This is a genomic window from Streptomyces sp. NBC_00249 (assembly GCF_026342355.1).
Classification (GTDB): domain Bacteria; phylum Actinomycetota; class Actinomycetes; order Streptomycetales; family Streptomycetaceae; genus Streptomyces.
On sequence record NZ_JAPEMV010000006.1, the window covers coordinates 221,519 to 544,481 of the forward strand.

Annotated in this window: 282 protein-coding genes, 2 rRNA genes, 13 pseudogenes and 1 riboswitch (1 of these 298 only partly in view); of the genes and pseudogenes, 140 read left to right on the top strand and 157 right to left on the bottom strand. The window is 73.1% G+C overall.

The window, feature by feature from the left end; all coding sequences use genetic code 11:
- Together OOK31_RS25865 and OOK31_RS25870 are read right to left on the bottom strand one after the other, a co-directional pair.
- On the bottom strand, window positions 1-104 hold the beginning of the coding sequence (locus tag OOK31_RS25865) for an MFS transporter (RefSeq protein ID WP_267089745.1). It extends 1,132 nt beyond the left edge of the window; only the first 104 of its 1,236 coding nucleotides appear in the window; its start codon is at window positions 102-104; its stop codon lies beyond the left edge, outside the window.
- Between the two features lie 154 nt (window positions 105-258).
- Window positions 259-711, bottom strand: coding sequence for a carboxymuconolactone decarboxylase family protein (locus OOK31_RS25870; protein WP_267089746.1), 453 nt, complete (start codon window positions 709-711; stop codon window positions 259-261).
- A 46-nt stretch (window positions 712-757) separates the two neighbouring features.
- On the opposite strand from OOK31_RS25870, the gene OOK31_RS25875 reads away from it, so the two are divergent.
- Entirely contained in the window at window positions 758-2,245 is a 1,488-nt protein-coding gene (locus tag OOK31_RS25875) for a PLP-dependent aminotransferase family protein (RefSeq protein ID WP_267089747.1), read from the top strand.
- A 96-nt stretch (window positions 2,246-2,341) separates the two neighbouring features.
- Here the strand turns inward: OOK31_RS25875 and OOK31_RS25880 are convergent, their stop codons facing one another.
- The 10 genes from OOK31_RS25880 to OOK31_RS25925 all read right to left on the bottom strand — a co-directional run bounded on the left by OOK31_RS25880 (window position 2,342) and on the right by OOK31_RS25925 (window position 15,558).
- Window positions 2,342-3,928, bottom strand: coding sequence for an FAD-dependent monooxygenase (locus OOK31_RS25880; protein WP_267089748.1), 1,587 nt, complete (start codon window positions 3,926-3,928; stop codon window positions 2,342-2,344).
- Window positions 3,925-5,493: a class I adenylate-forming enzyme family protein gene (locus OOK31_RS25885; RefSeq protein ID WP_267089749.1), complete on the bottom strand. Its 1,569-nt coding sequence runs from the start codon at window positions 5,491-5,493 to the stop codon at window positions 3,925-3,927. Before OOK31_RS25885 ends, OOK31_RS25880 begins: the two co-directional genes overlap by 4 nt.
- Window positions 5,494-5,527: 34 nt before the next feature.
- Complete coding sequence (locus OOK31_RS25890) at window positions 5,528-7,408, bottom strand: anthranilate synthase family protein (RefSeq protein ID WP_267089750.1); 1,881 nt, start codon at window positions 7,406-7,408, stop codon at window positions 5,528-5,530.
- On the bottom strand, window positions 7,405-8,028 hold the full coding sequence (locus OOK31_RS25895; protein WP_267089751.1) for an isochorismatase family protein: 624 nt from the start codon (window positions 8,026-8,028) through the stop codon (window positions 7,405-7,407). Before OOK31_RS25895 ends, OOK31_RS25890 begins: the two co-directional genes overlap by 4 nt.
- Window positions 8,029-8,089: 61 nt before the next feature.
- Window positions 8,090-8,860 carry a 2,3-dihydro-2,3-dihydroxybenzoate dehydrogenase gene (locus OOK31_RS25900; protein WP_267090015.1) on the bottom strand — a complete coding sequence of 257 codons (771 nt, stop codon included), beginning with the start codon at window positions 8,858-8,860 and terminating at the stop codon, window positions 8,090-8,092.
- Window positions 8,861-8,877: 17 nt separating this feature from the next.
- Window positions 8,878-10,050 (bottom strand): 3-deoxy-7-phosphoheptulonate synthase, encoded by a 1,173-nt coding sequence (locus OOK31_RS25905; protein ID WP_267089752.1) that lies wholly within the window; start codon window positions 10,048-10,050, stop codon window positions 8,878-8,880.
- 286 nt (window positions 10,051-10,336) lie between these two features.
- Window positions 10,337-10,966, bottom strand: coding sequence for an NAD(P)H-dependent oxidoreductase (locus OOK31_RS25910; RefSeq protein WP_267089753.1), 630 nt, complete (start codon window positions 10,964-10,966; stop codon window positions 10,337-10,339).
- A 95-nt stretch (window positions 10,967-11,061) separates the two neighbouring features.
- On the bottom strand, window positions 11,062-12,582 hold the full coding sequence (locus tag OOK31_RS25915) for a transposase (RefSeq protein WP_267089754.1): 1,521 nt from the start codon (window positions 12,580-12,582) through the stop codon (window positions 11,062-11,064).
- Window positions 12,583-12,684: 102 nt separating this feature from the next.
- Entirely contained in the window at window positions 12,685-14,811 is a 2,127-nt protein-coding gene (locus OOK31_RS25920; RefSeq protein ID WP_267089755.1) for an AfsR/SARP family transcriptional regulator, read from the bottom strand.
- A gap of 153 nt (window positions 14,812-14,964) precedes the next feature.
- Window positions 14,965-15,558 (bottom strand): histidine phosphatase family protein, encoded by a 594-nt coding sequence (locus tag OOK31_RS25925; RefSeq protein ID WP_267089756.1) that lies wholly within the window; start codon window positions 15,556-15,558, stop codon window positions 14,965-14,967.
- A 116-nt stretch (window positions 15,559-15,674) separates the two neighbouring features.
- On the opposite strand from OOK31_RS25925, the gene OOK31_RS25930 reads away from it, so the two are divergent.
- Together OOK31_RS25930 and OOK31_RS25935 are read left to right on the top strand one after the other, a co-directional pair.
- A complete protein-coding gene (locus OOK31_RS25930; protein ID WP_267089757.1) occupies window positions 15,675-16,457 on the top strand; it encodes a YoaK family protein in 783 nt (260 codons plus the stop codon).
- A gap of 76 nt (window positions 16,458-16,533) precedes the next feature.
- Window positions 16,534-17,226, top strand: a complete 693-nt coding sequence (locus tag OOK31_RS25935) for an RNA polymerase sigma factor (protein WP_267089758.1) — start codon at window positions 16,534-16,536, stop codon at window positions 17,224-17,226.
- Here OOK31_RS25935 and OOK31_RS25940 read toward each other — a convergent pair.
- The 3 genes from OOK31_RS25940 to OOK31_RS25950 are packed head-to-tail and all read right to left on the bottom strand — an operon-like array spanning window position 17,111 to window position 21,121.
- On the bottom strand, window positions 17,111-18,163 hold the full coding sequence (locus tag OOK31_RS25940) for a MerR family transcriptional regulator (RefSeq protein WP_267090016.1): 1,053 nt from the start codon (window positions 18,161-18,163) through the stop codon (window positions 17,111-17,113). The genes OOK31_RS25935 and OOK31_RS25940 overlap by 116 nt on opposite strands.
- Window positions 18,157-19,542 carry a deoxyribodipyrimidine photo-lyase gene (locus OOK31_RS25945; protein ID WP_267089759.1) on the bottom strand — a complete coding sequence of 462 codons (1,386 nt, stop codon included), beginning with the start codon at window positions 19,540-19,542 and terminating at the stop codon, window positions 18,157-18,159. The genes OOK31_RS25940 and OOK31_RS25945 overlap by 7 nt, the downstream gene beginning before the upstream one ends.
- A 25-nt stretch (window positions 19,543-19,567) precedes the next feature.
- Window positions 19,568-21,121, bottom strand: coding sequence for an SDR family oxidoreductase (locus OOK31_RS25950; RefSeq protein WP_267089760.1), 1,554 nt, complete (start codon window positions 21,119-21,121; stop codon window positions 19,568-19,570).
- A gap of 344 nt (window positions 21,122-21,465) precedes the next feature.
- Here OOK31_RS25950 and OOK31_RS25955 point away from each other — a divergent pair.
- The 12 genes and pseudogenes from OOK31_RS25955 to OOK31_RS25995 form a co-directional block, all read left to right on the top strand.
- Window positions 21,466-21,945, top strand: a pseudogene (locus OOK31_RS25955) (hypothetical protein); the annotation flags it as partial.
- Window positions 21,939-22,685, top strand: coding sequence for a DUF1365 domain-containing protein (locus tag OOK31_RS25960; protein WP_267089761.1), 747 nt, complete (start codon window positions 21,939-21,941; stop codon window positions 22,683-22,685). The pseudogene OOK31_RS25955 and the gene OOK31_RS25960, both read left to right, overlap by 7 nt.
- Before the next feature lie 54 nt (window positions 22,686-22,739).
- Window positions 22,740-22,793, top strand: a pseudogene (locus OOK31_RS39565) (DUF1295 domain-containing protein); the annotation flags it as partial.
- Between the two features lie 54 nt (window positions 22,794-22,847).
- A complete protein-coding gene (locus OOK31_RS25965) occupies window positions 22,848-23,327 on the top strand; it encodes an Lrp/AsnC family transcriptional regulator (protein WP_249764881.1) in 480 nt (159 codons plus the stop codon).
- Window positions 23,328-23,373: 46 nt separating this feature from the next.
- On the top strand, window positions 23,374-24,054 hold the full coding sequence (locus OOK31_RS25970) for an HAD family phosphatase (RefSeq protein ID WP_267089762.1): 681 nt from the start codon (window positions 23,374-23,376) through the stop codon (window positions 24,052-24,054).
- A 26-nt stretch (window positions 24,055-24,080) separates the two neighbouring features.
- On the top strand, window positions 24,081-24,155 hold the full coding sequence (locus tag OOK31_RS39570) for a hypothetical protein (RefSeq protein WP_353962696.1): 75 nt from the start codon (window positions 24,081-24,083) through the stop codon (window positions 24,153-24,155).
- A gap of 129 nt (window positions 24,156-24,284) precedes the next feature.
- A complete protein-coding gene (locus tag OOK31_RS39575; RefSeq protein ID WP_349817350.1) occupies window positions 24,285-24,368 on the top strand; it encodes a putative leader peptide in 84 nt (27 codons plus the stop codon).
- A gap of 189 nt (window positions 24,369-24,557) precedes the next feature.
- Entirely contained in the window at window positions 24,558-25,454 is an 897-nt protein-coding gene (locus OOK31_RS25975; RefSeq protein WP_267089763.1) for an ABC transporter permease, read from the top strand.
- Window positions 25,427-26,149, top strand: coding sequence for an ABC transporter ATP-binding protein (locus OOK31_RS25980; protein WP_267089764.1), 723 nt, complete (start codon window positions 25,427-25,429; stop codon window positions 26,147-26,149). The genes OOK31_RS25975 and OOK31_RS25980 overlap by 28 nt, the downstream gene beginning before the upstream one ends.
- Before the next feature lie 83 nt (window positions 26,150-26,232).
- Window positions 26,233-27,294 (top strand): ABC transporter substrate-binding protein, encoded by a 1,062-nt coding sequence (locus OOK31_RS25985; RefSeq protein WP_267089765.1) that lies wholly within the window; start codon window positions 26,233-26,235, stop codon window positions 27,292-27,294.
- Window positions 27,294-28,394, top strand: coding sequence for an LLM class flavin-dependent oxidoreductase (locus tag OOK31_RS25990; RefSeq protein ID WP_267089766.1), 1,101 nt, complete (start codon window positions 27,294-27,296; stop codon window positions 28,392-28,394). Before OOK31_RS25985 ends, OOK31_RS25990 begins: the two co-directional genes overlap by 1 nt.
- A gap of 51 nt (window positions 28,395-28,445) precedes the next feature.
- Window positions 28,446-29,552 carry an FAD-dependent oxidoreductase gene (locus OOK31_RS25995; protein WP_267089767.1) on the top strand — a complete coding sequence of 369 codons (1,107 nt, stop codon included), beginning with the start codon at window positions 28,446-28,448 and terminating at the stop codon, window positions 29,550-29,552.
- Window positions 29,553-29,710: 158 nt separating this feature from the next.
- Here OOK31_RS25995 and OOK31_RS26000 read toward each other — a convergent pair whose 3' ends face one another.
- The 3 genes from OOK31_RS26000 to OOK31_RS26010 all read right to left on the bottom strand — a co-directional run bounded on the left by OOK31_RS26000 (window position 29,711) and on the right by OOK31_RS26010 (window position 33,567).
- The gene (locus OOK31_RS26000) at window positions 29,711-30,637 is read right to left on the bottom strand and encodes a hypothetical protein (protein ID WP_267089768.1); all 927 of its coding nucleotides are present in this window, start codon (window positions 30,635-30,637) and stop codon (window positions 29,711-29,713) included.
- Between the two features lie 86 nt (window positions 30,638-30,723).
- Window positions 30,724-31,617: an endolytic transglycosylase MltG gene (mltG, locus tag OOK31_RS26005; protein WP_267089769.1), complete on the bottom strand. Its 894-nt coding sequence runs from the start codon at window positions 31,615-31,617 to the stop codon at window positions 30,724-30,726.
- A 63-nt stretch (window positions 31,618-31,680) separates the two neighbouring features.
- The gene (locus OOK31_RS26010) at window positions 31,681-33,567 is read right to left on the bottom strand and encodes an ABC transporter ATP-binding protein (protein ID WP_267089770.1); all 1,887 of its coding nucleotides are present in this window, start codon (window positions 33,565-33,567) and stop codon (window positions 31,681-31,683) included.
- Window positions 33,568-33,653: 86 nt separating this feature from the next.
- On the opposite strand from OOK31_RS26010, the gene OOK31_RS26015 reads away from it, so the two are divergent.
- From OOK31_RS26015 to OOK31_RS26030, 4 genes are all read left to right on the top strand, one after another.
- A complete protein-coding gene (locus OOK31_RS26015; RefSeq protein WP_267089771.1) occupies window positions 33,654-34,115 on the top strand; it encodes a MarR family winged helix-turn-helix transcriptional regulator in 462 nt (153 codons plus the stop codon).
- Between the two features lie 152 nt (window positions 34,116-34,267).
- Entirely contained in the window at window positions 34,268-37,210 is a 2,943-nt protein-coding gene (locus OOK31_RS26020) for an FAD-binding and (Fe-S)-binding domain-containing protein (protein WP_267089772.1), read from the top strand.
- 169 nt (window positions 37,211-37,379) lie between these two features.
- A complete protein-coding gene (locus OOK31_RS26025; protein ID WP_267089773.1) occupies window positions 37,380-39,251 on the top strand; it encodes an ABC transporter ATP-binding protein in 1,872 nt (623 codons plus the stop codon).
- A complete protein-coding gene (locus tag OOK31_RS26030) occupies window positions 39,248-41,029 on the top strand; it encodes an ABC transporter ATP-binding protein (protein ID WP_267089774.1) in 1,782 nt (593 codons plus the stop codon). Before OOK31_RS26025 ends, OOK31_RS26030 begins: the two co-directional genes overlap by 4 nt.
- A 67-nt stretch (window positions 41,030-41,096) precedes the next feature.
- On the opposite strand, the gene OOK31_RS26035 is transcribed toward OOK31_RS26030, so the two are convergent.
- Window positions 41,097-41,888: a metal-dependent hydrolase gene (locus tag OOK31_RS26035; protein ID WP_267089775.1), complete on the bottom strand. Its 792-nt coding sequence runs from the start codon at window positions 41,886-41,888 to the stop codon at window positions 41,097-41,099.
- Between the two features lie 145 nt (window positions 41,889-42,033).
- Between OOK31_RS26035 and OOK31_RS26040 the strand changes: the two genes are divergently transcribed.
- From OOK31_RS26040 to OOK31_RS26050, 3 genes are all read left to right on the top strand, one after another.
- Window positions 42,034-44,556 carry an RNA helicase gene (locus OOK31_RS26040; protein WP_267089776.1) on the top strand — a complete coding sequence of 841 codons (2,523 nt, stop codon included), beginning with the start codon at window positions 42,034-42,036 and terminating at the stop codon, window positions 44,554-44,556.
- A gap of 106 nt (window positions 44,557-44,662) precedes the next feature.
- Window positions 44,663-45,565, top strand: coding sequence for an acyl-CoA thioesterase II (locus OOK31_RS26045; protein WP_267089777.1), 903 nt, complete (start codon window positions 44,663-44,665; stop codon window positions 45,563-45,565).
- 84 nt (window positions 45,566-45,649) lie between these two features.
- A complete protein-coding gene (locus OOK31_RS26050; RefSeq protein WP_267089778.1) occupies window positions 45,650-46,051 on the top strand; it encodes a YchJ family protein in 402 nt (133 codons plus the stop codon).
- Here OOK31_RS26050 and OOK31_RS26055 read toward each other — a convergent pair.
- A complete protein-coding gene (locus OOK31_RS26055) occupies window positions 46,015-46,875 on the bottom strand; it encodes a DUF6397 family protein (RefSeq protein ID WP_267089779.1) in 861 nt (286 codons plus the stop codon). The two genes, OOK31_RS26050 and OOK31_RS26055, sit on opposite strands and share 37 nt — an antisense overlap.
- 91 nt (window positions 46,876-46,966) lie before the next feature.
- Window positions 46,967-47,365 carry a roadblock/LC7 domain-containing protein gene (locus OOK31_RS26060; protein WP_042800536.1) on the bottom strand — a complete coding sequence of 133 codons (399 nt, stop codon included), beginning with the start codon at window positions 47,363-47,365 and terminating at the stop codon, window positions 46,967-46,969.
- Window positions 47,366-47,471: 106 nt separating this feature from the next.
- On the opposite strand from OOK31_RS26060, the gene OOK31_RS26065 reads away from it, so the two are divergent.
- Window positions 47,472-47,909, top strand: a complete 438-nt coding sequence (locus OOK31_RS26065) for a PPOX class F420-dependent oxidoreductase (protein ID WP_267089780.1) — start codon at window positions 47,472-47,474, stop codon at window positions 47,907-47,909.
- A gap of 29 nt (window positions 47,910-47,938) precedes the next feature.
- Here the strand turns inward: OOK31_RS26065 and OOK31_RS26070 are convergent, their stop codons facing one another.
- The 5 genes from OOK31_RS26070 to OOK31_RS26090 all read right to left on the bottom strand — a co-directional run bounded on the left by OOK31_RS26070 (window position 47,939) and on the right by OOK31_RS26090 (window position 53,058).
- Window positions 47,939-48,592, bottom strand: coding sequence for an ATP/GTP-binding protein (locus OOK31_RS26070; protein WP_267089781.1), 654 nt, complete (start codon window positions 48,590-48,592; stop codon window positions 47,939-47,941).
- Window positions 48,592-48,993: a DUF742 domain-containing protein gene (locus tag OOK31_RS26075; protein WP_267089782.1), complete on the bottom strand. Its 402-nt coding sequence runs from the start codon at window positions 48,991-48,993 to the stop codon at window positions 48,592-48,594. Before OOK31_RS26075 ends, OOK31_RS26070 begins: the two co-directional genes overlap by 1 nt.
- Window positions 48,990-49,433, bottom strand: coding sequence for a roadblock/LC7 domain-containing protein (locus OOK31_RS26080; RefSeq protein ID WP_267089783.1), 444 nt, complete (start codon window positions 49,431-49,433; stop codon window positions 48,990-48,992). The genes OOK31_RS26075 and OOK31_RS26080 overlap by 4 nt, the downstream gene beginning before the upstream one ends.
- Window positions 49,433-52,195 carry an ATP-binding protein gene (locus OOK31_RS26085; RefSeq protein WP_267089784.1) on the bottom strand — a complete coding sequence of 921 codons (2,763 nt, stop codon included), beginning with the start codon at window positions 52,193-52,195 and terminating at the stop codon, window positions 49,433-49,435. The genes OOK31_RS26080 and OOK31_RS26085 overlap by 1 nt, the downstream gene beginning before the upstream one ends.
- Window positions 52,196-52,278: 83 nt before the next feature.
- Window positions 52,279-53,058 (bottom strand): MHYT domain-containing protein, encoded by a 780-nt coding sequence (locus OOK31_RS26090; protein ID WP_267089785.1) that lies wholly within the window; start codon window positions 53,056-53,058, stop codon window positions 52,279-52,281.
- Between the two features lie 223 nt (window positions 53,059-53,281).
- Here OOK31_RS26090 and OOK31_RS26095 point away from each other — a divergent pair, with 223 nt between their 5' ends.
- Entirely contained in the window at window positions 53,282-53,881 is a 600-nt protein-coding gene (locus tag OOK31_RS26095) for a class I SAM-dependent methyltransferase (RefSeq protein ID WP_267090017.1), read from the top strand.
- A 56-nt stretch (window positions 53,882-53,937) separates the two neighbouring features.
- On the opposite strand, the gene OOK31_RS26100 is transcribed toward OOK31_RS26095, so the two are convergent.
- A complete protein-coding gene (locus tag OOK31_RS26100; protein WP_267089786.1) occupies window positions 53,938-54,852 on the bottom strand; it encodes an oxygenase MpaB family protein in 915 nt (304 codons plus the stop codon).
- A gap of 134 nt (window positions 54,853-54,986) precedes the next feature.
- Here OOK31_RS26100 and OOK31_RS26105 point away from each other — a divergent pair, with 134 nt between their 5' ends.
- The 3 genes from OOK31_RS26105 (at window position 54,987) to OOK31_RS26115 (ending at window position 56,973) form a co-directional block, all read left to right on the top strand.
- Window positions 54,987-55,775 carry a hypothetical protein gene (locus tag OOK31_RS26105; RefSeq protein ID WP_267089787.1) on the top strand — a complete coding sequence of 263 codons (789 nt, stop codon included), beginning with the start codon at window positions 54,987-54,989 and terminating at the stop codon, window positions 55,773-55,775.
- Between the two features lie 96 nt (window positions 55,776-55,871).
- Complete coding sequence (locus tag OOK31_RS26110) at window positions 55,872-56,330, top strand: SAM-dependent methyltransferase (RefSeq protein ID WP_267089788.1); 459 nt, start codon at window positions 55,872-55,874, stop codon at window positions 56,328-56,330.
- 256 nt (window positions 56,331-56,586) lie between these two features.
- Window positions 56,587-56,973 carry a hypothetical protein gene (locus tag OOK31_RS26115; protein ID WP_267089789.1) on the top strand — a complete coding sequence of 129 codons (387 nt, stop codon included), beginning with the start codon at window positions 56,587-56,589 and terminating at the stop codon, window positions 56,971-56,973.
- Window positions 56,974-57,021: 48 nt separating this feature from the next.
- On the opposite strand, the gene OOK31_RS26120 is transcribed toward OOK31_RS26115, so the two are convergent.
- Both OOK31_RS26120 and OOK31_RS26125 read right to left on the bottom strand, forming a co-directional pair.
- Window positions 57,022-57,567 carry an MOSC domain-containing protein gene (locus OOK31_RS26120; RefSeq protein WP_267089790.1) on the bottom strand — a complete coding sequence of 182 codons (546 nt, stop codon included), beginning with the start codon at window positions 57,565-57,567 and terminating at the stop codon, window positions 57,022-57,024.
- A 23-nt stretch (window positions 57,568-57,590) separates the two neighbouring features.
- Entirely contained in the window at window positions 57,591-57,773 is a 183-nt protein-coding gene (locus tag OOK31_RS26125; protein WP_267089791.1) for a hypothetical protein, read from the bottom strand.
- A 181-nt stretch (window positions 57,774-57,954) separates the two neighbouring features.
- Between OOK31_RS26125 and OOK31_RS26130 the strand changes: the two genes are divergently transcribed.
- The 6 genes and pseudogenes from OOK31_RS26130 (at window position 57,955) to OOK31_RS26160 (ending at window position 68,568) form a co-directional block, all read left to right on the top strand.
- A complete protein-coding gene (locus tag OOK31_RS26130) occupies window positions 57,955-61,002 on the top strand; it encodes a DEAD/DEAH box helicase (protein ID WP_267089792.1) in 3,048 nt (1,015 codons plus the stop codon).
- On the top strand, window positions 60,999-62,282 hold the full coding sequence (locus OOK31_RS26135) for an SWF or SNF family helicase (protein ID WP_267089793.1): 1,284 nt from the start codon (window positions 60,999-61,001) through the stop codon (window positions 62,280-62,282). The genes OOK31_RS26130 and OOK31_RS26135 overlap by 4 nt, the downstream gene beginning before the upstream one ends.
- A 181-nt stretch (window positions 62,283-62,463) precedes the next feature.
- Window positions 62,464-63,774, top strand: coding sequence for a helix-turn-helix domain-containing protein (locus OOK31_RS26140; RefSeq protein WP_267089794.1), 1,311 nt, complete (start codon window positions 62,464-62,466; stop codon window positions 63,772-63,774).
- A 56-nt stretch (window positions 63,775-63,830) separates the two neighbouring features.
- Window positions 63,831-65,354, top strand: a complete 1,524-nt coding sequence (locus OOK31_RS26145; protein ID WP_267089795.1) for an aldehyde dehydrogenase family protein — start codon at window positions 63,831-63,833, stop codon at window positions 65,352-65,354.
- A gap of 612 nt (window positions 65,355-65,966) precedes the next feature.
- Window positions 65,967-66,253 (top strand): annotated as a pseudogene (locus tag OOK31_RS26155) (hypothetical protein); the annotation flags it as partial.
- Between the two features lie 695 nt (window positions 66,254-66,948).
- Entirely contained in the window at window positions 66,949-68,568 is a 1,620-nt protein-coding gene (locus OOK31_RS26160) for an alpha/beta-hydrolase family protein (RefSeq protein WP_267089796.1), read from the top strand.
- Between the two features lie 37 nt (window positions 68,569-68,605).
- Here OOK31_RS26160 and OOK31_RS26165 read toward each other — a convergent pair whose 3' ends face one another.
- A complete protein-coding gene (locus tag OOK31_RS26165) occupies window positions 68,606-69,265 on the bottom strand; it encodes a CPBP family intramembrane glutamic endopeptidase (protein WP_267089797.1) in 660 nt (219 codons plus the stop codon).
- 358 nt (window positions 69,266-69,623) lie between these two features.
- Here OOK31_RS26165 and OOK31_RS26170 point away from each other — a divergent pair.
- Both OOK31_RS26170 and OOK31_RS26175 read left to right on the top strand, forming a co-directional pair.
- A pseudogene (locus OOK31_RS26170) lies at window positions 69,624-70,636 on the top strand (glycoside hydrolase family 15 protein).
- 94 nt (window positions 70,637-70,730) lie between these two features.
- Window positions 70,731-71,320 (top strand): annotated as a pseudogene (locus OOK31_RS26175) (MFS transporter); the annotation flags it as partial.
- Between the two features lie 51 nt (window positions 71,321-71,371).
- Here OOK31_RS26175 and OOK31_RS26180 read toward each other — a convergent pair.
- The 4 genes and pseudogenes from OOK31_RS26180 to OOK31_RS26195 form a co-directional block, all read right to left on the bottom strand.
- Window positions 71,372-71,626, bottom strand: a pseudogene (locus OOK31_RS26180) (amino acid transporter); the annotation flags it as partial.
- 103 nt (window positions 71,627-71,729) lie between these two features.
- On the bottom strand, window positions 71,730-72,935 hold the full coding sequence (locus OOK31_RS26185) for an alpha/beta hydrolase (protein WP_267089798.1): 1,206 nt from the start codon (window positions 72,933-72,935) through the stop codon (window positions 71,730-71,732).
- A 236-nt stretch (window positions 72,936-73,171) separates the two neighbouring features.
- Window positions 73,172-73,873, bottom strand: a complete 702-nt coding sequence (locus tag OOK31_RS26190) for a response regulator transcription factor (protein ID WP_267089799.1) — start codon at window positions 73,871-73,873, stop codon at window positions 73,172-73,174.
- Window positions 73,870-75,123: a sensor histidine kinase gene (locus OOK31_RS26195; RefSeq protein WP_267089800.1), complete on the bottom strand. Its 1,254-nt coding sequence runs from the start codon at window positions 75,121-75,123 to the stop codon at window positions 73,870-73,872. Before OOK31_RS26195 ends, OOK31_RS26190 begins: the two co-directional genes overlap by 4 nt.
- 520 nt (window positions 75,124-75,643) lie before the next feature.
- Between OOK31_RS26195 and OOK31_RS26200 the strand changes: the two genes are divergently transcribed.
- Both OOK31_RS26200 and OOK31_RS26205 read left to right on the top strand, forming a co-directional pair.
- Window positions 75,644-77,155 (top strand): hypothetical protein, encoded by a 1,512-nt coding sequence (locus OOK31_RS26200; RefSeq protein WP_267089801.1) that lies wholly within the window; start codon window positions 75,644-75,646, stop codon window positions 77,153-77,155.
- Complete coding sequence (locus tag OOK31_RS26205) at window positions 77,149-77,775, top strand: hypothetical protein (RefSeq protein ID WP_267089802.1); 627 nt, start codon at window positions 77,149-77,151, stop codon at window positions 77,773-77,775. Before OOK31_RS26200 ends, OOK31_RS26205 begins: the two co-directional genes overlap by 7 nt.
- A 390-nt stretch (window positions 77,776-78,165) precedes the next feature.
- Here the strand turns inward: OOK31_RS26205 and OOK31_RS26210 are convergent.
- A pseudogene (locus OOK31_RS26210) lies at window positions 78,166-78,381 on the bottom strand (cation transporter); the annotation flags it as partial.
- Window positions 78,373-78,624 (bottom strand): annotated as a pseudogene (locus OOK31_RS26215) (IS1380 family transposase); the annotation flags it as partial. The pseudogenes OOK31_RS26210 and OOK31_RS26215, both read right to left, overlap by 9 nt.
- Before the next feature lie 20 nt (window positions 78,625-78,644).
- Here OOK31_RS26215 and OOK31_RS26220 point away from each other — a divergent pair.
- Window positions 78,645-79,874, top strand: a complete 1,230-nt coding sequence (locus OOK31_RS26220) for a GNAT family N-acetyltransferase (protein WP_267090018.1) — start codon at window positions 78,645-78,647, stop codon at window positions 79,872-79,874.
- An 18-nt stretch (window positions 79,875-79,892) separates the two neighbouring features.
- On the opposite strand, the gene OOK31_RS26225 is transcribed toward OOK31_RS26220, so the two are convergent.
- The gene (locus OOK31_RS26225) at window positions 79,893-80,978 is read right to left on the bottom strand and encodes an IS630 family transposase (RefSeq protein ID WP_267088385.1); all 1,086 of its coding nucleotides are present in this window, start codon (window positions 80,976-80,978) and stop codon (window positions 79,893-79,895) included.
- A 496-nt stretch (window positions 80,979-81,474) separates the two neighbouring features.
- Between OOK31_RS26225 and OOK31_RS26230 the strand changes: the two genes are divergently transcribed.
- Entirely contained in the window at window positions 81,475-81,903 is a 429-nt protein-coding gene (locus tag OOK31_RS26230; protein WP_267089803.1) for a hypothetical protein, read from the top strand.
- 287 nt (window positions 81,904-82,190) lie between these two features.
- On the opposite strand, the pseudogene OOK31_RS26235 reads toward OOK31_RS26230, so the two are convergent.
- From OOK31_RS26235 to OOK31_RS26255, 5 genes and pseudogenes are all read right to left on the bottom strand, one after another.
- Window positions 82,191-82,862: pseudogene (locus OOK31_RS26235) on the bottom strand (GNAT family N-acetyltransferase); the annotation flags it as partial.
- 66 nt (window positions 82,863-82,928) lie between these two features.
- Window positions 82,929-83,231 (bottom strand): YciI family protein, encoded by a 303-nt coding sequence (locus tag OOK31_RS26240; RefSeq protein ID WP_267090019.1) that lies wholly within the window; start codon window positions 83,229-83,231, stop codon window positions 82,929-82,931.
- Between the two features lie 89 nt (window positions 83,232-83,320).
- Complete coding sequence (locus OOK31_RS26245) at window positions 83,321-84,256, bottom strand: virginiamycin B lyase (protein ID WP_267089804.1); 936 nt, start codon at window positions 84,254-84,256, stop codon at window positions 83,321-83,323.
- Entirely contained in the window at window positions 84,253-84,933 is a 681-nt protein-coding gene (locus OOK31_RS26250; RefSeq protein WP_267089805.1) for a CatB-related O-acetyltransferase, read from the bottom strand. The genes OOK31_RS26245 and OOK31_RS26250 overlap by 4 nt, the downstream gene beginning before the upstream one ends.
- Window positions 84,934-85,351: 418 nt before the next feature.
- On the bottom strand, window positions 85,352-86,023 hold the full coding sequence (locus tag OOK31_RS26255; RefSeq protein WP_267089806.1) for a LysR family transcriptional regulator: 672 nt from the start codon (window positions 86,021-86,023) through the stop codon (window positions 85,352-85,354).
- 463 nt (window positions 86,024-86,486) lie between these two features.
- Here OOK31_RS26255 and OOK31_RS26260 point away from each other — a divergent pair, with 463 nt between their 5' ends.
- Window positions 86,487-87,098, top strand: a complete 612-nt coding sequence (locus OOK31_RS26260; RefSeq protein WP_267089807.1) for a class I SAM-dependent methyltransferase — start codon at window positions 86,487-86,489, stop codon at window positions 87,096-87,098.
- Here the strand turns inward: OOK31_RS26260 and OOK31_RS26265 are convergent.
- Window positions 87,070-87,954 carry a DUF6454 family protein gene (locus OOK31_RS26265; RefSeq protein WP_267089808.1) on the bottom strand — a complete coding sequence of 295 codons (885 nt, stop codon included), beginning with the start codon at window positions 87,952-87,954 and terminating at the stop codon, window positions 87,070-87,072. The two genes, OOK31_RS26260 and OOK31_RS26265, sit on opposite strands and share 29 nt — an antisense overlap.
- 576 nt (window positions 87,955-88,530) lie before the next feature.
- On the opposite strand from OOK31_RS26265, the gene OOK31_RS26270 reads away from it, so the two are divergent.
- From OOK31_RS26270 to OOK31_RS26290, 5 genes are read left to right on the top strand one after another with little or no spacing between them, the layout of a single operon-like run.
- Window positions 88,531-88,857 carry a hypothetical protein gene (locus tag OOK31_RS26270; RefSeq protein ID WP_267089809.1) on the top strand — a complete coding sequence of 109 codons (327 nt, stop codon included), beginning with the start codon at window positions 88,531-88,533 and terminating at the stop codon, window positions 88,855-88,857.
- Window positions 88,845-89,441, top strand: coding sequence for a hypothetical protein (locus tag OOK31_RS26275; RefSeq protein WP_267089810.1), 597 nt, complete (start codon window positions 88,845-88,847; stop codon window positions 89,439-89,441). Before OOK31_RS26270 ends, OOK31_RS26275 begins: the two co-directional genes overlap by 13 nt.
- Before the next feature lie 23 nt (window positions 89,442-89,464).
- Complete coding sequence (locus OOK31_RS26280) at window positions 89,465-89,932, top strand: peptidase inhibitor family I36 protein (RefSeq protein WP_267089811.1); 468 nt, start codon at window positions 89,465-89,467, stop codon at window positions 89,930-89,932.
- Window positions 89,933-89,970: 38 nt separating this feature from the next.
- Window positions 89,971-90,432, top strand: coding sequence for an Ig-like domain-containing protein (locus OOK31_RS26285; protein WP_267089812.1), 462 nt, complete (start codon window positions 89,971-89,973; stop codon window positions 90,430-90,432).
- A 23-nt stretch (window positions 90,433-90,455) separates the two neighbouring features.
- A complete protein-coding gene (locus OOK31_RS26290; protein WP_267089813.1) occupies window positions 90,456-90,776 on the top strand; it encodes a hypothetical protein in 321 nt (106 codons plus the stop codon).
- Window positions 90,777-90,948: 172 nt separating this feature from the next.
- On the opposite strand, the gene OOK31_RS26295 is transcribed toward OOK31_RS26290, so the two are convergent.
- The 6 genes from OOK31_RS26295 to OOK31_RS26320 form a co-directional block, all read right to left on the bottom strand.
- Window positions 90,949-91,650 carry a pyridoxamine 5'-phosphate oxidase family protein gene (locus OOK31_RS26295; protein ID WP_267089814.1) on the bottom strand — a complete coding sequence of 234 codons (702 nt, stop codon included), beginning with the start codon at window positions 91,648-91,650 and terminating at the stop codon, window positions 90,949-90,951.
- Between the two features lie 36 nt (window positions 91,651-91,686).
- Window positions 91,687-92,775 carry a globin domain-containing protein gene (locus tag OOK31_RS26300; RefSeq protein WP_323188253.1) on the bottom strand — a complete coding sequence of 363 codons (1,089 nt, stop codon included), beginning with the start codon at window positions 92,773-92,775 and terminating at the stop codon, window positions 91,687-91,689.
- Window positions 92,776-93,172: 397 nt separating this feature from the next.
- A complete protein-coding gene (locus OOK31_RS26305) occupies window positions 93,173-95,974 on the bottom strand; it encodes an NHLP bacteriocin export ABC transporter permease/ATPase subunit (protein ID WP_267090020.1) in 2,802 nt (933 codons plus the stop codon).
- A gap of 85 nt (window positions 95,975-96,059) precedes the next feature.
- Window positions 96,060-98,339: an NHLP family bacteriocin export ABC transporter peptidase/permease/ATPase subunit gene (locus OOK31_RS26310; protein ID WP_267089816.1), complete on the bottom strand. Its 2,280-nt coding sequence runs from the start codon at window positions 98,337-98,339 to the stop codon at window positions 96,060-96,062.
- Window positions 98,336-99,142: an HlyD family efflux transporter periplasmic adaptor subunit gene (locus tag OOK31_RS26315; protein ID WP_267089817.1), complete on the bottom strand. Its 807-nt coding sequence runs from the start codon at window positions 99,140-99,142 to the stop codon at window positions 98,336-98,338. The genes OOK31_RS26310 and OOK31_RS26315 overlap by 4 nt, the downstream gene beginning before the upstream one ends.
- A 99-nt stretch (window positions 99,143-99,241) precedes the next feature.
- Window positions 99,242-99,481: a hypothetical protein gene (locus OOK31_RS26320; RefSeq protein ID WP_267089818.1), complete on the bottom strand. Its 240-nt coding sequence runs from the start codon at window positions 99,479-99,481 to the stop codon at window positions 99,242-99,244.
- Window positions 99,482-99,937: 456 nt separating this feature from the next.
- Between OOK31_RS26320 and pyrF the strand changes: the two genes are divergently transcribed.
- Window positions 99,938-100,657, top strand: a complete 720-nt coding sequence (gene pyrF, locus OOK31_RS26325) for an orotidine-5'-phosphate decarboxylase (RefSeq protein WP_267089819.1) — start codon at window positions 99,938-99,940, stop codon at window positions 100,655-100,657.
- Window positions 100,658-100,737: 80 nt separating this feature from the next.
- Here the strand turns inward: pyrF and OOK31_RS26330 are convergent, their stop codons facing one another.
- Complete coding sequence (locus tag OOK31_RS26330; protein ID WP_267089820.1) at window positions 100,738-103,896, bottom strand: BTAD domain-containing putative transcriptional regulator; 3,159 nt, start codon at window positions 103,894-103,896, stop codon at window positions 100,738-100,740.
- Between the two features lie 75 nt (window positions 103,897-103,971).
- Between OOK31_RS26330 and OOK31_RS26335 the strand changes: the two genes are divergently transcribed.
- Window positions 103,972-104,829: an NAD(P)-dependent oxidoreductase gene (locus OOK31_RS26335; protein ID WP_267089821.1), complete on the top strand. Its 858-nt coding sequence runs from the start codon at window positions 103,972-103,974 to the stop codon at window positions 104,827-104,829.
- 49 nt (window positions 104,830-104,878) lie between these two features.
- On the opposite strand, the gene OOK31_RS26340 is transcribed toward OOK31_RS26335, so the two are convergent.
- The 3 genes from OOK31_RS26340 to OOK31_RS26350 all read right to left on the bottom strand — a co-directional run bounded on the left by OOK31_RS26340 (window position 104,879) and on the right by OOK31_RS26350 (window position 107,928).
- Window positions 104,879-105,568, bottom strand: a complete 690-nt coding sequence (locus OOK31_RS26340) for a 4'-phosphopantetheinyl transferase (RefSeq protein WP_267089822.1) — start codon at window positions 105,566-105,568, stop codon at window positions 104,879-104,881.
- 24 nt (window positions 105,569-105,592) lie between these two features.
- Window positions 105,593-106,993, bottom strand: coding sequence for a cytochrome P450 (locus OOK31_RS26345; protein ID WP_267089823.1), 1,401 nt, complete (start codon window positions 106,991-106,993; stop codon window positions 105,593-105,595).
- 77 nt (window positions 106,994-107,070) lie between these two features.
- Complete coding sequence (locus tag OOK31_RS26350) at window positions 107,071-107,928, bottom strand: SDR family NAD(P)-dependent oxidoreductase (protein ID WP_267089824.1); 858 nt, start codon at window positions 107,926-107,928, stop codon at window positions 107,071-107,073.
- Between the two features lie 111 nt (window positions 107,929-108,039).
- Between OOK31_RS26350 and OOK31_RS26355 the strand changes: the two genes are divergently transcribed.
- Window positions 108,040-108,528, top strand: coding sequence for a nuclear transport factor 2 family protein (locus OOK31_RS26355; RefSeq protein ID WP_267089825.1), 489 nt, complete (start codon window positions 108,040-108,042; stop codon window positions 108,526-108,528).
- 73 nt (window positions 108,529-108,601) lie between these two features.
- On the opposite strand, the gene OOK31_RS26360 is transcribed toward OOK31_RS26355, so the two are convergent.
- The 6 genes from OOK31_RS26360 to OOK31_RS26385 form a co-directional block, all read right to left on the bottom strand.
- Window positions 108,602-109,033: an ester cyclase gene (locus OOK31_RS26360; RefSeq protein WP_267089826.1), complete on the bottom strand. Its 432-nt coding sequence runs from the start codon at window positions 109,031-109,033 to the stop codon at window positions 108,602-108,604.
- Window positions 109,034-109,093: 60 nt separating this feature from the next.
- Window positions 109,094-111,493 (bottom strand): KR domain-containing protein, encoded by a 2,400-nt coding sequence (locus OOK31_RS26365; protein ID WP_267089827.1) that lies wholly within the window; start codon window positions 111,491-111,493, stop codon window positions 109,094-109,096.
- A complete protein-coding gene (locus OOK31_RS26370; protein ID WP_267089828.1) occupies window positions 111,490-117,654 on the bottom strand; it encodes an SDR family oxidoreductase in 6,165 nt (2,054 codons plus the stop codon). The genes OOK31_RS26365 and OOK31_RS26370 overlap by 4 nt, the downstream gene beginning before the upstream one ends.
- Entirely contained in the window at window positions 117,651-119,555 is a 1,905-nt protein-coding gene (locus OOK31_RS26375; protein WP_267089829.1) for an acyltransferase domain-containing protein, read from the bottom strand. Before OOK31_RS26375 ends, OOK31_RS26370 begins: the two co-directional genes overlap by 4 nt.
- Before the next feature lie 221 nt (window positions 119,556-119,776).
- Window positions 119,777-121,198 carry an NAD(P)/FAD-dependent oxidoreductase gene (locus OOK31_RS26380; RefSeq protein ID WP_267089830.1) on the bottom strand — a complete coding sequence of 474 codons (1,422 nt, stop codon included), beginning with the start codon at window positions 121,196-121,198 and terminating at the stop codon, window positions 119,777-119,779.
- Between the two features lie 240 nt (window positions 121,199-121,438).
- Entirely contained in the window at window positions 121,439-122,212 is a 774-nt protein-coding gene (locus tag OOK31_RS26385) for a helix-turn-helix transcriptional regulator (RefSeq protein ID WP_267089831.1), read from the bottom strand.
- A 1,117-nt stretch (window positions 122,213-123,329) separates the two neighbouring features.
- On the opposite strand from OOK31_RS26385, the gene OOK31_RS26390 reads away from it, so the two are divergent.
- The 8 genes from OOK31_RS26390 (at window position 123,330) to OOK31_RS26425 (ending at window position 131,104) form a co-directional block, all read left to right on the top strand.
- Window positions 123,330-124,055, top strand: coding sequence for a DUF4232 domain-containing protein (locus tag OOK31_RS26390; protein WP_267089832.1), 726 nt, complete (start codon window positions 123,330-123,332; stop codon window positions 124,053-124,055).
- A gap of 179 nt (window positions 124,056-124,234) precedes the next feature.
- Window positions 124,235-125,215, top strand: coding sequence for a D-alanyl-D-alanine carboxypeptidase family protein (locus OOK31_RS26395; RefSeq protein ID WP_267089833.1), 981 nt, complete (start codon window positions 124,235-124,237; stop codon window positions 125,213-125,215).
- 621 nt (window positions 125,216-125,836) lie between these two features.
- Window positions 125,837-127,024 carry an ATP-binding protein gene (locus OOK31_RS26400; protein ID WP_267089834.1) on the top strand — a complete coding sequence of 396 codons (1,188 nt, stop codon included), beginning with the start codon at window positions 125,837-125,839 and terminating at the stop codon, window positions 127,022-127,024.
- A complete protein-coding gene (locus tag OOK31_RS26405; RefSeq protein WP_267089835.1) occupies window positions 127,021-127,422 on the top strand; it encodes a roadblock/LC7 domain-containing protein in 402 nt (133 codons plus the stop codon). The genes OOK31_RS26400 and OOK31_RS26405 overlap by 4 nt, the downstream gene beginning before the upstream one ends.
- A complete protein-coding gene (locus OOK31_RS26410; RefSeq protein WP_267089836.1) occupies window positions 127,419-127,796 on the top strand; it encodes a DUF742 domain-containing protein in 378 nt (125 codons plus the stop codon). Before OOK31_RS26405 ends, OOK31_RS26410 begins: the two co-directional genes overlap by 4 nt.
- Complete coding sequence (locus tag OOK31_RS26415) at window positions 127,771-128,364, top strand: ATP/GTP-binding protein (RefSeq protein ID WP_267089837.1); 594 nt, start codon at window positions 127,771-127,773, stop codon at window positions 128,362-128,364. Before OOK31_RS26410 ends, OOK31_RS26415 begins: the two co-directional genes overlap by 26 nt.
- An 8-nt stretch (window positions 128,365-128,372) precedes the next feature.
- Window positions 128,373-129,725, top strand: a complete 1,353-nt coding sequence (locus OOK31_RS26420) for a cytochrome P450 (RefSeq protein ID WP_267089838.1) — start codon at window positions 128,373-128,375, stop codon at window positions 129,723-129,725.
- 104 nt (window positions 129,726-129,829) lie between these two features.
- Window positions 129,830-131,104, top strand: a complete 1,275-nt coding sequence (locus OOK31_RS26425) for a DMATS family aromatic prenyltransferase (RefSeq protein WP_267089839.1) — start codon at window positions 129,830-129,832, stop codon at window positions 131,102-131,104.
- 79 nt (window positions 131,105-131,183) lie between these two features.
- On the opposite strand, the gene OOK31_RS26430 is transcribed toward OOK31_RS26425, so the two are convergent.
- The 10 genes from OOK31_RS26430 to OOK31_RS26475 all read right to left on the bottom strand — a co-directional run bounded on the left by OOK31_RS26430 (window position 131,184) and on the right by OOK31_RS26475 (window position 145,599).
- Window positions 131,184-132,533: an NAD(P)/FAD-dependent oxidoreductase gene (locus OOK31_RS26430; RefSeq protein ID WP_267089840.1), complete on the bottom strand. Its 1,350-nt coding sequence runs from the start codon at window positions 132,531-132,533 to the stop codon at window positions 131,184-131,186.
- A 71-nt stretch (window positions 132,534-132,604) separates the two neighbouring features.
- Window positions 132,605-134,623, bottom strand: a complete 2,019-nt coding sequence (gene recQ / locus OOK31_RS26435) for a DNA helicase RecQ (RefSeq protein WP_267089841.1) — start codon at window positions 134,621-134,623, stop codon at window positions 132,605-132,607.
- A gap of 188 nt (window positions 134,624-134,811) precedes the next feature.
- Complete coding sequence (locus OOK31_RS26440; protein ID WP_267089842.1) at window positions 134,812-136,533, bottom strand: thiopeptide-type bacteriocin biosynthesis protein; 1,722 nt, start codon at window positions 136,531-136,533, stop codon at window positions 134,812-134,814.
- A 59-nt stretch (window positions 136,534-136,592) separates the two neighbouring features.
- Entirely contained in the window at window positions 136,593-138,506 is a 1,914-nt protein-coding gene (locus OOK31_RS26445) for a TOMM precursor leader peptide-binding protein (RefSeq protein WP_267089843.1), read from the bottom strand.
- Entirely contained in the window at window positions 138,503-140,251 is a 1,749-nt protein-coding gene (locus tag OOK31_RS26450) for a hypothetical protein (RefSeq protein ID WP_267089844.1), read from the bottom strand. Before OOK31_RS26450 ends, OOK31_RS26445 begins: the two co-directional genes overlap by 4 nt.
- Entirely contained in the window at window positions 140,248-141,411 is a 1,164-nt protein-coding gene (locus OOK31_RS26455; protein ID WP_267089845.1) for a lantibiotic dehydratase C-terminal domain-containing protein, read from the bottom strand. Before OOK31_RS26455 ends, OOK31_RS26450 begins: the two co-directional genes overlap by 4 nt.
- Before the next feature lie 47 nt (window positions 141,412-141,458).
- A complete protein-coding gene (locus tag OOK31_RS26460) occupies window positions 141,459-144,104 on the bottom strand; it encodes a lantibiotic dehydratase (RefSeq protein ID WP_267089846.1) in 2,646 nt (881 codons plus the stop codon).
- 267 nt (window positions 144,105-144,371) lie between these two features.
- Complete coding sequence (locus tag OOK31_RS26465; protein WP_267089847.1) at window positions 144,372-144,557, bottom strand: thiazolylpeptide-type bacteriocin; 186 nt, start codon at window positions 144,555-144,557, stop codon at window positions 144,372-144,374.
- Between the two features lie 58 nt (window positions 144,558-144,615).
- Window positions 144,616-144,801 (bottom strand): thiazolylpeptide-type bacteriocin, encoded by a 186-nt coding sequence (locus OOK31_RS26470; protein WP_267089848.1) that lies wholly within the window; start codon window positions 144,799-144,801, stop codon window positions 144,616-144,618.
- A gap of 354 nt (window positions 144,802-145,155) precedes the next feature.
- Complete coding sequence (locus OOK31_RS26475; RefSeq protein WP_267089849.1) at window positions 145,156-145,599, bottom strand: WD40 repeat domain-containing protein; 444 nt, start codon at window positions 145,597-145,599, stop codon at window positions 145,156-145,158.
- 805 nt (window positions 145,600-146,404) lie between these two features.
- On the opposite strand from OOK31_RS26475, the gene OOK31_RS26480 reads away from it, so the two are divergent.
- From OOK31_RS26480 to OOK31_RS26550, 15 genes are all read left to right on the top strand, one after another.
- A complete protein-coding gene (locus OOK31_RS26480) occupies window positions 146,405-148,159 on the top strand; it encodes a hydrogenase maturation protein (RefSeq protein WP_267089850.1) in 1,755 nt (584 codons plus the stop codon).
- Between the two features lie 86 nt (window positions 148,160-148,245).
- A complete protein-coding gene (locus OOK31_RS26485) occupies window positions 148,246-149,301 on the top strand; it encodes a hydrogenase expression protein HypE (protein ID WP_267089851.1) in 1,056 nt (351 codons plus the stop codon).
- 76 nt (window positions 149,302-149,377) lie between these two features.
- Window positions 149,378-151,162 (top strand): nickel-dependent hydrogenase large subunit, encoded by a 1,785-nt coding sequence (locus OOK31_RS26490; protein WP_267089852.1) that lies wholly within the window; start codon window positions 149,378-149,380, stop codon window positions 151,160-151,162.
- Entirely contained in the window at window positions 151,159-151,692 is a 534-nt protein-coding gene (locus tag OOK31_RS26495; RefSeq protein ID WP_267089853.1) for a hypothetical protein, read from the top strand. Before OOK31_RS26490 ends, OOK31_RS26495 begins: the two co-directional genes overlap by 4 nt.
- Window positions 151,689-152,354 carry a DUF5947 family protein gene (locus tag OOK31_RS26500; protein WP_267089854.1) on the top strand — a complete coding sequence of 222 codons (666 nt, stop codon included), beginning with the start codon at window positions 151,689-151,691 and terminating at the stop codon, window positions 152,352-152,354. Before OOK31_RS26495 ends, OOK31_RS26500 begins: the two co-directional genes overlap by 4 nt.
- Window positions 152,351-153,061, top strand: a complete 711-nt coding sequence (locus tag OOK31_RS26505; RefSeq protein WP_267089855.1) for a DUF6084 family protein — start codon at window positions 152,351-152,353, stop codon at window positions 153,059-153,061. The genes OOK31_RS26500 and OOK31_RS26505 overlap by 4 nt, the downstream gene beginning before the upstream one ends.
- The gene (locus OOK31_RS26510) at window positions 153,058-154,482 is read left to right on the top strand and encodes a hypothetical protein (protein WP_267089856.1); all 1,425 of its coding nucleotides are present in this window, start codon (window positions 153,058-153,060) and stop codon (window positions 154,480-154,482) included. The genes OOK31_RS26505 and OOK31_RS26510 overlap by 4 nt, the downstream gene beginning before the upstream one ends.
- On the top strand, window positions 154,479-155,018 hold the full coding sequence (locus tag OOK31_RS26515; RefSeq protein WP_267089857.1) for a hydrogenase maturation protease: 540 nt from the start codon (window positions 154,479-154,481) through the stop codon (window positions 155,016-155,018). The genes OOK31_RS26510 and OOK31_RS26515 overlap by 4 nt, the downstream gene beginning before the upstream one ends.
- A gap of 214 nt (window positions 155,019-155,232) precedes the next feature.
- Entirely contained in the window at window positions 155,233-155,637 is a 405-nt protein-coding gene (locus OOK31_RS26520; protein ID WP_267089858.1) for a hydrogenase maturation nickel metallochaperone HypA, read from the top strand.
- Between the two features lie 3 nt (window positions 155,638-155,640).
- On the top strand, window positions 155,641-156,462 hold the full coding sequence (hypB, locus tag OOK31_RS26525; protein WP_267089859.1) for a hydrogenase nickel incorporation protein HypB: 822 nt from the start codon (window positions 155,641-155,643) through the stop codon (window positions 156,460-156,462).
- On the top strand, window positions 156,462-158,849 hold the full coding sequence (hypF, locus tag OOK31_RS26530) for a carbamoyltransferase HypF (RefSeq protein ID WP_267089860.1): 2,388 nt from the start codon (window positions 156,462-156,464) through the stop codon (window positions 158,847-158,849). The genes hypB and hypF overlap by 1 nt, the downstream gene beginning before the upstream one ends.
- A complete protein-coding gene (locus OOK31_RS26535; protein WP_267089861.1) occupies window positions 158,818-159,171 on the top strand; it encodes a HypC/HybG/HupF family hydrogenase formation chaperone in 354 nt (117 codons plus the stop codon). Before hypF ends, OOK31_RS26535 begins: the two co-directional genes overlap by 32 nt.
- A complete protein-coding gene (gene hypD, locus OOK31_RS26540) occupies window positions 159,168-160,301 on the top strand; it encodes a hydrogenase formation protein HypD (protein ID WP_267089862.1) in 1,134 nt (377 codons plus the stop codon). The genes OOK31_RS26535 and hypD overlap by 4 nt, the downstream gene beginning before the upstream one ends.
- 46 nt (window positions 160,302-160,347) lie before the next feature.
- A complete protein-coding gene (gene hypE, locus OOK31_RS26545) occupies window positions 160,348-161,421 on the top strand; it encodes a hydrogenase expression/formation protein HypE (RefSeq protein ID WP_323188255.1) in 1,074 nt (357 codons plus the stop codon).
- A 153-nt stretch (window positions 161,422-161,574) separates the two neighbouring features.
- Complete coding sequence (locus OOK31_RS26550; RefSeq protein WP_267089863.1) at window positions 161,575-162,030, top strand: GNAT family N-acetyltransferase; 456 nt, start codon at window positions 161,575-161,577, stop codon at window positions 162,028-162,030.
- 21 nt (window positions 162,031-162,051) lie between these two features.
- Here the strand turns inward: OOK31_RS26550 and OOK31_RS26555 are convergent, their stop codons facing one another.
- A complete protein-coding gene (locus OOK31_RS26555) occupies window positions 162,052-162,315 on the bottom strand; it encodes a hypothetical protein (protein ID WP_267089864.1) in 264 nt (87 codons plus the stop codon).
- Between the two features lie 236 nt (window positions 162,316-162,551).
- On the bottom strand, window positions 162,552-163,658 hold the full coding sequence (locus tag OOK31_RS26560; RefSeq protein WP_267089865.1) for a hypothetical protein: 1,107 nt from the start codon (window positions 163,656-163,658) through the stop codon (window positions 162,552-162,554).
- 287 nt (window positions 163,659-163,945) lie between these two features.
- Between OOK31_RS26560 and OOK31_RS26565 the strand changes: the two genes are divergently transcribed.
- Together OOK31_RS26565 and OOK31_RS26570 are read left to right on the top strand one after the other, a co-directional pair.
- Window positions 163,946-166,006 (top strand): discoidin domain-containing protein, encoded by a 2,061-nt coding sequence (locus tag OOK31_RS26565; RefSeq protein ID WP_267089866.1) that lies wholly within the window; start codon window positions 163,946-163,948, stop codon window positions 166,004-166,006.
- 89 nt (window positions 166,007-166,095) lie between these two features.
- Entirely contained in the window at window positions 166,096-166,689 is a 594-nt protein-coding gene (locus tag OOK31_RS26570) for a TetR/AcrR family transcriptional regulator (protein ID WP_267089867.1), read from the top strand.
- Window positions 166,690-166,698: 9 nt separating this feature from the next.
- Here OOK31_RS26570 and OOK31_RS26575 read toward each other — a convergent pair whose 3' ends face one another.
- The 5 genes from OOK31_RS26575 to OOK31_RS26595 form a co-directional block, all read right to left on the bottom strand.
- The gene (locus OOK31_RS26575) at window positions 166,699-168,099 is read right to left on the bottom strand and encodes an NADP-dependent succinic semialdehyde dehydrogenase (RefSeq protein WP_267089868.1); all 1,401 of its coding nucleotides are present in this window, start codon (window positions 168,097-168,099) and stop codon (window positions 166,699-166,701) included.
- An 86-nt stretch (window positions 168,100-168,185) separates the two neighbouring features.
- On the bottom strand, window positions 168,186-169,679 hold the full coding sequence (locus OOK31_RS26580) for an ABC transporter ATP-binding protein (RefSeq protein WP_267089869.1): 1,494 nt from the start codon (window positions 169,677-169,679) through the stop codon (window positions 168,186-168,188).
- Window positions 169,676-170,467, bottom strand: a complete 792-nt coding sequence (locus OOK31_RS26585; protein WP_267090022.1) for an ABC transporter permease — start codon at window positions 170,465-170,467, stop codon at window positions 169,676-169,678. Before OOK31_RS26585 ends, OOK31_RS26580 begins: the two co-directional genes overlap by 4 nt.
- A 74-nt stretch (window positions 170,468-170,541) precedes the next feature.
- Window positions 170,542-171,432: an ABC transporter permease gene (locus tag OOK31_RS26590; RefSeq protein WP_267090023.1), complete on the bottom strand. Its 891-nt coding sequence runs from the start codon at window positions 171,430-171,432 to the stop codon at window positions 170,542-170,544.
- 110 nt (window positions 171,433-171,542) lie between these two features.
- The gene (locus OOK31_RS26595; RefSeq protein ID WP_267089870.1) at window positions 171,543-173,099 is read right to left on the bottom strand and encodes an ABC transporter substrate-binding protein; all 1,557 of its coding nucleotides are present in this window, start codon (window positions 173,097-173,099) and stop codon (window positions 171,543-171,545) included.
- 314 nt (window positions 173,100-173,413) lie between these two features.
- Here OOK31_RS26595 and OOK31_RS26600 point away from each other — a divergent pair, with 314 nt between their 5' ends.
- The 6 genes from OOK31_RS26600 to OOK31_RS26625 all read left to right on the top strand — a co-directional run bounded on the left by OOK31_RS26600 (window position 173,414) and on the right by OOK31_RS26625 (window position 179,947).
- A complete protein-coding gene (locus tag OOK31_RS26600; protein ID WP_267089871.1) occupies window positions 173,414-174,409 on the top strand; it encodes a TauD/TfdA family dioxygenase in 996 nt (331 codons plus the stop codon).
- Between the two features lie 32 nt (window positions 174,410-174,441).
- Entirely contained in the window at window positions 174,442-175,455 is a 1,014-nt protein-coding gene (locus OOK31_RS26605; RefSeq protein ID WP_267089872.1) for an ornithine cyclodeaminase family protein, read from the top strand.
- The gene (locus OOK31_RS26610) at window positions 175,446-176,816 is read left to right on the top strand and encodes an alanine racemase (RefSeq protein WP_267089873.1); all 1,371 of its coding nucleotides are present in this window, start codon (window positions 175,446-175,448) and stop codon (window positions 176,814-176,816) included. The genes OOK31_RS26605 and OOK31_RS26610 overlap by 10 nt, the downstream gene beginning before the upstream one ends.
- A 33-nt stretch (window positions 176,817-176,849) precedes the next feature.
- Window positions 176,850-177,878 (top strand): cysteine synthase family protein, encoded by a 1,029-nt coding sequence (locus tag OOK31_RS26615; protein ID WP_267089874.1) that lies wholly within the window; start codon window positions 176,850-176,852, stop codon window positions 177,876-177,878.
- Window positions 177,879-177,882: 4 nt separating this feature from the next.
- The gene (locus tag OOK31_RS26620; RefSeq protein ID WP_267089875.1) at window positions 177,883-179,274 is read left to right on the top strand and encodes an MATE family efflux transporter; all 1,392 of its coding nucleotides are present in this window, start codon (window positions 177,883-177,885) and stop codon (window positions 179,272-179,274) included.
- A 79-nt stretch (window positions 179,275-179,353) separates the two neighbouring features.
- Window positions 179,354-179,947, top strand: a complete 594-nt coding sequence (locus OOK31_RS26625; RefSeq protein ID WP_267089876.1) for a hypothetical protein — start codon at window positions 179,354-179,356, stop codon at window positions 179,945-179,947.
- On the opposite strand, the gene OOK31_RS26630 is transcribed toward OOK31_RS26625, so the two are convergent.
- Window positions 179,944-180,738, bottom strand: a complete 795-nt coding sequence (locus OOK31_RS26630) for a LysR family substrate-binding domain-containing protein (RefSeq protein ID WP_267089877.1) — start codon at window positions 180,736-180,738, stop codon at window positions 179,944-179,946. The two genes, OOK31_RS26625 and OOK31_RS26630, sit on opposite strands and share 4 nt — an antisense overlap.
- 58 nt (window positions 180,739-180,796) lie before the next feature.
- On the opposite strand from OOK31_RS26630, the gene OOK31_RS26635 reads away from it, so the two are divergent.
- The gene (locus tag OOK31_RS26635; RefSeq protein ID WP_267089878.1) at window positions 180,797-181,207 is read left to right on the top strand and encodes a DUF5997 family protein; all 411 of its coding nucleotides are present in this window, start codon (window positions 180,797-180,799) and stop codon (window positions 181,205-181,207) included.
- 246 nt (window positions 181,208-181,453) lie between these two features.
- Here the strand turns inward: OOK31_RS26635 and OOK31_RS26640 are convergent, their stop codons facing one another.
- From OOK31_RS26640 to OOK31_RS26685, 10 genes and pseudogenes are all read right to left on the bottom strand, one after another.
- Window positions 181,454-182,917, bottom strand: coding sequence for an ABC transporter ATP-binding protein (locus tag OOK31_RS26640; protein ID WP_267089879.1), 1,464 nt, complete (start codon window positions 182,915-182,917; stop codon window positions 181,454-181,456).
- The gene (locus tag OOK31_RS26645) at window positions 182,914-183,735 is read right to left on the bottom strand and encodes an ABC transporter permease (protein ID WP_267089880.1); all 822 of its coding nucleotides are present in this window, start codon (window positions 183,733-183,735) and stop codon (window positions 182,914-182,916) included. The genes OOK31_RS26640 and OOK31_RS26645 overlap by 4 nt, the downstream gene beginning before the upstream one ends.
- A complete protein-coding gene (locus tag OOK31_RS26650; protein ID WP_267089881.1) occupies window positions 183,732-184,703 on the bottom strand; it encodes an ABC transporter permease in 972 nt (323 codons plus the stop codon). Before OOK31_RS26650 ends, OOK31_RS26645 begins: the two co-directional genes overlap by 4 nt.
- Window positions 184,700-186,265 carry an ABC transporter substrate-binding protein gene (locus tag OOK31_RS26655; RefSeq protein ID WP_267089882.1) on the bottom strand — a complete coding sequence of 522 codons (1,566 nt, stop codon included), beginning with the start codon at window positions 186,263-186,265 and terminating at the stop codon, window positions 184,700-184,702. The genes OOK31_RS26650 and OOK31_RS26655 overlap by 4 nt, the downstream gene beginning before the upstream one ends.
- Window positions 186,262-187,065 (bottom strand): annotated as a pseudogene (locus OOK31_RS26660) (trans-aconitate 2-methyltransferase); the annotation flags it as partial. The pseudogene OOK31_RS26660 and the gene OOK31_RS26655, both read right to left, overlap by 4 nt.
- A gap of 148 nt (window positions 187,066-187,213) precedes the next feature.
- Window positions 187,214-188,476 (bottom strand): MFS transporter, encoded by a 1,263-nt coding sequence (locus tag OOK31_RS26665; RefSeq protein WP_267089883.1) that lies wholly within the window; start codon window positions 188,474-188,476, stop codon window positions 187,214-187,216.
- A complete protein-coding gene (locus OOK31_RS26670) occupies window positions 188,473-189,522 on the bottom strand; it encodes an enolase C-terminal domain-like protein (protein ID WP_267089884.1) in 1,050 nt (349 codons plus the stop codon). The genes OOK31_RS26665 and OOK31_RS26670 overlap by 4 nt, the downstream gene beginning before the upstream one ends.
- The gene (locus tag OOK31_RS26675) at window positions 189,519-190,634 is read right to left on the bottom strand and encodes a PLP-dependent cysteine synthase family protein (RefSeq protein WP_267089885.1); all 1,116 of its coding nucleotides are present in this window, start codon (window positions 190,632-190,634) and stop codon (window positions 189,519-189,521) included. The genes OOK31_RS26670 and OOK31_RS26675 overlap by 4 nt, the downstream gene beginning before the upstream one ends.
- Complete coding sequence (locus OOK31_RS26680; protein ID WP_267090024.1) at window positions 190,631-191,434, bottom strand: DUF364 domain-containing protein; 804 nt, start codon at window positions 191,432-191,434, stop codon at window positions 190,631-190,633. The genes OOK31_RS26675 and OOK31_RS26680 overlap by 4 nt, the downstream gene beginning before the upstream one ends.
- Window positions 191,435-191,520: 86 nt before the next feature.
- Window positions 191,521-192,837 (bottom strand): ATP-grasp domain-containing protein, encoded by a 1,317-nt coding sequence (locus OOK31_RS26685; RefSeq protein WP_267089886.1) that lies wholly within the window; start codon window positions 192,835-192,837, stop codon window positions 191,521-191,523.
- Window positions 192,838-193,027: 190 nt separating this feature from the next.
- Between OOK31_RS26685 and OOK31_RS26690 the strand changes: the two genes are divergently transcribed.
- Both OOK31_RS26690 and OOK31_RS26695 read left to right on the top strand, forming a co-directional pair.
- Entirely contained in the window at window positions 193,028-193,510 is a 483-nt protein-coding gene (locus OOK31_RS26690; RefSeq protein ID WP_267090025.1) for a GNAT family N-acetyltransferase, read from the top strand.
- A 213-nt stretch (window positions 193,511-193,723) separates the two neighbouring features.
- Window positions 193,724-194,170, top strand: a complete 447-nt coding sequence (locus tag OOK31_RS26695) for a DoxX family protein (RefSeq protein WP_267089887.1) — start codon at window positions 193,724-193,726, stop codon at window positions 194,168-194,170.
- Between the two features lie 139 nt (window positions 194,171-194,309).
- Here OOK31_RS26695 and OOK31_RS26700 read toward each other — a convergent pair whose 3' ends face one another.
- Both OOK31_RS26700 and OOK31_RS26705 read right to left on the bottom strand, forming a co-directional pair.
- Window positions 194,310-195,029, bottom strand: coding sequence for a response regulator transcription factor (locus OOK31_RS26700; protein ID WP_267089888.1), 720 nt, complete (start codon window positions 195,027-195,029; stop codon window positions 194,310-194,312).
- Window positions 195,026-196,240 carry a sensor histidine kinase gene (locus OOK31_RS26705; RefSeq protein WP_267089889.1) on the bottom strand — a complete coding sequence of 405 codons (1,215 nt, stop codon included), beginning with the start codon at window positions 196,238-196,240 and terminating at the stop codon, window positions 195,026-195,028. The genes OOK31_RS26700 and OOK31_RS26705 overlap by 4 nt, the downstream gene beginning before the upstream one ends.
- Before the next feature lie 321 nt (window positions 196,241-196,561).
- On the opposite strand from OOK31_RS26705, the gene OOK31_RS26710 reads away from it, so the two are divergent.
- The 5 genes from OOK31_RS26710 (at window position 196,562) to OOK31_RS26730 (ending at window position 203,831) form a co-directional block, all read left to right on the top strand.
- Entirely contained in the window at window positions 196,562-197,551 is a 990-nt protein-coding gene (locus OOK31_RS26710; RefSeq protein WP_267089890.1) for an ion transporter, read from the top strand.
- 172 nt (window positions 197,552-197,723) lie between these two features.
- Complete coding sequence (locus OOK31_RS26715) at window positions 197,724-198,098, top strand: CU044_2847 family protein (RefSeq protein WP_267089891.1); 375 nt, start codon at window positions 197,724-197,726, stop codon at window positions 198,096-198,098.
- Window positions 198,099-198,110: 12 nt separating this feature from the next.
- On the top strand, window positions 198,111-202,412 hold the full coding sequence (locus OOK31_RS26720) for a trypsin-like peptidase domain-containing protein (RefSeq protein WP_267089892.1): 4,302 nt from the start codon (window positions 198,111-198,113) through the stop codon (window positions 202,410-202,412).
- 77 nt (window positions 202,413-202,489) lie between these two features.
- On the top strand, window positions 202,490-203,236 hold the full coding sequence (locus OOK31_RS26725) for a molybdopterin-dependent oxidoreductase (RefSeq protein WP_267089893.1): 747 nt from the start codon (window positions 202,490-202,492) through the stop codon (window positions 203,234-203,236).
- Window positions 203,220-203,831 (top strand): cytochrome b/b6 domain-containing protein, encoded by a 612-nt coding sequence (locus OOK31_RS26730; protein WP_267089894.1) that lies wholly within the window; start codon window positions 203,220-203,222, stop codon window positions 203,829-203,831. Before OOK31_RS26725 ends, OOK31_RS26730 begins: the two co-directional genes overlap by 17 nt.
- Before the next feature lie 40 nt (window positions 203,832-203,871).
- Here OOK31_RS26730 and OOK31_RS26735 read toward each other — a convergent pair whose 3' ends face one another.
- From OOK31_RS26735 to OOK31_RS26760, 6 genes are all read right to left on the bottom strand, one after another.
- A complete protein-coding gene (locus OOK31_RS26735; RefSeq protein WP_267089895.1) occupies window positions 203,872-205,443 on the bottom strand; it encodes a hypothetical protein in 1,572 nt (523 codons plus the stop codon).
- Window positions 205,444-205,602: 159 nt separating this feature from the next.
- A complete protein-coding gene (locus OOK31_RS26740) occupies window positions 205,603-206,262 on the bottom strand; it encodes an ABC transporter ATP-binding protein (RefSeq protein ID WP_267089896.1) in 660 nt (219 codons plus the stop codon).
- Entirely contained in the window at window positions 206,255-207,175 is a 921-nt protein-coding gene (locus OOK31_RS26745; protein WP_267090026.1) for an ABC transporter ATP-binding protein, read from the bottom strand. The genes OOK31_RS26740 and OOK31_RS26745 overlap by 8 nt, the downstream gene beginning before the upstream one ends.
- A 131-nt stretch (window positions 207,176-207,306) precedes the next feature.
- Entirely contained in the window at window positions 207,307-208,173 is an 867-nt protein-coding gene (locus OOK31_RS26750; protein ID WP_267089897.1) for an ABC transporter permease, read from the bottom strand.
- A complete protein-coding gene (locus OOK31_RS26755; RefSeq protein WP_267090027.1) occupies window positions 208,166-209,131 on the bottom strand; it encodes an ABC transporter permease in 966 nt (321 codons plus the stop codon). Before OOK31_RS26755 ends, OOK31_RS26750 begins: the two co-directional genes overlap by 8 nt.
- Window positions 209,132-209,181: 50 nt before the next feature.
- Window positions 209,182-210,774 (bottom strand): ABC transporter substrate-binding protein, encoded by a 1,593-nt coding sequence (locus OOK31_RS26760; protein WP_267089898.1) that lies wholly within the window; start codon window positions 210,772-210,774, stop codon window positions 209,182-209,184.
- A gap of 219 nt (window positions 210,775-210,993) precedes the next feature.
- Here OOK31_RS26760 and OOK31_RS26765 point away from each other — a divergent pair, with 219 nt between their 5' ends.
- Both OOK31_RS26765 and OOK31_RS26770 read left to right on the top strand, forming a co-directional pair.
- A complete protein-coding gene (locus OOK31_RS26765; protein ID WP_267089899.1) occupies window positions 210,994-211,959 on the top strand; it encodes a fibronectin type III domain-containing protein in 966 nt (321 codons plus the stop codon).
- A 164-nt stretch (window positions 211,960-212,123) separates the two neighbouring features.
- Complete coding sequence (locus tag OOK31_RS26770) at window positions 212,124-214,145, top strand: NB-ARC domain-containing protein (RefSeq protein WP_267089900.1); 2,022 nt, start codon at window positions 212,124-212,126, stop codon at window positions 214,143-214,145.
- 146 nt (window positions 214,146-214,291) lie between these two features.
- On the opposite strand, the gene OOK31_RS26775 is transcribed toward OOK31_RS26770, so the two are convergent.
- Both OOK31_RS26775 and OOK31_RS26780 read right to left on the bottom strand, forming a co-directional pair.
- The gene (locus OOK31_RS26775) at window positions 214,292-214,477 is read right to left on the bottom strand and encodes a DUF5999 family protein (RefSeq protein WP_267089901.1); all 186 of its coding nucleotides are present in this window, start codon (window positions 214,475-214,477) and stop codon (window positions 214,292-214,294) included.
- Between the two features lie 616 nt (window positions 214,478-215,093).
- Window positions 215,094-216,323 carry an acyl-CoA dehydrogenase family protein gene (locus OOK31_RS26780; protein WP_267089902.1) on the bottom strand — a complete coding sequence of 410 codons (1,230 nt, stop codon included), beginning with the start codon at window positions 216,321-216,323 and terminating at the stop codon, window positions 215,094-215,096.
- 181 nt (window positions 216,324-216,504) lie between these two features.
- On the opposite strand from OOK31_RS26780, the gene OOK31_RS26785 reads away from it, so the two are divergent.
- Entirely contained in the window at window positions 216,505-217,149 is a 645-nt protein-coding gene (locus tag OOK31_RS26785; protein ID WP_267089903.1) for a TetR family transcriptional regulator, read from the top strand.
- Window positions 217,150-217,212: 63 nt separating this feature from the next.
- Here OOK31_RS26785 and def read toward each other — a convergent pair whose 3' ends face one another.
- The gene (gene def, locus OOK31_RS26790; protein WP_267089904.1) at window positions 217,213-217,758 is read right to left on the bottom strand and encodes a peptide deformylase; all 546 of its coding nucleotides are present in this window, start codon (window positions 217,756-217,758) and stop codon (window positions 217,213-217,215) included.
- Between the two features lie 123 nt (window positions 217,759-217,881).
- Here def and OOK31_RS26795 point away from each other — a divergent pair, with 123 nt between their 5' ends.
- From OOK31_RS26795 to OOK31_RS26820, 6 genes are all read left to right on the top strand, one after another.
- Window positions 217,882-219,120, top strand: a complete 1,239-nt coding sequence (locus OOK31_RS26795; RefSeq protein WP_267089905.1) for a MurT ligase domain-containing protein — start codon at window positions 217,882-217,884, stop codon at window positions 219,118-219,120.
- 30 nt (window positions 219,121-219,150) lie between these two features.
- A complete protein-coding gene (locus tag OOK31_RS26800) occupies window positions 219,151-219,879 on the top strand; it encodes a type 1 glutamine amidotransferase (RefSeq protein ID WP_267089906.1) in 729 nt (242 codons plus the stop codon).
- A gap of 225 nt (window positions 219,880-220,104) precedes the next feature.
- Window positions 220,105-221,133 carry a 6-phosphofructokinase gene (locus OOK31_RS26805; protein WP_267089907.1) on the top strand — a complete coding sequence of 343 codons (1,029 nt, stop codon included), beginning with the start codon at window positions 220,105-220,107 and terminating at the stop codon, window positions 221,131-221,133.
- 97 nt (window positions 221,134-221,230) lie between these two features.
- Window positions 221,231-222,187 carry a cytochrome c oxidase assembly protein gene (locus OOK31_RS26810; protein ID WP_267089908.1) on the top strand — a complete coding sequence of 319 codons (957 nt, stop codon included), beginning with the start codon at window positions 221,231-221,233 and terminating at the stop codon, window positions 222,185-222,187.
- 32 nt (window positions 222,188-222,219) lie between these two features.
- Window positions 222,220-222,378 (top strand): hypothetical protein, encoded by a 159-nt coding sequence (locus tag OOK31_RS26815; protein ID WP_267089909.1) that lies wholly within the window; start codon window positions 222,220-222,222, stop codon window positions 222,376-222,378.
- Window positions 222,379-222,530: 152 nt separating this feature from the next.
- Entirely contained in the window at window positions 222,531-223,241 is a 711-nt protein-coding gene (locus OOK31_RS26820; RefSeq protein WP_267089910.1) for a 1-acyl-sn-glycerol-3-phosphate acyltransferase, read from the top strand.
- 58 nt (window positions 223,242-223,299) lie between these two features.
- Here OOK31_RS26820 and OOK31_RS26825 read toward each other — a convergent pair whose 3' ends face one another.
- The 8 genes from OOK31_RS26825 to OOK31_RS26860 all read right to left on the bottom strand — a co-directional run bounded on the left by OOK31_RS26825 (window position 223,300) and on the right by OOK31_RS26860 (window position 230,477).
- Complete coding sequence (locus OOK31_RS26825; RefSeq protein ID WP_267089911.1) at window positions 223,300-224,979, bottom strand: alpha/beta hydrolase; 1,680 nt, start codon at window positions 224,977-224,979, stop codon at window positions 223,300-223,302.
- A 195-nt stretch (window positions 224,980-225,174) separates the two neighbouring features.
- Window positions 225,175-225,960 (bottom strand): urease accessory protein UreD, encoded by a 786-nt coding sequence (locus tag OOK31_RS26830; protein ID WP_267089912.1) that lies wholly within the window; start codon window positions 225,958-225,960, stop codon window positions 225,175-225,177.
- Window positions 225,957-226,643, bottom strand: coding sequence for an urease accessory protein UreG (gene ureG, locus OOK31_RS26835; protein WP_267089913.1), 687 nt, complete (start codon window positions 226,641-226,643; stop codon window positions 225,957-225,959). Before ureG ends, OOK31_RS26830 begins: the two co-directional genes overlap by 4 nt.
- Before the next feature lie 45 nt (window positions 226,644-226,688).
- Window positions 226,689-227,363 carry an urease accessory protein UreF gene (locus OOK31_RS26840; RefSeq protein ID WP_267089914.1) on the bottom strand — a complete coding sequence of 225 codons (675 nt, stop codon included), beginning with the start codon at window positions 227,361-227,363 and terminating at the stop codon, window positions 226,689-226,691.
- A complete protein-coding gene (locus OOK31_RS26845; protein WP_267089915.1) occupies window positions 227,363-229,084 on the bottom strand; it encodes an urease subunit alpha in 1,722 nt (573 codons plus the stop codon). Before OOK31_RS26845 ends, OOK31_RS26840 begins: the two co-directional genes overlap by 1 nt.
- Window positions 229,077-229,388 (bottom strand): urease subunit beta, encoded by a 312-nt coding sequence (locus tag OOK31_RS26850; protein ID WP_267089916.1) that lies wholly within the window; start codon window positions 229,386-229,388, stop codon window positions 229,077-229,079. Before OOK31_RS26850 ends, OOK31_RS26845 begins: the two co-directional genes overlap by 8 nt.
- A 14-nt stretch (window positions 229,389-229,402) precedes the next feature.
- On the bottom strand, window positions 229,403-229,705 hold the full coding sequence (locus tag OOK31_RS26855) for an urease subunit gamma (protein ID WP_267089917.1): 303 nt from the start codon (window positions 229,703-229,705) through the stop codon (window positions 229,403-229,405).
- Between the two features lie 322 nt (window positions 229,706-230,027).
- The gene (locus OOK31_RS26860) at window positions 230,028-230,477 is read right to left on the bottom strand and encodes an ATP-binding protein (protein WP_267089918.1); all 450 of its coding nucleotides are present in this window, start codon (window positions 230,475-230,477) and stop codon (window positions 230,028-230,030) included.
- 197 nt (window positions 230,478-230,674) lie between these two features.
- Between OOK31_RS26860 and OOK31_RS26865 the strand changes: the two genes are divergently transcribed.
- On the top strand, window positions 230,675-231,565 hold the full coding sequence (locus OOK31_RS26865) for a helix-turn-helix transcriptional regulator (protein ID WP_267089919.1): 891 nt from the start codon (window positions 230,675-230,677) through the stop codon (window positions 231,563-231,565).
- 12 nt (window positions 231,566-231,577) lie between these two features.
- A complete protein-coding gene (locus OOK31_RS26870) occupies window positions 231,578-231,814 on the top strand; it encodes a DUF397 domain-containing protein (RefSeq protein ID WP_267089920.1) in 237 nt (78 codons plus the stop codon).
- A 6-nt stretch (window positions 231,815-231,820) separates the two neighbouring features.
- On the opposite strand, the gene OOK31_RS26875 is transcribed toward OOK31_RS26870, so the two are convergent.
- The gene (locus OOK31_RS26875) at window positions 231,821-232,993 is read right to left on the bottom strand and encodes an 8-amino-7-oxononanoate synthase (RefSeq protein WP_267089921.1); all 1,173 of its coding nucleotides are present in this window, start codon (window positions 232,991-232,993) and stop codon (window positions 231,821-231,823) included.
- A gap of 155 nt (window positions 232,994-233,148) precedes the next feature.
- Here OOK31_RS26875 and bioB point away from each other — a divergent pair, with 155 nt between their 5' ends.
- The 3 genes from bioB to bioD are packed head-to-tail and all read left to right on the top strand — an operon-like array spanning window position 233,149 to window position 236,462.
- On the top strand, window positions 233,149-234,414 hold the full coding sequence (gene bioB / locus OOK31_RS26880) for a biotin synthase BioB (protein ID WP_267089922.1): 1,266 nt from the start codon (window positions 233,149-233,151) through the stop codon (window positions 234,412-234,414).
- Complete coding sequence (locus OOK31_RS26885) at window positions 234,407-235,741, top strand: adenosylmethionine--8-amino-7-oxononanoate transaminase (protein ID WP_267089923.1); 1,335 nt, start codon at window positions 234,407-234,409, stop codon at window positions 235,739-235,741. Before bioB ends, OOK31_RS26885 begins: the two co-directional genes overlap by 8 nt.
- A 1-nt stretch (window position 235,742) precedes the next feature.
- Complete coding sequence (bioD, locus tag OOK31_RS26890) at window positions 235,743-236,462, top strand: dethiobiotin synthase (protein ID WP_267089924.1); 720 nt, start codon at window positions 235,743-235,745, stop codon at window positions 236,460-236,462.
- A 350-nt stretch (window positions 236,463-236,812) separates the two neighbouring features.
- Here the strand turns inward: bioD and OOK31_RS26895 are convergent, their stop codons facing one another.
- Complete coding sequence (locus OOK31_RS26895; RefSeq protein ID WP_267089925.1) at window positions 236,813-237,430, bottom strand: hypothetical protein; 618 nt, start codon at window positions 237,428-237,430, stop codon at window positions 236,813-236,815.
- Window positions 237,431-237,669: 239 nt separating this feature from the next.
- Here OOK31_RS26895 and OOK31_RS26900 point away from each other — a divergent pair, with 239 nt between their 5' ends.
- The gene (locus OOK31_RS26900; protein ID WP_267089926.1) at window positions 237,670-238,329 is read left to right on the top strand and encodes a class I SAM-dependent methyltransferase; all 660 of its coding nucleotides are present in this window, start codon (window positions 237,670-237,672) and stop codon (window positions 238,327-238,329) included.
- Window positions 238,330-238,431: 102 nt separating this feature from the next.
- The gene (locus tag OOK31_RS26905) at window positions 238,432-238,707 is read left to right on the top strand and encodes a hypothetical protein (RefSeq protein ID WP_267089927.1); all 276 of its coding nucleotides are present in this window, start codon (window positions 238,432-238,434) and stop codon (window positions 238,705-238,707) included.
- A 75-nt stretch (window positions 238,708-238,782) separates the two neighbouring features.
- Here the strand turns inward: OOK31_RS26905 and OOK31_RS39580 are convergent.
- Both OOK31_RS39580 and OOK31_RS26910 read right to left on the bottom strand, forming a co-directional pair.
- Window positions 238,783-239,022, bottom strand: a pseudogene (locus tag OOK31_RS39580) (DUF4937 domain-containing protein); the annotation flags it as partial.
- Between the two features lie 78 nt (window positions 239,023-239,100).
- Window positions 239,101-239,526: a GNAT family N-acetyltransferase gene (locus OOK31_RS26910; RefSeq protein ID WP_267089928.1), complete on the bottom strand. Its 426-nt coding sequence runs from the start codon at window positions 239,524-239,526 to the stop codon at window positions 239,101-239,103.
- 262 nt (window positions 239,527-239,788) lie between these two features.
- Here OOK31_RS26910 and OOK31_RS26915 point away from each other — a divergent pair, with 262 nt between their 5' ends.
- The 6 genes and pseudogenes from OOK31_RS26915 to OOK31_RS26940 all read left to right on the top strand — a co-directional run bounded on the left by OOK31_RS26915 (window position 239,789) and on the right by OOK31_RS26940 (window position 245,064).
- Window positions 239,789-241,129 (top strand): hemolysin family protein, encoded by a 1,341-nt coding sequence (locus OOK31_RS26915; protein WP_267089929.1) that lies wholly within the window; start codon window positions 239,789-239,791, stop codon window positions 241,127-241,129.
- The gene (locus OOK31_RS26920) at window positions 241,126-242,145 is read left to right on the top strand and encodes a hemolysin family protein (RefSeq protein ID WP_267089930.1); all 1,020 of its coding nucleotides are present in this window, start codon (window positions 241,126-241,128) and stop codon (window positions 242,143-242,145) included. Before OOK31_RS26915 ends, OOK31_RS26920 begins: the two co-directional genes overlap by 4 nt.
- A 64-nt stretch (window positions 242,146-242,209) precedes the next feature.
- Window positions 242,210-242,992 (top strand): SGNH/GDSL hydrolase family protein, encoded by a 783-nt coding sequence (locus tag OOK31_RS26925; protein ID WP_267089931.1) that lies wholly within the window; start codon window positions 242,210-242,212, stop codon window positions 242,990-242,992.
- A gap of 71 nt (window positions 242,993-243,063) precedes the next feature.
- Window positions 243,064-244,497 (top strand): adenylosuccinate lyase, encoded by a 1,434-nt coding sequence (purB, locus tag OOK31_RS26930; protein WP_267089932.1) that lies wholly within the window; start codon window positions 243,064-243,066, stop codon window positions 244,495-244,497.
- A pseudogene (locus OOK31_RS26935) lies at window positions 244,494-244,877 on the top strand (mismatch-specific DNA-glycosylase); the annotation flags it as partial. The gene purB and the pseudogene OOK31_RS26935, both read left to right, overlap by 4 nt.
- 19 nt (window positions 244,878-244,896) lie before the next feature.
- Window positions 244,897-245,064, top strand: a complete 168-nt coding sequence (locus OOK31_RS26940; protein WP_267089933.1) for an HNH endonuclease signature motif containing protein — start codon at window positions 244,897-244,899, stop codon at window positions 245,062-245,064.
- Between the two features lie 52 nt (window positions 245,065-245,116).
- Here OOK31_RS26940 and OOK31_RS26945 read toward each other — a convergent pair whose 3' ends face one another.
- Window positions 245,117-245,407, bottom strand: coding sequence for a hypothetical protein (locus OOK31_RS26945; protein ID WP_267089934.1), 291 nt, complete (start codon window positions 245,405-245,407; stop codon window positions 245,117-245,119).
- Between the two features lie 830 nt (window positions 245,408-246,237).
- Between OOK31_RS26945 and OOK31_RS26950 the strand changes: the two are divergent.
- Window positions 246,238-246,414 (top strand): annotated as a pseudogene (locus tag OOK31_RS26950) (mismatch-specific DNA-glycosylase); the annotation flags it as partial.
- 29 nt (window positions 246,415-246,443) lie between these two features.
- Here OOK31_RS26950 and OOK31_RS26955 read toward each other — a convergent pair.
- The 3 genes from OOK31_RS26955 to OOK31_RS26965 are packed head-to-tail and all read right to left on the bottom strand — an operon-like array spanning window position 246,444 to window position 248,612.
- Window positions 246,444-246,881, bottom strand: a complete 438-nt coding sequence (locus OOK31_RS26955) for a hypothetical protein (protein ID WP_267089935.1) — start codon at window positions 246,879-246,881, stop codon at window positions 246,444-246,446.
- Window positions 246,882-246,921: 40 nt separating this feature from the next.
- Window positions 246,922-247,674, bottom strand: coding sequence for an ABC transporter permease (locus tag OOK31_RS26960; protein WP_267089936.1), 753 nt, complete (start codon window positions 247,672-247,674; stop codon window positions 246,922-246,924).
- 23 nt (window positions 247,675-247,697) lie between these two features.
- Entirely contained in the window at window positions 247,698-248,612 is a 915-nt protein-coding gene (locus tag OOK31_RS26965; protein ID WP_267089937.1) for an ATP-binding cassette domain-containing protein, read from the bottom strand.
- A gap of 108 nt (window positions 248,613-248,720) precedes the next feature.
- Here OOK31_RS26965 and OOK31_RS26970 point away from each other — a divergent pair, with 108 nt between their 5' ends.
- The 3 genes from OOK31_RS26970 to OOK31_RS26980 all read left to right on the top strand — a co-directional run bounded on the left by OOK31_RS26970 (window position 248,721) and on the right by OOK31_RS26980 (window position 251,807).
- A complete protein-coding gene (locus tag OOK31_RS26970; RefSeq protein WP_267089938.1) occupies window positions 248,721-249,899 on the top strand; it encodes a sensor histidine kinase in 1,179 nt (392 codons plus the stop codon).
- 4 nt (window positions 249,900-249,903) lie between these two features.
- Window positions 249,904-250,554 (top strand): response regulator transcription factor, encoded by a 651-nt coding sequence (locus OOK31_RS26975; RefSeq protein ID WP_267089939.1) that lies wholly within the window; start codon window positions 249,904-249,906, stop codon window positions 250,552-250,554.
- A 101-nt stretch (window positions 250,555-250,655) separates the two neighbouring features.
- Window positions 250,656-251,807 carry an ROK family transcriptional regulator gene (locus OOK31_RS26980; protein WP_267089940.1) on the top strand — a complete coding sequence of 384 codons (1,152 nt, stop codon included), beginning with the start codon at window positions 250,656-250,658 and terminating at the stop codon, window positions 251,805-251,807.
- 201 nt (window positions 251,808-252,008) lie between these two features.
- Here the strand turns inward: OOK31_RS26980 and OOK31_RS26985 are convergent, their stop codons facing one another.
- A complete protein-coding gene (locus OOK31_RS26985; protein WP_267089941.1) occupies window positions 252,009-252,761 on the bottom strand; it encodes a GntR family transcriptional regulator in 753 nt (250 codons plus the stop codon).
- Window positions 252,762-253,144: 383 nt separating this feature from the next.
- On the opposite strand from OOK31_RS26985, the gene OOK31_RS26990 reads away from it, so the two are divergent.
- The 4 genes from OOK31_RS26990 to OOK31_RS27005 all read left to right on the top strand — a co-directional run bounded on the left by OOK31_RS26990 (window position 253,145) and on the right by OOK31_RS27005 (window position 259,201).
- A complete protein-coding gene (locus tag OOK31_RS26990; RefSeq protein WP_267089942.1) occupies window positions 253,145-254,053 on the top strand; it encodes an alpha/beta fold hydrolase in 909 nt (302 codons plus the stop codon).
- 106 nt (window positions 254,054-254,159) lie between these two features.
- Window positions 254,160-255,758: an alkaline phosphatase gene (locus tag OOK31_RS26995; protein ID WP_267089943.1), complete on the top strand. Its 1,599-nt coding sequence runs from the start codon at window positions 254,160-254,162 to the stop codon at window positions 255,756-255,758.
- A gap of 142 nt (window positions 255,759-255,900) precedes the next feature.
- Complete coding sequence (locus tag OOK31_RS27000) at window positions 255,901-257,346, top strand: GNAT family N-acetyltransferase (protein ID WP_267089944.1); 1,446 nt, start codon at window positions 255,901-255,903, stop codon at window positions 257,344-257,346.
- Window positions 257,347-257,491: 145 nt separating this feature from the next.
- Complete coding sequence (locus OOK31_RS27005) at window positions 257,492-259,201, top strand: DUF885 domain-containing protein (protein ID WP_267089945.1); 1,710 nt, start codon at window positions 257,492-257,494, stop codon at window positions 259,199-259,201.
- Between the two features lie 120 nt (window positions 259,202-259,321).
- On the opposite strand, the gene OOK31_RS27010 is transcribed toward OOK31_RS27005, so the two are convergent.
- Complete coding sequence (locus OOK31_RS27010; RefSeq protein ID WP_267089946.1) at window positions 259,322-259,858, bottom strand: rhodanese-like domain-containing protein; 537 nt, start codon at window positions 259,856-259,858, stop codon at window positions 259,322-259,324.
- A gap of 94 nt (window positions 259,859-259,952) precedes the next feature.
- On the opposite strand from OOK31_RS27010, the gene OOK31_RS27015 reads away from it, so the two are divergent.
- A complete protein-coding gene (locus tag OOK31_RS27015) occupies window positions 259,953-260,399 on the top strand; it encodes an Lrp/AsnC family transcriptional regulator (RefSeq protein ID WP_267089947.1) in 447 nt (148 codons plus the stop codon).
- Here OOK31_RS27015 and OOK31_RS27020 read toward each other — a convergent pair.
- Together OOK31_RS27020 and OOK31_RS27025 are read right to left on the bottom strand one after the other, a co-directional pair.
- Complete coding sequence (locus OOK31_RS27020) at window positions 260,389-263,415, bottom strand: SMC family ATPase (RefSeq protein ID WP_267089948.1); 3,027 nt, start codon at window positions 263,413-263,415, stop codon at window positions 260,389-260,391. The genes OOK31_RS27015 and OOK31_RS27020 overlap by 11 nt on opposite strands.
- Window positions 263,412-264,617, bottom strand: a complete 1,206-nt coding sequence (locus OOK31_RS27025; protein ID WP_267089949.1) for an exonuclease SbcCD subunit D — start codon at window positions 264,615-264,617, stop codon at window positions 263,412-263,414. The genes OOK31_RS27020 and OOK31_RS27025 overlap by 4 nt, the downstream gene beginning before the upstream one ends.
- Before the next feature lie 202 nt (window positions 264,618-264,819).
- Between OOK31_RS27025 and OOK31_RS27030 the strand changes: the two genes are divergently transcribed.
- Complete coding sequence (locus OOK31_RS27030) at window positions 264,820-266,085, top strand: vanadium-dependent haloperoxidase (protein ID WP_267089950.1); 1,266 nt, start codon at window positions 264,820-264,822, stop codon at window positions 266,083-266,085.
- A gap of 31 nt (window positions 266,086-266,116) precedes the next feature.
- Here OOK31_RS27030 and OOK31_RS27035 read toward each other — a convergent pair whose 3' ends face one another.
- Window positions 266,117-266,746 (bottom strand): YigZ family protein, encoded by a 630-nt coding sequence (locus OOK31_RS27035; protein ID WP_267089951.1) that lies wholly within the window; start codon window positions 266,744-266,746, stop codon window positions 266,117-266,119.
- A gap of 125 nt (window positions 266,747-266,871) precedes the next feature.
- Between OOK31_RS27035 and OOK31_RS27040 the strand changes: the two genes are divergently transcribed.
- Window positions 266,872-267,276 carry a CoA-binding protein gene (locus tag OOK31_RS27040; RefSeq protein ID WP_267089952.1) on the top strand — a complete coding sequence of 135 codons (405 nt, stop codon included), beginning with the start codon at window positions 266,872-266,874 and terminating at the stop codon, window positions 267,274-267,276.
- Window positions 267,277-267,307: 31 nt separating this feature from the next.
- On the opposite strand, the gene OOK31_RS27045 is transcribed toward OOK31_RS27040, so the two are convergent.
- Entirely contained in the window at window positions 267,308-267,898 is a 591-nt protein-coding gene (locus OOK31_RS27045; protein WP_267090028.1) for an XRE family transcriptional regulator, read from the bottom strand.
- A gap of 107 nt (window positions 267,899-268,005) precedes the next feature.
- Between OOK31_RS27045 and OOK31_RS27050 the strand changes: the two genes are divergently transcribed.
- Window positions 268,006-268,872, top strand: a complete 867-nt coding sequence (locus OOK31_RS27050) for a DMT family transporter (protein ID WP_267089953.1) — start codon at window positions 268,006-268,008, stop codon at window positions 268,870-268,872.
- A 30-nt stretch (window positions 268,873-268,902) separates the two neighbouring features.
- On the opposite strand, the gene OOK31_RS27055 is transcribed toward OOK31_RS27050, so the two are convergent.
- Entirely contained in the window at window positions 268,903-269,655 is a 753-nt protein-coding gene (locus OOK31_RS27055) for an acyltransferase (RefSeq protein ID WP_267089954.1), read from the bottom strand.
- 137 nt (window positions 269,656-269,792) lie between these two features.
- Here OOK31_RS27055 and OOK31_RS27060 point away from each other — a divergent pair, with 137 nt between their 5' ends.
- Window positions 269,793-270,344 (top strand): gamma carbonic anhydrase family protein, encoded by a 552-nt coding sequence (locus OOK31_RS27060; protein WP_267089955.1) that lies wholly within the window; start codon window positions 269,793-269,795, stop codon window positions 270,342-270,344.
- A gap of 57 nt (window positions 270,345-270,401) precedes the next feature.
- On the opposite strand, the gene OOK31_RS27065 is transcribed toward OOK31_RS27060, so the two are convergent.
- The 4 genes from OOK31_RS27065 to OOK31_RS27080 all read right to left on the bottom strand — a co-directional run bounded on the left by OOK31_RS27065 (window position 270,402) and on the right by OOK31_RS27080 (window position 275,288).
- A complete protein-coding gene (locus OOK31_RS27065; RefSeq protein WP_267089956.1) occupies window positions 270,402-271,067 on the bottom strand; it encodes a DedA family protein in 666 nt (221 codons plus the stop codon).
- A 69-nt stretch (window positions 271,068-271,136) separates the two neighbouring features.
- The gene (locus OOK31_RS27070) at window positions 271,137-273,650 is read right to left on the bottom strand and encodes a beta-glucosidase (protein ID WP_267089957.1); all 2,514 of its coding nucleotides are present in this window, start codon (window positions 273,648-273,650) and stop codon (window positions 271,137-271,139) included.
- Window positions 273,651-273,830: 180 nt separating this feature from the next.
- Window positions 273,831-274,556, bottom strand: a complete 726-nt coding sequence (locus OOK31_RS27075; RefSeq protein WP_267089958.1) for a hypothetical protein — start codon at window positions 274,554-274,556, stop codon at window positions 273,831-273,833.
- Window positions 274,557-274,850: 294 nt separating this feature from the next.
- Window positions 274,851-275,288: a DUF4442 domain-containing protein gene (locus OOK31_RS27080; RefSeq protein ID WP_267090029.1), complete on the bottom strand. Its 438-nt coding sequence runs from the start codon at window positions 275,286-275,288 to the stop codon at window positions 274,851-274,853.
- 111 nt (window positions 275,289-275,399) lie between these two features.
- Between OOK31_RS27080 and OOK31_RS27085 the strand changes: the two genes are divergently transcribed.
- Both OOK31_RS27085 and OOK31_RS27090 read left to right on the top strand, forming a co-directional pair.
- Window positions 275,400-276,437, top strand: coding sequence for a hypothetical protein (locus OOK31_RS27085; RefSeq protein WP_267089959.1), 1,038 nt, complete (start codon window positions 275,400-275,402; stop codon window positions 276,435-276,437).
- A 78-nt stretch (window positions 276,438-276,515) separates the two neighbouring features.
- On the top strand, window positions 276,516-277,850 hold the full coding sequence (locus tag OOK31_RS27090) for an MFS transporter (RefSeq protein ID WP_267089960.1): 1,335 nt from the start codon (window positions 276,516-276,518) through the stop codon (window positions 277,848-277,850).
- An 18-nt stretch (window positions 277,851-277,868) separates the two neighbouring features.
- On the opposite strand, the gene OOK31_RS27095 is transcribed toward OOK31_RS27090, so the two are convergent.
- The 3 genes from OOK31_RS27095 to tuf form a co-directional block, all read right to left on the bottom strand.
- On the bottom strand, window positions 277,869-278,660 hold the full coding sequence (locus OOK31_RS27095) for a spermidine synthase (protein ID WP_267090030.1): 792 nt from the start codon (window positions 278,658-278,660) through the stop codon (window positions 277,869-277,871).
- 78 nt (window positions 278,661-278,738) lie between these two features.
- Window positions 278,739-279,596, bottom strand: a complete 858-nt coding sequence (locus OOK31_RS27100) for a patatin-like phospholipase family protein (RefSeq protein WP_267089961.1) — start codon at window positions 279,594-279,596, stop codon at window positions 278,739-278,741.
- A 106-nt stretch (window positions 279,597-279,702) separates the two neighbouring features.
- The gene (gene tuf, locus OOK31_RS27105; RefSeq protein ID WP_267089962.1) at window positions 279,703-280,881 is read right to left on the bottom strand and encodes an elongation factor Tu; all 1,179 of its coding nucleotides are present in this window, start codon (window positions 280,879-280,881) and stop codon (window positions 279,703-279,705) included.
- A gap of 405 nt (window positions 280,882-281,286) precedes the next feature.
- On the opposite strand from tuf, the gene OOK31_RS27110 reads away from it, so the two are divergent.
- The 5 genes from OOK31_RS27110 (at window position 281,287) to lnt (ending at window position 285,560) form a co-directional block, all read left to right on the top strand.
- Window positions 281,287-282,003, top strand: coding sequence for a TVP38/TMEM64 family protein (locus OOK31_RS27110; RefSeq protein WP_267089963.1), 717 nt, complete (start codon window positions 281,287-281,289; stop codon window positions 282,001-282,003).
- Between the two features lie 48 nt (window positions 282,004-282,051).
- Window positions 282,052-282,930: an undecaprenyl-diphosphate phosphatase gene (locus OOK31_RS27115; RefSeq protein ID WP_267089964.1), complete on the top strand. Its 879-nt coding sequence runs from the start codon at window positions 282,052-282,054 to the stop codon at window positions 282,928-282,930.
- A gap of 107 nt (window positions 282,931-283,037) precedes the next feature.
- Window positions 283,038-283,214 (top strand): hypothetical protein, encoded by a 177-nt coding sequence (locus OOK31_RS27120; RefSeq protein ID WP_267089965.1) that lies wholly within the window; start codon window positions 283,038-283,040, stop codon window positions 283,212-283,214.
- Between the two features lie 70 nt (window positions 283,215-283,284).
- Window positions 283,285-283,752, top strand: coding sequence for a nuclear transport factor 2 family protein (locus OOK31_RS27125; protein WP_267089966.1), 468 nt, complete (start codon window positions 283,285-283,287; stop codon window positions 283,750-283,752).
- A gap of 263 nt (window positions 283,753-284,015) precedes the next feature.
- Window positions 284,016-285,560, top strand: coding sequence for an apolipoprotein N-acyltransferase (gene lnt, locus OOK31_RS27130; protein WP_267089967.1), 1,545 nt, complete (start codon window positions 284,016-284,018; stop codon window positions 285,558-285,560).
- Here the strand turns inward: lnt and OOK31_RS27135 are convergent.
- Window positions 285,499-286,410 carry a Gfo/Idh/MocA family protein gene (locus tag OOK31_RS27135; protein WP_267089968.1) on the bottom strand — a complete coding sequence of 304 codons (912 nt, stop codon included), beginning with the start codon at window positions 286,408-286,410 and terminating at the stop codon, window positions 285,499-285,501. The genes lnt and OOK31_RS27135 overlap by 62 nt on opposite strands.
- An 85-nt stretch (window positions 286,411-286,495) precedes the next feature.
- On the opposite strand from OOK31_RS27135, the gene OOK31_RS27140 reads away from it, so the two are divergent.
- Both OOK31_RS27140 and OOK31_RS27145 read left to right on the top strand, forming a co-directional pair.
- Complete coding sequence (locus OOK31_RS27140) at window positions 286,496-287,017, top strand: DinB family protein (protein WP_267089969.1); 522 nt, start codon at window positions 286,496-286,498, stop codon at window positions 287,015-287,017.
- A 108-nt stretch (window positions 287,018-287,125) separates the two neighbouring features.
- Entirely contained in the window at window positions 287,126-287,671 is a 546-nt protein-coding gene (locus OOK31_RS27145; RefSeq protein WP_267089970.1) for a hypothetical protein, read from the top strand.
- A 27-nt stretch (window positions 287,672-287,698) separates the two neighbouring features.
- On the opposite strand, the gene OOK31_RS27150 is transcribed toward OOK31_RS27145, so the two are convergent.
- The 8 genes from OOK31_RS27150 to OOK31_RS27185 form a co-directional block, all read right to left on the bottom strand.
- On the bottom strand, window positions 287,699-288,304 hold the full coding sequence (locus OOK31_RS27150; protein ID WP_267089971.1) for a hypothetical protein: 606 nt from the start codon (window positions 288,302-288,304) through the stop codon (window positions 287,699-287,701).
- A gap of 50 nt (window positions 288,305-288,354) precedes the next feature.
- On the bottom strand, window positions 288,355-289,023 hold the full coding sequence (locus OOK31_RS27155) for a uracil-DNA glycosylase (RefSeq protein WP_267090031.1): 669 nt from the start codon (window positions 289,021-289,023) through the stop codon (window positions 288,355-288,357).
- A gap of 99 nt (window positions 289,024-289,122) precedes the next feature.
- Window positions 289,123-290,706, bottom strand: a complete 1,584-nt coding sequence (locus OOK31_RS27160; protein WP_267089972.1) for an ABC transporter substrate-binding protein — start codon at window positions 290,704-290,706, stop codon at window positions 289,123-289,125.
- A gap of 152 nt (window positions 290,707-290,858) precedes the next feature.
- The gene (locus OOK31_RS27165; RefSeq protein ID WP_267089973.1) at window positions 290,859-291,620 is read right to left on the bottom strand and encodes an SDR family oxidoreductase; all 762 of its coding nucleotides are present in this window, start codon (window positions 291,618-291,620) and stop codon (window positions 290,859-290,861) included.
- A 28-nt stretch (window positions 291,621-291,648) separates the two neighbouring features.
- Window positions 291,649-292,410 (bottom strand): 3-oxoacyl-ACP reductase FabG, encoded by a 762-nt coding sequence (gene fabG, locus OOK31_RS27170; RefSeq protein ID WP_267089974.1) that lies wholly within the window; start codon window positions 292,408-292,410, stop codon window positions 291,649-291,651.
- Window positions 292,411-292,537: 127 nt separating this feature from the next.
- Window positions 292,538-292,921 carry a DUF3037 domain-containing protein gene (locus tag OOK31_RS27175; protein WP_267089975.1) on the bottom strand — a complete coding sequence of 128 codons (384 nt, stop codon included), beginning with the start codon at window positions 292,919-292,921 and terminating at the stop codon, window positions 292,538-292,540.
- Window positions 292,918-293,763: a HipA family kinase gene (locus OOK31_RS27180; RefSeq protein ID WP_267089976.1), complete on the bottom strand. Its 846-nt coding sequence runs from the start codon at window positions 293,761-293,763 to the stop codon at window positions 292,918-292,920. The genes OOK31_RS27175 and OOK31_RS27180 overlap by 4 nt, the downstream gene beginning before the upstream one ends.
- A 40-nt stretch (window positions 293,764-293,803) precedes the next feature.
- Window positions 293,804-294,415 (bottom strand): cysteine hydrolase, encoded by a 612-nt coding sequence (locus OOK31_RS27185; protein WP_267089977.1) that lies wholly within the window; start codon window positions 294,413-294,415, stop codon window positions 293,804-293,806.
- 76 nt (window positions 294,416-294,491) lie between these two features.
- Here OOK31_RS27185 and OOK31_RS27190 point away from each other — a divergent pair, with 76 nt between their 5' ends.
- Window positions 294,492-294,971 (top strand): pyridoxamine 5'-phosphate oxidase family protein, encoded by a 480-nt coding sequence (locus OOK31_RS27190; protein ID WP_267089978.1) that lies wholly within the window; start codon window positions 294,492-294,494, stop codon window positions 294,969-294,971.
- Between the two features lie 9 nt (window positions 294,972-294,980).
- On the opposite strand, the gene OOK31_RS27195 is transcribed toward OOK31_RS27190, so the two are convergent.
- Window positions 294,981-295,880, bottom strand: a complete 900-nt coding sequence (locus tag OOK31_RS27195) for a LysR family transcriptional regulator (RefSeq protein ID WP_267089979.1) — start codon at window positions 295,878-295,880, stop codon at window positions 294,981-294,983.
- Between the two features lie 73 nt (window positions 295,881-295,953).
- Between OOK31_RS27195 and OOK31_RS27200 the strand changes: the two genes are divergently transcribed.
- Window positions 295,954-296,925: a DMT family transporter gene (locus OOK31_RS27200; RefSeq protein WP_267089980.1), complete on the top strand. Its 972-nt coding sequence runs from the start codon at window positions 295,954-295,956 to the stop codon at window positions 296,923-296,925.
- 52 nt (window positions 296,926-296,977) lie between these two features.
- Here the strand turns inward: OOK31_RS27200 and OOK31_RS27205 are convergent, their stop codons facing one another.
- Window positions 296,978-298,309 (bottom strand): aminotransferase class I/II-fold pyridoxal phosphate-dependent enzyme, encoded by a 1,332-nt coding sequence (locus OOK31_RS27205; RefSeq protein ID WP_267089981.1) that lies wholly within the window; start codon window positions 298,307-298,309, stop codon window positions 296,978-296,980.
- A 37-nt stretch (window positions 298,310-298,346) separates the two neighbouring features.
- Between OOK31_RS27205 and OOK31_RS27210 the strand changes: the two genes are divergently transcribed.
- Window positions 298,347-299,012 (top strand): pyridoxamine 5'-phosphate oxidase family protein, encoded by a 666-nt coding sequence (locus OOK31_RS27210; protein ID WP_267089982.1) that lies wholly within the window; start codon window positions 298,347-298,349, stop codon window positions 299,010-299,012.
- Here the strand turns inward: OOK31_RS27210 and OOK31_RS27215 are convergent.
- Both OOK31_RS27215 and OOK31_RS27220 read right to left on the bottom strand, forming a co-directional pair.
- Entirely contained in the window at window positions 298,994-300,001 is a 1,008-nt protein-coding gene (locus OOK31_RS27215; RefSeq protein ID WP_267089983.1) for a DMT family transporter, read from the bottom strand. The genes OOK31_RS27210 and OOK31_RS27215 overlap by 19 nt on opposite strands.
- 261 nt (window positions 300,002-300,262) lie before the next feature.
- Window positions 300,263-301,219: a DMT family transporter gene (locus OOK31_RS27220; RefSeq protein WP_267089984.1), complete on the bottom strand. Its 957-nt coding sequence runs from the start codon at window positions 301,217-301,219 to the stop codon at window positions 300,263-300,265.
- A gap of 171 nt (window positions 301,220-301,390) precedes the next feature.
- Here OOK31_RS27220 and OOK31_RS27225 point away from each other — a divergent pair, with 171 nt between their 5' ends.
- A complete protein-coding gene (locus tag OOK31_RS27225) occupies window positions 301,391-301,819 on the top strand; it encodes an SRPBCC family protein (protein ID WP_267089985.1) in 429 nt (142 codons plus the stop codon).
- Between the two features lie 54 nt (window positions 301,820-301,873).
- On the opposite strand, the gene OOK31_RS27230 is transcribed toward OOK31_RS27225, so the two are convergent.
- Window positions 301,874-302,485 carry a PadR family transcriptional regulator gene (locus tag OOK31_RS27230; protein WP_267089986.1) on the bottom strand — a complete coding sequence of 204 codons (612 nt, stop codon included), beginning with the start codon at window positions 302,483-302,485 and terminating at the stop codon, window positions 301,874-301,876.
- 265 nt (window positions 302,486-302,750) lie between these two features.
- Here OOK31_RS27230 and OOK31_RS27235 point away from each other — a divergent pair, with 265 nt between their 5' ends.
- Window positions 302,751-303,494 carry a hypothetical protein gene (locus tag OOK31_RS27235; protein ID WP_267089987.1) on the top strand — a complete coding sequence of 248 codons (744 nt, stop codon included), beginning with the start codon at window positions 302,751-302,753 and terminating at the stop codon, window positions 303,492-303,494.
- 92 nt (window positions 303,495-303,586) lie between these two features.
- A complete protein-coding gene (locus OOK31_RS27240; protein WP_267089988.1) occupies window positions 303,587-304,405 on the top strand; it encodes a PhzF family phenazine biosynthesis protein in 819 nt (272 codons plus the stop codon).
- A gap of 21 nt (window positions 304,406-304,426) precedes the next feature.
- Here the strand turns inward: OOK31_RS27240 and OOK31_RS27245 are convergent, their stop codons facing one another.
- Both OOK31_RS27245 and OOK31_RS27250 read right to left on the bottom strand, forming a co-directional pair.
- Window positions 304,427-305,248, bottom strand: coding sequence for a CPBP family intramembrane glutamic endopeptidase (locus tag OOK31_RS27245; RefSeq protein ID WP_267089989.1), 822 nt, complete (start codon window positions 305,246-305,248; stop codon window positions 304,427-304,429).
- A gap of 78 nt (window positions 305,249-305,326) precedes the next feature.
- Window positions 305,327-306,862 (bottom strand): glutamate-cysteine ligase family protein, encoded by a 1,536-nt coding sequence (locus OOK31_RS27250; RefSeq protein WP_267089990.1) that lies wholly within the window; start codon window positions 306,860-306,862, stop codon window positions 305,327-305,329.
- Window positions 306,863-307,358: 496 nt separating this feature from the next.
- Between OOK31_RS27250 and OOK31_RS27255 the strand changes: the two genes are divergently transcribed.
- The gene (locus tag OOK31_RS27255) at window positions 307,359-307,979 is read left to right on the top strand and encodes a hypothetical protein (protein WP_267089991.1); all 621 of its coding nucleotides are present in this window, start codon (window positions 307,359-307,361) and stop codon (window positions 307,977-307,979) included.
- Between the two features lie 288 nt (window positions 307,980-308,267).
- On the top strand, window positions 308,268-308,456 hold the full coding sequence (locus OOK31_RS27260) for a DUF5999 family protein (protein ID WP_323188254.1): 189 nt from the start codon (window positions 308,268-308,270) through the stop codon (window positions 308,454-308,456).
- 106 nt (window positions 308,457-308,562) lie between these two features.
- On the opposite strand, the gene gcvP is transcribed toward OOK31_RS27260, so the two are convergent.
- Window positions 308,563-311,448, bottom strand: coding sequence for an aminomethyl-transferring glycine dehydrogenase (gcvP, locus tag OOK31_RS27265; protein ID WP_267089993.1), 2,886 nt, complete (start codon window positions 311,446-311,448; stop codon window positions 308,563-308,565).
- Between the two features lie 196 nt (window positions 311,449-311,644).
- Window positions 311,645-311,743: riboswitch (glycine riboswitch) on the bottom strand.
- A gap of 124 nt (window positions 311,744-311,867) precedes the next feature.
- On the opposite strand from gcvP, the gene OOK31_RS27270 reads away from it, so the two are divergent.
- Window positions 311,868-312,233 (top strand): PRC-barrel domain-containing protein, encoded by a 366-nt coding sequence (locus tag OOK31_RS27270; protein WP_267089994.1) that lies wholly within the window; start codon window positions 311,868-311,870, stop codon window positions 312,231-312,233.
- Here the strand turns inward: OOK31_RS27270 and OOK31_RS27275 are convergent.
- The 12 genes from OOK31_RS27275 to OOK31_RS27330 form a co-directional block, all read right to left on the bottom strand.
- Window positions 312,230-313,636, bottom strand: a complete 1,407-nt coding sequence (locus OOK31_RS27275; RefSeq protein ID WP_267089995.1) for a DNA polymerase IV — start codon at window positions 313,634-313,636, stop codon at window positions 312,230-312,232. The genes OOK31_RS27270 and OOK31_RS27275 overlap by 4 nt on opposite strands.
- Before the next feature lie 56 nt (window positions 313,637-313,692).
- Complete coding sequence (locus OOK31_RS27280) at window positions 313,693-314,331, bottom strand: MerR family transcriptional regulator (RefSeq protein ID WP_267089996.1); 639 nt, start codon at window positions 314,329-314,331, stop codon at window positions 313,693-313,695.
- A gap of 225 nt (window positions 314,332-314,556) precedes the next feature.
- A complete protein-coding gene (locus OOK31_RS27285) occupies window positions 314,557-315,030 on the bottom strand; it encodes a bifunctional nuclease family protein (RefSeq protein WP_007262890.1) in 474 nt (157 codons plus the stop codon).
- Window positions 315,031-315,093: 63 nt separating this feature from the next.
- Complete coding sequence (locus OOK31_RS27290) at window positions 315,094-315,870, bottom strand: MerR family transcriptional regulator (RefSeq protein ID WP_267089997.1); 777 nt, start codon at window positions 315,868-315,870, stop codon at window positions 315,094-315,096.
- Between the two features lie 19 nt (window positions 315,871-315,889).
- On the bottom strand, window positions 315,890-316,831 hold the full coding sequence (locus tag OOK31_RS27295) for an FHA domain-containing protein (RefSeq protein WP_267090032.1): 942 nt from the start codon (window positions 316,829-316,831) through the stop codon (window positions 315,890-315,892).
- A gap of 82 nt (window positions 316,832-316,913) precedes the next feature.
- Entirely contained in the window at window positions 316,914-317,750 is an 837-nt protein-coding gene (locus tag OOK31_RS27300) for a DUF881 domain-containing protein (RefSeq protein ID WP_267089998.1), read from the bottom strand.
- Between the two features lie 5 nt (window positions 317,751-317,755).
- A complete protein-coding gene (locus OOK31_RS27305) occupies window positions 317,756-318,088 on the bottom strand; it encodes a small basic family protein (RefSeq protein WP_030158423.1) in 333 nt (110 codons plus the stop codon).
- Window positions 318,085-318,990 carry a DUF881 domain-containing protein gene (locus tag OOK31_RS27310; protein ID WP_267089999.1) on the bottom strand — a complete coding sequence of 302 codons (906 nt, stop codon included), beginning with the start codon at window positions 318,988-318,990 and terminating at the stop codon, window positions 318,085-318,087. The genes OOK31_RS27305 and OOK31_RS27310 overlap by 4 nt, the downstream gene beginning before the upstream one ends.
- A gap of 119 nt (window positions 318,991-319,109) precedes the next feature.
- Window positions 319,110-321,608 (bottom strand): mannose-1-phosphate guanyltransferase, encoded by a 2,499-nt coding sequence (locus tag OOK31_RS27315; RefSeq protein ID WP_267090000.1) that lies wholly within the window; start codon window positions 321,606-321,608, stop codon window positions 319,110-319,112.
- Between the two features lie 102 nt (window positions 321,609-321,710).
- A complete protein-coding gene (locus OOK31_RS27320) occupies window positions 321,711-322,301 on the bottom strand; it encodes a CDP-alcohol phosphatidyltransferase family protein (protein ID WP_267090001.1) in 591 nt (196 codons plus the stop codon).
- 137 nt (window positions 322,302-322,438) lie between these two features.
- A 5S ribosomal RNA gene (gene rrf / locus OOK31_RS27325) occupies window positions 322,439-322,556 on the bottom strand.
- Window positions 322,557-322,630: 74 nt separating this feature from the next.
- Window positions 322,631-322,963, bottom strand: a 23S ribosomal RNA gene (locus OOK31_RS27330); the annotation flags it as partial.

Consider the following 322,963-nt stretch of genomic DNA (forward strand, 5'->3'; position numbering starts at 1 on the left):
ATCAGGGAGAAGATGCCGAGGGTCACGGCCAGGACGGCGAGCCAGCCGCGGACGGCGGAGGGCTCCTTCTGGGGGGTGCCCGGTACGGAGGAGAGGGTAGCCACGGTGTCATTCCTTTGTCGGCGGTCCCCCTCTGGTGCCGGGAGACGGTTTTCGGGGGTGTGCGGGCATGCTGGGGGCGGTGGCCCGGCCTGGCAGGCGGAGGCCACCGCCCTGGTTCGTCGCTATGGGGTCTGGGACGGTCGTCGACCGGGCGGCCTATTCGGTGCCGGGGGTCTTGCGGGTCGCGACGTTCATCCGGTTCCAGGCGTTCGTGGTGAAGATGAGCGCGATCAGGTGCGCCAGCTCCTCCTCGCCGAAGTGCTGGGCGGCCTCGTCGTAGACGGCGTCGGTGACGCCGCCGGGCAGGAGGGTGACCTCCTCGGTGAGGGCGAGGGCGGCGCGCTCCTTGACCGTGTACAGGCTCGACTCCTGCCAGGCGGAGAGCTGGTAGATGCGCTCCTCAGACTCGCCGCCCTTGCGGGCGTCGCCGGTGTGGTAATCGATGCAGTAGGCACAGCGGTTGATCTGCGAGGCGCGGATCTGGACGAGCTCCAGGAGGACCGGGTCCAGACCCTGGCGGGCGGCCCCGTCGAGGGCGAGGACGGCCTTGAAGATCTTGGGGGCGACGGCGGAGAAGTTCATGCGCTCAGGAACCTGAAAAGTGGTCATGTGAAGAATCTAAGGGCGCAATCGGCCCCGAGTAGGGTGCATTCCCATGCAGAGATCATGGGTCAATCCGCCCTCCGGGACCCCTTCCCCGACCACCCCCGCACAGTCCGCCGGCACCGGCAGTGACCTGCACCTGGAGCTCAGCGGCGAAGGCAGTCTGCGCAACCAGCTGATGCACGCGTTACGCGAGTCCATCCACTCGGGCCGGCTCGCGCCCGGCACCCGGCTGCCGCCCTACCGGGCGCTCGCCGTCGACCTCGGGATCGCCCGCAACACCGTCGCCGACGCCTACGCGGAGCTCGTCGAGGAGGGCTGGCTGTCGGCCCGCCAGGGCTCCGGGACCCGGGTCGCCAAGCGGGCGGCCCCGCTCCAGGCGGACCAGGCGCGCGGCCCGGCCCGGCCCACGCACCGGCGTACCGTCCACGACCTGATGCCCAGCTCGCCGGACGCCTCCGCCTTCCCCCGTACGGCCTGGATCGGCGCCGCCCGGCGGGCCCTGGCCGCCGCCCCGCACGACGCGTTCGGGGTCGGTGACCCGCGCGGGCGCATCGAGCTGCGCCGCACGCTGACGGAGTACCTGGCGCGGGTGCGGGGGGTGCGCACGGCGCCCGACCGGATCGTCGTCTGCTCCGGTTTCGCGCACGGGCTGGGGCTGCTGGGGAAGGTCCTGACGGGGCCGGTCGCCGTCGAGTCGTACGGGCTGGCCTTCCACCGGGAGGTGCTGGAGGAGGCCGGGCTGGAGACGGTGCCGCTGACCGTGGACAGCACCGGCGCGCGCGTCGAGGAGCTGGCGGGCACGGGCGCCAGGGCCGTACTGCTCACCCCGGCGCACCAGTTCCCCACCGGGGGGCCGCTGCACCCCGAGCGGCGGGCCGCGGTGGTGGACTGGGCGCGGGCGACCGGTGGAGTGGTGGTCGAGGACGACTACGACGGCGAGTTCCGCTACGACCGCCAGCCGGTCGGCGCCGTCCAAGGCCTGGACCCGGACCGGATCGTGTACATCGGCTCCGCCAGCAAGAGCCTGTCGCCCGCGCTGCGGCTGGGCTGGATGGTGCTGCCGGGCTGGCTCGTGGACGAGGTGCTCGCGGTCAAGGGGCCGCGCGAGATGTGGTCGGGGGTCACGGACCAGCTGACCCTGGCCGAGTTCATCTCCTCGGGCGGCTACGACCGCCACCTGCGCCGGATGCGCCAGATCTACCGGCGCCGGCGGGACCAGCTGGCGGCGCGGCTCGCGGCCGAGGCCCCGCACATCAAGGTCAGCGGGGTCGCGGCCGGGCTGCACGCGGTGCTGGAGCTGCCGCCGGACACCGAGGAGGCGGCCCTGCGCGCGGCCCGCCGGCAGGGCCTCGCCCTGGACGGCCTGCGGCCCTACCGGCACCCGGACAGCTCCATGACCCCGCGGGACGGGCTCGTCCTCGGCTACGGCACCCCGCCCGACCACGCGTTCGCGGCGGCCCTGGACGCGCTGTGCCTGGCCCTGCCGGACCCGCCGCAGGAGCCGGACGAGTCGGTGCCGGTGCGCAGGCGGGGCTGAGCGGGGCCGGGACGCCCGGAAACACGAGAGCGCCGCCGCCCGGTCGGGAAACCGGGTGGCGGCGCTCTGAGGGTTGTTGCGGGGACGGCCGGGCGGTCAGGCCTTGGCCAGGGACCGGCCCAGTTCGGTCTCCAGCCGGTCCAGGTCGTCCGCGTGCCCGTGGGCCGCGATGTGGCCGTCGGGGCGGACCAGGTAGTAGCCGGGGTGCGCGCACAGGGCCCCGGCCCCGGGCAGCGCCGGGGTGGCCCGCAGGATCCGCAGCCCCGGCCAGGGGCTGACGGCGGCCTCGGCGGCGGCCGCCCAGCCGGTGTCGCGGGCGGGCGGGCGCAGCAGCAGGGTCCAGCCGGCGGGCTCGGTCCCGGGGCCGGCCAGGCCCAGGGCGAGGGCCGCGGGGCGGGGGAACACCGACCCGGCGCGGAGCCCGCCCGGCAGGCGGTCCCGTACCCGGCAGGTCCCGGCGGCGGGCTGCTGGGTCTCGCGCCGCGGGGTGTAGGCGAGCCTGCGTCCCGCCATCACGGGCGCGTAGAGCCGGGCGGCGGCGCCGGTGCGGTCCAGCAGCCGCATCGCGGTGTCGCGCAGGGCGACGCGGCGGCGGCTGCGGGCGGTCAGGGCCCGGGTGTGCAGGTCGGTGTCGCGGACGATCCGCCCGGTGGCCTCGACGCGTTCCTCGCCGTAGCTCTCCAGCAGTTCGGCGGGGGCTTCCCCGGCGAGGACGGCCGCGAGCTTCCAGGCGAGGTTGTGCGCGTCCTGGAGGCCGTTGTTCATGCCCTGCCCGCCGGCCGGGCTGTGGACGTGCGCGGAGTCCCCGGCGAGGAAGACCCGGCCGCGCTGGAATTCGCTCGCCCGCCGGGCGTGCACCCGGAAGACGGTCTCCCAGACCGGTTCGGTGATCCGTACGCCGTGGGGTCCCCGGGTGTCGATGAGGGCCTGCATGTCGGCGCGGGTCAGGCGGGTGCCCTCGGGCATGACGGACAGGAAGCGGAAGACCCCGTCGGGCTGGGGGACGACGACCAGGGTGCCGGAGGTGCTCTGGTAGTAGGAGATCTCGTCGGGCGGCAGGTACCCGTCGATGCGGGTGTCGAGCAGCGCGAAGGCCATCTCGTAGGTGGATCCCTCGAAGCCGATGCCCAGTTGCCGCCGGACGTCGCTGCCCGCGCCGTCGGCGCCGATCACGAAGGGGGCGGCGAAGCGTTCGACGAGGCCGTCACCGTGTTCCAGGACGGCGGTGACGGTGGCGCCGGGCACGATCCGCCCCGAGTAGTCGACCTCGTCCAGGCAGAGCAGCCGGACGCCGCGCTCGATCTTCCCGCCGAGGGAGTGCAGCCGCTCGGTGAGGATGCGCTCGGTCTCGGGCTGCGGGAGCTGGCGGGCGGCCAGCTCGTCGGTGAAGGTGAGGGAGGCAACGGGCTTGCGGTCGGAGAAGTACCGGAAGGCCCGGACGGGTACGGAGGCTTCCTCGACGGCCTCGCCGACGCCGAGGTCCGTGAGGATGTCGCGGACGCGGGGCCACAGGGACAGCGCCTTGGGGACGGTGGCGGCCTCGGCGGCCCGGTCGACGATCCGGACCCGGACCCCGCGCCGCAGCAGTTCGCAGGCGGCGAGGAGTCCGGTGGGGCCGGCTCCGACGATCAGTACGTCCACGTCGGAGCCGGCGGTGCCGGCGGCGGCGGTGCGCTCCGTCACCGGGCTGCCTGTCGCCGCAGGCGCGCGCTCAGTTCGAGGCGCTGCACCTTCATGGTGGCCGTGCGGGGCAGCTCGGAGAGCTTCATCTGCACGGGCTCGGCCAGCTGCGGCCACTCGGCGGCGGCGGTGCGCCAGCGCTCGCGGTCCAGCGGCAGGTCGTCGCGGGTGCACAGGACGGGGACGCCGGCCTCGCCCGGTCCGGGGACGACGACGAGTTCGGTCAGCTCGTCGAGCCGGCCGAGCACCGTGTCCTCGATCTCCAGGGTCGAGGAGATGCCGGGGATGGAGTCGACCTCGCGGTCCAGGAGGTGCAGGCAGCCCTCCTCGGTGCGGTACCCGAGGTCCATGCCGCGCCACCAGCCGCCGTGCACCTGGGTGTCGTAGCGCTCGCGCTCGCCGAAGTAGCCGAGCGCCCGGCCGGCGGCCTGGACGTCGATGTAGCCGGGGTTCTCCCGGGTGACGGGCTGTCCGTTGCGGCTGACGAGACGGAACTTGGTGTCGGAGGGGAAGGCGTAGCCCTGGCAGCGGCCGTCGGCGCCGTGGGCGGTGGCGCGGGTGAAGCCGCGGCCGACGAGCGGGCCCGTCTCGCTCTGTCCGTAGATCTGGTAGAAGAGCGGCGAGCTGCGGTCGGTGGCGTGCAGCAGCTTGTGCATGGTGCTGGGGTGGATGGCGTCGAAGGTGGTGCTGAAGTACTTGACGTTGGCGAGGGGCCGCAGCGGGTGGTCGGCGAGGACCTCCCACTCCATGAAGGAGTTGGGGTGCGACTCGATGAAGCCGGGGCGGGTCTCGGCCCACAGCTTCGCGGCGTGCTCGGGCTCGGCGTCGTTCATGATGACCATCGGGTTGCCGCGGGGCAGCAGGACGGCGAGGGCCAGCGGCATCCGGGAGTGGACGTAGCTGACGTGCAGGGCGACCGTCTCGTGCTCGCGGATCATGTCGAAGAGCTTGGCCTGGGGGCGGTAACGGCCGTGCAGGGTCCGGGCGGAGTGGACGACGAGCTTGGGCAGGCCGGTGGTCCCGGAGGTGTGGGTCATCAGCGCGGGCAGGTCCAGGTGCGGGACGACCGCGTCCTGGCGCGGGGAGCCGGCCAGGTCGGCGAGGGAGACCGTGCCGGGGCGGGAGCCCGCCACGATGATCACCTGGCTGGTGATCTCGGCGAGGGGGGCGTCGGCGAAGGAGCCGTCGAGCTTGTCGGTGTCGGTGACCAGGAAGGGCGCTCCGAGGCGGCGCAGCAGCGCGAGCACGCTGTCGGCGTCGAGGTACGGGGAGAGCTGGACGGGGACGGCGCCGAGGCGGGCGACGGCGGACGACAGGATGTTGATGTCGAAGCCGTTGGACTTGTGGAGGGCGACGTGCTCGCCGCGCCGGACGCCCGCGGCGTACAGGCGGGCGGCGGTGTCGTCGATGTACTCGGCGAGGTCGGCGAAGGTCATGCGGCGGCCGGCCCCGGGGAAGAGGTCCAGGTCGTGGTCGAGGATGATCAGCTTGTCGCCGTGGTCCTGGGCGGCGCGCTCGGCGACGAGACCCATGTAGAGGCCCTTGTCACTGCCGTTGACGGGAAGCATTGCGGAGCTCCTTCGCGGTGCGGGGAAGTGGTGGTCAGACGAGGTCGTTCAGCAGGGACTCGACGATGCGGACGCCGTCCCGGGTGAGGACCGACTCGGGATGGAACTGCATGGAGGCGAAGTGGGGTCCGCGCAGGGCGTGGACCTCGTCGGTGTCGGGGTCGCGGCTGACCTCGACGATTCCGACGCCCTCGCACTCGGCCTTGTCCTCGGCGGCGCGGGCGGCGAACGTGTTGTAGAAGCCGACGTGTTCGGTGGATCCGAAGAGGGTGATCTGCCGCTGGACGCCCTGGTTGGGGGTGTCCCGGCGGGCCAGTTCCAGGCCCAGTTCGCGGGAGAGCACCTGGTGGCTGAGGCAGACGGCGAGGAAGGGCCTGCGTTCGGCGAGGAGCCGGCGGACGTCGGCGGTGAGCCGGGCGATCTTCGGGTGGTTCGTGTCGCGGGGGTCGCCGGGGCCGGGGCCCATGACGACCAGGTCGTGGGCGTCGAGGGAGTACGGCTCGTCGAAGCGGCTCACCGTCACCTCCAGCCCCATGGAGCGCAGCTGGTGGGCGATCATCGAGGTGAAGGTGTCCTCGGCGTCGATGACGAGGACCGAGCGGCCGGCCAGCGAGGGCCGCGGCAGGGCCCGTTCCGCGGCGCCCGCCAGCCAGTACCCGGCGATGGAGTCGTTGCGCCGGGCCAGGGCGGCCCGTACGTCGGGGTGGGCGGAGAAGCCGGTGGGACGGTCGGACTCCAGGGCGGCGAGCAGCCCGGCGGCCTTGGCCTTGGTCTCGGCGACCTCGGACTCGGGGTCGGAGTGGCGCACCAGGGTGGCGCCGACGCCGATCCTGACCTGTCCGGCGGGGTCGATGTCGGCGGTGCGGATCAGGATCACGGAGTCCATCTCGCGCTCGCCCCGCTCGTCGCGTCCGATGAGGGCGGCGACCCCGCTGTAGTAGCCGCGGCCCTGGGGCTCGTAGCGGCTGATGACGCGGCAGGCGCTCTCCAGGGGGCTGCCGGTGACGGTGGGGGCGAAGAGGGTCTCGCGCAGGATCTCGCGGGGGTCGCGGGTGGTGCGGCCCTCGATCAGGTACTCGGTGTGCGCGAGGCGGGCCATCTCCTTGAGGTAGGGGCCGACGACCCGGCCGCCGCCCTCGCAGATCCGGGCCATCATCTTGAGTTCCTCGTCGACGACCATGTACAGCTCGTCGGTCTCCTTGCGGTCCGCGAGGAAGTCCATGACCTGCGGCAGCGTGGGGCCGGTGGCCGGGTAGCGGTAGGTGCCGCTGATGGGGTTCATGACGGCGGTGCCGCCTTGCACGCTGATGTGGCGTTCGGGGGTGGCGCCGACGAAGGTGCGGCCGCCGGTGTGCGCGACGAAGGTCCAGTAGCCGCCGGACTCCTGCTCCATCAGGCGCCGGAAGAGGGTGAGGGCGCTGTGCGGGGTGTAGCCCTCGATCTCGGTGGTGAAGGAGCGCTTGATGACGAAGTTGGCGCCTTCGCCGGTGCCGATCTCGTCGGCGATGACGCGGCGCACGATGTCCGCGTACGCGGCGTCGTCGATGTCGAAGGCGCCGCCGGAGAGCGTGATGGGCCGGTCCTCGATGCGGGCGAGGGCCTCGGCGAGCGGGACGCGTTCCTGGCCGGTGACGGTCAGGGCGAGCAGCGGGGAGCCGTCGTCGGGGGCTTCGAAGCCGCGTTCGTGGATCTGCCGGAAGGGTACGAGGACCAGGGCCTCGTGCCGTCCGGGGACGCCCGGGGCCGGGGCGAGGGGTACGGCGTCCAGGGTGGCGGGCGTGGACACCTCGCCGACGAGCACCTCCAGGACGCCCGGTCCGGTGGCGGCGGGCCGGTGCAGCAGGGCGAAGGGGGGCGGTTCGGGGGACAGGACCAGGGACAGCAGGTCCCCGCCGGCGGGCCGGGCGGCGGTCATACGAGGACCTCCTTCGCGGTGGTGACCACGGCGCAGCGCTGGGCGGCGTAGGAGAGGGTGCGGCGGTGGTCCTCCTCGGAGAAGTCGGCGAGGGCGTCGGCGACGAGGAAGGTCTCGATGTCGTGGCTGAAGGATTCGACGGCGGTGGCCAGCACCCCGACGTGGGCGTACACCCCGCACACGACGAGCTGGTCGCGGCCGGAGTCGCGCATGCGGGCCAGCAGGTCGGTGTGGTGGAAGGCGCTGTAGCGCCACTTGGTGAGCACCCAGTCCTCGGGTCGGGGGGCGAGGGGTTCGACGATCTCGCGGTCGGCGCGCGAGGTGCGCATCCCCGGGCCCCAGAAGTCCCGGAGCAGGCCGCGCTGCCGGTCGGTCATCCCGCCCGGCTGGGCGGTGTAGGCGACCGGCACGCCGAGGTCGGCGCAGCGCTCGCGCAGCAGCGCGGCGTTGCGGACGAGTTCGGAGCGCAGGGGCTCGGGCAGGGGGGCCAGGAAGTAGCGCTGCATGTCGTGGACCAGCAACACGGCGCGGGCCGGGTCCACGGACCAGGCGGCGGTGTTGAGGGGCAGGTCCCCCGATGTCGGCATCGGGTAGGCCTCGATGGTCGGGATGCCGGCCATGGCGTCCTCTCGTTGCTTCGTTGCGCGGAAGGGATGGGTGGGGGGCGGATCCGGTCGGCGGTCAGACGCCGAGGGTGGCTCCGCCGTCGACGGTCAGGGTGTGCAGGGTGATGTGGGAGGCCTCGTCGGAGAGCAGGAAGACGACGGCGTCGGCGATGTGCCAGGGCTGGGCGAGCCGGCCGAGCGGGATGCCGACGCGGTACGACTCCCCGTGGCCCTCGATGGAGGCGCGGGGGCCGGACTCGTCGTGCCACATGGAGCGCAGCATCGGCGTGTCGGTGGAGCCGGGGGCGACCACGTTGCAGCGGATTCCGTGGCGGGCGACCTCCAGGCCGAGGCTCTTGGTGAACATGGTGGCGGCGGCCTTGGACGCGGCGTAGGCGGACATGTCGGTACGGGGGGTGCCGGCCGCGTTGGAGGCGACGGTGACGAGGGAGCCCTTGGCGCGTTCGGCCATCCGGTTGACGACGGCGCGCGAGACGTGGAAGACACCGGTCGCGTTGACGGCGAAGGTGGCGTTCCAGTCCTCGTCGGTGAACTCGCGGGCCTGGCCCAGGCGCAGGATGCCGGCGGCGTTCACGAGGTGGCCGATGGGGCCGAGTTCGCGTTCGACGGCCTCGACGGTGCGCTCGACGTCGGCGCTGTCGGTGACGTCGGTGGGGTAGGCGGTGGCCTTGACGCCTTGGGAGGTGAGTTCGGCGACGGCCCGGTGCAGCTGCTCCGGGTCGCGGTCGACGGCGGCGACGAGGACCCCGCGCCGTCCGAGTGCCTGGGCCACCGCGCCGCCGATCCCGCCGGCCGCGCCGGTGACCAGGGCGATGGTGCCGTCCATACCGTCCGTGCCGGGCATCAGTAACTCCAGCTGGACACGACCGAGATGGCCTGTCCGGGGTTGAGTCGGGGGTCGCAGTGACTGGTGTAGAACTCGCCGACCCGCTCCACGGCGGAGGGGTCCGAGACGCATTCGGTGACGGCGTCGGGGGTGGTCTCCAGGTGGAAACCGCCGGCGACGCCGCCGGCCTCGGTGACGGCGAAGTGGAAGGCGACGGCCTCGCGTTCGACGGTGGCGACGTAGCGGGTCTTGTAGCCGTCGGGGGTGCTGACGGTGTTGCCGTGCATCGGGTCCGTCAGCCAGATCACCGGGTGCCCGGCCTCGCGTACGGCGGTGACGAGCGGCGGGAGGGCGTCGGGGAGGGCGTCGGCGCCCATGCGGGAGATGAGGGTGAGGCGGCCGGGCTCGCGGTGCGGGTCGAGGCGTTCGCACAGGGCGAGCAGCTCGGCGGTCGTCATGTTGGGGCCGACCTTGCAGGCGACCGGGTTGCTGACGCGGGAGAGCAGTTCGACGTGGGCTCCGTCGACCTGGCGGGTGCGTTCGCCGATCCAGGGCCAGTGGGTGGAGGCCAGCATCATGCCGCCCGCGCCGTCGGGGCGGAGCATGGACACCTCGTAGTCGAGGAGCAGGGCTTCGTGGCTGGTCCACACCTTGGCGTCGATGCCGGCGCCGGCCGCGCCGGAGCGCCAGCCGAGGTTGCGCATGACGTCGTCGGCGGCCATGTAGCCGGTGAGCAGCCGCAGCGGGTCGGGGCGGCGGCTGTCGGGGTCGGCCTCGGGACCGTTGACCATGTGGCCCCGGAAGACGGGCATTTCGACGCCGTCGACCTCTTCGGTGGGCTTCGAGCGCGGTTTGGCGTACTGGCCGGCGATCCGGCCGACGCGGAGCACGGGCTTGCCGGTGATCAGGCGCAGGGAGCCGGCGAGCAGGTCGAGGACGGCGGCCTTGCGGGAGACGTGGTCGGCGGTGCATTCGGCGGGGTCCTCGGCGCAGTCGCCGACCTGGACCACGTGGGCCTGGCCTGCGGCCACCCGGGCGAGCAGGCCGCGCAGGGTGCGGATGTCCTCGCCGTCGACCAGCGGGGCCCGGGCGAGGAGTTCCTCCCGTACCCGGTTCAGCTGGGCGGGGTCGTCCCAGTCCGGCTGCTGCAGCGCGGGTTTCAGCCGGATGCCGATATCGGCGTTGTCCACGGAGTTCCTCCGAGTAGATGGGCAGGGGCGCGCTCCGCGCGGACGGCGCGGCGCGGCAAGGGAGAGGAGGGAGGGAGGGTGCGGGGGCCCTGGCCGGGCGGGGAGTGTGCGTGGGGGCGGCGGGGACGGCCGCCGCCCCACCCCGGGCCGGGGGCGGTGCGCGGGGGACGGCGGGGACGGCCGCCGCCCCTGCTCGGGCCCGACCCGGGACTCCCGGGCCGGGAGGGGGCCGGGGAGCGGTCGCGGGGTCCTGCGGTGGGTGCGCGGCCCGGGGGCGCAGGCGGGGCTAGGACGCGGCGAGGCCCGTGCGGAGGGCGGTGGTGATCTCCACGGTGCGGCGGGCCTGGTACTCGATGGCGGCCAGGTTGTCGTCGGTGACGTTGCCGGCCTCGTTGCGCGAGACGCTGCTGACGCCGTACGGGTTTCCGTTGGTCGGGGCCAGCTGGATCGGGTCGGCGACGCCGGGCGGGACGATGATCGCGCCCCAGTGGTAGAAGGCGTTGTTCAGCGCGAGGAGGGTGCTCTCCTGGCCGCCGTGGAGGGTGGCGGTGGAGGTGAACGAGGACATCACCTTGTTCAGCAGCCCGCGCTTGGAGTGCAGCGGGAGGGTCTGGTCGATGAACTGCTTGAGCGAGGCCGCGGGGAGGCCGTAGCGGCCCGGGGTCCCCCACAGCACCGCGTCGGCCCATTCGAGGTCGTCGAGCGTGGCCTCGGGGACGTCGGCGACGGCGGCCAGGTGCTCGGCCCAGTTCGCGTTCCAGGTGTCGTTGCCCGGTACGACGGTCTCGGTGGTCAGTTCGGCGGTCCGGCGCAGCCGCACCTCGGCGCCCGCCTTCTCGGCGGCCGCCGCGGCGGCCACGGCGAGCTGGTGGACGTTCCCCTGCGAGGAGTAGTAGATGACGGCGACCTTGGTCATATCCGGGAATCCCTCGGTTCGTTCGGCTGGAATGCCCCGATCCTGTTCGAGGAGGCGGGCGCGGCCAACGGCTCGTCGGACGATCCGTCAACTGCTCAGCTCGCTAGGTCAGGTCGGTCCCCAAGGTCCGTCAGGTACCCCGCGCCGAGCCCCCCGGGGCGAACCGGATCGGTCAGGTCCGCCACGTCCCGGGGGACGCGCCTGGCCTGCGGCCGGCCGCTGAGGAGGGCTATGGCGTGCGCGGCGGAGGCGAGGGTGGCGTGCCGGTGCCAGCCGTTGAAGGAGCGGCCGGAGAAGTCCCGGATGCCGACCTGGTCGGCGACCTCGGTCAGGTCCCGTTCCACCCGGTGGGTGAGCCGGATCAGCTGGGTCAGTTCGGCGGGGCGCAGGCCCGTCAGGTCGGTGAGCCACAGCTCGGCCGGCCACTGCCCGTCGTCGGTGACGCCGAGCAGCAGCAGTTCCTCCGGGCGGCCGCCCGGACGGCCTCCGGGGAGGCGGGTGTCGGCGGTGAGGGTGGCGGCGACGGCGACCAGGGAGCCCGGGCCGCGCACGGCTCTCAGGTGCCCTGCCTGACCGGGCTGCGGCCCCTGCCGGGCGTGCCGGTCCGGCTGTCCGGGAACTCCCGGCAGGCCGGTCCGGCCCGGGGGACCGGCCTGGCCCGGCGCCTGCCTGCGGGGTTCCAGCTGGCGCATGTGCCAGGCGGTGGACATGATCTGCTGGGCGGTCATGCTGGCGCCGCGCCGGGGGAAGGTCGCTTCCAGCACGGTGAGGCGTACGGACGGGTCCACCCGCAGCAGCCAGGGGGTGCCGGCGGCCCGCAGCCGGTGCACGGTGGTCACGATGTCGGAGTGGCGCGCGTCCATGACCAGCGGCCGGACGGGCAGTCCGGAGCCCCTGATCATCTGGAGGTAGGCCTCGACCGAACACTGGGCGAGGCTTTCCTGGACGGTGGTGTCGGGGATGGAGGCCTGGTTGCGCCGGTTCTCGTCCTCCAGCCACCGCTGGGTCAGGTGGAGCCGCCAGTGCAGCGGGGAGCTCCAGTCGTCGGCGGCCGCCCAGACGCCCACCGCCTGCTGGGCGTTGATCACCTGGCCGAGTTCGGGTACGAAGCGCCGCTCGACCCCGACGGAGGTCTCCCCCGCCTTCGGGATGATCATGGGCTGCACCACGTACGCCTGGGGCGGCGCGACCCGTTCGATGTGCTGGGCCAGCGCCCGCCGGACCGGTGTCCAGTCCCAGGTGGAGCTGGAGATGAAGTGGTGCAGGCTCTGCTCGGCGGCGTCGCCGCCCAGCAGCGTCGCGATGTTCCTGATGGACTTGCGGCCCTCGGCGCCGAGCAGGCCCCGGACGTAGTGGATGGCCTTCACCCGCTGGTCGGTCCGGGGCATGGACGCGAAGAGGCCCGAGCACAGCTCGAACACCACCGCGTCCTGGCCGTCGGCGCGCCGGGCGCTCTCCGGGGCGGCGCATTCGCCGCCGTGGTCGGCGGTCCGCTGCTGCGGCCGTCCGGTGGCGGCCGCGGCCCCGTGGCCGGCGTTCCCGCCGGGGCCGTCGGCCGCGGCGACCGCGGCGGTGGTGCCGGTCGCGCTGTCGTGCCGCAGGATCGTGCTCCTCATGGAAGTCTCCCCTCCGGCCGGGGGGTCACCCCGGCCGGCCCGCCTGCCAGTGTCTGCGGGCGGCGGCCGCGGCGAAAACACGGCCTCCGCCAGGACGCAGCCTCAGGCCAGGCGACCAAGCGGAGGCAAAGGATCGGGAAATCCGGGTTCCGTGCCCCGGTGGCCCGCGTACGCGGCGACCGGCCCGGGAGCGGCCAGTGCCGCCCGTTCCCGTCCCGCCGGGTCCGCGTCGCCCATGAGCGCGAGGCGGATCAGCTCCGGGATCCGGAAGGTCGCCGACGCCGCTTCGGAGGCCGCGCTGTAGGTCAACGGCCCCAGTTCGACGGCGTGGTGGTCGAGCAGGATGCCCAGCACCTGTTCGGCGGAGTCCGTGGGGAGCCCCAGCAGCTGCGCCGCGTCACGGACGCCGAAGGTGCCCGTGACCGAGCGGCTCAGCACGGTCAGCGCCTCGCGCGCACGGCCGGGGAGCCTGGCGCAGGACTGCTCCACCCGGGCGAGGACGTCCCAGGTTCCTGCGCGCAGTTCTACCCGTCTTTGGCTCTCGTTGGCCAGTCGTTCGGCGAAATCGGTCGCCGACCACATCGGGCGGGCGTCGAGGGTCTCCCCCATCGCCCGGATCCCGAGCGGGACATGACCCATGAGCCGGACGATGCTCCGCACGGCGGCGGGATGGCCCGCGGCCCGCTCGGGCCCGATGACGGAGGAGAACAGCGCGGCTCCGTCGTCGGTGCTCATCGGCCCCACCGTCAGGTGCGCCGCGCCGGGCAGGCCGGGCAGCCGCACCCGCGAGGTGGCGATGACCGTGCTGCGGTCCCCGCCGGGCAGCAGCGGCAGGATCTGCCGCGCGGACGCCGCGTCCTCCAGGAGCAGCAGCAGGGCCCGGCCCGCGGTGTGGTCCCGGAACCGCCGGGCGAGTTCGTCCTCCGCCCAGCCGCCGGGGTCCCCGTCCGAGGTCGGTACGGAGTCCAGGTGCAGGTCGCGCAGGAAGGAACGCAGGATCAGGGTCGGGTTGAGAGGGGTCTCGCGGTCGCTGTGCAGGCGGGCGTACAGCTGGCCGTCGGGGAACCGGCCACTGAGCAGGTGGGCGGCGCGCACCGCGAGCACGCTCTTGCCCGCGCCGATGCCGCCGAGGACGGTGACGATGCGGGGCGCGGTGCGCCGCTCGGCGGCCTCGCCGGGGGTGGCCAGGGTGAGCAGCCGCTCCAGTTCCCGCCGCCGGCCGGTGAAGTCCGGGGTGTCGGGCGGCAGTTGGGACAGCCGGGGGATCGCGGGGGCGGCCGCCACGGCGGGCGCGGGCGGCACCTCCGCCGCCACCGGTGCGGGGGCCGCCTGGAGTCCGGGCGGGGCCACGGACCCGGGGGCGGGGTCGGGCTGCCCGGGCCGGGCGCCGCGCACCAGGTGCACGGGGGTCGGGACGCCCAGCGCGGGCGAGGCGCTCAGCACGTCCTGCTGGAGCTTGCGGACCCAGTCGGAGGGCTCGATGCCGAGTTCCCGTACGAGGTTGCGGCGCAGCCGGGTGAAGGCGTCGAGGGCGGTGGCTCGCTGCCCGGAGCGGTGCGCGGCGAGCACCAGGTCGGCGGCGAGCCGCTCGTTGAGCGGGTGTTCGGCGGTGAGCTGGCGCAGTTCGTCGAGCAGGGCGCCGTGCCGGCCGAGCTGGAGGTCGGCCTGGACGCGCATCTCCAGGGCGCTGATCCTGGTCGCCTCGATCCGGGTGACGCGGGCGGCGAGTTCCGGCCCGGCCGGTACGTCGGCGAAGGCGTCCCCCCGCCACAGGGCCAGGGCCTCGCGCAGGGCGCCGGCCGCCTCCTGGGCCCGCCCCGCGTCCAGGGCGGTCCGGGCGGTCGCGACCCGGCGCTCGAAGTCCCACAGGTCGACCTCCTCCGGGCGCAGCCGCAGCAGGTAGCCGTTCGTGCGGGTCTCCAGCCGTTCGGCGGTCTGGCGGCCGAGCGGCCGGTCCAGGGCGCGGCGCAGCTGGTACACGTAGGTCTGGACGGTCTTGCGGGCCAGCCGCGGCGGGTCCGTCTCCCAGAGCTCCTCGATCAGGGCGGAGAGCGGGACGGGCCGGCCGGCGCGCAGCAGGAGGACGGCCAGGACCCGCCTGACCTGCGGCGCGGTGGGCGTCCGGGAGGCTCCGTCGAGGCGTACGTCGAGGGGGCCGAGCACGCCGATCCGCAGCGCCGGCTCCCCGGGGGCGGCGGGATCCCGCGGGACCAGCGCGATGGACTCCATGGACGGCTCCTCTCTGCACGGTGTGCCCTGCCGGCCTGCCGCTTCGAAAACATACGCGAGTGGCGGTATATGTCCGGTCACTCCCCGCTATGGACTCGCTCGGGCCCCCTGGACAGCCGCCCGGGCCCCGGCCGGTGGGCGCCGACTGCCGCGTCAGGGGCGGGTGTTCCAGCCGGACACCACCGGAAGTCCGTGCTCCGTGGACAGCACGCTGACGGTTCCTGTACGCAGCAGGAAGAGCCTCCCGTCGGCCGGCGACAGGCCGAGGTAACGGGCCGTGAGCACGCGCAGGAAGTGTCCGTGGGCGACGAGCACGACGTCGCCCCGGTCGGCGCGCAGGACCTCGCCGACCCGGGCCAGGACCCGGTCGGCGCGGGCCCCGACCTGTGCCGCGCTCTCGCCGGGGTGGTGCGCGTCCCCCGGCGGGACGCCGTCGGTCCACAGCGACCAGGTGGGCCGGATGCGCTGGATCTCGGCGGTGGTCACGCCCTCGTAGCCGCCGTAGTCCCACTCGTGGAGGTCGGGCTCGGGAACTCCGTCGCCGAGTCCGGCGAGTTCGGCCGTGGCCACGGCCCGGCTGAGGGGGCTGGTCAGGACCAGGGCGGGGTGCCGGTCGCGGAAGAAGGGGGCCAGGGAGACCGCTTCCTCGACCCCGTACGCGGTCAGGGGCACGTCGGTCAGTCCCGTGTGGCGCCCGTTGGCGCTCCATGCCGTCTCACCGTGCCGTACAAGCATCAGATCACTCATGTTCCGGACCTTAGACGGCCGGGCCGGGAGGGCCCGTCCGGGCGGAGTGCGGCATGTCGGCGGCGGGCCGGCGGGGCGATCGTGTCACTGTCGGGCGTCATGAACGGTCGGGCGTCATGAACACGGGTGCGACGGGTGCCACAGGTGCGGCGGACGGGGCGGACGGGGCGGGCGGGGCGGAGGCGGCCTGCTCACCCGCGCCCTCGCGGGCGTACCTGACCCTCCCGCTGCTGGTGCTGACCTGGGTGACCGGGCTGATCGAGGCGGTCAGCCTGCTCGCGCTGGGGCCGGTCTTCACCGCGATGCAGACCGGCAACGTGCTCTTCCTGTCCTTCGGCGCCGCCCACCAGGGCGATCTGCCCGCGCTCGCCCCGGCGCTCTCGCTGGCCTCGTTCGCCGCCGGGGCGGTGTGCGCGGCCCGGCTGGAGGCCGCCGCCGAGTCGCGGGGGCGGCACTGGTTCGTGCTGGGCCTGCTCGTCGAGGCGGCGCTGATCCTGGTCGCGGCGGGCATCGGCTGGGGTCTGGAACCCCGCTACGGGGCGCCGGCCTCCCGGCACCTGCTGGCGGCGGCCGTGCTGGCGCTGGCCATGGGCTTCCGCAACATCACGAGCATGCGGGTCAACCTGCCCGGGGTGCCGACCACCCTCGTCACCCGGTCCATGACGGCCTTCCTCGGCGGTTCGGCCCTGGGCCACGACAGCGCCTTCGGGTACGGGACGGGCGGCGGCTGGGGGCGGCGGGCCTGGGCGGTGTCCGCGATGTTCGTCGGCGGGTGCACGGGGGCGCTGCTGGTGCGGGCGGGCCTGACGGTGAACTGGCTGCTGCTGCCCGCCGCCGTGCTGGTGCTGACGGTGGCCCTGACCCACCGGAAGGGGCCCGCGCTGCGCTCCGGCCGCTGACGGCTCCGCCCGCGAACAATTCGCTGCGAAAACGATGCAACTTGGCTCCCGATCCCGCCCTCGCGAGGCTCGTGCCATGGACGACCACCCCGCGACGGCCCGTGCCACCACCGCCCTCGCCGCGGCCCCGGACACCGCGCCCGCGCCCGCCCCCGAGAGCGCCCTCGGCGCCGGTTTCGCGGCGGGCGACGAGGCCTGCGTGGAGGCGGTCTACCGGCGCTGGCGGCCCCTCGTTCACTGCCTGGCCCGGCGCGCCCTGGGCGACGACCGCGAGGCCGAGGACGTGACCCAGCAGGTGTTCCTCGCGGCCTGGCGGGGCCGGCGCGGCTACCGCCCCGGGCCGGGCGGGTTCGGGGCCTGGCTCACCGGCATCACCCGCCACAAGGTCGCCGACGCCCTGGAGGCCCGCACCCGCCGCACCCGCGCCGTGGCGGCGGCCGCCGCGGTGGCCGCGCACGGCGTCCCCCCGCTCGCCGACGGCCCCGGCCCCGCCGCCGGGCGGCCCGAGGCGGAACAGGTCCTGGACCGGGTCCTGGTCCTCGGGGAACTGGCCCGGCTGCCGTCCGCGCAGCGGCGCGTCCTGTGCCTGGCCTTCTACGCCGACCTGACCCAGAGCCAGATCGCCGACCGCACCGGGCTCCCGCTGGGCACCGTCAAGAGCCATATGAGGCGGGCGTTGCGCGTCCTGCGCCGGTCGATGGAGCCGGGCCCTGGGCGGGCGGGCCAGGGGCGGCCGGGCCCGGAGCCCGCACGAGCAGCGCCTCGATGACCTCGATCCCGGAACGCAGCGCGAACAGCCGTTCCGTGCGCGGCCCCTGGGGCTGCGCACCCCAGCCGGGCCCCGCGAGGAGCAGCGCGGAGTGGCCGCGCGCCCCGCGCAGCCCCCATTCGATGCCGGCGACCGAGCGGGCGAGGGCGTGGTCGGCGGTGGTCCGGGACTGCGACCAGAGCACCGCGGCACGCGGCCCCGTACGCCGTACCGCGTCACGCAGGGCCTCCGCGGGCAGGGCGGCGCCGAACATCCGTACCGGCAGGCCCCGTTCGCCGAGGGCCGCGGCCAGCGCCTCCACGGGCAGGCTGTGCAACTCCCCCGGCGTGCACGCGAGGAGCACCGGGGGCTCCGCCGTGCGCTGCGGCGCGGGCCGGATCCGGTGCAGGGCGGCGGAGACGTGCCAGGACAGCAGGTGCTCCACCTCCACGTAACGCTCCCCCGCCGACGCCCACTTGCGGCCCACGGCGTGCAGGGTCGGCGCGATGACCTCCTCCCACGCCGTGACGAGGCCGTGCCCGGCCAGGGCGGAGTCGAGCAGGTCGGCCACGGCCGGCGCGTCCAGGCGTACGGCGGCCCGTGCGAGCCCCCGGGCCTCCGGCCGTACCTCCCCGAGCGGGAGGGCGCCGGGCCCGCCCGGCGTCACGGCCGCCGCACGGGTCACGGCGGGGGCGCCGGGAGCTCCGCCGAGCGCGGCCCGCGCCGCCTCGGACGGGGGTACGCCCCGCGCGGTGAGCCGGCACATCTCCTCCAGCCGGGCGATGTCCTGCGGGGTCCAGCGGCGGTGCCGGCCGTCCTCCCGGCGGGCCGGGCCGATGGCGTAGCGGCGCTCCCAGGAGCGCAGGGTGGTCGGGGAGACCCCGAGGCGGCGGGCGACGGCGCCCGTGCTCAGGGCGGGTGCGGGGGGCGGCGGCGCGGGGTCCACCCGGCTCACGATACGGCGCCGGGGCGGCCCCGGCGGAGGCGTTCGAGGCCGTCGGCGAGCCCGCACAGCGGTTCGGGGTAGTCGTAGCGGGCCCGCTCCGGGGTCGGCAGCCGCCAGGGCTCGTGCACGCGGGGCGCGGGCAGCCCGGCGAGCTCGGGCACCCAGCGGTGCACGTACGCGCCGTCGGGGTCGAAGCGCAGGCCCTGGCGGACGGGGTTGAGGACCCGGTTGGGGCGGGTGTCGGTGCCGGTGCCGGCCACCCACTGCCAGTTGAGCTGGTTGTTGGCGAGGTCGCCGTCGACGAGGAGGTCCAGGAAGTGGCGGGCTCCGGTGCGCCAGTCCACGTAGAGGGTCTTGGTGAGGAAGCTCGCGGCCAGCAGCCGGGCCCGGCCCGGCATCCAGCCCTCGTGGCGCAGCTGGCGCATGGCGGCGTCGACCACCGGGTAGCCGGTGCGGCCGTCCTGCCAGGCCCGGACCTCCTCCTCGGCGGCGGGTCCGGTGCGCCAGCGGTCCTGGCGGCCGCGGTAGTCGCGGGTGGCGGCCCCGGGGCGGGCGGCGAGGACCTGGTGGTGGAAGTCGCGCCAGCACAGCTGCCGTACGAAGGCCTCCGCGCCGGGGCCGCCGGCCGCGCGGGCGCGGTGCACGGCCTCGGTGGGCGAGAGGGTCCCGAAGTGCAGGTGCGGGGAGAGCCGGGAGGTGGCGTCGGCGGCCAGGTCGTCGCGGGTGTCCTCGTAGCGGGCGATGCCGGAGCGCAGCCAGCCGGTCAGCAGCCGGCGGGCCTCGCGCTCCCCGCCGCGCGCCAGGCCCGGGGAGACCCCGGCGGTGGCGGAGCGGCGGGGCGGCTCCTCGGAGCCGATGCCCGCGGGGACGCGTACGGCGCGGGGGGCGGCGGCCACGGGCCGCAGGGGCAGGGCGCTCCAGTGGCGCAGGTAGGGGGTGAAGACGGCGAAGTGGTCGGAGCCGGAACCGGCCGGGAGGACGGCTCCGGGCGCCACCGCCGTGACGACCGTGTCGTGGACGTACAGCCGCCGCCCCCGGGCCTCCAGGGCGGTGCGCAGCCGCTCCTCCCGGGCCTGGGCGTAGCCGCTCACCCCGGCCGCCATGTGCACCTCGTCGGCGTCGGTCTCCTGGACGAGGGCGCAGACCTCGGCGACGGCGTCGCCGGAACGCAGCACGAGGCGGCCGCCTCGGTCGCGCAGCGCGGCGTCGAGGTCGGCGAGGCAGTCGGCGAGGAAGGCGAGCCGGTTGGGCGGGGCGAAGCCGGCGGCCTCGACGGCCCGGTCGCGGACGAAGAGCGGGACCACCTGGTCGCAGGAGGAGAGGGCGGCCCGCAGCGGCGGATGGTCGTGCAGGCGCAGGTCGGAGGTGTACAGGACGACGGCGATGTTCATGGGGCTCGGCTCCGTGTCAGGCGGCCTATGGGCGACGGCTGTCGCCCGGTACTTCGCCGCCGGGCCCCGCACCGGATGCGGCCTGGGACCGCTCGGCGGCACGGGCGATGTTGCGGGCCATGCCGCCGAAGACGACGGCGTGGAAGGGCGACACGCTCCACCAGTACAGGTGACCGAGCAGGCCGTGCGGATGGAACAGGGCCCGCTGCCGGTACCGCGCCCGTGGCGCGGGCCCGGAGCCGGGGTCGGCGGGGGTGTCCGTGGCGTGGAGTTCCAGCCAGGCAAGGCCCGGGAGCCGCATCTCGGCGCGCAGGCGCAGCAGGCGGCCCGGTTCGATCTCCTCGACCCGCCAGAAGTCGAGGGAGTCACCCACCCGCAGCCGGGTCGCGTCCCGCCGTCCGCGCCGGATGCCGACGCCGCCGACGAGCCGGTCCAGCCAGCCGCGTACGGCCCAGGCGAGCGGGAAGGAGTACCAGCCGTTCTCCCCGCCGATGCCCTCGACGACCTGCCACAGCGCGGCCCGCGAGGCCTCGACGGTCAGCTCGCGTTCGTCGGTGTAGAGGCTGCCGCCCGCCCAGTCGGGGTCGGTGGGCAGGGGGTCGCTGGGCGCGCCCGGCACGGAGGCGGAGGACCAGCGGGTGGCCACCTGGGCCTCCCGCACCCGCTGGAGGGCCAGCGCGAGGGCCTCGTCGAAGCCGATCGGGGCGCCGGGCGGGTCGGGCACGTAGGCGGCGATGTCGTGCTCGTCGCAGACGACCTCGTGCCGCAGGGATTCGGCGAGCGGCCGGGCGAGCCCCCTCGGGACGGGGGTGACCAGGCCGATCCAGTGGCTGGACAGGCGCGGCGTGAGCATCGGGACGCGCAGGATCAGCCTCCGGGGCAGCCGGGCGACGGCGGCGTAGCGGCGCATCATCTCCTCGTACGTGACCACGTCGGGGCCGCCGATGTCGAAGGCCCGGCTGACGTCGGGCGGCATGGCGGCGCTGCCGACGAGGTAGCGCAGGACGTCCCGGACGGCGACGGGCTGGATCCGGGTGCCGACCCAGCTGGGGGTGACCATGACGGGCAGCCGCTCGGTGAGGTAGCGCAGCATCTCGAAGGAGGCGGACCCGGAACCGATGATGACGGCGGCGCGCAGCACGGTCGTCGGGACTCCGGAGGCGAGGAGGATGCCGCCGACCTCGGCGCGGGAGCGCAGGTGCGGGGAGAGCGCGCGGGCCGGTACGTCCGTGGGGGTGAGTCCGCCGAGGTAGACGATCCGGCGGACACCGGCGGCGCGGGCTTCGCGGGCGAAGATCAGGGCGGCCGAGCGGTCGCGTTCCTCGAAGCGGGGGCCGGTGCCGAGGGCGTGGACGAGGTAGTAGGCGACGTCGATGCCGCGCAGGGCCCCGGCGACGGACGCGGCGTCGGTGACGTCCCCGCGCACCACCTCGGCGCGGCCGGCCCACGGGTGGTCGCGCAGCCGCTCCGGGGAGCGGGCCAGGCAGCGGACGCGGTGTCCGGCGTCGAGGAGCTCGGGCACCAGCCGGCCGCCGATGTAGCCGGTGGCCCCGGTGACCAGACAGTGCAGACCGGCCATGGACGTCTCCGCTCCTCGTGGCCCCGCCGGGCCGTTCGGCTCCGCTCGTACCTGATCATGTCCGGGCGCGGACCGCCCCCGGACCACGCCGCGGCCCCGCCCGCGAAGGCCCTTCCTCGATGTTTTCGGCCCGGCGGACGCTCCCGGATGCACCGCCGCGCACGCGTCACCCCTTGCGGAACTCCGCGCGGCCATTTCACCCCCGCACACATCCGCCGCCCCTCCGGCTCCGAAGCAACAGCGACGGAGGGAGCGGGATGACCGGACGAGGACGACCGCGCACGGCCGTGATCGGCGGGGGCGTGGCGGGGCTGACGGCGGCGTACGTGCTGGCCGGGAGCCAGTCGGTGGGCGGCTCCCCGCGCTGGCGGACGGTGGAGGGCGGTTCGCGGCGGTACGTGGAGCTGCTGCGGGAGCGGCTGGACACGGTGTACTGCGCGACCGTGCTGCACACCGACACCTCGGTGCTGCCGCGTGCGGCCGGGGCGCGGGCGTGCTGGAACTGCCGGCTGTCGGGCTGCGGGCCCGACGACGCACGGATCAGGGTCAGTTACGACATGAACCGGCTGCAGGGCCTGGACGGTCCGGGGCGGTACGTGGTCACGCTGAACGCGGGCGAACGGGTGCGCCCGGACCGGGTGATCGCCGAGATGGACTACGAACACCCCGCCCACACCCCGGAGTCGGTGGCCGCGCAGCGGCTGCTGCCCGCCCTGTCCGGCCCGGTGACGGCCTTCGCCGGGGCGTACCACGGCTGGGGCTCCCACGAGGACGGCTGCCGCTCGGGCGTGGAGGCGGCCGCCGCGCTGGGGGTGCGGTGGTGAGGCCCGCGCTCTACGAGGCGGAGGTCCGGCACGTGCGTTCGGGCGGGCACCGCTACGCGCTGCGGCACCGTACGTACCTGTGGCTGGTCGACCTCGACGAACCGCCCCGGCTGCCGGGCCCGTTGGGCGTGCTGGCCCGGTTCGAGGCGCGGGACCACTTCGGGGGCGGACTGCCGACGATCCGGGCGGGCCTGGACGCCTTCCTGCGGGCGCGCGGGGCGGGGCTGCCGCCGGGGTCGCGGGTGCTGATGCTGGCGCACGCCCGGGTGTTCGGGTACGTCTTCAACCCGCTCACCGTGTACTGGTGCCACGGCCCCGACGGGGCGCTGCGGCAGGTGGTGGCCGAGGTGCACAACACGTACGGCGAACGGCACTGCTACCTGTTGGGGCCGGAGACGGCCTCGGATCCGGACCGGGCCCGCCGGGTGCCCAAGGAGTTCCACGTCTCGCCGTTCCTCGAGGTGGACGGGGAGTACCGGATGCGGCTGCCGGAGCCGGACGGCCGGCTCGACCTGACGGTGCAGCTGGCGGGCGGGGCGGACGGCGCCCGGCTGACCGCGACGGTGCGCGGCGGGCGCCGGCCCGCGGGGCTGCCGGGTGTGCTGCGCGCGGCCCTGCGCCATCCCTGGCCGACCGCCGCCGTGGCGCTGGCCGTCCGGTTCCACGGCGTGCGGCTGTGGCTGCGCGGGCTGCCCGTGGCGCCGCGCCCCCGACACGTACCCCAGGAGGGTGTGAAGTGACGCTGACGACGGTGACCGCGCTTCCGGCCGGCGCGGCGGGCGCCGGCGACGCGGCATCCGAACCACTTCGGGGACTTCTGCCTCTGGTGGAGCCTCTACCTGGTCGGCTGCGGGCCGGGTGAGGCGAGCGGTCCGCGAGGGGACCATTGGTACAGTCCTGGCATGGCGGTGGACGAGCTCGACACCCGGATCCTGCGCCTGCTGATCGAGCAGCCGCGTACCAGCGTGCGCGAGTACGCCCGGATCCTGGGGGTGGCGCGCGGCACCCTCCAGGCCCGCCTGGACCGGCTGGAACGTACCGGGGTGATCACCGGTACCGGTCCGGTCCTCTCCCCCGCGGCGCTCGGCCATCCGGTACTGGCCTTCGTGCACATCGAGGTCACCCAGGGCCACCTGGACGAGGTGGGCGACGCCCTCGCCTCGGTCCCCGAGATCATCGAGGCGTTCTCCATCACGGGCGGCGGGGACCTGCTGACCCGGGTGGCGGCACGGGACAACGCCCACCTGGAGGACGTGATCCAGCGGCTGATCCGGCTCCCGGGCGTGGTCCGCACCCGTACCGAGGTCGCCTTGCGCGAGCGCGTCGCGCACCGGCTGCTGCCCCTCGTCGAATCGGTGGGCCGGGCGGCGCGCAAACCCTGACAAGATGGTCGGGACAGGTACACGACCGGCAGGACGGGCACAGCGGATGATTTCCGTCATATTCGATCTCGACGGCACCCTCGTGGACAGCGAGCCGAACTACTACGAGTCGGGCCGCCGCACCCTGGAGCGGCACGGCGTCCCCGACTTCACGTGGGAGCAGCACTCCCGCTTCATCGGCATCGGCACCCTGGAGACGCTGGAGGTCCTCAAGGAGCGGTACGGCCTGCGGGCCCCGGTGGAACAGCTGCTGGCGGAGCAGAACGCCGCCTACCTGGAGCTGGCCCGCACCCGCACCGAGGCCTTCCCGGAGATGCGCGCCTTCGTCGAGCGGCTGCACACCGAGGGCGTCCCCATGGCGGTGGCCTCCGGCTCCTCGCGCGAGGCGATCGACGCCGTCCTGGAGGGCACCGGTCTGGACGCGCTGCTGACCACGGCGGTCTCCGCGGAGGAGGTCCCGCACGGCAAGCCGGCCCCGGACGTGTTCCTGGAGGCGGCCCGCCGGCTCGGCACCCCGCCGGCCCGCTGCGTGGTCGTCGAGGACGCGGCGCCCGGCGCGCTGGCGGCCCGGGCGGCGGGCATGGACTGCGTGGCCGTGCCGTACGTGACGGCCACCGCCGACGACCCGGCCTTCGCGTCGGCGGGGCTCCTCTTCCCGGGCGGCCAGCCCGAGTTCCGCGCGGCCACGGCCCACGCCTGGCTGACCGCCCGCCGCGCCACCGTCTGACGGGCAGCCGTCTGACGGGCAGCCGTCTGACGGGCAGCCGTCTGACGGGCAGCCGTCTGACGGGCAGCCGTCTGACGGGCAGCCGCCGCACCCGCACCTGACGAACCGCCACCGCGCCGGCCGCACGGCCGGCGCGGCCCGGACACCCGGTGTCCCAATATCGGAGACAGAACGTCCAGTCGGCGAGACGCCATTGACCGGTACACGGCCGGATGGCTACGTTCTGCCGCATGTTGCGTTCAGCCCTGCTCACCACGCGCGGTCACATCGACCTGCTGCGGGTGGCCTCCGCCGCGTGTCGCCGCGGCTGCTGACGCCCTTTTCCTTCCGGTACGACGAGCGCTCGGCGCTCGCCTTCCGCGCACCCCGAACTCCCTGAACTCCCCTTCCACACCCGCCCCGTGACCGGGCGCGCCGCCCCGCCCTGACGGCGGGCGGCCCGGCCGGGGGGGCGGAGCGGTGGCGTGCGCTTCCCCTGACTTCTCCCCTTCCGTGGAGCCTCCATGACCATCGGCCACGCCCCACCCGACATATCCCCTAAATCAGGATCAGAGCCTGCTGTCGAAGCGGCCGCCGTACCGCCTCCCGAGCCCTTCCCCTCGCTCGTGCCCGTCGTACCGGCCTCGGCGCGCCGCCGGTCCGTGCCCCGCTGGCTGCGCCGGACCACCGGTCCGCTGCTGCTGCTCGCGCTGTGGCAACTGGCCAGCACCTTCGGGGTGTTGCCCGCCGACACGCTCGCCCCGCCGTCGACCATCGCGACCGCCGGGGCCCGCCTCGTCGCGGACGGGACCCTGCCCGCGGCGATGGGCATCTCCCTCCAGCGGGTCGCGATCGGCCTGCTGCTCGGCGGGACGGTGGGGACGGCTCTCGCGCTGCTGTCCGGGCTGTCGCGGCTCGGCGAGGACCTGATCGACGCGAGCGTGCAGATGCTGCGCACCGTCCCGTGGGTCGGTCTCATTCCGCTGTTCATCATCTGGATGGGCATCGGGGAGGCCCCCAAGGTGGCGCTGATCGCCCTCGGCACGGCCTTCCACCTCTACCTCAACGTGTACGCCGGCATCCGGGGCGTGGACGAGCAGCTCATCGAGGCGGGCGGGGCGCTGGGGCTCGGTCGGTGGGGTCTCGTACGACACGTGGTGCTGCCGGGCGCGCTGCCCGGGTTCATGACCGGGCTGCGGTACTCGCTCGCCACGGCCTGGCTGGCCCTGGTGTTCGGGGAGTCCATCAACGCCGACGCCGGCATCGGGTTCCTGATGAACCAGGCGCGCGAGTTCTTCCGTACCGACGTGATCGTGGTCTGCCTCGTCGTCTACGCCTTCCTCGGCCTCTCCGCCGACCTCGTCGTCCGCGCTCTCGAAAGGCTGCTGCTCCAATGGCGACCGACCTTCACGGGGCAGTGATCCCGCAGACCGCCGTACGGGCCCGGGGGCTGACCCGCGCCTTCGACGGACGGGCGGTCATCGACGGGCTCGACCTGACCCTGCGGGCCGGGGAGTTCACCGTCCTCCTCGGCCGCAGCGGCTGCGGGAAGTCCACGCTGCTGCGCGTCCTGGCCGGCCTCGACCGGGACATCGAGGGCGAGGTGCTGGTCCCGGAGCGGCGGGCGGTGGCCTTCCAGGCGCCCCGGCTGATGCCGTGGAAGCGGGTCTGGCGCAACGTCCTGCTCGGGCTGCCGGGCCGCCCCGAACGCGAGCGCGCCGAACGCGCCCTGGCCGAAGTGGGCCTGGAGCACCGGACCGACGCCTGGCCGAAGACCCTGTCGGGCGGGGAGGCGCAGCGGGCCTCGCTGGCCCGGGCGCTGGTGCGCGAGCCCGATCTGCTGTTGCTGGACGAGCCGTTCGGCGCCCTGGACGCCCTGACCCGGATCAAGGCCCAGCAGCTGGTGGCCGAGTTGTGGCAGCGCCGCGGCTGCGCCGTGCTGCTGGTCACGCACGACGTCGACGAGGCCGTGCTGCTCGCCGACCGCGTCCTGGTGATGGACCAGGGGCGGATCTCCTGCGACGTCCCGGTGCCGCTGGAGCGGCCGCGTACGGTCGGCGACCCCCGGTTCGCCGAGCTGCGCGCCCGGCTGCTCGCCGAACTCGGCGTCGTCTGAGGCCCGTTCCCCCTTTCCCCCTCCCGGCGCACCCCGCCCCTCCCTCCGCATGCCCGCTCCCCACGAGATCGAAGAGAACCGACATGAGACGCTCCTCCCTGCCCCTGCCCCTGCCCCTGCTCGCCGCCCTGCTCCCCCTGTCCCTGGCCCTGACCGCGTGCGGCGGTTCCGCCGACGGCGCGGCGGCGAGCTCGAAGGACCGCGCCGGGAGCGGCGCCGCCGGCGGGGCCGAGGTCACGCTGAGCATCGGGGACCAGAAGGGCGGCTACGAGTCGCTGCTGCGGGCGGCCGGTGAGCTGGACAACCTCGACTACACGGTCAAGTGGTCCACCTTCACCTCGGGCCCGCCGCTGCTCGAGGCGGTCAACGCCAAGGCCGTGGACATCGGCGGGGTCGGCAACACCCCGCCCGTGTTCGCCGCGGCCGCCAAGTCGAAGATCACCGTGGTGGGCGCGACGCACGGCTCCTCGGCCGGGGAGGCGATCCTCGTGCCCAAGGACTCCCCGCTGAAGTCCCCCGCCGAGCTGCGCGGGAAGAAGATCGCGGTGGCGCAGGGCAGTTCGGCGCACTTCCAGCTGATCGCGAGCCTCCAGCAGGCCGGGCTGGCGCCCGCAGACGTGCAGATCACCCTGCTCCAGCCGGCCGACGCGCTCGCCGCCTTCAACAGCGGCAAGGTCGACGCCTGGGCGGTCTGGGACCCGTACACCTCCCAGGTGCTGCGCGCCGGCGCCCGGGTCCTGACCAGCGGCGAGGGGCTCGTCAACGGTCTGGGCTTCCAGGTCGCCTCGCCCGCCGCCCTTCAGGACGCGGCGAAGAGCAAGGCGATCGCCGACTACCTCAAGCGGCTCCAGCGCGCCCAGGACTGGGTGTTCGAGCACCCGGAGGAGTGGGCCAAGGTCTGGTCGAAGGAGACCGGCCTGCCGTACGAGGTGGCCCTCGACTCCGTGAAGCGCAGCAACGGAACCCGTGTCGCGGTCGCCGTCGACGACGCGGCCGTGGCCTCCGAGCAGAAGATCGCCGACACCTTCGCCGACCTGAAGCTGATCCCCGGCAAGGTCGTCTTCAAGGACTTCGTGGACACCCGCTTCAACCGTGACCTGCCGCCCTCCACCACCGCCGCCCGCGCGTACGGGAAGGACTCCTGATGACCGTCCGACTGCACTGGTTCCTGCCCACCGGCGGCGACGGCCGTACCCTCGTGGACCGGCACGCCTACGCCCACAACCGGGCCGCGGCCGGGGTGCGCCCACCGGACGTCGAGTACCTGGCCCAGATCGCCAAGGCCGCCGAACAGCTCGGCTTCGAGGCGGTGCTGACGCCGACGGGCACCTGGTGCGAGGACGCCTGGCTGACCACGGTGGCGCTCGCGCAGCACACCGAGCGGCTGAAGTTCCTGGTGGCCTTCCGCCCCGGGGTGATCTCGCCGACGCTCGCGGCGCAGATGGCGGCGACCTACCAGCGGATCACCCGCGGCCGGCTGCTGCTCAACGTGGTGACGGGCGGGGACTCCGCGGAGCAGCGGCGGTTCGGGGATCACCTGGACCACGACCGGCGCTACGAGCGCACCGCCGAGTTCCTGTCCGTCGTCCGGGGCGTGTGGGGCGGGGAGCCGTACGACTTCCGGGGCGAGCACTACCGGATCGACGGCGGGCTGACGGCGCTGCCGCCGGACCCGCTGCCGGAGATCTTCTTCGGGGGTTCCTCGGCGGCGGCCGGCCCGGTGGCCGCCGAGCACGCGGACGTGTACCTGACCTGGGGCGAGCCCCCGCAGCAGGTGAAGGAGAAGATCGACTGGATCCGTGCGCTGGCCGAGGAGCGGGGGCGGACGGTCCGGTTCGGCATCCGGCTGCACACCATCTCGCGGGACTCGGCGAAGGAGGCCTGGGGCGCGGCGGACCGGCTGCTCGGGGACCTCTCCGACGCGGACATCGCCACCGCGCAGTCCCTGCTGGGTGTGAGCGAGTCGGTCGGGCAGCAGCGGATGCTGGCCCTGCACGGCGGCTCGCGGGAGGGGCTGGAGATCTCCCCGAACCTGTGGGCGGGCGTCGGCCTGGTCCGCGGGGGTGCCGGTACGGCCCTGGTCGGCAGCCACGGGGACGTGGCGGACCGGATCGAGGAGTACCACGCGCTGGGGATCGAGAACTTCGTCCTGTCGGGCTACCCGCACCTGGAGGAGGCGTACTGGTTCGGCGAGGGGGTGACTCCCGAGCTGGCGGCGCGCGGCCTGCTGGCGCCCCGGGCCTGACCGGCCGGGAAGATCTCGCCGCACCACCGGGTTGGTAGAACCGTGAACGACATGGCGCGGGTCGGGGAGGACACGGTGGGCACGGTGGCAGCGGCGGACGTGGACGTGGTGGTCGTCGGCGCCGGGCAGGCGGGCCTGTCCAGCGCCTACCACCTGGCACGGGCCGGGATCGGCCACGTGGTCCTGGACCACGCGCCGCGCCCGGGCGGGGCCTGGCAGTTCCGCTGGCCGTCGCTGACCTACGGCAAGGTGCACGGGATGCACGCGCTGCCCGGCATGGAGCTCGTGGGCGCCGATCCCCTGCGGCCCTCGTCGGAGGTGATCGGGGAGTACTTCGCGGCCTACGAGGAGCGGTTCGGCCTGCGCGTACGCCGCCCCGTGGACGTCACCGCCGTCCGCGACGGGGGCGGCGGCCCGGCGGGACGGCTGCTCGTGGAATCGGCGTCCGGCAGCTGGTCGGCGCGGGCGCTGATCAACGCCACCGGCACCTGGGACCGGCCGTTCTGGCCGCGCTATCCGGGCCAGGAACTGTTCCGGGGCCGCCAGCTGCACACCGCGAACTACCCGGGGCCGGGCGAGTTCGCCGGGGCCCGGGTCGTGGTCGTCGGCGGCGGCACCTCGGCGGTACAGCACCTGCTGGAGATCGCCGGGGTGGCGGCGCGGACCACCTGGGTGACCCGCCGGCCGCCCGTGTTCCGCGAGGGCGGCTTCGGCGAGGCCGACGGCCGTGCGGCGGTGGCCCGCGTCGAGGAGCGGGTACGCCAGGGGCTGCCCCCGCAGAGCGTGGTCAGCGTGACCGGGCTGGCCCTGACCGACGCCGTGCGGGCCGGACTGGACTCCGGGGTGCTGGAGCGTCGGCCCGTCTTCGACCGGATCACCCCGACCGGGGTGGCCTGGGCCGACGGGCGGCGCGTGGACGCCGACGTGATCCTGTGGGCCACCGGGTTCCGGGCCGCCGTCGACCACCTGGCGCCGCTGCGGCTGCGCGAGCCGGGCGGCGGGATCCGGATCGAGGGGACCAGGGCGGTGCGCGACGAACGGGTCCACCTGGTGGGGTACGGCCCGTCGGCCTCCACCATCGGCGCCAACCGCGCGGGCGGCGCCGCCGTCCGCGAGATCCGCCGCCTGCTGGCCCGCGTCCCGGCAGACGCGGCCTGAGCTCCCTGGGGCCTGTCGTCAAACTCGCGTCGTCGACGGGGCAGACGGGAGTTTGACGACAGGCCCCAGGCCGTGGATCGGCGTCTTGGGAGCGGCGCCCTCTGTCCGACGGCACCTCAGCTGAGCTGACGCGGAAGACCCACGTCCGGCACACGGGCCTACGGCGTCTCCTGGTCGTCGACGGGGAAGCTGCGGTCGGGCAGGTCCGCCGCCGCGGCCTCGGCGGTCGGGTACACGTAGCCCACCCCGTCGCGCACCCGTAGCTCCGGCTCCGTCCAGTTCTCCTCCGGGCCGGGCACGAACAGGTACGTCCTGCCGCGCTCGGCGTCGTGGACCAGGAGCGAGACGATCGCGTAGAGCCAGTCGCCGATGTCGGCGAGCCCCTGCGCCGGATGGTCGTCGGGGCCGCCGGTCTGGATGACGTAGAAGCGGTCCCCGTGCCAGTAGCCGCCGTTGTCCAGCCACTCCCCCTCGCCCACCGCCACGCCGTCCACCCACAGCCGTGCCTCGGCCGGGCCGTCACGCAGCAGGAGCACCGCGCGGTGGCGGTCGCCCCGGGTGAGGTCGACGCGGATCTGGTGCGGGGTCATCAGGTCGATGAAGTCGCTGCACGCCCCGGGGGTGGGCCCGTACCGGTACTTCAGGACCCCGTCGGCGGGCGGCGGCTCAGCCTCCTGGGCGCAGATCCCGGGTTCCTTGCAGGACCGGTCCGAGCGCCGGGTGCAGCCCAGGCCCAGGGCGGCGAGATCGCGGGGCGCGGCCGCGGACAGCAGCTCGGCCAGCCGCTCGCGGTAGCGGTCCGCGCCGACGAGGGCGGTGATCTCGCTCTCGCGGTACCACCACAGGAGCAGGTCGATCCCGTGCGGGGAGCGGGCCAGCCACTCCTGCCACTCCGCCACGCGCGGGCCCCAGTGCTCGGCCGCCCGCTCGCGTGCGGCCCGGGCCGCCGCCTGCTCGGCGTCCTCCCGGGTCGTGGCCGCCTCGGCTACCGGTTCGTGCGCCGGGGTTGGCTCCGCCGGCGTCTCGGCCGGGGCGGGCGTCGCCGCCGGACGCCGCGCCTTTGTCTTCGTCCATGGCCAGTTCACCACGCACCCCCGGGGAAGGACCCGCCTCCGGGCGGCGGCGGCCGGCTGCCGATCGTAGGGCCGGGAGCGGGCGGGGCGCCTCTCGTTTACCGTCCGGGCCGCGGGGGTTCGGCGGGCGGCGGTCCGGCGCGGGCGCGGGGCGGGGTACCGGCGGCGGCGCGGAGCCGGTTGAACTCCGCCACGTGCTTCTTGTGTTCCTCGTAGGTGGCGGAGAAGCGGGTGTCGCCCGGTTTGACGGTGACGAAGAAGAGCCAGTCCCCGGGCGTCGGCGCGACCGCCGCCGCCATGGCCCGGAGGCCGGGGTTGTCGATGGGGGTGGGGGGCAGGCCCTGGCGTTCGTAGGTGTTGAAGGGGTGGTCGATGCGGGTGTCGGCGAGTGTGGTGTCGACGGTGGTGCGGTTCAGGGCGTAGTTGAGGGTGGAGTCCATCTGGAGGGGCATCGAGCGCGCCAGCCGGTTGTGCACCACGCGGGCGACCTTGCCCATGTCCGCCGGGCTGTCGGCCTCCGCCTCGATGATGCTGGCGAGGGTGGCCGTCTGGTACGGGGTCATCCCGTGGGCCTTGCCGCCGTCGGTGACGGCCCTGGTGGCGAGCTTCTGGTTGGCCGTGCGGACCATGAACGTGAGCAGTGTGGCCGGGGTGGACTTCGCGGTCACCGGGTACGTCGCCGGGAAGAGGAAGCCCTCCGGGTTGCCCTTGGCCTCGGCGGGCAGGGCCAGCCCGGACGTGCGGGCGGCCGCCTTCGTGGAGCCCGCGGGGAGTTTCAGCTCGCGGTCGACGGCGGCGTAGACCTGCGGGGCCCGCCAGCCTTCGGGGATCAGCAGCTGTCGCGGTTTCTCCGGCGGCGGCTGGGTGGGCAGGAGCGGTATCAGGACGGCGGCCCCGAGCCCTAGCCCCAGCAGCGTGCCGAGGAAGAGCGCCAGGCGGCCGCGGCGGGTGAGCCGGGAACGTCGCTGTGGCGGCAGGTACTCATGACGCATACGGGCACGCTAACCCGCATACCACCTGATTCCGGGCATCTCACCCTCCCGCCTGTCATACGATCACACGTTCACCGGAGTCGGAGTCGGGGTCGATGTCGGAGCCGAGGGCGGGGTCGAGGTCGACTCGGGCAGCAGCGCGGCGTCCCGGTCCCGGCGGACGAGTGCGGCGTATCGGCCTCCGGCGCCCAGCAGTTCCTCGTGCGTCCCGCGCTCGGCTATCCGCCCGCCGTCCAGCACCACGATCTGGTCGGCGTCCCGGACGGTGGAGAGGCGGTGCGCGATGGTGATGGTCGTACGGCCCCGGGAGAGGTTGTCGATGGCCTGCTGTACGGCGTGCTCGGTACGGGTGTCGAGGGCACTGGTGGCCTCGTCGAGGATGAGCACGGGCGGGTCGCGCAGGATGGTCCGGGCGATGGCCAGGCGCTGCTTCTCGCCGCCGGAGAACCGGTAGCCGCGCTCGCCGACCAGGGTGTCGTACCCGTCGGGCAGGGACGCGATGTGCTCGTGGATCTGGGCCGCGCGGGCCGCCTCGGCGATCTCCTCGTCGGTGGCGTCGGGCTTGGCGAAGCGCAGGTTGTCGGCGACGGAGGCGTGGAAGAGGTAGGTCTCCTGGGAGACCACGCCTATGGAGCGGGCCAGCGAGTCGAAGTCGAGGTCGCGCACGTCCACCCCGTCGAGGGCGACGCGGCCGCCGGTCACGTCGTACAGCCGCGGCACCAGGTAGCTCAGCGTGCTCTTGCCGGAGCCGGTCGGGCCGACCACCGCCAGGGAGCCGCCGGCCGGGACGGTGATGTCGATGCCGGTGAGCGTGGGGCCGTTCTTGGCCTCGTAGGCAAAGTGCACGTCCTCCAGGCGGACCTCGCCCCTGGCGCGGTCCAGTTTCACCGGGTCCTGCCGTTCGGTGATGTCCACGGGCAGGTCGAGGTACTCGAAGATCCGGGCGAACAGCGCGAGCGAGGTCTGGATCTGCACACCCGTCGACAGCAGGCTCACGGCGGGCCGGAACAGGCCCTGCTGGAGGGTGACGAAGGCGACGAGGGTGCCGACGGAGAGCGAGGGGGCGCCCGTCTGGAGGGCGATGCCGGCGGCCCAGTAGATGAGCGCGGGCATGGCGGCCATGACGATGCCGATGGTGGACATCCGCCAGCGCCCGGCCATGCTGGAGCGCACCTCGAGTCCGACGAGCTTCTCGGACTCCTCCGAGAAGGCGGCGGTGAGGGATTCCGAGCGGCCCATGGTGCGGCCGAGCAGGATGCCGCTCACCGAGAGGGACTCGGTGACGGTGGCGGCCATGGCGGCCATCTGGCGCTGCCGCTGCATGGTGATCTTCTTGCGCTCGCGGCCGACCCTGCGGCTGATCCACACGAAGACGGGCAGCAGGAGCAGGGAGACGAGGGTGAGCCGCCAGTCCAGCGCCAGCATCGCGACCACGGAGGCGATCACGGCGGTCAGGTTCGACACGAGCGAGGTCGCGGTCGAGGTGACGGTGGCCTGCATGCCGCCGATGTCGTTGGCTATCCGGGACTGCACCTCGCCGGTGCGGGTGCGGGTGAAGAAGGCCAGCGGCATGCGCTGGAGCTGGGCGTACACGGCGGTGCGCAGGTCGTGCATGACGCGCTGGCCGACCGTGGTGGAGATCAGGGTCTGGAGGACGCCGAAGACGCTGGTCACGACCGCGGTGAGGATCATGCCGAGGGCGAGCAGGCTGAGCAGCCCGGTCCGGCCCTGGGGGATCGCGACGTCCAGGATCTCCTTGAGCAGGAACGGCGAGGCCACGCCGACCAGCGAGGAGGCGGCGACCAGGACGCCGACGACGGCGAGCCGGCCACGGTAGGGCCGGAACAGACCCACGATGCGGCGCAGCTCGCGCGGGCGGTCCGCCGGAGCCGGACGGGAGGGGTCGAGGGCTTCGTTCGATGGCGTCCACTTCGGTTCTTCGGGGCGCATGGGCCTCCTTCTGACGAGACTCCGATGAGCTTAGCTCATTGTTACCTATGCTCACAATGAATCCGGTCCTGGTACTGTTCCCCAGTATGAGCACCGGTTCCGAGACCGACACCACAGACGGCGTCCTCGCCGAGCAGCTGCTGCGCCTCACGCGCCGGCTCCACCGCATCCAGAAGCGCTACATGGAGCCGCTCGGGATCACCCCGGCGCAGGGCCGGCTGCTGCGCCTGGTCTCCCACTACGGCGGGGACCAGCCGCCCCGAATGGCCGATCTGGCCAAGCGTCTTGAGGTCGTGCCGCGCGCCGTGACCACCCTCGTGGACGGCCTGGAGACGGCCGACTGCGTCCGCCGCGTGCCCGACCCCGCGAACCGGCGGGTCATCCGGATCGAGCTCACCGAAACCGGTCGCGCCACGCTGCGCCGTCTGCGCAACGCGCGAACCGACGCCGCAGAGGAGATCCTGGCTCCATTGACCGCCGGACAGCGCGAGGTGCTCGGCGGGCTGCTGAACGCGCTGGCGGACGCCCCGGCGGAGCGCCGCTGCTGAGCCCCGCCGCCCGGTGACCGCACCGGACGGCGCCGTCGGAGGGCGCCGTCGGGCGGCGCCGTGCGGCGGTGCGGCGAGCTCTCCCCAGCGCCTCCGCCGCCCGGGCGCCCGCGCCGCCGCCGTGCCGGACCGCGACGTACGAGGGGCTGCTCATGCCGCTGCTGGAACCGAAGCCGGGCGCCCTGCGCCCCCGCACCCCGCGCGGCCCCGCCCCCGACCGGGTCCCCGACCGCCTCGCCTCCGGCACCCCCGCCACCCTGCGCGCCGAGCTGACGGAGCTGCTCGGCGCGGAGAAGGTGCTGTGGAAGGTCTCCGACCTGGTGCGCTACGCCACCGACGCCTCCCCGTACCGGTTCGTACCGCAGGTCGTGGTGGTCGCCGAGGACATCGACGACATCTCCGCCGTCCTCTCGTACGCCCACGGCCGACAGCGCGAGGTCGTCTTCCGCGCCGCCGGGACCTCCCTCAACGGGCAGGCCCAGGGGGAGGACATCCTCGTCGACGTACGCCGCCACTGGGCCGGCGTCGAGGTCCTCGAAGGCGGCCGGCACGCCCGCATCCAGCCCGGCACCACCGTGCTGCGCGCCAACGCCGCGCTCGCCCGGCACGGCCGGATCCTGGGCCCCGACCCGGCCAGCGCCATCGCGTGCACCCTCGGCGGGGTCGTCGCGAACAACGCCTCCGGCATGACGGCGGGCACCACGAGGAACGCGTACCGCACGCTGTCCTCCCTCACCCTCGTCCTGCCGAGCGGCACCGTGGTGGACACCGCCGACCCGCTCGCCGACGAGGAACTGGCCCGCGCCGAACCGGCGCTGTGCCACGGGCTGATGGCGATCAAGGCGGAGATCGAGGCCGACCCGGCCCTGGTCGCCCGGATCCGCGCCAAGTACGAGATCAAGAACACCACCGGGTACCGGCTCGACGCCTACCTCGACGGCACCACCCCCGTCGAGATCCTGCGCGGCCTGACGGTCGGCTCCGAAGGCACCCTCTGCTTCATCTCGGAGGTGGTCTTCGACACCCTTCCCCTGGACCGCGAGCTGACGAGCGCGCTGCTCTTCTTCCCCTCCCTGCCGGCCGCGGCGGCCGCCGTCCCGTTGTTCAACGAGGCGGGTGCGATCGCCGTCGAGCTGATGGACGGCAACACCCTGCGCGCCTCCGTCAGCGTCGCGGGCGTCCCCGCCGACTGGGCGGAGCTGCCCAAGGACACGACCGCCCTGCTGGTGGAGTTCCGGGCACCCGACCGGGCGGGGCGCGCGGAGTACGAGCGGCGGGCGGCCGGGGTGCTGGCCGGCCTGGACCTCGTCGCGCCCGTCGCCTCCGTCACCAACGCCTTCACCAGCGACCCGGGGACCGTCGCCGGGTACTGGAAGGCCCGCAAGGCCTTCGTCACCGCCGTCGGCGGCGCCCGGGCCACCGGCACGACCTTGATCACCGAGGACTTCGCCGTCCCGCCGTCCCGGCTCGCCGAGGCCTGCGAGGCCCTCCTCGAACTCCAGGCGGAGCACGGGTTCGACGCGGCCGTCGCCGGCCACGCGGCCCACGGCAACCTCCACTTCCTGCTCGCCTTCGACGCCGCCGAACCCGCCGACGTCGCCCGGTACGCCGCCTTCATGGAGGCCTTCTGCCGGCTCACGGTGGAGCGGTTCGACGGCTCCCTGAAGGCCGAGCACTCCACCGGCCGCAACATGGCCCCCTTCCTGGAACTCGAATGGGGCCCCGAGGCCACGGCCCTGATGTGGCGCACCAAGCGGACCGTCGACCCGGACGGGGTGCTGGCCCCGCGGATCCTCCTGGACCGCGACCCCCGGGCCCACCTGCGCGGCCTGAAGACCATCCCGCGGGTGGAGGCGGTGGCCGACCCCTGCATCGAGTGCGGGTTCTGCGAACCGACCTGCCCCAGCGGGGACCTGACGACCACTCCGCGCCAGCGGATCGCGCTGCGCCGGGAGATGATGCGCCAGCAGCCGGGCTCCCCCGTCCTCGACGGCCTCCTCGGCGCCTACGGCTACGACGCCGTCGACACCTGCGCGGGCGACTCCACCTGCAAGCTGGCCTGCCCCGTCGGGATCGACACCGGCGCGCTGATGCGGGACTTCCGCCACCAGCGGCACGGTCCCCGCGAGGAGCGGGCAGCCGCCCTGGCCGCCCGGCAGTTCCGGAGCGTGGAGGCCGCCGCGCGCCTGGCCGTCGCCGCCGCGGGCACGTTCACCGACCGGGTCCCGGGCGGGGAGCGGCTGCTGGAGGCGGTGACGGGGGCCGCGCGTAGGGCCGTACGCCCGGACCTGGTCCCGGAGTGGCTGCCGCAGATCCCCGGCGCCGCGGCCCGGCGGCTGCCCGCGACCCGGCGGGTCGGCGCGGCGGCCGTGTACTACCCGGCGTGCGTCAACCGGATCTTCGGCGGCCCCCCGGGCCAGGCCGGGCCCTCCCTGCCCGAGGCGGTGGTGGCCGTCTCCGAACGGGCCGGGCGGCCGGTGTGGATCCCGCGCGACGTGACCGGCACCTGCTGCTCGACGATCTGGCACTCCAAGGGCTACGAGGAGGGCACCCGGCTGATGGCCAACCGGATGGTGGCGGCGGCGTGGGGCTGGACCGCCGGGGGCCGGCTGCCGCTGGTCGTCGACGCCTCCTCCTGCACCCTGGGCATCGCCCAGGAGGTGGTCCCGTACCTGACGCAGGACAACCTCGCCCTGCACGCGGAGCTGCGGGTCGTGGACTCCGTCGTGTGGGCGGCCGAGGAGCTGCTGCCTCGTCTGGAGGTCCTGCGCACCGTCGGGTCCGCGGTCCTGCACCCCACCTGCTCCATGCGGCACCTGGACGACGAGGCGCAGCTGCGCGCCGTGGCCGAGGCCTGCGCCGACGAGGTCGTGGTCCCGCACGACGCGGGGTGCTGCGCCTTCGCCGGCGACCGGGGCATGCTGCACCCGGAGCTGACGGCCTCGGCGACGGCCCGCGAGGCGGCGGAGGTGGCGGCTCGGCCGTACGACGCGTACCTGTCGGCGAACCGGATGTGCGAGGTGGGCATGGACCGGGCGACCGGGCGGAGCTACCACTCGGCGCTGCTCGAACTGGAGCGCGCCACACGGCCCTGAGCCCGTCGCGCGCCCCCGCCCGCCCCCTGGCCCACCTGGCGGGGCGGGCCGGCGGCCGGGCCGCACACCCTGGCCCGTCAGGCCGTGGCCAACGCAAAATCGATTGCCCGGGGCGTGCGGGAAGGCGAACCTTGCACGGTTCGGACCTCTCCCACCCTCATGGGGCGTCATGCAGATCAGCGATCTTCCGTATCCGGATCCCGGCGTACCCGATGCCCGGTCCGGGCCCCGGCTCCTGGTCTGGCTCGGCAGGAACCAGCTCGGCGGTCAGGCCAAGAGCTTCGGGTGGGGGCTGCTGCACTTCTGCGGTGTCGCCGCGCTGCCGTACGCGGTGGGCCTCGGCGTCGACGCGGTCGTGCGGCGCGACGGCTCCGGGCTGCTGATGGTCGGCGGGCTCCTGGCGGTCCTCGGCGTCGCCGTCTCCCTGGGCGACGCCATGCTCCACCGGACCGCCGTCACCAACTGGATCACCGCCGCCGCACGGGTCCAGCAGCTCCTGGCCCGCAAGACCGCCGAGCTGGGCTCCGCCCTGACCCGGCGGGTCGCGGCGGGCGAGGTGGTGGCGGTGTCCACCGCCGACGTGGAGAAGATCGGCTGGTTCGTCGAGGCGGTCTCCCGCTTCCTGGCCGCCGCCTTCGCCGTCGTCGCCGTCTGCGTCGGCCTGCTGTTCTACGCGCCGTCCATCGGCGTGGTCGTCGCCGCGGGCGTCCCCGTGCTCGCCCTGTCCGTGCTGCCGCTGCTGCCGCGCGCCACCCGGCGTGCCGACGTCCAGCGCGAGAAGGCGGGCAAGGCCACCGAGCTGGCCTCCGACACCGTCGCGGGGCTGCGGGTGCTGCGCGGCATCGGTGGCGAGGAACTGTTCCTGGGCCGCTACCGCGAGGCCTCCCAGGAGGTCCGCGAGGCCGCCGTGCGCAGTGCCCGGATGTGGGCGCTGATCGCGGCGATCCAGGTGCTGCTCCCGGGCGCCCTGCTGATCACGGTCGTCTGGTACGGCTCGGGGCTGGTGCTGGACGGCCGGCTGGCGGTCGGCCAACTCGTCGCGGCCTTCAGCGCGGTGGCCACCATGCTCTACCCGCTGCGGCACTTCATGGAGATCGCGATGGCTTACTCGTTCTCGCGGCCCTCCGCCACGCGCACGGCCCGCGTGCTGTCCCTGACGCGTACGGAGGCACCGGACGCCGCGGACACCACCGCGGGCAGCGGCCCGGCCGCGGCGCCGGTGGCGGCCCCGGCCCCGGGCGGGGACCTGTACGACCCCGGGACGGGGCTGCTGGCCCCGGCCGGGCGGTTCACCGCCGTGGTGTGCGGGGACCCCGACCTGGCGGGCCGGCTCGCGGAGCGCCTGGGCGGGCACCCGCTCGACGACGCCGCCGAGGGGCCCTCGGTACTGCTCGGCGGGGTCGCGCTGGACGCGCTCGCGCTGGACGCGGCGCGTGCGCTGGTCCTCGTACAGGACAAGGACCCGGTGCTGCTGTCGGGGACCCTGCGCGAGCTGTTCGACGTACCGGCCTCGGGAGCGGTGGCGCCCGGGCCTGCCCTGGCGGCGGCCCAGTGCGCCGACGTCCTGGACGCCCTGCTCCAGTCGGCGCCCGCCGGTGTCCTGGACCCGATGGACGCCCGGATCACCGAACGCGGCCGGTCCCTGTCCGGCGGCCAGCGCCAGCGCCTCGCGCTGGCCCGGTCCCTGGTCACCGACCCCGAGGTGCTGGTGCTGGACGAGCCGACCTCGGCGGTCGACTCGCACACCGAGGCGCGGATCGCCGACGGGATCGCCGCCCTGCGCACCGGCCGTACGACGGTGGTACTGGCCTCCTCGCCGCTGCTGCTGGACCGCGCCGACCGGGTCGTCCTCGTCCACGAGGGGCGGGCCCTGGCGGTGGGCACGCACCGCGAACTGCTGCTGACCGAGCCCCGCTACCGGGCCGTCGTCACCCGCGAGACCGACGCGGAGCAGAAGCTCGCGGAGCTGGAAGAAGCCCTCACCGAGGTCACCGACGTCGCGGAAGTCACGCAAGTCACGGAAGTCGAGGAAACAGCATGATCGGCGTGATGCCTCCGGAGTACGATCCGGCGGCCCCCGAGACGGCCGCGACCCTGCCCGTGGGCACGTCGGCGACCGTACGGGCCTATGTGCGCGGCCTGTTCCTGCGGCACCGGCGGGCGTTCGCGCTGCTGGTGACGGTCAACGCGGTCGCGGTGGTCGCCTCCATGGTCGGCCCGTACCTGCTGGGGCGGGTGGTGGACGAGCTGGCGCAGGGTTCGCGCGAGCTGCATCTGGGGCGGGTGGCGCTGCTGTTCACGGTGGCGCTGGCCGTCCAGACCTTCTTCGTCCGGCTGGTGCGGCTGCGCGGGGCGATGCTCGGCGAGGAGATGCTCGCCGATCTGCGCGAGGACTTCCTGGTGCGTTCGGTGGGGCTGCCGCCCGGGGTCCTGGAGCGGGCCGGCACCGGTGACCTGCTGTCGCGGATCACCACCGACATCGACCGGCTGGCCAACGCCATGCGCGAGGCCGTACCGCAGCTGTCGATCGGTGTGGTGTGGGTGGGGCTGCTCTTCGGGGCGCTCGCGGTGACCGCGCCGCCGCTGGCGCTGGCCGCGCTGGTGGCTCTGCCGGTGCTGGTGGCGGGCTGCCGCTGGTACTTCCGGCGGGCGCCCGCCGCGTACCGCTCGGAGGCCGCCGGGTACGCGGCGGTCGCGGCGGCGCTCACCGAGACGGTGGACGCGGGCCGCACGATCGAGGCGCACCGCCTGGGCGGGCGCCGTACCGAACTGTCGGAGCGGCGGATCGCGCAGTGGGTCGCGTGGGAACGCTACACATTGTTCCTGCGGACGGTGCTCTTCCCCGTCGTCAACGTCACGTACGTGACCATCCTCGGTGCGGTGCTGCTGATCGGCGGCTACTGCGTGCTGCGGGGCTGGATGTCGGTGGGGCAGCTGACCACGGGCGCCCTGCTGGCGCAGATGATGGTCGACCCGATCGGGCTGATCCTGCGCTGGTACGACGAGTTGCAGGTCGCCCAGGTCTCGCTGGGCCGGCTGGTGGGCGTACGGGAGATCGAGCCGGACGCGGGCGACCCGGCCGTCGCCCCCGAGGGCCGGGGGGTACGCGCGGACGAGGTGCGCTTCGGGTACCGCGAGGGCGTGGACGTACTGCACCAGGTGTCGATGTCCGTGCCGCCGGGCACCCGGATGGCGCTCGTCGGCCCCTCCGGCGCGGGAAAGTCCACGCTGGGGCGGCTGCTCGCGGGCATCTACGCGCCCCGGACCGGCGAGGTCACCCTCGGCGGCGCGCGGCTGTCGCGGATGCCGGCGGAGCGGGTCCGGGAGCACGTCGCGCTGGTCAACCAGGAGCACCACGTGTTCGTGGGCTCCCTGCGGGACAACCTGCGCCTGGCGCGGACGGGCGCGGCGGACACCGAGCTGTGGGCGGCGCTGGGCGCGGTGGACGCGGACGGCTGGGCCCGGGCCCTGGAGGCCGGGCTGGACACGGAGGTCGGCTCCGGCGGGAGTGCGCTGACTCCGGCGCAGGCCCAGCAGGTGGCGCTGGCCCGGCTGGTGCTGGCGGACCCGCACACGCTGGTGCTGGACGAGGCGACCTCGCTGCTGGACCCGCGCGCCGCCCGGCACCTGGAGCGTTCCCTGGCCCGGGTGCTGGACGGCCGGACGGTCATCGCGATCGCCCATCGTCTACACACCGCGCACGACGCGGACGTGATCGCGGTGGTGGAGGAGGGCCGGATCAGTGAGCTCGGCTCGCACGAGGAACTGGTGGCGGCGGGCGGAGCGTACGCGGCGCTGTGGCGGTCCTGGCACGGCTGACCGCGCCGCCGCCGTCCGGCTCCCGCCGCCCGGCGGGGGCCGGGCGCCGCCAGGCGGCGCGTGCGGTTCAGATGAAGCCGAGGGCGGAGGCTCCGCCCACCCCGCCGAGCAGCATGAACACCGGCATGAGGACCTTGAGCTCGACCCAGCTGCCCGCACGGAAGCGCATCATCTTCGGCGGGCCGATGGGGTACCAGCGCTTGCCCGCGATGGGCAGGGGCCACAGGATCGGGCAGCCGGAGACCGTCAGGGCGTCGCCGATGTCGTGGACGAGGGCGCCGAGCAGGATCGGCAGGCCGAGCCACAGGTACTCCTGGCCGGGCTCGGTGAAGAGCCAGCCCGCGCCGTTGCCGGGCTGGTCGAGCACCCCGGCCAGGATCCAGGCGCTGGTCGCGCCGAGCAGCCAGACCAGGATGTCGCTGGACATCCGGGCCGCCCGCCACAGCAGGCCTTCGACGGCCAGCACGAGGTGGACGAAGAGCAGGACGAGCACGCCCCAGCGGTCGGTGGTGACGGCGAGCACGGAGGAGCCGCCGCCGATCAGGACCGCCCACAGCCAGGTGTGGGTCAGGGTGCGGTGGCCGCCGGTACGGCGGGCGTCGCGCGGGGCGCGGGTCGCCTTGTAGACGGCGTAGGAGATCTTGTCGACCACCTCGCACAGGCCCCGGGACAGGGGGCCGAAGGCGCGCGAGATCGTCGCCGACTTGTGGTCGAGGTCGGGGGCGAGGGCGGCGCCGGCGCAGATCAGCGCGCCGATGACGAGTACGGGCCACGGCATCGGGTGCCCGGCGGCTGCTGTCGCGGCGCCCACCCCCAGCCAGGCCGCTGCCCCGGACAGTGAGTGCGCCGGACCCATCATGGTCGTTTCCCGCCCCGGTGGTGTGGTGGTGGGGCCCTGTTGAGGGATTCGTGCGGGCCGCCTCGACGGCCCAGCGTACCCGTGGTGATCTTCCTTCCGTCTGCCGGTTCCCTCTTCCGGGAGGAAGCCAGGCAAGATGGGGGGCGTGACCCTCATTGATCAGCTCCCGCCGAACGCCGACCCCGACGCCCTCTTCGAGGCTTTCTCCTCGTGGGCGGAGGACCAGGGCATCACCCTGTACCCGGCGCAGGAGGAGGCACTGATCGAGGTCGTCTCCGGGGCGAACGTGATCCTCTCGACCCCGACCGGCTCCGGCAAGAGCCTCGTCGCCGCCGGCGCGCACTTCACCGCGCTGGCCCAGGACAAGGTGACCTTCTACACCGCCCCGATCAAGGCGCTGGTGTCGGAGAAGTTCTTCGACCTGTGCAAGCTCTTCGGCACCGAGAACGTCGGCATGCTGACCGGCGACGCCTCCGTGAACGCCGACGCCCCCGTCATCTGCTGCACCGCCGAGGTACTGGCCTCCATCGCCCTGCGCGACGGGAAGTACGCCGACATCGGCCAGGTCGTGATGGACGAGTTCCACTTCTACGCGGAGCCGGACCGCGGCTGGGCCTGGCAGATCCCGCTGCTGGAGCTGCCGCAGGCACAGTTCGTCCTGATGTCGGCGACCCTCGGCGACATGAAGCGGTTCGAGGAGGACCTGACCCGGCGCACCGGCCGGCCCACCACCGTGGTCCGCTCCGCGACCCGGCCGGTCCCGCTGTCGTACGAGTACGTCACCACACCGATCACCGACACGATCACCGAGCTGCTGGAGACCCGGCAGGCCCCGGTGTACATCGTGCACTTCACGCAGGCCCAGGCGGTCGAGCGGGCGCAGTCGCTGATGAGCATCAACATGTGCACCCGCGAGGAGAAGGACAGGATCGCCGAGCTGATCGGCAACTTCCGCTTCACCACGAAGTTCGGCCAGAACCTCTCCCGCTACGTCCGCCACGGCATCGGCGTGCACCACGCGGGCATGCTGCCCAAGTACCGCCGCCTGGTGGAGAAGCTGGCGCAGGCCGGTCTGCTGAAGGTCATCTGCGGTACCGACACCCTCGGCGTGGGCGTCAACGTCCCCATCCGCACGGTGCTGTTCACCGCACTCACCAAGTACGACGGCACCCGGGTCCGCACGCTGCGCGCCCGCGAGTTCCACCAGATCGCCGGCCGCGCCGGCCGGGCCGGCTTCGACACGGCGGGCTACGTGGTCGCTCAGGCGCCCGAGCACGTCATCGAGAACGAGAAGGCCCTCGCGAAGGCGGGCGACGACCCGAAGAAGCGCCGCAAGGTGGTGCGCAAGAAGGCGCCCGAGGGTTTCGTGGCCTGGTCGGACACCACCTTCGAGAAGCTGATCGCGGCCGACCCGGAGGCGCTGACCTCGCGGTTCAAGGTCACCAACATCATGCTGCTGTCGGTCATCGCCCGGCCGGGCGACGCCTTCAAGGCGATGCGCCACCTCCTGGAGGACAACCACGAGCCGCGCAAGGCCCAGCTGCGGCACATCCGCCGGGCCATCGCGATCTACCGCTCCCTGCTGGACGGCGGCGTCGTGGAGAAGCTCGACACCCCGGACGCGGAGGGCCGCACGATCCGGCTCACCGTCGACCTCCAGCAGGACTTCGCACTGAACCAGCCGCTGTCGACCTTCGCCCTGGCCTCCTTCGACCTGCTGGACCCGGAGTCCCCCTCCTACGCGCTCGACATGGTCTCGGTCGTCGAATCCACCCTGGACGACCCGCGCCAGATCCTGGCCGCCCAGCAGAACAAGGAGCGGGGGATCGCCGTCGGCGCGATGAAGGCCGACGGGATCGAGTACGAGGAGCGGATGGAGCGGCTCCAGGACGTCACCTATCCCAAGCCGCTGGAGGAACTGCTGCTGCACGCCTACGACGTGTACAGCAAGAGCCACCCGTGGGTCCGTGACCACCCGGTCTCCCCCAAGTCGATCATCCGCGACATGTACGAGCGCGCGATGACCTTCAGCGAGTTCACCTCCTTCTACGAGCTGGCCCGTACCGAGGGCATCGTGCTCCGCTACCTCGCGAGCGCCTTCAAGGCCCTGGACCACACCATCCCGGACGACCTGAAGTCCGAGGACCTCCAGGACCTCATCGCCTGGCTGGGCGAGCTGGTCCGCCAGGTCGACTCCAGCCTCCTCGACGAGTGGGAGCAGCTGGCGAACCCGGAGGTGGAGACGGCTGAGCAGGCCCAGGAGAAGGCCGACCAGGTCAAGCCGGTCACGGCGAACGCCCGCGCCTTCCGGGTGCTGGTCCGCAACTCCATGTTCCGCCGGGTGGAGCTGGCGGCCCTGGACCACGTCAACGTGCTGGGCGAGCTGGACTCCGGGTCCGGCTGGGACGCCGACGCCTGGGGCGAGGCCATGGACGGGTACTGGGACGAGTACGACGACCTCGGCACCGGCCCCGACGCGCGCGGCCCGAAGCTCCTCCAGATCGAGGAGGACCCGGCCCACGGCCTGTGGCGCGTCCGCCAGACCTTCGCCGACCCCAACGGGGACCATGGCTGGGGCATCAGCGCCGAGGTGGACCTCGCGGCGTCCGACGAGGAGGGCCGGGCCGTCATCCGGGTCACCTCGGTGGGCGAACTCGGCTCGCTCTGACCGCACCGCTCCGGCCACCCGCACCACCGGACACGCGCCACCCGCCCGCCCTTCCTGCCCCGCCGGACCCGCCGGACCCGACTGTGGAGAACGTGGAGAACCCCTGATGACGAACCCCGCCGAGAGACTGGTCGATCTGCTCGACCTGGAGCAGATCGAGGTCAACATCTTCCGGGGGGCCAGCCCCCAGGAGTCCCTCCAGCGCGTGTTCGGCGGGCAGGTCGCCGGCCAGGCGCTGGTGGCGGCAGGCCGCACCACCGAGAGCGACCGCCCGGTCCACTCGCTGCACGCGTACTTCCTGCGCCCGGGCATCCCCGGGGTCCCGATCGTGTACCAGGTGGAGCGGGTCCGCGACGGGCGCTCCTTCACCACCCGCCGGGTCACCGCGGTCCAGCAGGGCAAGACCATCTTCAATCTGACCGCCTCCTTCCATCACCCGGAGGAGGGCAGCATCGAGCACCAGCTGCCTCCTCGCCTCGACTTCCCCCACCCGGACACGCTCCCGAAGGTCGCGGATGAGATCCGCGAGCACTTGGGGGCGCTGCCCGAGGCGCTGGAGCGGATGGCCCGCCGCCAGCCCTTCGACATCCGGTACGTGGACCGGCTCCGCTGGACCCCGCAGGAGCTCAAGGACGCCGATCCGCGCAGCGCGGTGTGGATGCGCGCGGTCGGCCCGCTGGGCGACGACCCGCTCGTGCACACCTGCGCCCTCACCTACGCCAGTGACATGACCCTCCTCGACGCCGTGCGCATCCCCGTGGAACCGCTGTGGGGCATGCGCGGTTTCGACATGGCCTCGCTGGACCACGCCATGTGGTTCCACCGGCCCTTCCGCGCGGACGAGTGGTTCCTCTACGACCAGGAATCGCCCATCGCGCACGGCGGCCGGGGTCTCGCCCGGGGCCGGATCTACGACCTGGAGGGCAGGCTGCTGGTCTCCGTGGTCCAGGAAGGCCTCTTCCGCCCGTACGGAGCCAAGGCGTCCCAGCCGCCCGTCTCACCCCAGTAGGCCGGTCCGACCGGGCCGGCCCGAACGGCCCGGCCTTGCCCCGCCCGCCCCTGACCGTCCCGACCCCGAAGAGCTGAGCGCACCATGCCCACCCCGGACCTCCCCTGCCCCTGCGGTCTGCCCGCCGCCTACGCGGCCTGCTGCGGCCGCTTCCACTCCGGCGCGCAGCAGGCGCCCACCGCCGAGCTGTTGATGCGCTCGCGCTTCACCGCCTTCGCGGTCGGCGACACCGCCTACCTGCTGCGGTCCTGGCACTCCTCGACCCGGCCGGGCCGGCTCGAGCTGGATCCCGGTCAGCGCTGGGAGCGGCTGGAGATCCTCGCCGCGGAGCGCGGCGGGATGTTCGAGACGCAGGGATCGGTGGAGTTCCGGGCGCACTACCGCGAGGGCGGGCACGCGGGCTCGCTGCGAGAGCACAGCTCCTTCTCCCGGGAGGGCGGGGCCTGGGTCTACGTCGGCCCCCTCTCCCCCGTCGAGTTCGACTGAGCCCGCGCCCCGGTCAGAGCGGAGTCGAGGCCGGCGCGGTACTCGCCGGCCTCCTCCGGCGGCTCCGCCCGCAGCAGGGGCCAGGCCACCGCCGCGGCCGCCGGGACCTGCGGGTGGCCGTACGGGGGCGGCGGTGCGAGCGCGGCGAGCACGATCCGCTCGGCCGGATCGGGCACGGCCGCGCGCAGTTCCTCCTCGGGCAGTACGGAGGCCAGGACGGCCGCCCGCTCCCAGGGGTCGGCGGTACGCCCCAGCAGCAGCCCCACGTGCCGCGCCCGCCAGCGGCGCGGGCGCAGGTCCGCCCGGGCCGCGACGAGCTCCCGGTCCTGCGGGGACGCGGCCCCGCTCAGCATCCCCGGTTCCCGGGCGGCGAACTCCCGCAGCTCCGCGGCCAGGTAGAGCCATACGACGGCCCGGTAGCGGTTGATCCGGTACCCGAACGGGGTCAGGTGCCCGCAGCGCGCGAGCCGGGTGAATCGGCTCGGCCCGATCCCCAGTACCTCCGCCCCCGCGTCGGCTCCGGCGACGGTCTCGACCCGCGCGCGCAGCGCCTGGGGAAACCCCCGCTCCGTCCTGACCCGGTCCAGCTCGGCCCGCGCGAAGCGGGCGGCGCCGCTCGGGGAACGGGGGCCCGCCCGGACCAGCCCCAGCTGTACGGCCCGGGCGAACTCGCCTCGCCCCAGGCACAGTTCCGTCGCCGCGCGGGCGCCGCCGAGCAGATCGGGCTCCGGGCGCGTGGCCGCTCGTAGAGCCTCGGTCACGTCCACCGCGTCCGCCGCGTCCATCGCGTCCACCGACGCACGCTCCAGCGTTTCCACCTTCATCACGATCCTCCCCCACGAGTGTCGATCACTCTGTGCAAAGACCGTAACTCAGCGCGACGACAGTGTGCTGGGCCTGTGGAAAACTCCCGGATCAGCCGCCGGTGATACGCCGTTCGGCGACGCCCAGGTGCTCTCCCACCCGGTTGACCAGCAGCGTCATCTCGTACGCCACCTGCACGATGTCCGCCTCGGCGGCGCTCAGCGCGCACAGGCAACTGCCCGAGCCGGCGGCCACGACGAACAGGAACCCCTCGTCGTACTCGACCATCGTCTGGCGCACCTCACCCGCCCGGAAGTGCCGCCCCGATCCCTTGGCCAGGCTCTGGAGCCCGGCCGCGACGGCCGCCAGGTGCTCCGCGTCCTCGCGCGCCAGGCCCGCGCTCGCCGCCGTCACCAGCCCGTCGTTCGACAGCACCACCGCGTGCCGGACCTGCTGGACCCTGCGCGTGAGATCGTCCAGCAACCAGTCGAGCTGCTTGTCCAGTGCCATTTCCAGCCCCTCCCCGTCGACGCGGCCGACATGGCCGCGCCCCACCCCGCGTAGTCGTGCCGCAAGCCTTCCCCACCAGCTGCTTTCCGGCAAGGAGGATGGACCCATGGCACAGAAGATGACTCAAGAGGAATGGCGGGCGTTCGTCTCCCACTCCACCCGCACCGGAAAGCTGTCCACGGTCCGCGAGGACGGAAGCCCTCACATCGCTCCGATCTGGTTCGTACTCGACGGCGATTCCTTCGTGTTCAACACCGGGGAGAACACCGTCAAGGGGCGGAATCTGGCCCGTGACGGCCGGGTCGCCCTCTGCGTGGACGACGACCGCCCACACTTCTCCTACGTGGTCCTCCAAGGGCGCGCGAAGATCAGCGAGTACGCCGACGACCCGCAGGAGATGCTCCGTTGGGCGACGCGGATCGGCGCCCGGTACATGGGCGAGGCCCGCGCCGAGGCCTTCGGCAGCCGCAACGCCGTCCCCGGCGAACTCCTCGTCCGGGTCCCCATCGACAAGGTCATCGCCACGGCCGGCATCGCGGACTGACCGCAACCGCCCCGGCCCACCGGGGCGGTTCACACGGGACCGGTCTGAGGACCCACCGAGTCGAGCAGCCGGGCGGTGTGCACCCGCCCGGCGTACTCGACGAGCCTGATCAGCACTTCCTTCCCCGAGTCCTTGTCGCGGGCGTCGCACAGCACCACAGGCGTCCCCTGTTCCAGGTCCAGCGCCCGCGACACCTCGTTCGCCCCGTAACGCCGCGCGTCGGTGAAGCAGTTGACGGCCACCACGAACGGGATCCGCCGGTGCTCGAAGTAGTCCACGGCCGGGAAGCAGTCCTCCAGTCGGCGGGTGTCGGCGAGGACCACGGCCCCCAGCGCCCCCTGCGAGAGCTCGTCCCACAGGAACCAGAACCGGTCCTGGCCGGGCGTCCCGAACAGGTACAGCGACAGCCCGGACCGGATCGTGATCCGCCCGAAGTCCATGGCCACCGTCGTGGTGGTCTTCTGGTCCACCCCGCCCGTGTCGTCGACCAGTTCGCCCGCCTCGCTCAGCAGCTCCTCCGTCCGCAGCGGCCGGATCTCGCTGACGGCGCCGACGAGCGTGGTCTTGCCCACGCCGAAGCCCCCGGCGACGAGGATCTTCAGGGCGAGCGAGGCCAGTTCGTCGTCGGCGTCCGAGCCGGCCGCGCCGCCGTGTTCCCGCGGCCCGTTGTCGTGCAGTCCCATCACAGCGCTCGCAATCCTTCGATGACTTCCCGCAGAATCCGTTCGTCGGGCAGCTGGGCGGGCGGCACCGGGCGGCTGACCTTGACGTGTCCCGCCTCCAGCAGGTCACCCAGCAGCACCCGCACCACCCCCACCGGCAGGTCCGCGTCGGCGGCGAGCTCGGCCACCGACTGGGTCACGGCACGGCAGAGCCCGAGCAGCGCCCGGTGTTCGGGGCCCAGCAGCGACTCGTCCGCCTCCCCCGCGCCGCCCGGATCCACGGCGACCAGCGCGATCAGGTCGAAGCGGACCCCGTGGGGTCCCGGCTTCGTGCGTCCGCCCGTCATGGCGTACGGGCGGACGAGCGGGCCCGCCTCGGCGTCGTACCAGTGGCCGTCCACGGGCCGGACCGCCGCCCTCACCCGGCGGCCGGCGGGCGGACCGCGAACCGGGGCGGGGTGTACAGGTGCTCGCCGACCCGCTTGACCAGCCGGGCCATCTCGTAGGCGATCAGACCGAGATCGGCGCCGGCGGAGCTGAGGACGGCCAGGCAGGAACCGTCCCCGGCGGCCGCGACGAAGAGGAACCCCTCGTCCATCTCCACCATCGTCTGACGCACGCCCCCGGCGTGGAAGTGGCGGCCCGCGCCCTTGGCGAGGCTGTGGAAGCCGGAGGCCACGGCCGCCAGGTGTTCGGCGTCCTCGCGGCTCAGGGCGCTGGAGGAGCCCACCGCCAGCCCGTCGTTGGACAGGACCACCGCGTGGCGGACCTCGCGGACCCGCATCACGAGGTCGTCCAGGAGCCAGTCCAGTTCGCCGGACCGGCGGACCCCGTCGAGGTCGATCCTCTGGTGCTCGATCATCACACTTCTCCTTCGCTGCCTGCGTGGGGGGAGTTGTCCTGGGACCCGCGCGCCCAGCCGGCCCGGTAGGCGGCCATCCGGTCGCGGGCCTGTTCCGGGCTGCGGCCGGGCGTCGCCCGCTCCGGCCGCTCCTCGGCGGCGGCCTTCGCGGCGGGGGCCTCGCGCAGCTGCGGGACCAGGCTGGCCTGGCGTACCCGGCGCGGCAGTTCGGTCACCGAGGCGGCGGCGGGGGGCGGTGCGGGGAGCGGGGCCGGGGCCTGTGCGCGCGGCTGGGACCGGTCCGGGGCGGACACCGCGAAGGGGGCGGGCGCGGGTTGCGTACGGGGGCCCGTGCCCGCGGGGCCGCGCGGCCGGAGCGGGGCGACCGGGGCCGGGCGGGACTGCCCGGGGGCGGGTCCGGAAGCGGCTGCGGAGGGGGGTGCGGGTGCCTGGGCGGGGGCCGCGGGGGGCCCGCCCGGGGCCGGGATCCCGCGCACGGTCTCCCGTACGACACTCATCGCCGGGGCCTGCGCCGCCGCGCGCGGCCGCTGCGGCCCGGCGGGAACGGCCTCCGGTGCGGGGCCGGGCACGGGATCCCGGTCCCGGGCGGCGGCCGGGTCCCGCTGCGGCCGGGCCGCCGGTGTGGCGGCGGGCGGGGCCTCGATGGCCGCCTGGAGGAGGGCGTTGGGCAGGAGCACCACCGCGGTGGTGCCTCCGTAGGGGGAGGTGCGCAGGTGCACCTGCACCCCGTGGCGGGAGGCGAGGCGGCTGACGACGAAGAGTCCGAGGCGGTCGCTGTCGAAGAGGTCGAGGTCCTCCGAATGCTCGATCCGGCGGTTGGCCTCCGCCAGCGCCTCGCGGCCCATGCCGAGCCCCCGGTCCTCGACCTCCAGGACGTATCCGGCGCCCACGGGTTCGCCGCTGACGCGGACCTTGGTGTGGGGCGGGGAGAACTGGGCGGCGTTCTCGATGAGTTCGGCGAGCAGGTGGGTGAGGTCCGCGACCGCCGTGCCGACGACGGCCGCCTCGGCGAGCTGACGGACCTCGATCCGCTGGTAGTCCTCGATCTCGGAGACGGCGGCCCGCACGACGTTGGTCAGCGGGACCGGCATCCGCCAGGCCCGCCCCGGGGAGGCGCCGGACAGGATGATCAGGCTTTCGGCGTGCCGGCGCATCCGGGTGGTGAGGTGGTCGAGCCGGAAGAGGTCCCCGAGCTCGCCCGGGTCGTCCGCGCGCCGCTCCATCGAGTCGAGCAGGTTGAGCTGCTTGTGGACGAGGACCTGGCTGCGGCGGGCGAGGTTGACGAAGACCCCGCTCACCCCGCTGGCCAGTTCGGCGCGCTCGACGGCGGCGCTGAGGGCGGCCCGGTGGACGGTGGACAGGGCCTCGCCGACCTGGGTGATCTCGTCCTCGGCGGCCGGGCCGGCCGGGGCCTCGGCGTCGACGTCGATGTCGACGGCACGCCCGGCCCGCAGCAGGTCCATGGCGTGCGGGAGCTTGCGGTGGGCGATCTCCAGGGCGGTGTTGCGCAGCGAGACCAGCTCCACGACCAGGGCGCGGCCGATCCGTACGGAGATCACGAGCGAGGCGGCGACGGCGGCCAGGCCCAGCAGCACCGCGGCGCCGGCCGGGCTGAGCGCGCCCTCGGTGAAGGGGTCGGTGCGGCCTGCGGCCTCGGCGTGCGCGGCCTCGGCGATCTCGCGCATCGAGCTGCTGACGCTCGCGTACGCGGAGTCCCAGCCGGCGGGCGTACCGCGGGTCTCGCGCGTCTCGCGTGCCGCAGGGGAGCCGGCAGCCGGGGCCGCGGCCGTGTTGGCGCCCGGGGCCGAGGTGGCGCCGGCGGCCAGGGTCCGGTCCTCGGCGCCCGTGAGTTCGGCGTGGGCGGCGCTCTTCGTCACCGCCTCCCACGCGCTCTGCTGGGCGGCGGGCAGGTCCCGGGCGGCAGCTGCGGTCAGCGCGCGGCGGGTCTCGACGGCTCCGGCCAGGCGGCGAAGCGTTTCGGCGGTGCGCGGGGTCCCGGGGACGGCGAGCAGCGCGTCCTCCCTGGACAGCATCTCGCCGGCGCGCGTGAACTCCAGCAGGACCCGGGCGGCGGGGCCCAGTTCCGGTTCCCGGCCGCCGGAGAGCGCGCCTTCGGCGGCCAGGGCGGAGTCGGCGACGCGCGTGTACGTCTCGTAGGCGGCGTCCGGGCTCAGGCGGCGGGCGGCGATGTCCTTGCGGGCGGAGCCGAGCGCCTCCGCGTCGGCGACGAAGGCGCCGAGCCGGGCGACGACGTCGCCGGGGTGGTCACCGGAGTCGGCGACGGTGTGCCGGTCGCCGAGCCGCAGTCGCCGTACGGCGTCGTCGGTGCGGCGGGCCTGCTGCTCCAGGGCGGGGCCCTGGTCGGAGGCCGGGTCCGCCAGGTACCGGACGGCGGCGCGGCGTTCGGCCTGCACCTCGGCCAGGGCCGCCTCGACGGGTGTACGTATCTCCGCGTCGACCTGCCGGATCCGGCTGAGGCGGGCGATGTCCTGGGCGGTGCTGACGGTGGCGAAGCCCCAGAGGGCGAGCAGGGAGACCACCGGGACCGTCAGGAGCGAGACGATCTTCGCGCGGACGGTCGCGGGCCGCAGCCGGAGCCCGGTCCGGGCGCTCGCCGTGACTCCCTCGGCCGGGGCGGCGGCGGCCCGGAGGGGGTCCGGGGCGGCGGGCTCCTCGGCGGGGGGACCGGCGTGCGCCCGGCGGCCGCGCGGCGCGGGCAGCTGCGGGGCCGCTGCTTCCGGTCTGGTGCGGGGTGTGCGCATGGGCTCCTCGTTCCGGGCGGTACACAGATGCGGTACGTGGTGACAGGGGCTGCGGGGGCGGGGACGGGGGCGGCGGGGCTGCGTCAGTGAGCCGGTACGGCGCCCTCGCCCAGGTGCCGGGCCGAGGCGGAGGCCGCCCGCTCGTCCGCCGTCGGGGAGAGCGCCACGAAGGCGGCGGTGAGGAAGAGGTAGGAGCCGAGCCCGACCGCCAGCGGGAAGATGAACTGCATGGCGGTGGCCCCGGGCAGGGCCTGGTCGGAGGGGGTGACGTGGACGGCGACGGCCGTCATCCCGGTGTAGTGCATGCTGCTGACGGCCAGGCCCATGACCAGCGAGGCGACGGCGACGGCCACCGGCGCCTTGATGTTGAGGGCGGCCCAGAGCGCGGCGGTCGCGGCGACGACGGCGATGGCGACCGAGAGGCCGACGGTGAGCGGCTCGTAGCTGATCCGGCCGTGCAGCCTCAGGGCCGCCATGCCGAGGTAGTGCATGCTGGCGACCCCGAGGCCGGTGGTGAGGCCGCCGAGGACGAGGGCCCGGCCCCGGTCCTTTCCGTAGCCGACGGCGAAGACTCCGGCGCCGACGACGAGCACGGCGACGACCAGGCTGAGGACGGTCAGCGGCACGTTGTAGTGGATCTCGGTGCCGGTGACGTGGAAGCCGAGCATGGCGACGAAGTGCATCGTCCAGATGCCGGTGCCGATGGCGGAGGCCGCGGTGAGGAGCCAGTTGCGGCGGGAGGTGCCGGTCGCGGCGAGCGCGCGGACGGTGCAGCGCAGCCCGAGGGCGGCGCCGATCGATGCCATCACGTATGACAGTGCGGGTGTCAGCCAGCCATAGGCGGCGTGGTCCAGGTGTCCCATGGCCACCGGACGCTAGTCCGGGTGAGGCCACGAACAAGGGGAGCATTTCGAAAGCCGCTGGAACTGCTGGAATATGACAGAGCTACGTTCATCTTCGATCACACCGCGTACCACCTTGCGCACCGTGCGCAGGCGAAACGTCCACGCACTGCGCGGAGGCCCACGGGGGCCCATGAGGATGCGGGATCATGACCGTATGAGTCCTATGAGCGCCAGGAACCGGATGAGCGAGGACCCCGCGCGGGTGCAGGAGTTCTTCGGGGCGCGCGCCGACGACTGGGACCGCAAGTTCCCCGACGACGGCCCCGCCTTCACCACCGCCGTGACCGAGTTCGGCCTGGCGCCCGGGGACCGGGTGCTGGACGCGGGCTGCGGGACCGGCCGGGCCCTGCCCGCGCTCCGCGCGGCCGTCGGGCCCGGCGGAACGGTGCTCGGCGTGGACGTCACCGCTCCGATGCTGGCCGCCGCGCAGCGCGCCGGGCGGGGCTCCGCGGGGGCGCTGCTGCGCGCGGACGTGGCCCGGCTGCCGCTGCGCGACGGGGCGCTGGACGCCGTGTTCGCGGCCGGGCTGATCGCCCACCTGCCCGATCCCGCCGCGAACCTGCGCGAGCTCGCCCGCGTCGTGCGCCCCGGCGGCCGGCTCGCGCTGTTTCACCCGATCGGGCGTGCCGCGCTCGCTGCGCGTCACGGCCGGGAGCTGACCCCGGACGACATGCGGGCCGAGCACAACCTCCGCCCGCTGCTGTCCGGTTCGGGCTGGGAGCTCACCTCGTACGCCGACGAGGACACCCGGTTCCTGGTCCTGGCGGCGCGCCGGGCCTGAGGTCCACCGCACCCCTTACGTCTCCCCGCGCGCCGGGACCCGCCGGGACCCGGGGTCTACGTGGGCGGCTGGGCCTCCGCTCCGGCGGGGCGGCGCGGGTGGGGCACGGGGCAGCCGCTCGCCCCGGGCACCGGGAAGGTGCCGAGTTCGCCCACGTCGTAGCCGTCGGGGTAGCCCTTGATCTCCGGGTTCTGGCGGGCGTAGTGCGGGGCCTTGCGGGGCGGGAGCAGTCGCACCGCCCGGCCGCGCAGCCGCAGGGCGCCGTGGACCAGCCCGCGGATCCGGGGGCCCGGGCCCTCGAAGCGGAAGGCGGTCAGCAGCGGCTCGTCGAGGAGGGCGAGGCCCAGGCCCCGTACGGCCGGGGCCAGCGGCGCCGGGTACCAGGAGGCCATCAGGTCGAGGGTGGCGTCGGCGACCTTGCGGCCGCCTTCGTCCCAGGCGAAGTGGGCCTGCTCGTAGGCGTTCAGGGTGTCCTCGAACTCCTCGTAGGAGCCCGGGACGTCCTTGATGCCCATGTGCCGGCCGAGGGTGGCGTAGTAGTTCGCGCAGGCCCGGCGCTCGTGATGGGTCAGCGGGCGCCAGCCGTAGGCGTCGACCCAGCGGGCGGGAACCACGACGAACGTGCACAGGACGTAGCGCATGTCCTCGTTCGAGATGTCGTAGCTGCGGTGCATCTGGTTGACGCGGCGGATCGCGGTACGTGCCGTGTCGCTGTCGAAGCCGTGCTCCACGACCGCGTCGAGGAGCAGCGCGGTGTCGTCGTAGCGCTTCTGGGAGCGCTCGGTGAACTCGGCGGTCTCGGCGAGCAGGCTCCCGATGGCGGGGACGGCGTAGGTGCGGAAGAGGGCGAGCTCCAGGGCGCGGGTGAAGTCCCAGGGGAACTCGTAGGTGGCGGTGAGCCGGTAGATGGCCAGGAAGTCCTTGTCCGGGTCGAGACGGAGGATCTCCCTCAGCCGGTCGTAACGCTGCACCGGTCTCCCTTTCTGTGGCGGGTGCCCAACTCTACGTGCAGGTAGCGGGCTTGGAAATCGATGCCCTCGCGCTCTCGACGCGCGTGTTACCCGCTGGTTAAGGTGCGCCGACGAGAGAGCGACCGGGAGGCCACGTGTCCGACGAGGAGGACGGGGGCGCGCTGTACGTGCTGACCGCCGTGCTGCTGACCCCCACGCAGTTCCCGACGATGCTCGGTGACGACTTCCCGGAGGCGTGCGCGCTGCTGGGCGTACGGCCGGTCGCAGACGGGTACGGGCTGGTGCTCGGGCAGGACCAGGAGGGTGCGCGCTGGACGGTCGTCGTGGACGACGTCTCGCTGGTGGCCACGGCCATCGCCGCCTGGGACTGCGGCATGGACCACGAACTGTCGCCCGACGAGCGGACCATCGTGGTCTCGCTGGCGGGCTGGCCGCTGGACCTGACCGTGGCCGCGCCGGGCATCCCGGAGCCGCACGACCCGGAGCAGGGCGCGGACGGCACGGGCCGGGTTCCGCTCGCACCGCCCTCGGCGGAGGTGTGGGGGGCGGTGCAGCGGCGCCTGGGCGCGGACCAGATCGCCCGGGAGTGGGCGGACTGGTGCGAGCGCGTCGCGGCCGACGGCGGGGCCGCCGCAGCCGCGCACCCGGGTCTGGCACGGGCGCTGCGGGAGGCCGCCGCCTACACGCGGGAGGCCCCGCCGCCGGGCCGGGTCCGGTCCTCCTTCGCGCAGGAGGGCGTGCGGACGCTCCGGGCGGACGGGCCCGGCTGGTCGCTGGTGGCCCGGACCGACGGGCCGGCCTTCGTCCTGCTCGACGAGGAACCGGGTGAGGTCCTGGCCGTCCCCCACGAGGGGGATCCGGAGCGGCCCGCGCTGCCGCAGCTGCTGACCGCGCTGGACCGCGTCGCCGCCCGGCCGGCCTGAACACGAACCCGAGCACGCAGTACGAAGTGCGAGCACGAGTACGAAGCACGAGCACGCGGACAAGCACGAGTACGAAGCACGAGGGGGAACAGGGTGATGGTGGAGTCGGAGCCGGTGGGTGTGGTGGTGGGCGGCCGGGCGGACGTCGTGGACGACGACTGGGGCCGGGAGTCCGCGGTGATCCGGCTGGACGCCGGACAGTTCGGGCCGGACGCCCTGTACGGGCTGGCGGACTTCTCGCACGTCGAGGTCGTCTACCACTTCGACCGGGTGCCCGTCGCGAAGATCGAGACGGGTGCCCGTCACCCGCGCGGGAACCCGGACTGGCCGCTGGTCGGCATCTTCGCCCAGCGCGGCAAGAACCGGCCGAACCGGCTCGGCGTCTCGCGGTGCCGGGTCGTGAAGGTGGACGGCCTCGACGTGCACGTGGAGGGCCTGGACGCGGTCGACGGCACCCCGGTGCTCGACATCAAGCCCTACATGGAGGAGTTCGGCCCCCGTGGCGAGACCCTCCAGCCGCAGTGGGCCACGGCCCTGATGCGGGACTACTACTGAGCTGGTGCCGATACTGAGCTGGTGCCGAGCCGCCGATGCCTAGTGCTGTGACCGGAAAGGTTCACCGTGTCACGGCGCCCGGCACGGCACCTCGCCGCGTTGTCGGACCACCCGAGTACGTCCAGTACGAGCGGCGGCCCTCCGCCTTGCGATGCACCGCACCGGACACCGCGACCCGGCAAACCTTTCCGGCCACAGCACTAGCCGCCGCCGAGCCCTTGATCCCGTAGGCTCCGGTCGCCGACAGGAGGGTGGCATGACGACGGTGACCCGCTTGATCACTCACGCCGATCTGGACGCCGGGGCCACGGACCCTCGGCGGATGTCGGTGTCGGCGCGGCTCGAGGCCGTCCTCGCCGACGGCCGCAGGGTGCTGCTGCTCGACGACCGCGGCTGGAGCGCCTCGGGCCCGGAGGACATCCGGGCGTGGACCTCGGCCGAGGACGTCGAGAGGACGGCCCTGACGGTCGTCGGGCCGGACGAGCCGTTCGAGGACAGGACGCCTGAGCAGATGGCGGCCGACCACTGGGGCGCCCTGGCCGGCGTCCTCCGGCGGCAGGGTGTGGACGTGGACGCGCGAGAGCTGGAGCGGCTGCCGCACGACATCGTGCTCAGCGAACGCCTTCGGGCATGGATCGCCTGAGACGCCCCGACGCCGGGGACGCCCCCGCGCCACCGCGGGGCCGGCCCGTCAGACCCGTTCGAGCGGGACGTGCGGGAGCGGCGGGAGGGTGACGGTGATGGGGTCACCGGGGCGGATGGTGCCGCCCCGGTGGACCACGCCCATGATTCCGGCCCTGCGGACCACCTGGCCCTGTTCGTCCCGGCCGACGACCTGCTTGAGCAGCCCGTCCTGGAAGGTGTCGATCTGCAGACACGGGTTGCGCAGGCCGGTCACCTCCACGACGGCCTCCTCGCCGAGGCGCAGCAACGCACCCGTCGGCAGCTGGTGCAGGTCTATGCCCTCGGTGGTGATGTTCTCCCCGAGCTGGCCCGGCTCCACGCTGAAGCCCGAACCGGCCACCTCGTCGAACAGCTCCCGGTGGATCAGGTGCACCTGGCGCAGATTCGGCTGGGTCGGGTCCTGTGCCACGCGTGAGCGGTGCTTGACCGTGACCCCCGCGTGCACATCGCCCTCCACGCCCAGTCCGGGGAGCAGGGTGATGCTCTCGCGGTTGGGCTTGGTGAACGAGTACACGGCATTGCTGCTGACCGCCGCGACCTGTGCGGTGTTCATTGAAAACTTCCCCCTTGCCGCCCTCAGCGGCCGATCTGCTTCCTGGATATACCCCGCAGACGACGCTTCTGGGAGGAGTCCAGCAGGAGGTAGGCGACGGCCGGGACGCCGATCAGGACCGCCAGTCCCGCCCAGAACCCGACCAACCAGAACAGCACGACGGCTGCCGCGACTCCGGCAACCGCGATCTTTCCGCTCTTCGACATCTGCGGACACCTCCTCCTGCGTCGGCTACTGCCCTGCTCAACGCGTCGGTGCGGCGGTACGTTCCCGGCCGGCTCCGCGGCCCTCGAAGTGACCCGGGTCACGGCGCCGCCGCGGTCGGCGGGCCGCTCGCGTGGGTTACTCTCGGCCGCCCCGTACCCGGTAGTCGACTTTGAGGAACGCGTGCTCACAGAGATCTCCGGCCTCATCCACCACCGCGCCGTCTTCCTGCCCGCCGACCCGCCCCGCAACGGCAGGATCGCCTTCTGGCCGGCTGAGGGACAGGACGGACCGGAGAGGCCGGAGAAGCCAGAGGGACCTGAGGGGCCGGAGGGGTACGGGGGAGGCCCGGCGTGGGACGCCGAGGAGCTCACCGTCATCACTCCTGAGCTGCGCCGCGCGACGGTCCACGCCCTCGTACTGCCCGTCGGCGCCGCCCTGCCCGTGCTCACCCGGGCCCGTGCCGCCGCCGGGTCCGCCTCCGCCTCCACGACGGCCGACTCGGACGCACCCTCCACCGCGACCACCACCGCCGGAGCCTTCTGGGGGGCCGCCACGCTGCTCGCCCTGCGCTTCGCCGCGCGCGGCCTGCTGCTGCCCGGGCTGAGCCCCGCGGGCCACGACGCCTGGCGGATCGGACCGCTGGACGCCACCGACCTCGCGGAGGTACGGGAGCTGGCCGCCGCCATGCCGCCGCAGGCCCACTGCGTCCCCCTCGACGCCGGCGGCCGCCCCGCCACCGGCGACGCCGAGCCCGCCCCGGACCTCGACGGGGCGCCGCCCCGGCTGCCCGCGCCCGAGCCGCTGCTGCGGGCCTTCCTGGACGCGGTCGCCGACACCCTGCCCCGCTCCCCCGCCGCGCCCGCCGCCGCGGGCGGCCCCGCCTACGCGGCGGCCGCCCCGGTGTCCGTGCCCGCCGAGCCTCCCCGGACGTACCCGGCCCTGCGCGCCTGGGCCGCCGAGGTGGCTGCCGTCCACGACGCCGGGGTCCGGATCTCCCTCCGCGTGGAACTCCGCACGCCCCCGGGCTCCGAAGCCACGCCCGGGGACCGGCCCCCGGCGGCCCCCGGTGCCGCCCCCGCCTTCCGGGCCGTCCTGCAGATCCACGGGCTCGCCGACACCGCCCTCGTCGCGGACGCCGCCGACGTGTGGGCCGCCTCGGGCGCCGCCGGGGCCGCCTTCCCGCCCCGCGCCCGCACCGACGCCCTGCGCGCGCTGCGCCGGGCCGCCCGGGTGTGGCCGCCCCTGACCCCGCTGCTGGGGTCGGCCGTCCCGGACTCCGTCGACCTCGCCGACGAGGAGGTGGCGGAGCTCCTCGGCGAAGCCGCCGAGGCACTCGCCGCCGACGGGGTCCAGGTGCACTGGCCCCGGGGCCTCGCCCGCAGCCTCACCTCCCGGGCCGTCGTCGACACCCCCGGGGCCGGGACCGGCACCGGCCTCCTCTCCCCCGCCACCCTGCTCTCCTTCGACTGGCGCCACTCCCTCGGCGACCAGCCCGGCGACCTCACCCCGGCCGAACTCGACCGGCTCGCCGAGGCCCGGCGCCCCCTCGTCCGGCTGCGCGACCAGTGGGTGCTCGTCGACCCCGCCGCGGCACGCCGCGCCCGGGCCCGGCGGGACCGGCCCGTCACCGTCACGGCCGCCGACGCGCTGGCCGCCGTACTCACCGGTTCGGCCGAGATCGACGGCGTACGGGTCGACGTGACTCCGACGGGGGCGCTCGCCCGGCTGAAGGAGCGGCTCACCGCCGACCCCGCCCGGGCGGCCCTCCCCCAGGCCCCGGCCGGACTGCGGGCGACGCTGCGCGACTACCAGCTGCGCGGCCTGGCCTGGTTGGACCTGATGACCTCCCTCGGCCTCGGCGCCTGCCTCGCCGACGACATGGGCCTCGGCAAGACCGTCACCCTGATCGCCCTCCACCTGCACCGCGACCACCCCGACCCCACCCTCGTCGTCTGCCCCGCATCCCTCCTCGGGAACTGGCAGCGCGAGATCGAGAAGTTCGCCCCGGGCACCCCCGTACGCCGCTACCACGGCCCCGACCGCACCCTCGACGACCTGCCCGGCGGCTTCGTCCTGACCACCTACGCGACGATGCGCGCCGACGCTCCCGAACTCGCCGCCACCCGCTGGGGCATGGTCGTCGCGGACGAGGCCCAGCACGTCAAGAACCCGCGCTCCGCCACCGCCAGGGCCCTGCGCACCGTCCCCGCCCCGGCCCGGGTGGCGCTCACCGGCACCCCGGTGGAGAACAACCTCTCCGAGCTGTGGGCGCTCCTCGACTGGACCACGCCCGGCCTCCTCGGCCGCCTCGGCACCTTCCGCACCCGCTACGCCGAGCCCGTCGAGAGCGGCCGCGACCCGCGGGCCGCCGCCCGGCTGGCCTCCCTCGTACGGCCGTTCCTGCTGCGCCGCAAGAAGTCCGACCCGGGGATCGCCCCCGAGCTGCCGCCGAAGACCGAGACCGACCACGCCGTACCGCTGAGCCCCGAGCAGGCGGCCCTGTACGAGGCCGTCGTGCGCGAGACCCTCGCCGCGATCGCGGAGGCGGACGGGATGGAGCGCCGCGGCCTGGTCGTGAAGCTGCTGACCTCGCTCAAGCAGATCTGCAACCACCCCGCCCAGTTCACCCGGGACGCCGCCGCCGGCCCCTCCGGCAAGCTGGAACTCCTCGACGAACTCCTCGACACCGTCCTCGCGGAGGGCGGGTCCGTCCTCGTCTTCACCCAGTACGTGGCGATGGCCCGGATCCTGGAGAAGCACCTCACCGCCCGCGGCATCGCCTCGCAACTGCTGCACGGGGGCACGCCGGTGGCGCGCCGCGAGGAGCTCGTCGACCGTTTCCAGTCCGGCGAGGTCCCCGTCTTCCTGCTCTCCCTCAAGGCCGCCGGCACCGGCCTCAACCTGACCCGCGCCGGGCACGTCGTGCACTACGACCGCTGGTGGAACCCGGCCGTCGAGGAACAGGCCACCGACAGGGCCTACCGCATCGGCCAGACCCAGCCCGTCCAGGTCCACCGCATCATCGCCGAAGGCACCGTCGAGGACCGCATCGCCGAACTCCTCGCCCGCAAGCAGGCGCTGGCCGACTCCGTCCTCGCGGGCGGTGAGGGCGCGCTGACCGAACTGACCGACGCCGAGCTGGCCGAGCTCGTCGCCCTGCGCCCGGCGCACATGGCGGCTCCGGTCCCCGCCCCCGCCCCCGCCCCGGCCTCTGGGAGCCGTCGATGAGCAGCGCGTACGACCCGTACGAGATCACCTTCCCGGCGCTGCCCGCGCACGCGGGCCGTGCCTTCGCCGGGACCTGGTGGGGGAACGCGTGGCTGCGCGCCCTGGAGGACAGCGCCCTGGACGGGGAGCAGGTCCGCCAGGGCCGCCGGTACGCGCGCACGGGCGCGGTCGGCGCCGTGTCGGTACGCCCCGGCGGGCTGACGGCGGTGGTGCGCGACCGGGACGGGACGGCGCACCGGACCGACGTGCTGGTGCAGGAGTTCACGGAAGCGGAATGGGACCGGGTGCTGGGTCTCGCGGCGGCGGAGTCGGGGTACATCGCGGCGCTGCTGGACTGCGAGGTGCCGCCGGAGCTCGCCGAGGAGGCGGCCGCGGCCGGGGTGGACCTGCTGCCGGGTCTCGGCGAGCTCGACCCGCGCTGCGACTGCGGCGAGTGGGACCACTGCCCGCACACGGCGGCGCTCTGCTACCAGGTGGCGCGGCTGCTGGACCAGGACCCCTTCGTGCTGCTGCTCCTGCGCGGGCGCGCCGAGCGGGACCTCGTGGACGAGCTGGAGCGCCGCAGCGCGGCCCGCGCGCAGCCGGAAACGGAATCCGCGGCGGCGGCCGACCCGGGCGTGGCGGCGGCGGAGGTGTTCGCGGCCGGGCGGAGCCTGCCGCCGCTGCCCGCGCCGCCGGAGCCGCCGGCGGCCGCGGGCCAGCCGCCGACGCTGGACACCGGGACCGAGCCGGACGGCCTGGACGTGGACGCGGTGGAGTTCCTCGCGCAGGCGGCGGCCTTCGAGGCGCACCGGCTGCTGGCCGAGGCGCTGGCTCCGGGCCACGCCTCGCGTGCCGTCCGGCCCCCGCTGACCGCCGCCGAAGACGCCGTACGACTCACCGCGCAGGCCGGCGACTTCCGGGTCCGCTCGCGCCTGGCGGGAGCTTCCGGACGTGACCGGGCGGCCACCGAACGGGCCGTACGGGCCTGGGGCTTCGGCGGGGCCCCGGCCCTCGCGGTGCTGGACGAGGACTGGACGCCGGACCCCGCCGCCCTGGCCCGGGCCCGCTCCGCGCTGGCGGCGGCCTGGCCCGACGAGGAGGCCCCGGCGCTGCGGCGCACCCGCGCCCGCTGGACGGCACCGGACGGCGAACGCCAGCTCCGCCTGGCCCGGGACGGCCGCTGGTGGCCGCTGCGCCGCGAGGCGGGCCGCTGGACCCTGGCGGGCCCCCCGTCCCCCGACCCGGCGTCGGCACTGGCGGCACTGACCCCGGAGGACACCGGGACGGACGCGCCGTGACGGGCGCGCCACAACAGGCAGCGCCCTGACCGGCGCGCCATGACGGCCGGCCCCGCGGACACCGCCGCCCGGCCTGGTTTCGGCGGGGACTGGCCGACGTAGCGCTTGTCGGGGCCCTGGACCCGAACGACGATGGGGGCGCTCCGCGATCCGCGGCGGCACGTTCCCTCGGGAGGGCGACATGGGCGATCCGTCGTTGGCGCTGCCGGGCGGCGCCGACCCCGCCGAACGGACCCGCGTCCTGCGCCGGGCGCACGCCGCGTTCACGCAGGACGGGCGGGTCGAGCCGCCGGTCCGGAGCGTGATCGCGCGGTCCTGGCGGCGGTGCGCGCGGGCCCGGGTCAGCCCGGAGTGCGCGCCCCGCCTGGAGCTGGCGGAGCCGGAGCTGCGGGCGTACCGCGCGCAGCATCCGCTGGCCCGGGTGATGCCGCTGTTCCGGGAGCTCGTAGGGGAGTTCGCCTCGCACGGGGCCCATCTGCTCGCGGTGTGCGACGCCCGGGGCGGGCTGCTGTGGGTCGAGGGGGAACCGGCCACGCTGCGCCGGGCCGAGCGGCTCGGTTTCGTCCCCGGTACGCGCTGGGCGGAGACGGCGATGGGCACCAACGCGCCCGGCACGGCGGTCGCCGTCGGGCAGCCCGTGCAGGTCTTCGGGGCCGAGCACTTCAGCCGCCGCGTCCACCCCTGGACCTGCGCGGCGGCCCCGGTCCGCGACCCGGGCACCGGCCAGGTGCTCGGCGCGGTCGACATCACCGGCGGCGACGGGCTGGCCCACCCCCATTCGCTGGCCTTCGTCCAGGCCGTCGCGCGGGCCGCAGAGGCCCAGTTGGCGCTGCTCGCTCCGCAGCCCGACGCCGAGGCTCGGGACTCCCTGACCGCGCTCGGCCGTGACGAGGCGCTGCTGGTGCTGGGCGGCCGGCGGATCCCGCTGGGGCGGCGGCACAGCGAGATCATGGCCCTGCTCGCGCACCATCCCGAGGGGCTGTCCGGGGAAGAGCTGGCCTTCGCCCTGTACGAGGACGAGTCGGTGTCGGCGGTGACGCTGCGGGCGGAGATGTCCCGGCTGCGGGTGCTGCTGGGCGCGGGGGCGCTGCTGTCCCGCCCGTACCGCACGGCCGCGCCGCTGGAGGCCGACTTCGCGGCGGTGACCCGGCACCTGGCGGCGGGCGCCGTCTCGGCGGCCCTCACCCGGTACCCGGGGCCGCTGCTGCCCGCGTCCCGCGCGCCGGGGATCGTACGGCTGCGGCGGCGGATCGAGGACCAGGCGCGGGCGGCGGTGATCGCCCGGGCGGACGCGGGGCTGCTGTCGGACTGGGTGTGCGGTCCGTGGGGCGCGGAGGACCCGGAGGTGTGGCGGGCGCTGGCCGACGCCCTGCCCCCGCAGGGCCGGCCGGCCGCGCTGGCCCGCGTACGCGCCCTCGACGCCGAGCTGGGCGGCGGCCCGGCACCGGCCGCCCCGGGGCGTGCAACGTCTGCGCAACGCACCCCCGCCTAGCGTCCTGCCCGAGCGCGGCCCGACGGCGGGCGGCGCCCGGCAAGGGGAGGAACACCATGGCCCGTTACGCCGCGCCCGGTACCGAAGGCGCCCTGATGTCGTACGCGTCGCGCTACGACCACTGGATCGGCGGCGAGTACGTCGCGCCCGCCCGGGGCCGGTACTTCGAGAACCCCTCCCCCGTCACGGGACAGCCCTTCACGGAGATCGCGCGGGGCACGGCGGAGGACGTGGAGCGCGCCCTGGACGCGGCGCACGCGGCGGCGCCCGCCTGGGGGCGCACGTCGGTCACCGAGCGCTCGGCGATCCTGCTGCGCGTCGCGGACCGCATGGAACAGCACCTGGAGGCGCTCGCGGTCGCGGAGACCTGGGAGAACGGCAAGCCGGTCCGCGAGACCCTGGCCGCCGACATGCCGCTGGCCGTGGACCAGTTCCGCTACTTCGCGGGGGCGCTGCGCGCGCAGGAGGGCGCGCTGAGCCAGCTGGACGAGGACACGGTCGCCTACCACTTCCACGAGCCGCTGGGCGTGGTCGGCCAGATCATCCCGTGGAACTTCCCGATCCTGATGGCGGTGTGGAAGCTGGCCCCGGCGCTGGCGGCCGGCAACACGGTGGTCCTCAAGCCCGCCGAGCAGACGCCGGCCTCGGTCCACTACTGGATGGGCCTGGTGGCGGACCTGCTGCCGCCGGGCGTGGTGAACATCGTCAACGGCTTCGGTGAGGAGGCCGGCAAGCCGCTCGCGTCGAGTCCGCGCGTGGCGAAGGTGGCCTTCACCGGGGAGACGTCCACGGGCCGCCTGATCATGCAGTACGCGGCGGAGCACCTGATCCCGGTCACCCTGGAGCTGGGCGGCAAGAGCCCGAACCTGTTCTTCGACGACATCTGGACGACGGACGACGACCTGCGCGACAAGGCCCTCGAGGGTTTCACGATGTTCGCGCTGAACCAGGGCGAGGTGTGTACGAGCCCCTCGCGCGCGCTGATCGAGCGCGGCCGGTACGCGGACTTCCTGGACGCGGCGGTCGCGCGCACGGAACTGATCGTGCCGGGCCACCCGTTGGACACGGACACGATGATCGGCGCCCAGGCGTCGCAGGAGCAGCTGAACAAGGTCCTGTCCTACGTGGAGATCGGCCAGCGGGAGGGCGCGAAGATCCTGACGGGCGGCGAGCGCATCGAGCTCGGCGGTGAACTGGCGGGCGGCTTCTACGTCCAGCCGACCGTCTTCGAGGGCGACAACCGCATGCGGATCTTCCAGGAGGAGATCTTCGGCCCGGTGGTGTCGGTGACGTCGTTCCAGGACTTCGACGACGCGGTCCGCATCGCCAACGACACCTCCTACGGCCTGGGCGCGGGCGTCTGGACGCGCGACATCAACACGGCCTACCGCGCGGGCCGCGCCATCCAGGCGGGCCGCGTCTGGACGAACTGCTACCACGCCTACCCGGCCCACGCCGCCTTCGGCGGCTACAAGCAGTCGGGCATCGGCCGCGAAACCCACAAGATGATGCTGGAGCACTACCAGCAGACCAAGAACCTCCTCGTCAGCTACTCCCCCAAGAAGCTCGGCTTCTTCTAAGAAGTTGAGAACGGTGCCTGACCTGCATAAACGCCACGGTCGGGCACCGTCCTCCGGCCTCGGGGAGGCAATCGAAACCGATCGATTCCAGAGTCACCTCTCTCCGATAACCCACCACCGACGCGCGGCATTGGCCCGCGAGTGCCGCCATGGCCGACGTAGACGGTGGTCGGCGCGTGGGCGGCGTTGCCGCACATGCTGTAGGTGGATCCGGGGGTGTGGCCGGGGGTCACGAAGGCGCGCGGTACCGAGACCCGGTACCGCAGCGGTGCCCCGCCGTCCACGGCCCGGTTGGCGGGGTAGTTGACCAGCCCGAAGGCCAGCGCGGCGACCGCCCAGCTCATGAGTGTGGCGGTCGCCCCGGCCCTGAGGAACGGACTCAGCATGCCGAGTATGAAGGGGATGACGATCGGGCCCATCAGGCCGACCACCCGCCTGGACCCGAATGCCGGCTTCGGCAAGGGCTGACCTCCGGGCGCCAAACCGGTGGGCACGGCAGGCGCAATCCACGCCGTGCCCACCAACGGCAGGCCGACCTCGCAGCGTCACCTCCAACGTCCGTCGGCCGAAGGTTGGAGGCATCACCAACCCACCGACCACCGGAGCGAGCACATGACCACCACACTGATCACTGGAGCGAACAACGGACTCGGATTCGAGACGGCCCGGCGCCTGATCGAGACCCGGCACACCGTCTACGTCGGGGCACGCGATGCCCAGCGCGGTCAGGCGGCGTCCGATTCAACGCTGTCGACCCCGGCTACACCGCCACCGACCTCAACGGCCACCGCGGCACCAACACCGTCGAAGAGGGCGCGGAGATCATCGTCCGCATGGCCGCCATCGGAGCCCACGGCCCGACCGGCGGCTTCTTCGACAAGGCCGGCCCGGTCGTCTGGCAACCCAGACCGACTCCACCCAGGAAGAGGGAAATCGTGGTGCAACGCCTGGTACCGGTGACGGATCACGCAACCGCCTCCAGGGAACGAACGGGCCGGGCGCCGCTTACGGCCGCCCGCGTCGCGCAGGGTCGACCCGCGTACCGCGCTCGTTGTCCGGGCCTCGACGCGGCCCGGCCCGGCCCGGCCCGGCCCGGAGAGCTGGTGTCAGTGGGCGGGTACGAGGCCAGGCTGAAGTCCGCCTGGGAGGAAACCAACGTCGTCGCGCCCGCCGCTGACCGGGATGAGGCCCATGCCCTGCCGGGCAGCATCGCGGGCCGTCTCCTCTTCGCCTCCACAGACATTCCCCTTCAGGGTACGAGCGGTCACCGTGCGCGGCATGTCCGTCGTGGACGCCTGATCGGCCGCACGGGACGCGGATGCGGTCAGGCTCGTGGCGGTCAGGCTCGTGGGTGACTCGGGGCAGTGGCCCGGATGGCGCGGCAGGCCGGGCCTTGGGACCATTGCCCCGGAGGACAGCCATGACTCATGACCCGCCAGCGTCTCCGCAGTCTCCGTCGGACGGGCCACCGTCGCGCAAGGACGACGGCCGGGTGGACCGGCCTGGCGGCATGGAGACGGCCGGGGCCGGGGACGACGCTCCAGGGGATGCCGAGCGCGTCGAGCCGTCCCCCGGCTCCGGAAAGCGACGCCGGTTGCCCCACGTCACGCTGCCCGGCTGCTGGGGCGCGCTCGTCCTGGCGTGCTTGTCCTTCACTCCGTCGCTGCTTCCCCGCGGAGGCATCCTCCAAGGGCTGGTCTGTGGCATCAGCGCGGCCATCGGCTACGGGCTCGGCGTGGTCGCGGCCTACGTGTGGCGCGCTTTCGCCGACCGGGACGCGCGGAGCCCTTCGCGCAGGTCATGGCTCCTCCTGCTCGTCTGCACGATCGTGCTGTTCGGCGTCGCGTTCGGGCTCGGACAGTACTGGCAGCACGAGATCCGCGGACTCATGGGGGTCACCGAATACAACGTCCTCACCGCCGTTGCCTGCCCGTTCGTCGCCGCTCTCGTCTTCTGGCTCCTGCTGCTGGCCGGAAGGGGCCTCCGGCGCCTGTACCGCTGGGCCGCCCGCCTGCTCGGGCGCTGGATCGGCCCGCGAGCGGCGCGGGTGGTCGGCTGGCTCCTCGTGGCGGGTCTGGCCTGGTCCGTGTTCAGCGGGCTGCTGCTGAGCGGCTTCGTGAACGCGGCAAACGAGGCGTTCTCGGTGCGTGACACGCAGACGCCGGAAGGCGTGCACCAGCCCGCGTCCACCCTGCGCTCGGGCGGGCCCGGTTCTCTGGTGCCGTGGGACACGCTCGGCCGGCAGGGCCGGGCCTTCACCGGCAGCGGACCGTCGGCCCGGGACATCGGCGCGTTCACCCACCGCCCGGCGCAGGAGCCCGTCCGGGCCTACGCCGGACTGTCGACCTCCGACGACACGGAGAGCCGGGCGGAGCGAGCCGTCGCGGACCTCGAACGGGCGGGCGGATTCAAGCGCGCGAACCTGCTGGTGATGACCACCACGGGAAGCGGCTGGGTCGATCCCGCCGCTGTGGACTCGTTCGAGTACCTCGGCAACGGCGACTCGGCCACCGTGGCGATGCAGTACTCGTACCTGCCGTCGTGGCTGTCCTATCTCGTCGACCAGTCCAAGGCGCGCGAGGCCGGCCGCGAACTCTTCGACGCTGTCTACGACACCTGGTCCAAGCTGCCCCAGGACCAGCGTCCGCGGCTGTTCGTAGCAGGTGAGAGCCTGGGATCGTTCGGCGGTGAGACGGCCTTCAGCGGGGAGTACGACCTGCGCAACCGCACCGCCGGCACCCTGTTCGCCGGTCCGCCCAACTTCAACACCCTGTTCCGCGAGTTCAGCGATCACCGCGACGCGGGGAGCCCCGAGATCGAGCCCGTCTACAAGCAGGGGCGGACCGTCCGGTTCACCGACGACCCGACCACCGGGATGCCTCCGACGGACCGGCAGTGGGACGGCACGAGGGTGCTGTACCTCATGCACCCTTCCGATCCGATCGTCTGGTGGAGTCCCGGCCTTGCCCTCTCCGAACCCGACTGGATCGGAGAGGCACCCGGCAAAGACGTGCTCGACGCCATGGTCTGGATGCCCTTCCTGACCTTCTGGCAGGTCACCGCCGATCTGCCGTTCTCCACGGGCGTACCGGACGGCCACGGCCACACGTACAAGGCCGCGTACGTCGACGGCTGGAACACCGTCATGCGGCCGACCGGATTCACGGCGCAGGACCTGGACCGGCTGAGGGACATCATCCGCCCGAAGGGCTGAGCCGCCCGACCGCCACGGGGCCTTTGCCGCCGCGCGGTCAGCGCAGCAGGAACCCGGCCACGTAGCCCAACGCATTGACCGCCCAGTGCAGGCCCATGGGAGCCAGCAGACTGCCGCTGCGGCGACGCAGCTCGCAGAACAGGACGCCCGCTGCCGCCGTGAACAGCACGGCCGCCACGGCCGCCAGGGCGCCGCCGAGCTCGGAGTCGCCGAAGACCGTGGTCAGGGCGGGTTTCGCCGTCGCCAGGTGCAGGGACGGCAGCACGTGCCACAGGCCGAACAGCAGGCTCGACACGGTGGTCGCCCATACCGCCCCGCGGTCGCGGCACACCAGACCGTAGAGCACGCCGCGGAAGGCGATCTCCTCCACCAGGACGGTGCCGACGGGGACCAGCACGAGAACACGTAGCATCAGCTCGCTCCCGCTCATCCCGTCGTACCGCCGGTCCTCGAACAGCGTTCGGGTGGCCGGCAACAGGGCCCCCACGAGGTAGACGGCGCCGACCAGGCCGATGAGGACCAGCGCCCAACGGGCACCGCGGGCCAGTGTGCCGGGCGCCAGGCCCGCGTCCGCCCGGGTACCGCCGGCCCAGCGGAGCACACCGAGCAGCAGGACGCTGACCACGACGGCCGTCACCAGGCCGAACAAGCCACTCCAGACGTGCATGACCAGGTTCGCGGCGACGAGAACAGCCACCGTGAGTCCTACGGCCGGCCAGGTGCCGATCCGTCTGAGGCATCGGCTCCGCGGTATGCCGCCCGCGGCACGGCGCCCTGGTACCTCGCGCCGCTCGGCATCGTCGGGGTCGCGGCAGGGCATGAGGGTCTGTCCTTCGGTTTCGCCCGCGGTCCGTCTCACCCTCCCCTGGCCCCACGCTACCGGGCACCTCCCCGAGGCGCTCGATCGCGAACGTCCACGTCCCGCTTCCGGCGGCGTTGCCGCGCCCCACAATCGGTGGGGCCACGGTCCCAGGGACATCGAGTACTCGCCTCGCGCAGGTCGGCAACAGCCTTCCTGAGCCTCCGGGGTCCTTCGGCCAGGCGAAGGAGGGCTTGTGAACCATTACCTGCCCATCGCTGACCACGGTGTGGTCGGCGATCTTCAAACGGCCGCGCTCGTGACTTCCGGCGGAACGATCGACTGGTGGTGCACGCCTCGTTTCGATTCCCCCAGCATCTTCGGCTCGCTCCTGGACAGTGAACGAGGAGGCCATTGCCGGCTCGCCGCGGAGCTCCCTGACGAGAGTGGTGGGACGGTTCGCCAGCTGTACCTCTCCGACACCGCCGTCCTGGTCAACCGCTTCCTGACTCCCGATGGCGTCGGCGAGGTCGCCGACTTCATGCAACCGATCGAGGGCACCGTCCCGGCCACCGGCCCCGTAACACTGCAGACCGACGGGGACGACATCACGGCCCGTTTCGCCCTCGAGGCCGGCGAAATCGCCGCCGTCGTGCTGACCAGCGCCGCGAGCGGCGGCCCCGTACCGCACGCGCCCTCGCTGGACGGCATCGCCGATGAGCTGGAGGCCTGCCGCCCCTTCTGGCACGCGTGGCTGCGCCCTTCCACCTACCGCGGCCGCTGGCGGGACATGGTCAACCGCTCGGCGATCACCCTTCGCTCCTGCTCATGCCCCGGGTCGGCTTCCTGTCTCCTCGGGACCCGGCCTGGCTGACCACCCTCGACGCCATGGACCAGGAGCTGGTCAGTGACAGCCTGGTCTACCGGTACGACCCTGCGGCCTCCCCCGACGGCCTGCGCGGTTCGGAGGGGACCTTCAACCTCTGCAGCTTCCTCTATGTCGAGGCTCTGGCGCGGTCCGGCAGGCTCCACCAGGCCCGGTACGCCTTCGACAAGATGCTCACCTACGCCAACCACGTCGGCCTGTTCGCCGAGGAGATCGGGCCTTCGGGCGAACAGCTCGGCAACTTCCCCCAGGCGTTCACGCATCTCGCCCTCGTCGCTGCGGCCATGGCCCTCGACGAACAGCTCGACGAGGCGGAGACGCGGCCGGGAGCCGGCGCCGGACGCCCTCGCCCTCCGACGCGCGGAGGCGAAGCCGGTGGCTGATGCAAGTACGTCCAGACATCCGTCGGCGGCACAGCGACGGGTCCTCGCCCCGCTCGCGCTCGCGCAGTTCATCTGCAGCTTCGCCGGCTCGAACATGAACGTGATGATCAACGACATCAGCCAGGACCTCGACACCACCGTGCAGGGCGTTCAGGTCGCGATCACGATCTTCCTGCTCGTCATGGCCGCGCTGATGATCCCCGGCGGGGGGCTGACCGACCGCTACGGCAGCAAGCACTGCTTCCTGGCCGGCCTCGTCGTGTACGGGATGGCGCCCTGCTGAGCGCCGCCGCCCCGGGCCTGGGCGTCCTGATCCTCGGCAACTCGATCCTCGAGGGTGTCGGTACAGCCCTGCTCATCCCGCCCGTGTACATCCTCACGACGCTCCTCTTCACGGACATGGCCTCCCGGGCCCGCGCATTCGGGGCGATCATGGCGTTGGGCGGCATCGGCGCTGCGGCAGGTCCGCTGATCGGCGGGCTCATCACCTCGTGGCTCAGCTGGCGGGCCGCGTTCGTGTTCCAGGCCCTGGTGATCGCGTTGATCATCGTGCTGAGCCGCCACATCGAAGATCCCCTGCCACCGGATCCGACACGCCCCTTCGACACCGCCGGAGCCGTCCTCTCGGCCGCCGGCCTCGTCCTCGTCGTCATGGGCATCCTGGCGGCCGACAACAACGTCTGGCGGCGAGGGACCAGCGCGATTCCTGTCGGCAACTTGACGCCGGATCCGGGGTCAGCCGACGTGGACGTGGGGGCCGCGCGAGCGGTCCGGTTCGGCCTCGCGGGTGACGGGGGCGACCTCGCCCGGTCCGAAGAGGAAGAAGCTCAGGCGGTTGGCCATCGGGTTGCGCTCAGTCCACTCGAAGTAGATGTGAACGCGCTGGCCAGTCGTTTTCCAGACGTGCAGGAACAGTGCAGCCCGAGCGTCGGGAATGCTGGAGCTCTCCAGGGTGAGGACACGACAGCGGCCGTGCAGCACCGCTCCGCGCGCCCGTTGCCCCATCTCCAACCGCCCGGCCCAAGCTTGACTTCGCACAGAGGCCTGGCTGAGATCGTGCCGCGACCGCGACCGCAGGACGGTGCTACGCGTCTTAGCTGAGGAAGTCGAGGAGCATCTGGCGGCTGGTCTGTGAGGTCAGGCTGCCGTAGACGTCATCGAACGCATGCTCGGCGAAAGGCAGTTCCTCCACCGTGATATCGACGCCTTCGGCTCGGAGCGAGGCGCCGAAGTCCTTGATGGTTTCGGGGCGGGAGCTGCGGTCGCGGTCTCCCACGACGAGCAGTGTCCGCTGCAGACCCATCCGGATGTCGGTGGTCGGGGAGACCTCGCGGTATCGCTCGGGGTATTGGGCAGGCGTGCCGCCCGTGAACAGCTCTGCGGCCTCGCGGGTGCCCGCGACGTCGTCCTTCCACATGGTGGTGACATCGGTGCCGGGGTAGAAGCCGACCACCGAGAATGGCGGCTTCGGGGTGGTCCCGTCGGTGGCCTGCATGGTGCCGTTCTGAAGGCGGTAAGCGGTGTTCATGGCGAGGGTGCCGCCGGCCGACATGCCACCCAGCGAGATACGGGAGCTGTCGATGCCGTACTGGTCGGCGTGGTGCTGCACCCAGCCCAGGGCGGACATGAGGTCGTGCGGGGCCTTGTCCCACGTGGGGCGGTCGGGGGAGGCCAGCCTGTAATCGACCGCTATCACGGCCACACCGTGGTCCGCCAGCCAACGGCCGGTACCACGCAGGTCGCTCTTGTCGAAGGTGTGGAAGCCTCCGGCATGGGCGAGCACGATGGCCGGCGCCTTGTTCCCCCGGCCCTTCCTGGCCAGGTATATATCTGCTTCGAGTGCCTCGCCGTCACGGGTGGCATAAATCTGGGTTGTGTCCGGCGTGGCACCCCCGGAGGAGGCGAGCTGGCCGAAGACCTGGCTGAAGGAGATCTTCGTACCGGCGTCGCGAGCGGCAACGAACTGAATGCTGCCGACGACCAGACCGGCGATGGTCGACAGAGCGGTCACCGCGGTGAGGACACGCCCCCAGCGCACCAGGCCGCTGCGCCAAGCCAGGGCTGCCAGGGCAGCGCCGGCCAGGGCGAGGAGCGCCACCTGGAAGGGGTACTGTCCGCCGACGACCGGGCCAATCACGCCGGCCTTGGGGATGGCCGGAAAGTATGCGCCCAGCATGATCGCGCCTGTGAGGAAGGCCAAGATCGAGGCGATCGAAGCGGCGACGACACGCAGGAACCTCTTGATCCTGCCAGGAGGCGCGGCCTGCGAGGCAGGTGCCGGGCGTCGGACTATGGACATGGTTGCGTTCCTTGGGGTGGGCGTAGTGCGGGAGGCGGACGGTGCCTCCGGAGTGGACGCCACAAGGTTCGCTTTCAGGGCCGGTGATCTGCGTCCCCCGGAGGGGCCAACCTGCCGCGTAGCTCTCCAGGGCTACGCCGACACCGAAGGAGCCGTTCCGGCTGTCGGCAGGCAAGACCGCATGCCGTCCCAGGTCGGGACTGTCCAGGGGCTGGGAGCGGCATGGGCACGCCGGGCTACGGGGCGGCCCGAAGCGACGGTGCCCAGCGGGCCGCGTCGCCGGGGGCGACCAGGCCGGATTCGTAGGCGAAGACGGCGGCCTGGGTGCGATCGCGCAGCTGCAGCTTTCGCAGGATGCGGCCCACGTGCGTCTTGACCGTCTCCTCGGCGACGACCAGCACCTGGGCGATCTCCGCATTGGAGAGGCCCTGTGCCACCTGTGCGAGAACTTCGGTCTCGCGGTCGGTAAGGGCATCGATGCGCACGCCGGTCGGCCGCTTGGCACCAGGACTCACGCGGGAGAATTCGGCGATGAGCCGCATGGTGATGTCGGGTGCAAGTAGAGCCTCGCCCCGGGCCACTACCCTTACGGCTTCCGCGAGCTGGATGCCGGAGGCGTCCTTGAGCAGAAATCCGGAGGCCCCGGCGCGCAGTGCCTCGTAGACGTACTCGTCGAGGTTGAAGGTGGTCAGGATGAGGATCTTCGTCGATGTTCCGGGCGTCGACGTGATCTGGCGGGTGGCCTCGATGCCGTCCAGGCCGGGCATCCGGATGTCCATCACGATCACGTCGGGTGCCAGTTCCCCAGCCCAGGCGACGGCCTGCGATCCGTCCTCGGCGGTGGCAACGACCTCGATGTCGGGCTGGGCTCCGAGCAGGACGGAGAAGGCGTCCCGGACCATGGCCTGGTCGTCGGCGATGAGCACACGGATGGTCATACGTCGATCTCCTTGATCTCCTTGCCGGCGGCGGGCGCGGTACGGGCGGGCAGGACCGCGCTGACCTCGTAGCCGCCTTCGGGGGTGGGGCCGATGGCCAAATCACCGCCGAGCATTGCGATGCGCTCCCGCATGCCGATGACACCGTGCCCGGCCCCTGGTGAGGGGGCAGCGGGGAGCGCGGCAGGCCCGTTGACGACCCTCAGGCCCAACGCATCGCATGCATAGGTGAGTTCGATGCTCGTCTCGGCACCGGGAGCATGGCGCAGAATGTTGCTGAGGGCTTCTTGGATGATGCGGTAGGCCGACAGTTCCACGCCCGGGGGCAGATGGCGGGCAGTGCCCTCGATCCGGGTGGTCGCGGGAAGGCCGGCAGCGCGTACGTTGCCGAGCAGCCCGTCAAGCTGTGCCAGGGAGGGCTGCGGGCTGGTGCCGGTCGTACTGTCGCCGGGGCCGTTCGACCGCAGCAGACCCAGCATGTGGCGCAGTTCGGCCAGTCCTTCCAGGGCGTTGGCGCGGATCGAGGCCAGCTCAGTGACCAGTTCTGGTGGTGGAGCCTGGACCCGATAGGGCGCGGCATCGGCTTGGATGGAGATGAGTGACAGGTGATGGGCCACGACGTCGTGCAGCTCGCGTGCGATCCGAGTGCGCTCTTCCAGGACAGTGCGCAGTGCTCGTTCCCGGGCCGTGGCGGCGATCTGCTCGGTGAGGCGTGCGTGGTCCTCGCGGCGGCCGCGTACCACGGCTCCGATGAGCACGGCCAGAGCGAACAACGCGAGGGCCCCGGTGATCATCTTCCATGAGCCGACGGAACAGCCGGACAGCTTCAGCAGAACAGCCAGCAGGGTGCTGAGTACGGCCGCAGTGATCGCCGAGAGCAAGCGCACCCGCAGCGCGAGAAGGAAGAGGACCCCTGCCTGCACCATCCACACGTAGATCTGAGTGTCGTGGGTGGGCGGATACTCCAACGTGATACCGGTGACGACGGCCATCGACAGCCACCAGGCGGACGTTGGCCAGCGCAGGGCCACCACCAGCATGGCCGCGTGCCCGACGGCCGAGATCGGGGCGGTCGCGCCCGCCGCCGCGGCAGTCAGAGCGGCTGCGAGCAACACGAGGCCGTGGGGTAGCCAGCGTAGCCAACGGGGCCAGGCCAGCGGCGGCATGGGGCAGCTTCGTATGGTGATGAGGTCAGCCCGCAGGATGCGAAGGCTGGGGAGGTCTGCCATCGCAGCGGTCGTCTCGGGCACGTGTTCATTATCGGACATCGCACCCACCCCGGTGCGGTCCGGAAGCCAGGCGCTCAACGACCGTGTCGACACACAGAGGCGCGGTGACGAAGGTGGCCCGCAACCCCCGACGCAGCCGCACAGATCGTTTCACTCGTTCATGACGCCTTCCATTCCGAGATCCCTGAAACGACCCTACGGAGCGGCCCCTTGGCCAGCATCCCGCTGGAGAGCCATATCTGGATGTAGCTCTTCAGGGGGACGAGACGCTTGTCGAGCAGGCCCACGACATGACGCCGCGCTGCCGCCCGGCGCCCCGGAGCCGATCAACGCCTGCCGACGAACCACCAACGGCTGTGTGAACACCCGGTCTGACCATCCGGGCGGACCGTGTGAGGTGCTGTCAGAGCCCCGTGTCAGGATCCTCCCCAGGTCGGTGACGTCGATGCCGTCCCCGGATGCGACCCATCGGGCGCACCGGGGCAGCCTGGCGCCCGGCCCGGGCCACCCACCCGGGGCGGCGCGTCAAGAAGGGGTGCGGATGGACATCGACGGCGATGTCGCGGAGGCGTGGCGCCCGGCCACACCGCTGTCACGGCTGCGGGAGCTGGCAGCGCAGGCTCCGGGGCCGGCCCGGATCGTGGCGTCCCGGATAGGGCTGCCGGCCGAGCTGGCTGAGGAGGTGGCCGTTCGGGCCGTCGCGGGCGGCCCCGACTGGTTCGCGGTGCTGCGCGCGCTCGCCGCCCACCCGGCCACCTCGGCCGAGCGGCTGGCCGAGCTCGCCGCCCACCCGGAGGAGTCGGTGCGCCGGGTGGTGGCAGTGCACCGCGCGACCCCCAAGACGGCGCTCAAAGCGCTGGCCCGGGACGGATCGGCAGCAGTGCGCCGGGCCCTGACCGGGCGCGAGAGACTCCCGCGCAAGGTGGCCGCGCTGCTGGTCACCGACACCTCCGCCGAAGTCCGGCTGACCCTGGTCCGGCGGATCGACGCCCGGCCGGAGCACCTGCGGGCCCTCGCCACCGACCCGGACGAGCGGGTCCGCCGGGTGGTGGCCGCACTCGGCCACGCCGGCGACGCGGACCTCACCGACCCGGACCCGGGGGTGCGCCGCACCGCCGTCAACAAGCGCTCAGCAGGAGAACTCGCGCCGCTGCTCGACGCCCTGGCGCAGGACCCCGACACCCGCGTCCGGGAGCTGATGGGCCAGCAGTACCACAACCGCACCCCGGCCGTGCTGGCCCGGCTCGCGGCCGACCCCGAACCGTGCGTCCGGGCCGCCGCGGCGGCCAACGCGTTCACCCCCGTCCGGCAGCTCACCGAACTGGCCGGCGACCCGAGCCTGGCCGTGCTCGCCGCCATCAGCCAGAACACGACGGCCCCGCCCGAGACCCTCGCCCGGCTCGTCGACACGATCACGCGCTCGTTCGGTGACAGCGAGAGCATCGCGCACGGGCAGGAGCAGGACGTCCAGCGCCTCGCGTATGCGGCGCTGGAACACCCCGCCACCCCGCCCGAGTCACTGCGCGCACTGCACGCACTGGGCCTGTGGCCGTATTTCCACCCCGGCAACGCGATGGACCAGCCGAACTGGCCCGCGGACCTACTGGTCGAGTTCGGGCTGACGTACTGTGCGGGCACGGTGTCGGGCAAGGCGGAAATCGAGAGCTTCGCGGCGATCGACGACGCCCGGCACACCGAACCGCTGGGGGACGTGCTCGCCACCATGGCCCGCAGCCCGATCTACTACCTGCGCCGCGCCGTCGCCAACCGGCACACCCCACCGGAGGCGCTCGCCGAATTCGTCCGCGATCCCGCCCGCGCCGAGGACACCGGCCTCCTCAACGACATCGCCAAGAACCCGGCGACCCCGATCCAGATCCTGCTGACCTGGGCCGAGGCGGGCGTGCGCCAATACGGCATGCTGAAGAATCCCGCCCTGCCCGAGCCCGTGCTCGCCGCCATCGCGGCGGGCACGGACACCTCGGACGCCGCGCAGGCCCGCGCCATGCTGGAGGTCCGGGCACTCCGGGCCGGAACGGAGACCCCGTGCTGACCATGTCCTCCTGGCGGGCCCGGTTCGACCGGATCGCCGACACCTCTGAGGTGGTCGAGCGGCTGGGTTCCCAGGCGAACATGGCCGACTACCTCCAGGACACGGGCATCGCGTGGTACCACCACCAGGGCGATCTGGTGGTTCCGGAGGACCTCGACCTCGACATCGCGCTGGTCGTCGACGGCGACCTGATCGTGCACGGTTTCCTGGACGACTACGTCTCCGACATCGGCATGCTGGTGGTCCTCGGCGACCTGGTGGTCCGCGACCTGGTCTCCTGGGGCTCGGTGTACGTTGCGGGCGACCTGCGGGCCGAGGGCATCGTCTACGGCTACTACAACGACTTCACCTTCGAGGTGGAGGGCGCGGTGCATGCCCGGGCGCTGGTGCTGTACGACAAGTCCGCCTCCTACCGCTCGGGCGAGCTGGAGGTGGAGGTGGAGTCCTACTCCCCGCCCAAGGAGCAGCTTCGGGCGGCCCGCGACATCCTCGTCCCGCAGGTGTACGACGGCGGCGCGAAGCGCGCCAGGCAGGGACGGCCGCCGAAGCTCCGCCGCCCGAGCTACCAGCGGGTATGCCGCCGACTGCGGGAGGGTAAACCGCTGTTCCGCAGCGCGTAGAAGCGCCGCGTGCTCCGTGACGACGACCTTCCCCAGCGCGGCGCCGTCCTCATCCGGCCTCGGGGGTCGCTGGAACCGTGGTCGGCGCTGAGATTGATCACGCTGGCTGTGGTGGTCGGAGAGACGGGCCGTGTCTTTCCCGCCGCCGTCCCTGTTGGTCGGGTCGACGCGTGCATCGGTTTGGACCCCACGTCGGGCCGATGCAGTCCGCGGCCCCAGATTCCGCGCTCTGGCATCGGGGCCGCGTGAGCTTTCCCCGAGGCATGCGAAGGTCCTGGCCCCCGAGCGGTCAGGGCCTTCGTGCTGCCGGGCGTTGTCCGTACAGCCCGGCCGCCGGCAGACTGCTGGGGCTGCCGGACCGGGGCCCGATGCGCCACAGGCTCCAAGGGCTCAGGCGCAGCAGTCACAGCCCGACTTGCAGCCGCATCCGCCCGCAATCTCAACAGGGTCTGGCGCAGCGGCCTGCGCAGTCGGTGCGCAGCAGTCCTTGCCCTGCCAGAGGTCGCGGCCTTCCTTGAGGGCAATGGCTGAGATGACGAGGGCGGCAATCGGGTCGGCCCAGGTCCAGCCGAGGGTGGCGTTGAGGAGACAGACGAGCAGCACGGCCAAGTCCCGGATCGCCTCGCCTCCGTCGGCGAGCATCGCGGCCAGGTCCACCGCGACGCGGCCCGGGTCGTACCCGGTCCCGTGCGGCCGCAGCCGGTGCAGAGCGTTGCTGAAGCCGCTGGTCAGCGTGGTGGCGTCGGCCAGATCCGCGAGCAGACGCCAGCCGGCGCGGTTGACCACCCCGTACCCGTCGGCGCTGACGACGAGCTGCGAAGAACTTGTTGGACGGGATGACTGGGCGATGCCACAGTCTGGCTGTGACCATGATCAGCAGCCATTCCGCACCTGTTTCGTTGCCCGACGGCCTCACCCTGCGACAGGCGAGGCCCGCAGATCTTGAGCAGATCGGCGCGCTCCTGTCCGAGCGCGGTGAGCCGGACGACGCGATCGACCACCGGCTGGTGGTCACCGACCCCGACGCGGGCCTGTCCGCCTGCGCCGTGGTTGTCGACGGCGACCGGGTCGTGTCCACCGCGACGCTCCTCGACGAAGAGGTGCGCATCGGAGGCGTCCGTCTGCCCGCCGGCCAGGTGGAACTGGTCGCCACCGAGAGCGAGTACGAGGGACGCGGGCTCGTGAGGGCGCTGATGCACTGGGCTCACGAGCGTTCCGCCGCGCGTGGCCACCTCGTCCAGGCGATGATCGGAATCCCGTACTTCTACCGGCTGTTCGGCTATGAGTACGCCATCGACATACCGCAGGCGCTGAACGTGAACGCCCTGCCGCCTGGCGAGGGAACGGCCACGCTCCGTGCCGCCCGGCCTTCCGACATCCCCTCCATGGCTGCCCTGCAAGCCTCGGCCCAGAGCGGGTTCGACGTGACCATGCCACACTCGGCAGCGTGCTGGCGATGGCTCCTGGACCACGAGGCGAGCAACCTCTGGGTTCTCGAGCACGCCGACACGGTCATTGCCACCGCGCGCACCACGCCTCCCGGTGAGGAGATGCTCCTGGCCGAGGCCGCGGCACGCGACGAGGCGGCGGCACGCGACCTCCTGAGCGGCGTCGCCGCCCTGGCACCCGGCGACCGGATACGGATCGTCCATCGGGCAGGCACCGTGACGGGCAACGCGTGGCAGGAGTTCATCGAGCACGAACCGCACCGGAACGCAGAGCAGTACTACATCCGCATCCCGGATGTCGCAGCGCTGCTCGACAAGCTGCGTCCGCTGTTCCGGCAGCGCCTCACCACGGCCGGGATCGACCGCACTGGCCGAGACATCGTCATCTCGACCTTCGGCGCCCACTACCGGATTCCCGTTCTCGCCGACGGGCTCGGTGAGGTCGTCACCGGCGGCCCGATACAGTCGCCCGGAGCTGTGGAAGGCGCCGGGGTGGCGCCCGACCATTTGGCCGCCCTGCTGTTCGGCCCGCACGGGATGGAAGGGCTGACCCGGATCCGCCCCGACGTCTACTCCGCGGACGAGGAGCTGTTCCAGGTGCTTTTCCCTCCACTCACCGCCGACGTACTCAGCTACTACCTCCCGTACTAGTGTCCTGCGCCGGAGCTCCTAGTGATCTGGTTTGGAGATCCTGTCGCAGTAGCGGCAGATGCGGTCGAGGATCTGGTCGGCGGTCTTGGTCCACTTGAAGGGCCGGGCCTCATCGTTCCAGACCTTGATCCAATTCTCGAGGGCGGCCTTGAGGTCGTCGAGGGAGCAGAACACTCCGCGTTCGAGGCAGCGTCGTTCCAGCTCGGCGAACCACCGCTCGACCTGATTGATCCATGACGAGTACGTGGGGGTGAAGTGGAGCTGGAAGCGGGGATGTGCCAGGAGCCACTTGTGCACCACGGGTGCTTTGTGAGCGGAGAGGTTGTCGCAGATCACGTGGACCGCCAGGCCCTTGCCGGTCTGGCGGTCGATCTCGTCGAGGAAGTCCCGGAAGTCCACGGCCCGGTGCTGCGCGGACAGTTTTGTGATCACCTTGCCCGTCGCGGTGTTCAACGCGGCGAACAGGTCGACGGTGCCGTGGCGGACGTAGTCGAAACTCCGCCGCTCGGGCACCCCGGGCAGCATCGGCAGCACCGGCGCGGTCCGCTCCAGGGCCTGGATCTGCGGTTTCTCATCCACCGCGAACACGACGGCGTTCGCCGGCGGGGCCAGGTAGAGGCCCACCACGTCACGGACCTTGTCGATCAGGAACGGGTCCGGTGAGATCTTGAACGTCTCGGTCCGCCATGGCTGCAGACCGAACGCATGCCAGATCCTCAGCACACTCGCAGGCGAGATCCCCACGACCTTGGCCAGCTCCCGCTTCGACCAGTGCGTCCCACCCGCAGGGGTCTCCTCAAGAGTGCGGACCACCACCTCTTCCACCTGGGCGTCGGTGATGCTCCTCGGCACCCCGGGCCGCGGTTCGTCCGCCAGGCCCTCCAGCCGGTCCCGCAGGAACCGGGTCCGCCATCTGGCCACCGTCTTGCGCTCTGTGTCCAGCCGCGCAGCGACCATCGTGTTGTTCCACCCACGCGCGCACGCCAACACGATCCGCGCGCGCTGGGCCAGGCCCTGCGCCGTTGAACGCCGCTTGGCCCAGCTCTCCAGCGTCAGTCGTTCAGCCTCCGACAGCACCACTGGCGGGAGCCTGTTATCGCCCATCCCACCAGGACACCGGACCGATCCGGGCCCCGTCAGGCAGAACCCAAGATCTGAAACAGAACACGCCTCATGGGGCGAGCCCAGACCTCAAAACCAGATCACTAGGTAGTTCCGGCGCAGGCTCGAACGGCCAACGCGCCTGATCGACGTCCGGAACCCCGGTCGCCGAGGCGCGGCAGATCTACCGACGGATCACTGACGCAGGACACTAGCCTCCGCCTTTCAGTTGGGTTCTCCTCCAGCAGGAGCGTTGAGGCGTTCGACCTTGCCGTTCGTCTGGGGCCGATAGGGCCGGGTTCACTTGCCGCGTTGCGGCAGCTCGTTGCCCGGGGACTTGCGCAGCTGTTGAGGCCCTGCCTGACTGCGTCGGGAGCACCGGCGCTCAAGTCCTGGCCTGGGGCTTCTGCGTCTCCATGGCACCGGCCGACGAAGTGCCCATGGGTGTGGGCGGCGTGCCACCAACCTTGGTCCGGATAGGGTGATAATCATAGTTGAGATGGACTATGGCGATTATGGCCATCACAGTCCTGATGATGTGAAGTTGGTTCAGGAGGCGGCCGCGGTCGCTGTTTCCTGGGTTCTCGGGGGAGAGCTAACGCGCCGGCAGTCAGACCTGTTGGCCATCGGCTACCACATGAGCGGCCACCAGGCGGTTGGGGACTCGGGGTGGGTCTACGACTGGGAGAGGGCCCTTCGTGGCGTCCTTGACGGTGCGACCGACAGCGAGGAGAGCCGTCGGCTTGTGGCTGTGGCGAAGGAGACGGCGCTGCGGGACATGCGGAATCACCTGCATTGCGTCGTCGAGATGGACTGGTGGTTTCGCAGCGAGGACTGGCCGGGTTACCACGAAATCCTGCGCAGGATCATCGCCGCCGGCGGACCAGAGGCCCAAGAGACGACGGGTCCGGCCGGCGCCGAGTTGTAGTGCTGGGCACTCTGCGGGGATGTCCGCGCCTGGGAACGCGAGCGCGGTCGTCCTGGTCAGGTTTTGCTTGACGTCAAGCCTGTTCTGCACGGCGCGCTGTGAGGACAACCTGGCATCCGGCGCGGATACCGGCCACCGGCCGCCGCTCATAGCAGCGCTTCCAGCCGGATGGGCAGGTCCGTCAGACGTTTGCCGGTGGCGTTGAACACCGCGTTCCCGATGGCCGCCGGGACTCCCACGATGGTGATCTCCCCCAGCCCCTTGACCCCGAGGACCACGGCGGCGGGCGCGTGCACGCGGGTGCCCTCGGCGAGGATCTCGTCGATGTAGCCGTTGCCGCGCTGTGCGGGCAGGACACCGATGTACGCGGTGATCGGGTGGTAGTTGTTGCGGGCCGGGACCACGAAGCCCACTGGACCGCCACCGTCGGCGAGTTCGGCGATGTGCCACCACGCGTGCGGGCTCTTGAACCCGGCGAACTCTCCGTCGTAGTGCCGTTCCGCCGCCTCGCGCGGGCTCAGCGCGGATGCCAGTTGCGCCTGGCCGTGGGCGTCGAGGGTGCCCGGCCATGACCGAGGCCATCAGGGCGACGAGGTTCTCGCGGTCGGCCACCGGGCGGAAGACGAGACGCCCCTTGGACTCCGGGAGTAGGGACGACGGGGTCCACTGCAGCCGCAGCCGCTCGACCAGCAGCCGTGCGCCCGTGCTCTCCAGCACGCGCGTGCGCGATTCACCTCGCGGGCTGCGGGGTCCTCGTGCCAGTCGGGCGGGACGAAGCGGCCGTACTCCGGCAGCTTTGCGCCCGCCGGGAAGACGGTCGCCGTCCAGGGCCACACCCAGGCCCACTCGGGGCGGCGGCAGCCGCCGGCGAAGTCGTCGGTCAGTTCGTGGTCGAGGACGTAGGAGAGCCGGCAGAAGAGGTCGATCTCCTCGGGGCCGGTCAGAGGTCGGTAGCTCACCGATGTCAGTGTCCATTCAACTCCTGTGAACGGACGCAGCGTTCCGGGCCCGGCGCATCGTGCTGGTCAGGCACGCCGGGTGTCCGGGCAGAGGGCGTCGAGGGCCGCATGCTGCTCAGGCCGATTCGAGGAGGGGCGGATTTCGAGCGCCTCCGGGGTGGGGAAGCCGCGGGCCAGCTCGATGGCCTCGGCGTGGTCGGCAACTTCCAGCACGAACCAGCCTCCGAGGGTCTCCTCGCCGCTGTGCACCGGTCCCTCGGTCACCGCTGCGGACCCGTCCGCCGTCTTGCGCACGGTGACGGGGCCCTGGTCCTCGGAGTCGAGCGCGTCACCGCCCGCCAGTTTGCCCGCTGCTGCGAGCTCGCTGATCCAGGTGTCCTACGCCTTCCGGTGGGCGTCGCGGTCGGTCCGGATGCGGGCGCGTGAGGCATGTGTCTCGAAGATCACGAGGGCGTACTTCATGAGGCGTTCCTCTGTTCGGTGTGCTTGGTGGTGATGGTGGTTCTGGTGGTAGTTGGTTTGATGCGGGCGAGTGCGCCTGTCTCCAGGGCCGTCCACAGGGCGCCGTCCGGGCCCACCGTGATCCCGTGCGGCTCGGAGGCCGGGGTGGGCAGGTCATGGACGGTGACCGTGCCGTCGGAGATGACCGAGCCGACCCGGTTGCCGCCCCACTCGGTGAACCACGCCGTGCCGTCGGCGTCGGTGGTGACGGCGTGCGGCCGGGCCGAGCGGTCGGGCAGCGGGTACTCGGTGATCCGGCCGTCAGGCGTTCTCCGGCCGATCTGACCGGCCGCGATCTCGGTGAACCAGATGCTTCCGTCCGGGCCCGCGGCGATTCCGACCGGTGCGGCCGCCTCGGTGGGCAGTTCGTGGACCGTGATGCGGCCGTCCATGCCAATGCGCCCGATGGCGTTGGCCTGGTTCATCGTGAACCACATCGCGTCCCCGGCCGGCGCGATCGCGGAAGGGAACGCGCCGGTGCGCGGCAGCGGGTACTCCGTGACCGTTCCCTCGGTGGTGAGGCGGCCGATACGGTCGGCGGCGGTCTCGGTGAACCACAGCGCGCCGTCCGGCCCCGCGGCGATACCGAAGGGACCGCACTCCGCGGTCGGCAGCGAGAACTCCGACACCCGGCCGGCCGTCGTGATCCTGCCGATCCGGTGCGCCCGGTACTCCGTGAACCACAGTGCACCGTCCGGCCCGTTGCAGATGACCGTCGGACCGCAGTCCGGGGCGAGCTGATGACTGGTCGGCTCCTGCCCCGGGACCAGCCGGCCGATCCTGCCGTTGTGCACCATGGTGAACCACAGCGCGCTGTCCGCGCCCGTGGTGATCGCGTACGGGCCGCTGTCGCGACCGGACACCGCGTACTCCTCGATGGCCGGGGGCGTCACTGCTGCTGCTCCAGACCTTCGGCGGTGGCGATGCGCTCGATGTCCTGCGGGGATCCGGCCATGATGGTGCGGGCGTGCGCGGTCACCAGCTCGACGGGCCAGTCCCACCAGGCGGCCCGTGTGAGCCGTTCGATGTCGCTGTCGTCGAAGCGCTGTCTGATCGGTCTGGCCGGGTTCCCGCCCACGATGGTGTATGGCGGCACGTCGGCGGTGACCACCGCTCCGGCCGCGATCACCGCGCCGTCGCCGATCCGAATCCCCGGCATCACGGTGGCTCCGTATCCGAACCACACGTCGTTGCCGACCACCGTGTCCCCGCGGCTGGGCATGCCGGTGACGAGGTCGAGGGTCTGCTCGGTCCACTCCCCGCCGAACATGGTGAAGGGGAAGGTGGACACCCCCATCGACGGGTGGTCGGCGCCCGCCATCAGGAACCGGGTGCCCGTGGCGATCGCGCAGTACTTGCCGATGATCAGCCGTTCCGGACCGTAGGCGTACAGCACGTTGCGCTGCGCGAAGTCGGTCGCCCCGTAGGGGTCGTCGTAGTAGGTGAAGTCACCCACCACTACGTTCGTCCCGGCAACCAGTGGTTTGAGGAAGACGACCCGCTCGTGGGCGGGGAGTGGATGGATGGTGGCCGGGTCAGGTGCCTGGGCAGCGTTCGGGTCAGATGTCACGCGGGAATCTCTCCGTGGGGGTTCGTGCTCGGCGGGCGGAGCCCGGGCGGCGAGGCCCTATGGCCAATGAGGTACGCGCCTTCCGCGCGCGGTCCACGCCCTTCGGGTCGTCGGCCGAATTGAGCGGGGCCGGTCCTGCGGCCTCATGCCGGCTCATGTCACCTGCGGGAGGCTGCCTCCCGGCTCGGTACCCAGCATGCCTACCGGGCGGCCCGGGAGCAACGGCCGATCTTTGTCGGACGGAGCGGCTGCAACACGCGTTAGAGCTTGGGGGCGACGAGGCGAGCTCTTCTACGCCTCCGGTTTGAACTGTGTGCAGCCGGCTCGCCGACCTGGGGTCACAGGGACATCGGACCGAGGTCTTCAACGACCTTGGCCAAGCCGCGAATCTGCTCGGTCTCGCTGCTCGTGTGCCAGCTCAAGGCCCAGCGGCTGAGCGCGGCGTCATGGATCGGGATGTAGGCGATGTCAGGCCGCCCGTAGTAGCGCAGCGCGTGCGCGTGCACGGGGCACACCGCTTGCCCGCTGGCGACGATGGCGAGTAGTTGCGTGCCGTCGACTGCCGCCGGCCCTCGGGGGATCGGCCGCACAACACGACGGGTTCGGTGTAGGCAACCGGGCCCACCGTGAGGTCGGGTTCCCTGATGGGGAGCCAGGCGAGCAGGACATCGATCGTGTCGTGGCGCAGTGCGGCGAAAGGGTCGTTGTATCCCACGGCGCGGATCTGCACCGTGCAGGCGGGGTGGCGGGATGAGAATTCGTCGAGGACGGGCCTCAGGTCCTCGACGTTACTGGACGTCATGCCCAGGCGCAGCACCTCGGTCCTCCCCTTCGCGGCCAGCGCGGCCCGTTCCAGACTCCGCTGAAGACCGCGGTGCACCGGAAGCAGATCGTCGTGCAACTGCTGACCGAGCGGGGTAAGGCTGACGTGATGGCTGGTGCGGGCGAAGAGCGCGCCGCCGATCTGCCGTTCCTGCTTCTTGATGGCCTGGCTGACTCGCGCCACGGTGACGTGCAGCCGTTCGGCTGTCCGGCCGAAGTGCAGCTCCTTTGCGAGCGTCAGGAAGATCTCGATGTCTCTGATCTCCACGCGGCCCTCCCTCTGCCCTATTGGCCGTCAGGTTAACGCGCCTTGCGGGAAGAATTGTTGTCGGGAGCTCTGCTGGCGGGAGGCTGTGATCACTGAGGTCGGACACGGGGCGGCACACCGGGTCGAACGCCTGAGGCAGCTGCGCAGCGCCCTGCCGATGCGGCACCCGGTGAGCGGGAGGCAGGCGCTCAATCGGCACGGAAAGGCCGGCTCCGCTCCCACGGCGGGAACGTGAAGAACATGAGCAACACCTTCCGGACCGAATGGCGCCAGTGCGACGCCGACGCCATCGCCGGAAGCTTCGGAAAGGGCTGACCTCCCGGCGCCAAACTGGTGGGCACGGCAGGCTGCCCTCGCAGTGTCACCTCCCATGCCCGTCGGCCAACGGCTCTTTCCGGCCCTTCCCCCGGCGGGAGGACGCCCGTTGTTTGCCTGTCGTTCGGGCGGGGGTAGCTGTCGGGGCATGCGTGATTTAGTGCGGGAGCAGTACTACCGGCATCGTGCCCCGGTCTACGACGAGACCAGCTACCGCGGCGATCCCGTGGTGAACGCCGGCCTGGACCGGGAAACCGCCGACATCGGGAAACTGCTCACCGCGCTGCCCGAAGGGCGGGTGCTCGACGTGGGATGCGGGACCGGCGTGTGGACCCAGTTTCTGCGCGGCCCGGTCGTTGCCCTGGACCAGAGCGCGGAGATGCTCGAGCTGACCCACGCCCGGGCGCCCTGGGCAGAGCGTGTCCGGGCCCTGTTCCCGCCCCTGCCGTTCACCGCCAGCGCCTTCGACCGCATCGTCACCGCGAACTTCTACGGACTGCTCCGGCCCGCGGAGCGGGCCGTGTTCCTCGCCGAGGCGCGCCGTACGGCGCGCGAGCTGATCGTGATCGACCTACGCAGCGACGGCGACCTCCACGAGGAGAAGACAGAGCTGCGCTCCGTCGCCGACACCACGTACCCCATCTACCGGCGCCGGTTCACCCCGCAGAGCCTTTGCTCGGAGCTGAACGGCGAGCTGATGTTCGAGGGGCTCTTCTTCCTCGCTGTCCGGGTCATGGGGCCAGCGGTGTCTCCAGGGTGATCAGGTGCGATTCGCCCGCCGTTTCCCCGTCGTCGGGGACGGCGAACATCCGAAGGACGCGCCCGTCCGTCTCCAGGTGCACCGCGTTGTACGTGACCACTCGGCCGGCCGGTGAGAGTACGGTCACCGGCGCTTCGTGCTCGATGCGGCCGGAGGCGATGTCGACGACGGCGATCCCGCCGAGGCTGAAGACGCCGGCCCCGGCCAGGGGGTATTCCGCGATGCCCGTGCACACCATGTGGCCGCCGCCCGCGGTCACACAGGTCTGGTAGTCGACGAAGTGGCTCTTGTTGTCGACCCGGTGGGTGAGCTTCCCGTCGACCGTGAAGGTGAGCAGTCGCCGGGAACCCCAGGTGACGGCGTGCAGCAGGCCGCTGTGGCGGTCGCGCACCATTCCGCCGATGTGGTCGTCGAAGCGGAAGGCTTCCCGCACTTCCAGAGTGTCGGGGTCCACCTGGTAGACGATGCTGTGGGAGTCGGGCCGGTATTCCGCTGTCGGCACCCATAGTGATTCGCCGTCGAAGTCGATACCACCCGGGTGGTAGATCGTCCCCTCGCCCACGCTCACCCGGCCCAGCGCCGCACCGTCGGCGTCTGTGACGAACACATGTCCCTGGCCCCGGCCGGGAGTTCGGTCGTAGCCGTCCACCGGCCCGTCGTGGAAGCGGGTCGGCTCGGTGATCTCCGCCGTTGACACGTACAGGCGGTGGTCATGGCCGCGCGTGACGCCTTGAGGGTGGTGAGCGGGGAAGTCCAGCGGCGCCCGCCCGACCACCGCCCAGGGCGTGCTCCGGGTCAACTGCCGCACCGCCACGACGACGGCTTCGTTCGAGTCGTCACACACACCCGCGGACACCACGGAATCAGAAAGGCTCATCACCGGTGAACGAGTTCTCCCCGAGCCCGTAACGGGAACGATGCCCGCAGCGCCGGGGCACGGCATCCCGGCGGGGATCGTCGGCCGTTGCCTGATGAGCGGACTCCCGCGAGGGGTCCGTATCGAGTCGTGTCCCTTTGGGACGCGCTGTTGCGCCCGGGGTGGCCCCGCTTGCTTCACACCGAACATCCCAGCGTGGGAACGCCCGTTCCCTTCGGGTACTCGGATGGGTGACAGTCCGTGTCCCGTGATCATCTTGACCGCTTAGGCAGCGTGATCATCCCCGCCCGTCCTGCCCACTGCGGCTGCGCTGCCAGCTGTCCGTGGCCGGTTGGTATTTGCCCTTTGCACTGCTGGGCGGGACCCGGACCACGACCTGGGAGAACCATGTCCCCCTCACCGCCCGCCCCTGGTGCTCGCTCCCGCGGGCGCACTCGCTCCCTGCGCGCGGCGGCGCTGTCCGCCTGCGCACTCGCTCTCTGCACCGCAGCGCCCGCACTCGGTGCCCAGACCTCCGCCGCCGAGCCGGCCTGCTCGGGGAGTCCCGGTCCCGAGATGCAGGTCACCGGTGGCACCGTGACCTGGTGTGCGCTGCCTGACGGTGGGCGGCTGACCTTCAAGAACACCGGCCGCGCCTACGCCAACCTGTCGCTGGTCATCTACGAGTGCGACGGCGGCAAGGCCCCGAACGTCGACGCCGCGAAGTGCGCGAAGTCGCTGAAGAGCAGCTCCGACATCATCTGGCGACAGGTGAAGTCGAAGCAGAGCGTCGACGCGGACTTCGACATTCCCAAGGGCTCCAACGCGCAGGTGTGGTGGACGTCCGACACCTCCGACAAGGCCTCCGACCTCAAGCTGCTGGGGACGCCGTGGAACTCCTGACCTCATCCCGAGCGGCGCTCGCCGCGCTGCTGCTGGCCACCGCCGCGCCGCTGCTGGGCGCGCCGCAGCCTGCCCTCGCCCAGCAGAACACCGTCGAGTGCGACGGCAAGTGGCACTTCGAGCCCGTCGGCGATCCGGTGTTCAAGCGTGAGATCGCCGACAAGTTCACCCTGGACAACCGCAACGGCCCCGAGCCGCTGGACCGCACCGAGAAGACCAAGGAGAGCCTGACCAAAACCTTCTCTCACTCGGTCAACCTGGGCTACGAGCTCTCCACCGAAGCGAGCGGTGGCTTCGGGGTGTTCTCGGCCAGCGTCAGCAGCAAGTTCTCCGCCTCCTACGGCTTCGCCTTCGCTCAGGAGAACAAGGTCGAGAAGGAGACGGAGGTGCGCCTGACCGCCGGTCCCGGAGTCGGCTACACCTACTACGTCGGCATCGAAACCGTTCAGGTCACCGGCTACTACGAGCGGATCCTCAACTGCGACACGCCCACCCAGCGCTACCAGCGCATCGGCCCCGTCGTCGAGGAAGCACCGCTCAAGGGCAAGGCCGTATGGACCGAGACCCTGCCGGGGTCCAAGTGACGACCCATGAGGTGACGACAGCGATGGACATCCAGCTTCGAGGCGGCCGTGCGGCGCGCGCGACCAGGGCAGTCGTGGCGCTGGCCGGTGCGGTGGCGCTCACGTGGGGCGTCAGCGCGGCAGCGGGTGCCGCTCCGCCGCCGGGCGGGTACCCGCCCGGCGTGCACATCCTCAACGGCAACGGCAAGGACAGCAAGCACACACCGTGCCCAGCCGGCTGGGTGTGCGTTTATGACGGCGTGGATTACAAGTTCGGGGCGCTCGCCGTCCTGCCGGGCACCGAGGTCTCCGACGTCGAGCAGATCAAGCTCCCTGACGGCGGCACCTTCACCGGAGACGACGGGATCTCCGCGTGGGTGAACAACTCGCCCGTCCGCTACTGCTGGTACGACAAGAAGGGGTTCGTCGGCACGTCCCACGAGATGGCGCCCTCCGGTAAGGACCGCCAAGTCTCGCCCAGTGACGGCCTGAAGTCCTTCAGGCCCTGCTGACCTCTCGTGTCCCCTCTTCAACCCCGGAAGGAACGCCAGTGAGCTTCCCCCTCAAGCGCAGCGCGGCAGCGGTTGCCACCGCCGTACTCGGCGTGGTGCTTGCCGCGACCGGCGGCCAGGCCCATGCCTCTCTGACCACCACGGCGCAGGCCGCTCCCCGCGCCTCCGCCCTCGGCGACTCCACCTCCCAGGTGGACCGACTCTGGGCCCTCGAAGGCGACGAGCAGACGGTCAAGGCCGGCCAGCAGGTGCCCGTACGGCTCAAGGTCCGGGCGGTCAACGCCAACCACAAGCCCGTCGAAGGCGCCACCATCACCTTCTCCACCCCCGGGCCCGGCCTGAAGTTCCCCAACGGGGACGACGACACCACCGTCACCACCGACAAGGACGGCTACGCCACCGCGCCGGTCCTCAAGGCCACCGGCCAGCCGGGCGCCGACCTGGTCACCGCCCATGCGGGCAGCAAGGCGCAGGTCGCCTTCGAGATCACCATCAGCTGACGAGAACTCGGAGAACATCCCCCATGAGCATCACGCCTGCTCGCCCGCCCCGGCGCTACCGCCGGGCCGCGGTCGCCGTGACGGCCGCTGTCCTGCTGACCGGCGCGGGTGCCGTGGCGGTCGCTTCCGCCACGCCGACTCCCGCACCAAAGGCGGAGAGCACCGCCACCCAGGTGGCCAATCCCCGCTGGGAGTACCGCTGGGCGCTCGCCCAGCCTGGCGGCAAGAACGTCGGCGACCTCGAAAAGCTCGGCAAGGAGGGCTGGGAGGCGGTCGCCCCGGTCAACGCATACACGGGCGACCGATGGAACTTCCTCCTCAAGCGTCAGCTGACCGACCAGTAGCTCCTCGACAGGCGATGCGCCGGGCCGGCCGGCCTGCATGCCCGTGCTGGCCCTTCGGTCCGGCGGACGCGCATTGGGTTGTTGCGAGCGTGGCCTCGTCACCCCACGTCGCGGAAGGACGAGTGGCGACCCGCCAGCCTGGTGGGCCGCCTGAGGTGGGCAGGAGCCCACGTCAGGCACGTCCGCCGAGTCCCGGGAGCAGCGATCGAAGTCGGTCGATTCCCGCGCTCGTTCCTGCCCGAGCTCGTGCCCGCCGTTCACCGAACGCTCGCCCAGTGTCCGTATGGGGCTTGGTGAAGTAGTCCGGGTCCTTCGGGCGGGCTGCGTCATGACGGGTGGGACGGGGGGCTGGTTCCAGGTGGGGTATGTACTTGGAGCAGTGGATGTAGGCCTCCTCGACGGTGAGGCGGACCCATATTTCGGGACTGCGCCCGGGCGCGATGTCGGTGGGCAGGCCGGGGTGGATGTGGCGTAGGTCCGTGTCTCGGTAGAGATGGGCCACGCCGTTGACGTGAAGCCCTACGTGATGGTGGGTGAAGTCCACGAAGAGCATGCCGAGGTGGGGGTTCTCGGTCATGTTGCCCGCGCTGGCGAGCACGCCGTTCCCCCGGAATTCGGGGTAGGCGAGCGTGTGGTCGTCGATCACGTGGACAAATCCCGGGGGTCCGGCCCGGAAGCTGGCATCGCACTCCCCGTGGGAGTCGGCCGTGGCCAGGAAGACCATGGCCTGGCGGCCTATGAAGTCCCGCATCTCGGGCGTGAGGTGGGGACGTACCTGTTGGTCGTAGAACCGGGCGGCGCGGTCGGTGGTGCCCAGTTGTTGTTGCAGCTGGTGTTCACCTGCTGATCCGAAAGGCGGCGGAGGCAAGGTCACGAGGGGTTCTCCTGGCAGGGCGGATGAGGGGGCGGCTCAGGGAGTGGACAGGACGGGAGTCTCGAACGGGTCGTGATGGATGCGTTCGGGCAGAGTGCCGCCCAGGGTGAGGGTCTCGCCGGCGGAGACGACCATCTGAACCGGGCCGCTGAGAAAGACGTCGTGCTGGTACCACGGCCCGTACTCGGCCAGTACTTCCGGCAGGGAACCCCGGATCCCGGGGATGTGCTCATGGGAGACTGCGCCCCTGATGGTCAGCCAGTGGTGCCGTTGGGACATCCGGAGCATGTCGTCGACCCCGTACAGCTCGTCACCGGTGCGGGCGCCGAGGAACAGGTCCACCTGATGGCGCCCCCCTCGACGGGCGACCTCTTCAATGAGTGCGCGGATCGGGGCGAGACCGGTGCCCCCGGCCACGAAGAGCAGTTCGCGGTGGACGGCCGCGTCCAGGACCATGTCGCCCATCGGGGGCCCCAGCCGGAGTTCATCGCCCACCACCGCTCGGTGCACCAGTGCCTCGCTGACCGATCCGCCGGGAACTGCGCGCACGTGAAAGGTGAGCGTGCCGTCCTCACGAGGCGCATTGGCGGCGGAGTAATAGCGCCACTGCTTCGGCCACCACGGGGTCTCGACGCTCACGTACTGTCCGGCGGAGTACTCGTACGGCATGTCGGGACGTACGGTGATTTCGGCGATGCCGTGTCCGCGCGGGACCCGGTGCACGACCGTGGCGGGCCACACGGCGGGCCGCACCGCCGCGTCCTGCTCGGCCGCGCTGATCATGACCCCTGCGACCGTGCCGTACGCCTTGGTCCAAGCGGCGGCGATGTCCGTGGTCCACGCGGGGCCGGCGTAGCGGGCCAGAGAGGCGAGGAGGCACTCGCCCACGGCCGGGAAGTGCGCGGCGAGGGTGCCGAACTTACGGTGATCGCGTCCGAGGTGACCGCAGAAGCGGACCAGGCTCCCGGGGTCGTCGACGAGGTCCACGATGCGCAACAGCGCGCGCAGAAGGCGACCGCGCTGAGCATCCATCCCTGGCGGGAACATCGGACGGACCTCGGGATGGCGAGCGAACAGGATGGCGTAGAAGTAGACCGTCATCTCCCCTGCAAGGGGCTCTACCACCGACAGGGATGCCCTTATGAGGTCTATCTCGTGATCCGACAAAGCCGCCTCGACGGGCTCCGGCTCTCCGGTGCCTACGACCGGGGCGGGTACCGGGACTTCCGGAGACGGGAGGGCGGAGGTGTTGCCTGGGCGGCTGATCCAGAACCTCAAGGGACCAGCACTCCCCCATCTGCCCTTCGACTGAATCTCGGTCCAACGGGAGTGGCATGGGAGTCGAATCGGGCGGTCATGAGTCCTCATTTGGGGTACGGGGTCAAAGAAACGGATGAAGAACTTCCGGATTTGATGCAATCCTCATTGCGGATCACGTAGCGGGGGAATGGGTGTATCCACTGGACGTCGCGACAAGAGCTTGTTTGATTGCCCCGGACCGACCTGATGGATCCGCAGGTCATCACAGCTGGCGGCGGACCAGGTCGTGGAACAGACCGGTCGTGTCGGCGAGCAGTGCGGCGGGTGGGCCCTGCTGGACGATGCGGCCGTCCGACATCACGATCACCCGGTCGGCGTCCATGATCGTGGACAGCCGGTGGGCGATCACGATGCGGGTGGCGCGCAGGGAGCGGGTGGATTGGATGACCACGCGCTGGGCTTCGTTGTCCAGCGCGCTGGTGGCCTCGTCGAAGAACAGGATGCGTGGCTTGCGGACGAGGGCCTGGGCGATCATCAGCCGCTGGCGCTGGCCGCCTGAGACCGTGGTGCCGCCGTCGGACAGCATCGTGTGCATGCCCATCGGCATGGCCTTGATGTCCTCTGCCAGGCCCGCCATCGCGGCGGCTTCCCACGCCTCCTCCAGCGAGAACACCGCGGCGCCGCAGATGCATTCGAGGATCGAGCCGCTGATGGGCTGGGCGTTCTGCAGGACGACGCCGCACTGGCGGCGCACGGCCGCCCGGTCGAGCGCCGCCAGGTCCTGGCCGTCGTACAGCACGCTGCCTCCAGAGGGCTTGTCGAAGCCGATGAGGAGCCGCAGCAGCGTCGACTTGCCGCAGCCGCTGGCCCCGACGATCGCGACGAACTCGCCCTGCCGGACTTGGAAGCTGGCGTCGTCCAGGACCAGCGGGCCGTCCTCGCTGTAGCGGTAGGACAGGTTCTTGGCCTCGATGGCGCCGGTCAGCCGGCCCGGTCGGGTGCTGGAGCGGGCCACCTCGGGGACCTCCCGCAGGAGGGGCTTGACCTGCTCGAACATCGGCAGCACCGCGGCAGCCGATATGAGCGCGCCGGTCAGCTGCGTGACCGAGGACAGCAGCATCGTCAGAGCGGTGCTGAAGGTGAGGAACTCGCTGGCGGACATGGCGCCACGGGCCGGTCCGGCCAGCAGCACGAACATCACCAGCGTGCACAGCGGCAGGTAGACCGCGCCCAGCACCGTGATGACGTTCTGGATCCGGCCGATGCGCTGCTGCAGCTCGCGGGTACGGGCGAACTCCCGCGCCCAGGCGGCGTAGGCGAAGCTCTCGGCCGCGGCGACGCGCAGCTTGGGCAGCCCGCGCAAGGTCTGGAAGGCCTGGTTGTTGAGCTGGTTGCTGAGCTTGATCAGCTGGCGCTGGTAGCGCAACTGCCACAGCCCCAGGCCCAGGAAGACCGCCGCGATGACGATCAGCATGGCGACGGCGGCCATCGCCAGCGGGACGCTGTAGACGAGCAGCAGCACGAGGTTCATCGTGCCCACCGCGCCCGCCTGTACGGAGACCGGGCCGATACCGGACAGCACGCGGCGGATGGCGCTGATGCCCATGGCCGCACTGGCCAGTTCGCCGGTGGAGCGGCCGGCGAAGAACTTCGTCGGAAGCCGCAGCAGCCGGTCCCACACGGCGGGCTGCAGGGTGGCCTCGATGCGGCCCTCCATGCGCAGGATGGAAATGTTCTGCAGCAGCATGAAGGCGGCCGAGACGACGCCGGTCGCGATGAGTGCCAGGGCCGTCTGCACGATGAGGCCGTTCTCGGCATCGGGTACGTACTGGCCGAGCACCTGGCCGGTGGCGATGGGCACCAGAGCGCCCAGGACCACCGCGACCAGCCCGCCCAGGATGAGGCTGCGCAGCTCGGGGAGTGTGCCGCGGACGCTGAAGCGGAGCAGCCCCGGCAGGCCCACCCGCCCGTCGGGGAGCGGGCGGTAGAACATGACCGCGCGCGGTTCGAAGGCGGCTCCGTCGCCCTTGCCGATGCGCTCCCGTGTGCCGGTGGCCGGGTCGACCGCCTCGTAGCGGCCACGCCGCCACAGCAGGGCGACCGGCGTCCCGTCCTTCTCACGCAGGCCCACCAGGGGGCCGCTGTTCTCCCGCCACCAGGGCCCGCTGAGCCTGACCGTACGGGTGCGGATCCGCGAGGCGAGCGCGATGCGCTCGACGGGGTCGATCCGCTCCGAAGGAGTACTCGCCTCGCCCGGATCGGACAGCGTGATGCGGGCCTCGTGGGCGACCAGGCGGCACACGGCGAAGGTCGCGTCGACGCTCGCGCTCCGGTGGGAACGGCCGCCGGAGCGGTCGATGGAGGCCAGCAACGCCCGGTCCGCCTGGGTATGGGCGGCCTGACCGGCCTCGATACCGGCCGCCGTACGGTCCTCGTGGAGGCGTTCGAGTCGCTCGATCCAGCGGTCCAGGGCGTAGAGCAGCCGGTACTGCTGGTCGACCATGCCCTGCCACATCGCCGCGTCGACGAGGAGGGTCCCCACCGCCTCCGTCTCGTACGCGGCTCCGTACTGGACGGCGCCGGGGGCGATCTGCATCCACAGGATGTCGTCGTCGGCTCCGCCCTGCCCGGTGGTGGCGCGGCCGTCCAGCGGCGCCTGGTAGAGGATGCGCAGGCCGCGGCCGATGCCGCGCGCGAAGGCGTCGTCGAGGGGGCTCAGTTGTGCAGCGGGGGCGCCGTACGCCGCGCCGTACGCCCCTTGGTCGGCCCACCACTGCTGGAGAGGGGCGCCGTACTCCGGGCCGGGCAGCTCCCGCAGCTCGATGCGGCGCAGCCGGCACCCTTGCAGGGGGCGGCCGACCAGGGTGTGCTCAGGGCCCTCGGCCGGGCCCAGCAGTAGGGTGCCCGCCTCCAGCCTGCCCAGGAAGTGCCAGTGCCCGGCCTGCGCCGCGTCGACGGCGAAGAGGTCCAGCTCGCCCTGCACGACGAGCCACAGCACGAGCGGCCCCTCCAGCGACAGGCTGCGCAGGCCCGTGCAGTCGACGGTCGCGCCGAGTCCGCCCATGGCTGCGACGACCGCTTCGGCGTCCTGGCCCGGGGCCCGGCCCGGGTGTGCGGCGGTGACCACGGCGTGGTGCGGGTACGTCACCTCAGTGCTCCTTGACCAGTTGGGCGTACGGGCCCTGCGCGGCGACCAGGTACTCGTGCCGCCCGCGTTCCACGACCGTGCCTCGGTCGAGCACGACGATCTCGTCGCTGTCGCGCACGGTGCTCAGCCGGTGGGCGATGACCACGCAAGCGCAGCCGCGGCGGCGCAGGTTGTCGATGATGACCTGCTCGGTCACCGCGTCCAGGGCGCTGGTCACTTCGTCGAGGACCATGATGCTGGGGCGGCGCACCAGCGCCCGGGCGATCTCCAGACGCTGGCGCTGGCCGCCGGAGAAGTTGCGGCCGTCCTGCTCGACGCGGCTGTGGATGCCGCCGGGGCGACGGGCGACCACGTCGTGGACGGCGGCATCCTCCAGCGCGGCGACGACGGCCTCGTCCGGGATGGAGGGGTCCCACAGCGTGACGTTGTCGCGGACGGTTCCTTCGAAGAGGAAGACGTCCTGGTCGACGAAGGAAACGGAGGCGGCCAGCGCGCCGCGGGGGATGTCCTCCAGCCGCATCCCGTCGATCCTGATGGCGCCCGCCCAGGGGGCGTACAGGCCGGATATCAGCCGGGACACGGTGGATTTGCCGCTGCCGGAGCCGCCGACGAGGGCGATCTGCTGCCCCGGGCCGACCGTCAGCGAGAAGTCCTTGAGCAGCGGGGCGTCCAGGGGGCTGTAGCCGAAGGTGACGGCGTCCAGCTCGACATGGCCCTTGAGCCGGCGGGTGCTCACGGCGGCTTCGCGCCGCGAGTAGACCGGGTCGACGGGGAAGTTCTCGACGTCCTTCAGGCGGGCTACGTCGGCCGCGAAGTCCTGGATCCGTCCGGCGACGCCGCCCAGACGGGAGATCGGCGCGGTGAAGCTGGTCACCAGGGCCTGGAAGGCGACGAGCAGACCGACGGAGAGGTGCCCCTCCACCGCCCGCAGGCCGCCGATCATCAGGATCAGCGCACTGTTGAGCGCCGCCAGCGTGGGCGCGACGATCGCCAGCCACGCACTGGGCACGCCGAGCCGCTGCTGTACATCCAAGGTGACCGCGTGCTGTCCGGCCCAGCGCCGGAAGAAGCCGTTCTCGCCGCCGGTGGCCTTCATCGTCTCGATGAGCTGGAGACCGCTGTAGGACGTGTTCGTCAGCCGGGCGCTCTCGGCGCGCAGCTTCTGCGTGCCGGTGGCCCTCAGGTGGATCACGATCCGCATGGCCACGACGTTGAGCAGCGCGATCATCACGCCGACGAGGGTGAGCTGCGGGTCGTACGTCCACAGCAGCACCGCGTACAGAACGACCACCGCGGCGTCGACACCCGCGGCGGCCAGGTCCCGCGCGAGGGTCTCGGCGACGGCGTCGTTGGACTGGAGGCGCTGGACCAGGTCGGCCGGGTTGCGTTGGGAGTAGAAGGTGACCGGAAGTCTCAGCAGGTGCCGCAGGAAACGGGCACTGCCCAGGGTGGAGGAGATGATCCGCCCGCGCAGCAGATTGGCCTGCTGCAGCGCGGTGAGCGTCGCGGTGAGCACCAGGGTGACGGCCATCGACGCGAACAGCACGCCCAGCAGGGACGTCTGCTCCCCGATGAGGAACATGTCGATGTACGTGCGGCTCAGGGCCGGCACCGACGCACCGACCGCCACCAGCAGAAGGCTGGAGAGCACGGCGGCGGCCATGGTGCCCGAGGTGCCACGCAGGCGGGCCGGCATGGCGCCCAGGACGCCCGGCTTGCGGCCGCCGCGGCGGAAGCCGTCGCCGGGCTCGAAGGTGAGTACGACGCCGGTGAAGCTGGTGTCGAACTCGTCCATGGGGACGAACCGGCGGCCCTTGCCGGGGTCGTTCACGTACACGCCACGGCGGCCGAAGCGACGGCTCATGCCGTCGTAGACGACGTAGTGGTTGAACTCCCAGAAGAGTACGGCCGGGGCGCTCACCTCGGCGAGCGCGGCCAGGTCCATCTGCATGCCCTTGGCCTTCAGCCCGTAACCGCGGGCGGCCTTGAGCAGGTTGCTGGCGCGAGAGCCGTCGCGGGAGACGCCGCAGGCGATGCGCAGCTCCTCCAGGGGAACGAAGCGGCCGTAGTGGCCGAGCACCATGGCCAGGGCCGCGGCGCCGCACTCCACCGCCTCCATCTGCAGCACGGTGGGGGTGCGTACGGCCCTGGGCGTCCTGCCCTTGGGGGCGGGGGCGGGCCTGCGGCGGGTGCCGCCCTTGGGCTCGGGGCGGTGGCGGCGCCGCCCGGCCGGGGGCAGCTGGGGTGCCGGCAGAGGTGACCCTGTCTGCGGCACGGTCATGGCAGCAGCCAGTCGACGGGGCGCTGCGCGGCCAGGCGGACGGCTCCGGTGACCGGCGTCGTCGAGTCGAGGGCGTACGGGGGTCCGTCGGCGGAGGACCACTTGTAGCCGGACTTGGTGGCGGAGGAGCCCTCCAGCTGCACGAGCACCGCGACCGGGTTGCCGTGCCGGGAGAATTGTTCGGCGAGCCCGCTGTCTCCGAGGAAGCCACCGATCTGCGTCTGCGTCACGGGCGCGCGGCCGACCGCCTTGACGCGGCCGCGCAGCACGCCGAACTGGTGCTGCGGAACGGACTGGACGCTCAGATCGACCGGGGCGCCCACCGGGATCGTCGAACCGGCACCGCCCGGCACGTACAGCATGGCCACCAGGGGGTCGCCCGGGTTCTTCACCCGTTCGACGGTCGCCACGTCCGCACCGGTCGTGACGACCGAACCCACTTTGGCGACCAGCGTCGTCAACCGGCCGCCGGTCACCACGCGTACGGGCCGGTCGCCCTGGTCCGTGCGGACAGTGAGCAGGGGCGCGCCCGGGGACAGGAGCTGGCCCTCCTCGGCGAGGACGCCGGTCACCTGTCCCGCGACCGGACTCTGCAGTACGTAACTGCCCTCGGCGTGGGTGAGGATGCCGGGTGCGCTCAGCTTGGAGGACACGGTGCCGGTGAGGGCCCAGAAGCTCGCGGCAGCCATGACGACGACTGTGACGGCCAGTACGAGCCGCCCCTGAGGGCGCGCGAAGCGTACGGGCAGATCGAGTTCCTCGGGCGATTGCAGCTTGGAAAGAGCCTTTTGGCGAAACTGCACGGACTATTCCTTCAACTGCGTTCGTCTAGGTCGGACACGCGGGTACCCAGGAACCCCGGAGCCGTGGGGGATGCTCCGGGGTTCCTGGAGTTATCCCAATCAGATACCGGCGCGACCGGTGTTCACCGAAACGCCGGTGATGCCCGAGGCCAGGCCGGGGACGTTCGAGACGAGACCGGTCGCGGCCTGGACGGTGTGGAGGGAGCCCACTACGCCCACGACGTCGCTGACGTCGCTGGTCACAGCGCCGACAAGGCCACCGTGAACGCTGATGATGCCGCCGGAAACGGCGTCCAGCTCGGCGTCGGCAATCTCACGGGTCTCAAGGTCGTTACGCATTATGCGCACCTTTCATTTGCTGGGGGGGATTCTGCGGCTGCCCGGCGGACCGAAACTCGGCCACCATTCTTTCAACGGCCGCAGCGGGCAAGATGAAAGCACGCGAACGGGCCGTCCAGCCAATCCGGCCGGCTCCCCCTCACGCACAGATGGCCACCTCGGACGACCGGCGTGCAGCTTCATTCACCGAATGGTGACAACTTCTCCGCAAGATCGAGTAACAGATACGGGCGACCCGCCGCCCACCTGGAACCTAAAGGACAGACATGCACGAAACGCACGGGACAGGTGCGACATATCAAGGAACTGTGAAGGCCGATCACCCCGTCGCGCACACGATGTGCAGATTTCCCGAATGCACGTGGCGCAACGGACCCATCACGTCGGGTGCGCTCCGCCTGCACATACGAAGCGCCCAGGGTCGAAGCCGTACGGCCGCCTCCGCAGCGACGCCGCATGGGTGACAATGACGCCGTGGAGCCAACCAGTCGGATCATCGTCGCTTTGGATTTCGACAACCGCCGAGCTGCGGACGAAGTCGTCGCCCGGCTCGGTGAGGAGTGTCGTTTTTACAAGGTCGGGATGGAACTGCTCACGGCGGCCGGGCCGGACCTGATCGAGCACCTCGTAGCCATGGGCAAGGAGGTGTTCCTGGACCTGAAGCTCTTCGAGATCCCGAACTCTGTGGCCGGCGCGGTCCGCGCCGCCGGCGCTCTGGGTGTCTCCATGGTGACCGTCCACGGTATGGGCGGCACGGGCATCATGTCCGCGGCGGTCGCGGCGGCCCGCGACTTTCCACGACTTCGCGTGCTGGCTCTGACCGTCGTCACCAGCATGACGAGTTCCGATCTCGATGACATCGGCGTCACCGGCTCGGCCTCGACCGAGGAGCAGGTGTTGCGGCTGGCCCGGTTGGCGGAGGGCGCTGGTTGCCACGGCGTGATCGCATCGCCGCAGGAAGCCGGGCCACTGCGTGGTGTGCTGGGAGCGAGCGCCCTGATCGTCACGCCGGGAGTCGCGCTTCCCGGCGAGTCTGCAGGTGAGCATGCCCGGTCCGGCACGCCGCGTGGTGCTGTTGCCGCTGGTGCGTCACATGTTGTCGTGGGCCGGACGGTCACCCGTGCCGCGGACCCGCTGGCCGCATTCCGGCTCGTCCGCGCCGACCTGGAGCTGTGAGCGGAAACGATCACCGGCTGGATGGTCGGGCCGAAGCTTCGCTGCCGTACGAACCGGATCACCGGCATCGTGGACACGACTCAGGGACTCAGGGATTGGGCGGTCCCCCCTGCCGTCCGGGCGTGGTCGAGCGTTACTCGAGGGTTCAGGGCTTGGTGGACGGCTTTGGTGATGCGATCGATGTCGCCGCGTTCCGCGGGTGGCAGTGGGATGCCGACTGCCTTGCGCGTTGCTGCGGCCGTACCCAGCAGCCGGGCGGCTGCGTCGTGGTCACCGCTGAGGGCGTGGGCACCGGCCAGGCCTTCGAAGGCACGTGCGAGTGCCCGTCGGTCTCCGGTGCGCCGGGCGTAGTCCAGCCCTTCCTGGTGCAACGTCAACGCGGCGTCGGCGTCGCCCCGCTCTTCGGCGATGAAGCCCAGTTCGGCCAGGATGAACGCCACTCCGAGGTCGCCCTCCCACCGGCGGCACCAGTCGAGCCACGCGCGCAAGTGGGTCTCGGCGTCGTCCAGCCTGCCCTGGCGCCGCGCCACAAGGGCCGAGCCGACCTCGGCGAATTCCTCGCCGCGCTGGTAGGCATGCGCGGCCGCCAGCTGCTGGGCGCGTCGGTGGAGGTCTTCGGCGCGATCGAGGTCGCCGGTGAGCAGCGCGGTACGTCCCATGCGCGCCAGCATCTTGGACGCCTCGTTCCACAGCTTGAGGTCCTCGGCGAGCCGGAAGCCTTCTCCGCGCAGCTTTCCTGCGGTGTCGTAGTCGCCAACGATTTCGGCCATGTCCCCGAGGATGACGGTCGTCTGCAACTCACCCCAGTTGTCACCGAGTTCCCGGAACAGTGCGCCGGCCTGCTCGGCGTCGGCGCGAGCCCGGTCCGGCTTCCCCTGGTACAGGGCGACCTCGGCGCGGGCGGAGAGCGCGGCGGCTGTTCCCCAGTGGTCCTCCAGCGTCCGGAACTCGGTATGGGCCTGGTCGGCGAGGTCGAACGTCGCCTCCGGGTCGCCGAACCCGGCCTTGGCCAACGCGAGGAACCACCGGGCCCGGGCCCGTCCGGCGGGATCGTCCCCCTTGTCGTAGAGCTTGAGCACGGGTCGGCTGTCGTTGTCGGGAGCGTCGAGGAGCAGCAGCGACATGCCCGCACGCCACGCGCGGGCCGATGCCCTCAGCCCGGGGTCTCCTCCGGTCGACAGCGCGAGGTCGAGCGAGCGTCTGGCTTCGGCGAGGCGGCCGCGCAGGAACCAGAACCAGGCGGTCGCGTTCACCAGCCGAAGCGCCTCGTCCGCGCTGCCCCTGCGGACGGCATGTGCGAGGGCGGCGCGCAGATTGGCGGCCTCGGCGTCCATGCGTTCCAGCCAGAGCCGTTGCTGGTGGCCCCGCAGCCGGGGCTCGGCGCGTTCGGCGAGGTCGGCGTAGCAGGCGAGGTGGCGGTCCCGTACGCCCTGTTCGTCCCCGGACTCGACGAGCCGCTCCAGGCTGTAGGCCGCGACCGACTCCAGCAGCCGGTACCGGCCGTCCCGGTGGACGACCAGGGAACGGTCGACCAGCCGTCCGAGCAGTCCGAGGACGTCCTCGGTCCGCACGCCCTCGCCCGCGCACACCGCCTCGGCGGCCTGCAGATCGCAGCCGCCCGCAGGCACGGCCAGGCGGCCCAGCACCACCTGTTCGGTGTCGGTGAGCAGCCCCCAGCTCCAGTCGATCATCGCGCGCAGGGTGCGCTGCCGTGCCGGTACTCCGCGCAGGTTCGCCGCGAGGACCCGGAACCGGTCGTCGAGGCGGTCGGCGAGGTCCGCCACGTGCATGACGCGTACCCGGGCGGCGGCCATCTCCAACGCGAGCGGGATTCCGTCCAGGCGGCGGCAGATCGACGCGACGGCTTCCGCGGTGTCGGGCTCCAGGGCGAAGCCCGGCGCGACGGCCGCGGCACGGGCGACGAACAGCCGCACGGCGTTCGACTCCGCGGGCCGGACGGCGCCCGGTTCGGGCAGGTCCAGTGGAGGGACGGGCCAGATGTGTTCACCGGCGATCGCCAGCGGTTCCTGGCTGGTGGCCAGGACGCGCAGTCCGGGCGCGGCGCGCAGCAGCCGCGCGGCCAGCTCGGAGACCGGCTCCACGATGTGCTCGCAGTTGTCGAGCACGAGCAGCATGCGCCGGCCCGCGAGGGCGTCGGTGAGCCGGTCGGCCAGGGACCGGGGCGGGGCGTGGACATCGTCCCGCAGTTCGAGGACCGCCGCGACGGCCTCCTGTACGTCGGCGGCGGTGCGTGCGGCGGCGAGCTCCACCAGCCAGGCGCCGTCCGGGAGATCCTCGGCCCGGCGCGCGGCCAGCTCCAGTGCCAGCCGGGTCTTGCCGACCCCGCCGATCCCGGTCAGGGTCACGAGCCGCTCGGATTCCAGGAGTCGGCCGATCCTGTGCACCTCATCGGTGCGGCCGATCAGGTCCGTGAGCGGGGTGGGAAGGTTGCCTCGCGGCCGCTGTGCCGAAAGTGCGTCGGGGGTCAGGGCTCCGTCCTGCCGCACGATCGCCTGGTGCAGCTCGGCCAGCTCGCGGCCGGGGTCGAGGCCGAGGTCGTCGCGGAGACGGTCGCGGAGCTCACCGAGGCTTGCCAGCGCCGCATCTTGGCGGCCCGACCGGTACAGGGCGCGGACATGAGCGGACCGCAGACCCTCATGCAGCGGATGCGCCGCGACGAGTTCCCCCAACTCCCCGGCCAGCAGCCCGTGCTCACCGAGGGCGAGGCGCGCCTCGGCAAGCTCTTCGAGGGCGACCAGCCGCTGTTCCTCGAGCCGCCTGGCCTCGCTCCGGACGAACTGCTCGTCCGCGCAATCGGCGAAGGCCGACGGCCCCCGCCACAGCCCCAGCGCCTCGGTGAGCACTCCGGCCTGCGCGCGCGGATCACCGGTGAGCGTCCGAGCCCGCATCAGGAGCGCTTCGAAACGTCCGGCATCGACCGCGTCGCGGTCCACCCGGAGCAGGTATCCCGGCGGCCTGGACACGACCGCATCACGGCCGCCCGGCTCGGCGTCCTCCAAAGTCCGCCGCAACAACGACACCTTGGACCGCAGCGTACGGACGTCGTTGGCCGGAGGCGCGTCGCCCCACAGGTCGTCGATCAGCCGGTCCACCGAGACGACCTGCCCCCGCCGCACCAGCAGGGCGGTGAGCAGCGTACGGATCCTGGTCTCGCGCACCCGAACGCGCCGCCCGTCCGCCGTCCACACCTCCAGCGGACCCAGCACCCCGAAACGCATACGGCCACGGTACCCGCTGCCCGGCCACAACCTTTCCGGAGACCGAGCGGAACCTCCCTCGCACAAGGTCGTCCCATGAACAACACACCTGTCACCGTCATCGGACTGGGGCTGATGGGCACGGCCCTCGCCACCGCTTTCCTCGAGGCCGGCCACCCGACGACCGTCTGGAACCGCACGCCGGCCAAGGCGGAGGACCTCGCGGCCCGGGGAGCCGTCGTCGCTCCCAGCGTCGAGGACGCCATCCGGGCGAGCTCATTGATCGTGGTCTGCCTGACCGACTCCGCCGCCGTCGTCGACACGGTCGGCCCGCACCGGGCCGAACTGGCCGGCCGAACCCTGGTCAACCTGACCTCCGGCACCTCCGACGAGGCCCGCGAGACCGCCGCGTGGGCGGGCGACTACCTGGACGGCGCGATCATGGCCATCCCCGAAGTCATCGGCCGTCCCGAGGCGTTCTTGCTGTTCAGCGGATCAGCGAGCGCGTTCGACAACCACGAGGCCACCCTCAAGCGCCTCGGCAACGCGGTCTTCTTCGGCGAGGATCCAGGCCTGGCCTCCCTCTACGACGTGGCACTGCTCGGCGTCATGTGGGGCACGCTGAACGCGTTCCTGCACGGGGCCGCACTGCTGGGCGCGGCCAAGGTCGACGCTTCCGCCTTCGCGCCGTTCGCCAACCAGTGGGTCTCCAGCGTGACCGGGTTCGTCAGCGCCTACGCCGACCAGATCGACCGCGGCGCCTACCCGGCCGAGGACGCCGCCCTCGAAACCCATCTGGCCACGATGAAGTACCTGGTACGCGAAAGCGCCGCCGCGGGCATCGACACCGACTGGCCCGCCCGCATCCAGGCCCTGGCCGAACGCGCCATCGACGCCGGCCACACCGGTGCCAGCTACGCCAGCCTCATCGAGGTCTTCCGCGGCAAGGCGTAACCGAGGCCGACGTCACTGACGAAAAGCCCCCGCCCGGCCCGGGTACGGGTCAGGCGGGGGCGGGTTCGCTTCCCGGGGAGGGGTACGGCACGGTGACGGCTGTCAGGAGGAGGCCGTTCTCGACGAGCCAGCGTCCGCTGAGGCGGTCGATCGCGCGGCCGCCCGCGCGGGGTGCGGGGACCAGGACGCGGGCCTCGAAGCGGCCGTCCTCGGGGGCGGCCTCGATGACGGCGTCCTGGAAGGTCAGCTCCTGGCGGGCCAGCGGGAAGAAGGCCTTGAACACGGCCTCCTTCGCGCTGAACAGCAGCCGGTCCCAGCACACCCCGGATCCGCCGGCCGGGCCCGCGTCCGCCCAGCGGCGTTCCTCGGGCCGGGAGACGAGGGCGATCACCCCTTCCGACAGGGGGGCGTTGACCTCCGCGTCGATCCCCACGGACAGCAGGTCGCCCGTGGCGGCGACGGCCGCGGCGCAGTACCCGGGGCAGTGCGTGATGCTGCCGACCACGCCCCGCGGCCACCGCGGGTCCCCGTCCGGGGTGCGCAGCAGGGGCAGGCGGGGCAGGCCGAGCCCGAGCATGGCCCGCCGGGCGCAGTCCCGGCCGGAGGTGAACTCGCGCCGGCGTTTGGCCACCGCCCTGGCCAGCAGGGCCTCCTCCGCCGGGAAGAGCGGCCCTCCGCCCGGTCCGGCGCCGTGCGTCTCGGCCGAGCGGGCCGAGGCGGGCAGCAGCCGCTCGATCACCGGCCGCCCCCGCCTTCGCCGGGGTCAGGCACCGCCCACTCCGCTCACGGCGGCCTTCCGGGTGCGGCGCGGGGCCGTCCTCGGCACCGGAACGGCGAGCACCTCGGTGGTCGGGCGCAGCGAGATGGAGGAGTCCCCGTAGCGCAGGAAGTTCCCGGGTACGAGGGACAGCCGGAACCGCTGGTTGATCATCGCGACCATCATCCGCAGCTCCATCAGCGCCATCAGGTTCCCGATGCACATCCGGGCCCCCGCGCCGAAGGGGATGTACGCCATCCTCGGGCGGGCCTTGATCGCCTCGGGGGTGAACCGCTGCGGGTCGAAGGCCTCGGGGTTGTCCCAGTAGCGCGGGTTGCGGTGCGAGGCGAGCGGGGAGAGCAGCACCGAGGACTTGGCCGGGATGTGGTAGCCGCCGAGTTCGTCGGCCTCCACGGTGTCCCTGGGGTAGATCCAGATCGGCGGGTAGAGCCGCAGCGCCTCGTCCACCACCTTGCTGGTGAAGGGCAGGGATTCGAGGTCCGCCGGGTCGGGGATCCGGCCGCCGAGGGCCTGCTCCAGCTCGGCGTCCAGCTCCTCCTGCACCGAGGGGTTCAGGAGGATGGACACCAGCGTCCAGCACAGGGCGACGGCGGTGGTCTCGTGTCCGGCGAGGTAGAGGGTGAGCAGTTCGTCCCGTACCTGGTCGTCGGTCCAGCTCTCGCCGGTGACCGGGTCCTTCGCCGCTTCGATGAGGGCCATGAGGGCGCCCTGGCCGGTGTCGGCGTGCTGCCGGCGGATGTCCTCGACGAGCCGTGTGAAGACCGCGCGGTCCCGCTTGATGAGCCGGTTGCGTTTGGTCGGCATCCAGGACGGCAGCATCTCGGACAGCGTGCCGTGCTTGAACATCACCTCGATCACGTTGTCCACGACGTCCTTGAGGACGGGCGCCTCGGGCCGGACGTCGTAGCCGAACAGCGAGCGGCTGAGGGTGACCAGGGTGAGCCGCAGGGTCTCGGTGACCAGGTCCACCGGCTCGCCGAGGCGGGCCTTCTCCTCCCAGACGTCCAGCATCTCCTGGGTGGCCTGCACCACGTTGGGTCCGATCGCGGCGACCGCGCCGCGCAGGAAGACCGGCTGCATCGCCCGGCGGTGGGAGCGCCAGAACGCGCCGTCGGTGGTGAGCAGGCCGTCGCCCATCACGGTGCGGAACTGCTCGTAGAGGGTGCCGCGTACGTAGTTGGAGCTGTTGTCCTTCAGTACCCGCCCCACGGCGTCGGGTTCGGTCACCAGGTGCATGGTGACCGGGCCGAGCTGGACGCGGCTGACCTCGCCGTGGTCGCGCTGGGTCTGGAGGAGGAACTCGGCGGTGCGGGCCTTCCACTGCGGCAGGCTGCCCAGCAGCGGTATCCCGCGCGGGCCCGGGGCCCGTCGTCCTTCGGTCGTCATGGTCGTGCCTCTCTCGGAAGCGGTGCGGTGGCGGTGACGGGCGGCGGATCCGCGGCCCACGGGCCAGGCGTCAGGGGCTACGGCACCGGGAACTGGCGGCGGATGTAGGCGTTGTCGAAGACGGAGTCCGGGGCCAGCCGGCGCAGCGCCAGGGTGCTGGCCGCCAGGAAGCCGACCGGATAGCGGGCCTTGGGGCGGCGGGACAGCGCCGCCCGCTCGATCACCTTGGCGACGTCGTCCGCCTCGACGGCGAAGGTGCCCGCGAGGGTGCGGCGGCTGCGGTCGTAGACGGCGGCGTAGTACTCGGCGGTCCGCTGGTGGAAGCGGCGGTACGCCGGGTGGCCCTCCCCGCCGCCGGCCAGGTGGGAGACGAAGGTGTCGGCCCAGGCGGTGCGCACCGGCCCCGGTTCGACGAGGGAGACGCGGATGCCGAACCCGGCGACCTCCAGGCGCAGCGCGTCGCTCAGCCCTTCGAGGGCGTGCTTGCTGGCGTGGTAGAAGCCGCCGCCCGGGGCGGCGTAACGTCCGAAGATCGAGGAGACGTTGACGACGGAGCCGCCGCCGCGCCGGCGCATGCCGGGCAGGACCAGCTGGGTCAGGCCGACCACGCCGAAGACGTTGGTCTCGAACTGCTCGCGGACCCGGTCGAGTCCGGTCTCCTCGAAGGTGCCGGCGAGGCCGAAGCCCGCGTTGTTGACGAGGACGTCGACGCCGCCGGCGGCTGCCGTGACCGCCTCGACGGCCGCTTTCGCCGAGTCGGGGTCGGTGACGTCGAGGGCGAGGACGTCCATCCCCTCGGCGGCCACCCCGGCCAGCGTCTCCGGGCGCCGGGCGGTGGCCCAGACGCGCAGACCGGCGGCCCGCAGACGGATCGCGGTGGCCCGGCCGATCCCGGAGGAACAACCTGTGACAAGTGCGTTGCGCGGCACCGGCACGTTTTTCCCCTTTCCTTTCGAATGGCTTTCGCCGGACGGTACGAGCAGTATGGTGGAGGAATCCGCATCATCATGACGATGCGTCAAAATAGCCTGGGAGTTGAGTTCCTGATGGTTTATCACCTGGTCGTCAAGGCAAAGGTACGCGCGGCATTCGGCGAAATCAGCAAGGGGAACTGGGAGTCCATGGTGGATTCCCTCGCACCGGAGTTCACTTACCGCTTCTACGGTGAGCACGCCCTTTCGGGAGAGCGCCGTACGCACGCCGCGATGCGGCTGTGGTGGGAGCGGATCGACCGGATCATGCCCAACCCCCGGTTCGAGGTGCAGGACATCGTGGTCGCCGGCTGGCCGTGGAACACCACGGTCGCCACGAGCGTGCGGGTACGGACCCCCCTGCCGGACGGTTCGTACTACGAGAACGTGGTGAACCAGTTCATGAAGATGCGCTGGGCCCGCATATACGAGGTGCGCACCCTGGAGGACACCGTCGTCCTCCAGCGCGCCCTCGACGTGGTGGCCGCCTCCGGGGTGGAGGAGGCGCACGCCGCCCCCATCACCGACGAGCAGGCGGCGGCCGGGCGCTCCGTCCGGGGCTGAGCCCCGGTGGAGCCGGCAGGCCGGGGATCGCTCCCCGGCCTGCCGGCCGCCGCGCGGGCACCGCCGCCAGGGATCAGCCGAAGGCGCCGAGCTGCTTGGCGAGCTCGAATCCGTCCATGGAGAACCAGCTCTCGACGATCACGCCTTCGGCGAACTCGTCGATGACGATTCCGGGAATCGCGAACGACCGCCCCGTGGCCGGAATTCCGTAGTATTCCTCGCCGGTGTGGGTACCGCGGGCCGTGAAGCGGCTCACGACCTTCTCGCCCTCGATGATCCAGTCGTCCACGGTGACCTGGAGGTCGGGGAAGGAAGCGCGCTGGATTCGCACCCACTCCTTGAGGTGCTCCACGCCCTCCTTCCCGTTCTCCGCCGTCCCGTGGCTGATGTGGGCGTCGGTGGCGCCCTCGTAGATGACGTCCAGGTTGCCCTTGTTCAGGCACTCCTCGTAGTAGCGCTCCAGGGTGCGCCGGTTGGCGGCGGCGGTGGGGTTCACGTCGGTCATTTCCTCATCCTTTTCGAAAGGCCGCGGGGACTTCCCCCGCGGTGTGGTGCTGTGTTCCGGTCAGCCGGAGAGGCCCGTGACCACGGCCACGGACTCCCCCGAGAGGGCGTCGACGGCCCGCCACACTCCGAGCCGGGGGTCGCCCGTGATCCGTGTCCGCTCGCCCTCGGGCCCGCGCAGCTGGATCCGCGCCACGTCCAGCCGGCCGGACGAACCGGACCAGCCGACGCCGCGGCCGACGGCGGCGCGCAGGATGTTCTCCAGCACGGCCACCGGCACGGCGCAGGCGGGCGGTTCCGGCAGGGTCCACAGGTCCCCGGAGGGGGAACGCCGCACCTCGGCGACGATCCGCTCGGCGTCCTGCGGCTCCCAGTGCGACAGCGGGACCACCAGTCCGCGCCAGTCCAGCGTCGGCGCGGCGCCCCAGACGGTGACGTCGGGGCCCGCCGCGCCGGCCGGAGCGGCCGGCGCGCCCTGCACGGGATCCGCCGCGGCCCCCGCCTCCCGGTACAGCAGGCGCATCCGGGCCGACGGGCCCCCGCCGACCGGCCGGAAGGTGACCTCCGCCGCCCACTGGCCGTCCTGGCCGGCGCCGCGCACCTCCCGGCGCAGCCGCACCCGGCCGTCCGTGGAGCGGAGCAGGTCCAGGGGCACGGACAGTTCCTCCACCGAGAGCAGGACCAGCTCCGGAAGGTGCTCGGGGGTCACCCACTCGGCTCCGCGTACGGCGCTCTCCAGCAACAGGCTGACCGGCAGGGCCGGTTCGCCGTGCACGAGGAAGTCGCCGACGGCGGGAGCGGTGTCGGTGCCGAAGTCGACCTCCGACACGAAGCGGGCGTGCGGCTGGTACTCCAGGACCGTCCCGAGGTGGAAGATCTTCGGGAACGTGCCCTCGAAGCCGGGGAGTTGGGGAACCACCGGGTAGCTGACGGCCTGGGCCGGGGAGAGCGCCCGGCCCAGCGGGCCGACGAAGGAGATCTCGCCCCGCGATCCGGCCAGCAGCTCGGAGCGCCAGTGGCGCAGCCCCTCGGCCACGTCCATGGCCGCCATGTACCGCAGGCTGGCACCGAAGTTGGCGACCAGGCCGAGCCGGTCCCAGGTCGGCCACGCCAGCGTCATCACCGGGAAGGCGACCTCGCGCTGCGCCCAGAGGCCGAGGCGGGCCAGTGCCTCGTTCGCGGCGGCGTAGTCGAGCTGGCCGACCATCCCGCCGAGCCGGCCGGTCAGTGAACCGACCGTGCAGAACACCTTCAGCGGCAGGTCGCGTACCGCGTCCAGCAGGTGGAGGAAGGAGTCCACCTTGGTGGCCACCACCGCGCCGATCTCGTCGTCCGACTTGTTCGGCAGCCGGGTGGGGGTGTCCACCCCGGCGTTGTGGATCACGCCGGTGAGGTCGGGGAACTCCGCCACGAGGCGCCGTACGGACGCGGGATCGGTGAAGTCGCAGGCCCGGTAGTCCAGCCGCAGCCCCTCGGCCCGCGCCGACACCAGGTTGCCGACGAGCTCCCAGGTCGCCTCCGTACGCGTGATCTCGCGCCGGATGTCGGCCACCGGGCGGCCCTCACGGTGCTGGGCCCACAGCTCGGTCCTGCGCTGCCGCAGGGCCTCGGGGGTCAGCTCCGGCCAGCTCTCCTCGGGCGGCAGGCCGACGCGGCCGGTGACCACCACCCGCAGGCCGAACTCCCGGGTCAGCTCGCGGGCCAGGGCCATCCCGATGCCCCGCCCGCCACCGCTGATGAGCAGGGTGTCGGCGGAGGTCCACCGCACCTCCGGTTCACCGGCCGGGACGGCCTCGGGCGTGAGCACCCAGCGCCGCCCGTCGCGCCTGCCGATCTCGGTCAGACCGGGCAGGGACAGCTCCTCGGCGACCAGCTCGGGAAGGAGCTCCAGGTCGTCGAGGCCGATGTCGAGGACGCGGGCGGTGCAGTTCGGCAGCTCCCGGTGCAGGCTCTTGGCCAGTCCGGCCCACAGCCCGCCCAGGGGCTGGGCGATGTCGTCCTCAAGGTGGTGGCCCATGCCGCCGCCCAGGTAGCTGACGGCGAGGTAGGTCAGCCGGTCGGCGGAGGTCTCCGCGCTCCATTCCCCGTAGCAGTGCCGCAGCACGGTGAAGGTGCGCAGCAGGGCTTCCCGCCAGTGGCGTCCGCCGGGCGCGGTGATGCGGTCCGCGACGGTGAGGTCGACGACGACGTCCGGGGCGCCCGGACCCGGCCGGCCGGCCGGGTCCGGTACCTCGACGAGTTCGACGCCGCGTTCGCGCAGCGCCGCCCCGACGCGGGCCGCGGTGTCCGGGTCGCCGCCGATCACCACGGCCCGGCGGCCCCGCAGGGACCGCCGGGTGCTCGGCGGTCCGGCGGGGGCCAGCCGCCACAGCATCCGGCGTACGGGCGCGGTGGCCGGTCCGGTGACCCCGTCGGCCCCGGCGGTGGGTGCTACGGCCTCGGCGATCGTGGGGGCGGTCATGAGGACACCGCCTCGGCGAGCGCGCCGGGCCCGTGCACCACTCCGGTGGCCGGGTCGAGGTAGCCGATCACGGTCGCGGTGAGGTCCTTCATCTGGGCGACGACCCGGCCTCCGGGGGCGACCGCCACGAAGCGGTTGCCTTCCGGACGTCCCTCCACGAAACCGGGGTTGACCACGTACAGGTCCAGTTCCCCGTGCTGCGCGGTGAGTTCCCGGTCGTTGGCCTGCTGGTAGAGGTCCACGCGGCGGATCGACAGCGGGGCCGCCACCGGTATCAGGCCGTCGACGGGGGCGAGTACGCCGGTCCGGGCCATGGCGTCGAGCAGGACGGTCGGTACCAGGAACGAGGACCACGCCGGCTCGGCGGGGTCGAGTTCGGCCCGGAAGACCGACCGGGCGCCGCGCGGGCCGCTGCGGGTCCCGGTGGTGGCCATGAACGGGCCGGTGAGGCGTACGGGCGCACCGTCGGCGTGGTACGGGTCGGGTACCGGGACGTCCTCGGAGTCCTCCCACGGCTGCCACAGCGGGGCGTCCGGGAAGGCGTTGCTGACCAGGACGCGGGCGGTGAAGTGCGGGCGCCCGGAGACGAGTTTCACGCCCGTGGGCGAGACCACGTCGTAGCTGACCTCGACCTCGACGGTGGTCAGGTCGCCGACCTGACCGGCCACGGTGGCCGTGATCCGCTTGGGTCCCTGCGGGATCTCCCGGTGCACCTGGAGGAAGTGGTGGAACCGTACGTCCTCCAGGGCGACGACGACCCCTTCGGGGACCAGGTGCAGGGCCGCCTCGGAGGCCAGCTCCGTGACGAACGTGCCGGGGAGGGTGGGAACGCCCCGGACCAGGTGGTGTTCGAGGTAGCCGTCGCTGTCGAGGTCGAAGGCGCACTCGAAGACCGCGGTGGCGCCGTCCGCCCGGGCCGTGTCCGCCGGGGGCTGCGGCAGTTCGCGCCGGAGGTAGAAGCGTCCGCGCTGCGGGCCGCTCGCGGGCCGGGCGTCCAGGTAGCCGGGGTAGAACTGCTCGACGGTGGCCCGCTCCGCCTCGCCCAGGTGGACGACGGAGGCAGTACCGCGCGGGGCGGCGAGCTCTGCGAGGAAGTGCCGTACGCCCTCCTCGACGGGCATGTGGCTGTAGGAGCCGGCCCGCTTGAAGTAGGCGCGGGTCAGTTCGTTGGCCCCCATGCCGACCTCGTCCCACAGGGTCCAGCCGATGACGAACTCGGCCGTGCCGGTGGTGGCGGCCGCGTACCCGGCGGCGGTGGCCAGGTAGTCGTTGCCGGAGGCGTAGTCCGACTCGCCGCGCTGGCCGAAGAAGCCCAGCAGCGAACCGAAGTCGCACCACATGCGCGGCGCCCGCCCGGCCAGTGCCCGGTGCAGGTTGCGGTGGGCGGCGACCTTGAGGTCACGGATCCGGCGGAACTCGCCGAAGTCCTTGTCCCGGATCATCGCCGAGCGGTTGAGGCCCGGCGCGTTGATCACCAGGTCGATGCGGCCGTGTTCGGCGACCACCGCGTCCACCGCGGCGCGTACCGAGGCCTCGTCGCGGGCGTCGCAGGTCAGGTACGAGACCCGGCCCTCGCCGCTGTGCCGGGCCATCCGGTCCAGGTTGCGCCGCGCGGTCCGGGCGTCGGACATCCGGTCGAACTGCCGGCTGATGTCGGCGACGGTCCCGCCGCCGGCGCGCAGCCGGGCCGAGATGTAGGCCGAGCGGGTCGCGGCGAACTCCTCGTCGGAGCCCTCGAAGGTCTCCGGCGGGTAGGTGTCGAGCGCGTTGCTGCCGAGGGCGTAGATCCGGGAGCCGTAGCGCTCGGCGAGCGCGGTCAGCAGCTCCGCGGTGATCCCGCGGGCGCCGCCCAGGGCGAGCACCACGGAGTCGCGGCCCAGCGGGGCGGGGCCGGGCCCGGCCGGGTCCTGCGGCGCGGGCGCCTCCTGGAGCGCGGGGACCAGCCGCCGCGTCCCGTCGTGGTAGACCACCGGGAAGGTGCGGACGGCGTCCGCCTCCAGCGCCGCCAGCCGGGCGCCGGCCTGCGGGTCCGAGGTGGCCGCGAGGAAGGCGTAGGAGTCCGCGTCGGCCAGTTCCAGGCTGACGCACTTGGCGAGCCCGGTGAACAGGCCGGCCAGCGGGTGCGCGATCCCGCCGGGCATCGCGCCCAGCAGCAGGAACACCACGGACGACATGGCCGCGCCGAGGTCCTCGTACCGCTGCTGCACGGCCAGGAAGGTCAGGTCGTGGAGGGCGGTGATCCCCTCGGCCGCGCCGGTGAGCGCCTCCTCGGCGGGTACCGAGGCGGTCAGGTCGGCGACCACGCGCAGGTCGCGGACCGGCCCGGGGAGCGAGGCGAGCACCTCCCGCACGGCGTCGGGGGTGACCTCGGGCAGATGGTGCCAGCCCGGTCGGGGCGCCGCGGGCCGGGCCGTGCTCAGTACGGTGATCGCGGCGGCCGGCGGGGCGATGCGCGCCACCAGTTCCGGGTCGTCGGTGAGGACCACGGCCCCGGCCGGCAGGAAGTCCGCTGCCGTACGGGCGGACGTGGCCGCGGCGGAACCGGCGGACGCCGTGTGCGCGGGCTCCGGCCGCAGGGTCGTCGCGTACCGGTGGACCAGCTGCGGCGGGCGGGCGGCGGTGTGCTCCGGGGTTTCGGTGGAGGCCGCGGCCGGCTGTCCGGGCGCGGTCACCACCAGTCCGGGGGCCACGTCCGCGGCGCTCTCCCGGCAGCGGATGACGGTCGGGGCGCCGGGCCGCTGCAGGGCTCGCAGCAGGGCGAGGCCGCCCGCCGCGCCGAGGTAGCGGCTGTACTCGCCCTCGGCGCCGCATTCGAGCTCGGTGGCCTCTTCGGCGGGCCGGGCCCCGGGGGTGAGCTCGTCCACGAAGGCGAGCACCTCCAGGCCGGCTTCCCGGGCCTTGCTCTCGGTGGTCAGGCCGAACAGGAAGGCTCCCTCGGCCGGTTCGACCGTACGGCCGCCGAACACCTCGCCCAGCAGCGGGCGGTACTCGGGGAGGCTGTTGCCGTTGATTCCGCCCGCCAGGACGAAGTCCAGTTCGCCGCTGTGCAGGTAGCGGGCCGCCGTGGAGAAGGCGGACAGCGCCGATCCGAGGCCCGCGTCGACCGTGATGTTCGGGCCGTGCAGGTCGAAGTAGTTGGCGACCCGGGCTGAGATGACGTTCGGCATCATGCCGGGGAACGAGTCCTCGTTGGACGGGGGCGTCATCGAACGCACCCGCTCGCGGAGCCGGTCCACCACGGCGGTGAGCCCCGGCTCGGCGGCGAGGGAGGGGTCGGCCCGCAGGCCGCGCTCGATGTCGTCGAGGTAGCAGCGGTTGGCGTACAGCATGGCGGCCCTGGTCGGGCCCATGTGTCCGACGACGACGCCGGTGCGCTCCGCCTTGGCGTCCCAGAACTCGGAGAGCTGGCCCCGGAGTTCGTGCGCACAGGAGATGATCATCAGCTGGCAGCGGTCGATGGTGCGGACCGTGGCGGGAGGCATGCGCACCTCCTGGAACGAGGGCGCCGGGTAGGTGTCGCCGAAGCCCGCGTCGATGGTGCGGGCGCCGTCCAGCCACTCCTGGACGTCCTGCCGGCCGGAGGTACCGGGCAGCTTGGCCGACCAGCCGACCACGGCGATCCGCTCGGCGGGCGCGGCCTGGACGCGGGTGGCACCCTTCGCGGGCTCGGTACGCTCGGCGTTTCCGGCCTGCTCCGAGACGATCAGGTGGGCGTTGGTGCCGCCGAACCCGAAGCCGGAGACCGCGGCGGTGCGGCGGCTGCCTTCCCGCGGCTCCCAGGGGCGCGACTCGCTGGAGATCTCCAGCTTCGTCGAGCCCATCTCGAACAGCTCGGGGGCCGAGCGGTACCGGTACTGGCCGGGGATGGTCTGCTCCTGGATGGCCAGGATCGATTCGATCAGCGAGACCACGCCGGCCGCCCAACCGGTGTGCCCGATCAGCGACTTGTTGGAGGTGACGACGGCCGCGCGGTCCTGCCCGTAGTGCCCGCGCAGGGTGGTGAACTCGGCGAGGTCACCGGCCGGGGTCCCGGTGGCGTGGGCGTTGACCCAGTCGACGTCGGCGCCGGTGAGGCCGCCCGCCGTCAGGGCGCGGCGCACCGCGAGGTCCTGGCCGGCGGAGCTGGGCGCGTAGATCGCCTTGCCCTTGCCGTCGGAGGAGGAGCCGAAGGCCCGCAGCACGCCGAGGATCCGGTCGCCGTCCGCCTTGGCCCGGCTGAGGCGCTTGAGCACCACGACCCCGGCTCCGTCGGCGAAGATCACGCCGTCCGCCTCGGCGTCGAGCGACTGCACCGATCCGCGCTTCGAGAGGCCCTTCAGCTTGGAGAAGAGCACCGTCCCGCGCGGGGCGAGGGCGAAGGCGCCGCCCGCGACCGCGATGTCGTACTGGCCCGAGAGCAGGCCCTTGACGCCGATGTCGATGGCGTAGAGCGAGGAGGAGCAGGCGGTGTCGACCATCTGCACGGGGGTGTCGGCCGGCAGTACTCCGGCCATGGCCTCCTGGCCCACCTGGTGCGGCAGGAAGCGCGGGGCGTCGGCCTGCCCCCGGTGGTAGCGGGCCGACAGGGCGCGGTCCACGCCCGACAGCAGCCGGTCGCGTTCCGGGCCGGCGAGGTCGAGCTCGGTGGTGATCTCGCCGATGAGGTGGTTGGAGGCGGCGAGGACGCCAGCCTCCTCCAGGTGCTGGCTGCCGTCGGCGGTGTAGCCGACGTGGAAGGAGTGCCGGTCGGCCGGGTCGCGGTGCACGCCGTCCAGGGCCTGGACGAGGGAGTGCCGCAGCCAGAGCGTGGTCAGCTCGGTGTCGTCCGGGGAGGCGCTCAGCCCTTCGAGGGCGGTGGGCTCGGGCCGGAAGTCCGTGATGAAGACGCAGGTGTCCTGGTAGGACTTGTCCTCGTCGGCCTGGTCGGGCGAGGAGAAGGCGGCCCGCTCCCAGCGGTCCTCCGGTACCTCGATGAACAGTTCGGCGCCGGTGGTGCGCAACTGCCAGAGCTCGGCGGGGCTGTTGGCCCCGCTGACGGCCAGGCCCATGCCGACGACGGCGATCTCGTCGTCCGCGTCGTCGACCTCGTCCGGAGCGGCCGCAGCGGCGGCGGCCGCGGGCTCGGGGGCCGGCTCGGGAGCGGGAGCGGGCGCGGCCTCGGTCGCCGGCTCGGGCTCCGCCGCGCTCTCGGCACCCGGTGCGTCGACGTCCCGTACGGCCTTCAGTACGCCTCCGGGCTCGGTCCGCAGGGCCGGCTGCGGCTGGGCCTGCGGCTCGGGGGCGGCGGCCACGGAGTCGGCCGCGGGCGGGGTCGTGACCGGGGTCATGACCGGGGTCATGGCCTGGCCGGCCCTGGCCGGTGCCAGCAGGGTGGACCCGAGGGTGAGCCCGCCGTCGGCCAGGATGACCTGGCCGGTGATCCAGCTGGACTCGTCGGAGGCCAGGAACGCGACGAGGCGGGCGAACTCCTGCGCCGTCCCGAGGCGGCCCAGCGGGGTCCCGTCGATCACGGCCTGCTGCATGGCGGCGGCGTCGGGGAACTTGTCGGCCACCTCGCTGGTCAGCATGGCCGCCGAGGCGATGTTGACCCGGATGTTCTGCGGGGCGAACTCCACCGCCAGGTAGCGGGCGGCGGCCTCGGCGGCCGCCTTCGCCGGAGCGCAGGCGAGGTAGTTGGCCATCACCATCTGCGACGCTCCGAGCGCCGAGACCGTGACGATGGAACCGCCGCCGGAGCGGGCCATCAGCGGCGCCGCCGCCCTGGCGCAGCGCAGGCCGCCCTTGAGGTTGGTCTCCAGCGCCCGGTCGATGTCGGCGTCGGTGGTCTCGTCCACGGGCACCAGCGCGCCGTCGGCCGCGTTGTTGACCAGGATGTCGAGCCGGCCGATCTTCTGCTCGATCTCCGCGAACATCCGCGTGACCTGCTCGGGGCGGGCCACGGAGGCCCGGAAGATGTCCACGGTGGCGCCCAGGGCCCGCAGTTCGTCGCGGGTCCGCTTGGCCTGCTCGTGGGAGTGGAAGTAGTTGATCAGTACGTGCGCGCCGCGCTCGGCGAGCGTGGTGGCGACGGCCTTTCCGACGTTGCGGGCTCCACCGGTGACGAGTGCCACCTTGCCCGTGAGGTCGGCCGCCGCGCCGGTGCCGCGGGGGCGGTCCCGGCCGGTCGTGTGGTCGTTGGTCATGCGGCGACACCTGTCGAGGGGAGGGCGCGGAGTTCGTCCGCGATCAGGGTGACGATCTTGTCGAGGGTTCCGTAGTCGGCCAGCCGGAAGTCGCTCGCCCGGGCCGGAAGCCCGTAGTGCCGCGACGCACGCGCCAGCAACTCCACCTGCTTCACCGAATCCACACCCAACTCGGCCTCCAACAGCGCCTCGGGCGTGAACACCTCCTCCGGGTACTCCAGCGCCTCGGCGTAGATACCGCGCACCACCGAGAGCAGCTCCTCGCGGGCCGGCTGGACGGCGGCCGACTGCCGCAGGGTGCTGACGGGGGCGGAGGCGGCGGGGGCCGGGGCCGGGGCCGGGGTCTCGGCGGGCTCCGGCTGGACGGCGCGGAGTTCGTCCGCGATCAGGGTGACGATCTTGTCGAGGGTTCCGTAGTCGGCCAGCCGGAAGTCGCTCGCCCGGGCCGGAAGCCCGTAGTGCCGCGACGCACGCGCCAGCAACTCCACCTGCTTCACCGAATCCACACCCAACTCGGCCTCCAACAGCGCCTCGGGCGTGAACACCTCCTCCGGGTACTCCAGCGCCTCGGCGTAGATACCGCGCACCACCGAGAGCAGCTCCTCGCGGGCGGGGACCGCACGCGCCTCGGTGGCGGGCGCGGGCGCCGCGGGCGCCGCGGGCGCGGCCGGGGCGTCGGAGGTGCGGGGAGCCTCGGGGGCGGAGTGGCCCGCGTCGAGGAACTCGCGCAGACGGCCGGCCGCGACCTCGGTCAGCTCGGCGCGGTGGGCGTTCCAGAACGCCTCGAACACGTCCTGCGGCGCGTCGGGCACCAGGTGCAGGCGTACCGACCGGAGCCCGTCCTCGGCGCCCGTACCGGCCGTCCCGAGCTGGTCGAGCGTGGCGGTGAGCTGGAGCGAGCCGCCCTGCCCGGTGGCGAGGGTGGCGAGTGCGGCGGTCCGGCTGCCGTGGGCCTCGTCGAGCGGCCGGGACACCTTCGACACCAGCGAGGTCAGCACGGCACGGCCGCCCGCCTCCACGAAGGTCCGGTGGCCGCTCGCGTGCAGTTCCCGCACGGCGGCGGAGAACCGTACGGGCCGAGTGAGGTGCTCGGCGAGGAGCGCGGCGAGCGGCTCCCGCGGCTCGTAGAAGCGCTCCAGGATCGGCGAGTACACGGGGACGGTCAGCGGCCGCTGGTCGAGCCCGCCCACGAAGGCGGCGAAGGCGGGGGCGACGTCGGCCAGCGCGGGGTTGTGGAAGGCGAAGGCGGAGTCGAGCTTCAGGGAGCTGATCCGCAGCTGGTCGGCGATGGCCTTGACGCTCGCCACCACTTCGTACGGTCCGCTGAGCACGGTCTGCGTGTCGTGGTTCTCGGTGGCGACGGACAGCAGCGGGTGGCCGATCAGGCCCACCAGGTGGCGGGCCCGGTCCGGGTCGGCGGCCAGCGCCACCATGGCGCCCCCGCCCTCGCCCTCCCCGTCGCCCTCGCGTTCGGCGATGACCATGATCCGGCGGGCGACGATGCGTGCGCCGTCCTCGACCGAGAAGGCGCCGGCCGCCACCAGTGCGGTGATCTCGCCCAGGCTGTGCCCGGCCAGCACGGCGGGACGCAGTCCGCCGTCCTCCAGGATCCGGTACGCGGCCAGGCTCGCCCCGTAGATGGCCAGCTGCGACACCCAGGGCTCGTCCGCGAGGAGCTTGGGGAGTTCGACGTCCGAGGCCTCGAGGAGGAGCGGGGAGATGCGGCGCGAGAACAGCTCGTCCGCGACGGTGTCGACACGGTCGAGGACGGCCCGCACCTGCGGGTGGCGGGCGTGGGCGAGGCGCAGCGCGGCGCCGTCGAAGCCGCCCTGGCCGGGGAAGAGGACGACCGGACCGGTGCCGGTGGCGAGGTCGGTCGTGGTGTCCGTGGATGTACTCATCAGAGAATCTCCATGAAGGGTCGTGCGGCGTGTAGGGGTTCGGCCCACGGGGGCACGCCCGGCGCGCGGATGGCGTGCGGGCGGCGTGAACCGCCGTGGCACGCGGCGCTGCCGTACGAGCTGCCGTACGCGTCGGCGTACGCGGCTTCGGACCTCGTCGTCCGTGTCCGCTCGGCCGTGGGCCGGAAGGTGGCCGGGCCTGGGCCCTGTCGCCGGGTGGTTCAGGCGGTCGACGCGGGCGCCGGCCGGGTGCCGGACGCGCCGGGCACGGGGCTACGGAGCAGCAGCTCGCCCATCGGGCCGATCTTCGCGGCGATGAGCCGGTCGGCGGTGCCCGACGCCCAGGCCGGGCGGCCGGGTACTCCGTCGATCAGCCAGCGGACCAGGCGGGACTTCCACGGCACGTCGGGGCCGGAGCCCAGATGACCGAACAGCTCGCGGAAGTTGCCCCGCGTGTAGAACTGGTCCGGGGGCACGATGGTCGCGAAGAGGCCGATCATGTCCTGGCCGTGCCGGGGGCTGCGGCTCATCGCCGCGATCAGCGCGCGCTCCTCGGGCGAGTGGTCGGCGACCTTGGCGTAGTCGCGGGTGTAGTCGTAGTGGTCGCCGATCAGCTTGTCGCGGCGGGCCGTGTAGTCGGCCATCGCCTCCGCCATGGGGCGGTCGGACAGGCCGTCGGTGATGGCGTCGGCGAGCAGCTCGGCTCCGAGCAGCGCGTGGGTGATCCCGGACGCGGTGATGGGATCGCGGGTGGCGCCCGCGTCTCCGACGAGTGCCCAGCCGGGCCCGTGGGAGGTGCGCAGGAAATTGGGGACCGCGCCGGTGAGCCAGCGGTCGCCGCGGCGGGCTCGCAGCAGGCGTTCGGCGAATTCCGGATCGGCATCGGCGAAGGCGTCGATGACGAGCCGGTCGGTCTGATCGGGATCCCCCGAGGGAAACGTTTCAGCAGGCCAGGCGACACCGACGATGGAAAGCCCGTCGTGGGTCGGCCAGCTGAAGGGATGGCGCCGGCTCTTCCGGTACGTACGGACCAGCGGTTCCTGTTCGAGCCCTTCCCAGTACGTCCAGGAACTCTTGCTCAGAACCGGGTCGTCGCGGTATTTCTCCGCGCCGGCCAACTGCGCGACCCGGGAATTCTTTCCGTCCGCGCCGACCACGATCGTGGCCTTCTCGGAAATCTTTCCTGAACTCTTGGAAACACCGCTCACACCGACGACGGTGCCGTTCTCGCGCAGCAGTTCCTGGACCGATATGCCTTCCCTGAGTTCGGCGCCGGCTTCGACGGCCGCCTCCGCCAGTGCCTGGTCCAGGCTGATCCGGGGCGGGGAGAGGGCGTAGCCCACCCCCTCCACGGCGGGCAGCGGTGCGACGAGCCGCACCGAACCGCTCTGCAGGGAGTAGTGGGTGATCTCGGGAATGGTGTGGGCCTTCAGCCGGTCGAGCACGCCCCAGCGGCGCAGTCGCAGGACTCCCGGCGGATGGATCAGATTGGTGGACGAACTGGTGGGACTCGGAAAGGTGATCCGGTCCACGAGCAGGACCCGGTATCCGCGTCCGGCGAGTATCAGCGCCGTCGCGGAACCGGAGATCCTCGCTCCCACAATGATGACGTCGTACATGCTCCCCCGTATCGGTCGTTCCACTCAGAACTTCTTTAGTCCCCGTCCTCACGGCGCGGTGGGCGAGTTCCGCTCCAGCGGCGCCCTACCGATACTCGAGATTACTCAGGGGGCGTGTGGGATCCGGCCGTCCGCGCATCAACGTGCCATCTTGCTGCGGCATTGGCAGGTTGATGCCAGGGCCACGGAAAAGGGCCCTCTCCGCTGCGGATTTCCGCAGCGGAGAGGGCCCGGTGGACGGGGTGGTACGGGGCTGGTTCCTGCCTACTCGGTGGCGTCTATGAGACCGAGCTGAGCCGCCCGGACCCCCGCCTGGAAACGTGACGTCGCGTCCAGCCGCGTCATGAGCGAGGCGATGTGGCGGCGGTAGGTGCGCAGCGACAACCCCAGGTCACGGGCCGCCTTCTCGTCGGTGTGCCCCTGGCTGAGGGTGCGCAGGACGCGCAGCACGTTCTCGTCGTCGGCCCAGTTGCCGCAGACCGAGGCCAGGTCGACGGCGCCGTCCCACACGGCGCTGTGCAGCACCGACATCGCCCTGGCGGTGTCCAGGTCCCGTACCACAGCCAGTCCCTGGTTCCGGCCACCGGCGCAGTCGACGAGCGCGAGGCTGCCGTCGAAGACGGTCGTGGTGGGGAGTTTGTGCGGTGAGAGACGGATGTCGGCACCGCGGCGGGCCAGTTCACACAGGTGTGTGAGGGCTTCGTCGTCGCCGAGCAGCCGGCTCGGCAGGATCATGCGGATCTCGCTGCCCCGGGCGAGCAGCTGGGTGTGCAGCTTGTTCAGCAGGAGATCGTCGAACTCGTGGGGACCCGCGGCGTAGCTGGACTGGGCGAGGACACCGCGGTGGCCCGCCTGGAGGACGATGCGGGCGGCCACCGCCTCGTCGGTCTCCTCCTGGTCGCGGGCCGCCGCGGGCTGCGCCGCGGCGGTCCGCTCCCGCAGTCTGCCCGCCATCTCCGCGAGCTGCTGCGCCTGGTCGCGCAGGTCGTCGAGCGTGGGGTTGTGGAGATCCGTCATCGGCTCTGCCGTGACGCTCATGACTGCTCCTCCGTGTCATGGCCGCGAGTCGAACGGCCAGTGGATCGGACGGGGCCGGGGAAGGCGGGCGGTCCGCCGCTCACCCGGCCGCCGGTACGTCGGCGAGTGCCCGCGGGACACGGGCCGTCGAGTCGGCGCCGACGCCGCTCGCCCCCGTGCCGGGCGTCCGGACCCGTCCGAGTCCTTGTTCACGTGCTCTGGTGGACCGCTTCGTACCGGTCCCGGGAGTGTCGAGCGCGACTCCAGTGGCGCGGAAGACACTGTCGGACGACGGGCCGGTCTTGCGGATCAGGCCGGCCCGTCGTCGACCTCCGCCGGTGGCCGCGGCGAGCGGTCCGAGATGGTTCGCGTTGCTCGTGGTACGTGATGCGATGGCGCGCAACCGGCAGTGAGCGGTCAGGACATCCATCGATCCCCCCTTTGCTCTGTCGTGCCCTCGGGCCGGGGTGGTCAGCGCCTGCCCGGCGATCGCTCCGGCGGTACGCGGCGGCTGTCGCCGCGCGGGTCACCGGAGACCGGACCCTGTACCGGATCCCCTGCGGACTCCACGGCCGGCCTCGCCGCCGGCTCCCTGGAACGGATGAGCTTCTTCATCGAACGGTTCCTCCATCGCCCCCGTGCCGGGCCCTCCCCGCGGGCCGGCGCCGACCGGCCGGCAACGGACCAGGACGGCGGGCGGGGGCGGGGTCGGACCCGTACATCGCCGCTGCCGTACGGAACCGGACAGCGTGCGAGCGCCGCTCACTTCACTGAACAGCGACTTTGTTCGACTCTGCCACGCCGGAGCCCCGTCGTGTCAATGCCGGCATGCCCCAACCACCCCCGGAAACAGCGCCCTTGCCACCTACTTGCCACCCCTCGACCGATCCCCGAGCGTCCCCCCAACACCCAACCCCACCCCCCTTGACAAACCACCAACAATCTAACGAACCGTCACGTCTCGGCCAGCCGGACGCCCGGGCAGGCCGCCACCTCCCCAGGCGGGGGCGGCGGAATGGTGGGCTTCACGTCCTGGGTCCGTAACGGTCTCGCGGGACGGGACTTCGGCGGGGTCGCCAGGGAATAACCGGACAGTCGGACGCATCGATCACGTCATGCGCAACACACGGGGGCCACCATGCGTACTGCCCGCAACAGATGGAAGACCTGCACCCTGGGGGTCGTGGCCGTCGCCGCGCTCCTCTCGTCCACGGCCTGCGAGTCGGGCGGCGCGGAGCGGGGCAAGACCCCCTCCCCGTCCGCCACGCCGAGCGGTGCCGGCAGCCCGAGCGCCACCGCCGGCCCCACGCCGTCCGCCGCCCCGAGCACGGCCGGCTCTCCCAAGCCCGGCGGTGGCAGTACGCCCGGCGCCTCCAAGAGTGCGGGCGCCCCGACGGGTGGCGGCGGCACCACCGTCACGGCCTGCAACGACAACGACCTCTCGATCACCCTGTCGGACTGGCGGCAGGACTCGGGGCAGCACCTCCTCATCACGGCCACCAACCTCAGCGACAAGGCCTGCACCCTCTACCACTACCCGTACGTCGGCTTCGGCGCGGCCATCGCGGGGCCGGTCGCCCCGATGGACTCCAAGCCGCAGGCGGTGGCCACGATCGGGCCGAAGGAGAAGGCGTACGCCGGCCTGTTCCTCTTCCGAGGGGGCCAGCGGACGGTCACCGTGGAACAGGTGTCCCTCGGCTACCAGGACCGGGCGTTCAACAGCAACAAGGACGTGGCGTGGCTCGACCACGGGCTGCCCGCCGACATCGGCTCCCTGACGGTCGGCCCCGAGCCCCGGGTCACGTACTGGAACCTCGATCTCCGGACGGTCGAGAACCACATGTTCAGGTCGAGCGACAGCTAGTGCTGGCGTCAAGGAGACGTCGGGAGTCCGTTTCCTAACAGCTGAATCCACTGCGTCAGTCAGGTGGTTGAAGGGGCTTCGCGGTTCGGTCGGCCCCCCTCCCTCCCGACGGGAGGGACGGGGCACCGCGGTGCATCCCCTCCCTCTCGGGGGGTTCTTCCACACATGCGAGGAGTGACTTGATCTCCCACCTGATGCGGCGCGCTCGCGGCGCGCTCGCCGTCGCCGTCGCCACCGGCGCCCTGTTCACGGCGGCGGTGCCGGCCCGGGCCGCCGCCGCGCCGCCCGTCGGCGCGGCCGGCGCGATCCTGATCGACGCGGACAGCGGGGCCGTGCTCACCTCCAGGGCTCCTGACACCCGGCGCCAGATGGCGAGCACCACGAAGGTCATGACGGCCGCGGTGGTGGCCACCCTGCCGGGCGTGGACCTCGACCGGAAGGTCACTGTCAAGCAGGAGTACCTGGACTACGTCTACCGGGAGGGTGCGAGTTCCGCCCAGTTGAAGGCGGGTGCGAGCCCGACGGTCCGTCAGCTGCTGTACGCGTTGATGCTGCCGTCGGGCTGCGACGCGGCGTACGCCCTCGCGGACACCTTCGGCGCGGGGACGACCCTCGCCTCCCGCAAGGCGGACTTCGTGGCGAAGATGAACGCCAAGGCGAAGTCGCTGGGCATGACGAACACGGTCTACGACACCTTCGACGGCATCTCGCCGACCGGCAGGAACCTCACCACCCCCCGCGACCTCGCCAAGCTCACCCGGCACGCGATGGGCAACACCGTGTTCCGGACGGTCGTGAAAACCCCTTCGTACGGCTCCGGCGGCACCTCCGCCCTCGCCACCTGGACCAACAGCAATCTGCTGGTCCGGCCGCGGTCCGCCGGTTACGGATATCCGGGCGCGATCGGCGTCAAGACCGGCACCGGCAGCGCTGCGGGAAAATGCTTGGTCTTCTCCGTGACCCGGGGCGGTAAGACGGTTATCGGGGTCCTGCTGAACGACGAGAAGCGTTACACGGATTCCATGATGCTTTCCGACTGGGCCCTCGGCCCCGCCTCCGCTTCCGGTTCCGGTTCGGGTTCTGCCTCCAGTTCCGGTTCCGGTTCGAAAAACGCCGTCCAGGGCCGTAGCGCCGAGCCGGTCCCGGACGTCCTCGACTGACCTCGGGGCACCACGGACCGCAGGGCCGGACGGACCGGATCCGACGCGCAGCGGACACCGACGTGTCCGCTGCATGTCCAACTGATGGCGGGTGGACCTTCCTGACGGCCCGGATGCTACGGGCCGTCAGCAATTCCAAGCCATCCGGGGGAATCTCCGCGAACTCCTCGTACCGCACGGGAGGCCCGGCCCCGCGCGGCCGTCGGAGCGAATCGGCGTACGCACTCATCTCACAGGCCGGACAAGTGCGTACGGATTGGCATCCGGGGCGAGGCTCGCGATCCCCCGGCACAAAGTCCCGAAAGCCGTAGATTGCCTTTAACGGACACCGCGCCGCACCGGGTACAAGTCCGGATCCGGGGGCTTCCCCGTAGCGCATTCGCTTCTGGTGAAGCCATCCGAATCGGGTCAATGTCCACCAGGAAACTCCCTGTTGACGGTCGATCATCCGCTCACAGCCAGTGATACGATCATCGCACTTGCGGAGCGGCGGATGGGCGCAAGACGACTTCTTCGACTACGGCGACCATCCAGGCGGTACCCCCGGTACGGACGGTCCGCCGGTCCACCCGCATTTGACGGAATTCAGCAACTGGCCGTCAGTCGCCTGAAGAGAGTCTTATGAAGCTTTACATAGCGAACCCAGTGCTCTGGGCCCTCCTCGCCGTCGTCGTCGGCGCAGTCGCCGTCATCGTCCGCCAGCACAAGGCGGCTCGGGTCCAGCGGCACGAGATCGAACAGATCAAATCCCACTACGTGGAATTGCAGCACAGTTTCGCGAAATCCGTGGAGGCCGAGAAGGAACAGGCCCAGGACGCCACGAAATCGGTCCTCAAGTCCGCGATGCGGACACTTCAGGGCCTTGCCGCCGAACAGCAGGCGGTCATCTCCGGACTGCAGAGCAAGTACGGCGAGTCCGTGATTCTCCAGGACCTGCTGGAGATCGACCACACGAACTCTCAGTTCGGGCGCCGCGCCCAGTCCATCGCCGTGTTGTGCGACGGCTGGCTCGGACGGCAGCGCGAGGTCGCCTCGGTTTATGACGTGGTCCGCAGCGCGCAGGGCAGGATCCGCCACTACCGCCGGGTGGAGATCCTCTCCCAGGTCGACTTCGGCATCAACAACCGGGCGGTCGAACCGGTGGCGCTGGCGCTCGCCGAGCTCCTCGACAACGCGACCAGCTACTCCAGCCCGGACACCGTGGTCGAGATCAACATCCGCACCGTCCCCAAGGGCATCTGCATCGTCGTCGACGACGCCGGTGTCGGCATGAACGACGAGGAGCGGACCAGGGCCGACAAGCTCCTGGCGAGCGAGCGGGTCTCCGGCGTCTCCGGCCTCGGCAGCCCGCCGCAGTTCGGCTTCGCGGTGATCGGCGTGCTCTGCGAGCGCTTCGGCTTCGAGGTGTCCGTGGACTCCAGCTCACCGTACGGAGGCGTCCGCGCGGTCCTCCTCCTCCCGCACGACCTGCTCACCGGCATGCCGGAGAAGAAGGCCCCCGCGCCGGCCGCTCCCGTGTACGCGGCCTCCGGCGCGTCCGCCGCGGCGGCGCACCTGGGCGGTCCCGAATCGGCGGTGGCCACGGCCTCGACCGTCGACGGTCTGCCCCGGCGCAGCCGCAAGCGGCCCATGGCGATCGTCCCCGGTACGGCGTCGGCCCCGGCCTCGGCGGGCCGCTCCGACGCGGAAGCCGCCGCGATCATGGGGGCGTTCCAGCGGGGCACGCAGTCGGGACGGGTGCAGGCGGACTCGGCGGATCAATCGAGCAGCACACCTGCTGCGAGCAGCGAAGGGCATGAGGTCTCGTGAACAACGATCTGTCATGGATGCTGGACAGCGCCTTGGAGATACCCGGGGCGCTGCACGCCGTCCTGGTCTCCGCCGACGGCCTGCTGATGGCCCGGACGAAGGACTTCGACAAGGACAGCGCGGACACCGTCGCCGCCGCGATGAGCGGCGTGCAGTCGCTCAGCCGCACCCTCGGGTTCTTCGTCGAGCAGGGCAACCTTCAGTGGCGCCAGACGCTGGTCGAGTTCGACGGCGGCTGGGTCTTCCTGATCTCCGCCGGGGAGGGTGCGTACCTGGGCGTCTCCGCCTCGCCGGACGTCGACATGCAGGACATCACCTTCCGGATGCAGCAGCTCGTCGGCCAGCTGGGCAAGGCGTTGATGACACCGCCGCGTGAGAACCTCGGCGTCCGCTCATGAGCGGGTTCGACGAACTGGAGCCGGGGTCGGCCGATTTAGTCCGTCCGTACGTCATCACCAAGGGACGCGGCCTGCCCGACGAGGAGCAGCTGTCCCTGATCACCCTGGTCACCGCGGCGGGCGACCAGCAGCAGCGGCCGACCCAGCTGTCCCCCGAGGAGCAGGGCCTGCTGGCCCTGTGCACCGCCGGCTACCTCTCGGTCGCCGAGATCGCGGGACACACGCGGCTGCCCATGGGTGTGGTGAAGATTCTCCTCTCCGCGCTCACCGAGCGCGGCTACCTCATCACCCGCCCTCCCGTGCAGCGCGCCCCGCTCGCGGACCGGCGCATCCTGGAGGAGGTTCTGAATGGACTCCGCACCAAGTTTGGCTGAGCAGGCGTACGTCCGCGGCGGAGCGACGCAGACCGCCGTGAAGATCCTCGTCGTCGGTCACTTCGCCGTCGGCAAGACGACTTTCATCGGTGCGATATCGGAGATCCCTCCGCTGTCCACCGAGGAGACGATGACGCGCGCCGGCGAGTCGTTCGACGACCTCAAGGGGGTCCGTACCAAGACCACCACCACGGTGGCCATGGACTTCGGCCGGCTGACCATCAACGAACGCGTGGTGCTGTACCTGTTCGGGACCCCCGGCCAGCTGCGGTTCGTACAGATGTGGGAGGACATGGCACGCGGCGCGCTCGGCGCGCTCGTGCTGGTGGACCCCGAACGGCTGGCGGACTCCTTCGCCGTGATCGACCTCATCGAGCAGTACGGCCTCGACTACGCGATCGCCGTCAACCGCTTCGACGGTGCGCCGGACCGGGAGGTACGGGCGCTGCGCGAGGCGCTGGACCTGCTCGACGACACCCCCGTCGTCGCCTGCGACGCCCGCGACCCGAGATCGTCCGCCGACGCGCTGATCACACTCGTCCGCTATTTGCTCGACCGCGCCCACTAGGAACAGACATGGACACCCAACCCACCACCCCCGTTCCCCCGCCCGGGTGCCCTGCCCACAGTGCCGGCGGCCGGGTACCGCTGCACGGACCGGGGTTCGCTGCCGACCCCCAGGCGTACTACGCCTACCTGCGCCACTACGGCCCGACCGCGCCCGTGGAGCTCGCTCCGGGGGTGGAGGCCACCCTCGTCACCGACTATTCGGCGGCGCTGCAACTCCTGCAGGACTCCAGCTCCTTCCGGAAGGACGCCCGCCGCTGGCGGCACCTCAACGAGGGGCTGATCAGTCCTGACAGCCCGGTCGTGCCCGTGCTGGCGTACCGGGCCAACTGCATGTTCACCGACGGCGCCGAGCACCTGAGGCTGCGCCAGGCCATCACGGACAGCATGGCCCGCGTCGACGTGCGCCGGCTGAGCCGGAGCACGGAGCAGGTGTCCAACTTCCTGATCTCCCAGTTCGGTTCGCGCGGCTCCGCCGATCTGCTCGGCGACTACGCCAAGCAGCTGCCGCTGTTCGTCTTCAACGAACTCGTCGGCTGTCCCGCCGACATCGGCGACCGCGTGGTGTTCGGCATCAGCGGCATGTTCGACGGGGTCAACGCGGAGCGGGCCATCGAGGTCCTCTTCGGGGCCGTCGGCGAACTGGTGGCGCTCAAGCGCGCCAGGCCGGGCGAGGACGTCACCTCGTGGCTGATGCAGCACCAGGCGAAGCTCACCGACGAGGAAATGGTCCACCAGCTCGCCCTGCTGCTGATCGCCGGCAACGAACCCCTGCGCAACCTCATCGGCAACACCCTGCACCGGCTGCTCACCCACGACGCGTACGCCCACAAGGGCGGCCTGATCGACGAGGCCATCGACGACACGTTGTGGGAGAACCCGCCCATGCAGAACCTGGCGCCGCACTACCCGGCGTCCGACATGGAGTTCGCCGGGCAGCAGCTGCGGGCGGGCGACCTCGTCCTGGTCAGCTTCGCGGCCGCCAACACCGGGCCGGCCCTGACGGCGGCGCGTCAGGCCGGCAGCAACCGGGCCCACCTGGCGTGGAGCGCGGGCCCGCACGCGTGTCCGTCCAAGGAGCCGGCCCGGCAGATCACCGCGACCGCCGTCGAGAACCTGCTCAACCGGCTCCCCGACGTCGAGCTCGCCGTGCCCGAGGACAGCCTCGTCTGGCGCCCCGGTCCCTTCAACCGCGGACTCAGCACGCTGCCTGCCCGGTTCACCCCGGTCGGGACGGTCCGCGGACCCGGCGGCCCGCTGGAGCGGCCCGAGGCGCACCCGCAGCCCGAAGCGGCCGACGCGGGTGCCAAGCGTGAACGCGCGGGGAAGTGGAGCCAGTTCCTCAACTGGCTCACCAAGTGATCTACATAACTTCTCCAGCGGTGTCCACCATCGCATGATCGTTCGACCTCGGGGGTAGTGAGCACCGCGTTGTTCATCGCTACTCACGAGTCGAAGGAGGTGTCGTGCACCAGCTGTCCGACGACGCCACTGGCACGCAGCACCGCTCCGTCCTGGACCCGCTCGACACCCGCCCCTCCCGGCGGGTGTCCTCCCGGTCGCCCCGGTCCGGGGCGGGAGGGCCGGTGAAGGCCCCCCGCCCCGGTGTCCCGAGGACACCGGACGGGGAGACGCTGGGAGGTCATGCGGCGAGACAGGTCCTGCGGCTGTGCGAGGCCGCGGGGCTGGGCGGGGCCGACTCGGCGGCCTACGCCCGGACACTGCTCACGGCGCTGGGTCCGGCCGGCGAGCGGCGGCTCGACGAGCCGCCGCCGGAGGACTCCTTCCTCTCCGACGACCACACGCCGGTGGAGTTCTCGCTCGCCTTCGTGCCGGACGCGCCGCCGACCCTGCGGGTCCTGCTGGAGCCCGGGTTCGGCGCCGGGAGCCTGGAGCGCAACGGGCGCGTCGGGCTTCGGGTCGTCCGCGAGATGGCGCGCCGCTGGGGGTTCGACACCCGGCGGCTGGACGAGCTGGAGGACCTGTTCTTCCCGGAGGCCCCCGAGGGCCCGCTGGCACTGTGGTGCGCGCTGGAGCTCGTCCCGGGCGCGGTGCCCAAGGTCAAGGTGTACCTGAACCCTGCGGCATCCGGGCAGAAACGTTCCGCCGAGACCGTACGGGAGGCCCTGCGCCGGCTCGGCCACCGGCAGGCGTTCGCGGCGCTGCCCGAGGGAGACCGCCACCTCTTCTTCGCCCTGGACCTGGGCGACTGGGAGGAGCCCCGGGTGAAGGTCTACCTCGCGCACCACGACCTGTCGGCGGCGGAGGCGGCCGGCCTGTCCCGGATGGACGGCGGTCCGGAGCGGGCGGAGATCAAGAAGTTCTTCCGGACGGCAGCCGGGCACAGCGCCGACGGCGCGGAGAACGGGGCCGGGCGGGACCCGCGGCTCGACCGCCGGCCCGTCCAGTCCTGCCACGCCTTCACCGAGACGGCGACGGGCCTGCCGAGCGGCTTCACGCTGTACGTCCCGGTCCGCGACTACGCCCGGCACGACGGCGAGGCCCTCGACCGGGCCGTGTCCGTACTCGAGCGGTACGGCATCGACTCCGCCCCGCTCGTCGAATCGCTGTCCGCCGTCACCTCACGGCCGCTGCGGGAGGGTGTGGGCCTCATCGCCTACCTGGGGCTGGCACACCAGCAGGGCAAGCCGGCCCGGGTGACCGTCTACGTGTCCTCGGAGGCCTACGCGGTCAGGCCGCCGGCCGGCGCACCGGCCGCGTGGGCCGACGCCGTCCTCTGAGGCTCCTCGCCGGCCGGCGAAGCTCCCCGATGGCCACCCACCGGGAGCTTCACCCGCCCCACCGGCCCCCGAACGCCCGCTACGCGTCCTGGAGCTCGCTCAGCTCCCGCAGGTACCCGCCGACGTCCACCTGGATGGAGGCTCCCGCGGTCCGCCCGTAGCGCGCCTCGATACGGCTCAGGTACGCGTCGATCTCCTCGCGCATCTCCCGGGCCGGGGGCAGGCCGACGTCACCGTCGACGATCCGCGCCACCCACCGCGCCTGCGCCTCCACGAGGCGGGTGATCGAGCCCACGGGACGGATCAGGCCGACGAAGTACAGGCCGGGGCGGTCGGGCGCGACGACGCGCTCGTACAGCTCGACCGCCTCCTGCCCCGGACCCGCCGGACATCCGGCGGGCAGGAAGGGGAAGTCCATGCGGAAGCCGGTGCAGTAGACGATCGCGTCCGCCTCCACGGCGCTTCCGTCGGTGAAGCTGACCTTCCCGCCGTCCAGGGACTCGATGGCGGGCCGGGGGATCACCGCGCCGTGCCGGATGCGGCTGAGGATCTCGTCCGAGATGGTCACGGCCGAGGAGAAGACGGCGTGGTCGGGTTCGGGCAGGCCGTAGTCGGACAGCTTCCCGCGCGCCACCAGCAGCGCCTGCTCGATGAAGCTCCGCTGCTCGGCGAAGGACATGTCCTTCCACCACGGTGCGTCGGCGATCAGGTCCACGGACATGCCGAACAGCTGCTTGGGGACGACGTGCAGCGCGCGGCGGACGGAGAGCACGGTCTGCTCGGCGTGCCGGGAGAGGTCGGCGGCGATGTCCACCCCGGAGGCCCCCATCCCCACGACGACGACCCGCTGTCCGGCGAAGTCGCGGCCGTCGAGGTAGTCCATCGAGTGCAGGATCGTTCCTGCGAAGGAGTCGGCGCCCGGCGGCAGCGGATTCGGCAGCACCGCCTCCGTGTTGTGGCCCGACGCGACGATCACCTGCCCGAACCGCCGTACCGCCGTCTCCCCCCGGGCGTCGCGGCTGGTGACCGTCCAGGCGCCGTCGCCGTCCTGCCGTACGGAGAGCACCTCGGTCCGCAGTTCGACGCGGGGCAGCAGTCCGGCCCACTCGGCGAACGACCGCAGATAGGCGGCGACATCGCAGTGCCGGGGGTAGAGGGGCAGCTCGGACGGCATCGGGAAGTCGGCGTAACCGGTCAGCTGCTTGGCGCTGTTCAGGTGCAGCGACACATACGCCGGCCCCCGCTCGCCGGCACCCGGCTGGCGCCAGATCCCGCCCACGTCCGGTGCCTTCTCCAGGCAGACGTAGTCGATCCCCCTGGCCGACAGGGCGTGCGCGACCGCCAGCCCCGACAGTCCCGCGCCGATGACGCACACGGTCGCCGCCGTGGGAACGCCGCCGGTACGTGACCCGTCCGAGGATCCCTCCACTGAACACACTCCGTCGTCGTCGCAACTGCCCCCGTGCGGGGGCCCGGAGGGCTCACGATACCGATCAAGGTCTATTCCCAGTCGTCCCAGGGCGGGTCCGTCTCGTCGAAGTCGAAGGGCGGTTCGTCGGGATCCGGCGCCTCGGAGCGCGCCGGGGCGGATGCCGGGGCGGCAGGGGCCGGAGCGGGAGCGGGAGCCGACTCGGGGGCGGGGGCCGACTCGGGGGCGGGCGCGGGGGTTTCGCACTGTGCCAGGGTGTCGAGGACGCCCTCGGCGTACTTCGCGAGCTTGGCCTCGCCGACCCCGCCGATGCCGCCCAGCTCCTCCACCGTCGCGGGGAGGCGGGTCGCGATCTCCCGCAGCGTCGCGTCGTGGAAGACGACGTACGCCGGCACGCCCTGCTCGCGCGCCGTCGCGGCCCGCCAGGCGCGCAGGGCCAGGAAGACCGGTTCGGCCGCGGCCGGCAGGTCGACCGGTACGCGGGCACCCTTCCCGGAGCGCGACCCGGACTCCTTGCGGGCGGGGCCGGCCGGCGCCTTCTCCTTGCGCATCGGGACGCTGCGGCGCCCGCCCAGCACCTCGCCGCTGTCCTCCGTCAGTACGAGCGTCCCGTAGTCGCCCTCCACCGCCAGCAGCCGCAGCGCCAGGAGCTGGCGCACCACCCCGCGCCACTCCGCGGTGCCCAGGTCCGCGCCGACCCCGAAGACGGAGAGCCCGTCGTGGTCGAACTGGATGACCTTGGCGGTCTTCTTGCCCTGGAGGATGTCGATGATCTGGCCGGCGCCGAACTTCTGGCGCCGTTCCTTCGCGAGCCGCCATACGGTCGACAGCAGCTTCTGCGCCGCGACCGTACCGTCCCAGGACTCGGCGGGCGTCAGGCAGGTGTCGCAGTTGCCGCACGGCCCGCCGTGCTGCCCGAAGTACTCCAGCAGCCTTTCCCGGCGGCAGTCGACGGTCTCGCACAGCGCGAGCATGGCGTCCAGGTGCATGCCCAGCGAGCGGCGGCGCGCCTCGTCGCCCTCGGAACCGTCGATGAGCTTGCGCTGCTGGACCACGTCCTGCAGCCCGTACGCCAGCCACGCCGTGGCCGGCTCGCCGTCGCGGCCGGCGCGGCCCGTCTCCTGGTAGTAGCCCTCGACGGACTTCGGCAGGTCGAGGTGGGCCACGAAACGCACGTCAGGCTTGTCGATGCCCATGCCGAAGGCGATCGTGGCGACCACCACGACCCCTTCCTCCCGCAGGAAGCGCGCCTGGTTCGCCGCACGCGTCCTGGAATCCATCCCCGCGTGGTAGGCCACCGCGTCGATGCCCTGCTCCGCCAGGAACGCGGCGGTCTTCTCCACCGAGGCCCGGGAGAGGCAGTAGACGACTCCGGCGTCCCCGTCGTGCTCGGTGCGGATCAGCTCCAGCAGCTGCTTGAGCGGGTTGTTCTTCCCGACGATGCGGTACTGGATGTTCGGCCGGTCGAAGCTGGCGACGAAGTGCCGGGCGTCCTCCAGGCGGAGCCGCGCCACGATCTCGGCATGGGTGGCCTCGGTGGCCGTCGCGGTCAGGGCGATCCGCGGGACCTTGGGCCAGCGCTCGTGCAGCATCGACAGGGCCAGGTAGTCGGGCCGGAAGTCGTGGCCCCACTGGGCGACGCAGTGTGCCTCGTCGATCGCGAAGAGCGACACCTTGCCCCGGTCGAGCAGCCGCTGCGTGCTCTCCCCGCGCAGCCGCTCGGGGGCCAGGTAGAGGAGGTCCAGCTCGTCGTCGAGGAAGGCCCGCTCGACGGCCTGCCGCTCGTGCGGGTCCTGCGTGGAATTCAGGAACCCGGCCCGCACCCCGAGGGCCGTGAGCGCGTTCACCTGGTCCTGCATCAGCGCGATGAGCGGCGAGATCACCACCCCCGTGCCCTCTCTGACCAGCGCCGGGATCTGGTAGCAGAGCGATTTGCCGCCGCCGGTCGGCATCAGCACGAGGGCGTCGCCGCCGCCGACGACCTGCTCGATGATCTCCTGCTGCTCACCGCGGAAGGAGCTGTATCCGAAGACGCGGTGCAGTACCTGCAGAGCATCGGAGATGTCGGGGGACGCGTCCGAAAGGGCCATTCACGAAGCCTAACGTCACCCGCCGACACCCCGTCCCCACCCACCCGGGCCTGTGGACAACCTCCCGGCCGGCCGGCCCCGCCGTCGGCTTCGGCGAGCCCGGCGCCGGCGACCGTACGGAACCGGCGCAAGGACCACACCTGGCTCCCCGCCACGGCCCACCTCTCCCCGGACGCCGTCGCCCAGGCCTACGAGGCCCTGGACGCGGACGTGCCGTCCCCCCGGCGCGCCCGGCCCTGAGCCCGCTCCGGGCGCCGGCCCAGGGGAAGCAGGTACTGGAGGGGCTGCTCCAGGTCGTCCAGGGCGAGGAGTTCGTGCGCCAGGTCGTCGTGGAAGCCGCCCAGCGGGGTGCCGGCGAGGCCGAGGGCCCCCGCCGTCAGGAGGAGGTTCTGGGTGAGGTGACCGGCCTCCAGCAGGGCGAGGCGCAGGGCGCGCAGCCCGTAGCGGCGGCGCAGGAGGCCGAGGTCCGCGTACACGCCGAGCACCGCCGGGGAGCCGTCGACGCCGATCCAGTCCGGGTCCGTGTCCGGGCGGGAGAGGTACGTGGACAGGGGCTTGATCTGTGCCGCCGGCGCCGCCGGGCCGATGCGGCGCAGCGTCCGGCGCTCGGGCACCGCTTCGTAGGTGCCGGCCGGGACCCCGGCCACGTCGAGGACCAGCAGGCGCACCCGGACCGTGTACAGGGCGCCCGCGCTGGGGTACGGGCGGCTGCCCGGGGTGTCGCTCCCGGACAGGGCGTGCCACAGCAGGGCGCCCAGGGCGTCGGCGTCCAGCGGTCCGGTGAGGGCGCCGCGCAGGGAGGACCGGCCGGCCAGCACGGTGCGCAGGGACACGTCCGGGAGCGGGCCGGCGGGGAGGTCGAGCTCCGGCCGGACGGTGGCCGGCCGGGGCGGCAGCGGGCGCAGCGCGGTGTCCTCGTTGCGGCCGATCTGGAACTTGCTGCGCTCCAGGTACTGGAGGTCGGGCGCGGTGTGGCCCGGGGGGAAGAAGGCGGGCGGCTCGTCGGTCTCCAGCAGGGTCCGGGCGGCGAGGCGGCACACGGCCCGCTCCTCGTCGGGGCTCACTCCGAGCCGGTTGAACAGCATGTGGAGCTGCGAGGCCCAGATCCAGGCGGTCGCGTCCTGCGCGGAGTCCTGTGCGGTGTCCTGTGCGGTGTCCTGTGCGGCGTCGTCCCCTCGCGCGGCGCGCAGGACCGCGTCGGCCTCGCGGACGCCGTCCGCCCACCGGCCGAGCCAGGGCACGGCGGTGCCGGCCGCGAGCCGTTCGCGCAGCCCGGCGGCGCGTCCGGCCAGGCCCGTACGCTGCGCCGCGTAGACGGTGTTGACGCGGGTGTGGACGGACGCACCGGGCAGCAGGGGGATTTCCGTGACCCAGCGCCAGCCCGCCGCGTGGCCGCGCAGCCAGCGTGCGGCGGTGAGCCGGTCCATGCCGAGGGCCTCCGCGGTGGCGTGGGCGAGGTCCGCGGCGAGGGTGAGGCGCGCCGAGGCGGCGCCCCGGGCGGGCAGTTCGCGCAGGGCGTCGAGCGCGGCCCGGCTGGAGGCGGCGAACACCTCCTCGGCGACGGGCAGGGCCGCGGGGCCGCCGTAGCGGTCGGTCTCGGGCTCGTAGGGCACGGCGCGGACCTCCCCGTGGTAGGAGGGCCACGGCCCGGGCACGGAGGGGACCTCCTTGGCCGACCGGGCGAGCTGGTCCGGGAGTTCTGCGGCGGCACGCGGGCTCAGGCCGCGGACCCGGATCCGTACGTGGGGGCCGTCCTCGGCGTAGCGGATGAAGAACCAGCGGGTGGCGTCCCCGGAGGCGACCAGGCCGTCGAGGAGCGGGGCGGCTTCGTCCCGCAGGAACGCGTCGGTGTCCTCGGTGGTGGAGTGCAGGAAGAGGTGGTGGCTGTGCCAGGCGTCGGTGGTCGTCATCGCGTACGGTCCTCGCTGCGTCGGGAGAAGTCCGGAGGGGGCGGGGCGGGGCTGGCGGGTCAGGGGAAGGGGTGCGGGTGGAGCGCCAGGTCCTCGGGGCGCAGGGGCCGGTCCGTACGGCCGAGCCGGTAGGGCACCTCCAGCAGCCGGGGCAGGCCCCTGGTGCGGTGGTTGACGTGCCCGAAGGTCATGGGCAGGGAGCCGGGGACGACGACCTTCACGCAGTGCAGGCCGAGCCGTTCGCGGATGCCGGGCTCGCTCTGGTCGACGGCGATCACCTCCAGGCCGGCCCGGGAGAGGCGCTCCACGGTGGCCGTGAGCAGCCCGGCGAGGTCGGCGACGGGCTCGGGGGCGCCGGGCCAGGCCTCCTCGACCGTGCGGAGGGGGGTGTCGGCGAAGAGGAACTCCAGGCGGGGGGCGGCCTCGGGGAGGGTGTTCAGTCCGACGTGGTCGTCCAGGGCCGTGACCAGCTCGGGCCGTTCCAGCATCGGGCGCAGCCGTTCGGGGTCGCGCGGGCCGCCTTCAGCGAAGGAACGGTGCGCCGATTCCAGGACGTTGGTGACGACCTCGGCCACCGCGGAGCGGATCGCGGTCCGTGGGTCGTGGTGGGCGCCGGCCGCGAGGAACACGCGGGGGGCGTCCGGGTGCGTGCCCTCGTAGCGGCAGACGGCGACGACCGCCGGGATACCGAAGTCGTTGGTGGCGTCGAGGAGGAGGAGCCGGTAGCCGGCGAGGGCCGCGCGGTCCGCGAGCAGGGCCGTGTCGAGGTCGTCGGGGGGCGGTGCGAGGCGGGGCAGGGGGGTGGCCGCGTACCAGGCCATCAGGAAGGCGTCGCGTTCCGCGACCTCGAACAGGCCGTAGAGCGCGGCCTCTTCGGGGCTGTTGCCGAGGCCGCAGCCGTTGGAGGACTCGTAGGCGACGCGCGGCCGCTGCGGGTCCGGGACGTCCCAGTAGGCGACGTGTTCGGGGACGGCCGTGGCCCGGCCGCGGGTGAGGGACCAGCCCTGCACCCAGTCCAGTTCCAGGTCCGGTGTGTAGGGGACGGTCGCCGAGGCGGGGTGTCCGTGGTGGGCGGGGTCGGGCAGCCCGAGGCGGCGCGGGTCCACCGCCCGGTCGGGGCCGAGGTCGGCGAAGGAGGCGCGCAGGTCGGTGCGGCGGCCGGTGGGGCGCATGCCGGCGTACCGTTCGACGGCCTCGAAGAGGGCGATCCGCTCGCTGGCGGAGAAGTCGCGGGCCCGGCCGTAGCCGCCGTCGTCCAGGAGCCGGCCGTCGGTGACGAATGCGGTGGTCAGGCAGAAGGCCGAGTCCTCGGTACGGAACAGCCGGCGGACGGGGCCGAAGCGTTCGTCGTGCAGGGCCGTGCGCAGGCCGTCCGGGGTGGTGCGGGAGTTGGGTTCGCGCAGGACGTACGGGTCGGGGAGCGGGCGGGGTGCGGAGGGCAGCGGGGCGGCCCCCGTCGCGGTGTCGGAGGGCAGGGGGGCGCAGACGGCGCAGCCGCCGACGGGGCGGACGTGGTGGGTGGTCCAGGTGCCGCGGCCCTGGTGCAGGACGTGGACGGCGGCCGTGCCCGCCGGGGAGGGGGCGTCCCCGTCGAGCAGGTCCTGTACGAGGGCGCCGAGGGACTCGGCGAGGGCCGGGGACGGCACGCCGCTCAGCTCCAGTTTCGGGCTGTGCCAGGGCACCCGGCCGCCGGCGGTGGCCAGCCGCTGGTACTCGGTGCAGGTCAGGCAGGCCGCCGCGGCGGGCCGCAGCACCGGGCCGACCACGGCGAGGGGCCCGTCGAAGCGCACCGGGACCAGGGTGACGGGGTGGGCCAGGGCGTGCCGGCTCAGCTCTTCGGCGAGTCCCAGGGTCCAGCGGGTCAGCAGGACCGCCGCCGGGCCGGAGGTGTGTGCCTTCGCGGTGTCCGCGTCGAGGACGGGCACGGGCAGGGCGCCCAGCGGGGAGGTCGTGGCGGGGGTCGTGGCGGTCATCGTGCCTCCTCCGGGGCGTGCAGGACGGTGAAGCCGAACGCCCGCAGGAGGTCGAGGAGTTCGGGGTCGGTCGGGGCGGGTGCCCGTACGGGCCGGGGCTCCCCCGCCAGGGCGCGCAGGGCGTCCTGGAGGGCCTCCTCGCGGGCGGCGAGCCCGGCCAGCCAGCGGCCGGTCCAGCCGTCGTCCTCCCATACGGCGGTCCGTGCCCCGGCGGCGGCCAGCGGGGCCGCGGCGCCGCCCGAGGGCGGGGTGCGGCCCGGGGCTCCGGAGGCGGCGGCCACGGCGGCGAGCGCGGCGAAGGCCGCCGCGTCACCGGGGGTCGCCTCGACGGCCTCGCCCAGCGGCCGCCCGTCGGCGGTGCACCGCACCACGGCGTGGTACGCCTCCCGGTCCGGGGCGGCGCGGTGCACCTCCAGGCGGGCGGGCACGGCCAGGCGCAGGGTGAGCGTCCGCCACCAGTGCCGGACCTGCGGATGCCCGGACCAGTCGGCGGCGGGTACGGCGGTGCCGGCGGCCGGGCCCTGGGCGCGGTGGCGGGCGGCCGCCGTGCGCAGGGCCCGGCCCCGGGCGTGCGCGGGGTTCGCGCCGACGGTGAACCCGGCGCCGCCCAGGTGGAGTTCGGCGGTGCGGCAGAACAGCTCCAGGCGGGCCAGGTCCAGCCGGGGCGCGCCGGCGGCGGGCGCGCCCGGCCCGGCGAGGGCGGCGAGCGGGACCGGCAGTTGCCGCAGGTCCTCGGGGAGCGGCAGGGGCAGGACCCCGCACCGCTCGTCGCCGAGGGCGGTGACCCGGCGCAGGGCCTCGGCGAGGGTGGCGGCCGGGCCGAGGTCGGCCCGCCGGTCGGCGTCGAGCCGCAGGGGTCCGAGCCAGGTCCGGTAGTCGGCGCGCAGCGGGCCGGTGTCCGCGAGGAGGACGGCGGGCAGGCCGGGCAGCAGCCGCTCGTCGCCGCCCTCGCCCGCCGGGTCCGCCAGCCCGGCGGCCGCGCACAGCAGCCGGTGCGCGGCGGCGCCCGCGAGCAGCGCGACGGAGGCGGTGGCCGCCGCGGGTCCCGGGGAGGCGGGCCGGGTCTCCAGCGCCTCGGCGTCGGAACGGACCTGGGCCGCGCTGCCCGGGGCGGTGACGTAGCCGGACCCGCCGGACAGTCCGGCGGCGACGGCTCGCTCCGGACCGGCGCCGCGCGCGGTGAGCAGGATCCGGCCGTCGGGCAGGCCCGGATCGGCGGTGTGGGTGACGGCGGCCGCGCCCAGCGGCAGGGCCAGGGCGAGGGCCCGTCCGGCAGCCCGGGCGAGGGGGCCGTCGGGGGCGGCGGCCACCACCTCGGCCCGTGTCCCGGCGAGGGCGGCCGCCGCCGCACCGGGGCGCTCGGCGCTCTCCGCGACCCACCGCGCGACGGGACCGGGCCCGGCGGGTTCCTCGGCCAGCAGCCCGTGCGCCTCCAGCTGCCCCACGAGGGTCTCCACCGCCGCGCGCACCCCGGACCCGGGCTCCAGGGCGGCCAGCAGCTCCTCCAGCCGGCCGTCCCGCAACGGCCCCTCCAGGGACCGCCACAGCACGGGGAGCGCGGCACTCCCCTCCAACGTGACGCTCCCGCGCCGCCCCCGCAGGTGCAGCCCGGCCCGCAGCGGAGTCACGGCGACCCCGGGCCGCAACCGCCGCCCGGCCCGGGGCCCGGCGGGAGCCACCGGCGCGGGTGCGGCCGCGGCAGCGGGAGCGGGGCCGGTGGTGGGCAGGGGCGGGGTGGGGGTCATGCGTGGGCCTCCGTCGCTTCGGCGGCTGCCATGAGGTCCGTGTGCCAGTCGACGCCGGTCAGGGTGGGGACGGCGCGGATCACCAGGTGGGCCGCCAGGTAGCGTTCCAGCGGGCGGACGTCGCAGATGGCGAGGAGCCGGTACAGGGCGTTGGTGGCGGCCCGGTACACCAGGTAGTCGGGGCGGCTCCACATCGTCCCGTGCGGGTCGGAGCGCCGCAGCAGGGTGTGGAACTCGCTGTAGCGGGTGCGGGTTTCGTGGTTCCAGCGCTCCGCCGCCGCCCGGTCCCCGGTCGCGGCGGCCCGTGCCCGGTACTCGTCCGGGGAGCCGTGGAGGTCGGCGCCGGCGTCGTAGCGGGCCCGGACGGTACGCCAGGCGTCCGCCGAGAAGTCCGTCCAGGCGCTCTCCCATCCTTCGGCGCCGCCGTCGGCGATCCGGCCGACGAGCGCGCCCACCGCTTCCCCGGCCTGTTCCCAGCGGCGCTCGAAGCCTTCGCGCAGCCGTCCGTCGGGGTCGGTGTGGACGAGGAAGTCCTCCAGGTGGGAGACGTACGACCAGTGGCCGCCCGCCAGGCCCCCGGGGTGCGCACCGGCGTGTGCGGCGAGTGCGGTGACCGCGAGCTGGATCCGCGCCTGCGGGCCGTCACCGTGTTCCCCGAGGAAGCCGGCGCCGGCGTGCAGCGCGTCGAGGCCGGACCGCAGCAGTACCTCGCGCAGGGCGGCGCCGTCGGCGCCGAGGAGGCCGCGGAGCGCGGAGCGGTCGACGGTCTCGGTGCGGACGGTGTTGTCGGCGACGATCGGCCCGTAGGGCGGGGCGATCAGTTCGGCGCGGCCCGCCTCGGCCGCCCGTTCCAGCAGCTGGGCCTCGGTGAGGTCGCCGTGCGAGGGGTGTGCGCGCAGCCAGTCGCGGATCCGGGACTCGGCGGACGCGGCGGCGGCTGCCACCCGCACGGGCGGGCCCTGGAGGCGCAGTCGCAGGTGGGGGCCGTGCAGCCAGTGCCGTTCGACGTGGGCGGCCAGGCCCGCGTCCGTGTGGGTCCGGGCGAGCGGGAGGAGCACCTCGCGCAGCAGCGGGGCCTTGACGGGGTGGTGGTAGTAGGAGACCACGTCGAGCGCGGTGCCGGGGCGGGCGCCGCTGTCGTGGGGTCGGGCTGCCGGCACGGTCGGTACCTCCGTCGTCTGCGGGCGGGGCGGGCTGGGCGGGCGGTTCATCGCGTTCGTCCGGCCCGGTAGACCTCCAGGACGAGTTCGGCGGCGTGCGCCGGGCCGGGCAGGCCGCCGGGCGCGGGCAGTGCCTCCTCCAGGACGGCCCCGGCGCTGTGCCGGGTCAGCCACTTGGCGAGGCAGCGCAGGTGCAGGGCGTTGCCGAGGTCCACGAACTGCGGTTTGGGGCGGCTCAGTCCGTTGAGGAAGTCCTCGGCTGCCCCTCCTGCGGGGGCGGCGGCGGCCGGGTGCAGGAAGAGCTGTTCGGGGAGGTCCAGCAGGACGCGCCAGCGGGCGGCCGCCGCGGCCGGTACGGGGCCCGCCGCGGCGAGGTCGGCGCGCAGCTCCGCGACCACGGCGGGCGGCAGGGTCCAGCGGCGGCGCCGGAGCACCACGTGGCGGTGGGTCAGCCGGGGCGTACGGGCGATCCGGCCGCCGGGGGCGTCGAGGGTGTGCCGGGGGACGAGGGGCCGGAAGTCGACGACCCCGTGGGGCTGGTCGGCCAGGTGGGCGGCGATGCGCCGGGGCAGCAGGACGGGGGCGAGGAAGCCGGGGTAGAGCACGTCGAGGAGTTCGCCGGTGCCGCGCAGCCGCAGGCGTACCTGGTCGGTGGCCTCGTCGTGGACGAGGTCCAGGTCGGCTTCGCCGAGGGAGGCCCAGCGGCGGTCGGGGCCGATCTCGTCCGGGACGAGCAGGGGGTGGAGGTTGGCGTTGAACCCGCCGACGGGCCGGATCTGCGCGGCCCGTGCGCCGGGTCCCAGGCCGCGCCGGATCTGCCGGGACACCTCGGCGGTGGCCTGCGGGTCCAGGGTGTCCAGGAAGCGGCTGGTGAAGCGGCCCCAGCCGCCGTACACGTGGTTCACGCACAGCCGGCCCCGGTCGGGGTCCCGCTGGAGGAAGTAGCCGTAGCTGAGGGGGCGTTCGACGGCCCAGTGCGGCAGCCGTCCGCCGAGGGTTCGTACGAGGTCCGCCGGGAGGGCGATCTCCTCGGCGTCACCAAGGGCGGCCTTGAACTCGGCGCGCAGGGCGGCGAGTTCATGGGCGCCGGTGGGGAAGTCGTCCCGGTCGGCGGGGGCGAGGTCCGTGATCCGTCCGGCGGCCTCCCAGGCGTCGGCGACCTCGGCGCCGAACTCCCAGGGGTGGGGGCAGTGGCCGCCGGGCCCGTAGCGTGCAACGAAGCGGTCGCGGACCGCGCGGCGCACGAGGTGGCCGAGGTCGAAGAGTTCCGCCAGCGCGGTGACCTCGCCGAGCGCCTCGTGGTCGGAGGCGTCGAGGAAGCCGTCGAGGGCCAGCGGGCGGGGGGCGACGACGTCCTCGGAGAGCACGCTGATCGGGGCGGAGGCCGCGGGGACGGGGCGTCCGGCGTCGGCCAGCGCCTCGGTCCAGTGGCGGGAGAGGCCGGCGAGGAGGGCGGGGCGCCCGGCGGCGGGGGTGTCGGCGAACGCGTCGGTCAGTCGCGCGAGTTCACCGATCCGCTCGGCGAGCCCGACGTCCTCGGCGGGGGCCTCGCCCAGGGCGCGCAGCCAGGACGCGATCCCGGCCAGCGGGTCGGGGTCCCCGGGGGCGATCGGGTCGGCGGGGACCAGCAGGCCCGCCTGGCCGAGGCGGTCGAGGAAGGCGGCCGCCGCGTCCCGGCCGCTGCCGCGCTCCGCGCCCAGGGCAGCGGTGAGCAGTGCGGTCAGCTCCTCGATGTCCGAGGGGGTCGCGGCGTGCTCGGTGATCAGGCGCAGCGGGCCGCCGAAGGGCAGTTCGGCCTCGTCCTCCTCGGCGACGAGGTAGCGGCCCCCGGCGAAGGCGGTCCGGTCGCGGGAGTACGCGGCCCGCCCGTCGGTGATCCGCGCGGTGCTGGTGATGCGGTGCGGTACGGAGGCCCGCCGGTGCGGGGCGTCCAGGAGGGCGAGGGTGAGGGCGGTGGTGAGGGTGCGGTTGGCCTTGACGACGGGGCGCAGCGGGACGTCGTACAGGTGGGGGGCGCCCCAGGAGGGCAGGGGGCGGCCGGGCGGGCCGGTCAGGGGGCCCCAGCCGACGGCGGTGAACCAGGACAGCGGGCTGGTCTTGGTACTGGCGCGCAGGGCGTAGCGCAGTACGGCCGGTTCCTCCTTGCGGGCCCTGCGGTCGGCGGCGCCGGTGCCCGCCCGCTCGACGGCGCGCAACAGGTCGGCGCTGGTGAGGGCGACGGCCTTGCCGAGGGCGGGGGCCCGGCACAGGGCGGCGAGGGCCTCGCGTTCGTCGGCCAGGGCCGGTTCGGCGGCTTCGGTGAGCCGGGCGAGGAGTGCGGTGCGGTGCGCGCGCAGGGCGAGCCAGTCGGCGAGGGCGGGGACCCGGGACGGGAGGTCGCCGAGGCGGTCCAGCAGGGCGGGGCGGGGTTCGCGGCCGTTGTGCAGGGCACGGCGCAGGGGCAGGACGACGTCCCGGTGGAAGGCGTCGGGGTGGCCGGGGCGGCTGTCGTGGAGGCTGTCGCAGAGCGGGGCCGTGGCGTGGAGCAGCAGGGCGTCGGTCCGGTGCAGGCCGGTGAGGAGGTCGCGGAAGGCCGCGGCGGCGGGCCGTTGCGCGGGGTGTGCGAGGACGGTGAACCGGGCCAGGGCGTAGGGCGCGGACCGTACGTCGTACTCCCGGCCGGCGACGGCTGTGGGCTGCCGCGACTCCTGCATGGTGGTCCCCGTCCTGGGTCGGTGGTGGGCGCCCGGCGCCTCCCGCCGCACAGGGGGCGCGGCGGGAGGCGTCGGGCAGGTGGTGCGGGACAGCGGGCTGCCCGGACTAGTGCTGTGGCCGGAAAGGGTTGCCGGGTCGCGGTGTTCGGTGCGGTGCCTCGCAAGGCGGAGGGCCACGACTCGTACTGGACGTACCGTCGTGGTCCGACAACGCCGCGAGGTGCCGTGCCGGGCGCCGCGACCCGGTGAGCCTTTCCGGTCACAGCACTAGAGGGGCGGCAGCTGCTCCTGGGGCTGGGCGCAGGAGGAGGAGCCCTGGCAGGAACAGGAGCCCCAGGACGCTCCGCCCTCGGGCAGGGCGGCGGTGTCGCTCATGGAGGTGACGGTGAGGTCGCCGAGGTCCAGCTCCAGGTCCTGGAGTTCGAAGCCGTCGGCGGGGGTCGCGTGGTTCATGGATGTCTCCTTCGTGAAGGGATTTCCGGTCGGGGTACGCGGGATGGGGCGGCCGGCCCTAGAAGGGCAGGATCTCCATCTGCGGCTTGGCGCAGGAGGAGGAGCCCTGGCAGGAACAGGAGCCGTAGGACGCGCCGCCCTCGGGGAGCCCGGCGGTGTCGCTCATGGAGGTGACGGTGAGGTCGCCGAGGTCCAGCTCCAGGTCCTGGAGGGCGAATTCATTGGTGCGTGCGGCGTCGGACATGGATGTCTCCCGAGGAATGGAAGTGAAAGACCGAATGCGCGCTGTACGGGATACGAAATTCCGCGGGGCCGAAATTCCAGGCAGTCCGGGATTTCCGTCGGTCGAGGAGTCGTGCCTGGCCAGGTCGGCGACGGCACGGAGCATTGAAATACGCGTGCGTGAGCGGCGGTTCGCTGTTCGTTCGACCTGTCACCGACGACAGGGGACTGAATTCGGTCTGTCAGGTCCCGAATTCCGGCCCGCTGCCGCCGATTTCCTCAAGAGTCCATGCGGTGACCGCAGAAACGCTGGAGCCGGGATCGAGAAGGTGTCGACGGCTGCCGGACGGCGGGACGGCGGATCCTCGGAGAAGCCCTACAGGTCCCGTCCGGAGCCGTCGGTGGGGGCGTCCAGGCCGCCGGTCCGGTTCCAGACGTAGGACGCGATGTCGGAGCCGTGGCCGAGTGCCATGCCCGTGCCGCTCACGGCGGCGGCCGACAGGTCCCCGGGCAGGATGGGGGCGGGGTCGAGGAGACGCCCTTCGAGCAGGTCCCAGAGCAGGACGGCGCCGCTGTAGGCCTTCGTGACGGCGACGGCGCGGCCGTCGGGCAGCACCACGGCCGCGGGCGCCGTCACCTGGTAGGAGTGGATGCGCGGTGCGCGGAGGAACTCTCCGGTGGCCAGGTCCCACACCTTCACGTCGTTCTCGTAGCCGACGGTGACGAGCAGGGACCTGCCGTCCGGCGGCTCCACCATGGCCAGGGACCGCAGCGGCGCGCCGTGACCGGCGAGGGGCCGTACGTGCTCGCCGAGGTCCATCTCCCACACCACCGCCCGCCGCGGGGACGGCCCGCGTGCAGGGCGTCGGCGACCCGTCGGCGGACGGCGTCCCTCGTCTGCGGGCGGGAGGTGTAGGCGTCCAGGTCCCTGATGCAGGCGACGACGAGCCGGCCGAGCCGCTCCGTCAGCTCCTGGCGCGCCCGGGAGGCCGCGCCGCCGCCCGCGCCGCGGCGCACCAGCCAGCCGATGCCCTGGCGCACCGGCGCCGGCCAGCCCGCCTGGGGCTCCTCGGGTACCGGGACCCCGGCCGCGACCAGCCATTCCCAGGCTTCGGCGAGTTCGGCCTCCGACAGGTCCTCCAGGGCGTCGGCGCCGCCGGACTGGACTCGGCGTCGTCCGCGAGCAGGTCGGAGTAGTACGCCATCGCCACGTCCGGCAGGGGTACGTGTGCCATGCCCGCCGCGTGCAGCCCGCGCCCCAGCGCGGGGCGGGCGGCCTCCGCCAGCATCGTGGCGGCCTCCCTCGGGGTCACGCCCTTCTGCCGGTTCCAGATCCCGTGCACCAGCAGTACGTCCGTCACGGCCCCCCGCCCCTCCACCGGTCCCCTCCCGGCTCCGTAGGGCCTGTACCCCCGCGCCCGCGCACGCACTCCGGTGCGGGCGGGTCCGGGCTGCGGCCGAGCGGACGTCAGGGAGGGCGCTTTCGAGTGACACCGCAGCACCGCTTCGGGCGTGGTGGCGGCCGGATGGCCGACGATCTCAGGCGGCCGGTCATGCTCCGGTCACGAGCTGCCGATCAGGCCGGCACCGCACCGTCGTGGCGCCGGCCGCCGCTGGGAGATCACGTGTACGTCCTGCTCGTCGCGAGCGCCTTCAACAGCCTCACGCAGCGAGTCCACGCCGAGCTGCGCGACCACGGCCACCGCGTCGCCGTCGAACTCGCCCTGCCCGGAGCCGACCTGGCCGGCGCGGTCGCCCGGCACGATCCCGACCTCGTCGTCGCCCCGATGCTGACGACGGCGCTCCCCGAGGAGATCTGGGCCGCCCGGACCTGCCTGATCGTCCATCCGGGGCCGGTCGGCGACCGGGGGCCCTCCTCCCTCGACCGGGCCGTCCAGGAGCAGGTGACCCGCTGGGGCGTCACCGTCCTCCAGGCGGGCGCGGAGATGGACGCCGGGGACGTGTGGGCGTCCGCCGAGTGCCCGGTGCCGCCCGTGGGCAAGAGCGACCTGTACCGGGGGGAGATCGCCGACGCGGCCCTGGAGGCGGTGCTGCTGGCCGTCGAACGCTTCGCGTCGGGGGCGTACGTCCCGCTCCCCCAGGACCCGTCGGCCGCCCGGACCCGGCCCTACCTGCGCCAGGAGGCCCGCCGCATCGACTGGGAGGCCGACTCCACCGAGCGGGTCCTGCGCACGCTGCGCGCCGCCGACTCCCGGCCGGGCGTGCTGGACGAGCTGCTGGGCTCCGAGTGGTTCCTGCACGGCGGGCACCCGGAGCACCGGCTGCGGGGCCGTCCCGGCGAGCTGCTGGCCACCCGGGCGGGAGCGGTGTGCCGGGCCACGGCCGACGGCGCCGTGTGGATCCCGGAGCTGCGGGCCCGCCGCACCCCCGGGGAGCCCGCCCCCGTCAAACTGCCCGCCACCGTCGCGCTCGGCGCCCGGCTGCCGGTGCTGCGGGAGCACCCGGCGCCGCCGCGCACCGGGATGCACGGCCGCACCTGGTCCGACATCCGCTACCGGGAGGAGGGCCAGGCCGGATTCCTGTCCTTCGCGTTCCCCGGCGGGGCCATGAGCACCGCGCAGTGCCGGCGGCTGCTGGACGCCTACCGGGCCGCCTGCGCCCGCCCCACCTCGGTGCTGGTCCTCGGCGGCGACCGGGACTTCTTCTCCAACGGCATCCACCTGGGGGTCATCGAGGCCGCCGCCGATCCGGCGCAGGAGTCCTGGGCCAACATCAACGCCGTCGACGACCTCGTCGAGGCCGTGCTGACCACCACCGACCGGCTCGTCGTCGCCGCCCTCGGCGGCAACGCGGCCGCCGGAGGGGCCATGCTGGCCCTCGCCGCCGACGAGGTGTGGTGCCGTTCGGGCGTGGTGCTGAACCCGCACTACCGGCTGATGGGGCTGCACGGCTCCGAGTACTGGACGTACACGCTGCCGCGCCGGGTGGGAGCCGCGGCGGCCGAGCGCCTGACCCGGGAGGCGCTGCCGCTGAGCGCCGCCGCCGCGCAGGGGCTCGGGCTGGTCGACCGTACGGTGCCCTGCTCGCCGCAGGCCTTCGCGGGCGAGACGGCCCGCCTCGCGGCGCACCTGGCCGCGCTGCCCGCCGCGCAGTCCCGGATCGCGCGGAAGAAGGCCCTGCGCGAGCGCGACGAGGCCGTCCGGCCGCTGGCCTCCTACCGGGAGGCGGAGCTGGCCCTGATGCGGGAGACCTTCTTCGACCCCGCGGCCCCCTACCACGCGCTGCGCCGGGCCTTCGTGCGCAAGGAGCCCGCGGCGGCCACCCCGGCCCACCTCTCGCGCCCCGTCCCGGACCGGTACGCCCCCGGCGTCACCGGACTGGCCGCACATGACGGAGCACCCGGGGCCGCGGGCTGTTAGCAAGAAAGGTGAGGCCCGCGCGGCCCGCACCGCCGGGCACCGCGCCCCGTAGAGCTTCCCGAACCCCTCCCCAAGGAGGCATCCGCATGGATGCAGCACCTTCCGCACCGGCCGAGGACCCCCCGATCCACATTCTCTGGATCAACGCGGGGCTGAGCTGCGACGGCGACTCCGTCTCCCTGACGGCGGCCATGCAGCCGTCCATCGAGGAGATCGTGACGGGCGTCCTGCCCGGCCTGCCCAAGATCGCCGTGCACTGGCCGCTGATCGACTTCGAATGCGGTCCGGTGGGCGGCGCGGACACGTTCATCGAGTGGTTCTTCAAGGGCGAGCGGGGCGAGATCGACCCGTTCGTGCTGGTCGTCGAGGGCTCGGTGCCCAACGAGGCGATCAAGCCGGAGGGGTACTGGTGCGGTTTCGGCGACGATCCGGCGACCGGCCAGCCCATCACCACCAGCGAGTGGATCGACCGGCTGGCGCCCAAGGCCCTCGCCGTGGTGGCGATCGGCACCTGCGCCACGTACGGCGGCATCCACGCCATGGAGGGCAACCCGACGGGCGCCATGGGGGTGCCCGACTACCTGGGCTGGGACTGGAAGTCCAAGGCCGGCATCCCCATCGTGTGCGTGCCGGGCTGTCCGATCCAGCCCGACAACTTCTCGGAGACCCTGACCTACCTGCTGTACCAGGCGGCCGGCTCCGCGCCGATGATCCCGCTCGACGACAAGCTGCGGCCGACCTGGCTGTTCGGCGCCACCGTCCACGAGGGCTGCGACCGGGCCGGCTATTACGAGCAGGGCCAGTTCGCCTCGACCTACGACTCGCCCAAGTGCCTGGTCAAGCTGGGCTGCTGGGGTCCCGTCGTCAAGTGCAACGTCCCCAAGCGTGGCTGGATGAACGGCATCGGCGGCTGTCCGAACGTCGGCGGCATCTGCATCGCCTGCACGATGCCGGGCTTCCCCGACAAGTTCATGCCGTTCATGGACGAGCCGCCCGGCGCCAAGGTCTCCGCGACCGCCAGCGCCGCCTACGGGAAGGTCATCCGCAAGCTCCGCGCGGTCACCGCGCACACCGTGGACCAGGAGCCGCACTGGCGGCAGACCGGCGCGAAGCTGACCACGGGCTACCGCCCGCCCTGGTGACCGGCCCCGGACCCCGACCGCACAGCACCCCCGCACGCTCCGAGATCAGCACCGAAGAAGGGTCACGGCAGACACGATGACACCGAACACGAAGGCGGCCGGGGACGGCAGCGGCCTGGTGGAGATGGCCTGGGATCCGATCACCCGGATCGTGGGCAGCCTCGGCATCCACACGAAGATCGACTTCAAGCAGAAGCGGGTCGCGGAGTGCTACAGCACCTCGTCGGTCTTCCGCGGGTACAGCGTCTTCATGCGCGGCAAGGACCCCCGCGACGCGCACTTCATCACCAGCCGCATCTGCGGGATCTGCGGTGACAACCACGCCACCTGTTCCGTGTACGCGCAGAACATGGCCTACGGGGTGAAGCCGCCCCACCTCGCCGAGTGGATCATCAACCTGGGCGAGTCGGCGGAGTACATGTTCGACCACAACATCTTCCAGGAGAACCTGGTCGGGGTCGACTACTGCGAGAAGATGGTCCGCGAGACCAACCCGGGCGTCCTGGAGAAGGCGGAACGCACCCCCGCCCCGCACGCCGGCGAGCACGGCTTCAAGACCATCGCCGACATCATGCGCTCCCTCAACCCCATCGAGGGCGAGTTCTACCGCGAGGCCCTCCAGGTCAGCCGCTACACGCGCGAGATGTTCTGCCTGATGGAGGGCCGCCACGTGCACCCCTCCACGCTCTACCCGGGCGGCGTGGGCACCATCGCCTCCGTGCAGCTGTTCACGGACTACATGAGCCGCCTCATGCGGTACTGCGAGTTCATGAAGCGGGTGGTCCCGCTGCACGACGACCTGTTCGACTTCTTCTACGAGGCCCTGCCCGGGTACGAGGAGGTCGGCCGGCGGCGCGTCCTGCTGGGCTGCTGGGGCGCCCTCAACGACCCCGAGTACTGCGACTTCACCTACGCCAACATGACCGACTGGGGACGGAAGATGTTCGTCACCCCGGGCGTGGTGGTGGACGGCAAGCTGGTCACCAACGACCTCACCGAGATCAACCTCGGCATCCGGATCCTGCTGGGCAGCTCGTACTACGACGACTGGGAGGGCCGCGAGCAGTTCGTCACGCACGACCCGCTCGGCAATCCGGTCGACCCGCGCCACCCGTGGAACCAGCACACGATCCCGGCCCCGCAGAAGCGGAACTTCGACGACAAGTACAGCTGGGTCATGTCCCCGCGCTGGTTCGACGGCAAGGACCACCTCGCGCTCGACACCGGCGGCGGCCCCATCGCCCGCCTGTGGTCCACGGCCCTGTCGGGGCTGGTGCAGACCGACTACGTGCAGGCCACCGGGCACAGCGTGGTCATCACCCTGCCGCGCACCATGACCAAGCCCGAGACCCGCTTCGAGTGGAAGATCCCGAAGTGGAGCAACGCCCTGGAGCGCAACCGCGCCCGGACGTACTTCCAGGCGTACGCCGCCGCGATCGCGCTGCACTGCGCCGAGAAGGGCCTCGCCGAGGTGCGCGCCGGACGCACGCAGACCTGGGAGAAGTTCGAGGTGCCGGACGAGGGTCTGGGCGTCGGCTTCACCGAGGCCGTGCGCGGGGTGCTCTCGCACCACATGGTGATCCGCGACGGGAAGATCGCCAACTACCACCCCTACCCGCCGACCCCCTGGAACGCCAGCACCCGCGACACCTTCGGCACACCGGGACCGTACGAGGACGCTGTGCAGAACACCCCGATCTTCGAGGAGAACTCCCCGGAGAACTTCAAGGGCATCGACATCATGCGGGCCGTGCGCAGCTTCGACCCCTGTCTGCCCTGCGGGGTCCACATGTACGTGGGCGGCGGGAAGACGGTCAAGACCATGCACGTCCCGACCGGGCTGAGCGGACTGGGCGGATGAGCGCCGCCCTGGACGCCCGGCAGGCGGGCGCACGCGTGGACGAGGTCCTCGACGGACTGGCCTCCTCGGGGGACCGCGCGGCGTGCGCGGCGGCCGAGGAACTGGTGCGCGTCCTCATGGACTTCTACGGGGCCGGGCTGGCCCGGATCGTGGAGCGGCTCGGCGCGCAAGCGCTCGCCCCGGTCCTGGACGACGACCTCGTGGCGAGCCTGCTCTCGCTGCACGACCTGCACCCGGAGGACGTGCGCACCCGGATCGGGCGCGCGCTCGGCTCCGCCGGGGACCCGGTGGAGCTGCTCGGCTTCGACGAGGCCACCGGGGTGCTGCGGGTACGCCCCCGGGCGGCCGCGGCGGCCTCAGGCTGCGGCTGCGGTTCGTCCTCCGACGACGCCGCCGGGCAGACGCTGGAGGACGCCCTGGCCTGCTTCGCCCCCGAGGTGACGGCGGTGGAGGCGGAGCCCGCCCCGGCCCCGCCGCCGCCCCTGCTCCAGATCTCCACCCGCCCGCAGAGCCCCGTGCGGGTGCCGTGAAGGGGCCCGGCATCCAGGACGCCGGCGTACGCGGCCCCGGGCCGCGCGGGCTGCGCCGGTTCGCGGGGCCGCGGCCGCCCCGGGCCGAGGTGTGCGAGCTGTGCGGGGTGGTGGTCGCCGAGGACGGCCACCGCCACCTGGTCGAGACCGAGAAGCGGACGCTGTCCTGCGCCTGTACCGCCTGCGCCCTGCTGTTCGACCGGCCGGGCGCCGCGACGGGGCGGTTCCGCGCCGTCCCCGACCGCTACCTGGCCGACCCCGGCCACCGGCTCGACGACGGCGCCTGGGAGCTGCTCCAGATCCCGGTCGGCGTGGCGTTCTTCTTCCGCAACGCCGCGCTCGACCGGCTGGTCGCCCTCTATCCCAGCCCGGCGGGCGCCACCGAGAGCGAGCTCGACCCGGAGCTGTGGCAGCGGGTGCTCGGCGCGGGCCGGCTGTCCGCGCTCCTCGAACCCGACGTGGAGGCGCTGCTGCTGCGCCGCTCCGAGGGCCGCACCAGCTGCCATCTGGTGCCGATCGACATCTGCTACGAACTGGTGGGGCGGATGCGGATGCTGTGGCAGGGCTTCGACGGCGGCAGTGAGGCCCGGGCCGCGCTGGACGCCTTCTTCGCGAGGGTCGAGCGGCGCGCGCGGGTCCTGGAGCAGGGGCCGGTGTCATGACCGGAGCCACCGATCTGGCCTTCTCCTGCACCGGGGTGCGCGCCGACCCGTACGCCGCCGGCCCCACCCTCGTCTTCCGGCTGCGCATCACGGCCGGGGCGGGGGTACGGGTGCACGCCCTGGCGCTGCGCTGCCAGCTGCGCATCGAGCCCGCCCGGCGGAGCTACTCCGCGGCCGAGGCGGACGGGCTGGCCGATCTGTTCGGGGAGCGCTCCCGCTGGGGCAGCACCCTCCTGCCGGTGCAGTTCGCGCAGGTGGCGGTGATGGTGCCGAGCTTCACCGGGGAGACGGAGACCGATCTGGTCGTCCCCTGCACCTACGACATGGACATCGCGGCCACCCGCTACTTCAACGCCCTGGAGGAGGGTGAGGCGCCGTTGCTCATGCTGTTCTCGGGCACGGCCTTCACCGGGGACGGCGGGTTCCGGGTCGAGCCGGTGCCCTGGGACCGTGAGGCCTCGTACCGGATGCCGGCGGCGGTGTGGCGGGAGATGGTCGAACAGCACTTCCCGGGCTGCGGCTGGCTGCGGCTGCCGCGCGACCTGATGACGGAGCTGCTCGCCTTCCGCTCCCGGCACGCGCTCGCCTCCTGGGAGGCGACGGTACGGGCCCTGCTCGACGGGGCCGCCCCCGGCCCGCCGCCCCCGCCGCCCGCGCCGCGCCTGGGCGCCGTACTGCCGCGCGTCACCGAGAGGACGGCTCCGTGACCGCCACGACCGAGCGGGACTCCCGCTTCGACACCGCCCGGCAGGTGGCGGACGCCGTCCTCTTCGAGGGGTACGTGCTGTACCCGTACCGGGCCTCGGCGGCCAAGAACCGGCTGCGCTGGCAGTTCGGCGTCCTGGTACCGCCCGCCTGGGCCCCCGCGCACGGGGAGCACTCCTTCCAGCGGACCGAGGTCCTGATGGAACCCCGGGGCGAGGCTGCCCTCTTCCTGGAGCTGCGCTTCCTGCACGCCCGGCGCCGCACCGTGCAGCGCCTGCGCGAGGACGGCGGCTACGAGGAGGTCCCCGAACTGCGCCTGCCCGACCGGATCCTGGTCCCCTGGGACGAGGGCGCCGAGGAACGGGTGGAGCTGTCCGTCCCGGTGGCCGCGCTGGCCGGGGACGGGGCCGTGCTCCCCTTCGTCCGCCCGGCCGGGGAGGACACCGAACCGGTACGGGACGCCGAGGGCCGCACCGTGGGCCGGCTCGTGCGGCGCACGGAACGGGCCGAGGGCCTCGTACGGGTCTCGGCCACCGAACTCGACGGCCCCTACCGGGTGATGAGGCTCACCGCGGTGGTGGAGAACACCAGCGACTGGACCCCGCACGGCACCGACGCCGGACGGGAGGCGGCACTGCCGAGCTCGCTGGTCGCCGCGCACCTCCTGCTGGGGCTGAGCGCCGGGTCGTTCCTGTCGATGACCGACCCGCCCGAGTGGGCCAAGGGCGCGGTCGCCGCCTGCGAGAACCGGCACACCTGGCCCGTGCTGGCGGGCGGACCCGGCCGCGCGGACGTGGTCCTGTCCTCCCCGATCATCCTGGAGGACCACCCGCAGATCGCCCCCGAGAGCGCGGGGGCCATGTACGACGCCCTGGAGATCGACGAGATCCTCGCCCTGCGCACCGCGACCCTCACCGACGAGGAGAAGCGGGAGGCGCGCGGGACGGACGCCCGGGCGGCCGCCGTGATCGAGCTCGCCGAGACCATGCCGCCGGAGGTGCTGGAGCGGCTGCACGGAGCGGTGCGCGGCCTGCGGGAGATCACCGGCCCGGACGCCTTCGACGGGCCGCCCGCGCTGACTGAACTCCCCGACGGGGAGGCCGTGTTCCGGCCCGACACCCCCTGGTGGGACCCGGCGGGCGCGGACCCCGCCGGCCCGCCCCCGGACCGGATCCCGGTCGACGGGGTCATGGTGGGCGCCGGCAGCCGGGTGCTGCTGCGCCCCGGCCTGCGGCGCACCGACGCCCAGGACCTGTTCCTCCAGGGCCGCGCCGCCCTGGTGGAGGCGGTACTGCACGACGTGGACGGCGGGGTGCACCTTGCCGTCACCGTGGAAGGCGACCCGGGCGCCGACATCCGCCGGGAGCAGGGCCGGTTCCTGTACTTCCAGCCCGACGAGGTCACCCCCCTGGAGGGCGCGTGAGCGGCAGGATCCTGGTCGCCGGCATCGGCAACGTCTTCCTCGGCGACGACGGCTTCGGCGTCGAGGCGGTGGGCGCGCTGTCCGCGCACCGGCTGCCCGGCCACGTGGAGGTGGTGGACTTCGGGGTGCGCGGGGTCCACCTCGCCTACCAGCTCCTCGACGGCTACGACACCCTCGTCCTGGTCGACGCCACCGCGCGCGGCGGTGAGCCCGGCACGCTGTACCTGATCGACGTCGGGGAGGCGGGCCCCGCGGCCCCCGGCGGAGCCGTCCTGGACGGCCACCACATGTCCCCCGACGCGGTCCTCGCCCTGCTGGGCACCCTGTGCGCGGGCACCGGTTCCACCCCGCCCCGGCGCACCCTGGTCGTGGGCTGCGAGCCCGCCCGCGTCGAGGAGGGCATCGGCCTGAGCTCCCCCGTGGCCGCCGCGGTGCCGGAGGCGGTCCGGATGCTCCTGGACCTGCTGGCCGCGGACCCCGCGGCACCTGCCGACGCCGAAGAACCGACCCGCCGTGAACTGAGGAGAACCCCATGAAGAAGGCCGTCATCGGCGGAGCCGCCGCCCTGCTCCTGGCCGCGCTGCTGCGGCAGATCCTCCCCGACCTCCAGCGCTACCTGCGCATGAACCGCATGTGAGTCCGCTGCCGCCCCGGCGCCCGAATGGCGTACGGGGCGTGCGGCGCGTCGGCGTGGCCGACCGCGCGGGCTGCGTCCTGCCGCTGTAATGAGCCCCGGCAGGACGGAGTCCGATGCACGAGATGTCGATCGCCATGGCCGTCGTGGGCCAGGTGGAAGAAGCGGCCCGGGCCGGCGGGGCGCACGCGGTGGACCGCGTGGTGCTCCAGGTCGGCGAGCTGGCGGGGGTGGTCCCGGACGCGCTCGCCTTCTGCTTCGAACTCGCCTGCGGCGGAACGGTGCTGGAGGGGGCCCGGCTCGTCACCGAGGCCGTCTCGGCCCGCGCCCGCTGCGGCGCCTGCACGGGCGAATGGCCCGTCGGCATGCCCCCCGACCTGTGCTGCCCGGACTGCGGGCGGGCCACGGACGTCGAGCTGCTCTGTGGCCGTGAGCTGCGGATCCTCAGCGTCAGCTGGGACGACGGCAGCCCCGGAACCGGACCCGCCCGCACCCGCGAACCCATCCCCGAGGAGGCCTGAACCATGTGCCGAGTGGTCGATCTGCGGCAGGCGGTACTCGCGAAGAACGACACGGCGGCGCAGACCCTGCGCGCCGGACTCACCGCGCGGGGAACCGCGGTGGTCAACCTGCTGTCCAGTCCGGGCAGCGGGAAGACGGCCCTGCTGGAGTGCGAACTGCTCCTGGCCAAGGAGCGCGGGGTGCCGGTGGCCGCCCTCACCGCGGACCTCGCGACCGAGAACGACGCGGTGCGGCTGGCGCGTTCGGGCGTACCGGTCAAGCAGGTCCTCACCGACGGGCTCTGCCACCTGGAGGCCCACATGCTGGGCCGGCACCTGGAGGGCTGGCTGCCCGGGGACACCCGGCTGCTGTTCGTGGAGAACGTGGGCAACCTCGTCTGCCCGGCCTCGTACGACCTCGGGGAGTCCCTGCGGGTGGTGCTGGCCTCGGTCACCGAGGGCGAGGACAAGCCGCTGAAGTACCCGACCGCCTTCGGGCTCGCGCAGCTGGTGGTGGTGACCAAGACGGACATCGCCGCGGCGGTGGAGTTCGACGAGGCCGCCTTCCGCGCGAACGTCCAGCGGGTCAATCCGGGGGTGGAGGTGGTCCTGACCTCGGCGCGCACCGGTGACGGGGTCGGCGTCCTGCTCGAACGGGCCCTGGCCGTGGGGGCGGGCGCAACCCCGCACACCCCGGTCATGGCGCGCGAGCCGCAGCCCGTACACGGCCACGGCCACGGCGAGATGCACGACCACGACCACGGAGACGGGCAGGACCACGGCCACGTGCACCTGGACGCACCGGATCCCGAGGGGACCCCGCGGCCCGTGGCGCAGACCCGCTGATGGAGGCCGTGCAGCGCCGCCGGGTCACCGTCCGGGGCGTGGTGCAGGGCGTCGGCTTCCGCCCGTACGTGTACACCCGCGCGACCGGACTCGGCCTCGCCGGGCACGTCACCAACACCTCCGAGGGCGTCGTCGCCGAGGTGGAGGGCGCCCCGGCCGCGGTGCTCGCCTTCTGCGAGCGGCTCGCGGCGGACGCTCCCCCGCTGGCCGTGGTGGACGCCGTCGACCACTGCGAGGTCCCCCTCGCGGGCGGGGCGGGCTTCACCATCGTCGCCTCGCGCGGCGGCGGCCCGGCCCGCACCCTGGTCTCCCCCGACGTGGCCACCTGCGCCGACTGCCTCGCCGAACTGGCGGACCCGGCGGACCGGCGCCACCGCCACCCCTTCATCACGTGCACGCACTGCGGGCCCCGCTTCACGATCGTCACCGGGCTGCCCTACGACCGGGCCCACACCACCATGGCCCGCTTCCCGATGTGCCCCGACTGCGCCCGCGAGTACGCGGACCCCGCCGACCGGCGCTTCCACGCCCAGCCCGTCGCCTGCCCGGCCTGCGGGCCGCGACTGAGGCTGCTCACGGGCCGGCCGCCGCGCGAGGTGACGGGCGCCGACCCGCTCGCCGAGGCCCGCCGGCTGCTGGCCGCCGGGGCGGTCCTCGCGGTGAAGGGGCTCGGCGGCTACCACCTGGCCTGCGACGCCTCGAACCCCGCTGCGGTGGACGGGCTGCGGCGCCGCAAGGGGCGCGGGGACAAGCCGTTCGCCCTGATGGCCCGGGACCTCGCCGACGTCGAACGCCTCGCGTACGTCGGCCCCGAGGAGCGGGAGCTGCTCACCGGCGCGGTCCGGCCGATCGTGCTGCTGCGCCGCCGCCCGGGCCCGGGCCCGGGTCTGGCCGACGGGGTCGCCCCGGGCAGTCCCGACCTCGGCGTGATGCTCCCGTACACGCCCGTCCACCACCTGCTGCTCGGCGCCCTGCCCGGCGACCCGCAGGGGCCGCGCCTGCTGGTGATGACCAGCGGGAACCTCTCGGGCGAGCCCATCGTCACCGATGACGCCGAGGCCCTGGAGCGGCTCGGCGGCCTCGCCGACGCCTGGCTCACGCACGACCGCCCCATCCACGTGCCCTGCGACGACTCCGTCGTGCGCGTCTGCGACCGCGAGCCGCTGACACTGCGGCGCGCCCGCGGCTACGCGCCCCTGCCGCTCGCCCTGCCCGTGCCGGTGCCCGCCGCCCTCGCCGTCGGCGGGGACCTCAAGAACACCTTCTGCCTCGGCGAGGGGCGCCGCGCCTGGCTGTCCGCCCACATCGGCGACATGGACGACCTGGCCACCCAGTACGCCTTCGCGCGCGCCGAACGGCAGCTGGAATCCGTCACCGGGGTCACGCCCGTGCTGTTCGCCGCCGACCGGCACCCTGGCTACCGCTCCGGCCGCTGGGCCCGCGAGCACGCGGGGGCGCGCCCGTTGACGGGTGTGCAGCACCACCACGCGCACGTGGCCTCCGCGATGGCGGAGCACGGGCTGGACGGCGCCCGCCCGGTGATCGGCGTCGCCTTCGACGGCACCGGTTACGGGGACGACGGGGCGGTGTGGGGAGGGGAGTTCCTGCTCGCCGACTACGCCGGGTACACCCGCTTCGCGCACCTCGCCTACGTCCCGCTGCCGGGCGGCGACGCGGCCGTGCGCCGCCCGTACCGGACGGCCCTGTCCCAGCTGCGGACCGCGGGCCTGCCCTGGAGCCCGGACCTGCCCTGCGTGGCGGCCTGCCCGCCCGGGGAGCTTCGGGTGCTGGAGACCCAGTTGGAGCGCGGGCTGAACTGCGTCCCCACCTCCAGCATGGGCCGGCTCTTCGACGCCGTGTCCTCCCTGGCGGGGATCTGCCAGCACGTCGGGTACGAGGCCCAGGCGGCGATCGAGCTGGAGGGCGCCGCCCTGGGGGCGCCCGGCGGGGGCCCCGGATACGCCTTCGGCCTGCGCGTCCCCGCGGCGGGCGACGGGAGTCCGGTCCTCGCGGATCCGGGGCCCGTCCTGGCCGCGGTGGTGGCCGACGTACGGGCCAGGGCGGCCCCCTCGGTGATCGCCGCCCGCTTCCACACGGCGGTGGCGGACCTCGTCGTCGGACTGTGCTCCCTGGCCCGCGAACGGCACGGCCCGGACACGGTCGCCCTGACCGGCGGGGTCTTCGCCAACACGCTGCTCTCCGCGGCCTGCGCCCGCGGGCTGCGCGGGCGCGGCTTCACCGTGCTCCGGCACCACCGGGTGCCGCCGGGCGACGGCGGACTGGCGCTCGGCCAGCTCATGGTGGCGGCGGCCGCCGCCGCACGCCTCACCGACCCACCACAGCGAGGAGAAGCCCATGTGCCTGGCGGTACCCGGCAGAGTGCTTGAGATCGGGGAGAGGGACGGCACCCGCATGGCCACCGTCGACTTCGGCGGCGTCCAGAAGGAGGTGTGCCTGGAGTACCTGCCGGACCTCCAGGTCGGCGAGTACGCCATCGTCCACGTGGGTTTCGCCCTCCAGCGCCTGGACGAGGAGTCGGCCCGCCAGACCCTCGAACTCTTCGCGCAGCTCGGCATGCTCCAGGAGGAGTTCGGCGATCCGTGGGAGCAGGCCGCCCAGGCAGCGGGCGGCGACTGGCCGTTCGGCGACGAACCGGCCGGGGAGGCGCCCGAGGGCGGCGCCCGGCCGGAGGAAGAGGTGGCGCGGTGAAGTACATCGACGAGTTCCAGGACCCGGAGCTGGCCCGCCGGCTCCTCGACGACATCCATTCCACGGTGACCAGGCCCTGGGCGCTGATGGAGGTGTGCGGCGGCCAGACCCACACGATCATCCGGCACGGGATCGACCAGCTCCTCCCGGACCTGGTGGAGTTGATCCACGGGCCCGGCTGTCCGGTGTGCGTGACCCCGCTGGAGGTCATCGACAAGGCCCTGGAGATCGCCTCCCGCCCCGAGGTGATCTTCTGCTCCTTCGGGGACATGCTCCGGGTCCCCGGTACCGGCCGCGACCTGTTCCAGGTGCGCAGCGAGGGCGGCGACGTACGGGTGGTGTACTCGCCGCTCGACGCCCTGCGGATCGCGCAGCAGAACCCGGGGCGCGAGGTGGTGTTCTTCGGCATCGGCTTCGAGACGACGGCCCCGCCGAACGCCATGACGGTGTACCAGGCGAAGAAGCTGCGCATCCCCAACTTCAGCCTGCTGGTGTCCCACGTGCGGGTCCCCCCGGCGATCGAGGCGATCATGCAGTCGCCGAGCTGCCGGGTGCAGGGCTTCCTGGCGGCCGGGCACGTGTGCAGCGTGATGGGCATGGGCGAGTACCCGGAGCTGGCCGCCCGCCACCGGGTGCCGATCGTGGTGACGGGTTTCGAGCCGCTGGACATCCTGGAGGGCGTACGGCGGACCGTGCACCAGCTGGAGCGCGGCGAGCACACCGTCGACAACGCCTACGCGCGCGCCGTCCGCCCGGAGGGCAACCCGGCGGCGCTGGCGATGCTGGAGGACGTCTTCGAGGTCACCGACCGGGCCTGGCGGGGCATCGGCGTCATCCCCGGCAGCGGCTGGCGGCTCGCGGAGCGCTACCGGGAGTTCGACGCCGAGCACCGTTTCTCGGTCACCGGGATCACCACCCGCGAACCGGAGGCCTGCCGCAGCGGCGAGGTGCTCCAGGGGCTGCTGAAGCCGCACCAGTGCGAGGCCTTCGGCACCCTGTGCACCCCGCGCAACCCGCTCGGCGCCACGATGGTCTCCAGCGAGGGCGCCTGCGCCGCGTACTACCTCTACCGGCGGCTGGACCTCCAGGCCGCGCCGAGCACCTCGCGGGAGGCGAGCCCCGTTGCCTGACACCACGCGGCCCGACATCACGCGGCCCGACACCACACAGCCCGGGATCGCGCCGCCCCGGGCGGCGGCCGTCCTCGACGTCACCGGCTGGACCTGCCCGGCTCCGCTGCGCGACCGCCCCCGGGTGGTGATGGGCCACGGCGGCGGGGGCGCGCTCTCCGCCGAGCTGGTCCAGCACCTGTTCGCCCCGGCCTTCGGCGGCGAGGTGCTCGCCCAGCTCGGCGACTCGGCCGCGGTGACGCTGGGCGGCGCGCGGCTGGCCTTCTCCACCGACTCCTACGTGGTGCGGCCGCTGTTCTTCCCGGGCGGCTCCATCGGTGACCTCGCCGTCAACGGCACCGTCAACGACCTGGCCATGAGCGGGGCCGTCCCGGCCTACCTGTCCTGCGGGTTCATCCTGGAGGAGGGCGTGGAGGTGTCCACGGTGGCGCGGATCGCCGGGGCGATGGGCGCCGCCGCGCGGACCGCCGGGGTGGAGGTGGCGACCGGAGACACCAAGGTGGTGGAGTCGGGCCACGGGGACGGCGTGTACATCAACACCTCGGGCATCGGTCTGATCCCCGAGGGGGTGGACCTGCGCCCACAGCGGGTGGTCCCGGGCGACGTGGTCATCGTCAGCGGGGAGATCGGGCTGCACGGGGTGGCCATCATGAGCGTCCGGGAGGGCCTGGAGTTCGGCGTGGACATCGAGAGCGACTGCGCGGCCCTGGGGGGCCTCGTACGGAGCATGCTCGCCGTCACCCCGGACCTGCACGTGCTGCGCGACCCGACGCGGGGCGGACTGGCGGCCTCCCTCAACGAGATCGCCGCCGCCTCCGGGACGGGTGTCGTCCTCCACGAGGGGCGGGTCCCGGTCCCGGAGGCCGTCGCGAACGCCTGCGCGATCCTCGGACTGGACCCGCTGTACGTGGCCAACGAGGGCAAGCTCGTCGCGTTCGTCCCGCGCGAGCACGCCGAGGCGGTCCTCGACGCCATGCGCGCGCATCCGCTGGGCCGGCGGGCCGCGGTGATCGGCGAGGCCGTCGAGGCCCATCCGGGCCTGGTGGTGGCCCGTACCGGTCTGGGCGGCACCCGCGTCGTCGACCTGCCGATCGGCGAGCAGCTCCCGCGCATCTGCTGACGCGCTCCCGGGGCCGCCGGGCCGCCGTCACCTGTCCACGGTGGCGGACCGGCGGCCGGCGCTTCGACACGGTGGCACGGGTGCCCCGGCCCGCGCCTGGAGCATGATCGGAAGATCGATCCGCTCGTCGAGCAGCACACCGGAGGTCCCCTCATGTCCGACATCCAGGTCCGCCCCGCCCGGCCCGGGGACTTCGCGCAGTGGCGCGTCCTCTACCAGGGCTACGCCGACTTCTACCGGGTGGAGCAGACCGAGGAGGCCGCCGCGACGGTCTGGGCCTGGGTGAACGACCCCGCGCACGAGGTCGGCGCCCTCGTCGCCGAGGACGCGGCGGGCCGGCTGCTCGGCCTGGCCCACTACCGGCCCTTCGCCCGGCCGCTCTCGGCCACCGTCGGCTGCTTCCTCGACGACCTGTTCGTCGCGCCGGAGCACCGCGGCTCGGGCGCCGCCGACCTGCTGCTCGGCGCCCTGCGCGAGCTCGCCGCGGAGCGGGGCTGGAGCGTGGTCCGGTGGATCACCGCCGACGACAACCACCGGGCGCGGTCGAAGTACGACCAGGTGGCGCAGCGCACCATGTGGGTCACCTACGACATGACCCCCGGCCGCTGACCCCTGCCTGACCGGCCCGCGTCAGGCCACCGCCTCGTCGCAGGCGGGGCAGACCCGGCTCGCGTGTTCCAGCGGGTACCAGGGGAAGCCGGGCTGCCCGTCGGGGGTCCACGAGGCCGTGTCCATGGCGAAGGTGTCCTTGCCGCAGAAAGTCCGCGGGCCCCGTGCGGAGGTGCTGCCCGGGGCGGCGGGCGCGGCGTGCACCCGCAGGACGGTGCCCTCCGCGCCGTGCGACGCCACCCCGGGCGGCCGGTCGACCTCGTACACCACGACGATCGCGCTCATACCTCGACGATAGGCCGCCCGGACGGAGCGGGCGAGCATCGGCCACCTGCGGCGATTCGCCCTAGGGCCTGTCGTCAAACTCGCGTCGTCGCCCGGAGGGCGGCCCCGCGGCGTCTGGTGCGTGCTCTCGGCGTGTCGGGCGGAAGCCCGCGTACTGGACGTACTCGGGCTTTCGCCCGGTGCGGCGAGAGCGCGTGCCAGACGCCGCGGGGCAGACGGGAGTTCGACGACAGGCCCTAGGCCACCAGGTCCTCGTCGCCCGGCATGAAGGCGCGCAGCCCGGCGAGGGTGATCTGCTTCTCCTCCAGCAGGGCGCGGGCCGTCGGGGCGTCCTCGGGGCCGCCGCGCCACCAGCGGTGCGTCCAGCGGATCCGGGTGGCGCGCGTGCGCGCGTCCTCGGGGTCCGTCACCGCGAAGCGCTCCAGCTCGGGCCAGGGCAGCCGGGCCGCGAGCCGGGCGAGGCGCGCGGCGGTGGCCTCCACCTCCGCCGGGTCGACGCCCGTGTTCCCCCGGGCGCAGGCGAGCAGCCGGCCGCCGTCGACGAACCACGGGTGGGCGGTGTCGGAGAGGGCGTCCTCGCGGACGGCGGGGAGGGACAGCAGGAAGTCGGCGAACTCCCGCTGTTCCGCCCGCCGTTCGAGGACGTCCTCGCCCTCCAGGAGGGTCTGCGCGATCCCGCGCCGGCCGTCCCAGGCGTACGCGGAGGACACGTAGGGCAGGGACACGGGCAGCGCCACCGACCATACGGTGACGTAGTCCTTGGCCACCTCCAGCGCCACGGGCGGCTTCATCATGCGGATCAGGCCGTCGAGGTCGTCGTGGTGGACGAGTTCGAGGTCGAAGACGGTGACGTCGAAGCCCTCGCGGCGCATCCGCACCACCCCCTCGGCCACCAGGGTGCTGGCGTGCCGGGCGAGGCCTACCAACCGCTCCAGGTGCGGGAACTCCGCGATCCGCTCGCGGGCCGTGGCGCCGCCCTCCCACTCGGCGCGGTCCTCGGGGACGTGCTGCTCGATCCGGCCGAAGCCGAGGGCGGACTCGGCGCAGGTCTCCTGGTAGGTGAAGCCCCGGTCGCGGGCGTACTGCTCGCGGCGTTCGAGGAGTTCGGCGTGGGCCAGGACGGCTTCGGCCCGCTCCACCTCCAGGGCGCGCAGCTGCTCCTTGCGCGAGACGAAGCCCCAGGCGCCGATCGCGGCGAGGACGGCGAGGAGCGCGATGCCGGCGGCGGACGGGCCGAGGAGGAGCAGGCAGCCGACCAGGAGGGCGAACACCAGCGCGGTCACCACGTTCAGCAGCAGCCGGTCGGTCCTGAGCGGATGGTCGGGCAGGGGGTAGCGGTGCATGGGCGTTGCCTTTCGGACGCGTGGCCGGTTGCGGGCAGGTTAGGAGGGCGCCGCGTCCACAAGGCCCTTTCCGGCCATGCTCCGATCATCATCCGATCCGATCGCGGTTCCGGCCCGGCGGTCCGGCGGTCCGGCCGCCCGATGAACCGACGGCCCATCAGGTCATCCGTCCCGGACTCTTGACTCCGATCGCGCCAGTCGCGATTCTCGACGCACCGTTTGTGCGGGGCATGACAATTCATGCCTGGATTCGACCGCGCCCCCACCGCCGACCGAAGACACGAGTGATGACCTTGACCCCACACCCCCGCCGCCGGCCAGCCGCGGTCGCCGCGCTGCTCCTCGCGGTGATGGCGATCCTCCTCGGGCCCGTCCCCAGCTCCTCCGCCGACGACGCCGGCTGGTGGAACCCGACGGCCCGCCCCGCCCCCGACTCCCAGATCAACGTCACCGGCGAACCCTTCAAGGGCACCGACGCCCAGGGCCGGGTGCGCGGCTTCGTCGACGCGCACGACCACCTGATGTCCAACGAGGGCTTCGGCGGCCGGCTGATCTGCGGCAAGCCGTTCTCCGAACTCGGCGTGGCCGACGCCCTCAAGGACTGCCCGGAGCACTACCCGGACGGCACCCTCGCGGTCTTCGACTTCATCACCAAGGGCGGCGACGGCAAGCACGACCCCGACGGCTGGCCCACCTTCAAGGACTGGCCCGCCCACGACTCGCTGACCCACCAGCAGAACTACTACGCCTGGGTCGAGCGCGCCTGGCGCGGCGGGCAGCGCGTCCTCGTCAACGACCTCGTCACCAACGGGGTGATCTGCTCGGTCTACTTCTTCAAGGACCGCGGCTGCGACGAGATGACCGCCATCCGCCTGGAGGCCCAGAAGACCTACGACATGCAGGCCTTCGTCGACAAGATGTACGGCGGCCCCGGCAAGGGCTGGTTCAGGATCGTCACCGACTCCGCCCAGGCCCGCGAGGTGATCAAGCAGGGCAAGCTGGCGGTGGTCCTCGGCGTGGAGACCTCCGAACCCTTCGGCTGCAAGCAGATCCTGGACGTCGCGCAGTGCTCCAAGGCGGATATCGACCGGGGCCTGGACGAGCTGCACCGGCTCGGCGTGCGCAGTATGTTCCTCTGCCACAAGTTCGACAACGCCCTGTGCGGGGTGCGCTTCGACGAGGGCGCCCTCGGCACCGCCATCAACGTGGGCCAGTTCCTGTCCACCGGCACCTTCTGGCAGACCGAGAAGTGCACGGGCCCCCAGAAGGACCACCCGATCGGCCTCGCGGCGGCCCCGTCCGCCCAGAAGGAGCTCCCGGCGGGGGTCGCCGTGCCCTCCTACGCCGCCGACGCCCAGTGCAACACCCGCGGCCTCACCGACCTCGGCGAGTACGCCGTGCGCGGGATGATGAAGCGCAAGATGATGCTGGAAGTCGACCACATGAGCGTCAAGGCCGCCGGCCGGGCCTTCGACCTCCTGGAGTCCGAGTCGTACCCGGGCGTGATCTCCTCGCACAGCTGGATGGACCTCGGCTGGACCGAGCGGCTCTACAAGCTCGGCGGGTTCGCCGCCCAGTACATGGGCGGGGCCGAGGGCTTCAGCGCGGAGGCCCGGCGCACGGACGCGCTGCGCGACAAGTACAACGTGGGCTACGGCTACGGCACCGACATGAACGGCGTCGGCGGCTGGCCCGGCCCGCGCGGCGCCGACACCCCGAACCCGGTGCGCTACCCCTTCCGCAGCACCGACGGCGGCTCCGTCATCGACAAGCAGACCACCGGGCAGCGCACCTGGGACCTCAACACCGACGGTGCCTCCCACTACGGTCTGGTGCCCGACTGGATCGAGGACATCCGGCTCGTAGGCGGCCAGGACGTGGTCGACGACCTCTTCAAGGGCGCCGAGTCCTACCTCGGCACCTGGGGCGCGTCCGAGCGGCACAAGGCGGGCGTGAACCTCGCCGCCGGAGCGCCCTCCTCGGCCAGCTCCGCCGAGTGGAACCCCTTCACCAGCTACGCGCCCGGCCGGGCCGTGGACGGCGACAGGGGCACCCGCTGGGCCAGCGACTGGAGCGACGACCAGTGGCTCCAGGTGGACCTGGGGTCCCCGAGCCTGGTCGGCCGGGTCACCCTCGACTGGGAGCGGGCGTACGGGAAGTCGTACCGCGTCGAGCTCTCGGACGACGGGACGAACTGGCGGACGGCCTGGTCCACCACCACCGGTGACGGCGGCCTGGACACGGTCCGCTTCGCCGGGACCACGGCCCGCCACGTACGGATCCACGGGCTCGGCCGCGGCACCCAGTGGGGGTACTCCCTCCACGAGGTCGGCGTCTACAGCGGCTGACCGCATCCCTGGCCCCGCCCGCCGGACCGGTCCCACCCGGTCCGGCGGGCGGGGCACCGCCCGATCCGCACCCCGTACGAAGGGACCCCATGGCACGGATGCCGTCGGCCGAGCGGCGCCGGCAGCTGACCGAGGCGGCGATCCGCGCGATGACCCGCGACGGGGTCTCCCGCACCACGACCCGCTCCATCGCCGCCGAGGCGGGGGTGTCGCTGAGCGTCTTCCACTACTGCTTCGACTCCAAGCAGGCCCTCCTCGAATCCGTCATCGAGGCGATCACCGCGCACTACATCACGGTGGTCAGGGAGGCGATCCGGCCGAAACCCACCCTGCGCGAGACCGTCCGCGCCGGGTTCCAGGCGTACTGGGACCACGTCGGCGCCCAGCCCGGCGAGCACATGCTCACCTACGAGCTCACCCAGTACGCCCTGCGCCAGCCCGGCTTCGAGCACCTCGCCCGCCGGCAGTACGAGCTGTACTGCGCGACGTACGAGGAGCTCATCGGGCAGCTGCGCGACACGATGGACCTCGAACTGCGCGTGCCGGTACCGGTACTGGCCCGCTACCTGGCGGCCATGACCGACGGGCTGACCCTGAACGTCCTGGTGCTCGGCGACGAGTCGGCCACCGCCGGCCTCCTGGACCTGGTCACCGAGCACGTCCTCGGCCTCGTGGACGGCTGATCACACCTCTCAGGCCGGGTCCGCCGCCTGCCAGACGGTGGTGATGTTGCAGAACTCGCGGATGCCGTGCCCGGACAGCTCCCGCCCGTACCCCGAGCGCTTGACCCCGCCGAAGGGCAGCGCGGGGTGCGAGGCGGTCATGCCGTTGACGAAGACGCCGCCGGCCTGGAGTTCGCGCACGAAGTGCTCCAGGTCGCCCTCGTCACGGGTCCAGACGTTGGAACTGAGCCCGAAGGGCGTGTGGTTGGCGCGTTCCACGGCCTCCTCCAGGCTGCCCACCCGGTACAGGGTGGCGACCGGCCCGAAGGTCTCCTCCAGGTCGATCCGCATGGCCGGGGTGACATCGGCCAGGACCGTCGGCTCGTAGAAGTACCCGTCCTCCAGCCCCGGCGGGCGCCGGCCCCCGCACAGCACGGTGGCGCCGCGGCGCACGGCGTCGTCGACCAGCTCCTCGACGTCGGTGCGGCCGCTCTCGGTGGCCAGCGGGCCCACGTCGGTGCCGGGGAGCATCGGGTCGCCCACGGTCAGCGCGGTCATGCCCTCGGTGAAGAGCCGGGCGAACTCGTCGTAGACCTCGGTGTGGACGATGAACCGCTTCGCGGCGATGCAGGACTGGCCGTTGTTCTGCACCCGGGCCGTGACGGCGGTGCGGGCCGCGCGGGCGACGTCGGCCGAGGGCATCACGACGTAGGGGTCGCTGCCGCCGAGTTCCAGGACGGTCTTCTTGATCTCGTCCCCGGCGACGGAGGCCACCGCGCGCCCGGCCGGTTCGCTGCCGGTGAGGGTCGCGGCCGACACGCGCGGGTCGCGCAGCACCGCCTCGACGGCGCCGGAGCCGATGAGCAGGGTCTGGAAGCAGCCGGGCGGGAATCCGGCGCGGGCGAAGAGCTCGCCGAGGTAGAGGGCCGTCTGGGGGACGTTCGAGGAGTGCTTGAGCAGGCCCACGTTGCCGGCCATGAGCGCGGGCGCGGCGAAGCGGACCACCTGCCAGAGCGGGAAGTTCCAGGGCATGACGGCCAGGACCACCCCGATGGGCCGGTAGAGCACCCGGACGGCGGAGGCCCCGGCGTCGCGGACGTCGGCCTCGGCGGGCCGTTCGTCGGCGAGGAGGGCCTCGGCGTGGGCCGCGTACCAGCGCATGGCCTTGACGCACTTGGCGGCCTCGGCGCGGGCCGCCGCCAGGGGCTTGCCCATCTCGATGGTCATGATCCGGGCGATGTCCTCGGCCTCCGCCTCCAGGAGGTCGGCGGCGCGCAGCAGGAGCGCGGCCCGTTCGGGGAAGCCGGTGCGCCGGTAGGAGACGGCCGTCCGGGCGGCCTCCGCCAGGCACTGTTCGATGCCCTCGGCGTCGAGGGCGTCGAAGGTTTGCAGTGTCCGGCCTGTCGTGGGGTTGACGGTGGCGATGGGCATGGTCCGACCTTCCTGCGAGGGAGCCGCCCCACCGACCCTGCCCGCCCGCCCCGGCCCCCGCAACGCGAGGGCCGGGGCGGGCGGGTCTACGGGAGCAGGGTCGCGGTCGGGCCGTGGGCGGTCAGGCGGCCGTCCTCCAGGAGGTGCACCGAGTCCGTGTGGGCGGCGACCAGGTGCAGCTCGTGGCTGACGAGGGCGACGGTCATCCGGCGTTCGGCGCGCAGCCGTCCGAGGAGTTCCATGACGGCCGCCGCCGTGTCCGGGTCGAGGGCGGAGGTGATCTCGTCGCACAGCAGGACGTCCGGGCCGGTGGCGAGGGCGCGGGCGATGGAGACCCGCTGGCGCTGGCCGCCGGAGAGCTCGCCGGGGTACCGGCCGGCGAACTCGGCGGGGAGTTCGACCTGTTCGAGGAGTTCGGCGATCCGCGCGGTCCTACGGGGACCCTTGAGCCCCGTGTGCAGCCGCAGCGGCCTCGCCAGGGCCGCGCCCACGGTGCGGGCCGGGTTCAGGGCGTCCAGCGGATTCTGCGGGACGAGCTGGACCCGCCGCAGGTGCTCCCGCGAGCGCTTGCGGGCGGTGGCCGCGAGGGGGCTGCCGCCCAGGCTGAGGGTGCCGGAGTCGGCGGGGTGGAGTCCGGCCAGCACCCGGAGCAGGGTGGTCTTGCCCGAGCCGGAGGGGCCGACGATGCCGGTGGCGGAGCCGGTCGCGGCGGTGAAGTCCACGGCGTCGAGGGCCTGGTGGCGGCCGCCGCGGTGGCGGTAAGCGACGCTGACGGCGTGCGCGGCGATCCCCCCGATCCCCCTGGACTCCCCGGCGGGCGGCGGCGGCCCGGGGGTGCGCCGCGCCGGGGGGTCGGCCCGGCGCGGCGGTGCGCCCTCCAGGCGGACCACGTCGTCGGCGCAGGCTTCGACGAGTTCGGGGTCGTGGCAGGCCATCACGACGGCCAGGCCGCGGCGCGCGGCCAGGTCGCGGAGCAGCTCGGCGATCTCGTCGCGGAGGGCACCGTCCAGTCCGGCGGTGGGTTCGTCGAGGAGGAGGATCTCGGGGGTGCGGGCCAGGGCCCGGGCCAGGGCCACGCGGCGCTGCTGGCCGCCGGATATCGCGGTGGGGCGCCGGTCGGGCAGGCCGTCGTCGACCGGGAGGCGGCACTCGCGCAGGAGCCCGAGCACGGCTTCGTCGCTCGGGTCGGTGGCGGTCTCGGCGACGATGCCGCGGATCCTCATCCGGGGGTTGAGGGCGGATCCGGGATCCTGGCCCACGTAGGCGATGCGGGTGCGGCGCAGGAGGCGCAGATCCGCGGGCCCGAGGTCGCCCGGGCTGCGGCCCAGGACGTCGAGGGTTCCGGCGGTGACGGCCGCCCCGTCGGGGAGGTGGCCGATCAGTGCGCGGAGCAGGGTGGTCTTGCCGGAGCCGGAGGGGCCGGTGAGGGCGGTGATCCGTCCGGCGCGGACGGTCAGTGAGGCCGGGTGCAGCAGTACCGGGCCGTCGGGGATGCGGATCTCGAGACCGGTGGCCGTGGCCACGGGGGTGGCCGTGGCCGGGGTGGCCCGGTGGTCCGTGGCGGGTGCGGTGTCGCTCACGAGGTGGTCACCGCCTTGGGTGCGGAGCGGGAGGCGAGGGAGGCGGAGGCCAGGTTGAAGCTGATCGCCAGGACGGCGATGGCCAGGCTGGGGGCGAGTACGGCCCAGGGGTTGAGGAGGATGCCCGGGGCGTTCTCGCGGATCATCAGCGCCCAGTCGGCTGCCGGGGGCCGGGGGCCGATCTGGAGGAATCCGGCCATGGAGATGACGTAGACGGCTTCGACGAAGCGGAGCCCGAACAGGGCGAGGACGGTGGCCCGCAGGTTCGGCAGCAGTTCGCGCAGGGCGATGTAGGCGGTCCGCTCGCCCCGGGCGGCGGCGGCTTCCACGTAGCCGGCCGATGCCAGCGGGGCGGCCGCGGAGGCCACGATGCGGACGGCGTACGGGGAGCCGAGGACGACGGCCGCAGGGACGACGGCCCAGCGCCCGCCGCCGGGCCAGGCCAGGGCGATGAGCATGATCCCCAGTACGGGCGGCAGCAGGATGAAGACGTCGGCCGTGCGCTCGATGGCGCGGCCGAGCGCGGGGCGCAGGACAGCGGCGCAGCCGACCACGGTGGCGAGGGCGGTGACGACGACGGCGATGAGCAGGGCGCCCGCGATCAGCGCGGTGCCGCCGTGGAGCAGCCGGCTCAGCACGTCCCGGCCGAGCTGGTCGCCGCCGAGCAGGGCCCCGTCGCCGGCGGCCGCGTAGGGCGCGGTGACGGGGGTGTCGAGGGGGTGTGCGGCGAGCCACGGGCCGGTCAGGGCCAGCAGGACGAGGAGCAGGCCGGGGGCGACGCGGAGCAGGGTCCCGGAACGCGTCCGGGCCCGGGCGCGGGTTGCGTGGGGGGCCGTGTCGGGAAGGGACGTTCCGGCGGCGCTCACTGGCGTCCTCCCAGGGTACGGGCGCGGATCAGGTCGGCGGCCAGGAGGACGAGGCTGATGGCGGCGCCGGCGCAGACGACCACTCCGGCGACGAGGGGGGTGTCGCGGCTGCTGACGGCGGCGGCCATGACGGAGCCGATGCCGGGGTAGTTGAAGAGGGTTTCCACGACGACGGCGCCGCCGAGCAGCATGCCGGTGGAGGTGGCGATACCGGTGGCGATGGCCGGTATCGCCCCGGGCAGGGCGTGGCGCAGCACGACCCGGTGGGCGGGCAGCCCGTCGAGGTGGGCGGCTTCGACGTGGGGGGTGCGGGCCTGGTCGGCGAGGGCGCCGCGGACTATGCGGGTGTTCCATCCGGTCTGCGGGACGACCAGGGCCAGGACCGGCATGATCAGCATGGTCCGGTCGGCGAGTGAGCCGTCGGCGCCGGTGAGGGTGACGGCCGGGAGCCAGCCGGTCCACAGGGACAGTATGAGGAGCAGTCCGACCGAGACGACGAACTCCGGTACGGCGAACGCCGCGGTGGAGGTGTGGCCGATGATCCGGTCGGTGAGCCGGCCGGGGCGGGTCGCGGCCCAGCAGCCCAGGGCGAGGGAGGCGACGACGGTGAGGGCGAAGGCGGTCCCGCCGAGGACGAGGGTGTGGGGGAGGGGGTCGGCGAGGAGGTCGGTGACCTTCTGACCGCGCGCGCTGGTGCCGAGGTCGCCGGTGGGCAGCGCGGTCATCCAGTCGGCGAAGCGTTCCCAGACGGGGCGGTCGAGGCCGAGCAGGTGGCGGCGTGCGGCGACGTCGGCGGCGCTGTCGCCGCGTTCGGAGCTGGCGTTCGCGGCGTCTCCGGGGAGCAGCTCGACGGCGGCGAACACGGCGGCGAGCAGGACGACGAGCATGAGGGCCCGGCGGGCGACGGCGGCCGCGAGGCGCGGGAGCACGCGGCGCGGCGCGGTGGCCGCCCCCGTCGTGACGGGGGCGGCCACCGCGGGTTCGTGGGCCGTGCGGCTCAACTCAGCCACGCGTTCTCGAGCTGGACGCGCCCGTAGCCGGGCAGGGTGGGCAGGCCCTTGACCTTGGCGGCGGCGAGGTCGATTCCGTCGGCCATGCCCCACAGGAGGTAGCCGGAACGCTCGTGCTGGATCTGCTGCAGCTCCTTGAGGGCCGCCGCGCGCTCCTTCTCGTCCGCGGTGCCGATCGCCTTGCGGTAGGCGGCGTCGAACGCCGGGTCGGCCCAGCCGGCCTCGTTCTGTCCGGCCTCGCCGGCCATCGTCTTGGAGGCGAAGAAGATGACCGAGTCGTTGGTGCCCCAGTAGGTGGTGTAGAAGTCGCCGGTCTTCCAGGTCTTGTCCCAGAAGGCGCCGGATTCCTGCTTGACGACCTCGACCTTGATGCCGGCCTCGCGGGCCTGGTTCGCGAACAGGGTCGCGGACTCGGCGATTCCGGAGATGTCCTCGGTGGTGACGAGGGAGTAGGTCCTGGACAGGTCGAAGTTCGCCTCGGCGAGGAGCTTCTTGGCCTTCTGCAGGTCCCGCCTGCGCTGGGGGACGTCCTTGGCGAAGGCGGGGTCGCCGGTGCCCATGATGTCGTTGGCGACGGTGCCGTAGCCGGACAGGACCTGCTTGACCATGGCGTCGCGGTCGACGACGAGGCGCATCGCCTCGCGCACGCGCGGGTCGGCGAAGGGGCTGCCGGTGGCGGTGCGCATGACGATGGGCATGGCCATGTCGTTGGGGCGGCGCAGGACCTGGATGTCCTTGCGGGTCCCGGCGGTACGGGCCGCGACGGCGCCGGCGTTGGAGGCGACGTCGATCTGCCCGGTGAGGAGGGCGTTGGCCATGGCCTGCGGGGTCTCGAACATGGTGACCTCGACGGCGTCGAGGTGCACGGCGCCGCCGTACCACTTGTCGTTCCTGACGAGGCGGGCGTTGCCGCCCCGGTACCAGTCGAGTGTGAACGGGCCGGTGCCGGGGGCCTTGTCGAGGGCGTTGTCGGGGGTGTCCTTCTTCATGACGAAGGTGGTGAGCCGCGTCAGGAGCGGGAAGTCGGCGTTGGCGTAGTCCGAGACGATGACGACGGTGTCGGCGCCTTCGGCGGTGATGCTCTCCGCGCCCTTGACTCCGGGCAGGCGGGAGGCGCCCGACGGGGTGCCCCGCAGGCGGCGCAGCGACCAGACGACGTCCTCGGCGGTGACCGGGGTGCCGTCGTGGAAGGCCGCACCCTTGGCGATCTTGAACTTCCAGGTCTTCAGGTCGGCCGAGGGCTCCCACGAAGCGGCCAGGCGGGGCACGGTGTTGCTCTTCGCGCCGGGCATGGCGAGGGTGTCGAAGACGAGGGCGATGACCAGGTAGTCGCTCTCGTTGGCCTGGGTGCCGTGGGGGTCGCGGGTGATGGCTCCGGAGCGGCCGAGCGCGCCGACGCGCAGGGTGCCGCCGCTCTTGGGTTTGCCGTCCGCCGGGGCGGGGGCGGCCTTGGTGTCTCCGCTTCCCGAGGAGCAGGCGGCGAGCAGGGCTCCCGCGCCCATCGCTCCGCCGGCCCACAGCACTTGGCGCCTGTTGAAGTCCACGTACGTCCTCGTTCCACTCAGGCAACTGGAGTGATGCTTAGGTTTGCCTACCCTAATGACAACCGTTTCCGCAACTCGCCCACCAGGATGGGATGCATGTCCGAATCTCACCATCGGGTGACCGACTACTAAGGTTTGCCTTACCTTATTTCGGTGCTAGCGTTCGAGTCGTTCGCCGGTTCCGCTGGTCCCACGCCTGGACGCCAACCAGCCCTGAGATCCCGCCAGTTGTCAGCTCCCGCCGCCCCGCCGCACGACGGCGCCGCCCCGGGACCGGTTCCCCCTGCCGTCCGACCGAAACGGATCACTTCGCCATGAGCACGGCTGCCGCACCAGTCCGCCAGCTCGACACCCCCACCGCCGCCGAACTCCGCCGCGCCGCCGAGAAGCTGCTCGCCGAGTTCGGCACCTCCGCCACCAGCCCCGAACTCCTCGCGGCCGTCGCGGAGTCGGCCGAGAGCTTCAGCGACGCGCTGCGCCACCACTGCCGTCCCGTCGACACCGCCGACGGACTCTTCGTCCTGCGCGGCCTCGCCGTCGACGACACGGACACCGGCCCCACGCCCGCCGGCTGGGCCGACGCCGGTGACAGCGGCGCGGTCCACGACCTCGCCCTGCTCCTGCTCGCCACCACGATGGGCAACCCCATCGCCTGGGAGGGCCAGCAGGACGGCCGCTTCGTCCACAACATCGTCCCCGCCCCCGGCCACGAGACGGAGCAGACCGGCGCCAGCAGCACGGTGCTCCTGAGCCCGCACACCGAGGACGCCTTCCACCCCGGCCGCGCCCACCTGCTGATGCTCGCCTGCATGCGCAACCACGACCGCATCGCCACCACCGCCGCGAGCGTACGCAAGGCCGAGCTGGCGCAGGAGGACATCGCGCTCCTGACCCGCCCGGTCCTGCCGATCCTCCCGGACGACGCCTACGACGAGGCCCAGGGCTACGCGAAGGAGGCTCCCCCGGCCGTACCCGCCCTCTTCGCGAGCGAGCAGGGCCTCACCCTGCGCTTCGACCCCGCCTACACCCCGCTCGACACGGCGGACGAGGAGTACCGGGCCGCGTACGGGCGGCTGTCGGCCGAACTGGCCCGCGTCTCGGTCGCCGTGAGCCTGGACCCGGGCGAGGTGCTCGTCGTCGACAACGACCTCGTCGTGCACGGCCGCGTCCCCTTCCGGGCCCGCTACGACGGCACCGACCGCTGGCTCAAGCGCGCCTCCGTACGCGTCCCCGGCCGGCCCACCCGCCCCGCGGCCGAGGCCCGCGAGCACGGCTACGGCCAGAACGCCCTGGAAGCACACCCGAGCTGACCGCCCGTCCCCGTACCCGGAGGAAGACCACCATGACCGACACCGCGTCCGCCCACATACCCGGCGACGACAAGCACCTGCGCATCCTGTCCACCACCGACCTCGCCGGGATCGACATCTCCCTGGCCGACGTGGTGGCCACGGTGGAGGGCGCCTACCGCACCCTCCAGGCCGGCCGGTCCGACAACCCCCGGAAACTGACCGTCAAGCCGCAGGACGGACACTCGGTCTCCTACGCGATGCTCGGCCGCGACGGCTCCCGCGAGGTCGTCGCGATCAAGACCTCCTACAAGCACGGCCTGGACAAGGGCCGCGAGGAGCAGCACTACTACACGTCGCTGACGCTCTACGACGACGTCACCGGCCTGCCCGTCGCGATGATGGACTGCTCCCGCATCGGCTCCCTGCGCACCCCGGCCGTCTCCGCCCTGCTGGCCCGCGAACTGGCCGCGCCCGGCGCCCGCACCGCCCTCGTCATCGGCACCGGAACCCAGGGCCGGCTCGCGCTGCCGTTCCTCCTCACCACCCTCCCGGACCTCGACCGCCTCCTGCTGTCCGGCACCCACCCGGAGGGCATCGCCGCGGTCCGCGAGCAGCTTCGTACGCACTTCCCCGACCGGGACGTGGAGCTCGTCACCGACCTGCGGGCCGCCGCCGCGGACGCCGATGTCATCGTCGCCACCGCCGGCGGCCACACCCCGGCCGCCGTCGAGGCCTCCTGGCTGAAGCCCGGCGCGCTGTCGGTCCTCGTCGGCCACGGGCTGGCGCCCTCCACCCTCCACGAGGCGGACCGCGTCATCGCCACCAGCGAGGCGCAGATGAACGTGACCGGTACGGACATGGCGGACGCCGAGGGCAAACTCCCGGCCGTCGACGCCGAGTTCCCGCCGGTGATCGCGGGCGTGAGCAGCGGCCGTACGGGCGCCGGGGAGCGGATCTTCGCGTACAACAGCGGCCTGGTCGTCACCGACATCGCACTCGGCCACCGCTTCGCCCAGCTCGCCCTCGCGCAGGGCCTGGGCACCGAGGTCGCGCTGTGGCAGTGACCAGCAGCCCCCTGCCCACCCTGCCGGCCGTGCCCGACCCGGCCACCGAACGGATCCTGGCGGGCGGGCTGCTGCCCGAACTGGCCTACGCCTTCGGCGGCCCGTTCCACTTCCTGCTGCCCGAAGCCTTCGACGCCAACCTGCGGGCGATGCGGGACGCCCTCGACGCGGCCGGGGTCGACGGGTTCGTGTACTTCGCGAAGAAGGCCAACAAGGCGGCCGTGTTCGTCGAACGGGCCGCCGCGGGCGGCGCCGGGGTGGACGTGGCCTCCGCGCCCGAACTGCGCGAGGCCCTCGGTCACGGCGTCCGCGGGGAACACCTCGCCGTCACCGGACCGGCCAAGGACCCGGCCCTGCTGCACCTGGCCGTGCAGCACGGGGCACTGATCGCCGTGGACTCCCTCGACGAACTCGACTCCCTCGTCGCCGCCGCCCTCACCGGCCGCGCCCGCCCGGCCCGGGTCCTGCTGCGCTGCCTGCCCGGCACCCAGCCGCACAGCCGTTTCGGGCTCGACGAGCACGAGCTCGACACGGCCCTGGAGCGCTGCGTCCGGGCCGGGGACTCCGTCCGCATGGAGGGGTTCGCCTTCCACCTGTCCGGCTACGCCCTCCAGCCCCGGGCCGATCTCGCGGCCCGGCTGGCCGAACTCTGCCTCAAGGCCCGTGTCCAGGGCCTGGAGGCGAGCCGGATCAGCATCGGCGGCGGCCTGCCGGTCAGTTACACCGACGCCGACAGCTGGCACACCTTCCTCGCCGGGCACCACAGCCGCCACTACCACGCCGGCAAGGCCTTCTCGACAGGGGACTTCTACCCCTACCACTCCCCCGTCGCGGGCGCCGCGGCCCTGGCCGCGCTCCTCGCCACCCGGCCCGCCGGCCGCGGGGAACCGCTCTCCGAGATCCTGCGGGACGCGGGCGTACTGCTGCTCCTGGAACCCGGCCGGGCCCTGCTGCACCAGGCCGGCGCCACGGTCTTCCGGATCCAGGGCGTCAAGGAACGCGCGGGCTACCGGCTCCTGACCGTGGACGGTACGAGCCTGAGCCTGTCCGAACAGTGGTTCAACAGCGAGTACCTGCCCGACCCGGTCCTCCTCCCCCAGGAGCCGGACGGCCCGCAGGGCTCGTACCCGGCGAGCGTCGGGGCGGCCACCTGCCTGGAGTCGGACATGCTCACCTGGCGGAAGGTCGACTTCCGCCACCGCCCCCGCACGGGCGACCTGCTTGTCTACCCCAATACGGCGGGCTACCAGATGGACTCCAACGAGTCCCCGTTCCACGACCTTCCCCTGCCCCCCAAGGTCGTCGTCGACCGCACCGACCGGCCGCGCCCCCGCTGGCGGCTGGACCGCCACTTCAGCTGACCACGCCCGCCCCCTCACCTCCTGGAGTTACCGATGCCCGGAGCCCTTCAGCGCCCCGCCGTGGTCTCCCGCGTATCCGATCTCATCGGCTGCACCCCCCTCCTCGAACTCGCCTCCACCGAGAGCGGCAGCCGTCTGCTGCTGAAGCTGGAGATGTTCAATCCCACCGGCACCGCGAAGATCCGTATGGCCCGGGCCATGATCGATGCGGCCGAGGCCGCCGGCGAGTTGCGCGCAGGCGGCCGGATCATCGAGTCGACCTCCGGGAACACCGGGCTCGGCCTGGCGGTCATCGCCGCCGAACGCGGCTACACCTTCACCGCCGTCGTCGACAACCACGCCTGCGCCGACAAGCTCCGCGGCATGAAGGCGCTGGGCACCGAGCTCGTCCACGTCGTCGACGACGGCGCCGAGGAACTCGCCACGGCCGCCCGCGAGGAGCTCGCCGAGGACATGGCGCGCGGCCAGGACAACACCGTCTTCACCGAGCAGCACAACAACCCGGCCAACGGCGTCGGTTACTTCCCCGTCGCCCACGAACTCCACGAGGCCCTCGACGGAAAGATCGACGTCCTCATCGGCGCCGTCGGCACCGGCGGCGCCCTGTGCGGCACCAGCCGGGAGCTGACCAAGCTGATGTCCGGCTTCACCGTCATAGGCGTCGAACCCAAGGGCTCCATCGCCTTCGGCGGCCCGGCCCACGACTACTACCAGTCCGGCACGGGCACCCCCGAGGGCGCCGAGATCGGCGCCCTCGTCGACTTCGACCTCATCGACGAGGGCGTCAAGGTCGGCGACGTCGAAGCGTTCGCCACCTGCCGCGCCGTCGCCCGCACCGGCCTCCTCATCGGCGGCTCCGCCGGCGGAGTCGTCCACGAGGCCCTCACCCGGCTGTCCACCCTGGCGCCGGGCACGACCATGGTCGCCCTCATCAACGACGGCGGCGAAAAGTACATGGACACCGTCTTCAACGACGACTGGATGCAGGACCGCGACCTCCTCGACGCCGAGGCCGAACGGGAAATCGAAGAGCTGCTCACCAAACTCCGCGGGAACCGATAAGCCCATGCTGAAAACCCTCCTCCGCGACAGCCGCGCCCTCGGCGTCCTCGCCGTCCCCCTCGTCCTCACCCAGCTCGCCCAAGTGGCCCTGACCACCACCGACACGGTGATGATGGGGCTCCTCGGCACCACCGAGCTCGCGGCCGGCGGCCTGGCCATCGTCATCTTCAACCAGCTCCGCACCATGGGCGTCGGCCTGGTCACCTCCGTCGGCAACCAGATAGCCGCCGCGGCGGCCAGGGCCGAGAAGGACGGGGACCACGCGGAGGAGTCACAGCAGGAGGTCCGCTCCATAGTCCGGGCGAGCCTGGCCGTCGCCACGCTCGCCGGACTCGCCGGGGCCCTCCTGATGATCCTCATCGGACAGTCCCTCACCTGGCTCGGCCAGGACGCGGAGGTCGTCGGCCTCACCCGGACCATGCTCTACGCGCTCGCCCCCGGCCTGCTGCCCTGCCTGTGGTTCCAGGCCGTGCGCCAGTTCACCGTCGGCATGCGCCGCCCGCAGGCCCTCCTCCAGATCACCATCGCCTCCGTCGCGGTCAACGCCGGCCTCAACTGGATCCTCATCCACGGCACCTTCGGCCTTCCCCGCCTCGGCCTCACCGGCGTCGGCATCGCCACGTCCAGCGTCCACCTGCTGTCCTTCCTCGCCCTCTACGCCTCCGCGAAGAAGGACAAGGAGCTCGCGCCCCTCCTCACCCCGGACATCACCAAGGCCGACGCCGCCACCGTCAAGCGCCTCATCGGGCTCGGCATCCCCATCGCCGCCACCTACGGCTCCGAGGCCGGCTTCTTCTCCGTCACCGCCCTGATGGCAGGCTCCTTCGGCCCCGACGCGCTCGCCGCCCACACCGCGGTCAACCAGCTCGTCTACATCGTCTTCCAGGTCGCCGTCGGCCTCTCCCACGCGGCCTCCATCAACGTCAGCCGCGAGCTCGCCCTCGGCCGCCACGAAGACGCCCGGCGCCTGAAGAACACCGCCCTGGCCTGCGCCGCAGCCGTCATGGCCGTCGTCGGGGTCCTCTACCTGACGATCCCCGGGCTGATCCTGGCGCCCTTCCTCGACTCCGGTTCCGACCAGGCCCTCACCATCGCCACCCACCTCCTGATCGTCACCGCCTTCCTGCAGTTCTTCGACTGCGCCCAGAACATCGGCGTCGGACTGCTGCGCGGCCTCGACGACACCAAGGGCGGCTTCCGCATCACCCTCGTCGGCTACTGGGCGGTCGGGCTCCCCGCCTCCTGGCTCCTCGCCTACGCCCTCGGCCTGGACACCCTCGGCATCTGGCTCGGCCTGCTCACCGGCCTCGCCACCACCGCCCTGCTCCTGCTGCGCCGCTACGCGCGCTCCCTGGACGGGCACGCCCGCGCGCACCCGGCGGCGGCCACCAGCTGAGACGGGGCCCCGGGTACGGGCCCCCGGTCGCACAATGGGACCAGGGGTCCGGACCGACGCGGCGGGAGGTGCACGGCCGGTGGACGAGCGGGTACGGGACGAGCCGGGTCCCAGGAGACACTGGGCCAGGACGGCACTGGCCGGCATCGAAGCGGCCGAGGAGACCGAGGACGCCCTCGCCCAGGCGCTCGACCCCCACCCGGACGTACAGGCCGAGAACAACGTGCGCCGCGCCCGGGCCGTCCACGCCGCCGCGATGGGCCTGGGCCCGGCCGGCTGCGCGGCCGCCGCCGGAGTCCCGGAGGCGATGCTCGCCAAGTGGCGCGCCCAGGACCCGGCCTTCGACACCGCCCTCACGGCGGCCTCCGCCCTGGCCGGGGCCCACCAGGTGGCCGCACCCGGGAAGGTGAGCGGGCTGGGCCTGCGCCTGCTCCTCCAGGCCGTCGCCCGGGGCGTCCACACCGGGACCGCCGCCACGTACGCCGGTCTGCGCTCCGATCAGCTGCTGCGGCTACGGCGGTCCAATCCGCTGGTCTCCGAGCTGGTCGACGTGGCCCTCCAGCAGGCCCGGGACCGGCGCGGCAGCCGGCGCAGGCCGCGCCGCACGCCCACGTACCGCCTGGTCAGCATCGGCGAACAGCTCCAGCCGCCGCCGGGGGACGACAGGCCCTAGCGGCGGCCGCGGGGCTTGCCGCGTTTGGCGGCCTTGGGGGCGGCCGATCCGGCGCGCCCGCCCTTGCCGCCCGACTTGCCGGCGGCCGGCTTGGCCCCGGACTTGGCGCCGCCCGACTTCGCTCCGGCCTTGCCGCCCGCGTCGGCGCGCCCCCGCGTCTTGGGCTGCGGCGGGGTCGGCGGGCGGCCGCGCGTGCTGTTCACGGTCCGTCCCCGGACGATGCCGATGAACTCCTCCACCAGGTCGGTGGTGCGCTCCTCCGGCCAGGACAGGGCCACCCGGGACTCGGGGCCGTCCGAGAGGGGCCGGTAGGTGAGGTCCTTGCGGTGGTGGAGCCGGGCCAGCGACTGGGGGACGGCGAGGACGCCGATCCCGGCCGCCACCAGCTCGATCGCGTCGGCCGTGGTCTCGGGGCGTTCGAAGGCGGGCCGTCCGGGCAGGGTCTCCCAGCCGAGGACGTCGTCGAGGGGGTGCAGGACGATCTCGTCGGCCAGGTCCTCGGTCGAGACCTCTTCCACGGCGGCCACGACGTGGTCCTTCGGGATGACCACGACGGTCTGCTCGGTGTAGAGCGGGATGGCGCTGAGATCGGCGTCGTCCACGGGCAGCCGTACGAAGCCCGCGTCGGCGCCGCTGCCGCGGAGCAGGCCGTACGCCTCCGCGGCGGGCACTCCCACGAGGGTCAGCGGGACGTCGGGCAGCCGCTCGTTCCAGATCCGCACCCACTTCGTGGGCGTCACTCCCGGGACATAGGCGAGCCTGAACGAAGGGGTTACATCCGAGCCTGTCACCCCGCCAGGTTACCGGTCGTGGTCGGAGGTAGCGCACACGCTCGATACCCTTGACCTCATGACGTCGCACCAGAGCACCCAGACGATGAAGCCCGCGACTGCGGCGAAGAAGCTGGGTGTGTACCTCGAGGCCACCCCCGCAGAGTTCCAGGAGGGTGTCGTCTCGCGCTCCGAGCTGAACGCCCTGCAGACCGACCCGCCCGCGTGGCTGGTGGAGCTGCGGCGCACCGGCCCGCACCCCCGGCCGGTGGTCGCGGCCAAGCTGGGCGTCTCCATCGCCGGTCTCGCGCGCGGCGGGGTCACCGAGGCGCTCACCACCGAGCAGATCGAGGCCCTGAAGCAGGAGAACCCCGAGTGGCTGCAGAAGGAGCGCTCCACCCAGGCTGAGGTCCGCAAGGAGACCGTGCGGATCAAGGAGAAGCAGGCCGAGAAGGCCCAGAAGGACGCACAGCGCGGAGAGGGCAGCTGACGGGTTCCCCCGCTCCGCTCCTCCTGCTCTGACCCACCCGTGCCGAAGGCCGGGCCGGATTCCTCCGGCCCGGCCTTCGGCCGTGCTAGTGCTGTGGCCGGGAAGGTTTGCCGGGTCGCGGTGTCCGGTGCGGTGCCTCGCAAGGCGGAGGGCCACCGCTTGTACGGGACGTACTCGGGTGGTCCGACAACGCGGCGAGGTGCCGTGCCGGGCGCCGTGACACGGTGAACCTTCCCGGCCACAGCACTAGGCGTCCAGGAAGGCCCGGGTGACGGGGTGCCCGGGGGTGGTCAGCAGCTGGTGGGCGGGGCCCTCCTCGACGGTCCGGCCCGCGTCCAGGACGGCGATCCGGTCGGCCAGCGCGGTGGCGGCCTCCAGGTCGTGGGTGATCAGGACCAGGCTGAGGCCGGTGCGTTCCCGCAGGTCCGCGAGGACGTCGAGCAGGGCGGTGCGGGTCCGTGCGTCGAGTCCGGAGGTGATCTCGTCGCAGACCAGCACCCGTGGCCCGGCGGGCAGGGCCCGGGCGAGGGCCGCGCGCTGGAGTTCGCCGCCGGAGAGGCCGTCCGGGCGGCGCAGTGCCTGTGCCTCGGTGAGGCCCAGCCCTGAGAGGGTGCGCAGTGCCTCGCGGCGGGCGTCGGCCGGGTCGGCGCCGCGCAGCCGTACGGCGGTGCGGGCGACCTGGTCCAGTACGGGCCGGTACGGGTCGAAGGCGGCCCGCGCGTCCTGGAACACGTACTGCACGGCGGCCCGTTCCGCGCGGTCGCGCGTGCGCAGGGAGCGCGGCAGGGGCTCCCCGTCGAGCAGGATCCGGCCGTCGTGGGCGCCGTGCAGTCCGGCGAGGCAGCGGCCCAGGGTGGTCTTGCCGCTGCCGGAGCGGCCGAGCAGGGCCAGGCACTCCCCCTGTCCGAGGCTCAGCCCGACACCGCCGAGGACCTCGACGGGGCCGCGCGGGCCGGGGTGGGTGGCCGTCAGCTCCCGGACCTCCAGGCGGACCGGCCCCGGCGGTCGGGCCGGGCGGACCGGGGGCGGCGGCTGTGCGGGGCGGGGGCCGAGGACCGCGGGCGCCGGTCCCCGGTCGACGACGCGGCCGGCGCGCAGGACCACGACCTCGTCGGCCAGCTGCCGCACCACCTCCAGGTCGTGGCTGAGCAGGACGACGGCGATGCCCCGGGCGGCGACGGCGGCCAGCTCCTCGACGACGCCCTGCTTGGTCAGCGGGTCCAGGCCGGTGGTGGGTTCGTCGGCGACGACGACGCGGGCGCCGAGTACGAGGGCCTGCGCGAGGACGACCCGCTGCTGCTGGCCGCCGGACAGCTGGTGGGGGAAGCGGCGCAGGACGACGGCGGGGTCGGGGATCCTGGCCGCGAGCAGCGCCTCCTCGGCGAGCGGGCGGACCTCGCGCCGGTGGCGGGCGCGGCGGGCCGCGAGGCCGAGGAGCAGCGCTCCGGCCCGGCGGGCGGGGTTGAGGGCGGACGCCGGGTGCTGGGGTACGTAGCCCACCGGGCCGCCCGCCGTACGGACGGCGCCCTCGATCCGGGCGCCCGGCGGGTACTCGCCGAGCAGGGCGAGGCCCGTGGTGGTCTTGCCGCTGCCGGAGGGGCCGACGAGGGCGGTGATCCGTCCGGCGTGGGCCTGGAGGCTCACCCCGTCGACGAGGGTGCGCCCGGCGATCTCCACGCGCAGCGCGCGGACTTCGGCGACGAGGCTCATCGGGCGGTTCCCTCCGGGTGCGCCGCGCGGTTTTGCTGTGCGGCGTCGAACAGCAGGTTGGTGCCGGTGGCGAGCGCGGCGACGAGCAGCGCGGGCACCGCCACGGGCCAGGGCTGGAGGAACATGCCGGGGCGGTTGCGGTCGACCATCACGGCCCAGTCGGCGGCGTCCGGCTGTACGCCGACCCCGAGGAAGGCGGCGGTGGCCACCAGGTAGAGGGCGCCGGTGAGCCGGATCCCGGCGTCGGCGGCGAGGGTGCGGCGCATGGCGCGGGCCACGTACCCGACGGCGGTGCGCCACCAGGACTCCCCCTGCATCCGCAGGGCCTCGACGGCGGGCCGGGAGGCGATCTCCACGGCGGCGGCGTGCGTGACCCGGGCGGCTTCCGGTACGGCAGCCATCCCGACGAGGACGGTCAGTCCGGCGGGCCCGGGGGTGAGGGTGGCGGCGACGAGCAGCACCAGCAGCAGGGACGGTACGGCGATGAGCACGTCCAGCGGTCTCATCAGGAGGTCCTGGAGCCACCGGCGCCGGGTGAGGGCGGCGCCGAGGCCGAGCGGGACGGCGAGGAGGTAGGTCAGGGCGGTGGCCGCGAGGGCGACGAGCACCACGGACCGTCCGCCCAGCAGCACCTGCCGCCAGGTGTCCCGGCCGGCGAAGTCGGTGCCGAGCCAGTGCCCGCCCCCGGCGGTGTAGGAGACGGAGCGGGGCCCGGGGGGCCCGGCGAACAGGGGCCCGAGCAGGGCGAGGAGCAGCGGTACGGCGACCAGCGCGAGGCCGGGTGCGTACCGTCGGAGGGGGGCCTTCGGGGGGTTCACGCGGCGGCCTCCGAGCGGGGTGCGAAGCGGCGGGCGACGAGGTCGGCCGCCAGGTTGACCAGGACGGTGACGACCCCGAACACCACCGCCATGCCCTGCACCACGGGCACGTCCCGGGCGGCGACGGCCTCGACGAGCACGGTGCCGAGGCCCGGGACCACGAACAGGGCCTCGACGACGATCACCCCGCTGAGCAGCCAGTCGCAGGTCCGGGCGAGCTGCTGGGTGGCCGGGGCCAGCGCGGCGGGCAGGGCGTGCGCCCAGCGGACGCGGGAGGCGGACAGGCCCAGGCGCCTGGCCTGGGCGGCGTAGGAGGAGGCGGTCGCCTCGATCATCCCGGCGCGGACGAGGCGGCTGATGGTGCACACCGGCCGGGCGAGCAGCACCAGGACCGGCAGGGCCAGCACGGCGGGCTCGGCCAGCGGGTCGGCGCCGAGGGCGGTCGGGGGCAGCCAGCCGAGGCGGAGTCCGAGGAGGGCGGCCAGCAGCACGCCGAGGGCGAATTCGGGGACGGAGTGGACGGCGAGGGTGGCGGCGCTGACGGCCCGGTCGAGGGGTCCGCCCTCGCGGCGGGCGGCGAGCACGCCCAGGGCGACGGAGAGCGGTACGAGCAGGGCGAGGGTGGCGGCCGCCAGGACCAGGGTGGGCCCGAGGGCGGAGGTGAGCCGGGCGGTGACGGGGCCGCCGGTGACCAGGGAGGTGCCGAGGTCGCCGTGGAGCATTCCGGTGGTCCAGTCGAGGAGGCGGGCGCTGGCGGGCCGGTCCAGCCCCATGGTGTCGCGCAGCCGTTCGATGCGTCGCGGGTCGGGCTGGTCCCCGGCGAGGACGACGGCGGCGTCGCCGGGGAGGGCCTCGGTGAGCAGGAAGACGAACAGGACCACGGCCGCCGTCTGCCCGAGGCCCAGGAGCAGACGGCGGCCGGCCCACGGCAGGCGCGGGTTCGGGCGCGGGCGCGGGCGCGGGCTCACGCGAGCCAGACCCGGTCGAAGCGGGCCCAGTCCAGGGTGTTGGCGGGGGCCTTGGCCGAGACCCCGCGCACCTTGGGGGCGGTGGCGACGATCCAGTCGGCGAAGCCCCAGATCAGGAAGCCGCCCTCGTCGTGCAGGCGGCGCTGCATGCGGGCGTAGAGGGCGGTGCGCCGGTCGGTGTCGCGGGTGGACTGGGCCTGCTGGTAGAGGTCGTCGAAGTCCTTGTGCTGCCATTTGGTGGCGTTGGTGGTGGAGCCGGTCAGCAGGCGCTGGGAGATGTGGGACTCGATGGGCATGGCGCCGGAGCGGTAGGAGGCGAAGGTGCCGGCGTTCAGGATGTCCTTCCAGTAGGTGTCCTTGTCGCCGACCTTGATGTCGACGGTGACGCCGGCCTTCGCGGCCTGTTCCTTGAAGATCCCGGCGGCCTCGACGAATCCGGTGGCGGCGGGGGCCGTGTCGAGGGTGACCTTGAGGCCCTCGGCTCCGGCCTCCTTGAGCAGGGCGCGGGCCCGGTCGAGGTCCTGGGTGCGCTGCGGGAGGTCGGCGGGGTAGTACTGGCAGCCTTTGCCGAAGAGGTCGTTGCCGACGGTGCCCGCGCCGGAGAGGGCTCCGTCGACGAGTTCGCGGCGGTCGGCGATGAGGAGGAAGGCGCGGCGGACCCGGGGGTCGTCGAAGGGCGGGCGGTCCGTCTTCATCACGAAGCCCTGCATCGCGCTGCCGGGGAGGCGGACGACGTCGATGCGGCCGCGGCCCTCGTGGGTGCGGGCGGTGGCCGGGTTCAGTTCGTGGGCGTACTCGGCCTGCCCGCCGAGCAGGGCGTTCACCCGCGCCGACTCCTCGGCGGCGATGACGAATTCGAGGGTGTCCAGGTGGGGGGCGCCGTCCCAGTAGGTGTCGTTGCGCCGGACGACGAGGGAGCTGCCGGGGGTGAAGGACACGAAGCGGAAGGGGCCGGATCCGACGGGCCGTTCGAAGGAGGTGGTGTCCTCGGGCACGATGTACGCGCCGAAGGCGGCGAGGACGTTGGGGAATTCGGCGTAGGGCCGCTTGAGCCTGAACTCGACGGTCCGGGCGTCGATCGCGCGGCTGGCGTCGAGGTCGACGGGCTCCAGGGAGGCCTTGGCGCGGAAGGCGGCCTTGGGGTCGGCGATCCTGCGGTAGCTGTGGAGGACGTCCTCGGCGGTGACGGGCCTGCCGTCGTGGAACGCGGCCTCGCGCAGGGTGACCCGCCAGGTGCCGAGGGACTCGTCCGGCTCCCACCGCTCGGCGAGCCGGGGTACGGCGGCGAGGTCGTCGCCGAAGTCGGCGAGCTTGTCGAAGAGGGCCTTGGCGCGGGCGGCGTCGACGAACAGGTTCGCGGCGTGCGGGTCGAGGGTCTCGGCCGCGCCGCCGCCCGCGAAGGCGGCGCGCAGCCGGCCGCCGGGCTTCGGGGCGCCGTCGGCGGGGCGCTTCGCGTCCGGGGTGGTGGCGCCGGGGGCGCAGGCGGCGGTGAGGGCGAGGGCTCCGGCGCCGGTGGCGGCGAGGAAGCCCCTGCGGGCGAGGGGGAGGCGGGCGTCGTTCATGGGGTGGTGTCTCCGTTGCCGGTGTGGTGCGTGAGGCGGGCGATGAGGTGCAGGCGGTCGGAACTCGCGGTCGGGCGCGGTGCGTCGCCCTCCTGCCAGGGCGGTTCGGTGCGGGGGCCGGGGCGGTCGTGGAGGGAGAGGACCTCGAAGCCGGCGGTGGTCAGGAAATAGCGCAGTTCCTGCGGGAAGAGCAGCCGCCAGGCGGAGTGCTGCTCCTGCGCGGGGGCGCCGTCGGAGGAGGTCCAGGTCCTGCGGCGGCGCAGCAGCTGCGCGCCGTGGTCGACGGACAGGGTGGTGCGGGAGGTGTAGGTGGTGCCGTCGCGGGTGAAGGAGGCGGTGCGGGGGCCGTCGAGGAGGTCGGTGGCGCCGAGGAAGTACGCCCCGTTGCGCATCTCGGCGACGAGCAGCCCGCCCGGGGTGAGGTGGGCGCGGCAGCGGGCGAGGAAGGCGGCGAGGTCGTCGTTGGTGTGGCAGTACAGCAGGGCGCTGTCCAGGCAGACGATCGCGTCGAAGGCCGTCGCGAGGGCGAAGTCCCGCATGTCGGCGAGGTGGTAGCGGGGGCCGGGGTGGCGGGCGGCGGCGTGGGCGAGCATGGCGGGGGAGGTGTCGATGCCGGTGACGTGGCGGCCGGCCCGGTGGTGCAGCCAGGCCGCGTCCCGGCCGGTGCCGCAGCCGACGTCGAGGACGCGGGGTCCGGCGCCGTGGCGCAGCAGGGTGTCCTCGGTCCAGCGGGCCGCGAGGTGGCCGGGGTCGGGGAAGCGCTCCTCGTAGAGCTCGGGGTGGTCGGTGAGGAGGTTGCCGTCGGGGGGTGGGGGCGTCGGGTGGGGGTCGTCGGATCGGGGGTCATGGGGTCGGGGGTCATGGGGTCGGGGGTCATGGGGTCGGGGGTCATGGGGCCGGGGGTCATGGGGCCGGGGGTCATGGGGCCGGGGGTCATGGGGCCGGGGGTCATCGGGTCTCGCTTCCGGTTCGGGTCGGCGCGGGCCGGGGTGCGGGGTCCGCGGGCAGGGTGCCCCGGCGGCCCTGCCGTACGACGGCGGCCGCGCAGCCCAGCCCCAGCGCGAGGCAGCAGGCGTAGGGCAGCCAGGTCAGGCCGGTGGGCCCGGCGGCGTCCATGGCCCAGCCGACGCCCGCGCTGCCGGCGGCGGCCGCGATGCCGGACACGGCGTAGAAGAGGCCGTAGGAGGTTCCGGTCAGGCCGGGGCGGCCGAAGGCCGGTATCAGCTCCATGACGAAGGGCTGGGCGGTCATCAGCCCGAGGTGCAGCAGCAGGGCCCCGGCGAGTACGGCGGCCAGGGCGGCGGGTCCCGGCGCGGAGCCGGACACCAGCATCGGCGGGACGAAGCCGGCGCCCATCAGGGCGAGTCCGGTGGCCGTCCAGCGGGCCCGGCCGCCCCGGGCGGCGGCCAGCCGGCGGGTGATGCGCAGCTGGAGCAGCAGGTGGGCGACGGTCCCCGTGACGAAGAGCAGGGCTATGGCGCCGTCCCGGCCCGAGGCGCGGGCGGCGGCGTGGGGCAGCAGCAGGTAGAGCTGGCTCTCCAGGCCGTACATGCCGGTCATGGCGAGGGAGAAGGCCAGCAGGCGGCGGTTCCCGGCGACTTCGCGCCAGTCGGCGAGGACCGGGCGCTCGGGGGCCGGGACCTCGTGGGCGGGCAGGGCGGCCAGCTGCGCGAGGGTGAGGAGGGCGAAGACGGCGGCGGCGGTGAGGGCGGCGGCCCGGAAGTCGACGAGCAGGAGCAGGCTGCCGAGGACCGGGCCGAGGAGGGCTCCGGTGGTGGCGAAGACGTTGAACAGGGCGAAGGCCTCGGCCTTGCGCTCCCCGGCCTCGTGGGCGACGTAGGTCCGTACGGCGGGGTTGAAGAGGGCCCCCGCGAGCCCGCTGAGTATGGACGCGGCGGCGAGCAGGGGCAGGGTGTCGCCGAGGGCGAACAGGGCGAATCCCAGGGTGCGCAGGGCGCAGCCGGCGATGATCACGCCGCGGGCGCCGAGCCGGTCGGCGGCGGATCCGCCGATGAGGAAGAGGCCCTGCTGGCTGAGGTTGCGCAGGCCGAGGACGATGCCGACGGCGGCGGCCGTGAGGCCGAGGTCCTCGGCGAGGTGGGTGGCGAGGTAGGGGACGAGGAGGTAGAAGCCGGTGTTGACGCCGAGCTGGTTGACGAGCAGCAGGCGCAGGGCGGGCGGGAAGCTCCGTACGGAGGCCAGGGTGTTCACCGGGCGGCCTCCGCGGGGGCCGGTCTGACGCCCAGGCCGGCCCGGCCGGAGGGGCGTACGGTGCCGTCGGCGCCGCCGATGCCCGTCCAGGGGTCGGCGGCGAGCAGCAGGTGTCCGTCGAGGTCCACCCAGCGGGCCCGGTCGGCGAAGTGGACGGCGGGGGCGATGCCGAGGGAGCTGGCGGTGAGGCAGCCGAGCATGAGCTCGGTGCCGCTGCCGCGCAGGGTCTCGTGGATGCGCAGGGCGGCGCGTACGCCGCCGCACTTGGCGAGTTTGACGTTGATGCCGTGGACCTGGCCGGCGAGGGCGGCGGCGTCCTCGTGGGTGACGGCGTCCTCGTCGGCGATGACCGGGACCGGGGACTCCTTCGCCACGCGGGCGAGCGTTTCGTGGCTGCCGGGCGCGACGGGCTGTTCGACAGCGGTCACGCCGAGGGCGTGGAAGCGCGGGAGGAGTTCCAGGGCGCGGCGCTCGCTCCAGGCCCCGTTGGGGTCGAGGAGCAGGCTCGCCCCGGGGGCCCCGGCGCGTACGGCCTCGACGCGGGCGAGGTCCTCGGCCGGGTCGGGGGATCCGGCCTTGACCTTGAGGACGGTGAAACCGGCGAGGGCGAGGCGGGCGGCCTGCGCGGCGGCCTGGACGGGCGGGACGATGCCGATGGTGCGGGCGGTCGCGGCGGCGGGGGCCTGCGGCGCGCCGAGCAGTTCGTGGGCGGGGCGGCCCGCGCGTTTGCCGACGAGGTCGAGCAGGGCGGCTTCGAGGGCGGCCCGGACGCCGGCGGGGAGCCCGGGCCAGGCGGTGGCGGCGGGGTCCTCCCAGGCGGTCTCGGGGTCGGGGAGGCGTTCGAGGGCCGGGCGGACGCCGGCGAGGTGGTGCAGGATCCGGGGGGTGGGCAGGCCGAGGAAGGCGCTGCTGACGGCCTCGCCCCAGCCGCGCGGGCCGCCGTGTTCGATGCCGATCCGGACGGCGTCCCGGCGGGACATGACGGAGCGGGAGATGCGCAGGGGTTCGGCGAGTTCGAGGGTGGTGGTGGTCCAGGTGAGTTTCACGCGGCGCCTCCCCGGGCGAGTGCGGCCTGGGCGGCGGCGGGGTCGACGACGGTGCGGCAGCGGGCCCAGCCGACGGCCTCGGCGGCGTGCGGGTGGCGGATCTCCAGGGGTCGCAGGGCCAGTTCGGCCCGGTCCAGGCCGTGCGCGTGGCAGAACTCGTCGTCGTAGACGGTGGAGAGGTAGCGGTGCGGGCCGTCCGGGAAGACCGTCGCCACCACCGCCCCGGCCTCGACGCGGGCGGCCCAGGCGGAGACCAGGGCGACGGCTCCGGTGCTCCAGCCGCCGCTGACGAAGCTGGTACGGGCCAGCCTGCGGCAGGCGTCGACGGCTTCGGCGGGGCCCACCCAGTGGACCTCGTCGAAGGCGTGGTGGGCGACGTTGCGCGGGTGGATGCTGCTGCCGAGGCCGCGCATCAGGCGGGGGCGGGCGGGCTGGCCGAAGATGGCGGAGCCGACGGAGTCGACGCCGATCACCTTCAGACGGGGCCAGCGGCGGCGCAGCGGGCCGATGAGCCCGGCGCTGTGGCCGCCGGTGCCGACGCTGCACACCAGGACGTCCACGTGGTCGAGCTGGGCGGCGAGTTCGGCGGCCATCGGCAGGTAGCCGGCGGCGTTGTCGGGGTTGTTGTACTGGTCGGGCCAGTAGGCGTCGGGGGTGCGCCGCAGGACCTCGCGCAGCCGGGCGATCCGGGCCGCCTGCCAGCCTCCTTCGGGGGCGGGCCGGTCCACGAGTTCCAGCCGGGCGCCGTAGGTGCGCAGCAACTGGCGCATGGAGGGCTCGAGTTCGGCGTCGCCGACGAGGACCACGGGGTGCCCGAGGGCCTGGCCGGCGAAGGCCAGGCCGATGCCGAGCGTCCCGGAGGTGGACTCCACGACGGGCGCGCCGGGGCGCAGCTCGCCGCGGCGGCGGGCTCCGCGCAGCATGGACAGGGCGGCGCGGGCCTTCATCCCGCCGGCCCCGAGGCATTCGAGCTTGGCCCAGAACCCGGGGTGTGGGTACGGGAGTTCGGTGCGGATCCGGGCGACGGGGGTGCCGCCGGCCAGCGGCAGCAGGTCGGGGTTGGCGGTGGCGGCGGGCGGCCGCTGGGCGGGGAGTACGGGTGCGGCGGTCATCGGGGGCCTCCGTAGTGGTGGACGACTCCGGGACCGCCGTCGAGCCAGAAGAAGGGGTAGGGCTCGGCGGACACGGCGCTGACTCCGGCGCCGAGGAACCTGGGCAGGACGGCGCTGCCGGTCTGGGCGAACATCACGAGGGGTTTGCCGGTGGCCGCGGCGTGGTCGAGCAGCGGCTGGAAGGTGCCGTTGCCGAGGGTCATGCCGGAGGCGAGGACGGCGTCGCAGGAGTCCAGTTCGGCGAGGGCGTCGGTGCGGACGTCCTCGCCCCACTCGGTGGCGCCGCCCTTGAGGTCGCACGGCACGTATCCGGTGCCGCGTTCGCGCAGCCGCTCCAGCAGGGAGTTGACGACGCCGACGACCAGGACCCGGCGGATCCCGGTGGCTGGCAGCAGGCCGACGACCGCGCGGGCCCGGGCGCGGGAGCGGCTGAGGGAGCCGCCGGCGGGCAGGGGGTGGGGGCGGGCGCCGTGGGCGGGGGTGTGGGGGCGTACGTGGGCCAGGTAGGCGTCGAGCGCGGCGATCCGTACGGGCAGCAGGGGGTGGTCGAGGAGTTCGGCGGCGGCGGCCCCGACGCAGTCGTCGAGGGCGGCGGCGGGCAGGGTGCCGGGCTCCACGGCGCAGGACCCGACGGCCTCCTCCACGCGCAGGCTCAGCACCTCGTTGCGGTAGCCGCCGGAGCGGCCTTCGTGGCGTACGGCCTGCACGGTGGTGAAGGCGACGGCGACCCGCACCCGGGCGGGATCGACTCCGTACCCCCCGTCCCGCACCACCTGGACGAGCTCCCCGACACCGCGCACGACGGGCCCGCCGGGGGCGGGCGCGGGCACGGCGGGCACGGCGGGCGCGGGCACGTGCGGGGCGGGGACGCGCAGGGCGGGCGGATTCACGCGGGCACCGCCACGGTCCCGGCGGCCGGAAGGCCCGCGGTGGCCTCCGCCGCCGGGGGGTGTTCGTAGGACGGGCGGAGTTCCGCGAGGAGCCGTTCGGCGGTGGCGCGGGCTCCGCCGCCCCGGGTGTCGGCGGTCATGACGTGGCCGAGGTACTCGTTGTTGCTGGTCGCGGCGCGTACGGCGCGGCCCGGTGCGGCGAGGGTGAGCTCCAGCACCTCGGGCTGCTCGCGGACCCGGTCCGCGCCGTCGATCCCGGCGAGGGTGCCGGTGGCCCCGGGCAGCAGGAAGGCGATGGCGGCGCTGCGGACGCCGGTGTCGCGCGCGCTGAGGTCGGGCGTACGGCCGAGGGCGACGTCCACGCAGGCGGCCGCCAGGTCGACGCCCGTGACGTGGCGGACCAGTTCGGTGATCCGGTTGCCGGCGGGGCGGGGGTTGACCTCGACGACCCGGGGCCCGTCGGGGGTCAGTTTGATCTCGGTGTGGCAGACGACCTGGTCCAGCCCGAGCGCCGTGAGCGCGGCCACGGCCGTGTCGGCGGCGGCGCGCTCTCCGCCGTCCGGGCTGCCCGCCGGGAACATGTGGCCGGTCTCGACGAAGGCGGGGGCCCCGCCGACGCTCTTGTCGGTCACGCCGACCACGTGCGCGGTGCCCGCCCAGGAGACGCTCTCCACGCTGACCTCGGGCCCGGTGAGCAGCTCTTCCAGGAGGACGGCGGGCGTACGGTCCTGCCCGCGCGCGTTGACGGGGAACTCGGCCAGGGCCCGGCAGGCGAGCTCCAGCTCCCGTTCGTCGCGCACCTCGCGCACCAGCATCCCGGCGCACAGGTCGACCGGCTTGACCACCAGCGGGTAGCCGATCTCCCGGGCGGCGGCCGCCGCCTCCGCCGGGTCGGCGCAGACCGCGAAACGGGGTCCGGGCACGCCCGCCGCGGCGAGCGTGCGGCGCGTCATGTCCTTGCGGCAGGCGGCTTCCACGGCGCCTGCGGCGGGGCCGGGCAGGCCGAGGCGTTCGGCGGTGCGGGCGACCACGGGGAGGTAGTAGTCGCAGGAGGAGACGACCCCGTCGAAGCCGAGCACGGCGTGCAGCCGTTCCAGGTGGGGCAGCAGCGCGGCCGGGTCGTTGGTGTCGGCGGTGAGCACGTTGCGCGCGGCGAGCAGGGGGTGCGGTCCGTCGGCCGCGTCGGCGCCCCGCAGGTAGTGGTGCAGGTCCCGGGTGACGAAGGTGAACTCGTGTCCGCCCTCGCGGATCGCCCGGGGCAGGAGCCTGCTCATCGACCCCACCCAGCTCTCGACAACCAGCAGATGCCCCATGGAAGTTCCTCTCAGACCACGTCCGCGGCCCCTGCACCGCAGGAGCCGTGGAGGACGTTATCCGAAATCGTTTTCATTTCCAATAGAGAGTTTTTCGGGTAGCCTGCCGGTCGTGAACCAGGAACAGGAGATCGGCCCGTACCGTGTGCGGCACGCCGAGGAACGGGACGTACCGGGCGCCCGGAGCGTCATGCTCGACACCTTCTACCGGGAGTTCGGCTACGGGTACGTGCCCGCCTGGCACGCCGACACCGTCGACATCGGGGCCACCTACCTCACCCATCCGCGGCACACCCTCGTCGTGGCGGTGCTCGGCGACGAGGTGGTCGGCACCACCGCCCTGCACTCCCGGGGCCCCGCCCACCCGCCGCACCCGCGCGCCCTCGCCGAGCGCTACCCGTCCGGGCGCACGGCGCAACTCCTGCGGGTCTACGTACGGCCCGGGCACCGGCGCCACGGGCTGGCCCGCGCGATGGTCCGGGCGGCCTGCGCCTTCGCCGCCGAAGTCCCTGGCTACGAGAGCGTCTACCTCCACACGAACGTCGACGTCCCCGGCGCGGAGGCGTTCTGGCGGAGCCTGGCCACCGAGGTCTTCGACGCCCGCGCGACGGGCGAGCACGGCGGGTACGGGACGGTCCACTTCGAGATCCCGATCCGCGTGACCTGCGCGTGAGCGCGCACGGCAGAGGCGGGAGACATGAGCGGGCGTCGTGCCGGGGAATCCCGCCACGGCTCCCTTACGGTTCCGTTTGGCGGCGTGGACACCTGGCCGGATGGCCGAAACCCGCGCTTGCCGAGCACCTTAGGCCTACCTAACCTATGGCTCGCCCGGCCCGCCGGCCTCGGCACACACTTCGGGACCCGTCCCCCACCGAAGGAGCCCCCCATGACCGGAAGTCTCAACTCCGCCCAGCCGTACGCCGTCTCGCTCTTCCGGATGGTCACCGGACTCCTCTTCGCCTGTCACGGCGCGGCCTCGCTCTTCGGCGTGCTCGGCGGGGCCCACGGCGGCGGCACCATCGCCGCCGGCACCTGGCCCGGCTGGTACGCCGCCGCCATCCAGCTCGTCGCCGGAGTGCTGGTCCTGCTGGGGCTCGGCACCCGTTCGGCGGCGTTCGTGGCGTCCGGGTCGATGGCCTACGCGTACTTCACCGTCCACCAGCCGGCCTCGCTCTGGCCGCTGCAGAACGGCGGGGAGTCCTCGGCGATGTTCTGCTGGGCCTTCCTGCTGCTGGTCTTCACCGGGCCGGGCGCCCTCGCCCTGGACGGCCTCTTCGCCGGCCGCGCCGACAGAGTCCGCGCCGCCGGCCGCCCGGAGACCGTGACCGCCTGAAGAACCGTTACGCCACCACGCGTCCGCCCCTCCCCGGGGGCGGACCTGTGGGCGCCCGCCGACGAGACGCCCGTGCACATCGTGGCGGAGCACACGACCGGCCGGCACGGGTGGTCCGGGAAGCCGGCCGGGCGGCGGTTCAGCCGGTCGCGGAGACCAGGCCCGCCTCGTAGGCCAGGATGACGAGCTGGACCCGGTCGCGGGCGCCCAGCTTGCTGAACAGCCGCGCCACATGGGCCTTCGCCGTCGCCACGGAGATGTACAGCTCCTCGGCGATCTCCGTGTTCGACCGGCCCCGCCCCACCAGGGTCAGCACCTCCCGCTCCCGGTCCGTGATCCCCGCGACGGGCTGCGCCGCACGCTCCCGCTCCGGGCCGGAGGCGGGGGCCGCGCGGACGAAGTCGGCGATCAGGCGGCGGGTGACGCCGGGCGCGATCAGGGCATCGCCTCCCGCCACCACCCGGATCGCGGCCAGGATGTCCTCCACGGCCATGTCCTTGACCGCGAAGCCGCTCGCGCCCGCGCGCAGCGCCCCGTAGACGTGTTCGTCCTCGTCGAAGGTGGTCAGCACGAGCACCCGGGGCGCGCCGGGCCCTGCGGTGACCCGCCGGGTCGCCTCGATCCCGTCCATGCCGGGCATCCGGATGTCCATCACCACCACGTCGGGGCCGAGTTCCGCGGTCAGCCGGACCGCCTCCGCGCCGGAACCGGCCTCCCCGACCACCCGCAGGTCCGGGCTGTCCGCGATGAGGACGCGCAGGCCGGAGCGGACGAGCGGCTGGTCGTCGACGAGCAGGACCCGGACCGGGGCCGGGGACGCGGACGCGGCGTCGTACGGGGACGGGGCGGCCTGGCTCATCGGGACTCCTCCACACCCGCGGCGACGGGCAGGGGCAGCTCCGCCGCCACCCGGAAGCCGCCCTCGGGGCGGGGGCCGGCGCTGAAGCGGCCGTGCAGCAGGCTGACCCGCTCGCGCATCCCCTCGATCCCGAAGCCGGTCCCCTCCCCGTGCGCGCCGGACCGCGCGCCGCGCCCGTCGTCGAGCACCTCCACCGTCACCGCTTCCTCCCCGTACCCGATCGTCACCCGGCAGTGCCCGGTGCCCGCGTGGCGAACCACGTTCGTCAGCGCCTCCTGCACGATGCGGTACGCCGACAGGTCGATGTCCGGCTCCAGTTGGCGCCGCTCCCCCTCCCACCGTACGTCGGCCCGCACCCCGGCGTCGGCCGTGGCCGCCACCAGCGCCTCGAGGTCGGCGAGGCCGGGGGCGGGGCCGAGCGGGGCCCGGCCCAGGGGGCCGTCGGGCTGGGCCCGGCGCAGGGCGACCAGGGTGCGGCGGAGCCCCGACAGGGTCTCGCGGCTGGTGGTCTCGATGGCCCGCAGCGCGGCGCGCGCCTCCGCCGGCTGGGTGTCGATGACCCGCCCGGCCACCCCGGCCTGGATGGCGATCACACCGATGCTGTGGGCGACCATGTCGTGCAGTTCCCGGGCGATGCGCAGGCGTTCGGCGGTGACCGCCTCGGAGACCTCCTGCGTCCGCAGGGCGACGGCGTGCTCGCCTCGCTGGCGCAGCAGCAGGCCGGCCAAGGAGGAGAGGCAGACCGACAGGACCGTGATCAGACTCATGGTGAGGACCTCGGAGGGGCCCCGCGCGAAGGCCACGGCGGCCGGGAGGAGCAGGACGCTCGCCACACCGACCGCGGCGGCGGCCGTGCGGCGCGGGCGGGTGGCCACGACGAAGCCGAGGACCACGGCCACCGGGAGGAACACCAGGGCGCTGTCCGGGGTGTGGTAGCGGGTGGAGAACGCCACGACCGACCCGCCGGTCAGGGTCAGGGCCAGCGCCACCACGGGCCGGCGCCGCAGCAGACCGGCGAGCGGGGTCAGCGCCAGCAGCAGGACGGCGGCGAGCACGACCGGGGCGGTGTACTGGACCACGCCCATGAGCAGGCCCACCGTGAGCACGTAGAAGGCGGCGCCTCCCCAGTCCCGCAGGGCCGTACCCCTGCCCGCTTCCGCCCGTGGGCCTGTGACCTGCGACTGCTTCTCGTCTTTCGTTGTTCTGTCCATGTCGTGGACTGTAATGAGCGCCCCCCGCCCGGGCATCGGCTCCGGGACGTACACCCCCGGGAGGGTCCGGCCCGGACTCCGCGGGCGGGCCTCCCCCGGCCCGCCGCCACCCGGCTGAACGCGCTTACCCGAACGGGCGGCGGCGGGTGCGGCGCGTGGACCTGCGATCGATCTTGGCCATGCTGGCCGGTACCGGGGGCCGTTCATCTGAAACCCGTTCGGCGCTACGGCGTTAGAAGGGCGGACCGGCGCGTGCGCCCGCGTGCAACGAGCGCCCGCCGGATGCCGACGCAGGACCAAGTGCCGAGTACGAGGAGCGAGATGACGGACCCGATGCCGGCCGGATACGGCCGAAGGAGACTGGCGGCCCGCTGCCGGCGGATCACCGACGACTCGTCGTTCGGGATGGTGGTCTTCGCCGTCATCCTGCTCAACGCGGGACTGATGGGGGCCGAGACGTACAGCGGGCTGGCCGAGGCGCACCGCCAGGCCCTCCAGCTCGCGGAACAGGGCTGCCTGACCCTGTTCACCCTGGAGATGCTGCTGCGCCTGGGCTCCTACGCGGACCGGCCGAAAGCATTCTTCCGCGACCCCTGGAACATCTTCGACCTGCTGATCGTCGCCTCGGCCTTCATGCCGCTGCTGCGCGAGAACACCACGGTCCTGCGCCTGCTGCGGCTCGCCCGCGTCCTGCGCACCGCCCGTTTCCTGCCCCACCTGCGGATCCTGCTGGTCGCGGTCGGCCGCAGCCTGCCGGGCACCGCCAGCTTCCTGTTCGTCGGCGCGCTGGTGCTGTACGTGTACGCGATGGTCGGCTGGGTCTGCTTCGCGGAGTCCGACCCCCAGCACTACGGCTCGATCGGGCGGGCCTCGCTCACCCTGTTCCTGCTCACCACCCTGGACGGTCTGACGGACGCGGTGCGGGCCGGGCTGCAGATCTCCCGGTTCAGCATCGTCTACTACGCCTCCTACGCGCTCCTCGCCTCCTTCGTGCTGGTCAACGTCCTGATCGGAGTGGTGCTCAACTCCCTCGACGAAGCACGGGAGATGGAGGACGCCGATGCCCGGGCGCGGGAGCGCGCGGCGAACGACACCGACGTCGCCGACGAGGTCCGGGAGCGGATCGTCGCCGCCCGTCTCGCGCTGGACGACCTGGAGGCCAGCCTCGCGGACGTCCGGCCCCCGTCCGGGCAGGACCGGGCGCCGGACCCGAAGCGGGAGCCCGCGCCGGACGACGGGGACGTGGACGGGGACGGGCTCGGGGCGCCGCCCGGGGCCGGGCCCGAACGGCAGCTGGAATCGGCCGTGTAGGCGGCCCTGGAAGGACGCCGGGCCGCCACCCCACCGCCCGGTTTTCGGCCATCCCGCCGTCGGCCGCCCGCGGTCTTGCACTAACTCCCGTGCCCCGTGCGAGAGTTGGGCCCTGCACCGGGCCGACGGCGGGCGAGGGCCGACGGCCGACGACGGGGAGGGTGGGCGGGGCATGAGCACCGAGGTGCGTACGGTCGAAGTACCCCTGGGGGACGGCACCGACGGGATGCTGCGCGTGCAGATCCGCGAGGTCGACGGGTCTCTGGAGCGGGTCGGGCGGGGCAGCGGATCCGTGGCCCGCGCGTCACGCACCTTCGGCGAGATGATCGACGGGATCCGGCCGGTCGCGGACAGCTTCGTGGGACGGCTGAGCGGACTCGTCCACCGGCCCGACGAGATCACGCTGGAGTTCGGCGTGTCCCTGTCGGCGGAGGCCGACGTGGTCATCGCGAGCACCTCCACCGAGGCCAACTTCTCCGTGACCCTGACCTGGAACTCCCCCACGGCGGCGGACACCGCGCCCGACCGGCCGGACACCCCTCGGTAAGGGGCGCCCGGGATGACCACCGCAGGGGGTTCCGCCCACGCGGACGCCGTACTCGGCGCCGCCATCGTCCGCGTCTCGGGCCCCGGCGACGGGGTGCGCGGACCCGGCCCGGTCGGCGGGGTCGGCTTCCTCGTCGCCCCGGATCTGGCGCTGACCTGCGCCCACGTCGTGGCCGACGCGCTCGGGCTGGCCCGTACGCACACCCTGGCGCCGAACGGCGTCCTGCTCCTGGACCGGCCGCTGTCCGGGATGCCCGGCCGCAGCGAGGCCGAAGTGGCCCACTGGGTGCCGCTGCGGGAGGACGGCACCGGGGACGTCGCCGTACTACGGCTGCGCCGGCCGGTGCCCGGGGTGACCCCGCCGGCCGTGGCCTCCCCGGCGAGCGTGTGGGAGCACCCCGTACGGGTGGCCGGCTTCCCCGCCGCGTTCCCCGGCGGTGTCTGGCACGCGGGCCGGCTGCGCGGCCGCACCGCCGAGAACTGGGTGCAGCTCTCGGGCGCCGACCAGCAGGGCGTCCCCGTCGACAAGGGGTTCAGCGGCAGCCCCGTCTGGGACGAGGAGGAATGGGCCGTCGTCGGGATGGTCGTGGCCGCCCAGTTGTCCGGGGGCCGCCAGAGCTTCATGATCCCCACCGCCACCCTGGTCGCCGAGGTCCCCGCGCTCGCCCCCGTCCTCAGCCCCTCCTCCCCCTTCCGCGGCCTGGTCACCTTCCAGGAGGCCGACTCGGGCGTGTACTTCGGCCGGGACGCCGAGGCCGGGGACGTCACCGCCCTCCTCGACACGGGCCCGCGCCCGTACGTCGCGCTCGTCGGCCCCTCGGGCTGCGGGAAGTCCTCACTGGCGCTGGCCGGGGTGGCGCCCCGGATGCGCGCCCGGGGACACGAGGTCCTGGTACTGCGGGCCGCGGAGGGCGTCCCCGTCCGGGCGGCGCTCGCCGCCGAACTGGCCAGGCTGGCCTACCCGGAACTGCGGGGCGGCCCGCGCGCGGCGGCGCTGCGGGACCTGGAGGACTCCCTGACCCTGAACGGCCTGGCCGGCGCCGCACGACTGGCCCTGGGGACGCCGACGAGCCGGCTGCTCGTCGTACTGGACCAGGCCGAGGCGCTGCTCGCGGACGCGCGGCGGGCCGAGGACGACACCGTCGGGCTGCTGTTCCCCCAGCCGCACCCCGCCGGGCTGCGGGTGCTCGTCACGCTCCGGGCCGACTTCCTGGAGACGGCCCTGTCCCACCCCGTCCTCGGCCCGGCCCTGGACCGGGCCGCCGTACGCCCCCTGCTGCCGATGACCCGCGCGCAGCTGTCGGAGGTGATCCTGCGGCCGCTGGCCGGGGTGCCCGCCGTGTCCTACGACCCGGGCCTGGTCGCCCGCATGCTGGACGACTCCGGCACCGAACCGGGTGCGCTGCCGCTGCTCGGCTTCGTCCTGGCCCGGCTGTGGGACGAACAGGCGGCCGGGCGGCTGCGGTTCGACTCGTACGAGGAGATCGGCGGGGTCCGCGGCGCACTGGGCCGGCACGCGGAGGCCGCCTGGCGCGAATGCGTCCCGGACGCCGACCGCGAGGAGGCGCTGCGCCTGCTCACCTCCCTGGTCCGGGTCCTGCCGGGCAGCGAAGCACCACTGCGGGCCGTCCTGAGCCGCACCGAGGCGGGCGAGGAACGCTGGCGGATAGCCGGGTGGCTCGCGGAGCGCCGGATCCTGGTCCTCGGCGGGGACCCGGAGCACGGGCAGACGGTGGAACTGGCGCACGAGGCCCTGATCGGCGCCTGGCCCACCCTGGCCCGGCAGGTGACGGAGAACCGCGACTTCCTGTCCTGGCGGGCCGGGTTCCGGCGCGAGCTGGAGGTGTGGCGCGAGACCGGCGGCGCCCGCGACCAGCTCCTGACGGGTGCCCCGCTGGAGGCCGCCGTCGCCCAGACACAGACCCGGCGGGCGGAACTCTCCCCCGAGGAGGCGCAGTTCCTCGACGCCTCCGTACGGCGACGGAGCCTGGACCGCGGGCTGGCCCGCACGGCCCTCTGCGTCCTGCTCGCCCTGCTCCTGGTGGCCGGTCTCGCCACGTGGCGCCTGGAACTGGCGAACGGCAGGCTCGACGATGACCTCCGCCGGGCGGCATCCCCGCAACTGGCCGAGCTCGGCACCCGCCGGGACGACTTCTCTCTGACCACCTCGGCCCTGATGGCCGCCGCCGCGTACCGGACGTCACCGGGACCGGAGGCGGAGACGGCCCTGTTCGAGCAGTACATGCGGACGCGGCACGTCGACGAGGTGGTGCTGGAGGGCAAGGGCGACGTCAGGGACGTCACTTTGAACGAGGACGGCAACCGGGTCACCGTCGGCTTCTACTCCGGCTTCGTCTATCAGGCCGAACTCGGCTCCGGCCCCCCGCGCCTGGCCCGGATCCGGAAGGAGGGAGTCAGCCGGGACACGGCCTCCCCCGACGGCCGCACAGTTGCCAGCGCCTCCCCCACGGGCCGTCTGAACGTGGGCGTCCGAACGGAGGGCGAGGACTGGCGCACCGTCCGACTGCGCGGCGCCGAAGACACCCGGCAGAACGCCCGGGGCGCCACCGACCTCCGCTTCGACGGCGCGGGGCGGCTCCTGCTCGCCGCCATCCCGGGTGAGGGGGTGTCCGTGTGGGAGGCGGCCACCGGAGGGCGCGTCGGCGAGACCCTGGCTCCGCCCGCCGGCTGGAAGGTCTCCCACGCCTGGTTCGGGCCGAACAGTGAGACGGTGATCGGCCGGATCGTCCAGGAGGACGCCGCCGCCGGGGCGAACGGCCGGCTCGTACGGTGGCAGCTGTCGGACGGCCGCCGCGACGAGGAGCCCTGGAGCGGCCAGGAGATCGGCACGGTCACGGTCAGCGGGGACGGCTCCACCCTCGTCCGGTGCACCGCCGACGGAATCCTCCAGGCCTGGGACCTGACCGGACAGCCCAAGGTGAAGAAGCAGTACAACACCAGCCAATTGGGCCTGGTCTGCCCCCTGAACGTGCCCCGGCTCGACCGCACCGGACGCTTCCTGGTCAACCCCGTGCAGCGGTTCGGCACCAGGCTGGGTCACTACCGGATGCTGGTCCTGGACCTCCAGGAAGGCCTGCCCGCCACCTTCGACCTTCCCGCCGCCGCTCAGCAGGACGAGTTCGTCGCGGGCTCCGGGGCGCTGCCTGCCGTAAGCCTCTCCGGTCCGCCCGGCGCGATGAAGGTGGCCGTCAGCTCGGGCGGGACGGTCGTCGTCGCCCGTGTGCCCGCTCCGACCGCCTTCGACAGCGCCATGCTGACGAGCCTGATCCGGTCGGTGGACGTCGACCACGGACGGGTCGCCACGGTCGACCCCGACGGCGGGACCCTTCGCCTGTGGGACCTGGCGACGCGGAAACAGCTCTCGGCGCTGTACACCTCGACGCGGCTCGCCCGCAGCTACCCGCTGTTCGGTCCGGACGGCAAACGGCTGCTGACCGTCACGGCGGACGGCCTGGGCGTCCTGGTGTGGGACCTCGGGCCGCCGGGCGGCCCCCCGCTGACCGAGGTCCGCCGGCTCGCCCTGCCCGCTCCCCCGGGCATCGACCCGGCCCGCCCGGACCCCAGGACGGGCAGTGTCCCCGCCTGGGTCAACGTGGGGTTCGACGGGAACGACCACGCGGTGGTCTCGGCCGTCTCCTACGTGTCCCGGTGGGACCTGCGCTCCGGGACCCCGGCGGGAAGGACGTACCGGCCGCCGTTCCAGGAGCCGGTCGAGGTGGCCAACGCGGCCTCCTTCGTCTTCGGCGTGGTCCGCCCCGGCCGCGAGCAGGTGGCGGTCCGCGAGATAGGCGAGAAGATCACGATCTGGGACTTCAAGACGGGTACGGCGGCCGACACCTTTACCACCGACGAGGGCGGCCAGCCCCGGCAGATGTCCTTCGACCAGTCCGGCCGGCTGCTGGCCGTGGTCACCACCGACGGGATGCTCAGGATCCGGGACGTGGAGCGCAAGGAGTGGTCCACCCTCGCCTATCAGGGCGTCCAGTGGCTGAACGGCTTCCCCGGCCCGTCCAGGCTGAGCATCGTGACCACGACCAACTCCATCGCCTTCTGGGACGTGGAACACGGCAAGGAGCTCTACCACTTCACCCCCGGCTACGGCGCCACCGGCGACTGGTCGGCGGACGGCACGAAGCTCGCCTGGTCGGAGGGCTCTGCCGTCGAGGTGCTGCCCCTGGACCCGGAGAAGTGGCGGGCCCGCGCCTGCGCGCTGGCCCGCCGGGACTTCACCGACGGGGAGCGGGACCTGCTCCCCCCGGGCAGCCGCTCCGACGCCTGCGCGCAGCTGAAGTAGCCCCGGGATGTGACGGAAGTCTGACGTGCGGCCCCCGCCCCTGGTGCCGGGCGCGGAGGCGGTGGTCGAATCGGCGGGTGAGTACAGAAGAAGGCACCGGACCACAGCCGGACCCCGACGGCCACGGCGCCCCCGTCGGGCGGCGCCTCGTGCTGGGGACGGTCGGGCTCGGGGCGGCCGCCCTGGTGGCCTCGCCCTGGCTGCGGCGCGGCCTGGAGGCCGGGCTGGGGGCGGCGGCCGACAAGGACCCGACCGGGTTCACGGGGCTGCTGCCCAACGGCGGCGGCTTCCGCTACTACTCGGTGGCGGCCTCCGTGCCCGAGCGCGGCCCGGCGGACTACCGGCTCACCGTGGACGGGCTGGTCGAGCGCCCGGCGACGTACGACCTGGACGCGCTGCGCCGGATGCCGCAGAGCCGGGTGGTCCGCGACGTGCAGTGCGTGACCGGCTGGCGGGTCCCGGGGACCCCCTTCGAGGGGGTGCCGGTGGCGCGGCTGCTCGATGCCGCCGGGGTGCGCCCGGAGGGCCGGGCGATCCGGTTCAGCTGCTTCGACGGGACGTACACCGAGAGCCTGACCCTCCCCCAGGCCCGGCGCGAGGACGTGATGGTGGCCCTGCGGATGCAGGACCGGCCGCTGAGCCACAGCCACGGCGGCCCGGCGCGGCTGTACGTCGCGCCGATGTACTTCTACAAGTCCGCGAAGTGGCTGTCCGGGATCACCGTGACCGGCGACGTGGAGCCCGGCTACTGGGAGCGGCTCGGGTACGACGTCGACGCCTGGGTCGGCAGGTCGAACGGACGCGACGATGCACCGACCGTCTGACCTGCCCGCGCGCGTACGCCGCTTCGGCCGCGCCGAGCGCTGGATCCACCGGTCCACGGCCGCCCTCACGGGTGTCTGCGTGGCCTCCGCGGCGTGCCTGTACCTGCCGCCGCTCGCGGAACTCGTCGGGCGCCGGCACCTGGTGGTCACCGTCCACGAGTGGTCGGGGCTGGCGGTGCTCGTCCCGTTCCTGCTGGGGCTGGGATCGCGCGCCTTCCGCGCCGACCTGCGCGTGCTGAACCGTTTCGGCCCGCACGACCGGGTCTGGCTGCGTTCCGCGCTGCGGCGCCGGGGTCCGCGCCCCGCGGGGAAGTTCAACGCGGGGCAGAAGGTGTACGCGGCCTGGCTGGCCGGGGCGGTCCTGGTGATGCTGGGCAGCGGGCTGCTGATGTGGTTCACGGGCCTGGCCCCGCTCGCGCTGCGCACGGGGGCGACGTTCGTGCACGATTGGCTGGCGCTGGCGCTGGGCGTCGTGCTCGCCGGGCACATCGGCAAGGCGCTGGGCGATCCGGAGGCCCGGCGCGGGATGCGGACCGGCTTCGTGGGCCGGTGGTGGGCCGAGAGCGAGCATCCGCTGTGGCGGCCCCGGGACTGAGCCCCCGCCGGTCGGGCGGGGGCCCGGTCCGGGCGGCGGGTCAGCCGGCGTCGCGGACGGCGACGATGCCGTTGAACACGCCGACGTAGGCGGTGCCGTCGGGGCCGAGGGTGATCGGCGCCCAGTTGTTGTCGTAGAGCGGGCCGGTTCCGGTCAGCTTGCGCCAGCGGCGCTCACCGGTGCGGAAGTCCACCGCGGTGAGGTACCAGGCGTCGATGCCCCAGAAGTTGGGCTCCTTCTCGTAGAAGTAGAGCAGCCCGTTGCCGGTGGAGAGCTTGGGGACGACGGACGGCGAGCGGATCGCGCTCTGCCACACCGTGTCGCATCCGCTGCCGTCGGCGCGGACGTCGATCCGGCTGACGCCGCCGACGACCGACTTGCCCAGGAGCAGCGAGGTGGGGTTCTCGTAGCCGTAGTTGTTCTCGACGACGATGCTGTTGCCCCAGGTGATCAGGGAGTTGTCGGTGGTCGAGGCGCCGGGGCCGAAGACGGGCACCTTGCAGACCAGTCGCTGGTCGGCGGGGACGTCGGCGCCCCGCTTGTAGACCAGGACGTTCATCCGGTCGTCGGCGTTGTCGGTGATGGCGACGTATCCGTTGCCGAAGAGGTCCGGTGTGGTTCCCGAACCCTGGTTCACGGACCCGGGCTTGGTACCGGTGCCGCGGTCGTACGTCTGGCGCCACTGTGCCTGGGGGGTGCCGTCGGCGGCGGCGCGGAAGCTGTAGAGCGCGTGGTCGGTGACGATGGAGACGCCGTCCTCGGCGACGGAGAAGGAGTTCTGGATCTCCTCGCCGTCGAGCCGGACCGAGCGGATCGTCCCGGTGCCCGGGTCCACGGTGCCGACGCGGCCCTGGCGGGTGACCCACCAGATGCGGCCGTTCCAGTCGGGCATGACGGAGGTGACGGGGTCGCAGCTGCCGCTCGGCCACAGGTTGGTCCAGCTGACGCAGTCGTGCGGCACCTGGCCGGTGAGGTCCCAGTCGTCGTCGACGGTGAACTTCCAGCTGCCGTCGGGATTCTGCGAGTGGGCGAGGCGCAGGATGTGCTGGCGGGAGTCGGCCAGCACGGCCCGGTCCTGGTTGTCCAGGTAGAAGTAGGCGCCGCCCGAGGTGTCCTTGAAGATCTTCGCGAAGTCGAGCGAGGTGATCGCCTCGACCGTCGAAGAGCGCTGCGGGAGCTGGTACTCCGCGAGCGTGGCGAGGGTACGGGGTTCGAGGAGCTTGACCTTGAAACCGGAGAAGGTGCCGCACACCGTGACGAGGCGGCCGTCCGCGTCGAAGGTGGCGGTGGCGCATTCGCCGCCGAGTGCGGCGATCTTCTCGCTGGTGACCTGCGGGTCGCGGCCGAGGGGGCCCGACCAGGGGGACGTGGCGCTGCCGGCCGCGTCCGAGTGCATGCCGCTGCGGCCGTTGGGGGCGAGGAAGGGGTGCTGCGGCGGGGCTTCGCCGGGCAGCGGTGCGGCGGTGGCCGGGCCGCCGTCGTACTGGCTGACCAGGCGGTGGCCGGGGGCCTTGGGGATCTCCTCCGCCTGCGCGGCCGGGGCGATCCCGTACATCACCGTCAGGGCGGCGAGGGCAGGGACCACGGCGCAGTTCAGCGCTCTTCGGAACATCCGGGCATCCTCCTTCTTCTTCAGTTTTGTTGACATCGCGTCTGACATCGCGCCCGCCGCCAGACGCTAGATCGCACTGCCCGAGGAGTCCATGGAAGGGCCGGATGATTCATGAAGGCGCAACAGTTGATCAACTGAGTGTGCGTCAGCCGGGTGCCGTCAGCCGCGCGCGACGTCCTCCCAGCGCGTCGTACGGTCGCACCAGCGGCCGAGGAGCACCGGGTCGTGGCCCACCGCGAGCAGTCCGGCGCCGGTCTCGGCGCGGTACTCCTCGACGACCCCGACCAGGGCCGCCGTGGTGGAGGCGTCGAGCATCGCGGTCATCTCGTCGCAGACCAGCCAGCGCGGCCGCAGCACCAGTGCCCGGGCCAGGCAGGCGCGTTGCAGCTGGCCGTCGCTGACCTCGTGGGGGCGCCGGCCGAGCAGGCCGACGCCGAGGCCGACCCGGTCGGCCAGCTCGGCGACGGCCGCGGCCGCTTCCCTACGTCGGCCCGTGGCCCGGAGCGGTTCCGCGACGAGGTCGTGGAGGCTGAGGCGGGGGTCCGCGGACAGGCGGGGCTGCTGGAAGACGACGCCGACTCCGATGCGCAGGGCGCGCGGGGCACGGTGCCGGAAGCCGGTCACGGCGCGGCCGTCGAGGGCCACCGTCCCGGAGTCGGGCCGGTGCAGCAGCGCGGCCACCCTGGCCAGGGTGGACTTGCCGCAGCCGCTGGGCCCGAGCAGCCCGATGGCTTCGCCGGGGCGCAGCGTGAGGTGCGCGTCGCGCACGACGGGGTGGCGGCGGTCGTAGCCGGCGGTGACGCCCTTGAGCTCAAGCATGGTGGCAGGCCGTTCCTTCGCGCAGCGGGGGCCGGGTGGCCCGGCAGCGGTCGTCGGCCAGGGCGCAGCGGGCGGCGAAGGCACAGCCGGGCGGGAGGTCGCCGAGTTCGGGCGGGGCTCCGGGGACGGGGGTGAAGGCCCGTTCGGGGAGGGCGTCGAGCAGGCCGCGGGCGTAGGGGTGGCGGGGTCCGGGCTCGCCGAAGAAGGCCGGCGCGGGGGCGAGTTCGACGATCCGGCCCGCGTACATGACGGCGACCGTGTCGGCGATGCGCTGGGCGGCGGCCAGGTCGTGGGTGATCATCAGCAGGGCGCGGCCCGAGGTGCGGGTGTGGGCCCGCAGTTCGTCGACGGTGCGGTGGACGAGGTCCCGGTCGAGGCCGGTGGTGGGTTCGTCGGCGAGGAGCAGGGGCGCGTCCCCGACGAGGGCGAGGGCGGTGGCGGCGCGCTGGGCGAGGCCGCCGGACAGCTCGTGGGGGTGGCGGTCGAGGTGGCTCGCGGGAAACGCGGCCCGCTCCGCGGCGGCCTCCGCGGCCTCCCGCAGCGCGGCCCTGGCGGCGCTGCGCCCGGCCTTGCCGTCCCGGCGCGGGAGGGCCAGTTCCCGGACGGTTTCCTCCAGTTGGGAGCGGACGGTGCGGACCGGGGTGAGGTGTGCGGCGGGGCTCTGCGGGACCAGGCCGACGCGCCGGCCCCGTACCGTCCCGGCCAGGGTCTTCTCGTCGGCGGCGAGCAGGTCGAGGCCGTCGGCGAGGTGGGCGCTGCCGGCGGTCTCGGCGTTGCCGGGGAGCAGTCCGAGCAGGGCGGAGGCCAGGACGGACTTGCCGCAGCCGCTCTCGCCGACCAGGGCGAGGCATTCGCCGGGCTCCAGCCGGAAGGAGGCGTCGGTGACGGCCTCGACGTGTCGTCCGGCCCGCATCCGGAAGCGCACCGAGAGCCCCTCCACGCGCAGCACGGGCCCGGCGGAGCCGGTCGGGGTCGCGGACCCGGCCCCGGTCACGGGCCCGGTCGGAGTCGGCGTCTCGGGCCCCGTCGGGGGCTTCGGCGGGGTCACAGGGTCAGCTCCGAGCGGCGGCGGGGGTGGAGCCGGTCGCGCCAGGCTCCGGCGAGGCCGGCGACGGCCAGCGTCGGGAGGACGAGCAGCAGGCCGGGGAAGAGGGTGGGCCACCAGTCGCCGGCCAGCAGCGAGCCGCGGGCGCCCTGGACGAGGGTGCCCAGGCTGGCCTGGTGGGAGGGCAGGCCGAGGCCGAGGAAGGACAGGGCGGACTCGTGCCACATGGCGTGCGGGACCATCAGGACGGCCGCCAGCCCGGCCTGCGGCAGCACCCCCGGCACGAGGTGGCGGACGGTGACCCGCCACCGGGAGGCGCCGCCGGAGACGGCCGCGTCCACGTAGGGCCGGCCGCGCAGGGAGAGGACCTCGGCGCGCACGATCCGGGCGGTGGACAGCCAGTGGGTCACCGCCACGGACACCACGACGGGCCAGACGCCCGGCCGGAACATGGCGACGACGAAGATCCCGAGGAGCAGGTGCGGGATGGAGGAGAGGGTGTCGACGACGCGCATGACGAGCCGGTCGGTCCACCCGCCGAGGGCTCCCGCGGCGGCGCCCACGGCCGTGCCGAGCACGGTGGCGACGAGGGCGGCGACGAGCCCGACGAGCAGGGAGACGCGCAGTCCGTAGACGCAGCGCAGCAGCAGGTCCCGGCCCACGTCGTCGGTGCCGAAGGGGTGCTGCCAGGAGGGCGGGAGCAGTTTCGCGGAGAGGTCGACGGCCTGCTGGTCGAGCTGGACCAGCGGCGGGACCAGCAGTACGGCCAGGGCGACGACCGCCAGCACGGCGGCGCAGGCGCGCACGCGCAGGGTCCGCGTCGAGCGGCGGGCCCTGCCCCGGGAGCGCCACACGGGTTCAGCCATCGAAGCCCACTCTCGGGTCGGCGAGTCCGTACAGCAGGTCGGAGAGCAGGTTCCCGGCGAGCACGGCGGCGGTGGCCAGCACGGTCAGAGCGGCGAGCAGCGGGAAGTCGACGGAGGTGGCGGCCTGGACGGTGGCGGCGGCGATGCCGGGCCAGCTGAAGACGGTCTCCACCAGCAGGGCGCCGGTGATCAGTTCGGGTACCCGGGAGCCGACGAGGGTCAGCATCGGGAGCATGCCGGAGCGCAGCGCGTGCCCGAGCAGGACCCGCCGTTCGGCGAGGCCCCGCGCGCGGGCCCCGCGTACGGGGTCCTCCTCCAGGGCGTCGGCCACGCCCTGGCGCACGTAGAGGAAGAACCAGGGCAGCTGGGAGACCCCCAGCACCAGTGCGGGCAGCACGAGGTGGGTGGCGACCTGGCCGAAGGTGACGGTGTCGCTGGCGGCGTCGGTCAGGCCGCCGGAGGGCAGGACGCCGAGGCGTACGGAGAAGAACCAGACGGCGAGCAGCCCGAGCCAGAAGGCGGGGGCCGCCTCCAGGGTGTAGGCGAGGGCGGACACGGCCCGGTCGAGGGGGCCGCCCTGGCGGCGGGCGGCGAGCACGCCGAGGCCGGTGCCGAGGAGGACGGCGACGGCGAAGGCGCGGCCGGCGAGCAGCGCGGACCAGCCCAGGCGGGCGGCGATGACGTCGGCGACGGGCTGGCGCATGACGGTGGAGGTTCCGAGGTCCCCGGTGAGCGCCGAGCCCAGCCAGTCCCACCAGCGGGTGACGAGGGGCTGGTCCACGCCGAGGTTGGCGCGCAGCTGGTCGAGTTCGGCCTGGGAGGCGGTGAGCCCGGCGGTGCCGGCGTACGCCTTGACGGGGTCGAAGGGGGACAGGGCGGCGACGGCGAAGACCCCGAAGGTGACGGCGAGCAGGACCGGGGCGGCGAGCAGGAGCCGCCGCCCGGTCATCCGCGCCATCGGCCCCCAGGGGAGCCGCCGGGCGCGTACGGCGCCCATGGCGCGGGGGGTCACTTCTGCTTCGGCTTCCAGTTCTCGACGTTCCACCAGGGTCCGGAGCCCAGGCCGTGGTCGTGCGGCTCGACCTGGGTGCTGAGCCCGTCCCACTTGTCGTTGACCACGTACAGGTGGTCGATGTGGGTGAGGAAGACGTAGCCGGGGTTCTTGGCCAGCTCGCGCTGCACGGTGTCGTAGGCGGCCTTGCGGACGGCCTGGTCGCCGCTGCGGCGGGCGTCGAGGAGGGCCTGGTCGACGGCCGGGTTCGCGTACTGGGCCATGTTGTTGAAGCCGTCGCCCGCGAGGGAGGAGGTCAGCAGCTGGTACTGGTCGAAGTCGGGGTCGGCCGGGGAGCCGCCGCCCGCGAGGACGGCGTCGGTCTTCATCCGGGGTTCGATGACCTCCCAGGTGCCGGCCTCGGTCTTGACCTCGATGCCCGCCTTGCGGGCGTCGGAGGCGAAGGCCAGCGCGTGGTCCTGGCGGATCTTGTCGCCGGAGGTGTACCAGAGCGGGAAGGAGGCGCGGACGCCGTCCTTGGCGCGGATGCCGTCGTCGCCCGCCTTCCAGCCGGCCTCGTCGAGGAGCTGCTTGGCCCGTTCGAGGTCGTAGGGGCGTTCCGTGCCGGCGGTGAACCAGCCGCTGTCGGTCGGGACGGGGCCGTAGGCGGCCTTCCCGGCGTCCTCCAGGAGCTTGTCGACCATGGCCTGGCGGTCGACGGCGATGTCCAGTGCCTGGCGGACGGCGGTGTCGCCGGTGACGGGGTGGTGGGTGGGGAGGGTGACGTCGCGGTAGTCGAAGGTCTTGGCGGCGAAGGTCCTGCGGGTGGTGTCCTTCGCGAAGGTGCGGGCGAGGTTCGGCGGCAGGATCGCCGCGTCCAGCTCGCCGGAGCGCAGCCGGGTGGCGCGGACGTCGTCGTCCTTGACGACGGCCATGGTGAACTTCTTCACGGCGGGCTCGCCGCCCCAGTAGGCGGGGTTGGCCTTGAAGCTGAGCTTCTCGCCCTTGGACCAGCCGGTGAGCACGTACGGGCCGGTGCCGACGGGCTTGGTGGTGAACTCCCCGCTGTTGACGTCCTGCCGGCCCGCGAGGTGTTCGGGGGCGATGGGCAGCACGGTGCGCTCGGCGAAGGGCGCGTAGGGGTACTTGAGGGTGAAGACGACCCGGTCGGCACCCTGGGCGGTGACGCTCTCGACGGCGTCCAGCTCGGTCTTCGACGCGTTGTTCGTCTTCGGGTCGAGGATGGTGCGGTAGGTGAACTCGACGTCCTTCGCGGAGAAGGGCTCCCCGTCGCTGAAGGTGACGCCCTGGCGCAGCTTGTAGGTGTAGGTGCGGCCGTCGGCGGATACCTCCGGGAGGGCCTCGGCCAGCGCGGGCTTCAGCTTCATGTCCGCGTCGTGGGTGAGCAGCCCGTCGAAGATCTTGGAGTTGCCGTCCTTGCCGTAGCCCAGCAGCGGGCTGAGGCTCTCCGGCTCGGTCGCGATGCCGACGACGGCGGTGTCGGCCGCGGTGGAGCCGGAGGGGTTGGAGCAGGCCGCCAAGCCCGTGGTGAGTGCGGTGGCGAGCGTCGCCGCGACCGCTCCCCGTACGCGTACTGTCCGGGCCGTCATGCTGTGCACATCCCTGTTCACGATCATCCGTTATTGCAAAGAGCTCGCAATAATGCCAGACAGGATCAGAAGAAGACGAACCGGGTCACATCGGCGGCCGGACGTGACGGGCGGGGGCGCGGGGGCTTGCCGGGGCGCCGCCGCGCGTGCCATATATGTCTAGACCATTCCCGGGGCCCTGCCACGGACCCGTTCCACGGACGCGGAGGAAGGCACCCCGTGCGACGCACCGCTCCCCCGCGCCCCGCGCGCGCCGCGTTCGTCATCTGCCTGGCCGCCGCCGTCCTCACGGCCTGCGCCGGGGGCGACACCGCGGCCCCGCACGCACCGTCCGGCCTCACCGCCCAGGCGGGCAGCGCCACTTCGGTCCACGTCATGTGGGAGACCCCCGCCGACGCCGACGGGGTCACCGGCTACCAGGTGTTCCAGTCCGGCAGCCTCGTACGGGAGTTGCCCGCCGACAAGACGATGGTGGACGTCACGGGACTCAGCCCGCAGACCTCCTACGCCTTCACCGTCCGGGCCCGCGACGCCGCCGGCAACCGCTCCCCGCTCAGCACCCGGGCCCAGGTCACCACCCCGGCCGCCAAGGCCGAGGACCACCGGGCGCCCACCGCCCCGCCCGCCACCACGGGCCGCGCCGAAAGCCCCCGTACGGTCCGTCTCGCGTGGGAGGCGGCGACCGACGACGCGGGCGTCACGGCCTACGACGTCTACCAGGGCGGCGTCCGCATCCACACGGCCGGCCCCTCCGACGGCACCACCACCCTCACCGGGCTCCAGCCCGGCACCGCCTACAGCTTCACCGTCCGGGCCCGCGACGGCGCCGACAACTCCTCCCCCGACGGCCCGGCGGTCGCCGTCACCACCCCGGCCGACCCCGGCCAGGGCCCGGCCACCGCACCCGGAGCATTCACCGCGACCATCGCTCCCGGTGCGGTCGAACTGGGCTGGACCGCTCCCGACACCGGCCGCCCGACGAGCGAGTACCAGCTCTACGTCAACGACCGTCCCGTCACCGTCATCCAGTTCGGCGCGGGCGCCGTTCCGCGCGGGCGGGCCTCGTACCGGCTCACCGCGAGCGAGCCGGCCGGCACGGCCTGGACCCTGAAACTGCGCGCCCGGCTGCCCGACGGCAACTGGGGCGCCTTCTCCGAGGAACGCCGGATCACCCTCACCGGCTGAGCCGCCCACCGGCCCGCGTCCGGGCGCGTTCCGACGCCGATCCGAGCCGAACGCCACTGCCGGGAAAGAAGATCGCGCACAATACATCCGTGTTCGGTGAGTACTCGGTCAACGACAGTCAGGCAGGCTCCGCGAGCGGGAGCCCTGCGCCAGAATCTGGCGCCGTGCTGGGAAACCTGCCGCCGGAGACGGCGAGCTTCGTCGGCCGCAAGCGTGAACTTGCCTGTATGGACGCCCTGTTGGGCGACCACCGGCTCATCACCCTGACGGGGGTCGGCGGTGTCGGGAAGTCCCGGCTCGCCCTGCGGGCCGCCGCCGCGCCCGGCCGCCGGCACCGCGACGGGATCTGGTGGGTGGAACTCTCACCTCTGCGCGACCCCGCCCTGCTCACCACGACCGTCGCCCACGCCGTCGGCCTCGCCGACCACTCCTCGCACCCCCTCGACGAGGAACTGTGCGCCTGGATGGCCGACAAGGAACTGCTGCTCGTCCTCGACACCTGCGAGCACCTCGTCCCCGAGGTCCGCCACCTGGTGGGCGAACTCCTGCAGTCCGCACCGGGCCTGACGGTGCTGACCACCTCCCGGGAACGCCTGGGCACCCCCGGCGAGCAGGTGTTCGACGTCCGCCCGCTGCCCGCCGAGGGCCCCGACAGCGACGCCCTCGCCCTCTTCCGGGCCCGCGCCCTGGCCGCCACCCCCGACGCCGCCGCGGCCTTCGCCGACCCGGCGCGCGCCCGCGTCGCGGCCGAGGTGTGCCGCCGCCTGGACGGCATCCCGCTCGCCCTGGAACTGGCGGGCGCCCGGCTGCGCCTCTGGACTCTGGAGCAGATCGCACAGCGGCTCGGCGCCCGGTTCCAGGTGCTCGCCGACACCCGGCCCACGCTGGCGCCGCGGCACCGGACGATGCGGACCGCGATCGGCTGGAGCCACGAACTGTGCGAGCCCGTGGAACGGCTGCTGTGGGCCCGCCTGTCGGTGTTCACCGGCGACTTCGACGTGGCCGCCGCCCGGACCGTGTGCGCCGGAGGCCCGCTGCCCGCCGGACGGGTGGAGCGGGTCCTGGAAGGACTGGTCGCCAAGTCCGTCGTACGGCGCACCGAGGAGCGCGGCGCCGGCGCCCGGTACCTGCTCCTCGACACCATCCGCGAGTTCGGCCACGACTGGCTGGAGGAGCTCGGCGAGGTACGGACCGTCGCGGACCGGCACGCCCACTGGTACGCCGCCCTCTGCCGGGCCGCCGACACGGGCTGGCTGGGACCGGGCCAGGTCGACTGGTACCGCAGGACCACCGCCGAGCACGCACAGCTGCGCACCGCCCTGGAGCACCTGCTCGGCACCGACCGGGCTGCGGCCCTGGAGATGGCCGGGGCCCTGTGGTTCTTCTGGTTCGCGTGCGGGCACGTCCACGAGGGGCGCGGCTTCCTGGAACGGGCCCTGAGCGGGGTCCCGCCGACGGGGGCCGCCTACACGCAGGCCCTGTGGGCGCTCGGGCTGACGATGCTGCTCCAGGGGGACATGGACGACGCCCAGGCGGTGGGCGCCGAGTGCACCCGGGCCGCGGACCGGCTCGCCGACCCGGAGCGGGAGCTGCGCGCCGCCTACCTGCGGGCCGTGTCGGTCCTGATGCCGGGCGACCCGGCGGCGGCGCTGCTGCTGGCCGGGCCCCGGGCGCGGGCGGGCCACGGGGGCAGCACGAGCGGGCCGGGCTGGCTGCTGTGCCGGCTGGCCGGCTCGTACGCCCTGTGCGACCTGGGGCGCTTCGAGGAGGCCGCCGAGGAGGCGGGGGCGCTGCGCGAGGCCTGCGCGGAACTGGGAGAGCGCTGGCTGCGGGCGTACGCCGACTACGTCCTGGCCGTCGCCGCGCTCGGCCTGGGCCAGCACGGGGAGGCCGCACGGCACGTACGGGCCATGCTGTCGGGCAAGCGGCTGCTGGGCGACCGCTTCGGCATCGCGCTGGGCCTGGACCTGCTCGCGGTCGCGGTCGCGGCACTGGGCGACGGGGAACTGGCCGCGCGGCTGCTCGGCACCGGGCACGCGTGGTGGCGCACGGTGGGGCGGCCGCAGATGGGCTCCCCGTCGCTGACGGCGCTGCGCGACGAGGGAGAACGCCGGGCCAGGGCGGCGATCGGGGACGCGGCGTACGAGAGCGCGTTCCTGGGCGGTGCGGCGGCGTCCACCGGCTGACCCGCAGCCGGCGGACGCCGGTGTGACTCCTGGGCTCCCGTCAGTACGGGAGGGGTCTGCCCGACGGTGTGCGCAGGTCCAGGTCTCGGGGGGCGGGCTTGGGGACGGGCTTGCGGATCAGCTGCTGGCGCATGCTGCCTCCTCGCTCAGACCAGGGCCGGGCGGCGGGGTTCCACCGTGCGGCCTTCGGGGAGCAGTTCACCGCTGTCGTCGAAGACCACCACACCGTTGCAGAGCAGGCTCCAGCCCTGTTCGGGATGGGAGGCCACGATGCGGGCGGCGTCGTGATCGGCGCTGTCGGCGGACGGGCAGGGGGGCTGGTGGGAGCACATGGGCGCACCTCCTCGCAGTGTGGGGCGGGAGGGCCGGTGGTCACCCGGTCGAATCCGCGATCCACGGTGGCGGTGAGTATTACTGATCGCCACCCCTGGGCGGAACCCATATCGGCGGTCCAGTTCACGGTGTGTATGCCCGCTTACCATGCGCTCATGCCCGTTATCCGGATCATTCGCCGCACTTCCCTCCCGCCGGAAGAAGCCTGGCGGCGGCTGACGGACCGGGAACGGCACCGCGCGCACGTCCCGCTCATCCGGTCGATCATCGAGACACCGCCGCCGACCGGCTCCGGTTCCCGTTTCACGGCCCGGACCGGAGTGGGCAGGATCACGTTCGACGACCCCGTGGAAATCGTCCGCAGGGAGCCCCCGGGGCCGGTCCGCGTCGAGCAGCACGGCCGGGCCGAGCTCCACCGCTCCCCTGCCGGGGATACGGAGGCCCACTGGCACGAATCAGCCCACCCCCGACTCCTCCCCCGGCAACGGCACGGGCGCGCACCCCAAAACGAGGCCGGGCGCAGCCCAAAGCGAGGCCGGGCGCAGCCCAAGGGGGCCCGGGCGCAACCCGGCGGGGTCGGTGGGGCCGTAGGCCCCACCCCCTCGGAAGCCGCGGCTAGCGGATCGGCATGCCGGACAGCGTCCGCGCGATCACCAGGCGCTGGATCTCGCTGGTCCCCTCGAAGATGGTGTAGATGGCCGCGTCCCGGTGCATCCGCTCCACCGGGTACTCGCGGGTGAACCCGTTGCCGCCGAGGATCTGCACGGCCTGCGCGGTGACCTTCTTGGCCACCTCGCTCGCGAACAGCTTCGACATCGAGCCCTCCGCCGAGGTGAACGGCTTGCCGGCGACCGCCATCCACGACGCCCGCCACACCAGCAGCCGGGCCGCGTCGATGGAGGTCCGCATGTCGGCGAGCTGGAAGGCCACGCCCTGGTTGTCGATGATCGGGCGGCCGAACTGGGTGCGGGTCTTCGCGTAGTCCAGGGCCACTTCGTACGCCGCCCGCGCCGTGCCGACGGCCATCGCCCCGACCGCCGGCCGCGAGGCCTCGAAGGTGGCCATCGCGGCGTTCTTCACCCGCTCGCCGCCCCCGGCCGCCGCCCGCTCGTGGGCCCGCGCGAGCCGCTCGTCGAGCTTCTCCTTGCCGCCGAGCAGGCAGGATCCGGGGATCCGTACGTCCTCGAGGACCACCTCCGCGGTGTGCGAGGCGCGGATGCCGTGCTTCTTGAACTTCTGCCCCTGCGACAGCCCGGGGGTGTTGGGCGGGACGATGAAGGAGGCGTGGCCCTTGGTGCCGAGTTCGGGGTCGACGACGGCGACGACGATGTGGACGTTGGCGATGCCGCCGTTGGTCGCCCAGGTCTTGGTGCCGTTCAGCACCCACTCGTCCTTGGCCTGGTCGTAGACGGCCCGCGTGCGCATGGCGCCGACGTCGGACCCGGCGTCCGGCTCGGAGGAGCAGAACGCGGCGACCTTGACGTCGTCCGGGGTGCCGTACATCTGCGGGATCCAGGTGCCGATCTGCTCCTCGGTGCCGTTGGCGACGACGCCGATGGCCGCCAGCCCGGTACCGACGATGGACAGCGCGATGCCGGCGTCGCCCCAGAAGAGCTCCTCCATCGCCATCGGGATGCCGAGGCCGGTCGGGTCGAAGAACTGCTGGGCGTAGAAGTCCAGGGAGTAGATGCCGACCTTCGCGGCCTCCTGGATGACGGGCCACGGAGTCTCTTCCCGCTCGTCCCATTCCGCGGCGGCGGGCCTGATCACATCGGCGGCGAAGCCGTGGATCCAGTCCCGTACCTGCGTCTGGTCCTCGTTGAGCTCCATGGTGAACTCCGCCATGTCCCCTCCAGCTGTTTCACTTGCACACGACAGAGTTACTGCCGGTAACTCGAACAATGACCACAGTCTGTTACCGGCCGGTAAGCACTGTCAAGCACCGCCGATTCGATCAGGAGGGTGTGCGGGGTGTTACGTTGCGTGGGCGTCACGCACATCGCAAGGGCGGGGAGAGAAACACGTCATGCACACCACCCAGCAGGCCGGCGAGCCGGGGGCGGCCGAACGCCGCCGGCGGGAGCTGCTCGAGGCCGCCGACCGCGTCGTGCTCAGGGACGGCCCCAAGGCCTCCATGAACGCCATCGCGGCGGAGGCGGGCATCACGAAGCCGATCCTCTACCGGCACTTCGGCGACAAGGCGGGCCTCTACCAGGCGCTCGCCGTCCGGCACACGGACGCCCTGCTCGACTCGCTGCGGGCCGCGCTCGACGCCCCGGCCGAGCGCCGGCGCCGCGTGGAGGCCACGCTCGACACCTACCTCGCGGCGATCGAGGCCCGCCCGCAGGTCTACCGCTTCCTCATGCACCCGGCCGAGGACTCCCAGAGCTCCGAGCGCGGCTTCGACGTCGGGCTGCACTCGGCGCCGCTGCTGCGCAGGCTCGGCGAGGAGCTGGCCAAGGTGGTCGGCGAACGCGTCGACCTCGGCCCGGACGGGGAGCGCCTCGCCCGGATCTGGGGCCACGGCATCGTCGGGATGATGCACGCCGCCGGGGACTGGTGGCTCGGCGAGCGCCCCTGCGAGCGCGCCGACCTGGTGGCCGGGCTCACCGACCTGCTCTGGGGGCGGCTCGCCACCGCGGGCAACCGCGAGGACGGCCCGGGCTTCTAGGCCGCCTCGCGCGCCGGGGCCGACGTATCGCCCCGGCCCGCGTCACACGTCACACGTGGCGGTTCAGCCGCGCGGCGACCACGGCGCCTTGCGGATCGCCCGCCGCAGCCGGCGGGCGCGCAGCCCGGTGACCCGGTCCGCGTAGACCGTCCCGTCGAGGTGGTCGCACTCGTGCTGGAGGCAGCGGGCGAAGAATCCGGTGCCCTCGATCCGTACGGGAGCCCCGTCGGAGGTCACCCCCTCGACGACCGCGCGGTCGAAGCGGGGGGTGCCCGCTTCCAGGCCGGGCAGCGAGAGGCAGCCCTCGGGGCCGAGGAATTCGTCCCCGTCGGTTTCCACCAGGCGCGGATTGACGATGTGTCCCACATGACGGACGTCCTCGTCGTCGGGACAGTCGTAGACGAAGACCCGCTGCCCGATCCCGATCTGGTTCGCGGCGAGGCCGACGCCCTCGGCGGCGTACATCGTGGCGAACATGTCCTCGACGAGCCGGTCGAGTTCGGGGCCGAAGTCGGTGACTTCGGCGCAGGGCGAGTGGAGCACCGGATCACCCAGCAGGCTCATGGTGCGGACGAGTCCGGTGGTACCGGGGATGGGGCGCTGTCGCATGGCCGTAAGGGTACGACGGGCGAATATATGAGGAGATCCGCGCCGCCCTGGGGGCGCCGCGGTCAAGGCTCCGGCAGGTACTGGATAGGCTGGGGCCGACCGACGCTAGGAGGACAAGGGACGATGGCAGGCAACACGGAGCCGCTTTCGCCGCGGGCCAAGCTGGCCGTGACGGCGGGCAAGGCCGCGGCGGCGGTGTCGCGGGCCGCGGGACGCGGAAGCGGATCGGTGATCGGTGGCAAGGTCGCACTCAGGCTGGACCCCGATCTTCTCGGCGCGCTGGCGCAGCATCTCGATGTCGTCCTCGTCTCCGCGACGAACGGCAAGACCACGACGACCCGGCTGATCGCGGAGGCCCTGCGGGCCAGCGGTCCGGTCGTCTCGAACGCCCTCGGCGCCAACATGCCGGCGGGCATCACCTCGGCCCTCGCGGGCGGCTCGGACGCCAAGTACGGCGTCATCGAGGTGGACGAAAAGTACCTGGCCGGGGTGGCCCGGGACGTCACCCCCAAGGTGATCGCCCTGCTGAACCTCTCCCGCGACCAGCTGGACCGCGCGGCGGAGACCCGCATGCTCGCCGAGAAGTGGCGGGAGGGGCTCCAGGGCTCCAAGGCGGTCATCGTCGCGAACTGCGACGACCCGCTGATCGTGTGGTCGGCGTCCTCCTCGCAGAACGTCGTGTGGGTGGCCGCCGGACAGGAGTGGAAGGAGGACGCCTGGTCCTGCCCCTCCTGCGGTGGTGTGATGCAGCGCCCCGGCGACGACTGGTTCTGCGGCGAGTGCGGCTTCCGCCGCCCCGCCCCGAGCTGGGTGCTCTCCGGCGACCACGTGCTGGACCCGCACGGCAGCGCCTGGCCGATCCACCTCCAGCTGCCCGGCCGCGCCAACAAGGCCAACGCCGCCACCTCGGCCGCCGTGGCCGCCGTCTTCGGCGTGCCGCCGCAGGTCGCGCTGGAGCGCATGTACCAGGTGCAGGCCGTCGCCGGCCGCTTCGACGTGGTGAACTTCATGGGCCGCGACCTGCGGCTCCTGCTCGCCAAGAACCCGGCGGGCTGGCTCGAAACGTTTTCGCTGATCGACCCGGCGCCCGCGCCGGTGATCCTTTCGGTGAACGCCCGCGGCGCCGACGGCACCGACACCTCCTGGCTGTGGGACGTGGACTACCCGCGCCTGGCCGGCCACCCGATCTTCGTGATCGGCGACCGCAAGCTGGACCTCGCGGTCCGCCTGGAAGTGGCCGGTCTGGACTTCCGCGTCTGCGAGACCCTCGACGAGGCCGTGCAGCTGGCGCCGCCCGGACAGATCGAGCTGATCGCCAACTACACCGCCTTCCAGGACGTGCGCCGCCGCGTCGGCAACTAGAGCCCCGTCAGAACCGCAGAGGACAAGAGCATGAGCGACAACAGCCTGCGTCTGGTGTGGGTCTACCCCGACCTGCTCAGCACGTACGGAGACCAGGGCAACGCCCTCGTGGTGGAGCGCCGGGCGCGCCAGCGCGGCCTGGACGTGCAGCGCGTGGACGTGCGCAGCGACCAGCCCATCCCGACCTCGGGCGACATCTACCTGATCGGCGGCGGTGAGGACCGTCCGCAGCGGCTGGCGGCGGAGCGCCTGCTGCGCGACGGCGGCCTGGAGCGCGCCGTCTCGAACGGGGCGATCGTCTTCTCCGTCTGCGCCGGGTACCAGATCCTCGGCAAGGAGTTCGTCAACGACCAGGGCCAGCGCCAGGAAGGGCTGGGCCTGCTGGACGTCGTCACCGTGCGCGGTGAGGGCGAGCGGTGCGTCGGCGACGTCCTCGCCGACATCGACCCGCGCCTGAACCTGCCGCCGCTGACGGGCTTCGAGAACCACCAGGGCGTGACGCACCTGGGCCCGACGGCCAAGGCCTTCGCCCGCACCCGGATCGGCCGCGGCAACGGCACCGGCGACGGCACCGAGGGCGCGTACAACGACACCGTCTTCGGTACGTACATGCACGGCCCCGTCATGGCCCGCAACCCGCTGATCGCGGACCTGCTGCTGAAGCTGGCCCTCGACGTGAACGCGCTGCCGGCCATAGACGACCGCTGGTACGAGGCGCTGCGCAACGAGCGCATCGCGGCGGCCACGCAGCCCGCGTAAGGCCCTCCAGGGGCCCGCGCCGCGCGGTTGCCCCGCGCGGCGCACGGCTCGCGACGACCCGGATCCCCTTCAGGGGGTCCGGGTCGCGTGCGTTCCCACGATTGGTCCGACCAGCATGTGGAGGATGGTTCAGTCCACCCGGGATCCGCTTGTAGGGTGACGGTTAGTTCCAACCGGACGACGTGGTCCGGTCGTCGGCCCACGTTGCAAAGGTTCCTTCCTGCCATGCGCATTGGTGTGCTCACTTCCGGAGGCGACTGCCCCGGCCTCAACGCCGTCATCCGTTCCGTCGTGCACCGCGCCGTCGTCGACCACGGGGACGAGGTCATCGGCTTCCGCGACGGCTGGCGGGGTCTGCTGGAGTGCGACTACCGCAAGCTCGACCTCGACGCCGTGAGCGGCATCCTGGCCCTCGGCGGCACCATCCTCGGCTCCTCCCGCGTCCAGCCCGCGCACCTGCGCGACGGCGTGGAGCGGGCCCGGGGGCACGTCGCGGACCTCGGTCTGGACGCCATCATCCCGATCGGCGGCGAAGGCACCCTGAAGGCCGCCAACCTGCTCGCGCAGGGCGGGCTGCCGATCGTGGGCGTGCCGAAGACCATCGACAACGACATCGCCTCGACCGACGTGACCTTCGGCTTCGACACGGCCGTGGGCGTGGCCACCGAGGCCCTGGACCGGCTGAAGACCACCGCCGAGTCCCACCAGCGCGTGATGGTCGTGGAGGTCATGGGCCGCCACACCGGCTGGATCGCCCTGCACTCGGGCATGGCGGCCGGCGCGCACGCGATCGTGGTGCCGGAGCGGCCCTTCGACATCGACGAGCTGACGGCGATCGTCGGCGAGCGGTTCTCGGCGGGCAAGCGGTTCGCGATCGTCGTCGTCGCCGAGGGCGCCAAGCCGGCCGGGGGTTCGTCGATGGCCGTGGAGTCCGGCGGTACCGACATGTACGGCCACGAGCGGTTCGCCGGCATCGGCAACCGGCTCGCGGTCGAGCTGGAGGAGCGCCTCGGCAAGGAGGCCCGTCCGGTGATCCTGGGCCACGTCCAGCGCGGCGGTACGCCCACCGCGTACGACCGGGTCCTGGCGACCCGCTTCGGCTGGCACGCGGTGGAGGCGGCGCACCGGGGCGAATTCGGCATGCTGACGGCCCTGCGCGGCACCGACATCGTGATGGTTCCGCTGGCGGAGGCCACGTCCACGCTCAAGACGGTGCCGGGCGACCGGTACGCCGAGGCCCAGACAGTCCTGTGATGTTTCCCCCCTTCTGATTCCCGGGCCGCCCCCGGACGCGATCACGTCCGGGGGCGGCACTACTGTGGTGGGGCGCCACAGTCAAGGGAGTGAACAGATGGACCACAACGGGCACGGCATGGACATGAACATGGACCTGCCGCCGTTCACCCTCGGGCACGGTCTGGAGTTCTCCTTCGACGCCTTCTTCCTGTCCGGCTCCCTGCTGGGGCTGGCCCTGTACGGATGGGGCGTCCTGCGGCTTCGCCGGCGCGGGGACTCCTGGTCGGTGGGACGGACCCTGGCCTTCACCCTCGGCGTCGTGACCGTGATCCTGGTGATGTGCACCAAGCTGAACGACTACGGCATGGTCATGTTCAGCGTGCACATGGTCCAGCACATGGTGATCAGCATGATCACCCCGATCCTGCTGCTGCTCGGCGCCCCCATGACGCTGGCGCTGCGCGCGCTGCCGCCGGCCCCGCGCGGGAGCAAGGGTCCGCGCGAGCTGCTCCTGATGCTGCTGCACAGCCGGTACATGCGGATCATCACGCACCCGGCCTTCACGATCCCGATGTTCATCGCCAGCCTCTACGGGCTGTACTTCACCCCGCTGTTCGACTTCCTGATGGAGAGCCGGACCGGGCACATCGCGATGATGCTCCACTTCCTGGCCGTCGGCGTGATCTTCTTCTGGCCGATCATGGGCGTGGACCCGGGCCCGCACCGCCCCGGCTACGTCATGCGGATGCTGGAGCTGTTCGCGGGCATGCCCTTCCACGCCTTCTTCGGCATCGCGCTGATGATGGCCAGCGAGCCGATGATCAAGACGTATGCGAACCCGCCCGCCTCCCTGAACATCGATCCGCTGCTCGACCAGCAGTGGGGCGGCGGCATCGCCTGGGCCTTCAGCGAGATCCCGTCGGTGCTCGTGCTGATCGCCCTGATGTACCAGTGGTACCACTCGGAGCAGCGGGCCGCGAAGCGCTCGGACCGGGCCGCGGACCGGGACGGCGACCAGGAGCTGGCGGCGTACAACTCGTATCTCGCCTCGCTCCAAGGGCGCGGCCAGTAGCGCGGGAGCCGGGTCAGGCGCCACCATGGGGCATGACCGGATCCGTTAAGGCGATGGCCGTCACCACCTTCGCCGCCCTGGTGGCCGTGTCCACGTACTCCGTGGCCCTCGGCAGCAACGGCTGGCTGTGGTTCGGCTGGGTGGTGCTGGGGCTGCTGACCGTGGGCCTGGCCGCTTCGCGCGGGGTCTGAACCGCCCCCGCCGCCCTGCCCGGCCGCCCGCAGCGGCCGTCGTGCGCGCGCCCGCGTCCCTGCCGTCACCCCGACTGCGCCCGCCCCTCCCGTCGCCTGCCTGACTGTCCGTAGGATGGGCGTGACGATGAGGCATCGACGGGAGCGGCCTGGTGTTCTACCACTTGCTCAAGCACGTGCTGCTCGGCCCCTTGCTGCGGCTGCTGTTCCGGCCGCGGATCGAGGGGCTGGAGAACATTCCCCCGGAAGGCGCGGCGATCGTCGCGGGGAACCACCTGTCCTTCTCGGACCACTTCCTCATGCCCGCGATCCTCAGCCGCCGGATCACCTTCCTCGCCAAGGCCGAGTACTTCACCGGGCCGGGGATCAAGGGCCGGCTGACGGCCGCCTTCTTCCGCAGCGCCGGGCAGATCCCCGTGGACCGCTCCGGCAAGGACGCGGGCCAGGCGGCGCTGCGCGAGGGGCTCGGGGTCCTGGCCAAGGGTGAGCTGCTCGGGATCTACCCGGAGGGCACCCGCTCGCACGACGGCCGGCTGTACAAGGGCAAGGTCGGCGTGGCGGCGATGGCGCTGGGCGCCGGGGTCCCGGTGGTGCCGTGCGCGATGGTCGGCACCTTCGAGATCCAGCCGCCCGGGCAGAAGCTCCCGAAGATCAGGAGGGTCACGATCCGCTTCGGCGCCCCGCTGGAGTTCTCCCGGTACGAGGGGATGGAGGGCGAGCGGGCCGTGCTGCGGGCCGTCACGGACGAGATCATGTACGCGATCCTCGGCCTCTCCGGGCAGGAGTACGTCGACCGGTACGCGGCCGAGGTCAAGACCGAGGAGGAGGAGAAGCGGAAGAAGGCCCGGCGCCTGACGCGCTGAGCCTTCTCCCGTTCACTTCACTTCACTGCACTCACGTGAGCGCACCGGATCCGCGGGACTAGCGGACGGCCGGGAGCTCCTCGCGCGCCGGGAGGTCGGCGCCCTGGGACTGGGCGAGCGACTTCGCGGTGGCCGGGGCCGCGGCGGGGGCCACCGGGGTGGCGTGCGGGCCGCACTTCACGTCCTGCGCGTCGACCTTGCCGGTGAGCAGGTAGGTGTCGACCCGGGTGTTGATGCAGGGGTTCACCAGGCTGGTCACACCGTGCGAGCCGGCGTTCTGCTCGGTGATCAGGCGCGAGCCGGCCAGGCGCTTGTGCAGCGAGACCGCACCGTCGTACGGCGTGGCCGCGTCGCGCTCCGACTGGACGATCAGGACCGGCGCCAGACCGCGCTTGGCACCGACCTCGATCGGGGTGCTCTGCTTGGACTTCCAGGTCGCGCAGGGCAGGTTCATCCAGGCGTTCGACCAGGTCAGGAACGGGTACTTCTTGTGCAGCTCGGTGTTGTCCCGGTCCCACTTGGCCCAGCTGGTGGGCCACTTGGCGTCGGCGCACTCGACCGCGGTGTAGACGGCGTTGCTGTTCTCCGAGGCGGCGTTGCCCACGAGGTCGGTCATGTCCGGGGCGATGGCGTCGACCAGCGCCTGGGTGTCGCCGGCGAGGTACTTGCTCCAGGTCTGGGCGACGGGCACCCAGGAGGAGTCGTAGTACGGGGCGCCCTGGAAGAAGCCGATCAGCTCGGCCGGGCCGACGACCCCGCCGATGGGGTTGGCCTTGGCCGCGGCGCGCAGCTCCTGGTACTTGGCCTCGACCTTGGCGCGGGTGTCGCCGATGTGGAAGACGGAGTCGTTCTTGGCGACCCAGTCCTGCCAGTCGTTCCAGCGCATCTGGAAGGCGACGTCCTGGCCGAGGTTGGCCTCGTACCAGATGTTGTCCTGGTCGGGGTTGACCACGCTGTCGACGATCATGCGGCGCACGTGGGTCGGGAAGAGGGTCGCGTAGACCCCGCCCAGGTAGGTGCCGTAGGAGACGCCGAGGAAGTTCAGCTTCTGCTCGCCGAGGGCGGCCCGGATGACGTCCAGGTCGCGCGCGGTGTTCGGCGTGGTCATGTGCGGCAGCATCTCGCCGCTGCGCTCCTTGCAGCCGTCCGCGTACTCGGCGGCGAGCTTGCGCTGGGCGCGCTTGTCGGCCTCGTTGGAGGGGACCGGGTCGGCCTTGGGGGCCTTCACGAACTCCTGCGGGTCGATGCACGAGATGGGCGCGGAGTGGCCGACGCCGCGGGGGTCGAAGCCCACGAAGTCGTACGCCTTGGAGGTGTTGACCCACAGCGGGCTCTTGGTGGTGACCCGGCGCGGGAAGCGCATGCCGGAGCCGCCGGGGCCGCCCGGGTTGTAGACGAGCGCGCCCTGGCGCTCCTCCTTGGTGCCGGTGCTGACGGCGCGGTCGACCGCGATGTCGATGGTCTTGCCGAAGGGCTTGGTGTAGTCGAGCGGGACCTTGACCCAGCCGCACTGGATCGGCTTCTCGAAGCCCCAGTCGGCAGGACAGTCCTTCCAGTCGATCCCGGCGCGCGCCGCGCGCGCCGCCGCGATCTGGACGCCGATGGCCTCGGCGGGCCCGTTGTCCCGGCCGGCCGAAGCCGTCGGGGCCGCCGAGGCGGACGGCGCGAGCAGCAGGCCTGCCGCCAGTGCGCCGGTGATGAGAGTTGCTGCGCTCCCCAGCGCCGCGGTACGTATCACGTGGTTGATCCCCCTGCGTCAAATGCCGCCGCGTGCGGACGGCTTCGGTCTGCTCTGGTCGTCGGCGTGCAAGGGGGATCCTCGCGTCTGACCAGCACCCGGCAACAGAGCAAGGTCGCGTTCTTTGCCCAACCGATAACCGGAAACACGTGTACCGCTGAGCGGTGTCCCATTCGCCCCGAGTACGACCCCCCGTCACCAGCCGTACGGGCGGACCGCCTCGTCGAGGAGTTCCCGCAGGTGGAGCGCGTCCGGGGCGAGCGCCGTCACCAGGACGGCCGGGCCGGCCAGCGGGGTGAGCGCCGCGAACTCCCCCAGCACCGCCGGCTTCGGCGGATCGGTGGCGAAGGCCGGGTCCACCAGCAGGACCTGACCCAGCGCCCGGTGCCCGGCGAGTCCGGCCGGACCGTCCCAGCCCCCGGGGGCGCCGGGGCCGCAGCACAGCTCCTGGTCGAGGAGCGGACGGCCGCCCCGGGTGACGGTGAGCCGGCTGCGCAGCAGGCCGGGGCCCTCTCCGGTACGGCCCAGCACCTGTTCCTCGCGCAGCAGCAGCCGGGCGGTGGGGGCGAGTTCGGCGCGGGTGCGGACCCGCAGGTCGCTGCCGTGGACGGAGACCAGGGGCTCGGGCAGCCAGCGCACCGCCGACCCCTCGGCCAGGGTCAGGCGTACGTCGTACCGGGCGGCCTCCCCGCCCCGGCCGGGCAGGGCCAGGGTGGCCGCCGCCGAGCGCAGGGCGAGGCGGGCGCCGGGTCCCGCCTCGGCCTCGACCGTGAGGTGGTCGCCGCCGAGGGGGGCGCTCATGGCGCCGACCAGCATCACCCCCGCCTCGGCGCCCTCGCCCCGGGTGCGGCGCAGCGCGAGCGGCCCCTCCCCGGCCAGCAGGGGCAGGGCGGTGCCGCCGCGCCCGTCGGCGGCGGCGCGGATGCGGGCGGTGGCCCGCAGGCCGGCCGGGGTGCGGGTGACGGGGGGCGCGCTGGTCACCGTACGGACCAGGCGGCGAGCCGTTCGCGGACCCACGCGGCGACCGGGGCGACGCCTTCGGGGGCGCGCAGGGACTGGAAGGCGACGGGCAGGTCTCCGCGCTGCTCGGCGGCGTCGCGGGCCATCCGGTCCAGGTCGGAGCCCACGTAGGGGGCGAGGTCGGTCTTGTTGACGACGAGGAGGTCGGCGGTGGTGACGCCGGGGCCGCCCTTGCGCGGGATGTCGTCGCCGCCGGCGACGTCGATGACGAAGATCTGGGCGTCGACCAGGCCCCGGGAGAAGGTGGCGGTCAGGTTGTCCCCGCCGGACTCGACGAGGATCAGGTCCAGGGGGCCCGCCGTCTCCTCCAGTTCCTCGACGGCCTCCAGGTTGGCGGAGATGTCGTCGCGGATGGCGGTGTGCGGGCAGGCCCCGGTCTCGACGGCGCTGATCCGCTCGGGCGGCAGGACGGCTTCGCGGAGCAGGAACTCGGCGTCCTCGCGGGTGTAGATGTCGTTGGTGACGACGGCCATGGACAGTTCGGCGCGCAGGGCCCGGCAGAGGGCGGCGACGGTGGCGGTCTTGCCGGAGCCGACGGGTCCGCCGAGGCCGACGCGCAGGGCGCGGCGGGTGCCGTCGCCCCGCAGCGGGTCGGCGCTGTGCGAGTGGCGGTGGGGGAAGGTCACACCGTGGTCGAGGTGCATGGGAGGTCTCCTTGGGGGGTGGTCCGGGAGGGCCGGTGGGGGCGCTCAGGAGGCGAAGAGCCGTACCGGCCAGTCGGCATGGATCTGGGCCGCGATCTCCAGCAGGGGCGAGGAGGGCGCGGGCAGGCTGTCCGGGCCCTCCGTGCGGGCCAGCAGGCCGGCTTCGGCGGCCCGGGCGGCGACGGCGTCGAGATCGGGCGCGAGGTGGGCCAGGACGGCGCTCGCCTCGAAGGGGTCGAGGCCGAGCAGCCGTACCGTCGCCGAGGCGGGGCCGCTGACGCTCTCGTACGCGGCCACGTGCGCGGCGTCGAGTGCGCCGAGCCCGGCCGCCCGGGCGGTGAGCCCGAGTACCACGGGCTGGTGCGCCCCGCGCGGGAAGGCGGCGGCCAGCGCGTCCAGTTCGGCGGCCGGCCAGGTTGCACGGGCGGCCCGCAGGAGCTGACGTCCGAGCTTGCGCGCGGCGGCGCGCAGCGCGGGCGAGGGGGTGCGGGCGTCGGCGGCGGCGTCGAGGGCGGCCGGGTCGAGGCCGAGGGCGGCCGCCGCCGCGAGGGCGGCGGCGGTCAGTCCGGCGGTGTGGAGCCGGCCCCGGCAGAATTCCGCGAGGGTCGCGGCGTCGTGGATGCGGCCCGCCTTGCAGGCGGCTTCCGCCCCGCCGGAGTGGGCGTGCCCTCCGGCGGGGAAGCGGCCGTCCGCGAGGACGAGCAGGGCGGCGAGGCCCATCAGAAGAGGAAGTATCTCTGTGCCATGGGCAGTTCGGCCGCTGGCGCCGGCTCCACGGCCTCACCGTCGATGGTGACGGTGAAGGTGTCGGCGTCGACCTCGACCCGGGGCATGGCGTCGTTGTTGCGCATGTCCGCCTTGCCGACCTTGCGGGTGCTCTCGATGGCGACGAACTCCTTGCCGAGGCCGAGCCGTTCGGGCAGTCCGTGGTCGAGGGCGGCCTGCGCGGTGAAGTTGACCGAGTTCAGGCCGGGGGCGCGGCCGTGGCTGCCGAACATGGGGCGGGGCAGGACGGGCTGCGGGGTGGGGATCGAGGCGTTGGCGTCGCCCATCTGCGCGTAGGCGATCTGGCCGCCCTTGACGACCAGTTCGGGCTTGACCCCGAAGAAGGCCGGGTTCCACAGCACGAGGTCGGCGAGCTTGCCGGGCTCGACCGAGCCGATCTCCCGGGCGAGGCCCTGGGCGACGGCCGGGTTGATCGTGTACTTGGCGACGTAGCGGCGGGCCCGGTGGTTGTCGGCGGGGCCGTCTCCGGGGAGGAAGCCGCGGCGCTTCTTCATCACGTGGGCGGTCTGCCAGGTGCGGAGCACGACCTCGCCGACGCGGCCCATGGCCTGGGCGTCGGAGGAGATGATGGAGATCGCACCGAGGTCATGGAGCACGTCCTCGGCGGCGATGGTGGAGGGGCGGATCCGGGACTCGGCGAAGGCGAGGTCCTCGGGGACGGACGGGTTGAGGTGGTGGCAGACCATCAGCATGTCGAGGTGTTCCTCGACGGTGTTGACGGTGTGCGGCCGGGTGGGGTTGGTCGAGCTGGGCAGGATGTTGGACTCGGAGACCACCGTGATGATGTCGGGTGCGTGCCCGCCGCCCGCGCCCTCGGTGTGGTACGAGTGGATGGTCCGCCCGGCGATGGCGGCGAGGGTGTCGTCGACGAATCCGGCCTCGTTGAGGGTGTCGGTGTGGATGGCGACCTGGGCGCCGGTCTCGTCGGCCACGCTCAGGCAGGCGTCGATGACGGCGGGGGTGGCCCCCCAGTCCTCGTGGATCTTGAAGCCGAGGGCGCCGCCGCGCAGTTGGGAGTGCATGGCCTCGCGGGACATCGTGTTGCCCTTGCCGAGCAGGCCGATGTTGACGGGGTAGGACTCCATGGCCGCGAACATCCGGGCCAGGTGCCAGGGTCCGGGGGTGACGGTGGTGGCCTTGGTCCCTTCGGCGGGTCCGGTGCCGCCGCCGACGAGGGTGGTGGTGCCGGAGGCGAGGGCCGCGTCGATCACGGTCGGCGAGATGAAGTGGACGTGGGTGTCGACGGTCCCGGCGGTGACGATCTTCCCGTTCCCGGAGATGATCTCGGTCTCGGGTCCGATGACCAGGGCGGGGTCCACCCCGTCCATGGTGTCGGGGTTGCCGGCCTTGCCGATGCCGCTGATGCGGCCGCCGCGGATGCCGATGTCGGCCTTGACGATGCCCCAGTGGTCGAGGATCACCGCGCCGGTGATCACCGTGTCGGGGGCGCCCTCGGCGCGGGTGGTGCGGGCCTGGCCCATGGACTCGCGGATGACCTTGCCGCCGCCGAAGACGGCCTCGTCGCCGGATTTCCCGGGGCCGCCGCTGAGGTCCCGCTCGATCTCGACGAAGAGGTCGGTGTCGGCGAGGCGGATCCGGTCCCCGGCCGTGGGCCCGAAGAGGTCGGCGTACGCCTGGCGCGTGAGCTCAGCCATCGAGCGGCCCTCCGGTCTCGCCGCGCAGTCCCGGTACGGTGCGCAGTCCGCCCAGCGGTACGAGTTCCACGGCGACCGGGATGCCCGGCTCGAAGCGGACGGCGGTGCCGGCGGCGATGTTCAGGCGCAGGCCGCGGGCGGACCCGCGGTCGAAGTCGAGACCGGGGTTGGCCTCGGCGAAGTGGTAGTGGGAGCCGACCTGTACGGGCCGGTCGGCGGCGTTGAGCACGGTCAGGCGGGTGACGGGGCGGCCCTCGTTGAGGCACACCGGACCGTCCCCGTAGGCGATCTCGCCGGGGATCATGGGGGTGTTCCCTCTCAGACGATCGGGTCGTGGACGGTGACGAGCTTGGTGCCGTCCGGGAAGGTCGCCTCGACCTGGACGTCGTGGATCATCTCGGGGATGCCCTCCATGACCTCGGCGCGGGTGAGCACGGTGCGGCCGGAGGCCATGAGTTGGGCCACGGTCCGCCCGTCACGGGCGCCTTCGAGGAGGTGCGAGGTGATCAGTGCGATCGCTTCGGGGTGGTTGAGCAGGACGCCGCGCGCCCTTCGCTTCTCGGCCACGTCGGCGGCCACATGGATCAGGAGTCTCTCTTGTTCATGTGGAGTCAGTTGCACCTGTTATCACCAAGCTTCCGGGACATGATCAACATCGCGCCACAGGGAAAGGTAGCGGCCCTCAACACTTTGTTGACCTGCGCATATCCGTGCCAAGCATGTCTTGCCCAACGCAGAGAGAGGCTTTCCGTCCCGATCACCGTCGTTTTACCCGAGCATGGGTGATCTTTGGCGGAAGACCGCGGGGCCTCACGGTAGGGCCCGCAGTTTTCAGCTGAGTTAACCCACGTTTCGGGAAGGCTCCCGGTTCAACCGCGCCCCGGCCGCCGCCCGGAGTCCGTATACGGGCCCGGCGCGCGGCCGCACCCGGGCCTTTGCAGGGTCAGCAGCCCCTGGCCGCCCGCGCCGGGGCGCCGGCCGGCCAGGGCAGCGCGATCCACACGGTCTTGCCGCCGTCCTCGGTCGGACTGACGGACAGCCGGCCCCCCGCCTCGGCCGCCAGCCAGCGGATGATGACCATCCCGCGGCCGTTGTCCTGCTGCACGGCCGCGGGGAGCCGCCTGGGCCAGCGCGGGTGGCTGTCCGTCACCCCGATCCGCAGCCACTCCTCGCGCTCCAGGCGGACGTCGACGGTGAAGGTGGGCGACTGGCCGAAGGTGTGCTGCACCGAGTTGGTCGCGAGTTCCGAGACGATCAACCGGACGGTGTCCGCGGTGTCGGCGTCTGCGGGCAGTCCCCAGTCGCCCAGTACTTCCGCGACGTACCGGCGGGCGGCGGCGACCGAGACCGGATCGCTCGGCAGAGTGACGGATGCTTCCAGCTGATCTGCCATGGCGACGTCCCTTTCCCACCGGGGCGCAGCCGCCCCGGATCTAACCTGAGCGCCAGAGTGCCACCCATCGTGCCGCCGTTTCCGCTGATCCCCCAAGATATGCATATATCTGTCGCTCAATGCGGTGAACTCTGCTACGGAAGAGCGTATTTGGACGGCAGACTGGTGCGAGCTGTGCCGGTGGAAGGAGAGCGGGTATGCAGCACGGTCCCGCGGTGCGTCGGCGCAAGCTCGGTGAGGAGCTGCGCGCCCTGCGCGACCGCTCCGGACTGACCAGCGGCGAGGTGGCCCGGCTCGTCGGGTGGCACCAGTCGAAAATCAGCCGCATCGAGACGGGCCGCAGTGGCGTGAAGGCAGAGGACATCCGTCTCCTGCTCGACGCCTACGGGGGCGTGGTGAGCGCCCAGCAGCGTGCGCTGCTGGAGGCACTGGGGGCCTCGGCGGCGGGGCCCGGCACGGGCGGCGGCGGGGACGCCGCGCGCGGGCGGCAGTGGTGGCACGACTACCGGGGGCTGCTCCCGCAGGAGTACCGGGACTTCATCAGCCTGGAGGCGGGGGCGCGCTCCGCCCGGACCGTGGAACTCTCGGTGGTACCGGGGCTGTTGCAGACCCCGGAGTACGCGCGGGCCGTGACCCGGGCCGCGCTGGGCGGGCTGCCGGAGCCGAAGGTGGACGCGCTGGTCGACGTACGGCTGGCACGGCAGTCGGTGCTGCGGGCGGATCCGCCGCTGGAGCTGAGCGCCGTCCTGGACGAGGCGGTGCTGCGCCGGCAGATCGGCGGGCCGGGGGTGATGCGGGAGCAGCTGCGGCGGCTGGCGGAGGTGGCCGAACTGCCCCAAGTACGGCTGCAGGTGCTGCCGTTCACGGTGGGGGGACATCTCGGCCTGACCGGACCGTTCGTAATTTTCTCATTTCCGAACATCGCCGATCTGGATGTGGTGGTGCTCGACCATTTGACGAGTAGCCTCTATCTGGAGCGGAAGGAAGACCTTGAGGCGTACAGCGCCGCGTTCCGCACCATCCAGGCGCACGCCCTCCCGCCCCGTGACTCGTCGGATCTCATCAGCTCTATCGCTGACGACGCGTAAGGAGGCACCCCCGTGTCCGCAACCCCCTTATCCACCAGCGGACTTCTGAAAGGCGCGCGGTGGCGGCGGAGCAGCCGCAGCACCGGAATGAACAACTGCGTGGAAGCGGCCGCCCTGACCGGTGGTCTGCTCGCCGTCCGTGACTCCAAGCGGACGGACGGCCCGGCCGTGCTCTTCACCGGGCCGGCCTGGGACGGCTTCCTCGTCTCCGTACGGGCGGACGTGCCCGGCCCGGTCCTGCCGGGCTGACGCCGCCTACCGGTCCGTGGCTCCGGCCGGGGCGGTCCGCAGGACCGTTTCGACAGCCCGGCTGATCTCCTCCCCCGTGAGATCCGCCCGAGCCGTCAGCCGCAGCCGGGAGATGCCGTCCGGCACCGACGGCGGACGGAAGCACCCCACGGACAGTCCTGCCTCTCGGCAGTCGGCGGCCCAGCGCAGTGCCGCCGACGCCGACGGGGCCCGTACCGACACCACGGCCGCGTCCGGCCGGGCCGCGGTCAGGCCGGACGCGGTGAGCCGCCCGTACAGTTCGGCGGCCACCGCCCGGACCCGCTCCGCGCGCTGCGGCTCCCGCTGGAGCAGGCGCAGGCTCGCCAGCGCCGCCCCCGCGGCGGCGGGGGCGAGCCCGGTGTCGAAGATGAAGCTGCGTGCGGTGTTGACCAGGTGCCGGATCACCTTGGCCGGCCCGAGCACCGCGCCGCCCTGGCTGCCGAGGGACTTCGAGAGGGTCATCGTCGCGACCACCCCGGGGTCGCCCGCGAGCCCCGCCGCGTACAGCGCGCCCCGGCCGCCCTCGCCCAGTACGCCGAGCCCGTGCGCGTCGTCCACGACCAGGGCCGCGCCCTCGGCCCGGCAGGCCTCGGCGTAGGCGGCGAGCGGGGCGGCGTCCCCGTCCACGGAGAAGACCGAGTCGCTCACCAGCAGGGCCCGGCCCTCGTGCGCGGCGAGCGTCTTGCGGGCCGGCTCGGGATCGCTGTGCGGGGTGACGGCGACCTCCGCGCGGGAGAGCCGGCAGCCGTCCACGATCGAGGCGTGGTTCCCGGCGTCGGAGACGACCAGGGTGCCCCGGTCGCTGAGCGCGGTGACGGCGGCGAGATTGGCCGCGTACCCGGAGGACAGGACCAGCGCCGCCTCGAAGCCGGCGAAGGCCGCGAGCTCCCGCTCGAGCTCGGCATGAAGCTCGGTCGTCCCCGTCACCAGGCGGGATCCAGTGGCACCGGCGCCCCAGCGCTCGGCCGCCTCGCGGGCTCCGCGGACGGTCTCCGGATGCCGCGAAAGACCGAGGTAGTCGTTGCTCGCCAGGTCCAGCAGCGGCGAGTCCGCGGGGCGCGGGCGCAGGGTGCGCACCAGTCCTGCCTGTTCACGGGCCCGCTCCGCGCCGTCGATCCAGGCGAAGACGTCCTCGGGTTCCGGGGTGTGCTGGGTCATCGGCGGTCCTCGCGTTTTGTCGGCTGTCGACAGATCTGCTCGACCCTAGCCGCAGTGGCTCAAGGGGCAGATGTGGCGATCCACACACTCCGTTCCGGCCATGTTGTCCGATCTCTCCTTGGCCGGGAGTGGTCGTGTGGTCCAGGATCGGGCCCATGGACCTGCTGAACACCCTGGTGGAAAAGGGACTGCGGCGCGAGCTGCCGACCCGTGAAGAGGCACTCGCCGTGCTGGCGACCTCGGACGACGAACTGCTCGACGTGGTGGCCGCGGCCGGCAAGGTGCGCCGCCAGTGGTTCGGGCGCCGCGTCAAGCTGAACTACCTGGTCAACCTGAAGTCGGGGCTCTGCCCCGAGGACTGCTCGTACTGCTCCCAGCGCCTGGGATCGAAGGCCGAGATCCTCAAGTACACGTGGCTCAAGCCGGAGGAGGCCTCCGAGGCGGCCGCGGCGGGCGTCGCCGGCGGCGCCAAGCGGGTCTGCCTGGTGGCGAGCGGACGCGGTCCGACGGACCGGGACGTGGACCGCGTCGGCAAGACGATCGCGGCCATCAAGGAGCAGAACGAGGGCGTCGAGGTCTGCGCCTGCCTGGGACTGCTCTCCGACGGGCAGGCCGAGAAACTGCGCGACGCGGGAGCGGATGCCTACAACCACAACCTCAACACCTCCGAGGCCACGTACGGGCAGATCACCAAGACCCACACCTACGCGGACCGCGTCGACACCGTGCAGAAGGCGCACGCGGCGGGCCTGTCCGCCTGCTCCGGCCTGATCGCGGGCATGGGCGAGAGCGACGAGGACCTCGTCGACGTCGTCTACTCGCTGCGCGAGCTGGACCCGGACTCCGTACCGGTCAACTTCCTGATCCCCTTCGAGGGCACCCCGCTCGCCAAGGAGTGGAACCTCACCCCGCAGCGCGCCCTGCGGATCCTGGCGATGGTGCGGTTCGTCTGCCCCGACGTCGAGGTCCGGCTCGCCGGCGGCCGCGAGGTGCACCTGCGGAGCATGCAGCCGCTGGCCCTGCACCTGGTCAACTCCATCTTCCTGGGCGACTACCTCACCAGTGAGGGCCAGGCCGGCCAGGCCGACCTGGACATGATCGCGGACGCCGGTTTCGAGGTGGAGGGCGCCGGTACGTCGACCCTCCCCGCGCACCGCTCCGACATCGCGGCGGCGGTCACCTCCGGTGCCCCGGTCCGCGCGGGCGGCATGTGCGGGTCCGGCGCCGGCGCGGGTGCGGCGTCTGCCGAGGCGGGCTGCGGCTCGGCCTGCGGCGGCTGCTCCGGGCACGGCGAGGAGCCCGCGGCGGGCCTCGTCGAGGCGGCGGCCGCCCCCGTCCAGGCGGAGGCCGGCGAGGTGCGGCCGGAGCTGGTGGCCGTACGCCGCCGCGGCGCGGGGACGGACATCGCCCCCAATGCGTGATCAGTTCCCCCTGCACGACCCGCTCGAAGGGTCGTCGGACACCGCCGAGCTCCTGGACCTGGACCGGCAGCACGTCTGGCACCCGTACGGCCCGATGCCCGGGCGGCAGGAGAACCTCGTGGTCTCCTCCGCCTCGGGCGTGCGGCTGCGCCTCGCCGCCCCCGCCCAGGGGCAGGAGGAGCTGGTCGACGGCATGTCCTCCTGGTGGTCGGCGATCCACGGCTACAACCACCCCGTGCTGAACGAGGCGGCCGCCTCCCAGCTGGGCCGGATGTCGCACGTGATGTTCGGCGGGCTCACCCACGAGCCCGCCGTCCGGCTGGCGGCCAAGCTGGTCGAGATCACCCCGCCGGGCCTGGAGCACGTCTTCCTCTCCGACTCCGGTTCGGTGTCCGTCGAGGTCGCGGTCAAGATGTGCCTCCAGTACTGGCGTTCGCTGGGACGGACGGGCAAGACCCGGCTGCTGACCTGGCGCGGCGGCTACCACGGCGACACCTGGCAGCCCATGGCGGTCTGCGACCCCGACGGCGGCATGCACGAGCTGTGGCAGGGCCACCTGCCCCGGCAGGTCTTCGCGGACGCCCCGCCCGGCGGCTTCGACACGCCGCTGGACCCGGCGTACGTGGACCACCTGCGCTCCCTGATCGCCGCGCACGCCGACGAGCTGGCCGCGGTGATCGTGGAGCCGGTGGTGCAGGGCGCCGGCGGCATGCGCTTCCACAACCCCGGCTACCTGCGGGTGCTGCGCGAACTGTGCGACGAGTACGGGGTGCTGCTGATCCTCGACGAGATCGCGACGGGCTTCGGCCGTACCGGCGCCCTCTTCGCGGCCGACCACGCGGGGATCACCCCGGACGTGATGTGCCTGGGCAAGTCCCTGACCGGCGGCTACCTCACCCTCGCCGCGACCCTGTGCACCGAGCGGGTCGCCGACGGGATCTCCCAGGGCGAGGTGCCGGTGCTCGCGCACGGGCCGACCTTCATGGGCAACCCGCTCGCCACGGCGGTCGGGCTGGCCTCGATCGACGTGCTGCTCGGCCAGGACTGGGCGGGCGAGGTCAAGCGGATCGAGGCGGGCCTGCGCGAGGGCCTCGCGGCGGCCTCCGCGGTTCCCGGGGTCCGGGACGTACGCGTCCTCGGCGCACTCGGCGTCGTCCAGCTCGACCACCCGGTCGACGTGTGGGCCGCGACCCGGGCCGCGGTCCGGGAGGGCGTGTGGGTGCGGCCGTTCCGCGACCTGATCTACACGATGCCGCCGTTCGTCACCGGCGACGCCGATGTCGCCCGGATCTGCCGCGCGGTGGTCGCGGCCGCCCAGGAGGGCTGAGATGTCCGTGATCGTCGTGTCCGGGACGGGCACGGAAATCGGCAAGACGGTGGTCACCTCGGCGATCGCGGCGGCCGCCGTCGCCGCGGGCCGGTCGGTCGCGGTGCTCAAGCCCGCCCAGACCGGCGTGGGCCCTGACGAGCACGGGGACGCCGCCGAGGTGGTACGCCTCGCCGGCCCGGCCGTGACCGCGGTCGAACTGGTCCGCTACCCCGAGCCCCTGGCCCCCGACACCGCCGCGCGGCGCTCCGGGCTGGCCACGCTCGGGCCCGCCGCCATCGCGGAGGCGGCCGGGCGGCTCGCCGCCGAGCACGACCTGGTGCTGGTGGAGGGCGCGGGCGGGCTGCTCGTCCGCTTCGACGAGGACGGCCACACCCTCGCCGACGCGGCGCGGCTGCTCGCGGCGCCGGTGCTGGTGGTGGCCCCCGCCGGGCTCGGCACGCTGAACTCCGCCGCCCTGACGACGGAGGCCCTGCGCGCCCGGGGGCTGACCCCGCTCGGGGTGGTCGTCGGCAGCTGGCCCGCCGCGCCCGACCTGGCGTCCCGGTGCAACCTCGCCGACCTCCCGAAGTCGTCCGGGACCCCGCTGCTGGGGGCCGTCCCGGAGTCCTCGGGCACCCTCGCACCGGACGCCTTCCGCACGGCGGCCCCGACCTGGCTGGCACCACCCCTGGACGGCACCTGGTCGGCGGATTCCTTCCTGACGACCTGGCCCGCCTGAGGACACCACCTCCAGCCCCGCCGGAATTTGAGACCCGGGGTCTCCACTTCCAGCCCCGCCGGCGTTTGAGGCGCGGGGGTCCGGGAGCTGGCCCCCGGCAACGCACCCGCGGACGCACGGCTACGCCGGCCAAATCCAGGCCCGCCGGTGATTGAGCCGCGGGGGTCCGGGGGCTGGCCCCCGGCAACGCACCCGCGGACGCACGGCTACGCCGGCCAAATCCAGCCTCGCCGGCGTTTGAGGCGCGGGGTCTGGGGCGGAGCCCCAGGGGGTGCCGCCCCGGCGGCGTCACCCTCGCACCGCGCCACCCGGCCCCACGGCGTCGTCGGGGCCCCCGGGGCCGGGCCGGGTCAGTGGCCGCCCCGCGGCTCGCGGCAGCCGCCCTCCATGTACGGCCCGTGCGCCTCGACCCGTGCAAGGGCGTCCGGCAGAGCCGAGAGGCAGGGACCCCGGTCCGGGACCCAGAGCGTGAACCCGGGCCCGGCCGAACCGCTCCCGGCGTAGACGTCGGACGGCCCGACGGGGTAGCCGAGGCCCCGCAGCAGCCCCGTCAGCTCCTCCGGGGTCCGCGGGGCGGCGGCCGCGGCGAGCGCCGTGCGGATCCGGGCGGCGTGCGCGTCGCCCCGGCACTTCCCCTCGGCACTGAGCGGCGCCTGCTGCTTGAAGGCGTGGTTCTCGGCGTACTTGGCGGCCTCGGGGTCCGTCGGGAGCACGCCCGTGGGGGTGGGGGTGGCGGTCCCCGCGGCCCGGCACCGCTCCGCCACCTCGGCCAGGCGTGCGTCGACCGGTACGGAAGGCTGCGCGGAGGCGGGTACCGAGGGCTGCGCGGAGGCCGGTACCGAAGGCGCCGCGGAGGCCCGGGAGTCGGTACGGACCTGCCCGGCGGGAGTGGTGCCGCAGGCGGTGAGCAGGAACAGCCCGGCCGTGAGCAGCACGGCGGCGGGCGGGGTGAGCGGGGCGCGGAACATCACGTTTCTCCGGTGGGCCGACGGACGCCGCCTGCACGTCCTGCGGCGGTCCCGCCGATTATGGCCACCGCCGGGCCGCGGCACGGAAGGTTTTCGGACCGGACTCCAGCGCTCCGGCCGTCCTCCACCGCGCCGGGCCGGATTACGGGCGCTCCGGTTTCACCGTGCGCCCGGGCGGGGAACAGCCCCGCAGGGCACGCCCACCCGTGTCAGCCCCCGACCGCGCCCGGAGGCCCGCCATGCCCGCAGCTCCCCCTGATCCGGTCCACCACCCGTACTTCGCCAGGTTCTACGCCCGCGCCAGCACCGCCGCCGAGACCCGTGCCGGGATGGGCACCCTGCGCCGGGAGCTCCTGCACGGCGTCTCGGGCCGCGTCATCGAGATCGGCGCGGGCAACGGCCTGAACTTCGCGCACTACCCGCGCGCCGTCTCCGAGGTGGTCGCCGTCGAGCCGGAGCGGACCCTGCGCCGGCTCGCGGCGACGGCCGCGCTGCGCGCCGAGGTCCCGGTGGACCTCGTACCGGGTGTCGCCGAGGCCCTGCCCGTCAAGAGCGAGGCCTTCGACGTCGCCGTGGCCTCGCTGGTGCTGTGCACCGTACGGAACCTGCCGCGCGCCCTCTCCGAGCTGCACCGCGTGCTGCGGCCCGGCGCCGAGCTGCGTTTCCTGGAGCACGGCCTCGCCCCCGGCCCCGGGATGGCCGCCGTGCAGCGCGCCCTGGACCGGACGGTCTGGCCGCGCCTGTTCGGGGGGTGCCACACCGCCCGTGACCCGCTCGCCTCGATCGAGGCGGCCGGCTTCCGGATCGTCGGACACCGCTCGTTCCGCCTCCCGGAGCGCGGCCCGGCCCTCCCCACCTCGTACTGCGTGATCGGCTCGGCCCGCCGCTCGGACGGCTAGGCCGTCTCTTTCGGATCTTGCCGGGCGCGGGCCAGAGACGGCCTGGTGCTGTGACCGGGTCGTGCCCGGCAGGACCCGCCAGTCGGGTTCCAGGTCCAGGACGTGGCCGCTCACCGAGCGGAGGTGGTCGGCGAGGGCCGCCCGGGGCAGCAGGTCCGGGAGGTGGTGGTCGGCGTAGTGGCGGTGGGCGTCGGCGCCGGACCACAGGGTGGTGACCAGGTAGCGGTCCGCGGCGAGCCGGGTGACGGCCCCGGCGAGCATCCCGCCGGCGGCCGCCATGCCCGGGGCCCACACCTCGCGCTGCACGTCGAGGAAGTGCCGCTCGCGGCCGGGCAGGACCAGGCAGTCGGCGGCCCGCAGCAGGGTGGCGTCCCGTAGGGCCGCGGGCAGGTCCGGCAGGTCCCCGGTCATGCCGAGGACGACCTCGCCGGTGGCGGTCCCGATCGCCGTGTACGTGTCGCGCTGTCGGCTGCCCTCGAAGACGGGGTCGTGCCGCTCGCGCATGAAGCGTTCGTAGGCCTCGCGGTCGCTCCAGAGCCCCAGGAGCCGGGCCTCTCCGGTGGCGGGGTCCCAGCCGCCCACCTGGCCGACCAGGCCCGGCTGGTCGGCCATGACCGACCAGGCCCGCTGAGCCAGGGAGAAACGTTCCCGCCCGGCGTGCGGCACTTCGCAGCCGATCCACTTGCCCCACATCCGCGCCCGCTCTCCCTGTTCCGTGTTCCGTGTTCCGTCCGCCCGCCCGTCACCCGTCCGGCTCAGCGCCGGAGCGGATCAGCCGGTCAGCGGCTTGACCCAGCGGGTCCAGGCGTCCTGCGGGTGGTAGCCGTACGCCTCCCACGCGCCGTGCGCCCGGGCGTTCCCGTCGAGCACCATCGCGTCGGAGCGGCGCCCGCCGAGGGCCTCGAACCGCTCCTCGGCGGCGGCCAGCAGCGCCGAGCCGATCCCCTGCCTGCGGTGTCCGGGGTGCACGGCCAGCCGGTAGAGGTGGCAGCGCCAGCCGTCGAACCCCGCCACGACGGTGCCGACGAGTTCGCCGTCGCGCCGGGCGAGCAGCAGGGCCTGCGGATCGCGGGCGTGCAGCCGCTCGACCCCGGCCAGGTCGTCGCTGATACTCGTGCCCTTGGCGGCGCCCTTCCAGAACTCCAGAACGGCGGGCAGGTCCGCCGCCGAGGCGTGGCCGATATGAAGATCACTCATGTCCGGATCCCATCACCGCGCACCGGTCCACCAAAAGGATGATCCATCTCCTTTGCCTTTCCTTTACCATGGGGGCAGCGGTTCCACCGCAGTCCTCCCGCAGTCCCTCCGACGAAAGGTGTGAGCGTCCGTCCATGGGCGAGCCTCCCAGTCCCCGACCGTCCCGCCGCGCCCGGCCTGCCCGGCGCACCCGCCTTGCCCGCGGGCGACACCGCGCGGCGCCCTTCCTCCTGACTGATCATGGGACGGAGGTGAACGACCGATGACCGAAGTGCTCCTGCTCGTCGTGGCGCTGCTGCTCTGTCTTGCCTGCGGGGCCTTCGTCGCGGCCGAGTTCTCGCTGACCACCATCGAGCGCAGCGAGCTCGAAGGAGCCGTCGAGCGCGGTGAGCGCGGCGCCGACAGCGCCCTGGCGGCGGTCCGCAGCCTGACGTTCCAGCTCTCCGGGGCGCAGCTCGGCATCACCGTGACCGGCCTGGTCATCGGCATGATCTCCAAACCGTCGATCGCCGCCCTGCTCCAGGGCCCCTTCGAGGCGATGGGCCTGTCGTCCGGCGCCGCCTCCTCCACTGCCCTGGTGCTCGGTACGGCGCTGTCGACGGTGGTCCTGATGGTCGTCGGCGAGCTGGTGCCGAAGAACTGGGCGATCTCCTCGCCGCTGGCGGTCGCCAAGCGGGTGGCCACCATGCAGCGCGTGTTCAGCCGTGCCTTCCGGCCCCTGATCAGCCACCTGAACACCACCGCGAACCACATGGTCCGCCGGTTCGGCATGGAGCCGACCGAGGAGCTGGCGTCCGCGCGCAGCCCCCAGGAGCTGGTGGCCCTGGCCCGGCACTCCGCGAAGGCGGGCGCGCTGGAGAAGGACACCGCCGAGCTGTTCGTGCGGACCCTGAACCTGGCGGACCTCACCGCCGAGAACGTGATGACCCCGCGCGTGCAGGTCACCGCCCTCGACGTGCAGACCACCGCCGAGGACGTGGCGAACGCGACCATGGCGACCGGCCTGTCGCGCTTCCCGGTCTACCGGGGCAGCCTCGACACCGTCGTCGGCACCGTCCACATCAAGGACGTACTGGCCCTGCCCGCCGAGGAACGGCACCGCCATCCGGTGTCGCAGCTGCTGCGCGAGCCCCTCCTCGTACCCGAGTCGCTGACCGTGGACCGGCTGCTGGACCGGCTGTCCGGGAAGCAGACGATGGCCGTGGTGATCGACGAGTACGGCGGCACGGCCGGCGTGGCCACGCTGGAGGACATCGTCGAGGAGGTCGTCGGCGAGGTGCGCGACGAGCACGACCCGCACGAGACCTCCGACCTGGCCCCGGCCGGGACGGACGAGTCCGGACGGGCCCTCTACTCCGCCGACGGCGCCGCGCGCACCGATCAGCTCCGGCAGATCGGCCTGCGGGTGCCGGACGGCCCCTACGAGACCCTGGCCGGGCTGATAGCCACCGAGCTGGGCCGGATCCCGGCCGTCGGCGACAGCCTGGAGCTGGACGGCTGGCGCCTGGACGTGGTGGACGCCTCCGGGCGCCGGGCCGCCCGCGTGCTGCTGCACGCACCGGCCGGCCCGTCCGGTGACGAGCGTACGGAGGAGCACCGATGACCGCGATCCAGCTGCTGATCGGGTTGGCGACCCTGGTCGTGAACGCCTTCTTCGTCGGCGCCGAGTTCGCCATGATCTCGGTACGCCGCAGCCAGATCGAGCCGTACGCGGAGCAGGGCGACCGGCGGGCCCGGGCGGTCCTGTGGGGCCTGGAACACGTGTCGGCGCTGATGGCGGCGGCGCAGCTGGGCATCACCCTGTGCACCCTGGTGCTCGGTGTGGTGGCCGAGCCGGCGATCGCGCACCTGCTGACCCCCGTCTTCGAATTCTTCGGGGTGCCCGGCGGCCTGACGCACGCGATCTCCTTCGTCGTCGCGCTGTCGCTGGCGACGTACCTGCACATGCTGTTCGGCGAGATGGTGCCGAAGAACGTGGCGCTGTCGGAGCCCGTGCGGACCGCGCTGCTGCTGGGGCCGCCGCTGGTGGCGCTGACGCGGGCGCTGAAGCCGGTGATCTTCGCGATCAACGCCTTCGCGAACGCCCTGCTGCGGCTGCTGCGGGTGGAGGTGAAGGACGAGGTCGCGGCGACCTTCTCGGACGACGAGCTGGCCCGGATCGTCAAGGACTCCAGCGCCGCCGGGCTCATCGACGACCGCGCGAGCGAGCGGCTGTACGACGCCCTGGGGCTGGGGCGGCGGCCGGTCACCGATGTGGTGCTGCCCGCGGACCGGGTGGTCCGGGCCCGCGAGGGCATCACTCCGGCCGGGCTGGAGCGGCTGTCGGCCGAGTCGGGGTACTCCCGCTTCCCGGTGGTCGACGCCCAGCACGGGATCCTCGGCTACCTGCACGTCAAGGACACCCTGGACGCGACCGAGCGGGACGAGCCCTTCCCGGCGTCCGCGCTGCGCCCCATCGCGCAGGTGCGGGCGGACACCCCGCTGGACGACGTACTGACCGCGATGCGGCGCAGCCGTACGCACCTTGCGGCGGTCCTCGGCGCCGACGGGGCCATGACGGGGCTGGTGACGATGGAGGACGTACTGCGCGAACTGTTCGGCAGGTCCGCCTCCGCCTGAGGCCGCGGCCGTGCGGTCCCCGGCCCTGCGGGGCGGGGGTACCGCGCGGTAACATCACTCCGCCATGGAGATGAATGCCTCTTACACCAGTTTTGTCGCGGTCGGCGACTCCTTCACCGAGGGCATGTCCGACTTGCTCGCGGACGGCTCCTACCGGGGCTGGGCCGACCTGCTGGCCGAGCGGCTCGCGGCGCGCGAGCCGGGCTTCCGCTACGCGAACCTCGCGGTGCGCGGGAAGCTCATCGGCCAGATCGCCGGGGACCAGGCGCCCGCGGCCGCCGCGATGGGCGCGGACGTGGTGACCCTGGTGGGCGGGCTGAACGACGCCCTGCGGCCCAAGGTGGACATGGGCAGGGTGCGCGGACACCTGGAGGAGGCCGTGGCCCTGCTGGCACCCTCCTGCGAGCACCTGGTGCTGATGCGCTCACCGGGCCGCGACGGTCCCGTGATGGAACGTTTCCGGCCGCGCATGGAGGAGCTCTTCGGGATCCTCGAAGAGCTCGCCGCCCGGCACGGGGCCCTGCTGGTGGACCTCTACGGGGCTCCCGTGCTCGGGGACCCGCGCATGTGGGACGTCGACCGGCTGCACCTGACCGCCGAGGGCCACCGCCGGGTCGCGGAGGCCGTCTGGCAGGCCCTCGGACTGCCCCCGGAGGAGGACTGGCGGGCCGCGCTGCCGCCCGCGACGGCCCCCGGCTGGCCGGTCCGCCGGGCCGAGGACCTGCGCTTCGCGCGCCGCCATCTGCTGCCCTGGATCGGCCGCCGTCTGACGGGCCGTTCCTCGGGGGACGGCCGTCCCGCCAAGCGTCCCGAGCTGCTGCCCTACGGGGGCGCGCCGCTCTCGTAGCAAGGCACAATCACGGGCGGCGCCCCTACCTGCGTAAACGCACAGCCCCGGCCCAAGTAGAATCCCTCCACGTGACAGCCAAGCCCCGCATCCCCAATGTCCTGGCCGGCCGCTACGCCTCTGCGGAGCTCGCCGTCCTGTGGTCCCCCGAGTACAAGGTGACGCTGGAGCGGCGGCTGTGGCTCGCCGTGCTGCGTGCCCAGAAGGACCTCGGCATCGAGGTCCCGGACGCCGCCCTCGCCGACTACGAGCGCGTCCTGGAGACGGTCGACCTCGCCTCCATCGCCGAGCGCGAGAAGGTCACCCGGCACGACGTGAAGGCCCGGATCGAGGAGTTCAACGCCCTCGCCGGTCACGAGCACGTCCACAAGGGCATGACCTCGCGCGACCTCACCGAGAACGTCGAGCAGCTCCAGATCCGCCTCTCGCTGGAACTGGCCCGGGACCGTACGGTCGCCGTCCTGGCCCGCCTCGGCAAGCTGGCCGGCGAGCACGCCGAGCTGGTCATGGCCGGCCGCTCCCACAACGTCGCCGCGCAGGCGACCACGCTGGGCAAGCGTTTCGCGACCGCCGCCGACGAGCTGCTGGTCGCCTACGACCGCCTGGAGAACCTCCTCGGCCGCTACCCGCTGCGCGGCATCAAGGGCCCGGTCGGCACCGCCCAGGACATGCTGGACCTGCTGGGCGGCGACACCTCCAAGCTGGCCGACCTCGAGCAGCGCATCGCCGCGCACCTCGGCTTCGCGCAGGCCTTCACCTCGGTCGGCCAGGTCTACCCGCGCTCGCTCGACTACGACGTGGTGACCGCGCTGGTGCAGCTGGCCGCCGCCCCGTCGTCGATCGCGAAGACGATCCGGCTGATGGCCGGGCACGAGCTGGTCACCGAGGGCTTCAAGCCCGGCCAGGTCGGCTCCTCGGCGATGCCGCACAAGATGAACACCCGCTCCTGCGAGCGTGTGAACGGCCTGATGGTCATCCTGCGGGGCTACGCCTCGATGACCGGCGAGCTGGCCGGCGACCAGTGGAACGAGGGCGACGTCTCCTGCTCCGTCGTCCGCCGGGTGGCCCTGCCCGACGCGTTCTTCGCGTTCGACGGGCTGCTGGAGACCTTCCTGACGGTCCTCGACGAGTTCGGCGCCTTCCCGGCCGTCGTGGCCCGCGAGCTGGACCGCTACCTGCCGTTCCTCGCCACCACCAAGGTGCTGATGGGTGCAGTGCGGGCCGGTGTGGGCCGCGAGGCCGCGCACGAGGTCATCAAGGAGCACGCGGTGGCCTCCGCGCTCGCGATGCGCGAGCAGGGCGCCGAGCGCAATGAGCTGCTGGACAAGCTGGCCGCCGACGAGCGGATGCCGCTCGACCGTGCGCAGCTGGACGCGCTGATGGCCGACAAGCTGTCCTTCACCGGTGCGGCGGGTGACCAGGTGGCGACCGTGGTCGCGCGGATCGAGGCGATCGCCAAGGAGCACCCGGAGGCCGCCGGGTACGCGCCGGGGTCGATCCTCTGACCCCCGAGGAGCTCGAAGCCGCCCGTGACCGCGTCCTCCCGGACGTGGTCGCGGGCGGTCTGCGTGTGCTGTTCTGCGGGATCAATCCGGGTCTCCTCTCCGCCGCGACGGGCCACCACTTCGCCCGCCCCGGCAACCGTTTCTGGCCGGTGCTCCACCTGTCGGGCTTCACCCCGCGCCGGCTGGCGCCGCAGGAGCAGGAGGAACTGCTGCGGTACGGGCTCGGCATCACCAACGTCGTGGCCCGGGCCACCGCCCGCGCCGACGAACTCGGCGCCGAGGAGTTCCGCGAGGGCGGCCGGCTCCTGACGGCGAAGGTGGAACGCCTGCGCCCCGAGTGGCTGGCCGTGGTCGGCGTCACCGCCTACCGCACCGCCTTCGCAAGCCGTAGCGACCTGCATGCGATGTTGGCTGCCTGACCTGCGAACATGCGAAAGCCCCCACCATGTCGGTGAGGGCTTGACGCTCGGAGGGACGGACACGGACGGGAACGTTCAACCGCTCTGCCGTCCGTGCCATCGACTCAAGACGCGCGAGAACTTCGGGCGCGTCAGCGCACCGTTCTGACGGGACGCAACCAACCCGACCCGTTCGTGTTGGCGCTACGCCGAGTCGGCCCTTAGGCCGGGTTCATGTTGATGCTGTGGATCACGTGGCCATCCGGGCCGGCCGCATGCTTGTACCCGATGTATTGCCCGATCTTCATGCGCTTGAGCAGCGGGCGTTCGAGGGGGTTGACGACCGTGAGATCCAACAAGTCGCCCTCGGGCGGCATTACCAAAACCTTGTTAGTGCTGAGATCGATCTTCTGCACTCGCCCCATACAGTGGTCAGCAGACTCGGGGTCACTCGGCTCAGGCGGGAGCCACCTTGCCTCAGGCTCGGTCTTGTTCTCCGTGCTGTCCGCCATGTTCCCTGCTCCCTTCGCGCGGCACCCTGCCGACACGCACGCATGATCTCATGACGCAGCGTCAAGGAAGCACTACCGACCGCGACATGTGAGGGTTTCCATGTCCCGCAGATAACGGCCCCCGTGCTCTGTACCCGGGTGCCCCGAACTGACCCGGCCGGCGGACGCTGGAGGGGCGGATCACCGTCACTGCCGAGACTGTAGCCGTTCGCAAGCCGTAGCAAGTCGCATGTGATGACTACGCTGTGCCTAGCCGCCCAACCTGGCCCTTAGCGCCAAACGTTCAGCCCCAACCGCTCTCCCGTCCGTGCCACCGGCTCAAGACGCGCCAGGACTTCGGGGCCGCTGGGACGCCGTTCTAGCGGGTCGTCAACCAAGCAGTGAGCGCAGACCCGCCGAGGGTCACCAGGCCAGTCAAGAGCCTTACAGGGACGCGCTGAAGAGTCATGCGGAACCCGCCGCATCGGATGTCCAATACGGGAGTGCTGTAGTCGGTCGCCATGTGCGGACCCTCCGTCACGTCGGTTGCGGATGCGCGCTGACCGGGACGTTAGCGCGGGTGGTGGGTCATCCGTCTACCTCGATGCCATTGGTGGACCCGAGATCCTGGATCGTCGAAGGCAAGCCCCTCACTGACCGCCGAAATCACGACCCCGTTGAACTGCGGAACTACCGCCGTGTTCGCCCCTAGCGGACGCTTACTGATCGTATCCACGCCTCCGGGAAGGAGTTGGTCCCCCTATGCCACGTAAGCCCCGCCTCCCGTGCCCTGTCCCCGGGTGCCCCGAGCCGGCGGACGCTGCGAGGGCAGATCACCGTCAGTGCCGAGCCAGTCGCCGTTCGGCGAGAAGAAGGCCACGATCGGCCCGCAGGACCGCACCATCGGCAGCACCCGCATCTGGGCCCTGCCCAACCCGAGCGGTCTCAACGCCCACTGGACCGCCGCCTCCATGGCCGAGGAGTACGCCCGCCTCCGCGCGGCCGCGCAACCGCCGCCCGGCCCCTGACCGCCCCGGCCGCCCTGCGGCAAGGGCGGTCAGGGTGGGTCCGTGACCGTGACGGCCGCCATCAGGTCGTGGGGGCCCTCCTCGCCCCACCGCGCCGCGCAGACCACCAGCCACCGGTCTCCGGTCCGCCACAGGTGCACGTGGTCGGCGCTGTTGCCTAGCTCCTCCCATGGCTCCTCCAGTTCCGCCCCCTCGGTCCCGCGCCGCGCCGGGGACACCACGGGGAAGACGTCCGGCGCCCCCCAGCGGATGGTCAGCGCCTGGACGAGAGCGGCGTACTCGGCACTGATCTGCCCTGCCGCCTCGGCCCGCCCCGATCCGTCGTCCTCCCAGAAGTCCCCCGTACCGTCGAGCCGGACCAGGTGGTAGCCGGGGCCACTGCTGTGTGCGCCGAGCCGGACCGGTCTGTCCACGAACGCCTGGGCCCGCAACCGGTCGATCAGGTCGAGATGCTCTGCCGTGGTCATGCCGTCAGTATCCGCGCGGCCACTGACAACTGGCCCGGTGTCAGGCGTCCCGGCGCCGTACGGCGAACCACCCGGCGGCCAGTGCCGCGAGGGCCCACAGCCCGGCCACCGCGAGCCCGGTCCAGGGCCCGAGGGATCCCTCGGCCTCCAGCCGCATCACCATCTGCCCGGCCCGGTCCGGCATGAACTGCCCGGCCCCACCGACCACCTGACCGACCACGAACGGAACGATCAGCAGGAGGGGTATGAGCAGGCCCATGACGAGGGCGCCGCTGCGCACCAGAGCGGTCAGACCGGCCGCCAGCAGGGCGATCAGCGTCAGGTAGACCCCGCTGCCGAACACGGCCCGCAGCGTCCCCGGGTCCCCGGGGGCGAGGGCGTACTCCCCCATGAAGGCCTGCCCGGCGAGGAAGGTGACGAGCCCGGTGATCTGGCCGACCACGAAGGCGACTCCGGCGACCGCGGTCACCTTGGACAGGTACAGCCTGGTCCGGTTGGGCACGGCGGTCAGCGAGACCCGCAGGGCTCCGTCGCGGAATTCCCCGGCGAAGGCGGTGGCGCCGAACGCCACTGCGGCTATCTGCCCGAAGTTGATCCCGAAGAAGGCCCCGAGCAGCCGGTCCTCCCCCAGGGCTCCGGGCTCGGAGGTCCCGATCGCTGCGGCGGTGAGGACGGTCACGCCGACGGTGGCGGCGAAGACCGATATGAGGGAGGCGAGGACGGCACGGGCGGACCGTATCTTGATCCATTCCGAACGCAGGACGGGAAGGGTGGGCAGGGCGGCGGCGGTCATGGCAGTGGCTCCCATCGGAGTTGTCAGGCGGCGGTGGCGGAGAAGGGGCTGCGGTCGGCGGTCAGATCGAGATAGGCCTGCTCCAGCGAGGCCCGTTCGTCGGCGAGTTCCAGCACGGGGATGCCTTCGCGGGCGGCCAGGGCTCCGATCCGCTCGGCCCGTATGCCGTCCACGGTCCAGCGCCCGTCCTCGGTGGAGGCCATCTCGAAGCCTTCCCGGGCCAGGGCGGCTTCCAGGCGCGCGGGCTCCGAGGTGCGCAGCCGCACCCTGGGGGTGCTGCGGGCGTCGATGAACTCCCCCATCGGGCTGTCGGCGAGCAGCTTCCCCTGCCCCAGCACGACGAGGTGGTCGACGAACGCGGCGGACTCGGCCATCAGATGACTGGAGACGAGGACCGTGCGCCCCTCGGCGGCGAGGCCGCGCATCAGCTCGCGGATCCAGATGATGCCCTCGGGGTCCAGTCCGTTGGTCGGCTCGTCCAGCAGCAGGACTCCCGGATCCCCCAGCAGCGCGGCGGCGATGCCCAGGCGCTGGCGCATGCCGAGCGAGAAGGTGCCGACGCGGCGCCGGGCGACCGCCGCCAGCCCGGCCTGCTCCAGTACCGCCTCCACCCGGGAGGCGGGAATGCCGTTGCTGACGGCGAGCGCGAGGAGGTGGTCGCGGGCCCTGCGGCCGCCGTGGGCCGCCTGGGGGTCGAGCAGGGCCCCGACCTGGCGCAGCGGGCTCTGGAGGTCGGTGAACCGGCTCCCGCCGATGGTGGCGGTGCCGGCGGTCGGCCGGTCCAGGCCGAGCAGCATGCGCAGGGTGGTGGACTTGCCGGCGCCGTTGGGCCCCAGGAAGCCGGTGACCCGGCCGGGCAGGACGTCGAAGGTGAGGTGGTCCACGGCGCGGTGGGTGCCGTAGTCCTTGGTCAGTTCGTGGATCTCGATGCGGTTCATGGCTCAAGACTCGCCGTCGGCCCGCCCCTCCTTCCTCCCCCGTGCGAGGGTGTCGTCTCCCCCACGTGGGGGAGACGGGGGCGGACCGCCTCCTGCCAGGATGGAGGCATGAACCAACTGCTCCGAGCCCCGTTCCGGCCGGTGACGTACTCGCGTTGGCTGCACCTGTGCGTGCCGCTGCTGCTCCTCGCGCTGTGGATGTTCATCAACCCGCGCTCGCCGTGGATGCCGCTGCTGATCGTCATACCGTTCGGCTTCGTCCCGTGGGTGCGGCTCGCCGAGGGGCTCCAGGCGCAGTTCCTGCTGACCCCGCAGGACCAGGGCCCGGAGGACAGCGGGATCAGCACCCTGCCGTCGGCCCGCTGGAGCGACCGGTGGCGGACCCTGCTGTGGCTGGAGATACGGCTGGTCGTCGCGGGGGCCGCCATGTTCGCGACGGTCTCGCTCCCGGTGATGTCCGTCGACCTGATCGCCACCGCGCTCGGGCACCCCCCCCTGACCGCGGAGTGGGCCATCCCCTTCACCCCGGCGCGGTGGGTGGCGGCGTTGCTCGCGCCGGTGCCGCTGCTCGTGCTGATCGTCGTCGTGGTCCTGCTCGGGGAGCTGATCACCTCGATCGCCCGGAGGCTCCTCGGGCCTTCGGCCGCCGAGCGGCTGACGGCACTGGAAGCGCGCACGGAGCAGTTGCTGGAGCGCACCCGCATCGCGCGGGAACTGCACGACTCCATCGGGCACGCGCTGACCGTGGCGGTCGTCCAGGCGGGCGCGGCGCGGGCGGCCGCGGACCCCGCGTTCACCGACCGCGCGCTGAGCGCCATCGAGGAGACGGGCCGGGCCGCGCTGGAGGATCTGGAGCGGGTCCTGCTGGTGCTGCGCGAATCGTCGCAGCAGCCGTCCCAGCGGCCGACGCTGGCGGAAGCGGACCGGCTGCTGGAGTCGGCGCGGGCCTCGGGGGCGGCGGTGGACGCGCAACTGACGGGCCCGCTGGAGAAGTTGCCCGGACCGGTCACCCGGGAGGGGTACCGGATCCTGCAGGAGGCCCTGACCAACGTGCTGCGCCACTGCGGGCCCGTTCCCGTCCGGGTGAGGGTGGGCGTGGCCGGCGGACGGCTGGATCTGGAGGTGACGAACCCGCTGCCGGAGGGCCCCTCCGTCATGTCGGGCGGCGGGAGCGGGCTGCGCGGGATGCGCGAGCGGGCCGCGCTGCTCGGCGGAGAGGCCGAAACCGGCCCCCACGAGGGTGATTGGCGGGTGCGCGCCCGGCTTCCGCTGGACCGAATACGCTGACCGGATGCCGGTTACCGTACTGCTCGTCGACGACGAACCCCTGGTGCGCGCGGGTCTGCGCGCCGTCCTGGACTCCCAGCCCGACATCGAGGTGGTGGGCGAGGCGGCCGACGGAGCCTCCGTCATCCCCCTCGTACGCCAGCTGCGGCCGGACGTGGTGGCGATGGACGTGCGGATGCCGCTGCTCGACGGGATCGAAGCGACCCGCGCGGTCCTGCGCTCGGTCGACTCCCCTCCGAAGATCCTCGTGGTCACGACCTTCGAGAACGACGAGTACGTCTACCAGGCGCTCCGCGCCGGCGCGGACGGCTTCCTGCTGAAGCGGGCCCGGCCCTCGGAGATCGTGCACGCGGTGCGGCTGGTGGCGGAGGGCGAGACTCTGCTCTTCCCCGCGGCCGTACGGGCCCTGGCCGCGGAGTACGGGAACCGGCAGGCGCGCGCGGTCCTGGAGCGGGCCGCGCTGACGGAGCGCGAGGAGGCCGTGCTGCGGCTGATGGCGCGCGGGCTGACCAACGTGGAGATCGCGGGCGAGCTGATCGTCGGCACGGAGACGGTGAAGTCACACGTCAGCGCGATTCTGGGCAAGCTGGGGGCGCGCGACCGCACCCAGGCGGTGATCACGGCGTACGAGTCCGGATTCGTTTCCCCGGCCTGAGGGGACGGGCTGATTCCGACCGATGGGGGGCCGCTTCTCGCAGCTGCGGCGAGAGGGCAGTACGATCCGGCTGACAGGGCCGCTAGCTGGGAGGACACACGTTGGGGCAGCTGACCGGCGGGGATCCTTCTCTGCTCCGGCGGATCAATTCGGCCGTGGTGCTGCGAGCACTGCGGGCGGCCGAATCGCCGACCCTCACCGACCTCACCCGCGCGACCGGGCTTTCCCGGCCGACGGTCGAGGGGGTGGTGGAAGGGCTGATGGGCACCGGGCTGGTGGTCGAGGCCGAAGCGGAGGAAGGCGCGCGGAGGCAGGGGCGGCCGGCACGCCGGTTCCGCTTCCGTGCCGAGGCCGGGCACCTGCTGGGCATAGAGATCGGCTCGCACCGGATCGCGGTACTGCTGTCCGGGCTGGACGGCCGGGTCATCGGAGCCGGGACCAAGGACGTCGCGGAGACCGCGTCGGCCGACGAACGGCTGGAGCGCGTCAGGGCGGCCGTCGCCGATCTGCTGCGCCGGGCCGGGGTGCCCCGGGACTCCCTGCGGGCCGTCGGTGTCGGCAGCCCCGGGATCGTCGAGGCGGACGGCACGGTCCGGCTCGGCACGGCGCTGCCCGGCTGGACGGGGCTACCGCTCGGGGAGCGGCTGCGGCGTTCGTTCCGCTGCCCGGTACAGGTCGAGAACGACGCCAACGCGGCGGCGGTCGCCGAGAACTGGAAGGGCGCGGCGCGGGGCATCGACGACATGGTGTTCGTGATGGCCGGGCTCAGCCCGGGCGCGGGCTCCCTGATCGGCGGCAGGCTGCACCGTGGCTTCGGTGGTGCGGCGGGCGAGATCGGCGCACTGCACCTGCTGGGCCGCGAGGTCACCCCGGAGCGGCTGCTGTCGACCACGGGCGAGCCGCTGCACCCCCTGGACGAGCCGGCGGTGGCCGAGGTGTTCGCCATGGCCAAGCAGGGCGACGCGGGTGCGGTGGCCGCCGTGGAGCGGTTCCTCCAGCGGCTGGTGCACGACGTGGCCGCGCTGGTCCTGGCGATGGACCCGGAAGTGGTGGTGGTCGGGGGCTGGGCGGCCGGCCTGGACGGGGTCCTGGACCCGCTGCGCCGCGAGCTGGAGCGCTACTGCCTGCGCCCGCCGAGGGTGGCGCTCTCCCTGCTCGGTGAGGCCGCGGTGGCCACGGGGGCGCTGCGGCTGGCGCTGGACCACGTGGAGGAAGAACTGTTCGCGGTGGAGAAAACGGTCACCGCCCGGTGACTCCGTCGGTTCCGCCCGGGCCCCATCGCCCGGCGGAACCACGGGCTCACGCATGACGCGTGGGTGTTCCACGAAGGCCTCACGACCTGCGACCACCTCGACGAGGACTCGTTCCCGGACCCGGAGCGCACACGGACGCTGCCCCTCGCGCCCGGGCGGGGCGGAAGGGGCAGCGGGTGGGGTTCCGGGTGGGGTTCGGGGTCAGGAGGCCGCGCGGGTTTCGGTGATCTCGACGCCCGAGTCGCCGAAGGTGAGGCGGCAGGTGTCGGCGCGGTACGTGGCCACGGAGACGGCGGCGGTGCCCTCGGCGGTGAAGTAGCGGGTGGTCACGAGGAGGACAGGGGCGCCGGGCAGGCGGTCCAGCTCCTTGGCGTCGTCGGCGCGGGCGGAGCCCAGCTCGACCGAGCGGTCCTGCCCGTCGAGCGCGAGCCGCTGGAGTTCCCGCAGGACGGCGCGGGCCCGCGCGGGCCCGGCGGGGGCGTCGATGGCGGAGAGCCCCGGCACGGACGCTGCGGGCACGTAGAGCAGCTCGGCGGCGACGGCCTGGCCCTGGGTGACGCGGGTCCGCCGGACGGTGTGGACGGGCTGGCCGGCGGCGGTGCCGAGGAGCTTGAGGACGGCGGCGGTGGGCACGCAGTCGACGGCGTCCACGGCCTCCCAGCCGTCGGCGCTCTCGGCGGGCCAGCTGTGCTGCGCGCTGCCGACGGCGACGCCCACGCGCGGCGGGGCGACGGTGGTGCCGACGCCGCGGCGGCGCTGCAGGCGGCCTTCGAGTTCGAGCTGCTCCAGGGCTTGGCGCAGGGTGGCGCGGGCGACTCCGAAGCGTGCGGCGAGCTCGCGCTCGTTGGGCAGGACCTCGCCCACGGCGAAGTCCTGGTCGAGCGCCTCGCTGAGCACGTTCTTGAGGTGCCAGTACTTCGGCTCCGGCACCGATTCGAGCTGCGTGGTCCCCACCCTGACTCCTCCTGCAATCGCCGCTATCGCCGAGTTCCAGCGGCAGTTCCGCGCCGCAGTTCCGCGCCTTTGTTTATTAAAGGTTCCTGCACTATCCCTGCGACGATAGGACGGCGCACCCCCTTGGTCAAGACCAATCCTCGCCGCTTTGCCGGGCAGATCGGGCATATGTAGCAAGCCGTTCACAGGATGTTCTCGCTCCCCCGCCCTTCGGCGGGAAGACGTCCGGGACGCGTCCGAAAGGTGCCGCAAAGCGTCCGGAAGGCTTCGGCGAGGGCACGGGAGGCGCGAGGGAGGGTTGTCGCCGGGGACTACCGGGCGGTAATCATGGGGCAGTCATTACTGACGGCCCGTCTCACACGCGTCCCCCGACGAGGAGCAGCATGACCGCCACGGTCTCCTTCACGATCGATTCGCCGCTGGGCCCCCGCACCGCCACCGTCGCCCATGAGCGCAAGGGCGCCGGCGAACCGCTCCTCCTGCTGCACGGCATAGGCCACCACCTCCAGGCCTGGCACCCGGTGACCGGCATCCTGGCCGCCACCCACGACGTCATCGCCGTCGACCTGCCCGGATTCGGCGCCTCCGGCCCGCTGCCGGCGGGCGTCCCCTACGACCTCTCCACCGTCGTCCGGGCGCTCGGCGCACTCTGCTCGGCGCTCGGCGTGGAGCATCCGCACGTCGCGGGCAACTCCCTCGGCGGGCTGCTCGCGCTGGAGATGGGCCGCGTCGGCCTGGCCCGCTCGGTGACCGCCCTCTCCCCGGCCGGGTTCTGGACGGAGGGCGAGCGCCGCTACGCCTTCACCGCGCTCCGCGCCCTGCGCGCGGGCGCCCGGGCGCTGCCCCGGCCCGCCCTGGAGCGGCTCTCCCGCAGCGCCCCCGGCCGGGCCGCGCTCACGGGCACCATCTACGCCCACCCCGCGCACCGGTCGCCGCAGGCCGTGGTCGCGGAGACCCTCGCCCTGCGGGAGGCGACCGGCTTCGAGGCGACGCTGGCCGCGGGGGGCTCCGTACGGTTCACCGAGGACGTACCGGACGTGCCCGTCACGATCGCCTGGGGCAGCCGCGACCGGCTGCTGCTGCGCCGCCAGGGCGTGCGCGCCAAGTACACCGTCCCCGGGGCGCGGCTGGTGCGGCTCCCGGACTGCGGCCACGTACCGATGAACGACGACCCGGCGCTCGTGACCCGCGTCATCCTCGACACCACCCACAGCACCTGCCCCGCTCACGACTCCGACACCGCTTCCTCCTCGGCACAAGCGCCGGCACACCCAACCGCCGAACGCCCATGACCTGCTGACGGCTGTTCATCCGCGGTTCGCGTGGGCGACGCGGCCGGTCCGGTGTGCGGCGGCACACTGGTCCGGCCCACCCCCGCCGGCCCCTGGAGAAGCACCGATGGCACCCCTGCCGCACACCCGACGGTCCCTGCTCGGCGGCTCGCTCGCCGTCCCCCTGGGGCTCGCCCTGTCCACCGCGTTCGCCGCGCCCGCCCTGGCGGCCTCGGCCGGAGCCCCTGCCTTCACCCGCTCCGGGCGCCCCTCCGCCCTCTGGGGGGCCCAGTCCGGTGAGATCACCGCTCACTCGGCGACCGTGTGGACGCGCTCCGACCGGCCGGCCCGGATGTCCGTCGAGACCTCCCCGAGCGAATCGTTCCGCTACGGCGTCCGCCGCCACGACGGCCCCTTCCTCGGCCCCGCCACCGACTACACCGGCACGGCGACCCTGCGCGACCTGCCGCCGGGCCGGCAGATCCACTACCGGGTCGTGCTCACCGACCCCGACGACCCGCGCCGCACGAGCGAGCCGGTGCGCGGCACGTTCCGCACCACACCCGTCTCCCGCCGCCACGACGTGCGCTTCCTGTGGTCCGGGGACCTGGCCGGGCAGGGCTGGGGCATCAACCCCGAGCTCGGCGGCTACCGCGTCTTCGACGAGATGCGGCTGCGCGACCCCGACTTCTTCCTCTTCAGCGGTGACACGATCTACGCGGACGGCCCGATCCAGGCGTCGGTGGCACTGCCCGACGGGCGCATCTGGCACAACGTGACCACCGAGGAGAAGTCGAAGGTCGCCGAGACCCTCGCCGAGTTCCGCGGGAACTTCCGCTACAACCTGCTCGACCGCAACCTGCGCGACTTCTACGCCCAGGTGCCCGTCCTCGCCCAGTGGGACGACCACGAGGTGCGCAACAACTGGTACCCCGGCCAGCTGATCGACGACCCGCGGTACACCGTCAAGGACGCCGACACCCTCGCCGCCCGCGCCCGCCAGGCCTTCGGCGAGTACTTCCCCGTCACCGACCTGCGGGGCGGCCGCGCCGAGGGGCGGATGTACCGGGTGCTGCGCCACGGCCCGCTGCTCGACGTGTTCGTCCTCGACATGCGCACCTACCGCGACGCCAACTCCCCCGGCCGTCAGACCGAGGACCCGGTCGGCATCCTCGGCACCGAGCAGCTGGCCTGGCTGAAGCGGGAGCTCTCGCGTTCCCGCGCCACCTGGAAGGTCATCGCCGCCGACATGCCGCTGGGCATCGTCGTCGCCGACGGCGCCACGAACTTCGAGGCCGTCGCCCAGGGCGACCCGGGGGCCCCGCTCGGCCGCGAGCTCCAGATCGCCGAACTCCTGCGCCACATCAAGCACCAGCACATCACCGGCACCCTCTGGCTCACCGCCGACGTCCACTACACCGCCGCCAACCACTACGCGCCCGAGCGCGCGGCCTTCGGTGACTTCGCGCCGTTCTGGGAGTTCGTCTCCGGCCCCGTCGGCGCGGGCGCGTTCCCGGCCGGGCGGCTCGACGCCACCTTCGGCCCGCGGACGGAGTACGTCCAGTCGGCGCCGGTCGCCAACATGTCCCCGGCCGAGAACCCCCCGTACTACGGCGAGGTCGAGATCGACGGGGACAGCGGCGAGCTGACCGTCCGGCTGCGCCGCCAGGGGGGCGGCGTGCTCTTCACCAAGAGCCTCCAGCCGGGCCGCGTCGGGCAGCAGTGACACGGGCGACGGATGCGGCGGAGCCTGCGGGCCACAAGGGAAATCAACTGGAAAACTGGGCGAAACCGACCAGATCGACGCTTAACCAGCCGGTCACAGATCGTTCGTGATCACGCAACACCCCTGAGCCACAGTGGTGTGCATGACTGACCGTAGCCCCGCCTCCTCCGCCGCCCGTCCCCACCGCCACCACTGGCGCCGGGACCTCGTCGAACTCGCCGCCCTCTTCTGCGCCGTGGCAGTGGCCGACGCCATCGCCAACCTCGTCGCGCACGGCCCCCGGGGCCCCTTCCTGCTGGTCGCCTCGGCGGTGGCGCTGCTGATCACGGCCGCCTTCCACACCTGGTGGGCACGCCGTCACAGTCATGCGCCGCCGCCCGGTGACACGGCGCCCTCGGATCCGGCGCCGCCCGCGGCCGCCGCACCCGTCGGCGCAGGTCCCGCCCCGGCGGCCACGGCCGCCCTGTGGCGGATGCGGACGACCGTACGGGACGAGCCCGGCAGCCTGGCCGCGCTCTGCACGGCCCTGGCCCGTCACCGCGTCGACATCCTGACCCTGCAGACCCACCCCCTCCCCGAGGGCGGCACCGTCGACGAGTTCCTCCTGCGCGCCCCGCAGGACCTCGCCTCCGCCGAACTCGCCCGGGCCGTCGCCCAGGCCGGCGGCCACAGCACCTGGATCGAACGGGCCGACGCCCACGACCTGGTGGACACCCCCACCCGGGTCCTGGGCCTCGCCACCCGCACCGCCCTGGACGCCGCCGAGCTCCCGCTCGCGCTGCGCCAGCTGCTGGGCCGCTGCACCATCCACTCGATCCCCGCCACCACCCTCTCGGGCCGCCCCAACGCGGGCGCCGACGCCCCCGTCGAAGGCGTCCTGGAAGCCACCGTGATGCGGCTGCGCGACCCCTCGGGCGGCGCCATCACCGTGGAGCGGCCGTACCTGCCCTTCACCCCGACCGAGTTCGCCCGCGCCCGGGCCCTCGTCGAGCTCGACGCCCGCCTCGGCCCGCGCGTCCCGCGCAGCCAGGACGTCCTGACCCTGCCCGAGGGCAACGAGATCACCGTCCGGCGCGCCGACGGCGCCGACCTCCCGGCCGCCCGCGCCATGCACGACCGCTGCTCGGAGCGCACGCTGGGCCTGCGCTACCACGGCCCGGTCGCCGACGCCGACCGCTACCTCGGCCACCTGCTGAGCCCCCGCTTCGGCCGCACCCTCGCCGCCACCACCGCCTCCGGCAAGCTCGTCGCCCTCGGCCACCTGCTGTGGGACGGGGACGAGACCGAGGTGGCCCTGCTCATCGAGGACGACTGGCAGCGCCGCGGCATCGGCTCCGAGCTGCTGCGCCGCCTCCTCGCGCTCGCCGTCGAGGCCGGGTGCGACAGCGTCTACGCCGTCACCCAGTCCTCCAACACCGGCATGGTCGCGGCGATGCGCGGCCTCGGCCTCCCCCTCGACTACCAGATCGAGGAGGGCACCCTGGTGATCACGGCCCGCCTCGACGCCACCCCGGTCAACTCGCGGCTGCCCTACGAGGTCCCGCGCGACCGGCTCCCGTACGAGCCCGGGACCAAGCCCCAGCGCTGAGCGACGGCCACCGGTCCGCGCCCGGGAACCCCCGGGCGCGGACCGCCCCGTACCCCCCGCGCCCCGGCCCGGACTTCGGCTCCGACAGGAGGTCAGGGTCGGTATGGTGATGACGCGGAGGCGTCCCGCATACGAAGATGGCGGGATGTCAGAGACCCTCCACAGCGACAGCGCAGCCCGTCTGCCCCGCCAGGTCGCCGATGCCTATGTCGACGAACTCATCGCCATCGACCCGATCGTGGGCACCTATCTCGGTGTCGCGACCAGTTACAGCAAACTGCCGGACTTCTCCCCCGCCGGCCGGGCGGCCGCCGCCTCTCTGGCGCGGGCCACCCTCGCCGCGCTCGACGCCGCCGAGCGGCTGCCCGGTGCGGACACCGACGCCGAACGCCGTTGCGGCCGCCTCCTGCGCGAGCGCCTGGACGCCGAACTCGCCGTCCACGACGCCGACGAGGACCTGCGCGCCGTCAGCAACATCCACTCCCCCGCGCACTCCGTCCGCGAGGTCTTCACCCTGACCCCGGCCGAGACGGAAGCCGACTGGGCCGCGATCGCCGAGCGGCTGCGCGGCGTTCCGGCCGCCTACGCCGGCTACCGCGAGAGCCTCGCCCTCGGCCTGGAGCGGGGGCTGTACGGCAGCCCCCGCCCCGCCGCCACCTTCGTCGGGCAGCTCACCACCTGGGCGGGCCAGGACGGCGACGGCGGCCCGGGATTCTTCGGCGAGTTCGTGGCCCCGGGCCCGGAGGCGCTGCGCGCCGAGCTGGACGAGGCGGCGGCCGGTGCGACGGCGGCCGTGGTCGAGCTGCGCGACTGGATGCGGGACGTGTACGCCCCGGCGGTCGCGGACGCGCCCGACCCGGTGGGCCGCGAGCGCTACGCCCGCTGGTCGCGCTACTTCAACGGCACCGACCTGGACCTGGACGAGGCGTACGCCTACGGCTGGGCGGAGTACCACCGGCTGCTCGCGGAGATGAAGGCCGAGGCGGCGAAGATCCTGCCGGGCGACCCGAACCCGTGGGACGCGCTGCGGCACCTGGACGAGCACGGCACCCACATCGAGGGCGTCGACGAGGTCCGGGAGTGGCTCCAGGGCCTGATGGACGAGGCCATCGAGAACCTCGACGGCACGCACTTCGAGCTCGCCGAGCGGGTCAAGCGCGTCGAGTCCATGATCGCCCCGGCGGGCGGGGCCGCGGCCCCGTACTACACCAACCCGTCGGAGGACTTCTCCCGTCCCGGCCGGACCTGGCTGCCCACCATGGGGCAGACCCGCTTCCCGGTGTACGACCTGGTCTCCACCTGGTACCACGAGGGCGTCCCGGGCCACCACCTCCAGCTCGCGCAGTGGACGCACGTCGCGGACCAGCTGTCCCGCTACCAGGCGACCGTCGGCCTCGTCAGCGCCAACGCCGAGGGCTGGGCCCTGTACGCGGAGCGCCTGATGGACGAGCTCGGCTACCTCAAGGACGCCGAACAGCGGCTGGGCTACCTCGACTGCCAGATGATGCGCGCCGCGCGGGTGATCGTGGACATCGGCATGCACCTGGGGCTGGAGATCCCGGCGGACTCGCCCTTCCACCCGGGCGAGCGCTGGACGGTCGACCTGGCGCAGGAGTTCTTCGGCCTGCACAGCGGGCGGCCGGCGGACTTCGTCGAGAGCGAGCTGACCCGCTACCTGTCGATGCCGGGCCAGGCCATCGGCTACAAGCTGGGCGAGCGCGCCTGGCTGCTGGGCCGGGACAACGCCCGCGCCGCGCACGGGGACGCCTTCGACCTGAAGGCGTGGCACATGGCGGCGCTGTCGCAGGGTTCGCTGGGGCTGGACGACCTGGTCGACGAGCTCTCCAAGCTCTGACCCGGCCGCCGCCACGGAGCCGACCGGAAACGCCGACGGGCCGGCCGCCCCCTGGAGGGGGTGGGCGGCCCGTTGTCGTACGCGGCGGCGCTGTCGTACGCGGTGGCGCGGTGGCGCGGGTCAGCAGCCGCAGTCGTCCGAGTCGGTGGGGGCGGTCAGCGGGTCGGCCTCGGCGCGCTGCTCGGTGCCCTGCCAGGTCTCGACCTCGAAGCCCTCCCGGATCCAGTACTCGATGCCGCCGAGCATCTCCTTGACCTGGAAGCCGAGTTCGGCCAGGGCGAGGGCGGAGCGGGTGCCTCCGTTGCAGCCGGGGCCCCAGCAGTACGTCACCACGGGGACGTTCCGGTCGAGGAGCTTGTCGGCCTGCTCGGGGATCAGGGCCGTCGGCAGGTGGATCGCGCCGGGCACGTGGGCCTGGTCCCAGGAGGGCGTGGAGCGGGAGTCGATCAGCTGGAAGCCGAGCTCGGCGCCCTGCTCGCGGTGGGCCTTGAAGGCGGCGGCCACGTCGGAGACGTCCGCGTGGAAGGCCAGGCTCGCGGCGAAGTACGCGGCGGCCGCGGCCGGGCTGGCCGGGGGGACCCGGAGCACGGGGTTGGCGGGGGCGGCGGGGGCAGTGCCGGTGGCGGTGGCGGTGGTGGCGTTCTGCGTCGTCGTCATGGCTCAAAATCTACGAACTGTTGATCATCCCCGGAAGTGGATTTCCCCGGCCTTTCCCTTGTTCCGGCGGGGATTCCCCTGCTAGAACTCCGGCATGACCGGCTATTCCCCCGACGCCACCGACTGGCGCATCCTGGCGGCCCTCCAGCAGGACGGCCGCGCCAGCTTCACCGAGCTGGCCCGTACCGTCTCCATGTCCGCGAGCGCCGTCACCGAACGGGTCCGCCGGCTGGAGGACGCCGGGATCATCACCGGCTACACGGCCGTCGTCGACCACGAGAAGCTGGGCAAGGCCATCCTGGCGCTGGTCCGGCTGCGCTACCCGCACGGCAACTACAAGCCGTTCCACGACTTCCTGGAGGCGACCCCGGAGATCCTGGAGGCCCACCACGTCACCGGCGACGACTGCTTCGTCCTCAAGGTCGCCGCCCGCTCCATGGGGCACCTGGAGGAGGTCACGGGCCGGATCTCCGGGCTCGGCGCGGTGACCACCAGCGTCGTCTACTCCTCCCCGCTGCCCCGGCGTCCGCTCAGTCCGTGACCGTTCGGTCCGCGACCCCGGCCGTGCGGTGGCGCACCACAGAGCCGCCGCGCTGCTTGACGATCTCCAGCTGGGCCTGGACCCGGGTGCGCAGGTCTCCGACGTGGCTGACGATGCCGACGCTGCGGTCCCGTTCCCGCAGGGAGTCCAGGACGTCGAGCACCTCGTCCAGGGCCTGGTCGTCGAGGCTGCCGAAGCCCTCGTCGATGAAGAGGGTGTCCAGGCGCATGCCGCCCGCCTCGTCGGTGACCACGTCGGCCAGTCCCAGGGCCAGCGCGAGCGAGGCGAAGAAGGTCTCGCCGCCCGAGAGGGTGGCGGTGTCCCGCTCGCTGCCCGTCCAGGCGTCCACCACGTGCAGCCCCAGACCGGAGCGGCCCCGGCCGCCCGAGCGGGCATCGGAGTGCACCAGGGTGTAGCGGCCGCCGGACATCCGCAGCAGCCGTACCGTCGCCGCCGCGGCGACCTGCTCCAGCCGGGCCGCCAGGACGTACGCCTCCAGGCGCATCCGGCGCTCGTTGTCGGCGGAGGTGCCCGCGGTGAGTCCGGCGAGCCGGGCCACGCGCTCGTACGCCTCGCGCAGCGGTCCCAGCGCCCGCAGCTCCTGCTCGGCCTGCCGGGAGAGCCGGTCCAGCTCGGCGCAGCGCAGCCGGGCGGCGTCCACGGCGGAGCCGGCCGTGCGCAGCCGGGCGGCGGCGCGGGCCTCCTGTTCCTCGGCGGTCCGGGCGTCGGCCGGGGGCAGGGCCGCCGCGCGGGCGGTGTCCTGCTCGGCGTGCCGGTCGGCGAGCATCGCCTCCTCGGCCTGCCAGGCGTCCGTGCGGTGCTGGAGGCCGGTGCGTTCGTACTCGGGGAGGACGGCTTCGGCCGCGGCCTCGGTGGTGTCGAAGCCGGCCTTGAAGGCGGCGTCGGCCAGCTGCCCGTCGGCCTCCTTCAGGCGCGCGGCGGTGACCTCGGCGCGGCGCAGCGCCGCGGCGGCGCCGGTGACCATGCGGATCCGGTCCTCCAGGGTGCGGGCGCGGGCCGCGACGCTGGGCGAGTCGCCCCGTACGAGGACCAGTTCGGCCTCCAGCGAGGCCTGCTCCTGGTCGAGGGCCTCGCGCCGGGAGGCCCGGGCCGCGGCCCGGCGTTCGGCATCGAGCCGGTCGGAGCTGCGTACGTCGTGCTCCCGCTCGGCGCGGGCGAGGCGCTCGCGGGCGGTGTGCAGTCCGGCGGCGTCCGCGTGGGCGGCGGCGTGCCGGGAGCTCAGGTCCGAGGTGAGGGCGAGGAGTTCGGCGGTGGTGGCGTCCCCGGCGGCGGAGGCGGCCTCGGCCTCGGCCTCCTGGACGGCGGCGAGCCTGCGCTCGACGGCGGCCCGGCGCTCCTCGGCCTGCTCGGAGCGGGCCTGGGCGGCGTCCTCGGCGGCCCGGTCCACGTGGCCGGGGGCGGGACGGGCGGGAGCGGGGTGCTCCGCCGATCCGCACACCGCGCAGGGCTCGCCGGGGTGGAGGGCCTCGGCCAGTTCGGCGGCGATGCCGCGCAGCCGGGCCTCCTTCAGCTCCAGCCAGCGTTCCCGGGCGGCGGTGGACTCCTCGCGTACGGAGAGCAGTTCGCCGGAGGCGGCTTCGGCGGCCGCCCCGAGTTCGTCGCGGCGGCGGGCGGCGGTCAGCTGCATCCGGGCCGGTTCCAGCCGGCCCGCGAGCTGCTCGGCCAGGGTGGCGGCCTGCTGGGCGGCGTCGACCCGCTCCTGGAGCGCGGCGCGGGTGGCCTCCCAGCGGGCGAGCCAGTCGGCGGACTCCTGCCGCTGCTCCTCGGCGTCACGGGACTCGCGCTCCAGCGTGGCGCGCTCGCGGCCGATCTCGGCGCTGCGCTGCTCCGCCCGCTGGGCGGCGCCGGCCGCGCCGAGGTCCTCGCGCAGCCGCTGCTCGACGGCGGCCAGCTGCTCGGTGCCCGCTCCGGCGAGGGGCGGGGGCAGCTCGGAGCGGGCCACGCCCTCGGCGTGCGCGGCGGTGAGGTGGGCGCCGGCCGCGGCCCCGCGCAGTTCCAGGGCGGGGGCCACGAGGGCGCCCCGGCGGGCCCGGTCCAGGAGTTCCCGTACGCGTTCGCGCTCCGGGGCGGCGTCGGCCAGCAGGGCCGCCCGGCGGGCGGTCTCGGCGTGCCGGTGCTGGAGCCGGTCGAGCTCGCGTTCCTCCTCGGCGGCGCGCCGGGCGGCGGCGTGGCGTCCCTCGGCAGCGGCGAGGGTGTACTCGGCGACGGTGAGCCGCTCCCGGGCGGAGCAGCGGGCGACGGCCGCCCAGGCCCGGACGGCGTCGGCGAGGCCGGGGTCGCCGGGCTGGTGGGCGGGCAGCGGCCAGGCCCGCAGGTCGGCGCAGTCCCCGGCGGCCTGGGCGAGCCGCTGGGCGGCGGCGAGGACCTTCTCGTCGCCGGCCCGCACCTTGGCCTCGGCGGCGCGGCGGCGGTCGGCGAGCAGGGTCTCGACGGCGGCGAAGCGGCGGGTGTCGAAGAGCCGTCCCAGCAGCCGGCCCCTGGCTTCGGCGCCGGCCCGCAGGAACTGGGCGAACTCGCCCTGCGGCAGCAGCACCACCTGGCAGAACTGCTCGCGGCTCATGCCGAGGAGCTGTTCGATCTCCTCGCCGATCTCCTGGTGGGAGCGGCTCAGCCCGGTCCAGCCCTCCCCGGTGTGCTCGCGCAGCAGGCTCTGGGCCTTGTCCCTGGTGGTGCCGGTGCCGCGTTTCTTGGGGCGGTCCTGTTCGGGGCGCCGGGTGATCTCCAGGCGGCGGCCGCCCGCCGTGAGTTCGAGGGTGACCTCGGTCGGGGTGTCGGGGGCGGCGTGGTCGCTGCGCAGGGTGGTGCCGGGGGCCTGGCGGGAGCCGGGGACCGATCCGTAGAGGGCGTAGCAGACGGCGTCGAGGACGGAGGTCTTACCGGCTCCGGTGGGGCCGTGCAGGAGGAAGATCCCGGCGCCGGACAGGGCGTCGAAGTCGATCTCCTGGGGTTCGGCGAAGGGGCCGAAGGCGGTGACCTGGAGCCGGTGCAGCCTCATCGGGTGCCCTCCTGGAGGCCTTCGCGGTCCGAGCGGTCCTGGCGGTGTTCCTCGCGGGCGGCCTGGACGCGCACCTCGTCGAAGGCACCGCGCAGCACGGCCCGCTCCGCCTCGTCGGCGCTGCCGCCGCCGCGGACGTGGGCGACGAAGTCCTCGGCGATCTCCTGGTCGCTGCGGCCCCGCAGGCGCTGCGCGTAGGAGGCGGCGCCGTCCTCCTCGCGGCCCTCGGGGTCGAAGGCCAGGCTGAGGGTGTGCGGGAAGCGGGCGGCGAGGCGGGCCATGGGGTCCTCGGGGCGGACCGGGTCGGTGAGGGTGGCCTCGACCCAGCTGTCCTCGCGGCCGGTGAGCGCGGGGTCGTCGAGGAGGTCCTCCAGGCGTCCGCGCAGCCGGGCGAGCGGCCGGGGGACGGGGGTGTCGATCCGCTCGGCGGTGATCTCCCCGGCCGGGCCCAGTTCGATCAGCCACATGGTCTTGCGGTGGTCGGCCTCGGAGAAGGAGTAGGCGAGCGGGGAACCCGAGTAGCGGACCCGTTCGTTGATCGTCTGGCAGCCGTGGAGGTGGCCGAGGGCGGCGTAGTCGATCCCGTCGAAGACTGCGGCGGGGACGGCCTCGACCCCGCCGACGGCGATGTCGCGCTCGCTGTCGCTGGCCTGCCCGCCGGTGACGAAGGCGTGCGCGAGGACCACCGAGCGGGTGCCGGGGGCCCGGCCGGCCAGGTCGGCCCGGATCCGGTCCATGGCCGCGCCCAGCACCGCCTCGTGGCTGACCTTCTGCGCGCCGAACTCCTCCTTGACCAGGGCCGGTTCCAGGTACGGCAGCCCGTACAGGGCGACGTCACCGTGTACGTCGGCCAGCACCACGGGGTCGGCGCAGCCCGCCGGGTCGGTCCTGAGGTGGATCCCGGCCCGGCCGATCAGCCCGGCGCCGACACCGAGGCGGCGGGCGGAGTCGTGGTTGCCGGAGATCATCACGGTCGGCACGCCGAGGTCGGCGAGCCGGTGCAGGGCCCGGTCGTACAGCTCGACGGCGGGCAGCGGGGGCACGGCCCGGTCGTAGACGTCCCCGGCAACGAGGACGGCGTCGACCTCGTGCTCGCGGACGGCCTCGACGAGGTGGTCGACGAAGGCGGCCTGGGCGCCGAGCAGGTTCACGCGGTGGAAGGACCGCCCCAGATGCCAGTCGGAGGTGTGCAGGAACTTCACTCGACCGCTCCGACCCGCACGCCTGTCTCCTTCGTGGCTCCGCACCGACCCTCCAGGCTAACCCCTTCCCAGCTGACCCGGTCGTTCCCGTCCACCGGCCCCGTTACGGGATCATGGCGCCGCTGCGACAGGTCTGTGGCCGAACTCCCCTGGCGGCTTCGGGCCCTTGAATCCGCCGTGCGCCGCTGGCTAGCTTCGCCGCATGCCGCTCACCTCCGCCCTACGCATCCGTCCCGCGCTGCTCGCCGCCGGCTCTGCCGCGCTGCTGGCCGTGACCGCCGCCGTCCCCTCGGCCGCCGCACCCGCCAAGGCCCCCGGGGCCGCTCCCGGGGTGGTCCTGGAGTGGTACGACACCACCGCCCGGACCGTCGCCGCGACGGCCGCCCCGACCCAGATCACCAACAGCCGCACCTGGGCGATCAGCTGGATCGCCGCCGCCCGCGCCACCCGCGAGGCCCCGGCCGGACCCGGCCGGGCCGGGTTCCAGGACGCCGCCGTGGCCTCCGCCGTGCACGACGTACTGGTGGCGCTCGCCCCCGCGCGCAGGGCCGAGCTCGACGCGGCCCTGGCCGCCACCCTCGGCCGGGTCCCGGACGGCGCGGCCCAGGACCAGGGCGTCGCCGCCGGCGCCCGGCAGGCCGGCGCCGTGCTCGCCTCCCGGGCCGGGGACGGCCTGGACCCGGCCTCTGTCAACGCCCCCTTCGCGGTGCCGCCCGCCGCCCCGGGCGTGTGGCAGCCCACCCCGGACGGCTACGCCCCGGCCGTGCAGTACGGCAACCGGCTGGCCAGGCCGTTCCTGCTGGAGCGCGCCGACCAGTTCCGGCTGGGCCCGCCGCCCGCGCTCGACTCCCGCCGCTACCGCACCGACCTCGCGGAGGTGCGTGCGTACGGGGCCGCCGACAGCGCGGTGCGCACCCCGCGCCAGACCGAGACGGCGAAGTTCTGGTTCGGGTCCTCGCTGACCCTGTACACGGAGCCGCTGCGGGTGGCCGTGGCGCGCTCGCACCGCTCGACCGCCGACCAGGCGGCGCTGCTCGCGCTGTTCCACGCGGCCGAGGTGGACACGCAGATCGCGACCTCCGACAGCAAGTACACCTACCTGCGGTGGCGTCCGGTGACGGCGATCCGGACCGGCTCCCTCGGCACCGACCCGGCCTGGACCCCGCTGCACCAGACCCCGGCGCACCCGGACTACCCCAGCGGCCACGCCACGTACGCGGGCGCCGCACAGGCCGTGCTGGACGCGCTCGCCGGTCCGGTGACCGCCCCGTTCGGCTTCACCAGCGACACCGCGCCGGGCGTGCGCCGCACGTACACGAGCTGGCGCCAGCTGACCCAGGACAACGTGGACGCGCGCGTCTTCTCGGGCATCCACAGCCGCACCGCCGACGAGGCGGGCGTCGAGCTGGGCGGGGCGGTCGGCCGGTACGCGCTGCGCAACGCCGACCGGCTGTTCGGCGAGCTCTGACGGCAGGACGGGGCGGCGGCGGCCGCGCGGTTCAGCCGTCGCCGTACGCCTCGCCGCCGAGCTCGAAGCCGGCCGTCCCCGCGGTGACGTCGGCGAGCCAGGCCCGGAAGGCCTCGATGTCCGCCTCGGGGAGGCCGATCTCGATCGAGACGGCCTCCCCGTAGCGCACGTCGAGCACGGCCCGGCCGGTGGAGCGCAGGTCGTTCTGGGTCTTGCCGGCCCGCTGGTGGTCGACGGTGACGGTGGCGAGCCGGTAGCGGTGGCGGGTGACGGTGCCGAGGGCGTCGAGGGCCTCGCCGACGACTCCGCCGTAGGCCCGGATGAGCCCGCCGGCGCCGAGCTTCACGCCGCCGTAGTAGCGGGTGACCACGGCGACCGCGTAGCGGATGTCGCGCCGGGTCAGCATCTGGAGCATCGGCACCCCGGCGGTGCCGCCGGGCTCGCCGTCGTCGCTGGCCTTCTGCACGGAGGCGTCGGCGCCGATCACGTAGGCGTAGCAGTTGTGCGTGGCGGTGGGGTGCTGCTTGCGGACGCGCGCGATGAACTCCTGCGCCTCGCGCTCGGTCGCCGCGGGCGCGAGCGAGCACAGGAACCGCGAGCGGTTGATCTCGGACTCGTGCGTCCCCTCACGGGCCACCGTCACGTACTGGTCTGCCTTCACCGGTCCACCCTACGGGCCGGGCCGCCGGGAATCGGACGGCTGTGCCCGTGGTTGTCCCGACGAGCACGACGAGCACGACGAGCACGACGAGCACGACACCGGAACGGCAACAGGAGGCGGCGCACGTGTACGGCGACCCGGCAACCATCCGCAAGATCCTCACCGAGCTCGGCGACACCTGGGCCGTGGTGGGGCTGTCGAACAACGAGGACCGGGCGGCCTACGGCGTCGCGCGGGTGCTGAAGCAGTTCGGCAAGCGCGTGGTGCCCGTGCACCCGAAGGCCGAGACGGTGCACGGGGAGCCCGGCTACGCCTCGCTGGAGGAGATCCCGTTCAAGGTGGACGTGGTGGACGTCTTCGTGAACAGCACCCTGGCGGGCGCGGTCGCCGACGAGGCGGTCGCGGCGGGCGCGGAGGCCGTCTGGTTCCAGCTGAACGTGGTCGACGAGGCGGCTTTCGCCCGGACCCGCGAGGCGGGTCTGGCCATGGTCATGGACCGCTGCCCGGCCATCGAGATCCCCGCCCTCTGACGGGTCCGGTCCGCGGGTCCCGCCCCGCCCGTCAGCGCGGGGCGACCACGCCGGGTACCGGCGGGATCGACACGGCCATGGTCATCTCCATCGGGTCCTGGCCCTCGTTGCGGTAGGCGTGCGGGGTGTTCGCCTCGAAGGAGACCGCCCCGCCCGCCGGGACCACGTAGCGCTCGTCTTCGATGACCAGGGTCAGTTCCCCGGCCGTGACGTGCAGCATCTCGAAGGTGCCGGCCGGGTGCGGGTCCGAGGCCGTGCCGTCCCCGGGCTCCAGCCGGTAGGTCCACATCTCGACCGGCCCGCGCCGGTCGTCGCCGAGCAGCATGTGCGCCTCGCTGCCCGCCACGCCGGCCCACATGCGCACCCCCTGCCCCGGGAGCACCACGTGCACCGTCGGGCCGCGGTCGTGGTCCAGCAGGGTGGTGATGCTGACCCCGAGGGCGTCGGCCAGTTTGACCGTGGTGCCGACGCTGGGGTTCGTACGGGCCTGCTCGATCTGGATGATCATGCCGCGGCTCACTCCCGCGCGGGCCGCGAGCGCGTCCAGGGTGAATCCGCGCTCACCTCGCCACCGCTTGAGGTTCCGTGCGAGCGCCTGGGTGAGCTGTTCGAGATCCGACACCATTCCGTCCAATATTTTGGATGACACAGTTCAACAGACTGAACTAACCTGCGTTGTACTCCACGCTGCACTGCCGCGTTCATCACACTGTACTGCGAGGTCCTTCCATGACCGCCCTGTTCGCCCTGGCCACAGCCCTGCTGTGGGGACTCGCCGACTTCGGCGGCGGGCTCCTGACCCGCCGGATACCCGCGGTCACCGTGGTCGTGGTCTCGCAGATCGCCGCCGTCGTCGTGCTCGGGGCGGTCGTCATCGGCACGGGCGCCTGGAGCGAGGCCGGACCCCAGCTGTGGTTCGCGGTCGCCGCCGGCCTCGTCGGACCGGCCGCCATGCTCAGCTTCTACAAGGCCCTGGCCCTCGGCCCGATGGGTGTGGTCTCCCCGCTCGGCTCCCTCGGCGTGGTCGTACCGGTCGGAGCGGGGCTGCTGCTGGGCGAGCGGCCCGGCCTCGGACAGTTCGCGGGCATCGCCGTCGCGGTCGTCGGCATCGTCCTCGCGGGCGGACCCGAACTGCGCGGGGCTCCCGTGCAGCGGCGCGCCGTCGTGCTCACCCTCGTCGCCGCCTTCGGCTTCGGCGCGGTGATGGCCCTGATCTCCGAGGCCTCCTCCACCCTGACCGGGCTGTTCCTCGCACTGTTCGTCCAGCGGGTCACCAACGTCGCCGTGGGCGGCACCGTCCTGTGGGCGCAGTCGCGGCGCGGGATCCCGGCCCTGCCCGAGAGCACCGGGCCGCGCGTGCTGTGGAGCATGCTGCCCGCGCTGGTCTTCGTCGGGCTCGCGGACGTCGCGGCGAACGGCACCTACTCGGTGGCCGCGCAGAACGGTCCGGTGACCGTGGCCGCCGTACTCTCCTCGCTCTACCCGGTGATCACCGCGCTCGCCGCCTTCGCCGTGCTCAAGGAGCGCCTGCGCGCGGTCCAGGCGGCCGGCGCCGGCCTGGCCCTGGCGGGCACCGTGCTGCTCGCGGCCGGCTGAGACCGAAGGGCCGTAGGGGCCCCAGACGGCCTAGGCCCCGCCCTGTTCCGCCTCCGCCAGCCGTGCCAGCCCGCGCAGCTGCTCCGGGGTCATCCCGTCCGGGATCGGCACCGGCGCCGGGGTGCGCAGCGGGGGCTGCCAGCCCGTCGCGGGCTCCCAGCGGCGGACGATCCGGGCGGGCGCCCCGGCCACCACCGCGTGGTCCGGCACCTCGCCCCGTACGACGGCACCCGCGGCCACCACCACGTTGCGGCCCAGCCGGGCCCCGGGCAGGATCACCGCGCCCGTGCCCAGCCAGCAGCCGGGTCCGATCTCCACCGGCGCGCTGCGGGGCCACTGCTTGCCGACGGGCTCGTGCGGGTCGTCGTAGCTGTGGTTGGTGGAGGTGATGTACACCCCGGGCCCGCAGAAGGTGTCGTCGCCGATGCTGATCCGGGTGTCGGCGATGACGTGGCTGCCCCGGCCGAGGACCACGCCGTTGCCCAGCACCAGGACCGGGTCCCGGCCGAGGTCGAGGTCCGGCATCATCCCGGCGGTCAGGGTGACCTGCTCGGCGATGATGCAGTGCGAGCCGAGCCGGATCCAGCGCTCGCCGAAGACGGTGCCCTGGGGGAAGGCGAGCCGGGTGCCGTCGCCGATGGCGCCGAAGCGCAGCCGGCCCGGGTTCTGCGCGGTGACCGCTCCCGCCTGCTGCATCCAGCGCCAGCCCGCGTGCGCGACGCGGCCGGCGACCCGGCGGCGCAGGGCCGTCAAGGATGAGAACGTGTTCTGGTTCTTCGGCACCCGGCCACGGTAGTGGGCCGGGCGCCGGACGGCCTGACCACGCTCCTGTGATCTTCACCCCATCGCCGGTACGGGCCCGGACGTGCCCTACGGTGCCGGTAGCGCGACAGCCGAAAACCGAAACAGAGGGAATGCGCATGACCCATCAGGCGACCCACGGCCAGGCACTCGTCGCGGGCGTCGGCGACCGGCACCCGTCCGTCGACCCGACCGCCTTCACCGCTCCGACCTCGGTCGTCGTCGGCGACGTGACGCTGGCCGCCGGAGCGAGCATCTGGTACTCGGCCGTCCTGCGCGCCGACTGCGGCCCGATCACGCTCGGCGCGGACAGCAACGTGCAGGACAACTGCACGCTGCACGTGGACCCCGGCTTCCCGGTGTCCATCGGCGAGCGCGTCTCCATCGGCCACAACGCGGTGGTGCACGGCTGCACGGTCGAGGACGACTGCCTCATCGGGATGGGCGCGACCGTGCTGAACGGCGCGGTGATCGGCGCCGGCTCCCTGGTCGCCGCCCAGGCCCTGGTCCCGCAGGGGATGGTGGTCCCGCCCGGCTCCCTGGTCGCGGGCGTGCCCGCGAAGGTGCGGCGCCCGCTCACCGAGGAGGAGCGCGAGGGGATCAAGGTCAACGCCGCCATGTACACGGAGCTGGCGAAGCAGCACCGCGCCTCGGTGACCCCGCAGGCCTGACCCGGGCCGCCGCCCCGGCCCAGGAGGCCGGGGCGCGGCCGGGGCGCGGCCGTACGGTCAGTCCGTGACGCCGGCCGGGGTGCCCGGGGCCGCCGCCGGTTCGGCCTCGCGGACCGCGGCCGCCGCCTTCTTCATCCGGGCGCGCACCACCAGCGTCACCGTGAGCCCGAACAGCAGGGCCAGTACCAGCGCCAGCCACGAGAAGCGCTTGAGCCAGGGCTCCGCGACGATCCCGACCGAGTAGATGACCGCGGTGGTGCCGCCGGCCCACAGGATGCCGCCGAGGACGTTCGCGACCAGGAACCGCCAGTACGGCATGCGCAGCACGCCCGCGAGCGGCCCGGCGAAGATCCGCAGCAGAGCCACGAACCGGCCGAAGAAGACGGCCCACATGCCCCACCGGTCGAAGGAGCGCTCGGCGAGGGCCACGTGCTCCGGCCCGAAGTGCTTCGGGAAGCGCCGCCCAAGCTTCTCCAGCAGCGGTTTGCCGCCCCGGCGTCCGATCGCGTAGCCGATGGAGTCGCCGATGATCGCGCCCGCGATCGCGCAGAGGCCCAGGACCACGGGGTCGATCTCCCCGTGCTGCGATGCCAGCAGCGCCGAGCTGACGAGGATGATCTCGCCCGGCAGCGGGATGCCCAGGCTTTCCAGTCCGATGACCAGTCCCACCAGGAGGTAGACACTGATCGCCGGAATCGTCTCCAGCCATTCCTGGATGTGCACCGGTACGTCCTCCCGAGTCGTGACCCGGCATGCCCCCGTGACACGCCGAACGGGCAGCCTATCCGCTCCTCACCCGCTCCTCACCACAGTCTTTGCCCGCAGCGGCAGTTCGCGCGAGGAACGACCGGCGAACACTTCACGACGGCCGGATCCCGGCACCCAGGCCTGCCGGTCCGCGTCCCAGGAGGACAGGGTCCGCGCGTCGACGGTCACGGTGACCCGCTGGGACTGCCCCGGGGCCAGGGTCAGGCGCCGGTAGCCGGCCAGGGCGCGCACCGGCTGGTCGAGTTCCAGGTCCGGCGACGGGCCGACGTACACCTGCGCCACCTCGGTGCCCTTGCGGCGGCCGGTGTTGCGGACGGTGAACTCCACGCGCAGCCCGCCGCGTTCGGGCCGGACGGTGAGCTGCTCGTAGGCCCAGGTCGTGTACGAGAGCCCGTGCCCGAAGGGGAACAGCGGCTCCACCCGCCGCGCGTCGTACCAGCGGTGCCCGATGTGCACGCCCTCGGTGTACTCCTGCCGGCCGCCCGCGCCCGGGTAGCGCAGCGGGTTCCCGGCGGCCGGGGTCTCGCGCTCGTCGGCCGGGTAGGTCTGGGTGAGCCGGCCGCCCGGGTCCACGTCCCCGAAGAGGACGTCGGCGGTGGCGCCCGCGCCCTCCTGGCCCGGGTAGTACATCTGCAGGACGGCCCCGGTCCGCGCGAGCCAGGGCATGGTCGTGCTGGACGGGGTGTTGAGCACCACCGTGGTGCGGGGGTTGGCGGCGGTGACCGCCTCGATCAGCGCGGCCTGCCCGCCCGGCAGCCCCAGCGAGGGCCGGTCGCGGCCCTCGCCGGAGTCCTCGTAGGCGAACAGCACGACGGCCTGCGCCGCCTTGGCGGTGCGCACCGCCTCGGCGACGTCGGCGGCGCGGCTCGCGCGGGTGATGTGCCGCAGCCGGAAGCGCTGGCCCCGGGTCCCGCCGTGGGCGGAGACGGCGAGCCGGTGGACACCGGCCTTGAGGGCGAGGGTGCGGCGGCGGACGCTCATCCCGTCGGGGGCCGAGCCGAGGAGTCCGCCCTCGTACCGTTCGGCAGCGCCCTGCCGCACGGGGAACAGCTCCTCCCCGTCGAGCCGTACGGAGGGCCGCGCGCCGGTGTGGTGGACGAGCAGGGTCCACTCGTCGTCGGCGGCCAGGGTGAAGGAGCCCTCGTGGCTCCAGGCGCGGCCGGCGTCCAGGGTGCGGTCGTCCAGGTCGGCGGGCGGGGTCAGCAGGGCGGGCGGCAGGGCCCGCCCGTACAGGTCCTCGCCGAGGGCGTGGCGGACGGTGGCGCCGTTCCCGGCCCGGCGCCGGATCGCGGCGAGCGGGGAGTCGGCCCGCTCGGGGACCACGTGGGCGCTGCCGCCGCCGCTGACGAAGGGCACCTGTCCGGTGGGCCCGATCACCGCGAGGGAGCGGGCCGCCGCACCGGTCAGCGGCAGGGTGGCGCGTTCGTTGCGCAGCAGCACCGCCCCGGCCGCGGCCACCTTGCGGGCGGTACGGGCCCCGGCGGCGGGCTCGCGCGCGGGGCGCGCGGGCCGCCGCGCGGCCAGCAGCCCGAACCGGTCCAGGGTGGTCAGGATCCGGCGTACGGCGAGGTCGACGGCTTCGGGGGGTACGGAGCCGCCGCGCACGGCCTCGCGCAGGGGCCCGCCGAAGCGGGCGCCGCCGGGCATCTCCATGTCGAGGCCGGCGGTGATCGAGGCGACGGTGGCGTGGGTGGCGTCCCAGCCGGACATGACCCAGCCGTCGAACCCCCAGCGGCCGCGCAGCACCTCGTCGAGGAGGTGGCGGCTCTCGCCCACGTGGACGCCGTCGACCTTGTGGGAGGCGCCCGTCATCGCGCCGGCCCCGGCGGCGGCCGCGGCCTCGAAGCCGCGCAGCTCGGTCTCGTGCAGGGTCCGGTCGGTGGCGGTCACGTCGAGGGTGTCGTGGCCCTGCTCCTGGTTGGCGAGGGCGAAGTGCTTGACGGAGGCGATCAGGCCCTCGTCCTGGATGCCGCGGACCACCTCGGCGACGAGGTCGGCGGTGAGTTTGGGGTCCTCGGAGAAGGTCTCGAAGGCGCGGCCCGCGTACGGGGTGCGGATGAGGCCCGCCATCGGCGCGAGCAGGACGTCCTGGCCGAGCGCGCGGCCCTCCCGGCCCAGGACCCGCCCGTACTCGCGGGCCAGCGCGGGGTCGAAGGCGGAGGCGAGGAGCACGGGCGCGGGCAGTGCGGTGGCGTGCTGGGCGACGCTCACCCCGGCGGGTCCGTGGGCCAGGCGCAGCGCCGGGATGCCCAGGCGGGGCACGCCGGGCAGGTACCCGGCCTGGCCCAGCGGTGCGGGGTCCGGGGCGCCGTGCAGGAGGGCGGTCTTCTCGTCCGGGGTGAGCCGGTCGAGGAGGGCGTCGATGCGGGCGGCGGTGGCGGGTTTCCCGGCGGCGGGCGACGGCTCCCCGTGGGGCGGCGGCCCGGGCGCTCCGACGGCCCCGGGCGGCACGGTGGCCACGCAGCCCGCGAGGGGGCCGGCCGCGCCCACCGCACCGAGCAGCCGGATCGCGGAACGTCTGGACACGGCCTCGTTCACGGTCGCTCCCTGGGCCGGCGCGGTTCGGCGGGAGCGGGCCGCGCCGGCCCGCTCCCGCGTCCACTGTGCGCCGCCTTCCCGGCCGGGCCGGGCGGGACGCGCCCTCGGGGCCGCGAGGTTCAGCCCTGCGGCGGCCGCGGTGCGGGGAGCCGGCCCCCGCTAGGGCCTGTCGCAGCGGGCTCAGGCGTCGGGGTCGCGGGTGCAGAGGTGCCCGGAGGGGCAGGCGGAGCAGCCCTTGACCTCGGCGAGCTCGGCGACGGCCGCGAACAGTTCGAGGGCCCGCTCCACGGACCCGATGCCCTCGTACGCGGCGAACCTCTCCGGGTCGGCGACGGTGCCCTCGGCCATGTTGAGCCTGAGGAATCCGAGCGCCGTGAACTCCTCCGGACTGATGTCGCCGGGCCGGGCGGGGATGCACACCTGCGGGAGGACGCTCGCCTCCAGGGTGTCGGCGAAGACCCACGGCTCCCCGGGGCGTCCGGGGCGCCGGCTGACGACCCTCAGCAGGGTGAGGCCCTCCTCGATGCCGACGAGGACACCGCCGTGGGCATGCAGCTCGTGCAGTCCCCTACGCACTTCCCCGCCGGCCGGGTCGACCCCGAGCGCCTCGGCGGCCCGGGCCACGGGGAGCGGGGCGACGGAGTCGCCGTCGCGGAGCAGCACGGTGCCCTCGTCGATGGCGATGTCGAGGTGTACGGCCTGCAGGGGGACGCGGCCCGGGTAGTGGGCGCGGAGGCGTCCGAGGCGCTGGAGGAGGTCGGCGGCGTCGGGGGTGAGGTGGGGGTCGGCGGTGGCGGGCCCGGCATCGACCTTGATCCACTCGTGGTAGCCGGGGGGCTGCAGCTGCTGGAGGGTGTGGTCCGCGCGGCGGCTGCGGCCGGGCTTGTTGAGCTTCTTCCTGCCCATGGTGGTGCGCTCCTTCGGGAAGGCGGCGCCCGGGCCGTCCGTACCGTCAGGCCCGGGCCGCCGCGTCGGCCGGGGCGGGCACCGGCCGTCTCCGGCAGGAGCCCCCCGCGGACTCAACGCGCGCGGGTGGCCCGGGTACACGGGGCCTTCCCGATCGGGCGCCGGCGCACGGCGGCCCGTACGCCGCCACCGGCCCGGCGGACGTACGCGGCCCCGCACACGGAGCAGCCGCCTCCACGCACGTCCCGCCGGCGCGGACCCGGCAGCGCCGCCCGCTCCCCCGCAGGTCAGCCGTTACGCGTTCGGGCGCAGCGTCCAGACGACGGTCATCTCGCCGGTCACGGCCTCGTCCTCGCGCTGGATGGCGATGGTGACGGGGAACTCGGGGCGGCCGCCCGCGTCGAGTTCCGCGACGACGTCGGCGGCGGGGCGGCCGAGGGTGGCGGTCGCGGTGACGACGCCCTTGGCGAGCTTCTTGTAGCCGATCTCGGCCTTGACGGCCAGCGGTACGGCGCGCGAGAGCTGGTCGCCGAAGGCGGCCAGGACGATCGCGCCGCTCGCGGACTCGGCGAGGGTGAACATCGCCCCGGCGTGCGGTCCGCCGACGTGGTTGTGGAAGTCGGGCTGGTCCGGCAGGCGTACGACGGCGCGCTCCGGGGTCGTCTCGACGAATTCGAGGTTCAGGGTGCGGGCCATCGGCACCGTCTGGGCGAGCAGTTCGCCCACGTTCATCTGTTCTGCGCTCATGGCACGCGATGTTACCCACGAGTAGATGGGGTTGGCCAGACCTGACGAGGGGGTGGCCGTGGCTACGCGCACCCGCTCCCACTATCGTTACCGGCCATGTGGCCAGGACAGCAGCAGCCGCCCGGGGGCGGACAGAACCCCCAGGACGCGCAACAGAACCCGTACCAGCAGCAGCCGGGACAGCCGAACCCGTACCAGCAGCAGCCCCAGCCGGGATTCGGTGAGCAGCAGCCCGGCTACGGATACCCGCAGGCCGGATACCAGACCCCGCCCCCGGCCCAGCCGTGGGGCCAGCCCCAGCAGCAGCCGCAGCCCCAGGCCGGCCGGAGCCCGTACGCGACCCGGACGGTGGCCATCGTCGCCGCCTCCGCGGTCGTCGTCACGGCCGCCGCCACCGCGGCCTTCGTCCTCACGCGGGACGGCCAGGGCAGCGCCCAGGCCGACGACAACAAGCCGCCGGCCGCCTCCTCGGCCCCGGTCGTGCCCCCGCCCGCGCCGGCCTCCTCGGCCGCCAACCCGCGCTCCGGCGAGGCGCTCAAGCCGGTGATCCCGGGCTGGAAGGTCGTCGTCAACACCAAGTACGGCGCCGCCTACGACGTTCCCCCCGAGTGGACCGTCAACGACTCCGGCGTGTCCCTCTTCTACGAGGACGAGGTGGCCAAGGACGGCAAGCCCGTCATCACCATGTCCGGTACGGCCACGCTCAAGGGCGAGTGGTGCGCCGTCGACAAGGACAAGGACGGCGACGAGGAGAAGTTCTCCCTCGCCGACACCGGCATCAAGGGCGGCCAGGGTGCCAAGGACACCGGCCAGGTCGCCTACGACAACACCGGCAGCTGGGTCTGGGCGGGCTACGCCCAGAAGGAGCCGAAGGGCACGATCAAGCCCTCCGAGCCCAAGGAGTACACGACCCTCTCCGGCCTCAAGGGCCACATGGTGATCGCGACCGCTCCGAACGTGAAGAAGGAGCACAAGTGCTCCACCGACGGCAAGGCGATCGGCTTCGGCTTCAAGAACGCCGTCGGTGACTTCGCGAGCTTCGTCCTGGTCGGTGTGGCCGGCGTGAAGGACGAGGTGCCGGCCGAGGTCTACGACAAGGTCCTCAGCTCCATCCGCCTCACCCCCACCAGCTAGCTCCCCCGTTTCCGGTTTCCCCCGCCCCGGGCCGTATATCCGTTTGGAGTACGGCCCGGGGCGGGGGATAGTCCGGGGGTGAGCTCTCCCCCCGCAGCCCCCTCCCCCGTGCCCGCACGCCGCCGTCGGCCCGCATGGGCCGGCCGCAACTACACGCTGCTGACGGGCGCCGCGGTCGTCACCAACCTCGGCAGCCACGGGGCGCTCATCGCCGCCGCCTTCGCGGTCCTCGAAGCGGGCGGTTCCGGCGGGGACGTCGGCCTCGTCGCCGCCGCCCGTACGCTGCCCCTCGTCCTCTTCCTGCTCATCGGCGGCGCACTCGCCGACCGGCTGCCGCGCCACCGCGTGATGGTCGCGGCCAACGCCCTCAACTGCGTCTCGCAGGCGGCCTTCGCCGTGCTCGTACTCGCCGGGGACCCCCAGCTGTGGCAGATGATGCTGCTCACGGCGCTGTGCGGAACCGGTACGGCCTTCTTCAACCCGGCCGCCGAGGGCATGCTCCTGTCCAGCGTCTCGGGCGAGCACTCCAACCGCGCCTTCGCCCTCTTCCGGATGGCGATGAACGGCGCCGGAATCGGCGGCGCGGCCCTCGGCGGCGCGATGATCGCCGCGATCGGACCGGGCTGGGTGCTGGCCGTGGACGCGCTGGCCTTCGCGGTCGCGGGCGCCCTACGGGCCTTCCTGGACGTCAGCCACGTGGCCGACCGGGCCCCCGGCGGCGGACTGCTGGCCGATCTGCGCGAGGGCTGGGTGGAGTTCCGCACCCGGCCCTGGCTGTGGAGCATCGTGCTCCAGTTCTCCGTGGTGGTGGCCGTCGTCGGCGCGGCCGAGGCGGTCTACGGGCCGCTCGTGGCCCGCGACCGGCTGGGCGGGCCCGCACCCTGGGGCATGGCCCTGGCCTTCTTCGGGGTCGGCACCATCGCCGGGGCCGTACTGATGATGGCCTGGAAACCGCGCCGCCTGCTGCTGGTGGGCACCCTGTGCGTGTTCCCGCTCGCGCTGCCCTCGGCGGGGCTGGCGGTGCCGCTGCCCACCTGGGGGCTGTGCCTGGTGATGTTCGTCAGCGGGGCGGCGATCGAGGTGTTCGGCGTGAGCTGGATGACCACGATGCACCAGGAGATCCCGGAGGAGAAGTTCTCCCGGGTCTCCGCCTACGACTGGTTCGGCTCGGTGTCCATGCTCCCGCTGGCCACCGCCCTGGCCGGCCCGGCGGAGACCGCCTTCGGCCGCACCCAGGCGCTGTGGGGCTGCGCGAGCCTGGTGGTCCTGGTCACGGCGGCGGTGCTCTTCGTCCCCGACGTACGCCGGATGACCCGCAAGCCCCCGCCCCCGGCCGCCGGCTCCCCCAAGCCCGCACCCGAGCCCGAGCCCGAGCCCGTATCCGCCCCCGAGCCCGCCCGGGAAACGGCCTAGGGACGGCCTGGGGACGGCCTAGCCGAGGCTGAAGGCCCCGGCGGGCGGCTCCGGGGAGGCCACCGCGTCGGCGTCCGCCACCGGCCGGGCCCCTCGCGTGAAGCGGGCCAGCGCCTCCCCCGACTCCACCCGGGCCGGGAAGGCGTCGGCGGCGCACCGCCGGGCCAGCGCGGCCAGCGGCAGCGGGGCGTCCGAGGCCAGCAGGACGGCGTTGCCGAACCGCCGCCCGCGCAGCACCCCGGGCTCCGCGATCAGGGCCAGCTCCCCGAACACGGCCCCGAAATTGGCCAGCTGGGCCTTGAGGAAGCCGAACGGCGCCCCGTCGGCCAGGTTCGCCGCGTACAGCCCGCCGGGCCGCAGCACCCGCGCGGCCTGCTCCGCGTACTGCGCCGAGGTCAGCTGGGCGGGCACCCGCGAACCCCCGAACACGTCGGCGACCAGCACGTCCACACTGGCCGCCGGAGCCGCCTCCAGCCAGGCCCGGGCGTCGGCGGCGTGCACCGTCACGTCCGACCCGGCGGCCAGCGGCAGGTGCTCCGCCACCAGCTCCACGAGCCGCGCGTCGAACTCCACCACCGTCTGCCGGGACCCCGGCCGGACCGCGGCCGCGTAGCGCGGCAGGGTCAGGGCGCCGCCGCCCAGGTGCAGCAGGTCCAGCGCGGCCCCCGGCTCCGCCGCGCAGTCGAGGACGTGCGCGAGGCGGCGTACGTACTCGAACTCCAGGTGCTCGGGCGCGTCGAGGTCGACGTACGACTGCGGAGCCCCGTCCACGGTGAGCAGCCAGGCCCGCTCCCGGTCGACGTCCGGCATCAGCTTGGCGGTGCCCTGGTCCACGTCCCGGAGCACCGGGATCTGTTCGTCGCTCACGCCACCATTGTCGGGCCGCGCTCAGGCCGCCCAGACCGCGGCCGCCTCCGCCGCGTGCAGCTCGGCCTGCGCCAGCCCGGCCCGGGCGGCCGGGTCCCGCCGGGCCGGGTCCAGGACGTTGCGGCCGAAGATCTTGCGGACCCCCGCCGTGGGCGTGATCAGCAGCACCCGCGCGCCGTCCGCCCGCAGCCGCTCGGCCTGCGCGGCCGGGGAGGGGATCTTCCCGGCGCCGAGGGCCATCGGGGCGATGATCACCACGCGCCGGTACCCGGCGGCCACGTCGGCGTTGGTCGCGGAGCGGACCCCGCCGTCGATGAACCGGCGGCCTCCGACCGTGACCGGCGGCCACACCCCGGGCACCGCGCAGCTCGCCGAGACCGCGTCGACCAGAGGGGCCCCGCTGTCCCGGTCGAAGGCCGCCAGCTCCCCGCTCAGCGCGTCGACGGCGGTGACGACGAGGCGCCGCTCGGGCCAGTCGTGGGAGACGAGCCGCGCCGCCAGGACCGCGCGGCGCTCCGCCTCGTCGGCGGCGGTGTCGGCGGCGAGCGCCATGGCCCCGATCCGCCGGCGGTAGCCCGCGGCGTCCCGGGAGCGGGCCATGGCCATGGCGTAGCGGGTCAGCAGGCCCGGGCCGAAGCGGGCCACGGCCTCGCCGGAGGCGTCGCCGAGCTGGCGCTCGTAGAGCTCCTGCGGGGTGAGCAGCCCGGAGGCGAGCTGGGCGCCGACGACGGATCCGGCGGAGGTGCCGACGACGAGCTGGGCGGTGGAGAGGTCCACCCCGGCGCGGGCGAGCCCGTAGAGGATGCCGCTCTCCCAGCCGATGCCGGTCAGTCCCCCGCCGCCCAGCACCAGTGCCGTGTCGCCGCCTTCGCCGCTCATCGCCGCCCCGCTCCTCGCCTCGTCGTCCGTACGCCCGTGTGGTTCCGTGTGGTGACGGCAGTCTGACGCAGCGGGACCGCCGCCACCACCTCCGGACCCGGGCCGTCTACCCGACCCGGGTCACCGTCCCGGCGCCGACGGTGCGCCCGCCCTCGCGGATCGCGAAGCCGAGGCCCGCCTCCAGCGGGACGTCCCGCCCCAGCTCGACGGTCATGGTGACCGTCTCCCCGGGCCGGACCACCCCGGCCTCGCCGAGGTCCACGTCGCCGACCACGTCGGCGGTGCGGATGTAGAACTGCGGCCGGTAGCCGGTGGAGACGGGCGTGGTCCGCCCGCCCTCCTTGGCGGAGAGCACGTAGACCTGCGCGGTGAAGCGCCGGCCCGGCACGACGCTGCCGGGCGCGGCCACCACGTCCCCGCGGCGCACCCCCTCGCGGTGCACGCCGCGCAGCAGCAGCGCGACGTTGTCCCCCGCCTCGGCGGCCTCCATCGGCTTCCCGAAGGTCTCCAGCCCGGTCACGTTCGTCCGGACCGGCTCGCCGTCGCCGCCGAGCACGCTGACCGGGTCGCCGAGGCGTATGGTGCCGCGCTCGACGGCGCCGGTGACGACGGTGCCCCGGCCGGTGATGGTCAGGACGTTCTCGACCGGCATCAGGAAGGGCGCGTCGGTGTAGCGCACCGGCGTCGGCACGTACGTGTCGACCGCGTCCAGCAGCGCCTCCACCGCCCCGGTCCACCGCGGGTCGCCCTCCAGCGCCCCGAGTCCGGAGACCCGTACGACGGGCGCGCCGTCGCCGCCGTAGCCGTGCGCGGTGAGCAGCTCGCGGACCTCCAGCTCGACGAGGTCGGTCAGCTCGGGGTCCCCGGCGTCGGCCTTGTTGAGCGCCACGACGATGTGGTCGACCCCGACCTGCCGGGCGAGGAGCACGTGCTCGGCGGTCTGCGGCATGACCCCGTCGAGCGCGGAGACGACGAGGATCGCCCCGTCGAGCTGGGCCGCGCCCGTGACCATGTTCTTGATGTAGTCGGCGTGGCCGGGCATGTCGACGTGGGCGTAGTGGCGGGTGTCGGTCTCGTACTCGACGTGGGTGAGGTTGATGGTGATGCCGCGCCGGGCCTCCTCGGGGGCCCGGTCGATGCGGTCGAACGGGACGAAGGAGGCGCCGCCGCGCTCGGCGAGGACCTTGGTGATGGCGGCGGTGAGGGTGGTCTTGCCGTGGTCCACGTGACCCATGGTGCCGATGTTGAGGTGCGGCTTGGTCCGTGTGAAGGCCGTCTTGGCCATGATGACTTTCCCGTGGCTCGAAGCTGGAACGGGACCCCTGGAGGCGGACCGACCCTCCCCCTGCGGGGTCCGCCGGACGTTCCGGGAAGGGTCAGCTTCGTGCGCCGTCGAATGCGGCGAGGGCCTCTGCGGGGAGTGCGGCCCGGGCAGCCTTCGGCGCGTCCGCGACTGCGGACGGCGCTGAGGGGAAGGCGGACCGGTTCATGCCGCTGATCCTGCCGGACCCGGTCCGGGCCCGTCGACCGAATTTCCGCGCGGCGCACGGCGCTTGGCGCGCAGGCCCACGTGTCCTTCGTCACGCTCCGCCCTTCAGGGGGGTGGCCGGGCGGGTGCGGCCACCGGGTGTTCGGCCGCATGAGGCGCAGATTACGGCGCCGCTCCATATGTCTCGGTTAGTCTCCCGGGATGTCCCTCCTCCTCGCGCCGTGGACCCGGCTGTCGCTCCTCGTCGTGCTGCTGGTGGCGGCCGGGGTGTGCGTCGTGCTCTACGAGCCGCAGCGGCTGCTGTCGGAGGGCTGGCCCCCGGGCCTCCCCGTGGGCACGGCGGTGCTGCTGTTCGCGGGCGCGTACGGGCTGTGCACGGCGGCGTTCGTGCCGCGTCCGCTGCTGAACCTGGCGGCGGGGGCGCTCTTCGGTTCCCAGTTCGGGCTGCTCGCGGCGGTCGGCGGGACGGTGGCCGGGGCCGCGGTCGCCTTCGGCCTGGGCCGGGGCATGGGACAGGAGGCGCTGCGTCCGTATCTGCGCGGGCGCTGGCTGCGGGCGGCGGACGCGCAGCTGAGCGGGCACGGTTTCCGCTCCGTTCTCGCCGTCCGGATCTTCCCCGGGGTGCCGTTCGCCGCAGCCAACTACATCGCCGCGGTCTCGCGCTGCGGCTGGCTCCCCTTCCTGCTGGCGACGGCCCTGGGCACCGTCCCGAACACCGCCGCCTACGTGATCGCGGGGGCCAGCGCCGGGTCCCCCGGATCGCCCGCGTTCCTCGCCTCGTTCGGCTTCATCGCGGTCTCCGGAGTGGTCGCGGCGGCCGTCGCCTGGCGCAAGCGGCACCGTCTGGCGCCCGCCCCCGTCGGCGAGCGGGCCGCCCAGCACCCCCCAGTGGTCACGGGCGCTTCCCACGGGCCCTAGCATCGGACCCGAACTGCCCGACGATCACAAGGACGAGCGCACCCCGACATGAGCTGGTTCGAATCCCTAATCCTCGGTCTCGTCCAGGGGCTTACGGAGTTCCTCCCGATCTCCTCCAGTGCCCATCTGCGCCTGACCGCGGCGTTCGCCGGCTGGCACGACCCCGGTGCGGCCTTCACCGCCATCACGCAGATCGGCACCGAGGCCGCCGTCCTCATCTACTTCCGCAAGGACATCGCGAGGATCATCTCCGCCTGGTTCCGCTCGCTCTTCGACAAGTCGCTGCGCTCGGACCACGACGCCGTGATGGGCTGGCTGGTGATCGTCGGCTCGATCCCGATCGGCGTCCTGGGCGTGGCGTTCAAGGACCAGATCGTGGGTCCCGCCCGTGACCTGCGGCTGACCGCCACCACCCTGATCGTGATGGGCCTCGTCCTCGGCTACGCCGACTGGCTGGCCTCGCGCGACGAGGAGGGCGGCCGCCACCGGGTGGTCAAGCAGCGCAAGACGCTGCGGGAACTGGGCGTCAAGGACGGTCTGATCTTCGGTGTCTGCCAGGCGATGGCCCTGATCCCGGGCGTCTCCCGCTCGGGTGCGACGATCTCCGGCGGTCTGCTGCTGGGCTTCACCCGCGAGGCGGCCGCCCGCTACTCCTTCCTCCTCGCCATCCCGGCCGTGCTGGCCTCGGGGGCGTTCGAGATCAAGGACGTGATCGAGACCCCCGGGCACATCACCTGGGGTCCGACGATCTTCGCCACGGTGATCGCCTTCTTCGTCGGCTACGCCGTCATCGCGTGGTTCATGAAGTTCATCTCGAACAAGAGCTTCATGCCGTTCGTGATCTACCGGATCCTCCTCGGCATCGCGCTGTTCGTGCTGATCGGCATGGGCGTGCTCAGCCCCCACGCGGGCGAGTCCGGCTCGTAGGACCCGCCCGGACCCACGTTCGCGTGAACCGGAGGCCGTTCGGGAACGTTCCCGGGCGGCCTCCTCGTCATTGTGGTAGGTAAGCGCGATGCAGCAGGGGGTGTCCCATGAGCCGAGTGGTGCTGGAGCGGTTTCCGGCCGGAAGTCCGAGGGGGAGCTGGCCCGCCGAGGAGTACGCCGCGCAGCGGATGCGCGAGGGCGTTCCGGCGGAGGTGGTGATGGACCTGGCCAGTGACGCGTTCCTGGTCGTGGTCCGGCAGCGGGAGGCGAGATCCGGACACTGATCCTCCCGTACGGACTTCCGGTGCCCGCACGCCCCTTGGCCCTGCGGCGCCGCGCCCGCAGACTGGCCCGATGACGCAGCGTGTGGACCTCGCCACGGTAATGGACCGGCTCGCCGTCGACGAGGTGGTCTCCGGTTACGCGGCGGCCGTCGACGACGGGGACTGGGCCGCCTACCGCGCCCTGTTCGCCCCCGCCGGCCGGGCCGACTACCGCTCGGCGGGCGGGGTCGAGGGGCCCGCCGGGGAGGTCGCGGACTGGCTCGCCGAGACGATGAGGCTGTTCCCCGTACGGCAGCACCTGATCGTCAACCGGCTGGTGCGGCTGGCGGACGACGCCGGCGCCCCGGGGGACACCGCCGAGGTGCGGGCGGACTTCCTCAACCCGATGCGGCTCGCCGGACCGCAGGACGACCCCGGCGTCAGCGCGCCCAACTTCGTCGCGGCCGGGCGCTACACCTTCACCCTCGCCCGCACCCCCGACGGCTGGCGCCTCACCGGGGTCACCGTGCACGAGAAGTGGCGGCACATCGGCGTCTAGTGCTGTGGCCGGAAAGGTTTGCCGGGTCACGGTGTCCGGTGCGGTGCATCGCAAGGCGGAGGGCCGCCGCTCGTACTGGACGTACTCGGGTGGTCCGACAACGCAGCGAGGTGCCGTGCCGGGCGCCGCGACACGGTGAACCTTTCCGGTCACAGCACTAGCCGGGCTGCAGGCAGGCTCTTCCGGAGCTTTCCGATCGTGCCGGTCAGGCCGTCTCCTGCGGGAGCCGGGAGCCGGTCCCACACTGGAGGCGGAGGCGCGTCATGGCCCTGGAGCGGACCCTGTGGTGGCGTGCGGCGGGCGCGGTGGCCGCCGGGGCGCTGCCCTGCCTCGCCTTCCCCGCCCCGGCCCTGTGGTGGTTCGCCTACGTCGCCCTCGTGCCCTGGATCCTGCTGCTGCGCTCCGCCCCCACCGGGCGCCGCGCGGCGCTGGAGGGCTGGCTCGGCGGCGCCGGCTTCGTGGTGGCGGTGCACCACTGGCTGCTGCCGAGCCTGCACGTGTTCCTGCTGCCGGTGGCCGCCCTGCTGGGGCTGCTGTGGATCCCGTGGGCGCTGCTGGTGCGGGAGCTGCTCGGCGGGGTGCCGGCGGCGGGCCGGGCGTGTGCCGCGCTGGTCCTCGTACCGGCGGGGTGGCTGCTGTCGGAGCTGGCCCGGTCCTGGCAGGGGCTGGGCGGGCCGTGGGGGCTGCTCGGGGCCAGCCAGTGGCAGGTGCCGCCGGTGCTACGGCTGGCATCGGTGGGCGGGGTGTGGCTGGTGAGCCTGTTGGTGGTGGCGGTGAACTGCGCGCTGGTGCTGCTGGTCGCGGCGCCGGGGGCGCGGGTCCCGGCGGTGGCTGCCCTGACGGGGGGCGCGGTGCTGACGGGGGTGGTGTGGCTGTGGCTGCCGCGCCCGGAGGTGACGGGCACACTGCGGGTGGCCGTGGTGCAGCCGGGTCCGGTGGCGGAGGGGACGGACAGTGCGGAGCGGCGGTTCGACGTCGGGGAGCGGCTGACCCGGACCCTGGTGGGCAGCCGGCCGGATCTGGTGGTGTGGGGCGAGAGCAGTGTCGGCGCGGACCTGGCGGCGCGGCCGGACCTGTCGCGGCGCCTCGCCGCCCTGGCGCGGGAGGTGGGTGCCCCGCTGCTGGTCAATGTGGACGCGCGGCGCACGGACCGGCCCGGGATCTACAAGAGTTCCGTACTGGTCGGCCCGGCCGGCCCCACGGGCGACCGGTACGACAAGATGCGGCTGGTGCCGTTCGGGGAGTACGTGCCGGCCCGGGCGGTGCTGGGCTGGGCCACCTCGGTCGGCCGGGCGGCGGGCGAGGACCGGATGCGCGGCGCGGGCCCGGTGGTGATGGACCTGCCGGGCGGGGTGCGCCTGGGGCCGCTGGTGTGCTTCGAGTCGGCGTTCCCCGACATGAGCCGGCACCTGACCCGCGAGGGGGCGGGGCTGCTCGTCGCGCAGTCGGCCACCTCCACCTTCCAGACGAGCTGGGCACCGGCCCAGCACGCTTCGCTGGCGGCCCTGCGCGCCGCCGAGAACGGCCGTCCCGTGGTGCACGCCACCCTGACCGGGGTCAGCGTGGTGCACGGCCCGTCGGGCGAGCGGATCGGTGCGGCCCTGGCGACCTCGGCGAGCACGGCGGCCCTGTACGAGGTGCCCACGGCCCGGGGCACCACGCTCTTCGTCCGCTTCGGGAACTGGCCCGGCGGCGCCTGCCTGGTCGCGCTCGCCGCGTACTGCGTGGCCAGGGGCGCCCGGGCGGTCAGGCCCGGGAGGCCCGCTCCAGGGCCGTCAGCACCACCCGCTCGCACAGCTCGTGGGTGAGGAGCGCGTCCCGTGCGCTGAGCGTCCTGCCCGTCTCGACGGCCTCCAGGAAGGTGTCCACGACCTGCTCGATCCCGCGCTGGCGGGCCACGGACACCCAGTCCCCGCGCCGCCGGACGCTCGGCTGGCCCTTGTGGTCGATGATCTCGGCGAGGTTGAGGACCTGGCGCTTGGTGTCCTGCCCGGACACCTCGAGGATCTCCTCGGTGGAGCCGGAGAGCCGGTTCATGACGCCGAGGGCCGTGAAGCCCTCGCCGGACAGCTGGAGCACCACCTGGTGCATGAGCCCCTCGCGCACCACGGCCCGGACGTCGACGTGGTCGGCCTCGCCGGGCAGCAGGAAGCGCAGGGTGTCGACGACGTGGATGAAGTCGTCGAGCACCATGGTGCGCGGGTCCTCGGGGAGCCCGACCCGGTTCTTCTGCAGGATGATCAGCTCGCGCGGGTGGTCGGCGCACTGCACGTAGCCGGGGGCGTGACGGCGGTTGAAGCCGACGAAGAGGGTGACTCCGCGCTCCTCGGCAAGTTCCACCAGGCGCCGGGAGTCGGCGAGTTCGTAGGCCAGCGGCTTGTCCACGTAGGTGGGCACCCCCGCCTCCAGGAGCCGTTCCACGATCTCGGGGTGGGCGGCGGTCGGGGCGTGCACGAAGGCCGCGTCGAGGCCCTCGGCGATCAGGGCGTCGAGCGAGGTGTGCCGGCGCTCCGCCGGGACGTGGTGGATGCCGCCGATCCGCTCCAGCGTCGCGGGAGTACGGGTCTGCAGGTGCAGCTCGACTCCTGGACGGGTGGTGAGGACGGGCAGGTACGCCTTGCGGGCGATGTCTCCGAGTCCGATGACGCCGACCTTCACCGAGTGCCTCCTGGTGTGTTCCTTGTGGGACTCCGGGCAGCTTAATCCCTGGTGGGAGGGGGCTCGTTCGACCAGGATGGCAGCCATGACCTCAGACGGATCGCACCGCGCCGAACCCTCCACCACCGCGAACGAGCGGGACATGCTCGACGGCTGGCTCGACTACCACCGCTCCACCCTCGCCTGGAAGTGCGAGGAGCTGACCGAGGAACAGGTGCGGCTGCGGCCGCTGAAGCCTTCCGAACTGAGCCTGCTGGGCCTCGTACGGCACATGGCGGAGGTGGAGCGGTACTGGTTCCGGGAGATCATGCTGGGCGAGGACCTGCCCGAGCTGTACAGCACCCGCGAGGACGTCGACGGGGACTTCCGGTTCGCCGAATCCGACACCTGGGCCGCGGCGGAGCGGGTGTGGCAGACCGAGGTCGAGCTGGCCCGGCAGGCCGCCGCGGGCCGCTCCCTGGACCTGCTGTCGGACGCCGCGAGCCACCACCGCGGGGAGGTCTTCAGCCTGCGCTGGGTCTACACCCACATGATCGAGGAGTACGCGCGCCACAACGGCCACGCGGACCTGCTGCGCGAGCACATCGACGGGTCCACGGGCGAGTAGCCGCCGCCGGGCGCGCTGCGCCGGACACCCCCCTCCCCGTCACCCGTGCGGGGTGAATATGGGCCCGGGGTTTTCGCAACGGGGTCTTCGCACAGCAGAGTTGCGCGGGTGCATCCAACCCGAACCTCTACGAAACTGCTCCTCAACGTCGCCTGTGCCGTGTCGGCCGTCTCGGCCGTGTCCGGCTGCGTGAGCGTGGCGCCCGCGCCCGTGGGGCCGGCGTCGGCCCCCGCCGCCGGGGCGGTGCCCCGGCACGAGCCGCGCGGCGGGCCGGGGGCCGCTCCGGTGGTCGTCCAGGCTCCCGCCCTGGAGGCGCTGCGGGCGGTGCCCCGGGAGGCCGCCGCGCGGGCTGCGGCCCCGGCGGCCGTCTCCCGGCGGGCCACCACGCACACCACGGGCCAGGCGCCCGCGGGGCCCCAGGAGGCCGTACCGCCGGTTCCGGACATCCCGGAGCCCCGCCGGTTCGCCGAGCGCCCCGCGGGGCGCGGCGAGGACCCCGCGCAGCGCGTACGGCCCGACGCGCGGGTGCCGCGGGAAGTGGTGCGGGAGCTGCCGGTCCGGCCGGCGGACGTGTGCGCGCTGGGCCGTCGGCACGGGCGCTGGCACCCGGACAGCCCGGAGGCCCGCATCTGCGCGGGCGTGCAGGGCGGCTGACCACCCCGGGACCCGGTCGGCCCGGGGCTACGGGGACTGTTCGGGGAACGGCCGGGGCCCCTGCCCCGGTTCCGCCGCGAGCCGCCGCTCCAGCCGGGCGATGGCGGCCCGCACCCCGTTCCCGTACCCGTCGTCGGAGAGGGCCTCGGTGGCGGCCCGGGCGCGCGCGAGGTGCACCCGGGCCGCCTCGGGCCGGCGCAACTTGACGTAGTCGGCGGCGAGGCTGAGGTGCAGCGAGGGGTAGAAGACGCGGACCGCCCGGTGCGGCCGGCCGTGCGCGGGGGCGCCCTCCCCCGCCCGCTCGGGCGGCGCCCCGGGTGGCCGTCCGCCCGGCCCGGCGGCGAGCCCCTCGGCGGCGGTCAGGGCCCGTAGGTCCCAGGCCAGTTCGTCGGCGGGGTCGTCCTGGGCGTCGGCCAGGTAGTGCGCGAGGGTGCAGCGGTGGAGGGAGTCGCCCTCCTCGCCGATCTCCGCCCAGATCTGGCCGAGCCGGTTGCGGGCCTCCTCGCGGTCGCCGGCGTGCAGCAGGATGACCGCCTGGCCGATCCTGGTCATGACGGCGTCCTCGGACGCCTCCTGCTGCTCCGTCAACGCGGCCTCCGGCTGGCTCCGCCAGGCCTGGTACGGCCCGGTCATCAAGAAGCTAACCGCAGGCACCCGCTCTGACGCCCAGGCGCGGTGTGGCGTCAGCCCAGGTCCGGGATCCGCCAGTCGATCGGCTCATGGCCCTGGGCGGCGACGGCCTCGTTGATCTGGGTGAAGGGCCGGGAGCCGAAGAACTTCTTCGCCGACAGCGGGGAGGGGTGGGCGCCCTTGACGATCACGTGCCGCTCGGCGTCGATCAGCGGGATCTTCTTCTGGGCGTAGGCGCCCCAGAGCACGAAGACGACCGGGTCGGGGCGCTCGGACACCGCGCGGATCACGGCGTCGGTGAACTTCTCCCAGCCCTTGCCCTTGTGCGAGTTGGGCTCGGCCTCGCGGACGGTGAGGACGGCGTTGAGCAGCAGCACGCCCTGCTGGGCCCACGGCATCAGGTAGCCGTTGTCCGGGACGGGCAGGCCGAGCTCCTCCTTCATCTCCTTGTAGATGTTGCGCAGCGAGGGCGGGGTCTTGACCCCGGGCCGCACGGAGAAGCACAGGCCGTGTCCCTGGCCGGCGCCGTGGTACGGGTCCTGGCCGAGGACGAGGACCTTCACCTGGTCGAAGGGCGTGGCCTCCAGGGCGGCGAACACCTGGTCGCGGGGCGGGTAGACCGGCCCGTTCGCCCGTTCCTTCTCGACGAACTCGGTGAGCTCTTTGAAGTAGGGCTGGTCCAGCTCCCCGCCGACAGCGGGGAGCCAGGACTCGGGCAGCATCTGGGTCACGTCGACAACCTCCGGTACAAGTTCGTGCAACTGCTCAGAACCTACCGGGGGCCACTGACAACGCCCGACCCGGATGCCGCCCGGGCGGCACTACCAGCTGGTCTTGCGGTACAGCTCCCACATCTGCATGGCGGTCTGCGGGTCCAGGGACCGCTCGGCGCCCGCGATGTCCTCGCGCGCCCCGACGTAGAGCTTGCCCTGCCACAGCGGCAGCAGCCGGACGTCCTGGGCGAAGATCTGCTGGGCCTGCTCGAACTCCTTGACGCCGGCTGCGCGGTCGCCCTCCTTGCGGGACTTGGGCAGCAGCTCGTTGAGGATCACCGTCGGCTCGTACGGGGTGCCGACGGCGTTCTCCTTGCCGACGAACGGCGCGATGAAGTTGTCGGGGTCCGGGAAGTCGGGGAACCAGCCGCGCCCGAAGACCGGGTACTGGCCGTTCTTGTAGCCCTCCTGGAAGGTCTTCCAGGGCTGGCCGCGCAGGTTGACCTTGAAGAGGTTGGTCTCGTCGAGCTGGCGCTTGATCTCGGTGAACTCGTCGGCGGTGGACGCGCCGTAGCGGTCGGTGGTGTACCAGAAGGTCAGCTCCACCGGCTGGGTGATCCCCGCGTCCTTGAGGATCTTCGCGGCCTTCTTGGCGTCGGCGTTGCCGTAGAGGTCGTAGAAGGGCGTCTTGTGGCCCACGACCCCCTTGGGAACCATCGAGTAGAGCGGCTCGGCGGTGCCCTGGTAGACCTTGGAGACGATGGCGCCCCGGTCGATGATCTGGGCGATGGCCTGGCGCACCGGGAGCTTGTTGACCTGCGGGTCGTTCGGATTGAAGATCAGGTACCGGATCTCGGCGCCGACGTTCTCCACGACCTGGACGCCCTGGTTGTGCGAGGCGGGGCTCTGGAGGTCCTTGATCTCGGCGGCGGAGAGGCCGCGGTACGTCGCGTCGATCTCCTTCTCCTTGAGCGCCGCGACCATCTTCTTGGAGTCCGAGAAGTAGCGGATCGTCACGCCGTCGTTGCGGCGGTTGGCGAAGCCGGAGTAGGTCTCGTTGCGGCCGAGGACGGCTTCCTGGCCCTCCTTGTACGAGGAGAGGACGTACGGGCCGGAGCCGGTGATCCTCGCGTCGCCGCGGACCTTGTCGGCCGGGTAGTCCTTCGGCGCGACCAGGGAGGCGGCCGGCGAGCCGAGCACGTACGGGAAGGTCGCGTCGGGGGCGTTCAGGTTGAAGACGACCGTGAGCGGATCGGGGGTCTCGATCTTGTCCAGGGTCTTGAAGAGGCCGGCCGGACCGAACTTGTGGTTGATCGTCTTGATCCGGTCGAGGGAGTGCTTGACGGCCTTGGCGTCGAGCGGCTCGCCGTTGGAGAACTTCAGGCCCTTGCGCAGGGTGCAGCGGTAGGACTCGTTCGCGGAGTCGGTGAACTCGCAGTTCTGCGCGGCGTCGGGCTGGGGCTTGGTGCTGCCCGTGGGGAACGCCAGGAGGGTCTGGTAGACGTTCCGGTACAGCTCCCAGGAGCCGTCCCAGGCCGCGGCCGGGTCGAGGGTGCTCGGCGCACTCGTCGTGCCCACGACGATCCGCTTGGCCCCGTCGCCGCTGTCGTCCGAGAACAGACCGCATCCGGCGAGCAGGGATATGGACGCAAGGGCCGCAGCGATCTGCAGGCATCTGGTCCGGTTGAACACGTGCACGCTCCTCGATCAGCCAGGGGTGCGGCAGACCCTACCGCAGTGCCTCACAAATCCAATGGGTATGTTTCGTGAGGCACTTGACCGATTACGTGCACATTAGGCACGCATTTGCCTCCCTCTGGGAGGCAAATGCGTCCGGTTATCGGTCAGTGCACACCGGCATTGAGGAACATTCCCCCGTCGACCACCAGAGTCTGTCCGGTGATCCATTCCGCTTGTGCAGATGTCAGGAACGCCGCCGCGCCGCCGATGTCCTCCGGGACCCCGAGCCGCCCCAGCGGGTAGGCGGCGGCCGCCTCCTGCTCCCGGCCCTCGTAGAGCGCCTGCGCGAACCTGGTCTTGACCACGGCCGGCGCGATGGCGTTGACCCGGACGCCCGGCGCCATCTCGTGCGCGAGCTGGAGGGTCAGGTTGACCATGGCCGCCTTGCTCATCCCGTACGCGCCGATGAAGGGCGAGGCCGAGATCCCGGCGATGGAGGCGATGTTCACGATCGCACCGCCGTTGTCCTTCTGCCAGGCGTGCCAGGTGCGCTGGGCGAAGCCGAGCGCCGAGATCACGTTGGTCTCGAAGACCTTGCGTGCCACCCCCAGGTCGAGGTCCGCGATCGGACCGAAGACCGGATTGGTGCCGGCGTTGTTCACCAGGAAGTCGAGCCGGCCGAAGGCCTCCATCACGCGCTCCACGGCGACGGCCTGGTGGGCCTCGTCGTGCGCCTTGCCCGCGACGCCGATCACCCGGTCCGCGCCGAGCCGCTCCACGGCCTCCTTGAGCGCGTCCTCGTTGCGGCCGGTGATGCAGACCCGGTCGCCGCGGGCGACGAGCGCCTCGGCGACCCCGTAGCCGATGCCCCGGCTCGCGCCGGTGACCAGCGCGACCTTGCCGCTGTCGATGCCGTTGTACGTCATGCCGTACGCCCTGCCTCTCGGGAACTCGTCAGTTGAGCGGGCCGCCGGCCACGTACATGACCTGGCCGGAGACGAAGCCGGCGGCCTCGCCCGTGAAGAAGGCGATGGCGTTGGCGACGTCGTCCGGGCGGCCGACGCGCTGGACCGGGATCTGGGTGGCGGCGGCGGCCTGGAACTCCTCGAAGTCCATGCGGACGCGGGCGGCCGTCTGGGCGGTCATCTCGGTGACGATGAAGCCGGGGGCGACGGCGTTGGCGGTGACTCCGAACTTGCCGAGCTCGATGGCGAGCGTCTTGGTGAAGCCCTGGAGGCCGGCCTTGGCGGCGGCGTAGTTGGCCTGGCCGCGGTTGCCGAGCGCGGAGCTGCTGGAGAGGTTCACGATGCGGCCGAACTTGGCCTCCACCATGTACTTCTGACAGGCCCTGGCCATCAGGAACGCCCCGCGCAGGTGCACGTTCATGACGGTGTCCCAGTCGCTGTCGCTCATCTTGAAGAGCATGTTGTCGCGGAGCACGCCGGCGTTGTTGACCAGGACGGTCGGAGCGCCGAGGGTGCTCGCGACGCGCTCGACGGCCGCCTCCACCTGGGCGCTGTCGGAGACGTCGCAGCCGACGGCCAGGGCCGTGCCGCCGGCTGCGGTGATCGCCTCCACGGTGTCCTTGCAGGCCGCCTCGTCGAGGTCGAGTACGGCGACGGAGCGGTCCTCGGCCGCCAGGCGGACGGCGGTGGCCGCTCCGATGCCGCGGGCCGCCCCGGTCACGATCGCGACGCGGTGCTCGGTGGTGGACATGCTGGATCTCCTCGCCCTTGAGAAACGGCCGCCCGAGGTGAGCAACCGCTTAGTAGCTTCAGCTGAGGAGACGCTAGGAGCCGTGGCACCGGGTGTCAACGGTGGCTTGCCCCACTGGGGGCGGGGCCTAGCGGACCAGCAGGTCCAGGAGGCGCTCCACCTCCGCCGCCGGGTCCGCCGTGAGGCCCGTGTGCACCGGCCCCGGCTGCACCACCGTGCTGCGCGGCGCGATCAGCCAGCGGAACCGCCGCCCCGCGTCGTCACCGGCCGCCTGCCCGGCGCGTTCGCCGCCCGCGCACAGCCCTTCGACCCCGTGCAGGGCGGACCGGATCCCGGCCACGTCGGCCTCGGGGTCCAGCGCGAGGAGCTTGGCCTCGTCGAGGTGGATGCGCGCGGCGACGTACGAATGCGCCCGGCAGTAGACGATCACCCCGGCGTTGAAGCACTCGCCGCGCTCCATCCGGGGCACGACGCGCACCAGCGCGTACTCGAAAACGTCCCGCTTGGTCACTCGGCGCCGCTCTTCTGCTTGTTCTGGTCCGACTGGGGAGGGAGCCGCTCGGCGAGCCAGCCCGGCGGACCGGACCGGGGCTTGACCTCGGCCTCCATCGTGATCCTCTCGTGGATCGTCGCCGCGCGCGGCAGCAGGGCCTCCACGTAGGCGCGGCGGACGGCGTCGGTCGAGTCGAAGCCCGGCTCGTCGACGAGCCACTCGTCCGGGACGTCGGCCGTGACCTCGGTCAGCAGCTCCTCGGTCACCAGCGGCGCGAGCTCGGCGGCGGCGGCCGCGATGTCCGGGCCGACGGGGGCCAGGACGTGGTCGGAGGCGTTGTACGGCTTGGCGGCCGCGGCCTGCGCGGTGGGCCAGTTGTGGTGCCAGATCATCGTGGCGCCGTGGTCGATGAGCCACAGGTCCCCGTGCCACACCAGCATGTTCGGGTTGCGCCAGGACCGGTCGACGTTGTTGATGAGGGCGTCGAACCAGACCACGCGCCCCGCCTCGACGGGGTCCGCGCGGTACGCGAGCGGGTCGAAGCCGATCGAGCCGGGCAGGTAGTCCATGCCGAGGTTCAGGCCTCCACTGGCCTTCAGCAGCTCCTGGACCTCCTGGTCGGGCTCGGCGAGCCCGATGACGGGGTCGAGCTGCATCTGCACCAGCCGCGGGACGCGCAGTCCCAGCCGCTGGGCGAGGCGCCCGCAGACGACTTCGGCGACCAGGGTCTTGCGGCCCTGGCCGGCTCCGGTGAATTTCATGACGTAGGTCCCGAGATCGTCGGCCTCGACGATCCCCGGGAGCGAGCCGCCCTCACGCAAGGGCGTGACGTAACGGGTCGCGATCACTTCGGACAGCATCCGCCCAGATTACGGGGGTCCGGGTGCCTTTACCCACCGCTTATGCGGGGGCCCACCGGGCGAGGAGCGCCTCCGTCGTGGTGACGGTCGCGACCAGTGCGAGGGAGTTGCGGATCACCTCGGCGGTGCAGGAGGCGGGCACCCCGGCGATGGCGTCGGCCGGGACCACCACCTGGTAGCCGAGGTTGACGGCGTCGAAGACGGTGTTCGGGATGGCGATGTTGGAGGAGACCCCGGTGACGACGAGGGTGCGGATGCCGAGGTTGCGCAGCAGGGCGTCCAGGTCGGTGCCGGCCATCGGAGAGAGGCCGTGCAGCCGGCGCACCACCAGGTCGTTCCCGGCCACGGTGACGGGGGCCGCCACCTCCACGGCCCGGGTGCCGGTGAGCTGGCGTACGGGGAGCCGGCCTGCGGCCCGGAAGAGCCGTGCGTTGGTGCTGGCCCCGAGGCCGTCGGGGCGCCGCTCGGCGACCGCGTGCAGCACCTGTACGCCGGCTCCGCGCGCGGCGTCGGCCAGTGCGGCCACCCGCTCCAGCATCCCGGAGTCCCGGGCCTCCTTCGCCAGCTCGGGCAGGGCGCTCTCCTCGCCGACGACGCCGTTCTGGCACTCGACGGTGAGCAGCGCGGTGGCGGCCGGATCGAGGTCCTGCATGACTCCCCCTGGCGTGGTGACGGAAGAGCCCGCATGATTCCTGACACACAGTCAGATGTGAAGGGGTGCGGAACGGATGGACGAGACACGCCCGGGCACGAAGGATTCGCAGCGGCGGGGCCGCCGCATCATGATGACCGACGCGGAGGTGGACGCCTTCCTGCGCGAGCAGCGCACCTGCCGGGTCGCCACGGTCTCCCCCGACGGGCGCCCGCACGTGGGCGCCCTGTGGTTCGCCTGGGACGGCACCTCCCTGTGGCTGTACTCGATCACGCGCAGCCGCCGCTGGTCGGACCTGCGGAAGGACCCGCGGATCTCGGTGGTCGTCGACTCCGGGGAGTCCTACGACGAACTGCGCGGGGTCGAACTCAGCGGCAGCGCCGTCTTCGTGGGCGAGGCCCCGCGCACCGGCGAACCCTGCCCTGAGCTGGCGGAGGCGGAACGGCTCTTCCCGGCCAAGAACTTCGGGATCGAGGAGATGCCGCACGACGGCCGCCACGCCTGGATCCGCCTCACCCCCGACGCGGTGGTCTCCTGGGACTTCCGCAAGCTGTAGGCCGAGATCTCAGACGGCGGCCGCCGCCTCGTGGAGCGCCTCGACGGCCGCCCGAATGGAGGGCCTGCGGCCGGCGTCCGCGCGCCAGACGGCGTACACGTGGCGGCGTACGGCGTCGCACACCGGCAGCAGCCGGACCCCCGGCGGTACGGGCCCCCGGCCCAGCCGGGGCGTCACGCACACCCCGAGCCCGGCCTCGACGAAGGCGAGCTGGGTGGGGTGCTCCTCGGCGATGTGCGTGATGCGGGGCTCGATGCCGGTGCCGCGCAGGGTGAAGACCAGCCATTCGTGGCAGAACTGCCCCTCGTTCCAGGAGATCCAGTCGTCGTCGGCGAACTCGGCGAGCGAGATCCGGGTGCGGCCGGCCAGTGGATGACCGGCCGGGACGGCGATGTCGACGGCGTCGTCGAGGAGGTGGGTGCGGGTGAGTTCGGCCGGCACCGGCATCCTCTTGTTGTGCCAGTCGATGGCCAGGGCCATGTCGAGGTCCCCGCGCACGACGGCCGCCATGCTCTCCTCGGGCTCCTGCTCCCGTACCAGGGCGCGCAGTTCGGGGTGCCCGGCCCGCAGGGTGGACAGGGTCCGGGGCAGCAGGCCGCGCATGGCGGTGGGGAAGGCTCCGATCCGCAACTCCCCCACGGCGCAGCCCCGCTGGGCCTCGACGTCGGCCTGGGCGAGCTCCACCTGGGAGATGATCCGGGCGGCGTGGTCCGCGAGCAGCCGCCCGGCGTCGGTGAGCCGTACCCCGCGCCCGTTCTTGGCCAGCAGCGGCTGGCCGACCTCGCGCTCCAGCTTGGCCATCTGCTGGGAGACCGCGGACGTGGTCACATGGAGGCCGCAGGCGGCGCCGCTGACCGAACCGTGGCGGGCGAGGGCGTCGAGGGTGCGCAGGCGCTCCAGGTTCAACATGTAAGCGATGCTACGCGGTAACCCGGAGGAAGTCTCGCTTGTCCTACGAGGTCACGCGCAGCAGAGTGAGCGCATGAGCGCATCCGCCCCTTCCCGCCCGGCCCCCTCCCTCTCACCATCCGCCGCGACCGCGTCGCCGTCCGCCCCGCCGAGGACCGGCAGCGGCGGCCTCGACTGGCGGCTGCGCTTCGCCTTCCTCTCGGTGGTCTGGGGCTTCAGCTTCCTGCTGGTCAAGGTGGGTACGGAGGCCTTCGCGCCGTTCCAGGTGGCCTTCGGCCGGGTGCTGTTCGGCGCGCTCGCCCTGCTGGCGGTGCTGCTGGTGCGCCGCGAACCGCTGCCGCGCGGACTGCGCACCTGGGGTCACCTCACGGTGGCGGCGCTCCTGCTGAACACCCTCCCGTTCTCGCTGTTCGCGTACTCCGAGCTGACCATCCCGTCGAGCCTCGCCGGGATCTGCAACGCCACCTCACCGCTGTGGGGCATGGCGCTGTCGCTGGTCGCCCTCTCCGAGGACCGCCCCACGCGCCGCCGCTTCGCGGGCCTGGGCCTCGGATTCCTGGGGGTGCTGACGGTGCTCGGCGCCTGGCAGGGCTTCGCGGGCATCGACGCCAAGGGCACCGGCCTGGCCCTGCTGGCCTCGCTCTGCTACCCGATCGGCTGGATCTACGTACGCCGCACCCTGGCGGGCACCCCGGGCTCCCCGGTGGCCCTGACCGGAGCGCAGCTGACGGTCTCGACGCTCCAGCTGGGCGTCGTCAGCGTCCTGTTCACCTCCGCGCCCGGCTCGTTCCCGCTGTGGCCGACCCTCGCGGTGATCGCCCTGGGCGCCCTGGGCACGGGCCTGGCCCTCCAGATGCAGTACGGGCTGGTGACGGAGGTCGGGCCGACCACGGCGCAGATGGTCACCTACTTCATCCCGGTGATCGCCACCACGGCCGGCGTCCTGGTCCTCGGCGAGCAGCTGCACTGGAACACCCCGGTCGGCGCGGTGATCGTGCTGGTGGGCGCGGCCCTCACCCAGTCCCGCCCCCGCAAGGCCTCCTAGGCCATCTCTCCCGAGGATGCACGGCCCCCGCACCGCGGGGGCCGTACGCGTTTCAGTCGAAGCGTCCGCCGCCGGCCGGCCGGACCGCCGCGGCCACCGCGTCCGCCAGCGGGAGCACCTCCCCGGGAGCCAGCCCCGAGACGGTGATCCGTACGCCGGGCCCCGCCTCCACCCGGAACCGGGCCCCGGCCGTCACCGCCCACCCCGCCGCCAGCAGCCGGGTGACCACCGCCGTCTCGTCGGGGACCGGGATCCACACGTTCATCCCGCTCCGCCCGTGCGCCACGACCCCGCGTTCCGCCAGCGCCCGGACCAGTCCGTCGCGGCGCAGCCCGTACGAGGCCGCCACCGCCTTCCGGTCCACGGCGCCGGAGGTCCACAGCTCCACCACCGCGTACTGGAGCAGCCTGCTGACCCAGCCCGGCCCCAGCCGCTGCCTGCCCCGGACCCGGTCCAGGGTGACGGGGTCGCCGGTGAGCACCGCGAGCCGCAGGTCGGGCCCGTACGCCTTGGCCGTGGAGCGGATCAGCGCCCAGTGCCGGGTCACCCCGCTGAGCGGGCAGAGCGGCAGGTCCACGATGCCGTGCCCGTGGTCGTCGTCGACGACGAGCACCCCGGGGTGGCCGGCCAGCAGCTCCCGCAGCGCCCGGGCCCGCGCGGGCCCGACGGCGGCGCCGGTCGGGTTCTGGGCGCGCGCCGTCACCAGGAGGGCCCTGGCCCCGTCGGCGAGCGCCCGGGCCACCGCGGCCGGCAGCGGCCCCTCGTCGTCGACGGCCACCGGGAGCACCCGCAGCCCCAGCGCGGGCACCAGGTCGAGCAGGGCCGCCCAGCCGGGGTCCTCGACCGCGACCGCGTCCCCGGGCCGCAGGTGGGCGGCCAGTACGCGCTCGATGCCGTCGAGGGCGCCCGAGGTGACGGCGACGGGCCCGGCCGGGACCCCGTCGGCATCCAGGTCTGCGCGGGCGATCCGGGCGAGGTCCGGGAGCACAGGGTCCTGCCCGTAGAGGGTCGGCGCCTGTGCGTACCGCCGGGCGGCGGCGGCGAGCGCCCCGTCCAGGGAGGGCAGCAGCGCCCGGTCGGGGTTGCCCTGGGTGGCGTCCCGTACGCCGTCGGGGACGGTCATCCGCAGCGTGTCGCGGGGGGCGGTCGCGGGGCGGGCCCGCACCCGGCTGCCGCGCCGGCCGTCCGTCTCGATGACGCCGCGTTCGCGCAGTGTCCGGTACGCGGCGGCCACGGTGTTGGGGTTGACGCCCAGCTCCGCCGCGAGTTCCCGCATCGCGGGCAGCAGGACTCCGGGCGCGAGCGCGCCGGCCGCGACACCCGTTTCGATGCTCGCCGCGATATCCGATGCGCGACGGCCTGTGATCCGATACTCTCCTAGCACAAACCCCATTATGCACTAGTACAACGGAGTCGGCACCATGACCACCACCCCCGTCGCCTACGAGCCCACCGACCGCACCGTCCCGAGCCGCTCCCGCGAGCGGGCGCGCTACGACCGCGAGACGGTCCACTCGATACTCGACCAGGCCTACGTCTGCCACCTCGGGTTCGTCCGCGACGGCGCGCCGGTGGTCCTGCCCACCCTCTTCGGCCGGGTCGGCGAGACCCTCTACGTGCACGGCTCCACCGGCTCGCGCCCGCTGCTGGCCGCCGGCAAGGCCGACCCGGGCCTGGCCGTCTGCCTGACCGTGACGCACGTCGACGGCCTGGTGCTGGCCCGCTCGGCCTTCCACCACTCGATGAACTACCGCTCGGTGGTCGTGCACGGCACCGCCTACCAGGTCACCGACGAGGCAGAGTGCCGGATGGCCCTGGACGCCCTGGTCGACCACGTCGTGCCCGGCCGCTCCGCCGACTCCCGCCCCGCCAACGCCAAGGAACTCGCCGCCACGGCGGTGATCCGGCTGGACCTGAACGAGGTGTCGGCGAAGATCCGCACGGGCGGGCCGAACGACGACGCCGCGGACCTGGGCCTGCCCTTCTGGTCGGGCGTGGTGCCGGTCGCGCCGGCGTACGGGACCCCGGTCCCGGCCGCCGACCTGACCCCCGGCATGACCGTCCCGGACTACATCGCCGCGCTCTGAGGCTCGGGGGCGGGCCGGACCACCGGTCCGCCGCCCGCCCCGCCCTCCGGGCCCCGGCCCCCCGACCCGTCCCGCGGTCCGCGCGCCTCGGCCACGATCAGCGCGCCCACCGCCGACAGCAGCAGTACGGTGCCCAGCACGACGGCCCCCGTCAGCCGCTCCCCGAGCAGTACGACGGCGATGGCGGCCGCGCTCACCGGCTCGATCAGCATGATCACCGACACGGTCGCGGCCCGCACCGACGCGGCCCCCGTGAAGTACAGCGCGTACGCCAGGGCCGTGGGCACCGTGGCGACGTAGACCAGCAGCCACAGCACCCGCGCCAGCTCGGCGGTGTGCGGCAGCAGTCCCTCCACCGCGGCGAGCGGCAGCAGGCACACCGTGCCCACCCCCACCGACCACGCGGTCGTGACGAGCGGGTCTCCGCCGGCCCCGCGCCGCCCGAGCGACCGGGCCCGCAGGGTCATCGCCGCGTACCCGGCGGCCGACAGCAGCGCCCAGCCGACCCCGGCGGGCCGTACCTCACCGCCGCCGGAGCCCAGCACCAGCACGGCCAGCCCGGCGAGGGCCCCGCCGACGGCGGTCACCCCGCCCCGGCCCAGCCGCTCGCCCATCCAGTAGCGGGCCCCGAGCGCGATCAGCACGGGACCGGCCCCGAGGGTGACCACGGTGCCGACCGCCAGGCCGGTCTCGCGCACGGCGGCGAAGTAGGCGGCCTGGAAGAGGGTGAACAGCAGCCCGGTCCCGATCAGCGAGGCGGCCGAGGGCCGGGCCGGCGCCGGGCGCGCCCCGCGCGAGGGCCTCCGTACGGCGAGCACCCCCAGCAGTACGACCAGCCCGCCCGCGCACCGCCAGAACGACAGGGCGAGCGGCCCGAGGTCACTGGCCAGGAAGAGGAGGGAGGCGGCCGCCCCGGCGGTGCCCCAGGCGGCTCCGGCGACGACGAGGTACAGCAGACTGCGCCCGGCGACGGGCGAGAGGTTCGACACGTGTTTCTCCGCGCATGCGTGAAGGATGAGGAAGGCAGGTCATCTCTTCGCGGGCAGCGCCGACCGGCCCGGGGACTGCCCGGGCACGGTTGTGGTTCGCGTGGAAGCCGCCCGCGCTAGGCGGCGGGAGGCGGAAGCACGGTCGAAGGCATGATCGACACCCTACGCGGTGCCCGGCGCCCGTACCAGAGCCCTAGGTCTTGTCGTCAAAGTGGCGCGGGCCAGGCGCCACTTTGACGACAGGGCCTAGGCCGGGACCGCCTAGGCCGGGGTCGTCTCCTTGGCAGGCACGGCCGGATCCGCGGCCCCTTGGCGGCCCGGCCGGGAGGACTGCGCGATGAAGGCGCCGCCCAGCACCAGCGCGCCGCCGGCGATCTGCGGGGCCGAGAGGTGCTCGCCGAGCAGCACCCACGCCAGCACGGTGGCGATGACCGCCTCCAGGCAGGCGACGACGCCCGCCACCTGCGGGGAGAGCTTGCGCACCGAGACCACCCCGGTCAGGTACGCGAACACGGTCGCGACCAGCACCACCCAGCCCAGCAGCAGCAGGGCGGGCACCTGGGTGTCGCCGAGCGCGGCGTCCCGGCCCAGCACCTGCCAGTCCATCTCCCAGGGCCGCGCGATCACGGTCATCACGACGGCGCCGACGATCATGCCGTACGCGATCACGCCCAGCGGGTCGGGCACGTCGTCCCCGTCGGTGCCCTGGTCCGCGAAGACGAAGTAGAAGGCCTGGCAGCAGGCCGCGGCGAGGCCGAGCAGCACCCCGAGCAGGTCCAGGCTCAGCCCGGCCCAGATCTCGACCACGCAGGCCAGACCGACGACGGCCACCGCCGCCCCCGCCGCGGCGGCCCGGGTGACGGGCTTGCGCTGGACGAAGCGGATCCAGCCGAGCAGCAGGGCGGGGCCCAGGTACTCCAGCAGGAGGGCGACCCCGACCGGGATCCGGGACAGGGAGGCGAAGTAGAAGGCCTGCACGCCCGCGACCGCGACCAGCCCGAAGCCGGCGAGCAGCAAGGGTTTGCGCAGCACCAGACCGCGGTGGCGCCAGGCCAGCGGGGACAGCACCAGCGCCGCTCCGGCCACCCTCAGCCACACCACGTGCAGCGGGTCCAGACCCGCCTCTATCAGTGGCTTCGCCGCCACTCCCGAACCACCGAACGCACACGCCGAGACGAGGGCGAGGCCCAGTCCGGCGTTCTTCCCTGACGCTTGCATCGGGCCATCATGGCAGGGCCCGTCAGGAGCGTCACAGGGGTGACACCTGTTGAGACGCACCCGAGACCCGGCCGGCCGGGAGTACCGGAATCTGACAGGTCGTCAGTCTTGAATGTTCCGTCCGCCGGGACTACGTTCCGCCGCACGTACCCGACGAGAAGGGGTGGACGCATGGCTGAAGTCACCGCGGAATCACGCATCGAGGCGCCCGCCGCGAAGCTCTGGGCCCAGCTGACCGACTGGGACGCGTACGGCCAGTGGAGCATGACCCACACCAACTTCCCGAAGGGCGGTCCCGAGACCCTCGCGGTCGGAGCCACCTTCGCCGAGAACATGAAGATGATGGGCTTCCCGGCCGAGGTCCTCTGGACGGTGTCGGAGCTCGAGGCCGAGCGCGTCTTCGCCGTCACCGGCAAGGGGCCGATGGGCGTGGCCGTCCTCACCCGCTACACCCTGGTCCCGGACGGGGCGGCCACGACGGTCCGCATCGACGGGGAGTTCACGGGCGCCGCGGTCTCCCTGATGGCGGGCAAGCTCAAGGACTCGGCGACCGCCGCGCTGAACGAGTCGCTGCGCAAACTGGCCGGCCTGGTCGCCTGAGGCACCCGGCGCCCACCCCGGCCCCACGTACGCCGGGAGGTCCGGCGGGCCGGCTCAGTGCTCGTCGGCCAGGATCAGGTAGAGCTTCTTGCGGGCGTCGTTGATCACTCCGAGGGCCTTCTCCCGCTGCTCGGGCGAGCCGGTCTTGAAGACCTGCCCGAAGGCCTCCATCAGGCCGATGCCGGCGGTGCGCACCTCGTGCATCGCCTCGAAGTCGAAGCCGCGTCCGGCGTCCGCCCAGGGGGCGTCCGGACCGGACTCCGCCTCGGCGCGGCCGGCGTCGGTGAGCGTGAACAGCTTCTTGCCGCCCTCGCTCTCACTGACGATGAGGCCCTCGTCCTCCAGCAGCTGGAGGGTCGGGTAGACCGAGCCGGGGCTGGGCTTCCAGGCCCCGCCGCTGCGCTCGCCGATCTCCTGGATCATCTCGTAGCCGTGCATCGACCGGTCCGCGAGCAGCGCCAGGATCGAGGCGCGTACGTCGCCCCGCCGGGCCCGGCCGCGCGGTCCACCGCGCCCGCCGCGTCCGCCGAAGGGGCCACCGAAGGGCGGTCCGAACGGGCCGAAGGCGGCACGCCGCCCCATGAACTCCTCCCGACGGTCCGGCCCGCAGTGGCCGTGACCCCGTCCGTGGTCCTGCCCGTGGTCGTGCTGTCCGAATGAACGCATCACTGCGCTCCTTCCGTCTTCGTCGTCGCTGTCATGCGCTGTTACGCGCTGTCGTCGTCGTGTCGACTCCTTCACTATCACTGATCCATCGCGATGCGTCAACGATATATCGGAAGCTGTCGCCGACAGTCGACGACCGAGTCAATACAGCGCACGGACAATCCACACCTTCAGGTGGATTAGGGATGGGACTCATGATCGAAAGCCGTAGGGGCGTGCTGTGCTGGCCCCACCTCAGGACGACACATGACGAAAGGGGACATCCATGCGCCTCAAGGGACGCGTCCGGACGTGGCTCGCCGCCACGGCGGCCACCGCCGCACTGCTCCTCGTACCCGGCCCGCCGGCCACCGCCGACAGCCCTCGGCCGCTGGCCGGCAACTACCTCAACCTGCACCAGTGCGTGTACGCGCCCACCCCGGGCGTCGACTACATCACGACGGTGGTGCCCAGCCGCGACGGCCGGTTCATCGCCGGAACGAACACCTCCGCCGCACCGGACCAGAACCTGTCCTGCGGGAACGGCGACGGGAACTACACCCCGATCCGTCCCTGGGCCTCTTTCCAGTCGCTCGACCTGAGCGCCGGCCGCTATCTGAACCTGCACCAGTGCGTGTACTACTCCGAGCTCCAGCACGACCACCTCACCGTGGTGGTCTCGCGCGGGGGCGGTGAGTGGGGTACCGGGACGAACGTCTCCAACACCGCCGACACCACGGTCGACTGCGGTCCCGGCCGCGGGCTCTACTACCTGGTCCCCCTGCTGTCCTCCGTCAAGGCACTGGACCTGACCGCCGGCCGGTACCTGAACCTCCAGCAGTGCCAGTACTACTACGGCCCCCTCGCCGACCACTTCACCACGGTGATCACACCCGCCGGTGACGGCCGCTACTCGACGGGGACGAAGGTCTCCAACACCGCCGACACCACCCCGACCTGCGGTCGCGGCAACGGGAACTTCACCCTCATCCCCCTCCTGTCCGGCACCAAGGCCCTCTCCCGGACCTGACCCGCCCCCTCCCCCTCGACCCCGCACGGACCAGGCCAGTCACCCCGGATTGGCCTTTGTCCGTGATCGGGAGCCCGCCCTACGGTCGGTCCATGCGCATCCGAATCGTCGACGCCTTCACCGACCGCCCCTTCCACGGCAACCCCGCCGGAGTCCTCCTCCTCGACGGCCCCTTCCCGCCCGACGCCTGGCTCCGCCAGGTCGCCGCCGAGGTCAACCTCTCCGAGACCGCCTTCGCGCACCCCCTGCCGCCCGGCGGCGACGCCGACTGGGCCCTGCGCTGGTTCACCCCCACCGCCGAGGTCGACATGTGCGGCCACGCCACCCTCGCCACCGCACACGTCCTCACCGAGCAGGGCCTCGCCACCGGACGGATCCGCTTCAGTGCGCGCTGCGGCGTCCTCACCACCGAGGCGGCCGAGGACGGCACGATCACCATGGACTTCCCCACGTCCTCACTGACCCCGGTCGAGCCGGTCCCGGAGGTGGGCCGCGCACTCGGCGCGGAGATCGTCTCGGTCCACGACACCTCCGCCCACATCGGCGACCTGGTGGTGGAACTGGCCGACGAGCGGACCGTACGGGAGCTCACCCCCGACCTCGCGGTCCTGCGCGGCTACTCCCGTCGCGGAGTGATCGTCACGGCGCCCGCCGAGGACCCCTCCCGCGGCTACGACTTCGTCTCCCGCGGCTTCTTCCCCGCCTTCGGCATCGACGAGGACCCGGTCACCGGCAGCGCGCACACCGCCCTCGCCCCGTTCTGGGCGGCGCGCCTTGGCCGCACCGAGCTGACCGGACTCCAGGGCGGCGCCCGCCGCGGACTGGTCCGGGTGCGGCTCGCCGGCGAGCGTACGTTCCTGACCGGTCGCGCCGTCACCGTCATCGACGGCGAGCTGCTCACCGCCCCCTGACACCCGCAGGACGGCCGGCGGCTACGGGGTGGGCAGCCAGCCCACCTTGCCCGCGAGCAGCGCGTACCCGCCGAAGGCCACGATGTCGAGCAGCGCGTGCGCGACGACCAGCGGCCCCACCCGGCCCCAGCGCCGGTAGGCGAGGACGAAGACGACGCCCATCACCACGTTCCCGATGAACCCGCCGATGCCCTGGTAGAGGTGGTACGAGCCGCGCAGCACCGAGCTCGCGACCAGCGCGGCCATCGGCGACCAGCCCAGCTGGCCGAGCCTGCGCAGCAGGTAGGCCAGCACGATGACCTCCTCCACCACGGAGTTCTGCACGGCGGAGAGGATCAGTACGGGGAACTTCCACCACACGTCGGGCAGCGCCTCCGGCACCACCGTGAGGTTGAATCCGGTGGCCCGGGCCGCGAGGTAGAAGGCCAGCCCGGCGCTGCCGATCCCGGCGGCCACGAGCGCGCCCCGGCCCAGGTCCCACACCGGCCGGGTGCGGTCGAAGCCCAGCACCCGCAGCCCCGGCGCGCCCTCGCGGGTCAGCAGGTGCGCGACCAGGAGGACGGGGACCAGCGCGCTCGCGATCCCGAAGAGCTGCCACGCCAGGTCGAGCCAGGGCCGCCCGGGCGCGTACGAGCCGTTGAGCGTGGCGGCCTGGTCCTTGAGTCCGCCCGGCTTGGTGAGCGAGCCGATGAAGCTGATCAGCGCCGAGACCCCGCTCGCCCCCAGCGAGAGCGCGAGGACGAGCAGCGTCTCGGTGCGCAGGAGGCCGCGCCGCTCTTCCCCGCGCAGCTCCACGACCACCGGCTCCGGCTCCGTCCGCACGTCCGACTCCCGTCCGCCCATCCCGCTGTGACCACCCCATACTGCCTCCTCGGCGGCCGGGGCGGATCGGCGGGACGGGCGGGCGGGGCCCGGGGGCGGTCAGCGGCGGGCCGCTGCCGGAGCCTTCACCTCCTCTTCCTCGATGCCCACGGGCCAGGTGTGCACCGGGTCCCCCTTGTGCATCAGCTCGCTGTAGCGCCGGGTGGTCGCGGCCAGCGCGGCGTCCCGTTCGAGCCCGCCCGCGAGTGCCCGGTGGTAGGTGTCCACCTGCCAGGTCGCCCCGTTCACCCGGCGCCGGCACCGCTCCTCGATGATCCCGAGGTAGAGGTCCCGGTCGGCGGGTTCGATGCCCCAGGCGTCGAGTCCGGCCGCGGCCATCGGCAGCAGCTCGTCCAGCACCAGCCGCACCGCCGGTACGCTGACCAGCCCCCCGGCCCGGCCGCGGCGCGGCCAGTGCAGCCGCGCGTCGATCCCGTACCGGCAGGCCGCGTCGAAGTTGGCCTCCGCCTCCGCGAACGGCATCCGGGTCCACACCGGGCGCTGCTCGTCCGCGAGGGTGCGTACGAGCCCGTAGTAGAAGGCCGCGTTGGCGACGACGTCGGCGACGGTCGGCCCGGCCGGCAGCACCCGGTTCTCCACCCGCAGGTGCGGCACCCCGTCGGCCACCCCGTAGACCGGCCGGTTCCAGCGGTACACCGTGCCGTTGTGCAGCACCAGTTCCTGCAGGCTCGGCACCCCGCCCTCGGCCAGGACCCGCAGCGGCTCCTCCTCGTCACAGATGGGCAGCAGCGAGGGGAACCAGCGGACGTTCTCGGCGAAGAGCTCGTACGCCGAGTCCACCCACCGCTCCCCGAACCAGGTGCGCGGCCGCACTCCCTGCGCCTTGAGCTCGGGCGGGCGCGTGTCGGTGGCTTGCGTGAACAGCGGCGGCCGCGATTCTCGCCACAGCTCCCGCCCGAACAGGAACGGCGAGTTGGCGCCCACGGCTATCTGTACGGCCGTCACCGCCTGCGCCGCGTTCCACACGTCGGCGAACCGCGCCGGGGTGACCTGCAGGTGCAGCTGTACGGAGGTGCAGGCGGCCTCGGGCACGATCGAGCCGGTGCTCCAGGTCAGCCGCTCGACCCCGTCGATGTCGAGGGTGAAGTCCTCTCCGCGCATCATCAGGATCTGCTCGTTCAGCAGGGAGTAGCGGTCCACCTCGGAGAGGTTGGCCGGGGCCAGGTCGGAGCGGGAGAGCGTCGGCAGGATCCCGATCATCACCACGCCCGCGTCGATCGCCGCGGCCTGCCGGTGGGCGTAGTGCAGCCCCGCGCTCAGTTCCTCCGCGAGCTGGTCGAATACCCTGCCGTCGAGCCGGTGCGGCAGGACGTTCACCTCCAGGTTGAACATTCCGAGTTCGGTCTGGAAATCGGGGCTCGCAATCCGCTCCAGTACCTGTGCATTCACCATTCGCGGCAAACCGTCGGAACCGGCGAGATTCAACTCGATCTCCAGCCCCATCATGTTCTTGGGGCGATCGAACCTCTTCTCGGCCAGAAGCCGCTCCAGCCCCTCCAGGCACTCGTGAAGCTTCCTCCGATACCGATGCCGATCGGACAGGTCGAATCCGCCCGCCACGACCTTCTCCCCCATCGAAGCGTCCCTCCTCGAGTGGGCCTGGCCCGGTGCACCCGGGCGCGCGTTACGGTCGATGATGCCCAGGGCGCGTGATCATTAACGCCGGGCCGCCGGGTCCGGCCGGGGAGCGCGCGCCGGTATGGCCGGATGGGCGCTCCGGCACATTCACCTGGCATGCCGGATTACGCAAATCCAGCGTCGACTTTGCCGATTCCGGATTACCGACGCTTTCCAGCCGAGCCCCAGTCCGGTAACCTCCGAGGTCAGCGCGGCTTGTTCGCGTGCAACCGGCATGAATACCACGACAGCGGGTCCGGTAAGCGCCTTGTCGGCAATGGGCGGGACAGCTAGCCGAAACACTGTGTGAACACATGTCGTATAAACTCCGCAAACGAGGCAGAGAGTTGGCGCGCGGCCATTGCCCCACAGCCCACCTCTGACCCCAGAATGCGACAGCGCCGTCCGCACCTTCCCCCGTACCACAGGTCTCCCAAGTGAGAGGCGACCCACCATGCCGCTGCATGTCCTTCCGGCCCCCGCGCCCGCCCTGCGCAGCGTCCTCGCGGCACTCGGTTCTCCCACCGCCGTCCACGAGGCGCACACCCCGACCCTGCGCGCGGTCCAGGGTCCGGTCACCGCCGAACTCCCGCTCCCGGTCCACGTGCTCGACCGGCTGAACAGGTCGGCCGTCGGGGCCGGTGCCAGGCCGCCGCGCACCCGGCTCACCGGCTGGCGCTTCCTGATCCGCAGCGGCGACCGCTTCGTCGCCGCGGCCGACACCCGTCTGACCCCGGACGGCTGGGCCTTCTCCCATTTCTTCGAGGGCCCCTACGTCGCCGCCACCGAACGCGCCCTGCGCCAGGCGGAGTCGCTCGGCAAGAGCTACCAGCCGCGGCTGCTGTCCGTACCCGAGCTGTACATGCTGACCCTGTGGCTGCACGGGGCGGTCGGCGCCGACGCCTCCTCCGGCCTGCCCGCCGCCGCCGATCTGCTCGTACCCCTGGCACCGGCCCCGCCCGGGATCGCCGCGTTCCGACCGCACCCGGTCTCGGAACTGCTGCCCGTACTGACCCACCGGCTGACCCCGCCGGCCCCTCCGGTCCCGCCGCCGGTGGCGGCCCCGGCGGCCTGATCCCGCGGCCCGGCGTGATGCGCGTGACCCGGGTGACCCATTCGGCCTAGTCCTCTCGGGCCACCCGCGAACCATCCGAAATGACAGGGGAGTTGGCCTGAACCGCCCGCACGAGTGATGCGTCATCAATCCATGAGGACAGCTGCCGGGAAATACCTGCGAAGCAGCCGTCATGGGGGAAGACTGAGGACATCCTCCCCGCAGGTGCGGGGACGACACAGGGGGACGGCCATGAATCACGCATCGAGCCGTAGCGAACAGACCACACCGCAGCGAAAGAACGCATCCATGTGCCAGCACGAGCCTGCCTGCCCGTCATCAGAGTCCGCCGACCGGGAGGCCGCCCGCCCGGTGGCCAACCACCCGGAACAGGGCTGGAGCCTGCTGTGCAACGGCGTCCTGCTCTTCGAGGACACCGGTGAGCTGCTGCCGGACGGCCAGATCATCGCCCCGCACCGCCCGCTCGCGGCGGCGTAGGGCGAGCGCACGGCGGGACAGCAGCAGACGGAAGGGGCCGGCCCCGGAGCGAAATGCTCCAGGACCGGCCCCTTCACCGTGTCACCCTGTCGTCCCGTACGGGACCTCAGTTGTCGTACTCGTCCAGCGGCGGGCAGGAGCACACCAGGTTCCGGTCGCCGAAGGCACCGTCGATCCGGCGCACCGGCGGCCAGTACTTCTCGGAGGCCGACACACCACCCGGGAAGACCGCCTCGTCACGGCTGTACGGGTGGTTCCACTCCCCGCCGAGGGCCGCCGCGGTGTGCGGGGCGTTGGCCAGCGGGTTGTCCTCCAGCGGCCACTCGCCGCCCGCGACCCGCTCGATCTCACCGCGGATGGCGATCATCGCGTCGCAGAAACGGTCGATCTCGGCGAGGTCCTCGGACTCCGTCGGCTCGATCATCAGCGTGCCCGCGACCGGGAAGGACATGGTCGGCGCGTGGAAGCCGTAGTCGATCAGACGCTTGGCGATGTCGTCGACGCTCACGCCCGTCGCCTTCGACAGCGGACGCAGGTCGATGATGCACTCGTGCGCCACCAGGTTGCCCGGGCCCGTGTACAGCACCGGGTAGTGCGGCTCCAGGCGCTTGGCGATGTAGTTCGCGCCGAGCACCGCCACCTGGGTGGCGCGCTTGAGGCCCTCGCCGCCCATCAGGCGGACGTACGACCAGGAGATCGGCAGGATGCCGGCGGAACCCCACGGCGCGGCCGAGATCGGACCCACGCCCGTCTCCGGACCGGCGGTCGGCTGGAGCGGGTGGTTCGGCAGGTACGGGGCCAGGTGCGCGCGGACACCGACCGGGCCGACGCCCGGGCCGCCGCCGCCGTGCGGGATGCAGAAGGTCTTGTGCAGGTTCAGGTGCGAGACGTCGCCGCCGAAGTGACCCGGCTTGGCCAGGCCCACCAGGGCGTTCAGGTTCGCGCCGTCCACGTACACCTGGCCGCCGGCCTCGTGCACCTGGGCGCAGATGTCGGCGACGTGCTCCTCGAACACACCGTGCGTCGACGGGTAGGTGATCATCAGCACGGCGAGCTGCTCGCCGTGCTGCTCGATCTTCGCGCGCAGGTCGGCCGCGTCCACCTCGCCGTCGTCGGCGGTCTTGACGACGACGACCTTCATGCCGGCCATCACGGCGCTCGCGGCGTTGGTGCCGTGCGCGGAGGACGGGATCAGGCAGATGGTGCGCTGCTCGTCGCCGTTCGCCCGGTGGTAGGCGCGGACGGCCAGCAGGCCGGCGAGCTCACCCTGGGAGCCGGCGTTCGGCTGGATGGAGACCTTGTCGTAGCCGGTGACCTCGCAGAGACGTTCCTCCAGCTCGGTGATGAGCGTGAGGTACCCCTCGGCCTGCTCGACCGGGGCGAAGGGGTGCAGCTGGCCGAACTCGGGCCAGGTGACCGGCTCCATCTCGGTGGTCGCGTTGAGCTTCATGGTGCAGGAGCCCAGCGGGATCATGCCCCGGTCCAGCGCGTAGTCCTTGTCCGAGAGCTTGCGCAGGTAGCGCAGCATCGCGGTCTCGGAGCGGTGCTGGTGGAAGACCGGGTGGCCGAGGTAGTCGTCCGAGCGCAGCAGGCCCTCGGGCAGGGTGTCGGCGGCGGAGGCGTCGAGGGCCTCGATGTCCGCGCTGACCCCGAAGGCGGCCCAGACGGATTCGATGTCGGCGCGCAGGGTGGTCTCGTCGCAGGCGGCCGAGACGTGGTCGGCGTCCACCTGGAACAGGTTGACCCCGCCCTCGCGGGCCGCGGCGACGACCTCGGCGGCCTTGCCGGGCACCCGGGCGGTGACCGTGTCGAAGAAGGAGCCGTGCACCAGCTCGACCCCGCCGGCCGTCAGGCCCGCGGCGAGCAGGGCGGCGTAGCGGTGGGTGCGGCGGGCGATCGTGCGCAGGCCGTCCGGACCGTGGTAGACGGCGTACATGCCGGCCATGACGGCCAGCAGCACCTGCGCGGTACAGATGTTGCTGGTGGCCTTCTCACGGCGGATGTGCTGCTCACGGGTCTGCAGCGCCAGGCGGTACGCCTTGTTGCCGTCCGCGTCCACGGACACGCCGACGAGGCGGCCGGGGAGCGAGCGGGCGTGCTGCTGCTGGACGGCCATGTAGCCGGCGTGCGGTCCGCCGAAGCCCATCGGGACGCCGAAGCGCTGGGTGGTGCCGACCGCGATGTCCGCGCCCAGCTCGCCCGGGGAGGTCAGCAGGGTCAGGGCGAGCAGGTCGGCGGAGACGGCGACGATCGCGCCGAGCCCGTGCGCCTGGTCGATGACCGGCTTGATGTCGCGTACGGCACCGGAGGCGCCGGGGTACTGGACGAGCACGCCGTAGATCCCGCGCTCGGCGATCTCGGCCGGGATGCCGTCCGACAGGTCGGCGACGACGATCTCGATGCCGATCGGCTCGGCGCGGGTCTCGATCACGGCGATCGTCTGCGGCAGCGCGTCGGCGTCGACGAGGAAGACGTTGCCCTTGGCCTTGCCGACCCGGCGGGCCAGCGTCATGGCCTCGGCGGCCGCGGTGCCCTCGTCGAGCAGGGAGGCACCGGAGGTCGGCAGGCCGGTCAGGTCGGCGACGACGGTCTGGAAGTTCAGCAGCGCCTCGAGGCGGCCCTGCGAGATCTCCGGCTGGTAGGGCGTGTACGCCGTGTACCAGGCCGGGTTCTCCATGACGTTGCGCAGGATGACCGGGGGCGTGAAGGTCCCGTAGTAGCCGAGGCCGATCATCGAGGACAGGACCTGGTTGCGGTCTGCGAGCGAGCGCAGCTCGGCCAGCACCTCGGCCTCGGTCCGCGCCTCGGGCAGGTTCAGCGCGGCGGCGGTCTTGATGACATCCGGCACCGCGGCGGCGGTGAGCTCGTCCAGGGAGCCGTAGCCCACCTGGGCGAGCATCTTCGCCTGCGCCTCGGCATCCGGGCCGATGTGGCGCTGCTCGAAGGGGATGCCTCGCTCCAGCTGGGAGAGCGGAATGCGGTTGGCGGTCATGACGGAGGCCTCCTGGTCGTATGACCTGCGAGGGGCACCACGGCGCGGGCACCCGGACGGCCTCCCCCTCTGTCATCTCAACCTGAGAGCTTCACCGGGCCTCACAGGGGTCGCCCGCGAGATCCGGCTTTCACCGTCGGTGAGGAGCGGAACCGGTACTGCGTGACCGGTACCGCGCCTGCTTTCCAGAGTGGCCTCACCACGTGCGGTACGTATGCCTGAGAGATTCCGGGGAGGATTTGCTCCTTCGGCGCCTCCGTCGAACTCACTCGGAGGACTCTCCCGCACAGGGTCAACAGCCGTCACCCAGCCTACCAGCGAGGATCTGGGCGCTCCCTCGAGTGGCCCCCTCTCCAGATATGCACTTTTGTAGTCATAACGGATGAGTTGTGCATCACCTGCGACCAGACGGAGGGACCGTGCAGACCGACATCGATCCGCGCAGCCTGATCGGCCGCAAGGCATTCGACCGCAACGGCGCCAAGATCGGCACCGTGGACGAGGTCTACCTCGACGATGCCACAGGGGTACCGGAATGGGCCGCCGTCCGTACGGGCCTCTTCGGCCGGGACGCCTTCGTCCCCCTGGAGCCCAGCGAGGTGGTGGGCGAGACCCTCCGCGTGCCCTTCGAGCGCTCCCTGATCAAGGACGCCCCCGACTTCGGGGTCGGCCGCCACCTCTCCCCCGAGCAGGAGCTCCAGCTCTACCACCACTACGGGCTGGACGTGATCCTCCCGGACGACTTCCACCACCCGCCGCCCCCGCCCCCCAAGAAGCACCGCTAGGCCGTCTGCTCCCGGTCCGCCGTCCCCACCAGGGGCAGCGGATCGGCCGTCTCCAGTTCCGGGTCGTCCAGCAGGAAGGTGCGGACCCGGCCCGGGGGCGATCCGGGCCGCTCGAACCGTACGGTCACCCGCCCGACCCCGCTGCCCTGCACCCAGCCCGGCCCGTACACGGCGTGCCGTACGTCGCTCCCCGCCGCCCAGTGGCGCGCGGGAGCGGCCTCCTGCTCCGCCACCGCCGCCTCCCGGGCCGGCTCCCCCATCGCCGCCCCCGCCGCCGCCTCCGGCGCCCCTTCCGCCTCCTGGGCCTCCCCCGCCCCGTCGGCGTCGGTGCCGAGCGCCTGGGCGAAGAGGTCCTCCTGCGTGTAGTCCGCGAGCCCGGTCACGCCGACGCCCAGCAGCCGCACCCCGCCGGTGGTGTCCACGCCCTCCAGCAGCCGCGCCGCGGCCTCCCGCACCACCGCGGGATCGTCGGTCGGCCCGCGCAGGGTCTCCGAGCGGGTCAGCGTGGAGAAGTCGTACCGCCGCACCTTCAGGACGATGGTCCGCCCGGAGTGCCCCGAAGCCCGCAGCCGCCCCACGCACCGGTCGGCGAGCCGCTGCACCTCGCCCCGGATCCGCACCCGGTCGTGGATGTCCACGTCGAAGGTGTCCTCCACCGACACCGATTTCGCGTCCCGCTCCGCGACCACGGGCCGGTCGTCCAGCCCCAGCGCCATCCGGTACAGGCCGACCCCGTGCGCCCGGCCCACCATCCGGACCAGCTCGTCCTCACCGGCCTCGGCCAGCTCCCCCACGGTGGTGATCCCGGCCCGCCGCAGGTGCTCCCCGGTGGCCGGGCCCACCCCCGGCAGGGTCCGCACCGACATCGGCGCGAGCAGCTCCCGCTCGGTCCCCGGCTCGATCAGCAGCAGCCCGGCCGGCTTGGCCTCCTCGGAGGCCACCTTGGCCAGCATCTTCGACCCGGCCAGGCCCACCGAGCCGCTGAGCCCCGTCAGGGCCGCGATGTCCGCCCGCAGCCGCTCCCCGGTGGCGCGGGCGCTCTCCGCGTCGAAGGCCCTGCCGCCCGCCTCCAGGTCCACGAAGGCCTCGTCCAGGCTGAGGGGCTCCACGAGGGGCGACAGCTCCCGCAGCAGCCCCATGACGGTCTCGCTGACCTCCTTGTAGAGGCTGAAGCGGGGGATCAGGTAGGCGCCGTTCGGGCACAGCCTGCGGGCCTGCGCGGTCGGCATCGCGGAGTGCACCCCGAAGCGCCTGGCCTCGTAGGAGGCGGTCGCGACGACCCCGCGCGGCCCGAGCCCGCCGACGATCACGGCCTTCCCGCGCAGACTGGGCTTCGCCGCCTGCTCCACGGAGGCGTAGAAGGCGTCCATGTCCAGGTGCAGGATGGTCGGGGCGGCTCTCACAGCACCGATGCTGCCCTACGCCACTGACAACGGGCCGCCGCCCGCACCCTCGGGAGTCAGACGGCCCTGTTGCGGCGGGCCGCCAGCTCGTCCGCCGGGTTGTGGCCCACCAGGGTCTCCCCCGTGTCCACGCGCTCCCCGTGCAGCTGCGACAGGGCGCTCTCCACGTCCCGCCAGACCACGCCCACCGCGATGCCGAAGACGCCCTGCCCGCCCTGGAGCAGGCTCACCACCTGGTCCGGGGAGGTGCACTCGTACACGGTGGCGCCGTCGCTCATCAGCGTCATGCGCTCCAGGTCGCCGAAGCCCCGCTCCTGCAGGTGCTGCACGGCGGTACGGATGTTCTGCAGCGCCACTCCGGTGTCCAGGAAGCGCTTCACGATCTTGAGGACGACCACGTCCCGGAAGCTGTACAGCCGCTGCGTCCCCGACCCGTAGGCGGGACGCACGCTCGGCTCGACCAGCCCGGTCCGCGCCCAGTAGTCGAGCTGCCGGTACGTGATGCCGGCCGCGGCGCACGCCGTCGGCCCCCGGTAGCCGACCTGCTCCGGTGCCGGGGCGTCGCTCACCGGTCCGACCGGCGTCGACGCCGGCTGCCGGTGCGCGGAACCCGCCGCGCCACCGTGCAGCGGGTACGGCGCACCGTCGCTCCGCGCGGGGATGCCCCCGGTCGTACCGTCGCCCGTGATCCTCACGCCGACCCTCCGTCCTTGACCTGCCACCTTGAAGGTAGGCAGTGACCAGGGGTGCGTCAACGATCGCCACACTCGGCACGCCGAGTGATAATCACCCTGAGAGTGGTTTCCCGTACCCCCTTGCGGGGAAAGGCTACTCGAATGGGCTGAAAGTCCCCGGAGGACGACGCGGCCCGCGTTTCACCGCGGACCCCCGGCCTTCCGGCCTCCTACCGCCCCGGCCGCCTACTGCGGCCCCGTTCCGAAGTCCTCCGGCGAGATCTGGTCGAGGAACTCACGGAACTTCTCCACCTCGTCCTCCTGCTCGTCGGGAATGGCGATTCCGGCGTCGTCGAGCACGCCGTCACTGCCGTAGATCGGCGTCCCCGTCCGCAGGGCCAGCGCTATGGCGTCGGAAGGCCGCGCGCTCACCTCGACCCCGCTGGCGAAGACCAGCTCCGCGTAGAAGACGCCCTCCCGCAGATCCGTGATCCGGACCTCGGTGAGCTCCTCACCGACCGCCTCCAGCACGTCCTTGAACAGGTCGTGCGTCAGCGGCCGGGCAGGGGCCATCCCCTGCTGCGCGAAGGCAATGGCGGTCGCCTCCCCTGGTCCGATCCAGATGGGGAGGTACCGGTCGCCTCCCACTTCACGCAGGAGCACGATCGGTTGGTTGGAGGGCATTTCCACCCGGACACCCACAACGTCGAGCTCGTTCACACAGCAACCCTAGGACCTGCCCGGCAGGTTTGGGTAGTCGGGGCCCCCGTCGACCGACTCGGGTCAGGGCAGCCGGACCCCGAGCGCGGTCTGCACGAGGGCCTCGTGGAGGCGTACGCACAGCCCCGCGAGCTCCTTCATCGTGGCTTCCGCGTGCGCCCGGGTCTGCGGGTTGCGGTGCCGGCGCAGCGGTGAGACGACCTGTTCCACCAGACCGGCCTCCCGGTCCGCGGCCGCTTTCATAGCGCGCAGATGGCGCGGCTCCAGCCCGAATCGACCGAGGTCCGCGATCAGCCGGGCCACGGTGACCGTCTCGGCGTCGAACCCGCCGCCGGAGGCCTCGGAGATGAGCCCGTACGACTCCCACTCCACGAGCTGGACCTCGTCCACCTCCGCGGCGGCGATCAGCTCGGCACGGCCCACCCGGGCCACGGTCGGCCGCTCCCGGCCCGCCTCGCCGTACAGGACCTCAGGGCCGGCATCCACGGACTCCCCGTGCGCGGTGGGCGCGGGGATGCGGATCTGCTCGCCCCGGTCGAGGGCGTCGAGCTGCTCCCGGATGACCTTCAACGGGAGGTAGTGGTCGCGCTGGAGGCGCAGCACGCGGGCGAGCCGCTCCACGTCGCCCGTGCTGAACTTGCGGTACCCCGACGGCGTGCGCCGGGGCTCGACGAGCCCCTCCGCCTCCAGGAAGCGGATCTTCGAGATGGTGACTTCGGGGAACTCGTCGCGCAGCGTGGTCAGCACCGTGCCGATGCTCACCAGCCGCCCGGCCGAGGCTGAGGCGGCACTACCGGCGGTGCCGTTCTTCGGGGCACCGCCGGTGGGGGTACGCAGCATGGGACCTTCCCTTGACGGGTCAGATGCTCCGCAGGCTCGCGTAGAAGACCAGCCGGTACTTGCCGATCTGCACCTCGTCGCCGTTGTGCAGGGCGACGGAGTCGATCGGCTCACGGTTCACGTACGTGCCGTTGAGGCTGCCCACGTCGGAGACGGTGAAGCCACCGTCCTGGCCCCGGCGGAAGTCGACATGACGCCGGGAGACGGTGACGTCGTCCAGGAAGATGTCGCTCTGCGGGTGGCGTCCCGCCGTGGTCAGCTCACCGTCCAGCAGGAAGCGGCTGCCGGAGTTGGGCCCGCGCCGGACGATCAGCAGCGCGGAACCGGGCGGCAGCGCTTCCACCGCGGCCTGGGCCTCGGGGGACAGCGAGGACGACACGTGCTGTCCCGACACCTCGGCCTCGTAGGCCTCGAGGCCCGAGATCGAGATCGTGGACGTGGTCTCCGAGGCACGCTCCGGCGTCAGGCCCGGCCGCAGCGGCGCCCCGCAGTTGGAGCAGAACCGGCTGGCCGCATCGCTGCGGTGCCCGCACCTGCTGCACACCTGCTCGGCCGACATGGACGGCTCCTCGCGCCGCGGCTGCCCCGCGGAGGCATTGGTGGCGTACGGGTCGGGCGTAAACCCTCCACCCGTACTTGAGGTTGATGGTTCACCGAAACCTATGCGTCCGGAACCGGCAGGGTCAACACTCGACGCGCCCTGCGCGCCCGAATTGTCTCCCGGGCCGGCCACCTCGTCGCGGAAGAGCGGCCGGTCGCCCTGCCCTTCCCCCTCGCCATGACCCGCACGGTGACGCGCCGCGCCACTCTCCTCGCGGTTCTTCTTGCCGAACAACTTCTCAAACAACTTCACGGGCGATTCCCCTTGACCGAAACAGACCCGCCCGTGGGGCAGGACGAACTCTGCATGCACACACCTGCCGACCCGGACATTCTCACAACGTCCGTAACCACCAGACAGTTTCCACCACGCACCGCGACTTCGGTGCGTCGACCCCCCGCAGGCATCCGCCCGCGTGAGCCGCTCCACATTCCACCCGGCCTCACGGTGATGACGACCGAGCGTAGTCAGGCTGCTTCGCAGCCCGCAAGGCGTCCACAACGATCTTCGCCGACCGTGTGACGGCGACGGTGGCGTGTTCCTTCTCCAGCGTCTGCACGACACCGCCCGGGATGTTGAGGGCGGGCTCCAGATCCTGCGGTTTGCCGATCACCCTGAACTCGTAGGGCTGTGTGATCTTCTTACCGTCGATCGCGACCCCGCCGCCCTCGTCCGAGAAGTACGAGCCCGCCACGACGCGCACGCCGTTGATCTGGATCGCCTCGGCGCCGGCCGCCCGCAGCTCCTGCAAGGTGTCCAGCAGCTGGTCGGACCGCACCTGCCCCTTGGGATCGGTGATCCGCAGCGTGATCCCGGGCCCCTGAGCAGCTACGGTACCGGCCAGGATGCCCAGTTGGCGCTCCTTCTCCACGGTCTGTCTGCGCGCCTCCTCGGCCTGGTTGGAGCTGCTCTGGAGCTCCTTGCGCTGGTCGTCCAGCCGCTGCTTCTCGTCCTCCAGGCGCTTGGTGCGTCCGTCCAGCTCGTCGAGGATCCGTACGAGGTCCTCCTGGCGGGCGCCGCGCAGCGGTGCGCTGGAGTCGCTGTTGGAGCGGACCTGGATCGCGAGCCCGAGCCCCAGGACGAACAGCAGCAGCGCGACGATCAGTTGGGCCCGGCTCACCCGCGGCGGCCACAGACCGGCCGCGAGCCGCTGCCGCCCGGTCTGCTCGGGCTCTGCGGGCTCCGCCGGCTCTGCGGGCCGAGCGGCCTGCGCGGGCTGCTCCTTCGGCGGCTGCGCCGGGACCTCGGGCTCCTCGGGCGGGGTGTTGTCCGTACTCATCGGCGTCACGCCCGGAAGACGTGCCGGCGGATGGCCGCGGCGTTGGAGAAGATCCGGATGCCGAGGACGACGACCACACCCGTCGACAGCTGGGACCCGACGCCCAGCTTGTCACCGAGGAAGACGATCAGCGCGGCCACGACCACGTTGGACAGGAAGGACACCACGAAGACCTTGTCCACGAAGATGCCGTCCAGCATCGCGCGCAGACCGCCGAACACCGCGTCGAGCGCGGCCACCACGGCGATCGGCAGATAAGGCTCGACCACGGCCGGCACTTCGGGCCGGACCAGAAGTCCGACCACCACTCCGGCCACGAGGCCCAGTACCGCGATCACGATGCACCCTTCTTCGGCTCTGCTGCTGTAGCTGTTCGTACGGTCAGGCTCGACGCCGCCGGCAGCTTCACCTGGTCCAGGGCGGACAGGGCGTAGCGGATCCCGTAGCTCTCCTGGAGGACGTGCAGGTACTGGCCGTCCACGGAGTCCTGGAAGGCGGCGGGCAGCCGCTTCTTGTCGCCCACCGCGAGGATCTCGTAGGGCGGCACCAGCGGCCTGTTGTCGACCAGTATCGCGTCACCGGCGGCCCTGATCGCCGACAGCGCCGTCAGCCGCTGCCCGTTGATCGACACCGCCTCGGCCCCGGCCTGCCAGAGCCCGTTGACGATCCTCTGCATGTCCCGGTCCCGGACCCGCCCGGTGTCGGAGAACCCGGCGCTCTCGCGCGGTCCGCCACCACCGGCCGAGGAAGATCCCTTGGCGTCGTCCACCACCAGCTTGACGCCGGAACCGTGCACTTCGGTTGCACCCGACAGCAACGCCACCAGCTGTCCCTGCTCACCACCGTGCTGCTTGAGCGCCTCGCGCTGGCTGTCGGCGACCTCGCCGCCCAGCCGCTCCACGTCCCGCTCCAGGCCGTCCGCGTGCGCGTCGGCCCGCTGCACCCTGTCGATCAGCTCCTGGCGTTCCTTGGCCAGCACGGGGGCGGCTATCCGCGCCTGCGCCGCGCCCAGCGTGACGACCATGGCCGCGAGCACGAGCCCGGCGGCGAGCGCCAGCTTGGCCTTCAGGGTCCGCGGCAGGCCCGCCGTACCGTCCGCCTCGCGCCGGGCGGTCGCCTGCGCGTAGCCCTCGTCGAGACTGTGGTCCATCACGTGCGTCAGCAGCGACATGGAGGCGTCCGGGCGCGCGGGCGGTGTGGCCGAGCTCCGGCTGTTGGGCGGCTGCGACATGCCGCACATCGTCGCATGTCGGCGCCGTACACACCGAATGCGTCCGTCCGGCGGGCCGGGCCGGGCGACTGCCCGTACCCGGCCCGCCGGACGTCCGTCCTACGGGGCGCAGGCGCCCCTCACCGGGGTCAGTGCTCCCCGGCTCCGTCCACCACGGCGCCCCATTCGTCCAGCAACGCCTGCGCGGACGCGTCGTCGGGACCTTCGGCCCACAGGTGCGTGACCGCTTCCGCCGGGTCCGGCAGGACCAGCGCCCACCGCCCGTCGGCCTCGACCACGCGCACCCCGTCGGTGGTGTCCACCTGCCGGTCCCCGGCCGCCTCCACGACCCGCCGCATGACGAGCCCCTTCGCCGCCCACGGCGTGGGCACGTCCCGCTTCTGCACGTGCGCGCGCGGGATGCGGGCGTCGATCTGGCTCAGCGTGAGCTGCGTCCGCGCCACCAGCCCGATCAGCTGCACGAAAGCGGCCGACCCGTCGAAGACACTGCTGAACTCCGGGACGATGAAACCGCCCCGGCCGTCACCGCCGAAGATCGTGGTCTCCTCGCGGCCCACCCGGGTCAGGTCGTCCGGCGAGGTCGTCGTCCACTCCACCTGCGTGCCGTGGTACGCCGCCACCTGCTCGGCGACCCGGGTGGTGGTCACGGGCAGCGCCACCTTGCCGCTGCGCTTCTCGGCGGCCACCAGGTCGAGGAGTACGAGCAGCGCCCGGTCGTCCTCGATGATCCGCCCGCGCTCGTCCACCAGGGAGATCCGCTCGCCCACCGGGTCGAAGCGCACCCCGAAGGCCGCCCGCGCCGACGCGACGATCTCCCCGAGCCGCACCAGCCCGGCCCGCCGGGACTCGCGGGTCTCGGTCGGCCGGGACTCGTCGAGACCTGGGTTGATCGTCAGCGCGTCCACGCCGAGCCGGCCCAGCAGGCTCGGCAGGACGAGCCCGGCGCTGCCGTTCGAAGCGTCCACGACCACCTTGAGGCCGGAATCGGCGATCCCGGTGGTGTCCACCCGGCGCAGCAGCGAGCCCGTGTACGAGTCGAAGACGCTCGACGGGAACTGCAGGTCACCGATCTCCCCGGGGAAGGCACGCCGGTACTCCTGGCGCGCGTACACCCGGTCCAGCTTGCGCTGCTGCGCCTGCGAGAGGTCGGCGCCGCGCTCGTCGAGGAACATGATGTCCACGGAGTCCGGCACTCCGGGCGAGGTCCGGATCATGATGCCGCCGGCCGCGCCGCGGGCGGTCTGCTGCCGGGCCACGGGCAGCGGCACGTTCTCCAGGTCCCGGACGTTGATGGCGCTGGCCTGGAGCGCCGAGATCACGGCGCGCTTGAGCGCCCTGGCGCCTCGGGAGTGGTCACGGGCCGTGGTGACGATCGCGCCCTTCTTGAGGGTGGTCGCGTAGGCGCCCGCGAGCTTCACCACCAGCTCGGGGGTGATCTCCACGTTCAGGATCCCGGAGACGCCGCGGGCGCCGAACAGGTGCGCCTGGCCTCTCGACTCCCAGATCACCGAGGTGTTGACGAAGGCGCCGGCCTCGATGGTTTTGAACGGGTAGACGCGCACGTTGCCCTGAATGATGGATTCTTCACCCACCAGGCACTCGTCACCGATGACGGCGCCGTCCTCGATCCGGGCGGCGCGCATGATGTCGGTGTTCTTGCCGATGACGCAACCGCGCAGGTTGCTGTGCGGCCCGATGTACACGTTGTCGTGGATCACGGCCTTGTGGAGGAAGGCCCCGCTCTTGACGACGACGTTCGACCCGATGACGGTGTGCTCGCGGATCTCCACCCCGGCCTCGACCTTGGCGTAGTCCCCGATGTACAGCGGGCCGCGCAGGACCGCGTCCGGGCTCACCTCGGCTCCTTCGGCGATCCACACCCCGGGCGAGATCTCGAAGCCGTCCATGTCGACCTGGACCTTGCCCTCGAGCACGTCGGCCTGCGCCTTGACGTAGCTCTCGTGGGTGCCCACGTCCTCCCAGTAGCCCTCGGCCACGTAGCCGTAGATCGGCCGGCCTTCCTTCATCAGCTGGGGGAAGACGTCGCCGGACCAGTCGACGGAGACGTCCGGGTCGACGTAGTTGAAGATCTCCGGCTCCATCACGTAGATGCCGGTGTTGATGGTGTCCGAGAACACCTGGCCCCAGGTCGGCTTCTCGAGGAAGCGCTCGACCTTTCCTTCCTCGTCCACGATGGTGATCCCGAATTCCAGCGGATTCGGCACCCGGGTCAGGCACACCGTGACCAGTGCGCCCTTCTCCTTGTGGAAGCTGATGAGATCGGTGAGATCGAAGTCGGTGAGCGCATCGCCGGAAATGACGAGGAACGTGTCGTCCTTCAGGGCCTCCTCGGCATTCTTCACGCTGCCGGCGGTGCCGAGTGGCTTCTCCTCGTTGGCATAGGTGAGCTCCATCCCGAGCTCCTCGCCGTCACCGAAGTAGTTCTTGACGAGCGACGCCAGGAACTGCACCGTGACCACGGTCTCGCTGAGCCCATGGCGCTTGAGCAGCCTGAGCACGTGCTCCATGATCGGCCGGTTCGCCACCGGCAGGAGCGGCTTGGGCATGCTTGAGGTCATGGGGCGAAGCCGCGTACCTTCGCCACCGGCCATCACGACGGCCTTCATGTCGGAAGAATCCTCCTAGAGAGATGACGGTCCAGCCGACCTCACCCGTCTCGGACGGTGACTCCCGCTACTCCTCCGCGTCAGTACCGGCGCCGAGCGAGCTCAATCGGCCGTGGCATCCGCCTTGACCAGACGGCGGACTTGCACCACGTAAAGGATTCCTGCCCACCAATAGAGCGTTGTACCCCAACCCGCGAACGCCCATCCGAAAACGGACGCCATCCAGGCCAACCAGCCGTCACCGTCACTGAGCAACAGCAGGGGGAAGGCGTACATCAGGTTGAAGGTCGCGGCCTTGCCGAGGAAGTTGACCTGGGGCGGCGGATAGCCGTGCCGGCGCAGGATCCACACCATGACCAGCAACATTGCCTCACGGGCAAGGAGCGCGCCGGTAAGCCAGAGGGGCAGAATGCCGCGCCAGGTCAGACCGAAGAGCGTGGTCAGGACGTAGAGCCGGTCCGCGGCGGGGTCGAGCAGACGGCCGAGATTGCTGATCTGATTCCAGCGGCGCGCGAGTTTTCCGTCGAGGTAGTCGCTGATCCCGCTCAGCATCAGGACGGCCAGCGCCCACCCGTCGTACCCCTCCAGGATGAGCCAGAGGAACAGCGGCACGCCGACCAGGCGAGCCATGCTCAGGATGTTCGGAATGGTGAAAATTCGGTCAGTCTGAACCCGAGTCTCCTGGACCTCCACCCGGGGGCCTCCACTGTGACGCTAGAAATGGTCGAATCGATGCCCCCTGACCCTACAGGAGTCCACGAGCGGCCCTGCCGGCCCCTGAACGCAGAAAAGCCCCGCACCATAAGGTGCGGGGCTTTCCCACAATGATTGTTCGGCGGCGTCCTACTCTCCCACAGGGTCCCCCCTGCAGTACCATCGGCGCTGAAAGGCTTAGCTTCCGGGTTCGGAATGTAAACCGGGCGTTTCCCTAACGCTATGACCACCGAAACACTATGAAGTTAACCAACCGGGCATGGACACGGTTCGTTACTTCAGAACTAACACAGTGGACGCGAGCAACTGAGGACAAGCCCTCGGCCTATTAGTACCAGTCAGCTCCACCCGTTACCGGGCTTCCACATCTGGCCTATCAACCCAGTCGTCTACTGGGAGCCTTACCCTCTCAAGGAGGTGGGAATACTCATCTTGAAGCAGGCTTCCCGCTTAGATGCTTTCAGCGGTTATCCCTCCCGAACGTAGCCAACCAGCCATGCCCTTGGCAGGACAACTGGCACACCAGAGGTTCGTCCGTCCCGGTCCTCTCGTACTAGGGACAGCCCTTCTCAATATTCCTACGCGCACAGCGGATAGGGACCGAACTGTCTCACGACGTTCTAAACCCAGCTCGCGTACCG

What these genes read in the sequence shown, in the direction of transcription:
- OOK31_RS26230 (WP_267089803.1), top strand. Translation starts at nt 81,475, where the DNA reads ATGGACTATGGCGATTATGGCCATCACAGTCCTGATGATGTGAAGTTG.
- OOK31_RS26535 (WP_267089861.1), top strand. Translation starts at nt 158,818, where the DNA reads ATGTGCCTGGCGGTACCCGGCAGAGTGCTTGAGATCGGGGAGAGGGAC.
- OOK31_RS25925 (WP_267089756.1), bottom strand. Translation starts at nt 15,558, where the DNA reads ATGAGTGATCTGATGCTTGTACGGCACGGTGAGACGGCATGGAGCGCC.
- OOK31_RS26190 (WP_267089799.1), bottom strand. Translation starts at nt 73,873, where the DNA reads ATGACCATCCGTGTGCTCATCGCCGACGACCAGGCCATGGTCCGGGAC.
- OOK31_RS26675 (WP_267089885.1), bottom strand. Translation starts at nt 190,634, where the DNA reads ATGACCGCCGCACCCGTACTCCCCGCCCAGCGGCCGCCCGCCGCCACC.
- OOK31_RS26735 (WP_267089895.1), bottom strand. Translation starts at nt 205,443, where the DNA reads ATGTTCCGAAGAGCGCTGAACTGCGCCGTGGTCCCTGCCCTCGCCGCC.
- OOK31_RS26330 (WP_267089820.1), bottom strand. Translation starts at nt 103,896, where the DNA reads ATGCGTTTCGGGGTGCTGGGTCCGCTGGAGGTGTGGACGGCGGACGGG.
- OOK31_RS27075 (WP_267089958.1), bottom strand. Translation starts at nt 274,556, where the DNA reads ATGGGCAGGAAGAAGCTCAACAAGCCCGGCCGCAGCCGCCGCGCGGAC.
- OOK31_RS26495 (WP_267089853.1), top strand. Translation starts at nt 151,159, where the DNA reads ATGAGCGCCGCCCTGGACGCCCGGCAGGCGGGCGCACGCGTGGACGAG.
- OOK31_RS26635 (WP_267089878.1), top strand. Translation starts at nt 180,797, where the DNA reads ATGACGTCGCACCAGAGCACCCAGACGATGAAGCCCGCGACTGCGGCG.
- OOK31_RS27220 (WP_267089984.1), bottom strand. Translation starts at nt 301,219, where the DNA reads ATGCAAGCGTCAGGGAAGAACGCCGGACTGGGCCTCGCCCTCGTCTCG.
- OOK31_RS25900 (WP_267090015.1), bottom strand. Translation starts at nt 8,860, where the DNA reads ATGGACGGCACCATCGCCCTGGTCACCGGCGCGGCCGGCGGGATCGGC.
- OOK31_RS25910 (WP_267089753.1), bottom strand. Translation starts at nt 10,966, where the DNA reads ATGACCAAGGTCGCCGTCATCTACTACTCCTCGCAGGGGAACGTCCAC.
- ureG (WP_267089913.1), bottom strand. Translation starts at nt 226,643, where the DNA reads ATGCACCTCGACCACGGTGTGACCTTCCCCCACCGCCACTCGCACAGC.
- OOK31_RS26730 (WP_267089894.1), top strand. Translation starts at nt 203,220, where the DNA reads ATGCACCGACCGTCTGACCTGCCCGCGCGCGTACGCCGCTTCGGCCGC.
- OOK31_RS27310 (WP_267089999.1), bottom strand. Translation starts at nt 318,990, where the DNA reads ATGTGCGGCATGTCGCAGCCGCCCAACAGCCGGAGCTCGGCCACACCG.
- OOK31_RS26035 (WP_267089775.1), bottom strand. Translation starts at nt 41,888, where the DNA reads ATGATGGGTCCGGCGCACTCACTGTCCGGGGCAGCGGCCTGGCTGGGG.
- OOK31_RS27225 (WP_267089985.1), top strand. Translation starts at nt 301,391, where the DNA reads ATGGCTGAAGTCACCGCGGAATCACGCATCGAGGCGCCCGCCGCGAAG.
- OOK31_RS26310 (WP_267089816.1), bottom strand. Translation starts at nt 98,339, where the DNA reads ATGACCGTGCCGCAGACAGGGTCACCTCTGCCGGCACCCCAGCTGCCC.
- OOK31_RS26750 (WP_267089897.1), bottom strand. Translation starts at nt 208,173, where the DNA reads ATGGCTGAACCCGTGTGGCGCTCCCGGGGCAGGGCCCGCCGCTCGACG.
- OOK31_RS26715 (WP_267089891.1), top strand. Translation starts at nt 197,724, where the DNA reads ATGAGCACCGAGGTGCGTACGGTCGAAGTACCCCTGGGGGACGGCACC.
- OOK31_RS26375 (WP_267089829.1), bottom strand. Translation starts at nt 119,555, where the DNA reads ATGAGTACATCCACGGACACCACGACCGACCTCGCCACCGGCACCGGT.
- OOK31_RS25950 (WP_267089760.1), bottom strand. Translation starts at nt 21,121, where the DNA reads ATGGCCGGTCTGCACTGTCTGGTCACCGGGGCCACCGGCTACATCGGC.
- OOK31_RS27030 (WP_267089950.1), top strand. Translation starts at nt 264,820, where the DNA reads ATGCCGCTCACCTCCGCCCTACGCATCCGTCCCGCGCTGCTCGCCGCC.
- OOK31_RS26460 (WP_267089846.1), bottom strand. Translation starts at nt 144,104, where the DNA reads ATGCAGGAGTCGCGGCAGCCCACAGCCGTCGCCGGCCGGGAGTACGAC.
- OOK31_RS26620 (WP_267089875.1), top strand. Translation starts at nt 177,883, where the DNA reads ATGCTGAAAACCCTCCTCCGCGACAGCCGCGCCCTCGGCGTCCTCGCC.
- OOK31_RS26505 (WP_267089855.1), top strand. Translation starts at nt 152,351, where the DNA reads ATGACCGGAGCCACCGATCTGGCCTTCTCCTGCACCGGGGTGCGCGCC.
- OOK31_RS25935 (WP_267089758.1), top strand. Translation starts at nt 16,534, where the DNA reads ATGGACGACCACCCCGCGACGGCCCGTGCCACCACCGCCCTCGCCGCG.
- OOK31_RS26360 (WP_267089826.1), bottom strand. Translation starts at nt 109,033, where the DNA reads ATGACCGACGTGAACCCCACCGCCGCCGCCAACCGGCGCACCCTGGAG.
- OOK31_RS26145 (WP_267089795.1), top strand. Translation starts at nt 63,831, where the DNA reads ATGGCCCGTTACGCCGCGCCCGGTACCGAAGGCGCCCTGATGTCGTAC.
- OOK31_RS26370 (WP_267089828.1), bottom strand. Translation starts at nt 117,654, where the DNA reads ATGACCAACGACCACACGACCGGCCGGGACCGCCCCCGCGGCACCGGC.
- OOK31_RS26710 (WP_267089890.1), top strand. Translation starts at nt 196,562, where the DNA reads ATGACGGACCCGATGCCGGCCGGATACGGCCGAAGGAGACTGGCGGCC.
- OOK31_RS26955 (WP_267089935.1), bottom strand. Translation starts at nt 246,881, where the DNA reads ATGACCACGGCAGAGCATCTCGACCTGATCGACCGGTTGCGGGCCCAG.
- bioD (WP_267089924.1), top strand. Translation starts at nt 235,743, where the DNA reads ATGTCCGTGATCGTCGTGTCCGGGACGGGCACGGAAATCGGCAAGACG.
- OOK31_RS27255 (WP_267089991.1), top strand. Translation starts at nt 307,359, where the DNA reads ATGCCGCTGCATGTCCTTCCGGCCCCCGCGCCCGCCCTGCGCAGCGTC.
- OOK31_RS26080 (WP_267089783.1), bottom strand. Translation starts at nt 49,433, where the DNA reads ATGATCGAGCACCAGAGGATCGACCTCGACGGGGTCCGCCGGTCCGGC.
- OOK31_RS26575 (WP_267089868.1), bottom strand. Translation starts at nt 168,099, where the DNA reads ATGCCCATCGCCACCGTCAACCCCACGACAGGCCGGACACTGCAAACC.
- OOK31_RS26060 (WP_042800536.1), bottom strand. Translation starts at nt 47,365, where the DNA reads ATGGCACTGGACAAGCAGCTCGACTGGTTGCTGGACGATCTCACGCGC.
- OOK31_RS26365 (WP_267089827.1), bottom strand. Translation starts at nt 111,493, where the DNA reads ATGACCGCCCCCACGATCGCCGAGGCCGTAGCACCCACCGCCGGGGCC.
- OOK31_RS26875 (WP_267089921.1), bottom strand. Translation starts at nt 232,993, where the DNA reads ATGACCCAGCACACCCCGGAACCCGAGGACGTCTTCGCCTGGATCGAC.
- OOK31_RS27240 (WP_267089988.1), top strand. Translation starts at nt 303,587, where the DNA reads ATGCGCATCCGAATCGTCGACGCCTTCACCGACCGCCCCTTCCACGGC.
- OOK31_RS26740 (WP_267089896.1), bottom strand. Translation starts at nt 206,262, where the DNA reads ATGCTTGAGCTCAAGGGCGTCACCGCCGGCTACGACCGCCGCCACCCC.
- OOK31_RS26700 (WP_267089888.1), bottom strand. Translation starts at nt 195,029, where the DNA reads ATGAGCCAGGCCGCCCCGTCCCCGTACGACGCCGCGTCCGCGTCCCCG.
- hypF (WP_267089860.1), top strand. Translation starts at nt 156,462, where the DNA reads ATGGAGGCCGTGCAGCGCCGCCGGGTCACCGTCCGGGGCGTGGTGCAG.
- OOK31_RS26785 (WP_267089903.1), top strand. Translation starts at nt 216,505, where the DNA reads ATGCACACCACCCAGCAGGCCGGCGAGCCGGGGGCGGCCGAACGCCGC.
- OOK31_RS26225 (WP_267088385.1), bottom strand. Translation starts at nt 80,978, where the DNA reads ATGGGCGATAACAGGCTCCCGCCAGTGGTGCTGTCGGAGGCTGAACGA.
- OOK31_RS25985 (WP_267089765.1), top strand. Translation starts at nt 26,233, where the DNA reads ATGAGACGCTCCTCCCTGCCCCTGCCCCTGCCCCTGCTCGCCGCCCTG.
- OOK31_RS25995 (WP_267089767.1), top strand. Translation starts at nt 28,446, where the DNA reads ATGGCGCGGGTCGGGGAGGACACGGTGGGCACGGTGGCAGCGGCGGAC.
- OOK31_RS26410 (WP_267089836.1), top strand. Translation starts at nt 127,419, where the DNA reads ATGAGCGGGTTCGACGAACTGGAGCCGGGGTCGGCCGATTTAGTCCGT.
- OOK31_RS27100 (WP_267089961.1), bottom strand. Translation starts at nt 279,596, where the DNA reads ATGAGCGGCGAAGGCGGCGACACGGCACTGGTGCTGGGCGGCGGGGGA.
- OOK31_RS26690 (WP_267090025.1), top strand. Translation starts at nt 193,028, where the DNA reads ATGCTCGACACCTTCTACCGGGAGTTCGGCTACGGGTACGTGCCCGCC.
- OOK31_RS26845 (WP_267089915.1), bottom strand. Translation starts at nt 229,084, where the DNA reads ATGGCTGAGCTCACGCGCCAGGCGTACGCCGACCTCTTCGGGCCCACG.
- OOK31_RS26390 (WP_267089832.1), top strand. Translation starts at nt 123,330, where the DNA reads ATGCGTACTGCCCGCAACAGATGGAAGACCTGCACCCTGGGGGTCGTG.
- OOK31_RS27210 (WP_267089982.1), top strand. Translation starts at nt 298,347, where the DNA reads ATGACCACCACCCCCGTCGCCTACGAGCCCACCGACCGCACCGTCCCG.
- OOK31_RS26485 (WP_267089851.1), top strand. Translation starts at nt 148,246, where the DNA reads ATGGATGCAGCACCTTCCGCACCGGCCGAGGACCCCCCGATCCACATT.
- OOK31_RS26090 (WP_267089785.1), bottom strand. Translation starts at nt 53,058, where the DNA reads ATGGGACACCTGGACCACGCCGCCTATGGCTGGCTGACACCCGCACTG.
- OOK31_RS27195 (WP_267089979.1), bottom strand. Translation starts at nt 295,880, where the DNA reads ATGTTGAACCTGGAGCGCCTGCGCACCCTCGACGCCCTCGCCCGCCAC.
- OOK31_RS26615 (WP_267089874.1), top strand. Translation starts at nt 176,850, where the DNA reads ATGCCCGGAGCCCTTCAGCGCCCCGCCGTGGTCTCCCGCGTATCCGAT.
- OOK31_RS26915 (WP_267089929.1), top strand. Translation starts at nt 239,789, where the DNA reads ATGACCGAAGTGCTCCTGCTCGTCGTGGCGCTGCTGCTCTGTCTTGCC.
- OOK31_RS26975 (WP_267089939.1), top strand. Translation starts at nt 249,904, where the DNA reads ATGCCGGTTACCGTACTGCTCGTCGACGACGAACCCCTGGTGCGCGCG.
- OOK31_RS26865 (WP_267089919.1), top strand. Translation starts at nt 230,675, where the DNA reads ATGCAGCACGGTCCCGCGGTGCGTCGGCGCAAGCTCGGTGAGGAGCTG.
- OOK31_RS26840 (WP_267089914.1), bottom strand. Translation starts at nt 227,363, where the DNA reads ATGGGCCTCGCCGCCCTGCTCGTCCTCGCGGACGGCCGCTTCCCCGCC.
- tuf (WP_267089962.1), bottom strand. Translation starts at nt 280,881, where the DNA reads ATGGCCAAGACGGCCTTCACACGGACCAAGCCGCACCTCAACATCGGC.
- OOK31_RS26085 (WP_267089784.1), bottom strand. Translation starts at nt 52,195, where the DNA reads ATGCGCACACCCCGCACCAGACCGGAAGCAGCGGCCCCGCAGCTGCCC.
- OOK31_RS26290 (WP_267089813.1), top strand. Translation starts at nt 90,456, where the DNA reads ATGAGCATCACGCCTGCTCGCCCGCCCCGGCGCTACCGCCGGGCCGCG.
- OOK31_RS26775 (WP_267089901.1), bottom strand. Translation starts at nt 214,477, where the DNA reads ATGTGCTCCCACCAGCCCCCCTGCCCGTCCGCCGACAGCGCCGATCAC.
- OOK31_RS27155 (WP_267090031.1), bottom strand. Translation starts at nt 289,023, where the DNA reads ATGCTGCCCGAGTCCTGGCTCCCCGCTGTCGGCGGGGAGCTGGACCAG.
- OOK31_RS25965 (WP_249764881.1), top strand. Translation starts at nt 22,848, where the DNA reads ATGGCGGTGGACGAGCTCGACACCCGGATCCTGCGCCTGCTGATCGAG.
- OOK31_RS27015 (WP_267089947.1), top strand. Translation starts at nt 259,953, where the DNA reads ATGACCGGCTATTCCCCCGACGCCACCGACTGGCGCATCCTGGCGGCC.
- OOK31_RS27185 (WP_267089977.1), bottom strand. Translation starts at nt 294,415, where the DNA reads ATGCAGGACCTCGATCCGGCCGCCACCGCGCTGCTCACCGTCGAGTGC.
- OOK31_RS27230 (WP_267089986.1), bottom strand. Translation starts at nt 302,485, where the DNA reads ATGCGTTCATTCGGACAGCACGACCACGGGCAGGACCACGGACGGGGT.
- OOK31_RS26570 (WP_267089867.1), top strand. Translation starts at nt 166,096, where the DNA reads ATGGCACGGATGCCGTCGGCCGAGCGGCGCCGGCAGCTGACCGAGGCG.
- OOK31_RS26850 (WP_267089916.1), bottom strand. Translation starts at nt 229,388, where the DNA reads ATGATCCCCGGCGAGATCGCCTACGGGGACGGTCCGGTGTGCCTCAAC.
- OOK31_RS27060 (WP_267089955.1), top strand. Translation starts at nt 269,793, where the DNA reads ATGACCCATCAGGCGACCCACGGCCAGGCACTCGTCGCGGGCGTCGGC.
- lnt (WP_267089967.1), top strand. Translation starts at nt 284,016, where the DNA reads ATGGCCCTGGAGCGGACCCTGTGGTGGCGTGCGGCGGGCGCGGTGGCC.
- OOK31_RS26020 (WP_267089772.1), top strand. Translation starts at nt 34,268, where the DNA reads ATGCCGCTGCTGGAACCGAAGCCGGGCGCCCTGCGCCCCCGCACCCCG.
- OOK31_RS39575 (WP_349817350.1), top strand. Translation starts at nt 24,285, where the DNA reads ATGTTGCGTTCAGCCCTGCTCACCACGCGCGGTCACATCGACCTGCTG.
- pyrF (WP_267089819.1), top strand. Translation starts at nt 99,938, where the DNA reads ATGGGTGACAATGACGCCGTGGAGCCAACCAGTCGGATCATCGTCGCT.
- OOK31_RS26400 (WP_267089834.1), top strand. Translation starts at nt 125,837, where the DNA reads ATGAAGCTTTACATAGCGAACCCAGTGCTCTGGGCCCTCCTCGCCGTC.
- OOK31_RS26280 (WP_267089811.1), top strand. Translation starts at nt 89,465, where the DNA reads ATGGACATCCAGCTTCGAGGCGGCCGTGCGGCGCGCGCGACCAGGGCA.
- OOK31_RS26015 (WP_267089771.1), top strand. Translation starts at nt 33,654, where the DNA reads ATGAGCACCGGTTCCGAGACCGACACCACAGACGGCGTCCTCGCCGAG.
- OOK31_RS27010 (WP_267089946.1), bottom strand. Translation starts at nt 259,858, where the DNA reads ATGACGACGACGCAGAACGCCACCACCGCCACCGCCACCGGCACTGCC.
- OOK31_RS27200 (WP_267089980.1), top strand. Translation starts at nt 295,954, where the DNA reads ATGAGCGCATCCGCCCCTTCCCGCCCGGCCCCCTCCCTCTCACCATCC.
- OOK31_RS26030 (WP_267089774.1), top strand. Translation starts at nt 39,248, where the DNA reads ATGATCGGCGTGATGCCTCCGGAGTACGATCCGGCGGCCCCCGAGACG.
- OOK31_RS26415 (WP_267089837.1), top strand. Translation starts at nt 127,771, where the DNA reads ATGGACTCCGCACCAAGTTTGGCTGAGCAGGCGTACGTCCGCGGCGGA.
- OOK31_RS26305 (WP_267090020.1), bottom strand. Translation starts at nt 95,974, where the DNA reads ATGGGCGGACTCGGCGCGACCGTCGACTGCACGGGCCTGCGCAGCCTG.
- OOK31_RS25975 (WP_267089763.1), top strand. Translation starts at nt 24,558, where the DNA reads ATGACCATCGGCCACGCCCCACCCGACATATCCCCTAAATCAGGATCA.
- OOK31_RS25885 (WP_267089749.1), bottom strand. Translation starts at nt 5,493, where the DNA reads ATGCTTCCCGTCAACGGCAGTGACAAGGGCCTCTACATGGGTCTCGTC.
- OOK31_RS26555 (WP_267089864.1), bottom strand. Translation starts at nt 162,315, where the DNA reads ATGAGCGCGATCGTCGTGGTGTACGAGGTCGACCGGCCGCCCGGGGTG.
- OOK31_RS26795 (WP_267089905.1), top strand. Translation starts at nt 217,882, where the DNA reads ATGGCAGGCAACACGGAGCCGCTTTCGCCGCGGGCCAAGCTGGCCGTG.
- OOK31_RS27190 (WP_267089978.1), top strand. Translation starts at nt 294,492, where the DNA reads ATGGACGAGACACGCCCGGGCACGAAGGATTCGCAGCGGCGGGGCCGC.
- OOK31_RS26940 (WP_267089933.1), top strand. Translation starts at nt 244,897, where the DNA reads ATGCGATGTTGGCTGCCTGACCTGCGAACATGCGAAAGCCCCCACCAT.
- OOK31_RS25890 (WP_267089750.1), bottom strand. Translation starts at nt 7,408, where the DNA reads ATGACCGCCGCCCGGCCCGCCGGCGGGGACCTGCTGTCCCTGGTCCTG.
- OOK31_RS26805 (WP_267089907.1), top strand. Translation starts at nt 220,105, where the DNA reads ATGCGCATTGGTGTGCTCACTTCCGGAGGCGACTGCCCCGGCCTCAAC.
- def (WP_267089904.1), bottom strand. Translation starts at nt 217,758, where the DNA reads ATGCGACAGCGCCCCATCCCCGGTACCACCGGACTCGTCCGCACCATG.
- OOK31_RS25980 (WP_267089764.1), top strand. Translation starts at nt 25,427, where the DNA reads ATGGCGACCGACCTTCACGGGGCAGTGATCCCGCAGACCGCCGTACGG.
- OOK31_RS26475 (WP_267089849.1), bottom strand. Translation starts at nt 145,599, where the DNA reads ATGGACCTCGGCGAGCACGTACGGCCCCTCGCCGGTCACGGCGCGCCG.
- OOK31_RS26490 (WP_267089852.1), top strand. Translation starts at nt 149,378, where the DNA reads ATGACACCGAACACGAAGGCGGCCGGGGACGGCAGCGGCCTGGTGGAG.
- OOK31_RS26385 (WP_267089831.1), bottom strand. Translation starts at nt 122,212, where the DNA reads ATGAGCGTCACGGCAGAGCCGATGACGGATCTCCACAACCCCACGCTC.
- OOK31_RS25970 (WP_267089762.1), top strand. Translation starts at nt 23,374, where the DNA reads ATGATTTCCGTCATATTCGATCTCGACGGCACCCTCGTGGACAGCGAG.
- OOK31_RS26885 (WP_267089923.1), top strand. Translation starts at nt 234,407, where the DNA reads ATGCGTGATCAGTTCCCCCTGCACGACCCGCTCGAAGGGTCGTCGGAC.
- OOK31_RS26065 (WP_267089780.1), top strand. Translation starts at nt 47,472, where the DNA reads ATGGCACAGAAGATGACTCAAGAGGAATGGCGGGCGTTCGTCTCCCAC.
- OOK31_RS26910 (WP_267089928.1), bottom strand. Translation starts at nt 239,526, where the DNA reads ATGAGTGATCTTCATATCGGCCACGCCTCGGCGGCGGACCTGCCCGCC.
- OOK31_RS27120 (WP_267089965.1), top strand. Translation starts at nt 283,038, where the DNA reads ATGAGCCGAGTGGTGCTGGAGCGGTTTCCGGCCGGAAGTCCGAGGGGG.
- OOK31_RS27250 (WP_267089990.1), bottom strand. Translation starts at nt 306,862, where the DNA reads ATGGGGGAGAAGGTCGTGGCGGGCGGATTCGACCTGTCCGATCGGCAT.
- OOK31_RS26045 (WP_267089777.1), top strand. Translation starts at nt 44,663, where the DNA reads ATGACGAACCCCGCCGAGAGACTGGTCGATCTGCTCGACCTGGAGCAG.
- OOK31_RS26860 (WP_267089918.1), bottom strand. Translation starts at nt 230,477, where the DNA reads ATGGCAGATCAGCTGGAAGCATCCGTCACTCTGCCGAGCGATCCGGTC.
- OOK31_RS26345 (WP_267089823.1), bottom strand. Translation starts at nt 106,993, where the DNA reads ATGACGACCGAAGGACGACGGGCCCCGGGCCCGCGCGGGATACCGCTG.
- OOK31_RS26050 (WP_267089778.1), top strand. Translation starts at nt 45,650, where the DNA reads ATGCCCACCCCGGACCTCCCCTGCCCCTGCGGTCTGCCCGCCGCCTAC.
- OOK31_RS26960 (WP_267089936.1), bottom strand. Translation starts at nt 247,674, where the DNA reads ATGACCGCCGCCGCCCTGCCCACCCTTCCCGTCCTGCGTTCGGAATGG.
- OOK31_RS26600 (WP_267089871.1), top strand. Translation starts at nt 173,414, where the DNA reads ATGAGCACGGCTGCCGCACCAGTCCGCCAGCTCGACACCCCCACCGCC.
- OOK31_RS26470 (WP_267089848.1), bottom strand. Translation starts at nt 144,801, where the DNA reads ATGTCCGACGCCGCACGCACCAATGAATTCGCCCTCCAGGACCTGGAG.
- OOK31_RS26125 (WP_267089791.1), bottom strand. Translation starts at nt 57,773, where the DNA reads ATGTCGAAGAGCGGAAAGATCGCGGTTGCCGGAGTCGCGGCAGCCGTC.
- OOK31_RS26465 (WP_267089847.1), bottom strand. Translation starts at nt 144,557, where the DNA reads ATGAACCACGCGACCCCCGCCGACGGCTTCGAACTCCAGGACCTGGAG.
- OOK31_RS26025 (WP_267089773.1), top strand. Translation starts at nt 37,380, where the DNA reads ATGCAGATCAGCGATCTTCCGTATCCGGATCCCGGCGTACCCGATGCC.
- OOK31_RS26055 (WP_267089779.1), bottom strand. Translation starts at nt 46,875, where the DNA reads ATGAAGGTGGAAACGCTGGAGCGTGCGTCGGTGGACGCGATGGACGCG.
- OOK31_RS26655 (WP_267089882.1), bottom strand. Translation starts at nt 186,265, where the DNA reads ATGAACGACGCCCGCCTCCCCCTCGCCCGCAGGGGCTTCCTCGCCGCC.
- OOK31_RS26110 (WP_267089788.1), top strand. Translation starts at nt 55,872, where the DNA reads ATGGTGGAGTCGGAGCCGGTGGGTGTGGTGGTGGGCGGCCGGGCGGAC.
- OOK31_RS26945 (WP_267089934.1), bottom strand. Translation starts at nt 245,407, where the DNA reads ATGGCGGACAGCACGGAGAACAAGACCGAGCCTGAGGCAAGGTGGCTC.
- OOK31_RS26970 (WP_267089938.1), top strand. Translation starts at nt 248,721, where the DNA reads ATGAACCAACTGCTCCGAGCCCCGTTCCGGCCGGTGACGTACTCGCGT.
- OOK31_RS27000 (WP_267089944.1), top strand. Translation starts at nt 255,901, where the DNA reads ATGACTGACCGTAGCCCCGCCTCCTCCGCCGCCCGTCCCCACCGCCAC.
- OOK31_RS27180 (WP_267089976.1), bottom strand. Translation starts at nt 293,763, where the DNA reads ATGCTGTCCGAAGTGATCGCGACCCGTTACGTCACGCCCTTGCGTGAG.
- OOK31_RS26590 (WP_267090023.1), bottom strand. Translation starts at nt 171,432, where the DNA reads ATGCTCGTCGTCCTGCTCGCCGCCGTGTTCGCCGCCGTCGAGCTGCTC.
- OOK31_RS26320 (WP_267089818.1), bottom strand. Translation starts at nt 99,481, where the DNA reads ATGCGTAACGACCTTGAGACCCGTGAGATTGCCGACGCCGAGCTGGAC.
- OOK31_RS26895 (WP_267089925.1), bottom strand. Translation starts at nt 237,430, where the DNA reads ATGTTCCGCGCCCCGCTCACCCCGCCCGCCGCCGTGCTGCTCACGGCC.
- OOK31_RS27150 (WP_267089971.1), bottom strand. Translation starts at nt 288,304, where the DNA reads ATGACCGGGCCGTACCAGGCCTGGCGGAGCCAGCCGGAGGCCGCGTTG.
- OOK31_RS27300 (WP_267089998.1), bottom strand. Translation starts at nt 317,750, where the DNA reads ATGAGTACGGACAACACCCCGCCCGAGGAGCCCGAGGTCCCGGCGCAG.
- OOK31_RS25895 (WP_267089751.1), bottom strand. Translation starts at nt 8,028, where the DNA reads ATGGCCGGCATCCCGACCATCGAGGCCTACCCGATGCCGACATCGGGG.
- OOK31_RS26685 (WP_267089886.1), bottom strand. Translation starts at nt 192,837, where the DNA reads ATGGGGCATCTGCTGGTTGTCGAGAGCTGGGTGGGGTCGATGAGCAGG.
- hypB (WP_267089859.1), top strand. Translation starts at nt 155,641, where the DNA reads ATGTGCCGAGTGGTCGATCTGCGGCAGGCGGTACTCGCGAAGAACGAC.
- OOK31_RS26440 (WP_267089842.1), bottom strand. Translation starts at nt 136,533, where the DNA reads ATGACGACCACCGACGCCTGGCACAGCCACCACCTCTTCCTGCACTCC.
- OOK31_RS27115 (WP_267089964.1), top strand. Translation starts at nt 282,052, where the DNA reads ATGAGCTGGTTCGAATCCCTAATCCTCGGTCTCGTCCAGGGGCTTACG.
- OOK31_RS26925 (WP_267089931.1), top strand. Translation starts at nt 242,210, where the DNA reads ATGGAGATGAATGCCTCTTACACCAGTTTTGTCGCGGTCGGCGACTCC.
- OOK31_RS26135 (WP_267089793.1), top strand. Translation starts at nt 60,999, where the DNA reads ATGAGCAGCGCGTACGACCCGTACGAGATCACCTTCCCGGCGCTGCCC.
- OOK31_RS27290 (WP_267089997.1), bottom strand. Translation starts at nt 315,870, where the DNA reads ATGCTGCGTACCCCCACCGGCGGTGCCCCGAAGAACGGCACCGCCGGT.
- OOK31_RS26745 (WP_267090026.1), bottom strand. Translation starts at nt 207,175, where the DNA reads ATGCGGGCCGGACGACACGTCGAGGCCGTCACCGACGCCTCCTTCCGG.
- OOK31_RS26550 (WP_267089863.1), top strand. Translation starts at nt 161,575, where the DNA reads ATGTCCGACATCCAGGTCCGCCCCGCCCGGCCCGGGGACTTCGCGCAG.
- OOK31_RS26270 (WP_267089809.1), top strand. Translation starts at nt 88,531, where the DNA reads ATGCAGGTCACCGGTGGCACCGTGACCTGGTGTGCGCTGCCTGACGGT.
- OOK31_RS27315 (WP_267090000.1), bottom strand. Translation starts at nt 321,608, where the DNA reads ATGAAGGCCGTCGTGATGGCCGGTGGCGAAGGTACGCGGCTTCGCCCC.
- OOK31_RS25870 (WP_267089746.1), bottom strand. Translation starts at nt 711, where the DNA reads ATGACCACTTTTCAGGTTCCTGAGCGCATGAACTTCTCCGCCGTCGCC.
- OOK31_RS26965 (WP_267089937.1), bottom strand. Translation starts at nt 248,612, where the DNA reads ATGAACCGCATCGAGATCCACGAACTGACCAAGGACTACGGCACCCAC.
- OOK31_RS25915 (WP_267089754.1), bottom strand. Translation starts at nt 12,582, where the DNA reads ATGAGGAGCACGATCCTGCGGCACGACAGCGCGACCGGCACCACCGCC.
- OOK31_RS26560 (WP_267089865.1), bottom strand. Translation starts at nt 163,658, where the DNA reads ATGCACCGCTACCCCCTGCCCGACCATCCGCTCAGGACCGACCGGCTG.
- OOK31_RS27080 (WP_267090029.1), bottom strand. Translation starts at nt 275,288, where the DNA reads ATGAACGTGGGCGAACTGCTCGCCCAGACGGTGCCGATGGCCCGCACC.
- OOK31_RS26010 (WP_267089770.1), bottom strand. Translation starts at nt 33,567, where the DNA reads ATGCGCCCCGAAGAACCGAAGTGGACGCCATCGAACGAAGCCCTCGAC.
- OOK31_RS26335 (WP_267089821.1), top strand. Translation starts at nt 103,972, where the DNA reads ATGAACAACACACCTGTCACCGTCATCGGACTGGGGCTGATGGGCACG.
- OOK31_RS26780 (WP_267089902.1), bottom strand. Translation starts at nt 216,323, where the DNA reads ATGGCGGAGTTCACCATGGAGCTCAACGAGGACCAGACGCAGGTACGG.
- OOK31_RS27110 (WP_267089963.1), top strand. Translation starts at nt 281,287, where the DNA reads ATGTCCCTCCTCCTCGCGCCGTGGACCCGGCTGTCGCTCCTCGTCGTG.
- OOK31_RS26920 (WP_267089930.1), top strand. Translation starts at nt 241,126, where the DNA reads ATGACCGCGATCCAGCTGCTGATCGGGTTGGCGACCCTGGTCGTGAAC.
- OOK31_RS25920 (WP_267089755.1), bottom strand. Translation starts at nt 14,811, where the DNA reads ATGGAGTCCATCGCGCTGGTCCCGCGGGATCCCGCCGCCCCCGGGGAG.
- OOK31_RS26720 (WP_267089892.1), top strand. Translation starts at nt 198,111, where the DNA reads ATGACCACCGCAGGGGGTTCCGCCCACGCGGACGCCGTACTCGGCGCC.
- OOK31_RS26420 (WP_267089838.1), top strand. Translation starts at nt 128,373, where the DNA reads ATGGACACCCAACCCACCACCCCCGTTCCCCCGCCCGGGTGCCCTGCC.
- OOK31_RS26220 (WP_267090018.1), top strand. Translation starts at nt 78,645, where the DNA reads ATGATCAGCAGCCATTCCGCACCTGTTTCGTTGCCCGACGGCCTCACC.
- OOK31_RS27140 (WP_267089969.1), top strand. Translation starts at nt 286,496, where the DNA reads ATGACCTCAGACGGATCGCACCGCGCCGAACCCTCCACCACCGCGAAC.
- OOK31_RS27235 (WP_267089987.1), top strand. Translation starts at nt 302,751, where the DNA reads ATGCGCCTCAAGGGACGCGTCCGGACGTGGCTCGCCGCCACGGCGGCC.
- OOK31_RS27085 (WP_267089959.1), top strand. Translation starts at nt 275,400, where the DNA reads ATGTGGCCAGGACAGCAGCAGCCGCCCGGGGGCGGACAGAACCCCCAG.
- OOK31_RS26070 (WP_267089781.1), bottom strand. Translation starts at nt 48,592, where the DNA reads ATGGGACTGCACGACAACGGGCCGCGGGAACACGGCGGCGCGGCCGGC.
- bioB (WP_267089922.1), top strand. Translation starts at nt 233,149, where the DNA reads ATGGACCTGCTGAACACCCTGGTGGAAAAGGGACTGCGGCGCGAGCTG.
- OOK31_RS26755 (WP_267090027.1), bottom strand. Translation starts at nt 209,131, where the DNA reads ATGGCGCGGATGACCGGGCGGCGGCTCCTGCTCGCCGCCCCGGTCCTG.
- OOK31_RS27095 (WP_267090030.1), bottom strand. Translation starts at nt 278,660, where the DNA reads ATGCCGGACGTCGACCGGGAGCGGGCCTGGCTGCTCACCGTGGACGGG.
- OOK31_RS27260 (WP_323188254.1), top strand. Translation starts at nt 308,268, where the DNA reads ATGTGCCAGCACGAGCCTGCCTGCCCGTCATCAGAGTCCGCCGACCGG.
- OOK31_RS26900 (WP_267089926.1), top strand. Translation starts at nt 237,670, where the DNA reads ATGCCCGCAGCTCCCCCTGATCCGGTCCACCACCCGTACTTCGCCAGG.
- mltG (WP_267089769.1), bottom strand. Translation starts at nt 31,617, where the DNA reads ATGCGTCATGAGTACCTGCCGCCACAGCGACGTTCCCGGCTCACCCGC.
- OOK31_RS26605 (WP_267089872.1), top strand. Translation starts at nt 174,442, where the DNA reads ATGACCGACACCGCGTCCGCCCACATACCCGGCGACGACAAGCACCTG.
- OOK31_RS26995 (WP_267089943.1), top strand. Translation starts at nt 254,160, where the DNA reads ATGGCACCCCTGCCGCACACCCGACGGTCCCTGCTCGGCGGCTCGCTC.
- gcvP (WP_267089993.1), bottom strand. Translation starts at nt 311,448, where the DNA reads ATGACCGCCAACCGCATTCCGCTCTCCCAGCTGGAGCGAGGCATCCCC.
- OOK31_RS26705 (WP_267089889.1), bottom strand. Translation starts at nt 196,240, where the DNA reads ATGGACAGAACAACGAAAGACGAGAAGCAGTCGCAGGTCACAGGCCCA.
- OOK31_RS25875 (WP_267089747.1), top strand. Translation starts at nt 758, where the DNA reads ATGCAGAGATCATGGGTCAATCCGCCCTCCGGGACCCCTTCCCCGACC.
- OOK31_RS26565 (WP_267089866.1), top strand. Translation starts at nt 163,946, where the DNA reads ATGACCTTGACCCCACACCCCCGCCGCCGGCCAGCCGCGGTCGCCGCG.
- OOK31_RS26520 (WP_267089858.1), top strand. Translation starts at nt 155,233, where the DNA reads ATGCACGAGATGTCGATCGCCATGGCCGTCGTGGGCCAGGTGGAAGAA.
- OOK31_RS26815 (WP_267089909.1), top strand. Translation starts at nt 222,220, where the DNA reads ATGACCGGATCCGTTAAGGCGATGGCCGTCACCACCTTCGCCGCCCTG.
- OOK31_RS26450 (WP_267089844.1), bottom strand. Translation starts at nt 140,251, where the DNA reads ATGACCCCCACCCCGCCCCTGCCCACCACCGGCCCCGCTCCCGCTGCC.
- OOK31_RS26120 (WP_267089790.1), bottom strand. Translation starts at nt 57,567, where the DNA reads ATGAACACCGCACAGGTCGCGGCGGTCAGCAGCAATGCCGTGTACTCG.
- OOK31_RS25945 (WP_267089759.1), bottom strand. Translation starts at nt 19,542, where the DNA reads ATGAACATCGCCGTCGTCCTGTACACCTCCGACCTGCGCCTGCACGAC.
- OOK31_RS26355 (WP_267089825.1), top strand. Translation starts at nt 108,040, where the DNA reads ATGGTTTATCACCTGGTCGTCAAGGCAAAGGTACGCGCGGCATTCGGC.
- OOK31_RS27125 (WP_267089966.1), top strand. Translation starts at nt 283,285, where the DNA reads ATGACGCAGCGTGTGGACCTCGCCACGGTAATGGACCGGCTCGCCGTC.
- OOK31_RS26185 (WP_267089798.1), bottom strand. Translation starts at nt 72,935, where the DNA reads ATGTCCATAGTCCGACGCCCGGCACCTGCCTCGCAGGCCGCGCCTCCT.
- OOK31_RS26640 (WP_267089879.1), bottom strand. Translation starts at nt 182,917, where the DNA reads ATGAGCCTCGTCGCCGAAGTCCGCGCGCTGCGCGTGGAGATCGCCGGG.
- OOK31_RS26115 (WP_267089789.1), top strand. Translation starts at nt 56,587, where the DNA reads ATGACGACGGTGACCCGCTTGATCACTCACGCCGATCTGGACGCCGGG.
- OOK31_RS25990 (WP_267089766.1), top strand. Translation starts at nt 27,294, where the DNA reads ATGACCGTCCGACTGCACTGGTTCCTGCCCACCGGCGGCGACGGCCGT.
- OOK31_RS27165 (WP_267089973.1), bottom strand. Translation starts at nt 291,620, where the DNA reads ATGACGTACAACGGCATCGACAGCGGCAAGGTCGCGCTGGTCACCGGC.
- OOK31_RS26800 (WP_267089906.1), top strand. Translation starts at nt 219,151, where the DNA reads ATGAGCGACAACAGCCTGCGTCTGGTGTGGGTCTACCCCGACCTGCTC.
- recQ (WP_267089841.1), bottom strand. Translation starts at nt 134,623, where the DNA reads ATGGCCCTTTCGGACGCGTCCCCCGACATCTCCGATGCTCTGCAGGTA.
- OOK31_RS26445 (WP_267089843.1), bottom strand. Translation starts at nt 138,506, where the DNA reads ATGACCGCCACGACCCCCGCCACGACCTCCCCGCTGGGCGCCCTGCCC.
- OOK31_RS26260 (WP_267089807.1), top strand. Translation starts at nt 86,487, where the DNA reads ATGCGTGATTTAGTGCGGGAGCAGTACTACCGGCATCGTGCCCCGGTC.
- OOK31_RS27020 (WP_267089948.1), bottom strand. Translation starts at nt 263,415, where the DNA reads ATGAGGCTGCACCGGCTCCAGGTCACCGCCTTCGGCCCCTTCGCCGAA.
- OOK31_RS26810 (WP_267089908.1), top strand. Translation starts at nt 221,231, where the DNA reads ATGGACCACAACGGGCACGGCATGGACATGAACATGGACCTGCCGCCG.
- OOK31_RS26695 (WP_267089887.1), top strand. Translation starts at nt 193,724, where the DNA reads ATGACCGGAAGTCTCAACTCCGCCCAGCCGTACGCCGTCTCGCTCTTC.
- OOK31_RS26760 (WP_267089898.1), bottom strand. Translation starts at nt 210,774, where the DNA reads ATGACGGCCCGGACAGTACGCGTACGGGGAGCGGTCGCGGCGACGCTC.
- OOK31_RS27245 (WP_267089989.1), bottom strand. Translation starts at nt 305,248, where the DNA reads ATGGGCGGACGGGAGTCGGACGTGCGGACGGAGCCGGAGCCGGTGGTC.
- OOK31_RS26095 (WP_267090017.1), top strand. Translation starts at nt 53,282, where the DNA reads ATGAGCGAGGACCCCGCGCGGGTGCAGGAGTTCTTCGGGGCGCGCGCC.
- OOK31_RS26140 (WP_267089794.1), top strand. Translation starts at nt 62,464, where the DNA reads ATGGGCGATCCGTCGTTGGCGCTGCCGGGCGGCGCCGACCCCGCCGAA.
- OOK31_RS27005 (WP_267089945.1), top strand. Translation starts at nt 257,492, where the DNA reads ATGTCAGAGACCCTCCACAGCGACAGCGCAGCCCGTCTGCCCCGCCAG.
- OOK31_RS25930 (WP_267089757.1), top strand. Translation starts at nt 15,675, where the DNA reads ATGAACACGGGTGCGACGGGTGCCACAGGTGCGGCGGACGGGGCGGAC.
- OOK31_RS27050 (WP_267089953.1), top strand. Translation starts at nt 268,006, where the DNA reads ATGACCGCCCTGTTCGCCCTGGCCACAGCCCTGCTGTGGGGACTCGCC.
- fabG (WP_267089974.1), bottom strand. Translation starts at nt 292,410, where the DNA reads ATGTCCACCACCGAGCACCGCGTCGCGATCGTGACCGGGGCGGCCCGC.
- OOK31_RS26200 (WP_267089801.1), top strand. Translation starts at nt 75,644, where the DNA reads ATGGACATCGACGGCGATGTCGCGGAGGCGTGGCGCCCGGCCACACCG.
- OOK31_RS26990 (WP_267089942.1), top strand. Translation starts at nt 253,145, where the DNA reads ATGACCGCCACGGTCTCCTTCACGATCGATTCGCCGCTGGGCCCCCGC.